The 461,373-nt window shown below is 62.3% G+C and carries 397 protein-coding genes, 1 tRNA gene and 8 pseudogenes (2 of these 406 running past the window's edge); 204 read left to right on the forward strand and 202 right to left on the reverse strand.

The genetic code is table 11. The annotated features are described in order from the left end of the window. Together CR152_RS14285 and pbpG are read left to right on the forward strand one after the other, a co-directional pair. A protein-coding gene (locus tag CR152_RS14285) for a nitroreductase (RefSeq protein WP_099875503.1) crosses the window boundary here: on the forward strand, positions 1-451 show its 3' portion. It extends 245 nt beyond the left edge of the window; 451 of the gene's 696 nt are visible here — the last part of the coding sequence; its start codon lies beyond the left edge, outside the window; the stop codon is at positions 449-451. A 153-nt stretch (positions 452-604) separates the two neighbouring features. Then, positions 605-1,684 carry a D-alanyl-D-alanine endopeptidase gene (gene pbpG / locus CR152_RS14290; RefSeq protein ID WP_099875504.1) on the forward strand — a complete coding sequence of 360 codons (1,080 nt, stop codon included), beginning with the start codon at positions 605-607 and terminating at the stop codon, positions 1,682-1,684. 168 nt (positions 1,685-1,852) lie between these two features. Here pbpG and CR152_RS14295 read toward each other — a convergent pair whose 3' ends face one another. Further along, positions 1,853-2,635: an IclR family transcriptional regulator gene (locus CR152_RS14295; protein ID WP_099875505.1), complete on the reverse strand. Its 783-nt coding sequence runs from the start codon at positions 2,633-2,635 to the stop codon at positions 1,853-1,855. A 148-nt stretch (positions 2,636-2,783) separates the two neighbouring features. Between CR152_RS14295 and CR152_RS14300 the strand changes: the two genes are divergently transcribed. The 4 genes from CR152_RS14300 (at position 2,784) to CR152_RS14315 (ending at position 5,419) form a co-directional block, all read left to right on the forward strand. Beyond that, positions 2,784-3,170: a diacylglycerol kinase gene (locus CR152_RS14300; protein WP_099875506.1), complete on the forward strand. Its 387-nt coding sequence runs from the start codon at positions 2,784-2,786 to the stop codon at positions 3,168-3,170. A gap of 120 nt (positions 3,171-3,290) precedes the next feature. Beyond that, positions 3,291-3,851: an RBBP9/YdeN family alpha/beta hydrolase gene (locus tag CR152_RS14305; RefSeq protein WP_099875507.1), complete on the forward strand. Its 561-nt coding sequence runs from the start codon at positions 3,291-3,293 to the stop codon at positions 3,849-3,851. 43 nt (positions 3,852-3,894) lie between these two features. Then, positions 3,895-4,533 (forward strand): peroxiredoxin, encoded by a 639-nt coding sequence (locus tag CR152_RS14310; RefSeq protein WP_099875508.1) that lies wholly within the window; start codon positions 3,895-3,897, stop codon positions 4,531-4,533. A gap of 112 nt (positions 4,534-4,645) precedes the next feature. Then, positions 4,646-5,419: a sulfite exporter TauE/SafE family protein gene (locus CR152_RS14315; RefSeq protein ID WP_099875509.1), complete on the forward strand. Its 774-nt coding sequence runs from the start codon at positions 4,646-4,648 to the stop codon at positions 5,417-5,419. Here the strand turns inward: CR152_RS14315 and CR152_RS14320 are convergent. Continuing rightward, entirely contained in the window at positions 5,416-5,835 is a 420-nt protein-coding gene (locus CR152_RS14320) for a hypothetical protein (protein WP_099875510.1), read from the reverse strand. The genes CR152_RS14315 and CR152_RS14320 overlap by 4 nt on opposite strands. A gap of 227 nt (positions 5,836-6,062) precedes the next feature. Here CR152_RS14320 and cysT point away from each other — a divergent pair, with 227 nt between their 5' ends. From cysT to CR152_RS14350, 6 genes are all read left to right on the forward strand, one after another. Next, positions 6,063-6,914, forward strand: a complete 852-nt coding sequence (gene cysT, locus CR152_RS14325) for a sulfate ABC transporter permease subunit CysT (RefSeq protein WP_099875511.1) — start codon at positions 6,063-6,065, stop codon at positions 6,912-6,914. Next, entirely contained in the window at positions 6,911-7,855 is a 945-nt protein-coding gene (cysW, locus tag CR152_RS14330) for a sulfate ABC transporter permease subunit CysW (RefSeq protein WP_099875512.1), read from the forward strand. Before cysT ends, cysW begins: the two co-directional genes overlap by 4 nt. Continuing rightward, a complete protein-coding gene (locus CR152_RS14335; RefSeq protein ID WP_099875513.1) occupies positions 7,852-8,925 on the forward strand; it encodes a sulfate/molybdate ABC transporter ATP-binding protein in 1,074 nt (357 codons plus the stop codon). Before cysW ends, CR152_RS14335 begins: the two co-directional genes overlap by 4 nt. Beyond that, complete coding sequence (locus CR152_RS14340; RefSeq protein WP_099875514.1) at positions 8,922-9,860, forward strand: CysB family HTH-type transcriptional regulator; 939 nt, start codon at positions 8,922-8,924, stop codon at positions 9,858-9,860. The genes CR152_RS14335 and CR152_RS14340 overlap by 4 nt, the downstream gene beginning before the upstream one ends. Before the next feature lie 174 nt (positions 9,861-10,034). After that, positions 10,035-10,310, forward strand: a complete 276-nt coding sequence (locus CR152_RS14345; RefSeq protein WP_208640123.1) for a hypothetical protein — start codon at positions 10,035-10,037, stop codon at positions 10,308-10,310. Positions 10,311-10,320: 10 nt separating this feature from the next. Further along, complete coding sequence (locus tag CR152_RS14350) at positions 10,321-11,544, forward strand: DUF2325 domain-containing protein (RefSeq protein WP_099875515.1); 1,224 nt, start codon at positions 10,321-10,323, stop codon at positions 11,542-11,544. Positions 11,545-11,606: 62 nt separating this feature from the next. Here CR152_RS14350 and CR152_RS14355 read toward each other — a convergent pair whose 3' ends face one another. The 5 genes from CR152_RS14355 to CR152_RS14375 all read right to left on the reverse strand — a co-directional run bounded on the left by CR152_RS14355 (position 11,607) and on the right by CR152_RS14375 (position 15,899). Further along, a complete protein-coding gene (locus tag CR152_RS14355; RefSeq protein ID WP_099875516.1) occupies positions 11,607-12,653 on the reverse strand; it encodes an aldo/keto reductase in 1,047 nt (348 codons plus the stop codon). A 10-nt stretch (positions 12,654-12,663) separates the two neighbouring features. Then, on the reverse strand, positions 12,664-13,701 hold the full coding sequence (locus tag CR152_RS14360; RefSeq protein ID WP_099875517.1) for a quinone-dependent dihydroorotate dehydrogenase: 1,038 nt from the start codon (positions 13,699-13,701) through the stop codon (positions 12,664-12,666). Positions 13,702-13,767: 66 nt separating this feature from the next. Continuing rightward, positions 13,768-14,499: an arginyltransferase gene (locus CR152_RS14365; protein WP_099875518.1), complete on the reverse strand. Its 732-nt coding sequence runs from the start codon at positions 14,497-14,499 to the stop codon at positions 13,768-13,770. Positions 14,500-14,582: 83 nt separating this feature from the next. Then, positions 14,583-15,311, reverse strand: coding sequence for a leucyl/phenylalanyl-tRNA--protein transferase (gene aat, locus CR152_RS14370; protein ID WP_099875519.1), 729 nt, complete (start codon positions 15,309-15,311; stop codon positions 14,583-14,585). A 3-nt stretch (positions 15,312-15,314) separates the two neighbouring features. Further along, entirely contained in the window at positions 15,315-15,899 is a 585-nt protein-coding gene (locus tag CR152_RS14375) for an NUDIX hydrolase (RefSeq protein WP_099875520.1), read from the reverse strand. A 180-nt stretch (positions 15,900-16,079) separates the two neighbouring features. Here CR152_RS14375 and CR152_RS14380 point away from each other — a divergent pair. Then, positions 16,080-16,156, forward strand: a tRNA-Met gene (locus CR152_RS14380). Between the two features lie 112 nt (positions 16,157-16,268). Here the strand turns inward: CR152_RS14380 and CR152_RS14385 are convergent. From CR152_RS14385 to CR152_RS14410, 6 genes are all read right to left on the reverse strand, one after another. Further along, positions 16,269-16,715, reverse strand: coding sequence for a helix-turn-helix domain-containing protein (locus tag CR152_RS14385; RefSeq protein ID WP_099875521.1), 447 nt, complete (start codon positions 16,713-16,715; stop codon positions 16,269-16,271). 1 nt (position 16,716) lies between these two features. Then, positions 16,717-17,079: a type II toxin-antitoxin system RelE/ParE family toxin gene (locus CR152_RS14390; RefSeq protein ID WP_229413392.1), complete on the reverse strand. Its 363-nt coding sequence runs from the start codon at positions 17,077-17,079 to the stop codon at positions 16,717-16,719. A 300-nt stretch (positions 17,080-17,379) separates the two neighbouring features. Beyond that, positions 17,380-18,408, reverse strand: coding sequence for a MerR family transcriptional regulator (locus CR152_RS14395; protein ID WP_099875523.1), 1,029 nt, complete (start codon positions 18,406-18,408; stop codon positions 17,380-17,382). 58 nt (positions 18,409-18,466) lie between these two features. Next, positions 18,467-19,360, reverse strand: a complete 894-nt coding sequence (locus CR152_RS14400; protein WP_099875524.1) for a DNA-3-methyladenine glycosylase family protein — start codon at positions 19,358-19,360, stop codon at positions 18,467-18,469. 8 nt (positions 19,361-19,368) lie between these two features. Further along, positions 19,369-20,268, reverse strand: a complete 900-nt coding sequence (locus CR152_RS14405) for a DMT family transporter (protein WP_099875525.1) — start codon at positions 20,266-20,268, stop codon at positions 19,369-19,371. Positions 20,269-20,387: 119 nt separating this feature from the next. Continuing rightward, a complete protein-coding gene (locus CR152_RS14410; protein ID WP_099875526.1) occupies positions 20,388-21,401 on the reverse strand; it encodes an XdhC family protein in 1,014 nt (337 codons plus the stop codon). A 49-nt stretch (positions 21,402-21,450) separates the two neighbouring features. Between CR152_RS14410 and CR152_RS34650 the strand changes: the two genes are divergently transcribed. Continuing rightward, positions 21,451-21,585, forward strand: a complete 135-nt coding sequence (locus tag CR152_RS34650) for a hypothetical protein (RefSeq protein WP_267876238.1) — start codon at positions 21,451-21,453, stop codon at positions 21,583-21,585. A gap of 5 nt (positions 21,586-21,590) precedes the next feature. Here CR152_RS34650 and CR152_RS14415 read toward each other — a convergent pair whose 3' ends face one another. The 12 genes from CR152_RS14415 to CR152_RS14470 form a co-directional block, all read right to left on the reverse strand. Beyond that, positions 21,591-21,986 carry a surface-adhesin E family protein gene (locus CR152_RS14415; RefSeq protein WP_099875527.1) on the reverse strand — a complete coding sequence of 132 codons (396 nt, stop codon included), beginning with the start codon at positions 21,984-21,986 and terminating at the stop codon, positions 21,591-21,593. Continuing rightward, entirely contained in the window at positions 21,983-23,071 is a 1,089-nt protein-coding gene (locus CR152_RS14420; protein WP_099875528.1) for a M48 family metallopeptidase, read from the reverse strand. The genes CR152_RS14415 and CR152_RS14420 overlap by 4 nt, the downstream gene beginning before the upstream one ends. Positions 23,072-23,084: 13 nt before the next feature. After that, positions 23,085-23,534, reverse strand: a complete 450-nt coding sequence (gene dut / locus CR152_RS14425) for a dUTP diphosphatase (RefSeq protein WP_099875529.1) — start codon at positions 23,532-23,534, stop codon at positions 23,085-23,087. A gap of 14 nt (positions 23,535-23,548) precedes the next feature. Then, the gene (gene coaBC, locus CR152_RS14430) at positions 23,549-24,769 is read right to left on the reverse strand and encodes a bifunctional phosphopantothenoylcysteine decarboxylase/phosphopantothenate--cysteine ligase CoaBC (RefSeq protein ID WP_099882333.1); all 1,221 of its coding nucleotides are present in this window, start codon (positions 24,767-24,769) and stop codon (positions 23,549-23,551) included. A gap of 17 nt (positions 24,770-24,786) precedes the next feature. Beyond that, positions 24,787-25,305 (reverse strand): signal peptidase II, encoded by a 519-nt coding sequence (gene lspA, locus CR152_RS14435; RefSeq protein ID WP_099875530.1) that lies wholly within the window; start codon positions 25,303-25,305, stop codon positions 24,787-24,789. 21 nt (positions 25,306-25,326) lie between these two features. Beyond that, positions 25,327-28,242, reverse strand: a complete 2,916-nt coding sequence (gene ileS, locus CR152_RS14440) for an isoleucine--tRNA ligase (RefSeq protein ID WP_099875531.1) — start codon at positions 28,240-28,242, stop codon at positions 25,327-25,329. A gap of 72 nt (positions 28,243-28,314) precedes the next feature. Next, positions 28,315-29,286 carry a bifunctional riboflavin kinase/FAD synthetase gene (locus CR152_RS14445; RefSeq protein WP_099875532.1) on the reverse strand — a complete coding sequence of 324 codons (972 nt, stop codon included), beginning with the start codon at positions 29,284-29,286 and terminating at the stop codon, positions 28,315-28,317. A gap of 132 nt (positions 29,287-29,418) precedes the next feature. Further along, entirely contained in the window at positions 29,419-30,660 is a 1,242-nt protein-coding gene (locus CR152_RS14450) for a tetratricopeptide repeat protein (protein WP_099875533.1), read from the reverse strand. 67 nt (positions 30,661-30,727) lie between these two features. Then, a complete protein-coding gene (locus CR152_RS14455; RefSeq protein ID WP_208640124.1) occupies positions 30,728-31,165 on the reverse strand; it encodes an ExbD/TolR family protein in 438 nt (145 codons plus the stop codon). A gap of 80 nt (positions 31,166-31,245) precedes the next feature. Continuing rightward, positions 31,246-31,686, reverse strand: a complete 441-nt coding sequence (locus CR152_RS14460) for an ExbD/TolR family protein (RefSeq protein WP_099875535.1) — start codon at positions 31,684-31,686, stop codon at positions 31,246-31,248. A 6-nt stretch (positions 31,687-31,692) separates the two neighbouring features. After that, positions 31,693-32,628 (reverse strand): MotA/TolQ/ExbB proton channel family protein, encoded by a 936-nt coding sequence (locus tag CR152_RS14465; RefSeq protein WP_208640125.1) that lies wholly within the window; start codon positions 32,626-32,628, stop codon positions 31,693-31,695. A gap of 88 nt (positions 32,629-32,716) precedes the next feature. Next, on the reverse strand, positions 32,717-33,379 hold the full coding sequence (locus CR152_RS14470) for an energy transducer TonB (protein ID WP_099875536.1): 663 nt from the start codon (positions 33,377-33,379) through the stop codon (positions 32,717-32,719). A gap of 245 nt (positions 33,380-33,624) precedes the next feature. Between CR152_RS14470 and CR152_RS32920 the strand changes: the two genes are divergently transcribed. Continuing rightward, entirely contained in the window at positions 33,625-33,888 is a 264-nt protein-coding gene (locus CR152_RS32920; protein WP_157778484.1) for a hypothetical protein, read from the forward strand. A 139-nt stretch (positions 33,889-34,027) separates the two neighbouring features. On the opposite strand, the gene CR152_RS14475 is transcribed toward CR152_RS32920, so the two are convergent. The 3 genes from CR152_RS14475 to CR152_RS14485 form a co-directional block, all read right to left on the reverse strand. After that, positions 34,028-35,554 (reverse strand): SpoVR family protein, encoded by a 1,527-nt coding sequence (locus CR152_RS14475; RefSeq protein ID WP_099875537.1) that lies wholly within the window; start codon positions 35,552-35,554, stop codon positions 34,028-34,030. A 30-nt stretch (positions 35,555-35,584) separates the two neighbouring features. Continuing rightward, positions 35,585-36,853 carry a YeaH/YhbH family protein gene (locus tag CR152_RS14480; protein WP_099875538.1) on the reverse strand — a complete coding sequence of 423 codons (1,269 nt, stop codon included), beginning with the start codon at positions 36,851-36,853 and terminating at the stop codon, positions 35,585-35,587. A gap of 95 nt (positions 36,854-36,948) precedes the next feature. Then, on the reverse strand, positions 36,949-38,871 hold the full coding sequence (locus CR152_RS14485) for a PrkA family serine protein kinase (RefSeq protein ID WP_099875539.1): 1,923 nt from the start codon (positions 38,869-38,871) through the stop codon (positions 36,949-36,951). Positions 38,872-39,455: 584 nt separating this feature from the next. On the opposite strand from CR152_RS14485, the gene CR152_RS14490 reads away from it, so the two are divergent. Together CR152_RS14490 and CR152_RS14495 are read left to right on the forward strand one after the other, a co-directional pair. After that, positions 39,456-40,487 carry an adenosine deaminase gene (locus CR152_RS14490; RefSeq protein ID WP_099875540.1) on the forward strand — a complete coding sequence of 344 codons (1,032 nt, stop codon included), beginning with the start codon at positions 39,456-39,458 and terminating at the stop codon, positions 40,485-40,487. A 39-nt stretch (positions 40,488-40,526) separates the two neighbouring features. Continuing rightward, positions 40,527-43,037: an ABC transporter permease gene (locus CR152_RS14495; protein WP_370663820.1), complete on the forward strand. Its 2,511-nt coding sequence runs from the start codon at positions 40,527-40,529 to the stop codon at positions 43,035-43,037. An 11-nt stretch (positions 43,038-43,048) separates the two neighbouring features. On the opposite strand, the gene CR152_RS14500 is transcribed toward CR152_RS14495, so the two are convergent. Then, entirely contained in the window at positions 43,049-44,053 is a 1,005-nt protein-coding gene (locus CR152_RS14500) for a response regulator (RefSeq protein WP_099875542.1), read from the reverse strand. Between the two features lie 20 nt (positions 44,054-44,073). Then, positions 44,074-45,384, reverse strand: coding sequence for a sensor histidine kinase (locus CR152_RS14505; protein ID WP_229413393.1), 1,311 nt, complete (start codon positions 45,382-45,384; stop codon positions 44,074-44,076). A gap of 152 nt (positions 45,385-45,536) precedes the next feature. Here CR152_RS14505 and cqsA point away from each other — a divergent pair, with 152 nt between their 5' ends. Genes cqsA through CR152_RS14520 form a run of 3 tightly spaced genes read left to right on the forward strand, consistent with a single transcriptional unit; the run spans position 45,537 to position 48,533 of the window. Then, positions 45,537-46,781 carry an alpha-hydroxyketone-type quorum-sensing autoinducer synthase gene (gene cqsA / locus CR152_RS14510; protein ID WP_099875543.1) on the forward strand — a complete coding sequence of 415 codons (1,245 nt, stop codon included), beginning with the start codon at positions 45,537-45,539 and terminating at the stop codon, positions 46,779-46,781. Between the two features lie 32 nt (positions 46,782-46,813). Beyond that, a complete protein-coding gene (locus CR152_RS14515; RefSeq protein ID WP_099875544.1) occupies positions 46,814-47,203 on the forward strand; it encodes a group II truncated hemoglobin in 390 nt (129 codons plus the stop codon). 4 nt (positions 47,204-47,207) lie between these two features. Then, positions 47,208-48,533: a DNA recombination protein RmuC gene (locus CR152_RS14520; protein ID WP_099875545.1), complete on the forward strand. Its 1,326-nt coding sequence runs from the start codon at positions 47,208-47,210 to the stop codon at positions 48,531-48,533. Positions 48,534-48,646: 113 nt separating this feature from the next. Here CR152_RS14520 and CR152_RS14525 read toward each other — a convergent pair whose 3' ends face one another. From CR152_RS14525 to CR152_RS14550, 6 genes are all read right to left on the reverse strand, one after another. Continuing rightward, positions 48,647-49,519, reverse strand: a complete 873-nt coding sequence (locus CR152_RS14525) for an MHFG family PEP-CTERM protein (protein WP_157778485.1) — start codon at positions 49,517-49,519, stop codon at positions 48,647-48,649. 321 nt (positions 49,520-49,840) lie between these two features. Further along, positions 49,841-51,124: a molybdopterin molybdotransferase MoeA gene (moeA, locus tag CR152_RS14530; protein WP_099875547.1), complete on the reverse strand. Its 1,284-nt coding sequence runs from the start codon at positions 51,122-51,124 to the stop codon at positions 49,841-49,843. A 19-nt stretch (positions 51,125-51,143) separates the two neighbouring features. Next, complete coding sequence (gene mobA, locus CR152_RS14535) at positions 51,144-51,755, reverse strand: molybdenum cofactor guanylyltransferase MobA (RefSeq protein WP_099875548.1); 612 nt, start codon at positions 51,753-51,755, stop codon at positions 51,144-51,146. Then, a complete protein-coding gene (gene moaA, locus CR152_RS14540) occupies positions 51,756-52,877 on the reverse strand; it encodes a GTP 3',8-cyclase MoaA (protein ID WP_099875549.1) in 1,122 nt (373 codons plus the stop codon). Further along, on the reverse strand, positions 52,870-54,204 hold the full coding sequence (chrA, locus tag CR152_RS14545; RefSeq protein WP_099875550.1) for a chromate efflux transporter: 1,335 nt from the start codon (positions 54,202-54,204) through the stop codon (positions 52,870-52,872). The genes moaA and chrA overlap by 8 nt, the downstream gene beginning before the upstream one ends. Positions 54,205-54,290: 86 nt before the next feature. After that, positions 54,291-57,479 carry an Rne/Rng family ribonuclease gene (locus tag CR152_RS14550; RefSeq protein ID WP_099875551.1) on the reverse strand — a complete coding sequence of 1,063 codons (3,189 nt, stop codon included), beginning with the start codon at positions 57,477-57,479 and terminating at the stop codon, positions 54,291-54,293. Between the two features lie 686 nt (positions 57,480-58,165). Here CR152_RS14550 and CR152_RS14555 point away from each other — a divergent pair. From CR152_RS14555 to CR152_RS14570, 4 genes are all read left to right on the forward strand, one after another. Next, on the forward strand, positions 58,166-59,158 hold the full coding sequence (locus tag CR152_RS14555) for an RluA family pseudouridine synthase (RefSeq protein WP_208640126.1): 993 nt from the start codon (positions 58,166-58,168) through the stop codon (positions 59,156-59,158). Positions 59,159-59,224: 66 nt separating this feature from the next. Further along, entirely contained in the window at positions 59,225-59,884 is a 660-nt protein-coding gene (locus CR152_RS14560) for an HAD-IIIA family hydrolase (protein ID WP_099875553.1), read from the forward strand. Then, complete coding sequence (locus tag CR152_RS14565) at positions 59,881-60,261, forward strand: Rieske (2Fe-2S) protein (protein ID WP_370663821.1); 381 nt, start codon at positions 59,881-59,883, stop codon at positions 60,259-60,261. Before CR152_RS14560 ends, CR152_RS14565 begins: the two co-directional genes overlap by 4 nt. Positions 60,262-60,298: 37 nt before the next feature. Then, positions 60,299-61,297 carry a S49 family peptidase gene (locus tag CR152_RS14570; RefSeq protein ID WP_099875555.1) on the forward strand — a complete coding sequence of 333 codons (999 nt, stop codon included), beginning with the start codon at positions 60,299-60,301 and terminating at the stop codon, positions 61,295-61,297. A 367-nt stretch (positions 61,298-61,664) separates the two neighbouring features. Here the strand turns inward: CR152_RS14570 and CR152_RS14575 are convergent, their stop codons facing one another. Further along, positions 61,665-62,357: a sigma-70 family RNA polymerase sigma factor gene (locus CR152_RS14575; protein WP_157778486.1), complete on the reverse strand. Its 693-nt coding sequence runs from the start codon at positions 62,355-62,357 to the stop codon at positions 61,665-61,667. A 160-nt stretch (positions 62,358-62,517) separates the two neighbouring features. On the opposite strand from CR152_RS14575, the gene clpP reads away from it, so the two are divergent. Continuing rightward, the gene (clpP, locus tag CR152_RS14580) at positions 62,518-63,132 is read left to right on the forward strand and encodes an ATP-dependent Clp endopeptidase proteolytic subunit ClpP (RefSeq protein ID WP_099875557.1); all 615 of its coding nucleotides are present in this window, start codon (positions 62,518-62,520) and stop codon (positions 63,130-63,132) included. A gap of 165 nt (positions 63,133-63,297) precedes the next feature. On the opposite strand, the gene CR152_RS14585 is transcribed toward clpP, so the two are convergent. Continuing rightward, positions 63,298-63,693, reverse strand: coding sequence for a hypothetical protein (locus CR152_RS14585; RefSeq protein WP_099875558.1), 396 nt, complete (start codon positions 63,691-63,693; stop codon positions 63,298-63,300). 239 nt (positions 63,694-63,932) lie between these two features. Between CR152_RS14585 and CR152_RS14590 the strand changes: the two genes are divergently transcribed. Beyond that, the gene (locus CR152_RS14590; protein ID WP_099875559.1) at positions 63,933-64,649 is read left to right on the forward strand and encodes a pseudouridine synthase; all 717 of its coding nucleotides are present in this window, start codon (positions 63,933-63,935) and stop codon (positions 64,647-64,649) included. Between the two features lie 21 nt (positions 64,650-64,670). Then, the gene (locus CR152_RS14595) at positions 64,671-65,669 is read left to right on the forward strand and encodes a fumarylacetoacetate hydrolase family protein (RefSeq protein WP_099875560.1); all 999 of its coding nucleotides are present in this window, start codon (positions 64,671-64,673) and stop codon (positions 65,667-65,669) included. Between the two features lie 55 nt (positions 65,670-65,724). On the opposite strand, the gene CR152_RS14600 is transcribed toward CR152_RS14595, so the two are convergent. Continuing rightward, the gene (locus CR152_RS14600; protein WP_099875561.1) at positions 65,725-66,213 is read right to left on the reverse strand and encodes a DUF6328 family protein; all 489 of its coding nucleotides are present in this window, start codon (positions 66,211-66,213) and stop codon (positions 65,725-65,727) included. A 160-nt stretch (positions 66,214-66,373) separates the two neighbouring features. On the opposite strand from CR152_RS14600, the gene flhB reads away from it, so the two are divergent. Further along, complete coding sequence (flhB, locus tag CR152_RS14605; RefSeq protein WP_099875562.1) at positions 66,374-67,552, forward strand: flagellar biosynthesis protein FlhB; 1,179 nt, start codon at positions 66,374-66,376, stop codon at positions 67,550-67,552. Further along, positions 67,549-69,633 carry a flagellar biosynthesis protein FlhA gene (gene flhA / locus CR152_RS14610; RefSeq protein WP_099875563.1) on the forward strand — a complete coding sequence of 695 codons (2,085 nt, stop codon included), beginning with the start codon at positions 67,549-67,551 and terminating at the stop codon, positions 69,631-69,633. Before flhB ends, flhA begins: the two co-directional genes overlap by 4 nt. Positions 69,634-69,788: 155 nt before the next feature. Here flhA and CR152_RS14615 read toward each other — a convergent pair whose 3' ends face one another. Next, a complete protein-coding gene (locus CR152_RS14615) occupies positions 69,789-70,085 on the reverse strand; it encodes a GIY-YIG nuclease family protein (RefSeq protein ID WP_099875564.1) in 297 nt (98 codons plus the stop codon). A gap of 184 nt (positions 70,086-70,269) precedes the next feature. Here CR152_RS14615 and flhF point away from each other — a divergent pair, with 184 nt between their 5' ends. The 7 genes from flhF to CR152_RS14650 all read left to right on the forward strand — a co-directional run bounded on the left by flhF (position 70,270) and on the right by CR152_RS14650 (position 76,863). Then, a complete protein-coding gene (gene flhF, locus CR152_RS14620) occupies positions 70,270-71,595 on the forward strand; it encodes a flagellar biosynthesis GTPase FlhF (protein WP_099875565.1) in 1,326 nt (441 codons plus the stop codon). A 37-nt stretch (positions 71,596-71,632) separates the two neighbouring features. Then, the gene (locus CR152_RS14625) at positions 71,633-72,415 is read left to right on the forward strand and encodes a MinD/ParA family ATP-binding protein (protein ID WP_370663857.1); all 783 of its coding nucleotides are present in this window, start codon (positions 71,633-71,635) and stop codon (positions 72,413-72,415) included. Positions 72,416-72,430: 15 nt separating this feature from the next. After that, on the forward strand, positions 72,431-73,162 hold the full coding sequence (locus tag CR152_RS14630; RefSeq protein ID WP_099875567.1) for an RNA polymerase sigma factor FliA: 732 nt from the start codon (positions 72,431-72,433) through the stop codon (positions 73,160-73,162). Continuing rightward, positions 73,144-73,890, forward strand: coding sequence for a flagellar motor protein (locus tag CR152_RS14635; protein WP_099875568.1), 747 nt, complete (start codon positions 73,144-73,146; stop codon positions 73,888-73,890). The genes CR152_RS14630 and CR152_RS14635 overlap by 19 nt, the downstream gene beginning before the upstream one ends. Before the next feature lie 3 nt (positions 73,891-73,893). Next, positions 73,894-74,652 (forward strand): flagellar motor protein MotD, encoded by a 759-nt coding sequence (gene motD / locus CR152_RS14640; RefSeq protein WP_099875569.1) that lies wholly within the window; start codon positions 73,894-73,896, stop codon positions 74,650-74,652. 120 nt (positions 74,653-74,772) lie between these two features. Then, positions 74,773-75,273 carry a hypothetical protein gene (locus tag CR152_RS14645; RefSeq protein WP_099875570.1) on the forward strand — a complete coding sequence of 167 codons (501 nt, stop codon included), beginning with the start codon at positions 74,773-74,775 and terminating at the stop codon, positions 75,271-75,273. 220 nt (positions 75,274-75,493) lie between these two features. Beyond that, positions 75,494-76,863, forward strand: a protein-coding gene (locus CR152_RS14650) for an IS3 family transposase (RefSeq protein WP_099881933.1) whose coding sequence is annotated in 2 segments (ribosomal slippage) — positions 75,494-76,012 and positions 76,015-76,863 — 1,368 coding nt in all. Because the reading frame shifts where the segments join, the coding sequence is not laid out codon by codon here. 205 nt (positions 76,864-77,068) lie between these two features. Here CR152_RS14650 and CR152_RS14655 read toward each other — a convergent pair. Further along, the gene (locus tag CR152_RS14655) at positions 77,069-78,172 is read right to left on the reverse strand and encodes a M35 family metalloendopeptidase (RefSeq protein WP_099875571.1); all 1,104 of its coding nucleotides are present in this window, start codon (positions 78,170-78,172) and stop codon (positions 77,069-77,071) included. A 435-nt stretch (positions 78,173-78,607) separates the two neighbouring features. Here CR152_RS14655 and CR152_RS14660 point away from each other — a divergent pair, with 435 nt between their 5' ends. Next, positions 78,608-80,503 carry an amidohydrolase gene (locus tag CR152_RS14660; protein ID WP_229413394.1) on the forward strand — a complete coding sequence of 632 codons (1,896 nt, stop codon included), beginning with the start codon at positions 78,608-78,610 and terminating at the stop codon, positions 80,501-80,503. A gap of 145 nt (positions 80,504-80,648) precedes the next feature. On the opposite strand, the gene CR152_RS14665 is transcribed toward CR152_RS14660, so the two are convergent. The 3 genes from CR152_RS14665 to flgA form a co-directional block, all read right to left on the reverse strand. Beyond that, positions 80,649-81,122, reverse strand: coding sequence for a flagella synthesis protein FlgN (locus CR152_RS14665; protein ID WP_099875572.1), 474 nt, complete (start codon positions 81,120-81,122; stop codon positions 80,649-80,651). A 30-nt stretch (positions 81,123-81,152) separates the two neighbouring features. Beyond that, positions 81,153-81,458 carry a flagellar biosynthesis anti-sigma factor FlgM gene (gene flgM / locus CR152_RS14670; protein ID WP_099875573.1) on the reverse strand — a complete coding sequence of 102 codons (306 nt, stop codon included), beginning with the start codon at positions 81,456-81,458 and terminating at the stop codon, positions 81,153-81,155. 108 nt (positions 81,459-81,566) lie between these two features. Beyond that, positions 81,567-82,286, reverse strand: coding sequence for a flagellar basal body P-ring formation chaperone FlgA (gene flgA, locus CR152_RS14675; RefSeq protein WP_099882341.1), 720 nt, complete (start codon positions 82,284-82,286; stop codon positions 81,567-81,569). Between the two features lie 183 nt (positions 82,287-82,469). Between flgA and flgB the strand changes: the two genes are divergently transcribed. The 11 genes from flgB to flgL all read left to right on the forward strand — a co-directional run bounded on the left by flgB (position 82,470) and on the right by flgL (position 93,528). Further along, positions 82,470-82,892 carry a flagellar basal body rod protein FlgB gene (gene flgB / locus CR152_RS14680; protein ID WP_099875574.1) on the forward strand — a complete coding sequence of 141 codons (423 nt, stop codon included), beginning with the start codon at positions 82,470-82,472 and terminating at the stop codon, positions 82,890-82,892. Between the two features lie 2 nt (positions 82,893-82,894). Next, positions 82,895-83,296, forward strand: a complete 402-nt coding sequence (flgC, locus tag CR152_RS14685; RefSeq protein WP_099875575.1) for a flagellar basal body rod protein FlgC — start codon at positions 82,895-82,897, stop codon at positions 83,294-83,296. Between the two features lie 26 nt (positions 83,297-83,322). Further along, positions 83,323-84,036, forward strand: coding sequence for a flagellar hook assembly protein FlgD (locus CR152_RS14690; RefSeq protein WP_099875576.1), 714 nt, complete (start codon positions 83,323-83,325; stop codon positions 84,034-84,036). Positions 84,037-84,074: 38 nt separating this feature from the next. After that, positions 84,075-85,595: a flagellar hook protein FlgE gene (locus CR152_RS14695; protein ID WP_099875577.1), complete on the forward strand. Its 1,521-nt coding sequence runs from the start codon at positions 84,075-84,077 to the stop codon at positions 85,593-85,595. A 156-nt stretch (positions 85,596-85,751) separates the two neighbouring features. Continuing rightward, positions 85,752-86,498, forward strand: coding sequence for a flagellar basal-body rod protein FlgF (gene flgF / locus CR152_RS14700; RefSeq protein ID WP_099875578.1), 747 nt, complete (start codon positions 85,752-85,754; stop codon positions 86,496-86,498). Positions 86,499-86,572: 74 nt separating this feature from the next. Continuing rightward, positions 86,573-87,355, forward strand: a complete 783-nt coding sequence (gene flgG / locus CR152_RS14705) for a flagellar basal-body rod protein FlgG (protein ID WP_099875579.1) — start codon at positions 86,573-86,575, stop codon at positions 87,353-87,355. 18 nt (positions 87,356-87,373) lie between these two features. Then, complete coding sequence (locus tag CR152_RS14710) at positions 87,374-88,018, forward strand: flagellar basal body L-ring protein FlgH (RefSeq protein ID WP_099875580.1); 645 nt, start codon at positions 87,374-87,376, stop codon at positions 88,016-88,018. A gap of 11 nt (positions 88,019-88,029) precedes the next feature. Beyond that, positions 88,030-89,136 carry a flagellar basal body P-ring protein FlgI gene (locus CR152_RS14715; RefSeq protein ID WP_099875581.1) on the forward strand — a complete coding sequence of 369 codons (1,107 nt, stop codon included), beginning with the start codon at positions 88,030-88,032 and terminating at the stop codon, positions 89,134-89,136. A 10-nt stretch (positions 89,137-89,146) separates the two neighbouring features. Continuing rightward, positions 89,147-90,133: a flagellar assembly peptidoglycan hydrolase FlgJ gene (gene flgJ, locus CR152_RS14720; protein ID WP_099875582.1), complete on the forward strand. Its 987-nt coding sequence runs from the start codon at positions 89,147-89,149 to the stop codon at positions 90,131-90,133. A 149-nt stretch (positions 90,134-90,282) separates the two neighbouring features. After that, positions 90,283-92,247, forward strand: a complete 1,965-nt coding sequence (flgK, locus tag CR152_RS14725) for a flagellar hook-associated protein FlgK (protein WP_099875583.1) — start codon at positions 90,283-90,285, stop codon at positions 92,245-92,247. A gap of 42 nt (positions 92,248-92,289) precedes the next feature. Continuing rightward, positions 92,290-93,528 carry a flagellar hook-associated protein FlgL gene (gene flgL, locus CR152_RS14730; RefSeq protein ID WP_099875584.1) on the forward strand — a complete coding sequence of 413 codons (1,239 nt, stop codon included), beginning with the start codon at positions 92,290-92,292 and terminating at the stop codon, positions 93,526-93,528. Positions 93,529-93,727: 199 nt separating this feature from the next. Here the strand turns inward: flgL and CR152_RS34185 are convergent. The 4 genes and pseudogenes from CR152_RS34185 to CR152_RS14745 form a co-directional block, all read right to left on the reverse strand. Further along, positions 93,728-93,885: pseudogene (locus tag CR152_RS34185) on the reverse strand (IS5/IS1182 family transposase); the annotation flags it as partial. Between the two features lie 603 nt (positions 93,886-94,488). Then, positions 94,489-96,237 (reverse strand): serine hydrolase domain-containing protein, encoded by a 1,749-nt coding sequence (locus CR152_RS14735; RefSeq protein WP_157778487.1) that lies wholly within the window; start codon positions 96,235-96,237, stop codon positions 94,489-94,491. Next, on the reverse strand, positions 96,234-97,010 hold the full coding sequence (locus tag CR152_RS14740; RefSeq protein ID WP_099875586.1) for a type 1 glutamine amidotransferase domain-containing protein: 777 nt from the start codon (positions 97,008-97,010) through the stop codon (positions 96,234-96,236). Before CR152_RS14740 ends, CR152_RS14735 begins: the two co-directional genes overlap by 4 nt. Before the next feature lie 165 nt (positions 97,011-97,175). Further along, positions 97,176-98,216, reverse strand: a complete 1,041-nt coding sequence (locus CR152_RS14745) for a helix-turn-helix domain-containing protein (protein WP_099875587.1) — start codon at positions 98,214-98,216, stop codon at positions 97,176-97,178. A gap of 146 nt (positions 98,217-98,362) precedes the next feature. Between CR152_RS14745 and CR152_RS14750 the strand changes: the two are divergent. Then, positions 98,363-98,875, forward strand: a pseudogene (locus CR152_RS14750) (plasmid partitioning protein RepB C-terminal domain-containing protein); the annotation flags it as partial. Positions 98,876-98,926: 51 nt separating this feature from the next. On the opposite strand, the gene CR152_RS14755 reads toward CR152_RS14750, so the two are convergent. From CR152_RS14755 to fliF, 14 genes are all read right to left on the reverse strand, one after another. Then, complete coding sequence (locus CR152_RS14755) at positions 98,927-99,370, reverse strand: IS1096 element passenger TnpR family protein (RefSeq protein ID WP_157778489.1); 444 nt, start codon at positions 99,368-99,370, stop codon at positions 98,927-98,929. A gap of 335 nt (positions 99,371-99,705) precedes the next feature. Continuing rightward, the gene (gene fliR, locus CR152_RS14760; RefSeq protein ID WP_099875589.1) at positions 99,706-100,542 is read right to left on the reverse strand and encodes a flagellar biosynthetic protein FliR; all 837 of its coding nucleotides are present in this window, start codon (positions 100,540-100,542) and stop codon (positions 99,706-99,708) included. 36 nt (positions 100,543-100,578) lie between these two features. Then, positions 100,579-100,848, reverse strand: coding sequence for a flagellar biosynthesis protein FliQ (gene fliQ, locus CR152_RS14765; RefSeq protein WP_099875590.1), 270 nt, complete (start codon positions 100,846-100,848; stop codon positions 100,579-100,581). Positions 100,849-100,860: 12 nt separating this feature from the next. Continuing rightward, entirely contained in the window at positions 100,861-101,631 is a 771-nt protein-coding gene (fliP, locus tag CR152_RS14770; RefSeq protein ID WP_099875591.1) for a flagellar type III secretion system pore protein FliP, read from the reverse strand. Then, positions 101,621-102,244 (reverse strand): flagellar biosynthetic protein FliO, encoded by a 624-nt coding sequence (gene fliO, locus CR152_RS14775; RefSeq protein WP_099875592.1) that lies wholly within the window; start codon positions 102,242-102,244, stop codon positions 101,621-101,623. Before fliO ends, fliP begins: the two co-directional genes overlap by 11 nt. Continuing rightward, positions 102,241-102,657 (reverse strand): flagellar motor switch protein FliN, encoded by a 417-nt coding sequence (fliN, locus tag CR152_RS14780; RefSeq protein ID WP_054264145.1) that lies wholly within the window; start codon positions 102,655-102,657, stop codon positions 102,241-102,243. Before fliN ends, fliO begins: the two co-directional genes overlap by 4 nt. A gap of 14 nt (positions 102,658-102,671) precedes the next feature. Continuing rightward, entirely contained in the window at positions 102,672-103,649 is a 978-nt protein-coding gene (gene fliM / locus CR152_RS14785; RefSeq protein WP_099875593.1) for a flagellar motor switch protein FliM, read from the reverse strand. 6 nt (positions 103,650-103,655) lie between these two features. Continuing rightward, positions 103,656-104,174 carry a flagellar basal body-associated protein FliL gene (gene fliL, locus CR152_RS14790; RefSeq protein WP_099875594.1) on the reverse strand — a complete coding sequence of 173 codons (519 nt, stop codon included), beginning with the start codon at positions 104,172-104,174 and terminating at the stop codon, positions 103,656-103,658. A gap of 216 nt (positions 104,175-104,390) precedes the next feature. Further along, positions 104,391-105,815, reverse strand: coding sequence for a flagellar hook-length control protein FliK (locus CR152_RS14795; RefSeq protein WP_099875595.1), 1,425 nt, complete (start codon positions 105,813-105,815; stop codon positions 104,391-104,393). Positions 105,816-105,847: 32 nt separating this feature from the next. Further along, the gene (fliJ, locus tag CR152_RS14800; RefSeq protein ID WP_099875596.1) at positions 105,848-106,288 is read right to left on the reverse strand and encodes a flagellar export protein FliJ; all 441 of its coding nucleotides are present in this window, start codon (positions 106,286-106,288) and stop codon (positions 105,848-105,850) included. A 35-nt stretch (positions 106,289-106,323) separates the two neighbouring features. Then, positions 106,324-107,733 (reverse strand): flagellar protein export ATPase FliI, encoded by a 1,410-nt coding sequence (gene fliI / locus CR152_RS14805; protein ID WP_099875597.1) that lies wholly within the window; start codon positions 107,731-107,733, stop codon positions 106,324-106,326. After that, positions 107,730-108,416, reverse strand: a complete 687-nt coding sequence (locus tag CR152_RS14810) for a flagellar assembly protein FliH (RefSeq protein ID WP_099875598.1) — start codon at positions 108,414-108,416, stop codon at positions 107,730-107,732. Before CR152_RS14810 ends, fliI begins: the two co-directional genes overlap by 4 nt. Continuing rightward, entirely contained in the window at positions 108,416-109,408 is a 993-nt protein-coding gene (gene fliG / locus CR152_RS14815) for a flagellar motor switch protein FliG (RefSeq protein ID WP_099875599.1), read from the reverse strand. Before fliG ends, CR152_RS14810 begins: the two co-directional genes overlap by 1 nt. Further along, complete coding sequence (gene fliF, locus CR152_RS14820) at positions 109,401-111,110, reverse strand: flagellar basal-body MS-ring/collar protein FliF (RefSeq protein ID WP_099875600.1); 1,710 nt, start codon at positions 111,108-111,110, stop codon at positions 109,401-109,403. The genes fliG and fliF overlap by 8 nt, the downstream gene beginning before the upstream one ends. A 255-nt stretch (positions 111,111-111,365) precedes the next feature. On the opposite strand from fliF, the gene fliE reads away from it, so the two are divergent. The 5 genes from fliE (at position 111,366) to CR152_RS14845 (ending at position 114,410) form a co-directional block, all read left to right on the forward strand. Beyond that, complete coding sequence (gene fliE / locus CR152_RS14825) at positions 111,366-111,716, forward strand: flagellar hook-basal body complex protein FliE (protein WP_099875601.1); 351 nt, start codon at positions 111,366-111,368, stop codon at positions 111,714-111,716. Between the two features lie 190 nt (positions 111,717-111,906). After that, entirely contained in the window at positions 111,907-112,716 is an 810-nt protein-coding gene (locus CR152_RS14830) for a PEP-CTERM sorting domain-containing protein (protein ID WP_099875602.1), read from the forward strand. A 174-nt stretch (positions 112,717-112,890) separates the two neighbouring features. Beyond that, positions 112,891-113,700: a CPBP family intramembrane glutamic endopeptidase gene (locus CR152_RS14835; RefSeq protein ID WP_099875603.1), complete on the forward strand. Its 810-nt coding sequence runs from the start codon at positions 112,891-112,893 to the stop codon at positions 113,698-113,700. 32 nt (positions 113,701-113,732) lie between these two features. After that, positions 113,733-114,041, forward strand: a complete 309-nt coding sequence (locus CR152_RS14840) for a hypothetical protein (protein ID WP_099875604.1) — start codon at positions 113,733-113,735, stop codon at positions 114,039-114,041. A gap of 12 nt (positions 114,042-114,053) precedes the next feature. Beyond that, complete coding sequence (locus tag CR152_RS14845) at positions 114,054-114,410, forward strand: hypothetical protein (RefSeq protein WP_157778490.1); 357 nt, start codon at positions 114,054-114,056, stop codon at positions 114,408-114,410. A 677-nt stretch (positions 114,411-115,087) separates the two neighbouring features. On the opposite strand, the gene CR152_RS14850 is transcribed toward CR152_RS14845, so the two are convergent. The 13 genes from CR152_RS14850 to CR152_RS32925 form a co-directional block, all read right to left on the reverse strand. Then, a complete protein-coding gene (locus CR152_RS14850; protein WP_157778491.1) occupies positions 115,088-116,239 on the reverse strand; it encodes a hypothetical protein in 1,152 nt (383 codons plus the stop codon). Between the two features lie 158 nt (positions 116,240-116,397). Beyond that, the gene (locus CR152_RS14855) at positions 116,398-117,156 is read right to left on the reverse strand and encodes a flagellar brake protein (RefSeq protein ID WP_099875607.1); all 759 of its coding nucleotides are present in this window, start codon (positions 117,154-117,156) and stop codon (positions 116,398-116,400) included. Further along, positions 117,140-117,502, reverse strand: a complete 363-nt coding sequence (locus CR152_RS14860; protein ID WP_099875608.1) for an EscU/YscU/HrcU family type III secretion system export apparatus switch protein — start codon at positions 117,500-117,502, stop codon at positions 117,140-117,142. Before CR152_RS14860 ends, CR152_RS14855 begins: the two co-directional genes overlap by 17 nt. Continuing rightward, positions 117,495-118,718 carry a flagellar hook-length control protein FliK gene (gene fliK, locus CR152_RS14865; RefSeq protein ID WP_099875609.1) on the reverse strand — a complete coding sequence of 408 codons (1,224 nt, stop codon included), beginning with the start codon at positions 118,716-118,718 and terminating at the stop codon, positions 117,495-117,497. The genes CR152_RS14860 and fliK overlap by 8 nt, the downstream gene beginning before the upstream one ends. Before the next feature lie 11 nt (positions 118,719-118,729). Further along, on the reverse strand, positions 118,730-119,062 hold the full coding sequence (locus tag CR152_RS14870; RefSeq protein WP_229413396.1) for a flagellar protein FliT: 333 nt from the start codon (positions 119,060-119,062) through the stop codon (positions 118,730-118,732). Between the two features lie 9 nt (positions 119,063-119,071). Then, positions 119,072-119,518 (reverse strand): flagellar export chaperone FliS, encoded by a 447-nt coding sequence (fliS, locus tag CR152_RS14875; RefSeq protein ID WP_099875610.1) that lies wholly within the window; start codon positions 119,516-119,518, stop codon positions 119,072-119,074. A gap of 26 nt (positions 119,519-119,544) precedes the next feature. After that, positions 119,545-121,554 (reverse strand): flagellar filament capping protein FliD, encoded by a 2,010-nt coding sequence (gene fliD / locus CR152_RS14880; protein WP_099875611.1) that lies wholly within the window; start codon positions 121,552-121,554, stop codon positions 119,545-119,547. Positions 121,555-121,708: 154 nt separating this feature from the next. After that, positions 121,709-122,080 carry a flagellar protein FlaG gene (locus CR152_RS14885; protein WP_099875612.1) on the reverse strand — a complete coding sequence of 124 codons (372 nt, stop codon included), beginning with the start codon at positions 122,078-122,080 and terminating at the stop codon, positions 121,709-121,711. 71 nt (positions 122,081-122,151) lie between these two features. Beyond that, positions 122,152-123,594, reverse strand: coding sequence for a flagellin N-terminal helical domain-containing protein (locus CR152_RS14890; RefSeq protein WP_099875613.1), 1,443 nt, complete (start codon positions 123,592-123,594; stop codon positions 122,152-122,154). 320 nt (positions 123,595-123,914) lie between these two features. Further along, positions 123,915-125,357 (reverse strand): flagellin N-terminal helical domain-containing protein, encoded by a 1,443-nt coding sequence (locus CR152_RS14895; protein WP_099875613.1) that lies wholly within the window; start codon positions 125,355-125,357, stop codon positions 123,915-123,917. A gap of 397 nt (positions 125,358-125,754) precedes the next feature. Continuing rightward, positions 125,755-127,197 carry a flagellin N-terminal helical domain-containing protein gene (locus CR152_RS14900; RefSeq protein ID WP_099875614.1) on the reverse strand — a complete coding sequence of 481 codons (1,443 nt, stop codon included), beginning with the start codon at positions 127,195-127,197 and terminating at the stop codon, positions 125,755-125,757. Between the two features lie 385 nt (positions 127,198-127,582). Continuing rightward, on the reverse strand, positions 127,583-129,025 hold the full coding sequence (locus CR152_RS14905; protein WP_099875615.1) for a flagellin N-terminal helical domain-containing protein: 1,443 nt from the start codon (positions 129,023-129,025) through the stop codon (positions 127,583-127,585). A gap of 79 nt (positions 129,026-129,104) precedes the next feature. Next, positions 129,105-129,335 carry a hypothetical protein gene (locus CR152_RS32925; protein ID WP_157778492.1) on the reverse strand — a complete coding sequence of 77 codons (231 nt, stop codon included), beginning with the start codon at positions 129,333-129,335 and terminating at the stop codon, positions 129,105-129,107. An 80-nt stretch (positions 129,336-129,415) separates the two neighbouring features. On the opposite strand from CR152_RS32925, the gene CR152_RS14910 reads away from it, so the two are divergent. Further along, entirely contained in the window at positions 129,416-130,399 is a 984-nt protein-coding gene (locus CR152_RS14910) for a hypothetical protein (protein WP_157778493.1), read from the forward strand. 477 nt (positions 130,400-130,876) lie between these two features. Here CR152_RS14910 and CR152_RS14915 read toward each other — a convergent pair whose 3' ends face one another. From CR152_RS14915 to CR152_RS14965, 11 genes are all read right to left on the reverse strand, one after another. Further along, the gene (locus tag CR152_RS14915; RefSeq protein ID WP_099875617.1) at positions 130,877-131,524 is read right to left on the reverse strand and encodes an LbetaH domain-containing protein; all 648 of its coding nucleotides are present in this window, start codon (positions 131,522-131,524) and stop codon (positions 130,877-130,879) included. Positions 131,525-131,532: 8 nt separating this feature from the next. Beyond that, positions 131,533-132,165: a GNAT family N-acetyltransferase gene (locus tag CR152_RS14920; RefSeq protein ID WP_099875619.1), complete on the reverse strand. Its 633-nt coding sequence runs from the start codon at positions 132,163-132,165 to the stop codon at positions 131,533-131,535. Then, on the reverse strand, positions 132,162-133,322 hold the full coding sequence (locus CR152_RS14925; RefSeq protein ID WP_099875621.1) for a DegT/DnrJ/EryC1/StrS family aminotransferase: 1,161 nt from the start codon (positions 133,320-133,322) through the stop codon (positions 132,162-132,164). The genes CR152_RS14920 and CR152_RS14925 overlap by 4 nt, the downstream gene beginning before the upstream one ends. A gap of 21 nt (positions 133,323-133,343) precedes the next feature. Continuing rightward, on the reverse strand, positions 133,344-133,904 hold the full coding sequence (gene rfbC, locus CR152_RS14930) for a dTDP-4-dehydrorhamnose 3,5-epimerase (RefSeq protein ID WP_099875623.1): 561 nt from the start codon (positions 133,902-133,904) through the stop codon (positions 133,344-133,346). After that, positions 133,904-135,145 (reverse strand): class I SAM-dependent methyltransferase, encoded by a 1,242-nt coding sequence (locus tag CR152_RS14935; protein ID WP_099875624.1) that lies wholly within the window; start codon positions 135,143-135,145, stop codon positions 133,904-133,906. Before CR152_RS14935 ends, rfbC begins: the two co-directional genes overlap by 1 nt. Continuing rightward, the gene (rfbG, locus tag CR152_RS14940; RefSeq protein ID WP_099882345.1) at positions 135,142-136,203 is read right to left on the reverse strand and encodes a CDP-glucose 4,6-dehydratase; all 1,062 of its coding nucleotides are present in this window, start codon (positions 136,201-136,203) and stop codon (positions 135,142-135,144) included. The genes CR152_RS14935 and rfbG overlap by 4 nt, the downstream gene beginning before the upstream one ends. A 5-nt stretch (positions 136,204-136,208) precedes the next feature. Next, positions 136,209-136,982: a glucose-1-phosphate cytidylyltransferase gene (rfbF, locus tag CR152_RS14945; protein ID WP_099875626.1), complete on the reverse strand. Its 774-nt coding sequence runs from the start codon at positions 136,980-136,982 to the stop codon at positions 136,209-136,211. Beyond that, positions 136,979-139,684: a tetratricopeptide repeat protein gene (locus tag CR152_RS14950; protein WP_099875628.1), complete on the reverse strand. Its 2,706-nt coding sequence runs from the start codon at positions 139,682-139,684 to the stop codon at positions 136,979-136,981. Before CR152_RS14950 ends, rfbF begins: the two co-directional genes overlap by 4 nt. A gap of 47 nt (positions 139,685-139,731) precedes the next feature. Beyond that, positions 139,732-141,342 (reverse strand): GGDEF domain-containing protein, encoded by a 1,611-nt coding sequence (locus tag CR152_RS14955; RefSeq protein ID WP_099875630.1) that lies wholly within the window; start codon positions 141,340-141,342, stop codon positions 139,732-139,734. 136 nt (positions 141,343-141,478) lie between these two features. Next, a complete protein-coding gene (locus CR152_RS14960; RefSeq protein WP_099875631.1) occupies positions 141,479-142,126 on the reverse strand; it encodes a response regulator in 648 nt (215 codons plus the stop codon). 9 nt (positions 142,127-142,135) lie between these two features. Beyond that, positions 142,136-143,317, reverse strand: coding sequence for a sensor histidine kinase (locus CR152_RS14965; RefSeq protein WP_099875633.1), 1,182 nt, complete (start codon positions 143,315-143,317; stop codon positions 142,136-142,138). A 213-nt stretch (positions 143,318-143,530) separates the two neighbouring features. Between CR152_RS14965 and CR152_RS14970 the strand changes: the two genes are divergently transcribed. Next, positions 143,531-148,423: a putative Ig domain-containing protein gene (locus CR152_RS14970; protein ID WP_099875635.1), complete on the forward strand. Its 4,893-nt coding sequence runs from the start codon at positions 143,531-143,533 to the stop codon at positions 148,421-148,423. A gap of 41 nt (positions 148,424-148,464) precedes the next feature. Then, positions 148,465-149,175, forward strand: coding sequence for a phosphodiester glycosidase family protein (locus CR152_RS14975; protein ID WP_099875637.1), 711 nt, complete (start codon positions 148,465-148,467; stop codon positions 149,173-149,175). 138 nt (positions 149,176-149,313) lie between these two features. On the opposite strand, the gene CR152_RS14980 is transcribed toward CR152_RS14975, so the two are convergent. After that, positions 149,314-150,648 carry an ATP-binding protein gene (locus CR152_RS14980; RefSeq protein WP_167399897.1) on the reverse strand — a complete coding sequence of 445 codons (1,335 nt, stop codon included), beginning with the start codon at positions 150,646-150,648 and terminating at the stop codon, positions 149,314-149,316. A gap of 35 nt (positions 150,649-150,683) precedes the next feature. Beyond that, entirely contained in the window at positions 150,684-151,340 is a 657-nt protein-coding gene (locus CR152_RS14985; protein ID WP_099875640.1) for a response regulator, read from the reverse strand. A gap of 142 nt (positions 151,341-151,482) precedes the next feature. Here CR152_RS14985 and CR152_RS14990 point away from each other — a divergent pair, with 142 nt between their 5' ends. Beyond that, positions 151,483-153,000, forward strand: coding sequence for an alpha/beta hydrolase family protein (locus CR152_RS14990; protein WP_099875642.1), 1,518 nt, complete (start codon positions 151,483-151,485; stop codon positions 152,998-153,000). Between the two features lie 28 nt (positions 153,001-153,028). Here the strand turns inward: CR152_RS14990 and CR152_RS14995 are convergent, their stop codons facing one another. Beyond that, the gene (locus CR152_RS14995; RefSeq protein WP_099875644.1) at positions 153,029-153,622 is read right to left on the reverse strand and encodes a hypothetical protein; all 594 of its coding nucleotides are present in this window, start codon (positions 153,620-153,622) and stop codon (positions 153,029-153,031) included. 98 nt (positions 153,623-153,720) lie between these two features. Between CR152_RS14995 and greB the strand changes: the two genes are divergently transcribed. Both greB and CR152_RS15005 read left to right on the forward strand, forming a co-directional pair. Then, positions 153,721-154,284: a transcription elongation factor GreB gene (gene greB / locus CR152_RS15000; protein ID WP_099875646.1), complete on the forward strand. Its 564-nt coding sequence runs from the start codon at positions 153,721-153,723 to the stop codon at positions 154,282-154,284. A gap of 23 nt (positions 154,285-154,307) precedes the next feature. Beyond that, complete coding sequence (locus CR152_RS15005; RefSeq protein WP_099875648.1) at positions 154,308-155,642, forward strand: DUF3422 family protein; 1,335 nt, start codon at positions 154,308-154,310, stop codon at positions 155,640-155,642. Between the two features lie 2 nt (positions 155,643-155,644). Here the strand turns inward: CR152_RS15005 and CR152_RS32930 are convergent, their stop codons facing one another. The 4 genes from CR152_RS32930 to CR152_RS15030 are packed head-to-tail and all read right to left on the reverse strand — an operon-like array spanning position 155,645 to position 160,041. Further along, a complete protein-coding gene (locus tag CR152_RS32930; RefSeq protein ID WP_157778494.1) occupies positions 155,645-157,036 on the reverse strand; it encodes a hypothetical protein in 1,392 nt (463 codons plus the stop codon). Next, the gene (locus CR152_RS15020) at positions 157,033-157,830 is read right to left on the reverse strand and encodes a hypothetical protein (RefSeq protein ID WP_157778495.1); all 798 of its coding nucleotides are present in this window, start codon (positions 157,828-157,830) and stop codon (positions 157,033-157,035) included. Before CR152_RS15020 ends, CR152_RS32930 begins: the two co-directional genes overlap by 4 nt. 37 nt (positions 157,831-157,867) lie before the next feature. Continuing rightward, a complete protein-coding gene (locus CR152_RS15025; RefSeq protein ID WP_099875654.1) occupies positions 157,868-159,247 on the reverse strand; it encodes a hypothetical protein in 1,380 nt (459 codons plus the stop codon). Further along, positions 159,244-160,041, reverse strand: coding sequence for a hypothetical protein (locus CR152_RS15030; protein WP_157778496.1), 798 nt, complete (start codon positions 160,039-160,041; stop codon positions 159,244-159,246). Before CR152_RS15030 ends, CR152_RS15025 begins: the two co-directional genes overlap by 4 nt. A gap of 178 nt (positions 160,042-160,219) precedes the next feature. On the opposite strand from CR152_RS15030, the gene CR152_RS15035 reads away from it, so the two are divergent. Together CR152_RS15035 and CR152_RS15040 are read left to right on the forward strand one after the other, a co-directional pair. Continuing rightward, on the forward strand, positions 160,220-162,250 hold the full coding sequence (locus tag CR152_RS15035) for a TonB-dependent receptor (RefSeq protein ID WP_099882347.1): 2,031 nt from the start codon (positions 160,220-160,222) through the stop codon (positions 162,248-162,250). 108 nt (positions 162,251-162,358) lie between these two features. Further along, positions 162,359-162,901, forward strand: a complete 543-nt coding sequence (locus CR152_RS15040; protein ID WP_370663858.1) for a biliverdin-producing heme oxygenase — start codon at positions 162,359-162,361, stop codon at positions 162,899-162,901. A 184-nt stretch (positions 162,902-163,085) separates the two neighbouring features. Here the strand turns inward: CR152_RS15040 and CR152_RS15045 are convergent, their stop codons facing one another. From CR152_RS15045 to CR152_RS15060, 4 genes are all read right to left on the reverse strand, one after another. Further along, positions 163,086-165,335, reverse strand: a complete 2,250-nt coding sequence (locus CR152_RS15045) for a RelA/SpoT family protein (RefSeq protein ID WP_099875660.1) — start codon at positions 165,333-165,335, stop codon at positions 163,086-163,088. 77 nt (positions 165,336-165,412) lie between these two features. Beyond that, positions 165,413-165,616: a DNA-directed RNA polymerase subunit omega gene (gene rpoZ / locus CR152_RS15050; protein ID WP_054264095.1), complete on the reverse strand. Its 204-nt coding sequence runs from the start codon at positions 165,614-165,616 to the stop codon at positions 165,413-165,415. A gap of 32 nt (positions 165,617-165,648) precedes the next feature. Then, positions 165,649-166,296 (reverse strand): guanylate kinase, encoded by a 648-nt coding sequence (gene gmk / locus CR152_RS15055; RefSeq protein WP_099875661.1) that lies wholly within the window; start codon positions 166,294-166,296, stop codon positions 165,649-165,651. Between the two features lie 208 nt (positions 166,297-166,504). Beyond that, complete coding sequence (locus tag CR152_RS15060) at positions 166,505-167,392, reverse strand: YicC/YloC family endoribonuclease (RefSeq protein ID WP_099875662.1); 888 nt, start codon at positions 167,390-167,392, stop codon at positions 166,505-166,507. A 97-nt stretch (positions 167,393-167,489) separates the two neighbouring features. Here CR152_RS15060 and CR152_RS15065 point away from each other — a divergent pair, with 97 nt between their 5' ends. From CR152_RS15065 to rph, 3 genes are read left to right on the forward strand one after another with little or no spacing between them, the layout of a single operon-like run. Continuing rightward, positions 167,490-168,485, forward strand: a complete 996-nt coding sequence (locus CR152_RS15065) for a serine/threonine protein kinase (protein ID WP_099875664.1) — start codon at positions 167,490-167,492, stop codon at positions 168,483-168,485. Between the two features lie 15 nt (positions 168,486-168,500). Beyond that, on the forward strand, positions 168,501-169,451 hold the full coding sequence (locus CR152_RS15070; protein WP_054264091.1) for a PP2C family protein-serine/threonine phosphatase: 951 nt from the start codon (positions 168,501-168,503) through the stop codon (positions 169,449-169,451). A 7-nt stretch (positions 169,452-169,458) separates the two neighbouring features. After that, positions 169,459-170,187 carry a ribonuclease PH gene (gene rph / locus CR152_RS15075; protein WP_099875666.1) on the forward strand — a complete coding sequence of 243 codons (729 nt, stop codon included), beginning with the start codon at positions 169,459-169,461 and terminating at the stop codon, positions 170,185-170,187. A 132-nt stretch (positions 170,188-170,319) separates the two neighbouring features. Here rph and CR152_RS15080 read toward each other — a convergent pair whose 3' ends face one another. Beyond that, on the reverse strand, positions 170,320-171,270 hold the full coding sequence (locus CR152_RS15080; protein WP_099875668.1) for a DUF3616 domain-containing protein: 951 nt from the start codon (positions 171,268-171,270) through the stop codon (positions 170,320-170,322). A 39-nt stretch (positions 171,271-171,309) separates the two neighbouring features. Further along, entirely contained in the window at positions 171,310-172,371 is a 1,062-nt protein-coding gene (locus CR152_RS15085) for a transporter (RefSeq protein WP_099875669.1), read from the reverse strand. Positions 172,372-172,576: 205 nt separating this feature from the next. Here CR152_RS15085 and rdgB point away from each other — a divergent pair, with 205 nt between their 5' ends. Together rdgB and hemW are read left to right on the forward strand one after the other, a co-directional pair. Beyond that, complete coding sequence (gene rdgB, locus CR152_RS15090; RefSeq protein ID WP_099875671.1) at positions 172,577-173,161, forward strand: RdgB/HAM1 family non-canonical purine NTP pyrophosphatase; 585 nt, start codon at positions 172,577-172,579, stop codon at positions 173,159-173,161. Further along, positions 173,158-174,396, forward strand: a complete 1,239-nt coding sequence (hemW, locus tag CR152_RS15095) for a radical SAM family heme chaperone HemW (RefSeq protein ID WP_099875673.1) — start codon at positions 173,158-173,160, stop codon at positions 174,394-174,396. The genes rdgB and hemW overlap by 4 nt, the downstream gene beginning before the upstream one ends. A gap of 205 nt (positions 174,397-174,601) precedes the next feature. On the opposite strand, the gene CR152_RS15100 is transcribed toward hemW, so the two are convergent. Further along, the gene (locus CR152_RS15100; protein ID WP_099875675.1) at positions 174,602-176,203 is read right to left on the reverse strand and encodes a methyl-accepting chemotaxis protein; all 1,602 of its coding nucleotides are present in this window, start codon (positions 176,201-176,203) and stop codon (positions 174,602-174,604) included. Between the two features lie 447 nt (positions 176,204-176,650). Between CR152_RS15100 and CR152_RS15105 the strand changes: the two genes are divergently transcribed. Next, a complete protein-coding gene (locus tag CR152_RS15105; RefSeq protein WP_099875677.1) occupies positions 176,651-179,779 on the forward strand; it encodes a response regulator in 3,129 nt (1,042 codons plus the stop codon). Then, a complete protein-coding gene (locus tag CR152_RS15110; protein WP_099875679.1) occupies positions 179,776-182,328 on the forward strand; it encodes a GGDEF/EAL domain-containing response regulator in 2,553 nt (850 codons plus the stop codon). The genes CR152_RS15105 and CR152_RS15110 overlap by 4 nt, the downstream gene beginning before the upstream one ends. Here the strand turns inward: CR152_RS15110 and CR152_RS15115 are convergent. The 5 genes from CR152_RS15115 to CR152_RS15135 form a co-directional block, all read right to left on the reverse strand. After that, the gene (locus CR152_RS15115; RefSeq protein WP_157778497.1) at positions 182,318-183,112 is read right to left on the reverse strand and encodes a substrate-binding periplasmic protein; all 795 of its coding nucleotides are present in this window, start codon (positions 183,110-183,112) and stop codon (positions 182,318-182,320) included. The genes CR152_RS15110 and CR152_RS15115 overlap by 11 nt on opposite strands. Positions 183,113-183,269: 157 nt before the next feature. Then, entirely contained in the window at positions 183,270-184,220 is a 951-nt protein-coding gene (locus CR152_RS15120; protein ID WP_157778498.1) for a M28 family peptidase, read from the reverse strand. Positions 184,221-184,325: 105 nt separating this feature from the next. Next, the gene (locus CR152_RS15125; RefSeq protein WP_099882349.1) at positions 184,326-185,711 is read right to left on the reverse strand and encodes an efflux transporter outer membrane subunit; all 1,386 of its coding nucleotides are present in this window, start codon (positions 185,709-185,711) and stop codon (positions 184,326-184,328) included. Positions 185,712-185,724: 13 nt separating this feature from the next. Then, a complete protein-coding gene (locus CR152_RS15130) occupies positions 185,725-188,889 on the reverse strand; it encodes an efflux RND transporter permease subunit (protein WP_099875682.1) in 3,165 nt (1,054 codons plus the stop codon). A gap of 21 nt (positions 188,890-188,910) precedes the next feature. Continuing rightward, positions 188,911-190,164: an efflux RND transporter periplasmic adaptor subunit gene (locus tag CR152_RS15135; protein ID WP_099875684.1), complete on the reverse strand. Its 1,254-nt coding sequence runs from the start codon at positions 190,162-190,164 to the stop codon at positions 188,911-188,913. Between the two features lie 150 nt (positions 190,165-190,314). Between CR152_RS15135 and CR152_RS15140 the strand changes: the two genes are divergently transcribed. Continuing rightward, positions 190,315-190,926 carry a TetR family transcriptional regulator gene (locus CR152_RS15140; protein ID WP_099875686.1) on the forward strand — a complete coding sequence of 204 codons (612 nt, stop codon included), beginning with the start codon at positions 190,315-190,317 and terminating at the stop codon, positions 190,924-190,926. A 141-nt stretch (positions 190,927-191,067) separates the two neighbouring features. On the opposite strand, the gene tal is transcribed toward CR152_RS15140, so the two are convergent. From tal to zwf, 3 genes are all read right to left on the reverse strand, one after another. After that, positions 191,068-192,000 carry a transaldolase gene (gene tal / locus CR152_RS15145; RefSeq protein ID WP_099875688.1) on the reverse strand — a complete coding sequence of 311 codons (933 nt, stop codon included), beginning with the start codon at positions 191,998-192,000 and terminating at the stop codon, positions 191,068-191,070. A 57-nt stretch (positions 192,001-192,057) separates the two neighbouring features. Further along, positions 192,058-192,912, reverse strand: a complete 855-nt coding sequence (locus CR152_RS15150; RefSeq protein ID WP_099875690.1) for an SIS domain-containing protein — start codon at positions 192,910-192,912, stop codon at positions 192,058-192,060. Between the two features lie 88 nt (positions 192,913-193,000). Further along, entirely contained in the window at positions 193,001-194,467 is a 1,467-nt protein-coding gene (gene zwf / locus CR152_RS15155; protein ID WP_099875691.1) for a glucose-6-phosphate dehydrogenase, read from the reverse strand. 389 nt (positions 194,468-194,856) lie between these two features. On the opposite strand from zwf, the gene CR152_RS15160 reads away from it, so the two are divergent. Further along, a complete protein-coding gene (locus CR152_RS15160; protein ID WP_099875693.1) occupies positions 194,857-195,888 on the forward strand; it encodes a hypothetical protein in 1,032 nt (343 codons plus the stop codon). A gap of 30 nt (positions 195,889-195,918) precedes the next feature. Here CR152_RS15160 and CR152_RS15165 read toward each other — a convergent pair whose 3' ends face one another. Both CR152_RS15165 and CR152_RS15170 read right to left on the reverse strand, forming a co-directional pair. Next, positions 195,919-197,142, reverse strand: coding sequence for a sensor histidine kinase (locus CR152_RS15165; RefSeq protein ID WP_099875694.1), 1,224 nt, complete (start codon positions 197,140-197,142; stop codon positions 195,919-195,921). Then, the gene (locus CR152_RS15170; protein ID WP_167399898.1) at positions 197,139-198,695 is read right to left on the reverse strand and encodes an ATPase domain-containing protein; all 1,557 of its coding nucleotides are present in this window, start codon (positions 198,693-198,695) and stop codon (positions 197,139-197,141) included. Before CR152_RS15170 ends, CR152_RS15165 begins: the two co-directional genes overlap by 4 nt. Positions 198,696-198,885: 190 nt before the next feature. On the opposite strand from CR152_RS15170, the gene CR152_RS15175 reads away from it, so the two are divergent. After that, complete coding sequence (locus CR152_RS15175) at positions 198,886-199,629, forward strand: hypothetical protein (protein WP_099875698.1); 744 nt, start codon at positions 198,886-198,888, stop codon at positions 199,627-199,629. Positions 199,630-199,780: 151 nt separating this feature from the next. On the opposite strand, the gene CR152_RS15180 is transcribed toward CR152_RS15175, so the two are convergent. Beyond that, positions 199,781-200,677: an SMP-30/gluconolactonase/LRE family protein gene (locus tag CR152_RS15180; RefSeq protein ID WP_229413398.1), complete on the reverse strand. Its 897-nt coding sequence runs from the start codon at positions 200,675-200,677 to the stop codon at positions 199,781-199,783. Beyond that, positions 200,677-202,320 (reverse strand): glucose-6-phosphate isomerase, encoded by a 1,644-nt coding sequence (gene pgi / locus CR152_RS15185; protein WP_099875700.1) that lies wholly within the window; start codon positions 202,318-202,320, stop codon positions 200,677-200,679. The genes CR152_RS15180 and pgi overlap by 1 nt, the downstream gene beginning before the upstream one ends. A gap of 275 nt (positions 202,321-202,595) precedes the next feature. Here pgi and edd point away from each other — a divergent pair, with 275 nt between their 5' ends. The 8 genes from edd (at position 202,596) to CR152_RS32940 (ending at position 212,221) form a co-directional block, all read left to right on the forward strand. Continuing rightward, complete coding sequence (gene edd, locus CR152_RS15190; RefSeq protein WP_099875701.1) at positions 202,596-204,512, forward strand: phosphogluconate dehydratase; 1,917 nt, start codon at positions 202,596-202,598, stop codon at positions 204,510-204,512. Further along, positions 204,509-205,132 carry a bifunctional 4-hydroxy-2-oxoglutarate aldolase/2-dehydro-3-deoxy-phosphogluconate aldolase gene (gene eda / locus CR152_RS15195; RefSeq protein ID WP_099875703.1) on the forward strand — a complete coding sequence of 208 codons (624 nt, stop codon included), beginning with the start codon at positions 204,509-204,511 and terminating at the stop codon, positions 205,130-205,132. The genes edd and eda overlap by 4 nt, the downstream gene beginning before the upstream one ends. A gap of 11 nt (positions 205,133-205,143) precedes the next feature. Further along, entirely contained in the window at positions 205,144-205,692 is a 549-nt protein-coding gene (locus CR152_RS15200) for a Rhs element Vgr protein (RefSeq protein ID WP_229413399.1), read from the forward strand. A gap of 211 nt (positions 205,693-205,903) precedes the next feature. Then, complete coding sequence (locus CR152_RS15205; RefSeq protein ID WP_099875705.1) at positions 205,904-206,404, forward strand: hypothetical protein; 501 nt, start codon at positions 205,904-205,906, stop codon at positions 206,402-206,404. A 217-nt stretch (positions 206,405-206,621) separates the two neighbouring features. Further along, entirely contained in the window at positions 206,622-208,919 is a 2,298-nt protein-coding gene (locus CR152_RS15210) for a type VI secretion system Vgr family protein (RefSeq protein WP_229413400.1), read from the forward strand. Further along, positions 208,916-210,142 carry a DUF2169 family type VI secretion system accessory protein gene (locus tag CR152_RS15215; protein WP_099875707.1) on the forward strand — a complete coding sequence of 409 codons (1,227 nt, stop codon included), beginning with the start codon at positions 208,916-208,918 and terminating at the stop codon, positions 210,140-210,142. The genes CR152_RS15210 and CR152_RS15215 overlap by 4 nt, the downstream gene beginning before the upstream one ends. Next, the gene (locus CR152_RS32935) at positions 210,108-211,844 is read left to right on the forward strand and encodes a hypothetical protein (RefSeq protein ID WP_157778499.1); all 1,737 of its coding nucleotides are present in this window, start codon (positions 210,108-210,110) and stop codon (positions 211,842-211,844) included. The genes CR152_RS15215 and CR152_RS32935 overlap by 35 nt, the downstream gene beginning before the upstream one ends. Then, complete coding sequence (locus CR152_RS32940; protein WP_157778500.1) at positions 211,841-212,221, forward strand: hypothetical protein; 381 nt, start codon at positions 211,841-211,843, stop codon at positions 212,219-212,221. Before CR152_RS32935 ends, CR152_RS32940 begins: the two co-directional genes overlap by 4 nt. 160 nt (positions 212,222-212,381) lie before the next feature. Here the strand turns inward: CR152_RS32940 and CR152_RS15230 are convergent, their stop codons facing one another. Genes CR152_RS15230 through CR152_RS15250 form a run of 5 tightly spaced genes read right to left on the reverse strand, consistent with a single transcriptional unit; the run spans position 212,382 to position 216,768 of the window. Continuing rightward, positions 212,382-213,113 carry a hypothetical protein gene (locus CR152_RS15230; RefSeq protein ID WP_099875710.1) on the reverse strand — a complete coding sequence of 244 codons (732 nt, stop codon included), beginning with the start codon at positions 213,111-213,113 and terminating at the stop codon, positions 212,382-212,384. 2 nt (positions 213,114-213,115) lie between these two features. Beyond that, positions 213,116-214,339: an ABC transporter permease gene (locus CR152_RS15235; protein WP_229413401.1), complete on the reverse strand. Its 1,224-nt coding sequence runs from the start codon at positions 214,337-214,339 to the stop codon at positions 213,116-213,118. Next, positions 214,336-215,100, reverse strand: a complete 765-nt coding sequence (locus tag CR152_RS15240) for an ABC transporter ATP-binding protein (protein ID WP_099875712.1) — start codon at positions 215,098-215,100, stop codon at positions 214,336-214,338. Before CR152_RS15240 ends, CR152_RS15235 begins: the two co-directional genes overlap by 4 nt. Further along, positions 215,100-216,308, reverse strand: a complete 1,209-nt coding sequence (locus tag CR152_RS15245) for an efflux RND transporter periplasmic adaptor subunit (RefSeq protein ID WP_099875714.1) — start codon at positions 216,306-216,308, stop codon at positions 215,100-215,102. The genes CR152_RS15240 and CR152_RS15245 overlap by 1 nt, the downstream gene beginning before the upstream one ends. A gap of 58 nt (positions 216,309-216,366) precedes the next feature. Continuing rightward, the gene (locus tag CR152_RS15250) at positions 216,367-216,768 is read right to left on the reverse strand and encodes a hypothetical protein (RefSeq protein WP_208640127.1); all 402 of its coding nucleotides are present in this window, start codon (positions 216,766-216,768) and stop codon (positions 216,367-216,369) included. On the opposite strand from CR152_RS15250, the gene CR152_RS15255 reads away from it, so the two are divergent. Continuing rightward, positions 216,767-217,234, forward strand: coding sequence for an Lrp/AsnC family transcriptional regulator (locus CR152_RS15255; RefSeq protein ID WP_099882360.1), 468 nt, complete (start codon positions 216,767-216,769; stop codon positions 217,232-217,234). The genes CR152_RS15250 and CR152_RS15255 overlap by 2 nt on opposite strands. 40 nt (positions 217,235-217,274) lie before the next feature. Here CR152_RS15255 and CR152_RS15260 read toward each other — a convergent pair whose 3' ends face one another. The 3 genes from CR152_RS15260 to CR152_RS15270 are packed head-to-tail and all read right to left on the reverse strand — an operon-like array spanning position 217,275 to position 219,230. Continuing rightward, positions 217,275-218,240, reverse strand: coding sequence for a GGDEF domain-containing protein (locus CR152_RS15260; RefSeq protein WP_229413402.1), 966 nt, complete (start codon positions 218,238-218,240; stop codon positions 217,275-217,277). Position 218,241: 1 nt separating this feature from the next. Next, complete coding sequence (locus CR152_RS15265) at positions 218,242-218,862, reverse strand: chemotaxis protein CheC (RefSeq protein ID WP_099875718.1); 621 nt, start codon at positions 218,860-218,862, stop codon at positions 218,242-218,244. A 2-nt stretch (positions 218,863-218,864) separates the two neighbouring features. Then, positions 218,865-219,230 carry a response regulator gene (locus CR152_RS15270; protein ID WP_099875719.1) on the reverse strand — a complete coding sequence of 122 codons (366 nt, stop codon included), beginning with the start codon at positions 219,228-219,230 and terminating at the stop codon, positions 218,865-218,867. A gap of 198 nt (positions 219,231-219,428) precedes the next feature. Between CR152_RS15270 and rpiA the strand changes: the two genes are divergently transcribed. After that, the gene (gene rpiA / locus CR152_RS15275) at positions 219,429-220,106 is read left to right on the forward strand and encodes a ribose-5-phosphate isomerase RpiA (protein ID WP_099875721.1); all 678 of its coding nucleotides are present in this window, start codon (positions 219,429-219,431) and stop codon (positions 220,104-220,106) included. 75 nt (positions 220,107-220,181) lie between these two features. Next, positions 220,182-220,526 carry a putative periplasmic lipoprotein gene (locus CR152_RS15280; RefSeq protein ID WP_099875723.1) on the forward strand — a complete coding sequence of 115 codons (345 nt, stop codon included), beginning with the start codon at positions 220,182-220,184 and terminating at the stop codon, positions 220,524-220,526. A 63-nt stretch (positions 220,527-220,589) separates the two neighbouring features. On the opposite strand, the gene CR152_RS15285 is transcribed toward CR152_RS15280, so the two are convergent. Both CR152_RS15285 and argA read right to left on the reverse strand, forming a co-directional pair. Further along, on the reverse strand, positions 220,590-220,862 hold the full coding sequence (locus tag CR152_RS15285; protein WP_099875725.1) for an oxidative damage protection protein: 273 nt from the start codon (positions 220,860-220,862) through the stop codon (positions 220,590-220,592). 35 nt (positions 220,863-220,897) lie between these two features. Continuing rightward, positions 220,898-222,208, reverse strand: coding sequence for an amino-acid N-acetyltransferase (gene argA, locus CR152_RS15290; protein ID WP_099882364.1), 1,311 nt, complete (start codon positions 222,206-222,208; stop codon positions 220,898-220,900). Between the two features lie 53 nt (positions 222,209-222,261). Between argA and hrpA the strand changes: the two genes are divergently transcribed. Next, on the forward strand, positions 222,262-226,494 hold the full coding sequence (gene hrpA, locus CR152_RS15295; protein WP_167399899.1) for an ATP-dependent RNA helicase HrpA: 4,233 nt from the start codon (positions 222,262-222,264) through the stop codon (positions 226,492-226,494). 154 nt (positions 226,495-226,648) lie between these two features. Here hrpA and CR152_RS15300 read toward each other — a convergent pair whose 3' ends face one another. Next, the gene (locus tag CR152_RS15300; RefSeq protein WP_099875727.1) at positions 226,649-227,170 is read right to left on the reverse strand and encodes a PRC-barrel domain-containing protein; all 522 of its coding nucleotides are present in this window, start codon (positions 227,168-227,170) and stop codon (positions 226,649-226,651) included. A gap of 224 nt (positions 227,171-227,394) precedes the next feature. Between CR152_RS15300 and CR152_RS34655 the strand changes: the two genes are divergently transcribed. The 9 genes from CR152_RS34655 (at position 227,395) to CR152_RS15340 (ending at position 236,867) form a co-directional block, all read left to right on the forward strand. Next, positions 227,395-227,517 (forward strand): hypothetical protein, encoded by a 123-nt coding sequence (locus CR152_RS34655; RefSeq protein ID WP_267876239.1) that lies wholly within the window; start codon positions 227,395-227,397, stop codon positions 227,515-227,517. Then, positions 227,511-228,671, forward strand: a complete 1,161-nt coding sequence (locus CR152_RS15305) for an extracellular catalytic domain type 1 short-chain-length polyhydroxyalkanoate depolymerase (protein ID WP_099875730.1) — start codon at positions 227,511-227,513, stop codon at positions 228,669-228,671. Before CR152_RS34655 ends, CR152_RS15305 begins: the two co-directional genes overlap by 7 nt. A gap of 341 nt (positions 228,672-229,012) precedes the next feature. Then, on the forward strand, positions 229,013-229,720 hold the full coding sequence (imuA, locus tag CR152_RS15310; protein ID WP_099875732.1) for a translesion DNA synthesis-associated protein ImuA: 708 nt from the start codon (positions 229,013-229,015) through the stop codon (positions 229,718-229,720). Next, positions 229,650-231,131, forward strand: a complete 1,482-nt coding sequence (locus tag CR152_RS15315) for a Y-family DNA polymerase (protein WP_099875734.1) — start codon at positions 229,650-229,652, stop codon at positions 231,129-231,131. The genes imuA and CR152_RS15315 overlap by 71 nt, the downstream gene beginning before the upstream one ends. 332 nt (positions 231,132-231,463) lie before the next feature. After that, positions 231,464-231,886 carry a hypothetical protein gene (locus tag CR152_RS15320; protein WP_099875737.1) on the forward strand — a complete coding sequence of 141 codons (423 nt, stop codon included), beginning with the start codon at positions 231,464-231,466 and terminating at the stop codon, positions 231,884-231,886. A 273-nt stretch (positions 231,887-232,159) separates the two neighbouring features. Continuing rightward, positions 232,160-233,374 (forward strand): radical SAM protein, encoded by a 1,215-nt coding sequence (locus tag CR152_RS15325; RefSeq protein ID WP_099875739.1) that lies wholly within the window; start codon positions 232,160-232,162, stop codon positions 233,372-233,374. Then, the gene (gene yhhC / locus CR152_RS15330) at positions 233,371-234,978 is read left to right on the forward strand and encodes a cyclophane-containing peptide 2OG-Fe(II) oxygenase YhhC (protein WP_099875742.1); all 1,608 of its coding nucleotides are present in this window, start codon (positions 233,371-233,373) and stop codon (positions 234,976-234,978) included. The genes CR152_RS15325 and yhhC overlap by 4 nt, the downstream gene beginning before the upstream one ends. Beyond that, positions 234,975-235,961 carry a hypothetical protein gene (locus CR152_RS15335; RefSeq protein ID WP_099875743.1) on the forward strand — a complete coding sequence of 329 codons (987 nt, stop codon included), beginning with the start codon at positions 234,975-234,977 and terminating at the stop codon, positions 235,959-235,961. Before yhhC ends, CR152_RS15335 begins: the two co-directional genes overlap by 4 nt. A 144-nt stretch (positions 235,962-236,105) precedes the next feature. Then, positions 236,106-236,867 (forward strand): alpha/beta hydrolase family protein, encoded by a 762-nt coding sequence (locus CR152_RS15340; RefSeq protein WP_099875745.1) that lies wholly within the window; start codon positions 236,106-236,108, stop codon positions 236,865-236,867. Between the two features lie 204 nt (positions 236,868-237,071). Here the strand turns inward: CR152_RS15340 and CR152_RS15345 are convergent, their stop codons facing one another. The 3 genes from CR152_RS15345 to CR152_RS15355 form a co-directional block, all read right to left on the reverse strand. Beyond that, positions 237,072-237,422 (reverse strand): hypothetical protein, encoded by a 351-nt coding sequence (locus tag CR152_RS15345; RefSeq protein ID WP_099875747.1) that lies wholly within the window; start codon positions 237,420-237,422, stop codon positions 237,072-237,074. 19 nt (positions 237,423-237,441) lie between these two features. Continuing rightward, entirely contained in the window at positions 237,442-238,419 is a 978-nt protein-coding gene (locus CR152_RS15350; RefSeq protein WP_099875749.1) for a sensor domain-containing diguanylate cyclase, read from the reverse strand. Positions 238,420-238,554: 135 nt separating this feature from the next. Beyond that, the gene (locus CR152_RS15355) at positions 238,555-240,474 is read right to left on the reverse strand and encodes a M61 family metallopeptidase (protein ID WP_099875750.1); all 1,920 of its coding nucleotides are present in this window, start codon (positions 240,472-240,474) and stop codon (positions 238,555-238,557) included. Positions 240,475-240,876: 402 nt separating this feature from the next. Between CR152_RS15355 and CR152_RS15360 the strand changes: the two genes are divergently transcribed. The 5 genes from CR152_RS15360 (at position 240,877) to CR152_RS15380 (ending at position 246,231) form a co-directional block, all read left to right on the forward strand. Further along, on the forward strand, positions 240,877-241,452 hold the full coding sequence (locus CR152_RS15360; RefSeq protein ID WP_099875753.1) for a hypothetical protein: 576 nt from the start codon (positions 240,877-240,879) through the stop codon (positions 241,450-241,452). Between the two features lie 390 nt (positions 241,453-241,842). Further along, positions 241,843-242,298 carry an Hsp20 family protein gene (locus CR152_RS15365; protein WP_099875755.1) on the forward strand — a complete coding sequence of 152 codons (456 nt, stop codon included), beginning with the start codon at positions 241,843-241,845 and terminating at the stop codon, positions 242,296-242,298. 316 nt (positions 242,299-242,614) lie between these two features. After that, entirely contained in the window at positions 242,615-244,186 is a 1,572-nt protein-coding gene (locus tag CR152_RS15370) for a DegQ family serine endoprotease (RefSeq protein ID WP_099875757.1), read from the forward strand. 42 nt (positions 244,187-244,228) lie between these two features. Further along, positions 244,229-244,891, forward strand: coding sequence for a response regulator (locus CR152_RS15375; protein WP_099875759.1), 663 nt, complete (start codon positions 244,229-244,231; stop codon positions 244,889-244,891). After that, on the forward strand, positions 244,888-246,231 hold the full coding sequence (locus CR152_RS15380; RefSeq protein ID WP_099875761.1) for an ATP-binding protein: 1,344 nt from the start codon (positions 244,888-244,890) through the stop codon (positions 246,229-246,231). Before CR152_RS15375 ends, CR152_RS15380 begins: the two co-directional genes overlap by 4 nt. Before the next feature lie 232 nt (positions 246,232-246,463). Here CR152_RS15380 and CR152_RS15385 read toward each other — a convergent pair whose 3' ends face one another. The 3 genes from CR152_RS15385 to CR152_RS15395 all read right to left on the reverse strand — a co-directional run bounded on the left by CR152_RS15385 (position 246,464) and on the right by CR152_RS15395 (position 250,437). Then, on the reverse strand, positions 246,464-247,027 hold the full coding sequence (locus tag CR152_RS15385) for a hypothetical protein (protein WP_099875763.1): 564 nt from the start codon (positions 247,025-247,027) through the stop codon (positions 246,464-246,466). A gap of 132 nt (positions 247,028-247,159) precedes the next feature. Beyond that, a complete protein-coding gene (locus CR152_RS15390) occupies positions 247,160-249,511 on the reverse strand; it encodes a TonB-dependent receptor plug domain-containing protein (protein ID WP_267876240.1) in 2,352 nt (783 codons plus the stop codon). 128 nt (positions 249,512-249,639) lie between these two features. Next, positions 249,640-250,437 (reverse strand): PhzF family phenazine biosynthesis protein, encoded by a 798-nt coding sequence (locus tag CR152_RS15395; protein ID WP_099875767.1) that lies wholly within the window; start codon positions 250,435-250,437, stop codon positions 249,640-249,642. 91 nt (positions 250,438-250,528) lie between these two features. On the opposite strand from CR152_RS15395, the gene CR152_RS15400 reads away from it, so the two are divergent. Then, positions 250,529-253,693, forward strand: a complete 3,165-nt coding sequence (locus tag CR152_RS15400; protein ID WP_099875769.1) for an error-prone DNA polymerase — start codon at positions 250,529-250,531, stop codon at positions 253,691-253,693. Positions 253,694-253,739: 46 nt separating this feature from the next. Here CR152_RS15400 and CR152_RS15405 read toward each other — a convergent pair whose 3' ends face one another. From CR152_RS15405 to CR152_RS15415, 3 genes are all read right to left on the reverse strand, one after another. Beyond that, complete coding sequence (locus tag CR152_RS15405) at positions 253,740-254,927, reverse strand: IS4 family transposase (RefSeq protein WP_099875771.1); 1,188 nt, start codon at positions 254,925-254,927, stop codon at positions 253,740-253,742. Positions 254,928-255,139: 212 nt separating this feature from the next. Beyond that, positions 255,140-257,107 (reverse strand): outer membrane protein assembly factor BamB family protein, encoded by a 1,968-nt coding sequence (locus CR152_RS15410; RefSeq protein WP_099875773.1) that lies wholly within the window; start codon positions 257,105-257,107, stop codon positions 255,140-255,142. 305 nt (positions 257,108-257,412) lie between these two features. Next, on the reverse strand, positions 257,413-257,814 hold the full coding sequence (locus tag CR152_RS15415; protein WP_099875775.1) for a PRC-barrel domain-containing protein: 402 nt from the start codon (positions 257,812-257,814) through the stop codon (positions 257,413-257,415). Positions 257,815-258,044: 230 nt separating this feature from the next. Between CR152_RS15415 and pyrG the strand changes: the two genes are divergently transcribed. The 9 genes from pyrG to CR152_RS15455 all read left to right on the forward strand — a co-directional run bounded on the left by pyrG (position 258,045) and on the right by CR152_RS15455 (position 266,277). Continuing rightward, positions 258,045-259,724 carry a CTP synthase gene (gene pyrG / locus CR152_RS15420; protein WP_099875776.1) on the forward strand — a complete coding sequence of 560 codons (1,680 nt, stop codon included), beginning with the start codon at positions 258,045-258,047 and terminating at the stop codon, positions 259,722-259,724. Then, positions 259,721-260,575 carry a 3-deoxy-8-phosphooctulonate synthase gene (gene kdsA, locus CR152_RS15425; RefSeq protein ID WP_099875778.1) on the forward strand — a complete coding sequence of 285 codons (855 nt, stop codon included), beginning with the start codon at positions 259,721-259,723 and terminating at the stop codon, positions 260,573-260,575. The genes pyrG and kdsA overlap by 4 nt, the downstream gene beginning before the upstream one ends. A gap of 103 nt (positions 260,576-260,678) precedes the next feature. Next, positions 260,679-261,962 carry a phosphopyruvate hydratase gene (gene eno, locus CR152_RS15430; protein WP_099875780.1) on the forward strand — a complete coding sequence of 428 codons (1,284 nt, stop codon included), beginning with the start codon at positions 260,679-260,681 and terminating at the stop codon, positions 261,960-261,962. 50 nt (positions 261,963-262,012) lie between these two features. Next, positions 262,013-262,351, forward strand: a complete 339-nt coding sequence (gene ftsB / locus CR152_RS15435) for a cell division protein FtsB (protein WP_099875782.1) — start codon at positions 262,013-262,015, stop codon at positions 262,349-262,351. Positions 262,352-262,801: 450 nt separating this feature from the next. Next, entirely contained in the window at positions 262,802-263,344 is a 543-nt protein-coding gene (locus CR152_RS15440; RefSeq protein WP_099882368.1) for a GbsR/MarR family transcriptional regulator, read from the forward strand. Next, positions 263,341-263,760 carry a thiol-disulfide oxidoreductase DCC family protein gene (locus tag CR152_RS34190; RefSeq protein WP_229413403.1) on the forward strand — a complete coding sequence of 140 codons (420 nt, stop codon included), beginning with the start codon at positions 263,341-263,343 and terminating at the stop codon, positions 263,758-263,760. The genes CR152_RS15440 and CR152_RS34190 overlap by 4 nt, the downstream gene beginning before the upstream one ends. Before the next feature lie 8 nt (positions 263,761-263,768). Next, positions 263,769-264,221 carry a cell division protein gene (locus tag CR152_RS34195; protein WP_229413404.1) on the forward strand — a complete coding sequence of 151 codons (453 nt, stop codon included), beginning with the start codon at positions 263,769-263,771 and terminating at the stop codon, positions 264,219-264,221. After that, on the forward strand, positions 264,218-264,835 hold the full coding sequence (locus CR152_RS15450; protein ID WP_099875783.1) for a DUF4166 domain-containing protein: 618 nt from the start codon (positions 264,218-264,220) through the stop codon (positions 264,833-264,835). Before CR152_RS34195 ends, CR152_RS15450 begins: the two co-directional genes overlap by 4 nt. Continuing rightward, positions 264,832-266,277 (forward strand): TIGR01777 family oxidoreductase, encoded by a 1,446-nt coding sequence (locus CR152_RS15455; protein ID WP_099875785.1) that lies wholly within the window; start codon positions 264,832-264,834, stop codon positions 266,275-266,277. Before CR152_RS15450 ends, CR152_RS15455 begins: the two co-directional genes overlap by 4 nt. A 3-nt stretch (positions 266,278-266,280) precedes the next feature. Here the strand turns inward: CR152_RS15455 and CR152_RS15460 are convergent, their stop codons facing one another. From CR152_RS15460 to CR152_RS15475, 4 genes are all read right to left on the reverse strand, one after another. Further along, the gene (locus CR152_RS15460; RefSeq protein WP_099875787.1) at positions 266,281-266,655 is read right to left on the reverse strand and encodes a hypothetical protein; all 375 of its coding nucleotides are present in this window, start codon (positions 266,653-266,655) and stop codon (positions 266,281-266,283) included. A gap of 19 nt (positions 266,656-266,674) precedes the next feature. Next, entirely contained in the window at positions 266,675-267,379 is a 705-nt protein-coding gene (locus tag CR152_RS15465) for a LytR/AlgR family response regulator transcription factor (protein ID WP_229413405.1), read from the reverse strand. A gap of 5 nt (positions 267,380-267,384) precedes the next feature. Beyond that, the gene (locus CR152_RS15470; protein ID WP_099875791.1) at positions 267,385-268,479 is read right to left on the reverse strand and encodes a sensor histidine kinase; all 1,095 of its coding nucleotides are present in this window, start codon (positions 268,477-268,479) and stop codon (positions 267,385-267,387) included. Positions 268,480-268,540: 61 nt separating this feature from the next. Continuing rightward, positions 268,541-269,536 carry a formylglycine-generating enzyme family protein gene (locus CR152_RS15475; protein WP_229413406.1) on the reverse strand — a complete coding sequence of 332 codons (996 nt, stop codon included), beginning with the start codon at positions 269,534-269,536 and terminating at the stop codon, positions 268,541-268,543. A gap of 294 nt (positions 269,537-269,830) precedes the next feature. On the opposite strand from CR152_RS15475, the gene CR152_RS15480 reads away from it, so the two are divergent. Then, the gene (locus tag CR152_RS15480) at positions 269,831-270,286 is read left to right on the forward strand and encodes an RcnB family protein (RefSeq protein ID WP_099875792.1); all 456 of its coding nucleotides are present in this window, start codon (positions 269,831-269,833) and stop codon (positions 270,284-270,286) included. A gap of 73 nt (positions 270,287-270,359) precedes the next feature. After that, positions 270,360-270,866: a MepB family protein gene (locus CR152_RS15485; RefSeq protein ID WP_099875794.1), complete on the forward strand. Its 507-nt coding sequence runs from the start codon at positions 270,360-270,362 to the stop codon at positions 270,864-270,866. Here CR152_RS15485 and CR152_RS15490 read toward each other — a convergent pair. Further along, a complete protein-coding gene (locus tag CR152_RS15490; protein ID WP_229413407.1) occupies positions 270,851-271,681 on the reverse strand; it encodes a helix-turn-helix domain-containing protein in 831 nt (276 codons plus the stop codon). The genes CR152_RS15485 and CR152_RS15490 overlap by 16 nt on opposite strands. Positions 271,682-271,771: 90 nt before the next feature. Here CR152_RS15490 and CR152_RS15495 point away from each other — a divergent pair, with 90 nt between their 5' ends. Both CR152_RS15495 and CR152_RS15500 read left to right on the forward strand, forming a co-directional pair. Beyond that, positions 271,772-272,257, forward strand: a complete 486-nt coding sequence (locus CR152_RS15495) for a DUF3224 domain-containing protein (RefSeq protein WP_229413408.1) — start codon at positions 271,772-271,774, stop codon at positions 272,255-272,257. A 135-nt stretch (positions 272,258-272,392) separates the two neighbouring features. Then, positions 272,393-273,391 carry an aldo/keto reductase gene (locus CR152_RS15500; RefSeq protein ID WP_099875796.1) on the forward strand — a complete coding sequence of 333 codons (999 nt, stop codon included), beginning with the start codon at positions 272,393-272,395 and terminating at the stop codon, positions 273,389-273,391. Positions 273,392-273,448: 57 nt separating this feature from the next. Here CR152_RS15500 and CR152_RS15505 read toward each other — a convergent pair whose 3' ends face one another. Genes CR152_RS15505 through CR152_RS15520 form a run of 4 tightly spaced genes read right to left on the reverse strand, consistent with a single transcriptional unit; the run spans position 273,449 to position 275,915 of the window. Next, entirely contained in the window at positions 273,449-273,982 is a 534-nt protein-coding gene (locus tag CR152_RS15505; protein WP_229413409.1) for a GNAT family N-acetyltransferase, read from the reverse strand. Positions 273,983-273,988: 6 nt separating this feature from the next. Further along, the gene (locus CR152_RS15510; RefSeq protein ID WP_157778502.1) at positions 273,989-274,426 is read right to left on the reverse strand and encodes an acyl-CoA thioesterase; all 438 of its coding nucleotides are present in this window, start codon (positions 274,424-274,426) and stop codon (positions 273,989-273,991) included. 1 nt (position 274,427) lies between these two features. Continuing rightward, complete coding sequence (gene hslO, locus CR152_RS15515) at positions 274,428-275,387, reverse strand: Hsp33 family molecular chaperone HslO (protein WP_099875798.1); 960 nt, start codon at positions 275,385-275,387, stop codon at positions 274,428-274,430. A 3-nt stretch (positions 275,388-275,390) separates the two neighbouring features. Beyond that, complete coding sequence (locus CR152_RS15520) at positions 275,391-275,915, reverse strand: gamma carbonic anhydrase family protein (RefSeq protein ID WP_099875800.1); 525 nt, start codon at positions 275,913-275,915, stop codon at positions 275,391-275,393. A gap of 190 nt (positions 275,916-276,105) precedes the next feature. Between CR152_RS15520 and CR152_RS15525 the strand changes: the two genes are divergently transcribed. From CR152_RS15525 to bamC, 12 genes are all read left to right on the forward strand, one after another. Then, complete coding sequence (locus CR152_RS15525; protein ID WP_099875802.1) at positions 276,106-277,254, forward strand: hypothetical protein; 1,149 nt, start codon at positions 276,106-276,108, stop codon at positions 277,252-277,254. A gap of 134 nt (positions 277,255-277,388) precedes the next feature. Continuing rightward, the gene (locus CR152_RS15530) at positions 277,389-277,901 is read left to right on the forward strand and encodes an Xre family toxin-antitoxin system antitoxin (protein ID WP_099875803.1); all 513 of its coding nucleotides are present in this window, start codon (positions 277,389-277,391) and stop codon (positions 277,899-277,901) included. Further along, a complete protein-coding gene (locus CR152_RS15535) occupies positions 277,898-278,413 on the forward strand; it encodes an RES family NAD+ phosphorylase (RefSeq protein ID WP_099875805.1) in 516 nt (171 codons plus the stop codon). The genes CR152_RS15530 and CR152_RS15535 overlap by 4 nt, the downstream gene beginning before the upstream one ends. A gap of 107 nt (positions 278,414-278,520) precedes the next feature. Further along, on the forward strand, positions 278,521-279,396 hold the full coding sequence (locus CR152_RS15540; RefSeq protein ID WP_099875807.1) for an alpha/beta fold hydrolase: 876 nt from the start codon (positions 278,521-278,523) through the stop codon (positions 279,394-279,396). 118 nt (positions 279,397-279,514) lie between these two features. Beyond that, entirely contained in the window at positions 279,515-280,348 is an 834-nt protein-coding gene (locus tag CR152_RS15545) for a 3',5'-nucleoside bisphosphate phosphatase (RefSeq protein ID WP_099875809.1), read from the forward strand. Between the two features lie 174 nt (positions 280,349-280,522). Beyond that, positions 280,523-281,407, forward strand: a complete 885-nt coding sequence (htpX, locus tag CR152_RS15550; protein WP_099875811.1) for a protease HtpX — start codon at positions 280,523-280,525, stop codon at positions 281,405-281,407. Then, positions 281,404-282,039 (forward strand): L-threonylcarbamoyladenylate synthase, encoded by a 636-nt coding sequence (locus tag CR152_RS15555; RefSeq protein WP_099875813.1) that lies wholly within the window; start codon positions 281,404-281,406, stop codon positions 282,037-282,039. Before htpX ends, CR152_RS15555 begins: the two co-directional genes overlap by 4 nt. A gap of 61 nt (positions 282,040-282,100) precedes the next feature. Next, entirely contained in the window at positions 282,101-282,874 is a 774-nt protein-coding gene (locus CR152_RS15560; RefSeq protein WP_099875814.1) for a site-2 protease family protein, read from the forward strand. A gap of 8 nt (positions 282,875-282,882) precedes the next feature. Continuing rightward, positions 282,883-284,085, forward strand: a complete 1,203-nt coding sequence (locus CR152_RS15565) for a tryptophan--tRNA ligase (RefSeq protein WP_099875816.1) — start codon at positions 282,883-282,885, stop codon at positions 284,083-284,085. Between the two features lie 14 nt (positions 284,086-284,099). Then, a complete protein-coding gene (locus CR152_RS15570; protein WP_099875818.1) occupies positions 284,100-284,684 on the forward strand; it encodes a class I SAM-dependent methyltransferase in 585 nt (194 codons plus the stop codon). A gap of 71 nt (positions 284,685-284,755) precedes the next feature. Continuing rightward, entirely contained in the window at positions 284,756-285,640 is an 885-nt protein-coding gene (gene dapA, locus CR152_RS15575; RefSeq protein WP_099875820.1) for a 4-hydroxy-tetrahydrodipicolinate synthase, read from the forward strand. A 97-nt stretch (positions 285,641-285,737) separates the two neighbouring features. After that, the gene (bamC, locus tag CR152_RS15580; RefSeq protein ID WP_229413410.1) at positions 285,738-286,871 is read left to right on the forward strand and encodes an NlpB/DapX family lipoprotein; all 1,134 of its coding nucleotides are present in this window, start codon (positions 285,738-285,740) and stop codon (positions 286,869-286,871) included. A 172-nt stretch (positions 286,872-287,043) separates the two neighbouring features. Here bamC and CR152_RS15585 read toward each other — a convergent pair whose 3' ends face one another. From CR152_RS15585 to CR152_RS15595, 3 genes are all read right to left on the reverse strand, one after another. Then, a complete protein-coding gene (locus CR152_RS15585) occupies positions 287,044-287,325 on the reverse strand; it encodes a hypothetical protein (protein ID WP_099875822.1) in 282 nt (93 codons plus the stop codon). Between the two features lie 317 nt (positions 287,326-287,642). After that, complete coding sequence (locus tag CR152_RS15590; protein WP_099875824.1) at positions 287,643-288,122, reverse strand: DUF7931 domain-containing protein; 480 nt, start codon at positions 288,120-288,122, stop codon at positions 287,643-287,645. 10 nt (positions 288,123-288,132) lie between these two features. Further along, on the reverse strand, positions 288,133-289,254 hold the full coding sequence (locus CR152_RS15595) for a cupin domain-containing protein (RefSeq protein ID WP_099875826.1): 1,122 nt from the start codon (positions 289,252-289,254) through the stop codon (positions 288,133-288,135). 79 nt (positions 289,255-289,333) lie between these two features. Here CR152_RS15595 and CR152_RS15600 point away from each other — a divergent pair, with 79 nt between their 5' ends. Continuing rightward, positions 289,334-289,879, forward strand: coding sequence for an FKBP-type peptidyl-prolyl cis-trans isomerase (locus CR152_RS15600; protein WP_099875828.1), 546 nt, complete (start codon positions 289,334-289,336; stop codon positions 289,877-289,879). Between the two features lie 83 nt (positions 289,880-289,962). Here the strand turns inward: CR152_RS15600 and CR152_RS15605 are convergent, their stop codons facing one another. Both CR152_RS15605 and mutS read right to left on the reverse strand, forming a co-directional pair. Further along, positions 289,963-290,919, reverse strand: coding sequence for a hypothetical protein (locus CR152_RS15605; RefSeq protein ID WP_099875830.1), 957 nt, complete (start codon positions 290,917-290,919; stop codon positions 289,963-289,965). Beyond that, complete coding sequence (mutS, locus tag CR152_RS15610) at positions 290,916-293,588, reverse strand: DNA mismatch repair protein MutS (RefSeq protein ID WP_099882382.1); 2,673 nt, start codon at positions 293,586-293,588, stop codon at positions 290,916-290,918. The genes CR152_RS15605 and mutS overlap by 4 nt, the downstream gene beginning before the upstream one ends. Positions 293,589-293,897: 309 nt before the next feature. Between mutS and CR152_RS15615 the strand changes: the two genes are divergently transcribed. Continuing rightward, positions 293,898-295,445: a tyrosine-type recombinase/integrase gene (locus tag CR152_RS15615; protein WP_157778503.1), complete on the forward strand. Its 1,548-nt coding sequence runs from the start codon at positions 293,898-293,900 to the stop codon at positions 295,443-295,445. 233 nt (positions 295,446-295,678) lie between these two features. On the opposite strand, the gene CR152_RS15620 is transcribed toward CR152_RS15615, so the two are convergent. Together CR152_RS15620 and CR152_RS15625 are read right to left on the reverse strand one after the other, a co-directional pair. Then, positions 295,679-295,915 carry a hypothetical protein gene (locus tag CR152_RS15620; RefSeq protein WP_157778504.1) on the reverse strand — a complete coding sequence of 79 codons (237 nt, stop codon included), beginning with the start codon at positions 295,913-295,915 and terminating at the stop codon, positions 295,679-295,681. 343 nt (positions 295,916-296,258) lie between these two features. Further along, on the reverse strand, positions 296,259-296,816 hold the full coding sequence (locus CR152_RS15625; RefSeq protein ID WP_099875836.1) for a hypothetical protein: 558 nt from the start codon (positions 296,814-296,816) through the stop codon (positions 296,259-296,261). A 148-nt stretch (positions 296,817-296,964) separates the two neighbouring features. On the opposite strand from CR152_RS15625, the gene CR152_RS15630 reads away from it, so the two are divergent. Continuing rightward, positions 296,965-297,585 carry a hypothetical protein gene (locus tag CR152_RS15630; protein ID WP_099875838.1) on the forward strand — a complete coding sequence of 207 codons (621 nt, stop codon included), beginning with the start codon at positions 296,965-296,967 and terminating at the stop codon, positions 297,583-297,585. 5 nt (positions 297,586-297,590) lie between these two features. Further along, entirely contained in the window at positions 297,591-298,562 is a 972-nt protein-coding gene (locus CR152_RS15635; protein ID WP_099875840.1) for a hypothetical protein, read from the forward strand. Positions 298,563-298,668: 106 nt separating this feature from the next. Here CR152_RS15635 and CR152_RS15640 read toward each other — a convergent pair whose 3' ends face one another. Then, positions 298,669-299,058, reverse strand: coding sequence for a hypothetical protein (locus tag CR152_RS15640; protein ID WP_099875842.1), 390 nt, complete (start codon positions 299,056-299,058; stop codon positions 298,669-298,671). A 617-nt stretch (positions 299,059-299,675) separates the two neighbouring features. Between CR152_RS15640 and CR152_RS15645 the strand changes: the two genes are divergently transcribed. Beyond that, positions 299,676-301,721, forward strand: a complete 2,046-nt coding sequence (locus CR152_RS15645; RefSeq protein ID WP_167399900.1) for a hybrid sensor histidine kinase/response regulator — start codon at positions 299,676-299,678, stop codon at positions 301,719-301,721. A 235-nt stretch (positions 301,722-301,956) separates the two neighbouring features. Continuing rightward, complete coding sequence (locus CR152_RS15650) at positions 301,957-302,376, forward strand: hypothetical protein (protein WP_157778505.1); 420 nt, start codon at positions 301,957-301,959, stop codon at positions 302,374-302,376. Positions 302,377-302,480: 104 nt separating this feature from the next. Here CR152_RS15650 and CR152_RS15655 read toward each other — a convergent pair whose 3' ends face one another. Together CR152_RS15655 and CR152_RS15660 are read right to left on the reverse strand one after the other, a co-directional pair. Continuing rightward, a complete protein-coding gene (locus CR152_RS15655) occupies positions 302,481-302,867 on the reverse strand; it encodes a hypothetical protein (protein ID WP_099875848.1) in 387 nt (128 codons plus the stop codon). A gap of 173 nt (positions 302,868-303,040) precedes the next feature. Continuing rightward, entirely contained in the window at positions 303,041-303,433 is a 393-nt protein-coding gene (locus tag CR152_RS15660) for a helix-turn-helix domain-containing protein (RefSeq protein ID WP_229413411.1), read from the reverse strand. 152 nt (positions 303,434-303,585) lie between these two features. On the opposite strand from CR152_RS15660, the gene CR152_RS15665 reads away from it, so the two are divergent. The 5 genes from CR152_RS15665 to CR152_RS15680 all read left to right on the forward strand — a co-directional run bounded on the left by CR152_RS15665 (position 303,586) and on the right by CR152_RS15680 (position 307,498). Continuing rightward, a complete protein-coding gene (locus CR152_RS15665) occupies positions 303,586-304,143 on the forward strand; it encodes a DUF4755 domain-containing protein (protein WP_099875850.1) in 558 nt (185 codons plus the stop codon). A gap of 65 nt (positions 304,144-304,208) precedes the next feature. Then, positions 304,209-304,520: a hypothetical protein gene (locus CR152_RS15670; RefSeq protein WP_099875852.1), complete on the forward strand. Its 312-nt coding sequence runs from the start codon at positions 304,209-304,211 to the stop codon at positions 304,518-304,520. A 286-nt stretch (positions 304,521-304,806) separates the two neighbouring features. Beyond that, positions 304,807-305,772 (forward strand): diguanylate cyclase, encoded by a 966-nt coding sequence (locus tag CR152_RS15675; RefSeq protein WP_229413412.1) that lies wholly within the window; start codon positions 304,807-304,809, stop codon positions 305,770-305,772. Positions 305,773-305,858: 86 nt separating this feature from the next. Continuing rightward, complete coding sequence (locus CR152_RS32945; protein WP_157778507.1) at positions 305,859-306,011, forward strand: hypothetical protein; 153 nt, start codon at positions 305,859-305,861, stop codon at positions 306,009-306,011. 656 nt (positions 306,012-306,667) lie between these two features. Next, the gene (locus CR152_RS15680; protein ID WP_157778508.1) at positions 306,668-307,498 is read left to right on the forward strand and encodes a hypothetical protein; all 831 of its coding nucleotides are present in this window, start codon (positions 306,668-306,670) and stop codon (positions 307,496-307,498) included. A gap of 541 nt (positions 307,499-308,039) precedes the next feature. On the opposite strand, the gene CR152_RS32950 is transcribed toward CR152_RS15680, so the two are convergent. Further along, positions 308,040-308,261 (reverse strand): hypothetical protein, encoded by a 222-nt coding sequence (locus CR152_RS32950; RefSeq protein ID WP_157778509.1) that lies wholly within the window; start codon positions 308,259-308,261, stop codon positions 308,040-308,042. 57 nt (positions 308,262-308,318) lie between these two features. Between CR152_RS32950 and CR152_RS15685 the strand changes: the two genes are divergently transcribed. Then, a complete protein-coding gene (locus CR152_RS15685; protein WP_157778510.1) occupies positions 308,319-308,810 on the forward strand; it encodes a hypothetical protein in 492 nt (163 codons plus the stop codon). A 203-nt stretch (positions 308,811-309,013) separates the two neighbouring features. Continuing rightward, the gene (locus CR152_RS15690; protein ID WP_229413413.1) at positions 309,014-309,190 is read left to right on the forward strand and encodes a hypothetical protein; all 177 of its coding nucleotides are present in this window, start codon (positions 309,014-309,016) and stop codon (positions 309,188-309,190) included. An 83-nt stretch (positions 309,191-309,273) separates the two neighbouring features. On the opposite strand, the gene CR152_RS15695 is transcribed toward CR152_RS15690, so the two are convergent. The 3 genes from CR152_RS15695 to CR152_RS32955 form a co-directional block, all read right to left on the reverse strand. Further along, complete coding sequence (locus tag CR152_RS15695) at positions 309,274-309,891, reverse strand: hypothetical protein (RefSeq protein WP_099875859.1); 618 nt, start codon at positions 309,889-309,891, stop codon at positions 309,274-309,276. Continuing rightward, positions 309,881-311,017, reverse strand: coding sequence for an ImmA/IrrE family metallo-endopeptidase (locus CR152_RS15700; protein WP_099875861.1), 1,137 nt, complete (start codon positions 311,015-311,017; stop codon positions 309,881-309,883). The genes CR152_RS15695 and CR152_RS15700 overlap by 11 nt, the downstream gene beginning before the upstream one ends. A 105-nt stretch (positions 311,018-311,122) precedes the next feature. Beyond that, entirely contained in the window at positions 311,123-311,686 is a 564-nt protein-coding gene (locus tag CR152_RS32955) for a hypothetical protein (RefSeq protein WP_157778511.1), read from the reverse strand. Positions 311,687-312,221: 535 nt separating this feature from the next. Between CR152_RS32955 and CR152_RS32960 the strand changes: the two genes are divergently transcribed. The 3 genes from CR152_RS32960 to CR152_RS32965 all read left to right on the forward strand — a co-directional run bounded on the left by CR152_RS32960 (position 312,222) and on the right by CR152_RS32965 (position 314,013). Beyond that, positions 312,222-312,440, forward strand: a complete 219-nt coding sequence (locus tag CR152_RS32960; RefSeq protein WP_157778512.1) for a hypothetical protein — start codon at positions 312,222-312,224, stop codon at positions 312,438-312,440. A 358-nt stretch (positions 312,441-312,798) separates the two neighbouring features. Then, positions 312,799-313,404 (forward strand): hypothetical protein, encoded by a 606-nt coding sequence (locus CR152_RS15705; RefSeq protein ID WP_099875863.1) that lies wholly within the window; start codon positions 312,799-312,801, stop codon positions 313,402-313,404. 258 nt (positions 313,405-313,662) lie between these two features. Next, the gene (locus CR152_RS32965; protein ID WP_157778513.1) at positions 313,663-314,013 is read left to right on the forward strand and encodes a hypothetical protein; all 351 of its coding nucleotides are present in this window, start codon (positions 313,663-313,665) and stop codon (positions 314,011-314,013) included. On the opposite strand, the gene CR152_RS15715 is transcribed toward CR152_RS32965, so the two are convergent. From CR152_RS15715 to CR152_RS15740, 6 genes are all read right to left on the reverse strand, one after another. Then, the gene (locus CR152_RS15715; RefSeq protein ID WP_099875867.1) at positions 313,993-314,346 is read right to left on the reverse strand and encodes a hypothetical protein; all 354 of its coding nucleotides are present in this window, start codon (positions 314,344-314,346) and stop codon (positions 313,993-313,995) included. The two genes, CR152_RS32965 and CR152_RS15715, sit on opposite strands and share 21 nt — an antisense overlap. Before the next feature lie 92 nt (positions 314,347-314,438). Next, positions 314,439-315,182: a hypothetical protein gene (locus CR152_RS15720; protein ID WP_099875869.1), complete on the reverse strand. Its 744-nt coding sequence runs from the start codon at positions 315,180-315,182 to the stop codon at positions 314,439-314,441. After that, complete coding sequence (gene mobF, locus CR152_RS15725; RefSeq protein ID WP_099875871.1) at positions 315,179-318,145, reverse strand: MobF family relaxase; 2,967 nt, start codon at positions 318,143-318,145, stop codon at positions 315,179-315,181. The genes CR152_RS15720 and mobF overlap by 4 nt, the downstream gene beginning before the upstream one ends. 135 nt (positions 318,146-318,280) lie before the next feature. Then, positions 318,281-319,360 (reverse strand): site-specific integrase, encoded by a 1,080-nt coding sequence (locus CR152_RS15730; protein ID WP_099875873.1) that lies wholly within the window; start codon positions 319,358-319,360, stop codon positions 318,281-318,283. A gap of 768 nt (positions 319,361-320,128) precedes the next feature. Then, on the reverse strand, positions 320,129-321,019 hold the full coding sequence (locus tag CR152_RS15735) for an ankyrin repeat domain-containing protein (RefSeq protein ID WP_157778514.1): 891 nt from the start codon (positions 321,017-321,019) through the stop codon (positions 320,129-320,131). Between the two features lie 1,135 nt (positions 321,020-322,154). Next, positions 322,155-323,261 (reverse strand): hypothetical protein, encoded by a 1,107-nt coding sequence (locus CR152_RS15740; protein WP_099875877.1) that lies wholly within the window; start codon positions 323,259-323,261, stop codon positions 322,155-322,157. Positions 323,262-323,658: 397 nt separating this feature from the next. On the opposite strand from CR152_RS15740, the gene CR152_RS15745 reads away from it, so the two are divergent. Beyond that, positions 323,659-324,231 (forward strand): helix-turn-helix transcriptional regulator, encoded by a 573-nt coding sequence (locus tag CR152_RS15745; RefSeq protein WP_099875879.1) that lies wholly within the window; start codon positions 323,659-323,661, stop codon positions 324,229-324,231. A gap of 248 nt (positions 324,232-324,479) precedes the next feature. Here CR152_RS15745 and CR152_RS33840 read toward each other — a convergent pair whose 3' ends face one another. Further along, positions 324,480-325,055: a LexA family protein gene (locus CR152_RS33840; protein ID WP_208640128.1), complete on the reverse strand. Its 576-nt coding sequence runs from the start codon at positions 325,053-325,055 to the stop codon at positions 324,480-324,482. A gap of 68 nt (positions 325,056-325,123) precedes the next feature. Continuing rightward, positions 325,124-325,786 (reverse strand): hypothetical protein, encoded by a 663-nt coding sequence (locus tag CR152_RS15755; RefSeq protein ID WP_099875881.1) that lies wholly within the window; start codon positions 325,784-325,786, stop codon positions 325,124-325,126. A 73-nt stretch (positions 325,787-325,859) separates the two neighbouring features. Between CR152_RS15755 and CR152_RS15760 the strand changes: the two genes are divergently transcribed. Continuing rightward, positions 325,860-327,959: a type IV secretion system DNA-binding domain-containing protein gene (locus CR152_RS15760; RefSeq protein ID WP_229413414.1), complete on the forward strand. Its 2,100-nt coding sequence runs from the start codon at positions 325,860-325,862 to the stop codon at positions 327,957-327,959. A 757-nt stretch (positions 327,960-328,716) separates the two neighbouring features. Then, positions 328,717-328,968, forward strand: a complete 252-nt coding sequence (locus tag CR152_RS15765; RefSeq protein WP_099875882.1) for a hypothetical protein — start codon at positions 328,717-328,719, stop codon at positions 328,966-328,968. Positions 328,969-329,031: 63 nt separating this feature from the next. On the opposite strand, the gene CR152_RS15770 is transcribed toward CR152_RS15765, so the two are convergent. Next, the gene (locus CR152_RS15770; protein ID WP_208640129.1) at positions 329,032-329,739 is read right to left on the reverse strand and encodes a hypothetical protein; all 708 of its coding nucleotides are present in this window, start codon (positions 329,737-329,739) and stop codon (positions 329,032-329,034) included. A 406-nt stretch (positions 329,740-330,145) separates the two neighbouring features. On the opposite strand from CR152_RS15770, the gene CR152_RS15775 reads away from it, so the two are divergent. Further along, positions 330,146-331,150 carry a diguanylate cyclase domain-containing protein gene (locus CR152_RS15775; RefSeq protein ID WP_099875886.1) on the forward strand — a complete coding sequence of 335 codons (1,005 nt, stop codon included), beginning with the start codon at positions 330,146-330,148 and terminating at the stop codon, positions 331,148-331,150. Positions 331,151-331,468: 318 nt separating this feature from the next. Further along, positions 331,469-333,934 carry a hybrid sensor histidine kinase/response regulator gene (locus CR152_RS15780; RefSeq protein ID WP_099875888.1) on the forward strand — a complete coding sequence of 822 codons (2,466 nt, stop codon included), beginning with the start codon at positions 331,469-331,471 and terminating at the stop codon, positions 333,932-333,934. A 290-nt stretch (positions 333,935-334,224) separates the two neighbouring features. Here CR152_RS15780 and CR152_RS15785 read toward each other — a convergent pair whose 3' ends face one another. The 3 genes from CR152_RS15785 to CR152_RS15795 form a co-directional block, all read right to left on the reverse strand. Next, a complete protein-coding gene (locus tag CR152_RS15785; protein ID WP_099875889.1) occupies positions 334,225-334,551 on the reverse strand; it encodes a hypothetical protein in 327 nt (108 codons plus the stop codon). Between the two features lie 222 nt (positions 334,552-334,773). Next, entirely contained in the window at positions 334,774-335,232 is a 459-nt protein-coding gene (locus tag CR152_RS15790) for a hemerythrin domain-containing protein (RefSeq protein ID WP_099875891.1), read from the reverse strand. 154 nt (positions 335,233-335,386) lie between these two features. Next, complete coding sequence (locus CR152_RS15795; RefSeq protein ID WP_099875893.1) at positions 335,387-335,662, reverse strand: hypothetical protein; 276 nt, start codon at positions 335,660-335,662, stop codon at positions 335,387-335,389. 213 nt (positions 335,663-335,875) lie between these two features. Between CR152_RS15795 and CR152_RS15800 the strand changes: the two genes are divergently transcribed. After that, a complete protein-coding gene (locus CR152_RS15800; protein WP_229413415.1) occupies positions 335,876-336,673 on the forward strand; it encodes an EAL domain-containing protein in 798 nt (265 codons plus the stop codon). A 117-nt stretch (positions 336,674-336,790) separates the two neighbouring features. Here the strand turns inward: CR152_RS15800 and CR152_RS15805 are convergent, their stop codons facing one another. The 7 genes from CR152_RS15805 to CR152_RS15830 form a co-directional block, all read right to left on the reverse strand. Continuing rightward, positions 336,791-337,066, reverse strand: a complete 276-nt coding sequence (locus tag CR152_RS15805) for a sensor histidine kinase (protein WP_099875895.1) — start codon at positions 337,064-337,066, stop codon at positions 336,791-336,793. A 171-nt stretch (positions 337,067-337,237) separates the two neighbouring features. Continuing rightward, complete coding sequence (locus CR152_RS32970) at positions 337,238-337,459, reverse strand: histidine kinase dimerization/phospho-acceptor domain-containing protein (RefSeq protein ID WP_157778517.1); 222 nt, start codon at positions 337,457-337,459, stop codon at positions 337,238-337,240. After that, positions 337,407-337,619, reverse strand: a complete 213-nt coding sequence (locus CR152_RS32975; RefSeq protein WP_208640130.1) for a hypothetical protein — start codon at positions 337,617-337,619, stop codon at positions 337,407-337,409. The genes CR152_RS32970 and CR152_RS32975 overlap by 53 nt, the downstream gene beginning before the upstream one ends. A 667-nt stretch (positions 337,620-338,286) precedes the next feature. Continuing rightward, positions 338,287-339,354 (reverse strand): sensor histidine kinase, encoded by a 1,068-nt coding sequence (locus tag CR152_RS15815; RefSeq protein ID WP_208640131.1) that lies wholly within the window; start codon positions 339,352-339,354, stop codon positions 338,287-338,289. 472 nt (positions 339,355-339,826) lie between these two features. After that, complete coding sequence (hyoA, locus tag CR152_RS15820) at positions 339,827-344,185, reverse strand: NACHT domain-containing antiphage protein HyoA (RefSeq protein ID WP_157778519.1); 4,359 nt, start codon at positions 344,183-344,185, stop codon at positions 339,827-339,829. A gap of 213 nt (positions 344,186-344,398) precedes the next feature. Then, a complete protein-coding gene (locus tag CR152_RS15825; protein ID WP_229413416.1) occupies positions 344,399-346,141 on the reverse strand; it encodes a UvrD-helicase domain-containing protein in 1,743 nt (580 codons plus the stop codon). A 20-nt stretch (positions 346,142-346,161) separates the two neighbouring features. Beyond that, on the reverse strand, positions 346,162-347,967 hold the full coding sequence (locus CR152_RS15830) for an ATP-dependent nuclease (RefSeq protein ID WP_099875904.1): 1,806 nt from the start codon (positions 347,965-347,967) through the stop codon (positions 346,162-346,164). A 330-nt stretch (positions 347,968-348,297) separates the two neighbouring features. Between CR152_RS15830 and CR152_RS35030 the strand changes: the two are divergent. Then, positions 348,298-348,516: pseudogene (locus CR152_RS35030) on the forward strand (ATP-binding protein); the annotation flags it as partial. A gap of 18 nt (positions 348,517-348,534) precedes the next feature. Here the strand turns inward: CR152_RS35030 and CR152_RS15840 are convergent. The 3 genes from CR152_RS15840 to CR152_RS34660 all read right to left on the reverse strand — a co-directional run bounded on the left by CR152_RS15840 (position 348,535) and on the right by CR152_RS34660 (position 349,768). Then, complete coding sequence (locus CR152_RS15840) at positions 348,535-348,981, reverse strand: helix-turn-helix domain-containing protein (protein WP_099875908.1); 447 nt, start codon at positions 348,979-348,981, stop codon at positions 348,535-348,537. Continuing rightward, the gene (locus CR152_RS15845) at positions 348,978-349,424 is read right to left on the reverse strand and encodes a type II toxin-antitoxin system RelE/ParE family toxin (protein ID WP_099875910.1); all 447 of its coding nucleotides are present in this window, start codon (positions 349,422-349,424) and stop codon (positions 348,978-348,980) included. Before CR152_RS15845 ends, CR152_RS15840 begins: the two co-directional genes overlap by 4 nt. Positions 349,425-349,639: 215 nt before the next feature. After that, on the reverse strand, positions 349,640-349,768 hold the full coding sequence (locus CR152_RS34660) for a hypothetical protein (protein WP_267876241.1): 129 nt from the start codon (positions 349,766-349,768) through the stop codon (positions 349,640-349,642). 810 nt (positions 349,769-350,578) lie between these two features. On the opposite strand from CR152_RS34660, the gene CR152_RS15850 reads away from it, so the two are divergent. The 8 genes from CR152_RS15850 to CR152_RS33000 all read left to right on the forward strand — a co-directional run bounded on the left by CR152_RS15850 (position 350,579) and on the right by CR152_RS33000 (position 359,159). Further along, positions 350,579-352,369 (forward strand): peptidase domain-containing ABC transporter, encoded by a 1,791-nt coding sequence (locus CR152_RS15850; RefSeq protein ID WP_307718579.1) that lies wholly within the window; start codon positions 350,579-350,581, stop codon positions 352,367-352,369. 15 nt (positions 352,370-352,384) lie between these two features. Beyond that, positions 352,385-353,806 (forward strand): HlyD family type I secretion periplasmic adaptor subunit, encoded by a 1,422-nt coding sequence (locus CR152_RS15855; protein WP_229413417.1) that lies wholly within the window; start codon positions 352,385-352,387, stop codon positions 353,804-353,806. Positions 353,807-354,100: 294 nt separating this feature from the next. Next, positions 354,101-354,631: a hypothetical protein gene (locus CR152_RS32980; RefSeq protein WP_157778521.1), complete on the forward strand. Its 531-nt coding sequence runs from the start codon at positions 354,101-354,103 to the stop codon at positions 354,629-354,631. A gap of 354 nt (positions 354,632-354,985) precedes the next feature. Continuing rightward, positions 354,986-355,780 (forward strand): hypothetical protein, encoded by a 795-nt coding sequence (locus CR152_RS32985; RefSeq protein WP_157778522.1) that lies wholly within the window; start codon positions 354,986-354,988, stop codon positions 355,778-355,780. Positions 355,781-355,947: 167 nt separating this feature from the next. After that, positions 355,948-356,223, forward strand: coding sequence for a hypothetical protein (locus CR152_RS32990; RefSeq protein WP_157778523.1), 276 nt, complete (start codon positions 355,948-355,950; stop codon positions 356,221-356,223). A 29-nt stretch (positions 356,224-356,252) separates the two neighbouring features. Further along, complete coding sequence (gene tnpC, locus CR152_RS15865) at positions 356,253-357,659, forward strand: IS66 family transposase (protein ID WP_099875919.1); 1,407 nt, start codon at positions 356,253-356,255, stop codon at positions 357,657-357,659. Between the two features lie 376 nt (positions 357,660-358,035). Next, positions 358,036-358,281 (forward strand): hypothetical protein, encoded by a 246-nt coding sequence (locus tag CR152_RS32995; RefSeq protein WP_157778524.1) that lies wholly within the window; start codon positions 358,036-358,038, stop codon positions 358,279-358,281. Positions 358,282-358,541: 260 nt separating this feature from the next. Beyond that, positions 358,542-359,159 carry a hypothetical protein gene (locus CR152_RS33000; protein WP_157778525.1) on the forward strand — a complete coding sequence of 206 codons (618 nt, stop codon included), beginning with the start codon at positions 358,542-358,544 and terminating at the stop codon, positions 359,157-359,159. Positions 359,160-359,270: 111 nt separating this feature from the next. On the opposite strand, the gene CR152_RS15875 is transcribed toward CR152_RS33000, so the two are convergent. Further along, entirely contained in the window at positions 359,271-360,296 is a 1,026-nt protein-coding gene (locus CR152_RS15875; protein WP_099875924.1) for an IS5 family transposase, read from the reverse strand. 135 nt (positions 360,297-360,431) lie between these two features. Between CR152_RS15875 and CR152_RS15880 the strand changes: the two are divergent. The 5 genes and pseudogenes from CR152_RS15880 to CR152_RS15900 all read left to right on the forward strand — a co-directional run. Next, positions 360,432-360,566 (forward strand): annotated as a pseudogene (locus tag CR152_RS15880) (IS5/IS1182 family transposase); the annotation flags it as partial. Positions 360,567-360,637: 71 nt separating this feature from the next. Further along, a pseudogene (locus CR152_RS15885) lies at positions 360,638-361,534 on the forward strand (IS630 family transposase); the annotation flags it as partial. 83 nt (positions 361,535-361,617) lie between these two features. Then, positions 361,618-362,601, forward strand: a complete 984-nt coding sequence (locus CR152_RS15890; protein ID WP_099874165.1) for an IS5 family transposase — start codon at positions 361,618-361,620, stop codon at positions 362,599-362,601. A gap of 142 nt (positions 362,602-362,743) precedes the next feature. Continuing rightward, positions 362,744-362,956: pseudogene (locus CR152_RS34200) on the forward strand (IS630 family transposase); the annotation flags it as partial. A gap of 7 nt (positions 362,957-362,963) precedes the next feature. Beyond that, positions 362,964-363,842, forward strand: a pseudogene (locus CR152_RS15900) (IS5 family transposase); the annotation flags it as partial. A 145-nt stretch (positions 363,843-363,987) separates the two neighbouring features. On the opposite strand, the pseudogene CR152_RS34665 reads toward CR152_RS15900, so the two are convergent. Then, positions 363,988-364,985, reverse strand: a pseudogene (locus CR152_RS34665) (transposase); the annotation flags it as partial. A 371-nt stretch (positions 364,986-365,356) separates the two neighbouring features. Here CR152_RS34665 and CR152_RS15915 point away from each other — a divergent pair. The 4 genes from CR152_RS15915 to CR152_RS35035 all read left to right on the forward strand — a co-directional run bounded on the left by CR152_RS15915 (position 365,357) and on the right by CR152_RS35035 (position 374,829). Next, positions 365,357-367,255 (forward strand): hypothetical protein, encoded by a 1,899-nt coding sequence (locus CR152_RS15915; protein ID WP_229413418.1) that lies wholly within the window; start codon positions 365,357-365,359, stop codon positions 367,253-367,255. After that, on the forward strand, positions 367,252-368,769 hold the full coding sequence (locus CR152_RS15920) for a methylation-associated defense system protein MAD7 family protein (RefSeq protein ID WP_099875934.1): 1,518 nt from the start codon (positions 367,252-367,254) through the stop codon (positions 368,767-368,769). Before CR152_RS15915 ends, CR152_RS15920 begins: the two co-directional genes overlap by 4 nt. Then, positions 368,769-374,198 (forward strand): FtsK/SpoIIIE domain-containing protein, encoded by a 5,430-nt coding sequence (locus CR152_RS15925; RefSeq protein WP_099875936.1) that lies wholly within the window; start codon positions 368,769-368,771, stop codon positions 374,196-374,198. Before CR152_RS15920 ends, CR152_RS15925 begins: the two co-directional genes overlap by 1 nt. A 253-nt stretch (positions 374,199-374,451) precedes the next feature. Then, positions 374,452-374,829 (forward strand): DUF6444 domain-containing protein, encoded by a 378-nt coding sequence (locus CR152_RS35035; protein WP_099875939.1) that lies wholly within the window; start codon positions 374,452-374,454, stop codon positions 374,827-374,829. 129 nt (positions 374,830-374,958) lie between these two features. Here CR152_RS35035 and CR152_RS15935 read toward each other — a convergent pair whose 3' ends face one another. After that, the gene (locus CR152_RS15935) at positions 374,959-375,984 is read right to left on the reverse strand and encodes an IS5 family transposase (protein WP_099875941.1); all 1,026 of its coding nucleotides are present in this window, start codon (positions 375,982-375,984) and stop codon (positions 374,959-374,961) included. Here CR152_RS15935 and CR152_RS15940 point away from each other — a divergent pair. The 8 genes from CR152_RS15940 to CR152_RS15975 all read left to right on the forward strand — a co-directional run bounded on the left by CR152_RS15940 (position 375,983) and on the right by CR152_RS15975 (position 381,777). Then, on the forward strand, positions 375,983-376,696 hold the full coding sequence (locus CR152_RS15940) for an IS66 family transposase (protein WP_099875942.1): 714 nt from the start codon (positions 375,983-375,985) through the stop codon (positions 376,694-376,696). The genes CR152_RS15935 and CR152_RS15940 overlap by 2 nt on opposite strands. After that, positions 376,657-377,837 (forward strand): IS3 family transposase gene (locus tag CR152_RS15945; RefSeq protein WP_208640133.1). Its coding sequence is split into 2 segments (ribosomal slippage): positions 376,657-376,906 and positions 376,906-377,837, totalling 1,182 coding nucleotides; the frame shifts between segments, so codons are not numbered across the junction. The genes CR152_RS15940 and CR152_RS15945 overlap by 40 nt, the downstream gene beginning before the upstream one ends. Positions 377,838-377,892: 55 nt before the next feature. Next, positions 377,893-378,282 (forward strand): IS66 family transposase, encoded by a 390-nt coding sequence (locus tag CR152_RS34670; protein WP_099875946.1) that lies wholly within the window; start codon positions 377,893-377,895, stop codon positions 378,280-378,282. A gap of 43 nt (positions 378,283-378,325) precedes the next feature. Then, positions 378,326-378,706, forward strand: coding sequence for an IS66-like element accessory protein TnpA (gene tnpA / locus CR152_RS15955; protein ID WP_099874909.1), 381 nt, complete (start codon positions 378,326-378,328; stop codon positions 378,704-378,706). Then, on the forward strand, positions 378,703-379,050 hold the full coding sequence (gene tnpB, locus CR152_RS15960; protein ID WP_099874908.1) for an IS66 family insertion sequence element accessory protein TnpB: 348 nt from the start codon (positions 378,703-378,705) through the stop codon (positions 379,048-379,050). Before tnpA ends, tnpB begins: the two co-directional genes overlap by 4 nt. Positions 379,051-379,079: 29 nt before the next feature. Then, complete coding sequence (gene tnpC, locus CR152_RS15965) at positions 379,080-380,645, forward strand: IS66 family transposase (protein ID WP_099874907.1); 1,566 nt, start codon at positions 379,080-379,082, stop codon at positions 380,643-380,645. Between the two features lie 232 nt (positions 380,646-380,877). Next, a complete protein-coding gene (locus CR152_RS15970; protein ID WP_099875948.1) occupies positions 380,878-381,243 on the forward strand; it encodes an ATP-binding protein in 366 nt (121 codons plus the stop codon). 141 nt (positions 381,244-381,384) lie between these two features. Next, positions 381,385-381,777 carry an ATP-binding protein gene (locus CR152_RS15975; RefSeq protein ID WP_157778528.1) on the forward strand — a complete coding sequence of 131 codons (393 nt, stop codon included), beginning with the start codon at positions 381,385-381,387 and terminating at the stop codon, positions 381,775-381,777. Here the strand turns inward: CR152_RS15975 and CR152_RS33845 are convergent. Continuing rightward, positions 381,765-381,971 (reverse strand): hypothetical protein, encoded by a 207-nt coding sequence (locus CR152_RS33845; protein ID WP_208640098.1) that lies wholly within the window; start codon positions 381,969-381,971, stop codon positions 381,765-381,767. The two genes, CR152_RS15975 and CR152_RS33845, sit on opposite strands and share 13 nt — an antisense overlap. Before the next feature lie 89 nt (positions 381,972-382,060). After that, entirely contained in the window at positions 382,061-383,473 is a 1,413-nt protein-coding gene (gene tnpC / locus CR152_RS15985) for an IS66 family transposase (protein ID WP_099874652.1), read from the reverse strand. Positions 383,474-383,520: 47 nt separating this feature from the next. Between tnpC (CR152_RS15985) and CR152_RS15990 the strand changes: the two genes are divergently transcribed. Further along, positions 383,521-383,937 carry an ATP-binding protein gene (locus CR152_RS15990; protein ID WP_208640134.1) on the forward strand — a complete coding sequence of 139 codons (417 nt, stop codon included), beginning with the start codon at positions 383,521-383,523 and terminating at the stop codon, positions 383,935-383,937. Positions 383,938-384,092: 155 nt separating this feature from the next. Here the strand turns inward: CR152_RS15990 and CR152_RS15995 are convergent, their stop codons facing one another. The 4 genes from CR152_RS15995 to CR152_RS33005 all read right to left on the reverse strand — a co-directional run bounded on the left by CR152_RS15995 (position 384,093) and on the right by CR152_RS33005 (position 389,781). Further along, positions 384,093-384,932: a phosphoadenosine phosphosulfate reductase family protein gene (locus CR152_RS15995; RefSeq protein ID WP_099875952.1), complete on the reverse strand. Its 840-nt coding sequence runs from the start codon at positions 384,930-384,932 to the stop codon at positions 384,093-384,095. Next, positions 384,925-388,260, reverse strand: coding sequence for an ATP-binding protein (locus CR152_RS16000; protein WP_099875954.1), 3,336 nt, complete (start codon positions 388,258-388,260; stop codon positions 384,925-384,927). The genes CR152_RS15995 and CR152_RS16000 overlap by 8 nt, the downstream gene beginning before the upstream one ends. Beyond that, positions 388,253-389,179, reverse strand: a complete 927-nt coding sequence (locus CR152_RS16005) for a DUF4007 family protein (RefSeq protein WP_099875956.1) — start codon at positions 389,177-389,179, stop codon at positions 388,253-388,255. The genes CR152_RS16000 and CR152_RS16005 overlap by 8 nt, the downstream gene beginning before the upstream one ends. A 272-nt stretch (positions 389,180-389,451) precedes the next feature. Continuing rightward, positions 389,452-389,781 (reverse strand): hypothetical protein, encoded by a 330-nt coding sequence (locus CR152_RS33005; RefSeq protein WP_157778529.1) that lies wholly within the window; start codon positions 389,779-389,781, stop codon positions 389,452-389,454. Positions 389,782-390,161: 380 nt separating this feature from the next. Between CR152_RS33005 and CR152_RS16010 the strand changes: the two genes are divergently transcribed. The 9 genes from CR152_RS16010 (at position 390,162) to CR152_RS16035 (ending at position 409,219) form a co-directional block, all read left to right on the forward strand. Beyond that, positions 390,162-392,204: a peptidase domain-containing ABC transporter gene (locus CR152_RS16010; RefSeq protein WP_307718580.1), complete on the forward strand. Its 2,043-nt coding sequence runs from the start codon at positions 390,162-390,164 to the stop codon at positions 392,202-392,204. 15 nt (positions 392,205-392,219) lie between these two features. Then, positions 392,220-393,635 (forward strand): HlyD family type I secretion periplasmic adaptor subunit, encoded by a 1,416-nt coding sequence (locus CR152_RS16015; RefSeq protein WP_229413420.1) that lies wholly within the window; start codon positions 392,220-392,222, stop codon positions 393,633-393,635. A gap of 122 nt (positions 393,636-393,757) precedes the next feature. Beyond that, positions 393,758-394,288 carry a hypothetical protein gene (locus CR152_RS33010; RefSeq protein WP_157778530.1) on the forward strand — a complete coding sequence of 177 codons (531 nt, stop codon included), beginning with the start codon at positions 393,758-393,760 and terminating at the stop codon, positions 394,286-394,288. A 253-nt stretch (positions 394,289-394,541) separates the two neighbouring features. Then, positions 394,542-395,375 (forward strand): hypothetical protein, encoded by an 834-nt coding sequence (locus CR152_RS33015; RefSeq protein WP_157778531.1) that lies wholly within the window; start codon positions 394,542-394,544, stop codon positions 395,373-395,375. 260 nt (positions 395,376-395,635) lie between these two features. Continuing rightward, positions 395,636-395,863, forward strand: coding sequence for a hypothetical protein (locus CR152_RS33020; protein ID WP_157778532.1), 228 nt, complete (start codon positions 395,636-395,638; stop codon positions 395,861-395,863). 155 nt (positions 395,864-396,018) lie between these two features. After that, entirely contained in the window at positions 396,019-396,354 is a 336-nt protein-coding gene (locus tag CR152_RS33025; protein WP_157778533.1) for a hypothetical protein, read from the forward strand. A gap of 262 nt (positions 396,355-396,616) precedes the next feature. Beyond that, positions 396,617-397,432: a hypothetical protein gene (locus CR152_RS33030; protein ID WP_157778534.1), complete on the forward strand. Its 816-nt coding sequence runs from the start codon at positions 396,617-396,619 to the stop codon at positions 397,430-397,432. Between the two features lie 15 nt (positions 397,433-397,447). Then, positions 397,448-399,403 (forward strand): alpha/beta hydrolase family protein, encoded by a 1,956-nt coding sequence (locus CR152_RS16025; RefSeq protein ID WP_157778535.1) that lies wholly within the window; start codon positions 397,448-397,450, stop codon positions 399,401-399,403. 84 nt (positions 399,404-399,487) lie between these two features. Continuing rightward, positions 399,488-409,219 carry a putative Ig domain-containing protein gene (locus tag CR152_RS16035; RefSeq protein WP_208640135.1) on the forward strand — a complete coding sequence of 3,244 codons (9,732 nt, stop codon included), beginning with the start codon at positions 399,488-399,490 and terminating at the stop codon, positions 409,217-409,219. A gap of 433 nt (positions 409,220-409,652) precedes the next feature. Here the strand turns inward: CR152_RS16035 and CR152_RS16040 are convergent, their stop codons facing one another. Both CR152_RS16040 and CR152_RS16045 read right to left on the reverse strand, forming a co-directional pair. Then, the gene (locus tag CR152_RS16040; protein WP_099875969.1) at positions 409,653-409,964 is read right to left on the reverse strand and encodes a hypothetical protein; all 312 of its coding nucleotides are present in this window, start codon (positions 409,962-409,964) and stop codon (positions 409,653-409,655) included. Continuing rightward, positions 409,964-410,182, reverse strand: coding sequence for a hypothetical protein (locus CR152_RS16045; protein WP_099875970.1), 219 nt, complete (start codon positions 410,180-410,182; stop codon positions 409,964-409,966). Before CR152_RS16045 ends, CR152_RS16040 begins: the two co-directional genes overlap by 1 nt. Positions 410,183-410,571: 389 nt before the next feature. Here CR152_RS16045 and ahpC point away from each other — a divergent pair, with 389 nt between their 5' ends. The 3 genes from ahpC (at position 410,572) to CR152_RS16060 (ending at position 414,333) form a co-directional block, all read left to right on the forward strand. Further along, positions 410,572-411,135 carry an alkyl hydroperoxide reductase subunit C gene (gene ahpC / locus CR152_RS16050; protein ID WP_099875972.1) on the forward strand — a complete coding sequence of 188 codons (564 nt, stop codon included), beginning with the start codon at positions 410,572-410,574 and terminating at the stop codon, positions 411,133-411,135. A gap of 108 nt (positions 411,136-411,243) precedes the next feature. Continuing rightward, positions 411,244-412,845: an alkyl hydroperoxide reductase subunit F gene (gene ahpF / locus CR152_RS16055; protein WP_099875974.1), complete on the forward strand. Its 1,602-nt coding sequence runs from the start codon at positions 411,244-411,246 to the stop codon at positions 412,843-412,845. A gap of 288 nt (positions 412,846-413,133) precedes the next feature. Further along, positions 413,134-414,333 (forward strand): DUF3466 family protein, encoded by a 1,200-nt coding sequence (locus CR152_RS16060; RefSeq protein ID WP_099875976.1) that lies wholly within the window; start codon positions 413,134-413,136, stop codon positions 414,331-414,333. Positions 414,334-414,385: 52 nt separating this feature from the next. Here CR152_RS16060 and CR152_RS16065 read toward each other — a convergent pair whose 3' ends face one another. The 6 genes from CR152_RS16065 to CR152_RS16090 form a co-directional block, all read right to left on the reverse strand. Then, complete coding sequence (locus tag CR152_RS16065) at positions 414,386-415,816, reverse strand: aldehyde dehydrogenase family protein (protein WP_099875978.1); 1,431 nt, start codon at positions 415,814-415,816, stop codon at positions 414,386-414,388. Positions 415,817-416,093: 277 nt separating this feature from the next. After that, positions 416,094-418,733 (reverse strand): TonB-dependent receptor, encoded by a 2,640-nt coding sequence (locus CR152_RS16070; RefSeq protein ID WP_099875980.1) that lies wholly within the window; start codon positions 418,731-418,733, stop codon positions 416,094-416,096. A gap of 256 nt (positions 418,734-418,989) precedes the next feature. Beyond that, positions 418,990-422,136: an alpha-1,6-glucosidase domain-containing protein gene (locus CR152_RS16075; protein WP_099875982.1), complete on the reverse strand. Its 3,147-nt coding sequence runs from the start codon at positions 422,134-422,136 to the stop codon at positions 418,990-418,992. 230 nt (positions 422,137-422,366) lie between these two features. Continuing rightward, the gene (locus CR152_RS16080; protein ID WP_099875984.1) at positions 422,367-423,299 is read right to left on the reverse strand and encodes a phosphatidate cytidylyltransferase; all 933 of its coding nucleotides are present in this window, start codon (positions 423,297-423,299) and stop codon (positions 422,367-422,369) included. Positions 423,300-423,309: 10 nt separating this feature from the next. Next, the gene (locus CR152_RS16085; RefSeq protein WP_099875986.1) at positions 423,310-423,921 is read right to left on the reverse strand and encodes a lysophospholipid acyltransferase family protein; all 612 of its coding nucleotides are present in this window, start codon (positions 423,919-423,921) and stop codon (positions 423,310-423,312) included. Continuing rightward, positions 423,918-424,478 carry a CDP-alcohol phosphatidyltransferase family protein gene (locus CR152_RS16090; protein WP_229413820.1) on the reverse strand — a complete coding sequence of 187 codons (561 nt, stop codon included), beginning with the start codon at positions 424,476-424,478 and terminating at the stop codon, positions 423,918-423,920. The genes CR152_RS16085 and CR152_RS16090 overlap by 4 nt, the downstream gene beginning before the upstream one ends. Here CR152_RS16090 and CR152_RS34225 point away from each other — a divergent pair. Continuing rightward, positions 424,389-424,589: a hypothetical protein gene (locus CR152_RS34225; RefSeq protein ID WP_229413875.1), complete on the forward strand. Its 201-nt coding sequence runs from the start codon at positions 424,389-424,391 to the stop codon at positions 424,587-424,589. The genes CR152_RS16090 and CR152_RS34225 overlap by 90 nt on opposite strands. Before the next feature lie 340 nt (positions 424,590-424,929). On the opposite strand, the gene cphA is transcribed toward CR152_RS34225, so the two are convergent. Beyond that, a complete protein-coding gene (cphA, locus tag CR152_RS16095; protein ID WP_099875989.1) occupies positions 424,930-427,500 on the reverse strand; it encodes a cyanophycin synthetase in 2,571 nt (856 codons plus the stop codon). A gap of 96 nt (positions 427,501-427,596) precedes the next feature. After that, positions 427,597-429,786 (reverse strand): cyanophycin synthetase, encoded by a 2,190-nt coding sequence (locus tag CR152_RS16100; protein WP_099875991.1) that lies wholly within the window; start codon positions 429,784-429,786, stop codon positions 427,597-427,599. A gap of 290 nt (positions 429,787-430,076) precedes the next feature. On the opposite strand from CR152_RS16100, the gene CR152_RS16105 reads away from it, so the two are divergent. From CR152_RS16105 to CR152_RS16120, 4 genes are all read left to right on the forward strand, one after another. Further along, positions 430,077-432,332, forward strand: a complete 2,256-nt coding sequence (locus CR152_RS16105; RefSeq protein ID WP_099875993.1) for a cyanophycin metabolism-associated ABC transporter — start codon at positions 430,077-430,079, stop codon at positions 432,330-432,332. A 3-nt stretch (positions 432,333-432,335) separates the two neighbouring features. Then, the gene (locus CR152_RS16110) at positions 432,336-432,815 is read left to right on the forward strand and encodes a cyanophycin metabolism-associated DUF1854 family protein (protein WP_099875995.1); all 480 of its coding nucleotides are present in this window, start codon (positions 432,336-432,338) and stop codon (positions 432,813-432,815) included. Between the two features lie 21 nt (positions 432,816-432,836). Beyond that, complete coding sequence (locus CR152_RS16115; protein ID WP_099875997.1) at positions 432,837-433,139, forward strand: YciI-like protein; 303 nt, start codon at positions 432,837-432,839, stop codon at positions 433,137-433,139. 145 nt (positions 433,140-433,284) lie between these two features. Beyond that, positions 433,285-435,477 (forward strand): patatin-like phospholipase family protein, encoded by a 2,193-nt coding sequence (locus CR152_RS16120; RefSeq protein WP_099875999.1) that lies wholly within the window; start codon positions 433,285-433,287, stop codon positions 435,475-435,477. An 85-nt stretch (positions 435,478-435,562) separates the two neighbouring features. Here CR152_RS16120 and CR152_RS16125 read toward each other — a convergent pair whose 3' ends face one another. The 3 genes from CR152_RS16125 to CR152_RS16135 form a co-directional block, all read right to left on the reverse strand. Further along, on the reverse strand, positions 435,563-436,060 hold the full coding sequence (locus CR152_RS16125) for a hypothetical protein (protein ID WP_157778537.1): 498 nt from the start codon (positions 436,058-436,060) through the stop codon (positions 435,563-435,565). Positions 436,061-436,322: 262 nt separating this feature from the next. Continuing rightward, complete coding sequence (locus CR152_RS16130; RefSeq protein ID WP_099876003.1) at positions 436,323-436,883, reverse strand: 3'-5' exonuclease; 561 nt, start codon at positions 436,881-436,883, stop codon at positions 436,323-436,325. A 47-nt stretch (positions 436,884-436,930) separates the two neighbouring features. Beyond that, on the reverse strand, positions 436,931-438,760 hold the full coding sequence (locus tag CR152_RS16135) for a DUF885 domain-containing protein (RefSeq protein ID WP_099876005.1): 1,830 nt from the start codon (positions 438,758-438,760) through the stop codon (positions 436,931-436,933). 142 nt (positions 438,761-438,902) lie between these two features. On the opposite strand from CR152_RS16135, the gene CR152_RS16140 reads away from it, so the two are divergent. From CR152_RS16140 to CR152_RS16165, 6 genes are all read left to right on the forward strand, one after another. Beyond that, positions 438,903-440,183 carry a glycosyltransferase gene (locus tag CR152_RS16140; RefSeq protein ID WP_099876007.1) on the forward strand — a complete coding sequence of 427 codons (1,281 nt, stop codon included), beginning with the start codon at positions 438,903-438,905 and terminating at the stop codon, positions 440,181-440,183. Positions 440,184-440,270: 87 nt separating this feature from the next. After that, positions 440,271-442,886 (forward strand): TonB-dependent receptor, encoded by a 2,616-nt coding sequence (locus tag CR152_RS16145; RefSeq protein WP_099876009.1) that lies wholly within the window; start codon positions 440,271-440,273, stop codon positions 442,884-442,886. An 85-nt stretch (positions 442,887-442,971) separates the two neighbouring features. Continuing rightward, a complete protein-coding gene (locus CR152_RS16150; protein ID WP_099876012.1) occupies positions 442,972-444,339 on the forward strand; it encodes an MFS transporter in 1,368 nt (455 codons plus the stop codon). Between the two features lie 5 nt (positions 444,340-444,344). Then, positions 444,345-445,307 carry a glycoside hydrolase family 43 protein gene (locus CR152_RS16155; RefSeq protein WP_229413421.1) on the forward strand — a complete coding sequence of 321 codons (963 nt, stop codon included), beginning with the start codon at positions 444,345-444,347 and terminating at the stop codon, positions 445,305-445,307. Positions 445,308-445,328: 21 nt separating this feature from the next. Then, complete coding sequence (locus CR152_RS16160; protein ID WP_099876014.1) at positions 445,329-446,390, forward strand: aldose epimerase family protein; 1,062 nt, start codon at positions 445,329-445,331, stop codon at positions 446,388-446,390. Continuing rightward, complete coding sequence (locus CR152_RS16165) at positions 446,387-447,250, forward strand: SMP-30/gluconolactonase/LRE family protein (RefSeq protein ID WP_099876017.1); 864 nt, start codon at positions 446,387-446,389, stop codon at positions 447,248-447,250. The genes CR152_RS16160 and CR152_RS16165 overlap by 4 nt, the downstream gene beginning before the upstream one ends. 82 nt (positions 447,251-447,332) lie before the next feature. Here CR152_RS16165 and CR152_RS16170 read toward each other — a convergent pair whose 3' ends face one another. Both CR152_RS16170 and CR152_RS16175 read right to left on the reverse strand, forming a co-directional pair. Continuing rightward, positions 447,333-447,827 carry an RES family NAD+ phosphorylase gene (locus CR152_RS16170; RefSeq protein ID WP_267876242.1) on the reverse strand — a complete coding sequence of 165 codons (495 nt, stop codon included), beginning with the start codon at positions 447,825-447,827 and terminating at the stop codon, positions 447,333-447,335. Further along, complete coding sequence (locus CR152_RS16175; protein ID WP_099876018.1) at positions 447,827-448,273, reverse strand: Xre family toxin-antitoxin system antitoxin; 447 nt, start codon at positions 448,271-448,273, stop codon at positions 447,827-447,829. Before CR152_RS16175 ends, CR152_RS16170 begins: the two co-directional genes overlap by 1 nt. 224 nt (positions 448,274-448,497) lie before the next feature. On the opposite strand from CR152_RS16175, the gene CR152_RS16180 reads away from it, so the two are divergent. The 8 genes from CR152_RS16180 (at position 448,498) to CR152_RS16215 (ending at position 460,908) form a co-directional block, all read left to right on the forward strand. Further along, positions 448,498-450,237, forward strand: coding sequence for an IlvD/Edd family dehydratase (locus tag CR152_RS16180; protein WP_099876020.1), 1,740 nt, complete (start codon positions 448,498-448,500; stop codon positions 450,235-450,237). A 107-nt stretch (positions 450,238-450,344) separates the two neighbouring features. Further along, entirely contained in the window at positions 450,345-451,337 is a 993-nt protein-coding gene (gene araD1 / locus CR152_RS16185; RefSeq protein ID WP_099876022.1) for an AraD1 family protein, read from the forward strand. Further along, a complete protein-coding gene (locus CR152_RS16190; protein ID WP_099876024.1) occupies positions 451,334-452,905 on the forward strand; it encodes an aldehyde dehydrogenase (NADP(+)) in 1,572 nt (523 codons plus the stop codon). The genes araD1 and CR152_RS16190 overlap by 4 nt, the downstream gene beginning before the upstream one ends. Before the next feature lie 115 nt (positions 452,906-453,020). Then, positions 453,021-453,788, forward strand: a complete 768-nt coding sequence (locus CR152_RS16195) for an SDR family NAD(P)-dependent oxidoreductase (protein ID WP_099876026.1) — start codon at positions 453,021-453,023, stop codon at positions 453,786-453,788. Between the two features lie 86 nt (positions 453,789-453,874). Then, positions 453,875-455,788, forward strand: a complete 1,914-nt coding sequence (locus CR152_RS16200; protein WP_099876028.1) for a glycoside hydrolase family 97 protein — start codon at positions 453,875-453,877, stop codon at positions 455,786-455,788. A 33-nt stretch (positions 455,789-455,821) separates the two neighbouring features. Next, a complete protein-coding gene (locus CR152_RS16205) occupies positions 455,822-457,369 on the forward strand; it encodes an alpha-N-arabinofuranosidase (protein ID WP_099876030.1) in 1,548 nt (515 codons plus the stop codon). Positions 457,370-457,532: 163 nt separating this feature from the next. After that, positions 457,533-458,546 carry an arabinan endo-1,5-alpha-L-arabinosidase gene (locus CR152_RS16210; protein ID WP_099876032.1) on the forward strand — a complete coding sequence of 338 codons (1,014 nt, stop codon included), beginning with the start codon at positions 457,533-457,535 and terminating at the stop codon, positions 458,544-458,546. 7 nt (positions 458,547-458,553) lie between these two features. Next, entirely contained in the window at positions 458,554-460,908 is a 2,355-nt protein-coding gene (locus tag CR152_RS16215; protein ID WP_099876034.1) for a glycoside hydrolase family 127 protein, read from the forward strand. A gap of 193 nt (positions 460,909-461,101) precedes the next feature. On the opposite strand, the gene CR152_RS16220 is transcribed toward CR152_RS16215, so the two are convergent. Next, on the reverse strand, positions 461,102-461,373 hold the end of the coding sequence (locus CR152_RS16220) for a hypothetical protein (RefSeq protein WP_099876036.1). Its footprint extends 361 nt past the window's final position; 272 of the gene's 633 nt are visible here — the last part of the coding sequence; the start codon falls outside the window, past its right edge — the gene reads right to left on this strand; it ends in the stop codon at positions 461,102-461,104.

Genomic DNA, 461,373 nt, shown 5'->3' on the forward strand with positions numbered 1-461,373 from the left:
TGTGGAAGAATATCCCTACTATCCGCGCGAATGGACCTCGCCCTACATCGAGCGGCGCCGCAAGGTGGGCCTGGACCTGTATTCGCTGCTTGGCCTGGAGCGCGACAACAAGGCCGGCATGCACGCGCAGTTCGGCCGCAATTACCGCTTCTTCGATGCGCCGGTGGGGCTGATTTTCACCATCGACCGGGTGCTGGAGCAGGGCTCGTGGCTCGATTACGGCATGTTCCTGGAAAACATCATGGTCGCCGCGCGCGGCCGCGGCCTCGACACCTGTCCGCAGGCGGCGTTCACCCCGTATCACCGGGTCATTGCCGAACATCTTCAGCTGCCCCCCACTGAGATGCTGGTATGTGGCATGGCACTGGGCTACGCCGATCCGGACAAGATCGAGAACACCCTGGTGACGGCGCGCGAACCGGTGGCAAGCTTTGTTCGCTTTATGGAATAAACGCGTACACTGTATCCATGCAAGAAGCGGCCTGGCTACGCAATGTTGTAGCTCAGCACAAGACTTCCCCCGAATGTTAAATTCGCTTGCGATTGCTGAGCACTTTGCTAGACTTCAGCGATATTAGGTCAGCTCGCTTCAAAGGATTTCCAGATGTATAAGTTAGTGTTGAGCGCCATCGCTTCCCTGCTGTTAGTTTTCACGCCGCCGGTGGAAGCCAAGGTCAAGGCCAAGGCCAGGGCCGAGCGCACCACCAGCGCGGGCAAGGCCAAGAAGCACGTCGTGGTCAAGTCGCGCGTGCAGCGCCGCGAGATCGCATTGCGTCCGATGGCCGAAAGCCGCAACACGATGGTGCGCCGTACGGTCATGGTCCGTGGCAAACGCAAGGTGGTGTACCAGCGCGTGATCGTTGCCGCCTCGCTGCCCGAACGGGTGCGCCAGAGCGCGGGCGATCTGGCCGGCCTGAACCAGACACGCGACCCGCTCGACCTCAAGTCCAACGTCGCTTTCGTGCTGGACCAGAACAATGCCGAGGTATTGTTCGAGAAGAATGCCAATATTGCCTTGCCGATCGCCTCGATCACCAAGCTGATGACAGGTCTGATCGTGGTGGAGGCCAGGCAAGACCTGGACGAGGTCCTGACCATCACTGAAGACGATGTCGACCACGAAAAATTCACCAGTTCGCGCCTGCGCGTCGGGTCGCAGATGACGCGCGCCAACCTGCTGCATATTTCGCTGATGAGTTCGGAGAACCGGGCCGCGGCCGCGCTGGCGCGCAATTATCCGGGTGGGGTGGCGGGGTTCGTCGCGGCGATGAATGCCAAGGCCTACCAGCTGGGAATGAACGATACGCGCTATGTCGATTCGAGCGGGCTGTCCAGCCGCAATGTTGCCAGCGCGCGCGATCTGGCCAAGCTGGCCATGTCCGCTTATAACGAACCGCTGCTGCGCCAGTATTCGACCGATCCGAAATCGACGGTCGATGCGGGCGGCAGGCTGATGCATTACAACAATACCAACTATCTGGTGGCGATGCCGGATTGGGATATTGGTTTGCAAAAGACCGGGTTTATTAATGAAGCGGGGCGCTGCCTGGTGATGCAGACCGTGATTCAGGGCCGCGCGGTGATCATGGTGTTTTTGGATTCCAAGGGCAAGCAATCGCGGACGGCCGATGCCGGGCGGATGCGGCGCTGGCTGGAAGCCTTACGGCCGCCGGGTTTGACTTGATGAATACGGGCGATCGCTGACTGAACTGGTTTCGCTGCGCTCAATTCCGTCATTCCTGCCATTGGCAGAAATGACTTCCCGCGCAGGCGGGAATCCAAGGCACCGTCGCTTAGCAAACATCTCTTGGATTCCCGCCTGTGAAGGGAATGACGGACTTGAGGAAGACGCTTAAACCGTCGGCCCCGTATACCCCAGTGTCGCCGAAATCTGGCTCGCCGTCATCACCAGATCCTCCAGCCATTCCTCCTGCAAGCGGTCAGCCGGCGCCGATATCGACAAGCCCGCGATCAGCTTGCCCGAATCGTCATGGATGCCCGCTGCCATGCAGCGCACGCCCAGCTCCAGCTCTTCGTTATCGCGCGCATAGCCGCGCGACCTGACCAGACTGAGCTCGCGTTCCAGCTTGCTCAGATCGGTAATCGAATTCTTGTTGTGCCCCGCCAGCCCGGTGCGGGTGGCATACGCCCTGATCGCCTTGGGCTCGTCCACCGACAAAAACAGTTTCCCGGTCGAGGTCAGATGCAGTGGACCGCGGCCGCCGATCGCGCGCACCACCTGCATGCCGGAGCGCTCCGAAAACGCGCGGTCGATATACACGATCTCATCGCCCTGGCGCACCGACAGATTGATCGTCTGCTGGGTCTTCTTGTGCAGCGAGCGCATGAAATCGAGCGCCGCTTCGCGCACCGACAGCCGGCTCTTGACCACATTGCCAAGTTCCAGCAAGCGCATGCCGAGGCGGTAGGTCCCCGGCTCGACCCGGTCCACGAAGCGCGTGATGACCATGTCATTGAGAATCCGGTGCGCCGTCGAGGGATGCAGTCCTGATACCTTGGACAATTCCTTCAAGCTCACCGGATCGGTATAGTTGGCCAGCGCGTCGAGCAGGGCCACCATGCGCTCGATCACCTGAATCGAGGTTTTGGGCGCGTCAACGGTGTCGATTTTCATGATGTGGTTGGTGCAGTGCAGTATATGTCCTTACTTTATACCACAATGTGAAAAGGATTGGCAATTTCCCTGTGGCGCGCCGCAAAGATGGCGCACCGGCGGCGGAGCGGGGCATAATGGGCATTACCTGTTATTTTGAAGAGTATCCATGACCCAGCCTGTCAGTGATTTTAAAAGTAAAAGCGGCTTCAAGCGCATTCTGGCGGCGACAAGCTACTCGATCGACGGTTTCAAATCCGCCTGGACGCACGAACACGCTTTCCGTCAGGAATTGATTGTCGTGGTGATCGGCGCTATCGTCGCGCTGGTGCTGCCGGTGTCGTCTTTCCAGAAACTGTTCCTGATTGCCGTGCTGGTGCTGGTGCTGATCGTCGAACTGATCAACTCGGCCATCGAAGCCGTGGTCGACCGCGTCTCGCTCGAACGCCATCCTCTGTCGAAGAACGCCAAGGATTTCGGCAGCGCCGCCGTCATGCTGGCGGTCCTGATCGCCATCGCTTCCTGGACCGTGGTGCTGTTCAACCGCTTCTACTAGCATCCGGAACTCATACCCGCAAGCGGCCCGCCTTATGCGCGGGCGGTATATCGAAGCGCGAAACGATTCCTTCGTTTTCGCGCCATCGCGCCGTATTCTGGTGTTCCAGGAGGTGGCGCCATGTCGGAACTCTTTCCCCATTTTCAAGTAATCGTGGTCAGCGGACTGCATGATAGCGGACCGGGCCATTGGCAGTCGCGCTGGCAGCGCCTGCACCCGGAATTCGTGCGCGTGCGCCAGGATGACTTCGACCAGCCCGACCTGGCCGCCTGGGCCGCGCGGCTGGACCAGCAGCGCCGCGCCGATCCGCGTCCCGCGCTGCTGGTGGCGCACAGCTTCGGCTGCCTGACCGCCGTGCACAGCATCGCCCGCAACAGCGACGGCGTGGCCGGTGCGCTGCTGGTCGCGCCCGCCGATCCCGACAAGTTCGGCGTGGCCGACCGCTTACCGGCGCTGCCGCTCGATTGCCCCAGCATCTTGATCAGTAGCGCCAACGATCCGTGGATGAGTGCGCCGCATGCTGCCTTGTGGGCGCGCCGCTGGGACAGCGAGCTGATAGAGGAGGGCAGGCTGGGACACATCAATGCGGACTCGGGCCTGGGCGACTGGCGCGCCGGCCAACAATATTTGCAGCGGCTGGCCGAATTGGCGCACAATAGGATGCTGGCCTTTTCGCCATGATTGACATCCGCCTACTACTTTTGACGAACGATTGGAGATCACAATGAGTTTACGTTTGGGCGATACCGCTCCGGATTTCGAGCAGGATTCTTCGCTGGGAACGATCAAGTTTCACGAATGGGCGGGCGACTCCTGGGTGGTGCTGTTTTCGCACCCGGCCGACTTCACGCCCGTCTGCACTACCGAGCTGGGCCTCACCGCCAAGCTCAAACCTGAATTCGACAAGCGCAACGTGAAAGCCATCGCCCTGTCGGTCGATCCGGCCGAAATGCACAAAACCTGGATCAAGGATATCGAAGAGACGCAGAAAACCGTGGTGGGCTTCCCGATCATCGCCGATGCCGACAAAAAAGTGGCGGCCTTGTACGACATGATCCACCCGGAGCAATCGGCCACGGCCACGGTGCGTTCGCTGTTCGTGATCGATCCCAACAAAAAGATCCGCCTGTCGATCACCTATCCGATGAGTACCGGGCGCAACTTCGATGAAGTGTTGCGCGTCATCGACGCCCTGCAGCTGACCGACGCCTACACCGTGGCCACGCCCGGCAACTGGCGCGACGGGGACGATGTCATCATCCCGCTGAGCGTGCAAGATCCTGAACTGCTCAAGCAAAAGTATCCGAAAGGCTACACGGCCGAGCGTGCTTATCTGCGCGTCACGCCCCAGCCGAACAAGTAAAACGTACCGCCGCGCGTCCCTTGCACGGCGAAACGCATAAGCAAATAAGCTTTCGGTTGTTTGAATAACGGCTGAGTCCCTATACCCTCGCGGGTATTCTAGGGACTCATCCATGCAACTTACGTACATCATTTCAGGTTTCGGGGTCGGCCTGCTGGTCGGCATGACCGGCGTCGGCGGCGGATCCCTCATGACTCCGCTGCTGACCTTGCTGTTCGGCGTGTCGCCTTCGGTCGCCGTCGGCACCGACCTCGCGTTTGCCTCGATCACCAAAGCGGCAGGTACCTTCACCCACCGCCTGCGCGGCACGGTGCGCTGGGATATCGTGCGCCACCTCTGCTTCGGCGCCTTGCCGGCCGCCGTGGCCACGACCCTGGCGCTCAAGCAATTCGGCGCCCTGGACAAGGAAATCGGCCAGATCATCCGTTACTCCATCGCCGGCTCGGTCATGCTGACCGTGGTCGCGCTGCTGTTCAAAGGCAAGATGCTGGCCTGGGTCAACGCCAAGCCCGGGCGCCAGCTGCAGGGCAGGTCGCTGGCGGCCGCCACCATCGTCTCCGGCGCGGTGCTCGGCGTGCTGGTCACGGTATCGTCGATCGGCGCCGGCGCCATCGGCGCCACCCTGCTCGTCATGCTGTATCCACGCTTGAGCGCGGCCGAAGTGGCCGGCACCGATATCGCCTACGCCGTGCCACTGACCGCGATTGCCGCCTTCGGCCACTGGTGGCTGGGCTCGATCAACTGGGGCCTGCTCGCCATGCTGCTGATCGGCTCGCTGCCGGGCATTACCCTCGGTTCCTGGGTGGCCAAGTCGGTGCCGGAAGGCTTCCTGCGCGCCCTGCTGGCGACCACCCTGACCCTGGTGGCAGCCAAACTGATTTATTAATCCGTGTCCGGCCCGCTCTTGCACGGCCATGTCTGCGCCACGCGCGCGCGCAGGGCCGGGTCGGCGGCGACGATCGGAGCCAGCCAGCGCAGCACCGCCGCCGCTTCGTGGCGCAGTTCGGTCCACAGCGCAAATTCGCAGTTCAGCGCCGCGTTGACATACACCCGCACCAGCAGCTCGCGCTCGACCGGTGCCGCCTCCGTGGCGGCGCCCAGGCGCACGTAGGCCGCCAGCAGGGCCTGCATGTCGCCGCCGCGCGGCAGCATCGGCGCCGGATCGCACACCTGCGCCCAGACGTGAAAGATGGCGCGCAGCGCCGGCGGCACCCGGACACCAAGCAACGCGTCCCGTGCCCGGCAACCGCCCGCCGCAGCCTGCGTGCCGGAATTCACCTGCAAACGGTCATGTTGGTCCATGCTTCCTCCTGGTCTGTACAGGTCAGACCATGCCGGCCCTAACCGGGTTCAGCCGTTCTGGGCGGCGTTTGCGTCCGCTCAAACCGCGCATGTCCATGGACTGGCAAACCCGTCGGCCGAATCCTAATAGCCAATCGATCTATGCAAATAAGAAATGCTTCGTTTGCGTTATGAGGTTCAAGTGCGATTATTGCCGCCTATTAGACGATTTTGTAATAAGAGGCCCCATGTCCGCCGTCCATCCCCTTCCGAGAAAAGCGCCGCGCCGGGTCCTGCCCGGCTTCGGCCTGACCCTCGGGTTCACCATTTTTTATCTCTGCCTGATCGTCCTGATCCCGCTGTCGTCGGTCTTTCTCAAGACCTTCGCCATGACCTGGGAAGCGTTCTGGGAGGTGGTCGCGTCGGAGCAGGCGGTGGCCTCGTATCGCTTGAGCTTCGGCGCTTCCTTCGTTGCGGCGGTTATCAATACGGTCTTCGGCGGCATCGTCGCGTGGGTGCTGGTGCGCTACGAGTTCCCGGGCAAGCGCTTCATGGACGCCCTGGTCGACCTGCCGTTCGCGCTGCCCACCGCGGTGGCCGGCATCACCTTGACCGCGCTGTACTCGAGCAATGGCTGGATCGGCAAATACTTCACCGAACTTGGCATCAAGGTCTCGTACACGCCGCTCGGCGTGGTGGTCGCGCTCACCTTCATCGGCTTGCCCTTCGTCGTGCGCACAGTGCAGCCGGTGTTGGAAGACCTGGAAAAAGAACTCGAGGAAGCCGCCGCCAGCCTGGGCGCCAACGCCTGGCAAACCTTCACGCGCGTGGTGTTCCCGGCCGTGATGCCGGCCCTGCTGACCGGCTTCGCGCTCTCGTTCGCGCGCGCCACCGGCGAATTCGGCTCGGTCATTTTCATCGCCGGCAACCAGCCGATGATTTCCGAGATCACGCCGCTCCTCATCTACATCAAGCTCGAAGCGTACAACTACGCCGGCGCCACCGCCATCGCCGTGGTGATGCTGCTGGCCTCATTCGCGCTGCTGTTGGCCATCAATCTGCTACAGGCGTGGACCCGCGCCAGGACGGGGAAAAAATGAGCACCGTGATCAACCAGGCGGGGTCGCCCGCCGCCAAAGGCGCCGCGCCCAAGCGCCGCTCGCTCAGGGACTGGTTCCTGCGCCGCTCGCACCCGCTCGAACCGGTCTGGGTCAGCCTGCTGCTCAAGCTCGTCGCCTTTGCGTTCCTGACCCTGTTCCTGTTCATTCCGCTGGCCGCCGTGTTTGCCGAAGCGTTCAAGAAGGGCATCGAGGTCTACGTGGCGGCCATCACCGACCCGGACGCCGTCGCAGCCATCAAGCTGACCCTGATCGTCGCCTTCATCTCGGTGCCGTTCAACCTGGTGTTCGGCGTGTGCGCGGCCTGGTGCATCGCCAAATTCGAGTTCCGCGGCAAAGCCATTCTGCTCACGCTGATCGACCTGCCGTTTTCGGTCTCGCCGGTGATCGCGGGCCTGATCTATGTGCTCATGTTCGGCGCCCAGGGTTGGTTCGGCGGCTGGCTCGCCGCCAACGACATCAAGATCCTGTTCGCGGTGCCGGGCATCGTGCTGGCCACCGTCTTCATCACCTTCCCGTTCGTGGCGCGCGAACTCATTCCGCTGATGCAGTCGCAGGGCAACGAGGAAGAAGAGGCCGCGCTGGTACTGGGCGCCTCCGGCTGGAACACCTTCTGGCGCGTGACGCTGCCGAACATCAAATGGGGCCTGCTGTACGGCGTGATCTTGTGTAATGCCCGCGCGATGGGCGAGTTCGGCGCGGTGTCGGTGGTGTCGGGCCACATCCGCGGCGAGACCACCACCATGCCGCTGCACGTGGAAATCCTCTACAACGAATACAACTTCGCGGCCGCCTTTGCCGTCGCCTCGCTGCTGGCAATGCTGGCGCTGGTGACCCTGGCGATCAAAACCTTTGTCGAATGGCGTTTGCGCGAAACGATCGCGTTTCACGCCGAAGCACGCAACATGGAGCACGGATCATGACGATCGAAGTTAGTAATATCAACAAGCGGTTCGGCGATTTTGTCGCCCTCGACAATGTGTCGCTGCAGTTCCCTTCGGGCGAACTGACCGCGTTGCTCGGCCCTTCCGGCTGCGGCAAGACCACGCTGCTGCGCATCATCGCGGGCCTGGAGCATCCGGACAGCGGGCGCGTGCTGCTCGACGGCCAGGATGCGTCGGACCGCCACGTGCGCGAGCGCCAGGTCGGCTTCGTGTTCCAGCATTACGCGCTGTTCAAGCACATGACCGTGTTCGAGAACGTCGCCTTCGGGCTGCGCGTCAAGCCGCGCAAGGACCGTCCGAACGAACAGCAGATCCGCCACAAGGTGCAGCAGCTGCTCGAACTGGTGCAGCTCGACTGGCTGGCCGACCGCCATCCGCCGCAGCTCTCGGGCGGGCAGCGTCAGCGCATTGCGCTGGCGCGCGCGCTGGCGGTGGAACCGCGCGTGCTGCTGCTCGACGAGCCGTTCGGCGCGCTCGACGCCAAGGTGCGCAAGGAATTGCGGCGCTGGCTGCGCCGCCTGCACGACGACCTGCACGTGACCAGCATCTTCGTCACCCACGACCAGGAAGAAGCGCTGGAAGTGTCGGACCAGGTGGTGTTGATGAACAAGGGCCGGGTCGAGCAGCTCGGCTCTCCCGAGCAGGTGTACAACAATCCGGCTTCGCCATTCGTGTACGGCTTCCTCGGCAATGTGAACCTGTTCCACGGACGCGTGAACGACGGCATCATGGCCAGCGGCGACGCCAGTTTTTCGGTGCCGGGCAATGCGTCGGCCACCAACGGGCAGGGGATCGCCTACGTGCGCCCGCACGATCTTGACATCGACCGCTACACGCCGGGCGCCGAGGGCATCGTCGTCAAGCTGCGCCGCGCGCACGCCATCGGTCCGCTGGCGCAGCTCGACCTGGAGCGCGCCGACAATGCCGAATTGATCGAAGCGGTCATTCCCAACGAGCGCTATCGCCAGTTGCAGTTGAAGGAAGGCGAAACCCTGGTGGTGCGTCCGCGCCGGATGCAGGTGTTTGTCGACCAGGGAGCGGCGATATGAATTTCCAACAACTGCGCTCGATCCGTGAAGCGGCCCGGCGCGGCTACAACCTGACCGAGGTCGCCAATGCGCTGTTCACGTCGCAGCCGGGCGTGAGCCGCCAGATCCGCGAACTCGAAGACGAACTTGGCGTGGTGATCTTCGAGCGCAACGGCAAGCGCCTGACCGGGCTGACCGATCCGGGCAAGGGCATCTTGAAAATCATCGACCGCCTGCTGGTGGAGGCCGAGAATCTGCAGCAGGCCAGCATGGAATACGCGGGCCAGAACAGCGGCACGCTGACCATCGCCGCGACCCACACCCAGGCGCGCTATGCCTTGCCGAAGGTGGTGCAATCGTTCCGCAACGATTTTCCGGACGTGCGCATCGCGCTGCAGCAGAGCGCTCCCGATCATATCGCCGAGTGGGTCCTGTCGGGCAAGGCCGATATCGGCATCGCCACCGAGGGCTTGTCGCAGTTCCCCGACCTGGTGTCGTTCCCGTGCTACCGCTGGAGCCATCTGATCGTGGTGCCGGACGGTCATCCGCTGCTCAATTGTTCGCCGATCCGGCTGGAAGACCTGGCCGGCTATCCGCTCATTACCTACGATGTGGGCTTCACGGGGCGCGGGCATATCGATGCGGCGTTCGCCAAGGCGGGGGTGCGCACCGACATCGTGCTCACGGCGATGGATTCGGACGTCATCAAGCAGTATGTGAGCCTGGGGATGGGCGTGGGGATCGTGGCCTCGATGGCGTTCGATCATGGCCGCGACAAGGGTTTGCGCGCGGTCGAAGCGTCGCACCTGTTCGCGCCCAACGTGACGCGGCTGGCGGTGCGGCGCGGCGCCTATCTGCGCGCGTATGCCTATCACTTCATCGAGCAGTTCGCGCCGGATGTGTCGCGCGCCGACATCGAGCGCGCGCTGGACGCTGACGCTCCGCGCGAAGCGTAGCCACTGCCGTTTCTGGCACTGCCGGAAACGGCTTCCCGCCGGGTGCCGCCGTGGCGTGGGAACGACGCGCTTGCAAATGCGAATGATTCTCGTTTATACTTGATTTCAGCAAGCCATCCACCCACGCATAGCCCGCCGCCGTTGCCAGCCACTGCATACCGTCAAGGAAGCATCGTGCCGAGCAAACATCCACAGAATCCAAGCGAACCTTGCCAGCATGTGACGATCGCCGACAGCACCATCGGCCACGTCAGCATCTGCCCCGAATGCAGCGTATTGCACCTGTCGCTGAACCATGTCTCGGTGCGCTTCACGCCGGAAGCGTTCCGCGCGCTGTCCGGCATGGTCGGCGACGCCCAGGCGCGGCTCGACCACGTAGCCCAGTCCAATGCCGCCGCCGCCGCTGCCGCCGTCATCGACGAAGCGCGCCACGGCCCCAAGCTGCACTAAGGAGACGCGTATGTGCGACCACGATGCCAAGAAGCCGCTCGCGCGGTTCTTCCCCCCTGACGGCGAACCGGCTTCGCGCACCTCGTCGTCGCGCCGCCAGCGCCTGTGGGAACTGCCGGCCAATACCCACTGCCCCGTGATCGGCGTGTGCCTGCCGCTCGGCGTGCTGCGCAAGCTGGTGAACAAGGGCGTGCGCGGCCAGGCGCTGGCCGATGACTACGAAATCCACGTCGGCGCGGTGGCAGAATGCGCCACCCGCAATCGCATCTCGAACCTGCTGCAGGATGCGCTCGACCAGCGTTATGCGCTGGTGCTGCTGCGCTTTCGCGATGCACGCAGCGGCGATGCCGTCATGCTGATGTGGCGCCAGGCGATCGCGCAGGGCGACGTGGCCGGTGCCTTCTGGGCCGCGCTGACGCACCCGCGCAGCGACTTCCTGGTGCAGGACACGGTGCTGCGCGAAATGCACATGATCCAGCATCAGGCCGGGGCCACCACGCGCATCGACCATGCGCGTTATCTGGAACTGCAGGAAGAGAATGCGGCGCTGGGGGCCGAACTGGCGCAGGCGCAGCAGCGCCACGTGCGCACGCTGGCGGAGAAGGCGCGCGAGCTGGAACAGGTGCAGGCGCAGTTGATGAATGCGCGCGCCGAGCTGGTGGCGCGCGACAGCAAGTTTGCGTTCCTGCAGGCGGATATGGCGGAACTGAGCGCGTCGGTGCCCGAGCTGGAAGCGCGCACGCGGCTCAAGCAGAAGCTCGATGAAGCGGCGCAGCGCCTGGGCGCGCGCGATGCGCAGCTGGCGCAGTTGCGCCAGCAATTGGCGGCGTCCACGCGCCAGCTCGACGCCTTGCAGGCGGCGCGGCCGGTGGACGTGCCGGTGTGCGAGGAAGATGCAGCCGAGGCGATCGCCGCGGCGCAGCTGGTCGACAAGACTTTATTGTGCGTCGGTGGCAGGAGTGCCAGCGTGGCCAGCTACCGCTGCATGACCGAGGAGGCGGGGGCAAGGTTCGCGCACCATGACGGAGGGCAGGAGCATGGGGCAGATTTGCTCGACGCGAACCTGGCGGCGGCCGATCTGGTGATTTGCCAGACCGGGTGCATCAGCCACAATGCGTACTGGCGCGTGAAAGAGCATTGCAAGCGCACGGGCAAGCAGTGCGTGTTCGTGGAAAATCCGAGCAGTACGAGTTTTTCGAGGGGGCTGCGGCAGATCGCGATATTGGCTGCATAACGTCGTTCCCGCCTGCGCGGGAACGACGGTTCTAAAACGATTCTAAGCGGAGCGACGGTTAACTACGCGCCCGGGTTGGTGATGCGCGCGTGGATCGCGTCGATCTCGGCCACCACTTCCGGGGTCAATGTCACCGACATCGCATCGATGTTTTCCTTCAGCTGCGCCAGGCTGGTCGCGCCGATGATGGTCGAGGCCACGAACCAGCGCGAGTAGCACCATGCGAGCGCCATCTGCGTTGGCGTCATGCCGTTCGCGCGCGCCAGCGCCGCGTACTCCTTCACCGCCGCCAGCACCGGCGCGCGCAGGTAACGCGGGCTCCACGACGCCGGAAAAATCGTCAGCCGTCCGCTCGCCTTGGGATCATCCAGGTACTTCGCGCTCAACTGCCCGAACGCCAGTGGACTGTAGGCCAGCAAACCGACATCCTCGCGGTAGCAGGTCTCGTCCATCAGACTGGTTTCGAAATTGCGCGCGGTCAGGTTGTACAGGTTCTGGACGCTGGCGATGCGCGGCAAGCCGCGCATGTCGGCCTGCTTCACAAATTCGCTCACGCCCCACGCGCTCTCGTTCGACAAGCCGATATGCCCGATCTTTCCAGCGTCGATCAGGCTTCCCAGCGCAGCCAGCGTCTCTTCGACCGGAATGGCTTCGCGCTCCTTGGCCGGATCGAACGCGGTAGCGCCAAAAATCGGCACATTCCGGCTCGGCCAGTGCAGCTGATACAAATCGATATGATCGGTCTGCAGGCGCCGCAGGCTGTCTTCCACTGCCGTGCGCAGGCTGGCGGCGTCGAGGTTCTGCTTTCCTTCGCGGACCCAGTGCAGGTTCGGATTCGGCCCGGCCGCCTTGGTGGCCAGCACGATCTCGCTACGCCTGCCGCTCTTTTTCAGCCAGCTGCCGATAAAGCGCTCGGTATCGCCCTGCGTCTGGGGACGTGGCATGACCGGATACATTTCGGCGGTGTCGACAAAATTGATGCCGCGCTCGAGCGCGTAATCGAGCTGGCTGTGCGCATCGGCCTCGCTATTTTGCTCGCCGAAGGTCATGGTGCCGAGACAGATGCTGGATACCTCGAGCGGCGTGCGTCCGAGCCTGGTCTTGATCATGGTGCGTTCCTTATGGTCGAAGGGCCTGCGCGCATTCGCGGATCAGGCCCGGTCCTTGATAGATCAGGCCAGTGTACAGCTGCACCAGCGAGGCGCCGAGATTGATCTTCTCTTTTGCATCGGCACCGCGCATGATGCCGCCCACGCCGATGATCGGCAGCGCGTCGCCCAGTTCCTGGCGCAGCGCGCGGATGACGATGTTCGACAGGTCGTACACCGGTTCGCCCGATACGCCGCCGGTCTCCTGGCCGTGCCGCATGCGGTCGACCAGGCGGTGACTGAGCGTGGTATTGGTGGCGATGACGCCGTCGATCTTGTGGCGCAGCAGGGCCGCGGCGATATCCTTGATCTGGTCGCCGTCGACGTCCGGTGCGATCTTGAGCGCCAGCGGCACGTAGCGCTTGTGCTGGTCGGCCAGGCGCAGTTGCGCGTCTTTCAGCCGCATGAGCAGCGCGTCCAGTTCCGACGCGCCCTGCAGCTGGCGCAGGTTGGCAGTGTTGGGCGAGGAGATATTGACCGTCACGTAGCTGGCGTACGGGTATACTTTTTCGAGGCAGTGCAGATAATCGTCGACCGCGTTTTCGATCGGCGTGCTGGCGTTCTTGCCGATGTTCAGGCCAAGCACGCCGCGCTTATCCTGGTAAAACTTCGACGCCTGCACATTGGCCACAAAAGCGTCGACGCCGCCATTGTTAAAGCCCATGCGGTTGATCACCGCGCGCTTGGCCGGAATGCGAAACATGCGCGGCTTGGGATTGCCCGGCTGCGGCTTGGGCGTGACGGTGCCCACTTCGATGAAGCCGAAACCGAGCGCTGACAGGCCGTCGATGTAGGCGCCATCCTTGTCCAGCCCCGCAGCCAGGCCGACCGGGTTGGGGAAGGTGATGCCCATGACGGAGCGCGGGTCGGGCGCGGGCTTTTTCATCAGACCGGTCAGGCCGATGGCGGCGGCGCTGCGCAGGGCGGGCAGGGTGACGTTATGCGCCGTCTCGGGCTTGAGCGCGAACAGCAGGGGACGACCTAAGGCATACAGCAGTTTCTGGGACATGGAGTGCTCGGGTTGGTGCGGGTCCCGGCATTTTACCGTGTGCCGGCGCCGCCCGCCCACAAGCTGCTATCGGTTCAGCAGACTCCAGATGCCGTCGATGCGCGCTTCGAGCGGGCGGAAGTTGATCTTGTAGGCCATCTTGGGACTTTGTTCGATCCAGTAGCCCAGATAGACAAAGGGCAGTTTCAGTTCGCTGGCCTGGGCGATCTGCCACAGCACGTTGTAGGTGCCGAAGGAGGCGCCGGGGACGTCGGGATCGAAAAACGTGTACACCGACGACAGGCCGTCGGAGAGCACGTCGATGATCGAGACCATGCGCAGTACGCCGTCCTCGGGATCGCGAAACTCCACCAGGCGCGTGTTGACCCGGCTTTGCAGCAAAAACTGCGCGTACTGGTCGCGGCTGTCCTGGTCCATGCCGCCGCCGACATGGCGCGTGGTCTGGTAGCGCAGGTAGAGCGCGTAGTGTTCGTCCGAAAAACTCAGGTTGGCGACCGTGGCCACCAGTCCCGCATGGCGGGTCCAGGCGCGCCGCTGGCCGCGGCTGGACGTGAATTCGGCGGCGCGCACGCGCACCGGGATGCAGGCGTTGCAGCCGTCGCAGTAAGGACGGTAGGTGAAGATGCCGCTGCGCCGGAAGCCATTTTTGACCAGTTCGGAGTAGACGTCGGCGTTGATCAGGTGCGAAGGGGTGGCCACTTGCGAGCGCGCCTGCCGGGCGTCGAGGTAGCTGCACGGGTAGGGCGCTGTGGTGTAGAACTGCAGCGTCGAGAAAGGCAGGTCGTTTAAGTGCGTCATGCAGTCGCTTTCGATACGGCGTAGTTGCGATCGGTGGCCCTGGTTGCTTCCTTGTTATCTATTGTAGCGAAACTTTACGCTGTTTACCGCGTCTGTGTAAATGGCGATCCTGGTTTCCATTCGGCGATGCCCGGTTTGGCGATCGCGTCGCGCAAATGCGCCAGAAACGCGGCGCGCGAGATGGGGGCGGCGCCCAGCGAGGCCAGGTGGCCGGTCTCCTGCTGGCAGTCGATCATGGTCACGCCCTGTCCGCGCAAAAAAGCGACCAGCCATGCCAGCGCGATCTTGGAGCCGTCGGTCACGCGCGCGAACATCGATTCGCCGTAAAACATGCGTCCTATGCACACGCCATAGGCGCCGCCGACCAATTCGCCGTCGAGCCAGAGCTCGGACGAGTGGGCGTAGCCCATCGCGTGCAGGCCGGTATAGCCGGCGATGATCTCGTCCGAAATCCAGGTGCCCGGGCCATCCTTGCGCGGGGCGGCGCAGGCGCGCATCACGTCCTCGAACGCGCTGTCGAAGCGTACCTGCCAGCGCCCGCCTTCTTCCATGCTGCGCTCGACCCGGCGCAGGGCCTTGCGCAGACTGTCGCTGATGCGAAAATCGGCCGTCATCAGCACCATGCGCGGATCGGTACTCCACCACAGGATGGGCTGGCCTTCGGAGAACCACGGAAAGATGCCGTGCCGGTAGGCGCTCAGCAGGCGCTCGGGCGAGAGGTCGGCGCCGGCCGCCAGCAAGCCCGGCGCGTCGGATGTGAGCGCTTCGGAAACGTCGGGAAACGGCGAATGGGTTTCAAGCCAGGGGATCATGGCTCAGTCGGGATCGCTGGAGATACGCATCGGGCGCACGATGTCGTGCGTGTGAAAGCCGAAGCCGCCGCCCTCGCGCATGCGGGCACAATCGGCGAAAAACAGTTCCAGCGTCTTGCGGATGGTGGGGAAGGCCAGTTCCTCCCAAGGAATCTCGTGCTCGGCGAACATGCGCACGTCCAGGCTTTCAATGCCGGGAGCGAAGTCCAGGCTGCGCAGGCGGGCCAGGTAGAACAAGTGGACCTGATGCACCTGAGCCACGTTCAACAGGCTGAACAGGCTGCCGATTTCGATGTCGGCGCCGGCTTCCTCTTCGGTTTCACGCACGGCGGCCTCGGCCGTCGTTTCGCTGTTTTCCATGAAGCCAGCCGGCAAGGTCCAGAAACCGTGGCGCGGTTCGATGGCGCGCTTGCAGAGCAGCACGCGGACTTCTTCGCCTTCCGGTTGCCAGACGGGAATGGAGCCGACGACAAGTTTGGGGTTTTGGTAGTGAATCGCCGCGCATTGCTTGCAGACATAGCGCGGGCGGTTATCGCCCTCGGGGATGAGCAGGTCGACGGGATGGGCGCACTCGGAACAAAATTTCATAGGGAATGGGAAGAATGATTTTCGCTTACTTTACACCGATTGCCGGGCGAATGCGGTTCGCGCAGAGGGTAAACCGGGCCTGACGCCCCTGCGCCTGGGTTCGGCTGAGCCCTATCGCACGCCTTGATTGGATTAATATTGCCTAATTACGAAAAGCCCCCTATAATAGCTACATACAGACGCGGGGTGGAGCAGTCTGGCAGCTCGTCGGGCTCATAACCCGAAGGTCACAGGTTCAAATCCTGTCCCCGCAACCAAATACAGCTAGCCGCTGATTCTCTTACGGGAATCAGCGGCTTTCGCTTTTGCGGGTTGGGTATTTGCGCTGGCGTCCATGCAGGTCCGGATGCGCCTCAGGCAAACGCCAGCTCAGACGGTGGTTTTTTTCTTGGTGGTTGTCGCCGCTACCGTCTTGGCCGTCGCCGCATTTCTTTTCTGTGCTTTCAGTGGAAGCTTGCCCAGTGCGGGGGCGTCCGCAGGCGCCATATCCGTCCAGGGATGAAAATTTGGCAGGGGAATTCTTTTGCCTTCTTTACTAAGCAGCGTGATCTCCAGATCCATTCCTAAAGCATTCACGTAACGTTGAAGCGTGGAAACGTAGATATCTGTCCGTTTTTCCAGTTGGGATACCGCATTTTGCTGAATGCCCAAGGTCTTGGCTATTTGCGCCTGGGTCTGCCCGACCGCTTTCCGTAAAACTTCCAGTGAGTCAGCTTGAGCAATCATATTGTCCGCGTACTTCTGCGCTTTAGACTCGATGGTCTTCCTGCGTTCTGGTGGAAGAGCACTCATCAATTCCGCGATGGATTTCCCCATGTCACTTCTCCTTCTCTTTCCTGTCAAGTGCTTTCAGGTGTAAACCAAAACGCGCATCGGCTACAGCAATCAGTTTTTTGTAGAACAATTTTTCGTTTTTGCCCTGCTTGTTTGCGGCCGCCAGGATTACGCCTCGACGTTCGGGATCGAAAGCAAATGCGGCACGCCAGATTTGTGTTCCGTCCTGGGACGTGAAACGGATTTCCTTCATGTTGTCGTATTTCGACTGTTTTAACGTATCGACCAATGGCCTGCCGTGTTTTGGACCCGCAATTTCGATTGCCCTTGCAGCAGCCAATAACTCGTCCCTGATGTCCTCATCCAGGTGCATGAACTCACGTTGAAATTCCTCATGCAGAGACATCACCCACATGTCCGGAGGCTGAATCGTGGGCTTTCTTCGCGTCTTCAAGTATCACCTCCGCGTGATATCACGTCAAGCTGATACGGCAAGTAGCGCTCCAGCGATCCAATGACTGGTGTTACTCATGAGCGACTCCTGACGTGGCGACTGGCGCCAACAATTCGGAAGCCCTCAATCTATCAGCGTCGTGCACGCAGTTCAACCGTGCCAGGGCCACGAATCGACGGATCTGCGGACAATGTTCTTGCCTGTTGAGGCTGGACAAGAACATCGCCTTGTCAGATGATCGAGCGCGCCAGCTCAGGACTGCTGATGCAACGCCGCCATGGCTTCCCCGATATACGCCTTCATCGCATCGGTGATCCAGCTGCCGATCATCAGCAGCGGCTCCTTCTCGTAAGCGACGCGGATTTTCGCGTGGGTGGCGGGATCGTCGCCGGCGAACGACTGCGACAAATCGATCCACTCTCGCATCAATTGCCCCACCTGCGGATCGGCCGGTGCGGCGCCGCTCGCAATCGCCTTGCGCACGCGCGCGATCAGCCCGGGCCACTCGTCCATGCGGATGCGGTAGTGCGCATCCATGTACGCAAATTCCTCGGGCGACAGGTATTTTTTGAACATCGCCAGGCGCGACTGCGCAAACGCTTCCTTGAGATAGGCCTCGACGTCGGGCGTCACGCCATTCTGCTCGCGCAGGGCTGGCTCGTGCGCCTGCATGGCGAGAATGCGCACCATGACATCGGGGTCGCCGTTGGTGTCGCGTTCCATCTTGAGCATCCATTCCTGCGACAGCGTTTGCGCTTCGGCGGCCGATGGCGGCGTGCCGGCGGCGATCATCTGCTTGAAGCGCGCCACCATCGCATCCCACTCGGCGATGCAGGCGGCGTCGCCGGCGAAAAACGGCAGCTGTTTCAGTTCTTCTTTTGAAAAATAAGTATCGACCATCGTCATCAACTCCAGAGTAGTGAGCCACGCGGCCAGGTCGGGCTCCACACCGGCATCGAGTTCACGGTGCAGCTTTGTCAGCTGCCCGCGCAAGATGCCGGCCTGGTCGATCTGTCGGTTCAGCGCGGCGATCTGCTGCTCGACGATGGTCGACAGGTTCGAGCCCGGATTGGCCAGGAAGGTTCCGATGTCGGCCAGCGACACGCCGAAACGGCGCAGTGCCTGCACCTGGTGCAGGCGGGCGATGTCGTCGCGGTTGTACAGGCGGTAGCCGGCGTCGGAACGCGCCGAAGGGGAGAGCAGGCCGATGCTGTCGTAATGATGAAGCGCACGCACCGTCAGTCCCGACCGTTTCGCCAGCTCGCCTATTTTTAACCTCATCGAATCACTCCTTGTCTTCATGCGTAAGCGCAGTGTGGAGTCTGACGTGACGTCAGGGTCAAGCGGCTTGTTCGTCGCCGCGCGGATGCAGGCTGGCCCACAGGTGGGCCGCGGCCATGGTGCGGTGCGGTGCGTAGCGCGCCAGCAGCGCTTCAGTGCGCGCCATGTCCGGCTTGGCGTCTTCGCCCAGCAGATGCTGGAACGCCGCGCGGATCGCCACGTCGCCATGCAGCGAACAATCGGCGTAGCCATAGCCGCGCAGCAGGGCGTAGTTGACGGTCCATGGGCCGATGCCCTTGACGGCCAGCAGCGAGGCCGCCACCCGGGCCGCATCATCGCTGCGATCGAGCGTCAGTTCGCCGCTGTCGACCAGGTGCGCAAGGCGCAGCAGGGTGTCGGCCTTGGAGCGCGAGAATTTGCGGGTGGTGAGATCGCCGGCATCGAGGCGGGCCACGTCGCGCGCCTCCGGATAGCACCACAAGCCGCTGCCGTGCTGGCGCCCGGCCTGCAAAATGAAAGTGCGGCGCAGCGCAATGGCGAAGGTCAGGTTGATTTGCTGGCCGATGATGGCCCAGGTCAGCGCCTCGAAAATCGTGGCCGACTGCACGATGCGCAAACCGGGCTGGCGCTGCGCCACGGGCCCCAGCAGCGGGTCGCCGGCAACGGCTGCCAGGAAGGGCGCCGGGTCGATGCGCAGCGCCAGGATGTTGAGCAGGGCGTCGTCGATCTGGCGCAGATCGTCGGGTGTCAGTGGCCCGTCGGCCTGCACCGTGCAGTGCGCCACGCCGGCGCCGAGGGCGATGTCGAGCAACACCGGCACGCCGCCGATCATCACGCCCTTGCGGATGCGCTCCGGCTCGACCTGTTCGGCCACGGCTTCGGTGTCGCGGCTGTGGAAGGCCAGAATGTCGGCGCTGCGGTAAAGCGCCGGAAGGGGGATCGACGTCTGCAAGCGCTTGCCTATTTGCTGGTGGAAGAGGGCGCAACGATAGCACGTGCGCGGAACGGCGTGAATCCGGTCACCAGCGCCGTGCCGGCGATGACCACGGCGGCGCCGGCGACGGTGTGCCAGCCCACGTGTTCGGATAAAAACAGCACGCCCCACAAAATGCCGAACAGGGGACTGAGGAAGGTGACCGTGAGCGCGGAAGTCGGGCCGACTTGCTGTATCAGCTTGAAGTACATGATGTAGGCGATGCCGCTGCAAAGTACGCCCAGCGCGAGCGCGGCGCCCATGATGCCCGGCGTGGCCGCGGCGGGAGCGGGGAAAAACGGCAGCGCCGGAATCACCAGCACGGTGGCGGCCCACATGCTGCCGTGCGCGTTGGCGTACGGTTCGACGGTTTTGGCCGACCTGGCGTAGGTGCTGGCCACGCTGTAGCAGAAGGCTGCCAGCAGGGCCGCCGCGATGGCGAGCGGCGCGCCGGGACGCGTGGTGACGTCGTCGAAGCCGACCAGCAGGGCCACGCCGCAGGTGCCGAGCACCAGGCCGAGTACCTGCTTGCCGGCGATGGCCTGGCGCGACCAGAGCGCGCCGATCAGCGCGCCCCACATCGGCGCGGTGGCGTTGAGCACCGACAGCACGGAGGCCGACAAGGTGCGCGCGACGAAAGCGAACAGCAGAAAGGGCAGGGCGGAGTTGATGAAGCCGAGGATCAGGTAGTGCTTCCAGTTGGCGGCCAGGTCGAGGCGCTTCTTGAGGATCGCGCCGACGATGGCCAGGAACACGGCGGCGAAGGCGACCCGGTACTCGATCAGCACGGCCGGCCCGAGCACGGGCGCGGCGATGCGCATGAAGAGAAAGGAACTGCCCCAGATGGCGGCGAGGACGATCAGGCGAAGCAGACTGGCTGTGTTCATGGATGGATTCCCGGTGCGCCCGTCGCACTGTGTAACGAAGCGGCATTGTCCAGCGCCGGCGCTATGCGGGCAACCCGCTTCTTGCCATTGCACTGGCTATTACTACTCGTGCCGTCAAATCAGCGCGCTACCGCGCACACCTCGGTGCCGGCCGGCTCCAGCGCCGCCGCGTGGCGTACCTGCAGTTCGGCCGGCACACCGTTCTTGACGGCGGTGAGCTGCGCCAGGATCGAAATGGCGATTTCCGAAGGCGTCTTGCTGCCGATGTACAGACCGATCGGCCCGTGCAGGCGCGCCAGCTGGTCGTCAGTCAGATCGAACTCCCTGAGCCGCTCGCGCCGCTTGGCGTTATTCAGGCGCGAGCCGATCGCGCCCACGTAAAACGCATCGGACTTGAGCGCTTCCATCAGCGCCAGATCGTCCAGCTTGGGGTCGTGCGTGAGCGCCACCACGGCGCTGCGGTGATCCAGGCGCGACTCGAGCACCAGGTCGTCCGGCATCATGTGCACCAGTTGCACGCCCGCCAGATTCCAGCCGGAGCGGTACTCTTCGCGCGGATCGCACACAGTGACGTAGTAATCCATCGCGGTAGCGATCTGCGCGAGGAAGCGCGAGAGCTGCCCGGCGCCGATGATGAACAGGCGCCAGCGCGGACCGTGCACGGTGGTCAGCACGCCATCGGCCAGCAGCTGCACCGCACCGGCCTGCGCCGCCGTCAAGGTAACCGCGCCGGTGGACAGGTCGAGCCGGCGCGCCAGCAGTTCGTGCGCTTCCAGGCGCGCAAGCAGTTCGTCGATGGCGCTGGCGCTTGATAACGGCTCGATCGCCAGTTCGATGGTGCCGCCGCAGGGCAGGCCGAAACGGTGCGCTTCGTCGGCGCTGATGCCGTAGCTGACCACCTCGGGAATGGTGCGCGTGATGCCGAGCCGGCGCACGCGCTCGATCAGGTCATCCTCGATGCAGCCGCCGGACACCGAACCGACCACGCGGCCATCGTCGCAAATGGCGAGCGTGGCGCCGATCGGGCGCGGGCTCGACCCCCAGGTCTTGATCACCGTGATCAATTCGCAGCGCCGACCGGCGGCGATCCACGCGGAGGCGGTCTTTAATACTTCCAGGTCTATGCTGTCCATTGAATCGAATATACTGGCGCTCCTGAATCGAGCACATGGTGGTGGGAAGATGAGCAATGATACAAAAAATGACGATGGCTCGCCGAAGTTCGGGCGTTTGCTGATCGTGCTGGTGGCGGTGGTGGTCTTTTGCGGCGTGCTGACGTGGGTGATGGGAACTTACTTCCCGGATTTCCCGAGCTGAACGCGCTATCGCTTCTTGCGCTTGCAGATCACCTGCAGCGCGCCGTCCGACACGCTGTCGGGCACGATGTCTTCCGGCGCGAATTTTTCGTACTTGAAGTTTTGCGAGACCGGCCCCTTGCCCATCGCCTCGGTGTAGTACACCTGGCTGAGCAAGGTCGTGGTGCGGTCGGCGCATGAATACAAATGCAGGGCCTTCATCGACAGGTACGGCGTGCCTTCCGGCGTGGCCTGCTCCTTCGCGTACGATACCAGCGACCACACCTTGTAGCTCTTGTCGCTGCGGATAATGCTGCTCTTGTCGATGTACGACTGGCTGCCCGCGGCCGATCCGACCTTCACCCACTGCGCGGCGTGCGCCAGCAGTGGGATCGTCAGGAAGGCGAGCAGCAGCTTTTTCATGGCGCGACCGGTTTTTTCGCGGCCTGCTTGGCGCGGATGTCGGCGGTGGCCTTGTCGATCGCGGCCAGGCGCGCGGCAGTGCCCGGGTAGTTGGCGACATAACCATTCAATACCGTGGCCGGATAGGTCGCCGCCAGGCGCTTCCAGAACGCCGGGGCGCCATCGATCCCCACGCCGGCGCGCACCAGCAGGTACATGCTGAGCTGGGCGGCTGCGGCGTCGAGTTCAGGCGGCATGGCCTTGATGCCGCCACTGCCGATCAGCATCGACGTATCCGGCCGCACGTTGGTCAGGTTGTCGATGATGCTGCCGATGGTGCCGACGCTGCGCTGCGACGTGGCATGGCCCAGGATGTTGTGCGCGATGCCCTTGGCCAGCAGGTACGCGATTTCCTCGTCGCTCTTCGCAAACTGCAGCATGCCGCGCGTGACCAGGACGCGCGAGCCGTCGGCGTAGGAGTTGACGTTGTCGGCGTTCCCGAGTTCGATGGCGAAACCGCAGGCGCGCGTGACCGGAACGGTCAGTTCGCGGGTCTTGTCGTCACGTTCGATCTGCAGCGCCAGGCTGGCCTGGCTGGCCACCAGGGGGCCGAATACCGCGCCGACCGTGCTCGATGCGTTGGGGCCGACCGGCAGTGCCTTGCCGCTGGCGGAAATGAGGTTGTCGCCGCGCCGCAGTCCGGCGCGCGCAGCGCCGCTGCCGGCCAGTACGCCCGTCACCTGCAGGCGCTCGCCCATGTCGAAGGCGATGCCGGCGGCCTCGTTGTATTCGCCCGGATACCAGTAGCGGTTGCGCGCGGTGAAGCCGAGCAGGTTGCGCGTGGACGCCTTGCACAAGTCGGCGTTGTTGATCAGGAGCGGCGCGGCGATCCGGTACAGGCGTTCCTGCATGGCCGCCATCTTGGTGAGCGCTTCGGCGGCAGCCGCCAGGCGCGGCGTGATCGTGCGCGCGGGCGGCTCCGCCGGCTGTTGCGGCTGCGACGTTGGCGGTGTTTCCGTCACGGGGCCGGGCGTGGTGCACGCCGCCAGCAGCAGCGCAATACACAGTGCCGACACAGCCGGACGCAGACCAGTGAAGCGGGCCATAGACTTCTCCAAATTAGTGTTTTCCGGTGCTGCCGAAACCGCCCGCACCGCGTTCGCTCATGTCGAAATCGTCGACGATGTTAAATCCGACCTGCACCACCGGCACCACGATCAATTGCGCCAGGCGCTCCATGGGGTTGAGCGTGAAGGCGTTCTGTCCGCGGTTCCAGGTCGATACCATCAGTTGTCCCTGATAGTCGGAGTCGATCAAGCCTACCAGATTCCCCAGCACGATGCCGTTCTTGTGGCCCATGCCGCTGCGCGGCAGGATCATGGCGGCGTAACCGGGGTCGCTCACATGAATCGCCAGCCCGGTCGGAATGAGCACGGTGGCGCCGGCTTCGATGGTGATCGGCTCGTCGATGCAGGCGCGCAGGTCAAGCCCGGCGCTGCCCGGAGTGGCGTAGGCCGGCAGCTGGTCCTTCATGCGCGGGTCGAGGATTTTGACGTCAATGGTTTTCATGGTGCAGGTGCTTTTTACTTGAGCAGGGAGCGCTGTTCGATGCGCTTTGCGATTTCTGAAATGAGCTGGCGCGCCAGCGTGAGCTTGTCGGCGCGCGGCAGTACGGTGTGGCCCTGGTCGTCGAACAGCATGATGCTGTTGTCGTCCTGGCCGAAGGTCTGGTGGCCGATATTGCCGACCAAAAGGGGAATGCCTTTTTTCTCGCGCTTGATGGCGCCGTATTCGACCAGGTTCTCCGATTCGGCGGCAAAGCCGACGCAGTACGGCCAGCCCGATACGGACGTGGTGGCGGCGACCGAGGCGAGGATGTCGGCATTCTGTTCGAACTGCAGGCTGGGCGTGGCACCGTCGTCCTGCTTCTTCATTTTCTGCGCACTGGCGTTGGCCACGCGCCAGTCGGCCACCGCCGCCACGCTGATGAACACATGCTGGCCGCCGACGGCGTTCATCACCGCGTCATGCATCTGGCGCGCGCTTTGCACGTCGGTGCGGCGCACGCCGTGCGGCGTGGCCAGCGCGGTCGGGCCGGAGATGAGGGTGACCTCGGCCCCCGCTTCGCGCGCGGCGCGGGCAATCGCATAACCCATTTTGCCGGACGACAGATTGGTGATGCCGCGCACCGGATCGATCGCTTCGAAGGTCGGTCCGGCGGTGATCAGCACGCGCTTGCCCGCCAGGACCTTGGCCTGGAACGAGGCGATGACTTCGTCGAGCAGGTCGGCTGGCTCCAGCATGCGGCCCAGGCCCGTTTCGCCGCAGGCCTGTTCGCCGGCGGCGGGACCGAAGATGCAAATGCCGTCCGCGCGCAACTGGGCGGCATTGCGGCGCGTGGCGGGGTTTTCCCACATCTCGACATTCATGGCCGGGGCGACCAGCAGCGGCACGCGCTGCGGGCGCGCCAGGCACAGGGTCGAGAGCAGGTCGTCGCACACGCCGTGCGCGAGCTTGCGCATGAAGTCGGCCGAGCACGGCGCGATCAGGATCGCATCGGCCCCGCGCGTGAGGTCGATGTGGGCCATGTTGTTGGCCACACGCGCATCCCACTGATCGGTGTGGACCGGATGGCCCGACAAGGCCTGCATCGTCACCGCGGTGATGAAGTGGGTGGCGGCGTCGGTCATGACCACCTGGACCGAGGCGCCCTGCTTGATGAGCGCGCGGCACAGGTCTGCGGCCTTGTAGCAGGCCACCCCGCCCGAGAGGCCGAGCACGATTTTTTTACCCTTCAGGTCCATCGACATGCGCTTTCTCCTTATTGCCGGTTCACGCGCCGCAGTTCGTCGTAGATGAACAGGCCTGCGCCGAGGCAGATGGCGCAATCGGCGATGTTAAAGACCGGGAAGTCGCCCACGCCGCTCAGGTAGAAGTGCAGAAAGTCGACCACATGCCCGTAAGCGACGCGGTCGATCACGTTGCCGATGGCGCCGCCCATGATCAGGGCCAGCGCCCAGCAGAACAGGCGCTGGCCGGCATGGCGCTTCAACAGGTAGACGATGAAGCCGACCGCCAGCACCCCGACGATGGTAAAGAAGTAGCGCTGCCAGCCCGGCTGGTCGTTGAGCAGCCCGAATGCGGCCCCCTTGTTGTACGTCAGCGTCAGGTTGAAGAAGGACGTGATGACCTTCGCTTCGCGGAACACGAAGGTCTTCTGGATCGCGATCTTGGTCAGCTGGTCGATCAGGATGACGATGGCAGCGATGCCCAGCCAGGGCATCATGCCGGAGCCGCCTTGGGGCGTGGACGAGAACAGCTGTTTCTTTTTGGTTGCCATGGGGTGGGGTCGTGTTGGTGATTATGCGAAGGCGCGCTTCTCGCCGCTGCCGAACAAATTGCTGAAGCAGCGGCCGCACAGGCCCGCGTGCTCGGCGTGGCTGCCGACGTCGGCGCGATAATGCCAGCAACGTTCGCACTTCGGCGCGGCGGAGGCGGCCACCACGATCGCTTCGCCGGCGTCGTCGGCCACTTCGGCGACCTGGGCCTGCGAGGTGATGAAGACGAATTTGAGGTCGTCGTCCAGGCTGGCCAGCAGGCGGTATTTGTCGCCACTGGCCTTGATGGTCAGTTCCGCCTGCAGCGACGAGCCGATGGCACCCGAGACGCGCAATTCTTCCAGCTGCTTGGTGACGTCGGTACGCACCGCGCGCAAGGTCGTGTATTTGTCCAGCAGGGCGGCGCCGTCGGCCACCTCGGGCAGGGTCCAGAACGTTTGCGTGAAGATGGTTTCGTCGCTGGCGGCAAAGGCGTCGGCGTCGGCAAACACGGCCCACGCTTCCTCGGCGGTGAAGCTGAGCATCGGCGCCATCACGCGCAGCAGGCTTTGCGTGATGTGCCACAGCGCGGTCTGGGCCGAACGGCGTGCCGCGGAATCGACGGCCGACGTGTACAGGCGGTCCTTGAGGATGTCGAGGTAGAAGCCGCCCAGGTCTTCCGAGCAGTAGTTCTGCAGCTTGGAGACGACCGGGTGGAACTCGTAGCGGTCGTAGTGGCTGGCGATATCGTTCTGCAGCGCGGCCATGGCGGCGATGGCGTAGCGGTCGATTTCGAGCAGCTCGGCCGTCGGCAGCGCATGTTTGGCGTGGTCGAAGTCGGAGGTGTTCGCCAGCAGGAAGCGCAGGGTGTTGCGGATGCGGCGGTACGATTCGGTCACGCGCTTCAGAATCTCTTCGGAAATCGACAGTTCGCCCGTGTAGTCGGTCGAGGCGACCCACAGGCGCAGGATGTCGGCGCCCAGGGTGTCGGAAATTTTTTGCGGCGCCATCGTGTTACCCAGCGACTTGGACATCTTCTTGCCCTCGGCGTCGACCGTGAAGCCGTGCGTGAGCAGCGCTTTGTACGGCGGGCAGCCATTGAGCATCGAGGACGTCAGCAGCGACGAGTGGAACCAGCCGCGGTGCTGGTCCGAGCCTTCGAGGTACAGGTCGGCCGGGAAGTGCGACTGGGCCGCGTGCGAGCCGCGCAGCACGGTCTGGTGGGTGCAGCCGGAATCGAACCAGACGTCGAGCGTGTCCTTGTTCTTGACGTACATGGCGGCGTCCTCGCCCAGCAGGTCCTTCGGTTCGATATCGAGCCAGGCATCGATGCCGCGCTCTTCGAACAGCTTGGCGATTTGCTCGAGCAGCTCCGGCGTGCGCGGGTGCAGCTGGCCGGTTTCCTTGTGCAGGAAGAAGGCCATCGGCACGCCCCACTGGCGCTGGCGCGACAAAGTCCAGTCGGGACGGTTCTCGATCATGCCGTGCAGGCGCGCCTGGCCCCAGTCCGGGAAGAAGCGGGTTTCGGTGATGCCCTTGAGGGCCGTCTCGCGCAGGGTTGGGCCGCCGTCTTTCGGCGTGACGTCCATGCCGGCGAACCACTGCGAAGTGGCGCGGTAGACGATCGGGGTCTTGTGGCGCCAGCAGTGCATGTAGCTGTGGTCGAACATCTTCAGTTCGAACAGCGCGCCGGCAGCGGTCAGGGCGGCGCAGATGGGTTTCGACGCTTCCCAGATGGTCAGGCCGCCGAACAGCGGCAGGGTCGAGGCGAAGCGGCCGTCGCCCATCACCGGAGTGAGGATCTCGTCATCCTTCATGCCGTGCGCCTTGCACGAAATGAAGTCGTCCAGGCCGTAGGCAGGCGCCGAGTGGACCACGCCGGTGCCGCTTTCGGTGGTGACGTAATCGGCCATGTACATCGGCGAGCGGCGGTCGAAAAACGCATCGGCCGCGTGCAGCGGGTGCTTGAACGAGATGCCGTCAAAGGCCTGGCCCAGGCACGTTGCGACGACCTTGCCTTCGAGCTTGTAGCGCAGCAGGCAGGACTCGGCCAGGTCGGCCGCCAAAATGAGCAGCAGCGGCTTGCCGTCACGCGTGGTTTCGACCAGCGCGTAGCTCACTTCCGGATTGACGTTGAGCGCCTGGTTGGACGGGATGGTCCATGGCGTGGTGGTCCAGATGACGATGAAACCATCGCCGGCCGGCAGCGCGGGCAGGCCAAAGGCGGCGGCCAGTTTGTCGTGCTGGGCGAACGGGAAACCGACGTCGATGGCCGGATCGCGCTTGTCCTGGTATTCGACTTCCGCTTCGGCCAGGGCCGAGCCGCAATCGAAGCACCAGTTCACCGGTTTCAGGCCGCGGTAGACATAGCCCTTGTCGAGCAGGGTGCCGAGCGAACGCAGTTCATCGGCCTCGTTGCGAAAGGCCATCGTCAGGTATGGGTTGTCCCATTCACCGAGCACGCCCAGGCGAATGAAGCCGGCGCGCTGGCGGTCGACCTGTTCGAGCGCGTAGGCGCGTGCCTTGGCCAGTACGTCGGCGGTCGGCAGGTTTTTGCCGTGCAGTTTTTCGATCTGGATTTCGATCGGCATGCCGTGGCAATCCCAGCCCGGCACGTAGGGCGCGTCGAAACCGGCGATGCCGCGCGATTTGACGACCATGTCTTTCAAGATCTTGTTGACGGCGTGGCCGAGGTGGATATCGCCGTTGGCGTACGGCGGGCCGTCGTGCAGCACGAACATCGGACGGCCCTTGGCCGCCTTGCGCACGCGCTCGTAGACTTTTTTGTCCTGCCATTGCTTGACCCAGCCCGGTTCACGCTTGGCCAGGTCGCCGCGCATCGGGAACGGGGTATCGGTCATGTTGACCGGGTATTTGCTGACCGGCTTGGCGTCTTTTTTGGCGGCCTGTGGGGCTTGCTGGTTCTGCTCTGGTTTGCTGGTTTGGCTATTGTCGGACATATTTTTCTTCAAGGAGGTGTATCTGGGTGTCTTCGATGGTGACGCATGTGGCAGCGGACTGCGGGTGCGGCGTCAAATTCGGTCGGTGGCGGTCAGGGCGGCGGCGCGCCGCGCGAACCAGGCGCGCGCCTGGTCGCTGTCGCGCGCGATCGCGGCGGTCAGGGTGGCCAAGTCGGTGTATTTTTCTTCGTCGCGTATCTTTTCCAGGAATTCGACGCGCACCATCTTGCCGTAGCAGGACTGGGCGAAGTCGAACACGTGCACTTCGAGCAGCACGCGGCCGCTGTCGTCGACGGTGGGGCGCACGCCCAGGCTGGCCACGGCGGGCAGCGGCTCGGGCCCCAGGCCATGCACCTGGACGATGAAAATGCCCGACAGGGCAGGGCGGTGCGCCACGCGCAAATTCAAGGTCGGGAAGCCGAGCGTGCGGCCCAGTTTCTGGCCGTGGATCACATGGCCGGACATCGCGTACGGGTGGCCGAGCAGCTGGCCGGCCTGGTCGAAGTCGCCCGCGGCCAGCGCGCTGCGCACGGCCGACGAGGAAATGCGCTGGGCGCCGTGCATCACGGTGGGCAGCGTCTCGACATGAAAGCCGTGGCGCTTGCCCGCTTCGATCAGCATGGCGACATTGCCGGCGCGCCGCGCGCCGTAGCAGAAATCGTCGCCGACCATCAGCCATTTGACGTGCAGGCCGTCGACCAGCACGCGCTCGACAAAATCCTGGGGCGAAATGGCGGCGAAGTGTTCGTTGAAGTGTTCGACGATGACGCGGTCGATGCCGGCGTTCGAGAGCGACTGCAGCTTGTCGCGCAGGTTGGCGATGCGGTTCGGCGCTTTCGACAGGTCGCCGGCGCGGCGCGCGAAAAATTCGCGCGGATGCGGCTCGAACGTCATCACGGCCGCTTCCAGTCCCATGTCGGAGGCGGCAGCGCACACGCGCGCCAGCAATGCCTGGTGGCCGCGATGGACACCGTCAAAGTTACCGATCGTGAGCGCGCAGGGCGCGCGCGCCCGGTCGTTGGGAAGTCCACGAAAAACCTTCATAGGATGCTCTTGGGATGACTGTGCATGAACAGGCCAACATAATCGAAACAGCGATTATACGTTCAAAGCTAAAAAGCGCTGCCTGCAAGATGCAGACAGCGCTTTGAGGAGACTACCTTGTCGCAGTGCCGATCAAGTCATTGGATGGTTGATGGCCATGATCCAGTAGCGTGCCAGTTCGGCCGTGCCGTCCTTGCCGCCCACCGTTTTGAGGGTGGAGATGGCTTTGGCTTTCTTGCCGGCGGCGGCGTAGGCCTGGCCCAGGCGCAGCTTGGCGTCTTCTGGACGCTTGAGGTTACCGGCGGCGCTGGCTTTTTCCATCAGCGCCAGACCTTTTTCGGCCTGGCCGGCTTGCACCATGGCGTAGCCCAGGTTCACCAGTCCATCGTTATCGGCGACCTTTTGCAGCGATGCTTCGGTGGTGGCGACGTTCTTGTTGAACTCGGCCAGGGTTTTGTCGGCCAGGTCTTTCAGGCGCTGGTGACGCGGCGCATCGGCGCCCACGCCCAGGATGCCTGCCTTGTAGCCCTTGTCGACGATCTTGACCGCTTCCGCAGCGGCGCCGTCGCGCAGGACCAGCTGGGCCAGTTCCATGTATTCGCTTGGCTTTTTCAGCAGGTTGTTGGCCAGTTGCAGGCGCGAGACGTCGACGCGCAGGCGGTCGGCGAAGCCAGGTTTGCTGACGATGCGGTTGAGCAGGTCGGCCCAGTAGCTCGACTTCGGATAGTGGGCGGCGAGTTTTTCGATCGTCGCCACATAGCCTACCTTGTCGCCGCTTTTGTTCTGCAGGTTGGCCATCCATTGCAGCGGTTCTTCCGGCGGGGTGCGGCCGGCTTTTTCGGCGGCGCGCAGGTCCGCTTCGAGCAGCCTCGTGGCTTCGGCGGCGTTACCCATCGCCATGTAATTCTGGACCAGGTAGGCGCGCATCTTCGGATCGTCGCGGTCCTTGAGCGAACGCTGGATGGCGGCGTTGGCCTTGCCGAATTCCTTGGCGCGCATGTAAATGCCGATCAAGCCTTCGGAGAAATTGGCGCGTTCGCTGGCGGACAGTTTGCCCGAGTCGATCAGTTTTTCGAAGGAGCGGGCGGCGGTATCGTAGTCGCCGGCGGTCGAGGCGGCGCCAGCGCGCACGCGTTCGATCAGGTATTGCTCATTTGCGGTCGGGTTTTTACCGTCGAGCTTGCGCAGTTCGTTCAGCGCATCCTTCGCGCGTCCGGCTTGCATCATTTTCTGGGCGGCTTGCAAAGGGCCAGCGATTTCCGGGCGCACGGCTTCCGCCGCGTAAGCAGTGGACAGACCGAGGACGGGCGTTGCTGCGGTAAAGCCAAGAGCGGCCATGGCGAGGCCGAGATGTGCGAGACGAAACTTGATCATTGGGACTCTTTCAATCAAAAGCGAAACGGCAGGTTTACCCTGCCGTATCGTCAATTAGCAATAGCGCTTATTGGAACTGTTCGTTACCGACCATACCGATCTTTTTCACGCCAAGACGCTGGGCAGTTGCCATGACGCCGGCAACATACTTGTACTCGACCAGCTTGTTCGGACGCAGGTGCACTTCCGGCTGATCCGCATCCGGCATAGCCGACACCGCGTTCATCTTCGCTTCCAGGGCAGCGCGGTCAGGGACGACCTCGTTGTTCCACAAAATCGTGCCATCGAAGTCGACGTCCACCGTGATAACCACTGGCGGCGTCGATACGATTGGAGGCGGAGCGCCCACAGGCATGTTCAGGTTGACCGAGTGGTTCTGTTTCGGAATCGTGATGATCAACATGATAATCAAGACCAACATAACGTCGATCAAGGGGGTCATGTTCATTTCCATCATTGGTTCCGGATCCGCACCGGCGGCGGGGGAACCGACATTCATACTCATGATGTTTCCTTTTCTAATGTTGGAACCCGCAAGGCGCGGGACCGGTGCCGCTGGTCCCGCGCCCTGCCGAAGGAGGGCTCTTAGCGGGTGCCGCCAGTTTTATCTGGTGGTTCCGTGATAAAGCCGACCTTCTGAATCCCAGCACGCTGTGCCGTGAAGATCACCTTGCCGATGAACTCGTAACGCGTCTGTTGATCGCCGCGTACGTGCACTTCAGGCTGCGGCAGCTTGACGGATTCCTTTTTCAGGAACTCGAACAGCTCGGTCGTGTCGTTCAGACGGGTCTGATTCCAGTACATGTCGCCTTCTTTATTGACGACGATGTTCACCGTGGTTGGCTTAGGTTTCAATGCCTGGTTGGTTTCCGAAGGTAACGCGATCTTTTGCAGCTTCAGAACCACCGGGCTCGTAATCAAGAAGATAATCAGCAGAACCAACATGATGTCGACAAGCGGCGTCGTGTTGATTTCTGACATGACTGCATCTTCTTCTCCGCTATCGGAGCCGACGCTCATGGACATGGTGAATTATCCGATCTTTTTAGCGCCGGCAGCACGGCCAGCTTCGCTCGTCGACATGGCACCCGAAATCAGGACCGAGTGAACGTCAGCGCTGAACGAGCGGACATCTTCCATAGCCGACTTGTTACGACGAACCAGCCAGTTGTAACCCAGAACCGCAGGAACCGCAACGAACAGACCGAACGCGGTCATGATCAGCGCTTCACCCACTGGACCTGCAACCTTGTCGATCGATGCGTTACCCGACATACCGATGGCGGTCAGTGCATTGTAGATACCCCACACCGTACCGAACAGACCGATAAACGGTGCGGTCGAACCAACGGTTGCCAGGAATGACAGGCCGTCTTGCAGACGCGATTGAACTTTGTCAACAGCGCGCTGGATCGACATCGTCACCCAGGTCGACAGGTCGATCTGCTCAAGCAGGGCGCCGTCGTGGTGATTGGTTGCCTTGGTGCCGGTTTCAGCGATGAAGCGGAATGGGCTGCCTTCTTTCAGGGTAGCCGAACCAGCTGCGATCGACGATGCTTTCCAGAACTTAGCCTGGGCTTCTTTCGATTGCTTGAAGATCTTGGCCTGGTCGATCAGCTTGGTGATCAGGATGTACCACGAACCCATGGACATCAGCGACAGGATGATCAGCGTGCCTTTGGAGACGAAGTCGCCTTCTGCCCACAGTGCTTCGATACCGTACGGGTTATGAACCGCTTCTTTTTCGCCTTCTTTGACTACTGGAGCTGCTGGTGCTTCAGCTGCCGGCGCTGCTGGAGCAGCTGCTTCTGGTGCTGGTGCCGCAGCTGGAGCCGCTGCATCTGCCGCAGGGGCTGCCGCTGGAGCAGGAGCGTCAGCGAAAGCTGGTGCGGAGACCAGCGCTGTAGCTGCTGTAACCGAGAACAGGACAGCCGCCAGTGCAGCGGACAAACGGGTATTCTTAAACATGCTTCCTCCAAATTTATAAAATAATCAGTTCGCTGAACATAATGACAACGAAAATCACAGTAGTGAGACTAAACTGCCGCCTCGGTTCTTAATCCAGCGTCCAGACGTATTGCATTTGCATCCACGCTTGTTCCGGCTTGCCATCAACCATGGTTGGCTTGAACTTGCACTTACTAATACCGGCCTGCGCCGCTTTGTCCAGATCGCGGAAGCCGCTCGACTTCACGATCTTCGAATCGGCGACGCGACCGTCAACACCAATCAGGAAAGACAAGGTTACCGTGCCGGTTTCTTCGTTACGCAAGGAAGCTTTTGGGAACTCCGGTTTTGCGCAAGTGTTGAAATCGGCGACCGCTGCGACGCGGACTGGATTTGGATTAGCCGGCGCTGGTGGTGCGGGAGGCGCTGGGGTTGTCGGGCGTGGCAGTTCCGTCGTGGTCGGCTTGACATTGGTCGCCGTGGCGATCGTGTTCTGCACCGGTGGCGGCTGCTGTACGTTCACTTCGACCGGCGGAATGAATGGAGGCGGAGGCGCCTTCATTTCAGGCGGCGGCGGCGGTGGCGGAACATCCGGCGGTGGAGGAGGTTTGACCTCTTCGACAATCTTGGTTTCCACTGCTTCAGCCATTTTCGTGACCATGCGGGTGCCAAGACCGCTTACGATCCCCCAAGCCACCAATGCGTGAATAGCGATAACGACCGCAATGCCAGTGAAATTCTTCCCGGGGTTCTTATCATGCGAAAAATTCATGCCTGCTTTCTCCAATACCAACTCTTTTTGTTGCTACTAAACCCACAAAACACGACAAGACCTTGAGCCGCATCCGGGACGTCGGCGAATTATACCTACGAATTCTTTTTTTACCATACATTTTTACGGCTCCAAATCGGTTCGATTCAGAGTGTGAAAACGATTGTCAAAGGCCTCGCTAGAGCCATGACCTGCATCTTCCGGTAAAAAAAGCAATACTAAAATGCTACGTCAATTTGAAGGGCATGCAAAAACGTACAAAATGCATGGAACAACGGATTGAACCCGTTGTTTCTTACACTTTGCTGACACTCCGCCAAATAGTATTCGACCCCGCCGTGGCGATTATGCTAACTATAGCCAGTTTCATTGAGGGGGGGCGTACTGTTGAAAGCCACGGTTGCGCATCCGGGAACTTGCTGTCGAAAGGCTGGCTGCGCAGCGCCCGCAAGACCGTCATCGCGTCGATGCCGGACCAGTCGGGCGCGCCAAGCTATGCGCCTGGCTAATGACTGTCATCACGTCAGCAATATAGCATATTGATGCGTGCGTACCAGTCTTTTTTGCGCGGACATGGACGATTCTGTTGCGCTCATCTGGTAGGGCCGGGTGGGGAGCCCGGCAGCCGGACTTCCACCGGCTGGCGGATCAGGCGCGGCTGCGCTTCTCGCGCTTGCACTCGAGGCTGCTGAGGATGGTTCCGGAGGGGTCCACGGTGTCCAGATGCACGTCGAAGCCCCACAGGCGCGCCACGTGCTTGAGCACTTCCTGGGCGTGCTGGTTGAGCGGGCGGCGCTGGAACTGGGTATGGCGCAAGGTCAGTGCCCGGTCGTCGCGCGTGTTGACCTGCCAGACCTGAATGTTCGGTTCGCGGTTGCCCAGGTTGTACTGCTCGGCCAGCTGCTGGCGCACGTAGCGGTAGCCGCGTTCGTCGTGGATGGCCGAGATGGTCAGTTTCTCGTTCTTGTCGTCATCGAGCACGGCGAAGAAGTGGAAGTCGCGGATCAGCTTCGGCGAGAGGTACTGGGCAATAAAACTTTCATCCTTGAAATTTCGCATCGCAAAGTCGAGTGCGACCCGCCAGTCGGTGCCGGCAATGGCCGGGAACCAGTCGCGGTCTTCCTGGGTCGGCTCTTCGCAGATGCGGCGGATATCGCTCATCATGGCGAAGCCGAGCGCATACGGATTGATGCCGCTGTAGTACTGGCTGGTGGCGGGCGGCTGGTAGACGACGTTGGTATGGCTTTGCAGGAACTCCATCATGAAGCCATCGCCGACGATGCCCTCTTTATATAGTTCCTGCAAAATCGTGTAGTGCCAGAAGGTGGCCCAGCCTTCGTTCATGACCTGGGTCTGGCGCTGCGGATAGAAGTATTGCGAAATCTTGCGCGTGATGCGCACCATTTCGCGCTGCCAGGGTTCGAGCAGGGGCGCGTACTTTTCGATGAAGTACAGCAGGTTTTCTTCGGGCTCGGGCGGGAAGCGCGGGATCACGACATCGGCCGCTTCCTCGTCGCGCCGCGGCACCGTGCGCCACAGCGCGTTGACCTGGGACTGGGCGTATTCCTCGCGTTCTTTCTGGCGCGCATTTTCCTGTGCCATCGAGAGCTTGGCCGGGCGCTTGTAGCGGTCCACGCCGTAGTTCTGCAGCGCATGGCAGGAATCGAGCAGCAGCTCGACCGCATCGATGCCGTGGCGCTGTTCGCACTCGGCGATGTAGTTCTTCGCAAACACCATATAGTCGACGATGGCGTCGGCGTCGGTCCAGGTGCGGAACAGGTAGTTGCCTTTGAAGAAGGAATTATGCCCGTAAGCAGCATGGGCAATCACCAGCGCCTGCATGGTCAGGCTGTTTTCCTCCATCAGGTAAGCGATGCAGGGGTTCGAGTTGATGACGATCTCGTACGCCAGGCCCATCTGGCCGCGCTTGTAGCTTTTTTCCGTGGACAGGAAATGCTTGCCGAACGACCAGTGGTTATAGGATACCGGCATGCCGACCGAGGTGTAGGCATCCATCATTTGCTCGGCGGTGATGATTTCGAGCTGGTTGGGGTAGGTGTCGAGGCCGAATTTTTTGGCGACACGGCGGATTTCTTCGTGCGCGTGCTCGATCAGGTCGAAGGTCCATTCCGACTGTTCGGGCAGGGCGCGCGGGTGTTTGGGGTCTCTTGGCATGGCTGTGTTCTCCTGGTGCCGACGAGTTAACTATTTTGGCTGTTTCTTGAATAGTTCACGGAAGACCGGATAAATGTCGGCAGGTGTGACAATTTTTTGCATCGCAAAGTTCGCATGGTGATTCGACACTTCGGCGTACTGCTCCCACAGGTTCTGCGGCGGGCCGTCGGTGATTTCCACATACGTGTAGTACTGGACCGACGGCATGATGGTGTTGATCAGCAGCTGCTTGCACAGCACCGAGTCGTTGTCCCAGTTGTCGCCGTCGGACGCTTGGGCGACGTAGCTGTTCCACTCGCCGCTGCCGTAGCGCTCGCCGATGACCTTGGTCAGCAGGTGCAGCGCCGAGGACACCACGGTGCCGCCCGATTCGCGCGAATGGAAGAATTCTTCCTCGTCCACTTCGGACGCGGCCGTGTGATGGCGGATGAACACCACCTCGATCTTGTCGTAGGCGCGTTTGAGGAACAGGTACAGCAGGATGAAGAAGCGCTTGGCGGTATCCTTGCGCGTCTCGTCCATCGAGCCCGACACGTCCATGATGCAGAACATCACGGCTTGCGTCATCGGCTTGGGCACCTTGATGCGGTTGCTGTAGCGCAGGTCGAACGGGTCGATGAAGGGAATCGCCAGCAGCTTGGTGTGCAGATGATGAATCAGGCGCTTCAGTTCAACCACGCGCAGGTCGTCGAGCGGCACGCCTTCTTCCAGCAGTGCGATCAGTTCATTCTCGGCTTCCAGCACGGCCTTGCGCGAACTGCCGCCGACCGCGATGCGCCGCCCCAGCGCCCCGCGCAGCGAGCGCAGCACGTGGATGTTGGACGGCGTGCCCGACATATTGTAGCCGGCGCGCTGGTTCTTGAATTCCGTGGTGGCGGTCAATTGCGTCTTGACCATGTTCGGCAATTCCAGGTCTTCGAAGAAGTAATTCATGAATTCTTCGCGCGAGAGCTCGAAGATGAAGTCGTCTTCCGATTGCTGGTCGCTGTTGCCCGCCTTGCCGCGTCCCGATCCGCCGCCGCCCTTGGGCCGGTTGAACTGGTCGCCTTTCTGGTATTCCTTGTTGCCGGGGTTGATGGTTTCCCACACGCCGCCGTGGGCGTGGCCGAAGTTCGGCTCGTTCACATCCTTGACGGGAATCGACACCTTCTCGCCATTTTCAATATCGGTGATCGAACGGCCCTTGATGGCCCGTCCGACAGCGTCCTTGATCTGGCTTTTGTATCGCCGTAGGAAGCGCTCTCGGTTGATCGCTGACTTGTTCTTGCCTTGCAAGCGTCGGTCGATGAGATAAGTCAAAACGGGCCTCCTGCTTCAAATCCGTGTATCCGTGCGCCTTGGCGTCGCCTTGACGGTGCCGTGGCGGGCTTTTCACGGTCCGCCACCAGGCCGCCTTACGATGACTTGCGCACGCGCAGATACCATTCGCACAGCAGGCGCACCTGCTTGGCGGTATAACCTTTTTCCACCATGCGCGCCACGAAGTCGGCGTGCTTGTTCGCGTCCTCGGCACTGGCCTTGGCGTTGAACGAAATGACCGGCAGCAGTTCCTCGGTATTCGAGAACATCTTCTTCTCGATCACGGTGCGGAACTTTTCATAGCTGGTCCATGCCGGATTCTTGCCGCCATTGGTGGCCCGGGCACGCAATCCGAAGTTCACGATCTCGTTGCGGAAATCCTTGGGATTGCTGATTCCGGCCGGCTTCTCGATCTTTTCCAGCTCGTTGTTGAGCGAATCGCGGTCGAAACTCTCGCCCGTGTCGGGATCGCGGAATTCCTGATCCTGGATCCAGAAGTCGGCGAAGGTCACGTAGCGGTCGAAAATGTTCTGGCCGTATTCCGAGTAGCTTTCCAGGTAGGCGGTCTGGATTTCCTTGCCGATGAACTCGACATAGCGCTGCGCCAGGTGCTCCTTAATATAGGAGAAGTAGCGCTGCTCGGTTTCGGGCGGAAACTGCTCGCGCTCGATCTGCTGCTCCAGTACATACAGCAGGTGCACCGGATTGGCCGCCACTTCGGTATTGTCGAAATTGAAGACCTTCGACAAAATCTTGAACGCGAAGCGGGTCGACAAACCGTTCATGCCTTCGTCCACCCCGGCATAATCGACATACTCGTGCATCGATTTGGCCTTCGGATCGGTGTCCTTGAGGTTCTCGCCATCGTAGACCAGCATTTTGGAGAACACACTCGAATTTTCCGGGTCCTTCAGGCGCGACAGGATCGCGAACTGCGCCATCATTTTCATGGTGCCCGGCGCGCACGGGGCTTGCTCGAGCGAGGAGTTGCGGATCAGCTTATCGTAAATCTTGATCTCGTCCGACACGCGCAGGCAGTACGGTACCTTGACGATGTAGATGCGGTCGAGGAACGCTTCGTTATTGCGGTTGTTGCGGAAGGTTTTCCACTCCGATTCGTTCGAGTGCGCCAGGATGATGCCGTCGAACGGAATCGCGCCGAAGCCCTCGGTGCCCTTGTAATTGCCTTCCTGCGTGGCCGTCAGCAGGGGATGGAGCACCTTGATCGGTGCCTTGAACATCTCGACGAATTCCATCAGCCCCTGGTTGGCCAGGCACAGGCCGCCGGAGTAGCTGTAGGCATCCGGATCGTCCTGGGCGTAATCTTCGAGCTTGCGGATATCGACCTTGCCGACCAGCGAAGAAATATCCTGGTTGTTCTCGTCGCCCGGCTCGGTCTTGGAAATGGCGATCTGCTTGAGCACCGACGGATAGCGCTTGACCACGCGGAACTGGTTGATGTCGCCATTGAATTCGTGCAGGCGCTTGACTGCCCACGGGCTCGGAATGGTGCGCAGGTAGCGGCGCGGAATGCCGTAATCCTCTTCCAGGATGACGCCGTCTTCTTCCTCGTTGAACAGGCCGAGCGGCGATTCGTTCACCGGCGAGCCTTTCAGCGCGTAGAAAGGCACCTGTTCCATCAGCACCTTGAGCTTTTCGGCGATCGACGACTTGCCGCCGCCGACGGGGCCGAGCAGGTAGAGGATTTGCTTGCGTTCTTCCAAGCCCTGCGCGGCATGGCGGAAGTACGACACCACCTGCTCGATGACTTCCTCGGTGCCGTAGAAGTCGCGGAAGGCCGGATAAATCTTGATCACCTTGTTGGCGAAGATGCGCGACAGGCGCGTGTCGTTGCGCGTGTCCACCAGGGTCGGCTCGCCGATCGCGGCCAGCATGCGTTCCGGCGCGCTGGCATAGGTGAGCTTGTCCTTTTTGCACAGTGCCAGATACTCAGAAAGGGAATATTCCTCTTCGCGGGTACGCTCGTAGCGAGCTGCGTAGTTGTCAAAAATGGTCATTTGAATGTCCTTTAATGTGCTGTCACTACTTCACTGTCACTGGCAGTCGTACCGTCGGCGTGCTGTCCAGCCCTGGTCGTTGGCGTACTTTCTTTGAACCGCCGCCGGCATTCCTGTTCCAGTAATTCTGAAACAAAAAACGGATAACGTTATTTATTATTTTTACCGGTGTATCCCGGTGATTTTGCGCGTGCCGACAACGTCTTCTTACGCCTATGAAATTTATTATGTGCCTAATAGTTCCGGAAGTCAAAGTAATGTAGAGTAAGCTGATGTAACGTTATTAAGTGTTTGATTTAAAACGAAAAAACAGCATGTTTAGCGCTTTGGAAGCTGTCTCTTTTTTGCCTTAGATGTTCGTTATGCATGTCGTCTTGATCAAGGTTTCCTGCACTAATGTAAGAAGCACATCGCGGCCATCGAAGGTGATTGGATAGTGCACGAACTCGGCGTCCGATGGCGCACGCAAATCGCCTTTCGTGTCACACATTTTCCGCCCCGAACTTTGCCGCGCCGCGCTTGCGGCGTGCGCTTGCGCTACACTGCGGTCTGACGACATACCCTATTACCGACGGAGAAATACGATGCTGAACGACCAGATGAGAAATATTGTGCAACAGATGCCCAAGGCCGAATTGCACATCCACATCGAAGGTTCGCTCGAACCGGAGCTTATTTTTGCGCTTGCGCAAAGAAACGGTGTGTCCCTGGCTTACGGCTCGGTGGACGAGTTGCGTGCCGCCTATGCCTTCAGCGACCTGCAATCCTTCCTCGACATCTATTATGCGGGCGCCAGCGTCTTGCTCAAGGAGCAGGACTTCTACGATATGACCATGGCTTACCTGGTGCGTTCCCACGCCGACAACGTGCGCCATGCCGAAATCTTCTTCGACCCGCAAACCCACACCGCGCGCGGCGTGCCGTTCGAGACGGTGATCAACGGCATCTGGCGCGCCTGCCAGGACGGCCCCATCAGTGCGACCCTGATCATGTGTTTCCTGCGCCACCTGAGCGAAGACGACGCCATCGCCACCTTGGAAGAAGCCTTGCCCTTCCGCGACAAGATCATCGGCGTCGGCCTCGACTCGTCCGAGCGTGGCCATCCGCCGGAAAAATTCACCCGCGTGTTCGAGCGCTGCCGCCAGCTCGGCCTGCGCCTGGTGGCCCACGCCGGCGAAGAAGGTCCGCCGGCCTACATCGAAACCGCGCTCGACGTGCTCAATGTCGAGCGTATCGACCACGGCGTGCGCTGCCTCGAGAGCCCGGAATTGACCGCGCGCCTGGCAAAAGAGCAGATCGCGCTGACCGTCTGCCCGCTGTCGAACATCAAGCTGCGCGTGTTCGGCGAGATGGAAGCGCATAATCTCGTGACCCTGCTCGACGCCGGCCTGGTGGCCACCGTCAATTCGGACGACCCGGCTTACTTCGGCGGCTACATGAACGATAACTTCCTGGCCGTGTTCGACGCCTTGCCGCTCACCGCCGCCCACGCGCGCCAGCTGGCCCGCAACAGCTTCACTGCCTCCTTCCTGGCGCCGGAAGCGAAGCGCGCCTTCCTCGCCGAAGTCGACCAGTTTTTTGCCAGCGCCAGTGCCGGCAACAACGCCATCATCTAAATCGACCGCCACCCTGCCATGCTGATTCAATCGCTCCGAATGACCGCGCGCGACTGGCGCGCCGGTGAACTGCGCTTCCTGCTGATCGCCCTGATCATCGCCGTCTCGGCGCTGTCGTCGGTGGGTTTTTTCATCGACCGCATGCGCAGCGGCCTCAATCGCGATGCGCACCAGCTGCTCGGCGCCGACCTGCTGGTCAATGCCGACCAGCCGCTCGATCCCGCCTGGCGCGCCGAAGCCGTCAAGCGCGGCCTGGTGCTGGCCGATACGGTGACCTTCCCCAGCATGGCGCAGGCGGGCGAGGGCGATCAGTCGGTCTCGCAGCTGGCGGCGATCAAGGCCGTCTCGCCCGGCTATCCGCTGCGCGGCCAGCTGCGCATCACCACCAGCCTGGATCAAGCCAGCGCCGCGCTGGGCGACAAGACCGACACCACGCCCGCAGCGGGCACGGTGTGGGTCGACCCGAATATTCTCACCGCGCTCAAGGCCGGCGTCGGCAGCCGCATTCGCGTGGGCGACAAGGAATTCACGATCGCCCAGCTGATCGCCTCGGAACCGGACCGCGGCCCCTCGTTCGCCAATTTTTCGCCGCGCGTGATGCTGTCCCTGGCCGACCTTGCGGCGACGAACCTGATCGACAACGGTTCGCGCGTCACCTACCGCCTGCAGGTGAGCGCCCCATCGAACAACGACACCAAGAGCGTCAAGGCATTCGAAGAATGGATCACGGCGCGCATCGACGCCGACAAGGTGCGCGGCGTACGCGTCGAATCGCTCGAAAACGGCCGCCCCGAAATGCGCGCCACGCTCGACCGCGCCGACCGCTTCCTGTCGCTGGTCGGCCTGCTCTCGGCCATGCTGGCGGCGGTCGCCGTGGCCATGGCCGCGCGCCGCTTCATGCTGCGCCACCTGGACGCCTGCGCCATGCTGCGCTGCCTCGGCCTGACGCAAAACCAGGTCACCATGCTGTACCTGATCGAATTCGCCCTGGTCGGCCTGGTCGGCAGCGCGCTCGGGGTGCTGGTCGGCTTCGGCGGCCACTACGTGCTGATGCAGCTGATCGGGTCCATGCTCAGCACCGACCTGCCGCCGGTCTCCTTCCTGCCCGCCCTGCAGGGCATCGCCACCGGCATGCTGCTGCTGGTCGGCTTCGCGCTGCCGCCGGTTCTGCAATTGCGCAATGTGCCGCACAACCGCGTGATCCGGCGCGAACAGGCCGCGCCCAAGCCGATGGCGCTGGCCACGTACGGCCTGGGCCTGATCGTGTTCGTCGGCCTGATGCTGTGGCAGGCGGGCGACGTCACCCTGGCGCTGTCCACGGCGGCGGGCTTTCTGGGCGGCTTTGCCGTCTTCGCGCTGGTGGCGTGGGGCGGCCTGGCGTTTCTGAAGACGCTGCGCGGCGCGATCGACAGCCAGAGCTGGCGCTTCGCCGTCACCTCGCTGCAGCGCCGCCCGGGCGCCACCATCGTGCAGGTGGTCTCGCTCGCGCTCGGCCTGATGGCCTTGCTGCTGCTGACCGTGGTGCGCGGCGACCTGATGACGGCCTGGCGCAGCGCCACGCCGCCGGACGCGCCGAACCGCTTCATCATCAACATCCTGCCCGACCAGAAAAACGACGTGGCCCAGCGCATCGCCGCCGCCAAGGTCAGCGAAGCGCAGCTGTTCCCGATGATCCGCGGGCGCCTGACCGCCGTCAACGACAAGCCGATCACCGCCGCCAGCTACGACAACGACAATGCGCGCCGCCTGGCCGAGCGCGAATTCAACCTCTCGACCACGATCGACATGCCGGCCTCGAACCAGATCGTGGCCGGCCAGTGGTACAAGGATGCGCCGGGCGTGGCCGAAGCCTCGGTCGAGCAGGGCATCGCCAAGACGCTGGGCCTGAAACTGGGCGACAGCATGCGCTTCGACGTCGGCGGCACCGTGGTCGACGCCAAGGTGACCAGCCTGCGCAAGCTGGAATGGGGCTCGATGCGGGCGAATTTTTTCGTCATCATCAACCCGGCCGCGATGGAGAAAACCTCGCAAACCTTCATGACGGCCTTCCACCTGCCGCCGGCGCAAAGCGGATTCACCAACGCCCTGACGCGCGATTACCCGAACCTGACGGTGATCGACGTGAGCGGCATCATCCGCCAGTTGCAGGAAGTGCTGGACCAGGTGGTGACCGCGGTCGAATTCCTGTTCATGTTCACCCTGGCCTCCGGGGTGCTGGTGCTGTACGCGGCCCTGATGGGTTCGCAGGACGAGCGCACCCGCGAGTCCGGCCTGCTGCGCGCGCTGGGCGCCACCCGCAAGCAGCTCTCGCGCGCGCAGTGGATCGAGTTCTCGCTGGTGGGCGGACTGGCCGGTCTGCTGGCCGCGTCGGGCGCGGCCGCGCTGGGCTGGGCGCTGGCCACCTATCAGTTCAAGTTCCCTTGGACCTTCAGTCCGATGGTGTGGCTGGCCGGTCTGGTGGTGGGCGCACTGTGCGCCATCATCGGCGGCTGGCTCGGGCTGCGCAATGTGCTGCGCCAGCCGCCCTTGCAGACCTTGCGCGGCACCTAGACACGCTCGCCTCAAGGCGCCGCCGTCTCGTGCTCGCGCTCGCGCAGGAAGGCCTCGAACGGGTGGGCTGGCTGTTCCAGCTCGCCCGGCGCCAGCGGGAACAGTGCCCAGTAATAGGTGGTCTGCGCCCCGCGGCAGCGCTGCGCGGGCGCGGTCCAGCGGTGCCAGTTCTTGGCGAAATCGCGCGCATACATGCCGTCGCCCTCGCGAAAATACGGCACGATGCAGCGCTCGCGCACCGCCTGCAGGAATGACGGCGGCGCGTCGTTGTCGCAACCGACCTCGTAGTGCGCGTCCATCCCGGCCTCGGTTTCGACCACCATCAGCTGGGCGCGTCCGCGCGCATCGTACAGCAGGATGCCGGCCGGATTCGGATACAGATAGTGTTCCACGATCCCGTGCTGGTCCGCCACCATGCGCACCACCGCGGAAAACGCCGGGTCGCTCAGGAAGCTGTGGTTGTGCAGCTCCAGCAGGTCGCGCAGCGGGTCGGAACGGGCCGCGAAATACGCCTGCTGCAGCGACACGATTTCGGCTTCGAGCTTGTCGAGCGCACCGTCATCGCTCTTTTTGATGTAACGGTCGATCAGGCCGCGGTTGAAGGCGTCGACCGCCACCTTTTCGTCGGCCACGCCGGTAAACAGGATCTTCTTGCAGGGCAGGTGGCGCAGCGCCTCGCACAGCTCCAGCCCATCCATCTGCGGCATCGAATAATCGACCACCACCACCGACGGCGTCATGAAGCGCTCCGGCTCGAAGCTGATGCGGTGGATCTGCTCGATGTCGAAGGCCACGTTGCAGCCCTCCATCGGCCCGGGATAGGTATCGTAGCTGGCCGCCAGCCGGCCCGGCTGGGGCTCGCCGTGGGCGCCGATCCAGGCCAGCGCGCTGCTGGTGTCGGCAAAACATTTGCTGGCCAGCGCCGGATCGAGCTGGAAGGCGACGCTTTTCAGGAAACTGTCGCTGTCGTCGATCAGGACGGTCAGGCTGGGATGGCTATAAATCGGCAAGGGCATGCTGAGCCTTTCAGATGGGGTCAATGCGGAGGCGGCGGCGCGGGCACGCGCGGGAATTCGAGCACGAACATGGTGTAGCCAAGCTCGCGCGAGACGCAACGGATGCTGGCCTGCCAGGCATCGATGATGTCCTTGCACAGGGCCAGGCCGATGCCGGCGCCGGAACTGGGTGGATACGAATAGAAGCGCTGGAAGATCATGGGCAGGTTGCGCGCCGCGATGCCGCAGCCGGTATCGATCACCAGCAGGCGCGGCGTGTCGGGACGGCCGTCGACGACGATGCGGATGCGTCCCTTGCCGGCCCGGTGCAGTGCCTTGAGCGCGTTGCGCAGCAGGTTGAGCAAAATGACGACCGACAGCTCGTGCTTGCCGGCGAAGCGAAAGTCGGTGCGGATGTCGACGCTGACCGCATCGCGCTGCGACTGCGCCGCGAACGGATAGCGCCGGATCACCGACTCGACCACCTCGCGCATCGACACTTCCTCGGTCGCTTCGAGCTGCTGCTCGACCGCGCTGGCCGACAGCAGGAACAGGTCGATCATGTGGTTCATGTGGCGCACCTCGTACTGGATGCGCGCCATCGCGTCTGCCATCGCCTGCCAGTCCGCCTCGCTGGCCTGGGCCGGCGGCGTGATGCGGCGGTGGATGCCGCGCACATTGGCCTCGACGCTGATCAGGGGCGTGCGCAGTTCGTGCGACACGCTGGCCAGGCCGTGCGCCATGCCGGCCAGCTTCTCGCGCGCCAGCGCCCCGCGCCCGGCCTTGGCCACCGATACCGCGACGATGGTGAAGGCGTAGATCGGCAGCTGTTCCAGCACCGTGGGGCTGAGCATGAACGCCGGCTCGCCGACCAGCGCGAACAGGGCGCAGGCCAGCACGCTGCCGGTGGCGCAGGCGCTCAGTGCCAGGCGCGTGCGAAAGTGGAACAGCACCGTCAGCGCGATGAGCAGCGACTGGCTCCACACGGCCGAACCGTGATTCATCAGGTACATGAACGCGAACTGAAACGGCAGCACATAGGTCACCGCGATGAACAGATAGGCATTCACGAAGCGCCCGCGCAGCAGGCGTCCGGGGGCCAGCGCGGGCAGGCACAGGGCCGCGCCGATCAGGCGCAGCGTGAGGCTCTCGAACTCCTGCGGGAACCAGTAAGTCCAGATCGAATAATAGGCCGGCATGCCCAGGAAGCCGATCCACGCCAGCACGATGAAGCGTCCGGCCGCATGGGCGTGGTGACGCTCGTTGTGGACCAGCCATCGCAGCAGCCAATGGAGGATCAATTCGCGCAGACGGTCGGTGAAAAACGGGGCGGGGGCGCTGGCAAACATCATGGAAAGGTTTCCGGAGTCGCAGTGGTGGGCTGGAAATGACAATCTTGACCTATGTTGATATTTTGCAATTTGATCTATGTCAAGCTCCATCGATGTTGCAGGAATGTCAAGGAAGGGCGGCAGAGAATGGATAATTTTTCCAAGGAGAATTCATGTCTATTGCTGCCGATCAAATTTCGTCTGCCGTGCGCGCCGAACTGGCCATGCCCTCCTTCGTCACCGGCCGCATGGATGAGCATTACGTGACCCGGGTCGCGCAGTTGCTGGGCGGCGAACATCTGCATGTCTGGACGCCGCCCCAGCCCGGCGCGATCATGTTGGCGAGCAACGATTACCTGTGCATTTCCGGCGAAGCGGCGTTGCTGGAGGCGCAGGCGCGCTGCCTCGTCAGGAACCAGGCGGGCATGCTGATGTCGTCGGTATTCCTGCAGCAGGGCAGCGCCCAGCACCGGCTGGAAGCGAAGCTAGCCGCGTTCATGGGCGCCGAAGACGGGGTGCTGACCCAGTCCGGCTGGGCCGCCAACGTCGGCCTGCTGCAGACCATCGCCGGGCCGGGCGTGCCGGTCTATCTCGACATGATGGCGCACGCCTCGCTGTGGGAAGGCGTGCAGTCGGCGCAGGCCACGGCGCTGCCGTTCCTGCATAACGACGCGGCGCACCTGGAGCGCCAGGTACGCAAGCACGGTCCCGGCGTGATCGTCGTCGATGCGCTCTACAGCACCAACGGCAGCGTGGCACCGTTAGCCCAGGTCGCGCGCATCGCCGCCGACAGCGGCAGCATCCTGGTGGTCGACGAATCGCATTCGCTCGGCACCCACGGCCCGCGCGGTGCCGGGCTGGTGGCGGCGCTGGGACTGAGCGGGCAGGTGCACTTTCGCACCGCCTCGCTGGCCAAGAGCTTTGCCGGGCGCGCCGGCTTCATTACCTGTTCCAGCCATTTCAAGGGTTACTTCCTGTCGGCCTCGCGCCCGGCGATTTTCAGCTCCTGCCTGCTGGAGCACGAACTGGCGTGGTTCGACGCGGCGCTCGACTTCATCGCCGGCGCCGATGGCCGCCGCGCCGCGCTGGCGCGCACCACGCGCACGGTGAGGGAAGGCCTGCGCGCCCTCGGCTACAACGTAGACGACGGCAGCGAACAGATCGTCGCGCTCGAAGCCGGTCCCGAACCGCGCACGCTGGCGCTGCGCAAGGCGCTCGAGCGGCGCGGCATCCACGGCGCCGTATTCTGCGCGCCGGCCACCGCCAAGAACCGCTCGCTGGTGCGCCTCACGCTCAACAGCGGTTTGACGAACGCGCAGTGCGCGCGCCTGCTCGACGCCTGCGCCGACATGCGTCTTGAAGTCGGCATGGACAGCTGGCCATCCACGCGGCGCCTGCGCCGCCTCACACTGGTCTGACAGCGGCGCGCCCGCTGCGCTATCATGGCGGCATGAGTGAACCACAAACCCTGTATGACGTCATCGGTGGCGAAGCGCGCGTGCGTGAAATGGTCGACCGCTTCTACGACCTGATGGAACTGGAGCCCGAGTTTGCAGGCATCCGCGCGCTGCATCCGCCGTCCATGGAAGGCTCGCGCGAAAAGCTGTTCATGTTCCTGAGCGGCTGGATGGGCGGGCCCGACCTGTTCGTCGAACAGTACGGCCATCCGCGCCTGCGCGCGCGCCACCTGCCGTTTGCCATCGGCAGCAGCGAGCGCGATCAGTGGCTGCGCGCCATGGCGTGGGCGATGGAAGATATCGGCATCGACGAAGCGCTGCGCCTGCGCCTGATGGAGTCGTTCTACCAGACCGCCGACTGGATGCGCAACCAGCCCGGTTGATGCCATGACCCAGACCGAATTCCTGATCCTCGCCGCGCTGGCGGTTGTCATCATCATTTTGCAGGCGGTTCTGCTGTTGCGCGCGCGCGGCGCTGGCGGCGGCAGTGGGGCCGAGCTGGAACGGCTGGAGCGCGAACTGCGCCTCGAACTGCAGGCCGGCGCCCAGGGCACGCGCCAGGACATCGGCGCCAGCCTCGCGCAATATCACGGCGCCACCGTGCAGCAGCTCGACAGCATGCGCCAGCAGATCCACCTGGCCAGCGTCAGCGGGCGCGAAGAGCAGTCGGCCACGCTCAAGCGCTTTGCCGACACCATGCACCAGACCCTGTCGGCGCTGACCGAATCGAACGCCCGGCGCATGCTGGAAGTGCGCGCGACGCTGGAAGCGAAGATCCGCGACCTGCAGAACGATAACGGTGCGCGCCTGGAAGAGATGCGCAAGACGGTCGACGAGAAGCTGCACGCGACGCTGGAGACGCGTTTGTCCGAATCGTTCCGCCAGGTGTCGGAGCGGCTGGAGCGGGTGCACCAGGGGCTGGGCGAGATGCAGCAGCTGGCCATTGGCGTGGGCGACCTGAAACGCGTGCTCACGAACGTGAAAACACGCGGCACCTGGGGCGAAGTGCAGCTCGAAATGCTGCTCGAACAGGTGCTGACGGTGGACCAGTATGCCAAGAATGTCGAGACCATTCCCGGCAGCGGGGCGCGGGTCGAGTTTGCGATCAAGCTGCCCGGCCATGTCGAGGGCGGCGCGCCGGTGTGGATGCCGATCGACGCCAAGTTCCCCAAGGAGCAGTACGAGCGTCTGCTCGACGCGGCCGACCGGGCCGACGCCGACGGCGTGGCGCTGTCCGGGCGCGAGCTCGAACGCGCGGTGCGGCTGGAAGCGAAGACCATCTGCGACAAGTATGTCTCGCCGCCGCTGACCACCGATTTTGCGATCCTGTTCCTGCCGACCGAAGGGCTGTACGCGGAGGTCATGCGCAGGCCGGGCCTGGCCGACGATCTGCAGCGCACCTTGCGGGTGTCGATTGCCGGCCCGTCGACCCTGTCGGCGATTCTGAACAGTTTGCAGATGGGATTCCGGACGCTGGCGCTGGAAAAGCGTTCGTCCGAGGTGTGGCAGGTGCTGGGGGCGGTGAAGACGGAATTTACCAAGTTCGGCGATGTGCTCACGCAGACCAAGCTGACCCTGGAAAAGGCCGCCAAGAATATCGAGAACGCCGAAGTTCGCAGCCGCCAGATGGCGCGCAAGCTCAAATCGGTGGAGGCGTTGCCGAGCGAGGCTGCGCAACTGATGCTGGGGCCGGATATCGACAGCGAGGCGTAAAGCGCAAGCGCTAAATTCAAAACCGTCATTTCCGCGCAGGCGGGAATCCAAGGCACCGTTGAGCCGCCGGCAATACTTGGATTCCCGCCTGCGCGGGAATGACGGTTTCGGAGCTAGCGTGCGCTCGAACGGCGCCGCGCGGCACCCAGCACCGCGGCCAGCCCTAATCCCATCATCATCCATTGTTCCGGCTCCGGCACCGGAACCGCGGGCAGGTTGGTTTCGGGGACGGGTGTCAGGTCGATGCCGGTGGTCGGACCATCCCTGAACGGCGGCCCGAAGCCACCGGGACCGATCGGTGGGACCGGAACCCCGCCCTGGTAGCCAATCAGTCCCGGTGGCGCGGTCGTTGCGCGCTCCGGGATGGGCAATTTGGGTTCGGCACTGGTGCCGCGCAGCGCCAGCGCCAGTTCGCTTTCCGGAGGTGGCGGGTCCTGCGACAGCGACATCGATGAACCCGGCCCGCCTCCCTCGGCGCGCCCCTTTGACGGCCCGCTGGTGCCGAGGCGGCGAATGCGGCTCACATTACGGCACACGGTCGGCACCAGGATGCAGTGATCCTCTTCGCAGTACACCAACCCCGCCTGTTTGGTCTTGGAACTCCATCCGGCGCGCGAGACGCTGCCGCACACCGTGCCGGCGCCGAAATGCATGTCGCGGATCTTTGGTTCGTAGTAGTTCTGGCCCTTGATCGAATCGCGTCCGATGGTGACGAATTCATCGAAATTGCGGTCGGCCATGCGCTCCTTGAGGCGCGTGCGCACCAGCGGCGGAATGTCGCGGTAACGGTCGACCGCCGCCACCACATCGCCCATGAAGGGGTTCACGCCTGGATGGTCCCAGCTGCATTTCTCGACACGGGTGCTGGACGCTGCCTGGACCGGGTTCGCCGCCAGTATCAGCACCGCCCCCAGCATGAATACGCAGGCCCGCACAGGCCCGGGAACCTTGTAACTTGCGACGGCAATGCTGCTTGCGGGCTTCATGATCTCTGACCAAATTGGTTTGGGTAGAGATTGATACTAGCAAGCGGGCTGGCCCGTTCTCTAATAAAAACTGACGATCAGAACGATAGGAAATTACTATCAATGATGCTTTTAAGGCATTTCTCCTATGAAAACTCCATAGAAAACACAGCAATAAATACGCAAGCTACGACAAATGAGAGTGACTTGAAAACAACAAAAATATCAGAAACACCACATTTATGCAAATAGGTTGATATTACTTTCATAACGATTTCTTCGTATTCCTTGTTTTTAGTTATTGAAATGCATTATTTATCGTTGTCTAATCACTTACATTGCTCAAATCAGCCCTTCGAACAGCATGATGTCGACAAGATCGCCCGCATCGACGTTGCCTTGCTCATCATGCAAGATCACCATGCAGTTCGCCTCGCTCATCGAACGCAGGATGCCGGAGCCTTGCGACCCGGTGATGCGCACACTCTGCCGGCCCTCGTCATCGGACCCGAGGATGCCGCGCTGGTATTCGGTGCGGCCCGGTTTTTTGCGGATCGCGCCGGCCGAACGCACCTTGAGCATCGGCAGCGGCGCCTCGGCACCCATCATGCGCAGCAGCGCGTCGCGCGCGAAAAAGTAGAACGACACCATTACCGCCACCGGATTGCCGGGCAGGCCAAACAGGAAGGCACTGTGGCCGTTCGAGGCGATGCGCCCGAATGCGAACGGCCGGCCCGGGCGCATGCCGATCTTCCAGAAGCTCACGTCGCCCAGTTTGGCCATGATCTGGCGCGTGTAGTCGGCCGCGCCAACCGATACGCCGCCGGAGGTGACGATGGCGTCCACGTTTTCGCAGGCGTGGCGCAATGCGTCTTCCAGCGCTTGCGGATCGTCGCGCACGACGCCCATGTCGACGATCTCGCAACCGAGGCGCGTGAGCATGCCGTGCAGGGTGTAGCGGTTGCTGTCGTAGACGCAGCCGGCATCGAGCGGCTGGCCGATCGAACGCAGTTCGTCGCCGGTGGAGAAGAATGCCACGCGCAGGCGCCGCGTCACCGGCACCGTGGCAATGCCGAGAGAGGCCAGCAGCCCCAGGTCGGCGGGGCGGATGACTTTACCCTTGCGCAGGGCGGCGCTGCCGGCCATCAGGTCTTCGCCCGCGAAACGGCGGTTGTCGCCGGTGCGAATCACGCCCGGGGCGATGGTGATGCTGTCCACGCCGATTGCCGCGACCAGTTCCTGCGGGATCACGCTGTCGCAGCCGGCCGGCATGACGCCGCCGGTCATGATGCGCACGCATTCGCCGCCGCCGGGAACCACGTCGGACGGGCGGCCCGCGAGCACGGTGCCCATCACCGCCAGCGTGACCGGTGCATCCTCCAACAGGTCGGCGCCACGCAGGGCATAGCCGTCCATGGCCGAATTGTCGTGCGCCGGCACGCTGATCGGCGAGATGATGTCCTCACCCAGCACCCGGTCCAGCGCCGCCAGCAGCGCTACCTGTTCGATGGCGCCGACCGGTTTGATGAAGTCGCGGATGATGCGCTGCGCGTCGCGCACGGGCAGGGCGTCCGGGTCGTAGGCGGACAAACAGCTGGTGACGTCGTTCAGGGTCGGTATGGTCATGGTGAGCTTGGGTGAGGGATCATTCAGGTTCGCACTGGCGCAGTTCGTCCAGCGTGTTGATGTTGCGGAAGGCGCCAGCGTCGTCGAAGCGCACGCGCACCACCCTGATGCCGCCGTACCACCCATCCATGCGCCGTCCGCCGCCGGCGAGGTAGGCTTCCAGCCGGGGCAGGGTGGTGGTCCTGACGAGGGCGAACACGGGCTGCGGCTGGATGCGCGGCACGCCATCCGGTCCGGCTTCACCGGTTTCGGCCAGCGCCAGGTCGGCGCCGCCGGCGTCGAGTGCCAGGTGCAGGCGCGCTACCAGGTCGTGCGGCAGAAACGGCGAGTCGCATGGCGCCGTGACCAGCAGCGGCGTGGCGCAACGGGCCATGCCGGTGGCCAGCCCGGCCAGCGGACCCTCGAAACCGGTCAGCTGGTCCGGCCATACTGGTACGCCGAAACCGGCATAGACCTCCAGGTTCTGGTTGGCGTTGATGGCCAGGGTGCCGACCTGCGGCGCCAGGCGCCGCATCACATGCTCGGCCATGCTGGCGCCGCCAAAGCGCTGCAGGCCCTTGTCGACGTGGCCCATGCGGGTGCCGCGTCCCCCGGCCAGAATCAGGCCGGTGATATCGTCCGGTGAAGTCATTTAACCGCCGATGTACGACATTTCGACGCGTTTGCCCTGGCGCGGGCCGCCGCTTTCAATGCCGCTGGTGTTGATGGTACGGGTTTCGGAATAGCGGTCGGCGCGCACGTTCCACAGCGCGCCGACGGCGGCCGAGATTTCGGCGTCGCTGCGCCCTTCGCGCAGCAGGGCGCGCAGGTCGTGGCCGCGGGTGGCGAACAGGCAGGTGTACAGCTTGCCCTCGGTCGACAGGCGCGCGCGCGAGCAATCCTTGCAGAAGGCCTGGGTGACGCTGGAGATGAGGCCAATTTCGCCGCTGCCGTCGGCGTAGCGCCAGCGCGCGGCGGTTTCGCCGCTGTAGTTGGCTTGCTGCGGCACCAAAGGCATCTCGGCCGAGATGCGGCGCGCCACTTCTGCCGACGGGATCACTTCGGCCAGGTTCCAGCCGTTCGATGCGCCCACATCCATGTATTCGATGAAGCGCAGGATGTACGGGCTGCCCTTGAAGTGGCGCGCCATGGGTACGATTTCCTGGTCGTTCATCCCGGCCTTGACCACCATGTTGATCTTGATGGGCCCCAGGCCCACGGCGTGGGCGGCGTCGATCCCGGCCAGCACGTCGGCCACCGCAAAGTCGACATCGTTCATGCGCTTGAAGGTGGCGTCGTCCAGCGAGTCGAGCGACACAGTAACCCGGTTCAGGCCCGCATCTTTCAGGGACTGCGCTTTTTTCGCCAGCAGCGAGCCGTTGGTGGTGAGGGTGATGTCGAGCGGGCGGCCGCTCGGGGTGCGCAGGGCGCTGAGCATGCCGACCAGGCGTTCCAGATTCTTGCGCAGCAGCGGTTCGCCGCCGGTCAGGCGCAGCTTTTCCACGCCGTGGGCGACGAACAGGCTGGCGATGCGGGTGATTTCCTCGAATGAGAGCAGCGATGCATGCGGCAGGTAAGCGTAGTCCTTGTCGAACACTTCCTTGGGCATGCAGTAGACGCAGCGGAAATTGCAGCGGTCGGTGACGGAAATGCGCAGGTCGTGCAGGGGCCGCCCGAGTGCGTCGGCCAGGAGGCCGGTGGGCGCATCGAGCCGCGCGGGGATTGCCGGCGACGGCGCGCGGCCGTCGCTGAGCATGATAATTTTTTCAGCCATGCCGATACGATAGCACGAGGCCCGCGACGGCACAGGCGGCGAGCAGTTTGATGGTCCCTACCTTGAAGCGGAACAGGGCCACGCAGGCGGCCGCGCTGATGGCGATTGCCGCGATGTCAATCTGGCCGTTCTGCACGAATACGTGCTGGCCGAAGAACACTGCCAGGCTGACTATCACGCCCACCACCGCCGCCGAAATGGCGGTCAGCGGCGCCGTCATGCGCACATTGTCGCGTGTCGCTTCCACCAGCGGTCCGCCGGCCAGGATGAACATGAACGAGGGCAGGAAGGTGAAGAAGGTGGCCACGCAGGCGCCGGCCACGCCGGCCAGCAGCACGCTGCCGGGGCCGAAAATGGCGTGGCTCCAGGCACCCACGAAGCCGACGAAGGCGACGATCATGATCAGAGGCCCGGGCGTGGTTTCGCCCAGCGCCAGGCCATCGATCATCTGGGGTGCGGTGAGCCATTGATAGTGCTCCACGCCGCCCTGGTACACATAGGGCAGCACGGCGTAGGCGCCCCCGAAGGTCATCAGCGCGGCCTTGGTGAAGAACCAGCCCATCTGGGCCAGCGCGCCGGCCGCGCCGTAGCGCCACGCCAGCAGCAGCCACACGCCGGCGCCCAGGGCCAGGCCACCGAGGGCCACGCGCGCCAGGCGCGGCCAGGTAAAGCGGGCGTGGGCTGGCGTGGGGGTGTTGTCGTCGATGAGCGCGATGCCGTACGAAGCGCGGCTGTCCGGGTGCTGGCCGCCGACCTGGAACTGCGCCGGCAGCAGCCGTCCGCCGATGAAGCCGATGCTGGCCGCGACCAGCACGATCAGCGGAAACGGCAGCTCGCCCAGCGCGATGGCGAGGAAGGCGGCGACGGCAATCGCCAGCAAGGTGCGGTTTTTCAGCGTGCGCGAGCCGATGCGCCAGGCGGCTGCCAGCACCACGGCCACCACGGCGGGCTTGATGCCGTACAGGATGCCGGCGACCACAGGCAGGGTGCCGTAGGCCATGTAAATCCACGACAGGACGATCAGGATCAGCAGCGAGGGCAGGAAGAACAGCAGTCCGGCCAGGATGCCGCCGCGGGTCTTGTGCAACAGCCAGCCGATATAGATGGCAAGCTGGGTCGCTTCCGGGCCGGGGAGCAGCATGCAGTAGTTGAGCGCGTGCAGGAAGCGCTGTTCGGAAATCCAGCGGCGCCGCTCGACCAGTTCGGTGTGCATCAGCGCAATCTGCCCGGCCGGCCCGCCAAAGCTGATGAAGCCGAGCTTGAGCCAGTACCAGAAAGCCATGCGCAGGGTGACGGGAGCGGGAGGGATATCGGCTGGAAGGGTCATCGTTCACTCTGGTTCGAAGAAAAGACGCTGGTTTTTAACGTAAAAAAGGGGAAGCCTCAGCTTCCCCTTTTTATGTTGCGCCCTGATTACTGGCGGCTGGTGTCCACCTGGACCAGCGGCTCATCGACTTGCGGCGGCAGCGGCTTGCGCTCGCGTGGCACGCGCACCGGTGGCGCTGCGTTGGCGGCCGCTTCCTGGGCTGCACGCAGCTTTTCAGGATCGGTGGCTGCCAGGGTCAGGCCGGCCGAACCGAGGATCTCGGAGAGGTCGGCAACCGGCGCCGCTGCAACTGGTGCTGGGGTAACCGGCGCTGGTGCAACTGGCGCTGGTGGCGCGACAGGGGCCGGCGCAGGTGCTGCGACAGGTGCTGGTGCGGGCGCTGTGTCGACAGCCACTGGTGCTTCGGCAGCCGCTGCGACAGGCGCCGCTGCTGCAGCCATTGCTTCGGTAGCCGCTGCATCAGCAGCCGCTGCTTCGGCAACCGCTTCCGCAGCTTCCTCAGCAACCGGATCGGCCGGGGTGAACATCGTTGCTGGCACGATTTCTTCGCGTACCGGAGCAACTACTGGAGCAACGGCTGGAGCAACGTCGGGCGCTGCTTCGGCAACTACCTCGGCCACTGGAGCTGGCTCGGCAGGTGCCGGTGCCGCTTCCACTACCGGGGCCGGAGCTGGTGCAGCTTCGACTGGCGCAGGCGCTGGTGCTTCCACCGGCGCTGGCGCCACTACGTATTCCGACACGGGCTCAGGTGCGGCTTCCGCTTCAGCTTGCGCAGCTTCCACTGGTGTTGCCTCGGCGACAACCGGCTCGGCTGCGGCGAACACCGGCACTGCTGCTTTCTCGAACGACGACGGTGCATCCGCTGGCGCTGGTTCGACGGTGAAGCTGGCTTCGTTGACACCGTCGCCGTCTTCGCCTTCCATGCCCTCGGCCTGGTCGCGGTCGCGGCGATTGCGGTTGCGGCCGCCACGACGACGCCGGCGGCGCGGCTCATCGCCACCAGCTTCGACTTCGATTTCTTCACCGTTCGGGCCGATCGTGGTGATCATTTTCGGCACGGCGGCTTCTTCATCGCCTTGCGGGACGGTGACATTGACCACTGCTGCGGCGGCCACGACCGGCGAAACAGCCAGTTCGTCGGTCTTCGCTTCGGCTACCGGAGTGCGGTAGTCGGCGCGTTCGCGCGGTGGACGCGGGGTGCGCTCGGTGCGCTCGCCACGTTCAGGACGCTCGCCACGCTCCGGGCGTTCCGCACGTTCAGCGCGCGGCGCCACTGGCGCGCCGGCGGCGTCGACCTGGGCTTCACGCGGCTCGCGCGGTGGGCGTGGAGGACGCGGCGGACGGGCGGCCTTGTCGGCGTCGCCCGGCTTGCCGGCTTCTTCCAGTGCGGCTGGCTTGCCTGGCTCGCGCTCAGGACGGCCGTCCGGCTTGCCGCCACGGGTACGGGCACGCGGGCCACGGCCGTTGCGGTCTTCGCGGCCGGCAGGCGCGGCGGCCGGCTTGATCGGGGCCACGGGTGCCGGAGCGACGATGACGGGTGCTTCCTTCTTGAAGAAGAAACCCATGATCTTGGCCAGGAATCCTTCTTCCTCGGGCGCGGTCAGTACCGGTGCCTGGACTGGCGGGGCGACCGGCTTGAGCACTTCGGAGCGGTCCACCATTGGCGCAGGCTGGTCCGGGGTGATGGTCTTGACGACGGCTTCCTGGCGCGGCTTGACTTCTTCCTTCTGGCGCTTGCTGTAAGCCATGTCGGTTTCAGCTTCTTCGGCCAGGTTGTAGCTGGCCTGGCTGTCTTCGAGGCGCGGATCGTCGTGCTTGATGCGTTCGAGCTTGTAGTGCGGCGTGTCCAGATGCTTGTTCGGGATCAGGATCACGCTGATGCGGTGGCGGTTCTCGATCTTGAGCACTTCGCCACGCTTTTCATTGAGCAGGAAAGCGGCAACATCCACGGGAACCTGCACGTGGATGGTGGCCGAGTTTTCCTTCATCGCTTCTTCCTGGATGATGCGCAGCACCTGCAGGGCGGACGATTCGGTATCGCGGATGTGGCCGGTGCCGGAACAGCGCGGGCAGGTCACGTGCGAGCCTTCCGACAGCGAAGGGCGCAGGCGCTGGCGCGACAGTTCCATCAGGCCGAAACGGGAAATCTTGCCCATCTGTACGCGTGCACGGTCGTGGTGCAGGGCGTCTTTCAGGCGCGTTTCGACTTCGCGCTGGTTCTTCGCCACTTCCATGTCGATGAAGTCGATGACGATCAGGCCGCCAAGGTCGCGCAGGCGCAGCTGGCGTGCTACTTCTTCGGCAGCTTCGCAGTTGGTATTGAATGCCGTGGTTTCGATGTCGGAGCCGCGCGTGGCGCGGGCGGAGTTGACGTCGACCGAAACGAGGGCTTCGGTGTGGTCGATGACGATGGCGCCGCCGGACGGCAATGGTACTGTGCGGGAATACGCGGTTTCGATCTGGTGTTCGATCTGGAAGCGTGAAAACAGCGGTACATCGTCGCTGTAACGCTTGACCCGGTGGATCATGTCGGGCATTACGTGGCGCATGAACTGGTGCGCTTGTTCGTAGATATCGTCGGTATCGATCAGGATCTCGCCGATATCGGGCTGGAAGTAGTCGCGGATCGCGCGGATCACGAGCGACGATTCCTGGTAGATCAGGAAGGCGCCGCTGGCCGACTTGCCGGCGCCTTCGATCGCGCGCCACAGTTGCATCAGGTAATTCAAGTCCCACTGCAGTTCTTCGACATTGCGGCCGATGCCGGCGGTGCGGGCAATCACCGACATGCCTTGCGGCAGGTCCAGCTTGTCCATCGTTTCGCGCAGTTCCTGGCGTTCTTCGCCTTCGACCCGGCGCGACACACCGCCGCCACGCGGGTTATTCGGCATCAGGACCAGATAACGGCCGGCCAGGGAAACGAAGGAGGTCAGGGCGGCGCCCTTGTTGCCGCGTTCTTCTTTTTCGACCTGGACCATGATTTCCTGGCCTTCGCGCAGCGCTTCCTTGACCGAAGCGGTACGGACATCGACGCCTTCGCGGAAATAGGTACGGGCGACTTCCTTGAATGGCAGGAAACCGTGGCGGTCTTCGCCGTAGCTGACGAAGCAGGCTTCGAGCGACGGTTCGATCCGGGTAATCACGCCCTTGTAGATATTCGACTTGCGCTGTTCGCGACCAGCGGTTTCGATATCGATGTCGATCAGTTTCTGACCGTCGACAATCGCTACGCGCAGTTCTTCCTGCTGCGTAGCGTTAAACAACATGCGTTTCATTTTTATTGACTCCGCGACCCGGGGGCCGTTCTAGTGCCGCTCAGCGCTGGGCGCAGGGCGGCGAAAAGTACAGGGATGTACGCGGGAAGGGAAGTGGAGGGTGGGTATGCCTTTTCGCACGGCGCAGCAACGCAAAGCGTTACGGCCGCGACAGGGCGCGGTGGGGTCGATCGACATGCCGAGTGCACGCATCACCTGCAACTTAGCTGAAGCAGCCCCGGTGTGATCGGGGCACAGACAAAGCCAGGCGGTGAGCAAATCAGTGAGCCAAACCGTAGCCAGCGAACATACTAAGACTTCGATACCAGGCTTAAACACCAGCCCTTATTCTCAAGCCTTCAGGATGAGGCTTACATCGGGTCGGGCGAAAACGACAAGCGTTATCGACGCCATCATCCGGCGAGCTGGCCCCGAGGGACAGCTTGCCAGTACTTATCCTTACAATTCCAAACAATCCATTCCGCAGCCTTGCGCGTTATCCGATTACAACAACGGTGCAACCTTGATTCGCGCCGGGATGTGCGTACACATTTTTTCCATCGAATTTGCAATTTGGCGGGGCCGATGGAGACGCCCCTGTGTAAAATATCGTTTTAATTCTTACACCAGCAGAGGTTTGACCGCCGCCTGTCGATTATATATTCAAAATGAAGGACTTAGAGAGAATTTCTGGGAAGACAGAGCAAATGAAGATGCAAAACGATGTTGTTCCCCCTTCATCACAGGCCCCCGTTCAAGCCCAATTTGTCACAATTACCGAAGAGGAAGCCGGACAGCGGATCGACAACTACTTGTTGCGGGTCTGTAAGGGCGTTCCGAAAAGCCATATTTACCGCATCCTGCGCTCGGGCGAGGTACGGGTCAACAAGGGCCGTATCGACCAGTTGTACCGGCTCGAAAGCGGCGACGTGGTGCGCATTCCGCCGGTGCGGGTGGCCGAGAAATCGACCGCCGTGGTGCCGGGCGCCGAATTCCCGATCCTGTTTGAAGACGCGCACCTGCTCATCATCGACAAGCCTTGCGGCGTGGCGGTGCACGGCGGCTCGGGCGTGTCCTACGGCGTGATCGAACAGTTGCGCGCGGCCCGGCCGGATGCCAAGTTCCTGGAACTGGTGCACCGGCTCGACCGTGAAACGTCGGGCCTGCTGTTGCTGGCGAAAAAACGCTCGGCCCTGACCAATCTGCACGAGCAGATGCGCGATGGCCTGACCGACAAGCGCTATCTCACCATGGTGTACGGCGACTGGAAAAACGCGCGCCAGCACATCAAGCTGCCGCTGCACAAGTTCACCACGGCCGATGGCGAGCGCCGCGTCTGCGTGCAAGCCGGCGGCATGGAGTCGCATACCGTGTTCAGCCTGCTGCGCAAGTTCGACAAATTCGCCCTGCTCGAAGCCGAGCTGAAAACCGGACGTACCCACCAGATTCGCGTTCATCTGGCTTCGTCGGGCTTTCCCATCATTGGCGACGACAAGTACGGCGATTTTGCGTTAAACCGCGTCCTGCTGAAAGCCGACGCCACGCGCGGCGCGCTCAAGCGGATGTTCCTGCACGCGCACCAGATTACGTTTACCCATCCTGAAACCGGCAAGGATGTGACGATAAATGCACCGTTGCCAGCAGAGTGCGAACGTTTCTTGGTAAGCTTGGGGAAACCGCTGAACACAGCACCGCGCTAGTCTCACGAGAATAGTCCGCGTTGAACAATCCTGGAAGGAGCCGGCCGCCACAAGCGGCCGCAATACATGGCACGTAAGCAATTTGATCTGATCGTTTTCGACTGGGACGGAACCTTGATGGACAGCACGTCCACCATCGTCAAGTGCATCCAGGCCGCCGCCAAGGACCTCGGCTTGCCGATTCCGCGCGACGATGCCGCTTCGCACGTGATCGGCCTGGGCTTGCACGAAGCGATGCAGGCCGTGATGCCGAATATCGACCCCGCTTTTTATCCGCGCATGGTCGAGCGTTACCGTTTTCACTTTCTATCGAAAGACCACGAACTGGTACTGTTCGACGGCGTTCGCGAGATGTTGGCCGAACTTTCGCAGGAAGCTTACTTTTTGGCGGTGGCCACCGGCAAGAGCCGCGTTGGCTTGAACCGGTCGCTCAACGCGGTCGGGCTGCTGTCGTTGTTCGACGCCACCCGTTGCGCCGATGAGACATTCTCAAAGCCGCATCCGGCCATGCTGCAGGAACTGACCCGCGAGCTGGGGCAGGATCTGAAGCGCACCGTGATGATCGGCGACACCACGCACGACCTGCTGATGGCGAATAACGCTGGCGCGGCCGCGATTGCCGTGCAATATGGCGCCCATCCGCACGAGCAGCTGAGCGCCTGCAATCCCATCTACTCCGCCGAAACCGTGGCCCAGCTGCGTACCTGGCTGAGCGAGAACGCATGATGGCGGACCAGGCCGACGGCGTGCTGGTCTGCGGTTCGGAGCAAGTGCTCGAAGGCGGACGCGGCGTGCGTTTTGGCGTCAGCGCCTTCGGCGACAAGGCTACCGGCTTCGTGGTGCGTCACAAAGGCACGGTGTACGCCTACCTGAACCGCTGCGCCCATGTGCCCATCGAGCTGGACTGGGCCGAAGGCGAGTTCTTCGAGTCCAGCGGCCTGTACCTGATGTGCTCGACCCACGGCGCCATCTATGTACCGGAAAGCGGCTTTTGCGCGGGTGGACCGTGCAAGGGCGGCCGCCTGCGTCCGATCGGCGTGCGCGAGGAAGATGGGCAGATTTACTGGCAACCCGACGAGTTCATCAAGCCGCCCGCGGCTTGAGCACGCAGTACCGACACCCTATTACGTAAAGCGATTTATGAGCGACAACACTTTCGGCGATTCCAAGGAAACAGCGCTGGCGGCGGCACCGACCACCGGCAACTGGGAACGCGACACCCTGGAAAAGCTGGTTTTTGCCACCGTGCGCGAACAGCGCGCCACGCGCCGCTGGGGAATTTTCTTCAAGCTGACCTTCCTCGGGCTGGCGTTTTTCGCGCTGTGGGCGTTTTTCGATTTCGATTTCAGCGGTTCGGACATGGAAACGCTGGGGCGCCATACCGCGCTGATTGAAATCGACGGCAGCATCGAGTCCGAAGGCAGCGGTTCGGCCGATGTGGTCATTCCTTCATTGAACAAGGCATTTGCCGATGCCGGCTCGGTGGCGGTGGTCCTGCGCATTAACAGCCCGGGCGGCAGTCCGGTCCAGGCGGGCAATATCGTCGATGAGATCCTGCGCCTGAAACAGGCCTATCCGACCAAGCCGGTATATGTGGTGGTCGATGAAATCTGCGCCTCCGGCGGCTATTATATTGCCGCTGCCGCCGACAAGATCTTTGTGAATAAGGCCAGCATTGTCGGATCGGTCGGCGTACTGATGGACGGTTTCGGCTTTACCGGCACGATGGAAAAACTCGGGGTCGAGCGGCGTTTGCTCACGGCCGGCGAAAACAAGGGATTTCTCGATCCTTTCAGCCCGCAATCGGACAAGCACAAGGCGCATGGCCAGGCCATGCTCAACGAAATCCACCAGCAATTCATTGCCGTGGTACGGACCGGCCGCGGCAAGCGCCTGAAAGAGACGCCGGAGACCTTCTCGGGCCTGTTCTGGAGCGGCGCCAAGGCGGTCGATATGGGCCTGGCCGACGGCTTCGGCACGGTCGAGACGACGGCGCGCGATGTGGTCAAGGCCGAGGATATTGTCGACTACACGGCGCACGAAGGTTTGCCGGAGCGGGTGCTGAAGAAGTTCGGTGCGTCCGTGGGGGCGGGAATGGTCAAAACCCTGGGCCCGGCGGCACGGCCAGCGTTGCATTAATATCGCGAGGCGAATATTTTCCTTGAAAGTTCGGGCAGGTGTCCTATATTAGACCTGTAGTTCTTTCCAAGGGAGGCCGATATAAAAAGTACACCCTGTGTTGGCAGCATATTGTTTGAAATGAACTACTAACCGCATCATGATGCGGCATAGAGAGAATTACAATTCCTCGCATGAAGTCCTCTCACCGGGACGTGGAAGCGGCGGCGTGAAGCCGCCGTTTTCCATCCAGCCGATGTTATTCCCGCCATTGTTTATTCCACCATTGTTTATTGCGCCATCTTGTCGATGTGTGTTCGTCTGGCCGTACGGGGCGCATATCGCCGTCGATTAACATGTTCGTCCACTTCCGCGCGCCGACCGAACCCTAGGCCGCCAGCACGGCGCGGTACGACGCATCGTTGGCACATGCGCCGGCACGGATCCGCAGGCGAGGGGATTGGTGCACCGACACCGGCTGCTCCTCACCGAGCAGGGTCACCATCGCCGCCACGTCCATGCCGTTGATCGCGGCCTGGAAGCGCCGTACCAGCTCGCGGCAGAGTTTCTCGCTGGCCGGCGCTTCGGTTTCGTCCTCACGCAAGTGCCGCCGAGCGCGCGCCAGGTATTGACGTGCATTCACGGTATTTGTGCCCAGCGCCGCCGCAATGTCGGCATGTTCGCGTTCGAAAACTTCATGCAGAATCAATGCCAGCCGCTCGGACGGCGACAGGCATGCCAGCAGGCGGGCCAGCGCCTCGCCCAGTTCGGCGCGCCGCAGCAAGCCATCCTCCGGCGGCGCGGGCGGCACGTCGGGCACCAGTTCCAGGGCGGTACGGGCGGCAATCATATCGCGGGCGCGTTTGCGCAGGCAGTCGATCGACTGGTGCTGTACGACGGTGGTCAGCCAGGCCGCCGGCGTGGCCAGTGCCGCCTGTTCGGCGCCTTGCCACTTGAGAAAACAGTCCTGGACGATGTCCTCGGCTTCGGCCTCGCTGCCGACGATGCGGCGGCTGATCGCTGTCAGGCGCGGCCGAAGCTGTTCGAACAAGGCGCCGTCGGTATCGGTCGTGCGCGGCATCGGGAATCTCCTGTGAGGGTGCGGGTACCACATGACGCCCGGCACTGCCCGGATGTGACACGCCAGCGATATTTTTTTTCGATGTCACACGTCGCCGGGCCGCATGCGTCAAGCGGGCAGAATCGACTCAGCGATTCAACTCTACCGCGAAAGAACGCTTATGACTTCGAATATTCCAATGGGGCTGGGCCTGGTGCCCACCGTGATCGAACAAACGGGACGCGGCGAGCGCGCCTTCGATATTTACTCGCGCCTGCTGAAAGAGCGCGTGATTTTCCTGGTCGGCGAGGTGACCGAGCAATCGGCCAACCTGATCGTCGCCCAATTGCTGTTCCTGGAATCGGACAATCCCGACAAGGATATTTCGCTCTACATCAATTCGCCGGGCGGCTCCGTGTATGCCGGCATGGCGGTCTACGACACGATGCAGTTCATCAAACCGGACGTGTCGACCCTGTGCACGGGTTTCGCCGCCAGCATGGGCTCATTCCTGCTGGCGGCGGGTGCGATCGGCAAGCGTTACGCCTTGCCCAATGCGCGCCTCATGATGCACCAGCCGCATGGCGGCTCGCAGGGCGTGGCCGCCGACATCGAAATCCAGGCGCGCGAAGTGCTGTACCTGCGTCACTGCCTCAATACCATCTATGCCGAACGCACCGGACAAACGCTGGCGCAAATTGAAAAGGATTCGGACCGCGACAATTACATGTCGGCCGCCGAAGGGGCGCAATACGGCCTGATCGACCGTGTACTGGCCACGCGCGAGGGACGTTGACGCCTTCGAGCCCGCCAATCCCGCGCCGGGAGGCCGGGAGTGGCGGATCGCTCATGCCTGCCATTGGCAATAATAAGGGATCCGCATCAGGACCGGAGCGGGAGCATGCCGGAGCGGGAGCTTGCCGGCGCGCTCAAGGGCGCCGGCGACAGTATGGCGCCGCGATCAGTCGATGCAGGCATCGCTGCTGTCGGCGTCGACCATCCGCAGGCGTTCCACGTTGCGCTCTGCGCAGTCGATGTCCAGGACAGCCTGGCCGGCGCAATCGGTGTTGTTGACTTGCACCGTATCGCCATCGTAGCCCTGCGCGAAACCACCCTGGCTGAGCCATTCCTGAAAGCCATTGTTGGCCTGCGCATACCAGCGCGCCTGCGGCGACACGCGCACCATGCCCGGCACCAGCATGCGCGGCAGATGGATGCCGCCGGTCCAGCGCGCTATCGCGTCACGCGTCGTCTCCAGCGCCGACTGGGCCAGCGGATTATCGGGAAGATTGTCGGCGGCCGATTCCAGGAAGTCGGCGGTGTTCATTTGCGTGGCGGCGGAAGTAATGGTGCGCATCCTGGTCCTCATCATGTTTGTCCGGTTCAATTGCCCTAGTGTTACCGTAAGCATTCGCAGGTAGCGTTAGGCCGATTCCTACTGAGGTTTCAGTTTAACAATCGGGGTCTTGCCATTCTTGATCTGTGTCAAAGATGCGTAAAGGCTCTTCCTTAACCCGCCATCAATCGGGTCTTTATCCTACAAACCGCTAGGAGCATTCCTATCCGGTCAAAGGCGCATCTGGTAAAGTCTCGCCCATGAGTAAATTATCCCTGGACCGCATCCTGCAATCGCAGGGCTTCGGCACACGCAAATATTGCCGCGCCCTTATTGAAGACGGCGAAGTCGTCATCAACGGCGCCCCCTACACCGACTACAAGACTGCCATCGACACCGATGGGCTGGTCATGACGATCTTCGACGACGAATGGGTTTACCGCGAACATGTGTATATTGCGCTGCACAAACCCGTCAATGTCGAGTGTTCGCGCAAGCCTAGCCATCACCCCGGCGTGCTGACCTTGCTGCCCGAACAATTCACCTGGCGCGACGTGCAGCCGGTGGGCCGGCTCGATCACGACACCACCGGCATGTTGCTGATGTCGGACGATGGTCCGTTTATCCACACCCAATCGTCGCCGAAGCGGCACATCCCCAAGATATATCAGGCCACCACGCAGGACCCCGTCACGCCTGAACTGATTGCGCAACTCCTGTCCGGCGTCAAACTGCATGACGAGCCGGCGCCGCTGGCAGCCCTGAGCTGCGTTCAGCGCGGCGAGCATCAGCTGGAGATCGTGCTGGAACAAGGCAAGTATCACCAGGTCAAACGCATGCTGGCCGCGGCCGGGAACCATTGCAGTGCGCTGCACCGGTCCGCCATTGGCCAGCTGACGCTGGAGTCGCTCGGCCTGGCCGAAGGCGAGTGGTGCTATCTGGACCAGGCCAGGCTGGACTTGCTGGTGCCGGGTTGAACGCGCGCGCCGGATAAGATTATGAAATTAGCCACACTCAAGGATGGTAGCCGCGACGGCCAGCTGGCGGTCGTCTCGCGCGACCTGAAAACGGCGCACCTGGCCGACGGCATCGCACCCACCCTGCAGGCGGCGCTGGACGACTGGGCATTCATCTCGCCCCAGCTGAGCGATATGTACCAGATGCTCAACAGCGGACGGACTTCGCGCAGTTTCGATTTCGATCCCGCCAAATGCATGGCGCCGCTGCCGCGCGCGTTTCAGTGGGCTGACGGCTCGGCGTACGTCAATCACGTCGAGCTGGTGCGCAAGGCGCGCAATGCCGACATGCCGGCCTCGTTCTGGGAAGATCCGCTGATGTACCAGGGCGGCAGCGACGATTTCCTGGGGCCGACGGACGAGATCGTCCTGGCGCATGAGGAGTGGGGCATCGATTTCGAGGCCGAGGTGGCCGTGATCACGGGCGACGTGCCGATGGGTAGCACGCCCGATCAGGCGTTTCAGCAGATCAGGTTGCTCATGCTGGTGAACGACGTCTCGCTGCGCAACCTGATTCCGGCCGAGCTGGCCAAAGGCTTCGGGTTTTTGCAGTCCAAGCCGGCGTCCTCGTTCTCGCCGGTTGCCGTCACGCCCGATGAGCTGGGCGATCACTGGCAGGATGCAAAGGTACATCTGCCGCTGCGTTCGACCTGGAATGGCAAGCTGGTCGGGCAGCCGCATGCAGGCGTCGATATGGTATTCAACTTCGCGCAACTGCTGGCACATTTGTGCAAAACCCGCAATGCGCGCGCCGGTACGATCATCGGTTCGGGCACGGTATCGAACAAGGATGCCAAGCGCGGCTATTCGTGCATTGCCGAGAAACGCGCGCTGGAGATGATCGACGATGGCGTCGCTAGCACGCCGTTCATGCTGTTTGGCGACACGATCAGGATCGAGATGCTCGATGGGGCAGGAAAGTCGATTTTTGGCGCGATCGATCAGACGGTCAAGCAGGCCGAGGCGAAGAAGAGCCGCTGAGGCCTGTCCTTCCCGCGCCTCGGCGGCGCGGGTCGGGAACGACGGTGGACAGTGTCTAGTAGCCGTGCATTCGCTTCAGATAAGCCGGCAACAGCCACCATATGGACAGGATAAAGGTGGCGATCCCACCCGCCGTCACCATCCCCACAACGCTGCCGAACACTTCCGAAATCACCAGGTTGGTCGCCAGTATCAAGGCTACCCCCAAGGTAAAGGCCCCCGCCACGATCTGCCGCGTCGCAACGCGCTTGAAGCGCGCGCGGTCGTTCAATGGCCGCATCAGCCGGTGCTGAATGGCTGGCGCACTCAACAACACCAGACTCGTCAACGCCAGCACGAAGGTTGCCAGGAATACCATTTTCTCGGCCTGCACGATCTGCCGGAAACCGCCGTTGAACGGCAGGATGATCAGAAACGCTGTCAACATCTGTGCCCCGGGCAGCAGGATGCGCTGCTCGCTGAGCATGTCGGAAAAGTCGCCATCCTCCTTGAGGTCGGCCGCGACGAGCGGCTCTTGGGGATCGGGCGGAACCAGCGAATTCATGATGTTCGGGTAGAAATTGATAATTTTTAATTATACGAGAGCACGGCCTACACCCCCGTTCGCCTGCCACTACCCGAATTGAGCCCTGTTTGCCGCCTTAATCGCTGGATAGCTCTAGAGCAATATCGCGAATAATGGCATCTGTTAACGGGAGCCTGGCATGTCAGACAGTAGCGACGCAGAAAAGACAGAAGCAGCGTCACCCAAGCGATTGGAGCAGGCGCGCGAAGAAGGCGACGTGCCCCGATCGCGGGAAGTGGCGACGTTTACTGTCCTGATGACGGCCGGCTGCAGCTTGTGGTTCTTCGGCGCCGGCATCGTGCGCCAGCTGAACGCGACCATGGTGTCCGGCCTGTCCATGGACCGCGAGCAAATCTTCAACCCCAACGCCATGATCCTGCGCGTGGCCAGCGATATCGCCCAGGTCATGCTGGCCTGTCTGCCGCTGGCCATCGCCGTCATGATCGTGGCGCTCGCTTCACCCCTGCTGATCGGCGGCTGGCTGTTCAGCAGCAAGTCGTTCATGCCGAAATTTAGCAAGCTCAACCCCGTGCGCGGCCTGACCAACATGGTCTCCACCAACGCGCTGGTCGAATTGCTCAAGGCGATCGCCAAGACCATCGTGGTCGGCACCATCGCCTGGATGGTCGTGATGAGCCAGAAAGACGCCGTCATCGGCCTGGCCGTCGAGCCACTGAAAAGCGGCAGCGCCCACATGGTCGACCTGATCGGTTCGGCGTTTCTGTACATCGTCGGCGGCCTCGGCATCGTAGCCGCGATCGACGGCCCGTACCAGATCTGGCACTACGCGAACAAGCTCAAGATGACGCGCCAGGAAATGATCCAGGAGTCGAAAGAGTCGGACGGCAATCCCCAGATCAAGGGCAAGATTCGCCAGATGCAACGCGAAATGTCGCAGCGCCGCATGATGGCCGACGTACCGACCGCCGACGTGGTGGTGACCAACCCGACCCACTACGCGGTGGCGCTGAAGTACGCCGATGGCCAGCGCGGCGCGCCGCGCGTGGTGGCCAAGGGCAGCGATGAAGTGGCGGCCCGCATCCGCGAACTGGCCAAGGAAAATAATGTGGCCCTGCTGGAAGCGCCGGCCCTGGCCCGTGCGCTGCACAAGCATACCGAGATCGGCGACGAGATTCCGGAAGCGCTGTACTCGGCGGTGGCGGAAGTGCTGGCGTATGTGTTCCAGCTGCGCGCCTACAAGAAGGATGGCGGAACCTACCCCGACCGTCCGAGCAAGCTGCGCGTACCACCCGAGCTCGACCCGCATGACCCGGCATCGCAAACCAAACCTGAACCGAAGAACGGAGCCACACCATGAATCGCCTGAACATGCCCTCGTGGTTAAGTGCAATGAAAGGCGGCGGCAACGCTCTCGCGGCGCCGGCCATCATCATCATGCTGCTGATGATGATGATCCTGCCGCTGCCGGCCTTCGTGCTGGACGTGTTCTTCAGTTTCAACATCGCCCTGTCGGTCATCGTGCTGCTGACCAGCCTGTACACGGTCAAGCCGCTCGACTTCATGGCCTTCCCGACCATCCTGCTGGTGTCGACCATGCTGCGCCTGTCGCTCAACGTGGCCTCGACCCGTATCGTGCTGACCGAAGGCCACACCGGCGGCGCCGCGGCCGGTAAGGTGATCGAAGCGTTCGGTCACTTCCTGATCGGCGGCAACTACACGGTCGGTATCGTCGTGTTTATCATTCTGACCATTATTAACTTTACCGTCGTCACCAAAGGTGCGGGCCGTATCGCCGAAGTGGGCGCCCGTTTCGCCCTGGACGCGATGCCGGGTAAACAGATGGCGATTGACGCCGACCTCAACGCCGGCCTGATCGCCGAAGATGAAGCGCGCCGCCGCCGTACCGAAGTGGCCCAGGAAGCCGAGTTCTACGGCGCGATGGACGGTGCCAGCAAATACGTGCGCGGCGATGCCGTGGCCGGCATCATGGTCACCGTCATCAACGTGGTGGGTGGCTTGCTGGTTGGTATTTTGCAACACGACATGGCCTTCGGCGAAGCGGCCAAGACCTACACCCTGCTGGCCATCGGTGACGGCCTGGTGGCGCAGATTCCATCGCTGATCATCTCGACCGCGGCCGGTATCGTGGTGTCGCGCGTTGCCAGCGACCAGGATATCGGCACCCAGCTGGTGCACCAGTTGTTCGCCAAGCCGGAAGTGCTGTACATCACCGCCGCGATCATCGGCGGCATGGGCTTGATTCCTGGCATGCCGAACCTGGTCTTCCTGCTGCTGGCCGGCGCGCTTGCGGGCAGTGCGTATATGGTCAACAAGAAAGCCAAGGCCCCGCCGCCGGAAGAAGTCGAAGCGCCGGCCCCGGTTGCCGCGCCCGAGCAGGAAGAAGCCAGCTGGCAAGACATCATGCCGGTCGATACGCTGGGGCTGGAAGTCGGGTATCGCCTGATTCCGCTGGTCGACAAGACCCAGGGCGGCGAGCTGCTCAAGCGCATCAAAGGCATTCGCAAGAAGTTCGCACAGGAAGTCGGTTTCCTGGCGCCACCGGTACACATCCGCGACAACCTGGAGCTGAAACCGTCGGCCTACCGCATCACGCTCAAGGGTGTGGAAGTCGGTAGCGGCGAGTCAATGAACGGGCAGTTTCTGGCGATCAATCCGGGCATGGCCAGCGGCAACCTGCCTGGCCTGGTGACCACCGATCCGGCGTTCGGCTTGCCTGCGGTATGGATCGATGCCGGGCTGCGCGATGAAGCGCAGAGCATGGGTTATACCGTGGTCGATGCCGGTACTGTCGTGGCAACGCACCTGAATCATTTGATCACGACGCACGCGTCGGAATTGCTGGGCCGGGCTGAAGTGCAGGCGTTGCTCGATCATCTGGCCAAGGAAGCGCCGAAGCTGGTGGAAGACCTGGTGCCGAAGCTGGTGTCGCTGTCGACCTTGCAGAAAGTGTTGCAGAATTTGCTGGTCGAAGGCGTGCACATCCGTGATATGCGCACCGTGATCGAAACCCTGGCTGAGTATGCCCCGCAAACCCAGGATCCGGCCGACCTGACCGCCGTGGTAAGGATTGCGCTGGGGCGGGCGATTGTGCAGCAGTTGTTCCCAGGCACGAATGAATTGTCGGTGATGACCCTGGATAACCGGCTCGAGCGGCTGTTGATGCAGGCGCTGGGTACCAACGGCGATGGCGCCGGGATCGAGCCTGGCCTGGCCGATACGATTGCGCAGCAGGCCGGCGCGGCTGCGGCGCAGCAGGAACAGATGGGCTTGACGCCGGTGCTGCTGGTGCCGGGTCCGTTGCGGGCAATGCTGTCGCGCTTCCTGCGCCGGGCGTTGCCGCAGCTGAAGGTGCTGTCGCACAATGAGATTCCGGAGACGAAGACGATTCATGTGACCAGTTTGGTGGGGGCGCAGTAATTAGACCGCCGTTCCTGTGCCGCAAATACCCCGTCGTTCCCGCGAAGGCGGGAACCCAAGTTCCTTGCTCAGCCGTCGGCTTCAGCACTGACTTGGGTTCCCGCCTTCGCGGGAACGACGGCTGGATGTAGCGGTATCAACCGCGGGGCCGGTCTTTAATCCGCAGTGAAGTCCAGATACAAATCCCGCCAGGTTGGATTGCCAGCCTGCACCAAATTCACCTTCCAGTTACGTCGCCACTTCTTGATCTGTTTTTCCCGTTTGATCGCTTCCATGATATCGGTGTGCATTTCATACCAGACCAGCTTATGCACATCGTAGCGTTTGGTAAAGCCCTCCACGACGGCGTTGCGATGTTCCCAGACGCGCTTGACCAGGTCCGAGGTGACGCCGGTGTACAAGGTGCCGTACGGATCGCTGGCGAGCATATACACATAGCTGTACTTTTCCATCCATGCATCTTGAGCTCTTGAGAACACCGCCCCACGCACCCTGATCAAACGTGCGCGCCAGCTCTTCCGAAATGGACCCCTTTTACCTTCCTCTTCTCCAGATCATTTCCAAACTGCATCGTCAATAATGGATCCTGTCAGTGCCTCATGTGAGCGCACCCAGCAGGAACCCCAGGAGTTGGCGATGAATGTCAAAAAATTTACGGCTGCAACATCCCGCGACGCACTGCGTAAAGTACGCGAAGCGCTCGGGCCCGACGCCGTCATTCTGTCCAATCGTCCAGTGGACGGCGTGGTCGAAATCCTCGCCCTCGCCAGCGACGATGTCGCCTCGATCTCGTCGCCCGCCCACGAAACGGAAATGGCCCAGCCGCGCCCATCCCTGTCGATCCCGCCCGACACCTACGCCAACCGCCGCGTCGCACCGAGCCCAGCCCCGGCCTACGCCGCGCCGGAATCGTTCGACATGTCGATGATGGCCTCGCAAATGTCGTCGATGATGCAGCAAGCCATGAATCAGGCCAAGGACAGCGCCAGCGCCGAAATGTCGGGCATGATGAATGAAATCCGCGCCATGCGTGGCTTGATGGAAAGCCAACTGGCCGAAATCGCCTGGGGCACCACCCAGCAGCGCGAACCGCAAAAAGCCGGCGTGCTGCGCGAAATGCTGGCCGCCGGTTTCTCGGCCAGCCTGTCGCGCTACCTGATCGAAAAACTCCCGGCCGGCAAGGATGCCGCCGAGAGCCTGCGCTGGATCAAAACTGTCCTCGCGCGCAACCTGACTACCATCTCGAACGAAGATGAAATCCTGGAAAAGGGTGGCGTGTTCGCCCTGGTCGGCCCTACCGGCGTCGGCAAGACCACCAGCACCGCCAAGCTGGCCGCGCGCTGCGTGATGCGCCATGGCCCGGAAAAACTGGCCCTGATCACCACCGACGCCTATCGTATCGGCGGTCACGAACAGCTGCGCATCTACGGCAAGATCCTCGGCGTGATGGTGCACTCGGTCAAGGATGAATCGGACCTGCGCATCGCCCTGAAAGAACTGCGCAACAAGCACACCGTGCTGATCGACACCGTCGGCGTCTCCCAGCGCGACCAGAACGTGGCCGAACAGGTCGCGATGCTGTCCGAGACCGGCGCCGACGTCAAGCGCCTGCTGTGCCTGAACTCGACCTCGACCAACGAAACCCTCAATGAAGTGGTGCGCGCCTACCAGGGCAGCGGCCTGGCCGGCTGCATCATGACCAAACTCGACGAAGCAGCCTCGATCGGCAACGTGCTCGACGTCGTGATCCGCCAGAAACTGAACCTGTTCTATGTCTCGAACGGCCAGCGCGTGCCGGAAGACCTGCACCTGGCCGACCGCAACATGCTGGTCGACCGCGCCTTCCGCCTCAAGCGCGATGCCGCCGCGACCCAGTTTTCGGACGCCGAACTGCCGCTGGTGATGGCCAATACCAGCACCGCCCGCAACGACCGCAGCCTGCGCGAGGTGTCCCTTGGCTAATCACTTCGATTTCGACCAGGCCGAAGGCCTGCGCCGGATGCTGGCCGGCCCCAAGCCGCGCATCGTCACCTTTCTCTCCGCCACGCCCGAAGACGACAAGGGCGCCATGCTGGTCAACCTGGGCGCCTCGCTGGCCCGGGCCGGCAACGACGTGCTCATCGTCGACGCCTGCGACCGCGAATACGGCGTGGCCCAGCGCCTAGGCGTGGCCGACCGCGCCAGCCTGCTGCAGGTGGCGCGCCAGCAGTGCGCGCTGAACCAGATCATCCACCAGGTGCCGCAAGGCTTCGGCGTGGTCAGCATGGCGCGTGCGCGCGGCGGCCCGGACGAAGCGCGGCGCCTGGCCAAGACCTTCGACGTGCTGGTCAAGCAGACCGGCATCGTCATCGTCGACGGCGAATTCGGCGACGACGACACCTTTCCGGTGCCGATCATGGACAGCGCCGAGATCGTGGTCCAGGTCTCCACCAGCGCCGCCTCGATCACGGCCGCGTACGCCCTGATCAAGCGACTTTCGCAACAGTTGGGGCGCCGTCCGTTCGGAATTCTGGTAACGGGCGCATCCGAAGCCGAAGCAAAGGTGGTATACGATAATATGTCATCTGCGGCAAGTCGTTACCTTGCCGTACAGCTCACGTCGATGGGCTCGGTCCCGGCGGACGAATACCTGCACCGGGCCGCGCGCTTGGGCCGGGCCGTGGTCGATGCGTTCCCGCTGGCCGGCGCGTCGGTGGCATTTCGCCAGCTGGCGGGGCGCTTTGCCCTGACAGCCATGCCGCAACTTGGCAGGACAGGGGGGACTTCCCATTTTGGTTCTTAAAACATACTTATAACTATGTATACCGTCAAAGGGAAAGCGGACAAGAACCATCTACTGACGGAGCACATGCCGTTGGTGAAGCGTCTCGCCCACCACATGAAGGCCAAACTGCCGCCCAGCGTCGAAGTGGACGACCTGATCCAGGCCGGCATGATCGGCCTGCTCGACGCCATCACCCGCTATGAGGAAACCCACGGCGCCCAATTCGAGACCTATGCCGTGCTGCGCATCCGCGGCGCCATGCTCGACGAACTGCGCAGCAGCGACTGGCTGCCGCGCTCGATGCGCCAGAACATGCGCAAGATCGAAACGGCGATGAGCACCCTGCAGCAACAGCTCGGCCATCCGCCCACCGAATCCGAAGTCGCCAAGAGCCTCAAGCTCTCTCTGGCCGACTACCAGGACATGCTCACCGACGGCGGCGGCCACCAGCTGGTGTACTACGAAGATTTCCACGACAACGAAGGAGGCAACGACAGCTTCCTCGACCGCTATGCGGTGGACGATGCCGATCCGCTGCGCAGCCTGCTCGACGGCGACTTCCGCCATGCCGTCATCGACGCGATCGACAACTTGCCGCCGCGCGAAAAAATCCTCATGGGCCTGTATTACGAAGAGGAACTGAACCTGAAAGAGATCGGGGCCGTCATGGGTGTATCGGAATCGCGCGTGTCGCAATTGCACACCCAGGCGGTCGCGCGCCTGCGGGCGTCCTTGAAGGAGCAGGCGTGGACCGGGCCAGCGTAGCGGGGATTTTCCTGGCGCTGTCAGGCCTGCTGATCGGCCAGGCGCTGGAGGGCGGCAAGCTGTCCTCCCTGGTGCAGCCGGCGGCGTTTGCCATCGTCGTCATCGGCACCGCCGGGGCCGTGCTGCTGCAAAGCGAAGCGTCAACCTTCATGCGCGGCGTGCGCATGCTGCGCTGGGTGTTTGCGCCGCCGCCCAGCCAGCGTGCCGGGCTGGCGCGCGAAATCGCCGTGTGGGGCTTGCATGCGCGGCGCGACGGCCTGCTCTCGCTGGAAAAATACATGGCCGTCAACAAGGATAAATTCGTGCAGAAAGGCTTGCGCCTGGTGGTCGACGGCATTGCCCCCGACAAGCTGCGCAGCCTGCTGGAGATGGAAGTGACGGCCTACGAATTCGGCGAGCGGCAAGCGGTGAAAATCTGGGAGTCTGCGGCCGGCTACTCGCCCACCATCGGCATCCTGGGCGCGGTGCTGGGCCTGATCCACGTGATGGAAAACCTGAGCGACCCGGCCAAGCTGGGCAGCGGCATCGCGGTGGCCTTCGTGTCGACCGTGTATGGCGTCGGGCTGGCCAATATGTTCTTCTACCCGATCGCCAACAAGCTGAAAACCATCGTCGCCGAACGGGTGACGCAGTACGAAATCCTCACCGACGTCTTTCACGACATCGCCAGCGGCGACCACTCGCGCGTGATCGAAGAGCGCGTCGCCTGCCTGCTCTCGCGGCCCTGAGCCATGGCGCGCAAAAAGTACGAAGCCGAGCACGAAAATCACGAACGCTGGCTCATTTCGTACGCCGATTTCATCACCCTGCTGTTCGCCTTTTTCGTCGTGATGTACGCCATTTCGGTCGTCAACGAAGGCAAGTACAAGGTGTTTTCGGTGTCGCTGGGCGACGCTTTCGGCGGCAAGGACCAGAGCACGGCCAGTGTCGCCAGCAGCAATGTGCCGCAGCTGATCGTGCTGCCCGATCCGCTCATCAAACGGCGCGCGGAAGCCATGCGGCGCGAAAAGGAACGCCTGACCAGCCTCGCGCAAAAGCTCACCTCGACCCTGGCCCCGCTGGTGAGGGAAGGCAAGGTGCGCGTGACGCAAAACAGCCGCGGCGTGAGCGTCGAGATCAATGCCAGCGTGCTGTTCGACCCGGGCGACGCCACCCTCACGCCGGAATCGGACCAGGCCCTGCGCGCGCTGGCGGTGCTGCTCAAGGACGACCCGCACGCGGTGCACGTCGAAGGCCATACCGACCCGACGCCGATCAGGAATGCGCTGTTTCCGTCGAACTGGGAATTGTCGGCGGTGCGCGCGAGCAGCGTGGTGCGCCTGTTCATCGACAGCGGCGTGGGCGCCGAGCGGCTCACGGTGGTGGGGCACGGCGCCAACATCGCGGTGGCATCGAACGACACGCCCGAAGGGCGCGCGCGCAACCGGCGCGTGGCGGTGACGATCCTGTCGGCGCTGCCCGATACCACGACCGAGATTCCGACCCGTTGATCCAAGCGGGCTGGCCTGATGCGCGAAACGAGGCACAATGGCTGAGAACGGCACAGGCGGGCGACCCGGCCCCGCCGATCGACAGCCGCAGCCGGGCCGACGAAAACAAGGAGCAGGGCGATGAAACGATCACTGGCGGGCGTGTTGATGATCATGGCGCTTGGGCTGGCCTATGCGAAGGATAAACCGATGGTGGGCGTGAGCGAAAAAGTCGCGGTGGCGTCGCGCGGCGGCAAGGTGCTGGTAACCCTAACGGTGAGCAACAAGACGGCGCAGCCGATCTACCTGTGGAAGGTCACTTACCAGAGCAAGCAACTGTTCGGGCCGGAGTTCGAGATCAGCGTGGCGGGCAGTGCGGCGCCGGTCAATTACATCGGTCCGATGGTCAAGCGCGCGCCGCCGGGGCCGGATGACTACGTCAAGGTCGAGCCGAACGGCGTGCTTAGCAACACGATCGACATCACGGGCGCGTATGACTTCCTTCCAGGCAAGCGCCGCTACCGGCTCAGCCATACCGGCGGTTACGTGCTTGACTTGCAGCAGCTGGATAATCCGGTGGCGATGAAGCCGGCGTCGACGGTGTTCACGCATACCCATGTCGCGCAGCCGGCCGAAGAATAATACTCCGCCCAAATCTTTCCTAAACGGGGTCAGAGCTCTGACTCGAAACATTTCTTAATCGGGGTCAGACCTGAATGCCGCTAACTTAAGCTCCGTCATTCCCGCGCAGGCGGGAATCCAATTCCGTAGCACAGTCACAGGCGGCTCGACGAACTTGGATTCCCGCCTGTGAACTGACCCAAAAAAGTTGGACACCGTTTCTACTTTTTGGGGGAAGTCGATGACGAAGCATACGACGGCATTCAAGCTAAAAATCGCTAAGCAATATGTACGTGGCTTGATGGGCTATAAGGAAGTAGGCCGCATCAACAACGTTAGCTACGGCCAAGTACGCCGTTGGGTACTGTTCCACCGCTATCACGGCAAAGCTGGCCTTGAACCGAGGAAGTCTGTTCAGTACAGCGCCGATGAGAAGCTTGAGGTTTTGCGGTACATGTGGGCGAACAAATTATCGTATGTGGAAACGGCGGCCAGGTTCAATATTCGCGCGCAGGGCTACGTCGGGGTTTGGGAGCGCGATTTTCGTGATGGCGGTATAGTGCCACTGATCCGCAAACCCAGAGGAAGACCCAAGCGCATGGCTGATTTACCCAAGCAAGTTGCACCTGCCAGCGTGCATAGTGATGCCACACGTAGCCGTGAAGAGTTGCTGGTGGAACTGAACCAGTTACGGATGGAGGTCGCCGTTCTAAAAAAGCGGAGAGCCTTAGCTCAAGCGGCCGAACAGGCTGCGGCAATGCGCAAAAAGCGCACATAGTCCACGAGTTAAGGCTGCAATTTCCCATTGCGCAGTTGCTTGCGCTTACCGGTCTGAAACGTAGTACGTTTTACTATCAAAAGAAGGTTGCGCAAGACGGCGACAAGCATGCGCACTTGAAGCAGGGTATCGAGACGACCTATCAGGCACACAAGGGGCGTATGGGCTATCGGCGTATCGCTGACGTGCTGCGCAAGGCAGGCCATCGCGCATGCGCCAATACCGTCCAGCGCTGCATGCAGGCAATGAAGCTGACATCGCTGGTACGCATCAAGAAATACAAGTCGTACAAGGGGGAAGTGGGCAAGACTGCGCCGAACATCTTGCTGCGCGATTTCAACGCAGAGGGGGTGAATCAGAAGTGGGCAACCGACGTCACCGAGATGAAAGTCGCTGGTCAGAAAGTGTATCTATCACCCGTGATGGACCTGTTCAACGGGGAAATTGTAGCGTATGAAATGGACACGCGTCCGGTACTCGGACTGGTGACAGGCATGCTCAAAAAAGCCTTCCGGAAGTTGCGTGCCGACGATAAACCGATCGTCCATTCAGATCAGGGATGGCAGTATCGCATGCCGGCCTACCAGCACATGCTGGCGCAGAAAGGCATCGTGCAGAGCATGTCTCGCAAAGGCAACTGCCTCGACAACGCAGCCATGGAGAGCTTCTTCGCAGTGCTGAAGACGGAGTATTACCACCTGAACAAATTTAGTAGCGTCGACGAGTTGAAAAAAGGTCTGGCCGAGTACATTGACTACTATAATCACTGCCGTATCAAGATGAAGCTGAACGGACTGAGCCCGGTGCAATACCGAACCCAGCATTCGCTTTGATTTAATCAAAACACCGTCCAACTTTCTTGGGTCACTTCACTGCGCGGGAATGACGGTTTCGAAGTTGGTGGTCAGATAACGGCTTAACTTAACGGTATTCGGGTCAGACCTCGAATGAGAAATGAAAAGCAGGCGGCAGACTCCGAAACCATAAAAAACAGCCTGGCCGCTTGCGCTCCCAGGCTGTCTTTATTCCATCGTCCGCTTATGGCAGCGACGGGGTGTTTTCGCTGAAATATTCGTGGGAATCAGCATTGTCGACGGCTTTCGTCGGGTTGCTGGTCGCCAAGCTGGCGGCGGCCGACTGGCCGTACGCCCAGTCATCGGTGGCGGCGACCACATTGAAGTGGCTCAGCTCGTGCACCAGAGTGCCGCCTTTGGAATCCGTGCCGGATGTTGGAGCCGTCCAGAACGCGTTGCAGACATAGATCTTGTATGGCTGCGTCGGGTACACATAGGCGTAGTAGGATTCCTTGCAGCTGCAATCGACCACGATCGGCTTGCTGTCGAGCGCGTTCTTGATGTTGGCAAAGTGCGATTTAACCGTCGAGTAGCGTCCCGAGGTGTAGGCGCCGAACCATTTCTTGTAGCGCGTGCCCTGCAGGCCGTTGTTGAGATAGGTGACGCTGCCGTTGGCCATGGTCTTGGCGGCCGACATGGCCGAGTTGATCGAGCTCTGCTGCGCCGTGCTGCAGCTGGCGAACGAGACGCCGGCCGGGCCTGCAGCCTGTTGCTTGGCAGCCAGCTCGAACGGGTCGGCCACCACGGTGCCGCGCTCAAGGCGGCCATCGATCCACAGCGATACCGGCGCCGAGGCGATCTCGCCGATCTCGCGCTCGCCCTGGCGCGCGTTCACGCTGTTGTCGTCGTCGGAGGTCGAGTTGAACAGGTTGAGCGAGGCGGCGTGGTAGCGCACCGAGTAGTCGCCCGTCACGCTCATGTCGTACATGGCCGACAGTTCCACCTTGGCCGTGTGCGAGGCGCCCGGCTTGAGCAGGTAGTAATCCTTGGCGGTCGGGGCAGGGCGCTTGTAATGGCGGCCCTGGTAAGGCACATCCACGCCGTCGCGGGTCACGTCGAACAGGTGATCCTCGACACCGGCAAACGGGGTGTGCCACTTGAGCACGTATTGCGGCTTGGACGAGGTGTTGGTGATGGTGACGCGCATGACGACATCGTCTTCCTTGCCCAGCGACGATTTTTCGGGACTCAGGCTGACAGTCACCCCGTTCGACCCCGCCTGGGCTGCCAGGCAGGCTGCTGCTGCTACGATACCGACGCTTGCTTTAACCAAGTGATTCCAGTTCATACAGTTCTCCGTGAGTGAATGTGCTTGTTCTTGAGTGCCGGGCCAGAAACTGCCGCAACAACTCATCGTTACATGGCGCACTTTCACGGGACATACATATTCAACGGAAATTTTGTCGCTTGAGCAAATTCTGAACGTATCGCCAGGGACACAAAAAAATGTGTTTTCGCACAATTTCCTCAATGAAATCAAGCTTGTGGGAAAAGAGATTTCCTATCAGAATTTTATGCGACGCAAGCTTGTGCGGTACAAATCACGCTGCACCTGTCCTTGTCATCGAGCCCGTTCATGCACAGCTTGAAGCAACCGACCGGCGAGGGGCGTGGCCGCGTCGCGCCACCTTGCCGCGTTTGGCGGCAGATATAGGAAACAAGCCGGGCAAAGTGTATTCTGTGCCAACGCCACTTACCGCAATCCGACAGAAAGGGATGCAGAATGACCGAAACCCGCGCGCTGCCCGCCAGCGCCACGATGGTGCTGGAACCCGTTGTTGCGCGCGCCGCCTGCGCCGCCGCCCTGCTGGCGCTGCTGCTCGGCGGCGCCACGCCGGCAGTGGCCGCGCCGAAGGCCAAGGCCGCAACCAAAGCCGCCGCCAAGGCCGCAGAGTCCGGCATGGCCGACACCATCTACCGCAACGGCTACGTCTACACCGTGGACGCCAGCGACAGCGTGCAGCAGGCCCTGGCCGTGCGCGCCGGCCGCATCGTCTACGTGGGCGACAATACCGGCGCCGCCCTGCTGGCCGGCAAGGGCACCCGACTCATCGACCTGCAGGGACGCATGCTCATGCCGGGCCTGATCGACGCCCACATGCATCCCCTGTCCGGCGGCAAGCGCCTGCTGCGCTGCAATCTGAACTACGAAGCCCTGACCGTGCCCCAGTTTCAGGCGCGCATCCAGGCTTGCGTCGACAAGGAAAGCCGTACCAAGGGCATCAAGGAATGGCTGCAGGTGGTCAACTGGTTCCAGCAAAGCATGCTGCCAGCCGGCGTGGAAACCACCCGCGCCACGCTCGACGCCATCAACACCGCCCGTCCGATCGTGGTGCGTTCCTCGTTCGGCCACTCCAACCTGGTCAATACGCGCGGCCTGCAACTGGCCGGCATCACGCGCTCGACGCCCAACCCGGCCACCGGCAAGATCGCGCGCAATGCCTTCGGCGAGCCGACCGGACTGCTGGAAGACGCGGCCATGGAACTGGTCGACAAGCTGCTGCCGAAGACCACCCCGGCCGAGAACATCACCGCCGCCACGTTCGCCATGCAAGCGCTGGCGCGCCAGGGCGTCACCAGTTTTCTCGACGCCAGCAGCGACCAGGAAATCTTTACCGCTTTTGCCGCCATCGAGCGCCAGGGCAAGCTGAGCGCGCGCGCCCATTTCGCCGCCGAAGTCGCCACCGAAGATGGCGCCGATCCGGCGCGCGCGGTCGCCTCCGTGCTCAAGATGGTCAAGCGCTATCACCAGGAAAAGAACAGCGTCGACCCGTCAATGCGCGTGCGTCACGCCAAGCTCTACATGGACGGCGTGATCGCCGCGCCGGCCCTGACCGGGACCATGGTGGCGCCGTACTATGTCAACCGGGGCACGCCGCAGCATCCGCACTGGGTGCCGGGCGACAGCAAGGGGCCGCCGGCCTATTTCCCGCCCGCCGCGCTGAAAGCCATCCTCGGCGGGCTGGCCACGGCCGGCATCGACGCCCACGTGCACGTGGACGGTGACGGCGCGGTGCGCGAAACGCTCGACGCCATCGAGGCCCTGCGCGCCACGCCCGCCGGCAAGGATGTCCGTCCGGCGCTGGCGCATGCCGAAATTGTCGACCCGGCCGACTTCGGCCGCTTCGCCGCGCTCGATGCGAGCGCGGTGCTGTCGTTCCAGTGGGCCAAGCCGGCGCCCGACACGGTGGCCGGGCTGAAGGATTATCTGGGTCCGCAGCGCTACGCCATTGTCCAGCCGCAGTCGCTCCTGCTCGACGCCGGCGCGCGCGTGGTGTTCGGCAGCGACTGGCCGGTCGATGCGCTCGACCAATGGTTCGCGCTCAAGGTGGGCGTCACCCGCACCAACTCGCCGGCAGCCGGCCCCGAGTTCGCGGGCAAGCTCGGTCCGGCGCCGGGCATGCCGCGCGCCGCCGTCTTGCGCGCGGCGACCATGAACGCCGCCTATACCTTGCGCCAGGAGGGGCAGGTGGGCTCGCTGGAAGTGGGCAAGCTGGCCGATCTGATCGTGCTGGACCGTAATTTCTTCCAGATTCCGGACGAGGAAATCGCCGACATCAAGGTGCTGCAGACGGTTGTCGGCGGCAAAGTTGTCCACCAAAGCCCGGGCTTTCCGTAGCCAGCCCGTGGCAACGCCGGCTGGGCCAGGAAGTGCGAAACGCTTTGTTATTGCTTAAGAAAGCGCCGCATCAGTCCGCGTATGCAATGCAAAACGGCCGCACCAGGCGACCGTTCAGTCAGCACAACAGACAAGGGCAGGGCGTTCAGCCCACCACGTAGCGCTTCGATGGACCGCCCGGGGCCGCCTGGCCGCGCGGGCCGTACACGGCCGCCTCGCCACCGCTGGTCGGGGTGCGCATCGCATTGATCAAGCCCTGCGTGTGCGACAGTTGCTTGTTGATCAGCATGCCGTTGATACGGTTCAATTCCTTGGCTTCGCGTGTCTTGCCCAGCAATGCTTGCCAGCCTGACAAGGCATCCGCCGCACCGCTGGCTTCCACCCACGCCTGCATGCCACTGTCGTCGGCCGCAAAACCGGCTGCGGCCAGGCTCTGGTGCCGTTGCCGCGCCAGCGCTGCCATCTCGGCCACCACCTGCGCCTTGCGCGGGGTCAGCTCGTCGAGGCCGGCCGTGTCGGCGTTGACCAGCAGTTGCTGTTCCTGCGTCATCAATTCCAGTGCGGAAGTGATCAAGGCAAGTTCCTGCGGCAGGGTTGTGCTCGGGCTGGCTGTGGACATGGTCGTGGTATCGCCGGAAAACCGGCGCCGTTAGCGATTTCGGGAATGCAGCAGATCGCGCACGGTGTCCAGCAAGCCATCCGCGACCTTCTCGGAATTGACCTGGAACTGGCCGTCGGCAATCGCCAGCTTGATGCGCTCGACTTTCTTGGTGTCGAACACGCCATTGTTGTTGCCCACCGCACTGGCCATGGCCTGGCCCTGCGACGACAGCTTGACGCTGTCCGTGCTCGCGGGCGCGCTGCTGCTGGCTTTTTCGGTGCTCTTGGCATTGGCCGCGGGCGTACTGGCCGCCGGCAGGCCGGGGTTACTCTTTAGGGTATCGTTAATTTTCACAGCATCATCCTTCTCTGGGCGGAGCGGTAAAACCTCCAGGGTCTGCGTAAGTAACGGCGCTCGCGTCGTAAACTTTAGCGCTTTCCGGCGGGAGTTTGTACCCCTTGCCTAAAACACCACCTCGACCAGCCCGCCGGCCTTGGCCACGCCGCTGAGGATGGCGCCGGCCGGGGTCCTTACCTGGACCACCTGGCCATCGCTGGCGTTGCCAATCGCGCGCGCTTCGGCCGAGACCCGGAACCCGTTGCCGGTCGATACCACCCTGACCAGCTGTCCCTGCTGCACCACCTGCTTGCCGCGCAGGGCGTCGAGCCGCAAGGGCGCACCGGAGGCCAGCGATACCGTGCTGGTACGTCCGACAGCTTGCCCCATGTCGGTGACGATCCCGTTGGGCATCGCTGAAATGTCGCCTCTTAGCAACACTAATTGCGATTGTTCAATTGTCTGGCCCTGAGCCAGCGGCACCGCGGTGGCCACATAATCCGTTACCACGCTCACTTGGGCCTGAATATACACCTTCCACGCGACCGGCGCAGTACAGCGCACGCCGACCGTGGTTTTTCCCCAAGTGCGCGCGCCCGGCTGCTGGAATGCCTGGGGTGCAGGGCAAGAAGCCAGGCTCATGCGCTGGTTGATGGGGCCGACCGTGACAGTCACTTCCCCCGCCAGCGCCGCGCTCTGGGCTTGCAAAAACGCTTCAGCCACGCGCTTTAACGCGGCCGGGTCCTGCAGTGCCAGCGCCGGGGTGGCCGCTGCCTGGGCGGCGGCCGGTGGCACGAAGCAACATTGTGACGCAAGCAAGAAGGCAGTAATTAGGGCAATTTTCATATAGATTGCTTTCAGGAATGAGAGCATCATAGACTTCACGCGACGTTGCCGAACTTCCGAATAGCCGTGTTTTGATGTTCCTTATCGTTCGATTGGGCCGGCAGCACGGCCCGTATGATTCTTCCTGTCATCACAAGTACATTGCCGCCAACCCGGAGGCAGTCGACAGATGCGGAGCACGACATGATTGGCAAACTCGACGATTACATGCGCTTTAACGAGACGGCCCTGAGCCTGCGCTCGCAACGCCAGGAATTGCTGGCGTCAAACATCGCGAATGCGGATACGCCTAACTACAAGGCGCGCGATATCGACTTCGCCAGCGCCCTGCAAGGCGTGATGGCCAAGACCACCCCGCCGGCCGGCGTGCTCAAGCAAACCGCCCCGGCCCACATGCCGACCGGCGCCCTCAAGGGCGACGTGCTGGCGAACGGCACCCCGCTGCTGTACCGCACCCCGGCCCAGGGCGCGGTCGACGGCAACACGGTCGACATGGATGTCGAGCGCAACCAGTTTGCCGACAATGCCCTGCGTTACGAAGCGGCGGTGACCTTCATCAACATGCAGATCCGCGGCATGAGCACGGCGATCCAGGGAGGCCAGTAATCATGTCGCTATTTAATATCTTTAACGTATCCGGCTCGGCCATGAGCGCCCAGGCCCAGCGTCTGAACACCACCGCCAGCAACCTGGCCAACGCCGACAGCGCCACCAGCGCCAGCGGCGAGGCTTACCGTGCCAAGCAGGTCGTGTTCGAGGCGGTCCCGACCGAAGGCGGCGGCACCGGCGTCAAGGTGCGCGAAGTGATCGAAGATCCTTCCCCGCTCAAGCAGGTGTACGACCCCAAGCATCCGATGGCGGACGACAAGGGTTATGTGGCCATGCCGAACGTAAACGTCGTCGACGAGATGGTCAACATGCTGTCGGCCTCGCGTTCTTACCAGACCAACGTCGAAACCATGAACGCGGCCAAGTCGCTGTTGATGAAAACGTTGACCATTGGTCAATAACCTGAGTAATAAACTGAGAAACCGCCATGGCAACCGTTAATTCCAATGCACCCGTGATGTCGCAAGACTTGCTCAATTCCGTCAATCCCAAGAAGCCCAAGGCGGTCGAAGGCAGCGTCGAGGCGGACACCAACAAGTTCATGACCCTGCTGGTCACCCAGCTCAAGAACCAGGATCCGATGAATCCGCTCGACAATGCCCAGATCACCAGCCAGCTGGCCCAGCTGTCGACGGTGACCGGCGTCAACAAGCTGAACACGACCATGGAATCGCTCAAGTCGAGCTACCAGTCGTCGGAAGGCTTGCAAGCCGCCAACCTGATCGGCCACGGCGTGCTGGTGGGAGGCAATGGCGTGACCCTGGCCGGCGGCAAGGGCATCATGGGCGTCCACCTGGACAGCGCGGCCGACAAGGTGCAGATGATCATCACCGACCCGAAGACCGGCAAGGATATCCAGACCATCGACCTCGGCCAGCAGCCGGCCGGCACCGTGCCGATCGCCTGGGACGGCGTGGTCGACCCGACCAAACTCGATGCGGCCGGCAAACCGATCGCCCTCAAGGATGGCAATTACCTGATTCGTGTCGTCGCCGAGCGCGGCGGTGAAGTCTTAAAAGATGCCAAGGCCCTGTCGTTCGACACGGTCGCCAGCGTCACCACCAGCGCCAAGGATGGCGTCAAACTGAATCTACCTTCGCGGGGCGTCGTGGCAATGACCGACGTCAAGCAAATTCTGTAACCAAGCCGCTACTACTTATACTTTTTAGGAGAAACACCATGTCGTTTCAACAAGGACTTAGCGGCTTGAATGGCGCAGCCAAATCGCTCGACGTTATCGGCAACAACATCGCCAACGCCAGCACCGTCGGTTTCAAGGGTTCGCAGGCGCAGTTTGCCGACGTGTACGCCAATTCGCTCAATGGCGCCGGCGGCAACCAGGCCGGGATCGGCGTGAAAGTGGCGCAGATCGCCCAGCAGTTCACCCAGGGCAATATCGAAAGCTCGAACAACCCGCTCGACATCGCCATCAACGGTGCCGGCTTTTTCCGCACCGATGTCAACGGCGACGTGCAGTATTCGCGCAACGGCCAGTTCTCGCTCGACAAGAACGGTTTCGTGGTCAATGCCCAGGGCGCCAAGCTGACCGGTTATGGCGTCAGCGAGGCCGGCAACATCCTGACCGGTTCGCCGATTCCCCTCAAGATCGACAACAGCGACATGAATCCGCTGGAAACGTCCCGCGTCGATACCAAGCTCAACCTCGATTCGCGCAGCCCGCTGCCGAAAACCGTGCCGTTCGATGCGACCGATCCGGAAACGTACAACAAGCAGACCTCAATCGACGTGTTCGACAGCCTGGGCAATTCGCACGTGATGTCGACCTACTACGTCAAGACCGGTCCCGGCGCGTGGGATGTGTACGTTGGCTCCGACGGGGTTGAAATGACCAACCAGGCCGTCGCCGCCGCCGCGCAGACCGATGCCGCCGCCGGTACCGCGCGCGACGCCTTCCAGACCGCCGCCACCAGCGTGCCGCCGGGTAACATGGCCGCTGCTGCTGCCGCGTACGCCACCGCCGCTGGCGCCGCCGTGGCCGCTGCCGCCGGCACCGCCGGCGCCACGCCGGCCCAGCAGACCGCGATTACCACCGCCGCCACCAGCGCCGGCGGCATCCCCGGCACCACGCCGGCCGAGATCGACAAGCTGATCGCCGCCGCCGTCAAGGTGCCGGCCGTGAGCGTCGGACACCTCAATTTCGACGTCAATGGCGTGCTGAGCAATGCTGCCATGGCGCCGCAGACCCTGCCGCTGACGATCGAGTTGCCGGTATTCCCGCTGACCGGTGCCAAGCCGACCATCGAATTCGATCTGCACTTCGCCGGCTCGACCCAGTACGGCGACGCCACGGAAGAGAAGCTGTCGAGCCAGGACGGCTATACGGCCGGCAGCCTGCAGCGTTTCTCGGCCGGTCCCGACGGCACCATCCTGGGACAGTACAGCAATGGCGAATCGCGTCCGCTGGGACAGGTCGTGCTGGCCAATTTCTCCAATCCGAACGGGCTGCAACCGCTGGGTAACAATGCGTGGGCGCAAACGCCAACCTCGGGCTCGCCGCTGATCGGCACGCCGAATTCTGGCAGTTTCGGCAATTTGCAAGCGTCGGCGGTGGAAAATTCAAACGTGGATTTGACGGCGGAACTGGTCAATATGATCACGGCGCAGCGGGTTTATCAGGCCAATGCGCAGACCATCAAGACGCAGGATTCGGTGCTGCAGACGCTGGTCAACCTGCGTTAATAGCTAGCTCGTCGTTCCCGCGCAGGCGGGAACCCCAGTTTCTTCGCGTCGCCGGCGCGTACTTGGGTTCCCGCCTGCGCGGGAACGACGGGATGTTGGCGGAGAGACGGGTGTGGGTGGCGGGAACGTCAGTAGGGCACGCTTTAAGGAAAAATCATGGATAGACTCATCTACACAGCCGCCAGCGGCGCCAAGCACATCCTGGAGCAGCAGGCCACCACCTCGCACAACCTGGCCAATGTCACCACGACCGGTTTCCGCGCCCAGATCGATGCCTTCCGCGCCGTGCCGATCGTCGGGGAAAACCTGCCCCTGCCCACGCGCGCGTTCGTCGTCAACGCCACGGTCAGCTCCGATTTTTCCTCCGGCCCCCTGCAATTGACCGGGCGCGACCTCGACGTCGCCCTCAAGGGCAAAGGTTTCCTCGCCGTGCAAATGCCCGACGGCACCGAAGCCTACACCCGCAACGGCGCCCTGCAAATGAATGAAAACGGTTTGCTCACCAACACCGCCGGCTTCACCATCCAGGGCGACGGCGGCCCCATTACCGTACCGCCCGAAGTGTCCGTGTCCATCGGCGGCGACGGTACCATTTCCACCATCGCCACCACCACCAAGCCGGGCGCGCCCACCGTACTCGGCCGCCTGAAACTGGTCAACCCGCCCGAGCAGGACCTGGTGCGCGGCGACGATGGCCTGTTCCGCCTCAAGAACGGCACCGCTGCCCCGGCCGACCCGCAAGTGGCAGTCGCCGGCGGCGCCCTCGAAGGCTCCAACGTCAGCCCGGTCGATGCCATGGTGACCATGATTTCCCTGGCCCGCTCGTTCGAACTGCAAATGAGCCTGATGAAGAATGCCGAGAACAACGCGGCGAAAGCCACCCAGATCCTCGCTTTGGGATAACACAAGGGCGCGCATAATCTCTTCATTGATCGGTGCGTGGCGATGTTCGCCGGCCGCCGTTACTGGAGAAGACCATGATTCGTTCCCTTTTTATCGCCAAGACCGGCCTGGAAGCGCAGCAGACCAACCTGGACGTCATCACCAATAACCTGGCCAACGTCAGCACCAACGGCTTCAAACGCAGCCGCGCCGTGTTCGAAGATTTGCTGTACCAAAATGTCCGCCAGCCAGGCGCCCAATCCTCGCAACAAACCCAGCTGCCTTCGGGCCAGCAGATCGGTACCGGCGTGCGCGCCGTCGCGGTCGAACGCATCCATACCCAGGGCAACCCCCAGCAGACCGGCAACTCGAAAGACGTGATGGTCAACGGCGCCGGTTTCTTTTCGGTGCTCATGCCCGACGGTACCGCCGCCTACACCCGCGATGGCTCCTTCCAGAGCGACTCCAACGGCCAGCTGGTCACCTCGTCCGGCTTCGTGGTCCAGCCGGCCATCACGGTGCCGGCCAATGCCCAGTCGCTCACCGTCGGGCGCGACGGCACCGTGTCGGTGACCCTGCCGGGCACCAACGCGCCATCCCAGATCGGCAGCCTGCAACTGACCACCTTCGTCAACCCGGCCGGGCTGGAATCGAAAGGCGAAAACCTGTACGTGGAAACCGGTGCCTCGGGGAACGCCAACACCAATACCCCGGGCACCAACGGCGCCGGTGTGCTGCTGCAAGGCTACGTGGAAACCTCGAACGTGAACGTGGTCGAGGAAATGGTCAACATGATCCAGACCCAGCGCGCCTACGAGATCAACAGCAAGGCGATCACGACGTCCGACCAGATGCTGCAAAAACTGTCGCAGCTCTAAGCCCTCAGGAGATTATTCATGAAGCCATTCCTCATCGTTTCCCTGCTGGCGCTGGCCGGTTGCGCCGCCACCCCAAGCTCGATCGTGCAGCGGCCCACCAGCGCGCGTCCCCTCATGGCCGAGGAGAGCGCGCCCGCCAACGGCGCCATCTACCAGCGTTCCCAATACCGTCCGCTGTTCGAAGACCGTCGCGCGCGTCACATCGGCGACATGCTGACCATTAATATCATCGAGAAAACCTCGGCCGTGAAAGCCGGCGCCAGCTCGGGTAACAAGTCCGGCTCGGCCAGCTTCGCCGCCCCTGGCGTGATCAAGAACGTGTTCGGGGCCAGCGTCGGGGTCGAGGGCGCCAACAAGTTTTCCGATTCGGACAACCAGAGCGCCAGCAACACCTTCACCGGCACCATCGGCGTGACCGTCACCGAAGTGCTGCCGAACGGGAACCTGATCGTGGCCGGCGAGAAGCAGGTCGCCATGAACAAGGGCATCGAGTTCATCCGCTTCTCCGGCATGATCAGCCCCGACAACATTGGCACCGGCAACACCGTCTCGTCGACCCAGGTGGCCGATGCGCGCGTCGAGTACCGCACCAACAGCCAGATCGACCGCGCCGAAGTGACGGCGATGGTGTCGCGTTTCTTCCAGTCCCTGCTGCCATTCTGATCGGAATATTCATGCGTGCATTCCTGAAAACCGCTGCCCTGGCTTTGTCGCTGACCCTGCTTCCGCAGGCCGTCCAGGCCGAACGCCTGAAAGACCTGACCACGATCGCCGGCGTGCGCCAGAATCAGCTGAGCGGCTACGGCATCGTCGTCGGCCTCGACGGCAGCGGCGACCAGACCACCCAGACCCCGTTCACGGTGCAGTCGATCGTCTCGATGCTGCAGGCGAAAGGCGTGAACATGCCGCCCGGCACCAGCCTGCAGCTCAAGAACGTGGCCGCGGTCATGGTCACCGCCTCGCTGCCGGCATTTGCCCAGCCCGGCCAGACCATCGATATCACGGTCTCGTCCATCGGTAACGCCAAGAGCTTGCGCGGCGGCACCCTGATCATGACGCCGCTGCAAGGGGCCGATAACCAGGTCTACGCCATGGCGCAGGGCAATGTGCTGGTCGGCGGCGTCGGCGCCCAGGCCGGCGGCGCGCAGGTACAGGTCAACCATCTGTCGGTGGGCAAGATTTCGGGCGGTGCCACGGTCGAGCGCGCCGTCGCCTCGAACCTGGGCGAGAACAACCAGATCCGCCTGGAACTGAACACTACCGACTTTTCCACCGTGGCCCGGGTGGTCGAAGCGATCAATAACCATTTCGGCCCGGATATCGCCACCGCCCTCGACGGGCGCGTGATCCGCGTGCGCTCGCCCTCGTCGAGCGACCAGCGGGTGGCGTTCATCGGCATCCTGGAAGGGCTGGAAGTGAACCCGTCCAAACTGGCCGCGAAGGTCATCATGAACGCCCGTACCGGCTCGGTGGTGATGAACCAGACCGTGACCCTGGACACCTGCGCGATTTCGCACGGCAACCTGTCGGTGACGATCAGTTCCGATCCGCAAGTGAACCAGCCGGGGCCGTTCTCGGGCGGCCAGACCGTGGTCACGCAGAACACCCAGGTCGAAGTCAAGAAAGACCCGGGCAAGGTGGTCATGGTCAAGGGCGGCGCGTCGCTGGCCGAAGTGGTCAAGGCCATGAATGCCATCGGGGCCTCGCCGCAAGACTTGCTCTCGATCCTGCAGGCGCTGAAAGCGGCCGGATCGCTGCGCGCCGAACTCGAAATCATCTGAGGACGCCATCATGATCGGCCCATCGAACGACCTGAGCAGCAAGCTTGCCCTCGACACCAATGCCCTGGGCGGGCTCAAGCAGTCGGCCAAGGCCGGCTCCCCGGAGGCGCTGAAAACGGCCTCGACCCAGTTCGAGGCGATGTTCATCAACATGATGATGAAAAGCATGCGCGACGCCACGCCCCAGGGTGAAGGCATGCTCGACAGCCAGCAAACCAAGACCTTTACCACCATGCTCGACCAGCAGATGAGCCAAAACCTGGCCAAGCGCGGGGTCGGCCTGGCCGATGTGCTGATCCGCCAGCTGAGCACCCAGACCGCCAATGCGCAGGCGCTGGCGATCAACGGCGATGTGCTGGCCCAGCCGGCCCAGCCGATAGCGATTGCCGGCGACCAGCCCGCCAAGCGCATCGCCATGCCGCCGGGGCGCGATGCCGGCGAAATGGTCAAGTCGCCCGGCGCGCTGCTCACGCCGGCGGCGCCATCGATGCCATCGACGCCATCGGTGCCGGGCATCAGCGCGAGCGGACGGCCGCAGTCGCCGCACGTGCGCGCTTTCCAGGAAAAACTCGGCGCCCATGCCGACGAAGCCTCGCGCGCCACCGGCATTCCAGCCAAGTTCATGCTGGGCCAGGCCGCGCTCGAGTCGGGCTGGGGCAAGCGCGAGATCCGCAACGCCGACGGCGGCACCAGCCACAACCTGTTCGGCATCAAGGCCGGCCCTGGCTGGACTGGCAAGGTTGCCACGGCGGTCACAACCGAGTACGTCAACGGCAAGCCGCAGACCCGGGTCGAGAAATTCCGCGCCTACGATTCATATGCCGACAGTTTCAAGGATTACGCGAAACTGATCACGAATAACCCGCGCTACGAGAAAGTACTGGCCAACTCCCAGGATGCGGCCGGATTCGCCCAAGGCTTGCAAAAGGCCGGCTACGCCACCGATCCCCTGTACGCGGCCAAGCTGACCAAGATTATCCAGCGCAATCTGGCCTGACCGGGCCTCGGCGCCCGGGTGTGGGCGGCCTGACGCGGCCGGGGCTTTCGCGGCGCGGCCCTGCGCGGCCCGGCCCGGCCTGCCTCGGCCCGCTCAAGTTTCTCCAGAATCTGCCGTAGATAGAGTTATTCAAGGAAAGAAACCCCATCATGTCTGGAAATCTCCTCAACATCGGCAAGACCGGTCTGTTCGCAGCGCAAGTGGGTTTGTCCACGACCGGACACAATATCGCCAACGCCAATGTGGCCGGCTACAGCCGCCAGACGGTGGTCCAGGCCAGTGGCATCGCCCAGGGCTATGGCTACGGTTTCATGGGCAGCGGCACCGAAGTGGAGCAGATCAAGCGCTATTCCGACAGTTTCCTGAACGGCCAGGTGCGTTCCGCCCAGACCCAGGTCAGCTCGCTCGACGCCTTTTATGCCCAGATCAGCCAGGTAGACAACTTGTTGTCCGACACCACGTCGGGCCTGTCGCCGGCGCTGCAGGATTTTTTCAAGGGCGTGCAGGACATGGCCTCGAACCCGTCGTCGGCCGCGTCGCGCCAGGCGGTGCTGTCGAACGGCGAGTCGCTGGTGTCGCGTTTCCAGGGCATCGACGACCGCCTGACCGAGATCCGCCAGGGCGTCAACAGTGAAATCACGGCCAAGGTCGGCGTCATCAATTCCTACGCGCAGCAAATTGGCCAGCTCAACGACAAGATCGCCCAGCTCAGCACCGGTACCGGCAACGAGCCGAACGACCTGATGGATGCGCGCGACCAGCTCATCGCCGACCTGAACAAGGAAGTCAAAACCACCGTCACGCGCGGCAATAACAACAGCCTGACGGTCTCGATCGGCAGCGGCCAGCCGCTGGTGGTGGGCAACAAAGCCTTCCAGCTGGCGGCCACCACCTCGCCGACCGATCTGAGCCGGGTCCAGGTCGGCCTGGTGACCGGCAGCAAAGTGACTGTGCTGGCCGACAGCGCGCTCTCGGGTGGCGAACTGGGCGGCCTGATGGAATTTCGTTCCGGCACCCTCGACCGTACCCAGAATTCTCTCGGCCGCGTAGCCATCGGCCTGGCGCAGACGTTTAACGCGCAGCACCGCCTCGGTATCGATGGGGCCGGCAATCCGGGCGGCGACTTCTTCAAGGTCGGCGTGCCCGTGGTCGGGCGCAATATCAACAATGCGGTCGGCAGCACCACCGATGTGCAGGCGGCCATCGTCGACCCCACCGCGCTGACCCAGAGCGATTACAAGGTCAGCTACGACGGCACCAATTACATGGTGACCCGCCTGTCGGATAACAAACCGTTCCCGGTCACCCCGTTCCCGCAGACCGGCCCCCAGACCATCGATGGCGTTGCCTTCACCGTCACCGGCAGCGCGGCGGCGGGCGACAGCTTCCTGGTGCGCCCGACCATCAACGGCGCCTCGGACTTTGCGATGATGGTCAACGAGCGCAACTCGATTGCCGCGGCAGCCCCGATCAGCACCAGCCTGCCGCTCAGCAACAAGGGTACGGCCACCATCAGCGAAGGCAATGTCGACGCGTCCTACCTGACACCCGGCAATGCGCTGACGGCGCCGGTCAACCTGACCGTGGGCGGCGCCCCGGCCGGCCTGTCGGGTTTCCCTGCGACCCAGGCCGTGACCGTCACCACGAATGGCGTGGCCACGACTTATCCGGCCGGCACCCCCTCGATTCCCTTCACGGCGGGCGCCAACTACAACTTTGGCGGCGTCAACCTGAAGTTTGCCGGCACCCCGGTCGCAGGCGACACCTTCACGGTCAGCCCGAATACGAATGGCACGGCCGACAACCGCAACGCGCGCCTGCTGGGCAACCTGCAGACCAAGCCGATCCTGGATGGCGGCAAGGCCACCTACCAGTCGGCCTACGCCGAGCTGGTCAGCTTTGTCGGCAACAAGACGCGCGAAGTGCAGGTCAACGGCCAGGCCGGCGATACCCTGCTCAAGCAGGTCACGGCGGCCCAGCAGGATGTCTCGGGCGTGAACCTGGATGAAGAAGCGACCAACCTGCTCAAGTACCAGCAAGCCTACCAGGCGGCCGGCAAGGTGATGCAGATGGCCAGTACCTTGTTCGATACGGTTCTGTCGATCAGTCGTTAATTAATGTCAATGTAATTGAGCAGTTCAGTCGAGGGAAACAGCATGCGCATCAGCACAAACACCATCTACGCCAACGGCATCGGACAGCTCGGCAGTTTGCAGAGCCAGCTGGCCAAGACCCAGATGCAGCTGTCGACCAACCGCCGCCTCGTGACGGCCGCCGACGATCCGGTCGCGGCCGCGCGCGTGCTCGAACTGACCCAGTCGGCCTCGGTCAACGAGCAGTTCAAGATCAACCGCCAGAACGCCAACAGCTCGCTGGGGCAGGTCGAAGGCGCGCTCACCAGCGCCACCACCCTGATGCAGGAAATCCAGCGCCTCTCGGTGTACGCCGGCAATGGCTCGCTGACGCCGCCCGACCGCGAAGCGATCGCGATCGATCTCGAATCGCGCATGCAGGATTTGCTGGCCGTGGCCAACACCGAAGATGGTGTGGGCGGCTACCTGTTTGCCGGCCACCGCGCCAACACCCAGCCGTTCACCCAGACCGCCGGCGGCGCCCAGTACAACGGCGACCAGGGCCAGCGCCAGTTGCAGGTCGGCTCGTCGCGCACGATGCCGGTCAGCGAAACCGGCAATGTCATCTTTGAGCGCAACATGACCGGCAACGGCGACTTCCAGACGCGCGCCGCGCCCGGCAACACCGGTTCGGGCCTGGTTTCGCCGGGCACGGTGACCGACAAGGCGGCCCTGACCGGCCACAATTACAGCGTGACCTTCGCGGTGACGGCGACCACGCCGCCGGTGACGACCTACATGGTGACCGACACCACCACCAACGAATCGATTCCGCGCCCGCCGGCGGTGGCCACGCCGCAGCCGTACAAGACCGGGCAGCAGATCGCGTTCGACGGCATGGCGCTTGATGTCAAGGGCGAACCTGCCAACGGCGACAAGTTCACCACCGAGCCGAGCGTGAATCAGTCGGTGTTTACCACGATCACCGATCTGGTGGCGGCGCTACGCCAGCCGACCATCGGCGCCGGCGGCAAGGCCCAGCTGGCCAACAGCCTGACCGTGGCCAATGCCAACCTCGGTTCCTCGCTCGACAACATCCTGTCGGTGCGCGCCTCGTTCGGCTCGCGCATGCAGGAACTCGATTACCTCGACAGCGCCGGCTCGGACCGCGACATCCAGTACCAGACCGCCATGTCGAACCTGCAGGATTTGGACATGGTCAAGGCCCTGTCGCAGTTCGCGCAGCAGCAGACCTCGCTTGAAGCGGCGCAGAAATCGTTCAAGATCATGTCGGGTTTATCGCTGTTTAATTACATCGGCTAGTGTCTGCTGAAGATGCGTCGGCTGCCCGTCGGTCCCGGTGGGCTTGTTCACCGGCTGTAGCCGGATGACATCCGCGGAAACCCGCATTGGAGGGGCGCAGGAGGTCGTCCAGCCAGCTGGCCGGCACATCGCCCGGCAAGGGCAATGTCCAGCCGCGCTCGTTACCGGGCTGGTTCCTTCCCTGCACGACTTAGAGCGCCTAACGAAACCTCTCGACGTACCTCCAGCAGATAAGTGAGCAGGCAATCGAAAGAAAGGATTGGTGGATGTCGGCTCGTCGTTCATAACGGATGCGCAGTGTGCGAAAACGGTGTAGCCACCCGAGGTGCGTTCAACGACCCAACACCATCGGCCAAGCCTTTCGCGTAACTAGACGCCGTAGCGTGCGATCCGTGCTGAGACTCCTCGCCGGCGCAGCCAGGCCCGCTGTGCTTGAAGCGACTGTAGAGCAAAAGCTTCCCAAGCCCCACCACATCAAAGACGACCTCTGTTCATGCGCGTCTTCGCCGCGTGAAAATCCAAATCTCGAAATAACCACTTAAACCAAGGGGTTCGTCGCCATCACATTTTCAACCCCACCTTGGTGTGAAAAAGCTGCCGATGTATCCGTTAAAGCTGATGTGAAGTTCAGAGTATGATTCGCGTTCGCGCGCTTTCGTTCCAGACGGTGGCATCCGAGCCCCGCGCCGGCGCAGTTTTGTAGCGGCAGCAGGGAATGGGCATCGAACAGATTCACGGCGACAGCAAGCTGGCCGGACGCCAAAGCGGTGCTTTATCAGTCGCTTCTAGCGCCGCCCAAGCGACCATCTGCTGGCAAATTGTTCCCTGGATCGTCTTTGCAGCGTCGTCTACCGGCGTCCTACTCATCACTTTTCTTTCCAGCGCTCGGCGACGGCTTGCTGGGCGGTGTGCAGGCGTTCGTGCAGTCCGGCGGCGCCGCTGTCGAGAAGACCGTCAAGTTCAGGGCGCGGAGATTCCCTGGCCGCCATCGTCGCGGAGCTTCTGGAAAACGAGGTTCCGGACTTCATCGACGACGACGCGCAATCCGGTGATTTCGCCCTTCTTCCCACGGACGAAGGTGATCCCGCCCATGAATCGCTTGTCCCCGGCAAACTTGTCAGGACCAATCGAACTGAAGGTCACAATGCCGCCCGAGCGATTATCGGCAACAAGCGTTCCGCTGCTGGCATCCAGTACAAAGGAGGCATTCAGGTCCTTGTTGTAGAAGGTCCCGGCGAAGCGCCCCAGTTCATCTTTCGTGTAAGTGACAGGCGTGTATTGTTCGAATACGATCGGATCACTGCCACTCATGGTGTAGTGCACGGATTTAGACTTCTTGTTACCCATGAAGCGGACGAAAAAGCTATCGTCACCGTCAATCTTCATCTGGAAGCTGGAGTCGTCCAGTGGAATCAGTACGCGCCCCTCTGTCTCTCCTGGCCGGGTGTAGTGCAAGACCTTGTCCTTGACTTCCACGCGTGCCGACCTGCCTCTGGTGGCGTCCCAATATGTTCCCTCCAGCAGTTGTAGTTGCTGTGGCGGCACATCGACGGCCTTGATTTTCGCGTAGTCGATGTTCGGCGGTTCAGGGAAGCGATCGCTTAACAGGATATTGGCGATCTGCATCCCCACATAACCGCTATAGGTCAGGCCGGAGCTCAATACCACCACGGCAAGGTCATTCCCGGGGAAGTGGAAGACTGAACTGGCGTAGCCGCCAAAGCTGGCGATCCGGTAGACCTTGGGAAGACCTCTTTCCTGCCCCGCGTGCTGTTGCCCGAAGGTGGTAATGCCGGAAACGTCTTTGATGAGCGAGCCATTATCGAGCCGGATTGGCATGCCCAGTTTATTGACCAGCGACTGCTTGCCAGGTGGCGGCGATGCGATCCAGGCGCGCCAGATGGACATATCCCTGATCGAGGAATACAGGTTGACCGGGCCTGCGACATTGACAGGGCCATCGTCACGCTGCAGGACGCCGCTGCCATCGAGGCGATAGGGAACAGCCGTGTTCTGCAGCGGGCGCCCGCTCCCGTAGACGAATATGGTGTTTGACATGCCCAGCGGAACAAAGATCTGGCTTTTGCAGAATGCGTCAAACGCTTGCCCGGATGCCACCTCGACAATCCGCGCCAGCAGGATGAGCCGGGTGTCGCCGCCAGGCGAAAACGCTTCACCCGGATTGAAATTGGTTTGTTTCTGGCTTTGCAGCAGTTGCACGATGTCCTTGTACTGCGCCGGTTCGCCGGCGCCCCATCCCGCCAGCGATTGGAGGGTCTTATACCCATACAGGCCATCGGTGGAACTCAGCAGATGCTTGATCGTGATCTTCCTGCCCAAGGCTGGCAGTCCCGGCAGGTATTGCCGAATGTCGTCATCCAGTGTGACCTTCCCTTGTTCTTCCATCATGAAGACCGCATGGGCAATGAATTCCCATGCCAGTGAATCGACCTGGAATTTGGTATCGACGGTGGCAGGGGCTTTGGATTCGAGGTCGACGCTCCCGAGCGCCCTCTCCAGTATCGGTTTGCCGCCCCTGATGACGGTGATCGCCAGTGCGGGTTTATCGGGTGAAGCGAAATTGCTGAGGATGCGTTCAACGGCCTGGGTCGTGGCCGGATCAAGCGCATTGCTAGCCTTGGCCGCAAGGGTGAACAAGGCCAGGTAGGCGAGGACGACAATCTTCGACGTGAGGTAGTGACGTTTCATCGTGGGTTCCTCGCCTCGATGGCCTTGATCACCTGCTCGGCGACGGCGGCGGTGGAGGAGGGGTCCTGCCCGGTGATGATGGTGTCGTCGACAACGTAAAAGCTGTCGCCCCATTTCTGGGAATAGACAAAGTTTCCGCCGTGCTTGCTGATTTCGTTGCCGATGGAAAATGGGAAAGTCTTGTAATAAGGCGCCTTGGTATCTTCAAAGATGTCGGGGAAGCCAGTCACTTTCCGGTTCGAGAAAATCGCCTTGCCGTTGCTGTTTTTGAGATGGACCAGGCCTGCAGTGCCATGGCAGACGGCGGAAATGATTCCGCCATTTTCATAGACTGTGACTGCAATATTCTGCAGCACGGGATTGTCAGCAACGCCGAACATGGCCGCACCGCCGCCGCTGTAATAAACGGCCTTGTAGTCAGCTGCACGAATTTGCTCGGGCTTCAGAGTGTTTTTCAGCAAGCTCATGAAGTCCGCGTTGTACAGGAATTCCTTCTGGATCTTGTTCGATGTTTCGATATAGCCCAGCGGAATGGCGCCACCGCTTGGACTGACAAAGTCCACCACATAACCGTGCTTTTTGAAGATGTCGTAGGCGACGACGATCTCGGCAAAATGATTTGCCGTATTCAGTTTTGTGTTGCCATATGTATGTTGGTTTGACGTGATGAACAGGATTTTTGATCCATGTTGAGGTGCGGCGAATCCCGGCCCGGACAGGCCAGGAAGGAGGGAGCCGCCAAGGATGGCGACCAAGAAACGATGTCGGTTCATAAGCTAACCCTAAATTGTGCAAAACGCATTAATCGAGAATATTGACGAGGCAGGCTGCCGCTTCGCCAGGTAGCAACTTAGGGCGTTTGCTGATACTTCGGGTCGTGAACCATGATTGTGGACTCCGGAATCATGATTTCGGAGCGCTCCGCAGGAGGGAACGGCTCAGCTTGGCTGCGATCGCGAGCCGACTGCGGTGCGATAGCTGGCCGGCGTCTGGCTGGTGATTTTCTTGAATGCCGCGAAGAAAGTGGAATTGGAATTGAACCCGCTGCGCTCGGCAACGAGGTCCATATTCAAATGAATTTCATTGACCAGCAGATGCTTGGCGTGCTGGATACGGTACTCGTTGACGTAGTGGTTAAAACTCTTATTAAGGCGTTCATTGATCACCTGGGAAACCGTGGTTGGCAAATTGCCGACTTTCTTCGCCAGTTGCGCCAGGCTGAGGTTTGGATTCAAGTACAACTGCTGCTCACCCATGACCTGGTTGAGTGCGGCCAGCAGCGCCTTGGCCTCTTCCTCACCGAGCTTGCTATTTTGATATCGATCCTTCCTGGCAGAGTCGGGCTTGGTATCGGCGCGCAGGATGAACGAGAGGATCGTCAGGTGGATTGAAAACGTGAACGACAGCGCGCCGACGATATACGATGTCAGTGGCGTGCTGAGATAGGCAACAAGAATCAGGAAGCTGCCAAAATAAACACTGAGTGGCAACAGAGCGCGGGCGCGCGCCGCCCTGAGCTCCCTGCCGGCGAGCAGCAGGTAGCAGAACCAATAGAGATGGATGCCCAGGATGGAATGGCGCCAGATGGATGGGTTGCTGGAAAACGGAAAAGCCAGGCCAAGGGCGATGAAAATTACTGGCAGCAAGAGATGCAAGTGCCAGCGGCGGCCGACAGCTTTTTCGGCCAAATCCGCGAGATGGCAATGCAGATACAGGTAGGTCAGCGGCCCGATGAGAAGGCAGGCCGACAAACCGATCTGGAGAAACTCGGCGGACATACCAGGATTGAAATAGTAAAAAGTCGATTTGCCGGTGCGGACACTGATCGCCAGCAATAATGCCCCCAGCATGCAGTTCGCTAGTCGATGTGTCCGGCGGGTGAACAGGTAAAGTGCCAGCAAGAAACCGTTGACGGCGCCAAGGGCACTGAAGAGAAAGAGAATTTGACTGGAGATCACGGGCATAGTGCTATTTGGCATTGGAATGCCAGCATCATGCCATTTTCGTGCTCAAGATGCGACCAATCAATGCGCAAGCACCACGTCAAACCTACTGCTCAAATTCTGCTTGTTGGGAACGAAGGCAGACCTATGGCAACGCCAAAAATTGAACACCCCTAAGGTCGGAGCGCCTAGCGCGGGCGCTTAACGTAGACGCGCGCACGATCAAGCGGAAGGCGGCTCTATTGAATGGCATTTGCCGCGAAGCCGCCGAACTGCTCAAGGATCATCAGTTCGCAACAGACCTCGCACGCGTTCTGCGGCAAATGAAACCGACCCGGCAGGTCGAATGCGTCGAACTGATGGTTTCCGCCAATACCAACACCGTTGCATATGCCGAGGCCATGCTGGTCGCCACGCCAGCGACGATGCTTGTTGATGGAAAAAATCGGCAAAGCTCACCGGATTGACGCAAGAGCAGATGGCTAGGATGGAACGTGAGATGAGCAATCTCCAGGGCCAGTATAAATCGGTCGAGCAGACACTACGGACAAGACGTACACAATCTTGTTCTCGCCAAAGGATACCTGACAAAACTGCTGGGAAATAAATCCGTGTCACGATTTCTAAAACAGCGTCAGCCAGAAGTGCTGGCCGAGTTTCCGGCAATAGTGCAAACGGTATCGTTGGATGGGTAACCCGTGGCGACGGTGAGCATCGAGCCCTGCCGCCGCGATCAGGTAGCAGGGTCAATCCCAATCCTCACCATCACCGAACTCCTTCGGCTTCACGCCCGTTTCGGACACGATGCACGGATAATCGATTTCTGGCTGCGACTTAGTTTCCTTGCCCCGCTTACTGATCTGAAAGCACCACGACGCGCCGACGTCGTAAAAATAGTACAGCATCTTGTGTTTCGGCAGCGGGAAGACTACGGATAGCTGTAGGTCCATTACGTGTGCATCGTCCTCGTCCCATTCACCGTCCGGCGTAAACCACGTCCTCTTGCCGCGTAGGCCATTTGCAAGATAGAACTCGTCGAGGTGATCGCCGTCGAAATCGACCATCTCCAGGATGCGCGATGCCAAGTCGCCCAGCGTCAACTCGACTGGTGCCTCGATCACGAACTGATATGGTGCTTTAAGATACCGGCCGCCGACGCACTCGATGGACAGGGTGAAAATTCCGCTCATAACCTTTTCTCTCCAGCTTAGAAAAACGATGCACATCACCAGCGCCCTTCATCCAAATTCGGACCGGTGGCGGGCATCTACGATGCTCCCGAGCGCCACCTTCACGCGTGGGACGAAGGTGTGCATGCCAAGCGCTGGTACCGGATTGTACGCAATGATCATCAATCCGGAATAGCCGTTATCCGTTGTGTACTAAACAGGGATCGTGTTTGTATTCAACCCGACATGGATGCGCCGGATCGCGCTGGATGAACGATAGGATTGTATAGATAGATTGCGTGCAGCAAGGCGGCGCGCTTGGTCATGACTATCGCGCGTTCCTGGACAGTCAAATGTTAGTTGGGTCTGGCAAGGGGCGCGGCCGGTACCGCCCCCGGCGCTGGTGCCGGCGTGGCCGCCATCCGCGGCACGCGTCGCGCCGTCTCGATGCCCTGGTTGAACAGTACCTGGAACGGATTGCCCAGGTAAGGCAGCACCATCACGATCACCAGCATGCCCACTCCCAGGGTGATCGGAAAACCAATCCCGAAGATGTTGAGCTGCGGCGCGGCGCGCGTGAGGATCCCGAGCGCCACCTGGGTAATGAGCAGGGCCGCCACGATCGGCAGCGACAAATGCAGCCCTGCGCTGAAAATCAGGCCGCCCCATTTCGCGATTTCCCATTCCGCCGAAGACGACATCGGCGTGGCCGAAATCGGCATCGTCACGAAACTTTCGGCCAGCGCTTCGAGCAGCACCAGATGCGCATTCACCGCCAAAAACGCCATGGTGGCAATCAGCGCCAGGAACTGGCTGACGGCCGAGGAGCGGCCCTTGGTGAGCGGATCGAAAAAGCTGGCAAAGCCCAGCCCCATGGTCAGGCTGCAGATTTCGCCGGCCATTTCGATGGCGGCAAACACCAGCCGGATGGAAAAACCCATCGCGATGCCGATCAGCATTTCCTGCACCAGAATGAGCAAACCGGCCATCGACATCGGATCGGCCGCGGGAATGGCGGGAATCGCCGGCGCGATGATGCTCGCCAGAAGTATGCCGAGCGAGATCTTGACCGACACGGGCACGCTGGCATTGCCGAACAGGGGAGCGGCCGTGATCAGGCCGAGGATGCGGGTCAGCGGCCACAACAGGCCGGCGATCCACGCGTTCATCTCGACGCTGGTCAGGGTAATCATGCGGGGGCGGCAGGCAAGGGCGGGGCGCGGATACGCCTAGCCGACCAGGCCGGGAATGCCGCTGAATACCTGACGCATGTAGTCGAGCATGACCGCCAGCATCCACGGTCCGGCCACGATCAGGGCGACGAAGATGCCGACCAGCTTGGGGATGAACGACAAGGTCGCTTCATTGATCTGGGTGGCGGCCTGGAAGATGCTGACGATCAGGCCGATGATCAGCGCCACCAGCAGCATGGGCGCGGCCACCATCAGAGTTACTTCCATGGCCATGCGGCCCATTGTCATCACGCTTTCGGGTGTCATGGCGGGCCCTTTCTAGTAAAAACTCTGCGCGAGCGAGCCGAGCAGCAACTGCCAGCCATCGACCAGCACGAACAGCATCAGCTTGAACGGCAGCGAAATGACGGCCGGCGACATCATCATCATCCCCATCGACATCAGCACCGACGCCACCACCATGTCGATGATAAGAAACGGAATGAAAATGGCAAAGCCGATCTGGAACGCGGTTTTCAGTTCGCTGGTGACAAAGGCGGGAATCAGGATGCGCAGCGGAATGTCTTCCGGCCCCTGCAGCGCGGCCGAGCGTGAAATCTTGACGAACATGGCCAGGTCGGCCTGGCGCGTCTGGCGGATCATGAAGGTTTTCAGAGGCGCCACCGCCTTGTCCACGGCTTCGCCCATCTGGATCTTGTTTTCCTGCAGCGGCTGGTATGCCTCCACATAAATCTTGTCGAACACCGGACCCATCACGAACAGGGTCAGGAACAGCGCCAGCCCGACCATGACCTGGTTGGGCGGGGCCGACTGGGTGCCGATCGCCTGGCGCAGCAGCGACAGCACGATGATGATGCGGGTAAAACTGGTCATCATCAGCAGCACCGCCGGCAGGAACGACAGCGCCGTCATCAAGAGCAGCGTCTGGACCGGCAGCGAGTACGCCGTGCCGCCGCCCGGGGCCGGCGTGCTGGTGAAGGTCGGGATGCCCGGCGCAGCGATTGCCAGAGCCGGCAGGCACAGCGCCAGCAGCGGCAGCCAGCGGCGCGCGCGGCTCAGGGGCGCAGAAGTAGGCGGCTTAGCGTCCATTGCGTTTGTCGATGGTCTGTTTCAGCCACTCGGCAAAGGTGCCCGATGCCGGGCCGTTGGCCAGCACCGCCGGGCCGCCGGGCGGCGTTTCCTGCTTCGGCATGGTGGCCAGTGCGTTGATGCGGCCGGGCGAGGCGCCCACCACGATCCACTGGTCGCCCACTTCGACCACGATGATGCGTTCGCGCCCGCCCAGGCTGAGCGCGCCGACGGTGCGCATCTGGGCCGCGCCGGCGGCGGCCTGGGGACCGTAGCGTTTCATGAACCAGACCATGGCGCCCAGCAAGGCCAGCACCAGGGTCAGGGCGAAAATGGTTTGCAGCAGATTGCCGGCCGATGGACCCGCCATCGGACCGGGCGCCGGCTGCACGGCGGCAGGGGCGGGCATGGTGGCTGCGGGGGCCGGCGTGGCAGCGGCAGGAGCGGTCACCGGGAGATTGGCCTGCGCTTCGGCGGCGGCAGGAACCGCTGCCGCCGGAGTGGATACGGACGGTGCAGGAACCGACGCCGCAGGGACAGAAGCAGCAGGAACGGCAGCGGCCGCCTGTGCGGCGGCCAGACCCGGCGCCAGGCTGCACGCCAGCGCCACGGCGGCAAGCAGGCGGGCCGTCATTTATTCAGTTTTCGAATCCGTTCGGACGGCGTGATGATGTCCGTCAGCCGAATACCGAATTTATCGTTCACCACCACCACCTCGCCCTGGGCGATCAGGCAGCCGTTGACCAGCACGTCCATCGGCTCGCCCGCCAGTCCGTCGAGCTCGACCACAGAACCCTGGGCCAGCTGCAGCAGGTTCTTGATGGCGATCTTGGTCCGCCCCAGCTCGACCGTGAGCTGGACCGGGATATCGAGGATGAAGTCGATGTCGTTCGGCGTGTCGGGCTTGGTGCCCTTGTTGGAGAAATCCTTGAACACGGCCGCGCTGGCGGCCTGGCTTTGCAGCGCGTCGGCTTCCGCCTTGGCCTGCTCGGCGATGGCCGCGCCCCAGTCGTCATCCATTGCATCATCTTCGAGATTATCGGCCATATTGCCCTCCTAAATTATTTGGTGTCCGCATTGGCGAGCAGTTTCTCGACCTTGAGCGCGTACTGTCCGTTGAGCACGCCGTAAGTACAATCCATCACCGGCACCCCGTCGACGGTGGCCTGGATCTGTTCGGGCACGTTGAGGGCGACGATGTCGCCCACCTTGAAATTGAGAATCTCGTCGAACGAGGCGCGCGCGGTGCCCAGCACGGCCACCAGTTCGACTTCGGCGATCTGGATCTGCTGGGTCATCAGGCGGATCCAGCGTTTGTCGACTTCCAGCGCCTCGCCCTGCAGGCTCGATGTAAGGGTATCGCGGATCGGTTCGATCATCGAATACGGCATGCAGATGTGAATCTGGCCGCTCACCGAGCCCAGCTCGATGGTGAATGTGGACGACACCACCACCTCGTTCGGGGTGGCGATATTGGCGAACTGGGTATTCATCTCGGACCGGATGTACTCGAACTCGACCGGATACACCGGTTCCCACGATTTCGCATACGAATCGAACACGATATCGAGGATGCGCAAAATGATGCGCTGCTCGGTCTGGGTAAAGTCACGGCCCTCGACCCGGGTATGGAAACGCCCGTCGCCGCCGAAAAGATTGTCCACCAGCAAAAACACCAGGCCCGGATCGAACACGATCAGGGCCGTGCCGCGCAGCGGCTTCATGTGCACCAGGTTCAGGTTGGTCGGCACCACCAGGTTGCGGATGAATTCGCTGTATTTGGAGACCCGCACCGAGCCGACCGACACCTCGGCGCTGCGCCGGATGTAGTTGAACAGGCCCACCCGCAACAGGCGCGCGAAACGCTCGTTGATGATTTCGAGCGTCGGCATGCGGCCGCGCACGATCCGTTCCTGGGTCGCCAGGTTGTAGGTGCGTACGCCCGTGTTGTCTTCGGGCGTGGACGCTTCATCCTGGTCGCCGTTGACGCCCTTGAGCAGGGCATCGACTTCTTCCTGCGAGAGAAAATTATCGGCCATGGCGCATTATTGGGACTGGATGATGAACTGGGTGAACATGACTTCGTTCACTTCCTGCGGCTCGTCGTTTTCGGCGAACGGCTTCTTGAGCGCTTCGAGAATTTCCTCGGCCAGCTTGTTCTTGCCTTCCACCGTCTTCACGTCCGACGCTTTCTTGGCCGACAGCAGCAGCAGCACGCGGCTGCGCACCTTGGGCATGTTGGCCTTGATCAAGTCAGCCTGCTCCTGACCCAGCATTTCGAGCGTGATCGTGGTTTGCAGCATGTTTTCTTCTTCACCGTCCGGTTGCAGGTTGACGGTAAATACTTCGAGCGGGGCGAACACCGGCGGCGCGTGCGCCTTGGCCTTTTTCTTTTTCTTGCTTGGCTTGGTGGTTTCCTCGGCCTCTTCGCCGCCCTTGCTCTGCGTGAAATACCAGCCTGCGCCGCCGCCGCCCAGCACAAGCACGGCCACGATCGCACCGATCATGGCCATTTTCTTCGACGGCGGCTTGGCGGCCGCATCAGGGGGGGCTGCAGCTTTCATGTTTGCTTTCGCTTTCAAGGTACCTCAAGACGGCGTCGGTGGATCATGCCTGCATTATGTCATTATCGCGAAGAAATGAGCGGGCGCATGCGTGGAAAACAGGGCCGAACCCGGCCCAACTCGTGGCTAGCTATCGACAGCCGATTTGCTTTTCACTCGCGGCGCATGGTTCGCGCCGGGGAAGGCCAGGCAGTTCGGCAAGTTCGTGCCGCGCCATCAGGCGAAGGTGTCGACCACGCCCAGCCGCCCACCCTGGACCGGGGTCTTGGCGGCCAGGCGCTCGTTGGCGTCCGAGGCGCTGCCGTTGACCGGGCCGCGCCCGCCGTCCGCGCCACCGCTGCCGCCCGCCGTGGCACGTTCGCCCTGGTCCTGGCGCTGTTCCGGCATGCCGGCGTTGACGCTGGCGTTACCCAGCGAAATGCCGCTTTCGTCCATCATCTCGCGCAGTTTCGGCATGGCATTCTCGAGCGCCTGGCGCACTTCCAGTTCGCCCGAGGAGAATGTCACGCTGGCGTTGTCGCCGCTGATATTGAGCACCACCTGGACCGGACCCAAGTCGGGCGGGTTCAGCGTCAGGGTCGCGCTTTGTTCCTTGCCGGCCACCATCCAGACGATTTTCTGGCCGACCTGGTTGTCCCAGGCCGGGGTGCCGACGCGCGCCGACAGCTTCTCGGCGCCGGCGTTGGCCGCCTGCGCCAGGCCGACCGCGGCCTGCTGCAGCGGGGCGCCGACCGGTGTCGGTTCGATCGCCGTGGTGTCCGTCGTTGCCGTCTCGGGCAGCTCGCGCGCGGCGGGAGCGATGCGCGCAGCCTCGGTTTGCAGGGCCGCCGTTTGCAGCCCCGGCGCGCTGCCTGGTGCCTGGGTGGTGTCGGCGGCAGCGCTGGCGCCGGCCGCGCGCGGCATGGCGCCTTCGAGCATGGCGCGCAGCTCGCCCAGCGGTGCGCCGTCGGTTTCCATCGCCGGTTCGGCCGGCAAGCCCATCGCGCCGACAGCGGGCGGGGTAGGGGCGCCGTCAACGGTCGGGAAGCGGCCGGCCGCGGCCATGGCCGGCGCGGTAAAGGCGGCCAGCGCGGCATCGGCCGCCAGGCCTGGATCGGCGGAGGCGGTGGTGGCGCCGCGGGTCGCGGCCAGGGTGCTCCAGGCCGGATCGGTGGCCACTGGCGCGGCGGCCGCTTGCGCCGGCTGGGTCAGGCTGGCGACCAGCGCCAGCATGTCGGTCAGGGGCAGCTCGGCGCGCGCGGCGGCTGCTGCGGCGCTGTCGGCGGCAGCGGCCGCGGCGGCCGCGCTATCGTCGGTCGCCGGGCTGTTGCCGCTCTCGCCGGACTGGTTATTGCTGGCATTGCCGGCCGCCGCTGCATTGGGCCGGGCTGGTGCGGCATCCGGGGCGGGCGCGCTGGCCTGCTCCGCCTTGGCGCCTTGTTCCGGACGCGGCGCCTGGGCTTTTTCGGCCGGGCGCGGCGCCGCGGGCTTGGCGCTCGCGCCCGCCGGTGGCTGCTGGGTCATGCTCTGGCGCTGCGCGATTTCGCGCGACAGCGTCTGGCCGAACTGGACCGCTGGCGCCGCGGCGGCGGCATTGATGCGCGCCGGTGCCGGCGCGGCGTTCAGGGAAGCCAGTGGCTGCGAAATGGGAGTAGTGGACATGGCGGGCGATCGGTTGGTTATGACAGGGTGCATCAACGTTTGTAATAAGCCTGGCGGGCGGCGTGTTCATCCATCTGTTTCTGGTCGCGCTTGTTTTCCAGGCGCAGTGCTTCGATCGCCGCGCGTTCGTTCAGGGTGCGGTACGACACCCGTTTACGCTCGCTGGCCTGCCACAAACCCTTTTCCACCGCACTACGGTGGTGCGCATGCTTGACGATCTCGCGCTGGCCCATGATGGCGTGCTCCAGCTTGCCGATGAAGGCGATGAAATTGGCGTACGCCATCGGCGTGATGCCGCTGCGCTGGGCCGCGTCCAGCTTTTGCGCGTAATCCTCCAGATAGCCCAGCAGCATCTGCAGCTTTTGTTCGGTCTCTTCCGCCGCCTTGATCGCCACGCCCAGCCGCTTGGCGGCATCGTCGGTGTCGCGCTGGGCGAGTTCGAGCAGGGTATCGAGGACGGTTTGTTTTGCCATAATGCATCATTATAGGCATCCCGAACCCTGTTCCATCACGAGAATAGAGAGGTCAATTCGGCCAAGCTCTGCGGCATGCCGACGTTATCCGTGATCTCCTGGCACAGAAACGCTTCGATTTTGTCGTTCAGGGCGATGGCCTGGTCGAGCACCGGATCGGTGCCGTGGGCGTAGGCGCCGACCGTGATCAGGTCGCGCGAGCGCTCGAAGCGCGAATACAGTTGCTTGAGGCGGCGCGCCGCGTGCTGATGGGCGGTGGTGGTGATCGTGTGCATGGCGCGGCTGATCGACTGTTCGATGTCGATGGCCGGATAGTGGCCGGCCTCGGCCAGGCGCCGGTTGAGCACGAAGTGGCCGTCCAGGATCGCGCGCGCCGAGTCGGCGATCGGGTCCTGCTGGTCGTCGCCCTCGGTCAGCACGGTGTAGAACGCGGTGATCGAGCCGCCGCCAACCAGGCCGTTGCCGGCCCGTTCCACCAGCACCGGCAGCTTGGCGAACACCGACGGCGGATAGCCCTTGGTGGCGGGCGGCTCGCCGATGGCCAGGGCGATTTCGCGCTGCGCCATCGCGTAGCGGGTCAGCGAATCCATGATCATGAGCACGTTCTTGCCCTGGTCGCGGAAATGTTCGGCAATCGCCGTGGTGTACGCGGCGCCTTGCAGGCGCATCAGCGGCGGGGTGTCGGCCGGCGCCGCCACGACGGCGGCCCGCGCCAGGCCTTCCGGTCCAAGGATGTGTTCGATGAACTCCTTGACCTCGCGGCCCCGTTCGCCGATCAGGCCGACGACGACCACGTCGGCCTTGGTGAAGCGCGCCATCATTCCCAGCAGCACCGATTTACCGACGCCGGAACCGGCGAACAGGCCCAGGCGCTGGCCGCGGCCGACGGTGAGCATGGCGTTAATCGCCCGGATGCCGACGTCGAGCGTTTCCACGATGGGGGCGCGGTCGAGCGGATTGGCGGGGCGCACGTTGATCGGCCCGCTATCCTCGGTCAGCAGGGGACCAAGGCCGTCGAGCGGGCGCCCGGCGCCGTCCACCACCCGGCCCAGCAAGCCCATGCCGACCGGCAGGTGGCGCGCGCGGTCGCTCGGACGGCGCCGCGGATGGGGCACCGTGCCCGGACGCGGCAAGGTGGCCTCGACCGGCAGCACCTTGGTGCCCGGCACGATGCCTTCGACATCGCTTTGCGGCATCAGGAACAGGCGGTCGCCGTCGAAGCCGACGACTTCCGCTTCCACGCGCGCGCCGTTCGGCATCGGGATGGTGCAGGCGCTGCCGACGGCCAGCTTGAGGCCCACGCATTCCATGACCAGGCCGGCCACGCGCGTGATGCGGCCCGACACCTGCTGCGGCTCGACGAAGCCGACCAGGGTGCCGCAGTCGCGCAGATAGGACGACCAGCGGGTGGTATGTCGGTCAACAGTGCGGTCGGGCGCGGTCATCGGTCCAGCCACTCGACGTCGTTCTTGCCGAGCGCGTGGGCCAGGCGCTGCCAGCGCACCTCGACCTGGGCATCGATCTGGTTGCTGGCGGTATCGATCTTGCAGCCGCCGCGGCTGATATGGGCGTCGTCCGCCACGCGCCAGCCGCCTTTGTCGAGTTCCTCGCCGATGGCTTCGCGCACCAGGCGCGCATCGTCCGGGTGCAGCATCAGCACGGCCGGCTGCTGCAGCACCGGCAGGTAAGAGATGGCGTCGCGTATCACGGGGATGATCAGGTCCGGCTTGACCCCGAGCGCGGTGCGCAGCATGTTCTTGGCCAGGTGCAGACTTAGTTCCAGCATGTCGTTGGCGATGCTATCGTCGGCCTGGGTGAGCGCCTGCGCGAAGGTGGCGGCGATCGATTGCAGGTTGGCGATCTCGCCCGCGCTTTCCTCGCGCCCGAGCGCGAGCGCGTCGGCGTAGCCGGCCGCGTGGCCCGCCTCGAAGCCTTCCAGGCGCGCCTGCTCGCGGATGGCGGCCAGTTCGGCCTCGGTCGGCCAGGCCGGCGGGGGCGGCTCGTCCGGCAGCGCTTCCGGCTCCGCTTCGGTCGGAAGATAGACCGGTTCCGGTTCCGGAACGCGGTCGAACGAGTTCATTTCCCAGCGCTGGTACGCGGTTTGCAGTTCTTTTGGAAGGGTAGCCATCAGACGAAGGAATCCTCACCTTTGCCGAGCACGATCTGGCCTTCGTCGGACAGGCGGCGCACGATCTGCAGGATTTGTTTTTGCTGGGTTTCGACTTCGGACAGGCGCACCGGCCCTTTCGATTCGAGGTCTTCGCGCATCATTTCGCCGGCACGCGCCGACATGTTGCGGAAGATTTTCTCGCGCAATTCCTGCGAGGCGCCCTTGAGCGCCATGATCAGCATTTCGGACTGCACTTCGCGCAGCAGCAGCTGGATGCCGCGGTCGTCGATATCGATGATGTTATCGAACACGAACATTTCGTCCATGATCTTCTGGGCCATGTCGTTGTCGTAGTTCTTGATGTTGTCCATCACCGAACCCTCTTGCTCGCCGCTCATGAAGTTGAGGATTTCGGCCGCCGCGCGCACGCCGCCGAGCGAGGATTTCTTGATGTTTTCGTTACCCGACAAGAGCTTGGTGAGCACGTCGTTCAGTTCGCGCAGGGCGGCCGGCTGCACGCCGTCGAGGGTGGCGATACGCAGCACCACGTCGTTGCGCAGGCGGTCGGTGAAGTTGCCCAGGATTTCGCAGGCCTGGTCGCGCTCCAGGTGGACCAGGATGGTGGCGATGATCTGCGGGTGCTCGTTGCGGATCAGTTCCGACACGGACGAGGCGTCCATCCACTTCAGGCTTTCGATGCCCGAGGCATCCTTGCCGCCCAAGATACGCGACAGCAGCACCGACGCCTTGTCGTCGCCCAGCGCCTTGGTCAGCACCTGGCGGATGTATTCGTCCGAATCGAGGCCGACGGTGGAGGTCAGTTCGGTCTGCTCGCGGAACGATTCGAGCACCGTGACCACCTGCTCGTGCTGCACGTTCTTCATCGTGGCCATGGCCGCGCCGAGCTTGAGCACTTCGCGCGGGCCGAGGAAGCGCATCACCTCGGCCGCCTCGGACTCGCCGATGGCCAGCATCAGGATGGCTGCCTTCTGGATTCCATTATCATTCATTTGTACCTACCCATGCCTTGATGACGTTTGCGACGATGCGCGGATCTTCCTGCGCCAGTTTCTTGGCCAGCGCCAGGTTGGCCCGGTAGCTGTGGTCCTGCTGCGATTCGGCCTGGGCTTCGGCTTCCTGCTCGGCCGCGGCGGCGTCGGCTACGGCTGCCTGTTCGGCGGCCTTTTCCTCCTCGGTGGGGGTCGGCTCGGGCGGCAGTTCGTGGGCCTTGTCGAACTTGGTCATGACCGGGCGCAGCATCGGCCGCAGCAGGCGGAAGTACAGGAAAGCGATGATCGCGGCCACGAACAGGTACTTGGCGACATCCTTGGCCAGCGGCAGGTTGGCAGGGTCGCGCCACCAGTCGAGCGTGGCGGCCGGCACATCCGGCTTGTCGACGCCGTCAAACGGGGCATTGGTCACGTTGAGCGTGTCGCCGCGGGCCTGGGAGTAACCCATGGCTTGCTTGACCAGCTCGTTGATCTGCGCTACCTGGGCGGCCGGCAGCGGGGTTACCGTGACCTTGCCGGTCCTGGCGTCGACCGAACGGCGGTGGTTGACCAGCACGCCGACGGTCAGGCGCTTGATCAGGCCCATCGGACGCTGCTCGTAGCGGATGGTCTTGTCGACTTCAAAATTGGTGGTGGTGTCCTTGCGCGTCGGGCCGGTGGTGGTCACCGGCACGGTGCCAGGGGCGCCGGTGGCGGTCAGGGACGCGGTGTTCAGGCCCGGCGGCTGGTTGGTCAGCGCACCCGGCACGCCCGACGCCACGGTGGTGCCGGGGCCGTTCGCTTCCGAGGTTTGCTGGCTGCGGATCGATTGCGGCTCCGGCGGCGAGTTCGGCTTGTAGACTTCGGCGGCGGTGTCGACCTGGGCGAAGTCGATGTCGGCGGTCGCTTCGGCGCGCACATTGCCGGGGCCGACCAGCGGCGAGATCAGCGACTCGACCTGCTTGATGATGTTCTTCTGGACCGCTTCCACGTACTTGAGCTGGTTCGGATCGAGCTTGCGCGCATTGCCCGATTTATCCGGATCGGACAGCAGGTTGCCGGCCTGGTCGACCACGGTCACGTTCGATACCGGCAGTTCCGACACGCTCGAGGCCAGCAGGTGGACGATGGCGTTGACCTGGGCCTGGTCGATGACGCGGCCGGTTTGCAGATTCAGCAAGACCGAGGCGGTCGGCTTTTGCTGCTCGCGCACGAAGACCGACGGTTTCGGCAGCGCCAGGTGCACGCGCGCCGAGCTGACGGCGGCGATCGATTCGATCGAGCGCGCCAGTTCGCCTTCGAGCGAGCGCTGGTAATTGACTTGTTCGTGGAACTGGGACACGCCCAGTTTCTGGTTTTCCATCAGCTCGAAGCCGACCGTGCCGCCCTTGGGCAAGCCCTGGGCGGCCAGCTTCAGACGGATGCCGTGCACCTGCTCGGTGGGCACCATGATGGAGGCGCCGCCGTCGGAGAACTTGTAGGGCACCGCCATCTGGTCGAGCGAGGCCATGATGGCGCCGCCATCCTTGTCGCTGACATTGGTAAACAGCACGCCGTATTCGGTGCGCTGGCTCCACATCCAGACGCCCAGCATCAACGCCAGCACCGCCGCGATGCCGAGACCGCGCAGGAAATTCTTTCCGAGCGGAGTCTGCAGGAACGTCGGGGGCGGCGTGTCCTGTTGGGGGATATCGACGAGTTCTTCTGCGGTTGCAGCTGCCATGGTGGGGGTGTCCGACGGGCCAGGCCCGAAACTGGTAGGAATTTTCCCAAACCTGCGCAAAGGCTGGGGCTCAGACTCCATTATGTGGGGCAGGGCCCCCGGTCAAAGCATCGAACAGAGCGCGCTTTTGGCCCCTGCTCGCGGGGCCGGCGCGCCACCCGGGTGCTATTCTGGCACCCTCACTTCGCTGGTATACATATTGTACTCGCGAGATGGGGCATGGATGCGCCCGGCAGTGTGAACAGAGGAAACGACATGAACGTGAACGGAATCGGATCGGACCGGATCGAAGCGATGATGGCCCAGCTCAAGGCGGCAGCGGCGCGCCCGGCTGGCGGCGTCGGGCCGGCGGTCAAGGTCACGCCCGAGCCGGCTGTCGCCAAGGTCGATTTCGCGGACGCGCTCAAGAACTCGATCGCCCAGGTCAGCGAAGCCCAGCTCAAGGCGGGCGAGCAGGGCAAGGCGTTCACCATGGGTGACGACAAGGTCAGTTTGTCGGATGTGATGGTGTCGATGCAGAAGGCCAGTATTGGCTTTCAGGCAACCGTGCAGGTGAGGAACAAGCTGGTGTCGGCGTATCAGGAGATCATGAATATGCAGGTGTAAAGGTAGGCAAGCCCATTTTTCATTCGTCGTTTCCCCCACGTTGGCGGACCCCGGCCGCTATCGCATGTTGCGGACTTGCCTGGACAAGCGATTGCCATCGTTAAATTTTGGTCAATGTTACGTTTTTAGCATGATGGTCATTTATGCTTGGAATGCCGCACGTTCGCGGCTATTTCGGGAAAGGCGCATCATGCTCAAGCATCCATCTGGATTTCCTGCTCGACTGTGCGTCGCGGGCTTGTTACTGTCCTCGTTCTCCGCCCATGCGCTGACGGTCCGTTCCAGCGTCCACATCCGTAACCTGACCATCGACGTGATCGATCTGCGTCCAGATGATGGCGTAGCGCCGGGCGCCGAGTTCCGGGGCTTGAAAACCGATTCGCACCTGTCGTACACGGATTACCGGAACGTTCATGACAGCGTCTGGAAGCATGGCGACGGCGACCTGCAGCGCACCTGGACGGATGGCGGCGCCCAGACGCACACCACACCGACCACACTGGCGGCATCGGCCATCTATGACGGACCGGCCCAGACCAACCGTTCCATTTATGCCGGTAATACCTACGGTGTATCGTTCTCCCTGGCGCCCAATACCGCCCTGCGTTTCAGCGCAGCGATCGATCTCGGCGCCTCGCCGCCCGACGCCAGTGCGAACGCATCCAGCCTGGCCATCCTCAGCGGCCGCTTCGAGGAAGAACAGTGGCTGTATTCCAGCTTCGACGTCGATTACAGGTCGAACCAGGATGGGGTCGGGACTCGGCTGTTTTCCCGAACGCTTCAGACCGGGGAAAATCAGGGCAGCGGTTCATTCACATTCTGGACCGGCGCCTACGCGGGCATCCATGGCGTGCCGGCAGTTCCGGAGCCATCGACCTGCGCAATGCTGCTTGCGGGCTTGGGACTGGTGGCGTGGCGCGCAACCCACACGGTGTCCGACATGGCGATATCGGACAGGGCGTGGCCGTGTTCGACGACGTTTCGTTTCTTCCCAACGTAAAGCAGGCCGGCGCATGCTGGTGCCAGCCTGTTCCCGCATCCGTTGCCGCATCCCTGCTCGTTCGTCAGGGGCAACATTTGCGCCATTGACATTCCCTTCTTGCAATAATTCTTGAAATCACGTCTACTCTTGCCTTTGCTTGGCGTGACTGCCTGGAAATACAATTGCGAATCGATGGATAAGAAAAAAGAGACCTTTCCCAACGTACTGGAAGCGCTGATGCTGTTCGTCGCGCTGTACATGGTCGAATACGTGGTGGGCGCGGCGCTGTATGACGTGCGCGGTGTGTTGTCGATGGAGCCACGCGACCTGACCGGCATGATCATGGTGCTCGGCAATGGCGTTATCTTTACCGTGGTGATGCACTACAAAGGCTTGACTTACCGCGAGCTGTTTCACTCCTCGTCGGCGTCCGCAAGCGCCACCATGCTGGTGGTCTTTCCGGCGATCGCCCTGACGCTCCCCTTGATTTTCATGGCCATGTCCATGCTCGATGCGGCGACGGTCATGCTGTTTCCCATGACGTCCCAGGAGCAAGCCCTGTTTGCCAACATGAAGGCCGACAGCGTGGGGATGATCGTGGCGATCTGTGTTCTGGCGCCGGTGCTGGAGGAAATGCTGTTTCGCGGAATTATCTTGCGCAGCTTTCTGGGCCAGTATCCGAAATGGGCCGCCATCCTGGCATCGGCCGGACTATTCGGCTTTGCGCACATGAATATCTATCAATATGTCGGCGCCGTGATCATCGGGGTGTTTCTCGGCTGGCTGTATGAGCGCACCAAGTCCTTGCTACCCTGCATCGGGCACCATGCCGCGTATAACACTTTGTGCGTTGCGCAGGAGTGGAGTTATGTTCGCGACGCGCAGGAGGGTTTGCCGCAGTTCGCATTCTCGTCCTGGCTGATTGCGATGTTGTCAGGGGCGGCGGGGGCGGCGTTTTTGTATCGTGTCCTGCACGTGCCGGCCGCGCAGCGCGGCGAGTGAGCGCAAAGTGATTGATCACTGGAAAGGCACTGATGTTTTGGAATATCGATATTGGGCAGGGTGTGGTCGTGTTCGACGACATCTCTTTTCTTCCCGAGGTGTTCGATGCGGCCCAGCATGTCGACTACCTCAAGGAAGACCTGCTGAAAATTGTCTTTGGCGACGATCTGGTGCTGGATGCGGGCTGGTACCCGTCGTTCGATGAGCATGGCCGTTTTCTGCTCATGCTGGTGAGGGATGGCAACTGGGACGAGCCGGTCGAGCGTGCCGAGTTCACGGAGGTAGTTGCGCTCAAGGCACGGATCGCATGCATTGCCGGCAAACTGTCTCGCCCTGTTTGAATGCAGAACCATATGCGTCAGTATGGCTGGAAACTACTGCTCGGCGCAGCCCTGATGGCGTCTGCGCCGGGCGCCGGCGCGACCAGTCCTTGCCTTAATAAGGATGGTTGTATCGATGCATGGAGTGCTTTTGTTCTGGTCTATACAGAGATGGGTTATGAGTATTGCCTGCCAGTACCACTGAGTGACCAAGATCGAGAGAAAGCCATACGCGAGAAAATCGGGGATGTCCCGCCGGGTTTTCTGGAACGGTTGCGGGCCTCGGCAGTGTATGCGGCTACGCGAGCTGAACTCGAAGACGGTGGGAAGTTACACGATCCGGCCACGCGCCCCGCATTTTGCAAGGAATTTTATCTTGCTGGCAGTTGAAATCGCATGAAGCGCGTCGCGGGGCAGTCCACCTGAGTGGCAGCGCGCTGTGATAGCAACTGCCGATTCAAAAACGCCATTCTTTTTAAGGACGCATCTGTGAGATATGTACGTTACTTAGTCGCTGGACTTGGATTACTGCTTGTTCTGGCGTTCGCCGGGAACTGGGTGTTCGCAAAAGAGCACCTTGGAAGTCCATTTGCCCTCCATACCATGGGACGAGGCACGATAATGTGGGGGGCGCTGGCAGCGGGCTTGCTCGCCAATACCTGGAAAATGCGTATTGGTTTTGCTGCTTTGGGTGGACTCGGCGCCTGGGCTTTACTGTATGGCGTTTATATATACCACCTACAAGTTTTTCCTGCTCCGTGACTTGGCGTGTGCACAGGTAGGATTTCAGGTAGCGGCCAAACTTCTCCGTCAAGGGGATCAGTTTGCGGCGGGCACCTCCTCAAAAGTTACAGTCGTCTTTCGTATAGCCCCAAGGTCCGTTTCCGGGGCGAAAGCAGACGGTCGTGCTGGCTCAGACGAGTCAAGCCAATTTGCTGCGAACTTATCTTCGCGCTCGACGACAGCATTGGGGCTGAACTTTCAAGGCATGATCGACAGAACTGCTCGCGTATCCGGCGCAAGCGCCGTGCTTGCACCGGATGCCGGGCAACGTCGCTTTCCCCCGATTAATTACCGCATCCCTCCGCCGCCGGCTCGCCGCAGGCAATCATCCGCTGCACTGTGGCGTTGCGCGGGTAATTCGTGTGCGCGCTCGTCGGCAGTTCAATCAGCCCAAGGTAGGTCGGTGCGTTCGACACCACCACATCGATGATCGGATACCCCGCGCGCGCGGCGAACGGGCTCTTCACCAGGGTGTACCCGAGCACGTCGTTGGGATCGGTGAACGCCACCACGGTCGGCACATCGGTCGGCTTGCCGATGCCCTGCGCATTGCGCTGCGCGATCAATGCCTGGATCGGATCGACTGGAAAGTCGCCCGGCCCCGGCGGCGCCATGGAACCGTCCAGGTCCATCTCGGCCAACCTGAGCAGTGGCAACTGGTTGGCGCGCATGAAGATCAGGGACATGCGGTTGAATACTTGCAGCGCCGTCGCCGATTGCTCCGGCTTGGTGGAGAGCTTGAAGAGGGCGTCAAAAGCCACTTTGCTGCCCAGGCTGTCAGTGATGAGCACCAGCGGAATCGGCTCCGGCGGCACCTCGCCGCCGCCCGGCACCAGCGGCCGGCCGGTCCCGCCACCGGTCCCGAGCGCCTGCAGGATCGCCGCCTGCATGCGCTGGCTGATCGCCTCGCGCGCCTTGCCCTGGTAAATCACGGCGTCGGCCAGGCAGTCGTCGAGCAGCTTGTCTTTTAAGACCCGGTTGAGCCTGGCGCGCTTGTAGGGATAGGCGTCCTGGTCCGCCGGGCAATAGCCCGCCTTGTCGCTCTGGTCGTAGCACAGCTCGGCCTTGAGCGGCGTGGTCAGGGGCGACCACAGGATCGCGTTGACATTCAGCGCGCCGGCCGCCAGCGGCAATGTCTGGCGGTACAGCACGATGCCGGTGTCGGCCACCGCGGTCGAGGAGAGCGCCACCTGGGCCGGATCGCCGCCCAGGCTGGCGTACAGCTGCGTGACCGATTCCCTGGCCCACGATTCATCCTGGGTGCACATGCCATGCACCAGCAGCACGTCGAGCGCGCCCTCCGGCTTGAGCAGGCTGGCCACGCCGGCGAAGGTCGGCAAGGTGGCCGGCGTGGCGTCGAGCACGGGCGTACGGTAGGGGGTGGAGCAGGCGACAAGAAAACCCAGCGTTGCTGAAAGCACGAGTGTACGTTTCATCATCATTCTCCGAAAGTTCGCGGTGAACTTGAAACATACCTCTTTCAGGCTGAGCCATGACGGCCTATCGGCACGCTCTTGGCCTCCGGTCAATGACGCTGCTGCCGGGCGGATAGTTTGCCTGACCGAACGTATTGACTCATTGAATGGAACCCGGATCAGGCCAGGCCGGCCAGGCGCGCATTGCGTTCGCGCTCGAGCTTGGTGATGTACTTTTGTACGCTGGCGAGGCCGCCGCGCGAAATGTCGACGAAGGCGCAGCCGAGGCGGCGGTTGGTCTTGTCGTTGAGCAGGGTCAGGTCGACCGAGTTGCGGATCATCAGGGTGGTCTGGACCGCGCCGACATCGGGCAAATCGATGCGGCACCCCGTGTAGCTGTGGCCGATCGTGTTGCCCAGCACCAGTTTGTTGTCGAGGATGGCAATCCCGCCGCAACTGATATCGGCCAGCGGAAACACGTGGGTGCCGCCGCCCGCGTCCTGCGCCAGGCGGATCACCACCGACACCGGGTTGCTGACCGGCGTGACCATACGGTAAAACTCGCGCCGCTGCAGGCGGATCAGGGTCTCGGGGATGGGAATCGTGAATGCCGGCGTGTCCTCGAAGGTGGTGGCTTGCACTTCCTCTGAGGAAAACAGGATGCGGATCTTGTCGAGCGAGGTTTCAAAAGCCATCCGCCCGACGTTGGCAAAGCGGCGGTGCTGTTCCGGGTCGGCCGAGCCGTCCAGGGTCAGGGTGTTGCTGTCGGGATCGACGTCGAGGATGGCCGAAACGCACACTTCGGTGCCGCGCCGGATGACCATGCGTACCAGCTGGCGCTTTTCGCCGATGCTGCGCAGCAGCGCGATGATTTCCTTGCGCGAGGCGACTTCAAAGTCGTGCCAGCTTTCAATATCGGAATCATTGGTTGATTGCATCTTTGTCTGCCGCTTCTTGTGGTCGGTCGATGAACAGGGCTGCGTCCGGCGGGGCCGGCAGGGGGCCACCTGCCGCTTGTGCGGCTTCAATATGATATAGCCAGGCCAGCAGTTCCGCAATCGCCCGATACAGGCCGGGCGGAATCTGGCGGTCCAGGTCCACTCCCATCAGCAGGGCCACCAATTCCTTCGACTCGTGCACGAACACGCCGGCATCCTTGGCGCGCTCGATGATCTGGGCGGCAATCAGGCCCTTGCCCTTGGCCACCACCTTGGGGGCGGGGTCGCCATTGTTGTAGGCCAGCGCGACCGCCGACTGGGGCCGCTTGGGCAGCGGCTCAGCCATCGCCAGGCTCCGGAGTGCGGATGATGAGCGAGGCCAGCGCCGTGCCCGACACGTCCAGCGCCGAGGTCAGTTCGCCGGCGCGTGCGCGCAGGGCCTCGCCCGTGCCCTGGCTGCCGGTGCGCAATTCGATATGCACGCGGTCGCCCGTGGTGACGATGCTCGCTTCGATTTCGCCGAGCAGCGGAAAGCGCAGGCGCATGCCGCTGCGCCACACGGGAGCGGTGTCGTCCTCAAAGCCGCGTCCACGCTGCTCCGGTGCATCCTTATGGATTTCCCATTGTAATTCCTGGCCCGGCGCCAGCTGGCCCTGCCAGGTGACGCGCGCCTGTTCCTGGGCGGTGAGCTGCAGGTTGATCAGCTGGGCGCTGGCCACTTCGGCCGCGGCCGGCCGGGCGCCGTTGCCGGGCGTGTTCATGGCTTGCTGCATCTGCGGTTCGCGCTGCAATTCGCTCAGGGGACGCTTGCCGTCGGCCCATTCGGCCACGTGCGATTCGTAGAACACGCCGCTGCGGCTGATCGTCTCTTCCAGCTTGCGCGCCAGGGTGGCCGCTTCCGGCGCGCCCTGTTTCGGGTCGACCAGGGGCGCGGCGCCGGCAATCGCGGCCTGCTTGCCGGGGGCGGGATGGCCGATGTCGAGGATGCGCGCGAGCAGTTGTCCGGTGTTGCTGAGGGTGGCGGGCCGGGTCGTGGCATCGAGCGCGGGCAGGTCGGCGCTGGCGGTCAGGGGCGACTTGCCGAGCAGGGTGGCGGCCAGGCTGGTGGCGCGTCCGGCCGTGTTGGCGGCGTTGGCGCCCTTGCTTTCCTGCGGCTGCGCCTGCGGCAGGACGGGGGCCTGGAGCGGCGCGCGTTCGGGCGTGGCGCCGGTGGGCAGGGCTTGGCCGGCGGCGCCGGGCAAGGGTGTCTGGGCGGTAGCGGCGGGCTGGTTATCGAGGCGGAACTGGGGACGGGGATTGACCGCAACCAGGGTCATCGGCATTTCGGTGCCGGCTTCCGCGCCCTGCGGCAGGCTCATGCGGGCTTGTTCGCCCGCCACGCGCACCAGGAAGGTGCCGTCTTGAAACTTCGACAGGATCGCCACCTGCATCGACTGGCCGACCTGGGTCGACAGCACGCGCGCCAGCGCTTCCTGGCGGGTGTCGCCGACGCCGGGCGCGGAGCGGGCCGGGTCGACCTTGCCGACCGGATGCAACCCCGGGCCGTCCGTGCGCGCCAGCATCGCGAGTACGACTAGACGCCGCCGTAGGCGTTATTCAGACGGCGCGCGGTGCCGCTGCTGTTGATCAGTTGCGACAGTTGCGCCATCCACGGGGTGGTCAGGTCGCGGATGATGCGGTCGTAGGCCAGCAGCTGCTTGATGATCGCCACTTTCTTGACCCGGCTGGCGCCTTCGAGCAGCACTTGCTGGTCGTTGGCTTGCAGGGCCGCGACATGCGCGCCAACCCGTTTTTCCAGCAAGCTCAGTTCGTCCCACTCGCCGCTTTCGGCGGCGCTTACCATCTGCGCCGACAGGGCCAGCATCGCTTCGTAGGTCGACAGCACGTCATCGTTGGTCATGGTCATGGTCATGGTTCAGGCACTCACAAGGTTGGAAATGCGCACTGGCGCGACGTCGGGAATGGCGGCCGGGGCCGCGCCGATGGCGTTCCAGGTCTCGCGCAGCTCGGTCAGCAAGCCCTGGATTTCGACCATGATCTCGGTATCGTTTTTCAGGTTCGCTGCCAGCAGGCGCGCGCTCATGTATTCGTACAGCGAATCGAGGTTCTCGGCGATCTGGCCCCCGGCTTTCTTGTCGAGGCTGGCGCGCAAGCCATTGTCGATGATCTGGATGGCTTTCGAGATCGCCTTGCCTTTTTCCGGAATATTGCCCGACTTCATGTGCATCAGACCGCTGAGCACCGCCACCAGGGCGCCATCGAACAGCATGACGATCAGTTTGTGCGGGGACGCCGCCACCACGCTGGTTTCCAGGCCGACCTTGGCATAGCTGCTCGCGCCCCTGTTGGGAGATCCAAACATAATTAATGTCCTCTTTCTGTCGTACGCTATCGAAGGTTGCTAAGGGAGGCGAGCTGCTGCGCAAGGAAGTTACTGGTCGAACTCATGCCCGACAGGGTCACGTCGAGCGATGAATACTGCCGGCGCAAGTCCTTTTCGGTCTGGGCCAGGCGCACATTGAGCGCCGTGCGCTGCTTGGCGATATCGGCCAGGCTGGCATTGATGCCGGCGTTCTTGCTCGGAATCGTGCCCTTGCTGCTGAGAAAGCTGTCGATCAGTTCGGTAAATTGCGCGCCGGCCCCTTTCGAAATATTCACGGTGCCGCGCTCGCCGATGGCGCCGCCGGTGATCTGCACCTGGATTCCCGAACTGGCCGAGCCGGCGTTGCCGGTCAGGTTCTGGCCGCTGCCGGTGGCGGCCGCGCCGCCGATGGTGCCGGCCACGTCGAGCCCGTCGATCAGGGTCTGGGTGCCCAGCAGGCTCGCCGCGGCGCTGCCGCTGATGCCCACTTTCGAGGTCGAGCCGTATTTGTTCGAGGTGATCGTGAAGATCCCGGCATCCTGCTTGACCGACACGCCGGTGCCGCTGGTGGCGCTGGCGCCCGTGGCGCCGACCGCGCCGTTGATGATCGACTGCACGTGGCTGGCCAGGCTGGCCGCCGAATAGTTACCGGCCAGCAGGGTGGCGGTCGAGGTCACGCCGTTGATGGTCAGCGACAACTGGTCGTTGACACCCGCGGTGATGCTGGTGTCGGCGGCGGTGCTGCCTTTGGCGCTGCCCTGGGTCGCCAGCTGGCTGATCACCAGGTTCTTGGTGCCGACCGTGCTGTTGGTAGTGGAGCTGACGAAGCTGACCAGGCTGTCCGTGGTCGAACCGACCGTGCTGAGCAGCTTGGAAACGTCTTCCAGGTTGGTGTCGAGGGCTTTCTGCAGCTTGCTGTTGTCGAGCTTGAGCGAACCGTCGGCCTGGAACGATACGCCGAGCTGGCTCATGCTGCTGATGTCGCCATCCATGCCCGGCACCGGGGTGAAGAACATCTTGCGCAGGCTCGATTGCAGATTGCGCGTGGTCGAGTCGCCCAGCAGCACGCCGGCACTCTTGCCTTCGCTGGCCTTGGGGGCCGTGGTCAGGCCGGCGATCGTGCTGTTGAGTTCGTTATACGACTTGATGAAATTGTTCAGCGCCGTCTTCGCGCCCGTGCTGTCGCTGGTGATGTTGACGGTGCTGGTGCCGATCTTGAGCGCGCTGATGGTCACGCCCTGGATCGCTTCCGAGACATTGTTGCCCGCGCTGCTGATGGCCACGCCGTTGATCGACAGCTTGGTGTTTTGCGCCGCGCTGTTCTGCGTCATGTTCTGGGTGCCGTCGGCGGCATATCCGAGCAGGTTGCCGATGTCGGTGTCGCCCGACACGCCGATGCGCATGCTCGACGTTTCGCCGGTCTGCGACGAAGTCAGCACCAGGCGGTTGGGGCTGGCGCTGCCATCCGAAATGATGCTGGCGGTCACGCCCACATTGGCCTTGTTGATGGCGTCGCGGATGCCTTGCAGCGAGTTGTTGCTCGAATCGATGGTCACGGTGCGCGCCGAGCGCGTGGCGTCCTGGGCAAACGCGGCGCCGGTGTAGGCGCCGTTGGCCAGGGTGCCGCCGGTGATGCTGCCGAATTCGAAGGTGAGCGTGGTGGCCGCGCCGCTGCCGATCAGCGCGGTGGTGCTGGCCTGGCCGGCCGCGGTCAGCGTCTGCGCCTGCGACAACTGGGTCACGTTGACGCTGTAGCTGCCCTTGACGGTATCCTTGGCGGCGCTGGCGGTGAGCACGGCCGGATCGGACGAGGAGGCGCCGATGGTCTTGAACTTGGTCGGATCGGACAAGCCGCTCACCGCGGTCTGGAAGCCGCCCAAAGCGCCGCTGAGGGCGCCGTAGGCCGACAACTTGGCCGTGTACGCCTTTTCCTTGTCCTGCATGGCGACGAAAGGCCGGCTCTCCGCCATCATCAGTTTATTGACGATGTCGTTGACGTCGATAGAGCCGCCTGAACTGACGGATGAAATGGCCACGAACGCCTCCTGGTAAAAGCATGAATATACTAAGTTAACGGCATCTTCTATCCATACTTTAGAGGGGTAATCCGGTGCTTGTTCGGTTTATCCCCGATTTATGCCTATTTCATCAATTCTTGCCGGCATCTAACGATGGGCCGTACGGATGGATTCAGGCGACCTGCCTGATCAGCAAACCCTGGACTTTTTCCAGCGCCTTGCCGATCTCGAGCGCCTCGGCGGTGGGCATCTGGCGGATCACTTCCTTGGTGGTCTGGTCGATCACCTTGACCACCGTGCGCTTGCTGTCGGCATCGATCGAAAACTCGATATTGCGCGACAGTGCCTGCATCGCCACGTTGATTTCGCCGACCACCTTGGTCACTTCGGCCGGGTCGGGTTCCGCCGCTTCCTTGGCGGCCTCGGTCTTGCCGATGGCGGCCGACGGCGCCGTCCTGCTGGTGGCGGTGGCGGCGCCGCTTTCGGGCGCGGCCGGGCGCAGCGGGGGAGCGGCTGCGGTGTTGTCCAAGGGGCGAAGTTCCATGACCGTATTCCTTTAACGAAAATTCCCCGGCGCGCAAAAAGCGGCCGGGGAGTGTAACGAAGCGGGGCGGATCAGCCGCGCAGCAGGGACAGCACGCCGTTCGGCAGCGAGTTAGCCTGGGCCAACATCGCGGTACCTGCCTGCTGAAGGATCTGGCCGCGCGTCAGTTTGGCTGTTTCCGAAGCGAAGTCGGTATCCTGAATCCGGCTGCGCGAGGCAGACAGGTTTTCCGACGTCGACTGCAGGTTGGTGACAGCCGTTTCGAAGCGCGACTGCAGTGCGCCGAACGAAGCGCGCTGGCTGTTGACGTTGGCCAGGGCCGAGTCCAGCACTTTCAGTGCATCCGATGCGCCCTTGGCGGTCGAGACGTCGATACCGGAGACGGTATTGAGCTTGGCGGCGCCGCCGGCGGTAAAGGCGGTCGAACCGCTGCTGCCGATCGAGAAACCCTTGTCCGAGTTCATCGACACATAACCCATCGAGGTCGAGGTGGCGCCGGTGGCGACAGCGGCGGTGGTGCCGGTGGTGCCAGCCGAGTCGATCGAGCCGACGGTCACCGAAGCGGCCGCGCTGTTGTTCGCCAGGGTAATGTTGTTACCAGCGGAGTTGGTCAGGACCAGGCCGTTGTTGGCATCATTGAGCTTGGCGGTAACGCCGGTTTTGGACGACACATCGTTAAAGGCGCTGACGGCCGATGCCAGGCCGGAAGCGTTGAGTGCGGCGCCGACGGTGAAGGTGACGTTGGCGGCAGTGCTGTTATCGGACGTGACAGCCAGCGAGTACACGCCGGCGGCGGTCAGGCTGACCGCTTCTTCGGTCTTGGCAGTGGCGGTGACACCGGTGGTCGAGGTGGCGCCATTGATGGTCGACGCCAGCGATTGCGCAGTATCGGTCGCGGTCACGGCGATGTTCGACGTGGCCAGGCCTTGCAGGGCGAACGAACCGGCGGTGTAGGCGGTGCCGGTGGTGGCCAGGGTGGTTGGCGCTTTTTCCGACAACTCGTTGTTACCGTAGTTGTTGGTGCGGAAGTTGGCGGTGGTGGCCTGGATCGTCTGGCCGGCGTTGGCGCCAACCTGGAAGGTGGCGGTACCGAAGCTGCCGTCGAGCAGTTTCAGGCCGTTGAATTCCGAGGTCTGGGAGATACGGTCGGCTTCCGACAACAGTTGACCAACCTCAGCCTGGATCGCCTTGCGGTCGCCAGCGGAGTTCGTCGCATTCGAGGACTGGACAGCCAGTTCACGAACACGCTGCAGGATGTTACCGGTCGATTGCAGGGAGCCTTCAGCCGTTTGCAGCATCGAAACGCCGTCGTTGGCATTGCGCTTGGCCTGATCGAGACCGCGGATCTGGGACGTGAAGCGTTCCGAAATGGCCAGGCCGGCGGCATCGTCTTTGGCGCTGTTAATGCGCAAGCCGGAAGAGAGGCGTTGCAGCGAAGTCGCCAGCGAGGAGGCCGAGGTGCCCAGATTGCGTTGTGCATTCAGCGATGCGACGTTGGTATTGATGACGCTCATGGTAGTACTCCTTGCAGATACTGCTTATACATGTTGGCAATTTGCCTTCGCTTTGGTCCGCCCCTTCGGTCCGGGACAATCACACCGCAGTCCTTATATATAACGGATTGCGTTGCGGAAAGTTTAGGGAGGGATGGATGTATATTTTTTATGCTGGGCCTCAATGCGAGGCCAGGGAAGCGAATAAGCGGGCATGACGCCACGGCCTTATTGCATGTAAGGCAAGAATTTATTGTCGGGATTTGCTGCTGAAGTGAAATTCCCCAGCCGGCCAGGGGCCGACCGGGGATGCAAGGCTATGATGTCGCGCTACCTGGTGCTTAACCGCGCAGCAGGGACAGCACGCCGTTCGGCAGCGAGTTGGCCTGGGCCAGCATCGCGGTACCTGCCTGCTGAAGGATCTGGCCGCGCGTCAGTTTGGCTGTTTCCGAAGCGAAGTCGGTATCCTGAATCCGGCTGCGCGAGGCAGACAGGTTTTCCGACGTCGACTGCAGGTTGGTGACAGCCGTTTCGAAGCGCGACTGCAGTGCGCCGAACGAAGCGCGCTGGCTGTTGACGTTGGCCAGGGCCGAGTCCAGCACTTTCAGTGCATCGGACGCGCCCTTGGCGGTCGAGACGTCGATACCGGAGACGGTATTGAGCTTGGCGGCGCCGCCGGCGGTGAAGGCGGTCGAGCCGCTGCTGCCGATCGAGAAACCCTTGTCCGAGTTCATCGACACATAACCCATCGAGGTCGAGGTGGCGCCGGTGGCAACAGCGGCGGTGGTGCCGGTGGTGCCAGCCGAGTCGATCGAGCCGACGGTCACCGAAGCGGCCGCGCTGTTGTTCGCCAGGGTAATGTTGTTACCAGCGGAGTTGGTCAGGACCAGGCCGTTGTTGGCATCATTGAGCTTGGCGGTAACGCCGGTTTTGGACGACACATCGTTAAAGGCGCTGACGGCCGATGCCAGGCCGGAAGCGTTGAGTGCGGCGCCGACGGTGAAGGTGACGTTGGCGGCAGTGCTGTTATCGGACGTGACAGCCAGCGAGTACACGCCGGCGGCGGTCAGGCTGACCGCTTCTTCGGTCTTGGCAGTGGCGGTCACACCCGTGGTCGAGGTGGCGCCATTGATGGTCGACGCCAGCGATTGCGCAGTGTCGGTCGCGGTCACGGCGATGTTCGACGTGGCCAGGCCTTGCAGGGCGAACGAACCGGCGGTGTAAGCGGTGCCGGTGGTGGCCAGGGTGGTTGGCGCTTTTTCCGACAACTCGTTGTTACCGTAGTTGTTGGTACGGAAGTTGGCGGTGGTTGCCTGGATCGTCTGGCCGGCGTTGGCGCCAACCTGGAAGGTGGCGGTACCGAAGCTGCCGTCGAGCAGTTTCAGGCCGTTGAATTCCGAGGTCTGGGAGATACGGTCGGCTTCCGACAACAGTTGACCAACCTCAGCCTGGATCGCCTTGCGGTCGCCAGCGGAGTTCGTCGCATTCGAGGACTGGACAGCCAGTTCACGAACACGTTGCAGGATGTTACCGGTCGATTGCAGGGAGCCTTCAGCCGTTTGCAGCATCGAAACGCCGTCGTTGGCATTGCGCTTGGCCTGATCGAGACCGCGGATCTGGGACGTGAAGCGTTCCGAAATGGCCAGGCCTGCGGCATCGTCTTTGGCGCTGTTAATGCGCAAGCCGGAAGAGAGGCGTTGCAGCGAAGTCGCCAGCGAGGAGGCCGAGGTGCCCAGATTGCGTTGTGCATTCAGCGATGCGACGTTGGTATTGATGACGCTCATGGTAATACTCCTTGCAGATACTACTTATTCATGTTGGCAACTTGCCTTCGCTTTGGTCTGTCCCTTCGGTCCGGGACAATCACACCGCAGTCCTTATATATAACGGGTTGCATTGCGGAAAGTTTAGGGAGGAATGGGTGTATATTTTTTTATGTTGGGCCTCAAGGGGCGAGCAGGCACGGCGCCAGACGACAGCGTTTCGTCAAACTTGAGGGCAAAAAAATCGATGTGGCGGCGCATGAACGAGGCCAGGAAAGCGAATAAGCGGGCATGGCGCCACGGCCTTATTGCATGTAAAGCAAGAATTTACTGCCGGGATTTGCTGCTGAAGTGAAATTCCCCAGCCGGCCAGGGGCCGACCGGGGATGCAAGGCTGTTACGTCGCGCTATCTGGTGCTTAACCGCGCAGCAGGGACAGCACGCCGTTCGGCAGCGAGTTGGCCTGGGCCAGCATCGCGGTACCTGCCTGCTGAAGGATCTGGCCGCGCGTCAGTTTGGCTGTTTCCGAAGCGAAGTCGGTATCCTGAATCCGGCTGCGCGAAGCAGACAGGTTTTCCGACGTCGACTGCAGGTTGGTGACAGCCGTTTCGAAGCGCGACTGCAGTGCGCCGAACGAAGCGCGCTGGCTGTTGACGTTGGCCAGGGCCGAGTCCAGCACTTTCAGTGCATCGGACGCGCCCTTGGCGGTCGAGACGTCGATACCGGAGACGGTATTGAGCTTGGCGGCGCCGCCGGCGGTAAAGGCGGTCGAACCGCTGCTGCCGATCGAGAAACCCTTGTCCGAGTTCATCGACACATAACCCATCGAGGTCGAGGTGGCGCCGGTGGCGACAGCGGCGGTGGTGCCGGTGGTGCCGGCCGAGTCGATCGAACCGACGGTCACCGAAGCGGCCGCGCTGTTGTTAGCCAGGGTAATGTTGTTACCGGAGGCGTTGGTCAGGACCAGGCCGCTGTTGGTATCGTTCAGGCGGGCGGTGACGCCAGTCTTGGACGAGACATCGTTAAAGGCGCTCACAGCCGCTGCCAGGCCGCCGGCATTGAGGGCGGCGCCGACCGTGAAGCTGACGTTGGCCGCGGTGGCGTTATCGGACGTGACGGCCAGCGAATACACGCCGGCGGCGGTCAGGGTGACTGCCTCTTCGGTCTTGGCCGAGGCGGTCACGCCGGTGGTGGCCGAAGCGCCATTGATGGTCGACGCCAGCGATTGCGCAGTGTCGGTCGCGGTGACCGCGATGTTCGAGGTGGCCAGGCCTTGCAGGGCGAACGAGCCGGCGGTGTAGGCGGTGCCGGTGGTGGCCAGCGTGGTTGGCGCTTTTTCCGACAGTTCGTTGTTGCCGTAGTTATTGGTACGGAAGTTGGCGGTGGTGGCCTGGATGGTCTGGCCGGAATTGGCGCCAACCTGGAAGGTGGCGGTGCCGAAGCTGCCGTCGAGCAGTTTCAAGCCGTTGAATTCGGACGTCTGGGAGATACGGTCCGCTTCCGACAGCAGCTGGCCGACTTCAGCCTGGATTGCCTTGCGGTCGCCGGCCGAGTTGGTGGCGTTGGACGACTGGACAGCCAGTTCGCGGACACGTTGCAGGATGTTACCGGTCGATTGCAGGGAGCCCTCAGCCGTTTGCAGCATCGACACACCATCGTTGGCATTGCGCTTGGCTTGATCCAGGCCGCGGATTTGCGACGTGAAACGTTCAGAAATGGCCAGGCCAGCCGCATCGTCTTTTGCACTGTTGATACGCAAACCGGAGGACAGGCGCTGCAGCGAAGTCGCCAGGGCGGAGCCGGAGGTGCTCAGGTTACGTTGTGCATTCAGGGACGAGATGTTGGTATTGATGACGCTCATGGTGTTACTCCTTGCAGTTACTACTTATTCATGTTGGCTCCGTGCCGCTTGCCTTGGTGTGCCCCTTTGTTCCGAGACAATCACACCGCAGTCCTTATATGTAACGGATTGCGATCTGGAAAGTTTAGGGGGATTTTGGGTGTATATATTTTCTTTTGGGCCTCAAGGCGTGAACAGGCACGGCGCTAGACGACAGCGTTTCGCCAAACTTGAGGGCAAAATAAATCTATTTGGCGGCTCATGAACGAGGCCAGGAAGAAGATAAGCCGGCATTGCGCCTCGACTTTATTGCATGTACGACAATGATTTGCTACTGAAGTGAAATTCCCCAGCCGGCCAGGGGCCGACCGGGGATGCAAGGCGATGACGTCGTGCTACCTGATGATTAACCGCGCAGCAGGGACAGCACGCCGTTCGGCAGCGAGTTGGCCTGGGCCAGCATCGCGGTACCTGCCTGCTGAAGGATCTGGCCGCGCGTCAGTTTGGCTGTTTCCGAAGCGAAGTCGGTATCCTGAATCCGGCTGCGCGAGGCAGACAGGTTTTCCGACGTCGACTGCAGGTTGGTGACGGCCGTTTCGAAGCGCGACTGCAGTGCGCCGAACGAAGCGCGCTGGCTGTTGACGTTGGCCAGGGCCGAGTCCAGCACTTTCAGTGCATCGGATGCGCCCTTGGCGGTCGAGACGTCGATACCGGAGACGGTATTGAGCTTGGCGGCGCCGCCGGCGGTAAAGGCGGTCGAACCGCTGCTGCCGATCGAGAAACCCTTGTCCGAGTTCATCGACACATAACCCATCGAGGTCGAGGTGGCGCCGGTGGCGACTGCGGCGGTGGTACCGGTGGTGCCAGCCGAGTCGATCGAGCCGACGGTCACCGAAGCGGCCGCGCTGTTGTTAGCCAGGGTAATGTTGTTACCAGCGGAGTTGGTCAGGACCAGGCCGTTGTTGGCATCATTGAGCTTGGCGGTAACGCCGGTTTTCGACGACACATCGTTAAAGGCGCTGACGGCCGATGCCAGGCCGGAAGCGTTGAGTGCGGCGCCGACGGTGAAGGTGACGTTGGCGGCAGTGCTGTTATCGGACGTGACAGCCAGCGAGTACACGCCGGCGGCGGTCAGGCTGACCGCTTCTTCGGTCTTGGCAGTGGCGGTCACACCCGTGGTCGAGGTGGCGCCATTGATGGTCGACGCCAGCGATTGCGCAGTGTCGGTCGCGGTCACGGCGATGTTCGACGTGGCCAGGCCTTGCAGGGCGAACGAGCCGGCGGTGTAAGCGGTGCCGGTGGTGGCCAGGGTGGTTGGCGCTTTTTCCGACAACTCGTTGTTACCGTAGTTGTTGGTACGGAAGTTGGCGGTGGTTGCCTGGATCGTCTGGCCGGCGTTGGCGCCAACCTGGAAGGTGGCGGTACCGAAGCTGCCGTCGAGCAGTTTCAGGCCGTTGAATTCCGAGGTCTGGGAGATGCGGTCGGCTTCCGACAACAGTTGACCAACCTCAGCCTGGATCGCCTTGCGGTCGCCAGCGGAGTTCGTCGCATTCGAGGACTGCACAGCCAGTTCACGTACACGCTGCAGAATGTTGCCCGTCGACTGCAAAGAACCTTCAGCCGTTTGCAACATCGAAACGCCGTCGTTGGCATTGCGCTTGGCTTGATCGAGACCGCGGATCTGGGACGTGAAGCGTTCCGAAATGGCCAGGCCGGCGGCATCGTCTTTGGCGCTGTTAATACGCAAGCCGGAAGAGAGGCGTTGCAGCGAGGTCGACAGAGCGGAAGCCGAGGTGCCCAGATTGCGTTGTGCATTCAGCGATGCGACGTTGGTATTGATGACGCTCATGGTATTACTCCTTGCAGATACTACTTATTCATGTTGGCAACTTGCCTTCGCTTTGGTCTGCCCCTTCGGTCCGGGACAATCACACCGCAGTCCTTTTTTGTAACGGGTTACCGTGTGGAAAGTTTAGTGAAATCAGGCAGGTATATTTTTTATTTCGCCCCTCAAGTGGGCCCCGGTCGCGGCGCTTGACGGCAGCTTTCAGGCGAACTTGAGGGCCAAATAACGCGAAATGCGACCTTGTTTTTTGCGCGATGGGGTGCTCATCGGGCGCTCCTGAATCATGTGGCTTGGATAAAAATGCTATTTCCATACAACATCGTATTTATCCGGAACAGGTAAAATCGCCGCCTGACATTGCTATACAACATCACCCATTTCGGAAAACTCAACATGGATTACAGCGACAACCCGCCGGACGAGACCGTCTCGCGCGTCAACCTTCTTGGCAATATTGCATTAGCGATCGGTTTTCTCCTTCCCGTCTGGGCTGTCATGAAGGGGAACGGCGACGCCGAGATGGCCGGGGGTTTCATTGGCGGCAGCCTGGTTGCGGTATTCATCATCCTGCTCCTGCTCAAAGGCATCCTGAAGACCCATCCGCCGCTGCGCATGGCATGCGCCAAGCTGGTGGTCGCGATCGTCCTGATATTGATGTCGCTGGGTAAAATCGGCGCGATGAAGCGCGACATCGGCGCGATCCGCGCGGCGAGCCAGAGCCTGGTAGCGACCATGAACGAAAAGGGCGAACCGAGCGGGTCGGTGGCGCCCCAGGCCGCCAGTGAAGAAGCACGCCAGGTGGTGGCGTTCGTCAATGGCGCCGGCGCGCTGCTCAAACGCCAGGTGGCCGAGCGCGAATTGCTGGACAAGGAGTTCGAAAAAATCGACATGAGCACCTTGCTGACGCCGCAGACGCTGACCTCGCGCAAGGGAATTGCCGATTCGCGCGCGAAAACGGCGCGCTACGCCGAGCTGATCGACCAGCGCGACAAGATGATCGTCGCCGCCGTCGAGGAAGGCCGCACCTATGTGCGCACAGCCAAGGTGCCGGAACAATACCGCAGCGAATCGAGTGCCAGGGCCAAGGTGGGCGAGGAGACGCTCAAGCACAACGCGGCCTTGTCCGCGGTCGGCAAGGAATTCATCAAGGGTGTGAACAACGTGCTCGACTTCGGCCAGTCGCAGCTCGGCAAGGCGAAGTTCCAGAATGGCCAGCTGATGTTTGCCAGCGAGCGCGACGTCGCCACCTACCGCAGCTTGTCCGCCGCGATCGAGAAGATTGGCGTGCGCGAAGCGGCGGTGGTCGATCAATTCAATGCGCATCTGGAAAAAACCAAGCGAGACGCCGCCAGGCAGCTCGGTCCTGCCATCCGCTAAGGCAAGCCAGGGCTGGCTCCCATGACGACAATCACTGTCAGACATCGAACGGTCTGGCTCAAAACTCCGACAACCGGGGTCAGACCTCTGATTAGAAACATTGTGAAATCCGGGAACCGGCCCTGGCAGCAGCACCGTTGGAGTCACGCAGAATTCTTATCGCGTTCAGAAAACTTACTATGGATGGGGCGCGATCATGACGACCGCCACCACCGAAAGTCAGGGTCGGCTCTGACCCTAATGCCGCTAAGTTAAGCCGTTTTCTGACCACAAACTGCAGAACCGTCTTTCCCGCGCAGGCGGGAATCCAAGTTCGTCGAGCCGCCTGTGACTGCGCTGCGGAATTGGATTCCCGCCTGCGCGGGAAGTCATTTCTGCCAATGGCAGGAATGACGGAGCTTAAGTTAGCGGCATTAGGCTCTGACTCCAGTTAAGAAATGTTTCGAGTCAGAGCTCTGACTCCGAATGAGAAATGTTTTAGAGGCGGAAGAAGTCGTCGATCAGGTGGCGTTTCGATGGCTTGACGGTCAGTTCACCCGCCGTGCCTGCGAATACCATGCAGTTGCCCGGGGTGTCGCGGTTGATCACGCCCGTGCCCTGTGAAACCGTGGTGTTGTCGCCAATCCGGCAGCGGCCCACAATGGCGCTGTTGGGATACAGGATCACGCCTTCCCCCAGCACCGGCGCCACGCCGTGATTCTTGCCGACCGTGGAATTTTGATACAGCACCAGGTAGTTCCCATACGTCGCCTTGGCCAGCACGATACCCACCGAGTGTCCGATAAAAAATACCTCCGGCAATTCGATCTCATAAAACAAATCGATGCCGTTGAGCGCCTTGTTGAGCAGGAACAGGCGCGTCGCCACGCCCAGCGCTTCCTCGCTGCGCTCTTCGCGCCATATGGTATTAGACAAAAAATACAAATACTGGCAGTACTGGCTCGAATTGAGATAGTTGAATTGCCCCTGCGGCCACATCCTCACCTTGTCGATGCACGCTTGCAGACGCGCCATCGTCGTGTCCCAATGCGTCCCAATAACACGCTGCAGCACGGCCGCTTCCATGCCCGGGAAAAAGGTCGTGACCTGTTGACACGTGTAAGCGCTCAAGTGTTCGTTTGCCATGCGCTGCTTTACTCCGGTGCCTGATAGCGCATGTACACCAGCGCCGGGGCATCGCTGCCTGCCGTCGGATCTTCGACCCAGGTGACCTGGCCGTCCGCGCTGCTGCTGGCCAGCGCCACGCGCTTGACCTCGCTAAAACCGGCCTTTTGATAGAACGCCACCGCCGGGTTGTCCGAACGCACCCGCACCCACGCATCGTCCAGCCCGAGACCTGCGCGCGCCCAGTGCAGCAGCGCCTGCAGCGCGAGCGTCATCAAGCCCTTGCGGCAGTCGCCGCCGCGCACGATGGCGTCAGCCTCCACATAGCCCTTGTCCCAGTCGATGAATCCCAGCCCCACGTGGCCGACCGAGCGGCCGTCGAGGGTGTCGACCATGAACAATATCTTGCCGGGATCGCGCGCCACCGCGCCCGCCAGCCAGTTGGCGGTGCGCGTTTCGTGCGAGTCGAATTCGGTCAGGAACGATTTGACGAAGCGGTTGCGCCACTCGCTGAGCAGACGCGCATCGTTCAAATTGATGCGGGCGCTGGCCGTGGCGATCGGGCGCAGCAGCGCTTCGACCGGCTGGCCCACCGGGATCACCAGGTCGGCCCCGGCGCCGGCCGCCTGCTTGTAGGCGGCAAACAGGGCTTGCCCGCTCATGCCGGTTTCCCGGCGGCCGGCGTCCCGGCGACCGCTTTTCCGGCAAAATACAGGCCGATCTGGCGGCACACTTCATCGACCAGGGCCAGATCCATGCGCGAGTGCAGCGGCAGGGACAGGATTTCATTGCCGACCCGGTCGGTCACGCTCAGGTCGCCCGCGCGGCAGTTTTTCCAGAGCGAAAACCAGTGGCCCGGCTGCCAGTGAATGCCGGTGTCGACGCCGTTTTCCTTCAAGAACTTGCGCAGGTCGTCGCGGTCCTCGGCCGGCACGCGGATGTAGTACAGGAAGGGGGTGACGTCGGCAAAGTCGGTCAGCGGGGTACGCACCTGCGTCACGCCGGCCAGCAGCGCGTTGTATTTGATGCAGGCGTCGCGCCGGCTGCTGGCGATCAGCGCAAGCTTGGACAACTGGGCCAGCCCGATGGCGGCGTGCATATTGAGCATGTGATAGCGGTAGCCGACCCGCTCGACGTCGAAGGTCCAGGCGCGCTGGTTCTGGTACATGACCGAGGCCGGCTGCTGCATGCCGAGCAGGCGCAGTTCGTGCACCATCGCCAGTTCTTCCCTGGTTTTCACCACGATCGTGCCGCCGTCGAGGCAGGTGATGGTTTTCACCGGGTCGTGGCTGAACACGCAGATGTCGGAAAAGCTGCCGACCGGTTTGCCCTTGTACTTGGACCCGAAGGAATGCGCGGCATCGTGGATCACGCGTAGCTTGTGCGTGGCTGCAAATTCTGCGATTTCATCGTGATCGCAGAGGATGCAATCGTAATCCATGACGATGATGGCTTTTGTCTTAGGCGTGACGAGCTTGGCCGCCTGTTTCATGTCGATTGCCAGGGTGTCGTCGAGGCAGTCGCAGAAGACGATCTCGGCGCCCACCCACGAAATGGCCTGGAAGTCGGCCGAGCAGTTAAAGGAAGACACGATGACCTCATCGCCCGGACCGACCCCGGCGATGAGCAAGGCCACGTGCAGTCCGGCGGTGCCCGTGCTCAAGGCGGCCACGTAGCGCTCTTCCGTGCCCAGGATCTCCTTGACCTTGTTTTCAAAACCGGACACGTAGCTGCCCATGCCGAGCCAGCCCATTTCGAGCGATTCGCGGCTGGCGTCGATTTCTTCTTTTTCGATCAGCGGCTTAAATACGGGGATCATGGCAGTCCTTCACAGAGCAGGTTAAAGGTTCAGGGTCAGGGCGAGGGTGCGGGCGGCCAAGGTCGGCCAGGCCCGGTCATTGTCGGAAATCTTGCGCGATGCGCACACGGGCCAGGGAATGTTCAGCGCCGGATCGTCCCAGCGCAGGCCGCGCGCGGAGGCGGGGCGGAACGGCGCACTCATCTGGTAGAGGACTTCGGTGTCCGCTTCCAGGCTTTGAAAACCATGCGCCATGCCGGCGGGAATATACAACTGGCGGCGGTTCCCTGCCGACAGTTCGGTGTGGAAGGCCTTGCCGTAGGTCGCAGAGCCCGGCCGCAGGTCGACGATGGCGTCGAATATGGCACCGCGCGTCACCCGCACCAGCTTGATTTCCTGGTCGGGCGCGATCTGGAAATGCAGCCCGCGCAGGGTACCCGCGTGCGGATTCCATGAAACGCTTTGCTGCACGAACCGGCCCACCAGCCCGTGCCGCGCGAACTCGTCCTCGCAGACAGTGCGGGCAAACAGGCCGCGCTGGTCTTCGACGGGTTCGATGTCGATGAGGAAGGCGCCGGCCAGCGGGGTAGGGTGAAATTGCATCAGGCCACCACGTGGATGTGCGGGTTGGCCAGCAGGAATTGCCCGCCCCAGCCGCGGATGCCGGCCATCTGGCTCATCAATTCTTCCTTGATGTTCCACGGCAGGATCAAGAGGTAGTCGGGTTGCGTTTCATACACCGCCTCGGGCGCGCGCACGGGAATGCGGCTGCCGGGCAAGAGCCGGCCTTGCTTGGCGGGATTGCTGTCGACCACGTAGTCGATGATGTCGGCGCCGATGCCGCAATAGTTGAGCAGGGTATTGCCCTTGGCGGCGGCGCCGTAGGCGGCGATGGTCTTGCCTTCATCCTTGGCGTCGATCAGGAAACGCTGCAGCGCGCGCCTGGTGGCGCGCATGCGTTCGCCGAAACCGGCGTAGGTGTCCAGGCGCGCCAGGCCGGCTTCCTGTTCCAGCGCCAGGCAGGCCTCGACCTGCGCCGTGGTCGGGTGCGATGCCGTTTGCAAGCAGGCGTGCACGCGCAGGCTGCCGCCGTGGGTCGGGAGATGTTCGATGTCGAATACGCGCAGGCCGGCGCGCGCGAACACGGGCATCAGCGCCAGCAGGGACAGGTAGGAATAGTGTTCGTGGTAAATCGTGTCGAACTGCTGGTCGGCGATCAGGCGCAGCAGATGGGGAAACTCCAGCGTGACCACCGCCTCGGGTTTCATCACGGCCGGCATGGCGCCCACAAAATCGTTGAGGTCGGGCACGTGGGCCAGCACGTTGTTGCCCAGTAAAAGGTCGACCTGTTCGCCCTCGGCAGCGAGCGTGCTTGCCGTGGCGCGGTTGAAGAACAGTTCGCGCGTGTCGATGCCGCGCGCGCGCGCCGCCGCCGCCGTGTTGCCGCTCGGTTCGATGCCGAGGCAGGGAATGCCGGCCTGCTGGAAATACTGCAGCAGATAGCCATCGTTGCTGGCAATTTCCATCACGCGGCTGGCCCCGTTCAGCCCGAGGCGCGCCGTCATCTGTTCCACGTAGGCGCGCGCGTGGGCCAGCCAGCTGCTCGAAAACGAGGAAAAATAGACGTAGTTGGCGTGGAAGTGCAGTTCGGCGCGGGTGGCGTCGGCCAGTTGCACCAGCCAGCAGTGGTCGCACACCATGGCGTGCAGGGGGTAGAACATCTCGCCCTCGGCCGCTTTGTCCTGCTCGACAAAGGCGTTCGAGACGGGCGAGAGGCCCAGGTCGGCAAAGCTGTGGTGGAGAGCGGTGCCGCAGGCGCGGCAGGAGCGGGCGGGACTGTTCATGCGCAGAAGTATTCCAGTTGCTGTTCAGTAAAGGCGCGCGCGCCGGCGGGGTCGCGCGCGGCCGCGGCGTACCAGGCGGCCGTCTGTTCGATGCCAACGGCCAGCGGCCAGCGCACTTGCCAGTCGAGCTCCTGGCGCGCCTTGCTCGAATCGAGGTAGAGCAGGGCGGCTTCCTTGGCCGCATGCTGTTCGCCGTCGAGGCGCCAGGCCAGTTGCGGCCAGTGTTCCTGCAAGCCGTTCAGCAAGGTGGCGACCGAGACGTTGTCGGCGGCGTCCGGGCCGAAATTGTAGGCGCCGGCGCAGGCCGTGTCGCCGCCCAGCAAACGGGCGGCCAGCAGCAGGTAGCCGTGCAGCGGTTCGAGCACGTGCTGCCAGGGCCGGGTGGCGTGGGGACTCCTCACCGGCAGCGCGCTGCCCTGCCGCATGGCGCGCACGGCGTCGGGAATCAGGCGGTCGGCGCTCCAGTCGCCGCCGCCGATGACGTTGCCCGCGCGCGCAGTGGCGATCAGCGGGCCGCCAGCGGCAAAAAAGCTGCTGCGGTAGCTGTGCGCGACCAGTTCGGCGCCGGCCTTGCTGGCGCTGTACGGGTCATGCCCGCCGAGGCGGTCGTTTTCGCGGTAGCCCCACGGCCAGTGCTGGTTTTCGTAGCATTTGTCGGTGGTCACCACCAGTGCCGCGCGCGCACCCGGACAGGCGCGCAGCGCTTCGAGCACATGCACGGTGCCCATCACGTTGGTCGACCAGGTAGTCACCGGATCGGCGTAGCTGTGGCGTACCAGCGCCTGGGCCGCCAGGTGCAGCACCAGCTCGGGAGCGGCATCGACCATGGCGCGCGTCAATGCGGCCTGGTCGCGCACGTCGGCGATGTGGTGGCGCTCCAGGGTGTCGCTAACCCCCGCCAGTTGGAACATGGTGGGCGTGCCGGAGGGCGCCAGGGAATAGCCGGTGACGCGCGCGCCCAGCCGCGCCAGGAACAGGCACAGCCACGCGCCCTTGAAGCCGGTGTGGCCGGTGACGAACACGCGCCGCCCCTTGAAGGCGTGCCCGAGCGCGTCCATGCCGCTCACGCCCACACCTTCCACGGCGCCGTGCCGGACTGCCACATATCTTCGAGCATGTTCTTTTCGCGCAGGGTGTCCATCGGTTGCCAGAAACCGGCGTGCTCATACGCCATCAGCTGGTTTTGCGCGGCCAGCGTTTGCATGGGTTCCACTTCCCAGCTGCAATCGTCGCCATCGATCAGGTCGACCACGTCCGGTTGCAGCACGAAAAAGCCGCCATTGATCCAGCCGCCATCGCCCTGCGGCTTTTCCATGAAGGCGCTCACGGCGTCGCCCTGGCGCACCAGCGCGCCGTAGCGCCCGGGCGGCTGCACGGCGGCCACCGTGGCCAGGCGTCCGTGGGCGCGGTGAAAGGCGATTTCGGCCGCGATGTCGATGTCGGCCACGCCATCGCCATAGGTGAAGCAGAACGGTTTGCCCGGTTCCAGGTATTCGCGCACGCGCTTGAGGCGTCCGCCGGTGAGGGTGTCCGCGCCCGTGTCGACCAGGGTCACGCGCCACGGTTCGGCGTGGCGTTCGTGCACTTCCATGCGGTTTTTCTGCATGTCGAAGGTGACGTCCGACATGTGCAGGAAGTAGTTGGAAAAGAATTCCTTGATCAGGTAACCCTTGTAGCCGACGCAGATGATGAATTCGTTCACGCCGTGGTGCGAGAACACTTTCATGATGTGCCACAGCATCGGCTTGCCGCCGATTTCGATCATCGGCTTCGGCTTGAGATGGCTTTCTTCGAGAATGCGGGTGCCCAGGCCGCCGGCCAGGATGACGGCTTTCATGACAGCGCTCCTTCATTGCTGGTGTTGCACCATTGTTCCCACATGCCGCGGTAGGCCTGGTCCAGGTGGCGCGTGAAGCGCTCCATGTCCATCAGCGGGCTGGCGCGGGTGCGCTCGCGCAGGCCGCTGCGCAACTGGCGCAGGCGGGCCGGGTCGAGCGCAAGTCCGGCGGCGATGCGGATATACGCCTCGTCGTCGTCGGCAATGAGTTCGTCGAGGCCGCCGTTGTGCAGGATCGTCACGCCCAGGCGCGAGATGAAATTGCTGCCGGCCAGGGTGACGAAGGGCACGCCCATCCACAGGGTATCGAAGCTGGTGGTGCCGCCGTTGCAGGGGAAGGGGTCGAGCGCGATGTCGATCCGGTTGTAGAGCACGAACTGGTTCTTGCGGTCGTTGGCGATCAGGATCAGGCGCGCCGGGTCGATGCCCAGGCCCGCGAACCGCGCCTCCACGCCGTCGCGCATGCCGGGGTTGTCCAGGCCAAGGATTTCCAGCATCAGGCGCGCTTCCGGCACCTGCTGCAAGATCGCGGCCCACAGCACGATGGTCGGGTCGCTCACCTTGGCGTAATTGTTGAAGCAGCCAAAGGTGATGTAGCCATTGTCTTCGTGCGGCGGATGGTCGATCACGGCCGGGCTGTTGGCGTGCGCGGCGTAGCAGCAAAACACTTCCGGCAGGCGCCACAGGGTTTCGACATTGAAGTGTTCGCTCAGGCCCGGCGGCTCGGCGAAGGCGTCGGTCAGGCGGTAATCCATCGTGCTCAAGCCGGTGGTGGACGGGTAGCCGATGTAGGTCAGCTGCACCGGCGCCGGTTTGCGCGCGAACGCCAGCAGGCGGTTGCCGGCCGTGTGGCCGGCAAGGTCGACCAGGATGTCGATGCCGTCGGCGTGGATGCGCTCGGCCAGCTGCTGGTCGGACATGCTGCGGCACGGGATCCAGTGGTCGGCATCGGCGCGGATGCGGGCCGTGAATTCATCGTCGATCACGTGGCTGTAGTAGCAGAACACTTCAACCAGCGATTTGTCGTGCCGGGACAGGATCGGTTCGATGAAAAACGCGACCGCGTGGCGCCGGAAGTCGGGCGACACATAGCCGATTTTCAGGCGCTTGGCCGGATCAACGCCGGGCGCGTGTTGCATGCGCTGGGCCGCCAGGCCGGGTTCGAACTGGGCGGCGAAGCGCAGGTGGAGCGCGAACAATTGTTCCTGGGTGATGCCGGCCGCGTACTGCATCGACAGCAGCAGGTTGTTGTGGGCCGCCGCATAGTTGGGTGCGAGGGCAATGGCTTGCTCGTACATCAGGCGCGAGGCGTCGGGCTTGCCCTGGTCTTTCAGCGCGCTGCCGAGGTTGTTGAAGGCTTCGGCAAAGCCGGGGCGCAGGGCGATAGCTTGCTCGAAGCAGCTGACCGCGTCGTCGTAGCGGCCCTGTTCCTTGTAGGCCACGCCGAGGTTGTTCCAGGCGTCGGCAAACTCGGGTTTGCGCAAAATCGCCTGCTCGAACGAGGCGACCGCTTCGCCCAGGCGGTTCATGTTGGCGAATGCCACGCCCAGGTTGAAATGGGCGGCGGCGCTGTCGGGCCACATGGCCAGGGTCTTTTCGCACCAGGCCAGCGCCTGCACGTGGCGCTGCAGGTCGGCATTGGTCAATGCCAGCATGGCGTACGGGTCGGCGTAGCCGGGTTTCAGGTGCACCGCGTTCTCGAAGCAGATCAGCGCTTCTTCGAGCCGGTAGCTGGCCTTGTAGGCGATGCCGAGGTTGCAGTACGCCTCGGCATAGTCCGGGCGCACCGTGACGGCGTGCTGGAAGCGCTGGATCGCCGCCTCGGTGTCCTGCCGTTCCAGCAGGGCGCCGCCGAAGTTGTTGAGCGCTTCGGCAAAGTCGGGCGCCAGCGCCAGCGCGGCCTGGTAGGCTGCAACCGCTTCGTCCAGGCGGCCCAGTTCCCTGAGCGCGATGCCCATGTTGTTGTACGGCTGGACCAAGCGCGGGTCGATGGCCAGTGCGCGCCGGTAGCAGGCCAAGGCTTCTTCCAGCATGCCCTGGGCCTGGCGCGTGACGCCGAGGTTGTAGTGGGCCGCGGCCAGGTCAGGCTGCTGTTCCAGGGCGGCCTCGAAATGCGCGGCCGACAAGTCCCACTGTTCTTGCTGCTGGTACAGCTCGCCCAGGTTGTTGTGCACTTCGGCAAAGCCGGGGCGCAGTTCGAGCGCCCTGGCGTAGCAGACCTGGGCTTCGTCCAGGTTGCCCATGAGCTTCAAGGTGTCGCCCAGGTTGCTGTACGCCTCGGCGTGCTCCGGCTGCAGCGCCAGCACGGCCAGGTAGCTGCCCAGGGCGTTGGGTAGCTGGCCGCCGTCGCGCAGGGCGTGGCCGAGCTGCAGGTGAGCCTCGGCATTGTCCGGCGCCAGTTTCAGCAGGCGCTCGTAGCTGGCCTGCAGCTCGGGCAGCATGTTCAGGGCGCGGCAGCTGGCGTCGAGCGCGAAATAACAGGCCGGGTTGGCCGGCACCTTGTCGATCGCGCGCCCCAGGGCATCGATGGCTTCCTGGTGGCGTCCGCGCTGCTGGTGGAGCAGGCCGAGCAGGTGGAGGGCGTCGGCCCTGCCGTCCAGTTTGCGGTACAGCGCTTCCGCCTGGTCCAGCCGTCCCGCCCGGTGATGCTCCATGGCGATGTCCAGGGGGGAGGGCGGGGCGAAGGAAGCGGGTTTTTTCATGGGGCGCGGTCAGTCATCCTGGGTGAGGGGAGCGGGGGCGGTCGCGGTCAGTCGGCCACCACGACGCGGTTCTTGCCGGTTTGCTTGGCCTGGTACATGGCCTTGTCGGCGCGCCGCACCAGGCTGGCCTGGTCTTCGTTGGGACTGCGCAGGGCGACCCCGGCCGAGAAGGTGATCAGCACTTTCTCGTTGTCGTGCAGGAAAAAATGCTTGGTCAGGTCGCGCTGCAGGCGCGTCATGGTGAGCGACGCGGCTTCCACGTTCGTTTCCGGCAGCAGGATCAGGAATTCCTCGCCGCCGAAACGGGCGATCACATCCATCGAACGGATGGTTTCCTTGACAATCTTGACCAGGTGCTTGAGGGCATTGTCGCCGGCCAGGTGGCCGTAGGTGTCGTTGAGGCGCTTGAAGTCGTCCAGGTCGAGCATGGCGATGCACAGGGGCGTGCCGCGGCGGTCGGAGCGGGCCGTTTCGCGCTCGAATACATCGTCCAGGCCGCGCCGGTTCAGGCTACCCGTGAGCTGGTCTTCGCGCACCAGCTCGCTCATGTGCTGGAGCTTGGCTTCCAGGGTGTGGATGCGCTGCTCGGCTTCCTGCACTTCCTGGCGCGCCAGCACCATGCGGTCGCGCGACTTGAGCGCTTCGGTCTGCACCAGGCGGGTTTCGCGCAGCACTTCTTCGAGAATCACGTTCAGTTCGGCGATATTGTCGGTGTGGCTGATTTTTTCGGAAAAGGAGCCGATCTTTTCGTGGAAGTCGCCGGTCGTGGTGGCCACGGAACTCAAGCGGTCGATGAAGGTGAGCATCATGTTTTTCACCGTCAGCTTGACGTCCGACAAGCTGTGCTTGAGCTGGCTCTGCTTGTAGATGACTTCCTTCAGGCTGCGGGTGGCGTCTTCCAGCGCGCGCTGGTCGATCGGGCCGGCGATGAGTTCCTGCACCGAATCGATCTGGCCGCGCAGCCAGCTGTCGTCGTCGAGCAGTTCGCTGACGTTTTCCAGCAGCAGCTTGAACAGGCGCAGCAGCAATTCCTGCTGTTCGCCGACGTCGCCGCTTTTGATGTCGATCTGGTAACACAGCTGCTTGAGGCGCACGCTGACATCGTTCAGGGCTTCGTCGGTGCCGGCGACCTTGACGGCGGCGCCCAGCGCTTCGGCTTCGGCCATCAGGGCCGGGGAATCGGCCAGCAGCGAGGCAACCGCGAAACTCAGGGTGCGGCTGAGCAGGTCGCGCAGGATCTTGGCGTCCGGTTCGTCCGACATGGCCGACAGCGCCGACAGCTCGATCCCGCCGCTCTTGCGGATGTGCTTTTCGACCAGCTGGGTCAGGTTGCGCGCATAGCCGTCCCAGTCGCGCGCCTTGGCCGCGCGCGCGAAGCGGCGCCCGAAGTCGGCCAGTTCGCCCGGCGTCTCGCTCAGTTTGGCCGCGAAGTCGCCCAGCACGTTTTCGGCGCCCGTGCCGGCTGTGGCCTCGGGCGCGGCCGGCGCCGCCTCGGGCACGCGCGCAGGAGGCGTGTCGGCGATGCCGGCGATCTCGTTATAGATCTCGCGGTAGGCTTCCGGGGTTGGCGCGATGCGGCGCGTGGCCAGGCGCCGGAATGCCTCGCGCGCGATATCGGCGGGATTTTGGGCGCTGGCGGGGTTCGGCGTTGTGGACATGGTAAAACAGTGCCTCAGTCAGGTTTGGCGTTGATGTGCCAATGATAAGCGAGTTTGTTTCCTGCCATCCCTAGAAAAGAGACGGATAAGGCATCTTACTCCAGAGCATTAACTTGGCGCGCAGCACAGGAGAAACTTATTCGATCAACTGGTTTTTGATCGCATAGTGCGTCAATTCGGCACTGTTCTTCAGTTTCATCTTGACAAGCAGGCGCGAGCGGTATTCGCTGATGGTCTTTACCGACAGCGACAATTCCTTGGCGATCGCCCCCACCGTCTTGCCGGAAGCGATCATGGTCAGGGTCTGGTATTCGCGGTCCGACAAGCTGTCGTGCAGCGGCGTGTCGTGGTTCTCGCCGACCGCGCTGGCCAGTTCCTGGGCCAGGGCCGCGCTGACGTACTTTTGCCCGCTGGCGACCTGGCGGATGGCGGTGACCAGTTCGCGCGGGGCGCTCTGCTTGGTCAGGTAGCCGGCCGCGCCGGCCTTGAGCGAGCGGATCGCGTACTGGTCTTCGCGGTGCATCGACAGCATCAGCACGGCCAGTTCGGGATGCTCCTTCTTGACCAGCTTGAGCACCTCGATGCCGCTGCGGTCGGGCAGGGAAATGTCGAGCAGCATGACGTGGCACTTGGCCTTGCGCACATGCTTGATCGCGTCGATCCCGTCTTCGGCTTCGCCGGCGACGATGATGTCGGGCGACTCGGCCAGGATTTGTTTCAAGCCTTCGCGCACGATCGCATGATCGTCGGCGATGAAGACCCGGATGATGGCTTTGTCGGTCATTGCAGCTTCTTACTCGGTTCGGGTGGCGCCGGGCGCCGGTGGTTCAACAGGGGCCGGTGCGTGCGGCCCCGCGCTGTCATGCTCGTTGGTTTCATCCTCCATTATCCTCGCTCTGGCCGAACTGAGCTTAATTTTGATGGTCACGACCGTGCCGCCGCCGGGCGCATCGGCCAGGGTCATGGTCCCGCCCAGCGCCTGGGCCCGCTCGCTCATGCCGCGCAGGCCGAACGATTGCGGTTTCTGGCGGTCGGCCTGGGCGATGCCGGCGCCGTTGTCGGCAATCGTCAAGACGATGTGCTGGCGCAGCAATTGCAGGCGCACCCCGACCCGGCTGGCGTGCGCATGCTTGGCGATATTGGTCAGCGCTTCCTGGAAAATCCGGAACAGCGCCGTCGCATGGTCCAGGTGCAGGTCGATTTCCTTCTCCGGACAGGTGAAGCTGCAGGCGATGCCGTTCTGTTTTTCGAATTCCTTGACCTGCCATTCGAGCGCGGCGACGATGCCGAAATCGAGCATCGACGGGCGCAGGTCGAGCGAAATGCGGTGCACCGCGTCGATGGTGCGGTCGACCAGCGAGTCGACATAGGCGGCGCGCTCGGCCAGCTGCGGCTGGTCCGGCGGCAGGCGCTGGGTCAGCATCATCAGGGCCATCTTGATGGCGGTCAGGTTGCCGCCCAGGTCATCGTGGATTTCGCGCGCGATGCGGGTGCGTTCCTGTTCCTTGACGTGTTCCAGGTGGGCGGCCAGCTCGGCCAGGCGGGCGCGCGAGCGCGTCACTTCCAGCTGTTCGAGCTTGCTGGCCGTGATATTGGTCATCAAGCCTTCCCAGTGCACGCTGCCCGGGTGTTCGGGCATGGCGCGCGGGGTCGAGCGCAGGTTGATCCATTTCTGGTCCTTGTATTCGTGGATCCAGACCCGGCCCTCCCAGTTCCAGCCGGACAGGCTGGCGGCCGAGGCGTGCATGGCGTCGAGGTAGCTCTTGCGGTCTTCGGGCAGGATCAGTTCGATGAAGCGTTCGGGTTCGGCCTGCAGCTCGACGGCGGACAGGCCGAGCAGGGCGGCGCAGCCATCGCTGACATAGGGGAACGCCACCCGGCCATCCGGGTGCAGTTCGAACTGGTACACCAGCGCCGGAGTATTGCTGACGAAGGCCTTCATGGCGTGGGCGATGGTGGGGGGAACTGGGCTCATCAAGGGGCGGCGGAGGAAGAATGCCTGGAATCATACGGGAAAAACGGCGGGGTCTGCCGTACCTTTGCGCGCCGCATGCGCGGCCGGCGAAGGGCTCGTTTCATTGCTGACAAGCTAGCTAAACCTTTTTACAACCAATGTAAGAATTAATCTTGACGATTAGTAAGAATTTCTATAAAACAATGTATTTACAAAATTTACAGGATTAAATTCATGGCAAATTCCATCGTCGGCGATAGTGGCAATAATTTCCTGCCTGGTACCTGGGGTGACGATCTCATGGAGGGCAAGGGAGGCGCTGACATGCTGCATGGCGTCGATGGCAACGATACCCTGATCGGCGGCACCGGCGACGACACCATCGACGGTGGCCCGGGCAGCGATACGGTCGTGTTCAACCGGGGCGACGACCAGGACACCCTGCGCGCATTCGGCACCGGGCCCGGCATGCACGACCGCCTCGTGTTCGGCGCCGGCATCGCGCCGGCCGACATCTATCTGCAGCGCCTCGGCCCCAACCTGTACATCGAACTGCGCGGCACCATGGACCGCATCCTGGTCGAGCGCTTCTTCGACCGCCCCCAGAACATTGACGGCGTGCCGATGCAGCAGGGCGCCATCGAGCAGATCGTATTCGCCGACGGCATGCAGTGGAACCGCGACACCATCCTGACCCGGCTGGCGCTCGACACCACGCCGCTGACAACCCTGGGCGAGCTGGACGACCGTTTTTACGCTTACGGCAATGTGGACGCCGGCGCCGGCAACGACACGGTGGACGGCCACGCCGCCTACATGGCTGGCGGCGCGGGCGACGATGTCCTGACCAATGTCGGCGGCCCGAATGGGACGGTGCTGCTGGGCGGCTCCGGCAACGACCTGATACAGGCGGGTCCGAGCGACGATGTGCTCGACGGCGGCAGCGGCAACGATAGCCTGGATGGAGGCGCCGGCAACAATACCTATCTGTTCAGTCGCGGCTGGGGTGAGGATCGCCTGCAATTGGCGTCGCCACAGAGCTGGGAGCAGACCCACCACAACATCGTGCTGGCCGACGTACTGCCGGGCGGCATTGCGCTGGTGCGTTCCGCGCAAGGCATGGGTAACGATTTGCTGATCACCCTCAGGGGCGGCGGGGACAGCCTGACTGTGGCCGACTTTTTCTCGCACCGCGGCATCACCAGCATTACCTTTGCCGACGGCACCGTCTGGAATTCCAACGATATGGAGCTGGCCAGCATGCGCCCCATGATGCCCGACGTGGTCGGCAGCAGCGCCCCGGACACGCTGTACGGCAGCTGGGAGAGCGATATGCTGTCCGGCGGCGAGGGCGACGACCACCTGTCGGGCATGGATGGGGGCGATGTCTTGATCGGCGGAAATGGCAATGACTTCCTGAGCGGCGGCAATGGCGACGACACCCTGATTCCGGGCGCCGGCTTCGACCACCTCGAACCGGGTGCGGGCAACAACATGATTCTGTTCGGGCGCGAGAATGGCCAGACGGTACTGCTGTCCGGCCCGCTCAACGATACCCGCAACACGGTCGTGATGGGGGCCGATGTGCGCCCGTCCGATGTCAGCCTGGCGGCCCAAGGCTCGCATCAGGTGCTGCTGCGCATCGCCGGCAGCAACGCGACGCTGCAAATGGACTTCGTTCCCGAACCCCTGCCGGCCGGACCGGCCCAGTGGCGCTTGCCGGCGCAGTTGCAGTTCGCCGACGGCACCCGCTGGGACAGTGCCAGGCTGATCGAGATGAGCCTGACCCAGACCGGCGACGAGGGCAATAATGTGCTGGAGGGCTACCCCGAGCGCAATGACCGGATCGACGGCAAGGGTGGCCACGACATGCTCAACGGCTGGAGCGGCGACGACCTGCTGTACGGGCGCGACGGCAACGATCATCTCGACGGCGGCGACGGCAACGATAGCCTCGACGGCGGCGCGGGCGACGACATGCTGTTCGGCGGCATCGGCAACGATCTTCTGCGCGCCGGTGCGGGCAACGATTTCCTGGTCGGCGGCGCCGGCGAGGATACGTATGTCTTCAACCTCGGCGATGGCGTGGCGTTGGTCGACGAAATGTCCTATAACGGCGGGCCGGGCAATGTGTTGCAGTTCGGTGCCGGCATCACGGCCACCGACCTGCGCTTTGTCAAGGCGGACACCGAACAGCACATCTATTACGGCGCGACCGGCCAGATCAAGCTGTTCAATCGCGGCGTGGGTTTCGACCGCATCGACTTTGCCGACGGCACCTCCACCACCATCGGCCAGCTGAACGGGCACGCGCCAGTGCTGCAGACCCCGCTGAACGATGCCGATGTGCGCGTCGGCAGCCCGTTCACGCTGCAGATCAAACCAGGCATCTTTACCGATGTCGATGCGGGTGACGTGCTCACCTACAAGGCCGCGCCCGCTGCCGGCGGCGCCTTCCCGTCCTGGTTGTATTTCGACGCAGTCAACGCCATCTTCGTCGGCACGCCGGGCAACACCGACGTGGGCAGCTTCGAGGTGCTCGTCACCGCCACCGATAAAACGGCGCGCTCGGCCACCGACACCTTCAGGATGACGGTCGCCGCCGCCAACGTGTCCCCGACGCTAGTCTGGTCGGGCGGCAATGTCACGCTCAAGGAAGGGGAGGGTTTTTACCAGCGCCTGCCGGACTTCAAGGATGCCAACCCGGGTGACGTGCTCAGCATTGTACTGAGCAGCGCGGACGGCAGCCCTCTGCCGACATGGATGGCGCACGATGTCGCCCAGTACGGCCTGACGGGCAGCGCCGGTTACGACAAGGCCGGCACCTACGGTATCCGGGTCACGGCAACCGACCAGGGTGGCCTGTCCGCCGTCAGCACGTTTGACGTGATCGTGAGCGACGTCAACCGCGCCCCCGTGCTGGCCAAGGCGCTTCCTGATGCGGCCGCGAGCGCCGCCACGGCCTTCGCACTCACCATTCCAGCGGGCAGCTTCAGCGACCCGGACCAGGGTGATGCGCTCACGCTCACGGCCAAGCTGGCCAGCGGCGCGGCGCTGCCGTCATGGCTCAAGTTCGACGCCGCCAGCGCCACCTTCAGCGGCACGCCCGGCCACGCCGACAGCGCCGTGCTCGACATCACCGTGAGCGCTACCGACCAGGGCGCCATGGCGGCCAGCGACGTGTTGCGCCTGACGGTGACCGACGTCAATGTGGCGCCGACCGTCTCCGCGCCGGCCAATGGCGGCAGCGTAGCCGAAGGCAAGGCATTCTCGGTGTCCGCACCGGTTTTCCAGGACGCCAATCCGAACGATGTGCTCAACGTCGTGGTGACCCGCGCCGACGGCAGCGCGCTGCCGGCGTGGATGTCGTACAGCCCGGCGACGGCCACCATCAACGGCACGGCCGGCTACAACGATAGCGGCAGCTATGCGCTCAAGGCCACCGCGACCGACAAGGGCGGCCTGACGGCATCGAGCCTGTTCAACATTACCGTCGCCAATACCAACCGCGCGCCGGTGCTGGCGGCGCCACTCGCGCCCAAGACGCTGGCCGACGGCGTGGCCTTCAGCTACAGCGTGCCGGCGGCGACCTTTACCGATCCGGACCTGGGCGATACCGGCAGCTACAGCGCCGGCGCGTTGCCGGCGTGGCTGTCGTTCAATGCGACAACGCGCACCTTCAGCGGCACCCCGGCGTCCAGCGACGCCGGCAGCAGCAACGTCATCGTGCGCTACACCGACGCCGGCGGCCTGGCGGCGACGGCGACCCTGGCGCTGACCATCACGCAGACTCCGAGCGTGACGCTGACCGGCACGGCCGGCGACGATATCCTCACCGGCAAGGCGAACAACGACACCCTGTTCGGCCTGGGCGGCAACGACCGTCTCGACGGCGGCTATGGCGCCGACAGCATGGCTGGCGGCAAAGGCAACGATACCTACATGGTTGGCCAGGCCGGCGATGTGGTGACCGAAGCGGCGGGCGAGGGTACCGATAGCGTGAGTACCGGCCTGAGCTACGTGCTGCCGGCCAACGTGGAACACCTGACCCTGACCGGCGCCGCCGCGGTCAACGGCAGCGGTAACGCGCTGAACAACGCGATCACCGGCAATTACCTCGCAAACGTGCTCGACGGTGGTGCGGGTGCCGACACCCTGGCCGGCAACAACGGCAACGATACGTATTACGCCGATCACGTGGACGACATCATTACCGAGTGGGCTGGCAATGGTTTCGATCAGTTGTTCAGTTCGGTTACCAAGACGCTGGCGCAAAACGTGGAAGTGCTGACCCTGACGGGCACCCAGGCCATCAACGGCATGGGCAATCCGACCAACAACCTGGTCAAGGGAAATGGCGCGGACAACACCTTGGGCGGCAACCTGGGCTACGACATCATGCTGGGCGGCGCAGGCAACGACCGGCTCAACGACACGTCGAAAGAGTCGAACGTGTTCCATGCCGGTGCGGGCAACGACTCCCTGTCGGGCGGCGTCGCCAGGGAACTGTTCATCGGCGGCGCGGGCAACGACAGCGTCGACGTCCAGACCGGGGTGGACCTGCTCGCCTTTAACAGGGGCGATGGGCAGGACCAGGTGCTGGCGTTCGGCGGCAACGACGACACGCTCTCGCTCGGCCATGGCATCGTGTATGCCGACCTGGCCCTGAAAAAGGTGGGTGCCGCGCTGGTGCTGACGATGGGCGCGAGCGACCAGATCACCTTCACGAACTGGTACGGTTCCAGCGGCGGCAGCGTGTCGACCTTGCAGGTGGTGACCGCCGGCGGCGCTGATTACGTGCCCGGTTCGGCCAGCGCGATCAACGACAACAAGGTCGAGCTGTTCGACTTTGCCGGTCTGGTCGCTCAGTTCAACCAGGCGCGCATCGCCAACCCGGCGTTGACCAGCTGGAGCATGGCGGCCTCGCTGGCGGCGTTTTCGCGCGGCGGCAGCGATAGCGCGGCCATCGGCGGCGACCTCGCTTACCACTATGCGGTGGACGGCGATCTGTCGGCGGTGGGCATGAACGCCGGGCTGACCATCATCGGCAGCGCGACCTTCGGCAGCGGCATGCAAACGCTGCTGGCCGGCAGCGCGCTGGCCGACGGCTCGCCGATGCTGTTCTAAGCGGCGGCGTCGGCCGGGGAGAATTGCCGTACACTGGAGCGATGAAAAAGCTCCTGTTCTCCCTGCTTGTATGTCTGTCTGCCCAGCTGTGCCAGGCGGCCGATACCCGTTTCACGGTGGTGACGGTCGATCCGGCGCGCCAGGACCTGCGCCTGTTTCTTAATGACGAGACCGGCCAGCCTTTCAAGGGCTTCGGCCGCCTGCAGGATTGGCTGCGGGAGCGCCAGCAGCGGCTGGTATTTGCCGTCAACGCCGGCATGTACCATCCCGGTTTCGCGCCGGTGGGCTTGCATGTGGAAAATGGCAAGGAACTGGCGCCGCTGAACCTGGCCGATGGCAAGGGCAATTTTTTCCTCAAGCCGAATGGCGTTTTCTTTTTGACCAAAACCGGGCCCCAGGTGCTCGAATCGACGGCCTACGCGGCGCAGGCCGCGCAGGTGCGCCTGGCGACCCAGTCCGGTCCGATGCTGGTGATCGACGGCAGGATTCATTCGCGCTTCGAGGCGGACTCACGCTCGCGCCACGTGCGCAACGGCGTCGGCGTACTCGATGGCAAGGCGATTTTTGTGATCAGCAACGTGCCGGTCACCTTGCACGAATTCGCCACCTACTTCCGCGATACGCTCCATTGCAAGAACGCCCTGTACCTGGACGGCTCGATCTCGAGCCTGTTCTCGACCGAACTGGGGCGCGCCGACTTCGGCCCGCCGCTGGGACCGATCCTGGGCGTGGTGGAGCCGGCCACGCCTTGAGGCAGGCCTGCCGCGTGCTTCGGCAAGTCCTGCATCAGGCCTTGCGCGCTTTCCTGCGCGCCGCGCCGATCACCAGCAGGCGCCCACGCGGCCGCCAGCAAAGTCTGTGCACAGGGAGAAAATCTGTGAAAGTGCGGGTTACGTCACGGCCTGCCGAAATGACCGCAGGCGCACCTCGAAACCGCATCCCATCCCACGCAGGCCAGGGATCATCCGCACGCTGCCGCCCGCTCGCGCGGCGGCTTGCCTGACGATCGCCAGGCCCAGCCCCGAACCGGGGGTATCGTGTCCGCGTCCCCGGTAAAAGCGCTCGAAGATGTGCTCGCGCTGATCTTCCGGAATGCCGGGGCCGTCGTCGGAAAACGACAATATCAAGGCCGTGTCTTCGTTACGCAAGCGCACGAGTACGCAGCCGCCCACCGGGACATAGCGCAGGCTGTTGTCGAGCAAGTTGGTGACGATCGATTGAAAAGCGGCGACTTCCACAGACCAGTTCAATGTGTCGGGGGCATCGAGCGACAGATCCATGCGGCGTGCCAGCACATTGGGCATTTGTTGCGCCAATAATTGACGCACGACGTCCGCGGCATCGACGGTTTCGCATTTGCCAGGCTCCATGTCATCCAGCGTTGCAAGCTCAAGCAACTGCCGGGTCAGGTGCGATGCGCGCGCAATGGCCAGATTGAGATTGTCTTGCGCTCGCTGGCGTTCGGCTGGATTTGCCGCCCGCGCAATGACATGCGCTTGCGTCGATATCACCGCCATCGGGGTACGCAATTCGTGCGCCGCATCCTGGATGAACGCGCGTTCGCGCTGCGCTTTGCTGCGCAACCTGGCAAGCAGTTCTTCGAATGCCGCCACCAGCGGCCTCAATTCCCTATATTTCGGATCCATCCCGATTGGCGACAGGTCGTCACGCTGGCGGGCAGCGATGCGTTCGGCAAGCAGCCGTAACGGCCGCAACCCCTGATGCACGGCGAGCCACAAGGGCAGCACGACGCAGGGCAGGGAAATGAGCAGATAGGGAATGAGGCCGCGTCCCAGGCCGCCCAGGGTGGCCGAACGTCGCGGCTTGGGTTCGGCGATGCGTAGCGACCAGTCGGCCGCGTCACGCTGGTATATCCAGTAAGCGGCGGCGCCGGCCTGGCCCGCTGCCGGCACCAACGCTGCAAGGGGGCGACTGACCGCCGTGTTCGACGAATAGACCAGGTGGCCCTTGCGGTCCCGTAGCTCGAACACCAGATCGTCTGGCAATTTGTTCGCGTCGTGACGCACTTGATTGAGCCAGATCGCCGTGGTGGCGACGGCCGTTTGAACCTGGTCCGGCCGCTCCAGCCGAGCCAGCGCCGCATACAAGGCCGTTCCGACTTTTTGCACGCCTGAATTCTGGTCCGCGTCTTGCTGGAACTGGATGTATTCATACCCGAGCAGCATGCACCACACCAAAAGAAACGCCATGCCGAGAGCGGCCATGACGCGCCGCACCAGCGTCGGACGCCGCCATGGTCTCATGGCACAAGCACGTAGCCGATGCCGCGCGCGGTGTGAATGCGTTCGGCCCCGATTTTGCGGCGCAAATTGGAAATGTGGACTTCGATCGTGGCGAAATCGACTGGTTCACCGAGCGGATCGAGTCGTTGCGACAGGGCGCCCTTGGCGACAACCGCACCAGGTTCACGCGCCAGCTCCAGCAATAACTGGAATTCACGCGGCGACAAATTGAGTGCTTGACCGCCGAGCCGCGCCAGATAACGGCGCGGTTCGATGGTCAACGCGCCGATAGCCCATTGCTCGCTGGCCTGGCGGGCATAACGCCGCAATACCGCGCGAATGCGCGAAATCAGTTCCTCGGTCGCGAACGGCTTCACGATGAAATCGTCAGCGCCACCGTCCAGCCCAGTGAGCCGGTCCTGGAGCCCGGAGCGCGCCGTCATCACGATCACAGGCACCGTGCTCGCGGCTCGCCGCCAGCGCGCCAGCAAGTCGAAACCGCAGCCGTCGGGCAGCGACAGGTCGAGCAGCACGCAGTTAAATGCCGTGTCGTGAAAACCCTGCGGTGCGTCGCTGGCGCGGCGCAGCCATTCGCTGCTGATGCCTTCCGTCCTCAGGGCGCCTTGCAAGGCGCGCCCGAAATCGAGGTCATCTTCAATGAGGAGTAGGTGCATGGCGCGATTATACCGAGCCGATTCTTAACGCCAGCCAAAGGCCATCTTTGGCCAGAGCGAAGGTTGGCGTTTGCATAATGCCAATGCTGCTCCCGCCCGCTAATCGGCAGGCCAGCAATTGTGATCATCCACCGGAGGCCTCATGCCAAACGCAATTCCATCTACCCGATTCCTGACCCTCGGCGCCGCGCTGGCCGTTCTACTGAGCGGCTGCGGCGGCTCGCCGGCCAGCCCGGACCGGGCCGACGACACATCGGCCGGTCGCGGCGCGCTGCTGCGCCATTCCCCGACGCGCCTGCTGTCGCTGGACGCGGCCGGGGTCGCCACGCAACTGAATAAATTCGGTACCCAATTGCTGCTGGTCGCCGGCGCACCCAAGTGCGGCATCGACTTTCATCATGTCGAGTACAACACGGTCGGCGCGGCGGGCGAACCGACGACAGCCTCCGCCGCCATGCTGGTCCCGACCGGCGCCGATCCGGCATGCGGCGGCAAGCGCCCGGTCGTGTTGTATGGGCATGGCAGTTCGTTCCAGCGCAAGCTGAACATGGCCGACATCACCGATGCGACGAATGAAGGAGCGGGCAGGATCGGCACGCCGGCCGCCATGTATGCCGCACAGGGTTATATTGTCATCGCGCCCAATTACGCCGGTTACGACACCTCGCGTTTGAACTACCACCCGCACCATATCGCCGATCAGCAGTCAAAAGACATGATCGACGCGCTCGGTGCCGCGCGCACGGCGCTTGCGGGGCTGCCGCACCCGGCCGGCGAGAACGGCAAGCTTTTCATCACCGGTTATTCGGAAGGCGGCTATGTCGCGATGGCCACGCACCGCGCCATGCAGGCGGCGGGCATCACGGTGACGGCGTCGGCACCGCAAAGCGGCAGTTACGCGGAGAGCCTGGACTACGAAGTCCTGGGGACCAGCGGCGCCCTCGACGACCTGCGCGCTTTTTCGCTCTCGACCCAGCTCCAGCTCGTGATGCAGATTACCGCGTGGCAGAAAGCGTACGGCAATCTGTATACGTCACCGTCGGACGTCTATTCCGGCACTTACGCCGGTGCGATGGAGACCCTGTTGCCGGCCACCATGGCATTGGATACGCTGGTGGCCGACAACAAATTTCCACAGTATTTCCTGAGTCAGGACATGCCCCATTACACCGGACTGACTGCTGCGCAGAAGGCATACTTCGGCACGCCGGCCCAAAGCCTGATGAACGCCAGCTACCTGAGCCGCGTGCTGGCCGATATCGCCGCCCATCCCTGTCCGGTGACGTCGGCGGTGGCGCCGCTGGCCTGCGCGCCGGCCAATCCGATGCGCGCCGCATGGTTGAAAAACGACTTGCGCACCTGGGCGCCAAGTGCCCCGATGCTGATGTGCGGCGGCAACGGCGATCCTGAAGTCAGTTTCGATCACGCTCGCCTGACGCACGCCTACTTCCAAGCCCACGGCTCCGCGGCGCAGCTGCTCGATGTCGATTCGCCTGTCACCGACAATGATCCCTATGCACGGTCGAAGAACCTGTTTGCGGCATTCAGGCAAGCGGTCATCGATAGCGGCGACGATCCCACGACGGTCGACAATTATCATGGCTTCATGGCGAACGTCGCGTGCGAAGTTGCTGCGCGCGATTTCTTCAGCCGGTTTTAAACAGCGCTGACTTCGGCGGGGCCTTGCCTCAACGGCGCCGGGCGCGCCACATGGCCACGAAACGGCGCAGGATGCGGGTCGCGCGCATGCTGTGGCGGCCGCCCGGTGCGCGCCGCCGGAACGCCTTGAACGCCCGGCGCAGACGGTCGCGCAGGGCGAGCGCCGCGCGGCTGCTGCGCTGGTAGGCGAGGGTGCCCTTGAGCGCGCCGATCCACTTGTCCTTGAACGCCATGAATGCGCCATGCCAGCGTGCGAACCATGCCAGGGTCAACAGGCTGGGCAGCGTGAGCGAGTACAGGCGCGTGACCGCCGCCGCGCCGCCGATCTTGGCCAGCACGATCACCGCCACCCCCGTCACCGCATGCCCGTTGGCAATCGCGATCAGGGCCAGCAATTTCACCGGAAACAGCAGCACGGCGGGCAGCGCGAAGGCGCACAGCGCCCAATAGGGCGGCAGCGCCCGGATGCGCGCATCGAGCTGGCGCACAGGCGGCCAGCGCGCAATGACGGCGCCGATGCGGGTGCCGGTATCCCACAGCCATTCTTCCAGCAGCAGGATCAGCGCCGCCAGGTACACCAGCGGTGCCAGCAGGCGATAACGGCGTCGCGTGGGTCGTGTCATGGTCCTCCCTTTGGATTTCATGATACGTGAAAACATTGACAGCGCGTAAATAGGGTATCGCCCGGACAGGAAGCGCCTGCGCCATTACAATGAGACGCATGAATAAAGCATTTGTCAAAGAATCGGATAACGACGACGAGGAAGCCATTGCGCTGGCGCAAGCCATTCCTGTGGGCGCCAAGAATTACATCACGCCGGCCGGCTACCAGCGCATCAAGGATGAGCTGCTGCAGCTGATCGATGTCGAGCGGCCCGAGGTGGTCAAGGTGGTGCACTGGGCGGCCTCGAACGGCGACCGCTCGGAAAACGGCGACTATATCTACGGCAAGCGGCGCCTGCGCCAGATCGACGGCCGCATCCGCTTCCTGACCAAGCGCATGGATTCGGCCGCCGTGGTCGATCCCAGCGTCCAGCATGGCAACGACCAGATTTTTTTCGGCGCCACCGTCACCTACTGCAACAGCGCGGGCGAGGAGCACACCGTCACCATCGTCGGCATCGATGAACTCGATCCGCTGAACGGCAAGATCAGCTGGGTGTCGCCGGTGGCGCGCGCCCTGACCAAGGCCAGGGAAGGCGATCTGATCACCTTGCAGACGCCGCTCGGCCCGGATGAGCTGGAAGTGCTCAGCGTGCGCTACCCGGCCCCAGCCGGCGATTGATTTTTCATTTTAGCGAGTTGCCGATGTCGATTTCCCATGCCACTTTCAACCACGCCCTGCGCATACCGCTGGCGGCCGAAGTCCACTCGCGCCCGTCGCTGCGCCTGAACGGCCCCGAAACGCTGACCCATCTGGCGGTCTATGCGCGCGAGGAGGGCGATGCCGATGCGCATCAGCTGGCATGCCAGAACCTGTTGCTTGCCGGCCTGTGCCGTCACTTCGGGGTGGCGCCGCCGCATCCGGAAGCGCGCTATTTCTTCCACGATTTCGGCAATTTCCGCCTGCAATGGGAATCGCACACCGAGTTTTCCACCTACACGTTCGCCGAGCAGCGGGCCGAGCCGGTCGCGGCCGAGCAGGCGTTCGAGCAGGTGCCGCTGCGCCATGTTCCCGATGAGTGGCTGCTGAGCCTCGAAGGCAAGGTGATGGCCGCCACCCACGTGACCTTGCAGCAGGTCAGCGCCTCGCTGACCGAAATGCGCCATGTGTTCGCCGGCAATCTGCTGGTCGGCTGCGACAGCCAGAATTTCGCCAAGGTCTGGACCGATTTCGCGATCGCGCCCGACGGTTTTGGCAGGGTGGTGATCCAGGACCTGGGCATGCAGTACCAGCAGGCCGGGCGCCTGGTGCAGCGGGTGCTGGAAATCGAAACCTACCGCATGATGGCGCTGCTCGGCTTGCCGCAAGCGCAGCTGGCCGCGCCCGTGCTCAACGGCATCGAGGCGGACCTGGCGCGTTTGTCGGCCGGCATGACCGATGCCGGCGACGCCCACGCGGTATCCGACGCCTCCGATGCGCCCGACGACGAGCGCGAGTTGCTGCATAAAATCACGGTGCTGGCGGCGCGCATGGAAAAGCTGGCGCTGGAAAACAGTTACCGCTTCGCCGCCTCAAAAGCGTATTACCGGCTGGTGCAGGCGCGCATCGAGGAGTTGCGCGAAGCCCGCATTCCGGGCGTGCCGACCATTCGCGAATTCATGGACCGGCGCCTGGCCCCGGCCATGAACACGTGCGAATCGACCGTGCGGCGCCAGGAAGCGCTGGCCGAGCGCATCGGCCGTACCAACGACTTGCTGCGCACGCGCGTGGGCATCGTGCAGGAGCGGCAGAACCGGCGCATCCTGGAGTCGCTCAACGCCCGGGCGGCCCAGCAGTTGCGCTTGCAGCAGGCGGTCGAGGGCTTGTCGGTGGTGGCCATTTCCTACTATTCGATCGGGCTGATCGCGTATGCGGGCAAGGCCATGAAGGCGGCCGGCGTGCCGATCAACCCGGACATGGTGACCGGCGCCGCCATGCCGGTGATGCTCGCCGTTGTCTGGCTGGGGCTGCGCCGCATGCATCACCACGTGAGCCGCTAGGCTTACTCGCTCGCGAGTGTGGCGCGGCCCGGCTGCTGGTCGACCGGCTTGCCTGGCGCGAAGATCCAGGACGCGGTGGAAAAGGCCAGGTCGGACCAGCTGACGCCGTTGTCGTGCGATTCGCTGCGCAGCACGGCGCTGACCGTGCAGACAGGCGGCCTGACGCCGCGAGGGTCGCCGCCGCCGCAACCCTCGGGCACGACCGGGTATTCCAGCGCCATCACGTTGTTGCGCCGGGTCACCGCGGCAGGCGGTTCGACTTGCCTGCCCCAGGTGAGATCCTGGGCCTTGAGCGACGCGCTGACCTCGCGCGGAAGCGCCTCCGGATACCAGATCTTGTCCGGATACGTAAAACGCGTGAAGCGCTTGCGGTCCCGGTCGAGCATGGTGATGCCGATGTAGGGAACGCCATTGGCCATGCCGGCGCCGCCGCAGTGCTCGTCTCGCTTGGGTCTCGGAACGTCCGCCAGGAACGTGAGCATCGACAGTTCGGGTTCCACGTCGATGGCTGCGCGGCCGGGTGCGGCTACATAGGCAATCGAGACCAGTTGCACGAAGATCGACCTTTCGTCGCGCCATTCGCGCTTGATCTCTTCGTCATCCGGCTGCTTACCGGAGAGAATAAATTCGGATTGATCGGGCAGGCGGCAACGTATCACCAGTGGCGTGCCCTGTGCCAGCACAATGCGCCGCTCCCGGCGTTTGTCTTCATCGGGTGCAAAGCCTGGCCTGGCGGCGTCCGGCTGGTCCAGCGCCGATTTGCCGATGGTGAACAATTTGGATGCGCTGGTGACGACCGGCTCGCTCCATCTGCCCCCCTGGTCGGTCGATTGCATTTGCAATACGTGCGACAGCGGCGCGCGGTACACATCGGCATCCGCGTAGTGGCCCTGGTAGCGGCGCGTGAGCGCTTCTTCGAGCACCCACGTGGTGCCGAGTACCGCCACGCGCCTGTAGCCGCTATAGTTCAGGGCTTCGCGGGAGGAGCCGCGATTGGCCTGTGTTTCGACCTCTTCATCATGAGGGCGGTGCGCTTTCAACGACGCGATCTGACCCTTGGCGATGCTGCGGTACTGCCCCTTGCCGGAAGCGGGCGCATGGACGGTGTCGCCCCTGACATAAAACCTGGCGCACATTGCCGCTGGCGTAGCCGCGTCGTCGGGGCGTTCCAGCGATGTGATGCCCAGCTCGACCGGTGCGGCGCCGCCCGGTGCGAGGTAGCGCGTGTCGTACCTGGTAGCGCAGCCTGCCGGACGGACTCCGGCAGGCGCTTTGCAGTGCGCCTCCATCACAATACGGCCACCCTGGGGCAGCACGCATTCCAGAGTGTCCCGGGCAAAGCCGGACCGGGCATGCAGGCCCAGCACCAGCATGGTCACGAGGGCGGTTTTCATTCGGTGCATTCTTTCAGGCATGGCTGCTCAAGCGGCGTGGCGCCGCTCTCGTCGCGGTTGCGGTAATTGCGCAGGCTGCGCGCGGAAGGGTGGGCGAGGCCGGCTTGCCGCGCGAGCGTCATGCCGGTCTCGAAAAAGTAGGGCGCGGCCTCGATACTGGCCGGTTGCCAGGTGTCGCCACGGTCGCTTGAGGTCATGCGCAGCACGGCACTCACCGGGCATTGCTGGGCATTGGTTTCGGCGCAGGCGGGAACGTCGGTCGCGTACAAGGGCAGCTCCTGCACCAGCTTGCCCTGGCGGATGGCCAGGGCGCCGGTTTTGCCCATCATGCGCAAGCCGCGCCGGGTTAGCAGTGCATCGATACGCAACTGCTCCTGCTTGTCGAGGTCGCTCTTGCCGGTGCGCGCCGGTACCCAGAAGCTTTTTTCTCCCGGCATGCGCAGGGACAGACCGGTACCCGGCTGGCCCTGGGGGCTGCCCAGACGGGAGCACAGAAGTTCCAGATTGGGCCGTTGCTGCAAATTCAGATATTCCAGGTTTGCGCCCGTGTACACCAGATTGCCGGTGCCGCGCGCGCGGTAATACACCTTGAAGTCTTGCTGGTCGTCGCGGTTGGTACGACGGCTCGAGAAGTCACCCGGCTGCGCCCAGTCATGTTTTGCCTGGAGGATGAAAGCGCTGCCATCGGCCAGCTCGCATTCGACGGTTTCGGTTAGCTCGACGGCGCCGGCCGTGCCCATGAACGCGGCGGCAAGGCAGAAGGGGAGCGTGTGCAGTAGACAGCGATAAGCCATGGAGTTGCTTCCGGAAAGGTGATGGAGGTGGACAAGCTTACCGGCGTTGCAGCGTGGCTCGGCCGGGCTGCTGCTCGAGCGCCTTGCCTTGCGTGAAGATCCAGGAGGCTTTCGAGAAGGCCAGGTCGGACCAGCTGACCCCGTTGTCATGCGATTCGCTGCGCAGCACGCCGCCGACCGGACAGACGGGGGCCTGGTCGCCCCGGGCGCCACTGGCGCAGGTCTGCGACACGAGCGGGTATTCCAGCCCGATCAGCTTGCCCCGGCGGCTGACTGCAACGTTGATGCCATAAGTCAGTTCCTGACGCATCAGCATCTCCCTGATCTGGCGCGGCGGGTCGCCCGGAAACCAGATCTTGTCCGGATAGTCGAATCGGGTGAAGCGCTTGCCGTCCTGGTCGAGCATGGTGATGCCGATGAAGGGAAGCCCGTTGGCAAGGCCGGCGCCATTGCAGACTTGATCCTGCGCGGGACCCGCGGCGGCCGTCGGCAGGCCCATGAGCAAGGCCAGGTCCGGATCCACGCTGATGGCGGCGCGGCCCGGTGCGGCGACATAGCTGACCGAGGCGAGCGGCACGAAGGGCTGCATTTCGCCGCCAGACTGGCGGTTCGCATCTTCGTCATCCTGCAACATGCCGGAGAGCACAAATTCGGATTGATCGGGCAGGCGGCAACGCAATACCAGTTGCTTGCCCTGTGCCAGCAGCGCGCGCCGGTCCTGGCGTTTGGCGGCGATGGTCGAGGCACCGGGTTTGGCGGCGTCCGGCTGGTCCTGCGCCGATGTGCCGATGGCGAATAATCTGGACGCGCTGGTGATGACCGGGGCGCTCCAGCTCTTGCCCTGGTCGGTGGACAACGTTTGCGACACGTGCGACAGCGGCTGCCGGTAAAAATCGGCATCGGCATAGTGGCCCCAGTGCCAGCGCGTGAGCGCGTCTTCGACCACCCAGGTGGTGCCCTGCACCGCCATGCGCGTATAGCCGGGACGGCTCAGTGCGCGCCGGGCCGATTCGCGGTTGGCCTGCTTTTCCACTTCTTTATCGTAGCGCGGTTTCGCTTCCAGTGACGCAAGCTGGCCCTTGGCGACGGTACGATATTGCCCATACTCGGCGCCGCCAGCGTGCACGGCGCCGTCGCGGACATAGAAATTGGCGCACATTTGCGCCGGCGTACCGGAATCGCCGGTGCGGCGCATCGAGGTGATGCCCAGCTCGACCGGCGCGGCCCCGTCCGGCCCGAGGTAGCGCGTGGCGTACTGCGTATCGCAAATTTTCGGGTCATTGCCGTAGAGCGCTTTGCAATCTCCCTCCATCACGATGCGGCCGCCCTGGGGCAGCACGCATTCCAGGCGGTCCTGGGCAAAGCCGGACTGGGCGTGCAGGCCCAGCACCAGCGCGGTCACAAGGGAGGTTTTCATTCGGTGCATTTCTTTTGGCATGGCTGCTCAAGCGGCTTGGCGCCGTTCTCATCGCGGTTACGGTAGTTGCGCAGGCTGCGCGCGGAAGGGCGGGCCACGCCGGCTTGGCGCGCGAGCGCCGTGCCGGTCTTGAAGAAATAGGGCGCGGTTTCGATGCCGGCCGGCTGCCAGGTTTCGCCCCGGTCGTTTGACGTCATGCGCAGCACGGCGCTCACCGGACACTGCTGAACGTTGCGTTCGGCGCAGGCCGGCGCGTTGGTGGCGTACAAGGGCAGTTCCTGCACCAGCTTGCCCTTGCGCATGGCCATGGCGCTGTTTTTATCCATCACGTGCAAGCCGCGCTGCTTTAACTGCGCATCGACGCGCTGCTTTACCACTTCGTCGAGGTCGCCCATGCCGGTGGGCGCCGGTACCCAGAAGCGTTTTTCTCCCGGCATGCGCAGGGAAGCACCGGTGCCCGGCTGTCCTTCGTAGATGCCCAGGCGGGCGCACAGGACTTCCATATTGGCGCGTTGGTCCAGGCGCTGATGTGCCAGTGCCGCGCCGGTGTCCACCAGTTCCCTGCTGCCGCGCGCGCGGTAGGACACCTTGAAACTGTCCTGGTCCTCGCGCGCGCTGGCATGGCGCGCGAACACCGCCAGCGGGGTCCACTGATGTGTCGCCTGGAGCACGTAGGCACTGCCATCGGCCAGCTCGCACTCGACGGTTTCGGTGCGCTCGACGGCACCGGCGCTGCCCATGAACGCAAGCGCAAGGCAAAAGGGGAGCGTGCTTAACAAACAGCGATATGCCATGGAGACTCTTCCGACAGCTGACAAGGGTGGATGTGAGCGGCGATGTTAACACATGAACATCATGCGGCATCGATCGGATGCCATGGCACAAAGTTGAATCCGAAATCATGCGGCGGCCGAATAAGGGATGAGACCGCCGTTTTTTTCATCGCTTTCCCATTTCATCACAGGCCTGCCCATGCACGATTACCGACTTGTACGCCATCCTTTGAGCGCCTTGCTGCTGGGCGCCTCGGCCCTGGTCCACGCCGACGAGGCGGCCGAACCGCTGCCGCAAGTGGTGGTGGCCGCCTCGCGCGTGAGCCAGCTCGGCGTGGCCGATTCCGCCAATGCCGGCCTGGTCACCCAGCAGCAGCTGGCGGCGCGCTCGGTGTACCGTCCCGGCGAACTGCTGGAAGCCACCCCCGGGCTGATCGTCAGCCAGCACAGCGGCGAAGGCAAGGCCAACCAGTTTTACCTGCGCGGCTTTAACCTCGACCACGGCACCGACTTGCGCACCACGGTGGACGGCATGCTGGTCAACCAGCGCAGCCACGCCCACGGGCAGGGCTGGACCGACCTGAACTTCCTGATTCCCGAACTGGCCAACCGCCTCGAATACCGCAAGGGCCCGTACTACGCCGACGAAGGCGACTTCGCCGCCGCCGGCGCGCTGGCGGTACGTTACGCCGACACCCTGCCGGAAGGCATCGCCAGCCTGGGCCTGGGCCAGAACGGCTACCGGCGCGCGCTGCTGGCCGATTCGCCGGCGCTCGGCAAGGGTAAGCTGCTGTACGCGCTGGAATCGTTCCATAACGATGGGCCGTTCACTCGCGGCGACGATTACAACAAGGTCAACGGCGTGCTGCGCTTCAGCCAGGGCGACGCGGCCAATGGCTTGAACCTCACGGCCATGGCCTACCGGGCGCGCTGGAACGCGAGCGACCAGATTCCCCGGCGCGCGCTCGCCGATGGCCGCCTGGGCCGCTTCGACACGGTCGACGCCAGCGACGGCGGCAGCGCGCGCCGCTACAGCCTGTCCGGCGGCTGGCACGCCGCGTCGCAGGCGGGCGTGACGAAGGTGAATGCGTCGGTGGTGGCGAACCGGCTGGAGCTGTACTCGAACTTCACCTATTTTCTGGACGACCCGGTCAACGGCGACCAGTTCAGCCAGCCGGACCGGCGCGTCACCAGCGCCGTGAACGCCGAGCACCGCTGGGGCAGCCACCGGGTCGGCTTCCAGTTCCAGAACGACAATATCCACAACGGCCTGTACGACACCGTGGCGCGCCGGCGCCGTACCACCACGCGCGAGGATCACATCGTCGAAACCAGCGCCGCCGTGTTTTACGACAACAGCACGCGCTGGACGCCCATGGTCCGCTCGGTGGCCGGGGTGCGCGTCGACCACTACCGTTTCGATGTCGACAGCATCCTGCTTGAAAACAGCGGCCGCGCCAGCGCCAACCGCGCGAGTCCCACCCTGAGCCTGATTTTTGGCCCGTGGCGCCAGACCGAGCTGTACCTGAACGCCGGCACCGGCTTTCACAGCAACGATGCGCGCGGCACGACGATCCGCACCGACCCGAAAAGCGGCGAACCGACCGACCGGGTGACGCCGCTGGTCAAGGCGCGCGGCTATGAAGTGGGCCTGCGCAGCGAAGCGCTGCCCGGCTTGCAAAGTTCGCTGTCGCTGTACCGGCTCGATTTCGATTCGGAACTGGTGTTCGTGGGTGACGCGGGGACCACCGAGGCGGGCCGGCCGAGCCGCCGCAGCGGCGTCGAGTTTTCCAATTACTACAAGCCCAACGACTGGATGAGCATCGATGCCGATGTGGCGTTCGCGCGCGCGCGCTTTCGCAATGCCGATGCGGCCGGACGGCGCATTCCCGGCGCGGTCGAAGGCGTGGCCTCGCTGGCACTGGCGCTCGACAATCTCGGTCCGTGGTTCGGGGCGTTGCAGCTGCGCTATTTCGGTCCGCGTCCGCTGATCGAAGACAACGGCGTGCGCTCGCGTTCGACGACCACCTTGAACGGGCGCATCGGCTACAAGCTGGGCAAGCGTCTCAAGCTGGAACTGGAAGGCTTCAATCTCGCCAACCGGCGCAGTTCGGCGATCGACTATTTCTATGAATCGCGCCTGGAAGGGGAGGCCGAGCCGGTCGAGGACGTCCATTTTCACCCGACCGAATCGCGCTCGTTCAGGCTGACGCTGAGTTCATCGTTTTGAGGCGTGCGGAGCAACAAGGCTGATAGACTGTGATGCGAATGCCTTACAGAACAGGAATTATCTATCAATCAACATCCCAACCGTGCGCAGGCCGATGCGCTGAGCGCCCTGCGCATTGCCACAGCCGACCGCCACGCCGTGCTCGACGCCGGCATGCCGCTGGCCCAGCCGGACGCCGGCTTGCAGCACTACAGCGACCATCTGCACATGTTGCGGCGCTGGTTGTCTCCCTTGGAAGCCTGGCTGGCGAATTACAGCGACGGTCCGCAGGGTGAGCCCGGCTTGCCGGCGGTGGCGCGGGTTGCGCTGATCGACGCCGATCTGGCCGATCCGGCGCTGCATGGGGTGCATGCGGATACGCGGGCCGAGGACGATACGGTGTGGCCGATTGGTGCAAGCGCGGCGTACCGCTGGGGTGTGACGTATGTGATCGAGGGTTCGCAACTGGGCGGGGCGGTGCTGTATCAGCGCCTGGCGGGGCCGCTGGCGCCGCATCCGCTGCGTTATCTGCGCAGTGGCGCGGAGGGGCCGGGTCCGCGCTGGCGCAGCTTCATGCTGGCGCTGCGCGAGGGGGTGAAAAGCGAAGGGGAGATTGCCGATGCGTGCAGGGGAGCGTGCGATGCGTTTGACCGGATTTTGGCGATGAGGTAGGGAATAGCACCTGTCGCTAGCCTTGAAACCGTAATTCCCACCGCACTAAAAACCGTCATTCCCGCGCGGGAATCCAATTCCGTAGCGCAGTCACAGGCGGCTCGAGGAACTTGGATTCCCGCCGAGTGCCGCCTTGGCGCGGGAATGACGGTTTGGGGGATAGCGAAAAGGTTAGCGGAGAAAATTAATTCCGCTCGCGTTCCACCCTGGTCACGCCCATCACGCGCCGCAGATTCCTGATCAGATGCGCCAGATGCACGCGGTCCTTGATCTGAATCGTAAACCGCAACTGCGTCATGACGTGTTCTTCATCCTCGTCCATTCCCACATACGAAATGTTCGCATCCGATTCGCCAATCTCGGCGGCCACGCGCGCCAGAATGCCTTTTTCATTATTAATCAGCAGCCTGATCCGGCAGTCGAAGCGGCGATTCAATTCTCCGCCCCACTGCACGGCGATCCAGCGGTCCGGTTCCTTGCCGCGCAGCCGCTTGGCGCCGGCGCAATCGCTGGTGTGCACGATCAATCCCTGATCGCGCCGCAGCTGTCCGATGATCTGGTCGCCCGGAATCGGCAAACAGCACGGCGCCAGCTGCACCGACACGCCTTCGCTGCCATAAATCGTGACCGGATCGAGTTCGCCCGGCGTCGCATTCGGATTGGCCGGCAAACTCACCAGATCGTCATCGACCAGGCCGAAAATATGCCGCGCCACCAGTGCCGCCATGCGCTTGCCGATGCCGATGTCCGCATACAGCTCATCCATCGACTTGGCCGACGATTCATTGAGCAGCTTCTCGACCGTCGGCTCCGGCAGATCGGGCTGGATATTGAGTGCCGTCAATGCCTGCGCCAGCAACTCGCGGCCCAGTTCGACCGACTCGTTCAGGTTGATGGTGCGCAGATGATGGCGGATCGCCGAACGCGCCTTGCCGGTGCGTACGAACGCCAGCCACGTCGGGCTCGGCCGTGAATCGGGATTGGTGACGATCTCGACAATGTCACCATTGCGCAACTCGGTGCGCAGCGACGCCGCTTCGTTGTTGATCTTGACCGACACCGTATGGTCGCCGATGCCGGTGTGAATCGTGTACGCAAAATCGAGCGCCGTGGCGCCGCGCGGCAGGGCGATGATCTTCGATTTCGGCGTGAACACGTACACCGAGTCGGGGAACAGGTCGACCTTGACGTGCTCCAGGAACTCGGCCGAGTCACCGGTCTGCTGCTGGATGTCGAGCAGCGACTGCAGCCAGGCGTGGGTCTTTTGCTGCAGGTCCGACAGGTTCGACTCGCCATTCTTGTACAGCCAGTGCGCGGCCACGCCGGATTCGGCGGTGCGGTGCATTTCCTGGGTGCGGATCTGGAACTCGACCGGCGTGCCGTACGGGCCGATCAAGGTCGTGTGCAGCGACTGGTAGCCGTTGAGCTTGCGGATCGCGATGTAATCCTTGAACTTGCCCGGCATCGGCTTGTACAGGCCGTGCAGGGTGCCCAGCGCCACGTAGCAATTGGCGAAGCTGTCGACCACCACTCGGAAACCGTACACATCGAGCACCTGCGAGAACGACAGATGCTTGCTGCGCATCTTTTTATAGATGCCGTACAGGGTTTTTTCGCGCCCGTAGACTTCGGCCGGCAGCTCGGCGATGGCGAGGGTGTTCTTGACCGATTCGAGGATCTTCTTGACCACTTCGCGCCTGTTGCCGCGCGCCGCCTTGACGGCCTTGGACAGGGTGCGGTAGCGCACCGGATACAGGTGCGAAAACGCCAGGTCTTGCAGTTCCCGGTAAATATTGTTCAGGCCCAGGCGGTGCGCGATCGGCACGTACACTTCCATGGTTTCGGAAGCGATGCGGCGTTTCTTGGCCGGCGTCATGTGCTCGAGCGTGCGCATATTGTGCAGACGGTCGGCCAGCTTGATGAGAATGACGCGCACGTCCGACGCCATGGCCAGCAGCATCTTGCGGAAGTTTTCCGCCTGCGCTTCGATCAGGGTCTGGAATTCGATTTTTTCGAGCTTCGACAGGCCGTCGACGAGGCTGGCGACGGGGGCGCCGAAGCGCTCGATCAGCTCATCCTTCTTGACGTCCTGGTCTTCCATTACATCGTGCAGCAGCGCGGCCATGATGGCCTGGGCGTCGAGCTTCCAGTCGGCGCAGATTTCGGCGACGGCGATGGGATGGGAAATATACGGTTCGCCCGACTTGCGGACTTGTCCAAGGTGCATCTCGTCGGAAAAACGATACGCTTCCTTGACCTTTTTCAGTTCGGAGGCAGTGAGGTAATCGGTCAGCTTGGCCGACAGCTGGGAGACCGATGCCACGCCCGGGGCGGGAGTAGCAGGGACCGCGGCTTCTTGCGCCTTGGTGGCGGCGCGCGAAGACCGGGTCTTGGGTGTGCCTGAAAGTGTCGTATCCGGAGGAGTCAGATTCATACGCAAAGTCAATCAGCCGAAATGTGAAAAAAGAAAATCAGGATGGCTTGTTGACACCGTTCGGGCACGAAACACACTTACATCGGAACCTTTTTCAGCATCTCGATACCGACCTTGCCGGCTGCGATTTCACGCAGGGCGACGACGGTTGGCTTGTCCTTGGCTTCGACCTTAGGAGTGTGGCCTTGCAACAACTGACGCGCGCGATAGGTCGCGGCCAGGGTCAGCTGAAAGCGGTTAGGGATGTGCTTCAAGCAATCTTCAATGGTAATGCGGGCCATGTAATTTCCTCAATATGACGGTGTGTGCCGTGTCACGATTGTTGCGCATGGATACCCAGTTGGGCAAATAGCGAGGCGTTACGCGCAGCTTGTTGTGCAAAACGGCTGCGTGTCGCTCTGACAATCGCGCTCATCTCTGACAAGGCGACGTTGAACTCTTCATTGATAATAACATACTCGAACTCCGGAGCGTGAGCGATCTCGCCCCCGGCGGCCAGCAGACGGCGCGTGATCACGTTCGGTTCATCCTGGCCGCGCTTGTACAGGCGCTCTTCGAGGGCGGCGATCGAGGGCGGCAAAATGAAGATGCCGGCGGCGTCGGGAAACTGCTTGCGCACCTGGCGCGCGCCCTGCCAGTCGATCTCGAGCAGGATGTCAGTGCCGGTTTTCATTTCCTTTTCGACCATCAGGCGCGAGGTGCCGTAGTAATTACCGTGCACTTCCGCCCATTCGAGGAATTCCTCGCGGCCGGCGCGCTCGACGAAGTCGTCGGCGGTGGTGAAGTGGTACTCGCGGCCATCCTGTTCGCCAGGGCGGGGAGGGCGCGTGGTGGTCGAGATCGACAGCTTGATGCCCGGTTCCTGCGCCAGCAGGGCGTTGACCAGGGTTGACTTGCCTGCGCCGGAAGGCGCGGCGACGACGAACAGGCTGCCTGAAAAACCATTGATTGGAGAGGGCATGGGTGTCTTTCTCGGGTACGGGTTGGTGCGTTATTGCGGTTAAAAACGATAAAAATACAGGCTGCGCGTGTTCGTTGCGCCGCCCCCAAAACGTCGTTCCCGCGAAGGCGGGAACCCAAGCTCGGTGCTGGCGCTGATACGCGTGCGAACGAACTTGGGTTCCCGCCTGCGCGGGAACGACGAGCTAAGGGGCGAAATGAGGGTAGCGCTACTCCAGATTCTGCACCTGCTCCCGCATCTGTTCGATCAACAGCTTCAGTTCCATCGACGCATCGGCCAGTTCCTTCACCGACGCCTTGGCGCCCAGCGTATTGGCTTCGCGGTTCAACTCCTGCATCATGAAATCGAGCCGCTTGCCGACCTGGCCACCTTTTTTGAGGATATGCCGCGTCTCGGTCAAGTGCGCGGACAGGCGCGAGAGCTCTTCCGACACATCGATCCGAATTCCGTACAAGGTCACTTCCTGGCGAATCCGCTCGAACGCTTCCTGGCGCGTCAGGGTCGACGGCGTGCCGTGCCCGGCCAGCCCCAATGCATCCTGCATCCGCTCGACCGCCTTTTGCTGGAATTGCGCGATCACCTGCGGAATGAGCGGCGTGATGCGCTTGACAATCACGTCCATCGCATCGATGCGTGAAATCAGCATCGCCTCCAGGGCCGCGCCTTCGCGCCGGCGGCTGTCGACAAACGCCGCCACGGTGGTGGCCGTGAGCGCGGCCACGTCGGCCTGCAGCGACTCCTGGCCGACCTGGGCTTCCTCGATCACGCCGGGCCAACGCAGCAGCTCGGCCACCGTCATCAGCGGCGCCGACACGAAATGCTTGGTCACTTCGGTCTGCAAGCGCGCCAGATCGGCCAGCAGGGACGCATTGAGTGCTTGCGAACCGCCGGCGACCTTGCGCCCGAAACTCAGGCGTGCCTCGACCTTGCCGCGCGTGATGGCGGCCATGATCGCGGCGCGCAAGTCCGGTTCGAGCGCGCGCAACTCATCGTTGATGCGGAACTGCAGATCCAGAAAGCGCGAATTAACGCTCTTGATTTCAATTGTAAGGGTGCCCGCCGCGCCTTCGCTGGTGGCCACCGCGTAACCTGTCATGCTAGAAATGCTCAATGGAGTCCCCGGTATTTTTATCTTTTCTTTACAAAGCCGTGATTTATCCACACAATCGCCGTGTTAAGCAAGGAACACACAGATGGCTGCACAAAATAACGCTCCCCTGCCCGATGGTCTTGAAATTGCCGGATATCGCATTGTAAAGAAAATTGCGTCCGGTGGGTTCAGTATTGTATATCTCGCTTATGACGCCGAGGGGAACGCGGTCGCCATTAAAGAGTACCTGCCGAGCTCCCTCGCTTTGCGGCAACCTGGCGAGCTCGTTCCGGTGATTTCACCTCCCAATCTACCGGTATTTCGCATCGGCCTGAAGTGCTTTTTCGAGGAGGGAAGGGCGCTTGCGCTGATCTCCCACCCGAACGTGGTGCGGGTGCTGAACTTCTTCCGCGCCAACGATACCGTGTACATGGTGATGGGGTATGAATCGGGCCACTCGCTGCAGGAACACATCGCCCGGCTCGGCAGCAAGGGCAGCCGCTTGTCGGAAGCCTTCATCCGCCAGATTTTCCTGGGCGTGTGCGGCGGCCTGCGCGAAGTGCACGCCAACAAGCTGCTGCACCTGGACCTGAAACCGGCCAATATCTACCTGCGCACTGACGGCTCGCCGATTTTGCTCGACTTCGGCGCCGCGCGCCAGACCATCAACGCCGATATCCCGAAGCTCACGCCGATGTACACGCCGGGCTTCGCCCCGCCCGATTTGTACTCGAAAACGGCGGCGCTGGGACCATGGTCGGATATTTACAGCATCGGCGCCACCATCTTCGCCTGCATGGCGGGAGCGCCGCCGCAGCCGGCCGACCAGCGCAAGACCGAAGACAAGATGCCGGGCTACTACGCCAAGCTGGAAGGCAGTTTTTCGCCGGCCTTGATCAACATGGTCAAGAACTGCCTCGACATGGACCCGCTGGCGCGGCCGCAAAGCCTGTTCGCGCTGCAAAAGGAACTGGCGCTGCCGCCGCCCAAGAAGCCGGAAGCGCCGCGCGGCCTGGAGAAGCTCGGCGGCCAGGTCCGCGGGCTGGTCGACCGCCTGGGTAGTCTCGGCCGCAAAAAAGTCAACGATAAAAACACCTGATCCAGAAAGATATCTATGCAATTTTCCGTTTATCAGGAAAGCCAGCTCGGCGGCCGCAAGGTCAACCAGGACCGGATGGGATACAGCTTCACGCGCGACGCGCTGCTGCTGGTCCTGGCCGACGGCATGGGCGGCCACCTGCGTGGTGAAATGGCCGCGGCCATCACGCTGCAAACCATGTCGAGCATGTTCCAGCAGCACGCCACGCCGTACGTCAGGAAGCCCGAACGCTTCCTCGAAGAGGCGTTCCTCGAAGCGCACGACGAGATTCACCGCTACCGCATCGCAAACAACATGCCCGACACGCCGCGCACCACGGTGGTGGCCTGCCTGATCCAGCACAACACGGCGATCTGGGCCCACTGCGGCGACTCGCGCCTGTACTGGCTGCGCCGCGGGCAGATCCTGGGACGCACGCGCGACCACTCGCACATCGAGCACCTGATCGCCCAGGGCCTGGCCGATCCGGCCGAGCGCGCGACTCACCCGGACCGCAACAAGCTATATAACTGCATCGGCGCCAGTTCGCTGCCGAAGATCGAAGTGTCGCGCCAGGTCAGCCTGCTGACCGGCGACGTGGTCATGCTGTGTTCCGACGGCTTGTGGTCGATGCTGCCGGACGAGGAAATCGTCCATCGCCTTTCGACCCAGACCATCGTGCGCGCCATTCCCGACATGATCAGCACCGCCATCACCATCGGCGGCGAGACCTGCGACAACACGACCGCGCTGGCGATCATGTGGCAAGGTTCGCCGGAAGTGGAAACGGCGGGCGTGAACACGGACGGCAGCGCCGCGGTGATTTCGACCATGATGCTGCCCGAGAACCTGGTCAGCACCACGATCCTGAGCGCCCCGGAGCCGGAGCAGCCGCTCGAAATCGACGCCTTCAACGACGACGAGATCGAAAAAGCGATCGCCGAGATCCGCGACGCCATCGAAAAATCATCCCAAGTTTTGAAATAAGGTTTGTATGACATTTGAATCACGTCCGAGCGGCCGCGCCGTCGACCAGCTGCGCGACATCGTATTGACGCGCCAGTACACCAAGCATGCCGAAGGATCGGTACTGATCGAGTGCGGCGACACCAAGGTGATTTGCACGGCCAGCATCGAAGAGAAGGTGCCGGGCTTTTTGAAGGGCAAAGGGCAGGGCTGGCTGACGGCCGAATACGGCATGCTGCCGCGTTCGACGCATACGCGCATGGACCGCGAAGCGGCGCGCGGCAAGCAAAGCGGGCGCACGCAGGAAATCCAGCGCCTGATCGGGCGCTCGCTGCGCGCGGCGTTCGACCTGGAGGCGTTCGGCGAGCGTACCCTGAACCTCGATTGCGACGTGATCCAGGCCGACGGCGGCACGCGTACCGCCTCGATCACGGGTGCAATGGTGGCCGCGTATGACGCGTTCAGCAAACTGGTGGCCAGCGGTGCGATTCCTGCGGTGCCGGTGAAGAGTTTTGTGGCGGCGATTTCGGTCGGCGTGTACAAGGGCATGCCGGTGCTGGACCTCGATTACGTCGAGGATTCCGGCTGCGACACGGATATGAATGTGGTGATGACCGAAGCCGGGCACTTTATCGAAGTGCAGGGCACGGCGGAAGGCGCGGCGTTCGACCGGGCCGGGATGAACCGTTTGCTGGATCTGGCGCAGGCGGGGATTGCGGATATTATCGCGTTGCAGAAAAAAGCGCTGGGGATTTAACCGCCCCTCCGTTACCCTTTGCTCCGTCGTTCCCGCGCAGGCGGGAACCCAAGTTTGTACCGCAGATACAGGCGGCTCAACTAACTTGGGTTCCCGCCTCCGCGGGAACGACGGTTTCAAGTTTGCGAGTACTTACAACACTACCGTAATACTCCGAAACGTCTGCTCCTCCTCCGCCATCCCCTTCACGTGCGGCCCGCCGTCATCACTGAGGATCTGCACCTTGCGCGTCCCGGGAATGGCAAACAGCGCCTCCGGCCGCACATCGTCAAAATCCTCATGCACCAGCTGTTCCGGCGCATCGTCCTTCTTGCCTGACCAGCGATACAGCGCAAACTCCCCATGATCGGCCGGCGGCCCCGCCACGATCATGTACGCCAGCCCCACCAGCTCCATGCTGCGGATCGCCAGGCCGCCCAGATCGAGCTCGAACGCCTCGCCAAACTCGGCCCGCTCGCCCTCGATCACCTTCTCCGGGTTCAGCAAATGCACCACCAGCGCCTTGCCTTCCGGAGCGGGATTGCGCAACCCGATCAGCAAGGTCCCTTCCGGCGTGGCCGCCAGCCCTTCGATGTTGAAAGCGCCATCGGCTTCCGGCGTCTTCCCGGACGCCTGCGCAATCGGATATTTTTTCAGCTGTTCGGACTCGATCATATCGTCCAGCAGGCCGCTGTAGGCCTTGCCGACCGGTTCCAGGCGCGCTTTTCCCTTGCCATTCGCCTTGCCCGCCTCGGTCGCAAAGAACCGGAAGCGGCGCTCCTGCACCTCGCCCTTCTTGTTGCGGCCGTGCGAGGTAATCCAGTAAATCCGCTCACCGATGGTGGCAGCGCCTTCCAGGTCCGATTCCTTGTTCTTCTTGGTGCCCAAAAAGTCAGACAGGTCGACCACGTCCACCGCATCGGCCACGCCGCGCTGGTAGATTTTCAGCTGGTTGCGTTCGTCGTTGGCGACCACGAACAGGTCTTCCCCGAGCGCGGCGGCGGCCGAGGCGTCACACATGCCGCGATAGGTAAAATGGTCTTCCAGCTTCGCGTGCAGCGCGTCCGCAATCAGGGTGGCGCTGGCCGCTTCGTGTTTGCTCATGGCGTCCTCCGTGTATTAACTAGAACACCATCATAGTGGCTAACGCAGGCGCCGCGCCGCACGCGTGACCAGCCAGCCCGCCACCACCGTGAACGTGGCGATGATCCCGGCAATGATCCAGAAGCCGGCCGGGTGGTGCGCCAGCGGAATGCCGCCCACGTTCATGCCCAGCATGCCGGCGATGATGTTGATCGGCAGCGCCAGCACAGTCACGATGGTCAGGATGAACAGGCTGCGGCCCGTCTCTTCGCTCACGCGCGCGGCGATTTCTTCCTGCAGCAGCTTGATGCGTTCCTGCAGCGACGACATATCGCTCAGCACGACCGAGAATTCCTCGGTCGCTTCGCGCAGCTCCTGGGTGTCCAGGTCGGCCATCCACGAGGGCGGGCGTTGCAGGAGCCGGAACAGGGCGGCCGGCTCGGGCGCCAGCAGGCGTTGCAGGCGCACCAGCACGCGCCGCATGGCGCCCAGATCTTCGCGCTTGGCGGTAGGGCGGTCGGCCAGCAGCTTGTCTTCGATGTCGTCGACCCGTTCGACGGCGTCGCGCACGATTTTCACCAGCACGTCGGCCTGGTCGCGCAGCAGGTGGATCAGCAGTTCGACCGAGGAGCGTACCGGCTCGCCCTGGCGTACCGCCTGGCGCACGCGTTCGATCGACTGCAAGGGCTTCCTGCGCGCGCTGACGACGACGTTGCGCGCCACGCTGACCCACAGGGTCGAAATGTCCGACTCCTCGAACGAAAAATTGTGCAGCACATCGTTGACCACCGCGATCAGGGTGTCTTCGGCCAGTTCGATGCGGGTCGAACGCGAGCCGGTGTGCAGCGTCTCGTAGAATTCATCGGCCAGGTTGGCGTGCGTGGTCAGCCACTTTTCGCTGGCCGCGTTGGACAGGTTGAAGTGCAGCCAGATGAACTGCGATGGATTGTTGGCCGCGTGGTCGCGCATCCAGGCCAGCGCCGCGGCCGAATCGATGGCCAGCGCTTCCGGGCTGACGCCGAACAGATAGCCCCACACCAGCCCCGAAGGGTCGGAGCCATAGCTCACTTCAACCTTGTCGATCTCAAGCAAGGCAGCCTCCGGCGCGCATGCTTGCGTCATGGTCGGTTTGGGCGTCGCTTAGCGCGTCGCATGGCGCTGCTGTCGGCATCGGATAATCGTCGTCAATTCAGGATGCCGATATAGTACAGTGTTTGCCCCGCAAAATCCCGCAAAAGCGGCGCCCCCGCCAGGCGGGCGGCCAATGGCGCTAAAATACGCACTTGCGGATGCCGATGGCATCCATCACCCGCCAGACCAGACTCTTATGACCCAACGCCTTATCCTCGCTTCCAACAACGCCGGCAAACTCAAGGAGTTTGGCGAAATCCTCGCACCCGTAGGCTTTACCCTGCACGCACAGGGCGAATTCGACGTGCCCGAAGCCGACGAGCCGTTCGCCACGTTTGTCGAAAACGCGCTCGAAAAGGCGCGCCACGCGTCGCGCCTGACCGGTTTGCCGGCGCTGGCGGACGATTCGGGCGTCTGCGTCAATGCCCTGGGCGGCGCGCCCGGCGTATGGTCGGCGCGGTTTGCGGGCGAACCGAAATCGGACGCGCGCAACAACGAAAAATTGATCGCCGACCTGGCCGGACACGCCGACAAATCGGCGTACTACTACTGCGTGCTGGTGTTCGTGCGCCACGCGGACGACCCGCAGCCGGTCATTGCCGACGGCCGCTGGAACGGCGAGATCGTCGCCGAGGCGCGCGGCACGGGCGGTTTTGGCTACGATCCGCATTTCTGGATTCCTTCGCTGGGCAAGTGCACCGCCGAGTTGTCGCCAGCGGAGAAAAACGCGCTGTCGCACCGCGGCCAGGCCCTGCGCGCGCTGGTAGAGAAGCTGAAATGATTCCGATCAAAGTCGCCGGCAGCGCCGTCAAGACCGAGCCCCGCTCGCCGGCCGCCAGCGCCCTGCAGTACCTGCAGCCGGGCGCCTTGAACCTGGCCGCGCTGCCGCCGCTGTCGCTGTACATCCACTATCCGTGGTGCGTGAAGAAGTGCCCGTACTGCGACTTCAATTCGCACGAGGCACGCGGCGAGCTGCCGGAAGAGGAATACCTGGATGCGCTGCGGCTCGATCTGGAGCAGTCGCTGCCGCTGATCTGGGGCCGCAAGATCTACACCATCTTTATCGGCGGCGGTACGCCGAGCCTGATGTCGGCCAAGGGCCTGGACCGCCTGATGTCGGATGTGCGCACCCTGCTGCCGCTGGATGTGGATGCGGAAGTGACGATGGAAGCCAATCCGGGCACGTTTGAGGCCGAAAAATTCAAGTCGTTCCGCGCCAGCGGCATCAACCGCCTGTCGATCGGGATTCAGAGCTTCAGCGGCAAGCACCTCAAGGCGCTGGGGCGGATCCATGACGACAACGAGGCGCGCCGGGCGGTCGAGATCGCGCATGCGAACTTCGACAACTTCAATCTCGATCTGATGTATGCCTTGCCGTCGCAGACCCTGGAAGAAGCACGGCACGACCTGGAAACGGCGCTGTCGTTCGCGCCGCCGCACCTGTCGCTGTACCACCTGACGATGGAGCCGAACACGCTGTTCGCCAAGTATCCGCCGGCGCTGCCGGATGACGATGCCAGCGCCGACATGCAGGACATGATCGCGCTGGAGACGGCGGCGGCGGGATACGGGCATTACGAAGTGTCGGCGTACGCGCAGCCGGGGCGGCGCGCGAAGCACAATGTGAATTACTGGGAGTTCGGCGATTATCTCGGCATTGGCGCGGGCGCGCACTCGAAGATCTCGTTCCCGCACCGGGTGCTGCGCCAGGCGCGCTACAAGCAGCCCAAGGCGTTTATCGAGGCGGCGCGGGCCGGTAATCCGGTGCAGGAAGAACGCGAGATCGGGCGCGCGGATATGGGGTTCGAGTTCATGCTCAATACCTTGCGCCTGACCGAAGGGTTTTCACCGAACCTGTTCGGCGAACGCACCGGCATGGGGATCAATGCGATCGAGCAGACGCTCAATGCGGCCGAGGCCAAGGGCTTGATTTACCGCGATCACAAGATCATCCGGCCGACGGAGTTGGGACAGCGCTTTTTGAATGATTTGCAGGAGATGTTTTTGTCGGCGTAGGGAGCCGTCGTTCCTGCCAGCCGCCACCGTCGTTCCCGCGCAGGCGGGAACCCAAGTTCGTAGAGCTGCCTGCGACTACAGAACAAACTTGGGTTCCCGCCTGCGCGGGAACGACGGTGGTAACGGGAACGACGGTGGCTGACGGGAACGACGGTTTTTGAGTTGACAGGGTGTCGTTTCTGGCAGTGCGAGAAACGACGTCGGGTCAGGCCGCCAGTTTCAGCGGCATTTTGCCCGCAACTCTCTGCGGCCGGCCTTTCGACGTCGCCGCCAGCTTGAACCCGCCCGCCACATCCGCCAGCCGCGCCGCCTGTTCTTCCAGGCTGCCGGCCGCCGCTGCCGCTTCTTCCACCAGCGCCGCATTCTGCTGCGTGACCTGGTCCATCTGCGCAATCGCTTCGTTGACCTGGTCGATGCCCACGCGCTGCTCGTTACTGGCGGCGGTGATCTCGGACATGATGTCGGTCACGCGCGCCACGCTGTCGACCACTTCGCCAATCGTGGTGCCGGCTTCCTGCACCAGGCGCGTGCCGTTGCTGACCTGGGCCACCGAGTCGCCGATCAAGCCCTTGATTTCCTTGGCGGCGCCGGCCGAGCGCTGGGCCAGCGTGCGCACTTCGGAAGCGACAACGGCAAATCCGCGTCCCTGTTCGCCGGCGCGCGCCGCCTCCACGGCGGCATTGAGCGCCAGGATATTGGTCTGAAACGCGATGCCGTCGATCACGCCGATGATGTCGACAATCTTGCGCGACGACGCTTCGATCGATCCCATCGTTTCGACCACCTGGCTGACGATCGCGCCGCCCTTGCGCGCCACCTGCGACGCGGCCAGCGCGAGCTGGTTGGCCTGGTGCGCGTTGTCGGCGTTCTGGCGCACGGTGGACGTCAGTTCTTCCATCGAGGCGGCGGTTTCTTCGAGCGAGCTGGCTTGCTGCTCGGTGCGGGCCGACAGGTCCAGGTTGCCGGCGGCGATTTCGGTCGAGCCGATGGCAATCGCATTGGTGCCGCTCTGGACTTCCGAAACCACGCGCGTGAGCGAATCGTTCATCGCCTGCAGGGCGCGCATCAGGTCACCGATTTCATCGCGCGCAGCGTGACCGAACTCGGTGGTCAGGTCGCCGCCGGCCACGGTGCCGGCCACCGCCACGGCGGCCTTGAGCGGGCCGGTGATCGAGCGCGTGATCAGGAAGGCGCACACGGCGCCGGTCAGCACCGCCAGGGTGCCGAGCAGCAGGAGCAGGCTGATGGTGCGGCGGTTGGATTTTTCGATGGCGACGGCGGTGTCGTCGATGGTCTTGCGCTGCATGCCCAGCATGGCCTGAATGCCGTTCTGGTACGCGCTGGCGGCGGGAAGAAAGGTGCCGTTGAAGGCCAGGTCGGTGCTGGCGCCGTCGCCGGCCTTTTTGGCGGCCATGACTTTTTCCTTGGCCGCCTGGTAAGTGGCGCGCTGGGCCAGGATGGCCTGCATCGTCGCCTTTTCTTCGTCGCTGGTGAGCAGCGGCTCGATCTGCCTGATCAGCTCCGTGCTGCGTTTGACGCTGTCCGCAATGGCTACCGCGAACGTGGTCGAGAGCGTGTCGTCGGCACTGCGGGCGATCAGCGAGGTGCGGGTGACGGCCGAATAAGTCATCACGTACCAGTCCGAGATCATGCGTTCCTTGGTCAGCGGCTGCGCCATCATGCGTTCCGTGGCGCGCGCGTTCTCGCTCGCCGCCATCATGGCGTAGCCCGTGGACAGGATGGACAAAACCAGCACGATGGCGAAACCGATCGCAAGGCGGGATCCGATGCGGACATTGGGGAACATGATGTTTTCCTGACAGTTGAGAAGTGAATAATTCCGGACGGCAATTATCCTATACCGCAAGATACACATCCAGCTAACGTTTCTCGAACTGCAATCTTTCCTCAGGACGTTGTTTTAAGGCAACGTCTTTCTTGTACCCACCTGATTGTCACTGCAAACATGGCAATTCCAGCCATTTTATTGTCATTTCGGAATTGTTCATCGGCGCGATATGCACACGGCATGGCCGGCCGTCAGGGCGATGGCGGGTGGTTGACACTGTCGGATCGGCGCAACCTTTTGTTCAAATACACAGCGGCAACCGGCGCTTGCATACAGGCATCCCATCCGACTAGAATGAATGTCTGGGCGCTACCATGTAGCGCCGGGCAAGACACTGCGCCACCGCAAGGACATTGCGGCCGCCTGCGCATGCCGGAGCTTGGATTTCCCTTGACCGGAGGGTCGATGTTCAGCACGCAAACGCTTGCCAGCCGTCTTCTCTACACCATGCTGCCGTGGTACCTGTTGCTATCGGTGAGCATGACGCTGCTGCAGCTGGGGATCCAGTACGTGGCGGTCAGCCGTGCCATCGGCAGCGATCTGGCCTCTCTTGGACGCACCGTCGAACCGGGCGCCGCGCAAGCGCTGTGGGAGCTCGATACCGCCCGCCTGACGGCCGTGGTGCGCGGCGTGCGCCAGAACGCGATCGTCACCGGCGTGCGGATCACTAATGCGGACGGCGCAGAGCTGGTCGGCGACGGCGACCGTCCCGCCTTGCGCGCCAGTCCGACGGCCCCGGCATCGCACCAGTACCAGCACGACAAAATGCCCTTGCGCTACGTCGAACGCGACAACAAGCAGCGCTTGATCGGCTACCTCGAACTGTATGCCAACGGCGACGTGTTGTGGGATCGCCTCAAGCCGAGCTTCTTTGTCGTGCTGCTCAATTCTGTGCTCGGCAGCACTTTCTTGTGGCTTATCGTTTCCTGGACCATCAGCTATCGCCTGTCGCGCAGCGTGACCGAGGTGGCGCGCGGGGTCGCGCAATGGCGGGCCGCGCCGGGCGAGAGCCGGGCCGGGGACATCTCCTACCCCTACCAGGACGAACTGGGGCAGCTGGTCGGCGCGCTGAACTACAGCCATGCGCAGCTCTACGATTCGATGCAACAACTGAAGGAGATCAACCAGAACCTGGAACACAGCGTGGCCGAACGCACCTGCCAATTGCAGCAGGCCAAGGATGCCGCCGAGGCAGCCAACCTGGCAAAGGGGCAATTCCTGGCCAATATGAGCCATGAAATCCGTACCCCCATGAACGCGGTGCTGGGCATGCTGTACCTGGCCCTGAAAACCGACCCCGCGCCGGCGCTCCAGAATTACCTGGGCAAGGCGCAAAGCGCCGCGCTGTCGCTGCTGGGCATCATTAACGACATCCTCGACTTCGCCAAGATCGAGGCTGGCAAGCTCGACATTGAAAACATCCCGTTTACCCTCGACGGCGTCCTGCGCCAACTGACCGACGCGGTCGCATACCAGGCCGAGCAGAAGGGGGTGGAATTCCTGATCCGTTACGACCCGGCCATGCCGGCCGAGCTGGTCGGCGACCCCTTGCGTCTCGGCCAGATCCTGCTGAACCTGTGCGGCAACGCGATCAAGTTTACCGAGCAGGGAGAGGTCGAACTGAGCTTTCGCGCGGTCGCCAGCACCGACAGCGACATCACCATCGAGCTGGCGGTGCGCGACACCGGCATCGGCATGTCGCCGCAGGTGCAGCGCGCACTGTTCGCCAAGTTCACCCAGGCCGACCAGAGTACCACGCGGCGTTTCGGCGGCACCGGACTGGGCTTGGCCATCAGCAAGGAACTGGTCGAACTGATGGGCGGGCGCATCTGGATTGCGCACTCGGCGCCGGGCGAGGGCAGCACCTTGTGCTTCGAGCTCACCCTGGCGCGCGCCGCCCCCGGTGCGCCGGTGCCGGCGGCGCTGCTCGATCCGGTCGGCCCCTTGCTCAAGGGAATCCGGGTGCTGGTGGTCGACGACAGCGAATCCGCGCGCGACATCATGGCCGACATGCTGCGCTTCCTGCAGCTCGACGTGGCGGTGGCCGCCAACGGGGTGCAGGCACTGGCCGCGCTGGCCGCCTCCAACGATCAGCCGTTCGATCTGGTGCTGATGGATTGGCGCATGCCCGGCATGAACGGCGACGAAGTGACGCGCCATCTGCGCGCCGACAGCCGCATCGCCTACGTGCCCAAGGTGGTCATGGTCACCGCCTATGGCCGCGAAGATGTGTTCCGGCTGGCGCAGCAAGCCGGCGTGGATGGTTTTCTGATCAAGCCCGTCTCGCCGTCGACCTTGCTCGATTCCGTGCTCTCGGTGCTGGGCCGCAAACGCATTCTGGACAATGACGAGCTGCGCCGCCCGCCCGTGCGCCTGCGCGCCTCGGGCTTGTCGGGCGCGCGCCTGTTGCTGGCCGAGGACAATGACATCAACCGCGAATTCGCCAGCGAACTGCTGCGCAGCGAGGGCATCCTGGTGGACGAGGCGGTCAATGGCCGGCAAGCCGTCGAGATGGTGCGCGCAGGGAGTTACGACGGCGTGCTGATGGATATCCAGATGCCCGTGATGGATGGATTCGAAGCGGCGCGCCAGATCCGCGCCATGGCCGCCACGGCCGATGGCGAGCGCTTCGGCACGCTGCCCATCATCGCCATGACCGCCCTGGCGATGGCCCACGATGTGGTGCAGAGCCGCGCCGCCGGCATGAACGACCATGTGACCAAGCCGATCGCGCCCGAGCGCCTGATGGCCACCCTGGCGCATTGGGTCCGGCTGGCACCGCAGCGCGTCGTGGTGGGCCCGCCGGCGCCGGAACGGGCACCGCTGCGCTTTCCTCCCGATCTGCTCGCGCTCACCAGCCTTGATGTGCGCGAAGGCGTGCGCCGGATCGGTGGCAAGGCCGATGCCTACCGCCGGCAATTGCTGCGCTTTCGCGACAACTACGGCGACGCCGCCGCGCAACTGAAGGCCTTGCTGGCGCTACCCGATCATGAACCCGCCGACGCTTACTGCCACAGCCTGCTCGGCGTGACCGGCAATCTGGGCGCCACCGCCTTGTTTTCCCGGCTGGGCGCGATCAGCGGCAAACTCAAGAACGGCGAGCCGCCCGCCGCGGCCGACCTGGAATCGATGCAGGGCTTGCTTGCCGCGCTGCTCGCCGACATCGACGGCATGGCCGCCGCGAATGCGAGCGCGAACGCGGACGCGGACGCGGACGCCGCCGCATCCGCCTTGCCGGCCTTGCCGCATGCCTCCCTGATGGCCTTGCTCGACCAGCTGGCAAGCGCGCTCGACTACGATCTGGGGCGGGCCGAATCCTTGCTGGCGCAATTGCGCGCGAGCACGGTCGGCACCAGCGCCGCCGCCGCGATTGCCGAGATCGCCAGCTGTGCCGACGCCTTTGCGATCGAACAGGCGGTGGAACTGGCCCAGGCCCTGCGCCTGCGGCTGAGCCAGGCCAGCCACGACCATTCCATGCCGCCGCCGTACAGCGACGGCGCCCTCCGACAGGCGCAACCCGGAACCCATCCATGAACCGATTCAGCCGACACCGCCCGCGTATTCTGATCGTCGACGACGTGCACGAAAATCTGCATCTCCTGATGAATATCCTGAGCGCGACCCACACGATGACGGCCGCCACCTCGGGCGAAAAGGCGCTCGAGCTGGCACGCCGCAGCCCGCAGCCGGAATTGATTTTGCTCGACATCAAAATGCCGGGCATGGATGGCTACACCGTCCTGTCGCGCCTGAAATCGGACCCGGCCACGACCCATATTCCCGTCATCTTCGTCACCGCCCTGGACGACGCGGCCGACGTCGCCGGCGGGCTGGAACTGGGCGTGGCCGACTACATCACCAAGCCGGTCGATCCGGAATTGCTGCTGCTGCGCGTGAGTACCCAGCTGACCTTGCAACGCTATCGCGAGGACGCCGGCCTGTTCGACAGCGAGCTCAGCGCCGACCCGGCCAGCGCGCCGACCCTGCTGCTGGTCGACGACGTGCCCCAGAACCTGCACGGGCTGCTCGAAGCATTGCGCGACGATTACCGCATCATGATCGCCGGTTCGGGCGCCAAGGCGCTCGACCTGGTGCAGGGCACGGCGCCGCCCGACCTGATTTTGCTGGACATTATGATGCCCGGCATGGGCGGCCTCGAGGTATGCCAGCACATCAAGTCGCTGCCCGAGCACAGCCGCATTCCGGTCATTTTCGTCACGGTGGCCGACCGGGCCCACGACAAGCTCAAGGGCTTCGAGCTGGGCGCGGCCGACTACATCACCAAACCGTTCGACATCGAGGAAGTGCGTGCGCGGGTGCGCACCCACCTTGAGCTGAGCCGCCTGCGGCGCCACCTCGAACGCGTGGTCGCCCAGCGTACCGCCCTGCTCCAGAAGAGCGAGGAGAAATACCGCATCCTGGCCGACTACTCGCCGAACTGGGAATACTGGCTGGGGCCGGATGGCAGCTACCTGTACGTCTCGCCCGCCTGCAGCGCGGTGTCGGGCTATGCGCCGGCCGACTTCTTTGCCGACCCGGCCTTGATGGAAAAGATCATCGATCCGGCCGATCTTGCGGGCTGGGCCGAGTTCGGGTCGGCCTGCGGCATGGACGAGATCGCACCGTTCGTCTGCCGCATCCGCGCCCTGGACGGCAGCGAGCGCTGGGTCGAGCATGTGGCCAAGCGGGTGCTCGACGCCGAGGGCACGCCGCGCGGCTGGCGCGGTTCGTATGCGAATATCACCCAAAGGCGGCAGGCCGAACAACAGCTCGATTTCGTCACCCACCGCGACCCCCTGACCGGCTTGTCCAACCGCGCCTTGTTCGCCGAATTGCTGGTGCACGCCGTGAAGCAGGCCAGGCATGCGCAATCGGTGTTTGCGCTGCTGTTCATCAACCTCGACAACTTCATGACGATCAATGAAAGTCTCGGACACAGTGCCGGCGACCGCTTGCTGACCGAGGTGGCCATGCGCCTGCGCGCGCTGTTGCCCGGGGTGGACGCGATCGCGCGCGTGGGCGGCGACGAATTCAATATCGTCCTCGAGCACGAGGCGAACGCGCCCGGCGTCGACCTGGTCGCGCAGCGCATCATCGATGCCCTGTCCCTGCCATACCAGCTGGACGGTACCAGCGCGTATGTCGGCGCCAGCGTCGGCATCGCGCTGTATCCGGCCGACGGCGGCGATGTGGGGACCTTGCAAAGCAGCGCGGCCGCGGCCCTGCATCAGGCCAAGGCCAAGGGACCCGGCGCCTTGCGCTTTTTCTCGCCGGAGATGAGCAGCCGCGCCAGGGACAGGCTGGGACTGGAGGCGGACTTGCGCGGCGCGCTCGAACGGCGCGAGTTTTCGCTGCACTACCAGCCCCAGGTGGACCTGCGCAGCGGCGAACTGATCGGCTTGGAAGCGCTGATCCGCTGGACCCATCCGGTGCGCGGCAATGTGGCGCCGGCCGCGTTTATCCCGCTGGCCGAGGAGTGCGGCCTGATCGTCGACCTGGGCGACTGGGTCTTGAAAACGGCGTGCCACCAGATCCGGCGCTGGAGCGACGCCGGCCTGGCGCCGCGCCACACAGCGGTGAATATCTCGGCGGTGCAGCTCAGCAGCGGGCGCTTGCTCGATTCGGTCAAGCGCGCGCTCGACGCCGCCGGCATCGCCCCGGAACAGCTGGAACTCGAAATCACCGAAAGCTTCGTGATGCTCGAGCGCGAGCTATCGTTCCAGTCGCTGGCCGACTTGCGCGCACTCGGGGTGCGCCTGTCGATCGACGATTTCGGCACCGGCTACTCGTCGCTTGCCTATCTGCAGCAGCTCAAGGTCCACAAGCTCAAGATCGACATGTCCTTCGTGCGCGACATGATGAACAACAGCGGCAACGCGGCCATCGTGCGGGCCGTGATCGCGCTCGGGCAGAGCCTGGGACTGGAAGTGATCGCCGAGGGCGTCGAAGAGGCCGGACAGGCGCGCTACCTGCGCGACCTGGGCTGCGACGTGATGCAGGGCTATCTGTTCAGCCGGCCGCTGGTGGGCGAGGACACCGGCGCATTGCTGGCCGATTTCACTACACGGCACTTTACTTTTTAGGCGAACTGTACGTCTGAATGCGCAGTTTGGCCTTGAGTTTTTTCACATCGCCCGACGCGATCAACAGGTCGACGATGGCGTTCATTTGTTCCACGGAAATGGGGCCATCTTTCCTGACCAGGTGGGACAGTTCGACCTGCGAGTCGTAGTAATCGGCCACGATCACTTGCTCGCGCACCTTGGGGTCTTTCAGGTAATGCGCCATGACGACTTCGGGCACGATGCCGACATCGGCGCGATCGGCCAGCACGAAGCGGATGACGCCTTCGTTGGAGTCGATGAGATAGGCGTTGAAGTTTTTCCTGATATACGTTTCGTCAGGGTTGTTGTTGAACAGCTGGTAATGGTAGCCGCGCACCCCGGCCACGGTTTTTGTCGTCAACTCGTCGAACACCTGGTGCCCGCCGAAGCGGTTGGCGCTGCGCGCGAAATAGATATCGCCGCTGGTGAAGATGGTCTTGGTCGGCAGCAAGCCGTGTTCCGGCCTGGTCCACGCGATGGTGCGCAGGGGATACACGTCGGCCTGCTTGTCGAGGAAGATGCGGTCGAGGCGCAGGCGCGGGTAGATGACCAGTTCGAAATGAAACTTGTTCTGCACCGTGTTCATCCTGTTGACGAAATCGGCCAGGTCGCCCCTGGGCACCTTCTTGCTGTCCAGGTACATGAGCTTTCCCCACGAGTCGGTGGCGACGATCACCTTGATGCGCGCATGCGCGGCCCCGGCGGCGATTGCCATGCACAAGGCCAGCAGGGAAGACTTCAGCAGCGTGATGGAGAGGCTCACCTTGGACCCGCCTAAGGAGGAATTCTTGGCATAGCATACCGCGAAACAAGATTTCATCCAATACAGTGCGCGCAGTTCATGAAGTCGATGTGCCCTGGGCCGCGACGCACCGGCCGCCCGCGATGTGCCACGGCACGGTGTACTTTGTTCGCCAGCTTTAGCGGTCTTGTACCATCGCCTCGATGACTTTCGCCATGCCGTCGACGACCTTGGCCATGCTGGCGTAGTCGAGTTTGTCCGGTGTATCGGTGCTGCGGTGATAGTGCGGGTAACGCATCGTCGCGGTATCGGTGATCATGACGGCGTCATAGCCCTCCTTGTTGTAGGAGGTGTGATCGGACCAGGTGACGCCCTTGACGAACGACGGCGCCGCCAGGGACTCGGCGGGGAAGGTGGACGCCTTGCGGAAGGCCGACACGGTCCTGCGCACCAGGCTGGATGAACCGAGGGTACCGACAAAGGCGATGAAATTGCCCTGGTCCGGGTAGAAGGCGGCAACGCCGGGCGGATAGCGCTGGCTGTTTTTGGCGTTGGAGTAGTAGCCGATGGTTTCCAGGATCAGCGCCGCCTCGACGTGCTGGCCGCGCGCCTTGAGCGCCCTGGCGTGATGGCGGCTGCCCATGCCTTCGCCGCCGAAATAGGGCGGTTCTTCGTTGACGAACAGGACGAACCGCAGTTCGTTACCGGAAGCGGGGACGACGCCCTTGAAGATGCGCGCCAGTTCGACCACGGCGGCGCTGCCGCTGCCGTTGTCGTTGGCCCCTGGCGTGCCCGGCGCGGAATCGTAATGCGCGCCGACGATATAGATGCGCTCGGGCTGCTTGCCGGGAGCAATATTGGCGATCGACACTTCCAGATTGCGCACGCGGTGGCCGTCGTACGTGTATTCGTCGCGCCGCACCGCATAGCCCTGGGCGGCGAGGGTGGCTTCGAGATACAGGGCGGCCTTTTCAAGCGCGGCCGGGGTTCCAGTGTTGTGTTCGCTTGAAGCGATCTGGCGCACGTGTCCGGCCAGGCGTGCGGGCAGGTCGGCTTCCGGCGCAGCGCTGGCGGGAGCGATCAGTGCGGCGGCTGCCACGGCGACGGTAGTGTTGAACAGCGTGCTCATATGAATGCGCATTGTGGCCCTGGTAGCGGTAGACAGAACGAATGGGCGTGAAGTTCCCGGCCCGGCGGATTGACGCAAGCGCGATTGTACAGCCGGGGCCGGGATTTATTGCGGGGCGGTCCAGCCGCCGCCAAGCACGCGGTACAGCGTGACCTGGTTTTGCAGCCGCTGCAGGTTGGCCTGCACCGCCGCCTGTTCAGCGGAAAACAGCGAGCGCTGGGCGTCGAGCAGGTCGAGGTAGCTGGCCGCGCCGCTGCGGTAGCGCAGGTCCGACAGCTTGAAGCGCTCGGCCTCGGCTTCGGCCACCGAACGCTGGGCGCGCAGCTGCTCGCCGAACGTGGCCTGGCCCGCCAGCGCGTCCGACACTTCGCGGAACGCCGTCTGCACCGATTTTTCGTACTGCGCCACGGCGATGTCGCGCCCGGCCTTGGCGCTGCCCAGGTTGGCGTTGTTGCGGCCGTAGTCGAAGATCGGCAGCACCATCTGCGGCGCGAACGACCAGCCGTACGAACCGCTCTTGAACAAGCCGCTCAGCTCACTACTGGCGCTGCCGGCGCTGCCGGTGAGCGTGATGCGCGGGAAGAAAGCCGCGCGCGCCGCGCCGATGTTGGCGTTGGCGGCGATGAGCTGCTGTTCGGCGGCGCGGATGTCCGGACGCACCGTCAGCAAGTCCGACGGCAAGCCGGCCGGCAGTTCGCTCAGCGACATCGCCGCCAGCGTGGTGCTGGTGTCCGGCCCGGCCGGCAGGGTCTGGCCGACCAGCAAGGTCAGCAGATTGAGGTCTTGCGCGCGCTGGCGCTGTTGCTGCGCCAGTACCACGCGGGCGCTGTCGAGCAGCGACAGTCCCTGCTGCAGGTCGAGCTTGGAGACGACGCCGTTGTCGTACTTGAGCTGGATCAGCTTGAGCGATTCCTCGCGCGCGGCCAGGGTTTTTTGCGTCAGGCCCAGCAATTCTTCATCGGCCAGCAGGCTCAGATACGCGTTGGCGACCGAGGCGACCAGGCTGATGTGCGTGCTCTTGCGCGCCTCCTCGCTGGCCAGGTACTGGGCCAGGCCGGCGTCGCTCAGGCTGCGCACGCGGCCGAACAGGTCGAGCTCGAACGAGCTCACGCCAAACCCGGCCGTGTAGGTGCTGTTGATGCTGTCGTCCTTCCCCGGCACGCGGCTGCCGCTGACGCTGGCGTTGAGCGACGGCAGGCGGTCGGCGCGGCGGATCTGGTATTGCGCGCGCGCCTGTTCGATGTTCAAGATCGCCACGCGCAGGTCGCGGTTGTTGGTCAGCGCCAGTTCGATCAGTTGCTTCAAGCGGGCATCGGCGAAGAAGCGCTGCCAGGCGATGCTTGATGCCGCTTCGGTGCTGGCGCTGCTCATCGCCAGCGCCGGGAAGGCGGGTGCGACCGGCGCGGCCGGACGCTCGTACTTGGGCGCCATCGACGCGCAGCCGGCCAGTGCCAGGGGAAGGGCCAGCGCCAGGGGAGTGAATCGTGTCATCAAGGTGCTCAGTTTATGCGTCATGTTTTACCTCTGCGGTCAAAGCGGCGCCGTCTTCGTGCGCGTATTTCTTGCGCTGGCGCTCGCTGCCCTTGAATAGTTTGCGCACCACCACGAAGAACACGGGAATGAAGAACACGCCCAGTGCGGTCGCGGTGATCATGCCGCCGGCTACGCCGGTACCGATGGCGCGCTGGCTGGCCGAACCGGCGCCAGTGGCGATCACCAGCGGCATCACGCCGAGGATAAAGGCGAACGAGGTCATCAAAATCGGGCGGAAGCGCAGATGGCACGCTTCGATCGCCGCTTCCACCAGCGGTTTGCCCTGCGCCTGCAAGTCCTTGGCGAATTCGATAATCAGGACCGCGTTCTTCGCGCCCAGGCCGATGATGGTGATCAGGCCGACCTTGAAGTAGACGTCATTCGGAAAGCCGCGTCCGCCCGCGGCGATCAGCGCGCCCAGCACGCCGAGCGGCACCACCAGCAGCACGGCGACCGGAATCGACCAGCTTTCGTACAGCGCGGCCAGGGCCAGGAAGACCGCCAGCAGGGCGAAGCCGAGCAGCACGAACACGGTCGAGCCGGACAGTTTTTCTTCGCGCGACTGGCCGGTCCATTCGAAGCCGAAGCCCGGCGGCAGTTCGGACGCGATGCGTTCCATTTCGGCCAGCGCGTCACCGGTGCTGCGGCCGGGGGCGGCGTCGCCGGCGATGCGCATGGTCGGGTAGCCGTTGTAGCGCACGGTCTGCATCGGACCGGTGATCCAGCGCGTCGTGGCGAACGAGGACAGCGGCACTTGCTGGCCCTTGTTGTTGACCGCGTTCAGTTTCAACAGGTCTTCCGGCTGCATGCGGTCCTTGGCGTCGGCCTGAACCACCACGCGCTGCAGGCGCCCGGCGTTCGGGAAGTCGTTCACGTAGGACGAGCCGAGCGAGGTCGAAATGGCGGTGTTGATGGCGTCGAAGGTCACGCCCTGGGCGCTGGCCTTGTCGCGGTCGATGTCGAGCTGCACCTGCGGCGCATCTTCCAGGCCTTCCGGACGCACGCCGGCCAGGACCGGGCTCTTGCTGGCCGCGCCGAGCACCTGGCCGCGCGCCGCCAGCAGGGCTTCGCGTCCGAGTCCGGCACGGTCCTGCAGGCGGAACGAAAAGCCGGTGCTGCTGCCCAGTTCGGGAATCGGCGGCGGGCTGATGGCGAAGATGAAGGCGTCGCGCACACGGCTCATGCGGCCCGAAATGCGTCCGGCCACGTCGCTGGCGCTGTGGCCGGCGCCGCCGCGCTCTTTCCAGTTCTTGAGCGTGATGAAACCGAGCGCCATGTTCTGGCCCGAGCCCGAAAAGCTGAAGCCCTGCACGCCGACCATGCTGGCCACTTCCGGCTGCTTGAGGATGAAGTCTTCGGCCTCGCGCAGCGCCTTGCCGGTGCGTTCCAAGGTGGCGCCAGGCGGCAGCTGGAAGTTGGCGATGATGTAGCCCTGGTCTTCGTTGGGCAGGAAGGAGTTCGGCAGGCGCACGAACATCAGCGCGACCACGGCCACCAGCGCGACGAACACCATCATCGAGCGGCCGGTGTGGCGCAAGGTGGTGGCGACCCAGCCTTCGTACTTCTTGGCGGTGCGCGTGAAGCCGCGGTTGAACCAGCCGAAGAAGCCTTTCTTGGCGTGGTTGTGGCCCGCTTCGACCGGTTTCAGGAAGTGGGCGCACATGGCCGGCGTGAGCGAGAGCGCCATGAAAGCCGAGAACAGGATCGACGAGACCATCACCGCCGAGACCTGGCGGTAAATGTTACCGACCGCGCCGCCAAAGAAGGCCAGCGGCACGAACACCGACACCAGCACCACGGTCACGCCGATGATGGCGCCCGAAATCTGGCTCATCGCCTTGCGCGTCGCTTCCAGCGGCGGCAAGCCTTCTTCGCTCATGATGCGTTCGACGTTTTCGACCACCACGATGGCGTCATCGACCACGATACCGATCACCAGCACCATGCCGAACATGGTGAGCACGTTGATCGAGAAGCCCATCGCCAGCAGGGTCGCGAGCGACCCGAGCAATGCCACCGGCACCACGATGGTGGGAATGATGGTGTAGCGGAAATTCTGCAGGAACAGGTACATCACCAGGAACACCAGGATCACCGCTTCGACCAGGGTTTCCAGCACTTGCTTGATGGAGATCTCGACGAACGCCGAGCTGTCGAACGGCACCGCGTATTTCATCCCGGCCGGGAAGTATTTGGACAGTTCGTTCATGCGCGCGCGCACCAGCTTGGCCGTTTCCAGGGCATTGCCGCTCGGGGAGAGCTGGATGCCGATGCCGGTCGATGGCTTGCCGTTCAGGCGCGCCGAGGTGGAATAGCTCTGGCCGCCGATTTCGATGCGGGCCACGTCTTTCAGGCGCACGGTCGAGCCGTCCGGATTGGCGCGCAGCACGATATTGCCGAACTGCTCGACGCTGGCCAGCTGGCCGGTCACGACCACGGTGGCGGTAATGGCTTGTCCGCCGATGTTCGGCAAGTCGCCGATGGTGCCCGAGGCCACTTGCGCGTTCTGGGTGCGGATGGCGCTGTTCACATCGGCCGGCGACAGGTTGAAGCCGACCAGCTTGGCCGGATCGATCCAGATGCGCATGGCTTTTTCGGTACCGAACAGCTGGGCCTGGCCCACGCCGCGGATGCGCTGGATTTCCGGCAGCACGGTGCGCGAAGCGTAGTCGCCGAGGGCGATCGGGTCCCATTTCGGGTCGTCCGACGAGAGGATGGTAAACAGCAGGAAGTTCGAGCGTGCCTTGTCCACGCGCACGCCTTGCTGCACCACCGCCTGCGGCAGGCGCGGGGTGGCGCGGCCGAGGCGGTTCTGCACGTCGACCTGGGCCAGGTCGGCGTTGGTGCCGGTCTCGAAGCTGAGCGTGATGGTGCCGGTGCCGTTGGCCTGGCTGTTCGATTCCATGTAGATCAGGCCGGGCGAACCGTTCATTTCGCGTTCGATCACGCTGATGACGCTGTCCTCCAGGGTCTGGGCCGACGCGCCCGGGTAGGCGGTGGTGACCACGATGGCCGGCGGCGCCACGGTCGGGTACTGGGCGATCGGCAGCTGGGTGATCGCCACCCCGCCGACAACCATGATGAATAATGCGATCACCCACGCAAAAATGGGGCGGTCAATAAAGAAACGGGCCATGAAGTAATCCTGAGTAGATGTTTAACGTCCGGCGGCCGGTGTGGCGGCGGCACTGGCGGCGGCACTGGCGGCGGGAGCGGCACCCGCGGCAGGCGCTGCACCGGGAGCCGGCGTGGCAGTCGGCGTCCATGGCACCGGCTTGACCGTCATGCCGGGCGCCTGCATCTTCTGGAAGCCGTCGACGACGACCTGCTCGCCCGGCTTGATGCCTTCGAGGACAATCCACTTGCCGTTCTGCTGGGACGCCACCTTGACCGGACGCGGGCCCGGCTTGCCGTCCGGACCGACGATGATGACCGTGTCGCCCTGGCTGCCGCGCGTGACGGCTTGCTGGGGAATGAGCATGCCGGCCGGCAGTTCAGCCTGCGACAGGCGCACGCGCACGTACTGGCCCGGCAGCAGCATGCCATCCTGGTTCGGCACTTCGGCGCGCAGGGTGACCTGGCCCGAGGTCGGATCGACGCTCACGTCGGAAAACAGCAGCTTGCCCTTGCCCGGCAGTTCGGAGCCGTCTTCCAGCAAGATCGACACCGGCAGCGATTCGGCGTTGCGCACCTTCAGGTTGGCCGACTTGCGCAGGCGCTGCAGGTCGGAAGCGGACTGGGTGAAGTTGACGTAGACATTGTTGGTTTGCTGGATCAGGGCCAGCTGGGTCGCTTCGGTTGCGCTCACCAGCGCGCCTTCGGTGACCAGGGCACGGCCGATACGGCCGGCGATCGGCGCCGTCACCCGGGTGTAGCCATTGTTGATCTGGGCGATCTGCACGGCGGCCCTGGCCGCTGCCACGTCGGCCTCGGCCTGCTTCTGGGCGGCGACGACGTTGATGTATTCCTGCTTGCTGACCGCGTTCGCTTCCACCAGCGGCTTGTAGCGTTCGGCCTGGGCGGCGGCCTGGGTCAGGTTGGCCTGGGCCTTGCCGAGCGTGGCCCGGGCGCTCAGGAGCGAGGCGGCGTACGAGGCCGGATCGATCTGGAACAGTTCCTGGCCGGCTTTGACTTCGCTACCCTCTGTAAATAGGCGCTTGAGCACCACACCGTTCACGCGCGCCCGGACTTGCGCCACGCGGATCGGTTCGACCCGGCCCGGCAGTTCGGTTTGCAGGGCGACCGGTTCAAACTTGGCGGTAATCACCCCCACTTCCGGCGGCGGGCGCTGGGCACCGGCTGCGGGCGCAGCGTCTTTCTTGTCGCCGCATGCCGATAACAAAGCCAGCGCAGCGAACGTGCAGGCGGCGATCCGGGTCAGGGACGGGGAAGGGAGGAGGGTGTGGCGCATTACGTGTGCATCCTTTAAATAGGCAATCAGTTGTGTTTACATCGGGACTTGGGATGTCTTTACAACTTTCATCGCGGGCTTCCTGATTTTGGAATATACTAACATGACTGTATGTTTAACGTTTGACGCCCCCTGAAAGGGAGGAGTTGCATGGTCCGCAGGACAAAGGAAGACGCGCTGGCAACGCGCGACAGCATCATGGACGCGGCCGAGCAGTTGTTCATCGAGCAGGGTGTATCGGGAACGAGCTTGCAGCATATCGCCAGCGCGGCTGGCGTGACACGCGGCGCGATTTACTGGCATTTCGAAGACAAGGGGGCGCTGTTCAACGCCATGATGGAGCGCGCCACCATGCCGCTCGAATCGGCGATGCAGACGCTCGAGTGCGCGGTCGGGAGCGACCCGCTGGGGCATTTGCGCAGCTATGCGCTGAGCGTGTTCGACCTGACCATCAATGATCCGAAAGCGCGCCGGGTGTTCGAGATCGCCACGCTCAAGCTGGAGTATGTGGGCGAACTGTCGGCCATCCGCGAGCGCCGGATGCAGCATCGCGAGCAGTTTTTGGCGAGTGCCGAACGGATCGTGAAGGAGGGGGTCGCGCATGGCCGGTTAAAAGACACGGTCAAGCCGCAAGCGGCGGCGCTGGGATTGTTCATCCTGATCGAGGGACTGGTGCGCGGCTGGCTGATCATGCCCGACTTTAACCTGGAGCAGCTGGGCGCGGAAATCGTCGATACGCATCTTGATTCTCTCCGCGCCTGATTGGGAACCCTCATTACTGCCAGGACTTAAACTCCGTCGTTCCCGCGCCAAGGCGGCACTCGGCGGGAACCCAAGTCCGTAGATCAGCAAATGGCTGCAGCGCAAACTTGGGTTCCCGCCTGCGCGGGAACGACGCAGGGTTTATCGCATCCCGGTAATAATCTGTTTCAGCTTGCCCGAATCGGCGCAGAACGCACGAATCCCTTCCGCCAGCTTCTCGGTCGCCATCGCATCTTCATTCATCATGAAGCGGAAGGTTTTCTCGTCGATTGCGACCTTCTCGATCGACACCGCCGACGCCGTCGGGGTCAGCTTGCGCTCGACCGGCTCATTGCTGTCGGCCAGCTTCTGCAGCAGTTCCGGGCTGATGGTCAGCAGGTCGCAGCCGGCCAGTTCCAGGATCTGCGACGTGTTGCGAAAGCTCGCGCCCATCACTTCGGTGGTGTAGCCGAACTTGCGGTAGTAGTTGTAAATCCGCTTGACCGACTGCACGCCCGGATCTTCCGCGCCGGTGTATTCGAGGTCGTTGGCCTTCTTGAACCAGTCGTAGATGCGGCCGACGAACGGTGAAATGAGCTGCGCGCCCGCTTCGGCGCAGGCAATGGCCTGGGCCAGCGAAAACAGCAGCGTCATATTGCAGCGGATGCCTTCCTCCTGCAAAATCTCGGCGGCGCGGATGCCTTCCCAGGTCGAGGCGATCTTGATCAGCACGCGCTCGCGGCCGGCGCCGGCTTCTTCGTACAGGGCGATCAGCTCGCGGCCCTTGGCGACGGTCGCTTCGGTATCGAACGACAGGCGCGCATCGATCTCGGTGGAGACGCGGCCCGGAATGATCTTGAGGATTTCCATGCCGAACTCGACCAGCACGCGGTCGATCACGTCGCCGGTGGACAGGTCCGGAAAGTCGCGCACGGCTTTTTCGAGCAGGGGTTTGTATTCGGGCTTTTGCACCGCCTTGAGGATCAGCGACGGATTGGTGGTCGCGTCGCGCGGCGTGTACTGTTTGATCGACTGAAAATCGCCGGTGTCGGCAACGACCTTGGTGAATTGCTTGAGTTGTTCGAGTTGGTTCATGGTTGCGCTAACGGGTAAGGAGATCGAACCTTATTGTACAACCATGTACAGACTTGTCTATCCGATAAAGGAATCGAACTGCATGTCGAATTCCTGCAACGCTTTCTGCGCGTTCTGCATCTTCTTGCGGAACTCCGGCCCGCGCTGCAAGGCCAGCCCCACCGCCAGCACGTCGATCACCACCAGATAGGCCAGGCGCGCCGAAATCGGCGTGTACGGATCGATATTGAAAACCAGATCGATCGGAATGAGCACCGTGGCCATGTCGGCCAGCGGCGTGCCCGATGGCGCCAGCACGATCACATCGGCCCCGCCGCGGCGCGCCAGCTTGGCCGAACGCACCAGCGCCGAGTTGTTGCCGCGCTGGGAAATGGCCACCACGGCGTCGCCCGCGTGCAGGAGCGAGGCGGCGATGCTGTGGATGGCCGGATCGGCGTAGGCCACCGTCGGCACGCCGGAGCGGAAGAATTTGTGCTGGGCGTCGGTAGCGACGATGCCCGACGTGCCCTGGCCGTAGAACTCGATCTTCTTCGCGCGCGATAAAATATCGAGCGCGCGCTGGATCGCTTCGGGATTGAGGTTGTTGCGCAGGTCGAGCAGGGTGTTGATCGAGCGGCTGCAGATCTTGTTGACCAGGTCCGCCGCCAGGTCGTCCTGGGTCGGCTGCTCGTTGGCGCCGGGCAGGGCCAGCGCCAGGCCCTGGGCGAGTTTGAGCTTGAACTCATGCCAGCCGTCGTAGCCCAGGGTGCGGCAAAAGCGCACCACGGTCGGTTCGGACACCTGGGCGCTCTTGGCCAGCGCCGTGATGTTCTGGCTGACCGTGGCCGACGGCTGTTCAAGCACCGCCAGCGCGACTTTTTTCTCCGATTTGGAGAGCGAGTCGAGCTGGGTGCGGATGGAGTCTAGTAGCACGGGTTCAGTCTTCAGGAAGGAGTGAAGCAGGGGTTTTGCGGTGCACTGCACCGCGCCTGCGGAACGGTAGGCCGTTCCGCTCTCATTCTTAGTCTTCCGGTAAAGCTTCTTCGCGCCACTGCAAGCCATCGCGTCCGATCAGGGCGCTGGCCGCGGCAGGGCCCCAGGTGCCGGCGCTGTACGGAATCGGCACGCTGTCTTCCTGGTCCCAGTGGTCGAGGATCGGTTCGACCCATTCCCACGCCGCTTCCAGTTCGTCGCCGCGCATGAACAAGGTCAGTTGGCCGCGCAGCACGTCGAGCAGCAGGCGCTCGTAGGCATCCATGCGCGGGGTCTTGAACTGCTCGCGGAAATCGAGTTCGAGTTCGGCCTGTTTCAGGCGCATGCTGTCGCCCGGGGTCTTGGCCATGAGGTTGAGCGAAAGGCCTTCGTCCGGCTGCAGGCGGATCACCAGGCTGTTGGGCTGGAAGCTGCTGGTCGGCTGGTTGAAGATCGAGTGCGGGATCTGCTTGAAGCGCACCACGATTTCGGCCAGGCCGTCAGCCATGCGCTTGCCGGTGCGCAGATAGAAAGGCACGCCGGCCCAGCGCCAGGTATCGATTTCGGCCTTGATGGCGACGAAGGTTTCGGTGCGCGACTGCTGCGGCGCATCCGGTTCGTCGCGGTAGCTCGGCACGGCCTTGCCGTCGACGTGGCCGGCGCGGTACTGCCCGCGCACGATGTTTTGCGCCAGCGTGGTCGGGGTGAAGCGCTTGAGGGAGCGCAGCACCTGCAGCTTGGCGTCGCGCACGGCGTCGGGAGCGATCGAGGTTGGCGGTTCCATGGCGACGATACAGAGCAGCTGCAGCAGGTGGTTTTGCAGCATGTCGCGCAGGGCGCCGGAGGTGTCGTAGTAACCCATGCGGTTGCCCACGCCGATTTTTTCGGCGATGGTGATCTGTACGTCCGAAATCCATTCGCGGCGCCACAGCGGCTCGAACAGGATGTTCCCGAAGCGCAGGGCCAGCAGGTTCTGTACCGTTTCCTTGCCGAGGTAATGGTCGATGCGGTAGATCTGCGATTCGGCGAAGACCTTGCCGACTTCGGCGTTGATCTGCTTGGCCGATTCCAGGTCGCGCCCGAGCGGTTTTTCGAGCACCACGCGCGAGTTGGCGGTGGCAAGACCCGCGCTGGCCAGGTTGTCGCAGATTTGCGCGAACAGGTGCGGCGGCGTGGCCAGGTAGTAGACGCGGGTGATCTTGTCGTCGTTGCGCAGCGCTTCGACCAGGGCGCCGTAGGTGGAGGCGTCGGTGGCGTTGAGCGAGACGTAGACGATGCGCTTGACGAATTTGGCCCAGCCTTCCTCGACCAGCTTCTTGACGTGCGGTTTGGCGGTGCTTTCGACGGTTTGCAGGAATTCTTCTTGCGCGATGTCGTTGCGGCCGACGCAGATGATGCGGGCGGTCTGCGGCAGGTCATTGGCGACATCGCGCGCGTACATCGCAGGGAGCAGCTTGCGCATCGACAGATCGCCGCTGCCGCCAAAAAGAACGAGGTCAAAATCGGTAAGAGCCATAGTATGTGATCGCTGAAAGTAGGGGGCCGGAATGATGATGCCGCTAGTTGCCGCCGGCTGGCGCACGCATGGGAGCGCCAGCCGGGAAGAGTAGCGAAATTGGTTGTGTAAATTTACTACATATTTTAGTGGTTCGCAAGAAATTTTACTACGCGGCGCGTCTGTTCAAACATACGGATGCCGCAAGGTCAGGGATCAGTGCGCTGATAATCTTTGAGGGAAGCGAACGTCGGGCCTTGATGAGGAACTGAAGCAACGCTGGAGGAATGGGTGAGCGCACGGCTTACCCGCCTCATCTCCGGAGCTCAGTCTTATTCAACCAACGTTCAGTCAGACATGTTATCGAATCGAATCGCCGACATGTTCCCTCATTTTGTGGAGGACTCATCATGCAATCGATCCATCCAGTCACGGCCGCTCTGGCCGCCCTGTTCGCCGCAGCAAGCGGCAGCGCACTCGCCCAGGACGACCACGCACATGCGGGCTTCTGCGCGCCGACGACGAAGGCCACCCCCGTCCTGAGTACCAGCGATTTCGATGGCGACCGAACGGTGACGCGCAACGACCTGCGCATGCTCAGACAGCAGGTCAGGACGGGCCAGTACGTCGCCTTTTTCGACCGCAACGCCGATCATGTCCTCGACAGCAAGGATATCGCGATTGCGGTGGCCGAAACCGGGGCGCTCAGCACTGAACTCGACCGCCAGCTGGCCGACGCCTATCGCGCCACAAAAGCCTACCGCAACATTCGCGCCGCCATCCGCGACGGTTTCGTGCCGTGGACGCCGTCGTTCCACGGCCACGGCACGCACTGGGTCCAGCGTCCGGAAAAAGGGTCGCTGGGCTACGCGTTCGACCCGGGCGCGCCGGAAGGGCTCAATTACGATGCCAGGGGACGCCTGTGGGCTGTTTTCTACTATTCCGGGCCATCGCCGACCCGCTTGAATGGGGAAAAATATCCGCCCGGCGACAGTTTCGTGCCGTTCGCGCACTTGTATGGTGAGGGATTTGCCGGCGAGCAGGACGTCTGGCACCATCACAACGGCGTTTGCTTTACGGGGCTGAACTACGAACAGCCCACCCTGGCTGCGCGCAAGCTGTTGTTCCGGCAGAGCCTGAGCCCGAAACAGTGCCTGCCGGCCAGTGCCATCGCAAAAGGTTTGCCTGTCTCCCCCGATGTCAAATGGACGCCGCAATTCCACATGCTGCATGCCTGGATCTACGAGTTGAATCGTTGCGGCACCTTTGCCCACGCGCATCCGGATCTTGCACCGAGTTCCCCGCCGCTGGAAAGCAGCCTGCCGAAGGTGAACGTCGATCCGCAGAATCCGCATCCCGCCTATCCGTTTGCGCGGGGTACCATGTGCTCCTGGCTCGGCGAACTCGGTCAGGTGCCGCCGTTCTGCGTGCAGAAGAAGTAGGGATATCGGCGGCGCGCGGGTATTGCCCGATCACTTCAGCGGCAAGCGGATCGTAAACGTCGTTCCCTTGTCCTTGCCCGCGCTGGCCACCGACAAGGTGCCGCCATGCAGCTCCACCAGATGGCGCGCGATGTACAGACCCAGTCCCAGTCCCGCGGCGTTGGCGTGGCGCTGCAAATTGAACGCCCCGAACACATGCGGCAGATCGTCCGCGGCGATCCCCTGGCCGGAATCGGCCACGGCGATCTCCACCTGCTCGGCGCCCCGGCTGATATCGATGCGGATGGTGCCGCCGCGCGGCGTGAACTTGATCGCGTTGAACAGCAGGTTCCACAGCACCTGCTGCAAACGCCGTCCATCGGCCTCCAGCCGCACCAGGTCGCCATGGTCGTTCGGCGTCACCGCCAGCACAATCTCTTTTTCGCTGGCGCTGCCCTCCACCGTCGACAGTGCGTCGCGCAGCACCTGTCCCAGCCCCACCGGCGTGCGCGCAATCGACATCTGCCCGGTCAGCGTGCGGGCGGCGTCGATCAGATCGTCGATCATGGCCGCTTCCTGGCCGATGTGCACGCGCATCGCCGTCAGGCCGTTCTCCACCTTCGCAGGCAGATCCGGCACGGTCTTGAGCAGCACCTCGATGCGCATCGACAGCGCCGACAGCGGCGTGCGCATTTCGTGCGATACCGTGGCCAGGAACAGATCGCGCGCGCGGTTGACGCGATTGAGTTCCTCGATGGTTTCGCGCTGGCGGTCGATCGATCCGGCCAGCGTTTGCAGCAGCGCGCCGTAGGTTGCCAGGCGCGCCTCCGACACCGGTGACTCGAGCCGTACTTCGCTCCACAGTGCATTGCCCGATACGCCCACCGCCGCGCCGATGCGCTCGCAGGCCATGGGCGAACTGAAATCGTTAAAACGCCAGCCGTACACCAGCACCCCATACACCTGGCCGAACTGGGTCAGCGCCATGCTGCACACGCGCATGCCGTGAAAGCTGCCCTCTTCGGCGACGTCACCGGCAAACACGCGCGCGGCGATGCGTTTTTCCAGTGCGGTGCCCGGACCGTCGTCGCGCCACATGGTCGACGTGGCCAGCACGCGCGCGGTGGACGAGGCCACCAGCGGGCCCACCTGGCGCCAGCCGCGCACGTCGTACAGCGATACCGTCAGGCCGCTGGCCTGCGAAAACTGGGTCAGCGGGGTGACCCATTCATCCCAGTCGATGCCCGCGTCGCCGGCGACGGCCAGGTTGATCATGCTGGATTGTCGGTCGGCAGTTCGACCGAATCAGGCAGGCGCGTTCCGTGCGCCACGGCGTCTTCGATGAGAGGACTCTGGCGCGACGGCGAGCGCGAAAGCAGGCCGTAATACGAGGAGAACGGCAGCTGCGGCACCACGCCGGCCGGATCGGCATAGCCGTTTTCCTCGTCGAGCAGCTGCAGGCCGCCTTCGGCGATTACGTACTCGCGCGTGATCTGGCGATTGCGGCTGCCGCGCACCTTGGGCACGGCGATGGCGCGCCGCAGCACGGTGGAGATTTCAACGTAGTTGAGCAAGATGATGTTGTCGACCAGGTGCGACCCCTTGAGTTCTTCGCTGATCTGCGAAATGCCGAGCAGCTCGGGACTTTCGTAGTTGAAGAGGATGGTCGCCAGCCGGTTCTTGAAGAACGTGGCCAGCGCGTACAGGTAGTCGGCCACCTCGGAGGGGCTGGTCATTTCGTACACCGCGCACGAATCGAACACCACGCAGTCAATGCCTTTTTCCTCGACCAGCTTGATGATGCGGTCGAAGTGGATATCGAGTTCGAGTTCGAGCGGCGATTCGTAGTGGATGAACAGGTCGCCGCTGTCCATCAGAGCGGCCAGGTCGAAGCCGAGGGTGGCGGCGTTGCGGATCAACTGGCGCGGGTGTTCGTCCAGGCTGACCAGCAGCGTCTTGTGGCCGGTGGTGATGGCCGCGGTGAGGAACTGCACGCTGAACACGGTCTTGCCGGTGCCGGAGATGCCGCTCACCATGGTCACCGAGCCGGCGTACAGGCCGCCGTCCATCATTTCGTCGATGGCTTTGGAGCCGGTCGAGACGCGCTCGTCGGAGGTTTGCTGGTCGTTCGTATTGATGGGACGCGACTGCGCGCGGCGGTAGATGTGCACTCCGCGCCCCGCTTCGATGCGCATGGTGTGGCTGCCCGCGATGAAGTCCTGGCCGCGCGACTTGAGCACCGTCAGGCGCCGGTGCACGCGCCGGCGCTGCTCTTCGCGTGTGAGCGAGATGATGGTGTCGAACACGAAGCGCTCGTGCGACGGCACCGCGCCGAGGCTTTCGTCGCGTTCGGCGGTGACCATGGTGGTCACGCCCATGCGCGACAGGCCTTCGATGAGCAGGTGCACGTCTTCGCGGAAGGGTTTGTCGTGCACTTCGGCGTACAGGCGCATGGGCGTGAGGCCATCGATCAGCAGGCGCTTGGCGCCGATCGACTTGAGGGCGTCGGCAAAGGCGCCGTCGGCGTTGCGAAATTCGCTCAGCAGCACGGCGGGACTGGTCTGGATCACCTTGATCTTGCCGGCGTCGATCAGGCCTTGCAGATCCCAGTTGAAGCCGGCCGCATCGCGCAGCAGCTTGGCCGTATCGAGTTCGAACGACACGATCGCGCCCGGCTCGTCGTAGAGCGCCGCGCCGGCGTAAATGAAGCCCAGGCCGAGCGTGGTCTTGCCGGTGCCGGGCGCGCCTTCCACAATCAGGTTGTTTCCGCGCGGGATACCCCCAAGCAGTACTTCGTCCAGTCCGGCGATGCCTGTTTTGACCAGCATGTTTATTTCTTTCTTCAATGTATTTTCTGCATTCCTAATTGCACGCCAGTTTATCACCGGGCATTGAATCGTTTCGTCACACGTGGCATTTTGCCGTGCATCGTTGTTCGCAGGTATATTACCTAGCAGAATCGATGACATTCGGATGTGCATCGATCGCCCCGAAAGCGACTAACTCGATAGGATGCATATGAAATACTTGGTAATTGCAGCGTTTTTTTGCGCCGGACCGGTGTGTGCGAACGGGCTCGACGACATGAAGGCGGCGCTGGCGCTGTTGCAGGGACAGGGGACGCTGCGGGCTGCGTACGAGGTGCGCGAAACGCACACGGAGTTCGATGCCAAGCCGCTCAAGGGGCCGGAGACGGTGATGGCGGTGGCGCAGGTGGTGGACGACCCGGCCGGGCTGGAGATCCGCTGGGACCGTGGACTGCTCAAGCGCGCGGCGGACGAGTCGAGCGTGGCGAAAGGGGCCAAGCGCAAGCAGGCATTGTCGCAGCTGCTGGGGGCAAGTTCCGCGCCGCGCCTGGCGGTGGCGATGAATTATGCGCCGCGGTTATTGCAGTCGCTCTCGATCAGCCAGTTCAAGTCGGAGCGCGCCGATACGTATCAGGGCAAGCCGGCCAGGCTGGTGGAGTTGGTGATGGCGCCCCAGGAAGAGGTGAACCAGAACGTCAGCATCAAGGAAAACACCATCGAGGCGCGCTTCTGGCTTGGAGCGGACGGGGTGCCACTGGCGGCGGTGACGAATCACACGATCAGGGCCAAGCTGATGGTGTTCATGTCGTACGAGAAGACGACGAAGGAAGAGTTTACGTTCGGGGTGGTGAATAACCGGCTGGTGGTGCTCAAGCGGGAGATGCAGGGGAAGGAGAAGGGGCCGGGAACGGAGAATGAGTTTAAGAATTTGTATACGATGACGCCGAAGTTGTAGGCTGGCCGCAGTCCCCAGAGCCGTCGTCCGCATAACCACCGTCGTCCCCGCGCAGGCGGGGACCCAAGGTTCTTAGTGCTCGCAACTACAGCATGAACTTGGATCCCCGCCTGCGCGGGGACGACGGAGCGTCGGTTAGCGGTAATTCAGATCACGGCTGGTACACGTTTTCCTCACGCCCCGCCACATCGAACCTCAGCGACAGCACTTGTCCATTCAACGGATGGCTCTCGCGCTCCGCATCCGGCCGTCCATGGCTGGCGCTGGTCACGTACAAGGTGCGCAGATCGTCGCCGCCGAACGCGATCATGGTCGGGCACTTCACCGGCAGCTTCACTTCGCGCAGTAGTTCGCCCGACGCCGCAAAGCGCAGCAAGCGCGCGCCTTCGAACATCGCGCACCAGTACGCGCCTTCGCTGTCCACCGCGGCGCCATCGGGCCGCCCGCCGTAGTCGGCCGCCTTCTTATCGGCCGAAAAGAGCTGGAACGTCTCGCGCGCCTTGGCCTCGCCGCTGGCCACATCGAAGCGATAGCGGTCGATCCTGTGCGAGGCGGTGTCGGCGTGATACATCCCGCCTCCGTCCGGCGTGAAACCGAGTCCGTTCGAATTCATCATTCCGCCCGACCATTTGAGACTGATCTTGCCCTCCTCAAGGCAAAACATCTGCGCCGCCTGCTGGTCGCGCGGCTCGTAGATGGTGCCGACCCAGAAGCGCCCGGCCGCATCGACCCGGCCATCGTTAAAGCGCGTGGTGGCGGTGTCGTAGGGCGCGGCGGCGATGTCCGTGATGTCGCCGCTGGCCGTGTCGAGGTGCACAAAGCCGGCTCGCGTTGCGACCACCAGGCCGCCGCCGGCGTGAATGGCCAGTGCCGCCGGTTCGCTCGCCATGCGCCACGAACGGTGCGCGCCGCTGGCAGGATGCAGCGCGTGCACCGTGAAGCCGCCGATATCGACCCAGTACAAGGTCTGTTCGCCGGCATACCACAACGGGCATTCGCCCACCAGCATTGGCGTGTCGTGGACGACGGTAAAGGCGTCGGCGCTCATCACACCGCTGCCTTGGCCATGGCGATCAGGCCATTGGTGGAACTGTCGTGCAGCTCCGGCTGGGCGTCGCCCGTCAGTTCCGCCTCGATTTTCTTGGCCAGTACCTTGCCCAGTTCAACGCCCCACTGATCGAAGCTGTTCACGTCCCAGATCACGCCCTGCACGAACGTCTTGTGCTCGTACAGCGCGATCAGGGCGCCGAGCGTGTACGGCTTGAGGTATTCCATCAGGATCGTATTGCTCGGACGGTTGCCGGGGAAGGTCTTGTGCGGCGCCAGCGTTTCGATTTCGGCCAGCGACAGTCCCTGCGACTGCAAATCGATACGCACTTCATCGATGGTTTTACCGCGCATGAACGCTTCGGACTGCGCAAAGCAGTTCGCCAGCAGCGCGGCGTGATGGTTTTCCAGTTCGTGCGCGGGACGCAGCGCGGCGATGAAGTCGATTGGCGTGACGTCGCTGCCCTGGTGCAGCAGCTGGAAGTAGGCGTGCTGGCCGTTGGTGCCGCAATCGCCCCAGATCACCGGGCAGGTCGGGGTGTCGACCGGTTGGCCGCCCTTGGTCACGCGCTTGCCGTTGCTCTCCATGTCGAGCTGCTGCAGGTAGGCCGGGAAGCGGTTCAGGTCCTGGTGATACGGCGCGATCGAGACCGAGCTGCAGCCGAGGAACTGGCGGTTCCAGAAGCCCACCAGCGCGAGCAGCACCGGCATGTTCGACGCCAAAGGCGCCTGCTGGAAGTGCTGGTCCATCGCATGTGCGCCGGCCAGCAAGTCGCTGAAGTGGCCGAAACCGATTGCCAGCGCCACCGACAGGCCGATCGCCGACCATACGGAATAACGCCCGCCGACCCAGTCCCAGAACGGGAACATATTGGCCGGGTCGATGCCGAAGGTCTTGATCGCTTCGGTGTTGGTGGAGACGGCGACGAAGTGGCGCGCCAGCGCGTCTTCCGGCGCGTGCTGCAGGAACCAGGCGCGCGCGGTCTGCGCGTTCATCATCGTTTCGGTGGTGGTGAAGGTCTTGGAAGCGATGATGAACAGGGTCGTTTCGGGATTGACCTTGCCCAGCGCGGCGTCCATGTCGTGACCGTCGACGTTGGAGACGAAGTGCATGGTCAGGCGCGGGTGCGCGTATTGACGCAGCGCCAGGCAGACCATTTTCGGCCCCAGGTCGGAGCCGCCGATGCCGATGTTGACGATGTCGGTGATCGGTTTGCCGCTGTGGCCAAGCCAGGTGCCGGCGCGCACGGCGTCGGTGAAGAGGCGGACCCGGTCGAGCACCTCGTGGACATCGGCATTGACGTCCTGGCCGTCCACCACGAGCGCGGTGCCGCGCGGCGCGCGCAGGGCGGTGTGCAGCACGGCGCGCCGTTCGGTCAGGTTGATGCGCTCGCCGGAGAACATGGCGTCGCGCTGGGTTTCGACGCCGCGTTCCTGCGCCAGGTCGACCAGCAGTTCAAGCGTGCGCCCGTCAAGCCGGTTTTTTGAATAGTCTAGGAACAAACCCGCCGCATCGACAGTCAGTTTGGGGAAGCGTTGCGGGTCGGCGGCGAACAGGCCTCGCAATTCCCAGTCTTCGGCTTCGACTGCGTGCGTTTCGAGGGCCTGGAAGCTGGCGGTGGAGGTGAGGGCAGGCTGGCGCATTGGTGCTCGCTGTTCGGTTGGTTAAGATCGGGTGCCGGCCGCGCGGCCAGCGCATCGAAGAAGATTATCGAATAATACAGAAATTCACGTAAATTCACTACAAAAATATGGCGGCCACGACTGGTGGAGTGCCCGCATATTGGATGTTGCCGGGGCTCTTTATAGACTGTGGATTTGCAATTAACGATCAAATTAAGCAAGCCGGGCGACCGGAATGTACGGTTTTCGCCAGTTTTGTAGTAAAATTTCACGAAATAAATTCATAAGGAACGACCATGGCGTTGCATCCCGTAGTTGAATCGGTCACCAAACGCATCATCGAGCGCAGCCGGCCATCACGCGGCGCGTATCTGGCGCACCTCGACGCGGCCCGCGTCGACGGGCCGCAGCGCGGCGCGCTGTCGTGTACCAACCTGGCGCACGGCTTCGCCGCCTTCCCGGCCAACGACAAGCTGATGCTCAAGCAGGTGAAGAAGCCATCGGTGGCGATCGTCTCGGCATATAACGACATGCTGTCGGCGCACCAGCCGTTCGAGCACTTCCCGGCCATTATCAAGGATGCGGTGCGCGAGGTTGGCGCGGTGGCGCAGTTCGCCGGCGGCGTCCCCGCCATGTGCGATGGCGTCACCCAGGGCCAGCCGGGCATGGAATTGTCGCTGTTTTCGCGCGACGCCATCGCCATGGCGACCGCGATCGCGCTGTCGCACAATATGTTCGATTCGGCCGTGTACCTGGGCGTGTGCGACAAGATCGTACCGGGCCTGCTGATCGGCGCGCTGCACTTCGGCCACCTGCCGGCGGTGTTCGTGCCGGCCGGGCCGATGACGACCGGGATGTCTAACAAGGAAAAGGCGCGCATCCGCCAGCTGTACGCGCAGGGCAAGGCCACGCGCGACGAGCTGCTCGAATGCGAATCGCAGTCGTACCACGGCGCCGGTACCTGCACCTTCTACGGCACCGCCAACAGCAACCAGATGCTGATGGAGATCATGGGCCTGCACATGCCGGGCGCCGCCTTCATCACCCCGGGCACGGCGCTGCGCGATGGTCTCACGCGCGCCGCGGCGCAGCGCGCGGTCGCCATTTCGCAGCAGGGCGACCGCTACACGCCGGTCGGTTATATCGTCGACGAAAAGTGCATCGTCAACGCGGTGGTGGGTTTGCTGGCCACCGGCGGCTCGACCAACCACACCTTGCACCTGGTGGCGATCGCCAAGGCGGCCGGCATCGTGATCGACTGGAACGACTTCAACGAGCTGTCGGCGATCATACCGATGCTCACCCGGATCTACCCGAACGGCGACGCCGACGTGAACCACTTCCAGGCCGCCGGCGGCCCCGGTTTCGTGATCCGCGAACTGCTCGACGCGGGCCTGCTGCACGACGACGTGACCACCATTCTCGGCAAGGGCTTGCGCGCGCACTGCGCCGAACCGTTCCTCGATGGCGAAAAGGCGATCTGGAAGGAACTGCCTGCGCTCACCGGCGACGACAGCGTGCTGCGGCCCGCTTCGGCACCGTTCGCGCGCGATGGCGGCATGATCCTGGTGGCCGGTAACCTGGGTCGCGCGGTGATGAAAATCTCGGCGGTCAAGGAAGAACATCGCGTCGTCGAAGCGCCGGCGCTGACCTTCAATTCGCAGGAAGACTTCATGCACGCCTACACGGCGGGCAAGCTCGATCGCGACTTCGTGGCCGTGCTGCGCTTCCAGGGTCCGCGCGCGAACGGCATGCCGGAACTGCACGCGCTCACGCCGGCGCTGGCCAACCTGCAGGACGCCGGCCGCCACGTGGCGCTGGTGACCGACGGCCGCATGTCGGGCGCGTCGGGCAAGGTGCCGGCGGCGATCCACGTGTCGCCGGAGATCCTCGCTGGCGGCCCGCTCGGACTGGTACGCGATGGCGACATCATTCGCCTCGACGCCACCACCGGCACGCTGGAAGCGCTGGTGCCGGCTGACGTGTGGGCTGCGCGTTCGCAAGCCACGGCCGACCTGTCGTCCAGCCATATCGGCATGGGCCGCGAACTGTTTACCATGTTCCGCAATGCGATCAGCGAAGCGGAGAAGGGCGCCACCACCTTCCCGCTGCCATCGCCGATTCCCACCACCGTGTCGCTGCACGACACCGCCGACATCGGCGACACCGTGCCCGGCTCCGACGAAGACTTTTTGATCAAGAACCCAAAATGACCATGACCCTACTCGACATCATGCGCTCGGCGAGCGTGATTCCCGTGATCGCCATCGACGATCCAGACCACGCGGTGCCGCTGGCGCAGGCGCTGGTTGCGGGCGGCATCCGCGTGCTCGAAGTGACGCTGCGCACCGCGCACGGCCTGGGCGCGATCCGCGCGATGGCGCAGGTACCGGGCGCCATCGTCGGCGTCGGCACCCTGACGCAGGCCGATGAATTTGCGGCCGCGCGCGATGCGGGCGCGGTGTTCGGCGTCTCGCCCGGCCTCACGCCAGCGTTGATCGAGGCGGCACGCAAGAGCGGCCTGCCGCTGCTGCCGGGCGTGATGACGCCGTCGGAAGTGATGGCCGCGCGCGAAGCGGGCTTCCGCCAGCTCAAGCTGTTCCCGGCGGTGCCGGCGGGCGGCGTGGGCATGCTCAATGCGATCGGCGGCCCGCTGCCGGATGTGACGTTCTGCCCGACCGGCGGCATTTCGATCGAGACCGCGCCGCAGTTTTTGGCGTGTAAGAACGTGGCCTGCGTGGGCGGTTCGTGGCTCACGCCGAAGGACGCGATCCTGGCCGGCGACTGGGCCCGCATCACCGAGCTGGCCAAAGCGGCGTCCTCACTGCGCTAAGGCGTACCGCCGTGCGACCGTGCTGGCGCGGCAAACCGGGCCGTCCCATGACGCCCGGCGAGATCGGCATGGCGTCGGCCCTGTTCGGCGACGCCATCGATTACGCGCGGGTGGAAGTGCACGCGCGCCGTTACCTGCCGTTCGGGCTGCAGCCGAAGAACTGCGCCATGACGCCCAACGGCACCATCTACTTCGACCAATCCTGCTGCCTGCCCGATTTTTCGGCCGGCAGCGAGCACGCGCGCCACTGGTTCATGCACGAGATGGTGCACGTGTGGCAGCACCAGCTGGGCTATCCGGTGTGGTGGCGCGGCGCGGTGCGCATCGGCTTGAGCTATCGCTACGAGCTGGCCGAACACAAGACCCTGGCCGACTTCAACATGGAAGCGCAGGGCGACCTGCTGGCCGATTATTTCGTGCTCAAGTTCCTGCACTCGTCCACGGCGATGCGGCAGCAGCGCTACGCGAAAAGCCTGGCGCTCTTCGAGACCGTGCTGACCGGCTTTCGCCGGCATCCGGCAGGAAGGAATCATTTGCCGGGCGCGCGCCGCCTGGCGTGAGCGCTTGCCGCAATCCCGCTCCCACTGCGGAGCCGGCCCTATCGTCCGGCCTTCGACAGACATGACGAACGTTCGACTACGGGTCGGACAAACACCCCCAAGCTGCGTCAAGTCCCACACGGCGTTACCGTATGTGCTGAGTCAACACTGCGCGGAGCCAGCCCTCTACTCTTGATGTTTATTTACGGCATCTTTTTTCGAGGGGTGTTTCATGCGGCCCAGCCAGCAGATCCTGTGTTGTATCGTCGCGGCCATCTTCAGCGCGGATGCCCGCGCGGCCCCCCACCCGGGCGAACTTGATGTACGGCAGGGGAGTGGAGGCATTCCCTGCTTTACGGTGTTCCAGAAGGATGAGCGCGTGTTCGGCTCGCCCGAATTCCGGTCGATCAGCGTCACGGATGTGACGGCGGGAGGGCGCATGCTGATGTGGGCGATGGCGATCCCGCCCGAGCGGGCGTTTCGTGTGACGTTTCGTTTATGCATACCGTACGCGGGGCGTTTGCCCGTCTTGCCGAAAACGAACGCCTTGCCGCTACAGCTGGGCAAAGTCTATGAAGTTCTTATCGACATCAAACCACCCATGCTGGCCACCGCTCCGCGTGCTTACCGCGCCCGGTTTTGCCTGAGCGGAAAGGCGGACGGCGGGCTGCAGCTTCGTACGCTCAACAGCGGGGCAGTCGATGGCAAAGGACGTCCGGGGTGCGGCGCTTAGGAAGTCGCCCCACGGTTCGCCTGCGATTGCACGCCGCCGCACTGTGTTGGCCACAATTGCCCACCGGTTTCGCTTTCTTCGCAACACCTTGCCTGCGGCTTTTCGCCGCTTCCTGAAATCCCTGCGCCCGCGCAACTCAGCGTCGCTTTCGTTCCGCTAATGTCGGTTAAAGATTCCACACGGAAATATCTTAAAACCGGAAATAACGAACTGGGACATGGCGATGATCTCCACTTTAGAGAGCTTGCAAGACCTTGTAGGCGACCGGCAGCACGACCGGCTGTTGCGCCTGTCATTTCCCAACGATGACGGCCCATTCGCGCAGCTGCTCGTCAATCAACTGCACGCATCGGAAGGCTTGTCCCGGCCATTTGAATTCGTTGTGGAACTGTTGGCCGATGATCCTGGCATTCCATTGAAACAACTTCAGGGCAAACTCATGTGCATCGAACTGGTGCGCAAGGATGGCAGCCTGCGTCATTTTTCGGGGCGGGTGTTCAGTTTTTCCCTGAAACGCGTCGATGGCGGGGTGTCGTTTTACGAAGCGCGGATGGCGCCGTGGTTCAAGTATCTGAGCCTGCGCAAGGATAACTATTTATTCCACTACACGACGCTGTATCAGCAGGCGCGGAGCATTTTCGGGGATTACCCGAATCTGGCCGACTGGGATTGGCGTGTGCAGGGGGCGAGCGGGGTGATGACGGATTGTTGCCAGTTCGACGAGACCGACAGCAATTTCCTGGAGCGGCGTTGGGCTGCCGCCGGCATTTTCTATTGGTTTGAGCACAGCGCAACGGGTCACAAGCTGGTGCTATCCGACGATTCGAGCGCCGCGCCGCCGATTGACGGCGGTCCGGAGATTGCGTTCCAGCGTCATGGCGGCACGGTCGAAGAGGACGGCATCGGCGAATGGTCGCCCGGGCGCCGGATCACGCAGGGCGCCATTGCGCTTGCTTCCTACGATTTCAAGGCGCCGCAGCCGGCGTTGACGTCCCTGCCGACGCTGCATCAGCAGGGCGAGGTATTCCATGTGGAGTCTTACGAATACACGGGCGCGTTCGGATTCAAGGATGGTGGCGATGCCCGCTCGGTGGCACAAACCCGGATGGAGGCGCTGGAAGCGGCTGGCAAAAGCTTCAAAGGTGTTGGCAACAGCCGTTATGTCATGCCGGGCCGCTGGTTTCGTCTGACCGGTCACTTCGACCGGCGAGTCGCGGAGAACGACGAGCAGGCCAGGGAATTCCTGATCGTCGAGGCGATTCATACCGCGAGCAATAACTACCATGTGAGTTCGACCGCGCCGTCCCATTACGATAATCAGCTGGTGTGCGTGCGAAAAATGGTGCCGTGGCGCGCGCCGTGCAGTCATCCCAGCAGCCAGACGAAAATCCACGGCATTCAGACTGCCACCGTGGTCGGCCCCGCCGGCGAAGAAATTCATACGGATATGTATGGCCGGGTACGGGTGCAGTTTCATTGGGACCGGGCCGGCGCCAGTGACGAAAAGAGTTCGGCCTGGATTCGCGTCGCGACACCCTGGGCAGGTGAGAATTTCGGGATGGTGTCGATTCCGCGCATTGGCACGGAAGTGCTGGTGCAGTTCATGGATGGCAATCCGGACCGGCCGATCATCACGGGCATGGTGCCGAACGCGAATACCCTGCCGCCCTGGGCGCTGCCGGCCAATAAGACCCAGAGCGGCATCCTGTCACGCTCGACTCCCGGCGGAAGCTACGACAACGCGAATGCCTTGCGCTTCGAGGACAAGAAGGGGCAGGAGCAGTTATGGCTTCATGCGGAGAAGGATCAACTGACCGAAGTTGAGCACGACGAGGATAAATGGGTTGGCAATGACCGGCGCAAGACGGTTGACCGTGACGAGACCAGTCATATCAAGCGTGACCGCTCTGAAACGGTTGATCGGGACGAAGCGATCACGGTGCATAACAACCGCACGGAACGCGTGGACCATGACGAGCGTATCAGCATTGGAGAAAACCGCAGCGAAGACGTCGGCAAGGACGAGACGATTTCGATCGGCAGCAATCGCAGCGAGACCGTCGGCAAGAATGAAACGATCAGCGTTGGCTGCAACCGCAGCAAGACGGTATCCAAAAACGAGAAGGACAAGATCGGGAAAAACTGGTCGATCAACGTCGCCCGCATGAAGACCGAGACGATCGGCATGGCATCCATGCAGAACGTGGGCATGGGGCGTGTCGATACGGTCGGCATGGCTTACAACCTGAACGTCGGGATGGTCATGGCGACGGTGGTGGGGAAGAGCCAGACGACCAAGGTCGGCAAGGTGGTGTCGGTGTCCGCCGGTGACAGGATAGAACTGGTGTGCGGCGGATCAAAATTCGTCATGACGCCGGACGCGATTTACCTTGAAAGCAAAAACATTCATATCAAGGCGAGCGGCAAGGTGCATGTCGATGGGCCGGGCGATGTGCTTCTCAATTCGGGCGGCGCCGAGAGCCCTCCGGGAGGCGATGGGGAGAAAGCCACATGATGGCCGCTGTCGCCGTAGAGGAGGTGGTGGCTGCCGGCGACGCCGGCATGTGCGCCACCATCCAGAACCATACCGGGGCACCGCACTTCTGGTTTCAGCAGTCCGGTCCCGAGGGCGAACGCCTCGATGTTCTGGTGGTACGCGCCACGTTCGACTTTGCCGCGCATGGCGAGCGCATTACCCTCGCTGTGGAACAACGCCCCGTCGTTGTGGGCGATGTGTACGCCGGACCTGCATCCACCGATCCACTGCGCGCCGTCATTGAGGAAGATGGCGATCTGGTGCCGTACAAGCCTGGCACGGACATCCTCATCAGCGGTCGGGCACTGGCGCCCGGTGGCTTGCCGCATACCCAGTGGGTCGCAGGACTGCGCGTCGGCGGGCTTAAAAAGCTGTTACGCCTGCATGGGCCGCGCCAGTTCCGCAAGCGATTGTTTGGATGGCGCGTCGGACCGGCGTCGCCTGTGGAATCCGTGTGTCTCGATTTCCGCCTGGCGTTTGGCGGCTGCATGGACGTCGCGGCTGCATTCACCGGCGATGGGGAAGTCGACACGATCAGGCATCGCGCAAATCCGGCCGGCATCGGCTGGTTGCCCAATCCGGCCGATTACAAGCACCTCGGCCGGTCAGGCCGCGCCTTCGTAGCGCGCTGGGTGGCTGAGCAGAAGGTGCTGGATGCTCCGCAAATCGAGGATGCGCTCGATCCGGTCACGCATCCGTTCCAGCGCTTGCCGCCCCAAGGGTTTGGTCCGATCGCACGCTGGTGTACGCCACGCGTGGGCTATCAGGGTGACTACGACGCGCATTGGCGTTCCACCCGGTATCCGCTACTGCCAGACAATTTCGATGCGCGCTACTTCCAGAATGCCCCGGCCGACATGGTGATGACCCCACATTTGCGTGGCGACGAAACCGTGACGATGACCGGTCTGCTTCCGGAGAAAGCGGACATGGCTCTGTCCGGATGGATGCCGATTGTCGCCGCCCGGCTCGCCAGCGGAGGCGATGTGATCAGCGTGCCGCTGCTCGATACCCTGCGTTTCGACCTGGACCGGCGCCAGGTGTCGATAGTCTGGCGGACCCATTTCGATTACGACGATCCTGTGGTGGACATTGCGATAGCGGTTACTACCTCCGGCACCGCGACCAAGCCAGATCAGCCGGTAGTGCAACCTTTGAGCGGGGTGGATGATGGGTCTGGTCCGACATATCGCGCATGCTGACGGCTGGCTCGTTGTCGCCACGGAGCCTGATTTGTGCCAGGTGGGAAAGTGCGTGGTGGCGTTCAACAGCTTCGCCCAACTCGATTACAAGCATGCGGCTTCGCCGGATGTGAAAGCGCGGGGGACGCCGGTGTACCGCATCGGCGATCTCTTCAAGAACACGCAAGCGAACGCGGGCGCGCATATCGTGTCCGGCACCTCGCTGTCCACCGGCTATGTCCAGATACTGGAGGGACATTCCAATGTCAAGGTCAACGGCATTCCTGTAGCGCGCCACGACAGTGGCTGCCGCATCAACTGCGACAGCGCAGGCATGGGTGGTGCGCGTGGGCAGGTTGTGACGATGGTCAAAACCGTCGCGCCGCCCGCAGCGAAATCGGCCGCCATCCCCGCAAGTGCAGCTGCGCGTGTCAGCAAGAAGTTGCTGGCGTTGAAAACGATGCGGGACAAGCTCCTTGCAGGGCGCCTGGACTTCGATGCACTTGACGAGTTCTTTAATTTTGATCGTGCGAACGCCGTGTCCGATGGTTGGATCGGAGAAATCCAGGGTACGCCCGGAACGGTCGGCGATTGGGCGGCGCAGGGCGCACGCGGTGTGCTTGGGGGCGTGAAGGGTTTTGTCATGGGCACTGGCGAACTGGCCTATGAAGTGGTTAAAGGCGTGCCCAAGTTATTGCGCATGGGTGGCACTGAGCAAGGCCAGCAGCTTGCAATGCTCGATAAGCTGATACTTATCGAAGATATTCGTCTCGGTAACGTTAGCGCGACGAGTGTGGCGCAAGATGCGAGTGGGCTGGCGTCGGCGATGGTCAGCCCGGTTACCAATCCCTGGTCGAAAGGACAGTATGTTGAATCGGTGACGCGAGGCGTGTTTGAAGCTGCCATGTTTGGTAGCGGCTGGCTAAAAGCCGCACGTGCGGCAAAAGCCAAAAAGTTGTTGGATCTGGCAAAGGTTAAGGACGCATCCGCGACTGCTGGTACCGCTGCGGCTACTACCGCTACCACTGGCACCACAACCGCGGGTAGCGCCGCCGTTAGCACTGCCACAGGCGCCGCCACGGGAGCCGGGACCGCTGCAGTGGGAGGCTCGGCAGCCAAAGTAGGAACCATTGCAAGTACAAAAGCGATTCCGACGGGGCGTGGTGGTGTGTACGTTTCGGGTGCGCCAAAGCGAGCACGTCCACCACCAAATGGATATTCAGGGCCAGACGCCTATAAAACCCACGGAATAGTTGACAGTCCTCTTAATAGTGCTGAAGGACGCAGGCTCGTCGAGTCGTACACATCTCAAGGGTTCACACCTGTGGAGGCTGCAGAAAAAGCCGCCAATTTGATGGCAAGCGGATCCAGTCTGCCTAAAACGATCGACTTAGTTGCGGGTGACGCTTTATATAAATTAGTGCCAGAAGGGGATATCCCTGGAAAGTATTCTGCGTTCTTTGCTACCAAGGATGAAATTTCAGCTTTGAAGGGAATGAGTTATGATCAAATTTCTGATCGCCTCGGGATTCCGTTGGAAAGTCAGCAAACTTTACGTTTCGACGTTCATGAAGTGACAGCAAACAGAGCTATAACGGTATTTGAATCGACGATTGCCAGGACCTCACAAAATGGGTATCTTCAGCCAGGCGGAGGGATTCAGACCCTAATTACCGATCGGAGCGCGTTCACATCCCCTGTTTTGATTGGAAAATTACCATGAGTGTGACTAAAAGACGACTAGTCAGATTGATCGGAAATACTGGTTTCTATGCCGAAGTTGACATAGTTAAACTTCAACGTCTCTCAAGGGAATTACTGAGCTATATCCAGATTAATATTGGTCCGCATGATGATGAGTATCAAATATGGAAGTGGGTGGTTCCAATGTGCAAGGCAGTTCTCGACTGCACTATTCGACTTCCTGTTCCTTTCCAGGACTTGCCACTTAACTATCCCATGCGTGAAGGGCTTTTGCCACCTGATTTTCAGAAAATATATGCGGCGTTTAAAATTGTTGCATGTGGAATGGCTGTGGACATTTTGGAGAAAGTCGTGATCGATGGCGCTACGTATGCATACGCGGATTTTGAAGAGTAAGCAGGATATTTTCCGATCAATATCGGTTCTTAAAAAAGTGCATGGCGGACTCGTCCAGCCGCCTTGGGGTATCCCAAAAAAACGTCCGCACCAACAAGGCTGATACTATCAATCCATGCCCGAGGAGAGTGAAATATCTTCAGCGCCGTTTGGATTTCGATTAGCCAGCCGGCCCTGCAAACTCAAACTCCACCAGCGCATCATCCGGCCAGCTCGCATCGTGCAGCGGCACCACATACGTCCTCCCGCCGGCTCCCACGGCCGTAGCCGGCGCAGTCTCGCTGCGCTCCCCCGCAACCATGCGATACCCGGCAATCGCCCTTGGCGCCTGCTGCACCAAATGCACCCGCTTGCTGGTGCACGGCCCGCCGAGCGCCATGAACAGCGTGCGCCTGGCGAACGACAGGTCCTTGCGCTCCACTGCCCAGCGTACGGCGCATTCGAGCCGTAAATCCCCGAGGCGGCGCGCGTTGGCGCGCACGTCCGGCGTGCGCACGCTCGGGCGCCAGCGGAAGCTGCCTTTCTTGCGATTGAGGATGATTTCAGCATCCTCATCCAGGGCAGCCTGATCGCGCGGCATCGCGAACGTGCCATCGGCCCCCAGCGGCACGCCGATGCTGGTGTCGTTGCCCGCAATCCGGATCGTCACGCCCTCGATGCTGATATCTGGCGTACTCGGGCGCAGCAGGAAGCGCAACGCCGCTGACGGAGCCAACGACTGCTTGGCCTCGAACGCATCGAGCCCGGCAACGAACGCCCGATACGTCTTGAAATCGGGATCGCGCAACGCGTTGATCTGCACCGTCTCGACTTCCTTGACCGCCTCGGCTTCCTGGGCGGGAGCGATGCCAGCGGCCAGCATCATGGCAATCAGTAATGTGAATTTCATCAAGTCTATTCGTAACGTAAGCAATCGACCGGCAGCAGCCTGGACGCGCGCCGTGCGGGGTAAAAACCGAAGAACACGCCCACCAGGCTGGAGAAGCCGCAGGCAACAATCACCGCGGACAGGGTGATCACGACATCGAACTTGCCGGTGGCGGTGATCGCGGCCGCCAATCCCATGGCGATGGCAATGCCCACCACGCCGCCAGCGAGGCAAATCACCACCGCTTCGGTCAAAAATTGCAACAGCACATCGCGCGGCTTAGCACCGATAGCCATGCGGATGCCGATCTCGCGCGTGCGCTCCGTCACCGACACCAGCATGATGTTCATGATGCCGATGCCGCCCACCACCAGCGAAATGGCGCCGATCACGCCGAGCATGGCGGCAATGCCGGCGCTGATCTTGCCGGCCGTCTCCGCGAACGAGGCCAGGTTGTCGATGCGGAAGTCGTCCGGCTCCTCGAACTTGATGTGATGGCGGTCGCGCAAGGTTTCGTTGATGTCTTCGATGGCGTCCTGCAAGTTGCCGTCCGATTTGCCCTGCGCCACGACGTAATGCACATTGTCGGGGAAAGGATTGCGGATCAGGTGGGCGCGGGCGGCGGTGATCGGCACCAGCACCAGTTCGGATATATCCGGCCCGTCGACCTGCTTGCCTTCGCCGTGCAGCACGCCAACGACCTGGAAGGCGACGTTTTCGATGCGGATATATTTGCCGAGCGGGTCCATCTTGTAGAAAAACTGGTCGGCGACCTTGTGTCCGATGATCACGCTGCGCGAGGCGGCGCGCACGTCGGCCTCGCTGAACACGCTGCCCAGTTCGATCTTCCAGTTGCGGATCTTGAACATGGCGGGCGTCACGCCGTGCACGATGCTCGACGACGTTTCATTGCCGACTGCCAGCTTGAAGCCGCCTTGCAGCGCCGGCGCCGCGCCGGACAGGCTGGACAGGGAATTCAAGGCGGCCGCGTCGGCCAGGGTCAATGCGGGCGCGGCGCCTGCGCGCATGCGCTGGGCAGCGGCGCGGTTCCCGCCCGGCGAAATGAACAGCATATTCGTGCCCAGCGCTTCGAGTTCCTTGCCGATGAAGCGCTGCATGCTGTCGCCCAAGGCCAGCAGCAGCACCACCGAGGTGATGCCGATGATGATGCCGAGCATGGTCAGCGCGGTGCGCAGGCGGTTCGCGCTCATCGAGCGGAACGCTTCGATCACAACCTGGAAGAAATTCATGGCGCGCCTCCGTGCGCCAGCGCCTGCTGCTCGTGGCTGAGCGCCAGTTCGCGCAAGCCGTCGGCGGCCGGGCCGTCGTACAGCACGCGCCCGTCTTTCAGGCGCATCAGGCGCTTGCTGTAGGCGGCAATGTCGGGCTCGTGCGTGACCAGCAGGATCGTGATGCCGCGTTCCACATTCAATTGCTGGAAGGAGCGCATGATGTCGACGCTGGTCTGGGTGTCGAGGTTGCCGGTCGGCTCGTCGGCCAGGATCAGCGGCGGGTCGCCCACCAGCGCACGGGCGATCGCTACCCGTTGCTGCTGTCCGCCCGACAATTGATTGGGCGTGCGCTTGGCGTACTCGGCCAGGCCGACCCGCTCCAGCTCGACCAGCGCCTTGGCGTGCGCCTTCGCGCGCGACACGCCGGCGTATATCAGCGGCAAGGCTACGTTCTCGGCCACGCTCATGCGCTTGATCAGGTTGAAGCTCTGGAACACGAAGCCGATCGTCCGGTTGCGCACGGTTGCCAGTTCGGCGCGCGACAGCGTCAAGGTATCGATGCCGTTGAGCAGGTAGGTGCCGCCGGTGGCCTGGTCCAGGCAGCCGAAGATATTCATCAGGGTCGACTTGCCCGAGCCGGATTGCCCCATCACAGCCAGAAAGTCGCCGCGCGGCACCAGCAGGTCGATGCCGAACAGCACTTGCGTCTCCATGCTGCCCGAAAAATAGCTTTTCGTGACCTGGCGGATATCGATCAGCGGCGTGTCCTGCGCCGGCATCAGAATTCGCTCTTGGCGCTGGCGTTGGCGCGCGTGATGACTTTATCGCCCTTTTTCAGCTCACCCGACAGCACTTCGGTGTAGCGGAAGTTGGACAGGCCGATCTTGATGTCGACCGGTTTGGCATCGTTCTTCTCGTCGAGCTTGTAGATCTTGAAGATGCGCGCCGTTTCGCTCTTGCTGCGGAAGGTGATGTCCTCATCCTCGGCCGGCGGCGGCACCGCCGGGGCGGTTTTGCCGTCGGCCTTCTGTTTTTTCTGTTCCTTTTCCAGCTCTTCATCGCTGAGGCGGAAACGCAGGGCGGCCGTGGGAATGCGCAGCACGTTGGGGCGGTTGCCGACCACCAGGCGCACCTGGGCCGTCATGCCGGGTTTGAGCAACTCTTCCTTATTTTCCACATCGAGCACGACGTTGTAGGTGACCACGTTTTGCACCACGTTCGCCGCCAGGCGGAACTGGCGCATGGTGGCCGCAAATTCGCGGTCGGGATAGGCGTCGACCACGAAGTGGGCCGGCTGGCCATCTTTCAGCGCGCCGACGTCGGCTTCCGAGACGCTGGTGTCGATCTGCATCTTGGTCAGATCCTTGGCGATCTGAAACAGGTTGGGTGTGGTGAAGGAGGCCGCCACCGTCTGGCCCAGGTCGATCGTGCGCTTGATGACGACGCCATCGATGGGGGCGCGGATGACGCTGTTGTCGAGGTCGGCCTGGGCGCGCGCCAGTTGCGCTTCGGACAGCTTGATATTGGCCTTGGCCACGTCCAGCTCGCGGCGCGCCTGGTCCAGGGTCAGGCCGGAGACGTAGTTCTGGGCCACCAGCCGTTCATTGCGCTCGAAGTTCGCTTGCGCCAGGCGCATCGAAGCCTGGGCCGAGGCCAGTCCGGCTTCGACCTGGCGGATCTGGGCGTTGAAGATGGTCGGGTCGAGTTTCAGCAGCACCTGGCCCTTTTTCACGTGGTCGTTGAAGTCGGCCTTGAGCTCGACCACCGTGCCCGATACTTGCGAGCCGACATTGATCAGCGCCACTGGGTTGATGGTGCCGGTGGCCGTGACGGTCTGCGTGATGGTACCGGTGTCGACTGGCGCGGAACGGTAGCGCGACTCGGGGATGACCGGCGGTTTTTTCGATTGCAGGTAGACAGCGCCGGCGGCGCCGGCAGCGAGCACGGCGATCAGGATGGCTACGCGTTTCCGGGTGAATAATGTCATTGGCTTCAACAAGTCTGGCGCGGTAGCGCGACGTCGTAGTGTCCGCCATTTGTGCTAGTTAGGCAACATGCATACGTGAAACTTTTTGTTGCATGGGGCAAATGTCGGCGATGCCGATCACGTTGTGCAGGCGCGCCATGAACAGGTCGAGCAGGTCGGGGTCGGCGGCGCGCAGATTCAGGAAGATGGTGTCCTTGCTTGCGCAGCTGTCGAGCTCCAGCGCGGCCAGTTGCAGGCCCCCGCGGCGGGCGATGGCCAGCACGGCTTCGAGGGTGTCCAGGGTGGCCGTCTTGGGGACCGAAAAACTCAGGGGGAGGTGGCTATCGTTCATGTCGAAAGGATATCCGGAGGGCTGCGGAATAGGCTTTTGAAGTGAGGCCTGGTTTGCGGTTTGATGGAAGATTCTTCTGCTGTGGATGTGGTATCGTGATAATTCTTCTTTAGAGGTGCCAAAAGCCATGAATGCTCCCGAACTTGATGAGATTGACCGCAAGATCTTGCGCGAGCTGCGCCGTGACGGGCGGATTTCAAATACGCAGCTTGCCGAGAAGATCGGCCTGTCGGCGTCCCCATGCTGGAACCGCGTGCGGCAGATGGAAGAGGCGGGGGTGATCGAAGGCTATACGGTGCTGCTGAGCCAAAAGGCGCTGGGCGTGCCCGATACGGTGATGATCGAGGTGACCCTGGACCGGCACGACGACGATACCTTCGAGAGTTTCGGACAGGCGCTGGCCGATATGCCGGAAGTGCTGGAGGCGTATTTACTGACCGGGGAGTACGATTACCTGATCAAGGTGGCGGTGGCGGGGACGGCGGGGTACGAGGAGTTTTTGCGGCGCAGGTTGTACAAGCTGCCGGGATTGCGGCACAGCAGGTCGACGTTTGTGTTGAGGGTGATGAAGCGGAGTTATTCGCCGGAGCCGTAGCCTCTGTCGTTCCTGGCAATGCCAGGAACGACGGGTACGCTTACGGCGAACTAAACCTCACCACCCGGTTCCGTCCCGCACCTTTGGCCATGTACAGCGCCCGGTCCGCTTCGCCCAGCAGCGCGGCGATATCGCCCGAATTTTCCAGCGCGTGCGTCGCCAGGCCAATGCTCACCGTCACATACCCAGTCAGCTCGGTCTTGGCATGCGGAATCGCCAAAGCGGCAATGCGCTCGCGCATCTTCTCGGCCAGTACCTGGCTGTGTTCAGCCGTCATCTCCGGCAGGATCACGGCGAATTCTTCACCGCCGTAGCGGGCAATCAGGTCGGCCGGCCGCTGCAGCATGGCCGCCAGCGCGTGCGCCACCTTGATCAGGGTGTCATCCCCCTGCTGGTGCCCGTAATGGTCGTTGTACGGCTTGAAGAAATCGATATCGATCATCAGCAGCGACAGCGGCGTGCCGGAGCGCTTCGCGCGCCGCATTTCCTTTTCCATCGCCACATCGAAATGGCGCCGGTTGGCAATCCCGGTCAGGCCGTCCGAAAACGTCTGCGAGCGCAGTTCGAGTGCCTGTTCGCGCAGCAGCCGTTCGCGGTGGACGGCTACGCTCACGTCCGTAATCTGGATCAGGCAATGGCGCTCCAGACCCGGTACGTCGAGCGGCGTCACGGCGACGGCCTGCTGCATGCGTTCGCCCGCCTCGCGCGCCGCGGCGTTGACGAACAGCGCAAACGGCGCCTTGTGCAAGGTTTGCGACAACACCGATGGAAAATTGTCGCGCAGCGCCTGGCGCACGGCGCCGTCGATGCGCTTGCCGCCCAGTTCGGGGAACAGGACAAAAAAATCCTGCCCCACCACACTCTCGGCCGGCAAGTCCGAATACTGGCTCATCCAGCGGTTCCACACCACCACGCGCCGAGCATGGTCGAGCACGATCGTGCCCAGATTGATCGCGCCGAGCACGCTTTCAAGCATGCCCTGGCCAGGTGCCGCGGCGTCTGCCATGTCAGGCCGGACCCATGATCTTGGCAAGGTAGCGGTCGACCTGGTCTTGCAGGTCCTGGAGCGCGGTCAGGTCGAGGATGAAGGCCACATAGCCGTGGATCTGGTGTTTTTCGAGGATGAAGTCGATATGCAGCATCAGCACCACGGTATCGCCCTGGCCGCCGGTGGCGCTCAGGATTTCCTCGCTGGTGCCCACGTGGTACTCGGGCAGGGACCCGCTCAGTTCTTGCGCAAAAATATTGGCCAGGGTGCCGACGCAGGAGTTGAGAATGATGTTGCCGATCTCGCTCAGCGCTTCCTGCTCCATCTCCGTCAATTCCTTGAGCGGCACCGACTCGCCCACCATCAGGCGCACGATATCGAGGCTCTTGTCCTCGGGGAACATCAAAATGGCTTCGGTCTTGAACGCACCTTCGTAGTGCTGGCTGACGCCGCACACGCGCGAACTGTCCTTGTTGCCGAGCATCTCAGCGGCTTCCGCACGGTTGAGGAAGCTGATCGACGGTACCGACATCGTCACTTCTTCATTGACGATCTCGCTCATCGACTTGGCCGCGTGGCCTACGCCGATGTTGAAGATCTCGACCAGCGCATCGTGCTGCAGTTCGCTGAGATTGAACATGGTCACTCCAGGGCGCCGATCAGGGCATGAATGCGCGTTTCGGTGATGGGTTTTTCCATGAAGCCGATGCCCAGTTCGGTGGCGCGGCTACGGGTGGCGTTCTGGACGTTGGCGGTGACGAGCGAAATATGGGCGTCCGGACAGGCGGCGCGCAGGTGCTCGGCAGCGGCCAGGCCGCCCATGCCAGGCATGTTGACGTCGATGAGAATCAGAACGGGGGACAGGGTTTTCACCTTCTCGATGGCTTCTTCGCCGGTGCCGGCTTCTTCCACCTTCCAGTCGGGTTGCCGGCTGAGGATGAATTGGCGCGCCATCAGCCGCGATACTCGGCTGTCATCGACGACAAGGACCGTTTTCGTTTCGTTCATGTCACTTTCCCAGAGAATCTATGCATCGAGGCATTTTCGCATAGATTCCACCCCGTATAGGTAAAACGGACCAGCCGTGCCCGCGACTTGGTTACGTTCATGCGACATGGCAACAAAATTGGGCAGGAAAGGTGTATTGGCGAGGTGCGATCCGTTAAAATAAGAGCATTCCTTCTTTTTCTCCCCTTATTTTCTGACATGACTCAAGACGAATTGAAACAAGCCGTGGCCCGCGCCGCCATCGCCTACGTGGTTGACGGCGAGATCATCGGCGTTGGCACGGGCTCCACCGCCAATTTCTTCATCGATGAGCTGGCCACCATCAAGGACCGCATCAAGGGTACGGTGGCCTCGTCCGAAGCGACCGCGGCGCGCCTGCGCGGCCACGGCATTGCCGTGTACGACCTGAACGACGTGACCGACATCGCCGTCTACATCGACGGCGCCGACGAGATCACCGCCAGCGGCGCCATGATCAAGGGCGGCGGGGCAGCCCTGACGCGCGAGAAAATCGTCGCTTCCGTGTCGCGCCAGTTCGTCTGCATCGCCGACGGCTCCAAGCTGGTGCAGACCATGGGCGCCTTTGCGCTGCCGGTCGAAGTGCTGCCGATGGCGCGCGCGGCCGTGATGCGGCGCCTTGCGGCCCTGGGCGGCCAGCCGCGCCTGCGCCTCAAAGCAGGCACCGAACAAGCTTTCATTACCGATAACGGCGGCGAAATCATCGACGTGGCGGGTCTGTCGATCACCGATCCGGTCGGGCTGGAGCAACAGATCAACCAGATCGTCGGCGTCATCGCCGTCGGCCTGTTTGCCCAGCGCGGGGCCGATGTGTGCCTGCTGGGAACAAGCGAAGGCGTCAAGACGCTGACGTTTTAAGCCATACAAGACATCGATTCGGCAAGAAATCGATCAAACATGAAGTTAAAGAAGTAGTTCAACGACGGGGATAACATGAAGCGATTGCTTTTGGCGGTGATGTGTGTGGCGGTGCTGGGCGGCTGTTCGTCGGCCAGGAAACAAAAAGTCGCGGCGCGGCAAGCGCCGGTGAAGGTGGCCGTCGCGCCAGTGCAAGCACCAGCGCTCGACGCCAAGGGCCAGCCGATCGCGCACGTGCCGTTCCGCCCCGGCATTTCGTCGGTAACGGTGGAAAACATGGCCAAGAAGCAGGGTTGTAAGGGCGGCGTGGGTGCCGGCCTGATGACGCCGCCGGGTCCGGTCGAGGTGTATCGCATGGTGTGCGATAACCGTACCATTTTCCAGGCCAAGTGCGAATTGCGTCAGTGTAAGCCGATTTGAAGCAGATCTGATGAAAGCTGGCGCGGCCCGGAGAGGGCGCGCGCCAGTTTGCTGAAGGCTTGCTCAGTCCGCTGGTGGGACGTAGCCTTGGGCAGCGTCGGCGCCATCGCCGAAGAAATGCTTTTCCATCTGCGTGGCCAGGTATTTGCGCGCGCGCTGGTCGGCCAGGTTCAGGCGGTTTTCATTGACCAGCATGGTCTGGTGCTTGAGCCATGCCGCCCAGGCTTCCTTCGACACCGATTCCCAGATTTTCTTGCCCAGCTCGCCCGGGTAAGGCGGGAAGTCGAGTCCTTCGGCTTCCTTGTTCAGTTTGATGCAATGGACGGTGCGAGCCATGTGTACTCCTCAAGCGGATAAGTGTAAAGGCGTGATTATAAAGACTTAATCAGCACTTGGGATTTGCGCTGCCAGTTATACATATGCTGGCGATCCTTGGGCAAGGCGTCGACCGTGGCCGGCTTGAAGCCGCGCTTCTGGAACCAGTGCGAGGTGCGCGTGGTGAGCACGAACAGCTGCTTGAGGCCGGCCGCACGGGCGCGGTTTTCCACGTGCTTGAGGATACGCTCGCCGTCGCCCTGGGCCTGCACTTCGGGGTTCACCGTCAGGCAGGCCATTTCGCCCATTTTCGATTCCGGGAACGGATACAGGGCGGCGCAGCCGAAGATCACGCCATCGTGCTCGATCACGGAGAACTGGTCGATCTCGCGTTCGATCAGTTCGCGTCCGCGCTTGACCAGGGTGCCGTCGGCTTCGAGCGGCTCGATCAGCTTGATAATGCCGCCCACGTCTTCAATGGTGGCACGGCGCAGGCTTTCCAGGTTTTCGTGGCTGATCATGGTGCCCACGCCATCGTGGGTGAACAGTTCGAGCAGGGCCGAACCGTCCATCTCGAACGGCACGATGTGGGCGCGCGGCACGCCGCTGTTGCAGGCCTTGATGGCGTGCTGCAGGTAGAACGCGGCGTCGGGCGGCAAAAAGCCCGCCTGCAGCACGGCTTCGGCCTGGTGCGAGGACAGTTCGCGGATTTCGGCGCCGCCTTCGTCAACCATCATCGGCGTTTCGGTGATGAACACGAGTTTGTCGGCGTGCAGGGCAATCGCGGCCGACACGGCCACGTCTTCCATGGTCAGGTTGAACGCTTCGCCGGTCGGCGAGAAGCCGAGCGGCGAGAGCAGCACCGGGCTGTCGGTGGCCAGGATCGCGTGGATGGTTTCGGCGGCGATCTTGCGCGGCATGCCGGTCAGTTCGAGGTCGACGCCATCGATCACGCCAAGCGGGCGCGCGGTGACGAAGTTACCTGAGATGATGCGGATGGCGGCGTGCGCCATCGGCGTGTTGGGCAAACCCTGGCTGAAGGCGGCCTCGATGTCGAGGCGCAGTTCGCCGGCCGCTTCTTTCGCGCATTCGAGGGCGGCGGTGTCGGTGATGCGGATGCCGTTGTGAAAACGGCCTTCGACGTTCCGCAGCGCGAGCTGCTCGGCGACCTGGGGCCGCGAGCCGTGCACGATCACCACGCGGATATCGAGGGCGACGAGCAGCGACAAATCCTGGGCCAGCACCGGCAGCGCGCCGGCGGTGACGAGTTCACCCGGAAAGGCGACCACGAAGGTCTTGCCACGGAACGCGTGGATGTACGGCGCGACTGAGCGCAGCCATTGGACGAATTGGTTAGGGGTTTCCATTTGGCGCATTATAATTCGCTGCGCGACTTGCGCGCTAAATTCATGTAAAAACAATGTCAGAACAGAGTAACAAGCCTTCCGCACCGCCGTCGCCACCCGTCGCCACGCCCCGCAATGCCAGCGAGGCGGGTCAACCCGCGCCGCGTGGGTCTCAATCGCGCCAGCCGCGCCAGCCGGGGGAGGGCGAGCGCCAGGGTGCCGCAGCGCGTGCGCCAAGGGAGGGCCAGCCAGCCGGCGAACGCCCGGCGCGTGCGCCGCGTCCACCGCGTGAAGGCCAGCTGGCCGGCGAACGTCCGGCGCGCGCCCCGCGTCCACCGCGCGAAGGTCAGGCAGCCGGTGAACGTGCGCCACGCGAAGGTCAGCCAGCGGGCGAACGTCCGCAGCGCGCGCCGCGCGAAGTATTTCGCACGCCTCTGCCGCCGATTACCTTTCCCGAAGACCTGCCGGTCTCCGGGCGCCGCCAGGACATCGCCAAGGCGCTGCTGGAGAACCAGGTCATCATCGTTTCCGGCGAAACCGGTTCCGGCAAAACCACCCAGCTGCCCAAGATCTGCCTGGAGCTGGGACGCGGCCAGAAGGGCCTGATCGGCCACACCCAGCCGCGCCGGATCGCCGCGTCGTCCACCGCCAAGCGCATCGCGCAGGAACTGGGCACGCCGCTGGGCGTGCACGTGGGCTTCAAGGTGCGCTTTACCGACACCTTGCAGCCGGGTGCCTCGGTCAAGCTGATGACGGACGGGATCCTGCTGGCCGAAACCCAGACCGACCCGCTGCTCAAAAACTACGACACCATCATCATCGATGAAGCGCACGAGCGCAGCCTGAACATCGATTTCCTGCTTGGTTACCTCAAGCAGCTGCTGCCGCGCCGTCCCGACCTGAAAGTGATCATCACCTCGGCAACGATCGATGCCGACCGCTTCGCGCGCCACTTCGCCAACGGCGACAAGCTGGCGCCGGTGATCGAAGTGTCGGGCCGCCTGTACAAGGTGGAAGTGCGCTATCGCCCGGTCGACCGCGATCCGGTGGCGGTGGCGCCGCCAGTGGCGTCGGGCAAACCGATTCCGAAGGCGCAGGCCGCGCGCGACAAGCGTGACCTGATGGACGCCGTGGTCGATGGCGTCGACGAATTGTGCCGCCTCGGTTCGGGCGACGTGCTGGTGTTCCTGCCGGGTGAGCGCGAAATTCGCGATTGCGCCGAAGCCCTGCGCAAGCACCATCCGCCGCACGTCGAAATCCTGCCGCTGTTCGCCCGCCTGTCGGTCGAGGAGCAGGAGAAGGTCTTCAAGATCACCAATGCGCGCCGCATCGTGTTGGCCACCAACGTGGCCGAGACTTCGCTGACGGTGCCGGGCATCCGCTACGTGGTCGACGCCGGCCTTGCGCGCGTGAAGCGCTACAGCTTCCGCAACAAGGTCGAGCAATTGCAGGTGGAGCCGATCGCGCAGTCGGCCGCCAACCAGCGCGCCGGCCGTTGCGGCCGGGTGGCCGACGGCGTCTGCATCCGCCTGTACGAAGAAAACGATTACCTGCAGCGCCCCAAGTTCACCGAGCCGGAAATCCTGCGCTCGTCGCTGGCGGCGGTCATCCTGCGCATGAAGTCCCTGCACCTGACGGATGTGGAGACGTTCCCGTTCATCGAGCCGCCGCAGGGCCGCGCGATCGCCGACGGCTACCAGCTGCTGCAGGAAGTGGGCGCGGTCGACGAATCGAACGACCTGACCCCGCTCGGCCACAAGCTGGCCAAGCTGCCGCTCGATCCAAGGGTCGGGCGCATGATTCTGGCCGCGCTGGAAAACGCCTGCCTGACCGAGATGCTGATCATCGCCTCGGCGCTGTCGGTGCAGGATCCGCGCGACCGGCCGATGGAGCACCAGCAGGCTGCCGACGAGGCGCACAAGAAGTTCGCCGACGAGAAGTCCGAGTTCCTCACCTATATCAAGATTTGGACGTGGTTCGAGGCGGCCATCGAGCACAAGAAAACCAACCGCCAGCTGATGGAAACCTGCCGCACCAATTTCCTCTCGCAGGTGCGCCTGCGCGAATGGCGCGACGTGCATTCGCAGCTGCTCACCATCGTCAAGGAGCAGGGCTGGCGCATGAACGAGCTGCCGGCCACGTACGAAAACCTGCATACGGCCCTGCTCACTGGCCTGCTGGGCAATATCGGCTTCAAGTCCGAGGATGAACCGGGCGCCGGCTACCTGGGCGCGCGCGGCATCAAGTACCACGTGTGGCCGGGTTCCTCGCTCATTAAAAAGCCGGGCAAGTGGATCATGGCGGCCGAACTGGTGGAAACCACGCGCCTGTACGCGCGCTGTGTGGCCAACATCGCACCCGAATGGATCGAGCGGGTGGGCAGCCACCTGCTGAAAAAATCGTGGGGCGAGCCGCGCTGGGAAAAGCGCGCCGCGCAGGTCACCGCATCCGAACGCGCGACCCTGCACGGGCTGGTGATCTACAGCCAGCGCCGCATCAACTACGGTCAGTTCAATCCGGCCGAAGCGCGCGAGATCTTCATTCGCGATGCGCTGGTGGCGGGCGACTACGATACGCGCGCGCCGTTCTTTGCGCATAACCACAAGCTGATCAAAGAGATCGAAAACCTCGAGCACAAGTCGCGCCGTCTCGACGTGCTGGTCGACGACCATCTGATCGCCGCCTTCTACGACAAGCTCATTCCGACCGATGTGGTCAACGGCGCCGGCTTCGAGAAGTGGCACAAGGACGCCACCTTCAAGGAACCCAAGCTGCTGTTCCTGAACCGCGACGAATTGATGCGGCACGAAGCGGCTGGCGTCACCACCGAGTTGTTCCCGAAGGTGATGTCGGTGACCGGCATCGAAATGCAGCTCACCTACCACTTCGAGCCGGGCAGCCTGCGCGACGGCGTTACCCTGGCGGTGCCGCTGTTTGCGCTGAACCAGCTGCCGCGCGAGCGCGCGGACTGGCTGGTGCCGGGCATGCTGAAGGAGAAGGTGCATCTGCTTTTAAAATCGCTGCCGCAGAAGCTGCGCCGCCATTGCGTGCCGCTGCCCGATTACGCGGCGCGCTTTTGCGAACGCGTGCACGAGGCGGGCAAGTTCGGGCGCGGTGACCTGATCGATGCCATCATCGCCGACATCCGCTCGCAAACGAGCCTGATGGTGATGACGACCGACTTCAAGCCCGAAACGCTGCCGGCCCACCATTTTATGAACTTCAAGGTGATCGACGAGCACGGACGCCAGCTCGACATGGGGCGCAACCTGGCGACCTTGCAGGCCGAATTCGGCGGGCAGGCGCGCCAGAGCTTCCAGAAGCTGGCGGAGGTGTCGATTCCGGCGGCGCCGGGCAAGGTCCAGGCGACGGCCACGACTTCGGCCTCGGCCGCTGCGCCGGCGGCAGCATCGTCGGCGGCCACGGCGTCGCAACCGAATGCGCCCAAGGTCAGCCAGCACACCGGCCTGACCTCGTGGACCTTCGGCGAATTGCCGGAGCTGCTGGAAATCGTGCAGGGCAAGCTGACCCTGATCGGCTTTCCGGCGCTGGTGGACAAGCAGACCCACTGCGACCTGGAAGTGTTCGACGATCCGACCGTGGCTGCCGCCACCCACCGCATCGGCCTGCGCCGCCTGTTCGCGCTGCAGTTCAAGGAGCAGATCAAGTTTGTCGAGAAGAACATTCCGGGTTTGCAGCAGATGGGCATGCAGTTCATGGCGATGGGCTCGCAGGAAGAGTTGCGCGACCAGATCATCCAGAAAGCGATCGACATCGCCTGCCTGCAAGACCCGCTGCCGACCGACGCGGCTTCGTTCAACAAGCGCAAGGAGGAAGGCAAGTCGCGCCTGACCTTGCTGGTGAACGAGATTGCACGCCTGGTGTCGCAGGTGTTGACCGAGTTCCACGGCTTGCCCAAGAAGCTGCAGGGCGTGCAGGCGCAGGCCGCGGCCGACATGCAGTCGCAGTTGCAGGGACTGGTGCACAAGCGCTTCCTGATCGATAACGATTATGCGCAGCTGGCGCATTTTCCGCGCTATCTGAAGGCGATCAATGTGCGGCTGGAAAAGCTGCGTGCCGATCCCGCGCGCGACGCCAAGCTGATGGCCGAGTGGACCCAGTCCGCCAGCCATTTCATGCGCGCCGCGCGCGACCGGCTGGCGGGAAAAAACACCGATCCGAAGATGGTGGAATTTCGCTGGATGCTCGAAGAGCTGCGCGTGTCGCTGTATGCGCAGGAATTGCGCACGCCAATGCCGGTGTCGGCCAAGCGCCTGCAGAAGGTGTGGGAGTCGATGCAGCGCTGATCCAGGGCGTCGGCGTGCGGATAGCCACAAGGTGTCATCCGTGCACGCCTTCGGCCCGTCGGTGCACGCCTTCGACACTCCGCGCGCGTCATACGGGCGCACGCGGGCGCGCCGCACTGGCCCCCCTCCATCGGCGCTATTCGTCAAGGACGCTTCATAGTCCGGCACCCATGCCGCTCGTTCCGGAACCGCCGCCCATGCCGCTGGTCCCCGGGCTGCCGCTCGTGGTGCCCGTGCCTGCGCCGCCCATGCCGGACTGCGTTCCCGCGCCCATGCCGCCGCTGGTGGCGTCGGTTCCGTAAAACCCATGCACCTGGCTGGCCCAGCTGATGTCGCTCATGTCGGGCCAGGCGTCCGGGTCGAAGCCGGGTGCGTTTTTCAGGCGCTCTTTCTCCACATTGAGCACGAAGCGCTTGTTGACGGTGTCCAGATGCAGCGCTTGCCACGGCACTGCAAACAGTTTTTCGCCCAGCCCCAGCATGCCGCCGAAGGCCAGCACCGCATAGGCGACTTGCCCGCTGCGCATGTCGAGCATGATTTCCTTGATCTCGCCCAGATCGTCTTCCTGGGCATTGACCACGTTGTCGCCGATCAGGGTGTCGGCGCCCATCAGGGCAGGGCCCGGACCGGCGCTGCCTTTGTACATGCCATATTTGTCGCGCTCTGTGTAATTCATCTCGTTCTCCTGGTGTTTTTGGGTGTGCGGACCTCGCCGCTCGCGGTCCTTATGCAAACAGACTAGATTTTTGCGCAAGCGGTTCTTTGATGTGCCTCAATGGTGTCGGCGCGCACGCGTGGCCGGCCGATGTTGCTTTTTTGTTCATCGGACCGGCTAAGCGGCGCAACGCACGGAGCGGCGCCTTGCGTGCACGCTATGCTGGTTGAAAGGAGGCCATCACCATGATCGTCAATGCACGCTGCACCCACGCCGGCCCGCTCGGCAAACCAATGTCGACCCGCTCGTTCGCGGCCATCCTGTGGGCGCGCCTGCACCAGCGCGTGATGGTGCGTTTGCGATGGTAAAGTCGAGCGCCCCCTTGCTGCGCAGCCTGATGCGCGTGGGTAAAAAGCAGCAACGCTCGACGGCGCGCCTGCTCACGGCGCTGTTCGCGCCGCCCAAACCGGCGCCCAAGGCACGCGCCAAACCGGCACCGAAACTTGCCTCAACAACCGCTCCCAGGCCCGCCCCGAAACCCAGAGCCGCCTCCACGGCTGCACCCACGCCAAAACCGAAACCAGCGCCGCGCGCCGCGCTGGCGGCATCGCTTAAAGATGCGCCAGCACCGGGCAAGTGGCTCACCGCGCGCTACGCCGGCCAGAGCGGACAGGTGCTGCGCACGATGAGTTACTGGCTGTATCTGCCCGATGGCGCGGCGCCGCCCTCGGGCTGGCCGCTGATCGTCATGCTGCACGGCTGCGAGCAGAGCGCCACCCAGTTTGCCCAGGGCACGCGCATGAACCAGATGGCGCAAAAGGCCGGCTATGCCGTGCTGTATCCCCAGCAATCGCTCAGCGCCCATCCGCACCGCTGCTGGAAATGGTATGACCGCGCCACCCAGCAGGGCGGGGGCGACGTGCCGGTGATTGTGGGCATGCTCGGCCAGGTGCTGGCCGCATACGGCCTGGACCGCTCGCGGGTGTTCATCTGCGGCATGTCGGCGGGAGCTGGCATGGCCAATATTGTCGCGCTCAACCATCCGGAGCTGTTCGCCGGGCTGGGGCTGCATTCGGGGCCGCTGTATGGCGCGGGGCACAGCACGGTCGGGGCGCTCGGGGTTATGCAACATGGCAACGGCGCGCGGGTCGACAGCGCCATCGCCGAAGTGCTCGAACGGCGCCCCGGGTTTCCGTCCATGCCGACCATCCTGATCCAGGGCGACGACGACCGGGTGGTGCGGCCGGTCAACCAGGTGCACTTGCGGCGCCAGGCGATGCTGATCAATGATCTGCCGGCGGCGACGCCGGTGCGGGTGGCGCACAAGGCCGGTGGGCGCAGTGGTTTGCCGCACCAGCTGCACGATGTGTATCGCGGGCGCAAGCTGATCTTGCGCGTGGCTCAGATCGCCCAGCTGCAGCATGCCTGGAGCGGGGGCGACGCGCGCCTGTCGTTCAATTCGGCGGCGGGGCCGGATGCCAGCAAGATGCTGGTCGACTTCTTCGGCAAGCACCGGCGTTGACCTTGGTTTCTTTCTGGGCAATGATGCGCGCTTGTTCATTCTTTCCTGGCATCCGGCCATGCGTTACTGGTATGTAAATCCAATCTTTCTAAAAAGGAAATCGTGTCGTACCGGCCTGGTCCGGTCGTTGGCTTAAGCACGTTTGTTGTATTGGGCATGACCATGATGGCCTTGGCCGCTGCCCTGCGGGCGTGGCTGCTGCACAGATGATGCTTGGCTGGAAAAATTTCTAATCAGAGGTCTGACCCCGGTGCTTGGAAGGCGGGGTGCGCACGATAGGCCTTGCCAAATTGGCAGCCAGAGAGTACTGTATAAACATACAGTACTTTGTTGATCCGACCATGAGCTCCCCTGATTTCCTTGCCGCGCCCGAGACCTTGCATCCCGCCCTGTGGCGCGCTTCCCAGCTGGCCCATGCCGGCACGCGCTGTGTCGACAGCGGCCATCCCACCCTGTCGCCCCAGTTGCCTGGCGGCGGCTGGCCCAGCGGCTGCCTGGTCGAGCTGCTGCAGCAGCAGAGCGGCATCGGCGAATTGCGCCTGCTGCGTCCGGCCTTGGCCAAGGTGGCCGAGCGCCGCATCGTGCTGCTGCAGCCACCCCATCCACCCCAGGCGCTGGCCCTGGCCGCGCTCGGGCTGCCGCCTTCCCAGATGATCTGGGTGCGCAGCGCGCGCAATGCCGATGCCCTGTGGGCGGCCGAGCAGGTGCTGCGCAGCGGCAGTTGCGGCGCGCTGCTGTTCTGGGCCAGCCATGCGCGTCCCGATGCGCTGCGCCGCCTGCATCTGGCGGCCCAGTGCGGCGAGGCCCTGTTCTTCCTGCTGCGCCCGCTCGCGGCGGCTCAGGATGCCTCGCCGGCGCCGCTGCGCCTGAGCTTGCGTCCGGCCCTCGGCGGGCTCGACATCGGTTTCGTCAAACGCCGGGGACCGCAGCGCGACGCGCCCCTGTTCCTGCCCCTGACTCCTTCTTTACTGCAGCGCCATGCGACTCTGGATCGGCCTCTGCCTGCCCCGGCTCCCGCTCGACGTATTCAGCCCGCACTGGTCGGCTGAGGCCGCCAGCGTCGTGCTGGAACACGAGCGCGTGCTGGCCGCCTCGCCACTGGCGCAGGCGGGCGGGGTGCGCGAGGGCATGCGCCGCGGCGGCGTGCTGATGCTGTTGCCCGCAGCGCGCCTGCACGAGCGCGAGCCCGCGCGCGAAGCCGCCGCCCTGCAGGCGGTGGCCATGGCGCTGCTGCAGTACACGCCCCAGGTCACCCTGGCCGAGGAAGCGACCTTGCTGATGGACGTGGGGGCCAGCCTGCGCCTGTTCGGCGGGGTGCGCGCGCTGTGCCGGCGCATCCGCGCCAGCGTGCGCGCGCTCGGCTTCAGTGCCCGTCTCAGCTGCGCGCCGACGGCGCGCGGGGCCTGGCTGCTGGCGCGCGGCGGCAGCGGCCACGCGCTTGGCATGGCATCGCTCAAGCGCCGCCTGGACCGGCTGCCGGCCGCCTTGCCGCTGCCGGCGCGCCCGTTTGCCGCCTGGCTCGATGGCATCGGCTGCCTGTCGCTGGGCCAGCTGCGGCGCCTGCCGCGTCCGGGCTTGCAGCGCCGTTGCGGCGGCGCCTTGCTGGGCGTGCTCGACGCCGCCTACGGCATGACGGCCGAGCTGTTCGACTGGATCGCCGCGCCCACCACCTTCCAGGCCCGGCTCGACTTGTTCGACCGGGTCGAGCAGGCCGATGCCCTGCTGGCCGGCGCCCACAGCCTGCTGCTGCAAATGACGGGCTGGCTGTGCGCGCACCAGCTGGCGGTGGGGCGCATCGTGCTGCTGCTCGAACACGAGCGCGGCCGGGTGGCACGGCCGCCGACCGTGCTCGACATCATCCTGGCCGAGCCGACCTGGCGCGACGACCATCTGGTGCGCCTGCTGCGCGAGCGCCTGGGCAGCCTGACCCTGGAAGCGCACGTGATCGGTCTGGTGCTCGAAGCGCCCGAGGTGCAGGCCATGGCCGTGCCGAGCGAGTCGCTGTTTCCCGAGCCCGGCGGCAGCGAGCAGGACCAGTGGCGCATGCTCGAACTGCTGGTGGCGCGCCTCGGCCCCGAGAATGTGCTGCAGGCGGCCCCGCGCGCCGATTACCGGCCCGAGCTGGCCAACCGCTGGGTGCCGGTGCAGCAGACGCGGCGCACGGCGCAGCAGCAGCCGCAATTGCCGCCGGACGTGCTCAGCCTGCCGCGCCCGGCCTGGCTGCTGGCCAAGCCGGTGGCGCTGCTGATGCGCGATCACCGGCCGTTTTACGGCTCGCCCCTGCGCATGGCCTCGACCCCCGAGCGGATCGAGGCGGGCTGGTGGAGCCAGTCGCAGACGCGCGATTATTTCATTGCGCAAGGGCAGGATCATGCCCATTACTGGGTCTACCGCGAACGCATCGCCGGCGCCGATGGCGATACCGCGCCGCGCTGGTTCCTGCATGGCTTGTTCGGCTGAGAGCGCCCATGCGAACGGCCGCTATCCGGGGCTGAAGATGATGTCCGACTGATCACGAACAAGGAGCAGGCGGCAAGTCATCGGCGTTCATGGCAGCCGCCCTCACGTGACGGCGCCGTCACATCGCTGCCTCAGAACCGCTTGCCTTCAAACCGCCTCATGGTCGCTTGCCTTCGAGCCGCCGCTCGATGCGCCAGGCGCTCCGATAGCGCGCCGGGAATGCGTGACAAGCGTTTCCGTACTAGCACAATCGATAGCATTGATGCGGCTTCTTTCCGGCGTAGGATGGATTCTGCTGTCTTCTTAACACCACTTAATGACAGGAGGACGTTATGGCAGAAGAGAACGGAACAGGGGAAGAGCGCGTTGTTCTGGACGCGCGCACCCTTCAGAATATCAGCCCCGAAACCCTGGCACGCCTTCGCAGCGAGTTCGGCATGTCGGTCGAGCTGAAATCGACCAAGCCGGGCTTGTCCGGACTGCTCGACAGCCTGACCAGGGGCGGCACCCTCACCACGCCACAGGGGATGGTGGCCGCCTATGACCGCGGCTTCGATCGCACCAGTCCCGGCTACGACAAGTACTACGACCGCGACCGGGCCCTGGCCAACCCTGCCCAGGATTTGCTCGACCCGGTGATTAACCCCGGCCCGCTCATCCCCGGCGTGGCCAACCCTGCCCAGCCCGGCCTTGCCCCCGTGGTGAGCCCCGGCATCGACGCCGGGGTGCTGAACCGTTTAACCCCTCGCCGATGACGCAAGGCGGGCTTGCCCGCCGTAGAGGGACATGGCGTTAAGTTAAGCCGTTTTGTGACCACGAATTTCAAAACTGTCATTTCTGCCATTGGCAGAGATGACTTCCCGCGCAGGGCTAGGCGCTCCCACGGCAATCCAAGGGTCTGTCGCTTAGCAAAGATGCCTTGGATTCCCGCCTGCGCGGGAATGACGGAGCTTAATTTAGCGGCATTATTTAGCGGCTTGATTTAGCGGCTTGATTTAGCGGCATTCGCCGTAGAGGGAGACATCGATATGTTCGTGACCCACGCGCCCCAGCAGCGCTTCAAGGCATTCTACGACTGCCTGTCCAACAACGATACGGCGACATCATCGGTCGTCTCAAGCTACATTCTCGTCAAGCTCGCCGCCAGGTGCAATCTGGCTTGCACTTACTGCTACTGGTTTCGCGATAAAAGCGTGCTCGACGCGCCAAAGCGGCTGACCCTGGAAGCCGAGGATGCATTTATCACGCGACTTGGCGAGCATATCCGCCAGCATCAGCTGAAGACATTCTTCATCCTGTTCCACGGCGGCGAGCCCTTGCTGTTCGGTGCGGCACGCTTCGAAGCGCTGTGCGCCAAGCTGCGCGAGCTGGAAGCGGCGCACGGTTGCCAGCTCAAGCTGGCGGTGACCACCAATGGCGTGCTGGTCGATGCGCACTGGGCGTCGCTCTTGCAACGCTGGAATGTCGGGGTCACCGTCAGCCTGGACGGGCCGCGCGCCGTCAATGACAGCCGCCGCATCGGCTTTCGTGGCCAGGGCAGTTTCGACGCCATTCTCGCGGGCGTGAGGCAACTGCGCGCAGCCGGCGTCGAGCCCGGCTTTCTCAGCGTGTGCGAACCATCGTCGGACCCGCGCGAACTGGTCCGCTTCTTCGCCGAGGATCTCGGCGCTTGCGATTTCGACGTCCTGGTGCCGGATGCGACCCATGAAGACACGCCGGCATCGATCGCCGCCTTTTACATCGGCCTGTTCGATGCGTGGTGGGATACCTGGCTCGACCGCGGCGTGCGCATCCGGCTGCTCGACACCCTGGTGCGCGGCCTGCTGGGAGAAGAAAGCCGGATCGAGTCGATCGGCTTCGGGCCGAACACAACGAGCACGCTGGCGACCGACGGCGCCATCGAGCCGCTGGACGTGCTGCGCACGGCCGGCGACAGTTTCACGCGCACCCGCATCGATGTCTTTCACAACGGCCTGCAGGACATCCAGAGCGATCCGCTGTGGCGTGAGGTGCTGCAGGCCTCGCTGACCCTGCCGAAGACGTGCCAGAGTTGCCAGCATCGGATGACCTGCGGCGGCGGGCATGTGGGCCAGCGCTGGTCGGCCGCCCGGCGCTTCGACAACCCGACCGTCTATTGCGAGGATATCAAGGCGATTCTTGCGCACATGTCGGCGCGGCTGTTTGCGGACATGACGATCGTCGCGCCGGCCGGCGCGCTGGAAGCCGTCAGAGAAGCAGCATGAGCCCGGCGCAACTTGCCGAACGGCTGGTCCCGGGCGAGACGGCGCGCGCCCCGTTTCCCCATTTTTTCCGCGACGGCACGCTGCCGGACCGGTTGGCGGAGAACCTGCTGGCATGGATGGAAACAGGCGCGCGCTGGCGCCTGCATACCGCGTCCTTCTTTGAACAGTACGAGCTGGACTTGACGGCCACCTCGATGCCGGAAGAGTGCCGCATCCTGTTCGCCCCGGAAACGCTGGCGGCGATCACGTCGCGCTACGCCAGCGCTTTCAAGCGCAAGATGAGCGGCCGGGCCAGCGTGACGGCGCATAAGCTGGTGAGCGGCCAAACCATCGGCATTCACACCGACGAGCCGCTCGGCGAGCGCGAAACCCATCGTTTGCTGGTCCAGCTCAACCGCGGCTGGCAACCGGAGCGCGGCGGTGAATTGTTGCTTCTTGCGGGGAACGATATCGGTGCGCTGCATTCGGTGATCGAGCCCGCCCACAACCGGGCCGTCGGCTTCGAGATGTCGGAGCGGTCATTTCACGCCGTCGCCCGGGTCAATGACTGGGCACGCTACACCGTGATCTTTTCGTTCTGGGCGGACGACCGTCCGAGCCCGGCGATGACGAGGCACGTCGCCATGCCGCAACGCGAGCAGGTACTGGCTTTCCTGCGGCAGCAGGGCGCCGCGACGGTGCCCCACTCCGATGGCAGCTTTCTCGATCACCTCAAGGGCGTCGAGCGCATCCTCGACCGCTGGGGCGCGCCGCTCGAGGTGCGCCTGGCGGGCTTGCTGCACAGCGTGTATGGAACAGAAGGGTTTGCCGCCACGGCCACGGTCGAACCCGCACAAGTGGAGGCCCTGGCGGGCGCGGCTGCGGCGCAGCTGGTGGCGCTGTTTTGCGGCATGACCCCGGCCTCGCTGGTGGACAGCGTGGCCGCACACCATCCCGCCCTGCGCAAGCGCGACGGCAGCGCGCTTGACGCCGGGCAGGACCAGGTCGACGCCCTGTTGCTCATGTACCTGGCCAACATGGCGGAGCAGCTTCCGCGGCTGCGCCATCTGCAAGAGGTGGTGGACGACGACCGTGCCATCTATCAGCGCATCCGCGCGTATGTGCCGGCGCCGGTACGGGCCGAGCTCGACGCCCTGTTCGAACGCCTGGGCGCTGATCGCCGCGAGGCGCATGCCGACAGTGCCATCGAAGCACTGCGGCTGTACATCGGCGACGGCGGGGGCGATGAGATGCTGCGCGGCCAAACGACCTTGCTCGGCCACTTGTCCGGCATGGATGGCTGGCTGGCGGGGCAGAGGGCGCAAGCCGAGGTGCGGGTGGCCGCCTTCGCCCAGGGATTGTACGGCTGGAAAGCGGATCTTTCCGAACAGAACCGGGCCATCGTCCGGGTCGTCGCCGGCGAGGCGGCCGAGAGGCTGGCCTGGCTGTTCGCCGCTTGCGACGATGCCGCCCTGGCCGATGCCGAGGGCGCCGTCGGCCTGGAGGACGATACGGGGCAGGGCATCCTCGAACTTGCTGGCGTGAATGGACGGCGCGAGCCGGTCACGCGGCGCGAACTGGCGTGCCTTGCGCTGCTGGCGCGCGCCGACAGGGAGGCAATATGAACGCGTCCACACCGGTGGTTGCCGTGCCGCGTGCGGCGGGCGCCGATGCCAGCGCGGTCATGGCCGATCTGGCGCGCATTTTTCACGACCGCGCACCGCAATTGCTTGGGGAAACGGCGCGCACGTTCTTCGTCGAGATGGTGTCGGTGCACGTGGCACGGGCGCCGGCCGACGCCGACCTGACGCGGGCGGCGCTCGACCAGCTCGGCATCGCAGCGGGCGAGATGGCGAACTGGCGCCAGATCGAGGATGACCCGGCCTCCGGCCGGCGCTTCGCCCTCATGCTCGAGCACACCCATGCGCTCGAAGCCTGGTGCCGCGCTCCCTTGCTCAAGGACGACGGGCGGCCGACGCTGCTGCTCCACATCGATGCGCACGACGACTTGAACGGCCCGAGCCTCTTGCCGGATGCGGACCGAAGGAAATACCTGGCACCGCTCGGATCGGATGTCATGACACTGGACGACCCGAAAACCGTGCGCCGTTTCGCCACGCGCGGCTATATCGGCATCGGCGGCTTCATCGCGCCCATGATCGGCAGCGCCGCCATCGACGCGATGCTGCACGTTCCGGGGCCAGCCCAGGCCGGCGGGCGCGGCGCGGCATCGCTGGCCATCGGCCTCGCGCCCGACAGCGGCTTCATCCGCGTCGAGAAACAGAACTGCGCCAGGCCGGGCATTCCCTACCACCGCATGAACCTGGCGGCGGCGCTCGAGGTGGCGCACTCCTTCGACGGCCATATCTTGCTGGACATCGATCTCGACGCTTTTTGCAATCGCTACGATACGCATGGCGATTCCGAGGTCCAGGACGCCGATGCACTCATTGCCATGGCAGAGGCGGCGCAGCTGCTCACGGCGAGCGGCCTGCCCAGGCGCGCCGCCGTGACGACAGTGGCCCTGTCGCCCGGATTTTTCCCGGGCAGCCTGTGGCGGGAAGCGCTGCGCTTCGCCAACGCCATGCGTGCCCAATCTATCGGATGAGCGCGCGCTGACCTACCGCCGCTCCCCCTGCGCTCGCATGCGCCCTTGTCGTACAGCCCGGCATCACGCCCGGCCGTGGGCCAGCCTCGCGCGGCCGCCATCCCCGGAGTAAGATGCTCGCTGGATTAATTACAAGGAGCATGGATGCACAGCGAACGACAGGAGTTTCCCGGGGCCGATGGCCAGAAGCTGGCGGCCCGTCTCGATGCGCCCGACGGCCCGGTGCGCGCGTATGCGCTGTTTGCCCACTGTTTTACCTGCGGCAAGGACGTGTTTGCGGCCAGCCGCATCGCCCAGGCCCTGACCGAGCATGGCATCGCCGTGCTGCGCTTCGATTTCACGGGGCTGGGCGCGAGCGAAGGCGATTTTGCAAATACCAATTTTTCATCGAATGTGCAGGATCTGGTGGCTGCCGCCGCTTTCATGCGCGGCGCGCTCAAGGCGCCCGAGATCCTCATCGGACACAGCCTCGGTGGCGCTGCCGTGCTGGCGGCTGCCGCCAGCATCGATGAGGTGCGCGCCGTCGTGACCGTGGGCGCGCCCAGCGATCCGTCGCATGTCAGCGGGCTGTTCGGGGAAAAGCTCGGGGTGATCGAAGCCGAGGGCGAGGCGCAGGTACAGCTGGCCGGGCGGCCGTTTACCATCAAGCGCCAGTTCTTGCTCGATGCCGCCGAGCAGAATCTGAACGCCAGCACGGGCCAGCTCAAGCGTACCCTGATGGTCATGCATTCGCCGCACGACCGTACCGTGGGGATCGATAATGCGCTGCATATTTTCCAGGCGGCCAAGCATCCGAAGAGTTTTGTATCGCTCGACGATGCCGATCATTTGCTCACGCGCAGGGAAGATGCGGTGTGGGTCGCCGGCATGATTGCGGCGTGGAGTGCGCGCTATGTGAGCGCTTGAGGAGGAGATAGATGCCGTTGTCGGCTGAGCTGGCAATTCGGTTCGCGGACTTGCGCGCCCCGGCCGTCATTCAAGGCACCGCTGCTTGACACCAGTGCCTTGGATTCCCGCCTGCGCGGGAAGGACGGTTTTGAAATCAACGGGCATGCGCCAATGCGCCTCTTTTCCAACGGCGCGACACGTTTCCGGAGGGGGCGATGCGTTTTATTCGTCGTCGAATTCTTCGGCCAAATTCTTCCAGCCTTTGAGCTTGGCGAAGGCGCTGAATTCTTCAGGGGCTTCGAGCACGATCAGCTTGCGGTCCTGCAGGCCCGGGTCGCTGTGCGAAAAGTTCGGCCCCACGTAGCCCAGCGCGCGCAGGCGGTCGATGATGTTGCCGACGAGGACCTTGTCCTTGTACAGCCCACCGTCAATCGGCGCAGCGAAGTCCACGTACACGTCAATAATTCCGTAACCCTCGTCGAAAATGCGGATCGCCTTGACGTCGTGGGAACGGCTGGTGCTGTCACTGGCCTTGAACGGGCCGCTCAGCTGGATGTCGGTATCGGTAGTCATAGGGCGCAGCATAGCACCATCAGCGCGAAACGGTATTGCGTCCCTTGTGCTTGGCCCGGTACAGCGCCTGGTCGCCCCGTTCGTACGCCGCACCTTGCGCAAGCGCATCCTCGGCATCGTGCGGATACAGGAATGCCAGCCCGATCGACAAGGTCACCGTGCCATACGGATCGTTGGCCAGGTGGGGGATGGCCTCGGCTGCCAGCGCCGCGCGGATGCGCTCGGCCAGCTCCACGCTTTCCTCTTCGCTATTGGCGGTAAACAGGCAGGCGAATTCATCGCCGCCAAGGCGGAAACCCAGGTCGCCCGGCCGGTTCAGGGTGCGCCGGATCGCCTGCGCCACGGCGCCCAGCACCACGTCGCCCTGCGGATGGCCGTGCGTGTCGTTGTAACCCTTAAAACGGTCGACATCGGCCAGCAGCAAGGTCAGCAGGCGTTGGTCGCGCTGCGCGCGCCGCTGCTCTTCCACGAAACGCATATTGAAATAACGCCGGTTCTTGAGCCCCGTCAATTCGTCGGTCAGGCTGTCGGCCTGGGCCGTCCGCACGTCGGTGATGTCGGTCGACACCGCGCAGGTGGCAATCACGGCGCCGTCATCGTCGAACAGGGGAAACTTGACCGTGGCATAGGTGTGCAGGGACTGGTCGCGGTGGTACACGGTTTCTTCTTCGTGGATGGCGCGCCGTTCTGTGGCGGCGCGCTGGTCGTTGCGCCACAGCTGCTCGGCAATGTCCGGCGGGAAAAGGTCGAACACCTTGCGGCCCACGAAGGCGGCCGCATCGTAGCCGTCCAGGATCTCGAAGTGGCGGCTGGCCATGAGAATCGTGCCGTCGAGCGCCTTGGCCGAGATCAGCACCGGCGCATTGTCGAGCAGCGCGTCCAAGGTGCGCTCCGCTTCGCGCACGCGCCGCAGCTCCTCGCGCAGAAAGGCGTTTTCCTCCGACAGTTGCGCGATTGCCTGCGCCTGGCCCTGCGCTACCTCGATGCTCGTGCTCATTGGGACGGCTTCAGGAAGCCGTGCTCGACGGCAATGCTTCAGAATATACCAGTGTCGGCCGGCGTTGACAGCAATGCCGCAAACAATCTCGCGCCGGCCCGCCGGAGTGTGGTTTTCGCGTGCTTCGGCGCCAGCTCAGCGCCGCGGCTGCAGGATGGTGTCGAGCCGATCCTTGCTGCCGGGAATGCGTTCCAGGCGCGGATAGCGCAAGCCGCCCTGATAATCGAGCGCCACGGTGCGGAAATTGCTGCCTTTCCTGACAAGCAAGTTGAGCGGAGACTTGCCGTCGCGCGCGGCCTTCACTGCCGCTTTCAGCACTTCCGGCTTGTAGGCGCGGTTGTTGACGGCCACGATGGTGCTATTGCCCGACAGCCCGGCGCGGAAACCGACGCCATCCCATTCGATCCCATCGATCGCGCCATCGTGTTTGACGGAAAAGCCAAGCGAATAGCTGAAGTCGGTCATCTTGTTGCGCTCTTCCTGGCCCTTGATGATCTCGGTGGGGGTGTCGGTATAGACCAGCTTCCAGCCGGCGCGGGCCAGGCCGTCGAGCGGGGCGCCCGCGGCATTGCTGTCGAGCTTGGCGCGCAGGAAGGGCGCCCAGTCGAACGCCTGCACCGATGCCAGGGTGCGCACCACGTCGTCGAACTGGTAATAGGCGGGGCCGACGCTGCCATTGTCGACGCCGTAAAAGACGCGCGCGAAATCGTCCAGCGAACGCTGCTCGCCGGACAGTTCGCGGATGCGGGTATCGACGTCGAGCCAGATCAGCATGCCTTCGACGTAATAATCTTCGCTGCGCTGCCAGTTGCTCCAGCCCAGCGCGCGGCGCGCCTGCACGATCGGGTCGTTGACGGTGTCCTGCAAGGTGCGCCAGGCGCGGCCCTGCACGCGGTCGTAGCGCGCGGCGTAGGCGGCGATGGTATCGCGGATGCCGGCGGCCGATACCAGTCCCGAGCGCGCCGCCAGCACATTGCCCCAGTACTGGGTCTGGCCTTCGTACACCCACAGCAGGCTGTTCTGCAGTGGCACGTTGAAATTCGGCACATCCTGATCGGCCGGACGGCGGAACTTGCCGTTCCAGGAGTGGGTGTACTCGTGCGGCAGCAGGTCGCGTCCCGCCTCGCTCTTGGCCCAGTCGGTGAAGTAGCCGGGCTTGACCCCGTTTTCGCTGGACTGGTGGTGCTCGCGTCCGATGCCGCCGAATTCGTCCGACAGCGCAAACAGGAAATCGTAATGTTTGTAATGGTGGGATGCGAACAGCTTGGCGGCCTCCTTCACCAGCGCGCGGTGCGCGGCGATCTGTTCCGGCTTGGCCTCCAGGCTCTCCGGATTGTCGGCCACGATGTTCAGGTGCACCGGTACGGCCGCGCCGGGATCGAGGTCGATGCGGCGGAAGTGGCGGCCCGCGAACACGGGCGAATCGATCAGCGTTTCCAGGTCCAGCGGCTTGAAGCTGATGTCGTTGCCGCGGCGCGCGGCGGTTTCGAGCGCGGTGCCGTACTGCCAGCCATCGGGCAGCTTGAGCGAGGCTTGCACGGGAATGCGGCGGCTGAAGTAGCCGGCCGGATACAGGGTCATGGCTTGCCATTGCACGCCGAGAATCTCGCTGGTCATCGTGATGCGGCCCTGGGCCGGCTCGACCGGCGACAGGAACTGGTATTCGGCCTCGACCGCGGTGGCGCCCTCCGGCACGGTCAGATGGAAGGCATGCACCTGGACCGGATCGCGCGTCCATGCCAGTGGCTTGCCGTCGGCCGACAGGCGCAGACCAGCAAGCTGGTTCAGCGGTCCGCTGGGGCCATGATTGCCCGGGACCCATTGCGGATACAGCAGGGTCAGCGGACCCGGCGCGGCCGGAATGGTGGCGCGGATGCGGAAAATCTGCTGTCCGACATTGGTGGCGTCGACCTTGAGCACGATGGTGCCGGGGTAGGGCAGGTCGCGCGGGGCGGGCACGGCGGCGCTAGCCGGCAGGGCCAGCGTGCCCAGCAGGGCCAGCGCGCAGGCGGCAGGAATGGGGGATGGCAGGAAGCGGCGAAACGGAAGGGGCATGGGAGCGTCAATACGATAAAGATCAGCAATTTCTGCGGGTATTCGCAGGCGAACCTGATTTTACCGAAAGCCTTGCGTCACCGGTACTTGCCGCGTCCGCCGGTAAAACAAATGACATTCCCACCGCGGCATTCCGATGCCGCGCGGGTGGCCGCTGCGAGTTGCAAATCGTTATGAATACGGCGGGAAGTTGTCCCTATTCATGGCGCTCCCCCTACGGCAAACCGTCTCGTTTCGCTGTCTGGTTTTGTCTTATTTTGTCTTATTTTGTCTGGTTTGAACGAACACGCCCCGGCGCTGTCCAAATAAGACAAAATAAGACAAAACGAGACAGAAATGGACAGTCAAACGAGAACATTTGCCGTAGGGGGCGCGCCGGTAAAAGACACAACGCTGGCACGTTTGGTTGCCTATTTGCATGCCACCGGCAGCAACGTTTCCGTCGATGAGGCCTTGGGCATGGCCATCGATGCCTGGCTGGCGGCCGAGACGGCACGCGCGTCGCGCACCATGGCCGACGGTACCGCAAAAGGGTATCAGTGGAAGTGCTTGTTCCTGCCGGATACAACCAAGATCCGCATGAGTGTTGAAGGGCGCACCGAATACGCCGAGGTGGTTGGTGACACCATCATGCACCGCGGCCGCAGCGTCTCGCCGCGCGGCTTGACGCTTGCCATTGCCGGGGATGGGCGCAATGCGTGGCGCGAACTGGTCGTGCGCCGCCCGGGCGATGCGGGCTGGCTGCGCGCCTCGGTGTTGCGGGCCCGCATCGAGCGCGCAGCGCGCCAGGGACAGCCGCAACCGGCCACGCCCGCCGACAGCATGGCCGCCGCGGCGCGCTGCATGTCGGACGCATTGCGCAGCGCGCTGGCGGTGGTGGAGCACGTGAACGTCCAGGCGGCGCAGCAGTACGAACGGCGCGCCGAGCGCCACCGCCGCGCTGCCGACAAGATGGCTGAAGACTGCGCCTTCGACTGACGCGGCCTGGCGCCCACTGCCGCGCTGCCTGATGCGCCGCACCATCCTCGCACGGGCGATGGCGATTCCGGTGCGCTTCCTCGTGCCGTAACCTTGCCGCATCCGCAGCCGCACCCGCAGCCGCAGCCGCATCCGCCGCACCGCCTGCATCAGCAACCGTTGTCACCGTGGCGCTTGCCGCTTCCTGTCAGCGTTGGGCACGGTCAGCGGCCGAAGGCTGAATCGTTTTTGCCGCAAGCCCATATTTTCAAAATATTTTTTGGTGCATTGGGCAAAAAATCGTATTTTTCAAGGCCTTGAAAACCCTTGCCGGCGCCATTAGATTGGATTCAACGGATGCTCCATGGAGGTCCGTCAACTTATCGCTTAACTTCTAAAAGGATATTTATCATGCGTACATTCGACCTGACTCCTCTCTATCGTTCCGCTATCGGCTTCGACCGTCTGGCCAACATGCTGGAATCGCAGCGCGCTGACGCGCAGCCCAGCTATCCACCGTACAACATCGAACTGGTGAGCGAAGACAAGTACCGGATTGTGATGGCACTGGCTGGCTTCGACCGCTCGGAAGTCGAGATCATCACCGAGCGCGAAAGCCTGCAGATCACCGGCCGCAAGCAGAAAGAGGACACGCAGCGCACCTACCTGCACCGCGGCATCGCGGCACGTGATTTCGAGCAGCGCTTCCAGCTGGCGAACCACGTCAAGGTCACCACCGCATCGTTCGACAACGGCATGCTGACGATCGAACTGGTGCGCGAAGTGCCCGAGGCCCTCAAGCCGCGCAAGATCGTCATCGACGGTGGCGACAATGTGCAGGTGCTGGAGCAGCGCCAGGCGGCCTGACCAGGCTCAGCCCGGCTTTTAGCGAGCTGAGCTAAGTGACACCGGGGCGCCCGCAGCAAGGGGCGCCCCGTTCCACGTGCGGTCGGGCCGTCTCCACTGTCGGAAACGATGTGCAAACGACGTGCCGCACGCGAGGTGAAATTAAGACAACCCTAAGTCTGCTGCCGCATCATTACATCATCGACCAGGTATCAGGTGGTCACAAGAAAGCATTTAGTACGAAGCAGTAAGCGAAGCAGCAAACGAATTAGCAAACAACAACAAGCCTCATTGACCACAGTTACTGAACATATCCTTTCAAACCAGGAGTACGTCCATGCATAACGAAGGTGCCATCACTGTCATCACCGCTAAGCGTCTCACGCTTGCCCTTGCCGCCGCCGGCGCCATTGGGGGAGCGGTTGGTGCGATCGCGGTCAACCATAACAACGCAGTCGCGTCGGCCGCCGCCGTCGCGCCTGCCGCGCCGCTTGTCGCTTCGGCAGCACCGGCTGCGTCCGCCGCGCCGGCCACGCCCGTCAATGCAGGCGCTCCCGCGCCGGTCGCGGCCGGCGTCGTGCTGCCCGATTTCACCGCGCTGGTCTCGCGCAACGGCCCGGCCGTTGTCAACATCCGCGTGATGGGCAGCACCAAGACGGCCATGGGCCAGCAGCGCGGCCGCGTTCCGCCGCAGTTTGACGAGAACGACCCGTTTTTCGAATTTTTCCGTCGCTTCCAGGGGCCGCAGATGCCCCGTGGACAACAACGCGACACGCCCGTTTTTGGCGCCGGTTCCGGGTTCATTATCAGCCCGGACGGTGTCATCCTGACCAACGCGCACGTGGTGCGCGACGCCAAGGAAGTCACGGTCAAGCTGCAGGACCGGCGCGAATACCGCGCCAAGGTGCTCGGCTCGGACCCCAAGACCGATGTGGCGGTGCTCAAGATTGACGCCAAGAACCTGCCGGTCGTGCCAATCGGTAAATCAAGCGATCTCAAGGTCGGTGAGTGGGTGCTGGCGATCGGTTCGCCGTTCGGCCTGGACAGCTCGGTCACGGCCGGCGTGGTCAGCGCCAAGGGCCGCTCGCTGCCCGACGATAGCTATGTGCCTTTCATCCAGACCGACGTGGCGGTCAACCCCGGCAACTCGGGCGGCCCCCTGTTCAACACCAAGGGTGAAGTGGTCGGCATCAATTCGCAGATCTACAGCCAGACCGGCGGCTACATGGGCTTGTCGTTCGCCATTCCGATCGATGTGGCGTACCGCATCAAGGACCAGATCGTTTCCACCGGCAAGGTGCAGCATGCCAAGCTCGGCATAGCGATCCAGGAAGTGAACCAGGGCTTCGCAGATTCCTTCAAGCTCGACTCGCCCGAAGGCGCGCTGGTGTCGAACGTGGAAAAAGGCGGCGCGGCCGACAAGGCGGGCCTCAAGTCGGGCGATATCATCCGCAAGCTGAACGGCCAGCCGATCATTGCCTCGGGCGACTTGCCAGCCATGCTCAGCGTGGCCCAGCCTGGCGACAAGGTCAGCCTCGACGTCTGGCGCGACGGCAAGATCGTGCGCATCGATGCGCGCCTGGCCAATGCCAGCGACAAGATTGCGCAAGACGATCACGAACCGGCCGCCGGCGCCGACCAGAGCGCGAAACTTGGCCTGGCCCTGCGTCCGCTCGACCCCAACGAGAAGCGCCAGTCCGGCATCGCGTCGGGCCTGGTGATCGAGGATGCGGGCGGCGCCGCCTCCAATGCCGGGGTGCAGCCGGGCGATGTTTTACTGTCCGTCAATGGCCGTACCGTCAATTCGGTCGAGCAGGTGCGCGATGTGGTGGGCAAGGCCAGCAAGTCGGTGGCCTTGCTGATTCAGCGCGGTAATGACAGAATCTTCATTCCGGTGCGGATCGGGTAATCGTGCCCTGTTCCGCCCGCCGGTTCGAGAAAGAAGGAAGTGATGCGGCTGCTGCTGGTGGAAGACGATACGATGATCGGCGAAGTGGTGCTCGACCTGCTCAGGGCCGAGCACTACGCGGTGGACTGGGTCAAGGATGGCGAAATGGCCGACACGGCCTTGCGCCAGTCGCAAAGCTACGACCTGGTCCTGCTCGATTTGGGGCTGCCGCGCAAGGATGGCCTGGAAGTGCTGCGCTCCATGCGCTCGCGCAAGGACCGCACCCCGGTACTGGTGGCGACCGCGCGCGACGCGGTTGAACAGCGCATTGCCGGCCTCGACGCCGGGGCCGACGACTACGTGCTCAAACCCTACGACCTCGACGAGCTGCTGGCGCGCATCCGCGCCTTGCTGCGCCGTGCCGCCGGGCGCGGCGAACCGATCTTTGAATACAATGCCATCAGCATCAACCCCGCCACCCGCGAAGTGCTGGTCGACGGCGCCGCCGTGACCCTGTCGGCGCGCGAATGGGCGGTGCTCGAAGCGCTGATCGCCCGTCCCGGGGTGGTGCTTTCGCGCGCCCAGTTGGAAGAAAAGCTGTACAGCTGGCGCGATGAAGTGAGCAGCAATGCGGTGGAAGTCTACATCCATGGCTTGCGCAAGAAGCTAGGCAGCGAACTGATCCAGAACGTGCGCGGGGTCGGCTACATGGTGCCCAAGCTATGAATCTGGCGCACTCGCTGCGCGGTCGCCTGTTGTGGTTTTTGCTCGCGGCCATCAGTATTGCCGCCGTTGCCCAAGCCTCGATCGCGTACCGCACGGCCCTGTCCGACGCCGACCAGATTTTCGATTACCACATGCAGCAGATGGCGCTATCGCTGCGTTCCAGCACGCCGCTGGCCAATACCGAAGCGGCGGCCAATGTCGAAGCGGACGCCGAAAACAACGATCTGATGGTGCAGGTCTGGACCCCGGACGGGGTGCAGGTATTCCGTACGGTATCGCGCGCGCGTCTGCCGCAGCACGCGGTGCTGGGATTTTCCAACATCAAGGCCAACAACACCACCTATCGCGTGTTTTCGGTGCAAACCAGTACCCAGACCCTGCAGATCGCCCAGGACATGGCGGTGCGGCGCAACATGGCCGGCAACCTGGCGCTGCGCACGGTCGGGCCGATTGCGGTGATGATGCCGATCCTGATGCTGGTCGTGTGGTGGGTGGTGAGCGGCTCGCTGCAACCGGTGGCGCGCGTGCGCGCCCAGGTGGCGGCGCGCCAGGCCGACGATCTCTCGCCCGTGTCCGAAGCCGATCTGCCGGACGAAGTATTGCCGCTGGTGCAGGAATTGAACCTCTTGTTCGGGCGCGTGAAAACCGCGTTCGACGCCCAGCAGCATTTCGTGGCCGACGCCGCGCACGAACTGCGCACGCCGCTGCAAGCGCTGAAACTGCAGGCGCTGAGCCTGGAGCGGGCCGACAGTCCGGAAGCGCGCGGGGTGGCCATCGGACGCTTGACGGCCGGCATCGAGCGGGCCACCCGGCTGGTCGAGCAATTGCTGGTGCTGGCGCGCCAGGAAGCGAGCGCTGCCAGCGGGGTCAAGACGCAGCCGGTCGACCTGGCCGAGCTGGCCCGGCGCGCGCTGTCGGACCTGGCGGGCGCGGCGCAGACGCGCGGCATCGACCTGGGGCTCACGCGCGCCGATGCGGTGCAGGTGGCGGGCCAGCCGGATGCGCTCATGATCATGCTGCGCAACTTGGTCGATAACGCCTTGAAATATACGCCGGCCGGCGGCACGGTCGATCTCAGCGTGAGCGGCGAGGGCAAGCTGGCCAGCCTGGTGGTGGAAGACAGTGGACCGGGCATTCCGGCCGAGGAAAGGGAGCGGGTGTTCAACCGTTTTTACCGCATCGCCGGCAGCGAGGCCAGCGGCAGCGGGCTGGGGCTGGCGATCATCAAGGCGATTGCCGAGCGCCACGGGGGCAAGCTGAGCCTGGGCGAATCGGCCAAACTGGGCGGCCTGAGCGTGCGGATCGACTTTCCCGCGGGGAGCAAGGCCGACGCCGGCTAACCGGGGCAAACCGGGGTCAGACCTCCAACCTTAAAACCGTCGTTCCCGCGCAGGCGGGAACCCAATTTTGCCGAGCCGTCTGCTACTGAACGAACTTGGGTTCCCGCCGAGTGCCGCCTTGGCGCGGGAACGACGGCAACACTTGGGTTCCAGCCGAATGCCGCCTTGGCGCGGGAAGTCGTTTCTGGCAATGCCAGGAACGACGAGGCTGCAGTTTTGGGCACCCGCCCAGTTACTTCTTAATAATCGCCTGCAACAACACAAACGCCTCATGCCGGATCGTCGCATCGGCGCCTGCCAGCTCCTTGCGCGCCTGCACCAGCGCGGGCCGCTTGAGCATCTTCTTCTCGGCCGCATTCGGTACCGGCGGTTCCGGCGGGAACATGCTGGCCCGGCTGTTATAGGTCTGCTGCAACAAGCGCTTGCCGTAATCCGAGGCATAAAATGCCGTCAATTCATTGGCCGTCTCCACCCCGATCACGCGCGCCACTGGCGTTGCCAGACGCTGATAAATCTGCTGCGGCGGCACCTTGTCGAGCTTGGCGAACACGCTGGCGCGCTGCTCTTCATTCGCATAGCGGCTCGCACCGGCCACCGAGCGCATCATCTTTTCCGACTGCATGGCAGCGAGCATGGCTTGCACGGCCTGTACCCGGGCCGCATCGGGCGCCGTCACAGGTACCGAGGCGGTCGGCGCAGCAGGAGCGGCAGTAGCGGCAGGCGCCGCCGCGCCTGCACGCGTGAGCGGCACGCAGGCGAGCAGCGTGGCCAATGCCAGCGCGTAAGTTGGTTTCATTCTTCATCCTTTTCAACAGTCACAGGGCTGCCCACCAAGGGGCCAGCCGACACAATAATGCAAAAGGGCAGACCATGTCTGCCCCTTACCAAGCAGCTACCTGGATAGCTGCCTGCTCAGCTACCGCTTCGCTTAAAACTTATGCCACAGGCGGGCGAAGTACGAAGCGCCATTCATGCCGAACTGGACCGACTCGTACTTGAAGCCATTGTCGGTCTCGTCCGGATTCTGCTCGGTCGGCTTGACACTGAAAATGTTCGCACCGCCCAGGGTCAGCTTGGTCTTCTCGCTGAAATTATACGTAAAACTGAGGTCGGCCGAGGTCTTGGCCTTGTACACCTGGTTCGGGGTCGGAGCGCCGGACCAGGTACCGAGGGTTTGCTTGCCGAAGTGGATCACCTTGAAATCGGTGCCGACCTTGCCCAGCAAATACTCGAAGCCCAAAGTCGCCTTGCGCCGCGGTCCGCCCTGTTCCAGGAACAGGCGCTCGCGCTCGGACAGCAGCACCTCTTCATAACCCTTGAACGCGGCCGGCGCGTTCACGCCCGTCACTTCGGTCTTGCTGATGTTCATGGCCAGGAAGGTATTGAGTTTGCCGCCCGCCACTTCGCTGCGGTTCGACACGGTCAGGTCCAGGCCTTGCGTCTTGGTATCGATCGAATTGACAAAGAACTGGGCCGCGCCCACGCCCAGGGTGCTCAGCAGCGGCACGATCGGCGCGTAGTTATCGGCGTCGAAGCGGCCCGAAAACACGATGCGGTCATCGATGGCGATGCGGTACAGGTCGGCCGTGACCGAGGTGGTCGGAGTTGGGGTCCAGGTGCCGCCCAGGGTGAAGCTGACCGATTTTTCTTCCTTCAGTTTCGGAATGCCGATCGCATTGGCCACGTTGCCGCCATTCGGCGCGAACACCGAATCGACCGGATTGCCGTTGACGAACTCGGTAAACGTCGACGAGAAGTAGCCTTGCTGCAGCGATGGCGCGCGGAAACCCGTGCTGGCCGAACCGCGCATCAGCACTGCATCGCTGATCTTGTAGGCGGCGGCCAGCTTGCCGGTCACGCTGTTGCCGAAGTCGCTGAACTTTTCGTAGCGCACGGCCGACAGCACTTTCAGGCGCTCGGTGATGTCGGTCTCGACATCGACGTAGGCGGCCACGCTGTGGCGGCTGCGGTCGGTCGCGTCGGCCGGACGGAAGCCCGGGAAGCCCTGGCTGCCCGGGTCGCCGCCGAAGCCGGCACCGTCGACATCGTTGTAGGAACCGGCTTCGCCGGCGAAGATTTCGTAGTTTTCCTTGCGGAACTCGGCGCCGAACGCCAGGTTCATGCCGCTCAGGATGTTCGGATAGAAGCGGCTGGCATCGGCATTGGTGGTCAGCTGCGTGGCCGCGAAACCGCCCGCGTCGAACTGCGAGGCCGACACGCCCTTGCCGCCCTTGATCAGGTCGAGGTTGGCGATCGAGGCATTGAGCGTATTGCTGATGTTGTAATGCATCTTGTTGTAGCCGTAGGTCTGCGAAAAGTCCGCATTCCACTCGCCCAGCTTGGCGCGATAGCCGATGGTGCCGTAATGGTCGTCGATGTCGGCATTGATGAACGGGGCGAAGCCGTTCGGGTACATGGCTTGCGCATTGCGGGTCGGAATCTGGTCCGCACCGCGGCCGAAGGCGGCCGAGGAGGCGTCGCGCTTCTGGGTGCCGGCCGTGAAGTACAGCTTGCCGTCGACCAGGGGAATGTCGCCGTTCAGGTACAGGGTCTGATTCTGCACCTTGCTGTCGCCGATGGTGCGCAGGCTGCCCGCTTCGGCCCGGTTCGAGCGGTCGCGGTCGAGATACTCGCCCGTGATGCCGACCACGCCGCCGGCGACGGCCACGCCGCAGTAGGCCGACGCCAGGATATTCTCGCCGTCGCCAGCCGAATACTGGCCCGCGCCGAACACGGTTTCGCAGCCGAGCGAGCGTTTCAGTTCGATATTGATGACCCCGGCGATCGCGTCGGAGCCGTACTGGGCGGCGGCGCCATCGCGCAGCACCTGGATGTTTTTCACCGCCAAGAGCGGAATCGCATTCATGTCGGTGCCGGTATTGCCGCGGTTGCGGGCGCCGAAGATGTTCACCAGCGAGGTGCTGTGCCGGCGTTTGCCGTTCATTAACACCAGGGTCTGGTCGGAACCTAAGCCGCGCAGGGCGGCCGAATCGACCAGATCGGCGCCATCGGCTCCGCTCTGGCGCGTGGAATTGAACGATGGCGAGATATAGGTCAGGGTCTGGGCCAGGTCGAACTGGCCGCCTTGCTCGGCCATGCGGGTCATGGGAATCAGATCGACCGGGACCGCCGTATCGGTGGCGGAGGTGGCCGAGACGCGGCGCGAACCGACCACGCTGACGCTGGGGATGACTTCTTCCTTGGTGGCTTGCTGGCCCGACTGGGCGAAGCTGGCGGGGGCGTACACGGCAAGAGCAGCACTGCCGTACAAAGCGAGCAAGACGGACCTACGTAAAGTGGTGGGGGTGAACACGCGACAGTCTCCGGGTTTTATTATCGAAAGGTGAATGATTCTAATGCAATTTTCGCCGCACCAGTCCAGCGCGGTGTGGTGCAATGACAACGTTGTCAATTGGCAGGCACGGCCTCGGCCCGTCCGCCCACCAGAATCGCGCCATCCTCCAACCGGGTGCGGATCAGGCAGGACGCACCCAGTGCACCACCCTGGTGCAGGGTGATGGCGCGCCCGAGGTGGGCTGTCAGGGCCCCGGCCGCCACCCCCGTGGCCCGGTCTTCCATGGCGGGATCGAGGTGGTTGAAGTTGCGCCCTTCGTAGACATCCTCGCCGATGCGGCACACCACGTAACAGCCGCTCACGCCATGCGCGCGGCCCCAGTCCAGGATGCGATCGAGCGGGGGGCGGAGCGCGTGCAGGGTGGCGCGGTCCAGCACTTCGAGCAGCAGCTTGGGACTGCCGACCGAGGCCAGCACGGGCGCTGCCGTCAGTGTCAGCTCAGGCTGGTCCAGCAGCCACGCGGCCAGCGCGCCATCGACAGCGACCTCGGGCACGCTCTGGGGCTGCAGCGCGACGAAAAAATTGTCTGCTTGCCGGCACAGGCGCAAGGGCTGCCCGCGCATTGCCGTGGCCAGCACGATGTCCTGCGCCGCCTGCCCGGCGCGCGCGAACAGCACCTGCGCCGCGCCCAGGGTGGCGTGCAGGCACAGGGGACTCCTGGCGTGCGGATAGTAATAGTCGGCGAACCAGTATCGCTGTAATCCAGGGTCGAGAAATACGCATGCCGGATGCGGCTGGGCCCGCGCAAACGCCTGGCGCGCCTCGGGCGTGGGCGGACCCTCTTCAATCACCAGCGCCACATTGCCGTGGCCCGCCGCCGCACCAAAACAGCGCACCGTATGCACCTGCATAGTTATTCCCAATTGGTAAGAAAATGGTCAAAGATGATACTGTGTTTCCATACAGTCGTTTCCACAATACATTTGATTGTAATCTTTTCGCATGAGTACCGCCGCCCCCGCCCCCAGCCTGCCCGACTACGCCGAGTTGTACTGCCTGACCAACTTTTCCTTCCTGCACGGCGCCTCGCACGCCGAGGAACTGGTGGCCCGCGCTGTCCAGCTCGGCTACGCGGCGCTGGCCATCACCGACGAATGTTCGCTGGCGGGGGTGGTGCGGGCCCATGCCGAAGCCAAAAAGGCGGCGCTGCCCCTGATCATCGGCGCCCACTTCCACCTGCGCCATGAGGACGGCAGCGCAGCCCTGTCGCTGATATTGCTGGCCAGCAACCGCAATGGCTACGGCAACCTGGCCGAACTGATCACCCTGGCGCGCACGCGCACGGCCAAAGGTACTTATCTGCTGACGCCCGCCGACCTGGCGTCGCCGGCCCCAGCGCAAGCCCACCTGGCCGGCATGCCCGACTGCCTGGCGATCTTGCTGCCCGCCTACCCCGGCCACGATGCGGCCGACCTCGACCGCCTGCACACCCAGGCCGCCTGGATGGCCGCCACCTTTCCGCAGCGCGCCTGGCTGGGCTTGACCTTGCTGCACCGCGCCTTCGACGAAGCCCACCGCGCCACGGTCGAGGAAGTCGCCTGGCAGCACGGCCTGGCCGTGGTGGCGCTGGGCCACGTCTGCATGCACGTGCGCTCGCGCAAACCCCTGCACGACACCCTGTGCGCCATCCGCCTCAACACGCCCGTGGCCGAATGCGGCTACGCGCTGGCGCAAAATGCCGAACAGCACCTGCGCGCGCGCCTGCGCCTGGCCAATCTGTACAGCCCCGACGCCCTGGCCGAAACGCTGCGCATCGCCCGCCTGTGCACCTTTTCGCTCGACCAGCTGCGCTACGAATACCCGGATGAACTGGTGCCGCCCGGGCAGACGGCGTCCGGCTACCTGCGCGCCGAAACCTATATCGGCGCGCACCACCGCTTTCCGCTCGGCATACCGGCAAAAGTGCAGGAACAGCTCGAAGTCGAACTCCAGCTGATCGGCGAACTGCGCTACGAACCCTACTTTCTGACCGTGTACGACATCGTGCGCCATGCGCGCTCGATCGGCATCTTGTGCCAGGGGCGCGGCTCGGCCGCCAATTCGGCCGTGTGCTATTGCCTCGGCATCACCGAAGTCGACCCCGCGCGCGGCAACCTGCTGTTCGGGCGCTTCATTTCCAAGGAACGCGACGAACCGCCCGACATCGACGTCGACTTCGAGCACCAGCGGCGCGAAGAAGTCATCCAGTACATCTACAACAAATACGGGCGCGCGCGCGCCGCCCTGGCCGCCGTGGTGATCAGCTACCGCCCCAAGAGCGCCCTGCGCGACAGCGGCAAGGCGCTCGGCGTCGACCTGGCCATCGTCGAGAAAGTCGCCAAGACCCACCACTGGTTCGACAGCAAGGACGACCTGGTCAAGCGCCTGGCCGAATGCGGGCTCGACCCCGAATCCCCGCTGGCCCAGCAATGGGCCACCCTGGCCCAGCGCTTGCTTGGCTTTCCGCGCCACTTGTCGCAGCACCCGGGCGGCTTCGTGATCGCCGCCGGCAAGCTCTCGCGCCTGGTGCCGATCGAAAACGCCACCATGCCCGACCGCAGCGTGATCCAGTGGGACAAGGACGACCTCGAAGAACTGGGTTTATTAAAGGTCGATGTGCTGGCGCTCGGCATGCTCTCGGTGCTGCGGCGCGCGTTCGACCTGGTGGGCGAACTGCGCGGCACGGTGTTTTCGATGCAGGACATCCCGGCCGAAGACAGCGCCACCTACGACATGATTTGCGCGGCCGACACGGTGGGCGTCTTCCAGATCGAATCGCGCGCGCAGATGAGCATGCTTCCGCGCATGCTGCCGCGCACTTTTTACGACCTGGTGGTCGAAGTGGCGGTGGTGCGGCCGGGGCCGATCCAGGGCGGCATGGTCCATCCCTACCTGCGCCGGCGCCAGAAGCTGGAAAAGCCCGTGTACCCGAAGGAAGAATTGAAGGAGGCGCTGGAACGCACCCTGGGCGTGCCGATCTTCCAGGAGCAGGTGATGCAGGTGGCGATGATCGCCGCCGACTTTAGCGCCGGCGAGGCCGACCAGCTGCGGCGCGCCATGGCCGCCTGGAAGCGCAAGGGCGGGCTGGAAAAATACTACGACAAGATCATCAACGGCATGCTCGGGCGCGGCTACACCCGCGATTTTGCCGAATCGATCTTCAACCAGATCAAGGGTTTCGGCGAATACGGCTTTCCCGAATCGCACGCCGCCAGTTTTGCCTTGCTGGCCTACGCCAGTTCCTGGCTCAAGTGCCACGAACCGGCCGCCTTCCTGTGCGCCTTGCTCAACAGCCAGCCGATGGGTTTCTATAGCCCCTCGCAACTGGTGCAGGATGCGCGCCGCCACGGCATCGAGGTGCGCGCGGTGGACGTGGCCATCAGCGGCTGGGATTCCAGCCTGGAAGCGGGGGAGGGTGCGCAGCCGGCGGTGCGGCTGGGACTGTCGCTGCAGCGCGGCATGCGACCCGAGTCGGCGGCGCGCATCGAAGAAGCGCGCGCCGTGCGCGCTTTTGAGAGCGTGGCCGACCTCGCGCGCCGGGCCGCTCTGGACCGGCACGACCTGCAGGTGCTGGCCGGCGCCAACGCCTTGCATGGCCTGGCCGGCAACCGGCGCCAGGCGCTGTGGCAAGCGGTGGGCGCGGTGCCCGACAAGGACTTGCTGCGCCCGACCACGCCCGAGGAAGACGTGCCGCTGCTGCATGCGCCGAGCGAAGGCGAAGAGATTGTGGGCGACTACCGCGCGCAGGGAATGACCCTGGGGCGGCACCCGCTGGCGCTGCTGCGCGCGCGCCTGCTCGACCAGCGCTTCCTGCCGGCATCGCAGCTCAACGGCTTCAAGCAAGGGCAGCTGGCGCGGGCCTGCGGCATCGTCACGGTACGGCAGCGGCCGGCGACGGCCAAGGGTGTGCTGTTCGTCACCATCGAAGACGAGACCGGCAACGTGAACGTGATCGTCTGGCCGAGCCTGGTGGAACAACAGCGGCGCGAAGTGCTGGGTGCAAGCTTGCTGGGCGTGTACGGCGTGTGGCAAAGCGACGGGCAAGTGCGGCATCTGGTGGCCAAGCGCCTGGTCGACCTGTCGCACCTGATGGGCCGCCTCGACACCAGCAGCCGCGACTTCTGCTAGCCCCGCGAAATATTTCCTAACCGGGGTCAGACCCTGACCCTTCCCCTCAAATGTCATATGTCTTGATCATATGTCGTAGCTGGGTGAGGGCCTGAGCAAGTTCAGGGAGAGTCATTCGCTTTTGATGCTCGTCGATCCAACGACGAGCAAGCGTAAGTATGGATACGGTTTGTGAAGCCTTCGCTAGACTGCCATATTGAATGCGAAATCCTCGGGCAAGGGCAGCCAGGCCGATTAGCCAGAACGCGAAGCTGAGCAATGCGGCGATGAGCAACAATGCCTTGAGACGTCGTGGTTTGCGTGTCTGGCTGTCGCGCAGTCCCATTCCCCATTGGGGGTTTTTCAAGTCTCGGAAGGTTTGTTCAATTTGCATCCGGCACTCGTACCACTTGACGATCTCATCGGCATTAAGGGCGGCTAACTTGGTGGACACGGCGAGCAGCCACGGCTCGCGTTGCCCCTTGGCCTGCTTTTTACTATGCGCGCTTTGTTTTTTCTCGCCGAATGCAGTTTTGTTCTGCCGACCTTTTCCATCTTTTTTTGTCAAGACCATACGACATTTGACGGGGGCACTTTTGACATGGTCAACGATGCCGAGATCCTGCACGTGCTTGCGTGCACGGGGATACAACTGCTGACAGTCAACCCATTCCTCGCTTCCCCGCAGAAGCATCTGCTCACGATTACGCACACGGCCGATCCAGGCAAACTTCAGTTCATTGAGCATCCTAAACCAAGTGCCGCGAAAGCCAGCGTCAGTGATAATGATGGGCTCGCATCGCTCCGGAAGAATGGTTCGCAGCGTCTCCATGAATTTGCCATGAACCGCTGCCACGTTATAGGAATCGGAATCATGGATCTCTTCATAAGTCACGAAGGATCGCCCTTCAAGGACGACCGTTGCACGCAGAACGTGCTGGCTGACGTCCTTCAACAGATCCGACCAGTCGACAATAATTGCCACACGGGGGTGCTCATGCAACACGCGCCTGGCCAGCGCGCGATAAATCTCCGGGCGCTCCGATTCTAGATGGCCATTGCTCAACAACCGGTCGCACTGTTTGATTCGATGGCGCAGAGCTGTTGCGCTGCCGACTTGCCTGCTCAACCGAAGCAAGGTGAGTCCGCCTCGCTGTGCAGCATCAGTTACAAGCGCTAAACCGGCTCTACGCTTAACGTGAATCGACGGGCAATCTTCATCTAAAAATTTCTGTATGATTCGCTGTGCATGCATGGTCTGTGCCTTTTCTTCGCAGTTTGGTCGCTACGAAGTAAAGGGCTAACACAGCCATGCATGCACCGTTTTTGGGATTGAAAGTTAACAGCATCCCAACTTGTTTACAAGCGAAATTTGAGGGGATGGGTCAGGGTCAGACCTCCGACTCGAAACATTTCCTAACCAGGGTCAGAGCTCTGATTCGCAAGACCTTTAGCGCCCGCGGCGGATTACTGCAAACCGACCGCCGCCACCCGTCCGCTCCTGTTCACGATATACAGCATGCCCCGATCCGAGATCGACAGCTTGCCCCCCAGCGCATAGCGCCACACCGTCTTGCCGCTGGCCAGGTCGATCGCCAGGGTGCTGGCCTCGGAACTGATGAAGGCCAGGTTATCGGTCACGACAAGCTGGTCGAACCAGGTGGCGTCGGCCGGGTCGCTCAGCTTCGCCGCCGTCCACAGCAGCTTGCCGGAGTCCGGCGCATACGCTTCCAGCGCATTGCCGGTATTGTTGAACAGGTACAGCACGCCCTTGGCATAGGCCGGCGTGGACACCCGTTTCCCATGGAGCGTCCAGGCATGCGTGCGCCTGGCCAGGTTGAACGCGACCAGACGGCCGCTATCCGAGATAAACCCGAATTGATTATCCGACAGTACCGGCGTGCCGCCGCTATAGCTGGGCCACAGGTGATCCGGATCGTCCACCTGGTAGGCGAGCCGGCCGTCAGCCACGCCCATGGCGTACAGGCGCCCGTCCAGATACACATACGCATGGCTGGCATCGACGGCCGGGGTCCAGTCGGCAAAAGCGGGCAGGGCGCTGCTCCAGGCGAGCTGCTGGCCGCCGGCGCGGAACTGGCTCAAGCCACCGGCGCTGCCGTTCGGCGCATACAGCGTGTCGCCGAGCACGGTCGGCGCCAGCGCATAGCGGCCCTGCGTGTCCATTTTCTGGCGGCTCAGCAGCTTGCCGGTTTTCTGCTCGAAGACCCACAGCGAAGCCTCGTCGCTGCTGGTCGAAGTCAGGTAGACCTTGCCGTTGGCGGCGGCCGGCGGATTCAGGTGGCTTGTCAGGACCGGGAAGGGCAGGCCCAGGCTGGTGCGCCAGACTTCAGCGCCGCTCTCCTCGCTGATGGCGACCAGCGCGGCGCGATCGCCGCGATACGTGACCACGCCCTGGAACACCAGGCCGTTATCGTGCGCCGGCGCGGTCGCCCAGCCATCCTCCTTCGCCAACAGGCGCTGCCAGCGCAGCGCGAAGCTGGCCGGATCGAAGCTGGCCGGCACATAGCCGGTGTGCGCCGGATTGCCCCGGTACGTGCTCCATGGCCCCAGTTGCGGCAGCACCGGCAAGGGTTTCACGCTGTCGGCGGGCAGGACGGTCACCTTGAGCGCCAGCGTCCAGGGCGAACCGGCGTAGGGCAGATGGCACACGGCCGCATCGTCGGCGCAGGCGCGCATTTCCAGCTTGCTGGTGTAGACGCCGGGCGCCAGGCCCTTGGCGGGCACCAGGGTTGCCGCGAACTGCCTGTCGGACAGCGTGCGCACGCCGAGCGGCGTGGCGAGGATGCCGGCCGGGTCGATCAGCGCCACATGGACCTTCTCGCCCAGCACGGTACTGGTGCTGGCCTCGACCGTCAGGCTGGCCGCCTGGCCAGCCTGCATGGTGATCTCGGCCATGGCCGGCGCGAAGCTCATGCGCCCGCTGGTATCGGTCTTCGGCTTGACGTTGATGGTCAGCGGCAAGCGCCAGGGCGAACCCTCGAGCGGCTTGGCGCAGACCCGGGGATCATCTTCGCAGGCGCGCAGTTCCAGCGTGCTGCGGTGGGTGCCGGGCCGGAGGTCGCTCGAACTGCGCATGGTGGCCGAGTACTGGCGCGCCGTGCCGGCCAGCACCTCGGACGAGGCGATCAGCCCGCCGCCATCGACGATGCCCAGATTGAATGGCTTGGACGGGGTGCGGGAAAGCGAGATATCCATCCCGAAAGCGCTCGTCTGGCCTTCGGCCATGCCGATCTCCAGCGCCGCGCTATGGATGGTCAGCCAGTCGCCACCGGGGGCGACTGTGACGGGTGGTTTGTCGCCAGGCACGACGGTGACCGGCGGCTTGTCGCTGGCGCCGCCATTGCCACCGCCGCCGCAGGCGGCCAGCACGGCCGGTGCCAGCAGGCAGGCGAGTAAACGTGTGAATCGATGCATCGTATTCCTTGTTTTGCCAGGTTGGCAAAGTTAATAAAAGGAAATTATAAATCGCAGGCAAGCGCGGCGACAAGCGCGCGGGGTGCTTCGACGAGGGAAAAGGTGCGGAAAACAGGGCGGGAAGGCAGGCGGCAAGCGCGGCAAGCGAGCTCGGAAAGGGGCGCGACGGGGGGAGGCGGCAAGCGCGGCAAACGAGGTCGGAAAGGGGCGGCGACGGGGGCGGAGCGGCAAGCGCTACCGCACCCCGCGCGCAACGCCCCCGCTCCTGGCAGGAAGGCGGGCGCGCGCGATGGAACCGGAGGCGCTTAGTGCGCGCTGGTGCCGTAATAGCTGTGAATCTGGCTCGACCATTGCTGGTTGGCCATGTCCGGCCAGTGATCGGTATCGAAACCTGGCGCGTTGTCGATGCGCTCTTTCTCGATGTTGAGCGTAAAGCGCTTGTTGGCGGTGTCGAGAGTCAATGCTTCCCAAGGCACGGCGAACAGTTTTTCGCCAATGGTCAGCACGCCGCCACTCGACATGACTGCATATGCAATCTTACCGGTGCGCATGTCGAGCATGATTTCCTTGATTTCACCCAGATGCTCATTCTTGAGATTGTGCACGTGGTCACCGATCAGGGTATCCGCACCCATCAGTTCTGGACCCGGGCCTTTCGACCCCTTGTCGACATACATGCCATAAGCATCGCGTTCTTCGTAGGACATTTTGACCTCCTGTGGTAAAAGTTCAATCCTGAGGCTTGAGCAAGATCATGTCTGTTCGCTGCCGCACACGGAATAAACAATTTGCAATCTTTCCAATTGATCAATGCGTCATCCCCGACGTAGCCGCCCGGTCCGCCGTCGTTGCTGTTTTTTACCTTGTTTTGCGGAAGCATTGGCCGGTTTAAGGTATAATTTCAATTTCCCGCACGTGCCGTTCGGCACCATCTGCAATGACCAAATTTGTCTTCGTCACCGGTGGCGTTGTGTCTTCCCTTGGAAAAGGGATTGCCGCCGCCTCTCTCGCCGCGATCCTCGAATCGCGCGGCCTTAAAGTCACCATGCTCAAGCTCGACCCGTACATCAACGTCGATCCCGGCACGATGAGCCCGATGCAGCATGGCGAAGTCTTTGTCACCGACGACGGCGCCGAAACCGATCTCGATCTGGGTCACTACGAGCGCTTCATCAGCACCCGCATGCGCAAGGTGAACAACTTCACCACCGGCCAGATCTACGAATCGGTGATCCGCAAGGAACGGCGCGGCGAATACCTCGGCAAGACCGTGCAGGTGATCCCGCACATCACCAACGAAATCCAGGATTACATCTACCGCGGCGCCGAAGGCGTGGACGTGGCGCTGGTTGAAATCGGCGGCACCGTGGGCGACATCGAATCGCTGCCGTTCCTGGAAGCGGCGCGCCAGCTGTCGCTGCGCGCCGGGCGCAAGTCGGCCGCTTTCGTGCACCTGACCCTGGTGCCGTACATCGCCTCGGCGGGCGAACTGAAAACCAAACCGACTCAGCACAGCGTGCAAAAGCTGCGTGAAATCGGCATCACCCCGACCGCGCTGCTGTGCCGCGCCGACCGCCCGATTCCGGACGACGAACGCGCCAAGATCTCGCTGTTCTCGAACGTGGAAGAGCAGGCCGTCATCTCCGTGTGGGACGCCGACACCATCTACAAGGTGCCGCAGATGCTGCACGACCAGGGCCTCGACGCCATCATCTTAGAGGCGCTCGGCCTGGACGCGCCGCCGGCCGACCTGTCGATGTGGACCAAACTGATCTACGCGCTGGAAAACCCGAAAGCGTCGGTCACCATCGGCATGGTCGGCAAATACGTCGACCTGACCGAATCGTACAAGTCGCTCACCGAAGCGCTGCGCCACGCCGGCATCCATACCGAAAGCCGGGTCAACATCGAATACCTGGACTCGGAAGACATCGAAACCAAGGGTTGCGATCACTTGGCCAAGTACGATGCGATCCTGGTGCCGGGCGGCTTCGGCAAGCGCGGCGTGGAAGGCAAGATCATGGCGGCGCGCTACGCCCGCGAAAAGCAGATCCCTTACCTCGGCATTTGCCTGGGCATGCAAGTGGCCCTGATCGAATACGCGCGCCACATGGCGGGCCTGACCAACGCCAACTCGACCGAATTCGACACCGACACCGACCAGCCGGTCGTGGCCCTCATCAACGAGTGGCAGAACCATGACGGCAAGGTCGAAAAGCGCGACGAAAAATCCGACCTGGGCGGCACCATGCGCCTGGGCGCGCAAACCTGCGCGGTCAATCCGGGCACCCTGGCTGCCGAAATCTACGGCAGCGTGGTCACCGAACGCCATCGTCACCGCTACGAAGCGAACAATCACTACCTGGCGCGGGTCGAAGCGGCAGGCATGATCGTGTCGGCGCGCACCCCGACCGAAGACTTGTGCGAGATCATGGAACTGCCGCGCACCGGAGCGAACGCGCACCCGTGGTACATGGGCGTGCAGTACCATCCCGAGTTCAAGTCGACCCCGCGCACCGGTCATCCGTTGTTTACGTCGTTCATCAAGGCTGCGCTGGCGCACAAGGCGGCCAACGGCCAGGCCGTGGCGCCCGCCACCACAGGAGATGCAGCATGAAGCTTTGCGGTTTTGACGTCGGCCTCGAACACCCGATCTTTCTCATCGCCGGCACCTGCGTGATCGAATCGCGCCAGATGGCGATGGACACTGCCGGCACCCTCAAGGAAATCACCTCGGCGCTGGGTATCCCGTTCATCTACAAGTCGTCCTTCGACAAGGCCAACCGCTCCTCGGGCACCTCGTTTCGCGGTCCCGGCATGGACAAGGGCCTCGAGATCCTGGCCGACGTGCGCCGCGAAATCGGCGTGCCGGTCCTGACCGACATCCACACGATCGAAGAAATCGCCGCCGTCTCGAGCGTGGTCGACGTGCTGCAAACGCCGGCCTTTTTGTGCCGCCAGACCGACTTCATCATCGCCTGCGCCCAGTCGGGCAAACCGGTCAACATCAAGAAGGGCCAGTTCCTCGCGCCCGGCGACATGAAGAACGTGATCGACAAGGCGCGCCAGGCCGCGCGCGACGCCGGCCTGAATGAAGACAACTTTATGGCCTGCGAGCGCGGTGCCTCGTTCGGCTACAACAACCTCGTTTCCGACATGCGCTCGCTGGCGATCATGCGCGAATCGAACTGCCCGGTCGTGTTCGACGCGACCCACTCGGTACAGCTGCCGGGCGGACAGGGCACCACATCCGGTGGCCAGCGCGAGCACATTCCCGTGCTCTCGCGCGCAGCCGTGGCAGCCGGTATCGCCGGCCTGTTCATGGAAACGCACCCGAACCCCGCCCAGGCGCTCTCGGACGGCCCGAATGCCGTGCCGCTCGGACGCATGAAGGAACTGCTCACGACCCTCGTCGAACTCGACCGCGTGGTCAAGAAAGCCGGCTTCCTCGAATCGAGCTTTGCGTAAGTTTGTGTAGTGCGGCACTTGCCGCCGTCCCGATCGCCCTGACAGATGCAGGCGGACCGCCAGCGGTCCGCCCACCTTTTTCTTACCCTTTGGAGATTGAAATATGAGTGCTATCGTTGACATTATCGGCCGCGAAATTATCGATTCGCGCGGCAATCCGACCGTCGAATGCGACGTGCTTCTGGAGTCGGGCGTGATGGGCCGCGCGGCGGTACCGTCGGGCGCCTCGACCGGATCGCGCGAAGCGATCGAACTGCGCGACGGCGACAAGAACCGTTACTTCGGCAAGGGCGTGCTGCAAGCCTGCGAAAACATCAATACCGAAATCTCCGAAGCCATCATGGGCCTGGACGCGAACGAACAAGCGTTCCTCGACCGCACCCTGATCGACCTCGACGGCACCGAAAACAAGAGCCGCCTGGGCGCCAACGCCATGCTGGCCGTCTCGATGGCCGTGGCCAAGGCTGCCGCTGAAGAAGCCGGCCTGCCGCTGTACCGTTATTTTGGCGGTTCGGGCGCGATGCAAATGCCGGTGCCGATGATGAACGTCATCAACGGCGGCGCGCACGCCGACAACAACCTGGACATCCAGGAATTCATGATCATCCCGGTCGGCGCACCGAGCTTCAAGGAAGCGATCCGCTACGGCGCCGAGATCTTCCACACGCTGAAAAAGATCCTGCACGAGAAAAAGCTGGCGACCTCGGTCGGCGACGAAGGCGGTTTCGCGCCGAACGTGGCCAACCACGAAGAAGCCATCAAGCTGATCATGCAAGCGATCGAGCAGGCTGGCTACGAGCCGGGCACGCAGATCTGCCTGGGCCTCGATTGCGCCGCTTCCGAATTCTACAAGGATGGCAAATACCACCTTGAAGGCGAAGGCATGCAGCTGACCGCGACCGAATTCACCAACATGCTCGCGACCTGGTGCGACAAGTACCCGATCATCTCGATCGAAGACGCGATGGCGGAAAACGACTGGGATGGCTGGAAGATCCTGACCGAAGCGCTGGGCAAGAAGGTGCAGCTGGTGGGCGACGACCTGTACGTCACCAACACCAAGATCCTGAAAGAAGGCATCGAGAAAGGCATCGCCAACTCGATCCTGATCAAGATCAACCAGATCGGCACCCTTACCGAAACGTTCGCCGCCATCGAAATGGCCAAGCGCGCAGGTTATACTGCCGTCATCTCGCACCGTTCCGGCGAGACCGAAGACTCGACGATCGCCGACATCGCCGTTGGTACCAATGCCCTGCAGATCAAGACCGGCTCGATGTCGCGTTCGGACCGCATGGCCAAGTACAACCAGCTGCTGCGCATCGAAGAAGACCTGGGCGACATCGCCAGCTACCCTGGCCGCAGCGCCTTCTACAACCTGAAGTAAGCCGAACGGCACCGGCTGGCCGCGTGGCGGCCGGTGCCACCCTCCCTGTCATGCGCCTCATTACGCTCGTTCTCGCGACTCTCCTGCTCCTGATCCAACTGCCGCTCTGGCTGGGCAAGGGGGGCTGGCTGCGCGTGGGCGAACTGGAAAATCAGGTGCTCCTGGCGCAGCGCAAGACAGTGGAACTGAAGGCGCGCAACGCCAAGCTCGACTCCGAAGTCCACGACCTGACCAATGGCACGGGCGCGGTGGAAGAGCGCGCGCGTTTCGAGCTGGGCATGATCAAGAAAAACGAGATCTTCATCCAGATCCTCGACGCCAACGGCCACCCCAAGGAATCGGCCACCCCGCTGCCGCCTCCCAAGCCCGACACCAAGACTACCCCCTGAAGCAAGCTCCTAACACCGGGGTCAGACCTCTGATTCGAAATTAGTTGGCATCTGGCATCGTTACGCCACACCGGGGTCAGAGCTCTGACTTGAAACAGTTTCGGCCTGGATAAATCTGCCGATCAAATTTGCGCGTCACCAAGCCACAATTGCCCCGCCATTGACTGACCAGCCGCCGCTCCCGCTATGGGAAACGGATCGCACGTCCGGCGTACCTTGCCTTCGCTCGCCCAGTAAGCGGCAAATCGAGTTGCTGCCCATACAAAAATTGCTAATCAGAGGTCTGACCCCGGTTGTAGGGTGTTCACTCGGCAGTTTATAGGCGCTTTCACCCAATTCCGTACAAATTCTTCCGCCGTATATCGCGTGTTTCTCTGATTAACGTTGACAAGCGCCGCCAATCGGTATTTAATTTCTGTAAAGACAGAAATGAATGAAATTGGAGAAATGATGGCACTGGGACCGACCGAACAGAAATTCGTCCTGCACTGGGGCGAGATGGGCACGCGCTGGGGCGTCAACCGCACCGTCGCGCAGATTCATGCGCTGCTGTTCCTGGCCAACCGTCCGCTGGCGGCCGAGGAGATCGCCGAGGCGCTGTCGGTGGCGCGCTCGAACGTGAGCAACAGCCTCAAGGAGCTGCAAAGCTGGAACCTGATCCGCGTCACCCATTTGATGGGCGACCGGCGCGATCACTTCGTCGCCCTCCAGGACGTGTGGGAGATCTTCCGCGTCATCGTCGAGGAGCGCAAACGGCGCGAGATCGATCCGACACTGACCGTGCTGCGCGAATGCGCCATCGAGGGCGATACCGATACCGCGCTCGAACCAGCGTCGCTGGCGCGCATGAACGAGGTGCTGACCTTCCTCGACATGCTCGGCACGACCTACGACGATTACAAGCACCTGCCGCCCGCGACCCTGCAGCGCTTCCTGAAAATGGGCGGCAAGGTGGCGCGCTTTCTCGGCCCCGACGACAAGGACGCATCGTGAGCAGCGCCGAACTGACCCTCTACTTCGACGGCAAATGCCCGTTCTGCCGCGCCGGCATGGCCAGGCTGGCGGACTGGGACAAAGCCGGGCGTCTGGCGTTTGTCGATATCGCCGCTCCCGGCTTCGATCCGGCCCATCTCGGTGTCGACATGGCCGCCCTGAACCGCGAGCTGCACAGCCAGACGCGCGACGGCCGCGTGCTGGTGGGGATCGACAGCATGCTGCGCGCCTACCCGCTGGCCGGCCAGGCCTGGCGCGTGCTGCCGCTGCGCGTGCCCGGTTTGCGCACCTTGTGCAGCTGGTCGTACCGCCTGTTCGCGCGCCACCGCTACCTGATGTCGCGCGTGCTCGGCTACCGCGCCCCCGCTTGCCATGATGGTGTGTGCGAGCGTCCCAATCCCTTCTTCAAACGATGAAAGCACCTATGCACTCTCCATTTCTGCGCCGCTGGGCCATCCGCTGGATGTATGCGGCCATCGCTACCCACCTGGTGGTTGGCATGCTGCTGCCATGGTTCGCCGACGCCGCCATCTTCAGCGGCTACCACCGCGGCATCGAAACGGCGTTCTGGGGCGCCACCGTGCCGGCGCCGGCCCACGCGCAGCAAATCTGGTGGATCTCGCTGTTCGGCCCCACCGTGCAAAGCGCGGCACTCTGGATGGGCGCCCTGGCGTGGATTGGCGACCGCCAGCGCAGCGCATTCGCCTGGGGCGCGCTGATCGCCGGCATGCTGCTGTGGGCGCCGCAGGACATGATGGTGTCGCTGCGCGCGGGCTGCTGGGATAACATCTGGATCGATACCTTCGCGCTGGCCACGATGCTGCCGCCGCTGGTGTACCTGTACTGCGTCGACCGCGCGCAAGCGGTGCGCACATGATCGCGTCCGAAGGCGAGTTATTCAAGAAGATCCTCGGTCCCGCATGGCGCGGCCTTCATCCCGACATCCAGGCGCGTTTCGACCATAACCCCATGCCCGGCAAACCTTTGCGCTACACGGGCCGGATGACGGAGCTCACCTGCTCGGGCGTCGGCCGCGTGCTGGGCTACCTGACCATGCCGCTGATCCAGGGCGCGCTGATGCCGTTTAACGACGCCGACTTCCCGGTCGATATCGAGGTGTACTCGAAACAGGGCAGCGCGGCCATTTTCAAGCAGCGCATCTATCGCCTCAACGGGCGCAAGCCGGTGCAGTTCACGTCCTACATGCTCGAGAGCGCGCGCGGCGAAGTGCTCGAATACGTCGGCATGGGCATGGGCATGAAGCTGGTGCTGGCGGTGCGCGACGGGAACCTGCACTTCGAGAGCGATGGCTACTTCTGGCAGGTGCTGGGCGTGCGCATTCCCATACCGGCCTGGTTCACGCCGGGTAAAACTTATCTTTGCCACCGCAATAACGACAGCGCGCAGTTCGATATCCGTATCGAGATCCGCCACGCGCTGTTTGGTACAACCTTCACGCAGGCGGGCGTGTTTCGCGAGGTGCGTGCATGAATACCCATTTGCTGGCGCTGCAGTTGATGGCCGTCCAGGGCTGCCTGGGTGCCTTCGACACCCTGTATCACCATGAACTGACCGAGGCCCTGCCCGGCCGCGCGAGCGCGCGCCTGGAACTGCGGATCCATGCGCTGCGCTCCCTGATTTACTGCGCCATGTATATCGGCCTGGCGTGCTGGCGCTTCAATGGCTTGTGGGCGGTGGCACTGCTGCTGGTGTTTGCGGTCGAGATCGCTCTGACCTTGTGGGATTTCGTGGTCGAGGACCAGACCCGCCTGCTGCCGGCCACCGAACGGGTCACGCATACCGTGCTGACGCTCAATGGCGGCGCTTTCATCGCGCTGCTGGCCCTGAACGCAGGCGAGAGCATGACACTGCCGACCGCGCTGGTATGGGAGCCGCATGGCGCCCTGAGCGCGTTCCTGCTGCTGTGCGGCGCGGGGGTCGGGCTGTCCGGCGTGCGTGACGCGTTCGCGGCGCGCGCCATCGCCCGCCAGGAGGCCCGGCCGCAGCGGCCCGCATTGCGCTTCGGCGCGACCGGGTGCGCGGTGCTGGTGACCGGCGCCACGGGCTTCATCGGCCAGAAGCTGGTGCGCGCGTTGGTGGCCGACGGCCATCGCGTCACGGTGCTGTCGCGCCAGCCGCGCACCGCGGCCTGGCTGTTCGACGGCCGGGTGGAGTGCGTCAGCGACCTGGCGCAGCTGCCGCCGGCGCGCCGCATCGATGTGGTCATCAATCTGGCGGGTGCGCGCATTCTCGGCTGGCGCTGGAGCGAAGCACGTCAGGCGGCCTTGCGCGTCAGCCGCATCGGCCTCACGCGCAAGGTGGTGTCCTGGATCGCGGCCGCCCATCACAAGCCGGCGCTGATGCTGTCGGCGTCGGCCATCGGTTACTACGGCATCCAGGCGCGCGGTGACGATACCGTACTGACAGAAAGCGATGCGCCGCAGCCGATGTTCATGTCGGACCTGTGCCGCGAGTGGGAAGAAGCGGCCGGCACCGCCGCGGCGTATGGCGTGCGCGTGGCATGCATGCGTTTCGGCCTGGTGCTCGGCACCCAGGGCGCGCTGCCGATGATGCTGCTGCCGGTCAAACTGGGCATGGGCGGCCCGCTCGGCGATGGACGCCAGTGGCTATCGTGGATTCATGTGGACGACGTCATCGCCGGCATCGCCCATCTGTGGACCAGCGGGGAGGGCGGAGCCTACAATTTCACCGCGCCGGAGAGCCTGCCGCAGGCGGGCTTCAACCGGGTGGCGGCCAAGGTATTGAAGCGCCCTTACTGGCTGCCTACACCGGGCTGGCCGATGCGCCTGGCGCTGGGCGAACAGGCCGACCTGCTGCTTGAAGGCCAGCGCGTGGCGCCCGCCAGGCTGCAGGCGAGCGGTTTCGCCTTCAACCATCCGACCCTGGCCGGTGCGCTGGCGAGTCTGTCGTGACGCTTAGTCGATCAGGGTCTTGACCCGGACCTTGCCCTCGCCGGCGGCGTGCGTGCGCGGCCGCAGCGAGCCCGCATCGAACCAGGAGCTGACGGTCTTGAGCGACGCCGCCGATGGCGCCGTGTCGTAGCGCTGCCGGATCTGCATGCGCTTCTGGCCATCTTCGGTGGAAAAGCGGATTTCGCGTGTGATGATGTCGGCCGGTATCCGGCTCTCGCCGCTGCGCAGGTAGCGCAGGTAGTGGTGCACGCCTTCCTTGAGCAGCGCGGCGCGTGGGAGGGCGGCGCCGATGTCGACCTTGGTGACGGCGGCGTGGCTGCAAGGGGCAAGGACAGCCGCCACGATCAGGGCGAGCGGCGCCAGTCGGGGTATGCGCATATCGAATATCTCCTGTAGGTTAAAAACTCAATAGGTCCTTCAATTCCTGGGCATTGCGGCGCGAGATCTCGAGCACTTTGCCGTCGCTCATCGTCACTTCGTAGCCAAGCGAGATCGATTCTTCGATGGCGCGGATTTCCTGCAGGTTGATGATGCACTGGCGGTTGGCGCGGAAGAAAAATTTGACCGGCAGTCGCTCTTCGATGCTGTTCAGCGATTTTTTGACGTAGGCTTTCTCGCTGCCGAAGAAGATGCGCACGTAGTTCTTGCAGCTTTCGATATACCGGATCGTCTCCAGGCTCACCAGGTGGCAGCGTTCGCCGTCCTTCACGAAAATCTTGCTGTTGATGTCCAGCGGCGGCCGTGGCGCCGCTGCCGGCGCGGCGTCGGCTGCGGCCAGCTTGGCGATCGCGGTGGCCAGCCGTTCGTGGCTGACTGGCTTGAGCAGGTAGTCGACGGTGTTGTAGTCGAACGAGCGGATCGCGTATTCGGAATAGGCGGTCGTGAAGACGATGCGCGGCAGGTAGTCGAGCATTTCGAGCAGGTCGAATCCGCTGGCGCCGGGCATGTGGATGTCGAGGAACAGCACGTCCGGCCGCAGTTCGGCGATCATCGGCGCCGCCGTCGCGGGATGGTCGGCCTGGCCAATCACATCGACCCCGTCGAACTGGCCGAGCATGCGCACCAGCCCCTCGCGCGCCAGGCGCGAGTCTTCAATCACCATGACCCTCATGCCGCGCGCTCCAGCGGCAGTGTGATGCCGACCCTGAAGACGCCATCCGCGTGGGTGGTGTTCAGCGCGGCCAGGTCGCCGTACAGGAGACGCAGGCGCTGCCCGATATTGAGCAGGCCGATGCCGGTGCCAGCGGGCGCCGACACCGGTTTGTCGGGAGCGTCGTTGTGCACTTCCAGCAGCAGGCACTGGCCTTGCCGGGATGCGCTCACGGTCAAGGTGCCGCCGCCCTGAAGCTGGTCGAGGCCATGCTTGATGGCGTTCTCCACCAGCATCTGCAAGACCATCGGCGGCATCAGCGCGTCCTCCAGGCCGGGCGCGATGTGAAGGGAAAAAGCCAGGCGTTCTTCCAGCTGCGTCTTGACGATGGCAAGGTACTTGGTGATGATGCCCACTTCATGGTGCAGGCTGACTTTTTCGTGCTGGCTGCTTTCGAGCGAATAGCGCAGGATGTCGGAGAACGAGGTAATCATCGCGTCGGCGCGCTGCGCGTCTTCGTGGATCATGAAGCGGATGTTATTGAGTGAGTTGAACAGGAAGTGCGGGTTGAGCTGGTTCGACAGGCTGCTCAACTGCGCTTCCTTCAGGTTGTTTTGCAGGCGCAGGTTGAACACTTCGGCCTTCTTGATGCGGCGGCTGCTGCTCACGCTGATGTAGATGAAGCCCCATACCGCCACGAACAGCTGGCTCTTGGGCGCTTCGTCGATGAATTTGTTCAGTAGGAGTTCGGACGGGATGATCGGGATGTTGAGTTTTTTGTATTTGGCGCTGATGGTTTTCAAGAACATCGGCGCGACCGCGGCTGTGACGCAGGCGCCGATCACCATGCCGGCCACCGCGCTGTACAGCACCACGATGGCAATGAGCCTGGCGATCGGCACGGCGTCGCCGCCGCGTCGCTTGTACAGCCAGCGCAACACCAGTACCGCAAGCGTGTAGAACGGAATCCACGCCAGGCTGGAGTAGAACTGTATCCTGACCATGAAACCCCACGCGACGGCGATGGCGGTACTGGCCATGACACCCACCGCGACGGCGCTGCAGTGGTAAATCCAGAAGTCGCGGTCGCGCGGGAAGAAGTGCAGTTGCATGCGGTCGGGTTATCCAGTGAATGATCGGAGACCGCATTCTAGCAAGGCGGCACGCCCGGCTTTATTTGGCCGTCTTGCGCCGCTCGCGTTCCGCTGCGCGCGCTGTGACCAGCTCCGCTTCAAAGCGCGCCACCGCCGGCGCCTGCGGCAGCACCGGCCCGCCCAGTGCAAGGCGGAAGCCTTCGCCGATGCTGCTTGGGTTTTCATCGCCCGCATGCCCTCGTACCACCGTGCGTGCGTCGCGCGCCCCGAAGCTGCCGCCCCGGTGAATCTTCATGGGCGAATCGCGCTTGTGGCAGTTGGTGGTCCATGCGGAACCGTCCGCCGGTGCGCCTTCGTAGTTCAGGTGCTCGCAATCGGCAACGAACTCGCCCACGTTGCCGATCATGTCGTACAGGCCGAAGGCGTTGGGCTCGTACATGCCGACCACCGTGGTGAATGCGGCGCCGTCTTCGCAGATGGCGGGCTTTCCGGTGCGGCCGATGAGCGCTGCGATCGCCTTGTTGCCCGAGAAATCGCGGATGTTCGCATGGCGGCACACCTGGCTGGCGTCGTCGCCGAACGGGTAGTCGGTCTTGCTGCCGGCGCGCGCGGCGTATTCCCATTCCGCTTCCGACGGCAGGCGGTACGGCTTGCCGGTTTGGGCCGACAGCCATGCGGCGTAGGCGGTGGCGTCCTTCCAGGTGACGCACATGACCGGATGGTAGTCGCCCGGTGCATAGGCCGGCGTGTTCCAGGCGCCCGGCCCCATTTCGATGCCCCATTCGGTGCTGCCGAATTTCCAGCATTCTTTCGACGTCTTGTGGCCGGTCGCTTCGACGAACTGGCGGAACTGGCCGACGGTGACTTCGTACTTCGCCATCTGGAAGCTGGGCACGCGCACGTCGTGGACCGGCTGATCGGTCGGATAGTCCTTGCTCGTACCCGGGACGGTGCCGCCCATCGCAAACGTGCCGCCCTTGATGGCGACCATCGGGGGTTCGGTCACGCTGCCGGCGGCGGCCGCCGCGCAGGTGGATGCCATCAGGGCCAGTGAGAACAGGAGAGTGCTTTGCATGTCTTGCCTTTGTCAGGTGGGGTGGTGAGAATGACCACATTCTGTGCGAAACGCCCGCCATTGTCGGGAAAAGGTGCCGACCGGCGCTATGCGGGGATGAGCGGCGCGATCGGCCCGATCGGCACCCGCAGACACGTCCGGTAACAGTTCTTACCGGACCATGCTGGTTGCATGAGGCAAAGCGGGGTGTAATGGGACCATGGACGACACGCAGTAGTCGCCCTGGTCCCCGGAGAGGCGGCATTTCCCGGACGGTCCATATTGCTGCAGGCAGTATTTACGACAGGAGTTCATGTGCACAAGAAAGCCCTCATCATCGCCCTCATGGCTGTTTGCATGGGCACCGGCAGCGCAGCTTTCGCTCAATCGGGCGACTACCGCGACTACCGCGGCGAGCATGGCCAGCGCAGCGAGCACTATGAACGCAATGACCGTTACACGCGCAGCGACCGCCATGACCGCTATGAGCGGCATGACCGCGACCGTCACCACGATCGCCGCGGCGACCGTTACGACAGCCCGCGCGGCGGCTACCAAGCTTACGATCATGGCCCATCGCGGCGTCACCACTTCCGCCGCGGCGCGTATCTGGATCACCAGTATCGCGGCAGCAGTTACATGGTCAGCGACTGGCGCAGCCGCCGCCTGAGCGCGCCGCCGCGTGGCGCCCACTGGGTACATGCCAATGGCGACTATGCGCTGGTGGCCATCGCCACGGGCCTGATTACGCAGGTGCTGTTGAACCAGTGATCGTGGCGCCAGGCGCGCAGCCGGGGCGGGCGGCTACAATGCCGCTTTCTCCACGGCTGCGCCGCCTGATCCCATGACAATAAAAGAAAACCCCTTCCATCCGGACTTGCGCGTGCTCCAGCGCGCGTACGACACGCACGGCATGGCCTGGACCGCGCCCCGGCACGAGGCGGAAAGCGCCGAGTATGCGGCCAGCAGTTTCGCGGTCGAGGGCATGCAGGTGCGCTTTCGCGTCGCCAAAATCACCCCGACCAAGGTTGGCCAGTTCGTCACGCTGTGGAAGCGCATCGGCAGCGGCCCAATCCAGCCGTTCGACGAGACCGACCCGGTGGACCTGTTCGTGGTCAGTACCCGCGAGGGAGACCAGTTCGGGCAGTTTGTCTTTCCCAAGGCGGTGCTGGCGACACGCGATATCGTGGCGCGCGCGGGGCAGGGCGGCAAGCGCGCGATCCGCGTCTATCCGCCATGGGTGCTCACGGCCAGCAAACAGGCGCAGGCCACGCAGCGCTGGCAACTGCAGTATTTTCTCCCCGATGGCGCCGATGCGGCTGCCGTGCGCAAGCTTTATGGGCCGCTCTGACGCGGCTCCTGCTGCGATTTCCAGTATTCCAGCGGCGACGTGCCTACCAGCTTGGTGAAGTCGCGCGTGAAATGAGCCTGGTCGAAAAAGCCGAGGTCACTGGCCAGCGCCGCCAGGTCCACCGGTGCCGGCCTGGCCAGCCGCCAGCTTGCTTCCTGCAGCCGGTAGCGCTGGATCACCCACTTGGGCGACACTCCCACATAATTACTGAACAGTCTTTGCAGGGCGCGTTCCTCGATTCCCACGTGTACGCACAGGGCGGCCACGCTGGCCGGTCCGTGGATGGCTGCTGCGGCGTTGACGGCTTGTTCGGCGAGCAGCGCACGCGCATCGGGCGCCGGCAGCACGGCGAGCAGCATCGCTTCGGCCGCGCCGACCATGCCGGCATCGCTGCCGCCATCGAGCACGCGCTGTTCGGCAACGGGGGTGGGCACGCGCAGGACCTCGTCGAACGGCATGGTGCGGTCGGCCAGGCGCGAAACCGGATGCGCGATAAAGGGCCGCAGCCCGCCCGGCCTGAAGCGCACGCCGAGCACGCGGCCCGCTCCCGCGACGGTGCGCTCGAACGCGCCGCGCACCACGCCGTGAATGGCGCTCTGGCCGCGGTCGAACACCAGGTGGGCATTCGGATACGGCAGCACGCGCTGGATTTCGGGCGCGCGCTCGCCCATGTTCCATTCGACGATCCAGAAGTAGTCGACAAAGCGCGCCAGCGGCGCCGATGGCGGGTAGGTGGCAAGGCGGATGCGGCGCGCCATGCCGAGCGGATCGACGACGCCTTTCGGCGTGGCTGGCGCTGTGTCGGGTTTATCCAAGATGTTTTTCGTCCTTGCGCTTAGTGTGGAGCTTCCCGTCAGCGAGCGCAATTGTGCCGTCGCCGCCCACTCTTGAATCGAAAGCCTGCCATGTCCTTGTTCCGCTTCAGCGCCGTCGCGCTCTCCCTGCTCGCCTTCCTGCAACCGGCCGCCGCACAAACGCCGCCGGCCGGGCCGCCGATGCTGCGCGCCAGCGGGCCGTTCGAGATAGCGATCATACCCGCTGGCGCTCCCGAGAAGGAAGGCCGTACCGCCATCGCCCGCATGGCGCTCGACAAGCAGTATCGCGGCGAGCTGACCGCCGCCGGCAAGGGCACCATGCTCACGGCGGTCAGCGACACCAAAGGTTCGGCCGCCTACGTCGCCATTGAACGGGTCAGCGGTACGCTGGCGGGCAGGAAGGGCAGCTTCGTGCTCCAGCATGCGGGCACGATGCAGGGCGGTACGAGCCGGGCGCTCATCACGATCGTTCCCGATTCGGGCACGGAGGAGTTAAGCGGCATCACCGGCAGCCTCGCGCTCACGGTGGTCGACGGCAAGCACTTTTATGCGCTCGTTTACGCGCTGGGGCACTAAGACGGCGGGTGCGCGAAAACCGCTCATGAATTGATGAATTTTGCTCAGTAGTGCATGCAGGGTAAGGCCTCTTATCGAATCAATCGAGACCACCCGTACTGGCCGCTCGATTGAATACAGAAGGAGTTTGCTGTGATGAAAACGCGCACATTGGGATCGACCGGCTTGTCGGTGTCCGCCATCGGGCTGGGCTGCATGGGGATGAGCTTTGCCTACGGCGGCGCCGACGACGCGGAGTCGATCCGCACGCTGCACCGCGCCGTCGAGCTGGGCGTGACGATGTTCGATACGGCCGAGGTCTACGGACCCTATGCCAACGAGGAGCTGCTGGCGCGGGCCTTGCGTGGGCTGCGCGGCAAGGTGTGCATCGCCACCAAGTTTGGTTTTCGCATCGGCGCGCAGGGGCAGGGCATGCAGCGGGTGACGGGGGTGGACAGCCGCCCCGCGCAGGTGCGTGCGGCGGTCGAGGGCTCGCTGGCCCGGCTGGGCGTGGAGGCGATCGATCTGCTGTATCAGCACCGGGTCGATCCGGCGGTGCCGATCGAGGAAGTGGTTGGCGTCATGGCCGATCTGGTCCGCGAGGGCAAGGTGCTGCATCTGGGCTTGTCGGAGGCGTCGGCCGGCACGCTGCGGCGCGCCTGCGCGGTGCATCCGATCGCCGCGCTGCAGTCGGAGTATTCGCTGTGGAGCCGCGAGGTGGAGGACGAGGTGCTGCCGGCCTGCCGCGAGTTGGGCGTGGGCTTCGTGCCTTATAGTCCGCTGGGGCGGGGTTTCCTCACCGGGCAGCTGGGGTCAACCGATGCGTTGGCGGTGGACGACTATCGGCGCGGTCTGCCGCGCTTCCAGGACGAGGCGCTGCGCGCCAACGCGCCGCTGGTGGCGCGCCTGGAGCATCTGGCCAGCGCACGCGGGGTCAGCGCGGCGCAGCTGGCGCTGGCCTGGCTGCTGGCGCAGGGCGAGCAGATCGTGCCGATTCCGGGTGTGCGCCGGCTGGTTCACCTGGAGCAGAATGTGGCCGCTGCACAGCTGGAGTTGAGCGCGGCGGAACTGGCGACGATCGGCGCCGCCGTGCCACGCGGCGCGGTGCGCGGCGCGCGCTACAGCGAGCAGGAGATGGTGATGGTGGGGCTGTGAGGTGCGGCGGCGTGGTCGAAGCGTGGGCCTATGTGCAGGTGATAGCGAAGCGCAGTTTCAGGCCGGCGTCAGGTCCAGCAGGTAGCGGGCGCCGCCGACCCAGGCGTTGTCGATCATGGCCAGGCGTGGCAGGTCCCCTGCGTGGACGAAGCCGCATTTGCGCAGCACCGCCGCCGAACCCTGATTGGCGAGGGTGATCTCGGCCCGCAGCTCGTTCAGTTGCCAGGTCGAGCGGGCCAGCGCGATCAGGTTTTGCAGGGCGAACGTGGCCAGGCCCTTGCCGGTCTGGTCTTGCGCGATGCGGTACCCCACTTCGGCGGAACCTTTGACGCGGTCGATATCCTTCAGATTGGCGCGTCCGGCCATCCGGCCTTCCTCATCGAGAAGCACGCACGGATGCCAGCTGCCGGCCGCATGGCCTTCCAGGTATTGCGCGATGTGGCGCGCCACGCCTTGCGCCGAATAGAACGCCGGGTCGCGCGCTTCGACGTGGCGCTCGAACCAGGCGCGGTTGACCAGTTCAAACGCCAGCAGGGCGCCGGCGTCGTCATGCGCCAGCGTGCGCATGGTGTGGGTGGATGCCGCCGGCATGCCAGCTTATGCCGGCGGCGCGCTGGCGATGGTGGCCAGCACGGCGCGCACGGTGTCGGGCACGGGTACCGAACGGTTGCTCGCGCGGTCGACGTACACATGAACGAAATGCCCGGCCGCCGCGGGCAGCGCTTCATCGTTGCGGTACAGCGCCAGCTCGTAGCGCACGCTGGAGTTGCCCAGCTTGGCCACGCGCACGCCCACGTGCACCGTGTCCGGAAAGGCGACCGAGCTAAAGTACGAGCAGCCCGTGTCGACCACCAGCCCGACCACGGTGTCGGCGTGGATATCGAGCACGCCGCGCGCGATCAGGAACTGATTCACGGCGGTGTCGAAAAAGCTGTAGTAGACGACGTTGTTGACGTGCTGGTAGGCGTCGTTGTCCATCCAGCGCGTCGGAATCGCCAGAAAATGCGGGAACGCGGAGCGTGGCGACTCGCGCATGTCAGTGCTTCACGTCGCTGGCGGGAAGGAGCACTTCGACCGGCGTGTCGCCGCCCACGAACAGCTGCGCGCAGTCGACCTTGTCGAATGAGTAGTGCTTGCCGCAGAAGTCGCAGTCGATCGCCAGCTGGCCCAGTTCATCGAGGGCGCCGTCGACTTCTTCGCGGCCCAGCATCTTGAGCATGTTGCCGACTTTTTCGCGCGTGCAGCTGCAGTGGAACCGGGGATGGGCCGGCTCGAACACGCGGATCGTCTCTTCCCAGAACAGGCGGTTCATCAGGGTCTGGATATCGGTCGAGAGCAGCTCTTCCTGCTTCAGGGTCGAGGCCAGCATGACGGCGCGGTTCCAGGTTTCCAGTTCGTCGGCTTCGCTGCCTTGCTTGATCTGGTCATCCTTGCCGCTGTGGCGCGGCAGCTTTTGCAGCAGCAGGCCGCGCGAGACGCTGTCGTCGGCCGCGAGCCACAGGCGCGTGTCGAGCTGCTCGGAACGCAGCATGTAGTTTTCGATGACGGTCGCCATGTCGTCGCCGTCGAGCGGCACGATGCCCTGGTAGGGCTGCTGGCCGGGCATCTTGTCGACCGGGTCGAGCGTGATGACGAAGCGCGCCTTGCCGCCGGCGTTAAGCAGTTCGGTCAGGCTGGCGTCGTCCGCCACGGTGACGCCTTCTGCCAGCTTGGCGGTGGCGCGCATGCGCAGGTCGGAATCGCATTCGACGACCAGCAGGCGTACCGGCCCGTCGCCATGGATCTGCATGACGATGGCGCCGTTGAACTTGAGGTTGGCCGACAGCAGGGCCGCCGCCGCCACCATTTCGCCGAGCACCGTCCTGACGGCCGGCGGGTAGCTGTGGCGCTGCTGGATCTCGCGCCAGGTGCTGGAGATTTCAATGAACTCGCCGCGCACGGCGGCATTGTCGAAGATGAATTTTTGCAGGGTGTCGTTGGTATTGTCTGTAGTCATTGTTTATCCAATCTTTTTCAGTTGCGTCTTGAATAGCTGGCCGCGCGCCACATAGCTGGCGGCGCTGCCTTCGAGACGCGCGATGTCTTCCGCGCTCAGGGTGCGCACGGCCTTGGCCGGTGCGCCGATGATGAGCGAGTGGTCGGGGAATTCTTTTCCTTCGGTCACCAGCGCGCCGGCGCCGACCAGGCAACCCTTGCCGATCTTCGCGCCATTGAGGATCACGGCCTGGATGCCGATCAGCGAGCCATCGCCCACCGTGCAGCCGTGCAGCATGGCTTGGTGGCCGACCGTCACGTTGCTGCCGATGGTGAGCGGATAGCCCATGTCGGTGTGCATGACCGTGCCTTCCTGCACGTTACTGTTGGCGCCGATCGTGATGCGCTCGTTGTCGCCGCGAATGGTCACGCCGGACCAGACCGAGGTATTGGCCTCCAGCGTCACTTTGCCGATCAGGCTGGCCGAATCGGCGACGTAGGCGGATGCGTGAATCTCGGGGGCATGCTCGCCCAGTTGGTAGATAGCCATTTTTGATGTCGGGAAGCGTTGGAATGGCGCTATTTTACGCCGCCCCGGCGCTTTCGACGCGGCATGGCGGTTTACCACCGCGTCCGGGGAAGGTTGGGGGTTTTCTTCTAATCACAAGGCGGGGCGGCGCAAGACTATTTGTTTCGCGTAGGATAGCTTTCTTTTATGACACGTTTATAGCGGAGGCATCATGCGACTTTCCCCTGTTTCGCACCTGGCCGGTGCGCTGGCCCTGGGCGCCGCCCTGGCGGTCCCGGCGGCGCGCGCTGCCGATTTCACCACCACCGACGGCTACCACGCCGCCTGCCGCGAGGTGGAGAAGGGCGCCGTGCCCAAGGATGACGATGCGCGCATTGCCGCCGTCATCTGCCGCGATACGGCGCTGGTGCGCCAGATCGTCACCTGGGGCACGCGTGGCTTCGAGCGGATGCATAAAGACCGCACGTCGAACGACGCCATCGTGATCGAGGTGACCAAGGAAATCGACTACGTGATCGCCGAACTGGGCGCCACGCGCAAGCTGCTGTCCCAGATCAAGCTCGGCAAGCGCAAGTCGCTGCGCCTGGCACCCGCGCAGTGGGAGCTGGACCTCGACAGCGACGGGCAGGTCAAGCTGTGGGAAAAATACCTGTTCGCCCTGCCTAAGCGCGGTCACCAGGCGTTCAGCATGCGCGGCCCGAGTAACGATCAGGACTATTACGACCGCGAATACAACCTCGGCGCCGTCATCCGGGTCGACCAGAGCGATATTTTATGGTCGCTGGCCTACCATCATTTCATCGAAGGCTTGCTGACCAATGTGCGCGCGTTCGACCTGGCCAAGGACCATAACGGTGTGATCCTGGCGCGGCCGGCCTTGCTCAAGGCGGCGCACCAGCTGATCGGCAACGGTTTCCTGGTCTCGGGCAAGATGCGCCAGGAAGTGCTGGCCGAAACCGATGACGACGAAGAGTGGATCGGCAACCCCAAACAGGCCAACACCGTCTTCCCGGTGCCGCTCGACGCGGCCGATTTCGCCAGTTGGGACATGATGATCAAGGAAATGTCGGCACTGTGGCAAGGCCGTTCCTTGTTGCCGGCCGCGCAGGGCGGAAACGGGATGCTGGCGGCGATGGCGCCCTTGTGTCCGGAGGGGACCGGCTTGAATGTGGCCAAGGTGTATCTGCAGCCACCGGCGGCCGGTACCCTGTACGCGTTCCGCGGCACCAAGCTGCCGACCAGCCATTGCCAGCGCATCGACAGGACCCACCCGGTCTCGCCGCTGCCGCAGATGGCGGAACAGGCCAGCAAGACCAATACCGGCATGGGTTTTCTGCGGTATTTGTACTGGACCAATTAAGCGGGGTCACCCTATTTTTCGCTACGACTGAAGCTGGAAGGACATCGCCCATGAAAGCGCCGTTGTCCGGTTGACTTCCGCGTGACACCTGACATACTCTGAAATGACATGTGTCGTCGGGAAGGGAGGCAACAATGAAGGCAGCATTAGCGCGAGACACGCCGGCGCGCGTCGTCGCTGAATCATCGATCGCCACCGGCGATTTGGCGAAGTTCCCACAGACCGTCATGTTTCTGGGCGGCGAAGAGGCGATGAAGCGGAAAATTGAAACCAAGCTCGACGTTCATGTACTCATCATGGAAGGATTTCCCAACGCTGTCATGACCTTTCTGATCGAGAGTATTCCTGAATTAAAGAATCCCGAGTTTCTTCAAAAAACTGTCGGCATGAGCAAAAGGACGTCGCAGCGCAGGCACGCTGCGGACAAGCTCCTCACCAGCGAACAAAGCAGTAAAGCGTGGAACTTTGCCGAGGTGATGACCCAGGCTAGCGCGGTGTTCGGATCGAAGGAAGAGGGCGTTCGGTGGCTTGGCGAACCTGCGCTGGCGCTTGAAGGACGGCGACCGCTTGATTTGCTGTTGACGAGTGCGGGTTACGATCTGGTGAAGGACTTGCTCACCAGACTGGAATACGGCGTTTACGCGTGACACCTTTACCGGACACCTCGGGTCATGCAAGCCTGGTTGCCTGGCGCCTGGATCAAGCCGTGCACGCGTCCGCATGGGACCGCGGCGAAGGTGCCTTCCGCGTCGGCGGCCGCTGGAATGTCAAGGGTTCCAAATACGTTGTTTACTGCTCTCTCGACCCCGCGACAGCGATACTCGAGGTGGCGGTTCACAAAGGATTTAAAACCTTGGACACGGTTGCGCACGTACTGACGTCGTTGCGGATCGATCCGACCGTCGGTCCGCGTATACATGTTGTCAATCCATTGGATTTGCCGAACGCGAACTGGCTCACCCCAGGCGTGCCAAGTATTGGTCAGCAGCAGTTTGGGGACGCTTTGCTGGACAAACATGAGTTTGTACTCTTGCCGAGTGTCGTTTCAAAACATAGCTGGAACCTCATCTTCGATAGCAAGCGAGGCGGCAAGATGGTCGCCAAGGCGTTCCAAGAGGCGTTTGCACTTGACACCCGCTTGCATCCACCCGCTACCTGACCCTGCTCGTGGACGCTGGCCACGGCCCCGGCCGAGGGCACCGGCAACCCGAAAAAAGTTCTCCGGTATAATTCGAACGGTCGTTCTTTTTTATTGCCGAGTGTCCCATGAAACCATCCCGTTCCGAATTTTTGACCGTACGCAGCTTGCGTACCCACGTGCGCCACTGGGGCAGGGAGGGGGCGCCCAAGCTGTTCATGGTGCACGGCTGGATGGATGTGTCCGCCTCGTTCCAGTTCGTGGTCGATTGCCTCAAGAAAGACTGGCACGTCATTTCGCCCGACTGGCGCGGCTTCGGGCTTACCGAGCGCAGCCATTCGGACACCTACTGGTTCCCCGATTACGTGGCCGATCTCGATGCCATCGTCGACCATTACGCACCGGGCGACGCAATCAACCTGCTCGGCCACAGCATGGGCGGCAACGTGGTTGGTATTTACGCCGGCGCGCGCCCGGCCCGGGTGCGCCGCCTGATCAATCTGGAAGGCTTCGGCATGCCCGCGTCGAACCCGGAAAAGGCGCCGCGGCGCTATGCCAAGTGGCTCGATGAAATGCGCGAGCCGCCCTCGCTGCGCACCTATCCGAGCCAGGCGGCGGTGGCGGCGCGGCTGCAAAAGACCAATCCGCGCCTGTCGGACGCCCGCGCCCAGTTTTTGTCGCAGCACTGGTCGGCCCGGAATGATGCCGGCGAGTGGGAAATCCTGGGCGACCCGAATCACAAGAAGCCGACGCCGCTCGGCTACCAGGTGGAAGAAGTGATGGCTTGCTGGTCGGCCATTACCGCGCCGGTGCTGTGGGTCGAGGCGGAGGATACCAATATGTGGCAATGGATGGGGCCGCGCGAGGAAGCACGCATCGAGGTCGACCGCCGCCTGGGGCACTTGAAAACGGTAACGACGCGCATGATGGCCGATGCCGGGCATATGCTGCACCACGATCAGCCGGAGGCGCTGGCCGCGATGGTGGAGGCGTTCCTGGCGTAAGGCATGGAGAGGGCGGGGGCGCAATCCGCCACACTCCGCCACACTCCGCGCCAATCGCTCAGTCAGCGTACAATAAAGCCTGTCCCCACTCTGTTGCCGATCCGAGCGTTGCCTGCGTATGCTGAATGTAGATCTCCATTGTCACTCGACCGTGTCCGACGGCGTCCTGGCGCCGGCCGCCGTCGCCAAATACGCGCATAAAGCGGGGGTGAACGTGTGGGCCCTGACCGACCACGACGAAGTGGGCGGCGTGGCTGCGGCGCGCGTGGCGGCCGGCGAACTGGGCATGCACTTCGTCTCCGGCGTCGAAATTTCGATCACCTGGGCCAACCACACCGTGCACATCGTCGGCCTGCAGATCGATGCCGACAATCCCGGCCTGGTGCAGGGCCTGGCCGACACCCGCAGCGGACGCGATGCGCGCGGGCGCGAAATGGCCGACCAGCTGGCCCGGGCCGGCATTCCCGGCGCCTACGAGGGCGCGCTCAAGTTCGTCGACAATCCCGACCTGATGTCGCGCACCCATTTCGCACGCTACCTGGTCGAGTCCGGCGTGTGCGCGAACATTCCGGAAGTGTTCCGTAAATACCTGGTCGAAGGCAAGCCCGGCTACGTGCCGCACCGCTGGGCCAGCCTGACGCAGGCGGTCGGCTGGATTCGCGGCGCCGGCGGCATTCCGGTGATCGCCCATCCGGGCCGCTACAAGCTGGGCATGGTGGGGCAGGGCGCGTTGTTCGATGAATTCAAGCAACTGGGCGGCACGGCGATCGAGGTGGTCACGGGCAGCCACACGCCCGATCAATATCACCTGTACGCCGAGGAAGCGCGGCGTTATGGCTTCCTGGCCTCGCGCGGGACCGATTTTCATGCGCCGGGCGAGTCGCGCGTGGATTTTGCGGCCTTGCCGCCGCTGCCGTCCAGCGTCAAGCCGGTCTGGCACGACTGGTTCTAATGCATGGTGCAAGGCTGCTCGCCGCAAGGCTTGGCGCAGGCCCGGCGGCATTGCTTACACCACGCTTAAAACGCGCCCTTGCTGCCCTGGCGGCAACGGCGCGGCTCTTGTATTTGCCCCGGTCAGCCCTATCTTATTTTCCTGTTCATTAATGTCGAAGCCGGGAGGCTTGCCATGAAGCGCGTTTTGCTGTTCCTTGCCACTAACCTTGCCGTGATCCTCGTCCTGACGCTGGTGCTGAACGTGTTCGGCATCGCGCGCGGGGTCAGTGCGTCCGGCATCAATATCGGCCAGCTGCTGGTGTTTTCGGCCGTGGTCGGCTTCACCGGGTCGTTCATTTCCTTGTTGATGAGCAAAACGATGGCCAAATGGTCGACTGGCGCGCGCGTCATCGACAATCCGGTCAGCGCCGACGAGGTGTGGCTGGTCAATACAGTGCGCAAGCTGGCCGAACGGGCCGGCATCGGCATGCCCGAGGTCGCCGTGTACGAGGGCGCGCCAAATGCCTTTGCCACCGGCGCCTTCAAAAATTCCGCCCTGGTCGCCGTTTCCACCGGCTTGTTGGAAAGCATGGACCGCGATGAAGTCGAAGCGGTGCTCGGGCACGAAGTGGCCCACGTCGCCAATGGCGACATGGTGACGCTGACCCTGATCCAGGGCGTGGTCAATACCTTCGTGGTGTTCCTGGCGCGCGTGGTCGGCTTTTTCGTCGACAAGGTTTTGCTGCGTGGTAACAGCGACCGGGGCCCCGGCATCGGCTATATGGTCACCGTGTTCGTGTGCGAACTGGTGTTCGGCCTGGTTGCGTCGATCATCGTCGCCTGGTTTTCGCGCCAGCGCGAGTTCCGCGCCGATGCCGGCTCGGCCAAGCTGCTGGGCAGCCCGCGTCCCATGCAGCAAGCCCTGATGCGTCTGGGCGGCCTGGCGCCCGGCGCCTTGCCGTCGCAAATGTCGGCGTTCGGCATTTCCGGCCACGGCAATGGCTGGGGCGCGCTGTTCTCGACCCACCCGCCCATGGAGGAGCGTATCGCCGCCCTCAACAACCTGCCGCCCGCATGAGCCAATTCTTTCAAATCCATCCCGACAATCCGCAGGCGCGCCTGATCAAGCAGGCCGCCCAGATCATCCACGGCGGCGGCATTGTCGCGCTGCCGACCGACTCGTGCTACGCGCTGGTGTGCCACCTGGACGACAAGGGGGCGGTGGAAAAGCTGCGCCGCATCCGCGGCATCGATGAGAAACACCACCTCACTTTGCTGTGCCGCGACCTGTCCGAGATCGCGGTGTATGCGCGGGTCGACAACCGCCAGTTCCGCCTGTTGAAAGCCGCCACCCCGGGCCCGTACACGGTGATCCTGGAAGCGACCCGGATCGTGCCGCGCCGCCTGTCGCACCCGTCGCGCAAGACCATCGGCCTGCGCGTGCCCGAAAACGCCATCGCCCAGGCGCTGCTTGCCGAACTGGGCCAGCCGCTGCTGGGCACCACCCTGATCCTGCCCGACCCGGACGGCGAAGGCGGCGAACTGCTGACCGACGCCGACAGCATCCGCGAGCGCATCGACAAGCAGGTCGACCTGATCGTCGACGGCGGCGCCTGCTCGCTCGAACCGACCACCGTGATCGACCTGACCGGCGACGACGTCGTGCTGGTGCGCCAGGGCCGCGGCAACGCCGCCGTGTTCGGCCTTTGACCCGCCCCGCGGCCCCCGGGACAGCGCCAGGGCCGCGTGCCCGCTCTGCTAGAATCGTCCGATGAATAGCACTCACCAGACCGTCCAGGCACTGCTCGTGTTCGCGATTCCGGTCCTGTTCGCCATTTCGCTGCATGAAGTGGGGCACGGCTATGTGGCCCGGTATTTCGGCGATCCGACCGCGGCCAACGAAGGTCGCCTGAGCATCAATCCACTGCGTCACATCGACCCCTTCGGCACCGTGGTGTTGCCGCTGGTGCTGTACTGGCTGATCCAGTTGCCCTTCGGTTACGCCAAGCCGGTCCCGGTCGAGTTCGACAAGCTGCGCAATCCCAAAAAACACATGGCCTTCGTCGCCCTGGCCGGCCCGGCGGCCAATTTCGCCATGGGCGTGGCCTGGAGCATCATCGGCATCCTGCTGGCGGTGGCCGGCATCAGCGAGCGCTTCTGGTACGACATGGTGCGCGCCGGGGTGAGCGTCAATGCGGTCATGATGGTGTTTAACCTGCTGCCGATCCCGCCGCTGGACGGCAGCCACGTGCTGGCCAGCGTGCTGCCCGAGCGCGTGCTGCGCTGGCTGCCGACCGTGCCGCCGGACGGCGGACGGTCCCTGGCATCGCTGCTGCCGGCCGGCATGCTGGCAGCTTTGCCCAAGCGCATGTTTCGGCTCGTGAACGATGTCGCCGTGATCGACGTGCTCATTTTCGCCTCCTTCATCCTGCTGATGCGCCTGCATGTGCTCGACAGCTTCCTGTCCAAGGCGATGACGATCGCGATTGCCGCCTTTGCCAAGGTTGCCTCTCCCTTTTCTTCTCTCCCTTTTCTTTTCTCCTGAGTTAATTCATGTACCCAGATCGTGTTGTTTCCGGTATGCGTCCGACAGGCACCATGCACCTTGGCCATTACCATGGCGCCCTGAAAAACTGGATCAGGATGCAGTCGCAACAGCCCTGCCTGTTTTTCGTGGCCGACTGGCACGCCCTGACCACGCATTACGACGACCCCGCGATCATCGAGCGCAGCACCTGGGACATGCTGGTCGACTGGCTGGCGGCCGGGATCGACCCCTCGCAGGCGACCCTGTTCATCCAGTCGCGCGTGCCCGAGCATGCCGAACTGCACCTGCTGCTGTCGATGGCCACGCCGCTCGGCTGGCTCGAACGGGTGCCGACCTACAAGGACCAGATCGATAACCTCAGCAATAAGGATCTGGCCACCTACGGCTTCCTGGGCTACCCGCTGCTGCAGGCGGCCGACGTGCTGATCTACCGCGCGACCCAGGTGCCGGTGGGCGACGACCAGGTGCCGCACATCGAAATGATGCGCGAGATCGCGCGCCGCTTCAATCATATGTACGGCAAGGAAAAAGGCTTCGAGGAAAAAGCCATGGAAGCGGTCAAGAAGCTCGGCAGCAAGCGCGCCCGGCTGTATCTGGAACTGCGCACCGGGTACCAGCAGGACGGCAAGGACGATGCGCTGGAGCAAGCCCACGCCATGCTCAACGATGCCCAAAGCCTGTCGATGATCGACCGCGAGCGCCTGTTCGGCTACCTGGAAGGCAGCCGCAAGCTGATCCTGGTCGAGCCGCAGGCCAAACTGACGGTGGCATCGCGCCTGCCCGGGCTGGACGGGCGTAAAATGTCCAAAAGTTACGGCAACGCTATTTCCCTGCGCGAAGACAAGGAGTCGGTGGTCAAGAAGGTGCGCACCATGCCGACCGACCCGGCGCGCGTGCGCCGTACCGACGCGGGCGATCCGCGCACATGCCCGGTGTGGCAATTGCACAAAGTTTATTCCGACGAAGCAACCCGCGACTGGGTGGTCAAGGGTTGCACCACGGCCGGCATCGGCTGCATCGAATGCAAGCAGCCGGTGATCGACGCCATCGTCAAGGAACAGGAACCGATGCACGAACGTGCCCAGCAATACCTGGACGACCCCTCGCTGGTGCGCGCCATCGTGGCCGACGGCTGCGAAACGGCGCGCAAGCTGGCGCAGGAAACGATGCGCGATGTGCGCGAAGCGATGGGCCTGGCTTACACTTGATAAAGGAATTCCTGATGACCGACACACTCCACTCCGACGCATCCGCCTGGATCGCCCGCTTCGCGCCGCTGGCGCCGCGCGGCGAGGCGCTCGACCTGGCCTGCGGCACTGGCCGCCACGCGCGCCTGCTGGCCGCGCTCGGCCACCCGGTGATCGCGCTCGACCGCGACCCCGAGGCGCTGGCCGCCGCGGCGGGCGAGGGCATTACCCCGCTGCAGTTCGACCTCGAAGACGGCACCCTGGCCTGGCCTTTCGAGGAAGGGCGCTTTGCCGTGATCGTGGTGACCAATTACCTGCACCGGCCGCTCATTCCCGCGCTGGTGCGCAGCCTGGCCGCGGACGGCTTGCTGATCTATGAAACGTTTGCATGCGGAAATGAAGAATTCGGCCGCCCGAGCAATCCTGCCTTTTTGCTGCACGAAGGCGAACTGCTGCGCCAGGCGGCGGCCCATCACCTGCGCGTGCTGGCGTTTGAAGACGGTTTTACCAGTGCGCCCAGGGCGGCGATGGTGCAGCGCCTGTGCGCCGCCGGGGCCGATTTTGCGCGCGCCGATGCCCGTCTGGACGGCGGTGCGGCGCCGACCGAAGCGCGATTCTAGTCAACAATGAACCATTCCGGCGGACGATCCGCTACAATCAGGCTTTTACTTACCAGCATAGTTACCTACATATGATCAAGGGCAGCATAGTAGCAATCGTCACCCCGATGCATGCAGACGGCAGTCTGGACCATCCGGGCCTGCGCAAGCTGATCGACTGGCACATCGCCGAGGGTACCGATGGCATCGTCATCGTCGGCACCACGGGCGAATCGGCCACCGTCAGCGTCGAGGAACACTGCGAACTGGTCAAGCTGGCCGTCGAACACGCCAAGGGCCGCATTCCGATCATTGCCGGCACCGGTGGCAATTCGACCGCCGAAGCGATCAAGCTGACCGAATATGCCAAGGATGTCGGGGCCGATGCCGCGCTGGTGGTTGTGCCTTACTACAACCGTCCAACCCAGGAAGGCATGTACCGCCACTTCAAGGCCATCGCCGAAGCGGTCGACCTGCCGCTCATCTTGTACAACGTGCCGGGCCGTACCGTGGCCGACATGAGCAACGATACCGTGGTGCGCCTGTCCGCCATCCCGAACATCGTCGGCCTCAAGGATGCGACCGGCAACATCGGGCGCGGCCTGGAATTGCTGCGCAATGTAGACAAATCGTTCGCCGTGTATTCGGGTGACGACCCGACCGCGATCGCGCTGATGCTGTGCGGTGGCGCCGGCAATATTTCGGTCACGGCCAACGTGGCGCCGCGCGCGATGCACGAACTGTGCGCGGCCGCGATGGGTGGCGACATCGCCCGCGCTGTCGAGATCAACGACAAGGTCATGCCGCTGCACCAGAAACTGTTTATCGAGCCGAACCCGGTCCCGGTCAAATGGGCGATGGCGGAAATGGGCCTGATGCCTGCCGGCATCCGCCTGCCCCTGGCGCCGCTGGGGCAAGACTGCCACGACGCGGTCCGCGCCGCCCTGCGCGAAGCCGGCGTCCTACCACAGCCCTGACCCGCAAGGGTCGGATCATCCCAGACACCAGCTGCCTTTCAGCTTCTCATCCAGTACCGACATGACTATTCGCAAGACAATTAACAAGGCCTCGGCCATGGCAGTCCCCCCGGCGGCAACGCGCACCCTGGTGCTTTCGGCGCTGATGGTCAGCCTGTCCGGCTGCGGCATGATCAGTTCCGTCATCGAACAGGACAAGCTCGATTACCGCGGCGCCAAGAAAGCGGCGTCGCTGGACGTGCCGCCCGACCTGACCCAGCTCGAGCGCGACAACCGCTACAGCATTCCCGAAACGCGCGGCGTGGCCAGCGCCTCGACCTACCAGCAGCCCAAGGGCACGACGGCGATGCCGGCGCCAAACGGGCAGGCGGTGGCGGTCGCCGGCGGCGAGGGCATCAAGGTCGAGCGCAGCGGCAACCAGCGCTGGCTGGTGGTGAACCAGACGCCGGAGCAGCTGTGGCCGCAGCTCAAGCAGTTCTGGGCCGATTCGGGCTTTACCGTCATCAGCGAGTCGGCCACCACCGGCACCATGGAGACCGACTGGGCCGAGAACCGCTCGAAGATCCCGCAAGACATTATCCGCCAGTCGATCGGCAAGGTATTCGATTCGCTGTACTCGACGGGCGAGCGCGACAAGTTCCGCACGCGCCTGGAGCGCACCCCGAACGGCACCGAAATCTACATCAGCCACCGCGGCGCGGAAGAAGTGCTGGTCGGTTCGCAAAAGGATTCGACCACCTGGACCGTGCGTCCGAACGATCCGGGCCTGGAAGCGCAATTCCTGAGCCGCCTGCTGGCCAAGCTGTCGGGCATCGCCGACGTCAAGCCGGCCGAAGCGGCGGTGGCGGCGGCGCTCCCCGTTCCCCAGAACGCCAAGCTGTTGGGCGATACGGTGGAAGTGGCCGAAGGTTTCGACCGCGCCTGGCGCCGGGTTGGTCTGGCGCTGGACCGGGTCGGCTTCACGGTGGAAGACCGCGACCGCGTGCAGGGCGTGTATTTCGTGCGCTATGTCGATCCCGACCTGGCCGAGAAAGACGGTTTCCTGAGCAAGCTGTTCAGCTTTGGCGCATCCTCGGACAAAGCCAAGGAAGCGCAGCGCTACCGCGTGACGGTCAAGTCCGAAGCGGGTGCGACGGTGAGCAAGGTGGCGGTTCAGAGCAACGACGGCAAGGCGGAAACATCGCCGACCGGCGCCAAGATCCTGAAACTGCTGAGCGACGAATTGAAGTAAGCTTCGACGCAGCAATAAAAAAACCGGCCGAGGCCGGTTTTTTTACGTCCATGCACCTTGTCGCGCGATGCCGGCCTGGCCGGGAAAGACGGGCCGCGGGCGCAGCCTCGGCATACGAATCTGCGGACGCAAAAAAACCGGCCCGCAGGCCGGCCTTTTCAAATCGTGCTGATTACTTGGCAGCCGATGCAGCAGCCGACGCTGCGGTCGATGCGGCAACCGATGCGGCAGCAGCAGCGTCAGCTGCTACGGAAGCGGCCGAAGCAGCGGTAGCTGCTGCGTTAGCGGCTTCGGTTGCTGCTGGAACTGGAGCATCAACTGGAGCTGCTGGTGGGGTAACCGCTGCTGGGGTTTCCACAACTGGGGTTGGGGTAACAACTGCTTCTGGTTCTTTTTTGGTGCAAGCAGCCAGGGCAACAGCCAACAGGGAGACGATCAGCAAAGATTTTTTCATGGGTTTTCCTTAATTAATTCACTAAATGATGACTACGTATGTTGCGATGAATAATTACCGGTAATTATCGCTCGTTAGGGAATTCTCGTTAGCTTTCGAACCTGTAATGGTGCTTGACAGACAACGGAAACTTCCTAACCCGATATTATAGCTAAATTTGGTGCTTCGCAATAGCGGGAAGATGCTTTTATGGAAGCTTTTTGCGAACTGGCAACATTCATGTTGTGATAAAAGGCATCTTTGTGCTCATTTCATCGGCCAATTTGCTGCATCTCCGATTTATATTCTGACGCGGCCGTTTCGGGCCTTACAAACCCTTACAAACCAGTGGTGGTCGGATGTAACGTTGAAACCGCCTCCATCCAGATTCCCGAAAATCTTTCCTGGCTCAGTTCGGTCGCCTGCGGCGTATCGAAGGCGGCTTCACCGCGCATGTGGTCGCTGTGAAAGCGGCGCACGATATGCGTGCCGTCCGCGATGCAGAAGGAATCGGTCAGGTGATGCAGCGAGCGGGGCGTGGCGCGCGCCTCGATCTTGTGGTTGAACTCGCGCAGCAGGCGCAGGAAGCGCGGATAGTGGCGTTCGATATAGGCGCTCCGATGCATGGCGATCTGGATGGCGCCACCGCCGGCCAGGAAATGCCGCAGTGCGGCATCGGTCTCGGTGCTGCCAAGCGGAAAGACCGAAAAATCCGGATCGAACAATTGCAAGGTGGACCGCGCCCGCCCCAGGCAGTCGCGCAGCTGCGCTTCGAATTCGGCGTGCGAGTTGAACGGCAGTGCGGTGGCGTCGGTCATGGCAATTCCTTTAGGCGAGTTCAATCCATCCATCCTGGTACCAGGTGTACAGCGCTTCCATCACGTCGTCGGACGCGCCTGCCAAAGCGGCGCCGGGCAGGGCGCGCTCGTTGGCCAGCACGTCGAGCACGGCCTTGTCGGCACGGCCCACGGCGAACGATTCGCCGTTGATGAACACGTGCTTGCCACGATACAGCATCTGCGACTTGAGCGAGAGCACCACGCCGCGCTTGGCGGCACTCTCGGCGAAGCGTCCCATCGTCAACGGCTTGGCCGGGCCGGTGAAGAACACATTGTGCTTCGGTTCGGACATGTGCTCGCCGACGAAAATCGTTACGTCTTCCTCGGTGAAGCGCACCTTGTTCATTTCTTCGGTAATCGCCGCGAGCATGTTGCGCGGGATTTCGGCGGGGTTCTTTGCCACTTCCAGGTCCGGATCGGCATAGCGGCCCGGCAGGTCGATCGAATCGGCCATGAACTGCAGGAACGCTTCGCCCAATTCCTGGTAAGACGGCGAACGGAAGCCGATCGAGTACGTCATGCACTCGCCCTCGGCCACGCCATCGTGCGCGTAATGGGGCGGCAAGTACAGCATGTCGCCCGGTTCGAGCAGGAATTCTTCCTGCGGCTTGAAGTTCTTGAGGATCTTGAGCGGCTTGCCTTCGACCAGCGACAAGTCCTTTTGCGCGCCGATGCGCCAGCGCCGCTTGCCGTGCGCCTGCAACAGGAACACATCGTAGGAGTCGAAGTGCGGACCGACGCCGCCGCCATCGGTGGCGTAGCTGATCATCAGGTCGTCCAGGCGCGCGTCCGGAATGAAACGGAACTGGCGCAGCAGCGCGTCGGCGCCCTTGTCGGCCAGGTTGGCGCCCTGCACCAGCATGGTCCATTCGCGCTGCGTGCGCGGCGGCAATTCGGTCAGCGGGCCGTGCTGCATGTTCCAGTCGCCGTCGACCTGGGTGATCAGGCGCGATTCGACATGGTTCAGCCTGGCGAGCGCGGCCAGGGCATCGAGCTTGAGCAGCGGCTTGAAGCCGGGGATCGCCTGGCGGATCAAGAGCGGTTTCTTGTGCCAGTAATCGCGTAAAAACTGGGCGGGCGTGATATCGCCCAAGAGCGTTAATTTTTTCATGCGACATTATAACCAAGTCCGAAACAGGGCAAGGCAGCGGGGAGGTATAATCCGCCAGTACACACTGAAAGGAAGCACTATGAAGATTGCCAAAAACACGGTCGTAACGGTCAAATACAAATTGTCCGACGCGCAGAACAATCTGATCGAAGACGGCAGCAAGCCGATGGTCTATCTTCACGGCGGCTATGAGAATACCCTGCCGAAGATTGAAGAAGAACTCGATGGCAAGGAAACGGGCTATGCCTGCGTCCTGCAGATCGAGCCGGACGATGCGTTCGGCGACTACGACTCCTCGCTGGTCAAGGTCGAAGCGCGCGAGCGCCTGCCGGAGCCGCTTGAAGTGGGCATGCAGTTCGAAGGCATGCCCGACGGCCCGGACGGCACCGAAGAAGCAATGATCTTCACCGTCACCGACATCGCCGACGACAAGGTTGTCCTCGACGGCAATCACCCGCTGGCCGGCATGGCGCTGCGCTTCGAACTGGAAGTGACCGACGTGCGCGACGCACTCGATGTCGAGATCGCGCACGGCCACGTGCACGGCGCGCATGGCCACGACCACGACGACGAGGATGATGACGGCGAAGAGGGCGACCACTTCCGCAGCCACCCCGTGCATTAAAAGCTGGCATGCAGGGCGGCCGGCGGCCGCCTGACATCTGTATCTGCGCGGTGCCGCGGCCCAGGCCCGGCACCGCGTCCGTTTTACGGTTTCTGAAGCAGGAACATCTTCTCGCTGCCTGGCGCCACGCGCATGCGCAGCACGCTCGAACCCACGCTCACATGTCCCAGGTTGCCACGCCAGGCAATTGCCGGTGCCGGTCCCGCTGGCGCGGCGGTATCGACCAGCAGCACCTTCCCCGCGAATTTTTGCGCCAGCGTCACCACCTGCTGGCGCGCCGCCGCATAGCCGTCTTCGCGGCTGTCGCTCGATCCCAGCATGGACAGCAGGCCCGGCTTGTCACTGTGCGCCTTCAGGTTCCCTTCGGTAAACAGCACCAGCGCGTCGAGCTTTTTGCGCTGGGCCGTGCCGAACAGGCGCTTGAGCCAGAAGCGGTTGGCCACGGCGCGGTCCTCGAACTCGCTGTTGCGGCCCGCCTCGGGGCGGTAGTGATTGTTATCCGACGGCAGATTCATGGTCGCATACAGCACGTTCCCGACAATCCAGTGCGCGTTCTCGGCGTAGCTGCGGAACTGCGAACTGCTCGACAGGCGCAGCAGGGGCAAGGTGCGCTTGCCGAGCGACTCGGCGTCCGGATAGAACAACTCGCGCATGCGGTTCAGGCGGTCCACCGCCAGCTGGCTGCCGGCGGCATTCATGCAGCCGCTCCAGTCGCTGGCAGCTGGCGCCACGATCATCGGCCGGCGCGCCTGCGCAAACAGGTCGCGCCGCTGCGTGTACAACTCGTCGCTGCACGGCTCGCGCTCGCCCTTGATGCCGGTGGCGACCACGAAGGCGACCGCGCCATCGTCGCTGGCGGCAATCGCCTGTTCGAGCTGGGCATCACCGCCGCCATCGGTGAAGCGGTGCCCGATGATGGCGAACTGGTAGGGCGCCGGTCCCTTTACGGCCGCCGCGCGGCCCTGCGCGGCGGCGGCATCGGCCTGCAGCGCCAGCAGGGCGGCGCACAGGAGCGCGGCAAGTGGTGCGCTGCGCATCATGGCGTGGCCAGGCGCTTGAGCTGGTACAACTGCTCAAGCGCTTCGCGCGGGGTCAGGGCATCGGGGTCGATGGCGGCCAGGGCCTCGTGCAGCGCCTCGCGCAGCGCATCGGCCGCCGCATCGTGCCCGCTCGCCGGTGCCGGCGCATCGTCCGGTTCCACGCACGGCAGCGCGAACAGGTCGAGCTGCGGCGTGGTGTCGAGTGCCTGCGATTCGAGCCGCGCCAAGTGCTTGCGCGCAGCCTTGATCACCGTCTGCGGCACGCCGGCCAGTTGCGCCACCTGCAGGCCGTAGCTCTGCGACGCCGGCCCGGCCTGCACCGCGTGCAGGAACACGATGCTGTCCTTGTGCTCGACCGCCGACAGGTGCACGTTGGCCGCGCTCGGGTGGCTTTCGGGCAGTTGCGTCAGTTCGAAATAATGGGTCGCGAACAGGGTGAAACTGCGGCTCGTGTCGATCAGATGGCGCGCGATGGCCCAGGCCAGCGCCAGGCCGTCGAAGGTCGAGGTGCCGCGCCCCACTTCATCCATCAGCACCAGCGACTGCGCGGTGGCGCCGTTGAGGATCGCGGCCGATTCCGTCATCTCCACCATGAAGGTCGAGCGTCCGCCGGCCAGGTCGTCGGTGGCGCCGATGCGGGTGAAGATGCGGTCGATCGGGCCGATGGTGGCGCTGGTGGCCGGCACGTAGCTGCCGATGTAGGCCAGCAGCGTGATCAAGGCCACCTGGCGCATGAAGGTCGATTTACCGCCCATGTTGGGGCCCGTGATCAGCAGCAGGCGGCGTTCGTCGTTGAACTTGCAGTCGTTGGCGATGAAGCGTTCGATCTGCTTTTCCACCACCGGGTGGCGGCCTTCGCAGATCACCAGGCAGGGTTCGCCCACCAGTTGCGGCGCGCACCAGTTGTGCTGCAACGCGTGGGTGGTCAGCGCGGTCAGGGTGTCGAGCTGCGCCAGGCCCTGCGAAATGGTTTGCAGGGTGCCGATGTGCGGCGCCAGGTCGGCCAGCAGCTGGTCGTACAGGATTTTTTCGCGCACCAGCGCCTTGTCCTGCGCCGACAGGGCCTTGTCCTCGAAGACCTTCAGTTCCGGCGTGATATAGCGCTCGGCGTTTTTCAGGGTCTGGCGGCGGCGGTAATCGTCCGGCACCTTGTCGGTCTGGCCGTGCGTAACCTCGATGTAGAAGCCGTGCACCTTGTTGTACTCGACGCGCAGGTTGGCGATGCCGGTGCGGGCGCGCTCGCGTGTTTCAAGGTCGACCAGGAACTGGCCGGCGTTCTCGGACAGGCCGCGCAGTTCGTCGAGCTCCGCATCGAAGCCGCGCGCGAACACGCCGCCGTCGCGCACCATGGCCGCCGGTTCCGGGGCGACCGCGCGTTCGAGCAGGTCGAGGCAGATGGCTGGCGTGGCCAGCGCATCGTGGATGGTGGAGAGCAGGCTTTCCTCGCCCGCGGTGAAGGCTTGCTGCACCGAGCGGCGCAAGGCTGGCAACTGGCGCAGGCCGTCGCGCAGGCTGGCCAGGTCGCGCGGGCGGGCCGAGAGCAGCGCGATGCGCGTGGTGATGCGTTCGATGTCGGGAACTTCGGCGAGGGTGGCCGACAGCGCGCCGGCGGCGTCGCTTTGCGCCAGGGCGGCGATGGCCGCATGGCGTGCGCGCGCCACGTTCTGGTCGCGCCGCGCATGGTGCAGCCAGTGGCGCAGCAGGCGCGAACCCATCGCCGTGCGGCAGTGGTCGAGCAGCGAGAACAGGGTAGGTGACTCCTGGCCGCGGATGGTTTCGGTCAGCTCCAGGTTGCGGCGGGTGGCGGCGTCGAGGCCGATAAATTCGTTCTCGGTTTCGGTCGACAGGCTGCGCACGTGCTGCAGGCCGCGGCCCTGGGTCGACTGGGCGTAGCGCAGCAGCGCGCCGGCCGCGCCGAACGCGGCGCCCAGGCCATCGGCGCCGAAACCGGTGAGGGTGGCCACGCCCAGCTGGTCGAGCAGGGCCTTGTGGCCGCCGACGACATCGAAGTGCCAGTCCGGCACGCGCTGGGTGTGGGCGGTGCCGTCGTCTTCGAACAGCTCGGCGCCGCTACCGTCACTGCGCAGGATTTCGGCCGGAGCGATGCGTTCGAGTTCCTGCTGCAGGCGCAGGCCGACGGTGCGGCTGTCGCCCGAGAATTCCATCAGTTTCAGGCCGCCGCTGGCCAGGGACAGCCACGCCAGGCCGGTGGTGACGACCTTGCGCTGGCTGATCATGCACATGGCCAGCAGGGGGCGTTCGGCTTTTTCGGGCAGCAGGTCGGCGTCGGTCAGGGTGCCGGGAGTGACCACGCGCATGACCTTGCGCTCGACCGGGCCCTTGCTGGTGGCCGGGTCGCCAATCTGTTCGCAGATCGCGCACGACTCGCCGAGTTTGACCAGTTTGGCCAGGTACGGGTCGAGCGAGTGGAACGGGATGCCGCACATCTTGATCGGATTGCCGTTCGAGGCGCCGCGCGCGGTCAGGGTGATGCCGAGGATGCGCGCAGCTTTTTCAGCGTCGTCGTGGAACAGCTCATAGAAGTCGCCCATGCGGTAGAAGACCAGCATGGTCGGGTACTCGGCCTTGATGCGTAAATATTGTTGCATCATCGGCGTGACTTTCTCGCCCGGATTCGCCTTGATGGCTGCTGGGTTGATTTCGTCCATTTTCTCTTTGTAATTCAACGGCATAGACCTATTCGCATTCCCTAGTGTGCCGCAACGTGCCCTTAAGTTCCCCAGTCTTCCAAACGGATTTTGGGGACTGATCGGGAACTAAAGTCGTCCCGAGCAGGCTATAATTATTCAACAGTCCCCCGCGCGCGACGAAAGCTAAATTCCATTAGCTATCAACGATTTGCGGCGAGAGTATAGTCCCCTTCAAGCGGGGTTTCGACTGGCCGCATTATATGGCAACCCGATAACCCAGCGCGCGTGGCCGACTCCGTCAGTTACGGCGCGCGAGAACGGATCGCGATGAAAATCGAACTGACCATGCCGCTGATCAAGCGGCTCAAAATCGACAGCAAGCCAGTCGCGACGGACCCGTCGGGGGCCTTGATTTTTGAACCCAATCCCTCGGGTAGGGATTATATCGTCTACGACGCCAGCCAAGAGGCTCCGCCCGGCTTCGGCGTGCGAATCGCGAAGAAAAAGACGTTCGTCATTCGCCGCAAAGTCAACGGCAAGTCGATCATGCCCACGGTTGGAAACGTCGCTGACTTCATGACGTCGGACGGAAAGGGGCCATTGACGCTGGCGCGCGCGAAGGCCGCCGCCATGGCGTTGCAGATGGTCGGCACCGGCAAGAATCCGAACGCGGAGGCGCGCAAGACCGCGGCGTCCGAGTTGACCGTCGGCCAAGCGTTCTCACGCCACCGCGAGCATTTGCGAACCCGCACGCAGCGGCCCGCCACCGCCGAGACGCTTAGGGTCGTCGACCGGGCCATTCGAAAGTTTGTCGGATGGGGTTGGGCAAATCGTCGCGTGAAGGATCTCACGCCCGAAGAGATCGAAACGAAGTTCAAGGAGGGGCAGGACGCCCATCCGACCGCGAACGAGCAGGCGTTCCGTTGGGCCTTGGCCGCCGTCCGTTGGTGCATCGGCATGGAGGAGCTCGACGCCGCCTCGGCGAACCGCGATCCGCTGCTCAGGGCCAACCCGTTTATGATCTTGATCCTCGGGAGAATGTTCCGTTCGCGCGACCAAGTCGAGAAGACTCGCGTCGAGCAGAACAAGCGCAATCCGCTGACGCCAACAAAGACACTGGGCGAGTTCCTCGAAGTCGCGTGGAGCCGCAAGGACGTGAACGACAACGAGACGGGCGTCCATTATTTGATGTTGATGCTGCTGTGGGGATGCCGCAAATCCGAACACGCCCCTTGCCAATGGGGCGAGCTGTTGACGGCGGACGCGCGCAAGCTCGCGAGCCACGTCATGTTGGACGACGACGTCTACGGGCCGCATGTATTCTTCCATGGCACCAAAAACGGCAGCAACCATCGCCTGCCGATCGGCCCGATGGCTTTGCAGTTGCTTCGTCGCCGCCAGGCTTCCGGAGCGGAGGAGGCCGTTCGGCGCGGGTTCGGATCAAAATCGCGAACGTTCGTCTTTCCGGCGCGCAGCCGCCAGTCCAAGACGGGCCACTACAACGACGCGAGCGCTTTGCTTGACTCGCTTCGCGACGAGGCCGGCATTGATAGATTGGCTCGGCACGACCTGCGTCGTTCATTCGGCGCGCTCATGGCGGCCATCGACGTTCCGCCTGGGATCCGAAGCCGGTTCTTCAACCACGCCGACGCGAGCGTCACGGACACCTACACCAAGGCGGAATGGGCGTTGCTGCGCGAATGGATGGAGCGCATCGAGCAGTCGATTCTCGCGAAAGCGCCGAACGTCTACAACTCATTGAAGCCGACTGCGTGGCCCATGCTAGACGCCCCGGTTCCTCACGTCAGCCGGCCGGCAAAGCCCCGGACAGGACGCCCACGCAAGATTTCGGTCCCTGTTGATGAGCGCCAGTAAAATCGCTTTCTCTTAATTGCCCCTTATAAATTTCTAAGACGTTTGAAATCAAAAGCGCCCTGTTGGCATTTGGAGCGGCGCCGCGCCGGCAGAGGCAGCTGTGACTTAGTCGAGCCCGAGCGGAAGGGCTGCTTGATCGACAGTTTCCGCATCGATCAACGCCGTCATCGATTTCGATCGCGCTGGCAATGGCGCTGCGGGCCCGGCTATCGCTCGGATTACGCCAGCCCTAGTCAGTCCAAGTCGTCGGCCGCGTCGTCGTCCGCGCGAATCGCCCCGCCGGTGGATAACACCCTCGCGGAGACCCAGCATGAAACGTTGCCTTCGGTCAGGAGCCGCGCCGCGCCGCGGACCCCGCGCTCGCGCTTCACTCTAAGCGCGACAGCGACGAGCGCGGCGTTCCAATGGTCGCGGCGGACATGCCACTCGCGCTTTTGAATTTTTGTTGGGTTGTGAGGTTCGTTGGCCATGACACAACGGTGCGCCTTAATCCGAGCTAAGCGTTTGCGCAAGATCAAACTTTTGATATTGGTTGTCGCGTCCTCGCCCAAGCGCATCCGTCTTTATCTCGAAACTGCCTTTGAACAATTCCAACTTGGTCGATAAATCTGCGTGGATTCTCCGATATCTCGCCTTGTTGAGCTGAACAATTCGTCGCCTGCTGTGTTTTCCGACGCCCATGGCGAGACGGCGCGATCAGTTCGATTATGTAGATTGCATTTGATTAAGTGAAGCCGCCGGAATCGTCGTCTGGACGCAAATCCAAATTTTGCTTCGACGTGACCTCAGCTTCTCGGCCGAACAGAATAAATGCTACTTTATGTAGTCTTTGCGGCGGAGCATAAACGAGAGTGCTCCTCCATACAGCAAGCCGACTAGCGCCAAGCCGAGGGCGATCATGATCAGTTGGGCGGACGAATTCCCCACGCGTTCTTGCGGGTTCAGTTGCAGGAATCTCTCCACGGCGACAAAGGCCGCGGCTCCGCTCGCTGTGAATGCATAGATCGCCTTTGGAAACTCCAACATGAATTCGTCCACCGCCGGTTTTGCCCCTTCGGCCATGTTGGCGACCATTCCCAGAATTCCCACCACCGCTAAAATCGCCAGTCCCAACCAGAAAAATTCCTGGGTCGCGCCTTCCCCGGCCTTCGATGCCAGTGTCGCCATCAACCTTTTCTCGTCGCGCAACGCGTTGGTGGTCAAGACGATCCCTAAAAAGAAAACGAGAAATTGCGCGAGGAACGAAAACACCTCGTTGATCGCAAAGCGCAATGGAGTTTTTCGGGGAATGATTGCGTTGTTCGCGACGAGCGCCTTCAAGTAGGCCTCGCATTCGTCCTGGCTCGCGAAGGTTGGAATGGGATGAGTCATGCGGATTCCTTGGTGATTGCGGTTATTGCCGAGTCAGCATTTTGACCGATAGCCAGCTCGCTGAATAGGACTGGATGGCCGAGTCGAACGAGGGGCCGCTCGGCGAGGGATGCTAATATCTTGCATCTCTTCAACGACTCGCCGTGACATGGGTTCCACCGATCAAATACTCGCCTCGCTTGACATCCTCGAGCGGCTGCACCGGTTGCCCGACTCGGTGGCGCTGACGACAAGCGAAGCCGCCGTCTTCCTGCGAAGCTCTGTCAGCGCGTTGGAAGCCATGCGCGCCAACGGCTCCGGGCCTGCATACTCGCAGGCCGGCGCCAGGGGCGCCGCAGGCGCCAACCAAAAATGCCTTTACGAGAAGGCCGATCTCCTCGCATGGCAGCGGTCCAACAAGATCGCCTCGACCATGGAGGCGGCCGTCCGCAAGGGCCAGCTTTTTTCGACCTTATTCGACGTGGCCCGCGTCGAGGCCTTCTGGATCGATCCGTCGGGGCGAGTGGCTGGCATGGTGGAGCAGACGCTGGCGGGCGAGGTGGTCGCGCGATTGGGCGTGGTCGACATTGCGTGGATGCCTGCGGTGGACGCGGCCGCGATGGAGTGGGGCGATCTTGGCGCGCACAAACGATTCGCCGCCGAAATCGAAACAGTGTTGTGCGACCAGTCGCGGGCGATACGCGCGGGCATTGAGGCGACGGACATTGCCCGGTCGCTCGCGGACGATTCGGTCGGCGCTTCCCGGGCGCCCTTGGTTCTCAAATCCTGAAAGATATGAACGAGAAGCTCAAAGAAATTTTGGATGGGTTGGCCAAATCCGCTCGAAGACCCATTGCGCGAGCCATGGACGAGGCGGGAGAATTCGCCGCTTATGAGCCAAACAACGAGGCATTGAAAGAAGCCGATCCGGAATTCGTATTGCAAGAGATGGGAGATTGGTTCCTTTCCCGCTATTGCGACCCTAGCCATTGGAAGTATGGCGAGGCGGACGGCAGCTACGACTGGATTTGGGGCGGCCCGTTCGAACCAGGGGCGCAACTGCGCGGGAGGTTCGCCGGCATTGTCGGCGATGACCTTATCGAAGATCTTGCCGGCGCGCTGCGCCGCGGGGGAGGGGAGGAATGGGCGCCGCTGGACCGCGTGGAGGCATTCGGCGAGCTTTATGATGTTGAGGCTGAAAGTCCAGACGACCCGCTGGCCCTCCTCAAGGACCGGCTCGCCCAATCGTTGCGCCTCTTGGCGATGCAAGGCGACCCGGCATCCGTGCGCCTGCTGTCGAATTTGGTCTATGGTTCCGCAATCTCGACCTTCGAGGCTTTCCTATGGGAGACGGTGGCGTATTGGGCCGCCCATGACGAAAACGTCCTGCGCGGATTGGTGACAAAGCTTCCAGGCCTTCGTGATCGGCCCATGATGCTGGGCCAGATATTCGATGAACAAGATCGGCTCCGCGCGACCGTTCGGACCTATTTGTCTGGAATGGTGTGGCATCGCTGGGATAAGGTCGCGCCGTTGTTCCTGCACGGCTTCGGATTTAGGCCGCCGAGTTTTAGGCCCTTTTACGAGGCGACGGCCAAGCGCCACCACATCGTCCATCGGAGCAGCCACGACCTGGAAGGCGAGCCGATAGCCATCTCCACCGCCGATTGCATCGCGCTTGCGGGGCTCGTCGACCAGTGCGCGCAGGAAATTCACACGCTAATCAGAGAGCATGTTGGATCGAGATCGTTCCGAGACAGCTTCTAGCGAGCGCGTGCCCGCTGCGCTCGGCGGGAATAGGTCCATGATTGGTCCATGTCGCGGCTATTGGCGACATAGACCAAATCAGCTTCATTAAATTTCACATTCCTGTTTAGCTTCGGTCAGGCCTCTGGCGTCTTTCCCGCCCCGGAAGCCATGGAGTAGAGAGGGCATCGCCCGGTTGATGTCGCCGCCGTTCGCGGGTGAACGCTGGCCGCGCGCTTGGTCGAGCCACCGAGTGGGCTGTCGTGGCGATTCCACTGGCGATGATTTCCGACAGGTCGGTGGAAAGTTCCTGCGTGTCCGTGGTTGAAAGTTCGAGAAAAACGAGGTTTGTGATTCCTGTTCGCTCGGGCTCGCTGTTTCCCCCAATGCTGCGGACGATGCCGCGCATGACCAATACGCGCTGCTCGGCAGGCTTCGCGCGGGCAGAACGACAGAGCGCGGCGAGCAGTTTTGCATAGAGGCGCTCCACCGGCGAAACCATGTCTAGGTCCGCCATGGCGCTATCCTTGCAGGGCCCGTCAGAGCGTCGAATTCGCCGCCATCGTCGCCGAAAGTTAAAAGCAACGGGCCGGACCCACGCGAATACGGGTTGCTTTGGGCAAGTTTGGGTAACTTCATTATAGGATTGTGGTTCATAGATAGATCTCTGGTCCTGCGGCCGTTTTCGCCCGGGAAAGGGCAGCGAGAAGCCATCGATGGCTTTGGATTAGTGGTTTTTGGACAGCGCTGCGCGTTGGGTAACCTTCACGCACCACAGCAGCAGTGGTTGGCCGGGTCTTTGGGCCCACGCAGCGGGCTGCAACGCCGGCGCCGTGCGCGATCACTCTCCTTTTGCGCAGAGGGCGATCATACTTTGATTAAAAATTGGGCGGCGCTCGCTTCGGCTCCCGCGCAAGTCTCGGCCCGAGTTCAGGGCTGGCGCCCCAGAATTTGCTCTGGTATATACACGCACAGGCGCGCCTTTTCATTTGCAGCGGCTTTTGCGACGAGGGCATAGTGGCATGCCAATCTGCCATGCGGGTCGTGACGAAACGCCGATGCGGATGGACAACATGGCGCGTTCTATTGAAACAAGTTGTGCCGAGCAAGTTTCGTATAATCGAAGGTCGCAACTTGCAAGCCAAAATTAAAATCGAGGCAAAAATGGAATCTCCCGACGGCTCGCGCCCAAAAAACTTGCGCGAATTGGGACTGGATGGATTGCCGAACTTGGCGGCGGTTGATTGGGTCGGCTCGACAAGGGAGGCGCTTCGATCGGCGCTTGACTCGGATTTGCCGACGTCGGTGATGGTCGGGCCCGACCTAAGAATGTTCTACAACGACGCGTATGCGGAAATATTGGGTCCACGCCATCCCGACGCGTATGGGAGCCCCTTCTGGGACGTGCTGCCGGAGTCGCTTCCCGCGGTAGGCGTCGGGCTCGCCGAGGCTTTGGATGGCAGGGCGGTTCTGATGGAGGACAAGGGGGTCCTCATGGAGTTCGAAGGGCGGTCCGAAGTCCGATTCTTCATGTCGTCGCTGAGCCCGCTAAGAAACGATGACGGGACGGTCGCCGGCGTCCTCTCCTTGGCTTTGGAGACGACTCGGCGAGTCGCCAATCAGCGCGAGCGCGACGAGAACGCTTCCCGCCTGCACCGACTTGTTGACCAGGCTCCCGGCTTCATCGCATTCATGCGCGGCCCCGACCACGTCTACGAGCTAGTCAACGCCTCGATCGTCACGTTGATGGGCGAGCGGCCCTATGTCGGCCTGCCGGTCAGGGAGGCGGTGCCGGAACTGGCTGGACAAGGCTTCTACGAGCTTCTCGACCAAGTCTATGCGACCGGAACGCCTTTTGTCGGCCTTGGCATTCCAGCGATGCTGCGCCGGAGTCCGGCCGCTCCCCCGGAGCAGCGCTACATGAATTTCATCTACCAGCCCATCTTCGAGGATGGCGTGGTCGCCGGGATTTTCGTCGAGGGCAGCGACGTCACCGAGCAGCACCTGGCCCAGGTGGAGGCCGATCGGCTCAACGCGGAGCTTGCCGAAAGAGTCGCCGAGCTCAGGGAGGCCGATCGCCGCAAGGATGAGTTCCTAGCTATGCTGGCGCACGAGTTGCGAAACCCGTTGGCTCCCATCAGCGCGGCCGCCGACATCTTGGCAAGGTCGCCGCGCGACCTGGCCAGGATCGGGACCGCGAGCGCGGTGATCGCCCGCCAAGTGAAGCACATCGTGCGGCTTGTCGACGAGCTGCTTGACGTTTCGAGGGTGACGCGGGGGTTGGCCGCGGTGAACTTGAAGCCGACTGACCTGCGCGCTCCCATCATGGACGCCGTGGAGCAAATCCGGCCCCTTGTGGAGCGGCTCGGCCATGCTTTGGAGATTCGCTTGCCCGACACCGAGGCCATGGTATCCGGGGACAGCGCCAGGCTCACCCAGATCGCCGCGAATCTGCTCGACAACGCCGCGCGCTACACCGCGCCGGGGGGGCGCCTCCAAGTATCCCTCGAAGGAAGCGAGACCACGTTTTCGCTGCGCGTCGAGGACAATGGCCAAGGCATCGAACCCCATCAGCGCGCGCGAATCTTCGACTTGTTCGAGCAGGGCCCACGGCCGTCGGCCAGGACGCAGGGCGGATTGGGGGTGGGCCTATCGCTCGTCCGGAGTCTGGTCGCAATGCATGGCGGAGCCATCCGCGCGGAAGGCGTCGAATCGGGGCCCGGCTCGGCTTTCATCGTGACGTTGCCGCGCCATTCGGAATCTCCAGGCGAAGCCGGTTCGTCTCGGACGGAAGAGGGCGCCGGTCCCCTTAAGGTGATGGTCGTCGATGACAACGTCGATGCCGCCGAAATGCTCGGCATGCTCCTGGGGGCGGCTGGGCATCGCGTGGTCGTCGAGATCGACCCCGGCGCGGCCATTGAACGGGCCAAGAATGAGCCGCAGGACGTCTATCTTTTGGACCTGGGCCTGCCTGGGATGGACGGGGTCGAGTTGAGCGCGCGCCTCAGGCAGCTCGACGGGGGAGCCAAGCGCGCATTCATCGCGGTGACTGGCTACGGCCACGCGCACGATCGCAAGCGAACGGCCGAGGCGGGCTTCGGCCATCACTTGGTCAAGCCTGTCGACACCGAGCAACTGCTAGCCATCTTGGCCGACTTGGCGCGGCTGCGTCAAAGCTGACGCCCGAGAAAGGCGGGATTGAAACATGCGCGTTCGGCTGGCGCATGGCTAGACACGGCAAGCCGAAGCGACCGCTGACGCGATTCCATGCGAGCGGCATTACTCGCAAGGCGGGAGCCAAGCCGTAGCGTTGTCGCCTATGCTGGCGCCTCCTTTTCGGTCGAGTTAGAATGATCGAGCCAGCCGCCAATCGCTGGCATCCCACGATCATTTCGCCCAATTGCCAACGATGCCCATGTTCAAGTCCACAGTCGCCGAAGAGCGCGCCAATTTTAGCGAGAGGCTTAGGTCCGCGGCAGGCGCGGCGCATGTGCCGTTGGGCCCCACCGATTTCGCGAGGGCGTTCAACGTCAGGGCTGGCGAGGACTCGGTGACCAGCCATGCGGTTCGCAAGTGGATGGTGGGCGAGTCGATTCCGACGCAGGGAAAAATCGTGATCTTGGCGGCGTGGCTCGGCGTGAGCTCGGCATGGCTTAGATTCGGCGAGGGCGAGGCCCAAAGCCTGTCGGCCACTGTCATGTCGGAGGCTGCTATTTCCACGGCCGACCTGGCGATGTTGCGGGCTATCGCGTCGCTTCCGGAGCCCGCGAGGCATTCGATTCGCGACATCGTCGCAGTCATGGTCCACAATTTCAGCGCGAAAAATTCCAACTGACCGCGTCGGCCATGGCCGGCCCGTCAATCGGCTAGTTTGTGTTATGGCGTCCGAGCGCCTGCCGCGTTCCGACAAAATCCAGGGGCGCATGGCCGATCGTTGCATCAACCTTTAACTTCGTTTTTCTTCCAGTTTGCGCCGCGCGACGACTTGCGTGACTTTGCCGCCCCCTCAGGCGACGTCCCGGTGCGGTTGCCGCTTGCCTCCGCAATGCGGATCCTGACCTCGCCCACCCTCGTCTCGCCAACTCTGCGCTGCGACGTCGGCGCAGTCGCCGTGTCGGCATTGGCTAGCCCGAGCATGCCCGAGCGGCCCGCGGGAATGGGCATGCCTAGCCCGTCCATGCCGGCTAGATTCCGCATCGAACGCGCCGCTGGCACGCCCCCGTGCTTTGGCAAAGTGTCGGGCATCCCCCGGAGAAGGGCTGCGGATTGGTCTCCGGCGACAAATGTGTCGTCGCTGGACTTGGCGACGGAATCAAGATCGGTCATGGCTCGCTCCAAATGCTGAGCTTCCATGGTAACCGGCGGCCGAACGAGGAGCGATAGGCGGGCGCGACGGCGCGGCGTAGGACGAACGCTATGCCTAGTTGGCAAGCGCGCTCGCCAGCTCTCGCCGCTTTCCGCAGGAGGTGGGGACGTGGAGCGGGGCTGGGCTGATCGCCTTACCGCGGGCCGTCGCCGCGTTCGGCGACGTAGCGGCAGAAATTTCGAATCGACTCCATCAAATAGAGGCGCTCCCCGGCGGGCAGCCCTTCGAGGAGCGAAGCCAATTCGCCCGCCTGGTCCGCGGGCCTGTGGCTCGCCTGCAACAACAACTCGTCGGCTCGGCACGAGAACATTTCGGCCAACACAATGAGGCGCTCGGCCGTGACCGAGCCCACGCCGCGCTCCATTCTGGAGACCGCCTCCGGGCCGATGCCAAGCTTCTCGGCGACCGCCTCCTGCGTCATTCCCGCCCGTTGCCTCCTCCGGCCGATCGCCTCGCCCACGGCCTTGCGCATCTCGACAAGCCGCTCGCCTTCCGTTCCATCCTGCTTGAAGTAGTTGTTCGTCATTGGCGACCTTGGAAATCCATTCAACCTGAATGGTGGCAACCCGACGAAAAATATTGAAGGACTTATAAGGTTGACTGTCAACCAATTTGGTTTAGTATTCGTTGCTGGAGGGTGCAAGTGGCGCGCCCGTCAAACGAAAGGTAGGTGTGGAAATGTGGATTTTGGGAATTGTGTTTTTTTTGTGGGGCATTGTCGTTTCGACGATGGTGCCGTTCGCCACGGGCTTTTTCGCGAAGCTTGCGACCGTGCTGGTGGCTTGGGGGCCGGTGGCCCTGCTGTCTTGGTTTCTCATCGCCCGGGCCTTTGGGCGCGAGAAGCTGCACGCCGCGATGCTTGGCGGGCTGGGCATCATTGCAGGGCAGGGGCTTGACCATTCAGAGGAGGGGACGGGTATCGCGCTCGATCCGAAGTCAAAGACGCTTGGGCTGCTGTGTGACGGTGGATATCAGCTCTACCCTTTCGACAAGATCCGCGAGTGGGCGAGCAACGAAGAGCGTCCGGGCGGCGTGGTCGGCTTCGGCGTGCAAGGGGCGATCGGGGCGGCCGGGGCGAACATCCGGGCGGCTCGCGAGGCCGCCGCCAACACCGGCCTGTTCGTCACGGTGAAGGACGTGGGCCGGCCGTCGTGGCGCGTCGCGATGAAAGACAAGGCGATGCGCGCTCGGTGGATGGAAATTTTGCAGCAAGAAATTAACGAAACGGCTCATTGACCGTCCTCATCGCTTGGGGGACTGCTCCCAAGCCAACTCAACGAAATGATTTGAAAAGGAAGAACATGAAAATTAGCATTCTGGCCTCGGCCCTGGGCGGCGTCGCCGTGGCGTTGTCGCTTTCGGCGTGCAGCGGCGGCGGGGCTCCCGGCGACTCAGATGTGCGCGAGGCGATGGCTAAGCAAATCGAAGCGATCAGCGGCAAGGCGGGAGTCGAAAGCCAAAAGGAAGAGCTTAGCAAGATCAAAGTAGGCAAGTGCGTCTCGGCCGAATTGGGTGGGTTCAAGTGCGAGTTCACCGCGGGCGCCGGGACGCAAACGGGCCGCTTCAAGAAGGGCGATAAAGGCTGGGACTTGGTGGGCGTGGGGGGCGGCTGATCAAGATAGGGTCGCCGCGAACGTGGGGCGGGCGCTTGCTGGACCGCAGCCGAGGTTGGCCTATGAGCCCGCCAAGCGCGCCCCTTGCGCCGGTCTCCACGATCAGGTCCTTCCGCGACAAGGCGGTCTTTGCCTGACGCCTTCCTCGTCTCGCCGCGTCCTGGCTGGGTTGGATTTGTGCCGTTCGCCAACAATCGATGCCGCGCGTTTTGGATTGTCGGTATTATTGGGCAATTCGCCAACGGGTCCTATCGACGACATGATTAAAGAAACAATGCAGGCCCGAGTGTTGCTGATCGACGATCAGCCCATGGTGTTGGAAAAATTGCGCCTCGTGCTCGAGGCGCATTCGGACATCGAGCTGCGCGTCGAGAGCCGGGCCGAGGTTGCGGTGGAAGCCGCGTTGGAGTTCAGGCCGACGGTGATCTTGCAGGACCTGATCATGCCGGGCATCGACGGATACGCGCTCCTTGCCCTCTACCGGGCGGCCGAGGAGCTCGCGAACGTCCCGGTGGTCATCCTCTCGGCCAGCGACGACGCGGTCGCCAAGGAGCGCTGCTTCCTCCTGGGCGCGAACGATTACTTGGTGAAGCTGCCGGAGACGATCGAGCTGGTGGCTCGAATCCGCTACCACTCCGCCTCCTGCCTCGCCCGAGCGGAGCGCGACGAGGCGTTTCGCCTCCTGACCGCGAGCCAGGCCGATCTCGCCGCGGCGAACGCGCTGCTGTCGCGGCTGAACGGCATCGACGAGCTCACGGGCGTCGGCAATCGCCGAAGCTTCGACGCCGCGATGGCGGCCGAATGGAGCCGGGGCCTACGGCACTCTAAGCCCCTGTCCCTGGTCATCTGCGACATCGACCACTTCAAACATTACAACGACCATTTTGGGCATGTCGCGGGTGACTACTGCATCAAAGGCATCGCCGCGGTCCTCGCTGATCAGTTGCGCCGGCCTTCGGACAAGCTGGCGCGGTATGGAGGCGAGGAATTCGCCATCGTGCTTCCAGACACGGACCTCCCAGGCGCGCTGTTGGTGGCCGAGGGCTGTCGCGCGCGCGTGGAGAGCCTCGCTATCGACGAGTCGACTGGATTGAGGGGGCCGGTGACGATGTCGTTCGGAGTCGCGTCGCTGGTTCCTAGCCGGGGCGCGAGCATTCAGGGAATGGTCGAGGCGGCGGACGCGGCCCTGTTCGACGCCAAGCGAGGCGGGCGGAACACGGTTCGGCATGCGTCCCGTTTGGCCGGAGGGTAGGCTGGCCCGGGCTCCTGGCTCGTCAACGCTCGCATCACCCGAAAGCGCGCTTGGCGGAGGGAAGTCGACGAGGCGCCAGCGGCATCATGATTTCGATATCGGCCCGGGAAAACGCTAAAGTGGCGTGTCTTGCCGGCCTCGCCTTCGAGCGCGTCGCGGCAATAGTCGAGCTCGGCGTGGCGGCGAAAAAAAACCCCGACTTGGCGGGCAAAGATCTATTTCAACGGGTATTTCAATAGACGGGCCGCATTGTGCCAGAACGTTCCAAGCCGCGCTAGGCAAACCGGGCCCCAATGAGAGGGCGGCGCCCCGTGACGGGTCTGGGATTGACGCGAGCGTTGGCGCAGCGGCGCGTCCGGCCATGGAACTTGGGATTATTGAAACTCTCCCGAATAACGGTCATTGCCGTGCCACCGGGATCCGCCCACGCGTGCCATCGATGCCATCATCCGTTGGCAACCGCTTGGCGCGACACCGCTGAGATCACCTCCGTGTGTCCATTTGCCCTCAACCCCTTTTGACGGTGCGCCATGCGCGGAGCGGACGGCCGTTTCCCAACAACCCGACGCCAGATCGACCGGAAATCTCGCCAGCGAGCGGGCGGCCAAGCTAGCGCATTCCTCCATGGCGAGGTCCTCGTCGCGCATTGCGCCAATATCCGGTTGCGACGAGCGGGGCTGCAGCGACGGGATCCAGGCTGCGGGAGCGCCGCGTGTTTGCCTGCGAATCGGGAGAGGGACTTCGGTTATCTGGTTCTGCTGCAAGCTGGCGACCTCTGCCGCCGGCGCGAAGCGCGGGGACGGATGGGTTTAAAGGGGCGACCTTACAATGGCGCCTTCCGCGCGCCGGAGGGCACGCGCGGCCAACCGATGAACGAATTTAAAGGTAGAGCGCCATGAAGATACGCGGATACCGCGCCACCAGCGGAATGAAGAGGACGAGAGTGAGGGTCGCATGGCAGCGAAAGCGCCTTCGCGATCTTCTTCAAAACCCGTTCGACTTCAGATTGAAGCTGATCGCGATGTCCATCCTTAGCCCGGTGATTCCCATTGTCACGGGGCTTCTCGCGTCCTATGGGCTCTTGGCGCCCAGCCGGGCGTTTGTCTGCTACATGGCCGGGGCGCTGCTTGGAATGGTTGTCCTGACGACGGTGGCAAGCCGATTCATCGACCGCCACTATTCCGAGTTCAAGCCCGCGAAGTTTATCGGACTCGGGCTGCTTGGGCTGGCGACGTATTTTGCGCACGGCCAAGGGGCGATTGAAATAAACGCGATCTTCGAAGTCGACGCCTCCTCGCTCCCAAAAGCCACCGCGGCCGCGTCCGCGCTCGTTCTTGCCCAGTGGGCCAATTCCGCGCTTATCCCGCTGCTTTTCGCAAGCGGCGCTCTGGTGCTTTATAACATGGCAAAGTCCCGGCCCGGAGACGCAGCAATTTCTTTCGCCATCTGCATGTCTTCGTGCTTGTGGGCGGGACTGATCCACTACCAGGCCGAGCCGGACCCGACGCGCAAGAGCAACCTCTATCAAATTGCCGTCGCCCTGGATTTCAACAAGCGCTCCACCTGCGCGGGCGTTCCCAAAGATGCGGAGGGCGTGGTCTTTGTCGGGCCGGAGCAGCGCCGCGCGATCGTAGCCCCGCGTTTGACAGAGCTTCACAGCTCCTCCAACTCCATCTTCAAAGAGGTCGAAGTTCCGGAAAAATTCGACAAAGTGGAGTGCACGTGATTGCGAAATTGGCGGCGTCAAACCGGGTATAAAAGTTGAGATGCTTATGGCGCGTTGGTCCATCGCCATCTACTGCGTCTAGGAATCATGTCGATTGGCCTGCTGCCCACCTTGTTGACGCTTCGCCAAGCTCGGCCTTGCTCCAGCGGAGCTGAGCGCCTGAATGTTGAACGATCTGGCCACGTGGCGATTGCGAAACCATTCCGAGGCGTTCGCGAGTCGCTCGCGGGCGGCCGGAGGCGGGCGAAAACTCCAACCCCGACAGCGGCGGCGAAGCGTCGCCGCGCGCGAAGCGACGATGGACAGATTTTGTCGCGGGAAAGCGTCACATCGATTGCAATCTTTCCCATTCAACACACGGGAAGGACATGTCCGGCGAAACCATCAGGAAGGGATATCCATCGGCGCCTACATCCCCATCGAACGGAAATTGGATTTTCCCTCTCCACGCGTCTGAGCTAGATTGAAAGGACGGCACGGAGCAGAACAGCTCGGTCGCCCATCGGTATAATCTCGATAGCAGCGGCTCTGTAATGATGGTTTACGCGTTGGAAAAAAGCCCCCAATGCATACGATGCCTTGTGCGGATGGCTGCTTCCACTGTCGCGCTGTTCGACGGCGAGTCGCCGCTGCCGAGTCTGTTTATATCTTCGTCGAGTTCGATTTCGGCATAGGCCTGTATCGATTGCTGGTCAGCGCCCAAATCTTCCAAGGTTTGCGCGTCAAGATCCCAGATTCGTTTTGGAAGTTCGGTGTGAATCATGATGTGCCTGCTGCGTTAGTCGTGGTGGAAAGTCTACGAGAATTGAGGGGGAAGTCAATGAGCGAAAATAGAGTAGCCAGCTCAAGCAAAGTCAAGACTGACGTTAAAGCATTTAGTGACCTTGTCATTGGAAAAGCCATCATTTTGTGCGGCGGCGCGGCAATCCTCGCCGATGCTATTCAGTCTGCTGCGGCGAAAGGGCAAATTGCGTCGTTCAATGTGCATGAACTCGAAACTTTTAGATGGGGGAAGATCTTCGTGGCTCGCGTATGGGTTGACAACGAATCGACCGCTTATCTCTTGAAGGTTAGGGGCAACAACAAGGGTGCGCGGAAGGACTTCATTGTTCCACGAGAGGTGGTGGTGGGTGCTATAAACGATGATGCGTCAATCATTGCCGCAGCGCTGATGAATAATTTAGATGCAATGGTTTGGATCGGTAAAAATTTCGAACCATCTTTTTTAGCTGCCGCGCAGAACGCCCAAATCGCTTTTGCCGCCAAGGTGAGCGTGCCTACAAAGTCGGGATCGAATCCATTGCGTTTGTGAAACGAAAAATGGACCGTGCCGACATGGCACTTTCTCGTTGTCGTGTCGAGGTAAGGCTACGCTTGGCTTGGGTTCGCCGTGCCCGCCGATACGGGTGTCGCCAAAACCGCGCCTGCATCCCCGTCGAACGGAAATTGGATTTTCCTCTCCACGGGTCTGAGGTCCTTCACGGCCATCCGGCCTACGCGCCAAAGAAGTTCGCAATGAACAAGGCCAAATCGAACACAAACTGCAAGGCATCGCCGGAAAATTCAGGAAGCTGGTTGCAACCCGTCGGCACCATCGAGCAGCAATTCAAAGGCCTCGCGAATCAGCCCGAAGGCAAGACCCAAGAAAAAATCGGCGGGTTGAAAGAAGCCGTCAACAAAGCGACGAACTAAACCGTTCGCGTTCCGAGGAAAAATGCCGCGACCGTCGCGACATTTTTCTCGCAATGCCGTTTTTTCTTCGCACTGACGCAGCCTCATAGCGCGGGCGGCTTCGTCGCCAAAGGCGCCGTGGCGCCGCTTCCCGATGCGTTCGCTTTGCACTGGCCGGCCATTTCAATAGCGCGGGCGAGATGCTCGGCCAATGATCCATTTAGGGCGATGTGCTGTGTCAGCACGTCCTGCTTCTCGACATTGGTGAGCGCCCCGTTGAAGTCCAACCAGGCCAGCAAATGCGGAGTAGTCTGGGTAAGGTCATGCCCCGAGGCCCTGGCTAACTTCGCGGCTTTCAGATCATCCGTGATCACAGCTTGGCGAATTCGCATGGCGAAGGCGATCGACGAGAGCTCGCCTTTCCCCAATTTCTTCCTCTGCTCCAAAGCGCTGACGAGGCTCAGGTCCGCCATGGAGCAGGAGTGGCTCGGGAAGCCGCCGAGCGCCTGCTCAATGCAAAGTCGCTTTTGCAGTTCGGTGTCAGAAGGATTTGGCTTCGAACGCGGCTTGACCAACAATTCATAGCGCACCACGTCAGTGATGCAGAACGAGCATCCGGCCCTCTTCGCCGCGGCGTGCAGTGTCGCCGACGACAGGATGTTCCAAACGGAGCAGGTATCGGCGACATTCACTAAGTGGAACTGAGCGGGGTTAATGGCCATGGAGCTTGTGTCCGTAAAGGCCGGCCACTTCATTGAGCTCGCTCGGGCTGCGCAGCAGGGCCTCGGCCAAACGGCCGGCGCTGATGAAGCCTTGCCGATGGGCCTCGAAGCAAAGCGCGACGTAATGATTCGACAGGCCTTGTTCAAGCAGCGCCGTCTTGTTGGCTTTTTGAGCTGCGCTTAGCGAGCGGGGGATTTCGGGGTCGATCTTATCGGCCGCCGAGACTCGCAAAGCCCGGATGCGTTTGCATAGCGCGACGTCCACGAGGCCTGCTTTGAGGAGCGCGATTCCCAAGGCGTCGCAACTCACTCGAAATTCGTTGGCCCAGCGCTTGGCGTCGTCATCGCTCCAACCCTTGGCAGGCGGAAGTTGGCGCAGTTGGCCCGGGGGCATCAAGTAGGCCGATGCGAATGCGTTGGCCCGCCTTTCAAGCGGCGTGCTGGTCTCGGTCCGCAGGGAGACCCGGGCGCGGGCGTCGGCGTCGAATAGCGCATGGGCCAGCTCGTGGGCCGCGCTAAACCGCTGGCGGTAGATGTCCTCGCTCGCATTCACGAGGATGCACTTGCCTGCGGTCGGGTGGACGATGAACAGCCCGGAGATATCGGAGTCCCCAAGCCGCCGCCGAAATACATGGATGCCCAACCGGCGGCAATCGCCAAACACGTCTCGCGTAAGGTCGTTCTCTTTGTATCTCAGCTTTTCCCTCACGGCCTGGGCCGCATTGATGATTTGCGGACTCCCGTTGGCAATCGGCGTCGGATGGAACGAAGCGGCGGTCCGGCCCAAGTCGTTGCTCAGCTCGCTTTCAGTTTCGCAAAGGTAAAGGAAGTCGCGGATGGCGCGCCGGTCTTCCTTGCTGAAATCGTCGCCCTTGGCCCGATACAGGATCTGGGTGGGCGGCGCCTCGGGGGGCTGCTCGTCCGTGAGGAATATTTTGTAATCGCAGAGAAAGTGTCCGCTCAGGATCAGGATCTCATCGCCAGTGGGCTCGATGGCGCCTGCTTCGATTCGTTTGAGCCGGTCGACAGCGATGCCGAGAGCGCTCCCCAACTGATCGACGGATTCGCGCAGCTCTTTGCGGTGGGTTGCGATCTTGGCGCCAAGGATAGTCAGGTTGAGGGCCATGGATGCGTTCAGCGATGCTTCTCAAAAGGGACGAGTCTGGTGGTTCTTCGCGAGGGCAAATAATCGCTCGATTTAAACGCTAGGTTGAAAGACGCGTCTGGGCGTCTACGCGCGGTCCTTCGCAACCATAGATTGTTGACAAATAGTAATGCATTTTGTCATGTCCGGTTCTTCTTTCGACGCGATGTCGTCGAAATGTTGCATCGCGACGACGCTTGGGTTGCGATTTTTGCTTTGGTTCCCGCGAACCGAGGAGCGCGCGGATACCCGCGGTAAAAATCGACGATGCGGCAGGCCATGTGCGGAGTGCTGAAATGCTCGGGGGATGGGGGCGTCGGCCCCGGGCGACGGCGATGTTCGCGCGGCCATGGAAAAGCAGATCATGGAGATCGGCCGCAAAGAGGGCGTGGAGAGCCAGAGGGACGAATTCGCGAAAAAATCAAAGCGGAGAAATGCGTGACGGCGGACTGGTGCGGCATCAAATGTGAATTCACGGCGCGCGGCGCGACGCAGACCGGGCGCTTCAAGAAAGTCGAAGGGGGATGGGCGCTTGTCGGCGTTGGAGGGCATGACCAGCCCATAGGCTCGCCTTTGCTTGGACCGACGGCGCGAAAAATTCAAAGGATGCTCCTGAAGTTGGATGCTGAGATATGCGTGTGGCGCTTCCATGGCTGGACCGCCCTCCAATTCGGCATCGGTCTTTTTTCACGACGCCTGGAAAGCGGCGGCCGAAAAAAACGCCCACTGACCTTTGTAGGTCGGCGGGCGGCAATCCAATCTTCGAAGAAGTATTGGAGGAGACGCGTTCAATGTAGCTGAATTTATGTTGCGGTGCAATACGGTAGAACTACTATTTGCGCTCGTCCCGAGCTGCGAGGCGAGCATCCAGGGAATGGTCGAAGCGGCGGACGCGGCGCTGTTCGACGCTAAGCGAGTCGGGCGGAACGTTGTTTGCCATGCGGCCGGCGACGTCCCGGCATAGCGTTTAGCCTCTGCTCGGGAATGGAGCGGTCTGCCACGGGTAGTGGCGTAAAGCGGACTCGCTTGCGGATATTGTTTCCCCGCGAGGAGCCCATCGCCAGCAATCCGGCGCCGGCCGTCGCGGAGGTGTTGACCCGACAGGTTGGCCCGAGGCGCGCCAATCGAGCGTTCATTTTTGGCAATGTTGGTATAATTCAGCGCCCCATCTCACGCCGGCCCCCCAATGTCTCCCTATCCGACCAATGTCAAAGTCCGTGCCTTGCAAAGAATGGGCGCGGCGATCGAACGCGCGATTGTGAGCAAGCTGCCGAGGGACAAGGATCGCGCGGCAAGATGGGCCGGCGCGTGGGGCCTGCTCTGCGAAATCGAGAGAGTCCCACAGGCGCGCGCGTGGGCGCTGAATGACGACAGCGAGAGCGACGACGGAGCCGGGCTCGCCTGAATTGTCGGATATCGGCGTTGTGGCGGAATTCTGGCTTGGTGTCTGGGCAGAATTCGCGCGTTGCGGTTTGGCACTTTTTTGCGGTGGCGAGATGGCAGGGCTCCCGTAAGTGAGTTGTGGCGCGTGGGGCTTCGCCCTCAAATCGCAATGCCCTACGCCTAGGCGACGCTTGCCTTCGACCTTGCGAACCGCAGCGAAACCGACGCGCTCGCGTTCGCGCCATGTTGCCTCGCGTCTGGTCGCCCCAGGCGGACTGCCGGTCGGCCGCCCAATCACAATCTCAGCAATGGATGGGGCGCCTCCGAGCGTTCCAGGCCCCTCGCATTTCGCGGGCGCGCCGCCCATTTTGGAGAGACCCATGTCAAATGCCGCCTTCGCGTCGTTGAAGATCAACATTTTGGACGAGACAAATCCAGACATCGACGCGCTCGTCGAGCGGATGATCCGCGCCGTTTCCCGCGGAGACTTGGAGGAGACCAAGCGGCTTGTGCGCGCATTCGACGCGTTGGGCCTCGACGTGTTCGCCGTGGAGTTCGAGGCGCGACTCGGCGGAAAAGATTTCGACGGCTTCATGTGCGACTGGGCATTGGAGCGCAAGGCTTGGGGCCCCTTGGCCTTTCTGCTGCGGGTTGGGATCCGCAGGGACGACTCCAATGCGGAAGAGGTCTTCGGCGGCATGTCCAGCGGAATCGACTATGCCGCGGCGGGGCGCGCTGTCCGTCAAAAATGGATCGATACCATGCGCGCCGTGATCGCCCCGAGGACCCTGCGGCAAGCCCGCTGGCTTTTGCACCATCCCATGCTCTGGGAGCTCGGTCCCGTCGCGAGGTCGGAGTGGATCTGGGTGGCCACCGAGTTCATCGCTCTTTGCGAAAAGGCTGAAATTGCCGGCTCAGTCGGGCTAGCCTGTTCAGCCCGGGAGGCCGTGCGGGGCCCCGGGGACCCGGCGAATCAGCGGCTCTGAGCCGGCGCTGGCTTCGATAGAGACCTGGGCATGGGGGACGTCGCGGAATTCTGCGACGTCCAATTTTTTTTCATACACCCTACGCACCTTCTTGCGGTGCAAGCGCGGTGCGTCGCTTGCGCGACATTTAACATCGCGCGCGGGCGCGAGGCGTCCTTGGCGCTTCGCTTCCGCACCGTTCATGAATCCCTAACTCGACGGCGCGCAAAGGCTCGATTTCGGCCTAAGATTGCGATTTCATACTTTCTGGAGCGCCAAATGGGCAGCATTAAAGAAGCGAGCATCGCGCTCAAAGCAATCCCACTGCTGACGCAGCCTGAGATTGAACTAGTGAACAAGCGCGCTATGCAAGGGGTGCAGGCTTGTTGCATCGTGGATGAAATTTCTGCGGAACGCGCCCAAGCCGCTAGGGTGGACGAGTTGATTGGCAAACTTGGCGCCCGCAACTTGCTCGGTTTTTTGACCGCCGAGGATTACGTGGCCGCCATTCACAACGTCCGGGCGGGAATCCCCGTGCAAGAAGTCGTAGATCGAATCAATGCGAAGGTGGAGGCTTTCAAGGCTACCCTCGCAACCGAGGGCGGCGTTCTATCCAAGGGACCCGATTGATTTGGCGACCTCCCAAGAAAAGGGGTGTTTTTCACTTACTGTAAGAGGAAGGGGCTGGTCGGCGATGGCTTTGAGCCGCGCCACGTGGGCCTCGTCCCACGGCGCGAAGCTTCCCAAGATGGTGGCCCGGGCGCATTCGGCCGCGAAGAATTCATTGAGCCCTTGGGTCCCGCATTTGCGCTCATATTGACCTACCTGCCTTAGTTCTTCCAATCCGAACGGGAAGGCCTGGGAATCGTGCCCCGCATTCAAGGCGAGCCTGGCCATGAGGGGGCTAGCTTCCCCGGCCATTCCTCCAGTGATGTGGACATAAAATTCTGATTGAAAGTGCATAAGCCCTCCGGTAAAGTCCGGCGACTGTCTCATGCGGACGCTCGCCGAGCAAGGCGGCCGCAGACCGTTCGTCGCCATAGAGCGGAGGCCGGCTACGCGTGGCCCGATGCCAAAAACGCTCCGGGTTGGCCATCGTCCGATATTTTGTGGATGCTCACGCTCCAGCCGTCGGCGGTTCCCTTGCACATCAAGTAGAGGTCGCCGTTGGGAACCATGCCCCATGCTGTCGCGATGGCGGGCGCGCTTGGGAGCGTCGCGAGAGCCGGCAGGCCGCGGGCCTTGGCGCCGCGGACTTGCGACGCGGCGACGCGCTCGACGAGCACGACCGAATTGATTCCGCGCGATCCGGGCTGCTCCAACCGCGCCTTCGCCAATAGAGAGCGAGCGGGCAAATCGGCCGCCTCCCGATCCAGCCATTGGCGCAACGTAGGCAACGGCGGGACGGGTTCCTCGTCTTCGAATTGCTCCCCGCCAGCCGCCGAATAGATCAGCTTGCGCAGAGCCGCCATCTCGAGCCGCAGGCGGACCATCGCCTCGCCGTTCATCGCGGCCGCAGAAACGACATCGCGCGCGGCCCCGCGGAAGGCCTGCGTGGCGTCCGCCATCGACGCCGAGGAAGGCGCGTCGGGCATCGGCTTGCCTTGGATCGTTGAAAGCGCCAAATCAAGGGCGAGGTCGATCGCGGCCGTGGGCGCCATCTCGTCGGCTCTGTCGCCTAGCAGCGCGATGAGCTTGGCCTTGCGTTCGGGAGACAGCCTCACCGTCACGGCAGCCCTTTTCCAAGCGCTTGGAATGTCCGCGGAAGGGCGATAGGAGCTTCTCGCCGCGGCGCTCATCGAGACGCCTCGCGGGAGCCCTGAACCGGCCCCAGCATGTCGGAAGGTCGGGCCTGCCGGCGCGCGATGGATAGGATCTTGGCGAAGAGACGAGTGACGGCCCCGGTCGCGGGTGCGACAACGTCCGTCGGAATCGGAGGAATGGCGTCGGCTTCCTGGTCCGCGTCGGCTTCCGAGGCCGCCTCGAGCGCGAGGGCGTCCCAACGATCCAAGGACGTGTCCTTGGATCGGCTGCGCGACATCGCCCGCGCGAGGGCCGCGACCATGGACTCGCGATCGGCCGGCTTCGGCTCGCCGGCGTCGTGGGACTCCAAGTCCCGCGGGAGGAGGGCGCCTTGGTTGGCGTAGATCGTCGTGGAGAACCTCGATCGGCTCGCGGCCACGTAGGCCCACTCGCGGTCGCACATCGAGGGGTTCGCCAGGACATGGGCCGAGTCGAACGTCCTGCCTTGCCCCTTGTGGTTGGTGAGGCACCACGCGCTGTCGAAGCGCCCGAAAGAGGGCGGGACCATGGCCAGGGTCTCGCCGCGCTCGTTGGGATCGTCGAGCTCGACTCGAAGCAGCGGCGTGTAGGCCGCCTGGTCGATCGACAGGATGGTCCCGGCGACACCGTTGGAGACGCCCAGCGCCTTGTCGTTCTTGGTGAACACCACCCGGTCGCCCGGAGCGAATCGCTTCTTCTCCCGCGACTCGTCCCGGTGGATGATTTCGACCTCGATGCCCCACTCGTCGCGCACGGTCCCGTCCGCGATCATCGCGGCGCGGGCCTTGGCGTTCAACTCGGAGACTTCCGCCCGCGTTCCGGCGATCATCGTCTTGCGGTCTAGGGGAGCCTTGTCCGCCATCCACGCGGCCACCAGCGCGTCGATGGTGGCCGTGTGGCCGGCGACGATCATCAATCGGCCGCGCTCGTCGAGCATCCTCAACGCGTCGTCCGCCTCGCCGGTGGCGAGCTTGCGGACGGCCTCGCGCAGCCACTTGTGGTCGAATCGCTCGCGCCACCTTTCGAACCCGCGGGCCAACTTGGGCTCTTCGGCGCACAGCGCTTCGAGGGCGCCGAGCCGCGCGTCCTCGGGCAGCCGGGCCAGTGCCCTGGCTCGGGGGTTGGACAGGTCGCCGCGCGCGCGCAGCCAATCGACCAGGGGGCCGAAGTCGGTGCGCTGGCGCTGGATGTTCGAAATCTCGGCCTTGCCGTGGCGGTCGACGAGGGCGCGAAATATGCCGCCGGCGTCGATCGGCTGCAGCTGCTTGGGGTCGCCCACGGCGACGAGCTTGGCGCCGGCGTCCAGGGCCGCCTTTTGCAGCAGGAAAAACTCGCGCGAGCCCACCATCCCAGCTTCATCGAGGAAGAGGATGGTTCGCGGTCCCAGTGTCGCCTTGCCCTTTTCGAGGGCGTGGAGGAGGCTGGCGATGGTCCTCGACGGGATGCCCGTCTCCCTGGCCAGGTTCTGGCTCGCGGCGGCGGACTGGCAGCACCCCGCGACGGCGAACCCGGACGCCTTGTAGGCCTCGCCCAATGCTTTGAGCATGGTCGTCTTCCCGGTTCCGGCCCATCCCTCCACGAACGCGTGCCGCCCGGTCTGGGACGCGACGTGCATGGCCGCGGCGCGCTGCTGGGCGAGCGAGGCCGGCGCGCCGAGCTTGGCGGAGATCTCGGCTTCGAGCTCGTCGAACTGGCGATCGATGGCCTCGGGCGCGAGCCGATGGCGCTCGTCGCCCGCGCCGGCGGCGACCGCGTCGCTGCACGAGGTCTCCATGGCCAACGTCGCCTTGGAGGTGAAGACTTCCGCGAGCGTCTCGGTCCGACCCAGCGGCACGGCGAGTTCGCAATCCAAAAACCTCGCCAGTTCCGCCAAGCACTTGGCCGCTGTCCAGCGGCCCATCGCCATCTCGCAGATCAGCGCGAGGGCGTCGGACGAGGTGGCGCACGACTGCCGCTCCATGAAGCGCTCCATGAGCTCCCCGTGGTCGAGGGCGAAGGGCTCGGCCGCCTCGGCCAACGCGGGCGCATTCCTCATCGCGCGGACGGATTCCGGCGTCAAGCCGATGGCCTCCGCCTGCCTGGCGAAGTCGGCCAAGAGCTCCGGCAGAGGCGGCTCGGCCTTGGCCGCCCGGGTGTTGAGCGCGGCCACCTCGCGGGCCCTGGAGCGGGCGGCGCCCTCCATCCCGCACTCCTTGACGTATTGGGCGATTTGCTTGGAGCGCGTGGACAGCGCGTCGCGCTGGGACTTGTCGATTCCGCGCAGCGTGAAGTAGGGGCCGTCGGGCTCGACGCCGAAGCCGAGGGCCTTCATGCGGCTCGCGAGCTCGACGCGGAACAGGATGCCGGTGGCCTTGGTGCGCTCGAACTGGGCTCGCTGTTCGAGCGCGCTCCACTCGTCGACGCCCTCGCGCTTGCCCAGGTTGAAGAGGAAGCAGTGGATGTGCAACTGGGGCTCGCCGGCTCGGCTCGCGAAGTGGGGATAGCAGGCGGCGACGGCGGCCTCGGCGAATCGCTTCTCCTTGCCCGCCTTGCCGTGTCGCGTGACGCACTCGGCGGCCACTCGCTCGAGTGCCGCCTTCGCCGCCTCCCTCACGCACTCGGCGATGGCCTCGCGCGTCTCCTGGTCCCCTCCCGCGAACGCCGCCGACACGTCCTTGGGCGCCGAAAAGGTGAGGTCGAGGCCCATGACGTGGCCGTCGCCAGCGCCCTTGACGAGCGGCTCGCCGGTCCGCGGGTGGAAGCCCTTGGCGAGGCGCTCGACATGCTCGGGCGACGCCGAGCCTTCCAGTCCGAGCAAGGCCGCGCCGTTGCAAGCCCAGAAGGGCAGGTCGCCGCTTTGCTTGGCCTTGCCCCTGGCATAGTCGTCGAAATCGCCTTTCGGCTTGGTCGAGGAGGTCGGGCCGCCGAGGTAGTGCAGGTATCCGCCGCCTCCGCGCTTGGCCTGGTTTCTCGCCGAGTTGATTTTCGCGATGGAGAGCATGAGGTCCTTGTTGGAGGGCTTGGGGGCGGTTGCGGCGGGGGCGCGCGTAGGTATGCTCGCCGACAGGGCTCGACGCCGATCGCGGAATGAAAAAATCCCCACCGAAGCGGGGAAGGGAAGCGCGGGACCGACGTGTTAGTCCAAGAGGCCGATCAATTCGTCGTCGCGGAAGTGGGAGTATCGATTGAACGCCTTGTAGGTTTTGTGGCCGACGATGTCCATGATCGCCTTGATCGGCGCCTTGCGCTTGTTCATGCTCATGAGGCTGATCGCTTCATGCCTGAGGTCATGAAATGTTAGTCCGACGATGCCCGTTGCCTTGATTTTGTATCGAAATTGGAGCGAGACTTGCCGAGGATTTCCGAGGGCATGGAATATTCGATGGGAGCCAGGATCAATCTCCGCCCGCAGCAGTCTGATCGTTTCTTGTGCCCGGAGTGACAGGGGAACGCGCCTTTCCTTTCTTTTTTTGGTGTGCCCTTTGGGAATTATCCATAGGCGATCATCTCGCGCTAATTCGCGCCACTCCGAGCGCACGAGCTCTTGCAGGCGCGCGCCCGTTTCCAGCGCCAGTTGGACCAGGCACTCCCAGTGCAACCTTTCTGGCCCTTGGCGAATTTGCTCCATGATTTTGTCGTATTCCCCGGGCTCCAATCGACGGTCTCGTTGGACTTCCCAACCTTCTGGAAAACATTTAGTGGTGAAGTGGAGCTTCGGCTCGTCGACCTCCATTTGTTCCGCCCACCAAGTGCACGCGGCTTTCATGAGGCAAATGTGCCCAAGCAAGGTGGAATACGCGTATGGTTTCCCGGCGCGCATTGTGTTCCTCATTTTGTCCACATAGTCGCTAACCCAACCTTTGGTGGATTTTCCGATGGCGATGCTCCCCACGTTTTTGAGGACGGTGTTGATGCCTCGACAAGAGGTCCCGCGCTTGAATTTCACGCTCTCCTTGTATTGAGTGAGCGCGTCGGCGAGCTTGGTGCGAAAGTAGAGCGCCTCTCCGCCTTGACGGGCCGCGGCCTTCATCTTCGCCAATGGAAGTTCCGCCGCCTCGTCCTTCATCTGCGGCATGACCGCGTCGAGGAATTGCTGCGCGGCCTCTCTGGTGGCGAATCGCCGCCTCGTGGCTTTGAGTCCGGTTACCCGAGCATAGGCCTCGTATTCCGTGGGCGAGTTTTTGAGCGCCAGTATTCTGATGCTTCCCTTTGCCATGTTTTTGCTCCTTTTTTATTGATTTTCTGCGGGCAAGGCCTTGCTGACGAGTGGGCTTGAACGCCGATTTAGGGTTGGTGTTGGCATCTTTTCGCGCAAAGATTTTTGTCTCTTTTTTGCGCGCATTCGATGCGCCACGCCTCACTTAAAGCGGAGCGGGCCTTATGGCGCAAGGCCGCTTTGATGGGATTTCTTTCAAGGAGTGGCCAGGAAAATGCCATGTCCTTTGCGAACTTTTTCCCAAAAAGAGCGCTATTTATACAATTGCTCGCTCATTTTTTACCTTTCTGCTTTCACATAAAGCGTAAAAGTGTCGTTTTGCATGGGCGCTGGCCGAACCGATCCGGCAGATTCGGCGGCGATTATTGCGCAGAAAATAGGCGAACTTCGCTGACGAGCGGCGCGACTGGGTCCGTCCGCACCCGCGAATCTTTCGGTTGATTCATCGCTCCACTAGGCATGTTCGACATCGCATCGATGCCTCCGGTCGGCCACGCCGCGCGCCTGGCATTTCGCCACGGTCCGCGGCGCCGCAAGATCACCCTCCGCCTTTGTAGTTCGATTGGCGTCACATCGGTCGACAGGCTAAGACGGCAGTGGCTCGTTCGAGCGCGCGTCGCAGCCCGTCCCGGCGGGAAGAGTCAGTTCGTCCAGCGAAGTCGCGAAGACCAACCTTCCGGTGTCCCAGTCGGCTTCTCCGCAGACATCTGCGTTTCCACGGGTGGCTGCCGCGTCGGGTCTTTGCCATGCGCCCCGGATCGCCGCGCCTCAAAGGCCCTTGGCGTTTGGGCGGCTTGGCCCGGGCGAGGGCGCATGCTCGGCGATGAAACTTCGCTCGCGCCTTGCCATGGCTTCGGCTTTAAGGCGCGCCGCCAAGGCGGGCCATCGCTTGCTGGCGAAGTCCGTGGCGCGCTTCCCGTCGCGATGGACCGCGTCGAGGTCCGAGACGGGCGAAAGCAAGTCCGCGCACACGGCGCTGCCGCTGGACGCTGCCCACATCAAGGGCGTCATTCCTTCGTCGCACCGAAGGCCGGCGTCGGCCCCGTGGCTCAGCAGGGCGGCCAGCGCCTGTTCGTTGTCCCGCTGCGCCGCGTAGTGCAGGGGAGTCATGCGCCAGCCATCCAAGGGGTCGATTCGAGCGCCGGCGCGGGCCAGCGCGCGGATCATCTGGGCGTTGCCGTCCTTCGCGGCCAAATGCATGAGGGAGGTGCGTCCATCGATGGCGTCGAGGTCGGCGCCGCCGCGCGCCGCCGCCAAGATCGCTTCGACGTCGCCATCAATGGCCCATTCATGGAGCGGGCCCAGCTCCTCGAACTCCATGCCATGCGCCAATGCGAAGTGGAGTTTTCGATGGTCGGCCTCGATGGCCCGGATGGCCTCCGGCCGCTCTGTTTCGGCCAGCATCTTGGCCAAGCGGCTTTTCTCTTTGGCGAGCCACCCCGGCTCGTCGTCGGCCGACTCGCGCTCCGAGCTGAGGGCGAGGCTCGCTTTCAAGCCTTTGGCGTCCAATGTGTCGTCCATCCAGCCGAACTCATCGCCGCGGCTCTTGGCCAAGGTGGACACGCTGGCTCGCGCGACGCCCGACAGCCCGAGGTAATGCTCATGGAGTGGCAGCGGCGGGGACGGTCGCCCCGGAATGTAGATGACATGTTTTTTCATGGCTAGGGCCGAATGGCCGCAAGGGTCGAAGGGGCGAGCTCGGACGCGGATGGCGGCGCCCTTGCTTTTCCCACATGACGGCTCTCCGGTCAATGGTCCATCGACGCCGCGTTTAGCCAAGGCGCTGGCCATGCGCGGATTGGCAAGTCGTTGGGGAACGCGGACCGGGCCTCGACCCGCCGACGCGCCCCTCGTTGCCGATCGGAACGACTTTCGCCGCCATGTCGCCGCGCCCGCGGCGCCGCTTTTCCGGCGAGGTCGACGGCCGGCGCCTCTTGCGGTCCAAGGAGGGCGGCGCGAGCGCCGCGATTTTCGCGGTGGACCGACGCGGCGCCGCCCCGGGCGCCGCGACGTTGGTCGTCCCTATTTGTTTTTACTATACTACTATAGGCCATAGGGCGGACGGCCCGCTCGAGCACGAGTCTCGGCCGCTTCGAGCACGAGCTTTTTGACGTCCCGGCCCGTTCGAGCACGAGCCACGGCCCGTTCGAGCACGAGCCACGGCCCGTTCGAGCACGAGCGGCCGCCCGATCGAGCGCGAGTCGCGGTCGGTTCGAGCGCGGTCGAGCATCCGGCCGGGCGACAGGACGGCTCGTCCAAGCGCGAAGCGAAGCCCGCCCAAAAAGCGCGGCTTGGCGCGAATGCTCCGCGGGAATTGCGCCAGGGGCGGTCTCGAAACCGGTTCCGACTGGCAGGTCGGCTCGTCGGAGCGCGGGCCGGAAGCGGACACGGGGTTTTTGTCGCCGCGCTCTTGGCCGCGGCGCCGCTTCGCGACGGCCGACGGGACTCGCCGCAGCCCGCCCCTCGGGCGGCTCCCCGGCGCCGCGGAAGGCTTCGTCCAAACCATTCTCCAAGGGCGTGGCGGCCCGTTCGAGCGCGAGCTTCAGCCCCTTCGAGCACGAGTTCGTGAACAGGTATGAATTTTTCCGTCGTCGCGCTCTTTGTCGTAGCGCCGCCTCACTGCGGGGCCCTCCGATTCGTCTGCCGTCCGCCCCCGGAGCCGCTTCCCTGCGCCGCGGAAGGCTGCGTCCAAACCACCCTCCACGGGCGTGGCGGCCCGTTCGAGCGCGAGCTTCAGCCCCTTCGAGCACGAGTTCGTAAACAGGTATGAATTTTTCCGTCGCGGCGCTCCTCGTCATAGCGCCACCCCTCCGCGTCGGCGCGGCGTCGTCGCCGGCTGGACGACGGGCCGCTTCTCCCGCGGCGCGGGCGGCCGATATCCCGGCGCGTAGGCTTGGCGCGCACGCTCGGGTCCGCGCTCGATCGCCAGCTCCCAGAGGTCCGACTTCCGGCGCTTGCCCCGGCCGCCCTTGGACTCGTCGATGTCCCAAGAGGCCACCAGGGAGGGGCACGACGCGGCGAGCTCCGCCAGCGCCTCCCTGAGCGCCTCGGGGAACGCTCGCGGGCGCGCGGTCCACCCACACATCTCCCTCAGGTAGCGCAGGTCGAAGGGCTCGTCGCGCGGCGCGTTGGTCGAGAGGAAGTCGTGGAGCCACCGGGCCAGGTTGGAGGGCAACCCGTCGCGTCTCGCCGAGTCCAGCCGGAACTGGATGTCCTCCGACAGGGCCGCGAGGGCGAACGACGCGTCCAGGCTGACCGTCGTCGCGCCTTTCGATCTGTCCGCCGACGCGAGCAGCCGGCCGCGCCGGAACGCCCCGGAAAATTCCACCTCCACCTCGGCCGACGCGAGCCGCTGGAGGGATGCCCAGATCCGCGCGAGCTCCCGGTCGTCCCGGTTGCGGCCGGGACGCCCTGGCGAGAGCTCGCTGAGGCTCACGGCGAAGGGAAGGCCGGCGTCGACCCTCTCCTCCCGGGCCCGCGCCACCACCCTCTCCCAGACGCCCTTGTCGGCCATCGACAGCCGCTCGCCGAAGAAGGCGAGCTTGTAAATTTTCTTCGATTTGAGGGGGCCCGCGTGGGGGAGGCCATGGCCTGGCCTTCCGACCCCGAAAAGCGCGCTTCTCGACATGAATCCGGGGGTGGCTTGGGGAGGGCCCAAGTCGGGAAGATGCGTGGGCGGCGGTGGGGCCGGCGTCGCCGGCGCGGCCAAAGTGGGCGCCGCGCCGGGCTCCGTGGTCGGCGAAATGAGCGTCGAGGCGACGCCCGCGGTGCCCGGGAGATCCAGGGTGGGAAGAGGGATCGGGGTCGTCAGAGACGGCGTGTCGGTCGGGTCTACTGGCGCGCAAGAATTTTCGTAGGGCGGCCAGTCAAAGTGGTCTTCGTCGGGAATGAGGTCGGTCATGCGGTCTCCTTGGAGGGGGTGGATGGCGGAACGGCGTATACCCGTTCTCAAGTTAACGGGCCTTTGTCAATAGGCTTCGAAGCGCTTGGCCACATTTATTTCATGCGCGCGAATCGCCGCCGCGCTCGCGGCCGGATTTGCCTTGCTGGCTCGGAGCTCCGCACGCCGACGATGGGCGAAAGAAGGTCGCCCGACGCGCTCTGGGCAGAGGTCCTAGCCGCGACACATGGCCTGCGGGAGCCCGCGCGGACGCGGCGAGGGCTCGGACATGGCGCCCGGACCGGCATTGCTCCATCCATCCGCCGGAGCGACGCGCGCGGAGCCCGCGACGGCGGAGCGGGCCGCGGCCGAGCAATCCCCGCCTCGGCCGCGCGGCGGCCTTGGCCAGGAGAGGCGCATGGAAAATTTCGAGGCGGGCGAGGAAGGGTTGAAGCTGGTTGGAGCAAGGCAAGCCGCGGGGGCCTGCCCCGTCCCTGTTTCCGAGGCGCAGTGGGTCGAGGGAGGAGAGGCGAGCTCGGGGGGCGAAGGGGCGAGCCGCTTGGCTCGGTCCACGGGCTGGACGAAGGAGCGGCTGGCCAAGGAATTTGGCGTGACGGCCGCCTTCGTGGGCGTGACCAAGCTCGCGGCGGTGCTTGGCATCGCGCCTTCGACGATCTATGGGCACATGAGAGCCGGGCGCTTCTTCCTGCCTTACCGCATGCTCAACGCCTCCCCCATGGTCCGCGTGGACGACCTGGCCGATTGGCTAGGCTCGCCTGACGGCGTCATCGCGGCGGGCGAGCCGAGGCTAGGCAGGCGGCGGGTGGCAACACCGTCGGAGGAGGGGGAGTCCTCCGCGACGCCTGGGGACTCGGACGCGAGGGTGGACAGGATCGTCGCCGCGGCTTTGCGTTCCATGGGGATGGAGTCAACCGTTCTCAGAAAGGCGAAGACCCCTCGCAAGCTCAGCCCCCGCGCCACGCCGAAATGAGGGCGCACCCAGTGTCGAAATCACGGTTGGCCAATGGCGAGGCCGACGCTTACGCGCGACTGCATATGGTCCGCTGGGACGCGTCGTAGTCGCCCTGGGGCTGTCCGACCATATCCGAAGCGGTTTTCCGACGGCGCGGACCGCGGGCCGCCACCATCGCTGGATCGACGCGGCAGCGCATGCTGACTCGCGCGATCCCTCCGTTGAATTTTTACTGTTCGAAATTCGCTTGGGCGCGCGGGCTGGGCTCATAGCGAGGCGCGGCGGACGACTCCCATGTAGACGACTCGCCCTGGATCGTCGATCACCACCGGCGCTAGGTTGGGGTCGGACGCGAACAGGAGCTGGGCGCCTCCGATGACGCGCAGCGTCCTGATCAGTTTGCCTATGCCATCGATCCGCGCGAGGACGATGTCGCCGTTCTTTGGCTCGGCCGACGGGTCCACGTCGACGATGTCGCCGTCGCGCAGCCCTGCCGCCCGCATCGAGTCGCCATGCATCGTCGCGCGGCGCGGGCATGGTCGGCGACGGCAAGCATGGCCGAGATCGTCGCGCGGCTTCCGGTCGACGCGCCCGGGCTCCGCGCCGCGATCCGTGTCCGCCATGGCCTCCATAGCCCGCCGGCGGGCGAACCAGTCGAGCGTGTTCTCGGTTGTCCAAGGGGCGATGGGATTCCCCATCGCGTCGACGCCGCGGCGCGCGGCGTCCACGATGGCTTGGCCCGCGGGCCCTTCGGTCGCGAGCAGGAACGCCTCCAAGTTCGACAGCTTGGCCTCGGAGGCGATGGGGGGAATCTTTTTTGAAGGTTCGCGTCTGCGGTTCAAGGCGGCCTCTCGGGATGCCCGACGATTCGGGCGGTGCGCGCGGCGCCGGGCCTTCGGCGCCGCTTCGCTCAGAGTCTCGCCCAGTTTCGCGCGACGCGCAAGGCCCGCTTCCTCGCCGCGTCGAGCTCCGCCGCCGAGAGGCCCAATCGGTCTCGGATGGCCGGGGCCTCCTCCTCGTCCAAAATCGCGTCCAAGACGAGCGCCGCGAGGCGGTCCCCCTCGCGCAAGGCCGCCCGCGCCACGTCAAGCGCGCCGATGAGCCGAATCGTGGTTTGGGCGCGCTCGGCCTCGTCTTGGGCCGACGGATGGTTCGCGGCCGGCGCGGTCCCCCAATCCAAATGGTCCTCGGCGGAGGCGCGCGTCCTGGCCGAGTGAGCCTTTTTCGTGCGCTCGGCATAGGCGATGCTTTTGATGGTCATCGAAAGGAACAGCGAGAATTGAATCTTCAACGGCCAGTTGCGCCGTCCCTCGACGGCCAAGAACAACGCCTCGTGCACCAAGTCCAGCGGCTCGCTGAACGAGGTCCCGTCCAAGTGCCATTTCGCTTTGGCCATGATCGTGATCTTTTCTTTGCCCGACAAGTTGGCGAAGGCGTCTAGAATGTCCTGCGTCGTGGCGTATTGCGTCATCGATTTCTCCTTGTGGTGGTCGTGGGCCTCCCATTGCTTGGAGAGGCTGTCCGACGCCGATGTTGCGGTGCCGCGCCGATGGAAGGCGTCCGTGCCGCCCATCGCCCCGCCGGGGGCTCGGCGGCGTCCGTGCGCGCGCGGCAGCAACTCGCCCATCGACCAAAGGGAGCGCGGCATGGAGCGAGGCGAGGGGGGAACCGTCTATGGGTTCGGCGGGTTGCCCGCCTTGGCGCCGACGGCGAAGCGCGTGGACGTCATGGACTGGCTCGCGGCGAGCGCCACCATGGGGGCCTTGGCGGGAGCCGCCGCGCTCGCCCTCGCGTGGAGGCCGTTCCTTGGCCTCGACGCGCCGCCCGGCGCGCTCGCCGACCATGCGGGCCACGCGGCGCGCTGGGCCATTAACGCCCTCTGCCCGCGCGTCTTCGAGCTCGACGCCGCCCGCTACGCTGATTTTTTGGACCGCTTGGGCGCCGAGCAAAAATTCGCTTTGGGTTGGCGCGCTTGCGTCGCCGGGCTGGTCGCCTGCGCTCCCTCGATCTTCCTGGCCCCGGGAATGCTCATGCCGCGCGACGGGCTCACGGTGCTGCGCGGCGCGCGTCGAACAGAAGGCCGCGACGCCACCCGGTCCCTCAACGCGCTGCTCGCCAAGAGGTGCCGCGCGCGCCCGGACCACCCGGTCGCTCCGGGCGTGCCGTATCCGGCGGACCTTTGGACCCGCCACATGCTCGTGCTCGGAAGCGTCGGCTCGGGCAAGTCGACCGCTATCAAGCCGCTGATCGCCAAGGTCGTCGCCGCCGGCGAGCGCGCCTTGATCTTCGACCCCAAGGGCGAGTTCACCAAGGGGTTTGGCGAGCCGGCCATCTTGGCGCCTTGGGACTCGCGCTCGGTGGCGTGGGTCATCGCCAAGGACATGCGCAACATCGGCGACATGCGCCGCTTCGCGGCGGCCATGGTGCGCGAGGCCCACGACCCCATGTGGTCCAACGCCGCCCGGCAGCTGCTGGTGGGCTTCATGGTGTATTTGAAGTCCACCCGCGGCGACGACTGGGGATGGGCCGAGCTTTCCGACCTGAGCGCCTCGCCGCAGGCGACCATCCTGCCCATGATGAGCGCATACCATCCCGAGGCGGCCAGGTCGGTCGAGCGGGCGTCGGTGACCACGCAGGGCATCCTCATCAACCTCGCCTCGTTCATGGCGTCCATCCATGACTTGGGCGACGCCTGGGGCGGGACGCCGCGATCTCGGCGCGTCAGCTTCGTGGATTGGACCCACGGACGCGGCCCGCATCGGCAGATCATCCTGCAAGGCCACGGTGCCTACCCCGACCTGGCCAAGAGCTGCCTGGAGGGGATCATTGGGACGGTGTCGGCGATCGTAAACAGCGTCGAGATGGACGACGACCCCGACCGAAAAATTTGGATCATCGCCGACGAGTCCGCCCAGATGGGCAAGGTTCCCATTCGGCCCCTCTTCGACGTTGGCCGCTCGCGCGGCGTCCGGTGCGTGTTGGCGTGCCAAGACTTGGGCCAGCTCGAAGAGATCCATGGGGCCGCGACCGTCAAGGCCATGGTGTCGATGGCGGGGACCATCTTGGTGGGCCAGCTCATGCCCGGCGAGACGTCCGAGCAGATGTGCAAGGCGCTCGGATCGAGGGAGGTGGAGCGCGCTAACGTGTCGTCGTCGACGGGGGGAGGGCCGGGGGCTGGGAGGTCGACGACGTTGTCATTTTCGCGCGACGAGCTGGCGCTCTACAAGCCCTCCGAGCTCGCCTCCCGTCTGGGACCGACGGCGGACGGGAAGGGCGTGCGCATGGCGCTCGTCACCGGGGGCCATTCGTATGAGATCTTCTGGCCCCACTTCTCGATGCGCGACGCCAGGCCGGCCCACGTTCCCGCGGCGTGGACTTGCAGGTTCGTCGCCCCCGCGGCGGGCATGGGCGCTTCCGCGGACTGCATGGGCATTTCCGGGGCCGACGCGGTTAATGCGCCCGCTCCCGCAGCGGATGACTTGGACGCGTCGAGAAGCGAGGCTGGACGCCCGGCCGGGACGTTTTCCGATCCGGGCGTTGACCTCCAAGGCGAAGACGTCTTGGGGGACGATGTGGATGACGCCTCGCGCCTCAACGAGGCGGCTCCTTGGGGCGTCGAACGGCCCGACGGCAGCTGCCCCTCCAGTTCAGAGGGGATGCCCGCGGCGATCGAATGGAAGGTCTGGGCCCACGAAGAGATTCAGGCGATGCTGCGCGATTCCGCGGAGATCGTTGGCGATACCTAACCGCTAGCTTGTCGACCCGTCGACGCAATGCCCTTGCCGGCCCCCCCCTCGCGGCGCGGAGGGCTTCTTGCGATGCCGATGCCGGTGAGCGAATGGCTTAGGCTAGTGCCGATCCAGTTCCCGACGCGGTCGGAGGCGAAGCCATGCTCTTGGCCATGCATGGTCGATTGCGTCAAAATAGCCAGGTCGGTGACAGCGCGTTCTTGTGGCGCGCCAGCCACCGCCCGGCTCGGACTGCCCGCGGCCGTTGGGCCCAGGCGCGCTCGCCGCATAGAAGTCGGAACCCCATCATCCAAGACGCGGGCAGGCTCGCCGTCCGGCCGTCGGCCAGCCGCGCTCGACGCGACTGGCTCGCGGCGTCGGCGAAAGGAAGCGAGCAATGGCTGTCGAGCGGCGCGAGCTGGGCTTTTGGGAGATCGAATGCAAAACGGCGACGGGCGGACAGGCGCGAAGCAAGGCGCTATCGGGGAGCCTCGCGGCGACGTCGCCATAAGGATCTTGGCGGATCGAGCGAAATTCGCGGAGGCGCGCAAGCGTCGCGCAGACAAGAAGCGCTTGGAAGTCCTGTCCCCGGAGCCCCAGGGACAGGAAGTCGCGGCTCCGGCGCTTCGGGGCGGGCCGTGGCTTGGACGAGTCGCGCGCTGGCTGCGGGGGTGGTGGACCCATCGGCGGCCGGGCCTGGGCGGCTCTCGCATGGATCGCGTCCCCACTTTTTCCGACGACGAGTGGCTCGCTATGGGAGGTTGGGACAACTCCGATGCCCCGCCGCGTCCGCGCCGGCGGGATGGCCTGCCCCCGTTCAAGCGATAAGTCGAGGGCCAAAGGCCCGCGACGGCGCGGCCGGTCCATTCAAGGCGGCGCGGGCATCCACACGGGAAAGAAGGCCTTCGCCCTGCGCCGCCACATCGTTTTCAATGCCCAGCAGAGCGAGGGGATGTCGGCGCTAGAAGCCTCGGCCGAAAATGTCTTCGATCCCATCGCTCTGGCGGTGGCCGTCACCGAAGCGTGACGCAAGCGTGAGGTCCGCAGCGTCGTAATCATGGCGCGCCGAAGCGCGCGCCGGCCCTTGCGCCTAAGCCACCGCCGAGGCCGGCGGCAATTTTTTCAATTGGACGAGAATGGCGCGAACTCGCTTCTCGGCTCGCCCGAGATCGCATCCATACGGGCGAATGGTCTCAAATAGCATGGCGCGGTTCTCCGGCGAAAGAAGGTGCGACGCTAGCGCGCGCAAATCCTTGTCAATTGGTTGCCCAGAGTGCAGAAGAGGGATCTTGTATTCGAGAAAGGCCGCCTCCTCCGCCACGCCGCACGTGGCGAGGAGCTCTGCCATAGACTCGATGCAGCCGTGCGCGGCAGAGGCGAAATTTGCCGATTCGAGCCGTTTTTTCCATCGTTTGCGCGCCGCCGGACTGAGCTGTTCGAGATATTCCGCGAGGCTCACTGCGGCGTCTGGATTCCCGCCGTCGTCCGCTTCGCTCGTCGGCGCGCCCGCGGCTTGCCGACGAGGGTCGTCAGGGTGGCAAACCGGGCGTCCCTCCATGAAGTCCCGCAGCCATTTGTCGGCGGCGTCCTGCGCCGAAATGTCGCCGTAATCCCCCATGTCGAGAAGCCACGCTCCGTCACCGATAAGGCGCAGCGCTTCTAGCAGCTCTTCGACCGAAGTGTCGATGGCCCAATGGGGAACGTCGACGCCGCGCAAGTGGCCCTCCACCTGCGCGTAGGACAAAAGTTCAATCATTGAGGATGCGGCTGGAATGGTGGATTTTCGCGAGATGGTCATAACTTCCTTCATCAAGGTGAGTCGCCGGCCGACGCCGACGCGCGTTGAGAAAATGGGCGCGAAAGCCAAGGCGCCGCAAATGGGCTGCGGCGCGCCGCCGCGCTCCTTCGAGTTGGGGCGATAGCGACTTGCCCAACGCCTTATGCTCGTCGATGGCGCCGGCCGCCTTGGCATCGGACAGGCGGCCGGTCGGGACGAGACACTCTAGCATTCCCGCAAAGTCTTGGGGCGCGCTTTGCCCCTGATGAGGCCCAAACGCGCAAGACTCGGCGAAGCGGAAGCGTGTCGCTTGCTCGCAACAGTCATCTGCGGCCCGGGACCGATAGTGGCTCTATCCACGCTCGGCGCGTCGTCGCGAGCGTTTCCTCTGTAATATGGGCCATCACCCCGAGAGCGGACCCACACTATGATCGAGAAGCCATTGCAAGCCCGCGTTTTGCTCGTCGATGACCAGCCTCTGGTCTTGGAGCAATTGCGCCGACTTATGCAGGCGCAGCCGGACATTGCCGTCGAGGTGGAGAGCCGAGCCGAGGCCGCGGTCCAGACCGCCAGGCTCTTTTGCCCCACGGTCATCCTGCAAGACCTCGCAATGCCCGGGTTTGATGGCTACGAGCTGTTGGCGCGATATCGCCAAGTCGAGGAGCTCGCCAACGTCCCCGTGGTGATCCTGTCGGGCCATTCCGGCGCGGCGGCCACGGAGCGATGCTTCCGCCTCGGCGCGAACGACTACCTTGTCAAGATTCCCGACACGATCGAGCTGCTGGCGCGCATACGCCACCACTCGGCGGCATTCGTCGCGCGCGCCAAGCGCGACCACGCGTTTGAAATGGTGTCGGCGAGCCACAGGGAGCTCGTCGTCGCGAACGCGCGGCTCGCGAAACTCAATGCCCTCGACGAGCTCACGGGCGTCGGAAATCGTCGAAGCTTCGACGCCGCGATGGCGACGGAGTGGAGCGGGGCGCTGCGCCATTCCAAGCCGCTGTCGCTGGTCATGTGCGACATCGACCTCTTCAAGCGATACAATGATTCGTTCGGACATGTGGGAGGCGACTTTTGCTTGGTTGCCATCGCCACGGCGCTCGCCGGCCAGCTTCGCAGGCCATCTGATAAGCTCGCCCGATATGGCGGCGAGGAGTTCGCGATCATCTTGCCGGACACGGACTTGGGCGGTGCGATGCTGATGGCGGAGATGTGTCGCAGGCGCGTGGAGGGCCTAGGCCAGGCGGGATGCGCCGCCGAATTGAAGGCGCAGGTGACGATGTCGTTTGGCGTCGCCTCCGCCACGCCGACTCGCGAAGCCCGCGTGTTGGCGTTGGTGGAGGCGGCCGACGGAGCCCTGTTTGAGGCGAAGCGGGCCGGTCGCAACGCAGTCCGCCATGCGGAGGGCGATTCGGGCCGGCAGTCGCCTTAAAGCGCATGGCTCTCTCGGTGCAATTCCCGTGGCGCGCGATTTCTCCTACGGAGACGTTCGGGATTCGAGGGACGCTTTGGCGGACGGAAAGCGGGCCTCGAATGAAAGGTTGGACTTTCAGGTCCGCCGGGACCCTTCCTCGTTGGCTGCCTAAGGCGGCCCGGCAACGCCGCGCTCGGTCCATTTCCAATTGGCAAGCGTATAATGGCCGATCGCGTCTGGCGCCATATTGGCGTTTTAGATCGGCGCGTCGCCGCGCGCCCCTTGATATTCTCAACTTCACCTCCCGGCCGCCCAGCCGGTCCACTATGGAAGAGCATGGCCGACGGTTCCCATTTCATTGACCGCGCAGGAGCGTTGAGGGCTCGTGGCTTCTCGCCGCTAGCCTTGGGCGACCCATCGAGTTGGCCGCCGGTGCTCGCGGCTGCCTCCCGCTTGGCGCTGGCGTCGAACAGTCCGACCGTGATGTGGTGGGGGCCGGCTGGGGCAGAGGTGCGCAACGACGCCTATGGAGCGTTGGAGCGCGCCCGCGTCGGCTCGCATCCACTCGAGGGCGCCGTAGGAAAGCAAGTGGAGGCAATCATGGCCGGACGCGAGCTATGCGGTTGCGCCGACCATGTCGAAATTTTCGAACGCGACGGGAGCGCCGTTGAAAGGATTTGGTCCTTTGCCTGCTCGGCATTGTTCGACGCGGGCGGCGTCGCCGGGGTGATCGCCGTTTGCGACGACGTCACCGAGAAGCGGGCCGTGGCCGCGGCTCAAAAAGAGATCAACGCGGAGCTGCGCCGGGAGGCGGCCCGGGCCCGGAGCGACGCCGACGATGCCGAGGCCCGAGCGGGCGCCGCCGCGCGAAGGGTCGCCGACGAGCTCCGCGGAGCGGAGCTGCGTCGGCTTCGGACGATGTTCGGCCAAGCCCCCGGGTTCATGTGTCTGTTGGAGGGGCCCGACCACGTGTTCGAGTTCGCGAACGAGGCGTTCTCGCGCCTTGTCGGGGGCAGGGACCTCCGTTGGAAGTCTGCCCGCGAAGCGCTGGGAGATTTGGAGGGGCAGGGGTTTTTCGAACGGCTTGACGAGGCCTACCGCTCGGGGGAGCCCTTTGTGGCCCGGGACGTTCCCTTGTCGATCCAACGGCGAGCCGGCGGGCCGCCGGAGCCGCTCTTCGTCGATTTCGTGTATCAGCCGCTGCTCGACTCGTCCGGCGAAGCCACCGGCATATTTGTCGAGGGGTTCGACGTCACGGAGCGCCGCGCCGCGATCGCCGCGCGCGAGGCCAGCGAGGATCGGTTGAAGCGCGGCATGCTGGCCGCCCGCATGGTCGTTTGGGATTGGGACCTGGCGACGAATGCTGTCGTGTTCTCCGACAACGCCGTCGCGGTGCTGGGTGGCGACTGGACCGACGTCGACGCCGTGTGGAGCTCCGTCCACCCCGAGGATCTCGCCAAGTTGGCGGCGCGGCGAAGCATCGCGATCGCTTCCATCGGGACTTACGAGGAGGTGATTCGCGTCAACCGGCTTGACAATGGCAACCTCATTTGGCTCCAAGTGCGCGCGACGGTCGTCGCGGGCGCCGACGGCGTCGCGGCATGGATTCAAGGGGTCTCCATCGACGTGACCGAGCGCAAGCGCGCCGAGGAGGCGCTGCGGCTGGCCGATCGCCGCAAGGATCAGTTCGTCGCGATGCTCGCCCACGAGCTTCGCAATCCATTGGCTCCCATCGTGACTGCCGCTCAGATTTTGAAGGCTCGCAACGCGGGGGACGCCGGGGCGCGCAAGGCCGCCGAAATCGTGGCGAGGCAGGCCGCGCATATGGCGGGGCTCATCGACGACGTGCTCGACGTGTCTCGATTCAACACGGGGCTGATCGTCATCGACCGGCGTCCGCTCGACCTGCGCGACGTTCTCGCGGAGGCGGCCGAGCAGGTCCGACCCGCCATGGAAGCGCGGCGCCATCAGTTCGTGGCTCCTCCCGAGGGAGCGCCGATCATGGCCCATGGGGACAGGAAGCGACTCGTCCAGGCGGTGGCCAACCTGCTGCAAAACGCCGCGAAGTTCACTCCCCATGGCGGACGCGTTCAGCTGACGATCGACTGCGACGGGGAATTGGCTTCGATATCCGTCAGCGACGACGGGGTCGGCATCGAGCCCGATTTGCTCCCCCATGTCTTCGAAATGTTCAGGCAAAAGGAACGCTCGTCCGAACGCGCGCATGGCGGCTTGGGATTGGGGCTGTCGTTGGTCAGGAGCTTGGCCAAGCTGCATGGCGGGTCGGTATTAGCCGAAAGCGCGGGCGTTGGCAAAGGCTGCCGATTCACGATCGAGCTTCCCCTGGGCGGGCTGGATCCGGTCGAGGTCGAAGAGCGTCGAGTGTTGGTCGCGTCCCCAGCGGAGCGCGCGCTCGATATCTTGGTGGTCGACGACCACCTGGACGCGGCGCGAATGCTTCGCATGGTTCTCGAGGAGGCCGGCCACCGCGTCCAGGTCGACGCGGACCCGCACTCCGTCCTCGGGCGGGCCCGCGTTCACTCGTTCGACGTCTTTTTGATGGACATTGGGCTTCCGGGAATGGATGGCAACGCGCTGGCCCGTGCCATTCGGGGCATCCCTGGAATGGCTTCGGCAACCTTGGTGGCAGTGACGGGCCGAGGAAAGGAATATGGTCGAGACGACGCGATCGCGGCGGGATTCAACCACTATTTCGTTAAACCCGCGGACCCAAGCGAACTGCTAGCGCTGCTCGCCGAGATCGCGCCGCGAAGGGAGCGGCCCGCCGCGTCGCGCGACTGAGCATGGACCCCATGCCCTCAGTTCCGGCGTATCCCAGATTTGCGCTTGTCTCTTGGCTCTTTTTATCGGCAATCTCGCGGATTCGCAGCAATCGGTCGTCTAGATGGAATGGCCGAGCGGCAGGACTTAGCCAAACCGGCTTCCTCGATCGCGCGCGCCACTTTGATTAGTTCGCAGCGCTTCTCTCGCAACGTCACCGCGTTTTCCTTCGCGGATCGACATGCTGACGATGGCCCTGCGAAGGCGCCACGGTCACAGACAGCCATAGCGCGAGACGCCGATGTCGCCCCTCAGTTGTCAGCGCGCGCCATCGCGTCATTGCCCGAAGCCGCGTCTTTGGAAGTCTCCATCTGAACAACGCGGCAGATGAGTTCGAAAGCGCTTGGCATCTCGACGGCGGGGGCGATATTTAAATTTGCAGTGGTGGGCAGGCAGGCCATCGCGTCCCATCCCGGACTCATTTTTTCGTTGTTAGGCTCTGCGTGGCCTTGGCCCGCCGGAATATTCCTGCGCTCCGCTAATTGGCCACCTAGGCGGTCAAATTCGTCGAACAGCGCCTTGACCTTTTTAGGGTCCGCGACGAGCTTGGCAAAGGTTTCGGTAGGGGGAATATTCATGTTGTCTCCTGGCTGGGATCAACATCATGCGGCGCTAAGGGGGACTTGTATGTGGGCTGGGCAACATACCGCATGGATAATCGTTCTGGGCGCGACACGGGCCGCCACCGCTCGTCATAGCGCGGTTAGAACGCGCTCGCGTGTCGGACCGTCAAACTTTTGCTTGGGTCCGACACGGGGGCCGCGAGGCGGACGTTTTCGCGGCCTCGCTCGCATTTGTCCTTATTTCGCAGCGGGCGCCAGCTTGGCCTTGAACGCTTCCATCTCGGCGCCGAGGGCGACCAGGTCCACTTTGCCCTTGCGGACTTTCGGGAACATCTCCTCTTCCTCTTCCTTGACGTGGTGTTCGATCTGCTCGGAGAGGACTTTCACCTTGGCGTCGTAGAGGTCCTCGCCCGGATCCATTTCCATGATTTGGGCGATTAGCTCCTTGGCGCTGGCATGCTCCACTACCGCTTCGTCCATGAGGTCGTCGTCCTTCACGGGCCCGCGAACCGCGGGATAGAACACTTGCTCCTCGACCTCCGCGTGGACGCTGAGTTCTAAGCAGATCTGGTCCGCGACCTTCTTCTTGCTGGCTTTCGAGCGATCGCTGAGCCCCTCGAACTGTTCGAACAGCGATTTGACTTTCGCGTGGTCCGCTTCGAGCATGGCTATGGCGTCTTTTGGCTGGGCTTTCATTTGGATCTCCTTGGTTGAGCGGGAATGATGCGCCTTGCCGGATCCCGCGTATGTGCGCCAAGGAACATAATCTCAGTTTGCCGCGTCGGCTTGCATGCCCGCTTAGCGCGGGAAGCCCTCGGCCTGCCAACGCGGATTGGCCCATCGGCGGCCATCAGGCGGTTGGACGCCCAGTTCGTCCCAATGGCGCCTCCGCTCGGGCCGCGGCGACCTTCTCGATGAGCGTCCGCCACTCCCTGATGGACAAGTCTCCGACGTCGCACGCGACGTCCATGCGCCGCCGCAAATCGCGAATCCGCTCGGGACGGTTCGCGGCCAGCAGGTCGATGGCGTTTAGCTCATCCGCGAACGCCTTCGCCAGCTCAGGCATTGCGCCTAGCGCGACATTCTTGTCTCTCGCCGTCACGGCGCGTTGAATTTCGCTTTCCATGCATCCCCCTTTGAAAACCAATTATACGGAACCGTATCGGGGATGGCGACGGCGCGAAAACGGATTTTTCGCCAGTCGATGAGCGTTCGTCGCGCGTAGCCCTAAGGCTTCCCGCCCAGGAAAAATAATCCTTGATTCGTCGGGTATTGACCACAGATCGGCGGCGCTCCGCAATTTTGGGGAGTAGAATTATTGTTGCGATCAGGAAATTCAATGTGCGTGGGCGAAGGGCGGGGGATGAGTCAAAAGGAACTGCTCGCCGACACCACGGCGTCTTGCGGAAAATGCGGGAGCGCTCCGCCCATCGAATTTCAGTTCGCCTACCAACCGATCATCGATCTGAAGGCTCGGGTTGTGTTCGCGCACGAGGCGCTCGCGCGGGGCCCCAATGGCGAGTCGGCATGGTCGGTGCTTAGCCAAGTGAACGCGTCCAATCGGTTTCGGTTCGACCAGGATTGCCGCAGCAAGGCAATCCAAGGAGCCGCGGCGCTCGGCATGGCCGAATCGCTTTCCATCAATTTCATTCCCAACGCGGTGGAGAACGCGAGCGCCTGCATCCAGCGCACGTTGCGGACGGCCGAGGCGTGCCGCTTCCCCTTGTCAAAGGTGATTTTCGAAGTCACCGAAGGGGAGAAGCTGCGGGACCCGGCCCGCTTGGTCGAGATATTTCGAGAGTATCGGAAGCTCGGCATCAAGACCGCGATCGACGATTTCGGGGCCGGCTACGCGGGGTTGAGCCTTCTCGCGAATTTCCAGCCCGATTTGGTCAAAATTGACATGGACATCGTCCGCGGCGCCGATTCGGATTCGGCGCGACAGGCGATCATCGAAAACATCGTTTCCCTCTGCGGCCGGCTCGGGATCGTGGTCCTTGCCGAGGGCGTGGAAAGCATGGGCGAGCGCGATTACCTGGCGAGCGCGGGAATCGATCTGATGCAAGGTTTCCTGTTCGCGCGCCCATGCTTCATGGCGATTGGCGTCGTCGATCCGGCGGCGTGGGGCCAGTTGTAGCAGGGGGCAACCTTCGTCGCGCCGCCTCGTTGTCTTCGATGCGTTGTAAGCGGGCGAGCGCCAAGTTCGCGGTTGCGAAAAGATTCCGGCAGGCTGCGAAGTGGGCATGCCTATGCGCTAGGTCTGCTCGGCGCGATTGATCGCGCAGCGTTGCGGAAGGACCAATGTGAACACCGTGCGGTCGCCGGCCGATTTGACGTGGAGTTCCCCGTCGTGCGACTTGGCGATTTCGCAAGCGATGTAGAGGCCCAAGCCTAATCCCCCGGGCTCGCGGTTTTCTTGGCCGCGGCGAAAGGGCTGGAACAGGCGAGCCGCGGTCTCGGCCGGGATGGGATCGCCATGGTTCGCCACGGAGACGCGCAGTCCCCCGCCCGACCCGGACGCCCTGACCATGATCCCCGCCCCGCCCCGCCCCGTCGCGGCCGTGGACGATCGCGTTCACGACCAGGTTCGAGAGCAGCTGGGCCACGCGGTCCGTATCGCAGACGACCGGATCTTGGATGGAGATGTCGCACGAGAGGTCGCTTCGCGGATAGGCCCCTTGGAGCTCCGCCACCACGTGCGTCAAGGTCGGGCCCAGGTCGTCGGTCGCGCGCTGCGTTTGATGCGCTTGGCCACTTCCTGTGTCGCCGCGTCCGACGACCTGGCCGCCACGATTTCGGCGCCCGTCATGATGGACGAGAGCGGCGTGCGGATGTCGTGTCCCGGCACCGCGATGAACTGCTCGCGCAGGTCAACATTTTCCCGCGACGCGTCGAGCGCTCTCCGCGCCTCGCGAGTCGGCATCCAACTGGCCGGAGAGCAGCTCCGCGAACAGCCCGAGCATGTCGACGATTTTCGCGTCCGAAATGGCGGCGCGGTCTGGATCGAAGCCGCAAAGGGTGCCGAAGAACGTTCCGTCCGCTCGGCTCACAGGCAGCGAGAAATAGCTTTCGAAGCCATACATTTTGGGGACGTGATGGTGGCGGTAGACGGGATGATCCGACACGCAGCCAATGACGATGAGGGCCTCGTCGCATCGCACGCGGACGCAAAGCGTGTCCTTGACGGAAAGGCGTTCCCAGGCGCAAGTCCGAAGTCCAAGCGGTCGTGGGCGGCGCATAGAGTCCAGGTTTCGCCCGTCACCCTGGCCATCCCGACCCAGCGCATCCCCGTGGTGTCAGAGATGACGCGTATGATAGTCGGAACGGATTTTAGGTTCTGGACGGCTGCGATGTCGTCGTGGTCTTCGGTCATTTGAGGGTGCGTTTTCGTTCGACACGGCCATGACAAAGTCGAATTCGGCAGGCTAACCTCGAACACGTCCGATGGGATCGGGCAGGCGCGAACCGCCATTATGCCCGATGCTCGGTCGGTATGCACGAGCGGTCCTCAGGCCAGAATTGAGACGAGGCCGCGACGAGGCGCAGCATCGCCCTGCAACGGCCGCCTTGGGGCGGCGGTTGCTGGCCGCGCGATGGGGGCGCGGCCGAAGGACGAATACCGTCGACCATAGTTGCTTCAGTCCGCTATCGACGGGTGTTCGAACGGAGACGCCCATGAACCCGTCGGCTAGCGGACTCGCGTCGACTGTCGCAGTGGCCTCGCCGCCCTAACCCGAGGGCGACTCCCGATCAATGCTCGGCGTGGACGATGGGCAGGATGATCCGAAAACGGCTCCCCTGACCAAAGCCTTCGCTCGTCGCGGTGATCAGGCCGCCGTGCTTTTCGCATATGTCCTTGGCGATCGCCAGGCCTAAGCCCGCCCCGGACCGCATGCGTTCCTTGTGGGTGGCGAACTGGGAATATGGCTTGAAGATTTTGTCGATTTGCTCTGGGGGAATTCCGATGCCGCTGTCCTCGACCTCCGCCTCCACCAGCCCGCCATCCACCTTGACGCGCAAGGCGATGCGCCCGCCGCCGTCGGTGAACTCGCTGGCGTTGAGCAGGACGTTTGCCAGCGCTTGCGACACCCGCTCCGGGTCGCAAAGCACCGTCTTTTCGCGGGCCTCGAAGTGCACCTCGACTTTCTGCCCGCGCGCTCGCGCTTTTGCGGAGAGGGCGTCGAGCGCCGTGTCGACCACTTTCGACAGGGAAACAGGAGCCACTCGCAAGGCGATTCCATTTTCGGCGAGGTTTGAGGCGTCCAGAAGATCCCCGACGAATCGCGAAAGTAGCTTGACCTGACGCTCGACGACGTCTGCCATCTTGACGATTTGGGCGTCGCTCGACACTCGCTTCATGGCGCCAGCCGCGCTGAGAATCGGCGAGAGCGGGTTGCGCAGTTCGTGGGCGAGGAGGGAAAGGAATGCGTTGCGGTCGTCGTCGGCTCGTTGGAGCTCGTCGGCCAAGCGCTGGCGCTCGGTGTTGTCCACGAGGACGCACAGCGCGCCGGCGATTGCGCCGTCGGGGCCCCGGGCAAGCTTCGGATGGGTCTCCACTTGGCGACGCGACCCGTCGGGGCGTTCCAGCCACGACTCCACGCCGTCGACCTCCTGGCCGCATGCGACCGCCTTCGCCGCGGGATAGCTTGATCGAGCCAGGGGCGTCCCATCGAGATCGAACATGGCGTGGGCGCCGCTCCATTGCCCAGGCTCCGATGGGTCGGGGGCGCGGCCCCACAGCTCGGCGGCGGCCTCGTTGTGGCTCACCACCGCGCCATGGGTGTCGCAGCAGAACGCCGCCACCGGCAGCTGGCTCACTAGGGGGATCCTTAGAGGAGCGCGTCGGTCCGCGACTCGTCGAGTCAGGATGTCGGCGTCCCCGCACGCGGTGGCAAGGTTGTCCAAGTTGATTGAATCGTTCGCGGGAAATCTATTCGATGTGTCGTCCATGTTTGTCTTCTCCGGCGCTTGGACGGCAGTGTGCCTCCCAAGCGCTTCCCGCGACGCATCGCCCCGGCGCGCGAAGTTTGGGCGTTATCGGGGAGGTGGGCGGAGATGCGCCGCGCCCCTTCATTAGACATCGAACAACCGTAGTGATTTGTCGGCAACACGCCTACAAAGTTGTAGGCCTATGCCCTACGCCAATGGACGTGGCGTTTGTCCTATTATTTCAACGGGATGCTTAGAGCGTCCAAATTAGGTTTCCGAAGCGCATGTTGAGCTGGCTTTGAGCCACGGCGGCGTCGCTCAATCTGGAATAGGTTGGTAAAGGCCTGCAAAGGGCGCCTGATCATTGCTCTGCGGTTGACTGACGCTTATTCACCGCGGAGACATCGATTGCGCATACCTGCATTTGAGGTCCCGAGCTGTCGCTGGCCGCTATCAATTGCGCCATGATCTGAAGATGCGTGACAACTTGCGGGAACGACAGGAAGCCGCGCGCCTTCGTATCTTCCCATCCCAACGTCCGGGCTGTCTGATGCACAAGCAGGAGGATGCCCCACCGGGCATTGGGGTCACGAAGGTAGCGTTGTTGGAGTTGCACCGTTAAGGCCTCTTCAAGCTGCCTAAGGCTCCAGCTCTCAGCGACCTTGATTTCTATGGGCATTCGCGCATCGCTGCCGCGAGCGGTCAAACGAATGTCCGGCTCCTTTTCGTCCGCAACATGGGGTTCTCGTTCCAACGAAAAGCTCCTGCCTTGACGTTGTTGCAACGCGTCGGCCATCCATCGCTGGACTTCGACTTCGTGGGGAAGCTGCGCCACGTCTGCGCCTTGGCCAAAATCTGCATGTATCAAATGATGTTGCAGATCATCCAATCGCTGTGCCGCCACTCGTTGGAGGTCAGCCGGGCATCGAGGGATAGTCTGGAAATCGGTCTCGAACAAATAAACGTCCGACGAGATCCACGGCGCGCCTTCTGCGTCGGCGCGGGCGCGCCGCAGCGCAATCTCGGCCAATCGAACCTTAGATATCGGAGGCCGGGGCAAGGCTATTAAGTTATTAAACGCGCGGAAAGTTGCTGCGCCTGGAGTGTCCCCAAGTCTGCCAATCATCCTATCCCGCGCTCTCTCCGCTTCGTCCCGTTCATCTGGAGAATAGGCTTTTCCATTTGCTCTCTTGTTATCGTTTTCCGGGCGAACGAGGTCAAATCCTAAGACGATAAGCTTCTCGAGGGTCGCCGCCGAAAATTCCGGTATGGAGTCATGTTCCGTCGCCCAGGATAGGCCCATTATTTTAGGAAGTAGCGTCATCGCCAATGATGATCGTTCCTCCGCACGCAGGTGCAGCGACGCCTCGAATAGCGCATCCGCCGCCAAGTCTCCATTGATGGCGAAGGCGCATGCCAAGTAGGCGTCGATCTGGACGGGATCCAGAGTATCGCGTGCCCGCCCCAACACGAGCGCGCATAGCTTAGCTTTGTCTATAAAGCCTCGGCGAGCGATTCGCAGCGCCGGTTCCAAGATCTTGATTGGAAGGTCAGCCGAGGACTCAATAAGTAAATACATATCTGGGGCGACGAGCGATACGACTGCGGCATCCGCCCCAGAAATTCTGTCCAACGCGTCGCGGTTCTCGCCGCTCTCGGTAGCCAGTTCCGGCCCGATATACCGGCGAAGTATCTCCAGGCAAACCGCGGGCACGTGTTCGCAAAGGTTGTTGAACCAGACTGGAAATCTGTTGAGTTCCAGGGTGCCATACGTGGCAGCCCGTCTTGCCTCAGCTTCGCTTAATTTGAATATCCATTCCGGATTGCTTGCGGCCTCGACGGCGATTCCGACTAGTCCAATCATCTCCATTGCGTTGCCCAGATTGCGTTCGGCGGCTGGGCGCTCGCTGCGCAGGATCGGCGAGCCAAGACGCCAGTAGCCGATGAATGCTTCTCGAATGAACGGGACAGCCTCCGATCCGAACAAGGGGGTCAGCAAGCCAACATCGGACATCGAGTGTTTTGTCGAGTTGTAGGACAAATTTCGAAAAAGCTGCCAAACGTGATAGAGGCGGGCATCCACTCCCTCAACGTCAGGCGCGCGTAACGCCAAAAGCTGGCTTGGGTTTGATCTAATGTCATTGGCAAACTTCACCCAGGAGGCATCCCGCTTCTCGTCGCGCTTCCCTTGCTCGGCCAAATATTTTTTGTGGTCGGCCTCCATTTTTAGCATTTGGGCAGAAGGGGCGGGAGGGTCTATCCAATTGTTGATCACTGCGACGAGCGCAGCGTCCGTTCCCGCCGTGGTCAAAAGCTGCGTCAACACGTCAGCAGGCTTGCCCTCTCCTCGCCAATGCTGCATTGCTAACCCAATAGCGAGCTCCCTATCCAAACCCTTGCTTCGAATTTTCGCGTCATCCATCAGCCATGCGATATCGGTGGACTGTATCCCTGGGTCAAATCCAGCCATGCGTAGATGCCACGGCTCGTTGGCTACCGATGGAGAGGATTGAAAGTTTTGGTAGATGTCGACCATCCTCCACAGCGTCTTCCGACGGCGTATGGGCGTATCTCTCAGCCTTCGGGCGAGGTCGTTCGCCTCGTGCCGGTGCCACCCAAACATCGTCTCGTAATACGAGAGCTGCAGCGACACGTCGATCACGTTCGTTGGAACGTCTTCCCCCGATAGGTCCAGGATGCGCTGGGCTAGTGGGAGCAGAGTGGAAAGAGTCGGGGAGATCTCGTCAAACGAATCTTGCGCAATATCATGCGGTTTTTTTGGAATTTTCTTAATCAAGAGTGCAAGCAGTCGCAGCGCGTCTTGCGCTACCACAAATCTAGACGCGATTTTCGGTCCATGATATTCCAAGTCTTGGCCTCCGCCCGGTTCGTCCGTGAGCAAATCCGGCAGTAGATGGAGCAGATCATCAATCGACATGCTGTGGAACGAAAAGTCATCGATGCAAGACCAAACCACCGAGGTTGGCAGGTTGGCCGCTTGAGCCGTGACGAAGTCCACATATTCCCGTTTCGCCGCCCTATTGCCGACGACAGCGAGTGATTGGCTTGCGAGGGCTAGCGTCAGCTCGTCGTTCTTGGGATCCATTGCCGATTGCGCAGCAATATCGGCTAATCCTTCAAGTTCGCTAAGGCCGATCATTTGGAGCAGCAAATGCCGAACGGGGTTGCTCGCGCCGTGGCTTGTCCAAAGTTCTCGAATGGTTGGTTCCATGTCCTTCCAAGCAAAGCGGCGCAGTCCATCGTGATTCAGTCGTTGGTCCGCGTTCGCCCCTGCCATTTCGGCCACCACTGCGGTCAATGCTTTCTTTCGAACAGGCAGGGATAAGCTCGCTGGGTCGCCGGCCTCCATGAGCAAAATGGGTTCTCGGCGTATGATTTCCTGCGCCGCGCGATCGTCCCATAGCGCGAGCCAAGCGGCGGTTTCACGCATGGATGGCTTAACGACATCAACTCCGTAGATGCTTGCAAAAAGCAAAGGGTAAGCCGCGCTCCATGGGCAGTTATGACTGAGCATCCTGTTTATCCACCGAGCCGCGAGATAGGATCGCACTACGCCCTCATTGTCGTTATGGAGTCGCGCCATGCCCACGCCCGATGGCACGAATACGGGACTGTTGACGAGCTGAGCTTGATGCTCCTGCGAGATGTCTGGCAAAATTTCCGTGAGCCGGAGCGCGGCCAGTGCCGCGTCCAGGTTTCCGCTGTCGGGAATTTCGATGTCGACAAGTTTTTCTAGAACCAACGCGGCGCCTAATCGTTCAAGCGCTTGCATCGCGCTGGTGTGATCGACGCTGAGGGACTTTGCTCTGGACGGATCATTCTCCCTTAGACGCTCGCTCAGATTGAGTTCCAGCATTTTTTCGAGATTGGAAAAAGCTCCACGCTTCTTCCAAAACCTGACTAGCCAGTCCAAATCGAGTGGCCGTCGCGCGAAGTTCCACAACTTCGCCTTGTCCAAGCCTTTGAAGAACTCCTGGACATTGCTTATTCCTTTCGAGTCCGCATATTTCTCGACTTGGGACCTATCAAGTGGAGCCATCAGCGCGATGAGCGCGCGTTCCTCGTTTCGCTTTTTTTCCTTAGCTTCACGCCTCATCGCTTTGACGACGAGTTCGTTCGGGTCCAAGGCGCCTAACGTATCAGACGTTTTCGGAACGGGAATTAGCGACGTCAACGATTCAAGGTCCTTCCGAAATTCCCAATCCGCATGCCGCCCCGAAATAAACACATGAGCGCGAAGCTCGGCGCCGTCGATCGCCACTGCAATATGTTCTAGCGCATCGCGCAAGCTGACCCCGTCTAACTTTGCTTCGTCCACCGAATCGACGAAGAACCACGCATGTTGGTCTGATAGCCGCCAGTCTTCAAAACGCTTCTTCTGAGGCTTGGTAAGCGCATTTTCAACTCCGTTCTGACCGGCCTTTTTGACCGAAAGACAGAAACTAAACTTTCCCTCCGCGGTCAACTGCCGATGTTGTTCATTGAGCTCGGACGACTTCCCGCTGCCTCCTTCAGCCAGGATCACGACACGCTTGTGCGGTAGAAGTTCTGGCCAGCCTAGCGATCCCCGACCCGGTCCCATCCATCTTGAAAAATCCTCGTCTGGACGGCTTTCGTCTGACCATTCGATAAAGCGGCGGTCCAACTGAACGTTAGGCATGCTGGGAACTCTCGAGATCTGGGATGGATTAGAAATCATTGGCGCGCGCCGACTGGACAAAGCCAAGATTTGGACATGTGCGTTTGCTACATTATGACTGTTAGTCAGACGCATGGTCAGCGTTTTCGATCATATACGTGCCACCGAATCATCAGGCCGCATGGCGATTTCTAAAAGCGTCTGGCCCAGATCATCGGTGCAAAGGGCCCGCCGGGCTCCGTAGTTGCGCGTGCCGGCCCGAGGATTTCGGCCCTACAACTTGTGGCCCTTGAGCAAGGGACAATCCGGCCACATCGGGTCGAGAAGCACCATGTGCGCGCGCGCTCTTGTGATGCCAACCCGCAGAACTCGGCGACTTTTTATGTATGGTGCAGCGTCGCCGCGCCATATGAAGGACGAGGTGACGCCATTCTTGGTCCGCCGGGCCTCGCGCACGACAATCACTCCGTCGAACTGCTTGCCTTTTGCCTTGTGAAAATTCATTACTTGAATCCCTGTTTGCGCCTCTGCTCCATCGAGGATTTGCTCCTGCGCCAGTGCTTGATCGAGTGCTAACCGAGCGTGATAATAGGTCCCGCTTCGAAGCCATTCTGCCGCGAGGCCGGCGGAGATTCTGTGACCCCGCTGGAATGCCACCAGGTAGTCGAGTTGATTGGCCACGCTCAGCAGTTCGGCTTGGTTACTAATTCTCAAAGCCCGTTTTACTTTCAGCCAGTCTTGGGCCGGATCGCCGGAAAAGCCGTCGTGATGAAGGCCTGCGATCACTTCTCGAATCGCATTGGCAATATTGATGTCGAGAGCCTTACCGTTTCGAATCTTGGTAGCCTGCTCCAATAGCTTAGTCGTTGCCGCTTTGGCCTTTCCAGTGGCGCGCTTCGCCGCTGCGATCAATTCCATGCTAGTCGCGACATCGGCCTCGATACGCGCGCTATCCTTCGGTTCCAAGAGGAAGGCGGCAAATCGAGCGGACAGCAGCGATTCCGCCTCGTCGAACAGCAACTTGTGCTTGACCGCTTTGCCAGGATGGGCGCCCAACGCATTCAGCGCGTTGGACATCTTCAAAGCGCTGCGGTTGTTGGCGACGAGTATTGTGATCGTTTCGATCGGCTTGTCGGAACTGGCCTTCATCGCATTGATCAATTCGGACAACGCACGACGCAGCAGAATGTTGAAGTTCGGCGTCGGATTTTCAGGGCGGTAAGGTATCGATGAGATTCCTTTGTATGCAGCGCCTCTCGCCGTGCCCGCCAGGATGTCGTTGCCAAAGGCCAGAATTTCCGAGTCGGGGCTACGGTGATTTTGGGTTCCAAGATTCACTTCAAGCGGGTCGAGCTGGGCCCGAATAGCATCGACTCGCTCCGGGCCCACGCCCGGCAAAAAATCGAAAATTTGCTGCTCAAGATCGGCCAAGCAGATGATTTGCGTATGAGGCGCCAGCAGTTTGACGCAGCGCCACGCAAAATCGCCCGTATCTTGCGCTTCGTCGACCACGACGATCGGATGTCGTCTAGCGATGGATCGAAGCAGATATTCGCTGGTGACGAGGAGCTCGGCAGCGTTCGGGGCGAACAAGTCAAAAGCAACGCGGCCATCCTCGCGGAATAGCCGTTCTCGCTCTGTCATCCATTCGTCCCAACCTTCGTCCTCATCATCGATGCCGCCAGATATTGCTTTTTCGTCGTGGGGCAAGAGGATCGATAGCTTGCGGGGAGCGCCTAATAGATAGGCGTTGGATTTGAGGATATCCCAGAAAAACGAATGGAATGTTTGTATGGAAAGAAGGTCCTGCTCATCCTTGCCGGCCTCAAGTTTGGCTGCGTCGGCGATGCGCGCCACGGCGGCGCGGGAAAAGCTCAGGAACAAGGCGGACTGGCCCGGACTCATGCCCTCCTTGATCCGCTTCACCGCCTTGCGCAGCGCGATGGTGGTCTTGCCGCTTCCGGGACCGCCGATCACCAACGCATGGCCTTCGCATGCCAATACGCTGTCTCGCATAGCGCACGGCTCGTTCATGGTCAGGCGAACAGATCGGGTTCGTCGCCGCCGTCGTCGATGGCTGGCGGCGAAGGGAAGAGGGCGAAGACCGAGGACAGGAATTCCGTCACTGTGGCGGGCAACTCGTAGAATTCGCACTCCTCGAACAGGCGCGCGGACCAACCCGCGCCCTTGTTCCCGCCAAGCGCGGCCTTGGCGATGGCCTTGACTTCGTCGTCGGCGGGACGTTCGTCCGGAATGCCCACGTTGCCGTTCTCATCGCTTTCTTTCAAGCCGCGCAGGAACAACCAAAGCCGCGCGACTGGAACTTCCGCGATTACGAGATCCTCAAAGCCTTTGTAGGCATGCTCAACGTTGATCTCGTAGTTCTCCGCGAGCGCCTGCGCTTGTTCGGGCTTGCGCTTCTTCTTGTAGTCGAGATCATAAAAGGCGAATGTGCGCAGCCCCAATGTCTTGAAGAATTTGCCAAACTTTGGCATGTTCGACTCGCCATCCGCGTCGAAGAAGGCCACTCCCGCGATGTCCAGCGGCTGCAGGGCGAGATCGTTCTCTTCCATGCGACGGGCGACGACCGGCATCGCATGCAGTTCGGTGACGCCCTCGACGACGATGGCCGCTCGGCCGAGCATGCATTCGGACAGGCCGGAGCGCGAAAAACGCTTGTAGTCGTTGTCCTTGAGGCCGGTTGCGTCGGAAACCTTGCGTGCGGTGACGATCCCGCCGTTTCTGGCCAAGAGGAGAGTCTTCGACGGCTCGAATTTTTCGATCACGAACGGCGAATGGGAGGTGACGAAGGCCTGTGTCGTCTTTGTCAACAGGTAGTTGGCGATGCGGCGTTGCGTGTGAGGGGGAACGGCAATCTCAGGTTCTTCCATGGCGAAAATCACCGTCTCAGGTTTAAGGTCCGCGATGAACGACAGCAGCGCGAGAACCAACGTGTTGATGGTGCCGGTTCCAGCGTGGGGAAAAGGAACGTGGCTCTGGTCGGCCGAGAGGGCAAGGAAGAATGTCATGGTCTTGCGCAGGTGCTCGCGCGTGAGCTCGGAGACATGGAGCTTGGTCGCGTTGCCGGGCGCCTCCATCGAAATATAACGGGAGAGCCGCTTCTCGACTGAACGCAGAATAGGCGCGATCTCGCCTGCGTGGGCTTCGATGTCTAGTCCCCTAAGGCGCTCGATGGTCTTTTCCCACAGGCTCGTCCGAACGCCCTTCGCGCGCAGGATGATGTCAAGCAGGGAGCCACGCTCAAGGCTGAGCGCACGCGATCCGGTGCGCATGGTGCGCAAGTATAGGAAGCCGAAGAGGCGCTTGATCGGCTTTGGAACTTTGGTTAGCTCTCCTTCCGGCGCGTCGGGGCTGTGCGAGAAGAAAGTCTTCGCCTCAAATTCGTCGTCATCTCGATTGTAATTGCCGATGGTTACCAGCCGCAGGCAGGGGATGACGTCGGGCGGATTTGCAGCTTTCGCTTCGCCGGGCCCGAGCAGCCGTTGCTCCTTCGCATGCCAAAATTCCACGTTGCCGCCACACTTTGCGTCGATCTCGGCGCTTAGCTCGATCATGACAGCCTCGATCCGAATCAGGATGGGCTCGCGCTCGGCATCTTCGTCCTCTGTGGCTGGGGCCAGATATTGAGCGTTGTAAAAGTCGAATTCGTCGAGGGGAGGAAACCGATTGACTCGATCAGGACCAAGCACGAGGTCGAGGGCTTCGCAAAGAGTGCTCTTTCCGACATTGTTGGAACCCACGAGTAAAGTGTGCCCGTCGAAGAGCAGTTCGGCCAATTTGATTCCGCGAAAATTTTGGATCGAAAGCCGGACAATTTTCATAATTCAAACCTAGTAGGCATTCCTGTGAGGGCCGCGCTAGGGTATCACAATGTTGCGCACGTGCTATGGTTATTGTTGGATAGGCATGCAGAGACGTGCCAGCGCCGCGTCGTTTTCCCCGCCTTGATGAGGTTGTAGACGGGCCTGGTGGCGATGTCCCGTTTGAATGAATCGAAGCGTGCTGGGATTGTTCGCCACTTCGAATGGAATTCGGTTGAAATCGCCTTGCCGAATGGAACCGGCGGAGCTCGAATAGTAAAGCTTACAGAGGATATGTGATGCCGCCACGCGACAAGAAAATCGAGCAAAGTTTCGGCTCGCTGTTCAAGGATGATTACCTCGAGAAATCTAGGTCGCATAGCCCAAGATCCTGAGGTGGCGTTGAACGAGTTGGGGGCGAACGCTTGGGATGCCGGTGCTTCGTCGGCCGACATCACCATTCCTCCTGCGCGCCTGCTCAATTTGGTAATTTCGGACGACGGCCACGGCATGAGCTCGGAGCAATTCAAAGGCCGTTGGATGAAGCTCTCCTACGACCGAATCAAGCATCAAGGGCAGAACGTCAAACTAAACAAGCGAAGCGACGTTGTGTTTGGTTCTGTTTATAAAAGGCTTCTTGACGGCCTTTTGAACCTGCTGGTCCGAGGCGAAAGAGTCGACATTATCGACAATTGCAATTTGGAACGTTTTGCCAAACTGGGTCAAAAGGCCAATCATAGTATCGATTGAAAAATTTTCCAATCTGGCATTGGTGATATTTGAAAGTCTTGGACGAGAAATTTCCAGAAATGCGGCTGCGGTCGTGACGTTCATGTGGCGGGCTTTGATTTCCGCTTTAATAGCTTCCACCGCAACCATCTTGATTGCATTTCGCTGAGCAATCTCCTTTTGGGCCTTCGATATGAGCTGAGCAGTTTCTTCGGAAGAGAAACCTAAGTCTTCTAGGACACTTCGGCCCTTGTAGGAAATGCCGTCTACGATGCGCGGGACAGTTTTACTTTTTCTCGTAGTCATTTCTTCTCCCTTTTTGATTTAGATGTAGTCGCCTGTGCTTTTTGTTCGCTGATGGCCTTCAAATCAGAATTTTTTTTGACGGCGTCTTTGTATTTTTGCCTGGCATTGTCTATGTCTGATTGACTAGTGGTGTTCGTTTTTTTTGTTATTACACCCAAAATGAAAATTGCTTCAGACAGCTTCGCCACGTAAAAGATTCGATACCATCCTTGCGCGTCTTGCAGACGTATCTCCTTCGCACCCGACCCAATGGTCTCCATCGAACTCCAGTTGGGCGGGTCTTCACCAACTTGAACAAAATGCAGGGCGTATCCGCCTCCACGCTTGACGTCAATAGGCAGCGATGACATTGCCGACTCATGTCCAAGCCACTCGACAGCCTTGAGGTTGACGGTGACAGACGACGAACCGGGTGATGGAGGAAGCGCTTTTTTTGTGGGCATGTATAGTGTATCAAAATTTATACGGTTTGTGGGCGGCGTTTGTCAAGAACTGCTGTGCGGTCCGTAGCGACACGGCGCGCTGGGAGGCCTAGCGCCTTGACTCCTTAATAATAACAGGAGGGATGCTGCAAATAGTTGCTTGCAATGTTGCTAGACCACTACGTAAATTTCCTTCAGTGTGACGGGGGACCGGAAGGGGATAGGTAGGAGTCATTTTAGTGAAATCCCAAGTATTTAGCTTGTTTAAAAGTAGCACGCAGGTATTGCTGCATCATCGGCGTGTGCTTTTCCGTCGGGCCATTTTTGACGGCGGCAGCGTTGATCTCTGAAGGGGTGGTGGTCATCGTTACTTTCAATCCGGTGCAGGCGCGGCGTTTTCTCGGCCGCGTCGTGAGGCCGCCATTTTACCGCCTCGGCGCGCGGACGAGGCAAAGCGATCGAACGGGCAGCGGATGAGCCGCGTCGCCATGACTGAGCGTCTTGCGGTGGAGATTGATCGGGCTTCGCCAAGGATTTCTGGGACATTCGTAATGGTATTGAAATTTAATACTTGTGGTTATGAAAACTCTACAGGTAAAAAATAATAATCTAAATATAAGGTTAAAGGTCTCGCACGGTGTTTACAATGCTACTTAGCAATTGTTAGTTAGTTTATGAAACGGATTGATTGTCATCAGTCGGCCTCCCGCGCCTTCCTCATCCGCCTTCCAGACGAGTCGTAGAGGGCGTCGTCCGGTTCCTCCACAGCAGGTTTTTGGTTCAATATGAAACACACCGGTATCACCAAAGCGTCTTTCTTCTGGGTTTTACAAAGCACATGTGCCCTTCACAGAAAACCATACTCTCCTGATATAGCCCAGCAACAACTGGCCGCACCGCACTCGATTGCGTCGCTTGCAACTGCCATGGAGTCATTCGGGTTCAAGGCTGGCGTAGGCTCGGTCAAGCCGGCAAAGCTGTACAGGGAGTCATTCCCGCTGGTCGCGTTTTTACGCGATGGGGAGGAAACGGCTGGTACTGGGGCTGAGGCCTTTTGCGCCGTCGCTCTCGTCCTCCAGGCCGACCGCGGTAGTCTCCTTATCGTAGAGCCCGGCGATGCCGCACCCCGCACCGTTCCCTTGGCCGAGTTTGGCGAGCGCTATCTGGGAAATGTCATGCGCGTGGCGCCTGAAAACGTGGATGCCAGCGACCCCGACAGCGAGGAACTGGCGCGCCAGTCGCGCCGTTTCGGCTTTAGCTGGTTTGTCCCGGAATTGCTGAAACACAAAAAACTGTGGCAGGAAGTGTTGCTTGCCTCACTGGTGATCCAGTTGATCGCCCTTGCCACGCCGCTGTTCACGCAAGCGATCATTGACAAGGTCGTTGTCCATCACAGCCAGAGCACGCTGATCGTGATTGCCATCGGCATGGCCGTGTTCATGCTGTTTTCGGCGGCGCTGTCGTGGATGCGCCAGTATTTGGTGCTACATACCGGTAACCGGGTCGATGCCGCCCTGGGCGCCTCCGTATTCGGGCGCCTGTTCAAGCTGCCGCCGATGTATTTCCAGCACCGGCCCACCGGTGTCATCGCCGCGCGCCTGCAGGGCGTTGAAACGATCCGCGAATTCATTTCCAGCGCGGCCGTGACATTGGTGCTGGATCTGCCGTTCCTGCTGATCTTTGTGGCGATCATGTTTTACTACAGCGTCACCCTGACCCTGGTGGTGCTGGCGATTCTGGCAGTCATCGTTTTGCTGAGTATGATTGTGGCGCCGATTTTCCAGGACCGTTTGCAACAGCAATTCCTGCTGGGGGCGCGCAACCAGGCCTTCCTGACCGAGTACATCGGCGGGCTGGAAACGGTCAAGTCCCTGCAGATGGAACCGCAACTCGACGCACGCTACAGCAATTACCTGGGCAGCTATCTTGACGCCAGCCTGTCGACCAAGCAACTGGCGAATGGCTACAACACCTTGTCGAACCTGCTGGAGCAAGTGATGAGCCTTCTCATCCTCGGTATTGGCGCGCATACCGTGATGAATAGCACCGATTTTACGATCGGCATGTTGATCGCGTTCCAGATGTTTTCCGGCCGCCTGTCGCAGCCGATGCTGCGCCTGGTTGGACTGTGGCAGCAATTTCAGCAAGCCAGCCTGTCGGTCGACCGTCTGGGCGACCTGATGAACGCGCCGGTGGAACCGTATTCCCTGGTTCCCGCGCGCGCTAATGCGCGTGCCGGCAAGATCGAGATCGACACGGTTGCCTTCAAATACGCCGAGCACTTGCCGCTGGTGTATCAAAACCTGTCGCTGACGGTGCCGCCAGGGCAGACCATCGGCATCATGGGCGCTTCCGGTTGCGGCAAGAGCACGCTGGCCAAGCTGCTGCAAGGGTTTTACCAGCCGAGCGCCGGGCGCATTCTGATCGACGGCGTCGATATCCGCTATCTGTCGGCCAATGAACTGCGCAGCCACTTCGGGGTTGTGCCGCAAGAAACGGTGCTGTTCTCGGGAACGATCTTCGAAAACCTGCAGATGGCCAGCCCGGATGCCAGTTTCGAGCAGGTGACGGCAGCCTGCCAGATGGCGGAAATCCACAGCGCGATTGAAGCGCTGCCGAAGGGCTATCAGACCGAGATTGGTGAGAGGGGTGCGGGCCTGTCTGGCGGGCAGAAGCAACGCATTGCGATTGCGCGCGCCTTGCTCAAGAGGCCGAGCATTCTTGTGTTCGACGAAGCGACCAGTGCGCTCGACCAGCCAACCGCCGAACAATTCGCCCGCACCATCAACGCCCTGCGCGGCAAGGTCACGATGCTGTTCATTACCCACGGCCTGCCCAAGGGCTTGCAGCTGGACGCGGTCTACCGCCTGGGTCCGCAGGGCGCGCAGCGCGTTGTGCTTGCGCCGGTTGCGGCCTCGCTCGGCAACCCTGGTCCGAACGCGGAATCGCCTGTTACCACCGCCTGAACGAAGATGAAAACCATGAACCCGAGTCAAACGTCCGCCGCTGCGGCCACGCCATCGTCCCCCGCCGGCCCAACCGGGGCAACAGTGATTCCACTGCGTCCACCCAAGCGCTGGCACGACCCCCTCAGCCGCATCGAACGGCAGGATCCCAGCACAGCAGGCCGCATGGTGCTGCGTGCGGTGTCGGTACTGGTGCTGGTCCTGATCGTATGGGCTGCTTTTGGGAAGCTTGACATTATCGCCAGCGCCGATGGCAAGCTGGCGCCGCAGACCTTGGTCAAGATCGTGCAGCCGTCCGAGGCGGGCGTGGTCAAGGAACTGCTGGTGCGTGAAGGCGACACGGTCAAGGCCGGGCAGGTGCTGGCGCGCCTGGATGCGACCCTGGCCAGTGCCGACAAGACGGGCGTTAGCAGCGACCTTGGTACCCAGAAAATGCAGGCGCGCCGCATCGAGGCTGAACTGGCCGGCAAACCGATGCTGGCGCATGGCGGTGACGACGTGCTGTTGTTCGCGCAGGTACAGCGCCAGTACCAGGCGCGCCGCAGCGCTTTCAACGACAGCCTGGAGCAAGAAAAGGCCGTGCTGCAGAAGATGGAGTTTGAAAAGAAAAGCGCAGGTGAAACGCTTGCCAAGCTGGAGCAGACCTTGCCCACCTACCAGGCGGCCGCCAAAAGTCTGGCCGACCTGTCGCGCGAGGGCTATGTGCCTGTGCGCCAGAGCGCGGACAAGGAGCGCGAGGCAATTGAAAAGGGCAAGGACCTCGATGCACAGCGCTCGACGGTCGCCGCGTTGAATTCGGCGATGACGGCCCAGCGTCAAAAACTCAGCCAGCTGCACAGCACGTACAAGAGCGAACTGGAGCGCGAACTGGCGGATATTCGCGCCAAGGTTGGGCAATTGCAGCCCAGCCTGGACAAGACCAGCTATCGCGAAGGACAAATGTTGCTGCGCGCGCCGCAGGATGGCGTGATCAAGGACCTGGCGACGACCACGGCCGGCGCGGTGGTTCAGCCTGGCGCTGTTGTGCTGACCCTGGTGCCGAAAGATGAGCTGCTGTTTGCCGATGTGAACATTAAGAACGAGGATGTGGGATTTGTCGCGGTGGGGCAGAGCGCAAAGGTGAAGCTGGCGGCGTATCCGTTCCAGCGGCATGGCATGTTGAGCGGAACAGTCATTCACATCAGCGCCGATGCCAGTGAACCGGCGCGGGCGGAAGCGGGTGGAGGGGGGAGTAATGCACAGGCGAGCGGCAGCGCAAGTTACAAGGCGCGGATCCGCTTGGATCAGCAAGCGCTGAACGATCCGCAAGGCAAGCGCCTTCATATCACGCCGGGGATGCAGGTGGTGGTCGAGATCAATCAGGGACAACGTACGGTGTTGGAGTACCTGCTGTCGCCGGTGCAGAAAGCGGTTTCGGAAGCTGCACACGAGCGATGATTGACGGGCAAGCGGCTACTCGCAACGTCGAACCGAAATCGAGGGGTGAGGAATAAAGAAGCAAATCGTTCTGTAAGAGGTTTCACGTCACAGCTATTTTATTTTTATCATTTTATATTTCTGTAGTGGTGGGCTTGAGAAATATTTATGGTAGGGTATAGATTGAAAATGAAATATCTATACCAAAAAATTGTGGTGAGAAATTCTAAGAAAATTGCAAAATCTTTTTTTAAATAATGAAGAGATTCGCAATCTAGCGAGTTGGGTTCAACTGATGTTTTTTGGAGGATAAAAATGAAAATTAGTAACGATAAAATGTCCGTGTCGAGATTAAAAAAAGGTTTTATTGGCGTGATAATCGTATCGATGACCTCGATATTGGCAGGATGTTACCTTCCGAAAGCGATTGATGATTTTAGCGTGATGGGCAATGACATTTTATCTGACTTAGTGCGAAATTCTTATGGAGATGGAAATTTGACGCCCGGATATAGTTCTGGTGTAAGTGGAGTGGGTCGGATCAGTAAATCAAAAATTGAATTTTTGGCAAGTAATTTATTTGCAAAGCAAGAGCGGAATAAAATTGAGGCGACGTTTGTAAAAAATGGTGGTCATTGTGTTGAAGGCGTCGTACCAAGAGATGCAATATGTAGTTTTGTCAGAAAGTGGAAATTAAAAAATATTGGCGCTCCATTTGATACTTCAAACTGGTCCGACCCAGCATTAAAAGTCAACATTAAATTCAGATTTGATGAGCATGATCGAATGCAGGATTTATTCTTGGAAATTATTGATGCTACTGAATACAAAATAATCAGGGGGTAAAAACGAATGACTTAAAGCTTGCGACGCGGCCATTAAATCTTGTAATTCGGGGTTACATATGACGACATTTTAACTAAAGAAGACCACGATCATTGGATCGCTGGAAGCTCGCTTAAAGTAATTGATCTAAAAACGAATGAATTTATTGCTGAACGGATAGGCTATATGTACGACCCTGGACAAGGAGCAATGTCTGGCGGAAGGTCACCTTGGATGAAGGCAGCAAGCCATTCATGCCCAAGCTTCGGTACGCGCCATGGTTCCGCCTCGCAGGCGCTTCAGGCAGAAATATTTATAGGTAAAGTATTAATTCCATCAATATAATATCTGAAATTATGTCACAGGAAAAATTTAATGAGGCATAATTTGATAAGGCTATTATTCTTGCTGCCACCATTTCTAATGGTTGCAGGCTGCGCAACAAAATCCGCGGCCGAAAAATCACATCCTAATATTGATGCTGCGGCCTCGATTTTTAAGGATCGTTGTCGACTGGCTGGAGAGAAAATATATAAAACCGTTGATGATGTAGAGGGCGTATTTGTTCTGAAGATCCGACCTGAGAAGGTAGATTTGTCCGATCAATTCGAGCTTCATGATCCTTATGGGCGAGATTTTCGCGGAGATATCTATGTGCGAAGTTTTCTTCATGGCGCATATGCAGTTGAAAACAACCTGCCGGAGAAATTGCCGGCGGATTTTCCGCCCCATATTGCTTACGCGTTTGCTGATGCCATCGATCCGGTGGATGGAAGGCGATATCGATATACCGGGAAGATTGAGGAGCCGTGGCTTAAAGATAAGAGCTATTTAAAAGGCTATAAGCGCTTCGTATTTGAACGGTCGTTGGCTACCGGCCCTGCGCCACGATATGGTGTTACATATGATGACATTTCGACTCGGTTTGAGCGTGAACATTGGGTTGCGGGAAGTTCTCTCAAGGTAATTGATTTGCAAACAAATGAGGTGATAGCAGAGCGGATTGGTTATCTATTTGATTCTGGCCAGGGTTCTAAAATTGGTGGCCGGGTTCCATGGCTTTGGGCGGCAAATAATTCTTGCCCCAGTTTCGGGTCCGAACATGCTTTTACAGCCCAATTGGACCAAGCTGCGATTTTTGTTGAAAAAGTTCTTCGCCCCCGTCAATGAACGTGGAATTTTTCGCGGTGGAGCAGGGCGCGAAAGTAGTAGAGCCATTTTTTTAAAAATAGAAACTATACTACTGACAATGAAGATATGCCGAAAGGCCATTCACGTACAGAGCGGATATTGCATTTATTGGGATGTAAAGTGACATGACTCGTATGAATAATTTAATGGAAATCGATATGAAAAATTATGCTTTAAGATTGATTGTCTCGCTGTTAATTCCCACGTTTTTCGCAGGTTGCGCTTCAGAGCAGTCTTTGACGAAAGATCGATTGGATCCGGCAACTGTTAGATTTGAGGCGCGATGCAAAACGGCTGGAGAGTTTATCCATAGGACTGTAGAAAATATAGAAGGAGTCTACCTTCTCAAAGTGCGTCCTGAAAAAATTAACCGCTCTGAACGTGACTGTTCAGTCCCTATGAACGCCAGATATTTGTTGTAAACAATTCCGATCACGTTCATCATGCTCGGATGGCAACGAAACCTCCTTCTCCCGACCTGACCTGCCTGTCCCACGAACAGAAGGACATCCTCATTCTGACGTTACTGGCCCGCTTGGAGGCGCTCGAATCGAAGGTCAACAAGAACAGCAACAATTCCAGCAAGCCACCCTCGTCGGATGGACTGACCAAGAAGACCAGTTCCTTGCGCGAGTCGTCGGGCAAACTGCCCGGCGGCCAGGCTGGCCGCAAGGGCAGCACACTCAAGCAGGCCTTGCAGCCGACCAGCCACACCGGTCATCCGCTGCCAGAACACTGCAACCGCTGTCAGCATGCATTGCCGCTGTACGATGCCGTAGTCCAAGAACGCCGTCAGGTATTCGATGTGCCTGTCGTTGCGTTCGACATCGTGGAACACCGCACGCTATCCGTGCGCTGCCAGTGTGGACAACTGCACAGCAGCGCATTCCCGGCTAACGTGACCGAGCCGGTGCAATACGGCCCCAACGTGCGCGCGTTGGCGGTCCACCTCACGCAGGGCCAGATGCTACCGTTTGCTCGCGCCGCCGAGCTGATTCGTGACGTGTATGGTCTCGCTATTTCACCCGGCACGCTGGTGGCCTGGGTAGGCGAAGCGCGCCTGGCATTGCAAGGCACGGCAGATCTGATCGCGCAGTATTTGCGCGACGCCGCGCTGGTCAACGCCGATGAATCAGGCCTGCGTGTGGCTGGTCAACTGCACTGGCTTCATATCGCGGCCAACGACACGCTTACTTGGTACGGCTTGCACGCCAAGCGTGGCATGGAGGCGATCACCGCGCATGCCATCTTGCCCCATCGCTCGGGCGTACTGGTGCACGACTGCTGGTCGCCGTACTGGAAACTGGACGATGCCACACACGCCTTGTGCAACGCGCATTTGCTGCGCGAACTGCTGTACGTGAAGGAACTCACGGGACATCAGTGGCCCCAGACGATGACGGATTTCCTGCTCAGCGCCAATCAGCTATGTTGGGCTGCACGGCGCTCCGGAAAGCGCTTCAGCGAAACCGACATCGCTGCATTCACGACACTTTATGACGCCATCGTCGTTGAAGGGGAAGCACTGCATCCCGAGATCGAACTTCCCATCTGGAAGGGCGGCCGCGCCAAGCAATCGGTCGCCTGCAATCTACTCCGGCGCTTCCGCAAACATGCTGACGCCGTCCTGTTGTTCATTCGCGATCTCGCCGTACCGTTCACCAACAACGTGGCCGAACGGGCCGTGCGCATGCCCAAGGTAAAACAGAAGGTTTCGGGCTGCTTCCGCACCGTCGAAGGCGCCGACAATTTCTGTGTCATTCGCTCCTGCCTTGATACGCTGCGCAAGCAGGGTCACGGTATGCTGGAAGTGCTACAGCGAGCATTCGCCGGTAATCCCATCCAGCCAACTGCATAGGCGCTGAACAGTCACCTCTGAACAATATACGTATGACGACCCCTATGGGCGAGATCACGGGGGCGAGACCTATATTCGCAGTTTTCTTCGCGGCGCCTACACGACCGAAGTAACGCTTCCGAAAGTTCTTCCGCCTGATTTTCCTCCGCACATTGCATATGCATTTGTCGATGCGGTAGATGCAACGGACGGGAAACGTTACCGCTATACCGGGCGAATTGAAGAACCAGCGTTAACAAAAAAAGGGTTTTTGCCAGGGCACAAAATTTTCGTCCATTCTAAGTCATTGGCGAATAGTCCTGCACCTCGTTACGGGGTTACTTATGATGATATATCTACTAAGGAGGATCGCGATTATTGGATTGCGGGGAGTTCGTTGAAGGTTATTGATCTGGAAAAGAACGAGGTAATAGCGGAGCGAATTGGTTATTTTTACGATTCTGCTCAAGGAGATATATCAGGCGGGCGCGCTCCTTGGCTGTGGGCAACTAGTAACGCATGTCCTAGTTTTGGTAGTTCGCCGGCATTTGGTAGTCAGCCAAATCAAACAGCGGTTTTTGTTGAAAAAGTTCTTCGTCCTAATTTGAAAGCGAAAAATATTAAGATGGGGGGTAACCATTGAAACCTGTGATATTGAAACACTAGAATATTTAATGCGCCGTGGTGTTAGTGAAAATTAAGTGCGCCAAGAAAGTTGACTGTTGTAAATTAATAAACTATCCATTTTATAGTTGATATTCTTACTAAGTAGCAGATATTTAAAATAATGAGAATAAGATTTGGTATAATTGGGATTTCGATAATATTTATTGTATTTGTTTGGCCTGGCTGCGCTGAAAGCCGGCATGCTGGACATTCAAATTTTATTTAGGAGTTAATAAAATGGAAATGTATAGATTGCTTGGATTTGGCGCTGTAATAATTGTTTCGTGCCTAGTTAATGGTTGCGGGTCAAGTCGCGAGATCGCCGATCTCAAGCATGAAGCGGGACGCGGGAGTGAGGGGCGCAGAGGCGACGAGGATGTGGCGAAGAAAATGTTCGCGCAACGTTGTCTTGGCGCTGGCGAAATTATAAAGAAGCGGGTTGAAAATGTGGAAGGGATATTTTTGCTAAAGCTACGTCCACAAAAACTAAATTTTTCCAATCAATACGCGTTAGACGATCCGTATGGCAGTGATTTTACGGGAGACGCCTACATTCGCAGTTTCCTGCGAGGATTTTATGAGCTTAATTATCGTAAACCAGACCATCCTGTCCCCAATGCTCTCCCACATGTTGGCTATCGCTATGTCGATGCGATCGACACAAATGATGGAAAGCGATATAGATATATGGGCATCGTCGAGCAGCCTGGTCTTAAGGATCCGACATTTTTAAAAGATTATCGCCGGTTTGTCTTGAAACGTGTTGTTTCGGACGATCCTGCACCACGGTATGGGGTGACGTATGAAGACATTTCAACTAAAGGGAACCTCGAATTACCGGTAAATTCCGCGTGAATGCCGGTCGCGATGCCAGCAGGCTCGGATTTTGATACAAGGCCGAGCCGCTTCCCGCCGGTTTTATCGGCACTCAACCTCATTTTGCGTAGTCCGGACGGACTGCGGGCGTCAGAACGCCTCGACCCTGGCCTCCTTCAAGTAGACCAGACGCCGCAGATTGTATGCGGCGACTTTCCAATTGAGCTGCAGCGTCGCGCGCGCCAGACCGATGGTGCGCAGCGCCTTGCCGCCCAATTGCGCCATACCGGCAAACACATGCTCGATGCGGGCGCGGGTCTTGGCGATGCGCTTGTTGCGCCGCTCCTGGGCTGCCGAGATCGGCTTGTCCTTGCTTCCTTTGCGCTGGATGTGCATGCGCCAGCCCTGTTTGCTCAGCCGCTCTTCACGCTCTCCGTCGACGTAGCCCTTGTCGGCCAGGATGTTGCGGTTCGTGTTGGCCGGATCGAGCACCTCTTCAAAGTGCAGCGTGTCGTGCTCGCTGGCCGTGCTCACCTTGATCTTGCGCACCAGCTTGTAGCGCTTGTCGGCGTTGGCCGAGACCTTGTAGCCGAAGTAGGACTTGCCGTGCTTCTTGGTCCAGCGCGCGTCCATGTCCTTCTGACGGCGTTTGGCAGGTTTCCATTCGATGGGCATGGCGTTTTCCTTCACCAGCGCCTTCTCATTCTTACTCAGCGACTGTTTCGGCGCCTGCACGATGCTCGCGTCGACCATTTGCCCGCCGCGCGCGATGTAACCGTGTTTGCTCAGTTGCCGGTTCACGGCTTCGAAGATGCTTTCGCTGGCGCCTGCCTGGATCAGGCGTTCCTTGAAGGTCCAGATCGTCGTCCGGTCCGGTATCTGGCTACTCGAGCGCAGCCCCACAAAGCGCTGGAAGCTCAAGCGGTCGAGCAACTGGAATTCCATCTGCTCGTCGCTCAGGTTGAACAACTGCTGGATCAGCAAGACGCGAACCATCAGTTCGGTCGGGAACGGGGGGCGGCCGCCGCGCTCGCGGCTGGGGCGCGGCGCTGCACGGTCCACTTCATCCGCTAACGCGGCGAAGTCGACGTGCTGCTCCATCACCCGCAGCGCATCGCCCAGCTTGTTCAGCTTGGCTTCGCGCTCCTGGTCGGCAAACAGACTGGTTTTGATCATGAGGAAAAATTCAGAATCGCTGGTTCGCCATCATGCCATGGGCGGGGTAGTTTTTCGAGGTACCCTAAAGGGCACCTCGAAAAACCCTCGTGAATCTGGCATGATATCGGTGCCTCGACTCTGACGTAATTTTTCATGATCAAGACCAGTCTGTTTGCTGACCAAGAGCGCGAAGCCAAGCTGAACAAGCTCGGCGATGCACTGGTGGTGATGGAGCGGCATGTCGACTTCGCCGCCCTGGCTGCCGAGGTCGACCTTGCGGCACCACGCCCTAGTGTCCCGAGTTAAAAGTTCATTGAATAATTTCTTCTATGATCTATATTGTATGTAGTGAATACGATATGGAGGCGAACATGGGGGCTGGTCGTCCGAAGGCAGCGTTGGTTTTAGATGAGTCCGAACGTGAGCAGTTGGAGGTTTGGGCCAGGCGGCGCAAGACAGCGCAGGCATTGGCTCTGCGCTCCCGGATCATTCTGGCATGTTCCGACGGTTCCGAAAACAAGGCTGTGGCAGCACAACTCGCCATCGCGAAGCAGACCGTATGCAAATGGCGCGGACGTTTTTTGCAGTTGAGGCTCGATGGATTGCTTGATGCGCCTCGATCCGGTGCCCCGCGCACAATCGATGATGCCCGTGTCGATGCTGTGATTGCCAAGACGTTGGAAACCCAACCGATGAGTGCTACGCACTGGAGCACGCGCACCATGGCAAAAGAGGCGAAGCTGTCACAGACGGCAGTAAGCCGGATCTGGCGTGCATTCGGCTTACAGCCACATCGTCAAGAAACTTTCAAGCTATCGACCGACCCGCTGTTCGTCGAGAAAACGCGTGATATCGTAGGTCTCTACATCGATCCGCCGGTCAAGGCCATGGTGCTGTGCGTTGATGAGAAAAGCCAGATTCAGGCACTCGACAGAACTCAGCCAATTCTTCCACTCGCCCCTGGCGTAGCAGAGCGACGGACCCACGATTACGAACGGCATGGCACAACCACGCTATTCGCCGCGCTGGACATCGCTACCGGCAAAGTTATCGGTCAGTTGCACCGTCGGCATCGCAGCAGTGAGTTTCTAAAATTCCTGCGTACAATCGAGGCCTCGGTTCCAACCGATCTGGACATACACCTCGTGATGGATAACTACGGCACGCACAAGACCCCAACTATCCGGAACTGGTTTGCACGCCACCCGCGCTTTCACGTCCATTTCACTCCAACCTCCGCCTCGTGGCTAAGGAAGCACTGATTTATTCATCCAACACCATGCCGGGCTCGGGCGATACCTGAGACAATAACAGCGCCTCCACGACCGCTCAATCGATCATGCAGAAGAGTTTTTCCGATCTCGAATACGCCGCCAAGAAGAAGTTGACACGTCGTGACGTGTTCCTGGCAAAGATAGACAGTGTGACGCCATGGTCGCAGTTGCATGCGCTGATCGAACCGTTCTATCCCAAGGTTGTAGGTGCTGGCCGCCCGCCGATCGGCTTGGCGCGCATGTTGCGGATGTACGTGGTCCAGCAGTGCTTCGGTTTGTCCGATGAGGGGATCGAGGACGCGGTCTATGACAGCCAGGCGATTCGTGGCTTCGTCGGTATCGACCTCAGTCGCGAGCAGGCGCCGGACGCCACGACGCTGTTGAAATTTCGCCGCTTGCTGGAGAAGAACGAGCTCACACGCAAGATCTTCGAAACGATCAACGGGCATTTGGCGGCCCAGGGTTTGATGATGCGCGAAGGCACGATTGTGGACGCCACGCTGATAGCGGCGCCGCCATCGACCAAGAACAAGGACAAAAAACGTGATCCCGAAATGCACCAGACGAAGAAGGGGAACGACTGGCACTTCGGGCTCAAAGCGCATATTGGTGTTGACGCGAAGTCGGGACTGGTACACACGGTGGTGGCCACTGCCGCCAATGTGGCTGATGTGACGCAGGCACATGCATTGCTGCACGGCGATGAAGTGGCGGTACTGGGCGATGCGGGATACCAGGGCGTTGAAAAACGCGAAGAGAATCTTGAAACGAAAGTGACTTGGCACGTCGCAATGAAGAGAACCAAACGCAAGGCGCTGCCTGCCAACAAACTCGGCCGCATGACGGAAAAGCTGGAGCACTTGAAGGCAAGCGTGCGGGCCAAAGTTGAGCATCCGTTCCATGTCGTCAAGAACCTCTTTCGTCATCGGAAAGCGCGCTACCGCGGCTTGAAGAAAAACACTGCCCAACTGTTCACCCTGTTCGGCTTCGCGAACTTGATACTCGCGGGCCGGCAATTTACGGTCTCGGAAACCCGAACTCCGTCCTGACAATGAAAGGGCGAGAAAAACGCCCTTGAAACGGAAGAATTGGCCGCCTCAACTGTGTAGATATCGCCGATGCGGCTCGTCAGAAACGCGGCATCAAAAACTTTGCACCGCCAGCCAGAATCGTCAATAGATCAGCGCTTCCCTAAATCAGGTTGAGCGCTGGTTCGCTACCCTTACAGACAAACAGATTCGTCGTGGAACCCATCGCTCAACTCGCCAATTGGAGGATGCAATTCGCGCCTACCTCAAGATAAACAACGCCGAACCGAAGCCATTTATCTGGACAAAATCAGTAGACACTATCTTGGCAAGCATCGAGCGATTTTGTCTGCGAATTTCTAACTCAGGACACTAGCCGCGAGCGCGGCGGCCGTCCGCCTTTCCCCACCGAATTGATGGTGCGCGTACTGTTGATCCAACAGCTGTTCAACTTGAGCGATGAGCAGATGGAATTCCAGCTGCTCGATCGCTTGAGCTTCCAGCGCTTTGCCGGCTTGCGCGCGAGTAGTCAGATCCCGGATCGGACGACGATCTGGACTTTCAAGGAGCGCTTGATCCAGGCCGGCGCCAGCGAGAGCGTATTCGATGCGGTCAATCGCCAACTGTCCCAGCACGGCTACATTGCGCGCGGCGGGCAGATGATCGACGCGAGCATTGTGCAGGCGCCGAAACAGTCGCTGAACAAGGAAGAGAAAACCCTGGTCATGCAAGGCGCGATACCGGCCGGCTGGAAGCCGGCCAAGCGGCGTCAGAAGGATACGCAAGCGCGCTGGACGAAGAAACACGGCAAGTCCTACTTCGGCTATAAGGTCTCGGTCAACGCCGACAAACGCTACAAGCTGGTGCGCAAGATCAAGGTCAGCACGGCCAGCGAACATGACACCACGCATTTCGAGGAGGTGCTCGATCCCTCCAACACGAATCGCAACATCCTGGCCGACAAGGGTTACGTCGACGGCGAGCGCGAAGCGCGGTTGAACAAGCAGGGCTGGCGCATGCACATCCAGCGCAAAGGTAGCAAGGACAAGCCGATTTCCGATGCCCAGCAGCGCCGCAACCATCGCATCGCCAAGACACGCGCACGCGTCGAACACGTGTTCGCGGGCATGGCCCAGATGGGCGGCAAGGCGTTGCGCTCCATTGGCCTGGCGCGCGCCACGCTGCACCTGAACTGGAAGGTCGCTGCCTACAACTTGCAGCGCCTCGTCTACTTGAAGGAGGCAGGTATCGAGGCGTTCTAACGCCCGAGGTCCGTTCGGGCCGCCGAATTTGAGCAACGTAGCCTGAAAAAGAGGTCGGGAAACAACGTCGCTCGCGCAATGCGGGCCACATTCAAACACCCCGTTCGCAGGCAACCGCGAAATCACGGGTTATTCGAGGTGCCCTGTAGACGTCGAGCACCATGTACCAGTAAAAATACATGCCCTTCACGCCAGCCGGCAACCATGTGATATCCCATGCCCACAGCCGGTTCGCTTCGGTCGCGCAGTGGCTCGTTACGACCCTGGTGCTGGGCTTCTTGGCACGTCCCCGGTGGTGCTGCTGCTTCTCGGCCTTTAAGATTCGGTAGACTGTCGATTCTGATGCCAGGTACTCGCCACGGTCAGCCAGCGTTGGCACGATCTGGCTTGGCGGGCTGCTGGCAAATTCAGCGCTGTTGGCAACGAGGAGAATTTGCTGGCGTTCGTCTTCGCTCAATTTGTTTGCTGGTGCCACACGTCGACTGCCTTTGCGTCCATCGGCCAAGTTGCCACCGTCCTCCCGCAACCAGCGCTGATACGTGCGCTGGCTGATTCCAAGGGTCTCGCAAGCACTTCGACGCCGGCACTTGGCCTCCACGGCCTCTTCAACCAATGCAATCACCAACTGGCGATCTGGGGTGCCGATCAGTCGTCCTCGGGCTCCCCCCAGATCGCCTGGGCTTTTTTTCTGAGAATGATCAGCGCAGCCGCTTCGGCCAGTGCTTTCTCCTTGCGCTGTAAATCCTTCTGCAACTGCTTGATCTGCTTACGGTCGCTCTTGCTTTGCTCGCGAAATTCCCGTTTGAGCTCTCCAGGCGCCGCATTGGCCTGTAGGCAAACCTCGCGCCAGTCGGCAACCTGCTCGACGAATAGGCCTTTGCTGCGGCAGTATTCCGCAAGCTCCGCTTCATTCATGCGTGCCGTTTCAAGCACCACCCCAAACTTATCGGCCGACGACCACTCCACGGCGTTCTTTCCATTTCCCGGCACTGGCACTCCCTGCGATTTCAAATTTCGTCGCCAAGTATAAAGTGTCTGTTCCGAGATCCCATTCTCTTTCGCCAATTCCGAAACCGGCTTGTTCTCCGGGGGCATCATTCGCCGTAAAATGGCTTCTTTGCGTTCTGCTGAGTAGCGATTCACTGCATTTCTTTGCTCCGCCCCCGGTATGATTAAAGTGATTCAAGTGACGCGACATCTATCCTGACACAGGGGGCGAAGCATTCTCAAATGCGAACTCAAGTGCTTCCACGTCTCGGCTTTAATTCTCGGCCGGCTTTTATTTCGAGTCTAAATTTTCACCAATTGTCACAGTGTTTCAACAGGTTGACGAAACACTTAGTTGCGAACTACCATCCATGACCGCGTCGCTATGCTGGGGGACTTCGATCCCCCTATTTTCGCTGGAGTTGCAGCTTCGCACCGGTCACGGGCGCCCGCTATGCATTTTGCATTCGCGCACCGCACAAGCGCGCTTCTCGACATGACGTGTGGTTTCAATCTTTGAGGAATAGATGGAAATGAATGGCTTAGCTTCTGTTGACCCAGGCTTTGCGCCGCCCGCGAGCGCATGGGTTCGTTTCTTGCGCTCCTACGGACCGACGCCGAACAATTTGAACTTGTTCGACGAATACATCACCGGCGCTCTCAATCGGGCGAAGGTCGCGCCAATTACCCTGTCAAGCCCGCAGCTCGATAAGATTGTCGCCCACGTTCAATCCGGCGCGCGGGGAGGACTGCTAATTGCAGGCACTGCTGGAGATGGAAAGACCTACCATTGTCGCGGATTATGGGCGGCGGTTGGCGGGGCACCGAAGGCTTGGGCAGACGCGAACTTGGTGAAGGAATTGACGTTGCCTGACGGCCGCGTGGCGGTTTTTGTCAAAGACCTGAGCGAATTGCGCGACGAGCAGAGCGATGAAGTATTGATGATGCTGGAGCGGTGCGCGTTGGAAGGCGACGATTCCAAGTTCATGGTGATCGCAGCAAACCATGGCCAAATGCTCGAACGGCTGCGCGACCTCGGCCACAGGCAAGGGCGCGAACATCCGCTCAGGAAGCCATTGCAGGACGCCTTCTTGAGCGGAGGAAACCCACCTGGGCGCCTGGCGCTGTTCGACCTGAGTCGAATCGGCCATCGTGATTCTTTGGTTGAGGTCGTCCGTGCCGTATCGGAGCACAGCGAGTGGAAGAACTGTTCATCGTGCTCTCTGCAAGCGGATGGGAGGGTTTGCCCCATTTTCGAGAATCGTCGCCGTTTGCTGGGCGGCGGCGGGGAGGTGGCGTTTGTTCGCCGCTTGGGGGACTTGGTGGATATCGCTCGGCTAAATGGATGGCATTTGCCAGTCCGCGACTTGCTGGCTCTGACCTCCAATATGATTCTCGGCCATCCGCTGGCCAAAGAGGGTCTCATGGCTTGCGCCGACATTCCCAAGATACAAGCGGACGGTTCAGTCGAGCAGGCGTCGCTCTATGGGAACGTGTTCGGTGCGAATTTGCCTGCGCGAAGGGCCATGGAAAGACCTGTCTTCAAAGCGTTGGCTTCCTTCGGCATCGGAGAGGAGTCCACAAGCCGCGCCGACGGACTGCTCGTCTACGGACACGATGATGGAAAGCTCGCTGAATCTTTCGCGCGCCTTGTCGGCAGCGATCAGGTCTACGGCGCCACCCCTGGCTTCTTGTCCGCTCTCGAGCGTTATTTGGAAGGCGAGGAGACTGCGAGGTTGGAGAGCGAGACCGATGAGTTCATGGAGCGCTTGGTATCGCAGCGACGTCGACTGTTCTTCACCCTGCCTGATGGCGAGGCGGCCTATCCGTATTGGGGCATGACCGCGTTTAGGTTCGGAGGGGACTATTTAGACACCATCGCGGCGTTGGCAGAACGCAAGCCCATTAGCGACAGCGTCCGCTCGCGATTGGTCCGAGGACTCAACCGCGTCATGACGGGATTGCTGATCGAGAATACGGACAACATTTTCGTGGCCAGCTCCGGAGGATTTACTCAGTCGCGGGTGAGCGTGCTATGCGACACTGAGGTCCCCGCCAAACGCGACCGCGGGACGGGCATGATGATCAAGCTTGACAAGCAGACTGATCGGGCATGCTTGGACATCGCCCTGGCCCCGGGTGTTGGAAATGCCGTCTCGTTTTCATTGTCGCCGATCAGATTCGAGTTCCTCTGCCGCGTAGCCATAGGCGCATTGCCAGGAAGTTTTTCCAACGAATGCCTGGAAGACATGCTGGCGTTCAAAGCTAAGTTGCTCAGGAAGGCGGAGGTGATCCTCGACATGCGTCCTGCTGGAGAAGACGACGAGGCGGGCATCGAGGACCATTCGATCAAACTGCGGTTCATCGAGATAGAACAGCACGGCCTCGGATTTTCCCGGCCGGTCACCGTGAGGATCTCCGCGTGAGGAAAAAGATAAAGAATGTAGACTTCGCTGTGGACGAACACATTTGGGGGCACCGGCTTTACGACGAGCAGCTGCCGCACTTGACGGTCCTGGAGTTCCTGGGCGTGCTCGGCTCGAATACTGCCGCGCCGCTCGCCAGTCCAAGCGAACAAGTTCATTATCGGCCGCAGCGGCAAATACGTCTTCGAGCACTTTTGTTCAACAATCCGTTTGTCGAGTCCATTCGGGAACGACCCATTTCGGACGAGGAGAAGTGGCGCGAGTGGATGGATCGCTTCGAGGACGATTCCACCAAGCTCGGCGATCAGGACATGGGTTATCTCCGAGCGGTTTTCGCCAGCTTTGACGATTTCGCCAAAGCTATCGAGCTGCTGCGCTCTTCCGCCTTCGAGGCTAGAAGCAACAAGCGGTGGAGTTCCAAATTTGTGTTCCCCTTCGGGCCGGACGCTTTGTATGAAGATTTGCGCATCGACGCCAAAGGCGGCGCGTCCAACGACAGAAGATTTTTCGCTCGCACTGGCGAATTGCTTTATCTGATGCTTTCCCGGGCAAAGCGCGGTCCGGAGCTAGGAGCCAAACTTGTCGAACGACTCTTCGATCAAAACAAGACAATGAACAGGCTGGTGAAGGCGATGCAGGGCGAAGCTCAGCTAGTCGATGCGGCTCGCGAAGTGGGGCCGCTGCCTTACGAAAGCCATCCAAGATTCGACCGGATGTGCGAAGATTGGCTCGCCATCCTGTCGCGGGACATGCCCGTCTACGACGCCCTCGAACATTTGATCGTCAACGCTGGGCTCAACTTGCTGCTCTATTTCCTCGAGTGCGCGAAGACGGTCGCGGGAGACGCCGACCCGGTCGAGATGGTGTGTGAGATTGTCGCCCAGAGAACGAAGGTCCGGGCGCTGTCAGGGGACTCCTATCACGCGAATCAAGCGCTTTCAGTGAGGGCTATTCGAGCGGAGGTCGAGAGCGTCAAGCTCGACCCACGTTGGGACGCGGCCATGCAGTCGAATAGCTTGGAGGTTGGCTGCGTGGACTTGATGCGCGAAATGTTCCAATGGCCCACGGACGACGACGACGACAAGGAATATTTGAACCTTAGGGGGGACGAGCTCGTGGCGAAGCTGGTCGAGAAGGCCGAGTCCCGCCATGAGCAGCACGTCGGAAAGATCCATGCGACGTGGTCGAAATCCATCGGATTGAGCTCGCGGCGGCTGTCGCGAAGAAACCGCTACGCGCCGAACGATCGACTGCTTAAAACGCTGGTGGTCACGATCGTAGAAACTCGCATGCAGTTCGACGAATTTCTCAGCGAAGCAAAGCGGCGATATGGCATCGTGATTGGCGACGTCGAAGGGGCACGGCTCGTGTTGGAAAAACGGGTAGATCAAGACGCTCTCAGCGACAACCGCAGAAATCTAGAGACCCGCCTGGTCGGCCTTGGGTTGGTCCGCCGACTCTCCGACTCATGCTCTTTTGTTGAAAATCCATTTAGCTCCCAGGGGGATGAATAATGCTGGCCGATCGCATCATTGGACGCGTTGGCGCCGATATCCTCGCCGAGCGGCTGTCCAACTCGCGGCAAGCAGACGGCCGACTCTTTGACACGGCAGCACTTTTCAGGCTCGACAAACTCTCGTCGGCGCAGATTGCTTCGGTCGCTCGCGAAATTCTGGCGAATCCTTCGTTGTTGGCGCGGATAGACCTTCGCATCCCTGCGTCTTTGGTCGAAGGCCAAGGATTGCCCGAAGAAGCGTTGACGTCCATGAACGCCGGGGCCGTCCGGAATGCCGGGACCGACAAAGAAGCTCTGTTGACCGCCAATGGCAATGAACACAACCTTGCGGACACGTTGGGCCATGTGACTGCGCTCGGCGCCAAAGAGTTTCGGGCCAATGAAAGCGCATGGGTCACTGCGACGTGCCATGCCGCGGCGATGACGCCGACGCCTGACGATCGTGGGGTTTTCAAGGCGGCCCTCAAGGGTTTGATTTCGACGTCGGACTTGTCGCTGGACCAACTCGCGGACTTTTGCTCGATGGTTAGCGAAGGTTCGACTGTCCAAGGCCTCGCCGTGAGGGATGCTTTGGGCTGGGCGCTGCCATGCGTTGGCCTCCCCCGCGACACGTCTTTCTTCTCAAACGCAAAAACCTTTGGCCCGGCTGTCGGACCTTGGAAGAAGGCGTTCGACAAGCTCTTCGCGAACCGCGCTCCGCTTTTGGCTCGGCTGCGACCGAACGGCCAGCCATTGGATCCGGAGGAAATGCATCAGAGGCTGACAGAAAATACGGATGTGATTGACGCCAGCGTCCGCGTTGCTTTGGAGGCGTTCATCGACGCTCCGTTTGGAGTGGACGAACGAACCTCGAACGCCATCGCGCTGCTCGAATGGGAGCGAGACGGAGTCCACCTCATATTCGACAAGCCCCGTGTTCAACAGCGTGGCTTGGCCGACGCCACATTGCATTTCTTCGACCACCAATGCGCCGACGACGACGTTCTCGACGCGCGTTGGCGCAAACATTTGGATGAGCTGCGCGCTCGCGAACGCCGCACCGATTGGGTCGAAGACGATGACGAGGCTTTCTTTGAGCTTCACCGTCGCTATTTGGAGCAGGACAAGTCCCTCCATGGCCGTTGGGAGAAGGCCATCTTCGGCAAGGCGCTTGAATGCCATGACTTCCTCGATGGATTTACCGATGTCGCCTACCGGCTAGTCTCGGGAGCAGGGGACACTGGAAAAGAGCGGATCCTGCGCTTCACGGTCACGAAGGGGCGCAAGGAGTGGCGAGAGCGATTCAATCATGACGTAGGAGCCTATTTCTCCTCTATGTATCGCGGCATCAAGGAGCTCATGGGCGCCAAGGTCGACTGGAAAGTCGAGCGGATGCGGAACGCCAATCTGCCCGATCCCTTGTTTCAATATCCGGCGTTCTTTGCCCGCGAATTGGAACTGCAAGGGAAGATCAAGCCGTGCGCTTCGCTTGCCAAAGCTGCGACACAAATAAAATTCGAAGTGGCCTTGGTCGAGTGTCCAGGCGAACGCGAAATAATCCTGGACAAGACTCAGCTCGTTTGGAACTACCGCCCAGATTCCATTGGCCTATCGTTGGTCGAAGATATGCTGCGGCTCAAGGAAAAAGGATCGGTTGGTCGTTCAGAGGTTCCGCGTCGCGTGGTCAGCAAGAAGGGGGGCGTCCAAAGCGTTTCACTCTTGGACACTTCGACCTTGGAGGCCACCTATTCTCGCGATGCTGGGTCGCTCGTGCCGCAGGTGGCGAAGCTTGGCAACCTCCGCCATCAAATCAAGCAAAGCATCAACGAACTTGCTGCCGAGGACCGGATCACCGCGGATCAGAAGACGGAGATCAGGGCCGCGTGGGATGCGTTCGAGGACGACTACATCAAGGCGTTCGACGATTTCATTGGCGTCGGACTTCATGGCGAGGCCGTGCTCAGGCAAGCCGAGTCGTTCGCCGCGCTTCTGCGAACCTTGGCGACCCATGCGCGGGGCGACGTATGTCGCTCCAAGCTAGTCGCCGCCGTGCTTACGATCGGGACCGTGACAGTGCTCGGCGAGCAGCCGTGCCTCATCATCCCGCCGTGGCATCCCGAGCGGATGAAGGCGTTGGCGGTCAAGACGCGTCGCGTCGCTGGACTGGTCACGCATATTCTCGGAGGCCGAAACGTCCTCTTTGGAGATCGTGGCATATTCTTCCGCGAGTTCTCCGAGGAGCTTGCCCATCCCTTCTATCCTGAGATCGCCGTTGCCCAACGCGGAGGCTCCCCGCTCCTTCTCACTGAATGCAGCACCGTCAACGGTTACAGTCTTTTTGAAGAGCCGGTGCGCGGAGGGGGCGAGGCGATGACCGACGTCGATCCAGCGGCGGCGGCCAAGCAGGTGCGCGAGCTGCTCGAACGCTATATCGGATTGCAGCCGCACGAGGCGAGCAATCTAAGCGTCCTGCTTTATAACGCCGACGCTGCGGAGCTGCCGTTGGCTGTAGTGAGAGAGCTTTCGAATATGCAGGCGGAGACGGGTTTCCAATGCAGCATATCGGTTCGACACCGCGACCCGGCCAAGCTCCGCCGGGTCTACGCGGAGCTTGTAACCAAATCCGGCGACGACCCCGATTTGCCCATCGTCAGCGAGACTTCGGACAATTTCATTTCAAAGCTACGGATATCGGTTTCGCCGTCGTCGGTCACTCCGATCGCCGCGGACGATGGTTTCCGGGCGTTCGATGTGGCTTTCCTCCATGACGTGGTGTCGCGAACGGCGCGCGTCGAATGGATTAATGTGGAGTGGACCAATGAGCGTCCAAGCTTGGAACATGCCCCGTCGAGATGGTCCTACCGCAGCGTGTCCGGCGAGAATGAGCTCAAATCGACGACTTTTCTGACCTGCCCGAGGCAGACCGCGTCGGGATGGGCGTATGTCTCGGCAGTCGCATCGGTGATTCGACAGACCGACCCTCCGGCAGGCGCCCTGTTTTTGCCTGCCCGCCAAATTTCGCTTCAAAACGAGGCGCTAAGCGGAACGATGACCGACGCCCATGCTTTGGCGGAGTGGGTGGCGACCTACGACGAGCTGCTCGACAAGCGGCAGCTGCAGGCGAATGGGGTCACGGTTGTTCGCTACCGCAGGTCATCCACGAATGGCCGAAACATGATCGTCAGCTCGACGTCGGAACTGCGCCTTCTTGGCGTGCTCGCGCGCCGAAGGCTCACCGAACTTGGGCTGGCGTTCACGCCGCAGGAATACGATGCGGTGGCCTCGCGCATGAAGAAGGATGCCCTGTCGGTGTCCGGCGACATCGTGCTTCGGGCGGCAAAGCGCGGAGTGTCCGCCGGAGAGATGGTCGGCTTGGTGCTGAGTCGATACATGCTCGAACACGAATTCAAAGGCATCGTGGCGAAATCGCGCCAGTCGTTCAGCGTCTTTTTCCTACTCGACGATTACGCGGGCTGGCTCGCGCAGAAGGAAAACCGCATTGCCGACATTCTCGGCCTCTGCGTGGAGGAGCGGGACGATGGCCCCCATCTCCACGTGGCGGTCGTGGAGTGCAAGTATGTCGGCGCCGCCGGGGTCGCCGAAGCTCGGAAATCGTCCAAGGCGCAGCTTATGGCGACGTTGTCGACCTTTCGCGCCGCCCTCTTCGGTGATCCGGGCCGCTTGGATCGGGACGTATGGCTTTCGAGGTTGGCCGACATGCTTATCGATGCGAACATCCCGCCGGGCTCCTCAGGGCTGCTCGAACGGGCGCGGTCAAGCCTGAAGGATGGGGCGGCGAAGATTTCTCTGAGGGGCTATTCGCACGTGTTCGTGCATACCGCTGACGCTGGGATGTCACGGTCGGCGTCCGAACAGGTGCTCGTCGATTCAACCGAAGGAATCCAGGCGTGGCAAGAAGTTTTCGATCGGACCGAACTGCGCTCGCTGGTCGAGATTTATTCGCGCAAGGGCAATCCGGCATCCGTTCGATCGAAGCTTGGTCCTGAGGAGCCATGGGCGACCGCGGCGACGCGACCGCCTGCCAACCGCGTCGCCTGGACCGCCACGATGGAGCAGCTGGCGGGGGGTGACGAAATTGGGCAGCAAAGTGTGGATGACACCACGGAATCGGCCATCGCAGGCGGCAAAGACGTTTCTGATCAGCCGTTCGCGTCTCGCCAACCCGATCCTGCCGACCTGTCAGCGCTTCAACCCCAACTTCAACCAGGTCAGCGCCTCGACAAGGAGAACGCTAACACCTCGACAGCTTTTGATAGCACTCATTTCGGCCGTCTCGTGACTGAGAGAGCTGCGGCCCAGGCCGGCGCGGTCGACGAAAGAGAGGCATGGGCCGACGAATCTACCCGCAAACTTAAGGCCGCGCTTAACAGCTACGGCATGCAAGCCACGGTGCTGGGCACCCGCCTGACGCCAAATGGCTGTTTGGTCAGGCTGGCAGGTTCGGACAAGTTGCGGGTCGAGGATGTCGAAGCCAAGAGAACGCAATTGTTGACCACCCATGCGATCGAACTTGTGACGGTGCAGCCCAAGCCCGGAGAGATCGTCGTCACGATCGCCGCGGAAAAGCGGAAGTCTGTCTCGCTATGGGATTTGTGGGCCCGCCGCGTCCTCAACAGAAATGCGGCCGGCATCAACACGTCGTTCGTGCTCGGCCTGCAAGAAATCAACGGATCGATCCTTTACCTGAATTTGGGTTCGGAGTTTGCGGGCCTGTCCAGCCACGAGCCCCATTCGTTGGTGGCGGGGGGCACAGGTAGCGGGAAATCTGTCCTGATCCAAGCGATCATGCTCGACATAGCCGCGACGAACCCGACGGAGCTTGCGCACATTGTGTTGATCGATCCGAAAATGGGCGTCGACTACTCCGCGCTGGACGATTTGCCCCACATGCGGGAACCCATCGTCACCACGAAGGAGCGAGCGACCGAAGTGCTCAAGGAATTGGTTGAGGAGATGGAGAACCGATACCGGACTTTCGCTCCGGCCCGCGCCCGCGATTTGACGACGTTCAACGCGAAGGCCGCCGCGGAGGACAAGTTGCCGATGGTGTTCTTGGTGCATGATGAATTCGCTGATTGGATGTTGGATGACGCCTACAAGGCGGCGGTGGGCACGGCAGTCCAGCGCTTGGGCGTCAAGGCGCGCGCGGCTGGGATCCATCTGCTCTTCGCGGCGCAGCGGCCAGATAAGGACGTCATGCCCATGCAGCTGCGAGAGAACCTGGGAAATCGCCTCATTTTGAAGGTCGCCAGCGAAGCGACTTCCAAGATCGCGCTTGATCGTCCAGGTGCGGAGCTTTTGCTGGGCAAGGGCCATTTGGCTGCGAAGCTTAATGGCGAGCAAGGTTTAGTTTTCGCGCAGGCTCCGTTTCTGAGCGACGATGATATCAGTAGTGCAGTTGAGGCTATTGGCAAAGACAATCAATAAGATGGCATACCGCTACTTTATAATGAAATTGGCAGATAACTTTTCAACCGGAATTTGAGATGACAGTATCATTAAAAAACTTGGACGCGGATGCTTATAGCGAATTGCTGGATATTTCTGAGTCTCATTTTGTGGACTTAAAGAGTTCAGCGATTGCGCCGAGCAAGTTGACGAAGACAATTGGTGACTGTTCAGTCCCTATGAACGCCAGATATTTGTTGTAAACAATTCCGATCACGTTCATCATGCTCGGATGGCAACGAAACCTCCTTCTCCCGACCTGACCTGCCTGTCCCACGAACAGAAGGACATCCTCATTCTGACGTTACTGGCCCGCTTGGAGGCGCTCGAATCGAAGGTCAACAAGAACAGCAACAATTCCAGCAAGCCACCCTCGTCGGATGGACTGACCAAGAAGACCAGTTCCTTGCGCGAGTCGTCGGGCAAACTGCCCGGCGGCCAGGCTGGCCGCAAGGGCACCACACTCAAGCAGGCCTTGCAGCCGACCAGCCACACCGATCATCCGCTGCCAGAACACTGCAACCGCTGTCAGCATGCATTGCCGCTGTACGATGCCGTAGTCCAAGAACGCCGTCAGGTATTCGATGTGCCTGTCGGGCACCTCGAATAACCCGTGATTTCGCGGTTGCCTGCGAACGGGGTGTTTGAATGTGGCCCGCATTGCGCGAGCGACGTTGTTTCCCGACCTCTTTTTCAGGCTACGTTGCTCAAATTCGGCGGCCCGAACGGACCTCGGGCGTTAGAACGCCTCGATACCTGCCTCCTTCAAGTAGACGAGGCGCTGCAAGTTGTAGGCAGCGACCTTCCAGTTCAGGTGCAGCGTGGCGCGCGCCAGGCCAATGGAGCGCAACGCCTTGCCGCCCATCTGGGCCATGCCCGCGAACACGTGTTCGACGCGTGCGCGTGTCTTGGCGATGCGATGGTTGCGGCGCTGCTGGGCATCGGAAATCGGCTTGTCCTTGCTACCTTTGCGCTGGATGTGCATGCGCCAGCCCTGCTTGTTCAACCGCGCTTCGCGCTCGCCGTCGACGTAACCCTTGTCGGCCAGGATGTTGCGATTCGTGTTGGAGGGATCGAGCACCTCCTCGAAATGCGTGGTGTCATGTTCGCTGGCCGTGCTGACCTTGATCTTGCGCACCAGCTTGTAGCGTTTGTCGGCGTTGACCGAGACCTTATAGCCGAAGTAGGACTTGCCGTGTTTCTTCGTCCAGCGCGCTTGCGTATCCTTCTGACGCCGCTTGGCCGGCTTCCAGCCGGCCGGTATCGCGCCTTGCATGACCAGGGTTTTCTCTTCCTTGTTCAGCGACTGTTTCGGCGCCTGCACAATGCTCGCGTCGATCATCTGCCCGCCGCGCGCAATGTAGCCGTGCTGGGACAGTTGGCGATTGACCGCATCGAATACGCTCTCGCTGGCGCCGGCCTGGATCAAGCGCTCCTTGAAAGTCCAGATCGTCGTCCGATCCGGGATCTGACTACTCGCGCGCAAGCCGGCAAAGCGCTGGAAGCTCAAGCGATCGAGCAGCTGGAATTCCATCTGCTCATCGCTCAAGTTGAACAGCTGTTGGATCAACAGTACGCGCACCATCAATTCGGTGGGGAAAGGCGGACGGCCGCCGCGCTCGCGGCTAGGGCGTGGTGCCGCAAGGTCGACCTCGGCAGCCAGGGCGGCGAAGTCGACATGCCGCTCCATCACCACCAGTGCATCGCCGAGCTTGTTCAGCTTGGCTTCGCGCTCTTGGTCAGCAAACAGACTGGTCTTGATCATGAAAAATTACGTCAGAGTCGAGGCACCGATATCATGCCAGATTCACGAGGGTTTTTCGAGGTGCCCTGTCGTTGCGTTCGACATCGTGGAACACCGCACGCTATCCGTGCGCTGCCAGTGTGGACAACTGCACAGCAGCGCATTCCCGGCTAACGTGACCGAGCCGGTGCAATACGGCCCCAACGTGCGCGCGTTGGCGGTCCACCTCACGCAGGGCCAGATGCTACCGTTTGCTCGCGCCGCCGAGCTGATTCGTGACGTGTATGGTCTCGCTATTTCACCCGGCACGCTGGTGGCCTGGGTAGGCGAAGCGCGCCTTGCATTGCAAGGCACGGCAGATCTGATCGCGCAGTATTTGCGCGACGCCGCGCTGGTCAACGCCGATGAATCAGGCCTGCGTGTGGCTGGTCAACTGCACTGGCTTCATATCGCGGCCAACGACACGCTTACTTGGTACGGCTTGCACGCCAAGCGTGGCATGGAGGCGATCACCGCGCATGCCATCTTGCCCCATCGCTCGGGCGTACTGGTGCACGACTGCTGGTCGCCGTACTGGAAACTGGACGATGCCACACACGCCTTGTGCAACGCGCATTTGCTGCGCGAACTGCTGTGGTCTAATTTGCCCGGACACCTCAATAGGTGGAAAATCCACCATCTGAGGAGTAATACATGGCAACAAGAAAACGGAAGACATTCGATCCCAGCCTGAAGCTGGAAGTGGTTCGAATGATCAAAGAGCAGGGACAGAGCATTCAGAACGTCAGCGAGAGCATGAGCATCGGCCAGACCGCGATTCGCCGCTGGCTGACCCAGTACGGTGCTGAGCAGAGCGGCCAGCCGGGCATCGGCAAGCCACTCACTGCCGAGCAGCAGAGGATCCGGCAATTGGAGGCGGAAAATCTGCAGCTGAGACAGGATGTGACTATCTTAAAAAAGGCCTCGGCCTTCTTTGCCCGCGAAATGAAATGATGCATCAGCTCATTGTTCAACTGCAAAAGGAGGCCATTCCGGTTCAGAGCAGCTGCCGCATCCTCGACGTCAGCCGGTCCGGTTTTTACGCGTCGCAGCGCCGCTCCATCAAGCCAGTTGTCTGCAAGGAAACCGTGCACCTGAAGGCTTTGTTCATGGCAAGCCATCAGAGCTACGGCAGCCGTCGGTTGGTCACGGCCATGGCTGGCGAAGGCTTCCAAATCGGGCGCTACAAGGTGCGCAGTTTGATGCGTAAGGCGGCCTTGAAGCCCGTCTGGAAGCGAAAATTCGTTCACACGACAGACAGCAAGCACGACTTGCCTATTGCCGCCAATGTGCTCAATCGGCAGTTCAATCCAACGGCCCCAAATCTGGCATACGTCAGCGATATCACGTACATTCGCACCGGCGCAGGATGGTTGTACCTGGCCACAGTCCTGGACTTGTACGCGCGCAAGGTGGTCGGCTGGGCCATGGCACCGAGCATGCCTGCTAAGCTGGTCTGCGACGCATTGAACATGGCCATTCAACAGCGGCAACCGGCACCGGGACTCGTCGTCCATTCGGACCGAGGCAGCCAGTACGCGAGCGAGCTTTACCAGGATCTGCTGGCACAACACGGCTTCGTTTGCAGCATGAGTCGTAAGGGAAATTGTTGGGACAACGCCGTTGCAGAGCGCTTCTTCTTGAACCTCAAGATGGAGCGTGTCTGGCAGCGCCAATATGCCAATCATGCCGAGGCCAAGGCCGACATCACCGACTACATCGTCGGCTTTTACAACTGCAAACGCATCAATTCAGCATTGGGCAATCTGTCGCCCGCCGTCTACGAACGGAAAATGGCAGTACGCGAACCTATCGTTGTGTCCGAAATAACTTGACCACAGCAAACTGCTGTACGTGAAGGAACTCACGGGACATCAGTGGCCCCAGACGATGACGGATTTCCTGCTCAGCGCCAATCAGCTATGTTGGGCTGCACGGCGCTCCGGAAAGCGCTTCAGCGAAACCGACATCGCTGCATTCACGACACTTTATGACGCCATCGTCGTTGAAGGGGAAGCACTGCATCCCGAGATCGAACTTCCCATCTGGAAGGGCGGCCGCGCCAAGCAATCGGTCGCCTGCAATCTACTCCGGCGCTTCCGCAAACATGCTGACGCCGTCCTGTTGTTCATTCGCGATCTCGCCGTACCGTTCACCAACAACGTGGCCGAACGGGCCGTGCGCATGCCCAAGGTAAAACAGAAGGTTTCGGGCTGCTTCCGCACCGTCGTAAGCGTCTTCCCACTGACGTCTTTACCGCCTGATCCGTCAGCGCCATGATTGAAGGCGGGGTACAAATTCAATTGTGCCCACAATTTCGATTATGGACACAAAAATTCAATCACTCACCACACCTCGCAAGCGCGGTCCCTACAGACAGCACAGCACGGAATTCAAGCGAGAAGTCGTCGCCAGATCTCTTGTCGCGGGCACGTCGGTGTCGCGCCTGGCTCGAGAGTTCAACATCAATGCCAACCAGGTCTTCACCTGGCGCAGACAATTCGCCGACCTGCACGGCGCGGTGAACGCGGCACCGGCCGCGCTGATGCCGGTCACCGTTCTGGATTCGCCAGACGTGGCTGCCAAGCCTGCACTACCGGCTTCGGGCGTCATGCTGCTGACGGTGGGCCGTGCGCAGCTGCGGCTCGAAGGTGGCGTTGATGCGGTGGCGCTGGCCCAAGTGCTGGCGCGCCTGCTGCCATGATCGGGCTGCCCGCAGGCACGCGCATCTGGCTTGCAGCCGGCATCACCGACATGCGCGCCGGTATGAACGGCCTGGCGGCAAAGGTGGACAGTGCGCTTAAGGAGAATCCGTACAGCGGCCACGTGTTCGTGTTCCGTGGCCGGCGCGGCGACATGATCAAAGTGCTGTGGTGGACCGGCGATGGCCTGTGCCTGCTGGCCAAGCGGCTTGAGAAAGGCCGTTTCGTCTGGCCGCAAGCGAGCAGTGGCAGCGTCACGCTAAGCCAGGCGCAGCTGTCGATGCTGCTGGAGGGAATTGACTGGCGGCGCCCGGAACGGACGTGGCAGCCAACGTTGGCCTTGTAAACATGAAACGGGTCGCGTAAACTCGGCACATGCTCAACACCGCCGACCTGCCCAACGACATCGAAGCCTTGAAGGCTTTGCTGTTGGCACGCGATGAATTGCTGTTGGCCCGCGATGAGCAGATCCTGGGCCTGGAAGCGCAGCTGAACACGCGGGCCGCAGAGATCGAACATCTGAAACTGATGATTGCCAAACTGCGGCGCATGCAGTTCGGCCGCAAGTCGGAAAAGCTCGACCGCCAGATTGAGCAGCTCGAATTGCAACTGGAAGACCTGCAGGCAGACGAGGCCGAAGCAGAGCGGCAAATGCCCGAAGCGGATCGGGCGCCGCGCAGGAAATCGGTGCGCAGGCCGCTGCCCGAGCACCTGCCGCGCGATGAAAAGGTCTATCCGCCCGGCGCCAACGCGTGCCCGGCCTGCGGAGGTGGCTTGCGCCACCTGGGCGAAGACGTGGCTGAACAACTGGAATATGTGCCGGCGAGCTTGCGCGTGATCCGCCATGTGCGTCCAAAGCTGGCATGCAGCTGCTGCGACGCCATCGTGCAGGCGCCGGCGCCGAGCCGGCCGATCGAGCGGGGCATTGCCGGGCCGGGCTTGCTGGCGCACGTGCTGGTGGCCAAGTTCGCCGACCATCTGCCGCTGTACCGGCAGGCAGTCATGTATGCACGCGACGGTGTCGATCTGGATCGCGCTTTGCTCGCCAGCTGGGTCGGTGCTGCCAGCGCGCTGTTGCGCCCCTTGGTCGACGCGATCCGGCGCCATGTGCTCGCCGGTGCCAAGCTGCACGCGGACGACACCCCGATTCCGGTGCTGGCACCAGGCAATGGGAAGACAAAGACGGCGCGTCTGTGGACCTACGTGCGTGACGACAGGCCGAGCGGCGACACCACGCCACCGGCCGTGTGGTTTGCCTATACGCCCGACCGCAAAGGCATCCATCCGCAAACCCACCTTGCCAGCTATAAGGGCGTGCTCCAGGCCGATGCCTACACAGGCTTCAACGCGCTTTACGAGGACGGCACGATCCAGGAGGCAGCCTGCTGGGCGCATGCGCGCCGCAAATTCTACGACTTACATGAAGCCAGACCCTCTGCACTGACGAGCGAAGCCTTGGGCCGCATCGGTGAGCTGTACGCGATCGAAGCGAAGATCCGCGGCAAGCCCCCGAACGAGCGACGCCAGGCACGACAAGCCAAGGCCAAACCGCTGATTGACGATCTGGAGCGATGGTTGCGAGGCATGCTTGAAAAACTCTCACGCAAGTCCGATACGTCGGCGGCGATTCTGTACGCCCTCAATCTGTGGCCGGCGCTGGCGCGCTATTGCGATGACGGCCTGATCGAGATCGACAACTCCGCCGCAGAACGCGCTCTGCGCGGGGTTGCCATCGGTCGCCGTAACTATCTGTTTGCCGGCGCCGACACGGGCGGCGAACGCGCTGCCGCCATCTACTCGCTGATCGGGACGGCCAAGCTCAACGGTGTCGACCCCGAAGCCTGGTTGCGCCATGTGCTAGCCCACATCGCCGATCATCCCGTCAACCGTGTTGACGAGTTTCTGCCCTGGCATTGCGCCGGGCAGTTGGCACCTGCCTAACAACACGCCGCTTCCCAGCGGTGTGACGCTATCATCAAGCAATTCGACAGCTGGCTCAAGACGGCGCTGGGCCGACGCTTACGCACCGTCGAAGGCGCCGACAATTTCTGTGTCATTCGCTCCTGCCTTGATACGCTGCGCAAGCAGGGTCACGGTATGCTGGAAGTGCTACAGCGAGCATTCGCCGGTAATCCCATCCAGCCAACTGCATAGGCGCTGAACAGTCACGACAATTGCAGCATTTGCGAATACGAGCGGTGGCGAAATTTACATTGGAATCGAGGAAATGGTCGATTTGAACCGGAAGTATCGTCTCTGGCGGGGCTTCGAGGATCAGGAGGCCGCTAATCCGGTTTTCCAAGTTTTGGAGCAAATGAATCCACTTGGGAATAATTACGTCGCAGAATTCCTTCGATTCCCTGACGCCCCCGGAATCGTTTTACATTTAACGATTTTCAAGACTAAGGATATGGTTGCTGCGTCAGACGGGCGGTGCTATGTGCGTCGAAATGCACAGAGCCTGCCGGTTTCTGGAGATGACGCGCTGGAACGATTGAGGTATGACAAGGGTATAAAGTCGTTCGAAGACGAATTATGACATATCGATTCAGACGAAATAACCAACTCTGCTACTGTGCTGTCATTCCTCTTAGACGTCGTGCCGTCAGGAGAACCAGGAGCTTGGCTGAGTAAACAGCGTGTTCTTATTGACGGCCGGCCTACTGTCGGAGGCATACTTTTGTTTTCGGATTGCCCACAGGCGATTCTAGCCAAGCGATCGGCAGTGAAGGTGTTGAGATATCAGACAAAACAAGACGCGGAACGTGACTATCTTGTTTTTGATCCGATAACTATCGAGGGACCCGTTTATTCCTTAATTTACGAAACCGTCGAAAAAGTTAAGGAAATTATAGAAGGCATTGAGAAGTTGGGACCAAGTGGCCTCCAAAAAATTGAATACCCTGAGGAAGCGTTACACGAAATTTTGACAAATGCTGTGTTGCACCGAGACTACAATGTTCAAGCGGATGTTCAGGTTAGGATATTCGATAATCGAGTTGAGATTGAAAGCCCTGGCCGCCTTCCGGGTCATGTGACACTTAAAAATATCGTAACTATTCAGCCTGAATGACCAAAGCAATCCGCGTCATTCGCATCGGTGAAAGCGATGTCGCCTTGTTCGGCCGCCGCTGTGCATTCCCATAGCCCGTCTTGATGCAGCGCGATCGAATCGGCATTTCGCAAGTAGAACTCATCGGGACCCAGGCCGTCCATCAGGACCGGACGACGCACCCGTTTTTGTTTTCCGTTGATGAAGATTGTCATGAACTGCGCCTTCTCCCTTTTCTGGGCGGAGGTCAGTTTGCGCTTCGGTTTGACCATGGTATTGAATGCGATTGTTAACTGTTCGGCCGCTACGCAGCTGGCATGATCGGATCGCCAGCAAATGCCCGACGCAGCACTTCCAACATGCTGTGTCCCTGCTTGCGTAGCGTGTCGAGGCAGGAGCGGATGGTGCAGAAGTTGGCGGCGCCGGTAACGGTGCGGAAGCAGCCCGATATTTTCTGTTTGACCTTGGGCATGCGCACGGCCCGTTCAGCAATATTGTTGGAGAACGGGACGGTGGGGTCGGCGATGAAGCGCAAGATGGCGTCGGCGTGCAGTCGGAAGCGGCGCAGCAAATTGTGGGCGTCGGACTGTTTGCAGCGACCACGTTTTCCGTCGGGCTTGAGTTTGAGAGGGTTCAATTGTTCGCCTGCGCGCACGATATCGTTGTAGACGGTGGTGAAGGCGGCGATGGCATCGGCGTCAAATGGCCGGCCTTGCTGGCGCGCCGCCGCGCTCAGTCTATGAGCGTTGAGCAGCAGTTCCGTCATGGCGGCCGGCCAGTCCTGGCCGGTCACCTCTTGCGCATAAACCAGTTCTCGAAGGAGATGAGCATTGCACAAGGCGTGCAGGCCATCGTCGAGTTTCCAGTAGGGAGCCCAGCAGTCGTGCACCAGGACGCCGAGGCGTTTGGGCAGAATGCCATGCGCGACGATAGCCTCCAGGCCGCGCTTTGCGTGCATGCCGTACCAGGTGAGATCCGCAGTGGCCGCTACATGCATCCAGTGCAGCTTGCCGTCCACACGCAGGCCGGATTCGTCGGCGCACAGCACTGGCGCGTGGTGCAACTGCCGTGCGATCAGGTCGGCTGTGCCTTGCAAAGCCACGCTGGCATCGCCAACCCATGCGTGCAGCGTTGCCGGCGATACCGATAAGCCCGTCATCTCGCAAATCAACTCGGCGGCGCGGGCATATGGCAGCATCTGTCCTTGGGTCAGATGCACGCCCAGTGCGCGCACATTCGGACCGTATTGCGCCACTTCGCTGACTGCGGCGGGAAAAGCGCTGTCGTGCCGCTGGCCGCAGGCGCATACGACCGTGTAGACGCGGTGTTCGATCACCTCGAAGCTCATCGCCGGCACATCGAATACCTGACGGCTGTCCAGCATTTTTGCCTGCTCCAGGGGCAACGCACTGTGGCAGCGGTCGCAGTGCGACGGCGGCGGATGATCCTCCGTTCCGGTGGGCTCGGCCACCCTCTTGAGCGTGCTGCCTTTATGGCCAGGTTGGCCTCCAACCGCCTTGCCAGACTTGCCGCGCAACGAGCTAGTCTTCGGCTTTCTCGCTAGGCCATCCGACGATGGCGGTTTGCTCGAATTCTCGCTGGTCATGCCCAGTTTCGCTTCGACCGCGTCCAGGCGCGCAAACAAGGCGTCGATGAGCCGGTCCTTATCGGTATCGGACAGGTGCGTGAGGTCGGGACGAGGCGGTTTCGGTGGCATGACAACATGATGCGGCAATTGCACATAGTTTACAACCGCTGATTGCTTTGGTCATTCAGGCTGAACAGTTACAAAATATCATCCAGACCCAGTTTGCCAGAAATCCGAAGATTGTTCGACTCATCAATAAATTCAAGAACCCTCCGAACAAAGATGTGGGAGAGGGGCTGAATACTGCATTTGAAGCGATGGGGAAATTGCGACTCAAAAAACCATTAATTGACGAAACGGATAGTTCGGTTATTGTCACTCTGCGGCACGAGAGTCTTGGATCACCTGAGCAGATTGTTATGGAATATTTAAGTCGGGAGGCAGAAATAACCAATACAATCGCTCGCGAAATAACCGGTATAAAATCCGAAAGTTCAATGAAGATGGTTTTTTACCGCCTCCGGGAGTCCGGACAAATAGAACAAACTCCGAAGATCCAAGGGCGGAGGCCGTCGTGGCAAAGGCGGCAATAATGGACCTGAGGTTAGTGTAGCGGCGGTCAATCTATGAGGTCTCGCGTGACTAACCCGAACGAATGTTGGGGTTACACCGCTGCTTAGACCTGAATCATCGAGGGGATCATCAGGACCACCAACATTATCAGCAACAATCTTTGGGTTCGGTTCTCTTACTTGTGGCAGACGACGCATGCGCCGTTGCCTTCATCGTCCCCGTAGATGTCGTCGATGTCGTCGATCTTATCGGCTGGACGTAGTGGATTTATCGGCCTGCTTGCTAGGTCACGTTGCTTCCGGCGGTCGAAGTCGTTCACAATTTGGATGACCCGTGCAGGCTTTTCCAATTCTTCCAGTGGCTCGCCCTGTGTCCAGGTGAACGGAGACCCGTGTTCGAGCGCGTTTTTCTCGTATTGTTTGGCCTCCTCGAATCGGTCCGGATGCCGCTCTTTGAGTCGCACCCATTCAATCTTTTGTTGGAAGAAACAGAAGGTGCACCCGCTGCGTGAACGCCAGTCGTAATATTTCGGGATGCCGACGCCCGACGATTCGAGGATATCCATCACCGCCTTCTTGTCGATCCCAGCTTCGCGAAATGGAAGGCGAACTTTCAAGTTTTCGTGTTTCGATGTGTAGCCTTCGCGATACTCCTCATCGGCGCGAATCGCAACGTAAGAAGTGACCGTGTCGCCGGCGGCCAGCATCGGCTTTATCCACTGCTCGAACGGTGCAAGCTTCAACTGCCTGGTGCACCAACGTGTCTGAGCGGAAGGGAGGAAATGCTTGTATTCTCGCAGCCAGAAATCGAAGTCGCGGCGGGGATTCAACTTGGCGATGGGCTGCCCTAGAAACCCTTCTAGGCGCCCTAGGAACTCATAAACCTCAGGCAACTCCTTGCCGGTGTCGGTAAAGAAGTATTCGACTTCCAGTTCAGGATAGTTTTGGCGAACGAAGACGGCAAGGGCGGCGCTGTCCTTTCCGCCCGATATTCCGAGAACATGCTTTTCAGCCATGAGACTTCTCCATTCTCGCGTCGTCTGCAAGGGTTAAACGCATGCCGGCTTTGGCCAAGGCAGCGAGCAATATTTCGGTGCTATGGCCCTCGGCCATCAGGGTGGACGCTAGCTTTTCAGCCATCGACTCGACTGCGTCGCGGTGCCGATCGGGGATTGAAAACGAGCGTGAGACCGTGCGTGTTTCAGCGCCGGCTCCGATGACGACGGCGAAGGCTTCACTCGTCGGGACCCGACCTTTTACCGACGCGAATGCCTCGGCCTGCCTAAATCGAAGCGCCGCTTGGGCGATGTCCAAAAGGGCGTGGTCGATATCGCGATCGTTCCAGTCGCGCGCAGGCTTGTTGGCTGCGAGGCTCAGAATTCCTTCGATGCTTTCCTTGCTTCCATCATACTTAGCCAACCGAGTCGCAAAAGCGTCCTGACGCAGATCGCCGGTCACTCCGGTCAGCACCTCGGCCCGAGCGCGCAGACGATCCAGTCGGTCTCCCGGCGCATCGAGCGCTTCGAGCATCGTTGCTTGTATGCTTGCTAGCAATTTATCGTAGGCTTGCGCGATTTCCGCAATGGGACTTCTAAGCGATTCGACATACGATTCGCCCCCATCTTTTTCGAGCAGCGCCGCCAGATCGATAAATAGGACCTTGTGGGGATCGTTCGCCTTGAGCAGCGTGTCGCGCACTTTCCTGGCGATATCGCTAATCGTGTGGGTGCGCTGGCTCCATGCTGGCAAGCCAAGGACCAAGGCAACGAGGCCACGCGCAGCTTCCAGCGGGTCCCGTGTGGTCGCAGCAGCCCCGACTTCGACAAGAATGTTCGAGATGCCTTCTAAAATTCCTGCCTTCTCTTGATCGATCAGAATCCAGCGAACGGAAAAGCGGGACGCATCTTGAAGATATTCGTCGATATCCGCATCGGTCACGCGCGGAATGAACATCCCGTCCTTATACAAGGCAAGATTGCCCTTGTGGGTGAGCAGGAATGCGGTGAACATAACGGGCATGACCCCCTTGCGCAATCCGTAGGGAGCACTCGCCCATAGGGCATGCAGCTCCGGGACCTTTACCCTTGCGTTGGAGTTCTCGAAGAGTTCGCGAGTCGCGTTCCACAGGGGTGCAAAAGTCGGGGCGGACTGCTCGTCCGGCGGCAGGAATCGAACAACCCCGTTCGCATCCGGGCGATGCAGGCCCGTAATTCGAAGCAAGGTTTCGTATAGGCCGCGTTCGGCTGGGTAGCCTTCAATGCCGAGGTTTACTTTCTCTTCGTGATCGAGCATGCGGTAGAGGAGATCGCGGCGGCCTTTTACGCTGTTGCTCGAGGGGCTGTCGCGATTCAATAGCTCGCTCCACAATTCCGGAGCTGACGGGTAGACGGCATCCGCCAAATTCGACGCGATTGGAGACAGGCGCCCCTTTGTCTCAAGCTCATTTTCGCCAGCAATCCATCGTGCATTGGTCACGGCCTCGCGAAGCTGTTCTTCTACCTGGGCCCGAATGGATGAGATCCGCGCATAAACTTCGCGTCGGGCGACAGGGTCGCCGTTGAGCTCGTGGCGCGATTGGACGACTTGAAGCGCGAGAAGCTCGGACCCAAGATCTTCAATCTTCGCATGGTTACGCGGTATGCCAATGACGACGGGCCATGGCCTCATTCTTGAGTGCTCATGGCACAGACGCAGCACCGCCTTGTTGTTCGTGATTGATCCCGGCAGCGCCAGTAGAAATAATCCGAATTCGCCTGCCTCAGGCTTGAACTTCGAGGCGATGCGTTGGATATCTTCCACGCGGCAAAGGGCCATGTTCATCCACCGCATCGTGCCTGTCTCGTGATAGTGACGCTTGGCTATCACAGGGTAGAGATTCGTGAGACTTGAAAGCAACGAGAAGTCGACGCCGGACATGCCCGCCCTGGCTTCCGAAATAGCGTTGTCGATGTCGAAATCGCTGCCCTCGAAAACGGACCAGGCGCCGATGTGCTTCTTGAACAGAATCACCCGCCAAGCCGACAGCTGCTCCACGGCTGACTTTACCTGCTCCAGCGTATGGTCGTAGAAAAGTGATTTGAGGACGCTCAGCTCTGCCGCCAGCCCAGACCCGTTGCGGAACAGGTCGACGACTGCGATATTCTTGATTAGCTCTACGTGCAACGGATCGGTAGTCTTCGCCTCGGTGCGTTCGACGGCGTCCACCGCCTGAGCCCAGCGGTGCCCATCCGGCGACGAGAGGATCGCCGGCTCCAAATTCGCGCGAAGGTAATCCCAATAGTCATTGGGGCGATACCAAGACGACTGGACCTTTGGCGTTTCCAAATACGAGCGAAATCCAAACGGCTCGACGGATGCCAGGAAACTAAACGTGCTGCGCTCGTTTTGCCCAAATTGCCGTTTCGAGATTGGGCCTAGAAGCGCGGCCATGGCGGGGTGCAGCGGCCAGCATGCCGCCAAGCTGTTGGCGAAGCCTTCTCCAACTGCCGGGCGTTGCGCGCGGATCGAAGCTGCGATCTCAGTGGACGCAGGCATCATCCATTCGGGCGTAATTGTCGATTGAATCGCGCGGCCGATCAGCTCCACAACCTCGTCGCTCGCGGCCACAAGCGGAATGTCCGAATACCGTCCCTGGACCTTGACCCAGTCGTCGCGCGAGCCAATTCCGAGGCGCGTCGCGTATTGGCTAAAGGACTGATGCAGGATGCCGACGATGACAATCTTTCCCGAGCTCCGCGCCGCGACCTCTGCGAGTTCTTGGAAAAAATAGACGTCGTCTCCCATGCCTAAGGCAGCGGCTTCGAGGAACTTGCCCATTTCATCGATGATGATCAAAACGCCGTCGTTGGTTTTGGCCTCAGCCGCGGCGCAAATATCTGCTATCAGGGCTGCCGAATTTGTTTTTCGGGCCTCGTTTCCTAGCCCTTGCGCTCGACGCAGGCCTTTTGAAAGCTCGGCCACGACGCTACCGCGTTTGCCGACGATGGGAATCGTAAGCCATCCCTTGGCGCAGGGCAGGGCTTGATCGAAAGATGGAATATTCTGCAGATGCAAAATCTCGCGCGCCTTCGCGCGCAAACTCTTGTCGGCACCAAGCGCGCTAGCAAACGCAACGGCGAGAGACGATTTTCCGCCGCCGAATGGACCCGTCCAGGTGAATAGCCGTTGATTGCCGTCCACCATTTGCTTCGTCATGCTGCTCAAGACACCCGTCGCCGTTCCGTGACAGATGTAGCCATCGAGAGCGTCCGCGCGACCAAGATCCATGTCGATGCGAATCGAACGTTGGTAGTGGCGCGAAACCTGGACAATTTCCGAGAGTTTGGCGCTTTTTTTGTTAGGCATAGGCTTTCTCGATCATTCGTTCGCTAAGATTCTTGGTTTTGGCGTTGTCCCGATGAACTTGTTTAAGCCCGGCCGTGTCGGTCCACGTTAGCGCGCCGCGGGTGAGGTTTTCCAATCCCTGAAGGCGCTCGGCAATGGAGTCCTCGTCGAGCTTGAACACGCGTCCCGGCGAGCCTTCGTTGAAAGCGATCTGTTCGAACGCGAGCGAGCTCAGGCCCGGCGCAGCCGAGTCCCAAAAATCCAAAAGTGCGTATGCGAACATGCCGTCATGGAGCGTGGCCTTCGGGCCTCGGCGAAAGGCGAAATGACCCTTGCGCTCTTCGGAGATGAGCCCAAGTTCGCCAAGCATCGGTTCTGCATATTCTTCGGGCGAGCCGCCTGCGGATCGTGGAGCATAGCCGCGCAGGCATGTGTCTATGTCGCGAGACAAAGTCGCCGGAGCTAGTTTTCGATTGGAGTCCAAGCCACGCGCATATTCCGTCAACGCGGCTTCGAGTTCTTCGCGCGAGAACATTGGCGTGGTCACATTGTTGAAGAGCCACTTCCAAGTGGTCGATCGGTGCCCTTTGCCCGCGAGCCACCAATGCGCATACCATGCCGTGGTAGGGTTCTCCGAGTAGGGGTCCAAGCCGCCGTCGCTCAATATGGCGTTCGCAGCCTCAGTGACTCTATAGGCGCCGGGAGGCGCGCCTTCGTCAGTCATCACATTGCAGGCCAAGGCCCAATGGCGAATGGCGCCGACCATGTTCTTGCCAACGCCAAACTCGGCAATCGCATTGTCATCGGTGAATGTGGACTTCAAAATGATTCCACCAGATTTCGCTTGGTCGTAGGCCTTCTTTAGCCACATTTGACGAAGCGGAAACGTCTCGTGCCCCGAGAAGTGCGCCGGGGCGTTTTCTGATGTGATTTTTTTCATGCGTCGAATTATAACTGGAGACCTTCGCCAGTGGGCCAAAACAGTGGCTAGGCGGCAAGTGCAGACGTCTGCACACCCGACGAGTCGTCACTGTATAAATATACAGTATTTCTGGCTAGTGGCTCGCTCAACGCGAGACGGGCGGATAAATTGCCACGTGTTTTCAGCGGCAGGGGGGCGGGGCGATTCGGAGCGCCGTTTTCGCCTGGCGGAGGAGGCGGGTCGTGTTCGCTTCAGGTTCGCAAAATTTGGCAGAAGCCCCAATCGATTTTTTAGCCGCCGTATAGCCGCGCCGATAAAAAATCCACCTGAATCCGCGAGAATACGAGCTCGCGCAGATATTGGGCCATCATCGGCGTGTGTTTTTCCGTCGGGCCATTTTTGACGGCGGCAGCGTTGATCTCTGAAGGGGGGGGGTCATCGTTACTTTCAATCCGGTGCAGGCGCGGCGTTTTCTCGGCCGCGTCGTGAGGCCGCCATTTTACCGCCTCGGCGCGCGGACGAGGCAAAGCGATCGAACGGGCAGCGGATGAGCCGCGTCGCCATGACTGAGCGTCTTGCGGTGGAGATTGATCGGGCTTCGCCAAGGATTTCTGGGACATTCGTAATGGTATTGAAATTTAATACTTGTGGTTATGAAAACTCTACAGGTAAAAAATAATAATCTAAATATAAGGTTAAAGGTCTCGCACGGTGTTTACAATGCTACTTAGCAATTGTTAGTTGGTTTATGAAACGGATTGATTGTCATCAGTCGGTCTCCCGCGCCTTCCTCATCCGCCTTCCAGACGAGTCGTAGAGGGCGTCGTCCGGTTCTTCCACAGCAGGTTTTTGGTTCAATATGAAACACACCGGTATCACCAAAGCGTCTTTTTTCTGGGTTTTACAGGGCATATGCGCCCTTCACAGAAAACCATACTCTCCTGATATAGCCCAGCAACAATTGGCCGCACCGCACTCGATTGCGTCGCTTGCAACTGCCATGGTTTCATTCGGATTCACGGCCGGTGTAGCCTCGGTCAAGCCGGCAAAGCTGTACAGGGAGTCGTTTCCGCTGCTTGCGTTTTTACGCGATGGGAAGGAAACGGCTGGTGCGGGAGTTGACGCCATTTGCGCCGTCGCTCTCGTCCTCCAGGCCGACCGCGATAGTCTCCTTATCGTCGAGCCCGACGATGCCGCACCCCGCACCGTTCCCTTGGCCGAGTTTGGCGAGCGCTATCTGGGAAATGTCATGCGCGTGGAACCTGAAAACGTGGATGCCAGCGACCCCGACAGCGAGGAACTGGCGCGCCAGTCGCGCCGTTTCGGCTTTAGCTGGTTTGTCCCGGAATTGCTGAAACACAAAAAACTGTGGCAGGAAGTGTTGCTTGCCTCACTGGTGATCCAGTTGATCGCCCTTGCCACGCCGCTGTTCACTCAAGCGATCATTGACAAGGTGGTTGTCCATCACAGCCAGAGCACGCTGATCGTGATTGCCATCGGCATGGCCGTGTTCATGCTGTTTTCGGCGACGCTGTCGTGGATGCGCCAGTATCTGGTGCTGCATACCGGTAACCGGGTCGATGCCGCCCTGGGCGCCTCCGTATTCGGGCGCCTGTTCAAGCTGCCGCCGATGTATTTCCAGCACCGGCCCACCGGTGTCATCGCCGCGCGCCTGCAGGGCGTTGAAACGATCCGCGAATTCATTTCCAGCGCGGCCGTGACATTGGTGCTGGATCTGCCGTTCCTGCTGATCTTTGTGGCGATCATGTTTTACTACAGCGTCACCCTGACCCTGGTGGTGCTGGCGATTCTGGCAGTCATCGTTTTGCTGAGTATGATTGTGGCGCCGATTTTCCAGGACCGTTTGCAACAGCAATTCCTGCTGGGGGCGCGCAACCAGGCCTTCCTGACCGAGTACATCGGCGGGCTGGAAACGGTCAAGTCGCTGCAGATGGAACCGCAACTCGACGCACGCTACAGCAATTACCTGGGCAGCTATCTTGACGCCAGCCTGTCGACCAAGCAACTGGCGAATGGCTACAACACCTTGTCGAACCTGCTGGAGCAAGTGATGAGCCTTCTCATCCTCGGCGTTGGCGCGTATACCGTGATGAATAGCACCGATTTTACGATCGGCATGTTGATCGCGTTCCAGATGTTTTCCGGCCGCCTGTCGCAGCCGATGCTGCGCCTGGTTGGACTGTGGCAGCAATTTCAGCAGGCCAGCCTGTCGGTCGACCGGCTGGGCGATTTGATGAACGCGCCCGTGGAGCCGTATTCCCTGGTTCCCGCGCGCGCCAATACGCGCGCCGGCAAGATCGAGATCGACACGGTTGCCTTCAAATACGCCGAGCACTTGCCGCTGGTGTATCAAAACCTGTCGCTGACGGTGCAGCCAGGGCAGACCATCGGCATCATGGGCGCCTCCGGTTGCGGCAAGAGTACCTTGGCCAAGCTGCTGCAAGGGTTTTACCAGCCCAGCGCCGGGCGCATTCTGGTCGACGGCGTCGATATCCGCTACCTGTCGGCCAATGAACTGCGCAGCCACTTCGGGGTCGTGCCGCAGGAAACGGTGCTGTTCTCGGGAACGATTTTCGAAAACCTGCAGATGGCCAGCCCGGATGCCAGTTTCGAGCAGGTGACGGCGGCCTGCCAGATGGCGGAAATCCACAGCGCGATTGAAGCGCTGCCGAAAGGCTATCAGACCGAGATTGGTGAGAGGGGGGCGGGCCTGTCTGGCGGGCAGAAGCAACGCATTGCGATTGCGCGCGCCTTGCTCAAGCGGCCGAGCATTCTTGTGTTCGACGAAGCGACCAGTGCGCTCGACCAGCCGACCGCCGAACAATTCGCCCGCACCATCAACGCCCTGCGTGGCAAGGTGACGATGCTGTTTATTACGCACGGCCTGCCGAAGGGCTTGCAGCTGGACGCCGTCTACCGCCTTGGCCCGCAGGGAGCGCAGCGCATCACCCTGGCGCCGGTTGCCGCCTCGCTCGGCAACCCTGAACGCCCGCATGCCGAATCGCCCGTTACCGCCGCATAAACAGAGATGACTACCATGAGCCCGAATCAAACCTCCGCCGCTGCGGCGCCACCCCTGGCCGATCCTTCCGGGGCAACGGTTATTCCCCTGCGCCCACCCAAGCGTTGGCACGATCCCCTGAGCCGCATTGAGCGGCAGGACCCGAGCACGGCAGGCCGCATGGTGCTGCGTGCGGTGTCGGTACTGGTGCTGGTTCTGATCGTGTGGGCTGCCTTCGGCAAACTTGACATTATCGCCAGCGCCGACGGCAAGTTGGCGCCGCAGACCCTGGTGAAGATCGTGCAGCCATCCGAAGCGGGCGTGGTCAAGGAACTGCTGGTGCATGAAGGCGACGTGGTCAAGGCCGGACAGATCCTGGCGCGCCTGGATGCGACGCTCGCCAGTGCCGACAAGACTGGGGTCAGCAGTGACCTTGGTACCCAGCAGATGCAGGTGCGCCGCATCGAGGCTGAACTGTCAGGCAAACCGATGCTGGCGCGCACAGCGGACGATGCGCTGCTGTTCGCGCAGGTGGAGCGGCAGTATCAGGCGCGCCGTGGCGCGTTCAACGATAGCCTGGAGCAGGAGAAGGCGCTGCTGCAGAAATTGGAGTTTGAAAAGAAGAGTGCTGGCGAAACGCTGGCCAAGCTGGAGCAGACCTTGCCGACGTATCAGGCGGCCGCCAGGAGTTTGGCTGAGCTGTCGAAGGAGGGCTATGTGCCGGTGCGCCAGAGCGCCGACAAGGAGCGCGAGGCGATCGAAAAGGCTAAGGACCTCGATGCACAGCGCTCGACGGTCGAGGCGTTGAATTCGGCGATGATGGCCCAGCGTCAAAAACTCAGCCAGCTGCATAGCACGTACAAGAGCGAGCTGGAGCGCGAACTTGCGGATATTCGTGCCAAGGTCGGTCAATTGCAGCCCAGCCTGGACAAGACCAGCTATCGCGAAGGACAAATGGTGCTGCGCGCTCCGCAGGATGGCGTTATCAAGGACCTGGCGACGACCACGGCCGGCGCGGTGGTGCAACCCGGCGCTGTTGTGCTGACCCTGGTGCCGAAAGATGAGCTGCTGTTTGCCGATGTGAACATCAAGAACGAGGATGTGGGATTTGTCGCGGTGGGGCAGGGCGCCAAGGTGAAGCTGGCGGCGTATCCGTTTCAGCGGCATGGCATGTTGAGCGGGACGGTCATTCACATCAGCGCTGATGCCAGTGAACCGGCGCGGGCGGAAGCAGGCGGAGGCGGGCGTAATGGAGATGCGAGCGGTAGCGCAAGTTACAAGGCGCGTATCCGCCTGGATCAGCAAGCGCTGAAAGATCCGCAAGGCAAGCGCCTTCATATCACGCCGGGGATGCAGGTGGTGGTCGAGATAAATCAGGGCCAACGGACCGTGTTGGAGTATCTGCTGTCACCGGTGCAGAAAGCGGTTTCTGAAGCGGCGCGTGAGCGATGAGTGCTTGACAAGTTACTTCTTTTCCTCAGTCGGGACGTTCCCGCCGTTCGCTTCGGAGTTTGCAAAGGGATCACAGCGCAGCAATTTCAGTTTGAAATATTTTCTATTATCGGAGTAAGCATATGAAGCGCAGTGACGATAAATTTTTCGTGTCAAAAATAAAAAATCGATTGATCAGCACGCTGATTTTATCGTTGAGTTTGACATTGGCAGCGTGCCATTATTATCCAGTCGCGGCGGACGATTTTAGCGTTCTGGATAACGACGTCTTATCAGATCTGGTGCGAAATTCACACGGCAGTGGAAATCAAACCGGTGGAAGCTATGGCGTGAACGGACCAGGGCGGCTTGATAAATCGAAACTCGAGTTATTGGTCAAGAATCTATTCGCGGAGCAAGAGTTGATTAAAATTGAAACGACTTTTGTTACGAACGGTGGGGCATGCCTTACTGGTCAGGTGCAAAAAGAGCTACGATGCAATTTTATCAGGAAGTGGAGATTAAAAAATATTGGAGCGCCGTTTGATACATCCAATTGGTCCGATCCTGCGGCAAAAATTGATATTAGATTTATGTTTGATGATCATGGCAAAATGAGAAATTTAACTCTGGAAATTATTGATGCTAATCAATATAAAATAATTAGGGGGTAAAGGCGAATGAATCTAAGCTTGCGAGGCGGTCATTAAGTCTTGTATTCGGCGAGTCCCGTCAGGCATAATTTCTTGACTTTGGACGAACATCTGAATCATTCGTTGCAGAAAGAGACGTTCGAATTTCATGGTTTATCAACTAGGTGTACAAACTTAACTGCAGGGCTTGGGGCATGAAATCTGCTAGTAGCTATAAAGATTTTATATATTAGATGCGATTTCTTTCAAATAGGTAATTTTATAGGTAATTTAAATGAAAAATAGCACTTCAAAGGTTGTTTTTGTAAATCTGTTAATAACTATTTTTTTAACAGGCTGCGCAGCAGAGCATACTTTAAGGAATGATCGCTCGGATGTAGCTGCTGCTATGTTCAAGGAGCGATGCAAAATGGCCGGAGAATTTATTCATAGGACTGTCGAGAACGTAGACGGTGTCTATCTTCTCAAAGTGCGTCCTGAGAATATTAATTATTCTGAGCAATATCTACTTGACGACCCATATGGGCGAGATCACGGGGGCGACGCATATATTCGCAGCTTTCTTCGTGGTGCATATAATACTGGCGTTACGCCCCCGAAAGTTTTGCCGCGTGATTTTCCTCCCCATATTGCATACGAATTTGCTGATGTGATTGATCCATCAGACGGAAAGCGTTATCGCTATACTGGTCGGATTGAGGAGCCAGCACTGACGAAAAAGGGATATTTGCCAGGATATAAGATTTTTGTACACACTAAGACGTTGGTGAATAGCCCAGCGCCGCGTTACGGCGTTACGTATGATGATATATCTACTAAAAAAGACCGAGATTTTTGGATCGCCGGAAGTTCGTTAAAAGTTATTGATCTCGAAAAGAACGAAATTATCGCCGAACGTATTGGCTATTTCTTCGATTCTGCCCAGGGAAGTACGGCTGGTGGACGTTCCCCTTGGCTATGGGCAACTAGCAATGCATGTCCTAGTTTTGGCGCCTCGCCGGCTTTTGGCAATCAATCACATCAAACAGCAATTTTTGTCGAAAAAGCTCTTCAACCTGGTTTGCCGAAGAAATTGTTGAAAATTACAAATTTTAACAAATTATCTTAAATTAACGAAATTGGATTATAAAGAATCATAAATTTGATTTAGCTATTTATGAGGGGATATTTGTATCATGAAGAGAAGCTTCGGTTTAATCAGAGTTTCCATGATAATTATTGCGCTACTTCGAACTGGCTGCATTGAAAGTCAAAGAGTTGTTTTGCCTAAAGAGATAAACTTGGCGGAGACATCTGCTCGAACAGCTTCTAGAATGTTTGAGCTACATTGTTTAAAAGCTGGGGAGAAAATACATAGGAAAATTCGAAATGTTGAAGGCATACGGAAAGGTAATTGATTTGCATACAAATAAAGTGATAGCAGAAAGGATTGGTTACTTATTTGATACTGGACAAAGTTCAAAAATTGGTGGCCGGGTTCCATGGCTTTGGGCGGCAAATAATTCTTGTCCCAGTTTCGGGTCGGAACATGCTTTTACAGCCCAATTGGACCAAGCTGCGATTTTTGTTGAAAAAGTTCTTCGCCCCCGTCAATGAACGTGGAATTTTTCGCGGTGGAGCAGAGCGCGAAAGTAGTAGAGCCATTTCTTTAAAAATAGAAACTATACTGCTGACAACGAAGATATGCCGAAAGGCAATTCACGTACAGAGCGGATATTGCATTTATTGGGATGTAAAGTGACATGATTCGTATGAATAATTTAATGGAAATCGATATAAAAAATTATGCTTTAAGATTGATTGTCTCGCTGTTAATTCCCACGTTTTTCGCAGTTTGCGCTTCAGAGCAGTCTTTGAAGAAAGATCGATTGGATCCGGCAACTGTTAGATTTGAGGCGCGATGCAAAACGGCTGGAGAGTTTATCCATAGGACTGTAGAAAATGTAGAAGGAGTCTACCTTCTCAAAGTGCGTCCTGAAAAAATTAACCGCTCTGAACAATATACTTATGACGACCCCTGTGGGCGGGATCACGGGGGCGAGACCTATATTCCAGTTTTCTTCGCGGCGCATACACGACCGAAGTAACGCTTCCGAAAGTTCTTCCGCGGCGGACGCGCTCCTTGGTTGTGGGCAACTAGTAATGCCTGCCCTAGTTTTGGTGGCGCGTCGGCATTCGGGAGCCAACCAGATCAAGCAGCGGTATTTGTTGAAAAAGTTCTTCACCCAGGTTTGTCGAAGAATTTGTTGAAAATTACTAGTTTCAATAGGTTATTTTAAGTTAACGAATTGGGCATATAGAAAATCATAAATTTGATTTGGCTATTTTATTTAAGGGGGTATTTGTATTATGAAAAAAAGACTCGGTTTAATTAGACTTTCCATGATAGTTATTGCGCTACTTGGAACTGGTTGCGTTCAAAGCCAACGAGTTGTTGTACCTAAAGAGATAGACTTGGCGGAGACGTCTGCTCGAACGGCTTCTAGAATGTTTGAACTGCATTGTTTAAAAGCTGGGGAGAAAATACATAGAAAAATTCAAAATGTTGAAGGTGTACGGTTACTGAGATTGCGCGGCAATAAATTGAATCTTTCTGATCAGTATGCGCTTGACGACCCTTATGGCAGTGATCTGGTAGATAAAGGGTATATTGAAAGTTTTCTTCGCGATTTTTATATTGTCAATAGGATTAAGCCTGATGTGTCAGGACCAAATTCCCCGCCGCGCGTCGCCTATCATTTCGTAGAAGCGATTGACCCTGTGGATGGAAAGCTATATCGATATACGGGTGCAGTAGACGAACCATGGTTGAGGAACAAGGCTTATCTTAAAGGCCATAAACAATTTGTGTTGAATAGAATTTCAGTTCAGAGCCCGTCGGCACGTTATGGAGTCGTGTTTAATGATATATCCACCAAAGAAGACCGAGATTACTGGATTGCCGGAAGTTCACTGCAGATAATAGATATTAAGACGAATGAGATTCTTGCTGAACGCATTGGATACATGTACGACCCCGGCCAAGGGAATACTATGGGCGGGCGGGCTCCATGGATTGTCGCAGCTAATCATTCTTGTCCGAGTTTTGGAACCCGAGGTGCGTCATCCTCCCAAGCGATGCAAACTGAAGCGTTTGTCGAAAAAGTATTGATACCATTAAATTAATTGGAAAGTCGGGATATGAAATTGCGTGTAGATGAAATACTTAAGTATAGTAGTGCGCAGATGGCAGCAGAAGCTTTTCTAATAAACAGCGCAAATGAAAATTTGTTTACAGGATCGCCATTGGTTGACGCACTTAAACGCGGGAATGATCATAATAGTCGTTTTTCTGCTACTCAAGCCGTTGACTTTGAAAAGCATTGGAAAGTTAAGGCGCATATACAAAACTCGTCCACAGGATTTTCAGGGACCCTTGTTGAATGTTATCTTGATGATCCAGCTACTGGTGCTAAAGCAGGCGAATTGATTCTATCTTTTCGCAGCACTGAATTCGTTGACGATGCGGTCCGCGATAACTTGGCTACCAACACCCTGGAAATTAAGAATACCGGATGGGCTTGGGGTCAAATCAATGACATGGAAAATTGGTACTCGAAACTGGTAGCCGACGGTAAGCTCTCCGGGGGCTTTGGAGTCACGGGTTACAGCCTGGGCGGGCACCTTGCTACTGCTTTTAACCTGTTACATCCTGGAGTGGCGAAGGAAGTCGTGACATTCAACGGCGCTGGTGTTGGCCAAGTGAGAACGGGTGACCTCACTTCCGCGATGAAGCTCTTTAGTGAAATGCGCAGCAATCCGGCTTTGATCGACGACCGCTTAAAGTCGTCAGGCGCGGCGGTTTTATATCGGACTGTTAAAAAAAATTTGGCCAATGGCACGTGGAAGGTCGAGGATGCGCTGAAGAATGCGGAGAGCGCCCGGAGCCTGGAGCTGTTGATGAACCCCGACAGTGGCGGTGCTGAAACGGCGTTGGCCAAGGATTACGCCGAAATTATTATTGCGTTAAAAGACATAAAAGAGATGAAGTCCGCGGCAGAGCGCATTTCTAAATTAACCTCGGGAGTGAACGGTCCTAATGGGAAGCCTATTGGCCCTGTACCAGTCCCCGAGGAGAAAATTGAGGCTGAAACGCTGGATTATCGTTTAGCGGTGCAGTTTTCATCGAAAAACAGCAAGTCGATGTGGCTCATCGGCGGGCTAATCCAGGCTTATAATGGGAAGGCGTATATTTCTGCTGCCGGCGCAAGCCCGCAGTTCGACGTGGTGGCTGATACCAGCCCGTCCGCTGTCTCAAACAGCCAATGGCACCTTGGCAAGAACGTCCCGGTTTTCATCGAGGATCAACCTCTGTTTAGGGGCGGCGTGGTTAAATCAGTTGTGGCCGCCTCGCTTGATTATATGAGCATAGAGCTGCTTGTTAATAACTACGCTTTTGCCGATTTTGGTGACACTCACAGTCTTGTGTTATTGGTCGACTCGTTGAGTGTTCAGACAACTTTACTTCGACTTGCTGCTGCGTCCGAAAAAGAGCCAGCGGCAGCCATGATCAAAAGTATATTAGTTGCCTCTTCAAACCTGATTAAAAAGGATGGTGACTATGCTGGCAGCGGCCAAGGGTTGGCTGAAGGCGATGTTCTTGAAAACGTGGTTAACGGACTCGCAGCGATGTTCCTTGGGCCGGAGAAGTCGCGTGAACTTGTTGCAAGTCCAGACGGAAATACTTGGGCAAACCTGACGTTTGATAAAAAAAACGAAGCCGGATACACTGGGCGCGACCGATTCTATGAGGTGCTTTACGCCGTTACAGAAAGCGCGGCGTACAAAAAACTCGTCGATAGCATGCATATTTCCAAGGCAGAGACCTCGTATGCAGATGCTAAAACCGACTTCGGCGCATTACTGAGCATTGTCTATCTGGCGCCGTTCGCGCTGAGCGTCGGCGTGGACCATGCCTTGGCCGAGTTGCAAAAAGTCAGCCCGGCACTCGCGGAAAAGTGGAATAAGGATCTTCAACTGCTGACCAAAGACCGTCTGCATGGCGACGCCAATTTCAGTGATGAATACTTGTCATCGCGTGCGTTGTTGGCGGAAATGAAGCAGTATTATAATAATAAGAATGTTCGTTATGATTAGACCATCGGAAATTCTGATTTAGACGCTACAACTGCAGGGCAGTATGACTCCCTGAACGTGATCTGGTCAGACCGCTCAAGCAAGTTGACGGTCAAACGCAGTAATGCGAATAGTGCGACCAAATATGTGGTCTACGGGACGGACAACTCCGACGGCGACATCGTTGGCGGGGAGCAAAACGACAGCCTGTTCGGCGGCGGCGGTGCCGACGTCGTCAACGGCGGTGCGGGTGACGACCATCTCGAAGGAAATGACGGCGCGGACGCCGTCACCGGCGGTGCCGGCAAAGACAAGCTGCTGGGCGGCAGCGGTGACGATAAACTCGACGGTGGCGTCGGCAACGACCTGTTAAACGCTGGCGAAGGTAACGATACCTACGTCTTCAGCGGCGACTACGGCAATGACACCATCTACGATCTCGGCGGCATGGGCCATGTGCAGATCGATGGCGTCACCATCGGTAAAGGCACCGGCAATGGCAAGCGCGACCAGTGGCGCTTCGACATGGGCGGCGGCGCATCGGCCACCCTGGCGTTACTGGACGACCCGGAAAGCAGCACAGGCAAGAAGCTGGTCATCGCCAAGGGCGATGATGGCAAGAACAGCGTTACCATCGGCAATTTCGATCTCGCCAGGGCGCAGGCCGGCGGCTATCTGGGCATTCAGCTCGATGGCACGGTCAAGGCAGCCATCAAGGTCGGCGGCGGCGACAACCTCTGGCACCAGCCCGGATTCGATCCGAACAGCTTGGCCGGCGCCAGCGTCGATGTGGTGGAAGGCACCGGGCGCACCTTCACCGTCTACCTGAACCACGCGGCCAAGGCAGGGCAGAGCGTCACCTTGAATATCGGTGGCACGGGTGGAACCTTGAAAGCCATTCTCGGCGACATTACGGTTCCCGCCAGCGGTGCGGTCATCCCCCTGGTGGAAGGGCAAACGCAGGTTTCGTTTGCACTGGTCCAGGATGGGCCGTTGAGCGCCAGCGCCAGCGCGACTGTGATGGCGACAGTGTCCGGCAAGGACGGTGCTGCCACGACGAATACCTTCACCCTCGCCTTGAAAGACGTTGGCGAAATCATGCTTCTCTACAAAGGCGATCAAAGCCCGGCGCTGAGCAGTCCGGAGGCGCGGTATAACTGGGCGACGTCCCAATGGCAGGCCGACGGCACGCTGACCAATGCGGTCGCCCAGGCAAATTTTTTCGATGTAATTTACGGCAGCATCGTGAACGACAAACTATTCGGCTTTGGCGGTAACGACGCGCTTAGCGGTGACATGGGGGCCGACTACATCGATGGGGGCGATGGGGAGGACATGATCGGTGGCGGCGAGGGTAGTGACTACATTCTGGGAGGGAAAGGAAACGACTACATATATAGCTCATCAATCTTGAGCGTGCCTGAAAGGAGGGATGCGAAAGACAGCTACACGCCCCGTGCGGGTGAGCAACTCCTGACCACCGGCGCCAATTGGGGCGTCACGCTTAAGCCGATGGCGGAAGGGGGAAATAGTCTCATGACGTATGGCGCCAACCCGCCTTACGGCGACGATCCGGATTACATCGACGGTGGCGAGGGTAACGACAACCTCAATGGTGGCAATGGCGCGGATCATATTCTTGGCGGCGAGGGTGTCGACGGCATTTGTGGCCTTGGCGGCGATGACGTGCTCGAAGGTAATGACGGCGACGACGACATTGAGGGAGATGGTAATACCTCGCCGGATAATTACAACTTTGCGCCCGCAGCCCTGCATGGTAACGATTTCATCGATGGCGGGGCCGGTAAAGACAGGTTGGAGGGCGATGGCGGGTCTGATGTTCTTTTTGGCGGCGCGGAAAACGATAGCTTGGTGGGGGACTCAGGCGGAAAAACCCATGACAAGGACAACGACAATCTTGAATATCACGGTGAAGACTACCTCGACGGCGAGGATGGCGACGACTATCTCGAAGGCGGTGGCAAGAACGACACGCTGTACGGTGGCTCTGGCGCTGACAATTTAATGGGAGATACCAGCGCCGACAACCTCACCTCACCTGCGGACAACCCCCTGATGTGGGGCGACGACTATCTTGACGGTGAGGAAGGTAATGATTACCTGACCGGTGGCGGGGGCGATGACGCCTTGTTCGGCGGCATTGGCAACGATAACCTGTATGGCGACTCTTATGGCGCCACCTCCGCTGCGAGCCACGTCAAGGTCGAGTTCCAAGGTAGCGACTACCTTGACGGCGAGGATGGCGACGACTATGTGATTGGCGGTGCAAGGAACGATACTTTGTATGGTGGCTCAGGCAACGACAACCTGATCGGCGATATTCTCGCCGCTGACGTGGGAGGTGGCGAAGGCACGGTCGTATGGGGAAATGATTATCTCGTCGGCGAAGATGGCGACGACTATGGCCAAGGCGGCGGCGGGGATGACACGCTAAGCGGCGGCATTGGCAAAGACGTTCTGTTCGGTGACGAGCGAAGCGCGCTTCTCGAAGGCGGCTTTCAGGGCGACGACATGATCGACGGTGGCGAAGGCGACGATCAGCTGATCGGTGGCGGCGGCAAGGATAATCTGATCGGCGGCGCCGGCGACGACTTTTTGCTCGGCGATGATGATGCCGCCACCTTGGCGGTCGAGTTCAATGGCAATGATTTCCTTGACGGCGGCGACGGTAACGATCGGCTCGGCGGCGGCGGTGGCGACGATGTGCTACAGGGCGGCGCTGGAAATGACGTGCTCGATGGCGGTAGCGGTGCCGACGTGCTCGACGGCGGCGACGGTGACGATGTGTACAACGTCGACAATGAGGGCGATATCATCCGCGAAACCGCACCGTCGGCAACAGGAGCTGCTGGCAAACAATCGTCATCGGGAAGCGGCCTTGATCACATCGGCGGCACATTGATGATGGCGAGCAGCCCGTCTGCGGCAGTTGTGGCCGGTACGAGTGTCGACAATGTTAATAGCAGCGTCAGCTACCAGCTTGGCGACAATCTCGAAAACTTGACGTTGACGGGCGACGGTGCCATTGATGGCACTGGAAATGAACTTGCCAATGCCATTTACGGCAATGATAAAGACAACCAGCTTGATGGCGGCACCGGGGTCGACTTCCTGAGTGCCGGTGGCGGTGCGGATCAACTTACCGGGGGCATGGGTGATGATGTGCTCGAGGGTGGTGCCGGCAACGATGTCTATCTGTTTAAGCGTGGCGACGGTAGAGACACCATCGACAATGTCGATCTGCTGCGCAATACCGGCAATCTGGCGATCCCCCAGGCAGTGGACGTCCTGCGTTTTAGTGCAGACATTACGGACACGGATATCATCGTTTCCCGTAACGGGGATCATCTGGCCTTGATGATCAAGGGCAGTAATGAGCAAGTCTTCCTAAACAATTATTTCGCTGCCGATACGGTGGCGGGAACAATCGTGTCCGACAGCAAGGTCGACCGCGTCGAGTTCGCGAACGGCGTGGTCTGGACCCCGGAGAAAATCGCGGCAATGGTTCATCGGCAGGAAAATAATCAATCTCCGGTTGCCGGACCTGGCGTGCCGCTTCTGAAAGCGCGTGCGGGCGATTCGTTCAGCTACGTCCTCGCTTCGGCGAACCTGACCGATCCGGATGCGGACGACACGCTACACTATAGCGTCACATTGGTGGGCGGCGCGGCAGCGCCTGCATGGGTCAAATTCGATGCCGCTACTCGTACGCTGTCTGGCACACCAGATGACGCCAGCGTCGGACAGTTGGTGCTGGTCGTGCTGGCGACCGACAATTATGGCGCCGGTACCGGGATCGGCATTGCCGTGGACATCGGTGCGGCCAACCGCAAGCCGGTATTGAGTGCGGCCCCGGCCGATGCAAAGGCATCACGCGGTACGCCGTTCAGCTACACGGTGCCTGCCGCCTTGTTTGCCGACCCCGACAAGGATGCGCTGACCTACAGTGTGACCTCGGACAAGGGCGCCAGCCTGCCATCCTGGCTGAACTTTAATGCCAAAACGGGTGTACTGAGCGGTACCCCGAGTGCACTCGATCACCTCGTGCTGGCCATCACGGCCACCGATGCGCACGGCCTGAGCGCGCAAACGCTCATGAAACTCGATGTTGAAAACCGCGTGCCAACGTTCGGTTCCTGGTCTCAGGTGCCAGGAGGGGCGGCGAACGATCCGTGGAAATTTACCGTGCCCCAAGGGAGTTTTACGGATGGGGATGTGGGCGACGTGCTGACATATACGGCCACCGCGGCCGATGGCAGCGCGTTGCCGGCGTGGCTGAAGTTTGACACGGCCACCCGCACGTTTTCCGGCACGCCGCCAGCGGCGGGCAAGTATGAGGTGCTGGTCAAGGCAAGTGACGTCAACGGCGGAGTTGGTTCTGCCTTACTCCCGATCACGATCGACCTTAACCAGGTGGTCACCGGCACGGAGGCAGCCGATGCGAAAGAGGGCGGCTGGGGCCACGATACCCTCAAGGGTCTCGGCGGCAACGACACGCTGCTTGGTTCCTTCGGCAACGACCGTTTGGACGGCTGTGCCGGTAACGATGTCCTCAAGGGCGGTGGCGGTGCCGACACCTATGTCTTCGGCAAAGGCTACGGCAACGACACCATCGACAACCAGGACCTGCCGTCGCAAGCAGGGATCGACACCATCGAGTTCCTGCCGGGCGTTGCGGTGGGCGACGTCAAGCCGACGCGCTTCGACAACGACCTGATACTGAGTCTGCCGGCAACAGGCGACAGCTTGCGCGTGTTGAACTATTTCAAGGCCGACGAACTCGCGCTGTCCCAGGTCGAGTCCATCAAATTTGCCGACGGCACAACCTGGACCTTGGCCCAGATCCTGCCATTCTTGCTGGTTGGCTCTGCCGGTAACGACAAGCTGTACGGCACGGATGGAAATGACCTGCTCGACGGCGGCGCCGGCAACGACCGGCTCGATGCCGGCGCCGGCAACGATACGCTCGCAGGCGGGACCGGCAGCGATGACCTCATCGGCGGCGCCGGTGCGGACACCTACCGCTTCAACAAGGGCGACGGTAAAGATACGATTGCGGACGCCAGCCCGGCCGTCACGACACCGGATGTGGACCGGCTCGAATTCGGCGCCGGTCTCGCCCCAGCCGATGTCGAGGCCGTACGCGACGGTCCCACCTTGCGCCTCAATTTCGGCAACAGCGGTGACGGGGTCACCCTCTGGAGCTATTTCAGCGTCAGGACCGACCTGAATCTGGTGGTCGAGCAGATCGCCTTTGCCGATGGCACCTTGTGGACTCCGTCCCTGGTCCAGCAGGCGGTGTTCAGAGGCACTGACCTCGACGACAAGATCGATGGCTCCGCGGGCAACGATGTCATCAGCGGCCGCAAAGGGCAAGACAGCTTGCTTGGCATGCAGGGTAATGACACCCTGTCCGGTGGAGCCGGCAACGACGCGCTCGACGGCGGAGCCGGCGACGACCTGCTCGAGGGCGGGAAGGGACGCGACCGGATGGTAGGCGGTGCGGGCAACGACGTCTTTGTGTTCGGCCACGGCGATGGTCCGGATGTGATCGTCAGTAGCGACACGGCGGCCGGCAAAGTCGATACCATCCGCCTCGCTGACAGCGTGCTGGCCAGCGATGTGCTGGTGGAGCGCTGGAAAAACACGCTGGTGCTGACGATCCGCAGCTCCAAGGATACCTTGCTTGTCGAAGACTATTTCTTGGAAACGAACGGGGTGCGCACTGGCAAGATCGAGCAGGTGACGTTTGCCGAGGGTATCAGCTGGAGTACGGCGGCCATCGATCAGATGGCGGTTCCCCACACAAACACAAAACCGTTTATCTCGGACATGCCATTCGATATGAATGGCAACGTCAACAGTACATTCAGCGTGGAGTTGCCTACGAATCGGATCGTCGATCCCGATTATTATGACGTGCTGTCCTTCGCGATAGGCACCTTGCCTGGCTACCCTGCGGTACCTGCATGGCTGAAATTCGATCCCCTGACCATGAAGTTGTGGGGCACCCCAGGTGCGGGGGACCAGGGGACGGCGGCGTTCTACCTGTTCGGCACGGATCTGTATGGTGCGACGACCGCGCGCGAATTCAAGATCGACATCGGCCCTGTGAGCATCGCTCCCGAGCTCGCGATGGCGATACCGGATCACGTCACGTCGCGAGGGACCCCAATCCAGTTCAGCCTGGGCGACGTGTTTTCGGACAAGGACAAAGGCGATGTGGTCGCGTACAGCGCCACCCTCAGTAGCGGCGGCGTCCTGCCGACATGGCTGAGCTTCGATCCGGTCACGCGTCAGTTCAGTGGCTTGCCCAATGTTGCGGGGACGGTGAGCGTCAAAGTCACCGGAACAGATCTGGGCGGCAAAACGGCATCGGATGTGTTCGATATTGTCATCAGCGCCAACAATACCGTGACTGGCACTGCCGGCAACGATACCTTGAAGGGCGGGGCTGGCAACGACCTGATCAAGGGACTCGGCGGCAACGATGAATTCGAAAGCGGACCCGGACGCGATACGATCGAAGGCGGCACTGGCGACGACACGTATGTCATCAATGACGGCGACGATACCGTGATCGAAAACGTCAACGAGGGTATCGATACGGTGCGTACAGCGCTGCCGGCCTACACGCTGCCGGCCAATGTCGACAACCTCGTGTTCAGCGGTGAGGGAAGCGGGGCCGTGCTCACTGGTAATAACCTCAATAATCATATCAGCGCGGGGCAGGGTGACCAGACGCTCGATGGCGGCATGGGCGCCGACACCATGTCCGGTGGTGCCGGCAATGACGCTTACCTGGTCGACAGCGCGCTCGACGTCGTCGTTGAACTGCCTGGCGGCGGGCACGACAGAGTCACTTCCAGCGCGAGCGTTACGTTGGCCGCCAACGTGGAATCGTTGGAATTGCTGGGAACGGCAAACATTGACGCCACTGGTAGTGCAACAGACAACACACTCGAGGGAAATGAGGGCAATAACCGCCTCGACGGCGGCGGCGGCAACGATTATTTCTACGGCCGCGCCGGCGACGATACCTACGTCATCGACAGCATCGACGACCTGGTTTTCGAGGATAGCGGTAACGATACGGTCGAAACGAGTATCAGCTCCCAATACGTTCTGTACGACGGCATCGAGAACCTGACGCTGACCGGCGCCGCCCTCTCGCGTTTCGGCAACGCGCTGGACAATGTCATCAAGGGCAATGCGCTGAAAAACACCCTGTCCGGCCTTGCAGGCAACGATCAGCTGCTTGGCGCTGCCGGCGACGATACCCTGTCCGGCGGCGCGGGCAACGATGTTTATGTCGTCGAACGTGGCGATGGCAAGGATACGATCATCAACGACGATGTGCTCGGTGCCGTCGATACGCTGCGCTTCGGCAAAGACATCGCCGAAACCGACGTCATTGCGCAACGCAGTGGCGACAATCTGCTTCTGCTCATCAAGGGCACCACGGATCAAGTGACCTTCTCCAAGTACTTCATCGCCGACGTGACCAAGGATGGCGCGATCGTTAACAACAAGATCGAGCGCGTCGAGTTCGTCAGCGGTGCCGTATGGGATCAGGCCAAGATACAGAGCCTGGTGGATATCTCCACCGCCAACAAGGTGCCTGTGCGCGGCCCGGTCACCGTGGCGCCGTTCAAGGCGGAGGTGGGCAAGCTGCTCACCTTCACCCTCGCAGCCAATACCCTGGTCGATCCTGATCCCCTCGATACCTTCGCCTACAGCGCATCGTTGACCAATGACGTGCCATTGCCGGCATGGCTGAAGTTCGATGCAGCCTCGCGTACCTTCACCGGCACGCCCACCGCCACCGACGTGGGATCGGTTCCCGTCAAGCTGTGGGGAACGGACAACCATGGCGGCCGGGGGGACATCGACCTCCCGCTCGTTGTCAGCCCGGCGAACCGCACGCCGGTCCTGGCGGCTGCGCTTACCGACCAGGCCAATGCATTGGGCACCGCATTCAATTACGTGGTGCCGGCTGGCGCGTTCACCGATCCGGATGCGGGAACGGTACTCAGCTACAGCTCCACGATGGCCGATGGCACGCCCTTGCCTGGCTGGTTGTCGTTCAACGCCACTACCCGCGCATTTGGCGGCACCCCGCCGGCTGCCGGAACGTTCAGCGTGAAAGTGACTGCCCGGGATACCGGCAATCTGAGCGCCAGCGATGTCTTCGATCTCGTCGTCAGTGTCAAGAACCTGACATTGACGGGGACTGCCGCTGCCGATCAGCTCAACGGTGGTGCAGGTAACGATATCCTCAATGGCCTGGACGGCAACGACAAGCTCAATGGCGGTGCCGGCAACGATACCATGGACGGTGGCCTCGGTGCCGACACCATGACCGGCGGCGTTGGCGACGATGTGTATGTGTTCGATCAGGCATCGGACCTGGCAGTGGAAGCTGCGGACGAAGGCAACGATACGCTCAAGTCGGGCGTGAGCGCTGTCCTGGGCAACAACATCGAGGCGCTGACCCTGACCGGCACGGCTGCGATCAACGCCACCGGCAACGCCTTGAACAATGTCCTGACCGGTAACTCGGGCGACAACACGCTCGACGGTGGTAGCGGGGCCGATGTCCTCAATGGCGGCTCCGGCAGCGATCTCTACATTGTGGACAATGCCGGCGATATCGTGAACGAAGGCAACTATGTCGGCGTCGACACCGTGCAGACGGGCTTGAGTTACGACTTGGGCGCCTACCTCGACAATCTGACCCTGACCGGTAGCCTGGCGGTCGATGGCAAGGGCAATGCCGGTAACAACGTGCTCAAGGGAAATGCCAACAACAACGTGCTCGATGGCGGCGCCGGCTTGGATGCATTCAGCGGCGGGGCAGGTAACGACACCTATGTCGTCGACAATGCCGGCGATACCGTGGTCGAGCTGGCTAACGAAGGCATCGATACCGTCAAATCCGGCGTGAGCAGCACATTGAGCGCGAACATCGAAGCGCTGTTCCTGACAGGCACGAACGGGATAGGCGGCACCGGTAATGCGATCAACAACCTGCTGGTCGGCAATGGCGCCAACAATGCCCTGAACGGCGACGCGGGCACCGACCTGCTTCAGGGCGGCGCTGGCATCGATACCCTCACGGATACCTTGGGCAATAATCTGCTCGATGGTGGCGCAGGCGTCGACATGCTCACCGGTGGTGTTGGCAAGGAGATGTTCATCGGCGGTACCGGCAACGACGTGATCGTCACTGGCAACGGGGCCGACATCATCGCCTTCAACCGCGGTGACGGGCAGGATGTGGTGCATGCCAGCGCCGGCAAGGACGATACCGTCTCATTGGGCAAGGGCGTGCTGTACGCGGATTTGCTGTTCAAGAAAACCGCGAACGACCTGGTGCTGGTGACCGGCGCGGCCGAACAGATCACCTTCAAGGACTGGTACGCGGCGCCCGCCAATCGCAGCGTTGCCAATCTGCAGGTGGTCATCGAAGGCGGCAGTGACTACAACGCTGCGTCGGCTAACAAGCTGAACAACAAGAAAGTAGAGCAGTTCAACTTCGACGGTCTGGTTGGGGCTTTTGATGCTGCCCGGACTGCGAATCCGGCATTGACGAGTTGGGCACTGTCGTCCTCCTTGCTCAATTTTTACCTGAGCGGCAGCGACACGGCGGCGATGGGCGGCGACCTTGCCTATCAATACGCCAGGAACGGCACCTTGTCGTCGATGTCGCTGGTGCCCGCCGGTGCTCTGTTGTCGAGTCCGGCGTTCGGTGTCACTGCGCAGCCCTTGCAGGCGGGTTCGGCATTACGCGACCTGTCGCCGCAGCTTGTGTAATTAACGGATCAGGAGCGGGTTGAATACCGCTCTGTCATTGCGCAAGCCGCCCTGCTCACACCGGGCGGCTTTTTTGATCGCGTAGAGCAATTCATTCTTGTCGCATGGCGTTGGGAAACATGGTCCGGTCTTGGGAAGACTACCCCGGCCGAACAGGCCCAGGCTAGCGTGCAGCTTCCGATCCTGGACATCTTGCACACTTGGCTGACCAAGAACCAGGCCAAGGCCGTGCCGAAATCACTGATCGGCAAAGCGATCAGGCATGAAAATTCTCGCGTGAGAATTTTCGGTCGGGGGTGTGGTCATGTGTTCTTTGTCGTCGAGGCCGGCAGATCTGGTAAGTTGCCCGCCAGGCGATCCCGAACGAATTACCGCGTTGGAGCGATCATCAGAGAAGATCGGGGGAGGGGTATTTAGTCAGGAGAACGCAGGATCAGGCGTCAACATGAATGATTGGCTTGTGAAAGGCGCCAATTACGATCACGTCATCGATGATCTGCGCCGCCAGCCTCACCCGGCCATTCAGCAAATTAAATCCAATGATGATGTACGACCCGTCGAACGAGGTCTCGTAGAAATCGACAGCTGCGGCCCTGGCGAACCGGCTCCAGGGCGTTCCGGTATGACTTTGCAGCGCTTTCAACACACGCCTGTAAAGTGCCAGGTCGTCAAATTTCAGTTTGTTGAGCTGGCGCGAAAAAACTGGGCCAGAAATGTCAAACTGAGCAATACTCGGATAAGACATCAAGCGGCATCTTGCGCTTCATCCAGAAGCCGCGCGAAGTCTTCTTTCGACAAGGGGCGCGGTGGCGTGACGCGTGCCCGCTCTGCGTTTTCTTGAAGCGCGCATACAGTCAGCTCGCTGAACCCGGCGCAAGCCAGCGGTGCAGGTGCCGCGTCGCTGAGCGCTTTTTCATTGTTTTGCTTAGCCAAGTTGATGTGTTTTTGCGGCTTACGGGCCATGATAGCCTCCGTGTGTGATGACTTCCTTCCAACGCTATTATCAAACAGCCTCGTCAGTCTCTATATGCCAGCAGAGAGCGTGGCAGTCTTGCCAGACCCGCTCGAGTGCGAGAGTCCGAACCTCTTCCTGGTAAAGAACGAGGAATCGAGACGGTTTTATGGATAGATTCTATCACGGCCGCGGGTGAATGCGCTGAAGCGCGCCCTCAACGGCGGGAAAAACGCCGATTCCACCGTCATCCGCGCTGGGCTCTTCACAAAATTCCCAATGACCCTCATTAATACAAACAATGAGGTGCTCAGCCCATCTTGTCGTATCATAGAAACCAATGAGAGCTTCTCATTCGATAGTTTTTCTTAACCTACAAAATTCACGCACGAGGATACCCATGTCGCTGATCAATACGCAAATTCCCGAATTCAAAACCCAAGCTTTCCACAACGGCAAATTTGTTGAAGTGTCGAACGAGTCGATGAAGGGCAAGTGGTCGGTCGTGATTTTCATGCCTGCCGCGTTCACCTTCAACTGCCCAACCGAAGTCGAAGATGCGGCCCAGAACTACGCCGAATTCCAGAAAGCCAACGCGGAAGTGTACATCGTCACCACCGACACCCACTTCTCGCACAAAGTCTGGCACGAAACGTCGCCTGCCGTTGGCCAGGCCAAGTTCCCGCTGGTTGGCGATCCAACCCACAAACTGACCCGCGCGTTCGGCGTGCACATCGAAGAAGAAGGCCTGGCACTGCGCGGCACCTTCATCATCAATCCGGAAGGCGTCATCAAGACCCTGGAAATCCATGACAACGCCATCGCCCGTGATGTCAAGGAAACCCTGCGCAAGCTCAAGGCTGCCCAGTTCGTTGCCGCCAACCCAGGCCAGGTGTGCCCGGCCAAGTGGAACGAAGGCGCGAAGACCCTGACCCCATCGCTGGACCTGGTCGGCAAGATCTAAATTGTTGTAAACAGGGATGGAGCGGCGCCTTGCGCTTCCCTTCCTGCACCGGGAACCAGCCCGATGGTTCCCGGATTTAATTCAAGGCACTTTCTTACGGATATCAACATGCTTGACGCCACTCTCAAAACTCAGTTGCAAGGCTATTTGCAAAACCTGAGCGCGCCGATTCGTCTCATCGCAACGCTCGATCACAGCGAAAAAAGTGCCGAACTGCGTGAACTGCTGGCCGAGATCAGCAGCCTGTCCGATAAAGTCAGTGTTGACGAGTCGGGCACCGATAGCCGCAAGCCCTCGTTTGTCATTGCCCGCGAAGGCGAGACCCACGGCGTGCGCTTCGCCGCCATTCCGCTCGGCCATGAATTCACCTCGCTGGTGCTGGCCCTGCTGTGGACCGGCGGCCATCCGCCGAAAGTGGAACCAGAAGTGATCGAGGCCATCAAGGCGCTCGATGAAGCCATGGATTTCGACGTGTATATGTCCCTGTCCTGCCACAATTGCCCCGACGTGGTGCAGGCAGCGACGCTGATGGCGGTCTTCAATCCGAAGATCCGTACCGTGATCATCGACGGTGGTTTGTTCCCGTCGGAAGTCGAGACGCGCCAGGTGATGGCGGTCCCGATGGTCTTCAAGAATGACACAATGTTTACCTCCGGTCATATGACCGTGGAAGAACTCGTCGCCAAGCTCGACGTGAACTCGGCTGAACGTGAAGCCAAAAAGCTCAATCAGAAGTCCGCCTTCGACATGCTGATCGTCGGCGGCGGCCCGGCCGGCGCGGCGGCAGCGGTGTACGCGGCACGCAAAGGCATCCGTGTCGGCGTGGCGGCGGAGCGCTTCGGCGGCCAAGTCAACGACACCATGGCCATCGAAAACTATATCTCGGTGCTGGAAACGGACGGCCCCAAATTCGCCGCCGCCCTCGAGGCGCAGGTCCGGCACTATGAAGTCGACATCATGAACCTGCAGCGGGCCGAGCGCATCGTTCCCGCCGCTACCCCGGGTGGCCTGGTCGAAGTACACATGCAAAACGGCGGCGTGCTCAAGGCCCGCAGCGTGATCGTCTCGACCGGCGCGCGCTGGCGCAACGTCAACGTGCCCGGCGAAGCCGAGTACAAGAACAAGGGCGTGGCGTACTGCCCGCATTGCGACGGCCCCTTGTTCAAAGGCAAGCGCGTAGCGGTGATTGGCGGCGGCAACTCGGGCGTGGAAGCGGCGATCGACCTGGCGGGCATCGTCCAGCACGTGACCCTGGTCGAGTTTGCCGATGCGCTCAAGGCCGACGCGGTCCTGGTCAACAAGCTCAAGAGCCTCTCCAACGTCACGATCCACGTGAATGCCCAGACCACCGAGATTACCGGTGACGGCCAAAAGGTCAATGGCCTGGGCTACAAGGACCGTGCCACCGATACGGCGCATCACGTGGCGCTGGAAGGCGTGTTCGTGCAAATCGGGCTGGTGCCGAATACCGAATTCCTGAAAGGGACTTTGGAGCTGAGCAAGTACGGCGAGATTGTCGTCGATGCCAAATGCCACACCAGTGTGCCGGGCGTGTTTGCCGCCGGCGATGTGACCACGGTACCGTACAAGCAGATCGTCGTCGCCGCGGGCGAAGGATCGAAAGCCGCGCTCAGTGCGTTCGACTACCTGATTCGCCAACCCGTGGTGAGCAGTGTTGCCAATGAAGAGGAAGTAGCGCTGGCAGCCTGATCGCAGTCGTGCCCCGCTTCGCAAAAAAGCCGCCCGGCTTGAAACCGGGCGGTTTTTTTGCGCCTGCAAACGGGGCCGCCGGCCGCCAATGAACTTTTGCTCAGGAAATGCAACTGCCCGCCGTACCGGTTTTTCCGCAAGCGAGAAGGCATGTTCGTGCCGCCGCTGCGTGACGTGGCGCAGACGCGCGCGCACTCACCGGCCTATTCTTGAAAAGGGCCACGCCGCACCGGTCCGGGCCGGGTTCGTATTCATCGAACCCATCCGATTTCCGTCAAGGAGTCTTCCATGTTCATCCCCTGGCATTACTTCAGACTGGTCCTGATCGCCGGCCTCACGCTGCCGCTGGCAGCCCCGGCGGCCCCGGCGGCGACGCGCTACAGCGTCACCACGGTCGGCGTCGCCGGCAGCAGCGCGCGCGACATCAACCTGAGCGGTCACGTGCTCGGCGCCTATACCGACAGCATCGGCGCCACGCGCGGCTTCCTCAACACCGGCGGCGCGCCGCTCGACCTCGGTTCCCTCGGGGGCGACACTGTCGCCGGCGCCCTCAGCGACGGCGCCACGGTGGCAGGGTCCTCGACCAACCGCGCCGGCGAGGATCGCGCGTTCAGCTACGCCAATGGCGCCATGCGCGATCTCGGTACGCTGGGCGGCATGTACAGCAGAGGCTACGGCGTCAATCATCAGGGTGATATTGTCGGCAGCGCCAGCACCGGCAATCCGGACGAATGGAACCTGGAGCGGGCATTCGTGATGTCCAGCGGCGTGATGCGCAACATCGGCACCTTGCCCAACGGCGACATGAGCCGCGCGCGGGCCATCAACAATGCCGGCCAGGTCACCGGGCTGTCCTCGGTCAGTACCGATGGCGGTCCCGAACATCCTTACCACGCCTTTCTGTACAGCGGCGGCGTCATGACCGATCTGGGTACCTTGGGCGGGCTGTATAGCGAGGGTTATGCGATCAACGACCGCGGCGCGGTCGTGGGGGACGCCGGCAGCATGGAGGAGTATCCATCCGGCCACGGGATCCGGCACGCCTTCCTGTATGTTAACGGTGTGATGACCGATCTGGGCACCCTGGGCGGCGAGGAAGCCGGCAGTACGGCCTTCGATATCAACAATCTGGGCCAGATCGTTGGCGAAGGCAAGAGCGGCAGTGTGCAGCGCGCTTTCCTGTACGAAAATGGCGCCCTGCGCGACCTGAACACGCTGATCGATCCCGCCGCCGGCTGGATGCTGCAGGAGGCGCGCGCCATCAACGACCTGCAGCAGATCGCCGCCACCGGCTGCAAGGATGGCCAGTGCTACGCCTTGCGGCTCGATCCGACCAGCGCCGTGCCCGAGCCCGACACCTATGCGGTACTGCTCCTTGGCCTGTGCATGGTCGGCTTTGCCGCGCAGCGCGCCACTGGCGTGGGCGCCAACCGCACGGTGTCGAGCAGCGGGCCGCACGGCGCGGCCGCGCCGCCGTTTGCCCGGTGAGCAATGCCCTTGACGGCGGCCGGGCCGCCCGCCAGGGCAGCGCAGAAGGTTGTTACACGCCGCAGTAAGCGGTCTTGACGGTGGTAAAGAACTCGGCCGCGTAAGTGCCCTGTTCGCGCGAACCGTAGCTCGACCCTTTGCGTCCGCCGAACGGCACGTGGTAGTCGACGCCCGCGGTCGGCACGTTGACCATCACCATGCCCGCTTCGGCGTGGCGCTTGAAGTGGGTCGCGTACTTGAGCGAGGTGGTGACGATGCCGCTGGCCAGGCCGAACTCGGTATCGTTGGCCATCGCCAGCGCGTGCTCGTAGCTGTCGGCCGGAATCACCATGCCGACCGGGCCAAAGATTTCTTCGCGGCTGATGCGCATGTCGTTGCTGCAGTCCGTGAACAGGGCAGGGCGCAGGAAGAAGCCCGGCGTCGCGCATTCCACGCGCTCGCCGCCGAAGGCCAGGGTCGCGCCTTCTTCGCGGCCGATGCCGATGTATTCCATGTCCTGGTCGAGCTGGCTTTGGTCGACCACCGGGCCGATGTCGACGCCGGCGCCGAGCGCGTCGCCCACCGTCAATGTGGCCAGTTTCTCGCGCATGGCGGCCACGAACGCCGGGTAGATGCCTTTTTCGACGATCAGGCGGCTCGACGCCGTGCAGCGCTGGCCGGTCGAAAAGAACGAGCCCTGCACCGCGCAGTTGACGGCAGTGGCCAGGTCGGCATCGTTGAGGACGATCAGCGGATTCTTGCCGCCCATTTCGATCTGCACCTTGGCCATGCGGCCGATGGCGGCGGCCGCCACCTTGGCGCCGGTCGCGGCCGAGCCGGTGAAGCTGATGGCGTTGACCCGGCGGTCATGCAGGAAAGCCTGGCCGACCACGCTGCCGCGGCCCATCACCAGGTTGAACACGCCCGGCGGCAGGCCGGCGCGGCTGATGATTTCGGTCAGGGCCCAGACGCTGGCGGGCACCAGTTCGGCCGGTTTGATCAGCACGCAGTTGCCGTAAGCCAGGGCCGGCGCGATTTTCCAGGATGGGATGGCAATCGGAAAGTTCCACGGCGCGATGATGCCGACCACGCCGACCGGCTCGCGCGTGACTTCCACATCGAGATTCGGGCGCACGGACGGCAGCTTGTCGCCGCGCAGGCGCAGGCATTCCTGGGCGAAGAATTTGAAGATGGCGCCGGCGCGGGCGACTTCCCCGATGCCTTCCGGCCGGGTCTTGCCTTCTTCGCGCGAGAGCAGCGTGCCGAGCTCTTCTTTGCGGGCCAGGATTTCGCTGCCGATCTTGTCGAGCGCATCGGCGCGCATCTGGATGTTGGACAGGGCCCAGCCGGGCGCGGCGGCAGCGGCGGCGGCGATCGCCAGCTCGGTCTGCTGCGCGTCGGCCTGCGCGTAGTGGCCGATGATGTCGTTCGTGCTCGAGGGATTGATGTTGGCGGACGACGAAGCGCCGTCGACCCAGGCGCCGTTGATATAGTTCTGTTTCATGGAAGCTTTCTGCAGGCTCGCAAGGGTTCGCGATGTTGTTTGTGAAAAAACAAGAGCTTACCATTGCAGGAGGAATGCTGCCCGGGGGAGCGGGTGGATTACGGGCGCTTGTGCCGATTGCGGCGTGGTTGGCGCGTTTCTGTAACCTATAAACGTTGCTTCCTCCTCGCCGTCGTTCCCGCGCCAAGGCGGCACTCGGCGGGAACCCAAGTTTGCGGAGCCGCCGGTTACGGTACGAACTTGGGTTCCCGCCTGCGCGGGAACGACGGATCAATGTCTAGTACTTGTAATGTAGCGCCAACCCCACCGCCCGGTCGTAACGGCGCGTATCGCGCACCAGGCCCGGGTCCTTGTTGAAGTAATCGTGGTACGGCTGGTCCAGCAGATTATTCCCATCCAGGGTCACGGTCAGCTGCTTGCTGATCCGGTACGACAGCGACCCGTCCAAGGACCGCAGCGGCGCCACATACAAGTCCAGCTTGTCATTGCCCCGATAGCGTTCCTCGGCCGTGAACTTCGAGCGCCAGTTGTAGGCCAGACGCGCCGACCACGCCTCCTTCTCATACAGCCCCACCAGGTTATACGAGGTCTTCGACATCCCCAGGAACGACGACTCGCGCCCGTCCGGATTGGTCTGCTTGCCGGTGATGTACGTGAAGTTCGCCTCCAGCCCCAGTCCGCTCAGCATCCCCGGCAGGAAATCGTAAAACTGCCGGTAACTCATCTCGACGCCTTCCAGATTGGCCTTGGTCAGGTTGTAGCGGCGCGTCACATCGTACTCGCGGCCGTTGATGATTTCGCGCGCCGCTTTCTCCACCGAACGGTCGATGAACTTGTGCTGGAAAATCGTCCCGGTCAGCGAACCGGTGGGCGCGAAGTACCACTCCAGCGCCACGTCGATATTATCCGACTTGGTCGGCCGCAGATTCGGGTTGCCCGCCGCGCCGGTGCCGACGATGCCCGACGTGGTCGGCGTCGCCGCCACCCCTTCGGTCAGCCGCAGCGCCGGATTGTAATCGGCAAACGCCGGCCGCTCGACCGCGCGGCCGCTGATCAGGCGCGCCACCAGGGTCGGCGCGAGTTCCGCGCGCAGCGCCAGGCTCGGCAGCACATCGGTGCGGCTGGTATCGACCGACACCGGCGCGATCACGCCGACGATGGACGAATTGCCCTTGAGCGTCTGCTCGGTGCGCACCAAGCGCGCGCCCACCACGCCGCTGATCGGCACGCCCAGATGGAAACCGAACTTGGCCTTCGCGTACAAGGCCGAGGTACGCTCCACGTCGCTGTAATACGACAGCGGATTGTCTTCCAGCTGCGTGGGCGAGCCGGTCAGGATGGTGCGCACGACGTCGGTATTGTCGAGGATATAGTTATGGTCGGCCACCACGTAGCGGTTCACGCCATAATTGCCGCCGGTTGGCGCCGACAGGGTCCACAAGCCCGGAAAGCGGCTCGCCGCCACCCCATTTTGCGGACTGTTGGCGTACCACATGTCGCGGATGCCGCGCGACGACGCCTTGCGCTCGGCCAGGCGCACGCCGCCGGAAAGTTCCTTCACAAAACCGAGCACGCCGTTCTCGCTGGCGTCGTAGACCACATCGCCGCGCCAGTCGTTCGACGTGCCCTGGCGCGCGTTGGCGATATCGGTGCCGCCGCGCACACGGAATTTGGCGTCGTCCGGGTCTTCCATGTTCGTACCCGGGAAGTCCAGGTAGCCGCCGCCCGAGCGCACCGCGCCCAGGAAGCCGCGCGCCGTGTAATCGAAGTCGAAAATCACGCGCCGCTCCTTGAAGTAGCTGGCGGTGCGCGCCACTTCCGTGGTCAAGCGCAGATTGGGCGTGGCGTCCCAGCGCGCACCGAGGGCCACCTGTTCGTTGGTCACATCGTGCTGGTAAGCCTGGGTCGACGAGAAGCCCGGCGCATCCTGGTTCAGGCGCGTGATGGTGTCGAGATTGTTGGTGCCCGGCTTGGTCGTGATGGTCGCGCCGGCGAAGTGCGGCGGGAACCCGATCATGAAATTGTTCTGGAAGCGGTGGTCGATATTCGTGCGAAAGCCTTCCGCGAACACTTCCACGGCCGGACTCGGACGCCATTGCAGCGCGAAGTTACCTGCCTCGCGCTTGCGGTCGCCGTTGCCCATGAAGCGGCCGAAGTTTTCGGCGCCGGTCACGCCATTGTCGATCGGGATCGGAAAGCCGGCGAATGCCACTTCATCGTGATAGCGCCCGCGCTGGAACGACAAGCCAACCAGCGCACCTATTTCGCCGATTCCGGTTTTCCAGCGGTCGCTGAGCATCGCGCTCACGTCGGGATTATTGGTCTTGGCCTTGTCGCGGTTCTCCACGCGCGCATTCAGGTTGACCTGCCGGCCCTTGAAGTCGAAAGGGCGGTTGGTGCGCACGTCGATCACGCCGGCGGTGCCGCCTTCGGGCAGGTCGCCGCCCTGGGTCTTGTAGACATCGATACGCTGCAGCATGGAGGCCGGCACATCGGACAGGTACAGGCTGCGGCCGGTGTCGGAGAAAAATTCGCGTCCGTTGAGGAGGGCGACCACGCCGCCCAGGCCGCGGATGATCACCGTGCCGGCTTCACCGCCGCCGCGCGTGACCTGCACGCCTGGGACGCGCTGCAGGATTTCGGCCACGTTCTTGTCGGGGAACTTGCCGATATCGTCGGCGACGATGGAGTCGACCACCTGGTCGGCATTCTTCTTGATCGTTTGCGCGCTCTGCGCCGCTTTACGCACGCCGCTGACGGTGACGACGGCGGTGTCAGCGGGGGCGGGGACCGCTTCCTGGGCGGCGACCGAGGCGTGACTGAGCATGCCGGCACCGAGCAGGGAAGCGACCAGGGATTTGAGGACGATCGGACGGGCCGTGCGGGCGCGGCCGCAGGCGGGGGCGGTATGTTTCATGGGTCTCCAATGATCGTTATTGAGCTAAATGCTCTTGTTTGCCCGAATCATAGGGGACACGCAGAAATTGCTCCAATCATGTTTTTGCCGTTGCCGATACCGATCTTGGTATCGGCAGCACGCCTGTCGTTCCCGCGCAGGCGGGAACCCAGGTCCGCTTCGCAGCCAACGACTGAGTGCGGAACTTGGGTCCCCGCCTGCGCGGGAACGACGAAGCAGACGCTAGCGAGCCTCGTTTTGCCCCGTTAGGTGCACCTTAATCGTCGTTTTGCCAGAACGCCCCATTCTCCACAAACACCACCGTCGTGCGTGGCGGGATGCTGAAGGTGCCGCTGGCGCGCTCGTACGTTGCCGTCCTGGCGAGCCGGTCGTTGTCGGACTTGCGCTGTACCTTGTGCAGCGCCAGCCTGCGCCCCTTGAGTTCATCGATCGTGATGGTCTTCGCGACCTTGTCGACGTTGAAGAATGTCGCCACGCTGCCGTATTTCGCGCCCGGATAACGGCGCCCGTCGATGCTCATCGCGATCAAGCCGGCGACCTGCCGCGGCCCGACGTTGTGGAACCTGAGCCGCTCGCTCACATCCCTGGCGCTGCGCAGGCGGAACAGGGTCGTGTCGTTGCGGATTTCGAGCAGGTCGAGGAAGTAATCGCGCGCCGACACAATCGCCGCCGTATCGGGCTTGATCAGCGCATTGGCCAGGATCGGGGACATCAGTTCCCAATTGGCCTTGTTCACGCCCGCCATCGGCAAGCCGACGCCGAAGTTATTCGACTGGTATGAAAAGTCGAGGCGGTTGAACCAGTCGCCCGCGTTGTAGCTGTCGCGGTCGAGCGACTTCGACCTCAGGATTTCCTGCCCCGCATGGAAGAAGGGCACGCCCTGCGACAGCATGTTGATCGCCGCGCCCAGGTTCTGCACGCGCACGCGCTCGGCCAGGCTGGTCGCCTGCGGCAGCTTGAAGGCGTTCAGGTCGAACAGGGTCTGGTTGTCATGCGCTTCGACATAGTTGATGGTCTCGGCCGGACTGGCTGCGAATCCCGCCTTCTGCCCGAAATAATCGATGTCCGCATTCTTGCGCACGACGCCCGTGCGGTCGGTGAAGCTGTAGTCGCGCAGGGTGCCCGACAAGCCTACCTTGATCAAGTCGCCCAGGCGCAGCAGATCGTCCTTCGTTTGCGTGCTGGTCGCATTCGGGTCGAGGAAGGCGCCGTTGATGAAGCCCTGCTGGCTGATCAGATCCGCCCCGCCGTCGCAGCAGCCGCCGCCACGCACGGCATCGCGCAGGCGGTCGTTGAACGAGCCGATGCCGCTGCCGAACATGTTGGCCTGGCGCGCCTGCACGAAGCGTGCGTCGTTGCCGACCGTGCCGAAGTTCCAGGCTTCGCCGTACAGGTAGATGTCGCGCTGCGCTGCGCGGTCGACCGTCGCTTTCAGCCTGGTCATCACCGACAGCGGCGCCATGCCCATGATGTCGAATCGGAAGCTGTCGACCTTGTAGTCGGTGGCCCAGGTGACGACCGAATCGATCATCAGCTTGGCCATCATGGCGTTTTCGGCGGCGGTGTCGGCGCAGCAGCTGTCGTTGATGATGCCGCCGCTCGGGTTGAGGCGGTAGTAGTACGCCGGCACGATCTTGTCGAGCACCGACAGCGGGCCTTGCTGCGAGCCGCTGGTATGGTTGTAGACCACGTCCATCGTCACGCGCAAGCCTTGTTCGTGGAGCGACTTGACCATCGCGCGGAACTCGCGCACGCGCACCGCGCCGTCATTGGCATCGGTCGCGAAGCTGCCATCGGGCGCGCTGTAATGGACCGGATCGTAGCCCCAGTTGAAGCAGTCGCTGTCGCCGGCGGCCGCCACCGCGGCCTGCTGCGCCTCGGCGTTGGCGGCGGCGTTCGGAATGGCCGGTGTGGCGCAGCCGGTTTCGTTGACGCTGGCGATGTCGAAACTCGGCAGCAGGTGGATGTGGCTCATGCCGGCGCGCTGCAATGCGCGCAGGTGGCGCATGCCGTTCGAATGCAGATCGGTGAAGGCGAGGAATTTGCCGCGATGGTGTGCCGGTACCGTCATGTCGCTGGCGCTGAAATCGCGCACCTGCAGTTCGTACAGGGAGATATCGGTCGGATGCTCCAGGCGCGGAATCGGATGATAATCCCAGCCGAATGGTTTGAGCGCGGCGCTGTCGAGGTTCGCGATGAAGCTGCGCTGGCCGTTGGCGTTCAGGCTCAGTGAGTACGGATCGGTGACCACGTTGCTCACCACCGTGTTATTGGCCCAGCGCGACAGCACATTGACCGTGTAGGTGTAGTAAGCGCGGTTGGTCCAGGCGGCGTTGGGGGCGGTGTAGTGCCACACGCCGCTGGCGCTGTCGCGCGTCATCGGCACGCTGGCTGCGCTGGCCGTGCCGGCGTTCGCGTACACATTGAGCGAGACCGATTTGGCGGTCGGCGCCCACACGCGGAAGGTCGGTACGCCGGCCCGGTTGAAGGTGGCGCCGAGCACGCTGTTGGCGGCGGCCGGGGCGAACAGGGCGTCGAGCAGGCCGCTCGTTTGCAGGGATGTGACCTGTACCAGCTTGCCCGCCGCGTCGAACTGGGCGATGGCGAACTGGCTGCTGACCTTGGCGGGCAGGCCGGCCACGTCGGCGCCCGATACCGTCAACGCGGTGGACGCGGCCAGGTGCGGATACTTCGCTTGCAGCGCCGGCGTCAGTGCGCCGGCCACGCGCAGGTCGATACTGCCATCGGCGCCGGTAACGCCGCCTGGTGCGGAACCGAGGCCGCCGTTGGCCGCGTAAAACAGCTTGTAGCTGCCCCCGGCGGGCGTGCCCGGCCACACCACGGTATCGGGCGAGAGCCAGTGCGCGGCGGCGTTGGCCAGGTTGCCGAAGCTGATGGCCGGAGCGCTGGTGTAGACCTTGCAGTCGCCTTCGAGCAGCCAGACTTCCTGGCCACGGGTGGCGATGTCGGGCGCGAAGTCGCCGGCCTGGTCGCTGGCGCAGTTCTTGTTGCCGCTGCCGTCGGTGAGCAGGAAATCGATTTTCGTTTTGGTGGCGTCGACCGCAATGTCGACATAGCCGCCGTAGCTGTCGCTGGCGGCCAGCATGAAGCGGTCCTTGATCCATTCCACGCTGGGCTTGGCCGGGCCGGACCAGGAATACACGCCCCACTGGGCTTCGTCGCGCTGGGCGCGCCGGTAGTGCATGCGGATGGTGCCGGGGGCCACGGCCACCGCCGAGACCGACGCGCGCTGAACCGACTCCGTCATCATTGCCGGGGTTTCGGGGGCGCTGGTGGTGTCGGAACCACCGCAGGCGGCCAGCAGGCTGGCGCACAAGCTGGCGCCGAGGAGGCGCTGATAGGGCAATGTGAAGCGTGAAGTAATACTACCTAGAGAATGCATGTGCAACTCCTGAAGAGGGGGGATGTGCGGCGGCGCCCTTGTCCTGGATACGTCGTTTTTGTGACGCCGCTGTCGATAGGCTGAAAGCCGATGTAATATTACTACACATCTTTTCAGAAATTATAAGAAAATCAAGCCGAACGCCGGCCGCCGCTCCGATGAGGGCGAGACGGCGGCGGCTGGCGCAGGGAACGGAAGGCGGGGAGGGACGTACTTGCGCTACGGGCAGATCAGGGCAGGGCCCACAGCCAGCGCACGATATGGAAGAAGACGGGCGCGGCGAAGCCGAGCGAATCGAGGCGGTCCATGTAGCCGCCATGCCCGGCGATACCGGTGCCCCAATCCTTGGCGCCGAGCGAACGCTTCACGCCCGACATGACCAGGCCGCCCATGGCGCCGCCGACCACGATCAGCGCGGCCATGCCGGCCGCCTGCAGCGGCGTGAACGGCGTGACGAACGACAGCAGCGCGCCGATCAGCATGGTCGCCAGGCCGCCGCCGATCAAGCCTTCCCAGGTCTTGGCCGGGCTCAGCTTGGGCGCCAGCTTGTGCTTGCCGAGCAGCTTGCCGAACACATACTGCAGCACATCGCTGATCTGCACTGTGAAAATGAAGAAGAACAGCAACTGGGCGTTGTGGCCTTCAAAGTCCGGAATATCGAGCATCAGCAGCGCCGGCGCATGGCTGACGCCGTACACGCAGATCATCACCGCGAACAGGATGCGCGCATTGCGCGACAGGAAATCGTCGGTATCCTGGCTGAGCGCGCTGGCGGCGGATATGAGGAAGAAGATATACACCGGGATCATGATCGCGAACAGGCCGTACCACTCGGTCCACAGCAGCCAGTACTGGGCCGGCAGGGCGATGAAGAAGGCGATGAACAGGGGCCAGTAATCGCTCTTGCGGGTGGGCGTGAGGGTAAGGAATTCGCGCAGCGCCATCAGCGAGGCAAAACCGAACACCACGATCGTCACGTAACGGCCCAGGATCAGCGCCGAAAACAGCACGCCGGCCATGACCCACCACGCGTTGATGCGGGCGTTCAGGTTGACGATGGTCGCGCTGCCCGGATGCTTGAGCCGCAGCACGAAGCCGACCGCCGAGGCGACGACCAGGATCGCCAGCAGAATCTGGCCGGTAAGAATGAATTGGGGTGTCATAGGAACAGCCTCAGAAGGTATCCGCCAGGTCGCACACGGCCTGGTGCATGCGGGCGAGGAAGGTTTCCTTATCCTCGCCGCGGTCGTTGTACAGCGGCGCGCCGAAATGCGAGCGGCACAGCAGCGGCAACGGCAGCGGGGCGCCCTTGGGCAGCGCGCGGTGCAGGTTTTGCTGGTACACCGGGACCAGGGCCAGGGTCGGTCGGTCACGGCTCAGGTGATACAGCCCGGATTTGAATTCGCCCGGCAAGGTCGCATCCTTGCGCGTTCCCTCGGGAAACACGATCAGCGAATCCTGCTGGTCGAGCGCCTCGGTCAGCGGGACCAGGGCCTCGGCGCCGCCCTTGGCGCGGTCGACCAGCACCACGTTCAGCAAGCTGTGCGCGATATAGCGGCGCAGTGCCGTCTTGTCCCAGTAGTCAGCGCCGGCAACCGGGCGCGTGCGGTCGCGCATGATGGGCGGAATGGCGGCCAGCAAGCCCGTCGTATCGAGATGGCTGGTGTGATTGGCGAAATACACGCAGGGATGGACGGGCGGCACGTCGTAAAAAGCGGCGCCGCCCACGATCAGGCGCTGCAGGCCGAGCAAGGCGTCGCGCTGGATGCGAAAGAACGCGTTCACGGCCTGGCTTTCTGTTCGAGCTGGCGGCACAGGGCCAGCGTGCGCGTGACGCAGGTGACCAGGCTGAGTAGGGCGATGATGGCCATGGCCACGCCCATGGTGGCGTAGCCGAGCGGAAGCACCGGGACGGCGGCGGCGACCAGGCAGGCCACGGTGAGGACGGCCATCCGGTGCTGCTTGGCCATGGGGCCGCGGAAATCGTGGCCGAGGCCGCAGGAAGCGCCATACACGCGCACGTAGGCGGTCAGCGCAGCGGCCAAGGCTGCGAGCCAGCCGAGCACGGGATCGGCGGCGGCATAGCCGGCGGCGACCAGCAGCAGCGAATCGGCGATACGGTCGGGGAATTCGTTGAACACGGGGCCGAGCGGCGTGGCCTTGTTGTACTCGACGGCCACCATGCCATCGAACAGATTGCACAAGAGGCGGCCCTGGATACACAGCGCGGCGGCGACCAGGTACGGGGCGGAATGCTGCATGAAGAGACCGCCGCGTATGAGCGCAGCGGCGCCGAGGGCGGCAAAGACGATGCTGAAAACGGAAATCTGATTGGGGCTGATGCCTCTGCCGGCCAGCCATCGCGCCATCCGCCGCGCCCAGCCCGCATCGCGGACGGTAATGGGCCGGCGATCCGATTCATCTTGTTGCGTCATGGCATCTATTATTGGTGATAAAGGCGCCCCAGTGTAGTTGTTATTTAACTGTCTATCAACGTTAATATTTTTGCTCTGCGCAAATAATGCACAACCGGGGTCAGAGCTCTGACTAGCAATTAATTACAGCCTTGCAAGAATAATCTAGCTATACACCTTAGTCGGGGCGACGGTGATCGGGGCAATCACGGGCCATATACAGAGCGATGACGTTGCGCTGGGTGAGGATGTAGCCGAGCTGGGACAGTTGCCTGTTCAAAACAATTTCGAATCAGAGCTCTGACCCCGGTTGTAGGAGGCCAGAGCTTGATCTTGCGGATTTTCTGACCTCTGGCGGACAATTATTTCTAATGTTAGGTTAGCCTTGGGCGATGCGGCCGGCGATGTGGGCCAGCGCTTCGTCGACCTGGTCGATCAGGATCAGGCACAGGTCGCCTTCGCCGAGACGCGCCAGCGCCGTGTCGATCGCAACGAACTCGCCGTTGATTTCGTCCACGTGCGTGGTGCGCACGGCGCCCGCCAAGCCCTGGCGCAGCAGCGCGACGACTTCGCCGTCGGCCCGCCCGCGCTGGCACTGGTCCTGGTACAGCAGCACCTCGTCGAACGCGGCGCCCAGAATCTCGGTCTGCTGGCGGATGTCTTCGTCGCGCCGGTCGCCCGCGCCGCTGATCACCACCGAACGCCGCTTGGCCGGCATGCTTTCCACCGCACCCACCAGCGCCAGGATGGCGTCCGGATTGTGGCCGTAGTCGGCAATCACGGTCGCGCCGCGGTAGCTGAAGACGTTGAAGCGCCCCGGCGCGTTGTCGCTCTCGTTGGCGAACGATGTGAGCCCGGCGCGGATGTCGTCCCACGCCGTGCCGACCGCCCACGCGGCCGCCACCGAGGCCATGACGTTGTCGACCTGGAAGCCGATGCTGCCGCCGCGCGTGATCGGCACGTCGGCCAGCGCGATGCGGTGCTCTAGCTTGCCTTGCGCGGCGACCAGCATGCCGCCGTCCACGTAGACCACGCGCTGACCTTGGGCTCGGTGGGTCGACATGACCGGATGCCCGGCATCGGCCGTGAAGAAGGTGACGCTGCCGCGGCAGTTGTTGGCCATGCCGACCACCACCGGGTCGTTGGCGTTCAACACCGCCACGCCGCTGTCGGCGACGTTCTGCACGATCACGCGCTTGAGTACCGCCAGGTCTTCGACCGTGGTGATGTAGTTCAGGCCCAGGTGGTCGCCCGCGCCGATGTTGGTCACCACGGCCACCTGGCAGCGGTCGAACGCGAGTCCTTCGCGCAGCATGCCGCCACGCGCGGTCTCGAACACGGCGGCGTCGACGTCGGGGTGGAGCAGCACGTTGCGCGCGCTGCGCGGGCCGCTGCAGTCGCCGCTGTCGATGCGCCGGCCTTCGATGTAGACGCCATCGGTGTTGGTCATGCCGGTGCGCAGGCCGCCGGCGGTGAGCAGGTGGGCGATCAGGCGCACCGTGGTGGTCTTGCCGTTGGTGCCGGTGACGGCCACCACGGGAATGCGGCCGTCGTCGCCGTCGGCGAACAGGGAGGAGATGATCGCTTCGCCCACCGCACGGCCTTTGCCGAACGATGGCGAGAGGTGCATGCGCAAACCCGGGGCGGCGTTGACTTCGACGATGCCGCCGTTCTGCTCTTCGATCGGTTTGAGCACGCTGTCGCACACCAGGTCGACGCCGCAGATGTCCAGCCCCACCATGTGGGCGGCGGCAATCGCGCGCGCGGCCACTTCGGGATGGACGTCGTCGGTGACGTCGCTGGCGGCGCCGCCGGTCGAGAGGTTGGCGTTATTGCGCAGGATGACGCGCTGGCCCTTGGGCGCGACCGATTCGGCCACCAGCCCTTGCTTGGCCAGGCTGGCCAGCGCGATGTCGTCGAAGCGGATCTTGGTCAGCGAGGTGGAATGCCCATTGCCGCGGCGCGGGTCGAGGTTGACCTGGTCGACCAGCTCGCGCACGGTGTGCTTGCCGTCGCCAACGACGATGGGCGGGTCGCGCCGCGCGGCGGCGATCAGTTTGTTGCCGATGACGAGCAGGCGGAAGTCGTGGCCGGGCAGGTAGCGCTCGACCAGGATATCGTCGCGGAATTCAGCGGCGGCGTGGTAGCCAGCCACCAGCTGCTCGCGCGTGGTGACGTTGACCGTCACGCCCTTGCCCTGGTTGCCGTCCTTGGGTTTGATCACGACCGGCAGTCCGATTTCCAGCGCGGCGGCCCAGGCGTCGTCCGGGTCGGCGGCGACGCGGCCGAGCGGCACCGGCACGCCGGCCGCGTGCAGCAGTTTCTTGGTCAGTTCCTTGTCTTGCGCGATCGATTCGGCAATCGCGCCGGTGCTGTCGATTTCGGCGGCCTGGATCTTGCGCTGGCGGCTGCCCCAGCCGAACATGACCAGGCTGCCGTCGGTCAGGCGCCGGAACGGGATGTTGCGCGCCACGGCGGCTTGCACGATGGCGCCGGTGCTCGGGCCCAGGCGCACGTCTTCATCGAGGTCGCGCAGTTGCGCGAGGGCGGCGCCGAGGTCGAACGGGGTATCGCCGGCAGCGGCGGCGCACAGTTGCGCGGCCAGGTCCATGGCCAGGCGCCCGACCGCTTCTTCGGAGTACTCGACCACGACCTGGTAGATGCCCTTTTCGGGCGTGGCGGTGGTGCGGCTGAAGGTGACCGGACAGCCGGCTTGCGCCTGCAGCGACAGCGCCGCCAGTTCCAGCACCTGGGCCATGGCGATGGGGTCGTAGTGGCCGAGCGTTTGCAGCGAGCTCATTTGCGGGAACAGCGCGCGCAGGCGATCTTCGAAGCCGGGCAGGGCGTCGATATCCTGTTCGGCACTGGTGCAGGCAACGATCGCTTCGATCGAGGTGTGGTGGCTCCAGAGGTTGGGACCACGCAGGGCCCGTACGCGAGATACTTCCATAAACCGTTCATCCTAAGTGTTGCGCTGGTGCGTCGCTGCGCCCTCGGGCGTTGACACTGCCGGCAGCCCGGCCGTTTCCGGCCGGGCGCTGTTTTGTTAAAGTTTGGCTTTTTTGGCTGTGTTATTCGCAGCCGTGTCGAAGGTGCGCAGGCCGGCGCCGATCAGGGCCGCCGGAACGTCCAGCGCCCATGCCGCCGCCACCGCCGCCAGCACCGTTTCGGGATACCTGGCGGTGCCCGGCTTGAGCGTGGACATCTGGAACAGCACCGTTTCCTGCGCGCCGTCGCCGAGCACCACCTCCTGGCCGCGCATGAAGACCGCGCGTTCGCCGGCGGCGCGGTGCGCCACGATCACGGGCAGTTCGGGGTCGAGCGCGTAGAAGATCACGCGGCCGTCGCACAGTTCGGCCAGCGCCGCGACACGTTCATCGGCGCCGTTGAGCACCGCCGCGCCGTCGGGCAGGATCACGTCGACCTGGGTGCGCATCACGTTGGTCATGCTGTCGGCATCCATGATGTGGAAGTCGGTCAGCGCTTCGTGGCCATCCATGTCGGTCACCACGCCCACCGTGCATTTGTCGTAGGCCAGGCCTTCGGACAAGATCGTGCGTGCGTTGCTTTCAAAAACAGCCGCTTCGACGGTGCGGTTGATCAGCAGGCGCTGGCCGGCCTCGAACGTCATGGCGTTGTCGCCCGTGACCTGGCGCTGGTCGAGGAACAGGCCCTGGCCGCTGGCCACGCCGGTGTGCTTGCCGGTCAGGTGCACCAGGCAGCCGATCAGGCGCGCAATCAGGCTGGTGCCCCTGGTGCCGGTCACGCCGACCACCGGAATGCGCCCGCTTTCGCCAGCGGCGAACAGGTGCTCGATGATGGCCGTGCCGACCGGGCGCGCTTCGCCCTGGCCGGGTTTGAGGTGGGCCAGCAGGCCGGGACTGGCGTTCACTTCGATGATGGCGCCGCGCTGGGTGTCGAGCGGGCGGGTGATGTCTTCGGCCACCAGGTCGATGCCGGCGATGTCCAGGCCGACGATGCGCGCGGCCAGTGCGGCGGCGTGGGCGATCGATGGGTGGACCTGGTCGGTGACGTCGATGGCGACGTTGCCGTTCGGCTGGATCAGCACTTTCTGGCCCGCCAGCGGGACCGAGTGCGCGCTCAATCCCTGGCGTTCGAGTTCGAGGATGATTTCGGCGGAGACGTCCGGTGCGACGAGGTTGAGCGGCGAATCTTCGCCGACGCCGCGGCGCGGGTCGGTGTTGATCTGGCTGTTGACCAGGGCGATGACGTCGCCCACGCCGTCGCCGGTGACCCACAGCGATTCGCCCTTGGCGGCAGCGACCATGCGCGTGCCGACCACCAGCAGGCGGTGTTCGTCGCCAGGGATGAAGCGTTCGACGATGACGCTGGCGCTCTCGCCCTTGCGCGCGGCCAGGTGGTAGGCTTTCTCAACGTCGGCCTGGGTCATCAGGTTGAGCGAGACGCCGCGCCCGTGGTTGCCGTCGTAGGGCTTGACGACCACCGGCAGGCCGATGTCCTGCGCTTCTTCCCAGGCTTGCTCGGCGCTGCGTACCAGGCTGCCCTCGGGCACGGGCACGCCGCACGATTTGAGCAAGGTCTTGGTCAGGTCCTTGTCGCTGGCGATGCTTTCGGCAATCGCGCTGGTGCGGTCGGTTTCGGCGGTCCAGATGCGGCGCTGGGCGGCGCCGTGGCCGAGCTGCACCAGGTTGCCGTCGGTGAGGCGGATGAACGGGATCTTGCGCTCGGTGGCCGCTTCGACTATGTGGGCGGTGCTCGGGCCGAGGCACTGGCGGTCGACGATGTCCTTGAGCGTGGCGACGGCGGCGTCGAGGTCGAACGCGGTGTCGTCGATGGCGGCCATCAGCAGGGCGCGCCCGGTGTCGAGCGCGGCCAGGCCAACTTCTTCCTGGCGCGTGCGGAAGGCCATCTTGTAGACCCCCAGCTGGCCGGTGGAGCGCGTCTTGCCGAAGCCGGTGCGCATGCCGGCCAGGTTTTGCAGTTCGAGAACGACATGTTCCAGGATGTGGCCGGACCAGGTGCCTTCGCGCAGGCGCTCCAAGAAGCCGCCGCGCTCGCCCACGCCGCAGCGGTGTTCGATCAGGCCGGGCAGCCAGGCGGTCAGGCGTTCGTACAGTCCGGGCAGCAGGTTCGAGGGAAAATCTTCGAGTGCGCCGATATCCAGCCACGCCTCGATGACCGGGCGATAGGTCCAGATGTTGGGTCCGCGCAGGTGGCTCACCCGCAGAACGCTGATTTCTTTCTTCTTTGTCATGTCGTTATTTCTTGATAACAGGCCTGGCGTCGTTCACGCCCCAAGACCTCGTAAGGCTTTTCAAAGCGCATCATGTTGTATACTTGCTAGAGACGAAGCTTACCGTGCTGAACCGATTTCTGCCAGTCTGGATTCCCGAACGCGTCGCGCGGGCATGCCCTGCGGCACGCTGGTACTGCATCTCCGGGAGCCCCTGCCGACGGCGCCCACGTTGAACAATTTCCGCCCGTAAATTCGTGGCCCAGAGCCGGAACCGCACTACGATGACTATAGATCCATCTGTTTCTCCTATGACGACGCCCACCGGGCCGCTTTCCCTGCCTGAACACTGGCAGGTTGACGTCGCTAAAAAACTTGCACCAGGGGAAAACGTTTTAAGTGGGGTCGAGGTTGACCTCGACGCCAAATTGCGCTTCAAAAAAGGCTTGGTGCTGGTCACCAGCCGCCGCCTGCTGGCGCGCGCGCCGGGCGAAACCGAGTGGCGCGAGTGGGGATTCCGCCCTGGATTGTCGCTCACGCACCACGATCATGCCGGTGTCGGCCATCTTCAATTGTTCGACGAGCAAGGTTTGCTGAGCTCATGGCGCTTCACCCTGGGGCAGAACCTGCACGCAATCCGCGTGCTCGACCATTTCAGCGAGCAGCGCGACAGTTTTGTCAGCGGCTTGCCGGTGCAGCTGGCCGAACAGAATGTGTGCCCGAGCTGCAAGGCGCCGCTTGAACCGGGGCAGGACGAGTGTCCGATCTGCACCAAGGTGCTGTACACGCCGCCGTCGACCTGGACCCTGTTCCGCCTGTGGCGCTTCGCCAAGCCGTACAGCGGGCAGCTGGGGCTGGGCTTTTTCCTGATGCTCGCCAGCACCGCGGCGCATATGATACCGCCGTATCTGACCATGCCGCTGATGGATAACGTGCTGATCCCGTTCCAGAACGGGCAGCCGGTGGACCAGAACCTGGTGTGGCTGTACATGGCCGGCCTGTTCGGCTCGGCCGTGCTGGCGTGGCTGCTGGGCTGGGGCAAGACCTATGTGCTGGCGCTGGTGTCGGAACGGATGGGCGCCGACCTGCGCTCGGCCACCTATGAACATTTGATGAAGCTGTCGCTCGAGTATTTCGGCGGCAAGCGCACCGGCGACCTGATGTCGCGCATCGGCAGCGGCAGCGACCGCATCTGCGTGTTTTTATCCCTGCACCTGCTCGACTTCGCATCCGATGTGCTGATGATTATCATGACCGGCGTGATCCTGTGCTCGATCAATCCGATGCTGGCCGTGATTACGCTGGTGCCGCTGCCGTTCATCGCGTGGATGATCCATATCGTGCGCGACCGCCTGCGCACCGGCTTCGAGAAAATCGACCGGGTCTGGGGCGAAGTGACCAATGTGCTGGCCGATACCATTCCCGGCGTGCGCGTGGTGAAAGCCTTTGCCCAGGAACAGCGCGAAGCGACCCGGTTCCGCGATGCGAATAAGCATAACCTGGCCGTCAACGATAAACTCAACCGGGTCTGGTCGCTGTTTTCGCCGACCGTCTCGTTCCTGACCGAACTCGGTTTGCTGGTGGTGTGGGTATTCGGCATCTGGCTGGTATCGAACAAAAATATCACGGTCGGCGTGCTGACCTTGTTCATTACCTACAGCAGCCGGTTTTACGGCCGTCTCGATTCGATGAGCCGCATCGTGTCGGTCACGCAGAAATCGGCGTCGGCCGCCAAGCGTATTTTCGATATCCTGGACCATGTATCGAGCGTTCCGGAACCGGCCAATCCCGTCAAGCTCGACAAGATCGAAGGGCGCATCGATTTGCGCGAAGTGGGTTTCCGTTACGGCAACCGCGCGGTCAACCGCGGTATTTCGCTCAATATCAAGGCGGGCGAATTCGTCGGCCTGGTGGGGCATAGCGGATCGGGCAAGAGTACCCTGGTCAATCTGATCTGCCGCTTCTACGATGTGTCGGAAGGGGCGATTCTGCTCGATGGCGTCGATATCCGTTCGTTCGCGGTGTCCGATTACCGGCAAAATATCGGGCTGGTGCTGCAGGAGCCGTTCCTGTTCTTCGGCACCATCGCCGAAAATATCGCGTACGGCAAGCCGCATGCGACGCGCGAGGAGATCATCGCCTCGGCGCGCGCGGCGCACGCGCACGAATTCATCCTGCGCCTGCCGCAGGGCTACGATTCGATGGTCGGCGAGCGCGGGCAGGGCTTGTCGGGCGGCGAGCGCCAGCGCATTTCGATCGCGCGCGCGCTGCTGATCGATCCGCGCATCCTGATCATGGATGAAGCGACGTCTTCGGTCGATTCGGAAACCGAAAAGGAAATCCAGAAAGCGCTCGATAACCTGGTGCAGGGCCGCACCACGATCGCCATCGCGCACCGCCTGTCGACCTTGCACCGGGCCGACCGCCTGGTGGTGCTGGACCGCGGCGTGGTGATGGAAGAGGGTAGCCACGACGAACTGATGGCGCGCGAAGGCGCCTATTTCCGGCTGTACGAAGCGCAGGCGCGCAACGTCGATACGGATATGGACGACAAGGACGGGGATTAAGACATGGCAAGCGCAGCAAGCTCGGTATTTACATTAAGCCGCGACAGTTTCGGCAAGCTGACACTGACGGCGGAAGACGGCGAAGTCCATTATGGCGTCTCGCCGGTGCGGGCGTTCCCGATCCAGGCGCCGGACCAGGGTATTTCGATGGTGCTGACCAACGGCAAGGAAGTCGGCTGGATCGACAATTTGGGGGCACTGCCAGCGGCAATCCGTGAATTGGTGCAAGATGAGCTCGATGGGCGCGAATTCATGCCGGTGATTCACCATATTGTCAGTGTCAGCAGTTTTGCCACGCCATGCACATGGGAAGTGAAGACCGACCGGGGCGATACCGCGTTTACGCTCAAGGGCGAAGAGGATATTCGCCGGATCGGCGATGCGTCGCTGCTGGTGGCCGATAACCACGGCATCCAGTTTCTGATCCGCGATATGTTCACCATCGACAAGCACAGCCGGAAGATTCTCGACCGGTTTTTATGATGGCGTTTTGACGGAGATTGCATGCATTATTTGTTATGTTACGACCTGGCCCCGGATTATCTCGAACGTCGCGGCCAGTACCGCAATGAGCACCTGAAACTGGCATGGGAAGCGCAGGAACGCGGTGAACTGATCATGGGCGGGGCGTTTTCCGATCCGGCCGATATGTCGGTACTGATGTTCCAGAGCGATTCGCCGGCGGTGGTGGAGGCGTTTGCCAAAGCCGATCCGTATCTGCTTCATGGCGTGGTGACCGGATATAAAGTCAGACAGTGGAACACGGTGGTCGGCAAGGATGCCTTTACACCGCTGCGGCCAGAGTAGTCCCCGTCGTTCCCGCGCCAAGGCGGCACTCGGCGGGAACCCAAGTTATTTAAGCCGCCTATAGCTGCAGCACGAACTTGGGTTCCCGCCTTCGCGGGAACGACGGGGTGCTTGTCGTTCGCCGTTCAACTCAACCTGTCAAGCCATGCGCGCCTTCTCCGCCTCCGTCCTCCTCTTCCTCGCCGTCTTCCACTCCTCCGTCCTCGCCGCCGATCCTCCCCAGCGCCCCAAAATCGGCCTGGTGCTCTCCGGCGGCGGCGCGCGCGGCGTGGCCCACATCGGCGTGCTCAAAGTCCTCGAAGACATGCGCATCCCGGTCGATTACGTGGTCGGCACCAGCATGGGGTCGATCGTCGCCGGCGCCTACGCGATGGGCAACCGTCCGGACGATCTGGAAAAACGCATCGCCGGCGTCGAATGGAACAAGGTCCTTACCGACAGTCCGCCGCGCCTGGAACGCTCGACCTACGCCAAGGCGACCGAGCGCAAGAACATCGTCAGCGGCGAGATCGGCTTTTCCGACGCCGAAATGCGCCTGCCGCGCGGCCTCAATTACGGCCAGCAGATCGAATTTTTCTTTCATACCCTGGCCGCCAACACCGGCGACGTCGCGCATTTCGATGAACTTGATATTCCTTTCCGCGCCGTGGCCACCGACATCGAAAACGGCAAGATGGTGGTGCTCGAACGCGGCGGCATCGCGCGCGCGATGCGGGCCAGCATGTCGGTGCCGGGCGTGTTTGCTCCGGTCGAGATTGACGACCGCGCGCTGCTCGACGGCGGTCTGGTGCGCAACCTGCCGGTCGATGTGGTGCGCGGCATGGGCGCCGATATCGTCATCGCCGTCAATTTGGGCACGCCTTTGCTCAAGCGCGACCAGATCGTCTCGGCCTTCGGCGTGGGCCAGCAAATGCTCAACATCCTCACCGAGCAGAATGTCGAGGCGTCGCTGCGCGAACTGACGACGCGGGATGTATTGATCCTGCCGCAGCTGGGCGACTTCAGCGCGGCCGATTTTGAAAATTCCGCCAAGACCATCGACATGGGCGCCGCCGCCGCGCGCGTGGCGGCGGAGCGCCTGGCGCCGCTCGCCCTGTCGGAAGCCGACTTCCAGGCGCACCTGGCCGCGCGCGCGGCGCGCCATCCGGCCGTGGTGAAGGTCAATTCGGTGCGCATCGATACCAGACAGCTGAAACATGTCAGCGAACGGTTCATCAACCGCAAATTTTCGATCAAGCCGGGCCAGCAATTCAGTACGGCGGAACTGCACGCCAACATGAACAGCCTGTATTCGACGGGCGACTTTGAAAACGTCACGCACCGTTTCGAGCATGGTCCGGACGGGCGCACCCTGGTGATCGAGCCGGTCGAAAAACAATGGGGCCCGAATTATCTGCAGGCCGGCGTGAGATTATCGACCGACCTGGCCGGCGAAAGCGACTTTACGATCCTGCTGGCGCATCGTGGCAAATGGCTGACGCGCTCAGGGCTGGAATGGCGCAATACCGTCTCGCTGGGCCAGTTCAATTCCTTCACCTCGCAGCTATATCAGCCGCTCGGAGGAGAAAGCCGCTGGTACATTGCGCCGACAGTGCGTTTTTCGCAGAACAAGGATAACCTGATCATCAACGACAAGGCGGTGGCGACCTACAGCGCCAAGCACGCATCCGTCGGGATCGATCTGGTCAATCACGTCGATGACGACAGCACCTTCAAAGTGGGCCTGGAACGCGGCACCGAGCGCTCCGATCCCAGCATCGGCGTATCGCAATTGACCAGCGAGAGAAACCAGATCGGCGTCATCAAACTCGAATACGTGCAAGACCGGCTCGACGATTGGGTGTTTCCATCGTCGGGAAATTTCACCTTTGTGAATGCCCGTATCGCCCCGACCTCGGTGCGCAGCACGCTCGCCTACAAGCGCCTCGACATGGGCCACGAAAGGGCGTGGAACAGTGGCGCGCACCGTTTCAGCGTGGCGGGACGCGCGGGCAAACTGTGGGGCGACGATTTGCCGTTGATGGAATTGTTTTCGCTGGGCGGATTCCTGAACCTATCAGGTTACCAGGCGCGCCAGTTCCTCGGTGGCGATTATCTGTTCGGGCGCGGCGTATATACGCTCAAGACGACCTTGCTGGGCACCCGCAACGTGTATCTGGGCGCCTCGGTCGAAATAGGCAAGATGACGCGGCGCTTGAATGGCGACCCGATGGAACGGGTCCAGTTTGCCAATTCCTTGTTCGGTGCGGTGAATACGGCCCTGGGGCCGTTCACCGTGGCGGTGGGGATCGGGGAACGAGGCAATCAGACGTTTTATCTGTTCTTCGGCAAGCCATGAACACGATGCGTGTCGAGTCGGACGAGGTTTCACTCCTCGGTGCTCGACACGCGACTGGGCACCTCTTTCAACTCGCCGGCGTGTGCTACAACGGTTCCAGGGCGAAGTACGCTTCAATCCCCGACGACTGCTCGGTCGGTGCCTTGCGGGGAATCACGCAATTGAAGTAGGTACGATACCCGGCACCACCACCGTTCACCCCCACCGAATCAAGGTTCTGTGCTCCCCCACGGCCGGAGCTCTCAATGCGGGGAGCAGCGTAGGCGCGCGCAGCTGAGCTACGGCTGATCAGGGTACAGAAGACGTTGGAAGCCGCACTGTAGTCAATGACTCGTACACCTGCCTTTTCCAGTCCGCGGGTGCCATCCGTGATCACGGGACAATTCACCCTCAGCTCACTCGTGGTGGACGCATTCTGGACCATGCCGTCGACATACACCGGAGTGCCGTTAACCGGGACACAGTGCGCGCCGCTATAGAAATTGGCGGCGGAAGCCGAAGCAGGCAACATCACGGCGCAACAGGTAATTCCGAGCTGAACAGCGAGAGGCCGCAGCAGTTTGGTGGGACGCAGGTTCTTCATAATCAGCTCCTTCCGGTTCGGGTTTCCGATCAATTGATGTAAATAGTTTATTTTTCATCAGGAAGCTGCCTTGGACATCGAACAAGGTTCGACTTGATCGCACCGTAGCCCGCCATGGAACCGAGGCCAGGCAACGATGCAATCATCGTTGCGGATACCCCTGGGTCGAGCGCTTCCATTCAGCAAACCGTTCTGTTTTTTGGAATGATTACTATGAAAGACTCTCTTTCCTGCGAGAGAGCCGCCGCCTGCTACCGGCTGGTCAGCGGTTCAGACGCGCTTCCCCGAAAGCGTACGGCAGCAGGCGCGCAATATTGCGGGCGTCGTCAATGCCGCGATGGTGCGCGCCGGCGAATGTCATGCCGGCCATCCGGATGGCTTCGCCCAGCCCCGGTTTTTTGGACAGCTTCTGGCGTTCCGCCATCAGGCGCTTGACGTTCATGTGCGACGCATTGATCGGATAGGGCACGTTGTGGAATGCGCAGTCCTGGCGCAGCTGTTTCAAGTCGTAGTCGCCCCAGGAACAGAACAGGAAGTCGCTGTATTGATACAGCCAGGTTTTGAAATGATCGATCGCTTCCTCGAACAGCGGCGCACTGTCGACGTCTTTTTGCTCAATCGAGGTGAGCGTGGTGCAGAACGGCGCGAGCACCGGGTGCCGCACCGGGCGGATGAAGCTCTGGAACTCGTCGACCACGGCGAGGCTGGCGCCGTCGACCATCACGGCGCCAATTTCAATGATTTCCATATGGTCGCGCGCCACCGTGCCCTTGTCGCAGCAGGTGGCTTCAAAATCGATAACGAGGTAACGCTCAGCTTGCATTCAGAATATCCTTTTTTTAGTGAAAACATCGTAGGCCTTTTCGGCACCTATTTCGCCGACGCGATCCAGCGATCCACCCGCGCTTCGAGCAGAGGCAGCGGCAGGGTGCCGTCGCCGATCACCACTTCGTGAAACTTGGGCAGGCTGAATTTGTCGCCCATCGCCTTGCGCGCGCGTTCGCGCAATTCCAGGATTTTTAGCGCGCCGATCTTGTAGCTCAGCGCCTGCGCCGGCCACACCATATAGCGCTCGATCTGGTTCTTGGCGCGCGCCTCGCTGTAACCGAGCGTTTCGCGCGCGTAGGCAATCGCCTGTTCGCGGTTCCAGCCTTTGACGTGCATGCCGGTATCGACCACCAGCCTGACAGCACGCAGCAATTCATCGTTCAGATGACCGAAGTAGGCTTCCGGATCGTCGTACAGGCCGAATTCGTGGCCCAGCGTTTCCGCATATAGTGCCCAGCCTTCGGTAAATGCCCCGATATTCGGATTTTCGGTATTAAATTTACGGAAATCCGGTACGTCGAGTTCCTTCAGCAGCCCCGCATGGAAATGGTGGCCGGGCTGGCCTTCATGCAGATACAGGGTGACCATGCCGGTGCGGCTGTATTGTTTGGGGTCGGTCACGACCGCCCAGAACACGCCCGGATGCGAGCCGTCGGCCGCCGCCGGCGTGTAATGGTCGGATGCCGTCGCACGGCTCAATTCCGGTTCGAGCTGCAGTTCGAGCGGCGCTTTCGGCAGCAGCGAAAACAGCGGTGCGAGTTTGCCCCTGACCTTGGCGTCGATCTGGCGATAGGCGTCGAGCACTTCCGCTTCGGTCTTGAATGGTTTGAATTTGTCCTGTGCTGCCACCCATTGCGGCAGCGCCGCCGGTGGCCCGCTGTAACCGAGCTTGGGACCGAGTACCGCCCATTGCTGCTGGATGCGCGCCACTTCCTTCAGTCCCAACTGGTGAATCTCTTCCGGATTCATCGACACTGTCGTGCGGTCCTTGATCTGCGCCTGGTACCACGCGGCGCCATCCGCCAGCGCGCTCCAGCCATCGGTATTGCGGCTGGCGGGCAGGTATTCCTTTTCCACGTAAGTCGCCAGCCGGTCCAGGGCAGGGGAGAGCTTGTTTGCAATCGTGCCGCGGTAGGCCGCGCTCAGACGGTCTTTATCCGCTTGCGAAAACGCCGCCGGCAGATTCTTGACCGGGGTGTAGAAGATATTCGCTTCCGGGGTGGCGCTGCGCAGTTGCTGGAACTGGGGCAGCATCGCCACCGTAATCGCTTTCGGCTGCACGATGCCGCGCTTGACGCCTTCGCGCATGTTGGCGATGGCCTGGTCGATCCAGGCCGGGAGCTGGTTCAGGCGGCTCAGGTAATCCTGATACTGGGCCACGGTATTCAAGGGCTGGGAACCGGTGCCGCTGGCGTAATTGGCCAGCGTGCCGGGAACATGGTCGAAGTGGTTCAGCGGGAGCAGATGCTCGGGGAATTTCTCCAGGCTGAGGCCACTTTCCAGCTCGAATGCGAGCAGGTCGTAGTTCAATTGTTCCTTGTCGCTCAGGCGCGCGCGCGGAATGGCTTTTAACTGCGTCTGCATGCGGCGGTACAGGTCAAACTGGCGGGTGCGGTTTTTTTGCGAGATGCTCAGTCCCAGCTGGCCGTTATAGCGGCTGTCGCCATTGGCGGTAATGAGCAGCGGATCGAAGCGGGCGCGCGCCTGGTAAAAAGCGTCGGCCAGCTTGTGCAGCTGCTTCGTCGCGCGCGCAGGCGCGGTAGCCGCGGCCGTCGTGGCCGATGGGGCGGCGGTCGCCGGGGCGAGCGGGGACATCAGCACGGCAAGCAATGCCGTGGTGCCGAGCAGCGGGCGGGAAAGACGCAAACGCATGAGGGTTCCTTGGACTTTGAATGTGGAGAACTGAAATAGCATAGCGCAAATGGCGGCGGCCAGGCAGCGCCGGTACCCTGTATGATGAGCGGCGCTTCGCGCCCGTCGGCGCCAGCGCGGTTCATCTCATTATGGAAGCGCCATGTCAGATTATTCGACCGTTTTGCCGCACATTATCGTGGTTACCACCGGCACGGCCGGCGACCTGTTTCCGTTCCTGAGGCTTGCACTCGGCCTGCGCGAGCGCGGCCATGCCGTCACGTTCCTCGCGCCCGCCATGCACGAAGCGCTGGTGCATCAGGCCGGCCTGGCGTTTCATGCCATGCCGGCCGATCCGGCTGTCCTGAACGATCCCGACCTGTGGCATGCCCGGCGCGGCTTCGGCGTGGTCTGGCGCGCCATGCAGCCCGGCATGGACGCGATGCGCGCATTCATGGCAGCACTGCCGCCGGAAGAGCCGTGCACGATGCTGGTCCATCCGTTGGTGGTGGCCCATGCCGATCTGTGCCGGGCGGAGCGGCCCGGCATCCGCATCGTGGCCGGCTTCCTGGCGCCGTCCAATCTGCGCACGGTCCACGATCTGCCGATGCTGGGACCGTTCCCGGTGCCGCGCTGGATGCCGCTGACCCTGCGGCGCTGGATGTGGCGCGGCGTCGAGGCTTCTGCGGTGAATCCGGTGGCCCTGCCCGACCTGAACGCGGCGCGCCGGTTGCAAGGGCGCGCGCCGGCGTCCAGCTATATGGACACGATGTATGGCGCGCCGGACTTGTCGGTGACCTTGTTTCCCGAGTGGTTCGGCGCGCGCCAGCCGGACTGGCCTTCGACGCTGGTGTGCGGCGACTTTCCGCTGTACGACCCGCACCCGGGCGCGTCGATGGCGCCGGCTCTGGTGGAGTTCATGCGCGCCGGCAGTGCTCCGCTCATCGTGACCCATGGCACCGGCAACCTGCAGGCCGCCGCGTTTTTCGCCAGCGCGCTTGAAGCGGCCCAAAAGCTGGGACGGCGCATCGTGTTCCTCACGCCGCACCGGGCGCAGGTGCCGGCGGCGCTGCCGGCATCGGCGTTCTGGCAGGATTACTGCCCGCTGGCGGCCTTGTTGCCGGGCGCGGCGGCGCTGGTGCACCACGGCGGCATCGGCACCACGGCCGAAGCGATGCGTGCCGGCACGCCCCAGCTGATCGTGCCGATGGCGTACGACCAGTTCGACAACGCGGCGCGCGTCACGGCCCTCCACGCCGGCCTGACGCTCAAGGCCGGCAAAGCCAGCGCCCGCGCGCTCGCCAATGCCCTGCAACAATTGCTGCAATCGCCAGAGGTGCACATCGGTTGCTCAGCAGTAAAAGCGCGCCTGGCGGCCGGGAGCGACCTTGATGGCGTGCTAGAATCCATATCAAAAACGGTATCGAAAACCGGAAAAATATGATTGGATTGATTCTTTGGCTTTCCTTACTATCCGGTTCAAGGGCTAAAAATACCCAAGAATCATATAACTAGAATGCCAAGGAGACGTATGACATCGCACGCACAAGGCCCCGTCGCGGCCATTTCCCGCACCCCCTTGACCTTGAAGTTGACCGTGGCGGCTCTGGCCGGCGCCGGCATCCTGAGCAGCGCCTCGGTATGGGCGCAGGATGCGGTTCCGGCCGACAGCACCAGCGTGGTCACCGTCTCGGGCGTGCGCAAGGCCGCTCAGAGCGCCCAGACCATCAAGCGCAATGCCGATGAAGTGCTCGATTCCATCGTCGCCGAGGAAGCCGGCAAGTTCCCGGACAAAAACGTCGCCGAAATGCTCGGCCGCATCACCGGCGTGCAGATCCGCCGTGAAAACGGCGAAGCGCGCGAAGTCGTCATCCGCGGCTTGCCCGGCCTGGTCACCCTGCTCAACGGCCGGGAAATGTTCACCGCCGGTAAGGAAGGACGCAGCCTGTACCTGGCCGACATTCCGGCCGCCATGCTGCAGCGCGTGGATGTGTACAAGACCCAGGGCGCCGAGATGGTCGAGGGCGGCACCGCCGGCGTGATCGATGTGCGTACCGCGCGTCCGTTCGACGCCAAGGGCTTCACGTCGAGCATCATGGCGCGCGTGGAAAACCGCGACAAGTCGAAAACCAACGATCCCAACCTGTCCGGGATGATCTCGAACCGCTGGAAAACCGGCTACGGCGAAATCGGCGCGCTGCTCGGCCTGTCCTACCAGGATGGCAATTACCATGATGAAGTCACCTGGAACTCGCCGCCGAAGGACCGTGCCGCCGATCTCGGCGCCGGCATCTCCGCGCCGGACGAGCTGGGGCATGTGCTGTACCAGGGCCAGCGCAAGCGCGTGGCCGGCAACTTTGCCGTGCAATGGCGTCCGAACGCGGATCTGGAATTGTTTGCCGAAGGCATCTCCACCGAAATTCATCACGACGCCGAACGCCAGTTTTACGTCGGCGCGCTCGGGCTGAACAAGAATTCGAGCTACACGCTCATTCCCGGCACCAATCAAGTGCAAACGGTGACCTCGCCCAACTCCAACCCGTTCGCGCTGGGCTCGACCCAGGCACCGCACGATTACTCGCTGGGCAGCCAGGGCGCCATCGGCGCGCGCTGGAACGTGTCGCCGGGCTGGCGCGTGACCACCGAGCTGGCGCGCACCTTGAGCAAAGTGCGCCAGGAATATCCGATCGTCGACCTGGTGGCGGCCCCGCCCACGATCACGGGCAATACCTACGTGAACGGGGGAGCGCAATTCTCCTACCCCGGTTACGACATGACCAACCCCAACAATTATCGGGTCGCCACGTTCTTCGATAACCACAGCCATTCCGAAGGCCGCTCGACCGACTGGCGCGCCGACGCCACCTGGAGCCCGGAAAACGATGGCTTCATCAAGGAAGTTTCCACCGGCGTGCGCGTTGCCAAACGCAACGCGGCGTATGTGCATGAGCTGAACGGTTTCCAACCGGCGCCGGGCAACATCCCTCTGAGCTCGGTGCCCGGCCTGGCTTGCAATTCGATGCCGATGGCGGGCGACTACGGCATGGCGTCGTGGGTGACGCCGTGTGCTTCCTACATGCACGACAACATCGGTTCGCTGCGCAAGCTGTTTAACGGCACCGGCGCCAGGACCGAGGAAGACAGGCTGTCGCAGTTCAATAACCAGGAAACCACCTACGCCATCTATACCAAGGCCAAGTACGGTTTCCGCGCCGGCGATATTCCCGTGGACGGCACCATCGGCGTGCGCGTGGTGCAGACCAAGGGCGTGCTGAGCGGTTATTCGCAGGCCAACGGCGTGATTCTGCCGGTCTCGAGCACGCCATCGTCGACCGACGTGCTGCCCAACGCCACGCTCAAGGCGATGATCCTGCCGGACGTGCAGGCACGCCTGACCGCAGGCAAGTCCATGCAGCGCGCCAACTTCGACCAGTTCAATCCGGGCGTGTCCTATAACGTGCCGAGCACCACCGTGCAAGCGGTGGGTACGGGCGGCAATCCCGACCTGAAACCGATCGAAGGCAATAACTTCGATGCCGCCGCAGAATGGTATTTTGCGCCGACCGGCTCGCTCACGGCCACCCTGTTCCGCCACGACTTCAAGAACTACATCCTGACCAGTTCGACCAAGGAAACCTATAACGGCATCGTGTACGACGTGAACCGTCCGCGCAATATGTCCAAGGGCACGCTGCAGGGCGCGGAATTGTCCTACCAGCAGTTCTACGACAAGCTGCCGGGCTGGCTGGGCGGCTTCGGCCTGCAGGCGAATATCACCTACATGAAGGGCGACCTGACCGATACCGGCGGCGTGCTCAAACCGTTCGTGGGCATGTCCAGGCTGTCGTACAACATCGTCGGGCTGTACGAGCGCGATGGCTGGTCCGGCCGCCTGGCCTACAACTGGCGCGACAAGTATGTCGACACCTTCAACTACCGGGGCCTGGGCTTCGATCTGATCGTCGATCCGATCAAGACCATGGATGCCTCGCTGTCCTACAAGATCAGCGAAGCGATGAGCTTGACCGTGGACGTGGAGAACCTGCTTGACCGCAAGTACCACGATTACCATGGTGTCGCCAGCAACCCGCGCGACATCCGCCGCTACGACCGCGTGGTGGGCCTGTCGCTGCGCTACAAGATGTAAGCCGCGCCCCGAGCGATCATCCCGGAAGCGTTGCGTGGAAATGGCACGCAGCGCTTTCTGTCCTTGCATGGCTGAGAAAGTTTGAATGAATACGCTAGCTAAGAATTCCCAGAAATTATCGACCCTCGAAAAAGTCGGCTTCGGCACCGGCGATATGGCGCTCAACGTCGTGATCTCGTCGATGATGCTGCTCATCACCTTCTTCTACACCGATATCTACGGCCTGCGCACCGAGCACCTGGCGCTGCTGTTCGTGGTGGTGAAAGTCATCGGCGCGGTGGCCGACCTGGCCATGGGGCAGGTCACCGACCGCTTCACCTCGCGCCTGGGCCGTTATCGCCCGTGGCTGCTGTGGCTGTGCGTTCCCTACGGCGTCAGCGTGTTTTTCGTGTTCACCACGCCAGCCTGGGGTTATGACGCCAAGCTGGTGTGGGCGTACGGCACCTACATCCTGATGACCCTGATGACGGCCGGGGTCGGCATTCCCTACATTTCCCTGATCAGCGGGCTGACCAGCGACCCGCAGGAGCGCCTCTCGGCCAACGGCTACCGCCTGTTCTTCGCCAAGATCGGCGCTTTCATGGTGACCATTATCGTGCCGCTGCTGGCCGAAGAATGGGGCAAGGGCAGTGCGGCGGCCGGTTACCAGGCGGCGATGGCGGTCATGGCGGTGATGGGCGTGGCCCTGTTCCTGTTCTGCGTGTTCAGCACCACCGAAAGGGTGATTCACGTGGTCGAGCGGCAATCGCTGCTCGAGCAGTTCACACTGCTGATGCGCAACGACCAGTGGCTGATCCTGTGCGGCGTGTGCGTGACCGGCACCATCGGCTATGTGGTGCGCGGCTCGGTCGCCATTTACTACGCGACCTATTACCTGGGCCTGGGGCCGAAAATGGTATCGGCCTTTCTGTCGGCGGGCGTGGCGGCGGCGATCCTGTCGATGGTCGCCTCGACCTGGATCACCAAGTCGTACTGCAAGGTCAAGCTGTTCCGCTACACCCAGCTCGGCGTGGCCCTGATCAGCGTGCTGATGTACGTGGCCATCAAGCCGGGCGACGCCGTGCTCGCCTTTATCCTGTATTTCGCGCTCTCCTTCGTGGTCGACCTGCATGCACCGGTGTTCTGGTCGGCCATTGCCGAAACCATCGATTACGGCCAGGTCAAGACCGGCAAGCGCGTCTCCGGCTTTGCCTTCGGCGGCATTTCGGTATGCCAGAAAGCCGGCATGGCGGTGGCTGGCGGCATGGTCGGCCTGTTGCTGACTTATTTCCAGTACGTCCCCAACCAGGCGCAGACGCCGCTGGCGCTGAGCGGCATCGCGCTGATGCTGACCGTGATCCCGGGTTTCTTCCACTTCCTGATGGGCGCGCTGATGTTCAAATACCGCATCACCGACAGCTACTACGGCGACGTCAAGAGCGACATGCGCAAGCTCGGCTTCGCCGCCACCTGAATTTCATGAACAACGCCACGACCATGCACACCCTGACACCCCTGATCGAACAACGGGCCGACCCGTTCATCTACAAGCACAGCGACGGCTATTATTATTTCACCGCCTCGGTGCCGGAATACGACCGCATCGAAGTGCGCCGCGCGCCCACCATTGCGGAACTGCCAAGCGCGCCTGCGGTCGATGTCTGGCGCAAGCCGGATTCCGGCCCCTACAGCGAACTGCTGTGGGCGCCGGAGATCCACTTCAACCAGGGCGCTTGGTACGTCTACTTCGCCGCCGCGCCCAGCCGCGAGATCAAACACAAACTGTTCCAGCACCGCATGTATGCCGTACGCAACACCAGCCCCAATCCGCTCGAGGGCGAATGGGAATTCATGGGCCAGATCGACACCGGCATCGATACCTTTTGCCTCGACGCCACCACCTTCACCCATGACGGCGTGCTGTACTACCTGTGGGCGCAAAAGGACGAGGCGATCGAAGGCAACTCCAACCTCTACATCGCGCCGATGGCCACGCCGTGGCAATTGAAAGGGCCGCCGGTCATGCTGAGCAAGCCCGAATTCGGCTGGGAAATCCGCGGCTTCTGGGTCAACGAAGGGCCGTCCGTGCTCAAGCGCAACGGCAAGATCTTCATCAGCTACTCGGCCAGCGCCACCGACGAGAATTATGCGATGGGCTTGCTGTGGGCCGACGAGAACGCCGACCTGCTCGACCCGGCCGCATGGACCAAGCTGGCCGAGCCGGTGCTGCAGACCTGCTACGAATACGGCATCTACGGCCCGGGTCACAACAGTTTTACCTATGGCGAGGATGGCGACACGGTGATGCTGGTGTACCATGCTCGTACCTATACCGAGATCGTCGGCGACCCACTGTGGAACCCCGACCGCCACACATTCGTCAAGCCATTGCGCTGGGACGAGCAGGGCATGCCCGTGTTCGGGCGCCCGTCGCTCGCCTGAGGAACCTTAACGAGGAGCACCGTGCAAGCCAGTATCAAGCAAACCGCATTCGGCCATCTGCCCGACGGCAGGGCCGCCACGCTGACCACCTTGACCAACCCGAACGGGCTGGTTGTCAAGATCACCGATTTCGGCGGCATCATCACCGAAATCCATACGCCCGACCGCAACGGCACCCTTGCCGATATCACGCTCGGCTTCGACACGGTCGCGCCGTACGTGAAGGACTCGCCGTACTTCGGCGCACTGATCGGGCGCTACGGCAATCGCCTGCGCGGTGGCCGCTTCACGCTCGACGGCCAGGTGGTGCAACTGCCCACCAATAACGGCCCCAACCACTTGCACGGCGGCGAGCTGGGCTTCCACCGCGTGCTGTGGCGCGCCATTCCTTTCCAGGAAGGCGACTCGGTCGGCGTCACCCTGATCTACCGCAGCCCTGACGGCGAGCAGGGCTATCCCGGCACGCTCGACGTGACCGTGGTGTACGAACTGACCGCCGCCGACGAGCTGGTGGTCGCCTTCGATGCGGTGACCGACAAGGCCACGCCGGTCAACCTGACCCAGCACGCGTACTTCAACCTGGCCGGCGGCGGCGACATCCTCGGCCACGTGCTGCGTATCGATGCCGATGCCACCACGCCGATCGACCATACCCTGATTCCCACGGGCGAACTGGCGCCGGTGGCCGGCACCGCCTTCGATTTCCGCACGCCGCACGCCATCGGCGAGCGCATCGGCAACGATGACGAGCAATTGCGCCACGCCGGCGGCTACGACCATAACTTCGTGCTCAACAAACCTGCACCCAGGGCGACGACCCTGGCCGCGCGCGTGCACGAGCCGGTGTCGGGCCGGGTGCTCGAACTGTTCACGGAAGAACCGGGCGTGCAGTTTTACAGCGGTAATTTCCTCGACGGGACACTGAGCGGCAAGGGCCGGACCTACGGCTTTCGCAGCGGCTTCTGCCTGGAACCGCAGCACTTTCCCGATTCGCCCAACCAGAGCACGTTTCCGAACACTATCTTGCGCCCTGGTGAGGAATATGCGACTGTATCGCGGTACAAATTTTCGGTGGAGAAGTGATGCTTGAGCTAATGGTCGACGCAAAAAATGCGCTGGGCGAGTGCGTGCTGTGGTGCGAGCGCAGCGGGCGGGTGTTCTGGACCGATATTCTCGGTTCGACGCTGTGGGCGCACCATCCTGCCAGCGGCGCCACGCGCAGCTGGGCCATGCCGGAGCGGCTGGCATCGTTTGCCTTCACCGACCACGATCATCGCCTGCTGGTCGGGCTGGCGACGCAACTGGCGTACTTCGAGCTGGAAAGCGGGGCGCTCACGCCGATTTGCGAGATCGAGGCCGGGCTGACCACGCGCATGAACGACGGGCGCTGCGACCGCCAGGGGCGTTTCGTGTTCGGCACCTTCAACGAAGTCGAGCCGCGCCTGCCGATCGGCGGCTTTTATCGGCTCAACCGCGACCTGAGCGTGGAGCGCCTGCCGCTGCCGCACGTGGCGATTGCCAACAGCATCTGTTTCAGTCCCGACGGCGCGACCATGTACTACTGCGATTCGCCGGACCGGGTGATCCGCTGCTGTGACTACGACGTGGTCGGCGGCGCGCTGTCGAACCAGCGCGTGTTTGCGCAGGTGGACGGCGGGGGCGAGCCGGACGGGTCGTGCGTCGACGCCCGTGGCTATGTGTGGAATGCACAGTGGGGCGCGGGCAAGCTGGTGCGTTATGCGCCGGACGGCAGCATCGACCGCACCGTGGCGGTGCCGGCCAGCCAGCCGAGCTGCGTTGCCTTCGGCGGCGCGCTGCTCGATCAGCTGTATGTCAGCAGCGCGCGCGTGGGGCTGGCCAGTCCGGTGGATGCGGATGGCGGGCTGTTCACCGGGATCGTGCCGGGTGTGCGTGGTTTGCCGGAGAGCCGGTTTATTTGCTGATTGGTGTTTTCGGTGTTGCCAGACTGGGGCCAGGCCTCGCGCGGCGCAGATTAAACGCCGTAGATGCGCGCTCCGCTCGAGCTTATCGACATTTTTTCAGACGTGGATCATAAATATACTGCCGTACGACTTCTGCCGTGATCTGGCCGCTGGATCGATGAGCTGGGTTGATCAACACGTTGAATTCCTCGGGAATAATGACGGAAGGTACCAGTAGCAAAGGAGCGGAAACGCTCCGCAACCATTTGTCACCAAGATCGATGGTAGTCGCGCCGGGCGGCTCTGCCAGCCATGTCGGCGGCAGGACGGCGGGTGCGATGATTTCTCGCTTTCTCCATACGGCACCGGGAATGGCGATCCGTATGAGGAAGGCATTCCGCATGGTCGTGTTGTCGCCCACGCGCGTCAGTGTTTCCAGCGTAGCCAAGGCGATGGATGTGGCTGCGTACACGACAGGCATACCTTTGCTATTCCAACGCCCTCCGGTCGATTTGGCTCCGCCACCGCTCATGTCTGTTGCGTGGTATTGGGCGGTGTGCTTCGCAATTCGCCATACGATCTGGCAGCGCGGCCGCACTAGGCCACAACCCCGTGCTCAATCCGGCCAAGTGTATCCATGACGAGTTCGTAACCAACTTCGGTGTCGAGTAGCGACAGCGGGGATTCCCCGCCAAGTGCGCGATTGCTTCTGGTAATCCAACGGCGTGCGGAATTCTCATCTTCGAGGACATCGAGTGTGCGTTTCCAGACGCGGTCCGCCCTGTAGATGCGGTCCTGTTCAGTCGATGACAGCAACGCATTTTTGCTGATCCGTTCCCGTAAGGTGTTTCGCGGCAAGCGCAAGTGAACGAACAGGCTGTCCTGCGTGATTCCGAAGCGATTCGCCACGTCGCGAATAACACTGGCGGGCGTGCCGCTGCGCATCTCGTCGATGATTGCTGATGTGTCTCCCGCAAACAGCGTTTTCGCAACATCTGCAGAGGAACCTGTTTCTTCGATAATCGGCTTAATTGAGTAGGCCATGATTTCTCCAGTCAGACGGAATCGGCGAAGCACACAGAGCCCCCGGGTGCTTCCATTTATAACAATTAGACTCGCGTGACCGATCTTGGTTCGATATCACTATCGATATCACTTTCGCCAAAAAAGTGATTGGAAAGGCATCCCAAGAATCTTTAGTATTCCTCTATCGCTGACCGAACGACGACATGAGTTCGAGACGGCATCAGAATAACCAGGAGGAATACATGTCTGAGACGAAAAAGCCGAAACTGCGCTCCGCGGAGTGGTTCGGTACCCAGGATAAAAACGGTTTCATGTACCGCAGCTGGATGAAAAACCAGGGCATCCCCGACCACGAGTTTCAAGGCAAGCCGATCATCGGCATCTGCAATACCTGGTCCGAACTGACTCCTTGCAACGCCCATTTCCGCCAACTGGCCGAACACGTCAAGAAGGGCATCCTCGAAGCCGGCGGCTTCCCGGTCGAGTTCCCGGTCTTTTCCAACGGCGAATCGAACCTGCGCCCGACCGCCATGCTCACCCGTAACCTGGCCAGCATGGACGTGGAAGAATCGATCCGCGGCAATCCGATGGATGCGGTCGTGCTGCTGGTCGGCTGCGACAAGACCACGCCAGCCCTGCTGATGGGCGCGGCCAGCGTCGACCTGCCGACCATCGTCGTCAGCGGCGGTCCCATGCTCAACGGTAAGCTGAACGGCAAGAACATCGGCTCCGGCACCGCCGTCTGGCAGCTGCACGAACAGATGAAGGCCGGCACCATCACCTTGCACCAGTTCATGTCCGCCGAGTCCGGCATGTCGCGCTCGGCCGGCACCTGCAACACCATGGGCACGGCCTCGACCATGGCCTGCATGGCTGAAGCGCTCGGCACCTCGCTGCCGCACAATGCCGCCATTCCCGCCGTCGATTCGCGCCGCTACGTGCTGGCGCATATGTCGGGCATCCGCATCGTCGAGATGGTGCAGGAGGACCTGCGCCTGTCGAAGATCCTGACGCGCGAAGCGTTCGAGAACGCGATCAAGGTCAACGCCGCCATCGGTGGCTCGACCAACGCCGTGATCCACCTGAAAGCGATTGCCGGCCGCATCGGCGTGCCGCTCGAACTCGAAGACTGGACCGCCATCGGCAAGGGCACCCCGACCATCGTCGACCTGCTGCCGTCCGGCCGCTATCTGATGGAAGAGTTTTACTACGCCGGCGGCTTGCCGGGTGCGATCCGCCGCCTGGGCGAAGGCAACCTGCTGCCGCACAAGCATGCGCTGACCGTCAACGGCAAGAGCCTGTGGCAGAACTGCGAAGAAGCGCCGATCTACGACGACGAGGTGATCCGTCCGCTGGCCAAGCCGCTGATCGAGGATGGCGGCATCTGCATCCTGCGCGGCAACCTGGCGCCGCGCGGCGCCGTGCTCAAGCCGTCGGCCGCCTCGCCGCACCTGATGAAGCACCGCGGCAAGGCGGTCGTGTTCGAGGATTTCGATCACTACAAAAGCCGCATCCTCGATCCGGATCTGGATGTCGATGCCGATTCGATCCTGGTGATGAAAAATTGCGGACCGAAGGGTTATCCCGGCATGGCCGAGGTGGGCAACATGGGCTTGCCGCCCAAGCTGCTGGCCCAGGGCATCACCGACATGGTGCGCATCTCGGACGCGCGCATGAGCGGCACCGCCTACGGCACCGTGGTGCTGCACGTGGCGCCGGAAGCGATGGCCGGCGGTCCGCTGGGCATCGTGCAGGATGGCGACTTCATCGCGCTCGACTGCCACAACGGCAGCCTGAACCTGGACATTTCCGACGACGAAATGGCCAGCCGCCTGGCAGCCCGTGCCGGATCGCAAGCGCCGGTGGCCAAGAGCGGCTACCAGAAGCTGTACATCGACCACGTGCTGCAAGCCGATGAAGGCTGCGACTTCGACTTCCTGCTCGGCAGCCGCGGTTCGGCCGTGCCGCGCCATTCCCATTAACTGCGCCGGGTTCCAGGTCTGGCATCCACACAGGCTCATCCGCTTCGCGCTTGAGCCTGTGTCTGCATGCTGCGCCTGGAACCGCCCCAGCTTTCACCGGAGACTCCATGTTACTCGTCCAATTTACCAATGAAGCCGGCGCGCGCCGCGTTGCCGTGCTTGAGCAAGACCAGCTGCGCGTCGTCGATGGCTACGCCAGCACCTACGCCCTGGCGCGCCAGGCGATCGCCAGCACGACCAAACTGGCCGAACTGGCCGCTGCGGCCATCGGTGCCGAAGTCCATTCCTACGAAGCCGTCGCCACGTCAGGCCGACTGCTGGCCCCGCTCGACCACGCCGACGCGGCCCACTGCTACGTCACCGGCACCGGCCTGACCCATCTGGGCAGCGCCGACACGCGCGACGCCATGCACAAGAAGATCGGCGGCGACGTCGAGACCCTGAGCGACAGCATGAAAATGTTCCGCATGGGCGTGGAGGGCGGCAAGCCGGCCGACGGCGCGCGCGGCGTGCAGCCGGAGTGGTTCTACAAGGGAGACGGTTCGGTGGTGCGCGCCAGCGGCCAGCCGCTGCAAATGCCCGACTTCGCCCTCGATGGCGGCGAAGAGCCGGAAATCGCAGGTCTGTACCTGATCGGCGACGATGGCCAGCCGCACCGCCTCGGCTACGCCATCGGCAATGAATTCTCGGACCACGTGACCGAGCGCCAGAATTATCTGTACCTGGCCCACTCCAAGCTGCGCAATTGCGGCCTCGGCCCCGCATTGCTGGTCGGCGAATTGCCAGCCCACGTGGCCGGCACCTCGCGCATCATCGGCACCGATGGAAAAGTGCGCTGGGAAAAGACGTTCGTGAGCGGCGAGCAGAATATGTCGCACTCAATCGCCAATCTGGAATATCACCATTTCAAGTACGGCCTGTTCAACCGCGCCGGCGACGTCCACATCCATTTCTTCGGCACCGCCACCTTGAGCGTGGCCGATAACATCACGGTCCTGGCCGGCGAAACGTTCGAGATCGAATCTCCCGTTTTCGGTCCGGCCCTGCGCAACCGCCTCGAGCGTGAAACATCCACCTTTACGAAAGTGAACGCCTTATGACCATCACCGGTGAAGCACTGATTGGCGGACACGCAGTCCGCGGCAATGGCGGCTCCTTCCAGGCGTTCGATCCGTCCACGCGCGCGCCGATCGAGCCGGCCTTCCACATGGTCGACGCCGGCCAGATCGACGAAGCTTGCCGCCTGGCGGAAGCGGCGTTCGATCCGTTTCGCGCGACCAGCAATGAAGCACGCGCTACTTTCCTGGAAACCATCGCGGCCCAGATCCTGGAACTCGGCGACGAGCTGATCGTGCGCGCGATGACGGAGTCCGGCTTGCCGCGCGCCCGTCTCGAAGGCGAGCGTGGCCGCACGATGGGCCAACTGAAGCTGTTCGCCGACCTGCTGCGCGAAGGCTCGTGGGCCGATGTGCGCATCGACAGCGCCCTGCCTGACCGCCAGCCCTTGCCGCGTCCCGACCTGCGCCTGCGCATGATTGGCCTGGGCCCGGTTGCCGTGTTCGCGGCGAGTAACTTCCCGCTGGCGTTTTCGGTGGCCGGCGGCGATACCGCTGCCGCGCTGGCCGCCGGTTGCCCGGTCGTGCTCAAAGCCCATTCCGCCCATCCCGGCACGTCCGAACTGGTGGCGCGTGCGGTAGTCAAAGCGATTGAACTGTGCAAGCTCCCGGCCGGCGTGTTCGCGCTCCTGACCGGTACCGGCAACGGCATCGGCCAGGGCCTGGTGGCGCATCCGTCGATCAAGGCGGTTGGCTTTACCGGTTCGCGTTCCGGCGGACAGGCGCTGATGGGCGTGGCGGCGGCGCGTGCGCAGCCGATTCCCGTGTATGCGGAAATGAGCAGTATCAATCCCTTTTTCCTGATGCCGGAAGCGTTGGCCGCGCGCGGCGAGCAGATCGCCACCGCATTCGCCGCGTCGATGACGATGGGCGTGGGCCAGTTCTGCACCAACCCGGGTCTCGTGCTAGGGTTGAAAGGGCCGGAATTCGACCGCTTTGCCGAGAAGGCCGCGCAGGCGCTTTCAAGTATCGAGGCAGGGACGATGCTGACGGCAGGTATCGCCTCGGCCTATCAGAGCGGCGTGCACAAGCTGGCGCAGCACGAGGCGGTTGACGCGTTGAAGGAAGCGACGCACACCGAAGGCAAGGGCGGCCCGGCGCTGTTCCGTACCAGCGGCAAGGCTTTCCTGACCGAGCAGGCGCTGCATGGCGAGATTTTCGGACCGGCATCGCTGCTGGTCGCTTGCGACAGTGTGGATGAAATGCGCGCCATCACCGAAAGCCTGGAAGGGCAGTTGACGGCAACGGTGCAGATGGATGAGGGCGACACGGAACTGGTGCGTGCCTTGCTGCCTGTGCTGGAACGCAAAGTGGGGCGGATTCTGGCCAACGGCATGCCGACCGGTGTGGAAGTATCGACCGCGATGGTGCACGGCGGGCCGTTCCCGGCCACGTCGGATGGGCGCAGCAGCTCGGTTGGGACGGCGGCGATCCAGCGTTTCCTGCGGCCGGTGTGCTACCAGAACCTGGCGCAGAGCTTGTTGCCGGACGTGCTGCGCGATGATAATGAGGGTGTGTGGCGCCGGCGGGATGGGGCGTTGACGAAGGCTTGATAATGTCGCTCCCGTCGTAGTTCTTGCTTCGCCCCACTACACTCAGCCCCCGTCATCCCCGCCAAGGGGGCCGCCCAGGCCGGGGACGACGGCAGATAAAAAAGTTGGAGACACCATGAAAAAATCAGCCACCTACCCAAGCCTGCAAGGCAAGCGGGTCTTCATCACCGGCGGCGGCACCGGCATCGGCGAGTCGCTGGTTGCCTGTTTCGCGGTCCAGGGCGCGCAAGTAGCGTTTGTGGACATCGCGCGCGAGGCCAGCGAAGCGCTGTGCCTGCGCATCGCCGAATCCGGCGCGCCGGCGCCTGTCTTCCGCTACTGCGACATCACGGACATCCCCGCGCTGCAATCGACGATGGCCGAGCTGGCCACCCAGCTGGGCGACTTCGACATCCTGGTCAACAACGCCGCCAACGACCAGCGCCACCAGACCGAAGACGTGACCGTCGAATTCTACGACCAGCGCATCGCCATCAACCAGCGCCCCATGTTCTTCACCTGCCAGTCGGTCCTGGCCGGCATGAAGAAGAAGGGAGCCGGTTCCATCATCAACGTCGGTTCCATGTCGTGGCACGCGAAGAATGGCGGCTACCCGGTGTACACGTCCACCAAGGCGGCCACGGTCGGCCTGACCCGCGGCCTGGCGCGCGACTTCGGCGCCCATGGCATCCGCGTCAACACCGTCACGCCCGGCTGGGTCATGACCCAGCGCCAGCTCGACCTGTGGGTCGACGAAGCCGGCAAGGCCGACATCAAGCGCAACCAGTGCCTGCCCGGCCCGCTGATGCCGGACGATATCTCGGCCATGATCCTGTTCCTCGCATCCGATGACAGCGCCATGTGCACCGGCCAGGATTTCATCGTCGACGCCGGCTGGATCTGACCCCGGTTCCCGCCACGATCGCGGTATCTGCAAGGCTCGCCGGTCGCGCTGACCGCCACAGCCTTGCGCCCACATAAGGCGCACACATGTATATCAACAAGCACGGTTTCTTCCTGATGCTGTCGCTGGCGGCCGCCCAGGCCCAGGCGCTCGACAGTCCCGACCAGCGCATCCGGCTCAAGGTCGAACTGACACCGCAACAGACCCTGGTCTATTCGATCACGCGCGACGCAAAGCCGGTCGTGCTGGCGTCCAGCCTGGGATTGCAGCTGGCTGGAGCCGACCTGACCCATGCCCTGAGCCTGAAGCCGGCCTCCAGGGTGAGGCCGGTGAGCGATCATTACGAGATGGCGGTCGGCAAGAAGCGCAAGATCAGCTACCGTGCCAACGAACAAGTGTTCCCGGTCCAGAATGCGGCCGGTCAAACCATGGACCTGATTTTCCGCGTGTCCAACGATGGCGTGGCCTTCCGCTATGTGGTCAAGGGCGCCGATCCGGCCCGCAAGCAGTTCGTCAGCGAAGCGACCGGTTTCACCTTCGCGCCGGCGGCCACGGCCTGGCTGCAGCCGATGTCGGTGGCGAAGACCGGCTGGTCCGATACCAATCCGTCATACGAAGAGCACTACCAGCGCGAGGTTGCGGTCGGCACACCGTCGCCGTCCAAGGCCGGCTGGGTGTTTCCGGCGCTGTTCAAGAGCGGGGATACCTGGGTGGCGCTGACCGAGGCGGGCATGGACGGCTCCTTCCACGCGTCGCGCCTGCAGGCCGAGGCGCCGAATGCGAGCTACCGCATCGGTTCGCCGATGGACGCCGAGGTCTATACCGGCGGTAAGTTGCTGGCGGAAAGCAGCGCTGAACTGGTCACGCCGTGGCGCATCATCGCCCTCGGGTCGCTGGCCACCCTGGTCGAGTCGACCCTGGGGACCGACCTGGCGGCGCCGGCCATCGCGTTCGACAAGGCCAAGGTCAAGCCGGGCCATGCGGCCTGGAGCTGGGCCCTGCTCAAGGATGACGCCACCGTCTACGAGGTGCAGAAGAAGTTCATCGATTACGCCGCCGACATGCACTGGGATTACGCGCTGATCGATGCCGACTGGGACCGCAAGATCGGCTACGAGAAGATCAGGGAACTGGCCGCCTATGCCGCCACCAGGAAGGTCGGCGTGCTGGTCTGGTACAACTCCTCGGGCGCCTGGAACAAGACCGCGTATTCGCCCAAGGGCGCCTTGCTCACGCGCGAGCAGCGGGTCAAGGAATTCGCCCGCCTCAAGGATATGGGCATCAAGGGCGTGAAGGTCGACTTCTTCGCCGGTGACGGCGCCTCCATGATCGGCTACTACGTAGGCATCCTGAAGGATGCCGCCGCGGCCGGGCTGCTGGTCAATTTCCACGGTGCGACCCTGCCGCGCGGCTGGGCGCGCACCTATCCCAACCTGATGACGGCCGAGGCGATCCGGGGCCTGGAGTTCACCACCTTCGAACAGAAGGATCAGGATCTGGTCGCGCGCCATGTGGCGACCATCCCGTTTACGCGCAATCTGTTCGATCCGATGGATTACACGCCGATGGTATTTGGCGACATTCCAAAGATCAAGCGCGTCACCCGCAATGGTTTCGAGCTGGCCGAGTCGGTCCTGTTTCTGTCCGGCATTCAGCACTTCGCCGACACGCCCGAGGGCATGGCGAGCGCGCCAGCGTATGTCAAGACGCTGCTGCAAGAGTTGCCGCGCAGCTGGGACGCCAGCAAGTTCATCGACGGCTATCCCGGCACTCACGCCGTGATCGCGCGCCAGTCCGGCAAGGCCTGGTATGTGGCCGGCCTGAATGCCGACGACACGCCGCGCACGGTCACCATGGACCTGGGCTTCCTCGGCAAGCGCAAGGGAAAACTGATCAGCGATGGCAAGACCGAGCGCGAATTCACCGAATCGGAGATCAGCGGCGGCCAAGCCGTGGTCACCATCGAACCCCACGGTGGCTTCGTCGCTGTTTTCAAATAATTCTTTCAAAAAACTAGATCCTCAGGAGACTGTATGAAACTCATCAAGAAAAGCCTCGCTGTCCTGTGCATGGCGGCCCTGCCTGCCTTCGCGGCCAATCCCGTCAGCGTGACCATTGACGCCGGCAAGCCCGGTCCGGTCATCAACAAGAATGTCTATGGCCAGTTCGCCGAACACCTCGGTACCGGCATTTACGAAGGCATGTACGTCGGCACCGGCTCGAAAATTCCGAACACCAAGGGCTGGCGTAACGATGTCGTGGGCGCGCTCAAGCAGCTGCACGTGCCGCTGGTGCGCTGGCCAGGCGGCTGCTTTGCCGATGAATACCACTGGAAAGACGGTATCGGCCCGCGCGCCAAGCGCCCGGTCAAGGTCAATACCAACTGGGGCGGGGTGGAAGAGAGCAACGCCGTCGGCACGCACGAATTCTTCGACCTGGTCGATCTGCTCGGCGCCGATGCCTACGTGAACGGCAACCTCGGCTCCGGCACGGTGCAGGAAATGGCGGACTGGGTCGAGTACATGACGTCCGACAGCAAATCGAGCCTGGCCAATCTGCGCCGCAAGAATGGCCGCGACAAGCCGTTCAAGGTGGCATACTTCGCGATCGGCAACGAAGCCTGGGGTTGTGGTGGCAATATGACGCCTGAGCACTACACCAATCTGTACAAGAATTACGAAACAATGCTCAAGGCGCCGAAGGAAAACCGGCCGTTGATGATCGCCAGCGGCGGCAACGACTACGACATCAAGTGGACCGACGTGATCAGCAAGAACGCCAAGGCCCAGACCTCGGCCATCAGCTTCCACTACTACACCATCCCGACCGGCAAGTGGGAAGGCAAGGGCGCAGCCACTGGCTTTGCCGAGCCGCACTGGATCTCGACCCTGGCGAACACCTTGAAAATCGACTCGATGATCAGGAACAATATCGCCGTGCTGGACAAGAACGATCCGGAGAAAAAGATTGGCTTGTATGTGGATGAATGGGGCACCTGGTACGACGTCGAGACCGGCACCACGCCCGGCTTCCTGTACCAGCAGAACACGCTGCGCGATGCGGTGGTGGCTGCGCTCAACTTCAACATTTTCCACCAGCACGCCGACCGCGTTCATATGACCAATATTGCGCAGATGGTCAATGTGCTGCAGGCCATGATCCTGACGGAAAAGGACAAGATGCTCCTGACGCCGACGTATCACGCCTTCCACATGTACGTGCCGTTCCAGGATGCGACGTCCCTGCCGGTGAAGGTGGCGGACGACAAGGCCTACACGCTGGGCGAGACCACGATTCCGGGCATCAGTGCTTCGGCGGCGCGTGCGAAGGATGGCAAGCTGTACCTGTCGCTGGTGAATACGAATCCGGGCCAGCCGGCTGATGTGGTGGTCAATGTGGCGGGCAAGCAGTTGGCCGGTGCGAATGGCCGCGTGCTGACGGCAACGGCAATGGACGCGCACAACACGTTCCAGAACCCGCAGGCGATCAAACCGGCGCCGTTCAGTGCCAAGGCGAGTGGCGGTAAACTGACGGTCACGGTGCCGGCGAAAGCTGTCGTGGTGGTTGCGCTGGAAGGCTGACCGGCCAATTCTTTTTCCTGTTACCTTTACCCTGTGCTCCGTCATTCCCGCGTCAAGGCGGCACTCGGCGGGAATCCAAGTTTGTAGCGCAGTTACAGGCTAATCAACCAGACTTGGGTTCCCGCTACGCGGGAACGACGTATTTTCGTTCTTGGGAATTATTATGTGTCCACAGATTCAATCCCTTGCCTTCATCACCAGCCTTCTCTTTACCACCGCCGCCCACGCCAAACAAGTCAGCGTCCACGACCCCGTCATGGCCAAGGAAGGCAAGACCTTCTACCTGTTCAGCACCGGCCCCGGCATCACCTTCTACAGTTCCGCCGACATGCGCAACTGGAAGGAAGAAGGGCGCGTGTTCCCCGGTGAACCCGCCTGGGCCAGGAAAGCCGCTCCCAGCTTCAACGACCATATCTGGGCACCGGACATCTCCTTCCACAACGGTAAATACTACCTCTACTACTCCGTCTCCGGTTTCGGAAAAAACACCTCCGGCATCGGCGTGACCACCAACGCCACCCTGAACCCGCGCGCAGCTAACTACAAATGGGAAGACCAGGGCATGGTCCTGCAATCGATTCCCGGGCGCGACAACTGGAACGCCATCGACCCCAACATCGTCGACGACAGCAGCGGCACGCCGTGGATGTCGTTCGGCTCCTTCTGGAGCGGCATCAAGCTGGTCAAGCTCGACGCTTCCCGCACGCGCCTGGCCGAGCCGCAGGCCTGGCACACGATCGCCCAGCGCACGCGGCCGGCCGGCATTCCCGATGAAGAAGCCGGCCCGGCCGAAATCGAGGCCCCGCACATCCTCAAGAAGAACGGCTACTACTACCTGTTCGTTTCCTGGGGCCTGTGCTGCAAGAAAGAAGCGAGCACCTATCACGTGGTGATGGGCCGCTCGAAGGAAGTCACCGGCCCCTATCTCGACCGCGCCGGCAAGGACATGGCCAAGGGCGGCGGCTCGCTGCTCATCGAAGGCAATGCGCAGTGGAAGGGTGTCGGCCACAACAGCGCCTACAGCATCGACGGCAAGGACCTGCTGGTCATGCACGCCTATGAAACCGCCGACAACTACCTGCAAAAGCTCAAAATCCTCGATATGAAATGGGACAAGGATGGCTGGCCCTCGGTCGATGCGCAAGACCTGAACCGCTACCAGAGCAAGCAACAATAAGGGCGCCATGAAACACCTCCTTGCAGCCGCGCTGATGGCGGCGTGCGTGCTGCCGGCCGTCGCCGCCGAACGCTTTGCGCTGGCCGACGTGCGCCTCACCGCCAGCCCCTTCCTCGACGCCCAGAACACCAACCTGCGCTACCTGATGGCGCTCGAACCAGACAAGCTGCTGGCGCCGTTTCGCCGTGAAGCCGGTCTTCCGCTCAAGCAGGAAAGCTACGGCAACTGGGAGTCGAGCGGGCTCGACGGCCACATGGGAGGCCATTACCTGTCCGCCATGGCGCTGATGTACGCAGCCAGCGGCGACAGGGAAGTGCTGGCACGCCTGAACTACACCATCGCCGAACTCAAGAAGTGCCAGGATGCGAACGGCAACGGTTATCTGGGCGGCATTCCGGGCGGGAGCGATGCATGGCAGGCCGTCGCCAAGGGCAAGCTGGAGGCGGACAACTTTTCGGTCAACGGCAAGTGGGTGCCCTGGTACAACCTTCACAAGGTCTACGCGGGCTTGCGCGACGCCTATCATTACGCCGGCAACGAGGACGCGCGCGCGATGCTGATCGCGCTGTCGGACTGGGCCTTGAAGCTGACCACCACGCTCACGCCGGAACAGATGCAAGCCATGCTGCGTAGCGAGCACGGCGGTATGAACGAAGTCTTCGCCGACGTTTATCAGATGACGGGCGACAAAAAATACCTTGAACTGGCGAAGCGCTTTTCGCACCAGGCGATCCTGGACCCGCTGCTGAATTCCCAGGACAAGCTGACCGGCCTGCACGCGAACACGCAAATTCCGAAGGTCATCGGCTTTCAGCGCATCGGCGAGCTGAGCGGTGATCCGAAGTGGCACGATGCCGCCCGCTATTTCTGGACCACGGTACGCGAACGGCGCACGGTCGCCATCGGCGGCAACAGCGTCAAGGAGCACTTCCACGACGATCAGGACTTTTCGCCGATGGTGAATGAGGTTGAGGGCCCCGAGACGTGCAACACCTACAACATGCTGCGCCTCACCGAGATGCTATTCCTCAAGGACCAGCAGGTGCGCTACACCGATTATGTGGAGCGGGCGCTGTACAACCACATCCTGTCGTCGCAGCGGCCCTCCGACGGCGGCTTCGTGTATTTCACGCCCATGCGGCCGAATCATTACCGCGTGTATTCGCAGGCCGACAAGGCAATGTGGTGCTGCGTCGGGTCCGGTATCGAAAGCCAGTCGAAGTACGGCGAATTCATCTATGCGCACGACGGCGACGCGTTGTTCGTCAACCTGTTCATTCCCTCCACCTTGCACTGGCGCGCGCAGGACGTGAAGCTGAGCCAGACGACCCGGTTTCCGGACGAAGGCAAGACGCGGCTGACGATCGAATCGGACAAGCCGTTCACGCTCAAGCTGCGCTATCCCGGCTGGGTCAAGCGCGGGGCGATGCAGGTGAGGGTCAACGGCATGGCGGTGAAGGTGGACGGCGAACCTGGCGCATACGTGAGCCTGCGGCGCGCGTGGCGCAAGGGCGACACGGTCGATGTGACCTTGCCGATGCGCACGACGCTGGAGCAAATGCCCGACAAGACCGATTATTACGCCGTCCTGCACGGTCCGATCGTGCTGGCGGCCAAGACCCAGTTGTTCGCGGACGAAAAACTGAACTTTGCCGCGGATGCGTCGCGCATGGGGCATATTGCGGCGGGGCCGGTGTGTCCGCTGGAGGCCGCGCCGATTTTTGTGAGCAATACGCGTGATTTTGTCGCCCGGTTCAAGCCGGTCAAGGGCGCACCGCTGACGTTCACCGCGCCAGGGCTGATCCAGGGGAAGGGCGCCGGCAGCTTGCGCCTGATTCCGTTTTTCCGGCTGCACGATTCGCGCTACATGGTGTACTGGCCTTACTCGACGCCTGCCAATCTGGCGGTCACACAGGCTGCCACGGCCAGGGGAGAAGCCGAACGGCTTGCGTTGAATGCCTTGACCATCGACCAGGTGGCGCCCGGCGAGCAGCAGCCCGAGTCCGATCACGGCTATCAGGCCGATGGGGGTGACGCCGGAGTGAATAAAGGCAAGCATTGGCGACATGCGAGCGGGTGGTTCAGTTACGTGCTGAACGATCCCAAGCTCGAAGCGGCGGCGCTACGGCTCAGTTTTTCGACGCTGGACGCCGGGCGCAAGTTCGATGTGGTGGTCAATGGCGCGACGATCGCGGCCCTGCAGCTCGATGCACCGCCGGGGCCGGAGGTGTATACGCGGGATATCGCGATTCCAGCCGCAGTCGTGGCGGGGTCGGGGGGCAAGCTGACGGTGAAGTTTGTTGCCAAGCCAGGTTCGGTGGCGGGAGGACTATACGGTTTGCGACTATTGCGAGGCGGGTGAGGGGACAAGAAAGCCGGGTTGACCGGCTTTTTGCGGCCGCTACCAGTATCGAACGTTGTTCATTCTGACTGTTTGCGGTCCGGACCTATTCGCTTGCTTCGAATTCGGCTGGTGGACGAACCCAAAAACGAACGCTGTCCTGGACTGCGTGGATGGGATAGTCCTTGAGCTCGCTCAGAAAAACGCGGTTCGCCTAAACGGGGGGCATTTGGGGCGCATAGGCTTCGACGAAAAATCCGCGCCAATCCCCAGTGAGACTATGGTGCACAGGTCGGTCGCCAGGGTTATAGGCTGTGGTGAAGGTAAGCCGATGTTCTTCATTCGGTCGAATATTATCGTAGATCAGTATTGACGAATACGGATCGCCTTCCTCATAGCCGTAGGCGACGACCTGGTGATCGTTGTGGAACTCGAAGATGCTTCTGGATTTGGTCAGAGCGAGTGCGCAGGGCTGACCCTGGTCAA

Origin of the sequence: Massilia violaceinigra (genome assembly GCF_002752675.1) — a bacterium.
GTDB lineage: Bacteria > Pseudomonadota > Gammaproteobacteria > Burkholderiales > Burkholderiaceae_D > Telluria_A > Telluria_A violaceinigra.

Bases quoted from the DNA above. Each gene is read 5' to 3' on its own strand.
- pbpG (WP_099875504.1), top strand. From the start codon at position 605: ATGTATAAGTTAGTGTTGAGCGCCATCGCTTCCCTGCTGTTAGTTTTC.
- CR152_RS14295 (WP_099875505.1), bottom strand. From the start codon at position 2,635: ATGAAAATCGACACCGTTGACGCGCCCAAAACCTCGATTCAGGTGATC.
- CR152_RS14300 (WP_099875506.1), top strand. From the start codon at position 2,784: ATGACCCAGCCTGTCAGTGATTTTAAAAGTAAAAGCGGCTTCAAGCGC.
- CR152_RS14305 (WP_099875507.1), top strand. From the start codon at position 3,291: ATGTCGGAACTCTTTCCCCATTTTCAAGTAATCGTGGTCAGCGGACTG.
- CR152_RS14310 (WP_099875508.1), top strand. From the start codon at position 3,895: ATGAGTTTACGTTTGGGCGATACCGCTCCGGATTTCGAGCAGGATTCT.
- CR152_RS14315 (WP_099875509.1), top strand. From the start codon at position 4,646: ATGCAACTTACGTACATCATTTCAGGTTTCGGGGTCGGCCTGCTGGTC.
- CR152_RS14320 (WP_099875510.1), bottom strand. From the start codon at position 5,835: ATGGACCAACATGACCGTTTGCAGGTGAATTCCGGCACGCAGGCTGCG.
- cysT (WP_099875511.1), top strand. From the start codon at position 6,063: ATGTCCGCCGTCCATCCCCTTCCGAGAAAAGCGCCGCGCCGGGTCCTG.
- cysW (WP_099875512.1), top strand. From the start codon at position 6,911: ATGAGCACCGTGATCAACCAGGCGGGGTCGCCCGCCGCCAAAGGCGCC.
- CR152_RS14335 (WP_099875513.1), top strand. From the start codon at position 7,852: ATGACGATCGAAGTTAGTAATATCAACAAGCGGTTCGGCGATTTTGTC.
- CR152_RS14340 (WP_099875514.1), top strand. From the start codon at position 8,922: ATGAATTTCCAACAACTGCGCTCGATCCGTGAAGCGGCCCGGCGCGGC.
- CR152_RS14350 (WP_099875515.1), top strand. From the start codon at position 10,321: ATGTGCGACCACGATGCCAAGAAGCCGCTCGCGCGGTTCTTCCCCCCT.
- CR152_RS14355 (WP_099875516.1), bottom strand. From the start codon at position 12,653: ATGATCAAGACCAGGCTCGGACGCACGCCGCTCGAGGTATCCAGCATC.
- CR152_RS14360 (WP_099875517.1), bottom strand. From the start codon at position 13,701: ATGTCCCAGAAACTGCTGTATGCCTTAGGTCGTCCCCTGCTGTTCGCG.
- CR152_RS14365 (WP_099875518.1), bottom strand. From the start codon at position 14,499: ATGACGCACTTAAACGACCTGCCTTTCTCGACGCTGCAGTTCTACACC.
- aat (WP_099875519.1), bottom strand. From the start codon at position 15,311: ATGATCCCCTGGCTTGAAACCCATTCGCCGTTTCCCGACGTTTCCGAA.
- CR152_RS14375 (WP_099875520.1), bottom strand. From the start codon at position 15,899: ATGAAATTTTGTTCCGAGTGCGCCCATCCCGTCGACCTGCTCATCCCC.
- CR152_RS14385 (WP_099875521.1), bottom strand. From the start codon at position 16,715: ATGGGGAAATCCATCGCGGAATTGATGAGTGCTCTTCCACCAGAACGC.
- CR152_RS14390 (WP_229413392.1), bottom strand. From the start codon at position 17,079: ATGTCTCTGCATGAGGAATTTCAACGTGAGTTCATGCACCTGGATGAG.
- CR152_RS14395 (WP_099875523.1), bottom strand. From the start codon at position 18,408: ATGAGGTTAAAAATAGGCGAGCTGGCGAAACGGTCGGGACTGACGGTG.
- CR152_RS14405 (WP_099875525.1), bottom strand. From the start codon at position 20,268: ATGAACACAGCCAGTCTGCTTCGCCTGATCGTCCTCGCCGCCATCTGG.
- CR152_RS14410 (WP_099875526.1), bottom strand. From the start codon at position 21,401: ATGGACAGCATAGACCTGGAAGTATTAAAGACCGCCTCCGCGTGGATC.
- CR152_RS34650 (WP_267876238.1), top strand. From the start codon at position 21,451: ATGAGCAATGATACAAAAAATGACGATGGCTCGCCGAAGTTCGGGCGT.
- CR152_RS14415 (WP_099875527.1), bottom strand. From the start codon at position 21,986: ATGAAAAAGCTGCTGCTCGCCTTCCTGACGATCCCACTGCTGGCGCAC.
- CR152_RS14420 (WP_099875528.1), bottom strand. From the start codon at position 23,071: ATGGCCCGCTTCACTGGTCTGCGTCCGGCTGTGTCGGCACTGTGTATT.
- dut (WP_099875529.1), bottom strand. From the start codon at position 23,534: ATGAAAACCATTGACGTCAAAATCCTCGACCCGCGCATGAAGGACCAG.
- coaBC (WP_099882333.1), bottom strand. From the start codon at position 24,769: ATGGACCTGAAGGGTAAAAAAATCGTGCTCGGCCTCTCGGGCGGGGTG.
- lspA (WP_099875530.1), bottom strand. From the start codon at position 25,305: ATGGCAACCAAAAAGAAACAGCTGTTCTCGTCCACGCCCCAAGGCGGC.
- ileS (WP_099875531.1), bottom strand. From the start codon at position 28,242: ATGTCCGACAATAGCCAAACCAGCAAACCAGAGCAGAACCAGCAAGCC.
- CR152_RS14445 (WP_099875532.1), bottom strand. From the start codon at position 29,286: ATGAAGGTTTTTCGTGGACTTCCCAACGACCGGGCGCGCGCGCCCTGC.
- CR152_RS14450 (WP_099875533.1), bottom strand. From the start codon at position 30,660: ATGATCAAGTTTCGTCTCGCACATCTCGGCCTCGCCATGGCCGCTCTT.
- CR152_RS14455 (WP_208640124.1), bottom strand. From the start codon at position 31,165: ATGAGTATGAATGTCGGTTCCCCCGCCGCCGGTGCGGATCCGGAACCA.
- CR152_RS14460 (WP_099875535.1), bottom strand. From the start codon at position 31,686: ATGTCCATGAGCGTCGGCTCCGATAGCGGAGAAGAAGATGCAGTCATG.
- CR152_RS14465 (WP_208640125.1), bottom strand. From the start codon at position 32,628: ATGTTTAAGAATACCCGTTTGTCCGCTGCACTGGCGGCTGTCCTGTTC.
- CR152_RS14470 (WP_099875536.1), bottom strand. From the start codon at position 33,379: ATGAATTTTTCGCATGATAAGAACCCCGGGAAGAATTTCACTGGCATT.
- CR152_RS32920 (WP_157778484.1), top strand. From the start codon at position 33,625: ATGCAAAAACGTACAAAATGCATGGAACAACGGATTGAACCCGTTGTT.
- CR152_RS14475 (WP_099875537.1), bottom strand. From the start codon at position 35,554: ATGCCAAGAGACCCCAAACACCCGCGCGCCCTGCCCGAACAGTCGGAA.
- CR152_RS14485 (WP_099875539.1), bottom strand. From the start codon at position 38,871: ATGACCATTTTTGACAACTACGCAGCTCGCTACGAGCGTACCCGCGAA.
- CR152_RS14490 (WP_099875540.1), top strand. From the start codon at position 39,456: ATGCTGAACGACCAGATGAGAAATATTGTGCAACAGATGCCCAAGGCC.
- CR152_RS14495 (WP_370663820.1), top strand. From the start codon at position 40,527: ATGACCGCGCGCGACTGGCGCGCCGGTGAACTGCGCTTCCTGCTGATC.
- CR152_RS14500 (WP_099875542.1), bottom strand. From the start codon at position 44,053: ATGCCCTTGCCGATTTATAGCCATCCCAGCCTGACCGTCCTGATCGAC.
- CR152_RS14505 (WP_229413393.1), bottom strand. From the start codon at position 45,384: ATGATGTTTGCCAGCGCCCCCGCCCCGTTTTTCACCGACCGTCTGCGC.
- cqsA (WP_099875543.1), top strand. From the start codon at position 45,537: ATGTCTATTGCTGCCGATCAAATTTCGTCTGCCGTGCGCGCCGAACTG.
- CR152_RS14515 (WP_099875544.1), top strand. From the start codon at position 46,814: ATGAGTGAACCACAAACCCTGTATGACGTCATCGGTGGCGAAGCGCGC.
- CR152_RS14520 (WP_099875545.1), top strand. From the start codon at position 47,208: ATGACCCAGACCGAATTCCTGATCCTCGCCGCGCTGGCGGTTGTCATC.
- CR152_RS14525 (WP_157778485.1), bottom strand. From the start codon at position 49,519: ATGAAGCCCGCAAGCAGCATTGCCGTCGCAAGTTACAAGGTTCCCGGG.
- moeA (WP_099875547.1), bottom strand. From the start codon at position 51,124: ATGACCATACCGACCCTGAACGACGTCACCAGCTGTTTGTCCGCCTAC.
- mobA (WP_099875548.1), bottom strand. From the start codon at position 51,755: ATGACTTCACCGGACGATATCACCGGCCTGATTCTGGCCGGGGGACGC.
- moaA (WP_099875549.1), bottom strand. From the start codon at position 52,877: ATGGCTGAAAAAATTATCATGCTCAGCGACGGCCGCGCGCCGTCGCCG.
- chrA (WP_099875550.1), bottom strand. From the start codon at position 54,204: ATGACCCTTCCAGCCGATATCCCTCCCGCTCCCGTCACCCTGCGCATG.
- CR152_RS14550 (WP_099875551.1), bottom strand. From the start codon at position 57,479: ATGAAACGCATGTTGTTTAACGCTACGCAGCAGGAAGAACTGCGCGTA.
- CR152_RS14555 (WP_208640126.1), top strand. From the start codon at position 58,166: ATGAAGATGCAAAACGATGTTGTTCCCCCTTCATCACAGGCCCCCGTT.
- CR152_RS14560 (WP_099875553.1), top strand. From the start codon at position 59,225: ATGGCACGTAAGCAATTTGATCTGATCGTTTTCGACTGGGACGGAACC.
- CR152_RS14565 (WP_370663821.1), top strand. From the start codon at position 59,881: ATGATGGCGGACCAGGCCGACGGCGTGCTGGTCTGCGGTTCGGAGCAA.
- CR152_RS14570 (WP_099875555.1), top strand. From the start codon at position 60,299: ATGAGCGACAACACTTTCGGCGATTCCAAGGAAACAGCGCTGGCGGCG.
- CR152_RS14575 (WP_157778486.1), bottom strand. From the start codon at position 62,357: ATGCCGCGCACGACCGATACCGACGGCGCCTTGTTCGAACAGCTTCGG.
- clpP (WP_099875557.1), top strand. From the start codon at position 62,518: ATGACTTCGAATATTCCAATGGGGCTGGGCCTGGTGCCCACCGTGATC.
- CR152_RS14585 (WP_099875558.1), bottom strand. From the start codon at position 63,693: ATGCGCACCATTACTTCCGCCGCCACGCAAATGAACACCGCCGACTTC.
- CR152_RS14590 (WP_099875559.1), top strand. From the start codon at position 63,933: ATGAGTAAATTATCCCTGGACCGCATCCTGCAATCGCAGGGCTTCGGC.
- CR152_RS14595 (WP_099875560.1), top strand. From the start codon at position 64,671: ATGAAATTAGCCACACTCAAGGATGGTAGCCGCGACGGCCAGCTGGCG.
- CR152_RS14600 (WP_099875561.1), bottom strand. From the start codon at position 66,213: ATGAATTCGCTGGTTCCGCCCGATCCCCAAGAGCCGCTCGTCGCGGCC.
- flhB (WP_099875562.1), top strand. From the start codon at position 66,374: ATGTCAGACAGTAGCGACGCAGAAAAGACAGAAGCAGCGTCACCCAAG.
- flhA (WP_099875563.1), top strand. From the start codon at position 67,549: ATGAATCGCCTGAACATGCCCTCGTGGTTAAGTGCAATGAAAGGCGGC.
- CR152_RS14615 (WP_099875564.1), bottom strand. From the start codon at position 70,085: ATGGAAAAGTACAGCTATGTGTATATGCTCGCCAGCGATCCGTACGGC.
- flhF (WP_099875565.1), top strand. From the start codon at position 70,270: ATGAATGTCAAAAAATTTACGGCTGCAACATCCCGCGACGCACTGCGT.
- CR152_RS14625 (WP_370663857.1), top strand. From the start codon at position 71,633: ATGCTGGCCGGCCCCAAGCCGCGCATCGTCACCTTTCTCTCCGCCACG.
- CR152_RS14630 (WP_099875567.1), top strand. From the start codon at position 72,431: ATGTATACCGTCAAAGGGAAAGCGGACAAGAACCATCTACTGACGGAG.
- motD (WP_099875569.1), top strand. From the start codon at position 73,894: ATGGCGCGCAAAAAGTACGAAGCCGAGCACGAAAATCACGAACGCTGG.
- CR152_RS14645 (WP_099875570.1), top strand. From the start codon at position 74,773: ATGAAACGATCACTGGCGGGCGTGTTGATGATCATGGCGCTTGGGCTG.
- CR152_RS14655 (WP_099875571.1), bottom strand. From the start codon at position 78,172: ATGAACTGGAATCACTTGGTTAAAGCAAGCGTCGGTATCGTAGCAGCA.
- CR152_RS14660 (WP_229413394.1), top strand. From the start codon at position 78,608: ATGACCGAAACCCGCGCGCTGCCCGCCAGCGCCACGATGGTGCTGGAA.
- CR152_RS14665 (WP_099875572.1), bottom strand. From the start codon at position 81,122: ATGTCCACAGCCAGCCCGAGCACAACCCTGCCGCAGGAACTTGCCTTG.
- flgA (WP_099882341.1), bottom strand. From the start codon at position 82,286: ATGAAAATTGCCCTAATTACTGCCTTCTTGCTTGCGTCACAATGTTGC.
- flgB (WP_099875574.1), top strand. From the start codon at position 82,470: ATGATTGGCAAACTCGACGATTACATGCGCTTTAACGAGACGGCCCTG.
- flgC (WP_099875575.1), top strand. From the start codon at position 82,895: ATGTCGCTATTTAATATCTTTAACGTATCCGGCTCGGCCATGAGCGCC.
- CR152_RS14690 (WP_099875576.1), top strand. From the start codon at position 83,323: ATGGCAACCGTTAATTCCAATGCACCCGTGATGTCGCAAGACTTGCTC.
- CR152_RS14695 (WP_099875577.1), top strand. From the start codon at position 84,075: ATGTCGTTTCAACAAGGACTTAGCGGCTTGAATGGCGCAGCCAAATCG.
- flgF (WP_099875578.1), top strand. From the start codon at position 85,752: ATGGATAGACTCATCTACACAGCCGCCAGCGGCGCCAAGCACATCCTG.
- flgG (WP_099875579.1), top strand. From the start codon at position 86,573: ATGATTCGTTCCCTTTTTATCGCCAAGACCGGCCTGGAAGCGCAGCAG.
- CR152_RS14710 (WP_099875580.1), top strand. From the start codon at position 87,374: ATGAAGCCATTCCTCATCGTTTCCCTGCTGGCGCTGGCCGGTTGCGCC.
- CR152_RS14715 (WP_099875581.1), top strand. From the start codon at position 88,030: ATGCGTGCATTCCTGAAAACCGCTGCCCTGGCTTTGTCGCTGACCCTG.
- flgJ (WP_099875582.1), top strand. From the start codon at position 89,147: ATGATCGGCCCATCGAACGACCTGAGCAGCAAGCTTGCCCTCGACACC.
- flgK (WP_099875583.1), top strand. From the start codon at position 90,283: ATGTCTGGAAATCTCCTCAACATCGGCAAGACCGGTCTGTTCGCAGCG.
- flgL (WP_099875584.1), top strand. From the start codon at position 92,290: ATGCGCATCAGCACAAACACCATCTACGCCAACGGCATCGGACAGCTC.
- CR152_RS14735 (WP_157778487.1), bottom strand. From the start codon at position 96,237: ATGAAACGTCACTACCTCACGTCGAAGATTGTCGTCCTCGCCTACCTG.
- CR152_RS14740 (WP_099875586.1), bottom strand. From the start codon at position 97,010: ATGAACCGACATCGTTTCTTGGTCGCCATCCTTGGCGGCTCCCTCCTT.
- CR152_RS14745 (WP_099875587.1), bottom strand. From the start codon at position 98,216: ATGCCAAATAGCACTATGCCCGTGATCTCCAGTCAAATTCTCTTTCTC.
- CR152_RS14755 (WP_157778489.1), bottom strand. From the start codon at position 99,370: ATGAGCGGAATTTTCACCCTGTCCATCGAGTGCGTCGGCGGCCGGTAT.
- fliR (WP_099875589.1), bottom strand. From the start codon at position 100,542: ATGATTACCCTGACCAGCGTCGAGATGAACGCGTGGATCGCCGGCCTG.
- fliQ (WP_099875590.1), bottom strand. From the start codon at position 100,848: ATGACACCCGAAAGCGTGATGACAATGGGCCGCATGGCCATGGAAGTA.
- fliP (WP_099875591.1), bottom strand. From the start codon at position 101,631: ATGGACGCTAAGCCGCCTACTTCTGCGCCCCTGAGCCGCGCGCGCCGC.
- fliO (WP_099875592.1), bottom strand. From the start codon at position 102,244: ATGACGGCCCGCCTGCTTGCCGCCGTGGCGCTGGCGTGCAGCCTGGCG.
- fliN (WP_054264145.1), bottom strand. From the start codon at position 102,657: ATGGCCGATAATCTCGAAGATGATGCAATGGATGACGACTGGGGCGCG.
- fliM (WP_099875593.1), bottom strand. From the start codon at position 103,649: ATGGCCGATAATTTTCTCTCGCAGGAAGAAGTCGATGCCCTGCTCAAG.
- fliL (WP_099875594.1), bottom strand. From the start codon at position 104,174: ATGAAAGCTGCAGCCCCCCCTGATGCGGCCGCCAAGCCGCCGTCGAAG.
- CR152_RS14795 (WP_099875595.1), bottom strand. From the start codon at position 105,815: ATGTCCACTACTCCCATTTCGCAGCCACTGGCTTCCCTGAACGCCGCG.
- fliJ (WP_099875596.1), bottom strand. From the start codon at position 106,288: ATGGCAAAACAAACCGTCCTCGATACCCTGCTCGAACTCGCCCAGCGC.
- fliI (WP_099875597.1), bottom strand. From the start codon at position 107,733: ATGACCGCGCCCGACCGCACTGTTGACCGACATACCACCCGCTGGTCG.
- CR152_RS14810 (WP_099875598.1), bottom strand. From the start codon at position 108,416: ATGGCTACCCTTCCAAAAGAACTGCAAACCGCGTACCAGCGCTGGGAA.
- fliG (WP_099875599.1), bottom strand. From the start codon at position 109,408: ATGAATGATAATGGAATCCAGAAGGCAGCCATCCTGATGCTGGCCATC.
- fliF (WP_099875600.1), bottom strand. From the start codon at position 111,110: ATGGCAGCTGCAACCGCAGAAGAACTCGTCGATATCCCCCAACAGGAC.
- fliE (WP_099875601.1), top strand. From the start codon at position 111,366: ATGAACGTGAACGGAATCGGATCGGACCGGATCGAAGCGATGATGGCC.
- CR152_RS14830 (WP_099875602.1), top strand. From the start codon at position 111,907: ATGCTCAAGCATCCATCTGGATTTCCTGCTCGACTGTGCGTCGCGGGC.
- CR152_RS14835 (WP_099875603.1), top strand. From the start codon at position 112,891: ATGGATAAGAAAAAAGAGACCTTTCCCAACGTACTGGAAGCGCTGATG.
- CR152_RS14840 (WP_099875604.1), top strand. From the start codon at position 113,733: ATGTTTTGGAATATCGATATTGGGCAGGGTGTGGTCGTGTTCGACGAC.
- CR152_RS14845 (WP_157778490.1), top strand. From the start codon at position 114,054: ATGCGTCAGTATGGCTGGAAACTACTGCTCGGCGCAGCCCTGATGGCG.
- CR152_RS14850 (WP_157778491.1), bottom strand. From the start codon at position 116,239: ATGAAACGTACACTCGTGCTTTCAGCAACGCTGGGTTTTCTTGTCGCC.
- CR152_RS14855 (WP_099875607.1), bottom strand. From the start codon at position 117,156: ATGCAATCAACCAATGATTCCGATATTGAAAGCTGGCACGACTTTGAA.
- CR152_RS14860 (WP_099875608.1), bottom strand. From the start codon at position 117,502: ATGGCTGAGCCGCTGCCCAAGCGGCCCCAGTCGGCGGTCGCGCTGGCC.
- fliK (WP_099875609.1), bottom strand. From the start codon at position 118,718: ATGCTGGCGCGCACGGACGGCCCGGGGTTGCATCCGGTCGGCAAGGTC.
- CR152_RS14870 (WP_229413396.1), bottom strand. From the start codon at position 119,062: ATGACCATGACCAACGATGACGTGCTGTCGACCTACGAAGCGATGCTG.
- fliS (WP_099875610.1), bottom strand. From the start codon at position 119,518: ATGTTTGGATCTCCCAACAGGGGCGCGAGCAGCTATGCCAAGGTCGGC.
- CR152_RS14885 (WP_099875612.1), bottom strand. From the start codon at position 122,080: ATGGAACTTCGCCCCTTGGACAACACCGCAGCCGCTCCCCCGCTGCGC.
- CR152_RS14890 (WP_099875613.1), bottom strand. From the start codon at position 123,594: ATGAGCGTCATCAATACCAACGTCGCATCGCTGAATGCACAACGCAAT.
- CR152_RS14895 (WP_099875613.1), bottom strand. From the start codon at position 125,357: ATGAGCGTCATCAATACCAACGTCGCATCGCTGAATGCACAACGCAAT.
- CR152_RS14900 (WP_099875614.1), bottom strand. From the start codon at position 127,197: ATGAGCGTCATCAATACCAACATCTCGTCCCTGAATGCACAACGTAAC.
- CR152_RS14905 (WP_099875615.1), bottom strand. From the start codon at position 129,025: ATGAGCGTCATCAATACCAACGTCGCATCGCTGAATGCACAACGCAAT.
- CR152_RS32925 (WP_157778492.1), bottom strand. From the start codon at position 129,335: ATGGAAATAGCATTTTTATCCAAGCCACATGATTCAGGAGCGCCCGAT.
- CR152_RS14910 (WP_157778493.1), top strand. From the start codon at position 129,416: ATGGATTACAGCGACAACCCGCCGGACGAGACCGTCTCGCGCGTCAAC.
- CR152_RS14915 (WP_099875617.1), bottom strand. From the start codon at position 131,524: ATGGCAAACGAACACTTGAGCGCTTACACGTGTCAACAGGTCACGACC.
- CR152_RS14920 (WP_099875619.1), bottom strand. From the start codon at position 132,165: ATGAGCGGGCAAGCCCTGTTTGCCGCCTACAAGCAGGCGGCCGGCGCC.
- CR152_RS14925 (WP_099875621.1), bottom strand. From the start codon at position 133,322: ATGATCCCCGTATTTAAGCCGCTGATCGAAAAAGAAGAAATCGACGCC.
- rfbC (WP_099875623.1), bottom strand. From the start codon at position 133,904: ATGCAATTTCACCCTACCCCGCTGGCCGGCGCCTTCCTCATCGACATC.
- CR152_RS14935 (WP_099875624.1), bottom strand. From the start codon at position 135,145: ATGAACAGTCCCGCCCGCTCCTGCCGCGCCTGCGGCACCGCTCTCCAC.
- rfbG (WP_099882345.1), bottom strand. From the start codon at position 136,203: ATGGACGCGCTCGGGCACGCCTTCAAGGGGCGGCGCGTGTTCGTCACC.
- rfbF (WP_099875626.1), bottom strand. From the start codon at position 136,982: ATGAAAGCCGTCATCCTGGCCGGCGGCCTGGGCACCCGCATTCTCGAA.
- CR152_RS14950 (WP_099875628.1), bottom strand. From the start codon at position 139,684: ATGAAAAAACCCGCTTCCTTCGCCCCGCCCTCCCCCCTGGACATCGCC.
- CR152_RS14955 (WP_099875630.1), bottom strand. From the start codon at position 141,342: ATGTCCACAACGCCGAACCCCGCCAGCGCCCAAAATCCCGCCGATATC.
- CR152_RS14960 (WP_099875631.1), bottom strand. From the start codon at position 142,126: ATGACCGACAAAGCCATCATCCGGGTCTTCATCGCCGACGATCATGCG.
- CR152_RS14965 (WP_099875633.1), bottom strand. From the start codon at position 143,317: ATGAGCCCAGTTCCCCCCACCATCGCCCACGCCATGAAGGCCTTCGTC.
- CR152_RS14970 (WP_099875635.1), top strand. From the start codon at position 143,531: ATGGCAAATTCCATCGTCGGCGATAGTGGCAATAATTTCCTGCCTGGT.
- CR152_RS14975 (WP_099875637.1), top strand. From the start codon at position 148,465: ATGAAAAAGCTCCTGTTCTCCCTGCTTGTATGTCTGTCTGCCCAGCTG.
- CR152_RS14980 (WP_167399897.1), bottom strand. From the start codon at position 150,648: ATGGCCGCTCTCGGCATGGCGTTTCTTTTGGTGTGGTGCATGCTGCTC.
- CR152_RS14985 (WP_099875640.1), bottom strand. From the start codon at position 151,340: ATGCACCTACTCCTCATTGAAGATGACCTCGATTTCGGGCGCGCCTTG.
- CR152_RS14990 (WP_099875642.1), top strand. From the start codon at position 151,483: ATGCCAAACGCAATTCCATCTACCCGATTCCTGACCCTCGGCGCCGCG.
- CR152_RS14995 (WP_099875644.1), bottom strand. From the start codon at position 153,622: ATGACACGACCCACGCGACGCCGTTATCGCCTGCTGGCACCGCTGGTG.
- greB (WP_099875646.1), top strand. From the start codon at position 153,721: ATGAATAAAGCATTTGTCAAAGAATCGGATAACGACGACGAGGAAGCC.
- CR152_RS15005 (WP_099875648.1), top strand. From the start codon at position 154,308: ATGTCGATTTCCCATGCCACTTTCAACCACGCCCTGCGCATACCGCTG.
- CR152_RS32930 (WP_157778494.1), bottom strand. From the start codon at position 157,036: ATGAAAACCGCCCTCGTGACCATGCTGGTGCTGGGCCTGCATGCCCGG.
- CR152_RS15020 (WP_157778495.1), bottom strand. From the start codon at position 157,830: ATGGCTTATCGCTGTCTACTGCACACGCTCCCCTTCTGCCTTGCCGCC.
- CR152_RS15025 (WP_099875654.1), bottom strand. From the start codon at position 159,247: ATGAAAACCTCCCTTGTGACCGCGCTGGTGCTGGGCCTGCACGCCCAG.
- CR152_RS15030 (WP_157778496.1), bottom strand. From the start codon at position 160,041: ATGGCATATCGCTGTTTGTTAAGCACGCTCCCCTTTTGCCTTGCGCTT.
- CR152_RS15035 (WP_099882347.1), top strand. From the start codon at position 160,220: ATGCACGATTACCGACTTGTACGCCATCCTTTGAGCGCCTTGCTGCTG.
- CR152_RS15045 (WP_099875660.1), bottom strand. From the start codon at position 165,335: ATGAATCTGACTCCTCCGGATACGACACTTTCAGGCACACCCAAGACC.
- rpoZ (WP_054264095.1), bottom strand. From the start codon at position 165,616: ATGGCCCGCATTACCATTGAAGATTGCTTGAAGCACATCCCTAACCGC.
- gmk (WP_099875661.1), bottom strand. From the start codon at position 166,296: ATGCCCTCTCCAATCAATGGTTTTTCAGGCAGCCTGTTCGTCGTCGCC.
- CR152_RS15060 (WP_099875662.1), bottom strand. From the start codon at position 167,392: ATGACAGGTTACGCGGTGGCCACCAGCGAAGGCGCGGCGGGCACCCTT.
- CR152_RS15065 (WP_099875664.1), top strand. From the start codon at position 167,490: ATGGCTGCACAAAATAACGCTCCCCTGCCCGATGGTCTTGAAATTGCC.
- CR152_RS15070 (WP_054264091.1), top strand. From the start codon at position 168,501: ATGCAATTTTCCGTTTATCAGGAAAGCCAGCTCGGCGGCCGCAAGGTC.
- rph (WP_099875666.1), top strand. From the start codon at position 169,459: ATGACATTTGAATCACGTCCGAGCGGCCGCGCCGTCGACCAGCTGCGC.
- CR152_RS15080 (WP_099875668.1), bottom strand. From the start codon at position 171,270: ATGAGCAAACACGAAGCGGCCAGCGCCACCCTGATTGCGGACGCGCTG.
- CR152_RS15085 (WP_099875669.1), bottom strand. From the start codon at position 172,371: ATGACGCAAGCATGCGCGCCGGAGGCTGCCTTGCTTGAGATCGACAAG.
- rdgB (WP_099875671.1), top strand. From the start codon at position 172,577: ATGACCCAACGCCTTATCCTCGCTTCCAACAACGCCGGCAAACTCAAG.
- hemW (WP_099875673.1), top strand. From the start codon at position 173,158: ATGATTCCGATCAAAGTCGCCGGCAGCGCCGTCAAGACCGAGCCCCGC.
- CR152_RS15100 (WP_099875675.1), bottom strand. From the start codon at position 176,203: ATGTTCCCCAATGTCCGCATCGGATCCCGCCTTGCGATCGGTTTCGCC.
- CR152_RS15105 (WP_099875677.1), top strand. From the start codon at position 176,651: ATGTTCAGCACGCAAACGCTTGCCAGCCGTCTTCTCTACACCATGCTG.
- CR152_RS15110 (WP_099875679.1), top strand. From the start codon at position 179,776: ATGAACCGATTCAGCCGACACCGCCCGCGTATTCTGATCGTCGACGAC.
- CR152_RS15120 (WP_157778498.1), bottom strand. From the start codon at position 184,220: ATGAGCACGCTGTTCAACACTACCGTCGCCGTGGCAGCCGCCGCACTG.
- CR152_RS15125 (WP_099882349.1), bottom strand. From the start codon at position 185,711: ATGACACGATTCACTCCCCTGGCGCTGGCCCTTCCCCTGGCACTGGCC.
- CR152_RS15130 (WP_099875682.1), bottom strand. From the start codon at position 188,889: ATGGCCCGTTTCTTTATTGACCGCCCCATTTTTGCGTGGGTGATCGCA.
- CR152_RS15135 (WP_099875684.1), bottom strand. From the start codon at position 190,164: ATGCGCCACACCCTCCTCCCTTCCCCGTCCCTGACCCGGATCGCCGCC.
- CR152_RS15140 (WP_099875686.1), top strand. From the start codon at position 190,315: ATGGTCCGCAGGACAAAGGAAGACGCGCTGGCAACGCGCGACAGCATC.
- tal (WP_099875688.1), bottom strand. From the start codon at position 192,000: ATGAACCAACTCGAACAACTCAAGCAATTCACCAAGGTCGTTGCCGAC.
- zwf (WP_099875691.1), bottom strand. From the start codon at position 194,467: ATGGCTCTTACCGATTTTGACCTCGTTCTTTTTGGCGGCAGCGGCGAT.
- CR152_RS15160 (WP_099875693.1), top strand. From the start codon at position 194,857: ATGCAATCGATCCATCCAGTCACGGCCGCTCTGGCCGCCCTGTTCGCC.
- CR152_RS15165 (WP_099875694.1), bottom strand. From the start codon at position 197,142: ATGATCAACCTGGCCGTCGCCGGCGACGCGGGCATCGACTGGGATGAA.
- CR152_RS15170 (WP_167399898.1), bottom strand. From the start codon at position 198,695: ATGCTGGTCAAAACAGGCATCGCCGGACTGGACGAAGTACTGCTTGGG.
- CR152_RS15175 (WP_099875698.1), top strand. From the start codon at position 198,886: ATGAAATACTTGGTAATTGCAGCGTTTTTTTGCGCCGGACCGGTGTGT.
- CR152_RS15180 (WP_229413398.1), bottom strand. From the start codon at position 200,677: ATGAGCGCCGACGCCTTTACCGTCGTCCACGACACGCCAATGCTGGTG.
- pgi (WP_099875700.1), bottom strand. From the start codon at position 202,320: ATGCGCCAGCCTGCCCTCACCTCCACCGCCAGCTTCCAGGCCCTCGAA.
- edd (WP_099875701.1), top strand. From the start codon at position 202,596: ATGGCGTTGCATCCCGTAGTTGAATCGGTCACCAAACGCATCATCGAG.
- eda (WP_099875703.1), top strand. From the start codon at position 204,509: ATGACCATGACCCTACTCGACATCATGCGCTCGGCGAGCGTGATTCCC.
- CR152_RS15205 (WP_099875705.1), top strand. From the start codon at position 205,904: ATGCGGCCCAGCCAGCAGATCCTGTGTTGTATCGTCGCGGCCATCTTC.
- CR152_RS15210 (WP_229413400.1), top strand. From the start codon at position 206,622: ATGGCGATGATCTCCACTTTAGAGAGCTTGCAAGACCTTGTAGGCGAC.
- CR152_RS15215 (WP_099875707.1), top strand. From the start codon at position 208,916: ATGATGGCCGCTGTCGCCGTAGAGGAGGTGGTGGCTGCCGGCGACGCC.
- CR152_RS32935 (WP_157778499.1), top strand. From the start codon at position 210,108: ATGATGGGTCTGGTCCGACATATCGCGCATGCTGACGGCTGGCTCGTT.
- CR152_RS32940 (WP_157778500.1), top strand. From the start codon at position 211,841: ATGAGTGTGACTAAAAGACGACTAGTCAGATTGATCGGAAATACTGGT.
- CR152_RS15235 (WP_229413401.1), bottom strand. From the start codon at position 214,339: ATGAATTTCTTCCAGGTTGTGATCGAAGCGTTCCGCTCGATGAGCGCG.
- CR152_RS15240 (WP_099875712.1), bottom strand. From the start codon at position 215,100: ATGCCGGCGCAGGACACGCCGCTGATCGATATCCGCCAGGTCACGAAA.
- CR152_RS15245 (WP_099875714.1), bottom strand. From the start codon at position 216,308: ATGACATTATTCACCCGGAAACGCGTAGCCATCCTGATCGCCGTGCTC.
- CR152_RS15255 (WP_099882360.1), top strand. From the start codon at position 216,767: ATGAATGCTCCCGAACTTGATGAGATTGACCGCAAGATCTTGCGCGAG.
- CR152_RS15250 (WP_208640127.1), bottom strand. From the start codon at position 216,768: ATGGCTTTTGGCACCTCTAAAGAAGAATTATCACGATACCACATCCAC.
- CR152_RS15260 (WP_229413402.1), bottom strand. From the start codon at position 218,240: ATGGCAGACGCCGCGGCACCTGGCCAGGGCATGCTTGAAAGCGTGCTC.
- CR152_RS15265 (WP_099875718.1), bottom strand. From the start codon at position 218,862: ATGTTCAATCTCAGCGAACTGCAGCACGATGCGCTGGTCGAGATCTTC.
- CR152_RS15270 (WP_099875719.1), bottom strand. From the start codon at position 219,230: ATGAACGAAACGAAAACGGTCCTTGTCGTCGATGACAGCCGAGTATCG.
- rpiA (WP_099875721.1), top strand. From the start codon at position 219,429: ATGACTCAAGACGAATTGAAACAAGCCGTGGCCCGCGCCGCCATCGCC.
- CR152_RS15280 (WP_099875723.1), top strand. From the start codon at position 220,182: ATGAAGCGATTGCTTTTGGCGGTGATGTGTGTGGCGGTGCTGGGCGGC.
- CR152_RS15285 (WP_099875725.1), bottom strand. From the start codon at position 220,862: ATGGCTCGCACCGTCCATTGCATCAAACTGAACAAGGAAGCCGAAGGA.
- argA (WP_099882364.1), bottom strand. From the start codon at position 222,208: ATGGAAACCCCTAACCAATTCGTCCAATGGCTGCGCTCAGTCGCGCCG.
- hrpA (WP_167399899.1), top strand. From the start codon at position 222,262: ATGTCAGAACAGAGTAACAAGCCTTCCGCACCGCCGTCGCCACCCGTC.
- CR152_RS15300 (WP_099875727.1), bottom strand. From the start codon at position 227,170: ATGAATTACACAGAGCGCGACAAATATGGCATGTACAAAGGCAGCGCC.
- CR152_RS34655 (WP_267876239.1), top strand. From the start codon at position 227,395: ATGATCGTCAATGCACGCTGCACCCACGCCGGCCCGCTCGGCAAACCA.
- CR152_RS15305 (WP_099875730.1), top strand. From the start codon at position 227,511: ATGGTAAAGTCGAGCGCCCCCTTGCTGCGCAGCCTGATGCGCGTGGGT.
- imuA (WP_099875732.1), top strand. From the start codon at position 229,013: ATGAGCTCCCCTGATTTCCTTGCCGCGCCCGAGACCTTGCATCCCGCC.
- CR152_RS15315 (WP_099875734.1), top strand. From the start codon at position 229,650: ATGCGACTCTGGATCGGCCTCTGCCTGCCCCGGCTCCCGCTCGACGTA.
- CR152_RS15320 (WP_099875737.1), top strand. From the start codon at position 231,464: ATGGCAGAAGAGAACGGAACAGGGGAAGAGCGCGTTGTTCTGGACGCG.
- CR152_RS15325 (WP_099875739.1), top strand. From the start codon at position 232,160: ATGTTCGTGACCCACGCGCCCCAGCAGCGCTTCAAGGCATTCTACGAC.
- yhhC (WP_099875742.1), top strand. From the start codon at position 233,371: ATGAGCCCGGCGCAACTTGCCGAACGGCTGGTCCCGGGCGAGACGGCG.
- CR152_RS15335 (WP_099875743.1), top strand. From the start codon at position 234,975: ATGAACGCGTCCACACCGGTGGTTGCCGTGCCGCGTGCGGCGGGCGCC.
- CR152_RS15340 (WP_099875745.1), top strand. From the start codon at position 236,106: ATGCACAGCGAACGACAGGAGTTTCCCGGGGCCGATGGCCAGAAGCTG.
- CR152_RS15345 (WP_099875747.1), bottom strand. From the start codon at position 237,422: ATGACTACCGATACCGACATCCAGCTGAGCGGCCCGTTCAAGGCCAGT.
- CR152_RS15350 (WP_099875749.1), bottom strand. From the start codon at position 238,419: ATGAGCACGAGCATCGAGGTAGCGCAGGGCCAGGCGCAGGCAATCGCG.
- CR152_RS15355 (WP_099875750.1), bottom strand. From the start codon at position 240,474: ATGCCCCTTCCGTTTCGCCGCTTCCTGCCATCCCCCATTCCTGCCGCC.
- CR152_RS15365 (WP_099875755.1), top strand. From the start codon at position 241,843: ATGCGTACATTCGACCTGACTCCTCTCTATCGTTCCGCTATCGGCTTC.
- CR152_RS15370 (WP_099875757.1), top strand. From the start codon at position 242,615: ATGCATAACGAAGGTGCCATCACTGTCATCACCGCTAAGCGTCTCACG.
- CR152_RS15375 (WP_099875759.1), top strand. From the start codon at position 244,229: ATGCGGCTGCTGCTGGTGGAAGACGATACGATGATCGGCGAAGTGGTG.
- CR152_RS15380 (WP_099875761.1), top strand. From the start codon at position 244,888: ATGAATCTGGCGCACTCGCTGCGCGGTCGCCTGTTGTGGTTTTTGCTC.
- CR152_RS15385 (WP_099875763.1), bottom strand. From the start codon at position 247,027: ATGAAACCAACTTACGCGCTGGCATTGGCCACGCTGCTCGCCTGCGTG.
- CR152_RS15395 (WP_099875767.1), bottom strand. From the start codon at position 250,437: ATGCAGGTGCATACGGTGCGCTGTTTTGGTGCGGCGGCGGGCCACGGC.
- CR152_RS15400 (WP_099875769.1), top strand. From the start codon at position 250,529: ATGAGTACCGCCGCCCCCGCCCCCAGCCTGCCCGACTACGCCGAGTTG.
- CR152_RS15405 (WP_099875771.1), bottom strand. From the start codon at position 254,927: ATGCATGCACAGCGAATCATACAGAAATTTTTAGATGAAGATTGCCCG.
- CR152_RS15410 (WP_099875773.1), bottom strand. From the start codon at position 257,107: ATGCATCGATTCACACGTTTACTCGCCTGCCTGCTGGCACCGGCCGTG.
- CR152_RS15415 (WP_099875775.1), bottom strand. From the start codon at position 257,814: ATGTCCTACGAAGAACGCGATGCTTATGGCATGTATGTCGACAAGGGG.
- pyrG (WP_099875776.1), top strand. From the start codon at position 258,045: ATGACCAAATTTGTCTTCGTCACCGGTGGCGTTGTGTCTTCCCTTGGA.
- kdsA (WP_099875778.1), top strand. From the start codon at position 259,721: ATGAAGCTTTGCGGTTTTGACGTCGGCCTCGAACACCCGATCTTTCTC.
- eno (WP_099875780.1), top strand. From the start codon at position 260,679: ATGAGTGCTATCGTTGACATTATCGGCCGCGAAATTATCGATTCGCGC.
- ftsB (WP_099875782.1), top strand. From the start codon at position 262,013: ATGCGCCTCATTACGCTCGTTCTCGCGACTCTCCTGCTCCTGATCCAA.
- CR152_RS15440 (WP_099882368.1), top strand. From the start codon at position 262,802: ATGGCACTGGGACCGACCGAACAGAAATTCGTCCTGCACTGGGGCGAG.
- CR152_RS34195 (WP_229413404.1), top strand. From the start codon at position 263,769: ATGCACTCTCCATTTCTGCGCCGCTGGGCCATCCGCTGGATGTATGCG.
- CR152_RS15450 (WP_099875783.1), top strand. From the start codon at position 264,218: ATGATCGCGTCCGAAGGCGAGTTATTCAAGAAGATCCTCGGTCCCGCA.
- CR152_RS15455 (WP_099875785.1), top strand. From the start codon at position 264,832: ATGAATACCCATTTGCTGGCGCTGCAGTTGATGGCCGTCCAGGGCTGC.
- CR152_RS15460 (WP_099875787.1), bottom strand. From the start codon at position 266,655: ATGCGCATACCCCGACTGGCGCCGCTCGCCCTGATCGTGGCGGCTGTC.
- CR152_RS15465 (WP_229413405.1), bottom strand. From the start codon at position 267,379: ATGGTGATTGAAGACTCGCGCCTGGCGCGCGAGGGGCTGGTGCGCATG.
- CR152_RS15470 (WP_099875791.1), bottom strand. From the start codon at position 268,479: ATGCAACTGCACTTCTTCCCGCGCGACCGCGACTTCTGGATTTACCAC.
- CR152_RS15475 (WP_229413406.1), bottom strand. From the start codon at position 269,536: ATGCAAAGCACTCTCCTGTTCTCACTGGCCCTGATGGCATCCACCTGC.
- CR152_RS15485 (WP_099875794.1), top strand. From the start codon at position 270,360: ATGACAATAAAAGAAAACCCCTTCCATCCGGACTTGCGCGTGCTCCAG.
- CR152_RS15495 (WP_229413408.1), top strand. From the start codon at position 271,772: ATGTCCTTGTTCCGCTTCAGCGCCGTCGCGCTCTCCCTGCTCGCCTTC.
- CR152_RS15500 (WP_099875796.1), top strand. From the start codon at position 272,393: ATGAAAACGCGCACATTGGGATCGACCGGCTTGTCGGTGTCCGCCATC.
- CR152_RS15505 (WP_229413409.1), bottom strand. From the start codon at position 273,982: ATGCCGGCGGCATCCACCCACACCATGCGCACGCTGGCGCATGACGAC.
- CR152_RS15510 (WP_157778502.1), bottom strand. From the start codon at position 274,426: ATGCGCGAGTCGCCACGCTCCGCGTTCCCGCATTTTCTGGCGATTCCG.
- hslO (WP_099875798.1), bottom strand. From the start codon at position 275,387: ATGACTACAGACAATACCAACGACACCCTGCAAAAATTCATCTTCGAC.
- CR152_RS15520 (WP_099875800.1), bottom strand. From the start codon at position 275,915: ATGGCTATCTACCAACTGGGCGAGCATGCCCCCGAGATTCACGCATCC.
- CR152_RS15525 (WP_099875802.1), top strand. From the start codon at position 276,106: ATGCGACTTTCCCCTGTTTCGCACCTGGCCGGTGCGCTGGCCCTGGGC.
- CR152_RS15530 (WP_099875803.1), top strand. From the start codon at position 277,389: ATGAAGGCAGCATTAGCGCGAGACACGCCGGCGCGCGTCGTCGCTGAA.
- CR152_RS15540 (WP_099875807.1), top strand. From the start codon at position 278,521: ATGAAACCATCCCGTTCCGAATTTTTGACCGTACGCAGCTTGCGTACC.
- CR152_RS15545 (WP_099875809.1), top strand. From the start codon at position 279,515: ATGCTGAATGTAGATCTCCATTGTCACTCGACCGTGTCCGACGGCGTC.
- htpX (WP_099875811.1), top strand. From the start codon at position 280,523: ATGAAGCGCGTTTTGCTGTTCCTTGCCACTAACCTTGCCGTGATCCTC.
- CR152_RS15555 (WP_099875813.1), top strand. From the start codon at position 281,404: ATGAGCCAATTCTTTCAAATCCATCCCGACAATCCGCAGGCGCGCCTG.
- CR152_RS15560 (WP_099875814.1), top strand. From the start codon at position 282,101: ATGAATAGCACTCACCAGACCGTCCAGGCACTGCTCGTGTTCGCGATT.
- CR152_RS15565 (WP_099875816.1), top strand. From the start codon at position 282,883: ATGTACCCAGATCGTGTTGTTTCCGGTATGCGTCCGACAGGCACCATG.
- CR152_RS15570 (WP_099875818.1), top strand. From the start codon at position 284,100: ATGACCGACACACTCCACTCCGACGCATCCGCCTGGATCGCCCGCTTC.
- dapA (WP_099875820.1), top strand. From the start codon at position 284,756: ATGATCAAGGGCAGCATAGTAGCAATCGTCACCCCGATGCATGCAGAC.
- bamC (WP_229413410.1), top strand. From the start codon at position 285,738: ATGGCAGTCCCCCCGGCGGCAACGCGCACCCTGGTGCTTTCGGCGCTG.
- CR152_RS15585 (WP_099875822.1), bottom strand. From the start codon at position 287,325: ATGAAAAAATCTTTGCTGATCGTCTCCCTGTTGGCTGTTGCCCTGGCT.
- CR152_RS15590 (WP_099875824.1), bottom strand. From the start codon at position 288,122: ATGACCGACGCCACCGCACTGCCGTTCAACTCGCACGCCGAATTCGAA.
- CR152_RS15595 (WP_099875826.1), bottom strand. From the start codon at position 289,254: ATGAAAAAATTAACGCTCTTGGGCGATATCACGCCCGCCCAGTTTTTA.
- CR152_RS15600 (WP_099875828.1), top strand. From the start codon at position 289,334: ATGAAGATTGCCAAAAACACGGTCGTAACGGTCAAATACAAATTGTCC.
- CR152_RS15605 (WP_099875830.1), bottom strand. From the start codon at position 290,919: ATGATGCGCAGCGCACCACTTGCCGCGCTCCTGTGCGCCGCCCTGCTG.
- mutS (WP_099882382.1), bottom strand. From the start codon at position 293,588: ATGGACGAAATCAACCCAGCAGCCATCAAGGCGAATCCGGGCGAGAAA.
- CR152_RS15615 (WP_157778503.1), top strand. From the start codon at position 293,898: ATGAAAATCGAACTGACCATGCCGCTGATCAAGCGGCTCAAAATCGAC.
- CR152_RS15620 (WP_157778504.1), bottom strand. From the start codon at position 295,915: ATGGCCAACGAACCTCACAACCCAACAAAAATTCAAAAGCGCGAGTGG.
- CR152_RS15625 (WP_099875836.1), bottom strand. From the start codon at position 296,816: ATGACTCATCCCATTCCAACCTTCGCGAGCCAGGACGAATGCGAGGCC.
- CR152_RS15630 (WP_099875838.1), top strand. From the start codon at position 296,965: ATGGGTTCCACCGATCAAATACTCGCCTCGCTTGACATCCTCGAGCGG.
- CR152_RS15635 (WP_099875840.1), top strand. From the start codon at position 297,591: ATGAACGAGAAGCTCAAAGAAATTTTGGATGGGTTGGCCAAATCCGCT.
- CR152_RS15640 (WP_099875842.1), bottom strand. From the start codon at position 299,058: ATGGCGGACCTAGACATGGTTTCGCCGGTGGAGCGCCTCTATGCAAAA.
- CR152_RS15650 (WP_157778505.1), top strand. From the start codon at position 301,957: ATGTTCAAGTCCACAGTCGCCGAAGAGCGCGCCAATTTTAGCGAGAGG.
- CR152_RS15655 (WP_099875848.1), bottom strand. From the start codon at position 302,867: ATGACCGATCTTGATTCCGTCGCCAAGTCCAGCGACGACACATTTGTC.
- CR152_RS15660 (WP_229413411.1), bottom strand. From the start codon at position 303,433: ATGACGAACAACTACTTCAAGCAGGATGGAACGGAAGGCGAGCGGCTT.
- CR152_RS15665 (WP_099875850.1), top strand. From the start codon at position 303,586: ATGTGGATTTTGGGAATTGTGTTTTTTTTGTGGGGCATTGTCGTTTCG.
- CR152_RS15670 (WP_099875852.1), top strand. From the start codon at position 304,209: ATGAAAATTAGCATTCTGGCCTCGGCCCTGGGCGGCGTCGCCGTGGCG.
- CR152_RS32945 (WP_157778507.1), top strand. From the start codon at position 305,859: ATGATTTCGATATCGGCCCGGGAAAACGCTAAAGTGGCGTGTCTTGCC.
- CR152_RS15680 (WP_157778508.1), top strand. From the start codon at position 306,668: ATGAAGATACGCGGATACCGCGCCACCAGCGGAATGAAGAGGACGAGA.
- CR152_RS32950 (WP_157778509.1), bottom strand. From the start codon at position 308,261: ATGATTCACACCGAACTTCCAAAACGAATCTGGGATCTTGACGCGCAA.
- CR152_RS15685 (WP_157778510.1), top strand. From the start codon at position 308,319: ATGAGCGAAAATAGAGTAGCCAGCTCAAGCAAAGTCAAGACTGACGTT.
- CR152_RS15690 (WP_229413413.1), top strand. From the start codon at position 309,014: ATGAACAAGGCCAAATCGAACACAAACTGCAAGGCATCGCCGGAAAAT.
- CR152_RS15695 (WP_099875859.1), bottom strand. From the start codon at position 309,891: ATGGCCATTAACCCCGCTCAGTTCCACTTAGTGAATGTCGCCGATACC.
- CR152_RS15700 (WP_099875861.1), bottom strand. From the start codon at position 311,017: ATGGCCCTCAACCTGACTATCCTTGGCGCCAAGATCGCAACCCACCGC.
- CR152_RS32955 (WP_157778511.1), bottom strand. From the start codon at position 311,686: ATGGAAGCGCCACACGCATATCTCAGCATCCAACTTCAGGAGCATCCT.
- CR152_RS32960 (WP_157778512.1), top strand. From the start codon at position 312,222: ATGTCTCCCTATCCGACCAATGTCAAAGTCCGTGCCTTGCAAAGAATG.
- CR152_RS15705 (WP_099875863.1), top strand. From the start codon at position 312,799: ATGTCAAATGCCGCCTTCGCGTCGTTGAAGATCAACATTTTGGACGAG.
- CR152_RS32965 (WP_157778513.1), top strand. From the start codon at position 313,663: ATGGGCAGCATTAAAGAAGCGAGCATCGCGCTCAAAGCAATCCCACTG.
- CR152_RS15715 (WP_099875867.1), bottom strand. From the start codon at position 314,346: ATGCACTTTCAATCAGAATTTTATGTCCACATCACTGGAGGAATGGCC.
- CR152_RS15720 (WP_099875869.1), bottom strand. From the start codon at position 315,182: ATGAGCGCCGCGGCGAGAAGCTCCTATCGCCCTTCCGCGGACATTCCA.
- mobF (WP_099875871.1), bottom strand. From the start codon at position 318,145: ATGCTCTCCATCGCGAAAATCAACTCGGCGAGAAACCAGGCCAAGCGC.
- CR152_RS15730 (WP_099875873.1), bottom strand. From the start codon at position 319,360: ATGGCAAAGGGAAGCATCAGAATACTGGCGCTCAAAAACTCGCCCACG.
- CR152_RS15735 (WP_157778514.1), bottom strand. From the start codon at position 321,019: ATGAAAAAACATGTCATCTACATTCCGGGGCGACCGTCCCCGCCGCTG.
- CR152_RS15740 (WP_099875877.1), bottom strand. From the start codon at position 323,261: ATGACCGACCTCATTCCCGACGAAGACCACTTTGACTGGCCGCCCTAC.
- CR152_RS15745 (WP_099875879.1), top strand. From the start codon at position 323,659: ATGGAAAATTTCGAGGCGGGCGAGGAAGGGTTGAAGCTGGTTGGAGCA.
- CR152_RS15755 (WP_099875881.1), bottom strand. From the start codon at position 325,786: ATGGGCGGCACGGACGCCTTCCATCGGCGCGGCACCGCAACATCGGCG.
- CR152_RS15760 (WP_229413414.1), top strand. From the start codon at position 325,860: ATGGAGCGAGGCGAGGGGGGAACCGTCTATGGGTTCGGCGGGTTGCCC.
- CR152_RS15765 (WP_099875882.1), top strand. From the start codon at position 328,717: ATGCCCCGCCGCGTCCGCGCCGGCGGGATGGCCTGCCCCCGTTCAAGC.
- CR152_RS15770 (WP_208640129.1), bottom strand. From the start codon at position 329,739: ATGACCATCTCGCGAAAATCCACCATTCCAGCCGCATCCTCAATGATT.
- CR152_RS15775 (WP_099875886.1), top strand. From the start codon at position 330,146: ATGATCGAGAAGCCATTGCAAGCCCGCGTTTTGCTCGTCGATGACCAG.
- CR152_RS15780 (WP_099875888.1), top strand. From the start codon at position 331,469: ATGGCCGACGGTTCCCATTTCATTGACCGCGCAGGAGCGTTGAGGGCT.
- CR152_RS15785 (WP_099875889.1), bottom strand. From the start codon at position 334,551: ATGAATATTCCCCCTACCGAAACCTTTGCCAAGCTCGTCGCGGACCCT.
- CR152_RS15790 (WP_099875891.1), bottom strand. From the start codon at position 335,232: ATGAAAGCCCAGCCAAAAGACGCCATAGCCATGCTCGAAGCGGACCAC.
- CR152_RS15795 (WP_099875893.1), bottom strand. From the start codon at position 335,662: ATGGAAAGCGAAATTCAACGCGCCGTGACGGCGAGAGACAAGAATGTC.
- CR152_RS15800 (WP_229413415.1), top strand. From the start codon at position 335,876: ATGTGCGTGGGCGAAGGGCGGGGGATGAGTCAAAAGGAACTGCTCGCC.
- CR152_RS15805 (WP_099875895.1), bottom strand. From the start codon at position 337,066: ATGGTCAGGGCGTCCGGGTCGGGCGGGGGACTGCGCGTCTCCGTGGCG.
- CR152_RS32970 (WP_157778517.1), bottom strand. From the start codon at position 337,459: ATGCCGACTCGCGAGGCGCGGAGAGCGCTCGACGCGTCGCGGGAAAAT.
- CR152_RS32975 (WP_208640130.1), bottom strand. From the start codon at position 337,619: ATGTATGGCTTCGAAAGCTATTTCTCGCTGCCTGTGAGCCGAGCGGAC.
- hyoA (WP_157778519.1), bottom strand. From the start codon at position 344,185: ATGATTTCTAATCCATCCCAGATCTCGAGAGTTCCCAGCATGCCTAAC.
- CR152_RS15825 (WP_229413416.1), bottom strand. From the start codon at position 346,141: ATGCGAGACAGCGTATTGGCATGCGAAGGCCATGCGTTGGTGATCGGC.
- CR152_RS15830 (WP_099875904.1), bottom strand. From the start codon at position 347,967: ATGAAAATTGTCCGGCTTTCGATCCAAAATTTTCGCGGAATCAAATTG.
- CR152_RS15840 (WP_099875908.1), bottom strand. From the start codon at position 348,981: ATGACTACGAGAAAAAGTAAAACTGTCCCGCGCATCGTAGACGGCATT.
- CR152_RS15845 (WP_099875910.1), bottom strand. From the start codon at position 349,424: ATGCCCACAAAAAAAGCGCTTCCTCCATCACCCGGTTCGTCGTCTGTC.
- CR152_RS34660 (WP_267876241.1), bottom strand. From the start codon at position 349,768: ATGACCACCACCCCTTCAGAGATCAACGCTGCCGCCGTCAAAAATGGC.
- CR152_RS15850 (WP_307718579.1), top strand. From the start codon at position 350,579: ATGCGCGTGGCGCCTGAAAACGTGGATGCCAGCGACCCCGACAGCGAG.
- CR152_RS15855 (WP_229413417.1), top strand. From the start codon at position 352,385: ATGAACCCGAGTCAAACGTCCGCCGCTGCGGCCACGCCATCGTCCCCC.
- CR152_RS32980 (WP_157778521.1), top strand. From the start codon at position 354,101: ATGAAAATTAGTAACGATAAAATGTCCGTGTCGAGATTAAAAAAAGGT.
- CR152_RS32985 (WP_157778522.1), top strand. From the start codon at position 354,986: ATGAGGCATAATTTGATAAGGCTATTATTCTTGCTGCCACCATTTCTA.
- CR152_RS32990 (WP_157778523.1), top strand. From the start codon at position 355,948: ATGGAAATCGATATGAAAAATTATGCTTTAAGATTGATTGTCTCGCTG.
- tnpC (WP_099875919.1), top strand. From the start codon at position 356,253: ATGGCAACGAAACCTCCTTCTCCCGACCTGACCTGCCTGTCCCACGAA.
- CR152_RS33000 (WP_157778525.1), top strand. From the start codon at position 358,542: ATGGAAATGTATAGATTGCTTGGATTTGGCGCTGTAATAATTGTTTCG.
- CR152_RS15875 (WP_099875924.1), bottom strand. From the start codon at position 360,296: ATGATCAAAACCAGTCTGTTTGCCGACCAGGAGCGCGAAGCCAAGCTG.
- CR152_RS15890 (WP_099874165.1), top strand. From the start codon at position 361,618: ATGCAGAAGAGTTTTTCCGATCTCGAATACGCCGCCAAGAAGAAGTTG.
- CR152_RS15915 (WP_229413418.1), top strand. From the start codon at position 365,357: ATGGAAATGAATGGCTTAGCTTCTGTTGACCCAGGCTTTGCGCCGCCC.
- CR152_RS15925 (WP_099875936.1), top strand. From the start codon at position 368,769: ATGCTGGCCGATCGCATCATTGGACGCGTTGGCGCCGATATCCTCGCC.
- CR152_RS35035 (WP_099875939.1), top strand. From the start codon at position 374,452: ATGGCAACGAAACCTCCTTCTCCCGACCTGACCTGCCTGTCCCACGAA.
- CR152_RS15940 (WP_099875942.1), top strand. From the start codon at position 375,983: ATGAAAAATTACGTCAGAGTCGAGGCACCGATATCATGCCAGATTCAC.
- CR152_RS15935 (WP_099875941.1), bottom strand. From the start codon at position 375,984: ATGATCAAGACCAGTCTGTTTGCTGACCAAGAGCGCGAAGCCAAGCTG.
- CR152_RS34670 (WP_099875946.1), top strand. From the start codon at position 377,893: ATGACGGATTTCCTGCTCAGCGCCAATCAGCTATGTTGGGCTGCACGG.
- tnpA (WP_099874909.1), top strand. From the start codon at position 378,326: ATGGACACAAAAATTCAATCACTCACCACACCTCGCAAGCGCGGTCCC.
- tnpB (WP_099874908.1), top strand. From the start codon at position 378,703: ATGATCGGGCTGCCCGCAGGCACGCGCATCTGGCTTGCAGCCGGCATC.
- tnpC (WP_099874907.1), top strand. From the start codon at position 379,080: ATGCTCAACACCGCCGACCTGCCCAACGACATCGAAGCCTTGAAGGCT.
- CR152_RS33845 (WP_208640098.1), bottom strand. From the start codon at position 381,971: ATGACAATCTTCATCAACGGAAAACAAAAACGGGTGCGTCGTCCGGTC.
- tnpC (WP_099874652.1), bottom strand. From the start codon at position 383,473: ATGCCACCGAAACCGCCTCGTCCCGACCTCACGCACCTGTCCGATACC.
- CR152_RS15995 (WP_099875952.1), bottom strand. From the start codon at position 384,932: ATGGCTGAAAAGCATGTTCTCGGAATATCGGGCGGAAAGGACAGCGCC.
- CR152_RS16000 (WP_099875954.1), bottom strand. From the start codon at position 388,260: ATGCCTAACAAAAAAAGCGCCAAACTCTCGGAAATTGTCCAGGTTTCG.
- CR152_RS16005 (WP_099875956.1), bottom strand. From the start codon at position 389,179: ATGAAAAAAATCACATCAGAAAACGCCCCGGCGCACTTCTCGGGGCAC.
- CR152_RS33005 (WP_157778529.1), bottom strand. From the start codon at position 389,781: ATGTCCCAGAAATCCTTGGCGAAGCCCGATCAATCTCCACCGCAAGAC.
- CR152_RS16010 (WP_307718580.1), top strand. From the start codon at position 390,162: ATGGTTTCATTCGGATTCACGGCCGGTGTAGCCTCGGTCAAGCCGGCA.
- CR152_RS16015 (WP_229413420.1), top strand. From the start codon at position 392,220: ATGAGCCCGAATCAAACCTCCGCCGCTGCGGCGCCACCCCTGGCCGAT.
- CR152_RS33010 (WP_157778530.1), top strand. From the start codon at position 393,758: ATGAAGCGCAGTGACGATAAATTTTTCGTGTCAAAAATAAAAAATCGA.
- CR152_RS33015 (WP_157778531.1), top strand. From the start codon at position 394,542: ATGAAAAATAGCACTTCAAAGGTTGTTTTTGTAAATCTGTTAATAACT.
- CR152_RS33020 (WP_157778532.1), top strand. From the start codon at position 395,636: ATGTTGAAGGCATACGGAAAGGTAATTGATTTGCATACAAATAAAGTG.
- CR152_RS33025 (WP_157778533.1), top strand. From the start codon at position 396,019: ATGAATAATTTAATGGAAATCGATATAAAAAATTATGCTTTAAGATTG.
- CR152_RS33030 (WP_157778534.1), top strand. From the start codon at position 396,617: ATGAAAAAAAGACTCGGTTTAATTAGACTTTCCATGATAGTTATTGCG.
- CR152_RS16025 (WP_157778535.1), top strand. From the start codon at position 397,448: ATGAAATTGCGTGTAGATGAAATACTTAAGTATAGTAGTGCGCAGATG.
- CR152_RS16040 (WP_099875969.1), bottom strand. From the start codon at position 409,964: ATGTCTTATCCGAGTATTGCTCAGTTTGACATTTCTGGCCCAGTTTTT.
- CR152_RS16045 (WP_099875970.1), bottom strand. From the start codon at position 410,182: ATGGCCCGTAAGCCGCAAAAACACATCAACTTGGCTAAGCAAAACAAT.
- ahpC (WP_099875972.1), top strand. From the start codon at position 410,572: ATGTCGCTGATCAATACGCAAATTCCCGAATTCAAAACCCAAGCTTTC.
- ahpF (WP_099875974.1), top strand. From the start codon at position 411,244: ATGCTTGACGCCACTCTCAAAACTCAGTTGCAAGGCTATTTGCAAAAC.
- CR152_RS16060 (WP_099875976.1), top strand. From the start codon at position 413,134: ATGTTCATCCCCTGGCATTACTTCAGACTGGTCCTGATCGCCGGCCTC.
- CR152_RS16065 (WP_099875978.1), bottom strand. From the start codon at position 415,816: ATGAAACAGAACTATATCAACGGCGCCTGGGTCGACGGCGCTTCGTCG.
- CR152_RS16070 (WP_099875980.1), bottom strand. From the start codon at position 418,733: ATGAAACATACCGCCCCCGCCTGCGGCCGCGCCCGCACGGCCCGTCCG.
- CR152_RS16075 (WP_099875982.1), bottom strand. From the start codon at position 422,136: ATGCATTCTCTAGGTAGTATTACTTCACGCTTCACATTGCCCTATCAG.
- CR152_RS16080 (WP_099875984.1), bottom strand. From the start codon at position 423,299: ATGACACCCCAATTCATTCTTACCGGCCAGATTCTGCTGGCGATCCTG.
- CR152_RS34225 (WP_229413875.1), top strand. From the start codon at position 424,389: ATGCTGCATGAAGAGACCGCCGCGTATGAGCGCAGCGGCGCCGAGGGC.
- cphA (WP_099875989.1), bottom strand. From the start codon at position 427,500: ATGGAAGTATCTCGCGTACGGGCCCTGCGTGGTCCCAACCTCTGGAGC.
- CR152_RS16100 (WP_099875991.1), bottom strand. From the start codon at position 429,786: ATGACAAAGAAGAAAGAAATCAGCGTTCTGCGGGTGAGCCACCTGCGC.
- CR152_RS16105 (WP_099875993.1), top strand. From the start codon at position 430,077: ATGACGACGCCCACCGGGCCGCTTTCCCTGCCTGAACACTGGCAGGTT.
- CR152_RS16110 (WP_099875995.1), top strand. From the start codon at position 432,336: ATGGCAAGCGCAGCAAGCTCGGTATTTACATTAAGCCGCGACAGTTTC.
- CR152_RS16115 (WP_099875997.1), top strand. From the start codon at position 432,837: ATGCATTATTTGTTATGTTACGACCTGGCCCCGGATTATCTCGAACGT.
- CR152_RS16120 (WP_099875999.1), top strand. From the start codon at position 433,285: ATGCGCGCCTTCTCCGCCTCCGTCCTCCTCTTCCTCGCCGTCTTCCAC.
- CR152_RS16125 (WP_157778537.1), bottom strand. From the start codon at position 436,060: ATGAAGAACCTGCGTCCCACCAAACTGCTGCGGCCTCTCGCTGTTCAG.
- CR152_RS16130 (WP_099876003.1), bottom strand. From the start codon at position 436,883: ATGCAAGCTGAGCGTTACCTCGTTATCGATTTTGAAGCCACCTGCTGC.
- CR152_RS16135 (WP_099876005.1), bottom strand. From the start codon at position 438,760: ATGCGTTTGCGTCTTTCCCGCCCGCTGCTCGGCACCACGGCATTGCTT.
- CR152_RS16140 (WP_099876007.1), top strand. From the start codon at position 438,903: ATGTCAGATTATTCGACCGTTTTGCCGCACATTATCGTGGTTACCACC.
- CR152_RS16145 (WP_099876009.1), top strand. From the start codon at position 440,271: ATGACATCGCACGCACAAGGCCCCGTCGCGGCCATTTCCCGCACCCCC.
- CR152_RS16150 (WP_099876012.1), top strand. From the start codon at position 442,972: ATGAATACGCTAGCTAAGAATTCCCAGAAATTATCGACCCTCGAAAAA.
- CR152_RS16155 (WP_229413421.1), top strand. From the start codon at position 444,345: ATGAACAACGCCACGACCATGCACACCCTGACACCCCTGATCGAACAA.
- CR152_RS16175 (WP_099876018.1), bottom strand. From the start codon at position 448,273: ATGGCCTACTCAATTAAGCCGATTATCGAAGAAACAGGTTCCTCTGCA.
- CR152_RS16180 (WP_099876020.1), top strand. From the start codon at position 448,498: ATGTCTGAGACGAAAAAGCCGAAACTGCGCTCCGCGGAGTGGTTCGGT.
- araD1 (WP_099876022.1), top strand. From the start codon at position 450,345: ATGTTACTCGTCCAATTTACCAATGAAGCCGGCGCGCGCCGCGTTGCC.
- CR152_RS16190 (WP_099876024.1), top strand. From the start codon at position 451,334: ATGACCATCACCGGTGAAGCACTGATTGGCGGACACGCAGTCCGCGGC.
- CR152_RS16195 (WP_099876026.1), top strand. From the start codon at position 453,021: ATGAAAAAATCAGCCACCTACCCAAGCCTGCAAGGCAAGCGGGTCTTC.
- CR152_RS16200 (WP_099876028.1), top strand. From the start codon at position 453,875: ATGTATATCAACAAGCACGGTTTCTTCCTGATGCTGTCGCTGGCGGCC.
- CR152_RS16205 (WP_099876030.1), top strand. From the start codon at position 455,822: ATGAAACTCATCAAGAAAAGCCTCGCTGTCCTGTGCATGGCGGCCCTG.
- CR152_RS16210 (WP_099876032.1), top strand. From the start codon at position 457,533: ATGTGTCCACAGATTCAATCCCTTGCCTTCATCACCAGCCTTCTCTTT.
- CR152_RS16215 (WP_099876034.1), top strand. From the start codon at position 458,554: ATGAAACACCTCCTTGCAGCCGCGCTGATGGCGGCGTGCGTGCTGCCG.